Raw genomic sequence first — 461,373 nt, forward strand, 5'->3', positions numbered from 1 at the left:
AAGCAGCGCGACACAGTGTATGTGGAAGGAATGTCAAGGCCGAATGATTCCTTTAAAAATAAAATCACAAATCATTCGCTCGTTACCAGCCTTGACAGGCCTGGAACAGACACGTACATTTGCTTAGAAGCTGAACAGGACTCTCACGATCTCACTACACATTTAAAAACATAATTTTGTGCAGACTTTAGGGGGCTAAGACATTATATACTGACCGTTGTGCGCAATTTTCAAGGACTGACTTATGGACATCTTCATCGACACTTCAGTAATCTATACAGATCCATTCTGGAAAAGGAATTTTCCGGGACTTCTTCTGAAAGCCGCTAGAGACGGGCGGTTAAATATCTACTTCGCAGACGTTGTATTGAGAGAACTTAGACATAATTTTGAAAAGCAATTGGACAAAGAATTCATTTCTGTAGGAACTTCAAATAGCAATGTCAAGAAGCTAAGTTTAAACCACACAGACATAATAGTGCCAAATAAAGAACAATACTTAGCTGATTTCGATAAGTACTATACAGACCTCTTCCAGTCCAAAAACATTATAAAACTCCACTCGGACAAAAATATGTTTGACGACATACTTGAAAGAGCTGTTAAGAGAAAAAAGCCGTTTACTGACAATAGAAGTGAATTTAAAGATGCAGTTATATGAACAACATACTTTAAATATTCCAAATCAAAAGCACTTACCGACTGTCATCTCATAACAAATAACAAAAAGGACTTCACTGATAATGATGGTAACTTACATCAAGAGTTAACTAGCGATTATGACAAATTTACCGTTCATGTGACTATTGACGAGTTTTATAAAACGAAGAAGGATGATATAGAAAAACCAATCTTTGAATTTCAAGAATGGATTAGAAACAAAAGTATTGATGAATCACTCGTTTTTAATTTACTTTTTGACAGCGAAGTTGACAAAGTGTATAGCGAAGTGCAAAGCAAATTCGAAAACGTTGATCCGAGTGCCTTTGTCGATGACAGGGAGGCCGCTAATGTATTGGGTGGATATGTTGATATTGAGGAGGTTGAATGGTATGAGTGTGAGAATATAGAAGTTGACGTTATCGGAGACCATGCCGTTGTTTCCGGAATACTCTTACTGCATGTATCTCTAGATTTGTATGGATATAATTCCGCACGGGACCCAGGAGACGAAAAATTTCCTCATTACGGTAGCGTCGACAGGGATGTCAGGCTCTACTTTAACTTTTTGTTTGACAAAGATGAAACTCCAAAAGTTTTGAGGTGACGGACATTGAATAGAAACTGCGCACACAAAATGCATAATCAATGACGGGGTTCAGAGTAAATTTGTAGTTTAGTTTTTCAAAAATACGTTTTGTGTCGTGGGACGGTGACGCGCTTCGAAGACCCCCCACTGCCTATGCACAAACGTTGTGAGTCATACCATTTGGACAGAGTGGACTACAGATTAAGTAAGAAATGAAGCAGATTAGCTTATCAATTATAGTGTATTGTAGCTTGACAGGTTATGCATTTGGACAGAATCCTTTTTGGGTTCATCTTGATAAAAAAATAATTAGGGAATTAAATGCGGTTGACAGAGGTGATGCTAGAAATGTAGAAGCTTACTTTATTGAACACAGAAAGAGACCTGCAACAAAAGAAAATTTAGGATTTGGGTGGTCAATAAGTAATATGGCCGTGGGTGGTGGTTATACATCTATTTCGGGGACTTTTGTTTACTTCAATGACACCATTGTTAGTTACTCATTGTACTCTCGCGTGCCTGACGAAAATAAATTAATTAGGAGATATACAGGCTGGCTTAAAGGAACTTTCGCGATCGACTCAAGCGGCATTAAATCACTGGACTACAGGAAACATCTATTGTCCATACCATTGATAGGCTATGACGGGCCGTTGAAAATAGAAGACCTTCCAGTTGAAGTTTTCAATTATATGTCTCTACATTCAGGGACTATGTATGGGTACTCAGGTGGATTGAACAACACCCTATTCCAAAACAGAAGTAATTTTAACAAGCTAAAACAAAAGCTAACAACAGACATAGTCTACTTGTTGATGTATTCAGTTAATCCTGCGAGTCGGTTAACAGCAATTGAGTACTATAGAAAGAATTCGCAAGAGTTTGACAATAAAGATAAAATTGACACTTGGATAGATACGGTATATAAAGAAGTACCTATGGTGCATACTTTGATGGGCTGCATAGGTGAGACATGGAACAGTCGACTACTAGTTGAATTCTGTTCAAAAATTGAGGAGTGAAATGCACGACTCACAACAACGTATATGCATCATTGCCTGGGACGTGCTAGTTTGATATATTGTATTTCAAATAACGTTGGTACGTGGGACGGTCATTCACTTTTAACACGGCAACGCTGCATATACTAGCGTTATAGGTAACCAGCCGGACCGACATCATCATGACAAAAACATTAATCGTAATTGGAGCTGGATCAAGCAAAAACATTCATCCCACTTTTCCGACAGGTATCGAATTAGCAATCTGGTTAGACGCTCATCTAATTACTACAAAAAAGACAGCAGACGACCATAATAATCATCCTGACTGTCCCTATATATCATCAATGATAAATGAGGCTAAAAGAGTTTTTAATTATGACACCAACTATCTTGACAAATTAGTTGACCGCCTAAAAGTTGGACTTTGGAGTTATACACGGACGTATGACTATCATTACTATCGAAACGAGGCGCCAACTATTTCAGTTGACGAATTGATTTCATCACAATTTGAGGCTTATCCTCAAGTTTACTCCTTGGCTAAGCAATGTGTGGCCTATCTATTGAAGGGACAAGAAGACGCATACTTAGATACAGTAACTAAAACTAACAACACAAATTCGGCCTGGATTGAAAATATTTATGCAACATTAAAATCCAGAGGCGCATTATTTAATGATATTGTAAACAATCTTACAATAATTTCTTTCAACTACGAACGACTTTTCGAACACATCTCCTGTCAGACATTGAGCAGACTGTTTGGTACTAACATTAAAGAACTGCCAAACTTAAACTACATTTACGGAAATTTTGGAACGCTTTCTCAAGTTCCCTTTGAAGTTAAAAACAATGAATCAATTTTCAGAAATCATTGTCATGGAAACCTAAAGTTTATTGGTGAAAGACATAAACTTAATAATAAACCTAATCTTGATAACTATGAGAAAGTGCTTTTCATTGGCTTTGGTTACGACAAAGACAATCTCACTGATACTCTCGCAATTCAAAATGTAAGGACCGCAAAGTTGATAGGAATGTGCAGAAACTTAAACTCCCGCTACTTAAAAATTGGAGCAGATTTTAAAATAAAAATGATTGAATGTGGTGACAGAATAGACAGCTTTATTAGTGGACAGTTATAGACTAAACTGTGTGAGGCTGGCTACCTATAACAACATGTATGCGCAACAGCCTGATGGGTGCACCTTAAAGTTTTATCTTTGATAACCACGGTTACGGCGGACAGTGGGCAGTTATTAATACCGGCTGCTGACGCATACATAGCCTTTGGCAGCAACCCGCTAGATGACATGAGGTTTAACAAGGACTACGAAATAGTGAACGACATCTTAGCAAAATGGGACCCGATTGGAGTACCCGACACAGATGCAAAAACAGAGTACACCGACTACGTTCATCGACTATTAATCAAGCGTGACAACTTGAACGACTTAATAGAGGAGTTGGAGACAATAATAACAAAGGACATCGGACTCGAATACAACGCGGACAACCAAGAGGAAAAGGAACACACAATTAAATATGCGACTGCAATTTTCAATGAACTTAAAAATCAAAAACTAATATCGGTTAACGAGTTGATTGACAAAATTGAAAAGGACGACACTGGGACTGAAATAAAACGAGCGGCCAAAAGACTGATTGATGCAATTAACGACTGGCCGACAAATTTGACAACGATTGAGGACTTCATTAGTGAAATGAAAAATGAATTCGGTGGACAGGTTTCAAAAAAGGAATTGGAGAAATATTCAAATCTAAATGAAGCTTGGAAAATGGAGTCGACAACATCGACCATTGAAATGTTGGACGTTTTCCCTGGCAAGTCATTTGACGAAATAATTAAAGACATTTCAGATTACTATAAAAGATTAGTGTGACGCGGGCAGCTTGCCAACAAAATGCATAATCAATGGCGGGGTTCAGTGTAAATTTGTAGTTTAGTTTTTCAAATAATGTTTTGGTGTCGTGGGACAGTGACGCGCTTCGAATTCCCGCCACTGCTTATGCACAAACGTCAGGTTTCATTCAATATGGCAAAACAAAGAACATTTCTATACCGAACAAACTACTTCCGACGCGAATGGACTTGGATAAGGAGAATATTTGCGATCCTTTTTCTCGGACTTGGAGCTTTAATTCTTCCTTTGGAGAAGGAAGTTCAGTTTGTCAAATTTGTTGGGGTGGGTCTTGTCGTCTTCTATTTCGTCGCCAAACCGAAAGATGACTTAGCACTCACAGATGAGCAACTATTACACATCAAGAAATCAGCAATCAATTGGTTTACTCGAATCGATCAATATGATATCGCAGAGTTGATTTCGATAAGATGTGGTGGAATTCATACGGACGGATGGGAACTTGTCGACTTCTTTAATGGAAGCGGCAACCAGGGTGGATACTATAACACCATTGAAATGACATTTAGAAACGGTGAATCTAAAAGCTTACAACTGTCAATTGATAGGAAGAAACTTGACTTTATTGTAAAAATTATCTACGACTTAAAGAAAAGAACGAAACCCTAACATCATATATAAATCATATGCTGGTTCATTTTGTCAAGATAAATTTTGCAAGTAAATTCATTACGAAACGTTTGATAAAGTGTGCTATTAAGCCGCATACGCTTTATATATAAACGTCGTGTGCCATTCCCAGAGTTCAAATGAAGATTCGACTGACAATAATAGTACTTGCTATCTCTCTCTTGACAAATGGAATTTTGTTTTATCTCTGCTGGACAGCGCAGACAGATACAACACCCATTTTTGACCCTTTTGAAATTAACTACAGCGTGACAGAAAACTCCCTTATTAAGGACGGATACACACCTATTCCAGAGGACGTTCCATTACTTGGTAAACAAGTGGGCGACACTTTGATTTACTACCAACTGGACTACGAATGCAGTGACGCGACAGATATTAAGGACATCGATTGTAAAAACACTGGCATCTATGGGAGGAATTGCGTAATATATTTGGACAAAGTCGACAGTATGGAAATGAGTAGACTTGCAGATAAGTATGATGCTGAGATTCTAGGTGAATTTAAAATGCAAAGGAGTTTTTATGATTCAAATTTCTTAAGAGCAGACTTTTATATTCGCCACAAATTTACTCAAGCCATCTTTGATTGTTCAATTGATAAAAGCTATAGAGACGACAAGAAAGACAAATATGAACTTTCAATTCAGACTCTATTTCCGTTGACAAAAGAGCGAGTTAAAACAGAACTAGAAGACCGACAAGTCGGTAATGAGTACCATAAATTCAATGAAGTTTTGGGGATGGGCAAAAAGGATGCGGATGAGTTTTTACTTTCAAACGTTGAAAGGATAGTTCTCATGGATGATCATGAAGATAAAGGAGTTGACTCAGTGCAATACGTATTTGAAACAACGAAACACACTTATACACTTTCTTTTGTCAATGATACGGTAAAATACATCTCCGTGACATTTGGAACAACAACGGTTGGGTTAATGGATAATATCAGTAGTACCTTCGGACAAGACTCTCTTTATGACATTAAGGACGACTTTTTAAATAATAGGATCAATAAACCATATTCAACTGCCAAACTCTTTGCGGACAAAGAGAAGGGATTTAACTATTTGGTCATCGTTGAGAATGACCCACAATATTCAGCTCAACCTTCGACAATGATTATTTGGAGAAAAAATAAAAAATGACCTCCAACAGAGAAAGGAACGGCACACAATAAATAAGGCTTCGCGTGGCCGGCACGGCCCAGCGTGAAGCCCGTGTTGCACAGGAGCTTGCGCCACCGCTAACGCTATGGCGACACGCGGTCGGTAGCCGGGAGTACTGTTTTATTTTTATGGGGATTTGTATGAATGTCGATACTATTTTATCCAACGGGATGCATACTTGTAGGTGGGCAAATTAGCAAGAGGTGTTTTACATAACGTTCATTTGTGGTTCAATTCATTTATCCTGTCATCGTTTTCGCTCTTTTTTACCGTATTTAACCAAAGCAGTATCTAACCATAACTTTCAGAAAGCCTGACATTGAAAATGTTTTGTAACGATATCTTTCATCATCGTAGCATCCGGTGGTCCACGCCTATCGAAGTTAAATGCAGTGACCATTGTAAGTTTCTTACAAACCGGGCAAGCATCAGGATTATAGCCCAGATTTTCTGTGCTGATCTGTTTCCAGGATTTCTCTTTCGGAAACTCGTAGCAACTCTCCAATTGCTGATGAAGCAGAGGCAAAATGTGTTGCTTAGGGCTACTACTTAAGATTCCATAATGTCGGATACGCCCAAAACCTTGTGGTAAAATGTGCATTGAAAATCTGCGAATGAATTCGATAAGTCGCAAAGGCATTTGTTTGACTTCGCTTTCATCACGATAATCTTTATATATCGAAAAGTCACTCGATCATTTTGTACACCGACAATACGATGATTGGAGATCGCCACCTTGTGCGTGTATCTCCCCAAGATACCAGCCCGCCGTAGGCAGGTTCGATAACATTTGAGTTGTCTTCCGATGATGTGGCAACTATCAAAACGCCAGATAAGGAAGTGGACTAATTTATCATATTTAAAAAACGTCCGAAGATAACAATAGAAAACATCACGTAGAAATATCTCTAAACTCACTATAAATACAATCTGACTACAACAAATACCAATTGGGATACATTTCATCGGACCGCAATTGAGAATTTTGTACTTGAGATTTATTCAGTTTAAAACAATAAAAAAGAAATTATGCAAAAAAGAAAATTAGGAAATAGTGGATTAGAAGTTTCCGCATTAGGCTTTGGCTGTATGGGTTTAAACTTTTTGGACGGTAAAGGGCTTGATAAGAAAGACGCCATAACGCTACTACGCAACGCAGTTGAAAGAGGTATCACATTTTTTGATACCGCAGAAGCCTACGGACCTTACACCAATGAAGAAATTGTTGGCGAGGCATTGCATCCTTACAGAAAAGATGTAGTGATCGCCACAAAATTTGGTTGTAAAGACGCTAGACCAGCAGTAGGTTTAGACAGCAGACCCGAAACTATCAGAGCCGTAACCGAAGCGTCTCTAAAAAGATTAAAGACAGATTATATCGATTTGTTGTACCAGCACCGAGTTGACCCGAATGTTCCAATAGAAGATGTTGCGGGAACAGTAAAAGACCTGATACAAGAGGGCAAAGTGAAATATTTCGGATTATCGGAAGCAAGTGCTACAACCATTCGGAAAGCACATTCAATTCAGCCTGTATCAGCATTACAAAGCGAATACTCTTTGTTTTGGCGTGAGCCGGAAAATGAAATCATACCAAGTTTAGAAGAGTTAGGAATTGGTTTCGTTCCGTTCAGTCCTTTGGGCAAAGGCTTCCTCACAGGTATAATAAATAAAAAATTAGAGGATGTCGACCGCAGAAATATTATTCCTCGTTTCAGCGAAGAAAACATAAAAACCAACCTGGTTTTAGTAGATGCGCTTTCAGAAATTGCTCAACAAAAAAATATTACAACCGGCCAATTAGCATTGGCCTGGCTATTAGCTCAAAAGCCATGGATAGCACCAATTCCCGGGACTACAAAATTGCATCGTCTAGAGGAAAACATTGGCAGTACAAATATTGTATTAACGGTCGATGAACTTGCAAAAATTGATACAACGGTAAATGGAATCACACTTGTAGGCGACCGCTATCCCGAATTTTTAGAAAAACAAATAGACAAATAAAAAGCTAACATCAATGCAAAACATTAAAGGAAAAGTAGTTGCTATTACAGGTGCAAGTAGTGGAATGGGTAAAGCCATTGCAATAGACTTAGCAAAAAACGGTGCAAAGGTTGTTTTGGGTGCAAGACGGACAGAACAATTACAACAACTTGTTAAAGAAATTAAAAGCACAGGTGGTGAAGCCACCTGTGCTAAGATTGATGTAAAGAATAAAGCCGATTTAGTTCGGTTGGTAAATACAGCAGTTGAGCACTATGGAAAATTAGATGCCATTGTAAATAATGCAGGTGTCTGCCAATTAAGCCGCATTGACGAATTGGATATTGACGGTTGGGAAGAAATGATTGACATTAACCTCAAAGGTGTTTTGTATGGGATGGCGGCTGCAATTCCCGCTTTCAAACGACAACAATTGGGACATATCGTCAATATCATTTCAACTTCAGGAATACAAATTGTTCCAAAGCAAGGCGTTTATGCAGGAACTAAAAATGCCATTCGAACTATTGCAGAAGCGTTTCGTCAAGAGTCAGAAGGAAACATACGCATTACAGGCATTTCGCCGGGATTTGTGAAAACAGATTTTGCAAACAACATAAAAAACGAAGAAATGAAAACAGCTATCCAAAAAGGAATGGAACAGATTGCCATAGATCCCATAGCCATTGCCAATGCTGTAATTTATGCAATAAGCCAACCTAACGATGTTGAAATTGGCGATATTGTTATTCGTCCGTCAAAACAAAATTGATTAAATTCGTAAACGAAAAATGCAACAACAATCTAACATCAATCACATTAAAAGTATATCGCAATTGGTGCGGGTATTGGGATTTCCTGCGCCATTGCATCCACTAATTGCATTGGTTGACTATAATAATGTTTCGATTGAAATGTTTCCAACAGGACAAAAAGTAAGTCTTGATTTCTACAAGATTTCCTTTAAGCCTACATTCACAGGACACATAAAATACGGACAGGGATATTATGATTTTGAAGAAGGCGGATTGGCATTCTTGAAGCCAAAGCAAATTGTTTCTCCACCGGAAGACATAGAAAGCTATGAAGGTATTGCTTTATATTTTCATCCGGACTTTATCCGAAATTATCCATTAGGAAAAACAATAAATCAATACGGCTTTTTTTCTTACGATGTTTCAGAAGCCTTGTTTTTATCGGCAAAAGAAAAAGAAATTACAGCCAATTTATTTACGACGATAGCCAACGAGTTAGCCAACAATATCGACAGTTTCAGCCAAGATGTTCTGGTGTCACAAATAGAATTACTGCTTAATTACAGTAATCGCTTTTACAATCGCCAATTCATCACGAGAAAAGCGGTCAACCACTACATCATACCATCTTTGGACAAACTTTTAGACGACTATTTTGAGGCAGAAAACAGCCTGAGAAACGGTTTGCCGTCTGTGACATATATCAGCTCGGAATTAAGTCTATCGCAACGCTATTTGAGTGATGTGTTGCGTTCATTGACGGGACTCAATACACAACAATACATTCAGAATGCCGTCATAGAAAAAGCTAAAGAAAAATTATCGACGACAAATCTTTCCGTTTCAGAGATTGCTTACAAGTTGGGTTTTGAACATTCACAATCATTCAGCAAGCTTTTCAAGACAAAGACCAACGTTTCACCTTTGGAGTTCAGAAACTCGTTTAACTAGAAGACGATAGCGGGTCAAGATCGTTGAAGTTCGAAAACAGAAGCCGAACCTCAGAGTTGTGGTTTCGTAAAGTTCTTTCGAGTACCCCCCAGCGCGTAACGCATTTGCTAATTTCACCAGCAGGTTCTGAGCATCGGGGTTTGGCGATTCAGTCTTTAGATTGTTTTTTTAACCATATTGATTATTTTTAAGTTACCAAGGATAACGTAAGAATCGAAACCCTCCCCGAAGGTGTCGGTTCAATCGAGTAGACGGCCTCACCGGATTTTTCACCGATGTGGCATTGCCAAAACCTCCCAACCGCATCGGAAACATCCGCCAGTCTGCGGATCGGTCCTTCATTAAGGTGTGAGTCCTCTGTAGTGCTTACGGCTCGTAACTGTCAACTACTATGACCCCGCATAGCTATCGGGGCTGCTGACTTCTGCACTTCTAGCAAAACGAAACTAGATGCAGATCTCCCCAGGTAAGACGCCTATCCTTCGATTTATCACTGGTACATCTACCTGCTTTCATTACTTGCACCTGAAGGGCTTCGTTATGATGTGCTAACTCACCCATGAAAGCAAGCCTCGGTATGTAGTTTCTGTTCGTCAGTACAGATCTTTGTAGTCCTGCTTTCTTTAGTGCATGCCTCACGGCAAACCACCTTGCAGCTTACTATGCGCATCGATGCTGTGCACATAAGGGACTTGCACCCTTCGGATAATCAATTTATATTCCCTTCTGGAATATTAACGCGCCATACTGGGCGCACACAAAATGTTTATGCCAGCTCGGGGTTATGTGTAAATTTGAAGTTTTGTTTTCTTAATTTTGTTCAGCAACTTGGAACAATGAAGGGCTTCGAAAACCCAATCCGTCATAAACATAAACGTTGTGCGCAAGCCTTCAAGACAGATTGGTGACAGAGTTATGAAACTATTGACGACTTTCATACTATTGACGATTTGCTTGACAGCAATAGGACAGACTTCTCCGACAAGAAAGTGGGTTGACACTGAAGTTAAGTACACGGATTCTGGCGGGAAAGTTGTAATGATACATAACAGTTTTCCAAAAGCTGGAGGAGACGCTGATGAAAAATGTAGATACACTGATTCTAGCGGAAAAAAATACAGATATGTAATATTCTGGACTCGTGTAATTAATGAAACTGCTACTCCGTTAGAACTAACAATTAATTTCCCAGCAATTCTCCCATCACCTTACTCCCACATAAAATTATTTGTGCCTTCGGACACAATGACAAGTGACAAGAATTCTTTATACAATTATGGTATCACTGGTTTAAAATCTTATTTAGAAACGGACTTTAATAAAACCATGTTAAAAAGAACTATTAATCCGAAAGAGGAAAGTCTTTTCTATATCGTATTGCTCTCTCCTTTATATTCTGTCGGGGGTACCGTACGAACAGGATTCGTCCTAAAAGAACACCAACTTTTTTATCGAATTAGCATACGCCCGAACTTTGATACCGCCTTAATTCCATGTGGACAGATTGCGTTTAAAAAGTCAAGACGATAATTCTCATGGGACAATTTTCCGCTTTTGCCCGCGTAACAGTCCTTGTTCAACAATTCCAGGACTGAATAGACGGGCAGCGCACAACAAGAATATATAAATCATATGCGGGTTCACTTTGTAAACTTAAGTTCTGCATGTAACTTTATTTACCGACGGCTGATAAGGAGCCGCTTTTAAACCGCATACGTTGTAAGCAATTTGGCCCGAGAGTTTTTTATCCAACATTGAAAATGAATTTGAAAGAAATATGTCACTGGATTGTTGGTACTGCTGTAAGCCTCACAGTGACAATTTTTTTGATAAAGACCGCATGGGAAGGAAATGACAAAGCCATTATTTTGCTAATGTTTTACTATCCCGCCCTCATTGTAGCAAATGTACTGGTGTGGGCAGTTCTAAGAATTTTCAAACAACAAGAGGCAAGAATTTACGGTACTATAGCACTTTGTTTAGTAATTCTGTTTGCACCATTACTCTACATAGCAAGTCAATATTGACGATATTAGAAGGAACACCATTGATCTGGACGTGCGCAAGGGCCAAACAGCTTACTACAAACAAATATGCGCCATTACAGCTTTGCTGTTAATCTAGAGGATAAACTGCAACGGCGCATATTTAAACATTAGACTTCATTGCTTTTGTGCGGTTGGTCATGTGAAACTAAATGCTTATCTTTGGCGTTACTACCGTAGATCGACAGTATGATATTATCGTTCGGTTCGAAGGAAACTGAAAAAATTTGGAATGGCTTTAGAGTAAAAGGGTTACCCCTTGAAGTACAGGAAGGCGGTCGCCGTAAGTTGAGAATGTTAAATAACTCTCAAAATATTAAAGACTTGTCAGTCCCACCTTCAAATAGGCTCGAGAAGTTAAAAGGAAAATTAAACGATTATCATTCAATTCGGATTAATGATCAGTGGCGGGTAATATTTGTTTGGGAGGGCGGAAACGCATCATTAGTAGAGATTGTGGACTATCATTAAAAGAGACTAGAAATGAAAAGACTAAGGAATATTCATCCAGGTGAGATTTTAAATAAGGAATTTTTAATTCCCTTTGAAATTAGTGCATATAGATTATCCAAGGATATTGGGATACCTCAAACTAGAATATCTGAGATATTAAAAGGCAACAGGAGAATTACAGCGGATACGGCATTAAGGTTATCCCGTTATTTTGGCAACTCTGCTAAATTCTGGCTTGGCCTTCAAGATGATTTTGATATCGAGGAAGAAAATAAGATAAAAAGGAAAGACCTGGAATCAATAGAGCAGTTTCAAAGCAACGCCGCCTAACACCATATATGCACTATTGCCCGTTGCGTGCTAGATTGTTAATTGTAGTTCAAATTGCAGTTTGTGGGTAAGCACTAGCGCGCTTCGAAGACGGCAACGCTGCATATACATACGTTACCGGCAAGCTAAGACAACGACACAGTGGACAACAAAATTGAAACATATTCGACACTTTGGAATTTGGTTGACCTTGATCAGACAAACCATAAATTGAAAGAAATTGCTGGCCTCTTTTTGAATGCAATGAACGATTGGCCGAAATACGACCGGCATAAAATTGCGGACTTTGTTATAGAACTTAAAGAATACTTTGGTGCACCATTGACAATTGAGAAAATACGCTCGAAAAAGTTTAACGGCCAAAATGCTTGGCAAGTTGAAGCGGGAAGTTCAATAGCTGAACTTATCGACACTTCAATAAGATTTTGCAATGAAAGCAACTTTGACAATATTTTTAAAAACATTCTTGATCTTTATGAACAAGAATTTAATAAGGTCGACTTCATTGCAAAACTAAAATACAGGACAACAGAACAAGGTGGCAGAAAAATTCCAGCAAAAAGCGGTTACAGACCACAAGTAAAGTTTGACTTCGCAGAAATGCAGACATCCGGACAGCAAACTTTTATAGACAAAGAAAGTGTTCTGCCAGGCGAAATAGTTGACGCAAAAATAAAAATATTATCGCCAGACTATTTTGCAGGATGTCTGACTGAAGGAATGGAATTTGAATTTAGAGAAGGAGCAACAATTATCGGGACAGGAGAAATCAAATACATTGTAAATGGCAAACTTAAAAAAGCCAGCCGGTAATAAATAAGGCTTCGCGTGGCCGGCACGGCCCAGCGTGAAGCTCGTGTTGCACAGGAGCTTCGGTAGCGGTGAGGGCTGTTTTTACTTATGGGGATTGATGTGGAGCTGGAGAGTGATTTTGCTAACGGTAGGCATATCCGAACGGTAGAGAGTTTTCTAATTTAAAGCAACGTACGTTTTTTTCGTTTTGTCATCTGTGTGATTTTAAGTCGTTAATTGATTTATTTCTGCAGTTTGCCCAAAGCAGTAGCTAAGCATAGGCGTTAAGAAGCTTGCTTGCTATGATGTTTTTGGAGAAGATCTTTTATCATTTCCGGACCCGGCGGCCCTCGTCTGTCGAAACTAAAGATTGTGATCATCGTGAGTTGTTTACAAACAGGACATGCATCCGGATTAAATCCCAATCGTTCCGTGCTGATCTGTTTCCAGTTTTTCTCCTCAGGATACTCATATCGACTCTCCAACTGCTGATGCAGCAACGGTAAAAGGCGTTGCTTTCTACTACTGCTTAAAATGCCATAGTGACGAATACGCATAAACCCCTTCGGAAGAATGTGCAAAGAAAATCTGCGGATGAACTCTCTTGCATGTATGGACATGAGTTTGACTTTACTTTCATCACGATAATCCTTATATCGAAAAGTCACCTGATCGTTTTGTATCGCTACAATGCGATGATTGGAAATTGCAACCTTATGCGTATACCTACCCAGATACGTGCCCGCCGTAGGCAGGTTCGATAACATGCTTCGGGCTTCCAAAAGGACGCTTGGCATATACGACCCAAGGTGTGTTGAATAAGCCATTGTAAAAAGATGGCTCTATCCCTTTGAACCGCTCACGGAGTGATGGTACAAAGCGAGCACGAAAGACCTTACTCATCGCCTTGACCGGAAAGAGAAATTTTCCATTGCATCGGGCCGGTTTCCATTTACCGCCCGCTGTTATTCCACCACCCGGAACAATACAATGAATATGCGGATGAAGTGAAAGATTCTAACCCCAGGTGTGAAGTATGCTGATCATACCCGTATCAGCGCCAGCGATGAAGTCCTGCATCGCCGAATGGCATCCAGTGTACGCAGCTGCCAGCTGTTAAATTGACTGGAGCGTACCATTTCCTTCCAATGTGAATTGATCACATCGGAGACTTCAAAAGCCGGACGCAAAGCTTACCGTTTTGGTAGAGCCTATCCAACGGGGAGAATGCCGTCTTGCGACCCAATTGAGCTACATGCAAATACACCATGGTCGTCTCGATGTGCGCATGACCCAGCAACTCTTTGATCGACACAATGTCAAGATCTTCTTCGCGCAAATGCGTAGCATAGGTATGGCGTAGGGTATGCACCGTGACTTGTTTTTGAATACTTGCACCCTTTGGATAAACTATATATTTAAATGCACCGTACCGGGCGCACCACAATGTGTATGCCCAATGCGCTAAACTGCTATCAAGTCATTTTGCACGTTTCGCCGCAAATTTTTGTGTTTTCCGGAATTAAATCATTCTGTAGTTCTGACCGAAGCCACTGACAGTAGCACTCACTCAACTTCGGTACAGTGCGTATTTAGGCGTTCTATCAAGTCAGCGAACATTGGACGAAATACAAAAAGTTGCTAGATTCTATGTGCCTGAGAGCGTGGCGCACGGGGCATACACGCACGTTGTAGGTTATAGGTGCACTCAATATTCGTCCATGAAATTTTTTCGTAAATTTGACGTAAACAGTTAATACTATGGGAACAATCGAGCTGAAGTCGGATTTACTTAGAATCCTCAACAAAATTGAAGACGAACAGCTACTTCGCGCGGTTTATGACTTTCTGAAGCAAGGTGAACGAGCTGAGGAAGGGCAAATATGGAAGACATTGACGGAGGAACAAAAGAAAGAAGTCTACGCGTCCTATGAAGAATCCCAAGATGATAAGAATCTGACTTCCTGGGAGAATATCAAGAAGAAATATTGATGGAGGTTCTGATTACTCCACGGGCCGAAAAGCACTTTGATTCAATCGTTGACTTTATAAAAGATAAATGAGGAGAAAGGACAGCCAAGCAGTTTGTTATCAAGACTGACGAAATTTTCCGACTCCTTAAGAATTATCCGACAATGGGACAGATCGAAAACGGAGATATTCGAGGTTTTCAACTTTCCCGACAGACAAGGTTGCTCTATCGAGTGAGGGACGAAAAAATTATTGTCTTGGCCTTTTTCGACGTGCGACAAAGTCCAAATAGGAAGTTCGTTTAAGCACCCACAACCTACAACATTAAAGCCGGGTAGATGTACAGCCCCGTAAAAAAATAAGCCCAATGAACTGCTCTTCATTGGGCTTTGCATTTACCCGGTGTTGCCGACCACCGACTTCATGCTTTCTCTATAGGTGGATTAGTAGATGATGTTTTGTTTCATGATTCAATAAAAGTATAAGAGCAAGGACAGTAATCTGTTCTGGGCGTGGTAATGAAACAGACTCTCCCTTACCCATAATAATGCTATTACAGTTTGTATTGTAAAAGTTTGAAAAAAAAATACGCCGCTACTCCAACTTCACAACCCTCAATCAGGGCGAATGATTTTGATCGCTCCTTACCGTTACTGAACCATTGTTTGATCCGGCGATCATAATACGGACGCAGAGTTTCCATTAACATCATGGTTCCCTTTTCACATTTGGGACATCGCGAGATATCGGTGCGGTACTTTTCAAGCATGCGCTGCTGCACGGTTATGCGCACCTTAGGTGGTGCGGGTGGCAAATTCATTTTTTGTCTCAAGGCGTTGAGCTGCGCATGCTTGTTATGATTTTTCAAACAGCCATAACTGCGGATCTTCCCAAATCCTTTAGGAAGAATGTGCTGCTCAAACCTTCGAAGAAATTCCGAAACAGGTAGGACCATCTGTTTGATTTTGTCTCCATCGTTGCAACAAGCCAAAGGCATGACCACCTTTAGCGTACAGATCTCGTACGACGCGGTTCGTTAAAGCATAACCAAGTTACGTTTCAACTCAACCTGATGTTTGTCTTACTCTAAGTAGAGGACTAATCAGCAACTCGGATACTACTTTTAACATTGCTGAAGTCCCAATCGAATTTCTGACCACCCAACGTTCAGCCCTTCATTGACTTGTATTCCTCCATCTTTATACTTGATAGGATCGCTCGCACCTTCAAATTCGCACTGCTTCAACACCTCGACACTTAAACACCTCAACACCTAATCCCCGATCGAACTGCCATCGAATCATGATCGAATCATGATCGAATCAATAGTCAGATATTTTTGAGGCCTGCAATTTTGTCAGGCATCTAAAAAGTTAACGGAAAAAGATAATAAAATTCATACCGAAAGTTGGCTGCGGCGTGCCTCGATACTTTTGAAGTATTAAAAAAATAAACATGCTTATGGATATCATAAAAGAAAACCTGGCAACCATGGGATTGAGTGGCAGGCTCGGAGATGAATTCGTCTGCCGTCAAATCAAGAACAGGACGCATTTGGAGTTTTTAAACCCAGTAAGTGGCTTACTGTCACCGTATCCCTTCATTAATTTCAAAATCATTTATCGAAATTGATAGATATGGTACAATTATGTATGTCGAGAATGGAGGAAAAGAGATTTCTCATAAATTCCTCATGACATTTTGCGTAGACAACATTATCCGTGTATATCCGAATAGCTATAGTCTTTAAGAAGCTGCTTGCTCTGATGTTTTTGGATAAGATCTTTCATCATTTCCGGACCCGGCCGCCGTCGTCTGTCCAAATTAAAGATTGTGATCATCGCGAGTTGTTTACAAGCAGGACATGCATCCGGATTAAATCCCAATCGTTCCGTGCTGATTGTTTCCAGTTTATCTCTTCAGGATATTCATACCGACTCTCCAACTGCTAATGCAGCAATGGTAAAAGGCGTTGCTTTCTACTACTGCTTAAAATGCCATGGTGACGAATACGCATAAACCCCTTCGGAAGAATGTGCAAAGAAAATCTGCGGATGTTAGCGGCTATACAAACGATCAGCCTAAAATGATAGCGATTGACGACATACTTGGAGACACAAAGCACAGGCCTTTCGATTATCCGAAAAATGATTGGAAATATTATCAAGAATGGAACAACGCATTGTTTTTCCATTGGAAGGTGGCTTATGACACATTAAGGAAGCTTGTTCCCCAAAAGCTAAACTTAGACACTTATGAAGGAGTTACTTATGTTTCCTTAGTAGCTTTCACTATGCAAAAAATTAGACCAAGAAATTTGCAACCGATTAAATTCATCTCTGACTTTGATGAAATTAACATAAGGACATACATTGACAACGACAATAGAAAAGGAGTTTACTTTTTGAATATTGAAGCAGGAAAGCATCTGTCTACGCTTATTGCAAAAACTCTATCAGGACTTCCTTACGAAAAATCAAATATTCAGAGGACTAGTGAAAATTACAAATCAACCAATATCCAAAAGAGTTTTAATTTGGATACCGAATTTGAAGTAAAGAAACGGCCAACTGAAAAATCCACATTGGACAATTGGCTTACAGAACGCTATTGCTTGTATTTTGAGAGAGCAAAAACGATTTATCGGTATGACATTCATCACAAAGAATGGGAGATTAAACATGTTGACATCAAACGACTAAATGTGAATTATAAGATTGGGGACCTAGACTTTATAAACAAACCAGACTTAATACATTACTCTGACGGAGTTAAAGTATTAGCCTGGCAGAGAGCGAGAGTGTAGGCATTACAACCGACCACAAAATGTTTATGCCCGCTTGGGGTGACCTGTAGTATTACAGTTCAGATTTCTTAATTTCGCTCAGCAACGTTTGACATAGACGCGCTTCGAAATACAAGGCGTCTAAAACATGAAACGGTGTGAGTCATGTCAAGCAACATCCCTTAAACAATAAAAGCAGGCGTATGCGCTCTTTTCGAATATCAAAACTAATCGTCGGGCTCTTCATAATCTTAACGATCGTTGTAGATGCTAAAGGACAAGTTACCCACTCTTATAGCGAAATTAAGGACACCATAATAGCAAGATTTAATCGAAACGACTTTAAAGGAATATATCAACTATTTGATACGTCATTCAGCAACAAAATTTCTGAAACAAAATTGGTGAATTTCTTAAAAGGAAATCAAAACTCAGGGAAAATCATTCAATCTTCTTTCCTGGCAGAAAAAAACGGAAAATATTCGTATCTCTTAGAATTTGAATTGCGAGATATGATAATGAACCTCAGCTTAACGGGCGACAATAAAATCAGCAGTTTTGGGTTACTGAATTCACCTGAGGACATTCTTGCCAGCCCCCCTGTTGTGAAATCAAATAATCCAAAAAAATCATCTCTTGACATGGCAATTGATTCAGCTGCCCTTGAATACTTTAGATACTCGAAAGCCAATAGTCTCACCATTGGAATTATTAAAAATGGAAAAAAATATATTTATACATATGGTGAAACAGAAAAAGGCAATGGTGAACTACCTACATCAAATACGCTGTATGAAATAGGTTCTATTACGAAAACATTTACTTCAACCGTTCTTGCTCAGGCAGTTTTAGATAAGAAAGTTTTTCTTACAGATGATATAAGAAAATATTTGCCTGGCAATTTTCCTAATTTAAATTATAACGGAAAGCCAATTACTTTACTGGATTTGGCAAATCATACTTCCGGACTGCCGTCATTGCCAGCCGATATTGGCGACAAAGCGAATTACGATGCACTAAATCCAGAATCACATTATGATTCCACTATGGTTTATGATGCACTTCGAAGAGTTTCTATTGATACAATCCCTGGTCACAAATTCCTGTATTCTAATTGGGGCATTTCTTTGTTGGGGCATATTCTTGAAAAAGTATATAGGCAACCGCTTAGCAGCTTAATTAGGACGTATGTCACTACACCATTTGCCATGAAAAGCACTTTGAATACAACCAGCGAAACTGGACAGAACGTCGCAGTACCGCATAGTGAAAATGGCAAACGTATTCCTCTGGCTAATGAGGGTTATTTCTCACCTGCGGGAGGACTGTGCTCAACGATCAATGACATGCTTTGTTATCTTAATGCTCAATTAAATGAAAAAGAAGCTTCCATTAAGTTAACACATGGGCATACCGCTAATAATATGGGACTTGGATGGGGAGTTAGAAAAAATGGGCTTGTCACAGAATTACAACATAATGGAGCCACTCAGGGTTCGACCGCACATATTTCAGCGTTTTTAGAGCTTAATAGTGGCTGCGTTATCTTAGTAAATAACAAAGTGAATATGGGAAAGCTGATTATTCGGATTCAGCGTATTGTAAAAAACGCTCTTTATAAATAATTATGACACGGACGCACAATCGGGTAGACGCCCTCACCGGATTTTTCGCCGATCGTTGCGCGTAATTCTCCGTTTAGAAATTCGAATTAATTAGGCATCAGGATTAAAGGCCGCTGACAACAAAAATAGATAACGTAACACTAAAAAATACGAATGGAAATCAGCACCTTAATTACAATAGCAAAAATTTTTCACTGCAAAGAGTCCGTCATATGAAAAGAACCATACTAAGGGTCACCTTCGCTTTTTTGATTTGCGCTATTCTTGTTGTACCAAATTATGCTTGCACCATTTTCATACTTACGGATGCGAATAGAACGCTATTTTTTAATAATGAAGATTACTCCAATCCCGCCACTCGTATTTGGTTTCTACCGGGTAACAAAGAATACTATGGGGTCGCTTATGTGGGATTTGATAACGACTGGGCACAGGGAGGGGTGAATACTGCCGGACTTGCCTTTGACTGGGTCGCGGGATTTCAAGAAGATTACGTACCCGGTTCAAATTTAATCAAAGCCAGATACAACCCCAGCGAAAGAATGTTAGAAAGCTGCGCTACAGTGAGTGAAGCGATTGCATTTTATCAGAAATATCAAGAACCAAGTTTTTCCTACGCCAGAATCATGATCGCTGACAAGTCTGGCGCCTCTGTAATTATCGGAGCTCGAAATGGCCAGCTTTTTTTCGACACATCAAACCAATCCAGGGGATTTGGGTATGGAGAAAAAGTCTTAAATAAACTTTTATCAGAGGTACCCCAGCCTACCGTGAAAAGTGGCTTACCCATTCTTCAAGCATGTTTTCAACAAGGACAATATGCTACTAAGTACTCAACTGTTTACGACCTGCGCTCAGGTGAGATTTTCCTGGCGCTTCCCGGTAGTCAGGAACCGGAAATTAAAATTAGCTTGTCAAGCGAGTTAGCAAAAGGCGGGCATTATTATAATATGCCTGATATAAAACAGCAACTAAGCCAACAGCCTATCCCATTAAGCCAAGGCATGAAACGTTTTATTTGGGATGGGTACCTCCCTATTTCAAATCCAGATTCAGCCCTTGACCGCCGGTTTAGAAACTTTGTGGAAAGTTCTGCTGCGGGTACGCTAAAGTCTGAAGATTTCACGCCCGAATTATGGAACCAGTTTTCTCCTATGCTAAAAGAAATTCAAGAGGAGTCCAAAAAATTAGGCAAAATCAAATCATTCATAATGCTGGAGCAAAAGGAAATAATTGACCAGCGGAGCTATTTGTACTTGATCGAATTTGAAAATTTCACCGTTCTGCAGCGCTTTGTGCTCGACGATAAAAATAAATTGATGATGATAAAATCAGAAGCTGGGAAACCAAAATAAGCGACTGCCTCATACAATTTGCACGCGCCTGTTTGTACACAATAGCAACTGCGCACAACGCAGTCTAGCTGAGTTTATCTTTATCTCACGGCAATGAATTTTATATTTTATCAATCTTTTGTACAATACATTCACAACGATATCTAAATGACGACAGCAGCATTTAAAGTAACAATGCATATGGTTTCAAGTCTTGATGGCATTGTTGCCAAAAAAGACAATAGCGTTTCGTGGTTTGAGACGTCAAGCAACTATGAGAAAGGTATTTCCGGGCAAGACCCCGAAGAATTTTTGAAGACAATAGATTGCTATGTAATGGGGTCGCGGACCTACGAACACGCTTTGGAACTTTCAAAATCTTATGGGTGGGCATATGGAGACAAGCCAACAATTGTGGTGACCAGCAGAAAGCTGCCAACTGAAAGACCAAACATTGAGTTTTATTCTGGCGACTTAAAAAAACTTGTGAACGAAAGAATAAAATCAACCTACAAGAATGTCTGGCTTGTAGGCGGTCCAATGCTGGCGAAAGATTTCATTCGTTTAAAATTGGTAGACGAAATAAGGATCTCGATTTTACCTATTATTTTGGGTGACGGAACATTATTTTTTGATCGCGTAGGATTAGAACAGGCATTAAACCTAAAAGACGTGACATGTTACAAAAACGGCCTGGTGGAACTATCGTATGAAATACTTAAAGTGTAGCAACGTGATAATGGAAGTCGGAAACATATGCCACTAAAAATGCATATAATTAGTAATGGTAGGGTTAAGTTTTTAAACATTTATCTTCAATGCTCAGTTTGATGTTGCTATTTACTGCGGGACAAATGACACGGACATAACTTATTTAAGCACGTTATTATATTGAAGAAAAATATATATTTAGTCCTCAGACAAACATCAATCGTTCTGCTGATCTTTCAATTGTCATTGAGCATCATAACTTTTGCTCAAGATACAGCACAAAGAAAATCAGAAATACTTGCGGCCCATCCCAACGTAGTACTCATACTTGCCGATGATCAGGGCTGGGGTGATTTGAGTTTACACGGTAATCCATGGATTGAAACACCACACCTAGATGGTTTGGCAAAAAGCGGGGCGCGTCTGACTAATTTTTATGTAAGCCCATTGTGTGCCCCGACAAGAGCGAGTATTTTAACCGGTCGCTATAGTCTTAGAACAGGTGTTGTTTCAGTCTCCCAAGGCCTGGAGAATATGAATACAGAAGAGAATACGCTTGCCGAATTATTCAAAGCCAATGGTTACAAAACTGGCATATTTGGAAAATGGCATAACGGTCAGCATTACCCGAATCGACCGAACGATCAGGGCTTTGATGAGTTCCTGGGATTTTGTGCCGGGCATTGGTCTAATTATTTTGACACAGCACTGGATCACAACGGTAAGGCTATCAAGACAAAAGGATTTATCACGGATGTTCTAACAGACGCTGCTATTAAATTCATAGAAACTAATAAAGAAAAACCCTTTTTCTGTTATGTCCCTTTTAACGCTCCTCATTCCCCGCATCAAGTGTCGGACCGTTATTTTGAAAAATACACGGCGAAAGGTTTGGACAATGAAATAGCATCTATCTATGGGATGGTAGATAATATGGATGAGAATGTTGGAAGAATTTTGGACTATCTCAAGAAAAGCAACCTTGACAGGAATACGATTGTCATCTTTCTTTCTGATAACGGACCAAATGGCACACGGTACAACGGAAACATGAGAGGCATTAAAGGAAGTGTTCATGAAGGAGGTGTAAAAGTCCCATTTTTTATACAATGGAAAGGTATCATTCCACCAGGAAAACTTGTCTCTTCCCTGGCGGCGCACATCGATATCTATCCTACCCTTCTTGATCTGTGTAAATTAAAACCGACATCAGGCAAGCCTATCGACGGGATTAGCCTGGCCTCATTGATTCTGCAGAACAGTGAGGAAAGTAGATCAGACAGAAATCTTTTTACACATGTCAACTTCATGACGTTGCCTATTACATTGAACGCAGGCGGTTTCCGGAATGATCAGTATCGGTTTGTTTTTGAAAAGGATCAGCCGCAACTGTATGATCTAAAAAATGATTCGTCCGAATTACAAAATCTTTCGCTTCAAATGCCCGAACAGACAAATCAATTTCTTAATCTATATAAACAGTGGTTTACAACAGTGACCTCCGGCCTGGTATTGGATAGATCAACAATCCTTTCATCTGCCGGGGCAGCGTTGCCTGTTAACGAAGCAATTTTAACAGCCGGAATCAAATTTAAAGAGGGTCATGCCTGGGCCCATGATTGGGTTGAGAAATGGAATACGACTCAGGATAGTATATACTGGGAAATTGATTGTATAAAAAGCGGAAAGTATAGACTTGAATTAGATTACTTATGTAAACCCGGCGATGAAGGTTCAACGATTGAATGTAGTCTCGGGAATATTAAAAAAGAAGTTGTTGTACAACCTGCGTTTTATTCAAAGCAAGTTCCAAGTCCTGATCGGGTTCCAAGAAAGGAAGCTTACGAAATGAGCGAATGGAAAAAGCTGCCGATCGGTACATTTACAATCCCGGAAGGAAAACATGTTATAAGGATCAAAGCCCTTCACGTTGCTAAAGCAAACGTAGCAGAGATCAAATGTTTACGCGTGTTGGTTGCAGACGAATAAGAAAAGTCCTGCAAGTTTGTTATCGAAACCCTCACCCTTGTTACAATCAATTAAGGCCTCAACACTGTTGCACGTTACAACAGAGTGAATCACAATACGGCTGTATTGATTGGGTGGATTCCAACACCATCGAATAATTATTTTACTACTCACAAGCCCTGTACGTCAGCAGACCAGACATCCCTCCATCCGTTACTGTAATATTTTTCGTTCATGTATTCTTAATATCTATTTTAGCACCCATCAACATCGTTAATCCGAATCCCGATCTATGAAGAATAATATTTCATTTCTCCTGTTGACATTCATGATGCTGTTTATGTGGCTAGTCGCGGGAGCCCAACAGGCAGAAGTCGACAAAGACATTGCCAAATACCGAAAGGGCGAATTGATTGTAAAAGCAAAACGAGGTGAGAAGGTCACGATAGAACAGCTGAGCCATGAATTCTGGTTTGGTTGCGCAATCAGCAATGGGTTTATCGATGGTTCGATGTCAGCGGACGACAGACGGCAATACGAAGAAAAGTTCCTCAAGAATTTTAATTCGGCAGTGACCGAAAACGCCGTAAAGTGGTTGAGTATGGAACGTCAGCAGGGACAGGTGAATTACGCTACCGTCGACGGCATGCTGGCCTGGACCGAAAAAAATAATATTCCGCTTCGCGGTCACAATTTGTTTTGGGGGATACACAAATTTGTACAACCGTGGCTGGTCGAGATGAATGACGAGGAACTGCGACGTACCCTCCAAAACAGAGCCGAGACAATAACCAAACGGTACCAGGGCAGGTTCGCTGAATATGACCTTAATAACGAGATGGTTCATGGCAATTTTTACGAGGAACGACTTGGGCCGGAGATCACGAAACAAATGGCACAGTGGGCGCATAACGGTGACCCTACTGCTAAATTGTACTTGAATGATTACGATATTCTTACCGGCAATAAGCTGCCGGAATATATGGCTCAGATCCGGAAACTTTTAGCACAGGGTGTGCCGCTGGCTGGCATCGGTGTTCAGGGACATTTGCATACCGATACTTTTGACCGCGGCGAACTCAAACGGGCGTTAGATTCGCTGGCCATTTTCAAGCTTCCCATCCGTATTACGGAGTTCAACATGCCCGGACAACGTTCAAAATATCATCGCGACAAAATCCTAACGATGACACCCGAAGAAGAAGCGTTAAAGGCAAAGGAAATGATTGACTATTATAAGATATGTTTTGCACATCCAGCAGTGGAAGGCATTTTAATGTGGGGATTTTGGGAGGGCGCCAACTGGATCCCCGTATCGTCATTGTACAAGCGGGACTGGTCCCCTACCCCTGCCGCTGTCGCTTATGAAAATCTGATTTTCAAAACATGGTGGACTAAAAGCAGCAGCGCGGTTGGCCGTTCCGGCACGCTCTCAATACCTGCCTTTTTCGGAAAGTACAAGGTGACTGTGAATGGAAAATCACAAGAAGTTGCATTAGATAAGAAGGTTGGAAAAGTTGTGGCAGATTTTACGAAGTAGAAGACATCAGCAGAACACTAGTGCAAGTTTTTGTTACTCCATTAACGTTAGCTATAAACCCAGCATCATATTCATCAACGTTTTGTATCCGGGCAATAAATATTATGCTTATCAACCAAACAACAAAAATTATGACCGTAGCAATTTTTGTAGGCGTATTTGTGGTCTTCGTTTTAGGCGGATGGTTTGTGCTGAATCGGAAGAAAAAATAGAAGATTTACAGTTGGAAATTTATTGGCCGCCGCAGATAACATATATTTCGTTTCCAAATAAATTTTGGTTTCGTGGGACAGTAATGCGTTTCTAATTCCGCTACTGTCATGCCAGCGGACAAGAAAGGTTAGCAACATGGCACAGACAAGAATAATGTTTATTGAGAACAAAGACGGGGAAAACAACTTGATTGGTAAGGCTCGAATTGGACGAGTGACTTTTTCCGAAACCAAGCAGTCAATTCATTACAAAGGACAGACGTTCGAGCGCATGCGTGGATTCAAAGCAAACTACCGTGACGTTGAGACTGGCGACCCATACTGGATTTCTGGATGCAAAGAAAACGGTGAAAAAGTATTTGTAGAAAAAGGAATCCCTTGATACGAAGCAGGAAAAGGAGGCATCAAAATATATGTACTGAAATAGTCGCCGAAAGCTTGCTTCTTATAGATAAAGCAGACCATAAAAATCGTGTTACAGAGAGAGAATCTCTTTTTTTAAAGAAGGAAAAATAGCTATGTTAATGCTGTTATGAGAAATCTAGATGCATTTGATGAGCGGTCATCGTAGAACTATACCCAATAAATTATTAAGTTCCTGAAGTCCTTTTGAGGTGACTACCAACTCTCTTGAAAACTCAACCTTCTTAAACCATTTTCGTTCCAACATTTTGCTTAAAAATACAGCACCAAGCTGACCGGATAAGTGTGGTCGGCGTTCAGACCAATCAAGGCACTGGCGAGTCACTGGGCGACGACTAATCGTAAAAATATCTTCGGAAATATTAAAAAACCGAAACCATTCCCACCCTTTTGCAGATACCAGATAAATGTTCTTTGATTTTATCACGTAGCCTTTTGCTTCTAATGTTTCAATAATTTTAACACCAACAAAACCAGCCAAATGGTCGTAACAGGTTCTGCAATATTTAACGCCATTCACCTCAGGTTCTTTTTTCACACGCTTAGTAGTACAGTTGTTTGAAAGATTTGCCAACCCTTCGACAGCAAAAGCGACTTCAGAATTTGAAAGTGAGTAATATCTATGTCGCCCTTGAATTTCAACCTTGATAATTTCAGCTTCAAGCAATTTTGACAAATGATTACTTGCAGCAGTAGGTGAAGTATTTGCAACAATAGATATTTCACTTGCCGTATATGCTCTACCATCGAGTAAATTCCAAAGCATTCTTGCCCTCGTAGGTTCACACATCAATCCGGCAATCGAAACAAATTTATCTTCTTCGTTCATAGTTCAGTCTTAAATGAAGTATAAAAGTATCTAAAGTGTTTTCTTTGTGAAAACAAAAAATGTAAAATGCAAGACATAGAGATAATATTAGAAAATAAGCCAGGTGCTTTGGCTTTGATGGGCGAAACCTTAGGGAAAATCAAAATCAGCCTGGAAGGGGGCGGCGTATTTCAAACCGGGAAAACGGCGATTGCTCACTTCTTGGTGGAGGAAGCCGAGAAAGCCAAAGAGGCACTAGCAAAAGTTCAAATTGAGGTTGCAAAAATAAACAACGTCATTATTCAAAAACTGCGACAAGATGTTCCCGGGCAATTGGGAATGTTTTGCAGAAAAATGGCGGAAGCCAACGTAAATATTTTAGTACAGTACAGCGATCATTCTAATCAACTAATTGTAGTAGTCGACGATTATGAAAGAGGTAAAAAGGTATCGGAAGAATGGATAAAAGAATGGTGGGGCTAAGTGCCAATAAATTTAGAAGCGGACAGCCCAATTATAGGTAACAGTCAAATGACGGATGACACAGGAACGGGGACGTCAAATTATAAAGAATTTGAAAGAAGTCATTATATCCTTACTATGAATAAACCCGAAATTTTGGGTCCGTCAATTCCAACAAAATAAAAAAATGAAATTACTCCTCACATCTGCAGGCATAAGTAACGCTAGCATCCGAAGTGCTTTGATCGAACTATTGGACAAACCCATTGAAGAGTCCAAAGCTCTTTTTATCCCTACGGCCATATATGCTATTAAAGGAAGTGCGGAAATCATACGAGGAGTCGTTAGCGGAACATTAGGCGACCCCTTCTGCGAATTAGGTTGGAAGTCCATTGGCATATTAGAACTTACAGCAATGCCAAGTATGAAAAAAGACCTTTGGCTGAAGCAACTGGAAGAGACCGATGCCTTACTTGTTGGTGGAGGAGACTGTCAATATTTGACTTATTGGATGCAGCAATCAGGCTTGACTGAACTTTTACCCATATTACTAAACAAAACTGTGTACGTTGGACTTAGTGCAGGAAGCATGGTTATGACTAGCTATGGTACAACTTATGGAAACCACAATTTACCGGCAGACACGGAAAAATGTTTAGGGATTTGTGATTTCGCAATACATCCTCATTTAGAACATGAGTGGTTTCCAGAAAATTCTTTAGAAAATATTGAGAAATTATCGAAGACACTATTAGTGCCTTCTTATGCCATTGACGATGCCACAGCTATTAAAGTAATCGATAGTAATGTTGAAGTAATAAGCGAGGGAAAATGGAAACTGTTTATACCCTCACAAAACAACAAATAGCTAACATTATAATGGCAATACCGGGGCTGACAGTTGAAAATCAACATCAGTAATTTTTTCCATAGCCTGGATGGCGTATACAATCCGTCGACTAAGATTCTTGCCATTGGCACACAAATCAAACAAAAGCAGAACCCGGCGACAAAATTAAATTTTATCCTCAAAACAACCCTACGTTTAAACGCACATTAATAGTACCATTAAGTATTGTTTTCAAACCTTGCTGACTTGATATTTGAGAAATGAAAGAACTGATAGAATATATTTTGCAGTTTGGCAACTTGAACAAGCAGCAGATAGACTTTATTACAGGAAAAGCAACCGAATTGAACCTTCAGAAGGACGCGTATTTTTCGGAAGCAACTAAAATTCCAAAACAAGTGGGGTTCATTGTTGAAGGTATTATTCGTGGTTGTTACTACAACAACAAAGGTGAAGAAATCACACGTTGTTTTATTGGTGAGAATAATTTAGTCGTCGACTATGTCAATTTCGAAGCTAATACTGCGTCCTCTGAATATTTGCAAGCAGCTACCAATTGCAAGTTGGTTGTCTTTTCAAAACAAAATTGGGAAGAGCTTTCCAATACCATCGTAGGTTGGGACAATATTAAAAATAAGATGGTTCAAAAATGTCTTATTATGAAATCGAGAAAGAGCCCTGTCATTTCGCAAGACGCGACGACTCGGTATCTGGAGTTTATGGAAAATTATCCGTCACTCATCAACCGCGTTCCTTTAGCATACATCTCTTCTTATTTAGGCGTTACGCAACAATCCTTAAGCAGAATTCGAAAGAATATCCGCTAAATCCTTTTTACCAAATGGTAAATAATTTCATTTTCGGCAAGGCAACCTTTGTGATGTCAATTTCAAAACAAAGGGAAAATGAAATCAATTTTAATTACAGGAGCTAACAAAAGTATCGGCTACGAAACAACCCGAGCCCTATTGCAAAAGGGCCATTACGTTTACCTGGGTAGCCGGGATTTACAAAAAGGTCTGCAAGCTGTTGAAAAACTGAGAGCCGAAGGGTTAACGAGCGTCGAAGCCATTCGAATCGATGTGACCGATGAGGACTCAGTAAAAAAAGCACGCGCCGTTATCGGCAGAAAAACTGACGTCTTAGACATTTTGATAAACAACGCAGGTATCAGTGGTGTTAGATTTGGCCATGATGGAAATTCCCTTCCTGAGACAAGGAATGCCATCGAAGCAAGCATTGATATTTTCAAAGAAGTGTACGAGACAAACGTCTTTGGCGTGGTAAGAGTGACGCAGGCGTTTTTGGATTTACTCAAAAAATCAGCTGAACCTAGAATTGTAAATGTAAGTTCAAGTGTTGGCTCGCTAACACTTCAAAGCGATGCGAATTGGCCAGCGTATCAATTTGGAAAATTTGCTGTCTATGGTTCTTCAAAATCGGCGTTGAACATGTACACGGTCCATTTGGCTTACGAGCTAAAAGAAACCGCATTCAAGGTAAACGCAGTCGACCCGGGTTATACAAAAACAGATTTCACCAATCATCAGGGAACAGGGACCGTGGAAGATGCTGCTGCCCGTATAATTAAATACGCCTTAATAGATAAGGCTGGGCCAACCGGAAAATTTTTCAGTGAAGAAACGAATCCCGAGTCAGGCGAGATTCCTTGGTAATCCCAAACATACCAAACCGCTAAACACAACAAACTCATTGCAGGAAGAAATATGCAACAACCGCAAAAAATATGAGATGGTTTTTAAAGACAACAAACCCTAAAATATAACCTAAAAACCTTACTGACGGTAACTCTCCGGACGTCGTTCCCGATATTTCATTAGCCATGTAACCTTTGGCTTGTGTTATTTTCGCTGTGCAACTACTACGCCGGTACGCGTGCCGATTATAAGTGCACACAAACACATCGTTGAATAGCGGGACGAAATTTCATTTATTCGACACTCCCCTCTCCGTTCGGCATTACCTAAGTACCAACGGTACGCATACTGGCTATAGAATGGGGCAATTAAGGGTAATCGTTTTTGACGCAAAACAATCTTTTTAAATACGTTTTATGGGAATGGTTTTTTACTTTTAATTTCTATATTCCCGAAATAAATTTTTGTACTACCGATAATCAACTACAATGAATAAACCTAACGGAATGAAAGCTGACGCTTCACGGAGAAAATTTATTAAACAAAGTGTGATTGCCTCCTCTGTCTTTATTGTACCCCGGCATGTGCTCGGCGGTGTTGGATTTACTGCCCCCAGTGATCAACTTGTTATTGCTGCCATCGGCTCAGGTGGAAAGGGTACCAGCGATATAAAGAACGCTTCTGTAAACGGACGCGAAAAAGTGCTGGCATTGTGTGATGTGGATTTTTCAGGCTCTGCGAAGCGGTCGGTCGAGAACTTCCCTAAAGCAAAGTTATACAATGACTACCGTGTGATGCTCGACCAGGAAAAGGATATCGACGCAGTAACCATCTCTACGCCCGATCACGTACACGCGCCAGCGGCTGTTTATGCCATGGACCGCGGTAAGCACGTATATGTTCAAAAACCTTTGTCACACAACATCCGGGAGGCGCGCATTCTCACACAGATGGCACGCCAGAAAAAGATCGTTAGCCAAATGGGTAACCAGGGTGCATCGAACCCGCTGTTGCGAAACGTACAGGCCTGGGTCGATTCAGGAAAGCTTGGTAAAATTTCGAAAGTGCAAATTTGGACTAACCGCCCGGTATGGCCACAGGGTTTTGCAATGCCGGCGCCTGATGAGAGTAAAAAGCCCAAGGACTTGTACTGGGATCTCTGGCTCGGCCCCGCTGAGTTTAAACCTTATACACCTAACCTTCATCCCTTCAACTGGCGTGGCTGGTGGGATTATGGTACCGGAGCTTTGGGTGATGTAGGTTGCCACCTTATTGACATTCCCTTCCGCACGCTTGGGTTAAAATATCCTACCGATGCGGAGTGCAGCGTAGCCTCCGTATATTCACAAATGTGGACAGCGGATTATCATCCTGAAGGATGCCCCCCGTCGTCGTTCATCACCATTCATTTTGCCGCTACGGATAAAAGCAAATCGCCTATAGAAATGACCTGGAGTGATGGCGGTATCCGGCCTTCACATCCGGAGATTGTTCCTGCAGACCACGATATCGGAGGAGCCAACAGCGCTAACGGTGTTTTGATCATAGGTGAGAAAGGTCTGATCTCCACCAACATCAACGACAGTTCGCCGCTCATGCCGAAGCTGTACTTAAGCGATGGTACAACTGAGGTCGGAAAGGAAACCACACCAAGCGACGAGCCTGAATACGGACATCAGCGGAAATGGGTCGATGCCTGCAAAGCTGGCTTTGATAGCAAAGAGCATAAGGCCCTCACATCGTCGTTCGATTATGCAGGCCCGATGACCGAAACTGTACTGATGGGTAACCTGGCTATACGCAGTTATATGCTGAGAAAGGAAAACGGCAAAGGTCAGATGGACTACTATGGACGCAAGAAATTATTGTGGGATGGCGAGAAAATGAAGATCACAAACATGGAAGAAGCCAACCAATTTGTAGGAAGAACGTACCGGAAGGGATGGGACGTATAGCCTGATGGTGGCATCGAATGTATTTGTACTGCTCACAGATAAATCCGTTTTTAGAACGGATTTATTTTTTTGTCTGATGAACAGATGGACAACAACACTTCTTTTTTGAAAGATTATACAAAGTTTCTAAAACCATTCCGTGCACGCATTTATTCTGTTAATTTTGGCACTTTAACATGATTATGAGCGCATTAAAAGTCAATGAGTATTTTGAAGGCAACGTAAAGTCTATTTCGTTCCAGGGACGACCTTATAGTTCCACCGTAGGCGTGATGGCACCAGGGGAATATGAATTCGGCACGGGCAAACCCGAAATCATGACGGTTATCTCAGGAGAATTGGATGTAAAACTTCCTGGAAAAGATGAATGGAAAAAGTTTGCAGCAGGTTCAAAATTTGATGTTGCTGCCAATAGCAAATTTCAATTAAAGGTGCTGCAGGATACGGCGTATCTCTGCGAATTTGTTGGCTGAATTTGGTATCATTCAATATATCCTCGTACCTTCTATAAAAAGTTATTGGGTGACTGACGCCCTCGTAAGTCATACTCGATAGATAACGATGTCACTTCGGTTGTATACAACAGAAATGAATTTAAAAGAAAAGTATAAAAAGGATATCGCAATTATTATGTCGAAGCGACATAGTAATGGAGGAGACTTATGGGCCACAAAAGAAAAGAATATTGGCAAGGGCAGCCCTTTCTCTACCAAAGAGGTTGCATTGATGCTAGTCGAATTGGGGTTCAAGAAAAACGATCTGATAATAAAGGACATCGCTAATCTGATCTTCGAACATTTACAATCTGACGGCCGGTTCAGAATATGGGATACGGGTGCCATCTACCCTTGTCACACCATTGGCTGTTTAAGAGTGTTATGCTATCTGGGTTATTCAAAAGATAAAAGATTAACTAAAACATTTGAGCATCTCTTGAATACGCAGCAAGAAGATGGAGGTTGGGTGTGTAACAAATTTAGCTTTGGACGAGGACCCGAAACTAAACATTCTAATCCGGGACCTACCTTAGAAGCTTTAGACGCATTTCGCTTTGTTGATACAGCCACAATAAACCACAAACGGATAAAGCAGTAAAGTTTCTTTTATGGCATTGGGACGTTAAGAAACCGATCGGGCCATGCCATTATGGAATGGGTACCTTATTTCATAAAACTGAATTTCCTTTTTTCAGATATAATTTATTCTATTACACTTTCGTATTGTCTTTTTACCAAAAAGCCGCTAAGGATAAAAGATTTAAAGAAGCACTCGCCCTTTTAAAAAATAAATTGCAGGACGGTGACATGGTAGTGGAAAATCCAAACAGGGCCTTAATGGATCTCACCATCTGTAAAAAAGAACAACCGAGCTCAATAGCAACAAAAAGGTTTAAGGAAATTACCAAGAACCTAGCGTAGTTCCGTTAAAGAATCCCATCCTGTCAACAATTCTATCAACCAGGCTTCAGCTGGGCCGGTTAATAAAGTATTGTCAAAAGAACTTCCCTAAAAAAAGTTTAAGGCGTTAGCATAATAGTTTTTTCTTATTAACTTTGTAATACAAAGTACTTTTAACCTCATTATTAAACCCATAAAAACAAGCATCACTATGAACAACAAATCAATTGTTTTGGATATTGGCAGTTGGCTATTTGGCATTATAGTTTTTGCCATCGGCCTGGTGAATACTTTCTGGGGAAATGACCCAGGCTTTGGAATTTTTCTGCTCCTGCTCTCTTTTGCATACTTCCCCCCCATAAATATGATGATCCGGGAAAAGCTTGGTTTCTCAATTCCGGGAATCGTAAAAATTGGCTTGGGACTTTTTATCGTCTGGGCCGCATTAGGTGTCGGCGAACTTTTCGATAAGATAGATTTGATGATCGCTGATATATAAAACTCATCCATAACAGATTTACATGTGTTACGGTAGATTTAGTGATCGTTAAAAATTCTACGACGACAAAGCAAGTGATGTATTCCAGTGACATAGGTTAAAACCCTCACATTTACCATCCGTCGAGGAACGTCGCTATTGAATTGGGATTGGTACACCTTCGGAGGTTTACCTGTTATACCTGTATATTTCTTATATACTATAATTTTTTGGTTAGCGGTTGGCAGCTGTTAACCTACGATTACACGTTGCCTACGCGACACGCTTCTGTTCCAAATAAAAAAACCGTTTAAAACGTCCGCTAGCAAACCACCAAGGTGAGTACCGTGGAAATGTTGCAGGTTTTCAGCCTGAAGACAGGAAACATTTTTTTACGGCCTGACAGCTTTTTGCGGATGATGGAGATAAGTCAAAAAAGGTCATAGCATGCAAAATTCGACTAATTACTATCTTTGGAGCATAAAAGTTCCTACATTCTTATTACACATTCTTTATTACCTTCTTATTGATTTTAATGCGAGCGGCGGGCGTGCTATATTAGACCACCATTATTAAAACACGTTTATGGCCGGAGCTACAAGCACGCTACACAAAAACATCGGAGGTGCTGTCGGAGACCTTATCTTTCGCAACTACAATGGTAAAACCATTGTATCGGCTCGCCCCGTTTATAAAAATGAAACCAATACAGAGGCACGCAGGCAAGCGCGCTCCCGTTTCAGCGACGCCGCCCTTTTTGCTAGCCACGCTATGCAAAATCCAAAGCAGAAAGCGTACTATCAGCAAAAAGCGAGGCAACTAAAGCTTCCGAATGCCTATACTGCAGTGATAACAGATTATCTGCGAAAAGCAAAGGCCACAGTGATTACCACCTCCAGCTTTAGTGCACGAAAGGGAGATACCATCGTCATCAGGGTGTCTAAATCGGTTTTTAAGATTGCCAGCATCAAGGTCATGGTATGTGATCAGCAGGATAAAGTACTAAGCGAACAGGCGCTGACCGGAACACAGGATCAGAAGATATTTCATTTCACATTCACGGAGGACTTCCCCGATTTCGACAAGCTTAAGATCACAACGGATGAGCCAGGCGACCAGGAGTACACCATTCATCGTTCAGGCTTTATCATCCGCACGATGCCATAACAAATACCGCATTAAACAACCGTAACGTCTAAATAACGCCTGTTGTAAAGCCAAAAAATGAAAGTATACACCCTCCCTGACGACATCACAACTATCGGAAAAAAATCCGATAGCATTATATTTCATCGTTACGATGCGCCGGTCGGAAGCTTTCAGGGAAAAAGTATGCTCAGCAAGCATGCCATTAGCCTCGTGATGAGTGGAGAAAAAACCATGCACTTCGCAGAAAAAAAAGTAGTCATCAAAGACGATGAATTTCATTTTCTTTCAAGGGGCAATTGTTTAGTTACCATGAAGCTATCAGACAAGATTCCGTTTAAAAGCATTTTAATATTTTTTGACGATAAGGTGTTGCTGGACTTTCATTTAAAATACGCTGCTAAAATATCCCGACTTAAAAATTCAACGACACCAACTCCTGAACCCTACATTGCTTTTAAAAAGGATGCTTTTGTTCTGAATTTTATTCATTCACTAAACCTGCTCCTCCTGAATGCATCAAGTATCTCCAGCGAGATGAAACAAATAAAGTTTGAAGAGTTGATGTTGCATCTGCTGGAAAAGTATCCTCATCAAATTCTCGCTTTTCAATCTTCGAAGAGAACGGACTTCAATGATTTTGAAATCAGAAGAGCCGTCGAAATCAATGTTACAAACAATATCAGTCTGCAAGATTTAGCGTTTTTGTGCAACATAAGCCTGTCGACATTCAAAAGACGATTTGAAAAAATATATGGAATGCCTCCCAACAAATGGATGGTGCGTAAACGAATGGAAATAGCAAAAGAATTTCTTCTCCATGATCGGCAGAAGCCAAGCGAGGTATATCATCAGGTGGGCTATGCCAATCATTCTAGTTTTTCACAATCCTTTAAGCAAACTTTTGGCGCCACTCCCAAAGCGTTTCAGGAACAGCAATTGAACCGAAAGCAATAACTATTGACTGAAAAGCCTTAACACCAGCGCGTCACGCTCTTGTATTTTTGCATCATAAAACAACTTTTAATACCTAATGATATGCAAACAATACAGGCGCTAAATAAAGCCATCGTTACACGGTTCAACAAAGAATTTATTGAGCAAGGTGATATGAATTCTTTTAGAGCCTTGGTGAGCGAAGACGTAATCAATCATTCCGCTCCTCCTGGTATGCCAAACGGACCCGAGAGCATGATTAGTTTTATCATACAAACGTTAAGGAAAGGATTTCCAGATATTCAAGTTGAAATTCTTGATCAAATAAGTGAAGGCGATAAAGTATCAACCCGGAAAGTAATGCGCGCAACGCACACCGGAGATTTCATGGGCATTCCGGCTTCTAATCGACGCGTAGCCATTCATGTTATTGATATCATCAGGTTAAAAGATGGCAAATACGTTGAGCATTGGGGTATGAGTAATCTGGCTGAGATTGTAAAAGAGATTTCCTAACTTACCCCAATCAGAGACGTTTGAACCGGTTGTGTACCCAACGAATTCCCTCATCTTTACTGTCAGGATCATTAGAATTAGCGGTGTAATGCTTTGCTATAAACACTAAATTAATCCCTGATCTATCCATTCCACCAAAAGAAATAACGGACTGGACTAAACACAAACGTTAAATTTGTTTAACGGATGGCATTTGTGATCGCCCTTTTTTATCAAATATGATATGCGGCGTTATACAAGCGAAAGTTCTGTACTTGAGGTTTTCACTGCCGCATGAATTCCTTACATAGCTTTGATAACCCCATAACAGGATAATATTGGCAATCCAAAATCGGTGAACTTTGAGCGGTGCGGTACAGTCTTTCCATAATAATATTATTTCTTTGTTTTGGCGGGATAGCGGGGATCTTCTGGCATCAGGAGTATCGCTATAGTTTGCCCACACCGGTTCCTGCTAACTATAAGGCAGTTTTGGTAGGACAGCCTGTATCTAGCCAGGAGTTTGACGCAGTGCTTCCCCAAGGGCCGCTGTTTCTTCACTTTTATAATCCCGATTGCCCCTGCTCGCGGTTCAACGCCAGGTACCTTAAATCATTGATCAGAACCTACGAGGATAGCGTTCAACTTTTCATTGTTGTCCCCTCCGAGAAAGCAAAACATAAAGCCCTGCGGGAATTTGGGAAGGACCATCAATATTTTATTGACGAAAATGGAAAATTAGCTGCGACATATGGCGTATATGCAACACCTCAGGCCGTGCTCATAGACCGAAAGGGAAATTTATTCTATCGTGGTAATTACAACAAGTCGCGTTATTGCACGACAAGAGCGACCAACTATGCAGAGCTCGCGCTGATCGCGTTGTTGAATAATCAACCACCACCACAATTTGAATTTTATGCAACCCAGAGTTATGGGTGCGAACTTCCAACCAACGAAAACGAAAGACAATTTAATTTCTATTAATACCATGGCAGCAACAGCATTGACGGCAGCGGAGAGGAAGGCGATATTTGAGCCCATGAAGAAAAAGTCAGACAGTTTTATGCTGTCTGCCATCATTGCCCATTTCATATTCGGGATCTTTTTATCATTCTTTTATGATACCTATCTCGTTGCCATAGGTGTGGGCGGTCTATGTCTCGCTTCTTATTTTATCACAAAAGCGTTGTTGCCTTCAAGCAATCTCTATCAATATATTTTAAGTGCTGTGCTGGCAATTTTTACTGCCCAGTTCATTTACCAGATGCACGGCCTTTTCGAAATGCACTTTTTTGTTTTTGTTGGCTCCACGTTGCTGATCACGTACCAGAACTGGCGCCTGCAGATACCGCTCATAATTATGGTTGTTATACATCATGCAAGTTTCGCCTACATGCAATACTTAGGGAACACCGAAATATACTTCACACAATTGGAATACATGGATCTGCAAAGCTTCATGTTTCATGGGCTCCTGGCTGGAATAATTTGTGCTGTCTGTGCCTACTGGGCATTTGGGATGGAGGAGAAAACAATATCTGAAGCCACCAACAAAATTGCATTGGAAGAACAGTTGAAAAACGTTAAAAGTAATATTGCCTTCGCAGAGCAAATCAGTTCAGGGAACTTAGCAGTGGAATACAGCGAAGGGCTCAAACGGGACGAACTTGGTAAAGCCTTAATTACTATGCGCGATAACCTGTTGCAAGCGAGTATCAAGGAAAAGCAGGAAAAATATATTACCGTTGGCCTTACCCAGGTTGGAGACATTATACGAAACAATGCCGATTCCTTGAAGAATATGGCCGAGGATTTTATCTGCACCGTGGTGAAATATATGGGTATGAATCAGGGTGGTTTATTTCTTTTGGAAAATGAAGGAGAATCAGAATTCCTCAATCTCGTTTCCTGCTATGCCTTTGATCGTAAGAAATATATAAACAAAAGGATTGATATTGGTTCCGGACTTGTAGGTCAATGTTTCCTGGAAAAAAACATTATTTATATGACCACCGTTCCACAGGGCTATGTGACCATCAGCTCTGGGTTAGGGGCAGCGTCACCCAATTGCATTGTGATTGTTCCTATAATGACCAGCGAAGAAATTGTTGGCGTAATGGAACTGGCATCGTTTAAACCATTGGAACCCTATCAACTTGATTTTTTGCAAAAAATATCTGAGAACATTGCGTCATCAATTCTTACATCGCGCACGACAGAACGTGTAAAAAAATTACTGGCGGAGTCACAGCAGCAAACGGAAGAAATGCGCGCGCAAGAAGAAGAGATGCGCCAGAACATGGAAGAGCTACAGGCTACCCAGGAAGAAATGCGAAGAAAAGAGTTACATCTGCGCAAAGTGCTTGACGAAAGTCAGGTTAAAGCAGCGTTGGGACAGGTTTAAATTGGAGGTTAAAGATTACCACAAGTCTGGTTGCTGCCTGCAATGGCAGATTTTAATCGTATTGGTAATCCTGACCAAAGTCATTCCTGTACACATGTTTTATCATATTTAAAAGATGGAAATTCGTAAACCTTTGTAATTAAAGCGAAGTGACGTGATCCAAGACAAAGAGAGCATTAATTCGATGGGTCTTAAGGTGGCAGACCATGTCACTGCCATGCTTGCTTATTGGGATAAAGATCTCGTTTGTCGTTTTGCGAACGCCGCCTACCGCGAGTGGTTCGGCAAAACCAGAGAGGAAATGGTGGATAAGATCACGCTTCCGGAGTTGCTAGGCGCCCTGTATGAAAAAAACCTTCCTTACATTCTGGGGGCACTCGCTGGCAATACTCAGACTTTTGAACGAGAAATTCCAACGCCAACGGGTGGCCTACGGCACTCGCTCGCTAACTATTTTCCTGATATTGAAAATGGCGAAGTAAAGGGATTTTTTGTGCATGTGGCTGATATCACCCGCATTAAGCTATTGGAAAAAGAATTAACATCTTCCAATGAACAAATAAAAGAACAAAATGGACGTCTGTTGAGTTTTGCCAATATTGTTTCTCATAACTTAAGATCCCATGCGGGTAACCTAAAAGCAATTCTCGGATTTTTGAACGAAGCAAAAGATGATACAGAAAGACAACCTCTATTCAATTTTTTGGAAAATATTTCAAAGGGATTTAGCGAGACAGTAAATCATTTAAATGATATCGTTGCAATACAAAACCAGCAACAACTAAAGCTAGAAGAGATCAATCTTTACAACTTCGTCGAACAAGCATTAAACATTCTTGCTGTTCAAATCTCGACCAGTAATGCTGACGTGGTTAATCATGTTGATAAGCAAACCGCGATCTTGGCGAATTCAGCTTATACGGAAAGTATCGTACTGAATCTTCTCACAAATGCCTTGAAATATCGACACCCGGAAAGAAGGCCAAGAATTAGCCTCGCGTGTACTACCGATAAGGATTATGTTACGTTTACGGTTACCGACAATGGACGCGGGATCAATTTAGAAAAATACCGGAAAGATCTTTTTGGTATGTATAAAACTTTTCACAAAAATCCTGACGCAAAAGGCATCGGGCTTTTTATTACCAAAATGCAAGTAGAGGCTATGGGAGGATATATTGATGTTGAAAGTCAGGAAAACCACGGCACATCCTTTATCATCCGTTTTCCCATCGTACCTCACGGGAGGTCTATTCAATATAATGCCGCCTAAGGACAGGGAAATACAGCATCATATATCAGTTAGCAACCGGCAAAAAATTAAGATAGTGTTCGTAGTACTGCATGATGTTGCGAACGTATACCCGTGTTTCATATCCGCGGCAATGACCATACTTTACAACAGGATCGGTGTAGTATTTTCGCGAACCCTTGTTCAATAGCATAACCTCTACGTTGTCCGACCAAACATTAGGATTCATTTTATATTTGACGGCCAAGGCACGGGCATCGAATATGTGACCGATACCAGCATTATAGGCTGCTAAACTAAATTTAATTTTATCTTCCTCAGTGAATTCTGGTTTGTCAAAATGATTGTATATCCACCGGAAGTATCGGGTGCCTATGGCAATATTCAAGTCTGGGGAGGCCAGCTTGGTAAAATTAATTTTATATGTTTTTGCAACAGATGGCATCAACTGCATCAAGCCATACGCGCCTACCGGAGAAACAATGTGCGGTCTGAAGCGGGATTCCTGATGAATAATGGCCGCAATTAGTTTCCAATCGAATTGCTCTTTAGCAGCATGTTGTTTTATCAGGGAGTCGTATTTTGAGATGATACCTTTCCGGATCACAGGCATCTCATACTTTAATTTTTCTTTGATAAAGGCTGAATGATCATTGTATTTCCTTAGCGTGAATTGATAATCTGACGAATGTTTTTGTTTCGCGTGCCAGGCATTGAAATGATCCTTGAGCGCAAGAGAATGAGGATTGAACGCAAAGGCTACAGGTTGTTCCCGCTGCAGAATACGATGTTCCGTTAAATGCGGAAAATACGAATGCATGATCAGAAAATCGTGTTTATCAACAACCAAGCTTGGATATTCTTTTTTTGCAACTTTTTCCAGCGCTAATTCTTTGCTGAGATCTGCTGCTAAATGATTAATTGAATCTCTCACATGCTGAAGCACGGAATCATTTTCATGCATCCAAAAATGAAGCGGCGAGTGATGAATAACATTCATCGGAGCCCCGGCTTTTTTTGAATCAACAGCATTGCTGCCCGACGTCGCCAAAATCACATCCGAATGATAAAGGGTATTGCTGAAGGGCGTAATCGAGTCCATGGCGGCGTTTACAAACAACGTTCCAATAGCAACATCAAAATTACCGGTGGCAATGCTGTCGTACATTTGCCGGTAATTCTCGACTGTTATGATATCAATTGCGAAATCACCCCGCTTGGCATACAGTTGAAGAAGCTCATATTCCAGGCCATGTTCTTCCCCGTCATACAAAAAGAAAGAATTAATGGAATGAAGCGCCAACACCTTTAATCTTTTTCTTTCCAGAGGGTATCGTGGTATGGCAGGTGGCCTTTTCAGAATAACGGGCACAGATGACAAGACAAAATTTTCGCCGCTTGAATCCGCCGAAACGTTAGTGGCTGGGATTAGAGATTCCTCTCGCATTGATTTGGAATTGCTACCACATCCAACCATGAATGATATGAAGGAAAATAAGGCAATAACCAATAGGAACCGTTTCATAAATGAATTCGCATTTGAGGACGAGAAAATTGTAATCGCTTATTGCCGGCCTTTATTCTCCAAATAGCAACCAACATGATCAAACCATGGTATTGCCACCATTAACTGTCATCCGTTGACCAGTAATAAATTTTGCTGCATCGGAAGCTAAAAACGCAACCATCTCTCCTATATCCGACGGGGCTCCCATTCGTTTCAATGGAACGTTTTCTGCATAGTCAAGTTTCATTTCTTCCGGATCATTATCATGCATTTCCGTAGGTATCCAGCCTGGCGCAACTAAGTTAACTGTAATCTGGTATTCCCCCAATTCATTTGCCCACGAGCGTGTTAATCCAAGCTGCGCCCCTTTCGCCGCCACATAATGGCTAAATCGCGGAATACCTCTTTCAAAGACTTCAGAACCAATGTTTATTATTCTGCCTTGTTTTCTTTGCTTCATGGAAGGCAATACTTGCTGCGCGAGAAGTAAAGGACTCTTAACGAAGAACTCAAAATGATCGACCATATCCTGCCACACCAGGTCTTCAATTGGCTTGTGGACGTGAATTAATGTGGCATTTAAAACAAGGATATCGATGGGTCCGAAACAAGTCGTAACGGATTCACAAAGCTTTTTTACTTCAACCTCTTTCGTAACGTCACCTTGAAATATTTCTGCTATTCCTCCCCCCTGCACGATTTCCTCTTGAACCGATTTTGCTTCTTCCATGCGGCTGAAATAATTAACCGCGACTTTCGCGCCGCTGTTACCGAGCGCCCTGCAAATGGCGGCGCCCAAGCCTCTGGAGCCACCAGTAACAAGCGCGACTTTGTTTTCTAAATTATAATCCATGAAAAGTTAAGGCGAAATTAACTTTCAATATGATATAATTTTCGCAAACAGGTTAGCACTATAAATCAAAATGTGTGAAGGCGTACGCGGAGATGTTTTATCAAAACGCACCACGTAGCGTTTGGAATGTCCAAAGAAGATAGGCTCGCCTTTGATTATAAGATTGGCTAATGCAAATCGAAAGTTCGCACTAAATCGCGGTTAGGTGTTTCGCTATGACAGTTTATACACCCTGCGCCTTTCACCTCAATGCTCACTACGGGCGTGCCATCCAGCTGGTATTCAGCCCAGAGCCAGCCAGCCTTTGCATTCACGTCAGTCGGCGCTTTCTTCATCACAGCAAAAATATACAATACGGAATTAAGGTACACTTCCTTGACAATTAGTGAACCATCCGAAAAACGTCCATTGGAAGGAAGCTCACCTTTATCCAAAGAACCATCTGCAATGGAATTGAATCGCAATTTGAATTCACCATGGGGACTTTGCGCAGCAGGAGCAATTGTGATACCGCCCTGATAATAAAATGGCATTGCATCCTTCACTTCTAAAAAGAGATCTTCATCAGTGGCGTCAATGTAGTCCGGATCATGAATGTCATGGTTCGTGCAGGCCTTTAGTATAAAAAAAGCCAAAAGGCCCGCGATGAAAAGTTTTATGCCATTGCTCACTCAAGAATATAACAATGGCGCACTGGCGGAGATGTCGGGCGCGTGACACTTCCACATATAAATACCAATTCGTTAACGGGGTCAGCTATGTTTAGCCTTTTCCTTTAACTCAGAAGCTTTTACTTTGACTTTGTTGCCGCTAACATCCATATAGTACAAACCGTCGCCTTCTTGCAGCAATTCTTCTCCGTTTGGTCCAACTTTGTTCTTTAACAGATAATAATTTGATTTTTTATCGAGAGCGTTGAAAGGCACCACAAACTTTTCATTCGCGGGTAGGTCAAGTTTTTCGTCGGTTACGGTTTTGTCGAGTTGCGTTGCAGCCCTGTTACGGACTTTACCCTTTTCTTTGTTCGTTTCAAAGTCAACCTTGGCTAAAGTAGTGTCCTGCGTTTGGGCATTTGCAAATGAGAAAACGCACAGCATGGCCACACTACACGCGGAGATAAATATTTTTTTCATAGGCACGTTACGTTCTGATTAAAAAAGATACAGAAAATGTCGTACCAACTTTATCGAAGACTGTTGTATTCAGCCCGACTTTAAATTTGCCTTACAAAACGCATGTGTAAAAAGTTTCCCATTTCTGGCTGCCGATGAAAGTCCACAATGTGATTTAATTTGCCCACAGCTACCCGGAATGCGTTCGCAAAAACCTATTCATCACAAAGGAGTTTGTTTTTTGATATTGAATATTGTTCAATGATCGATAACACAAAAACCTCGTTTGATTAATCAAGTTAACGCTCACTTCCGACAATTTAAAAGATGTTGTAATCGCTCCCCCGCGACAATCATTTTAAAAAGCGCTTATTTAAGATTCAAGGCCAAATGTCACTAGGGGTAGCGTTGGCAAATGCAAGGCGGAGCCATGGTAAAAGAAAAAAATTGATAACATGACGTGAAGTACTAAAAAATTGCCTGCTGACAGGCAATAATATGAGGAAAGAACGAGGAAATTAACAAGTTCATGTTCGACAAAATGCCTACTTTTTTTACAAAATATCATGACTGATTTATCATAAATGAAATAGTCATTGGCAACGAATTCACAAATAAAGCAACGTTAAAGGCTAAGTTTTGCACGTTAATTAACTAAAAACGTCGCTCATTACAGGTAACCGCAGAAAAGCCGTTTTCTTTAGGCATATGTAATATAAAGACCGAAGAATGCGGGTCTAACGTTCCCTATATATGTATGGGTGAGTAAAAGTTGCTTCCTAACGCATTCTAACTGCCAATAGAACCAAATTACGCTGCATTCCAGTGTTCTGCACAACAACACTTGATTACTTACATGTGTCAATAACACAATGTCTAAATCGTTCCTATTTTTTTTCAACCCCCTAATATTGAACCGATATAAAATAACTAAGACCCTAAGGGATGGGTCAAGGTGTTTTGTACATTTTTTTTCTTTAAACCAAAATCAATAAACTATGAAAAAAATCTTATCCCTTTTCGCATTCGTAGGTCTTATGGCACTGGGTGCTAATGCACAAGGTGTTAGTGGAGGCTTAAAACTTGGACTTAATTTATCCAACGCAACTATTTCAAACAGTGGTTTCACCACTAGTCCAAGCTTCAGAACGACTTTTCACGGTGGTGCCTACCTTACCATGATGCTTTCTGAGAAATTTGGCGTTCAGCCAGAACTTCTTTACTCAGGACAAGGCGCAAAGAACGGCAGCTATACTTTAAAAATGAGCTACATTACCGTACCTGTATTGTTACGTTTTAACTTTACGGAAGTTTTCAGCATGCACTTAGGGCCACAAGTTGGTATTCTTGCTTCTGCTAAATCAGACTTCGATGGTGAGTCAACAGATGTCAAGGATAGTTTTAAAGGTACTGACATCAGCGGGGCCCTTGGCCTTGGTGTAGATCTTCCAATGGGATTGAACTTCGGTTTCCGTTTTGTAAAAGGATTCTCGAATATCCTTGATGGCGATACAGATGGTACTAAACAAAAGAATTATGGCCTACAGTTTTCTGCAGGTTACAAGTTATTTGGAAAGAAATAATTCTTTTAGAGACACATTAGGTAAAAAAGAGACTGTCGTTGCGGCAGTCTTTTTTTTTGTTCAATGAAAATATCATAACACCTTTCTTGTCTGAAATAACCTCTGTGAATATTGTAAATGACGCTGATAAAATCATTGGTATAGACGCAAAGCTGGTAGCCTCTCGTAATACCTTCCATTACTCCAAATAATCTAATCGCTGACGACAATTTAAAGATGCATACTACGGATTGCGGAAGCGTCCAAAAAAGTTTCTTAATTGACCCACGTGAACAAAAAAGTTTCCCGAATATAATCTTGCCCTGAGGTCTGACACCGTGCTCCGTAAATCCCAAAATAACTTTTAAATGCAGGCTTATTGATTGGGTAGTATTACTGTAAATTTGGTCGATCCTTCAGCCTGGCAACTGATTTTGATCTCGCCCTTGAGCTTTTCCACAATATCTTTTACGATAAAAAGCCCTAGCCCGGAACCTTCGGATTTGGTTGTACCCCGAAAGAACATATCAAATACTTTGGTGTGATATTCCTGTGGTATACCTATACCGTTGTCTTCTACTTCGATGACAGATGCGGTTCCATTTTTATTAAAACCAATCTTAATAAAGCTCTCCGGTTTACTGGCATCTCTGTATTTAATCGCATTGGATACCAAATTACTCAAGACAATTTTGATGCGGAGAAAGTCTGAGGTGAGTGCGTCGGCCTCATTAAAACATTTTATGATTTTGAGTTTATTGGCACTCGCAAAGTATTTTAAATCATCAAGTACTTCATCAACAATATTGTTGAATGTGAAATTTTCCAGGGTTACGGGGCTTTGATTTCTGGAGAAATGGGTAAGATGCTCAATGACTACTTCAAGCTTAATAACGCTATTCTCCATGTATTTTAAATGCTGGCTCAGCACATCATTTCGATTTTCAAGTTTAGCGAGATTGATTAAACCCAGAATTGATTTCAATGGCGCGCTAAGATCGTGGGAGGCACTGTATACAAAACGATCAAGCTGCTGATTCGCTTTAACAAGCTTTGATGTTCTTTCGTAAACGCGTTTGTCAAGCTGGTCGTTGATGGACTCCAATTGCTTGTACGTTTCTTTTAATTCGCTGTTGGAAGCCTCAATTTCATTTTGTTTTATTTGTAGCTCGTTAACAAGGTTCTTCAATTGTGAAGTCCTTTCATTGACTTTGTCCTCGAGTGCAATATTGATGCGGCGCAATTGTTCGATACGATAGTGAACCACCAGGTAAATCAATCCACACATCACCATGGCGGCTAAAACGATAAACCAGGCCGCTTGCCAGAACGGAGGTGTAATAATAATTTTCAAAGACGTGCCTTCTTCGTTCCACAATCCATCGTTGTTGGATGCTTTCACCCGAAAAATATATTCGCCTGGATCTAAGCTGGTATAAGTAGCCGTGCGTTGATTACCAACATAATTCCAATCCTTTTCAAATCCCTCCATTTTAAATGCATATTGATTCATGTGAGGGTGGGTATAATTCAAGGCGATGAATTCGAATGAAAAAACCGACTGCTCATAGGAAAGTGTTATCTCTTTTGTTTCACTGATGTGTTTTTCCAAGGGCGAATTCTTTTCACCGATTTGTACGGGTTTATTGAAAACCCTTAAACCAGTAATATAAACTTCTGGGAAATAGGGATTATCCTTTATACTATCTGGATGAAAAATGTTAAAGCCGTTGGTGCCTCCAAATAGCAGTTCACCCTTTCTGGTTTTTAAAACACTGTAGCGAGAAAATTCCCCTCGTTGCAATCCATCATTATACGTGTAATTTCTAAAAGTTTCCTTCGTTGGGTCAAAACGAGAAATGCCTCGTGAGGTACCGAGCCATAAAACGCCATGATCATCTTCCGCGATGGATTTTATGTGACTGCTTTCCAGCCCCTGTTCAACACCATAATTTTTGAAGTGACCTTTATCCTTTAAAAATTTGCTGAGCCCGCCTTCAGTGGCTACCCATAGATTCCCTTTGGTGTCTTCATAAATATGATTCACCCGGCTGTTTGGAATGCTGGTAGAGTCCTTTACAACATGCGTAAACCGTTTGAAGGTTATATTTCCATTGGCATCAGGCTGCACAAGATTTAATCCGTTGAATTCAGTTCCTAGCCAAATATTTCCGGCGCTTTCTTGAAAGATCATTGGCACTTCGTTATCCGCCAGACTAGTGGGGTCGTGAGGCTTGGTAACAAAAGTTGTTAACTTCTTGGTCTGCCAGTCATACATGCTAACACCACCTGACTGGGTACCGATCCACATGTTATCTTTTGCATCCTTCATGATGTGGAAGACCTTACTTAACTCATGAATTTCCGGCTTGAAGTCTTTAAATGTTTTTGTATTGTAATCAAAAATATTAATGCCACCCCGCCAGGTCCCAATCCACATATTACCGTCCTTGTCATTGCACAGTGTCAATACAGCGTTAGAATTAATGCTTGCAGGATCATGCGGATGATGTTGAAAGGCATCAAATTCGTTTTTCGCTCGATCAAAAAAGTTTAATCCTCCACCATCGGTCGCGATCCAAATATTGCCCTGATCATCTTCGATAAAACTCCTGACGATGTTATTGTTTATACTTTTAAAGTTGTTCGTTTGATAGTAATGATCGAAGCGGAATTCATATTTATCCATTACATCGATGCCTTCAAGATTGGAACCAACCCATAGCCTACCCTGCTTGTCTTCATAAATAACCTTTACTGAAATATTGGAAAGACTAAAAGGATCTGCAGGATCTGGTGCGTAACGAAAGAAATTATTTTCCCTGGGATTGTATAGGTGCAGTCCCCCATTTTCATTACAAATCCAAATCTTACCACCGCGATCTTCATAGATGGTTGTAACATCGTCATTGGTAAGACTGCGGATATCGTTGATATTGCTGCGATAGTGAATGAAGGTGCTTGAATCTTTTTCCAAATTGAGTCGATCCAGACCATTTTCATGTGTAGCGATCCATAAATTACGTTTTTTATCAACCAGGATATCTTCTACATAATTACCGGCCAGGCTAACGGCATTGTTGGGGTCGTGCCTATAATGGACAATGCCACCCGTCGTGGTATTCAGTTTAAACAAGCCGACCGTAGTTCCGATCCATAGCGTGTTGTTACCGGCTGCAAAAAGTGAAATTACCTGTGCATCTCTTAGTGCTCCACCGCCGCTTTTATTATTAAAGTATGAAACAAAAGTCTGTTTTTTTTCATCCAGATACAGAAGCCCCGAACGTTCACTTCCAATCCAAATGGTTCCATGCTCATCTTCGATGATACTTCCTATCCTGTTTGGTGTCGGATCAGATGGATCTACGAAGTCATCCTGTATTTTATACCTGGTGAAATTGTCCCACTCGCGATTATAACGTCCGACGCCCTTTTCAGTGCCAAACCAAAATCTTTTTTTGCTGTCTTCGAATAAACAGCCCAGGCGATTTCCATCGATGCTTGTTGAATCATCCGAGGCGAGATAAAGCGCCAGGCTAACACCATCATATTTGTAGAGCCCACCTAATGTACCGATCCATATAAAGCCCCGGGTATCCTGCCACAGTGATTCTATACGGCTGTTATTTAAATTGACGTTTAAATGTCGAAACCTTAACTGTGGTTTTTCTGTCTGTGGTTTTTGTGCAAAAATGCTTCCGGTGCTTAGCATCACTGCCGCCCATATCACAACTGCGTATCGTGTATATCTAATTTGGAAGTGGGTCAAGATTGCCGGAAAAGAAAAAGATAATGGAATCGCGTTAATATTCGAATTATAAAAAATAAGTTTTGTTTCTGGCAGCCAGTTTTTTCTCCAAGACCTCATGTTGAATCCTGATTGAATTAGTCATTTCTAAATGGCTATCGATTATTCTCCGATGATTCTGTAACACATTTAAAAATTACATATTCTAAGTCATTTTTCAAAAAGGACCATTTTCAATTACTCAGTTTAGGATGTAATAAGTAAACAAATATTCATCCTCCATGGTAATATCCAACACTCCTCTCGGGAAATAGCGCACGTTCTGGTATGAACGCCTACATCTTGACACCTCGTCAAACCAAAACGAAAGGTATGATTTGTGGGTTTTCTAAAAAATTCAACGAGGTGTTACCCCTGGAATCCAGGGGTGATAATCTTTGTTTGCTATTTTATTTCAAATTACTCGACAATGTTCTTTTGTACGTTATTCTGTTTCAAAACTGCCAGGAAAAACTTATTCGCTTTACAACCGACGATACTGCCGAATAAAATATCCTCGGTATGAAAGATTTGGCGAGCGGCTTGCTGACGTCTGATCCTAATTATCCGCTTCTTATTAAGGCAGGATTGAATGGAAGGATGTTTGAAGCGCCCGCTGCCCCGATAACCGATGTCGTAAGCAGGGTTCCCGTTATGGCTCTGCGGCGCGAAGGATCTGACGTTTTATAAAAATTGGCGCCTGGGCACTACGTTAGCCTGCAAAAGATCCTTCATTCGCCTGCTAGCACACATCCACCAATCGGAAAAATCGAAGTGGATGGAAGCGACGTCTAAACAAAGCTTAATTGTCCGAAAGGTAGGTGGTGATTCGACGAAGGGAGACGGCGGCCCTTCAATTCCGTGCAGGAGCCATACCCACCACTGCACGCCCAACGGAAGTCAAAAAAGGAATTAGGGTGCGGACAGCAAAGGACGGCCACCGTCGTAAAGCCCCTAAGAAGACTCTTATATTGACGTCTCTGAAATTCCGAACCATCATCGTCCTGTAGAAGTTTTTGGAATAACCAGCTTCTGAAAGTTTCCCCACGACTTCGGGCACATGTTTAAATTGCATTAACATCGAAGCCTGCGGTTCCTTTTGCCAATAACTCACAGCAACAATACATTCGAGATAATTTTCTTTGGTAACAATGGTCCTCCCGTTCGCAGCGCAATAGCCAGCCAGATAAGCCAGATACATCCAGTTGTCGACACCCTCTGGCCACGTCCGGACAGCGCGTAATAACAAATCACGGCGATATACAATTGCTGTGAGGAATATCACCGCGCCAACACTCTTCGTCATACAATGTTCAAATATCGCTTTTCCATCTCCAGTTCCATCTTCACTTTCAATATCAAACCAGCGATTGCCAACGATCGTAGGAGGATGAGCAGGTTCACCGGTTATTTGGTTACGGCCTGAAAAATTGAGGAGCAGTAACGATACATCTTCGTACTGTTTGAATTTATTAATGGTATATGAAATTGCCCGGTCTTGAATAGGATCGTCATCGCCAATCGTCCACACATATTTAGTAGTCGCAGAATTCAGGCAATTCATGATATTCTTCATGACCCCAATATTCTCTGCATTCTTACAGGTGTTAAATGTGACACTGCTAAACAGTGCCCTCCACTTGTTAATGACTTCCTGCGTATTGTCCGTTGAACAATTATCTGATACAAAAATTTCTATTTCGTCTTCAAAACCTTTAACAGCTTGAGAAAGCCATGTGAGCTGTCTATCCAGGAGTTTAGCGCGGTTATAAGTAGGAATAGCAATCGTAAGTAATTTATTCATGGTGGAATAACACATTTTTTGCGTCGAAGTTTGCCTTGAGTTTCACATTTACGCTGCCGCCACTATCCCGATTTACGATATAAAACTAATGAAGATCGGATACTTGTAAAGCATAAAGCAAACATTTATGCTTATAACGTGTCGCAACGGATTGCAGAAGTATTGTTAACAGATTTCGCCCGGCGCTATTGTTAGCTTTATAACTGAAGTGAAATTTTAATAGTCGAGCCAATATTTGTTTTCGTTTACTAGTGACCAGGAGACTGCGGAAAAGCTCAGTGGGTTTTAACGTATTCTGAAGTGACTACCCTGAATAAAAAATGGCCCAGCGATGATACAGCCCGCGCGCCACCGTCCTCTAAACTCAATATCAATCACTCACAATTTTTTTAGAAATGAAAAATAGTCTTAACGCACCTCACTGACTCGTACTGTAAGTCCGGATTGTAAAGCATATAGTTATGCCGTTATTTTGATCCGGTTAGTTTATGAAGAACCTGAGAGAGGATTGTACTGATAACGGGTACCCTCATGACAATATTTTTTGCGTTTTGTTTAGCGATCAACGGCAATATCTTCCAATATCTAACGACATTCCATGCAAATACTATCATGGAGACAGGAAGTATTATCCACTTCAGTTGAGGTGCTAAAATCAAACTGCCTAATGAAACACCGGCAATGACCAGCGCAGCCATGGCAATATGAAAAGAGCGACTTGGCCACTGCAAATCATTTTGCTTAAGCCATCTTTTTGCATAAACCTTATAACCAACAGCCGCACTGATTTCAGCCAGCAACAAAGCAGCTCCGGCCCCTACGATCCCAACAACCGGTACCGAAAGTATCAGCACAGCAAATACAATGATCGCAGCCAGTGCGGTGAGTGCCAGCTGAGTTTTGGTTAAGTTATTGCCAATTACCACAGCCATGGCAGGTTGCACCACCGCGTACACAAGCACGCCAAAAGAAAGGAACGCAAAAAGTAAGGGATCAAAAGAGACTTTATTTTGAGTCCATAACACATACAACGGCTCTATGAATGCCTGTAGAATTACAACGCCAGGAGCCATAACAGCGATCACCAAAATCCATATGGTGGCAAAAGCGGATTCAGTACGGGGTTGATCGCGGGCATGCAAGAACCGCATTAGTTCGGGAAGCAGTGGATTTATTATTGTATTAAGTCCTTGCAAGGCAACGTTTGCCCCAGTGCGCATCGTAGAAAAGGCTACAAGTCCTACGGGACCAGACAGCGGCGTCAAAATCAGGCGCACACCTTGTTGCCTTACATTTTCAAATAAGGATTTTCCTAAAAGTGGTAATGACTTTCTGAAATTTGTATATCCCAGCGACAAGGATGGCTTGACGAACCCAATGTTTTCTTTTTTAAGAAGTTTAAAGAAGTCGATGTATATCGGAATGCTATAAACGGCAGCGCCTATAACTAGCACAAGACTGGTAATCATCAGATCTGCTCCCATGATAACTGCGGCGAGTGGAGCTAATGCTGTCACTGTCACAGATACGACGCCCCACCATGCTGTTCTTGGGAAATATCCAAAAGCCGCGAGCGCTCTTCCAATCAAACCCGGTGAAGTGGCAAACACGATCCATGAAAACCCTTGTAGGAATAAAGCGACAGCCGCTGCATTCAGCAACGAGTTGTTTTCGATCCCTGACTCGCCTAACAGAAAAGCGAGTGTGCCGGAAAAGATAAATAGGATGATGAGAACCAGCTGAACCAAACTGATTATTAATCCCATGACAACGCCGGACCATAGGTATTTCCCAAGAGCGGCTCTATCGTTATGTCCGAGGCGCAAAAATTCATAAGCTAAAAAATTCTGGTGACCCAAGTCAAGCATAGAAAGGGTATTCATGATGCCTTGAATTGCGAGCCATACGCCATATGTTTCCGCGTCCCAATAGCTAAGATATATCGGGACCAAAACAATTTGTGAAGCCATGTTCACAGCTATCTGTGCCCATGAAGCAGCGCTCCCAGAAATTAACCGTGCGGCTGTAGACATATGCGGTTAATAAAGCTTATCTCCTTTAGGTAAGTTACTTCAACAGCATCTTTATTATTCGCTTTACTCGGGCCCTCAAGAATTTTCCGGCATAAGTCCCAAATAATAAAATCGTAACTCTCGGCAGCAACCTGGCTGACGGGCGCAGGGTCTACGGATATATTTTTTTTAAATTTTACAATAGGCCCAACGTGGTAAGTCTTATCGTGGATCTCACCCTTGTCATAATATGATAATTCCTTCAGGTCGGTTTGCCATTGACGAAACATCTTTCCCATCTCATCTTTATTGTTAATGGCATGTGCAGGTTTGAATTCAATAGAGCGTATTCGGAAGCTCCGGGTTTGATAATCGTTCGAAGATTGTCCGCAGTTCAAATGTTCATGGCTTTTCCGTACAAGAAGCTTCCATATTCAAACCTTACTCACAACCCCGGCGGAATTTCAATACGTTAAAAAATAAAATGCCTGGTTGCCAGGCATTTATTTTTGTTGTAGTCTGTACGGGAATCGAACCCGTGTTACCAGAATGAAAATCTGGTGTCCTAACCCCTAGACGAACAGACCAATTGAGGTTGCGAAAGTATGTCTTTTTTCTGTAACCGTAAAAAGAGGGTGCAAATATAGATCGACGATACTTATTTGCAAACCTGTGCGATAAAAAGTTTAAAAAACCCTATTCCTTTTGGTTGGTTTTGCCCATCTGGTCGTTTATTTTTGGCATCTCAAAAAATTTAACCAGACAAACAAATGACAAAAGTAGGTATCAACGGATTCGGCCGTATCGGTCGCCTCGCGTTCCGGGCGGCTATCAATCGTAAAGATATTGAGATTGTTGGGATCAATGACATTGTAGAGCCTAGCTATATGGCATACATGCTGAAATACGATTCGACTCACGGAAAATTTGATGGCACCGTAGAGGTAAAAGATGGTAACCTTATCGTTAACGGAAAAAAAATTCGTGTTACTGCTGAAAAGGATCCTGCTAATTTAAAATGGTCAGAAGTTGGCGCTGAAATTATTATTGAATCTACGGGACTGTTCTTAACACAAGCGGATGGACAGAAACACATTGCAGCCGGCGCTAAAAAAGTTGTCTTCTCCGCTCCTGCAAAAGATGATACGCCAACGTTTGTAATGGGTGTAAATCACAAAAAATTAAACGCTCAACATACGATCGTTTCGAATGCTTCATGTACTACTAACTGTCTCGCTCCGCTGGCAAAAGTATTACACGATAAATTTGGAATTGCTGAAGGTTTGATGAGCACCATTCATGCCGTAACAGCTACTCAAAAAACGGTTGACGGGCCTTCTGCAAAGGACTGGCGCGGTGGCCGTGGCGCTTATCAAAATATCATTCCTTCTTCTACCGGCGCGGCGAAAGCGGTCTCTTTGGTTATCCCGGAATTAAAAGGAAAACTTACGGGCATGTCGTTCCGGGTACCGGTACCTGATGTGTCTGTAGTTGATCTTACGGTTAAATTAGAAAAAGCTGCTTCTTACGAAGATATCAAAACCGCTATGAAAGAAGCCAGTGAAGGTGAACTGAAAGGTATTCTCGGTTACACAGAAGACGAAGTGGTGTCCCAGGATTTTCTTGGAGATGCACGCACTTCAATCTTTGATGCAAAAGCCGGTATTGCACTAAATGATAAATTCGTTAAGGTTGTTGCTTGGTATGACAACGAATGGGGTTATTCTAACAAGCTGATTGATTTGGTTCAGGAATTAGCCAAGTTCTAAGTAGCTTCTTTACATACTTAAAAGGGGTTGTCTCGAAAAGGCACCCCTTTTCTTTTTTGGGTCACCGCACAAACTATTTAATAATCAGGCAATTTACATTCCTGCACGACGTAGGGACGACTTTTTTCGGTTAGTAACAGGCAACTCGGACGTAAAAAACGTTATAGTTCGAGGGAGATGGCGAATTATTACGAAATATTAGGAATTACTTATTCAGCCAGCGCTGCTGAAATCCGCGCTGCTTATAAAAAGCTGGCCATGCGGTATCACCCAGATCATAATCCCGGTTCAAAGGAGGCGGAAGAAATGTTCAAGGTGGTTAATGAGGCCTACCATACGTTATCCGACGGCTTAAAAAAATCACGGTACGATTCACAAATTAATCTGACCTACGCGACCCCCCTTGACTATCAACGAGAGATAAACAAAATGCGGTATTATCAATGGCAACGCATGCAGGAAAAGCATTACCGCATTGATAAAGAGTATGTTAAAATTCAAGGGCTGGCCTTCCTGGTTTTTACTGTAATTGCTGGGTTTTGTTTTGCCATTATTCATTCTGCACAGTACTATACAGAACAACAACAACTAGCCCGGTTCCTCGCAACCTCGAATGCATTAAAACATGTCGACACGCTATTTAATAAAGGCCAGTTCGATGAGGCTTTCAAAACCATCTATGAATTAAAAACCGGGGACCCATTAGAATATCGTTACAACTATGCCCGCGATAGCCTTGTTCATGCCCTTCGGACGATGGCCAATCAAAAATTCAACACCCAGGATTTCTCAGGCGCGGTCCAATATTATAGGGTTCTTAAAAATCATGAGGACCCCGCGTCATTTGAAACGATCCGTCAGTTATCCTTATGTCAGTACTACTTGGGTAACTATAAAGAATCGGTACAATCATTAAAGCAGTTGCATAACCTTCGCCCTTACAACCTGGAACTCGTGTACAGGATTGGAATGTTGAATTTGGAAAAGCTGGAGAACCCGGAGGAAGCCCTCTATTATTTTAGTTACGGGAAGAAGATATTTAAAGAGAACTTGAGTGAGATCTATGGCGCCGCTTTTGAGGTCATCATGAACCCGGCCGATGCACCCGATATTTACTTTGATTTGTTCGAAGCGCGCGCTAGGACGAACATCCAGCTTAAAAATTTCGAGGAAGCTGTAACCGACTGCAACTGGGCCATATTTTTGCGGCGTGAACGAAGTAAACCTTATATTCTAAGAGCTACCGCCAATGTGGAACTTCAAAATCTTGAGAACGTTTGCACCGATTTAAGCACAGCAAAAAGGCTAGGCGATACGGAGATGGAGCCGATGTATAAACGCTATTGCAAAGTACGGAAGAACTAATTCAGCCTCACCCAAGAGCCATAATATAGAATTAAACAGCGAATCCGGTTAGGAGTGCAAGATTTTGTAGATGGCGGTCTGATGGTGTATTTTTACCAAAATTATTAACGCTGACTTCGAGGGAGTCATACAAACTAAAAATCGTATGAATGAGAATACCAGGGAACATTTAGCATCCGTTAAGAAAAGTTATTTTAACATTCTCGCCCTTTTTTTGGGAAATGAAAAAATCGACAGCCGCTTTTTAAGATGTCTGTTAAAGTGGGGTCTTCAACTGAACTTCAAGACCGAAGATTTGAAGCAAGCCAATGTAGATATAACCGATTTGAAATTCCTAACCATTAATGATAAGGTGGTGAAATTGGAAGCAATTTATCACCTGGTCTACATGATCTACCTGGATGAAGTGGTAGAGGATGTTGAGCTTGAAGTGGCTACCATTTATGCAACTGCCCTTGGTTTTAAGCCGTCTGTTGTTAGCGATCTTTTTAAGTCAATTGCTACAGAACCCTTTGATGAAACAAGAATCCGTAATGTGCGCCAAGAGGTAATTGATTTTTTAAAAGTTAATGATGCGTAATGACTCAACGAAACTATACTCGAAGCAGAATTAGCTAAACGCTTGATAATTTTGTTTTTACGCTTATTTCACTCATGTAACATTTCAGCATTAAAAAGTATAGTTTTCAAAAAAAACTTAAAAGCTGTCTAATATCTGCCTTCATTAAAAGTCAGGATTGAAACCCTGGTAGAATTTTTCCAAGGCCTGGCTATACCGTCAAATGGAAGGTCTAAGCTGTCAAACGATCACTTTCTAAGATGAAAAAACACTCGCTCGAAACAGGGAATACTAAAAATTTTTATTTAGCCGTCGTCAATCTCAATTGATAATTATAAGAATACCGATGTAGGATTTGAATGAATTCCGGGTGGCAAGCAGCCTCTCGAAATGCCGACATTTGAATCATCAGAACAACATTTAATAACCCTCGATTATGGCTTATTCAAGTAATGTTAACTACAGCAACTACAGACCGGTTTCAAAGATGAATCCACGGTTAAGACAATTAGCAATTTTATCACTGGTGGTACTCATCGGTATGATCGTATCAATATCCGTTAATGCATAATAGCAACCGGAGGAAATAATATTTTTTAATCGCCTAGCCCATTTTTTAAAGGCCCCCATTTTAGTGGATGTTTAGTTTTTTTGATCCCGCGCCTTCGCGGGATTTTTTTTTTGCACAAAATAAAGACCAGTCGAGTCGGCTATTTTCGCGTTGAATTTTCTGCATTCAGATTCTCTACCTAGTTTTAGGCATGGACTTCAGCCAAGAGACCTTCCTCAATCATTTAGCCCAAACCACTGATTCACCTTCATTAATTACTGTAAGTCATGCTGAAGGTATTTACATTTATGACACTGATAATAAGCGTTATACAGACCTTATTTCAGGTATTGGTGTAAGTAATATCGGGCATCGCCATCCTTATGTCATACAAGCGATCAAAGATCAACTTGATCGTTATTTGCACGTAATGGTTTATGGCGAATATGTTCAAGCTTCCTCCAACGCACTAGCTAAGAAATTGATAAGTCTTCTTCCTCCCAATCTCAATTGCTGCTATTTGGTAAACTCAGGAACCGAGGCTAACGAGGGAGCCCTGAAACTTGCCAAGCGGTTTACAGGCCGAACCGAAATTGTTTCTTTCCGCAAGTCGTACCATGGCAGTACCCAGGGTTCATTAAGTGTTTCAGGAAACGAAATTAAGAAGCAGGCGTTCAGACCATTATTACCTGATATCAACTTCATTAACTTTAATGTTATTGATGACCTTCAGTTCATAACGGAACGATCTGCATGCGTTATCGTAGAAACAATACAGGGCGATGCCGGAGTTAGAATACCTTCCCGGGATTACATGAAAGCACTCCGTAAAAAATGTAATGAAACGGGTGCATTGCTAATTCTGGATGAGATCCAATGCGGCATGGGCCGTACGGGAACCCTCTTCGCGTTCGAGCAATTTGGTATCACACCCGATATTTTAACGGTAGCCAAAGCCTTCGGAGGAGGACTGCCTATCGGCGCTTTCGTATCCGATAAAAAAATAATGGCATGCCTCACCCATGATCCAATGTTGGGTCACATCACTACTTTTGGTGGTAACCCTGTGTGTTGTGCCTCAGCCCTTGCAACACTTGAAGTTATCCAAAATGAGGGGTTGTTAGAGACAGTAGAGGAAAAAGGAAGACTGTTTGAATCACTGCTCAAGCATCCTAAAATTAAAGAAGTGAGAAGAATAGGCTTGATGTTCGCTATTGATTTTGAGTCCGCAGCATTGGTTTCGAAGATCGTGCTAAAGGCAAAAGAATTCGGAATAATTTGTTACTGGTTCTTATCTCATCCATATAGCTTTCGTATTGCACCACCCCTGACAATTACAAAAAAACAAATTGAAGAGTCGTGCGAAACCATTTTAAGGGCCATTGATAATGTCTAAATTCGTTTATGTCCAATCCTAAACCTTTCGACCGGCTTGACTACACCTACAAGCTTTTGGTTGTCATTGCCTTATCCATCACGGCGGCCATTCTTGCCAGAGATATCGTAGTGCCTTTAGCCTTCGCCGGCTTTCTATCCATTGTAATGCTACCAATTATTAAAAAATTGGAAAGGCGAAAAATCGGCACGGCACTTTCGATAACCATTGTCTTAGCAATTACCATTATCTTACTGGGATTGCTGATCTGGCTTATTGTAAATCAGGTGGTAGGGTTGATCAATGACCTTCCGAATCTTCAGGCTAAATTGGAAAACTATATCAGCCAGGTAAGCAGCACACTGCGCCGCGATTTTGGTATCAGTACGTCCGAACAGAATAAATATTTAGGTGAATCGATGCGGACAGTTAGCGTCTATCTGGGCGACGTTTTGATATCAACCACGAACACACTTTCAATTTTAATCCAGATTCCGATTTACATTTTCCTAATCTTAATTTATCGCGACAAGTTTAAAGACTTCTTTGTAAGCCTAATTCCCGGAGAAGGCGAGTTTGTGTGGAAAAAAGATATGGAGCGGGTGGTGCAAGGCTACATTTCGGGCCTGACTTTAGTGACATTGATCATTGCCGCGCTGAATTGTATTGGACTGCTGGCTTTAGGAATTGATCATGCGATTTTTTTTGGGATACTTTCAGGAGTGCTGACGATCATTCCTTATGTTGGAATTATTATAGGTGCATTGTTCCCTTTGATCATGGCACTGATTACCAAGGACAGTATGTGGTATGCCATTGGGGTTGTTATCGTATTTGCCGTGGTACAATTCTTAGAAGGCAATTTTATTACCCCGCGTATCACCGGATCAAAAGTCAGTATCAATGCGCTGGCGGCAATTATCGCGTTGGTAATTGGAGGAAAAATCCTGGGCATCGCGGGAATGATTCTGGCAGTACCAGGTATAGGTGTATTAAAGATTTTACTTTCCCATTCAGAACACCTTAAGCCGTTCGTCATCTTACTGGAAGATAAAGATCGTCCTGACCCGAAAGTAGATATACCGGCTCAACCACCCTCTGTGGAAAAAACCGGGAAAGCAATGGAGGAGATCGAAAACCTTCCCTAACTGCATTGTGCTCTGCCGCGCAATGTAAAAGCCAAGTGAATTGCGCTTACATTTTTTCGATGACCAAATTGTGATTCGTGTAAATGCAGATATCTGCCGCGATGTTTAAGCTTTCCCGGACAATTTCTTCTGCTGTTAAATGAGGAGCATGTTTTTTTAGTGCGAGAGCTGCAGCTTGCGCATACATTGCACCAGATCCAATGGCTGCTACCTGATTGTCTGGCTCCAATACATCACCGGTTCCGGAAAGCACTAAAATTTCATCTTTGTTGGCGGTGATCAACATGGCTTCAAGCCGTCTCAAGAAACGATCCATACGCCAGTCTTTCGCCAACTCGATCGCGGCACGTTTCATATTGCCACCATAAGTATTTAATTTCTCTTCAAAACGTTCAATTAAAGTAAATGCATCGGCCGTCGAGCCCGCAAAACCTGCTAACACTTTCCCGTCTTGTAGTCTGCGTATTTTCCGCACGTTGCTTTTTGCAACATAGTTACCCATTGTAGCTTGTCCATCTCCACCAATAGCAATTTGTCCGTTATGGAGAACCGCGATGATGGTTGTTGCATGAATTTTTTCCATATCGATAAAAATAAAAAAGCCCGGATGAATTCCGGGGCTTATTGAATTAATTTATATTAATATTCTAACGGGGTCTTCCAACAGTCCCTTGAGGGTCTTGAGAAACGCAGCACCCACAGCGCCGTCTACTGCACGATGATCACACGAAAGGGTAACCTTCATCACATTTCCCGGAACGAGCTGGCCGTTCTTCACGATAGCAGTTTCTTTTATACCTCCAACGGCGAGGATACAGGCATCGGGCGTGTTGATGATGGCCGTGAATTCATCTACACCAAACATTCCCAGGTTTGAAACCGTAAATGTACTCCCCTCCCAATCGGCCGGCTGAAGTTTTTTATCGTGTGCTTTTTGAGCAAGATCTTTTACTTCCACGGCGATGTGCGATAGCGATTTATTATCGGCAAACCGAATGACAGGAACCAACAAACCATCCTTAACGGCAACTGCCACGCCAATGTGAATGTGATGATTCTTCCTCATCTTATCATTTTGGTAACTAACATTAACATCAGGATGCTGACGCAACGCCGCAGCTACAGCTTTAATGACCATGTCATTAAACGAAATCTTCACAGGACTGATTTCATTGATGCTCTTACGGGCTTCAATGGCTTTGTCCATATTGATTTCCATCGTAACATAGAAATGGGGTGCCGTAAATTTGCTTTCGGACAATCGACGTGCGATGGTCTTTCGCATTTGTGATGCCGGAACTTCTTCAAAGCTTTCTTCTCCAACAACTTTGGGTAATACCACCGGGGCCTTACCTTCCGTTTTTGCAGGAGCCGCTTGTGCAGCAGGCTTATAATTTTCCACATCTACTTTTGTGATGCGGCCGTTCTCCCCTGAGCCGGAAATTTTTCCGATATCGTATCCTTTATCTTTGGCTAATTTCTTTGCGAGCGGCGACGCTTTGATCCTGCCATTGGAATGGGCTGCGGACGTTTCCGCTTGTTTTGTTTCTTGTGGTGCGGCAACGGCCTTTTTTTCTTCCGGTTTCGATGCAGATGCTCCTCCGCCGGCGGCTTTTGATTCATGCGCTTTCAGCAACGTTTTCCAATCGGCGTCTTTGTCACCAATAATGGCAAGCACACCGTTTACTGGAATAGATTTGCCGGCTTCTGTTCCGATGTATAATAAAGTACCGGCATTATACGACTCATACTCCATCGTGGCTTTATCCGTTTCGATCTCTGCCAACAGTTCATTGGTCTTGACCGTATCTCCCACTTTTTTATGCCAGGCAGCAATAACACCCTCCGACATGGTATCACTCATTTTCGGCATTAACACTACTTCAGCCTTAATGCCCGAAGTATCGATTGCCGTAGCGGTGGCCGTTGCTGTCGCAGCTGGTTGAGTAGCTTTGTTTTCTTTTGATTCCGTTGACTTGGGTGCCGACGAACTCTGACTTGATCCCGCACCTTCCAGCAATGGTTTATAATCTTCCCCGGGGTTCCCGACAATGGCTAATACATCATTCACTTTTACAGCCTGTCCTTCCTGAACCCCTAAATACAATACAGTTCCGGAATTGAAAGATTCGTAGTCCATTGTAGCCTTGTCGGTTTCGATCTCGGCCATCAATTCTCCAGACTTGATGGTGTCACCCACCTTCTTATGCCATTTTGCTACCACCCCTTCTGACATGGTATCGCTCATTTTGGGCATTCGTACTATTTCTGCCATTGCTTTGAATTACCTTTAGTTTTTTTGAAGGCCAAAAATAGGTTTAAATAAGCCGAATTTCAAGCTCTTAAAAGGCGATATTACCAATCACAAGCTCAAATACGACCCCGCTTTTATTATAATCATTTGCAAAGCGATAAACTGATCGAACGCCGAGCTCAAATTTGGGCAAGAATCTCATGACATTAAAATCAAATGTTGTTTCTACGCCAACTGATTGGTAAATATCTCCAGTGTCTGAAATATAGACCCGGTTTGAGTTAGCCTTGTAATAAAATGTGTTTCCTTCACCCTTTCCGTAGTCATAAAAAAAGTTGGCCTTCACCCGTTGGATATTTAGAACAGGCCCCAGAGCGATATCCGGATACCAGAGAGGCAACGCATAATTTACAGACAAGGAAAAAAAAGTTTTATCTGATGGATAACTGTGGCCACGGGGTTTAGCAATTCTGTTTCTAAAAATATAGGTGTTCGTTTCAACCCCCTGAAAACTTTCTTGGTAGGCAAGCCTGGTGCGAAGAAAATGATGTTTAAAGGCGCCTGGAAAATAAAGGTCAGCTCTCGCAGCTAAGAGTTCTGCTTTAAAATCGCCACCATACGGGGTGTTGTAGTAATCCACATCCAATGTTTGTCCCCAACGTGACATAAAATCCCGGCGGCTGCGTTTTAATAAATTCGCGAATGAAAACGAAAAGTGGTTATAGATCAGGTCGCCATTATTCAGTTGATCCTTATAAATGTAACGGAGCGTGTCGTAGGCCGGGACATCGCGGCCTGGACCATTATAAATAATTGCTCCATTTTGCCTGATAACATTTCTGAAATCAGATGTCCTGGTTAACCCAACGGTATTTCCCACAGACATTTGCCGCCAGTATTTCGAATTTGTTAACTGTAGGGGTATACGGAGTCCTCCTTCAGCGGTGAACTCCTGCCACTTGAATTCCACATCATGACTACCATACTCCTCCTTGTTGACCCTATTTCCGCCTATTACATTAAGATCAATAATGGGGTATAAGCCCTGATAACTTAATCCGGCATTCCATGATGATGTACCCTCATTCAGGTCATACATGTAACCTGCTGCAATCGAAGTGGTGCTTAGAATATCGCGCGATGCAATACCCACATTGATCTGTGCCAGATCGTTGGTGACAAATGCGCCCCAGCTGTAAGGATTGAAAATTCCTTTAAACTTTGAATATTTTGTAATCGGAAAATTTGTTGTTGGAATGCTGTCAAGTACCTGTGGCCTTCCCTCCTGTTTAACAAGTATCTCGACTAATGATGTATCAGAAACCATAGCCGTCGTGGCATACGTTTTCCAGCTCGCCGGATTAAAAGGAACATGCACGACATCCAAACCATCCCGCGTCTGTTCGTTATAATAGATGATTGTACCATCAATGCTAACGGCTGGGTTATATGCTGCATACTTGCTGGATGTTACCTGATACCGCTTTTTGGTTTTAAGATCATAAGCAAAAATGTTATCTATACCTGTGATGGGAGAATTGAACAAGACATAATTCTTAAATAACACAGGGTATCCGACATTTTCCTGGCCGACCTGCAGAATATCTTCACTTGCACCATTGGATGCGTTTATCACCGAGATTCGTTTCCCATTCGCATCGGTTTTGATCACCACAATTGATTTTCCATCCTCTGACCATCGTGGCATGGAATAAAAAACACCCTCGGGGTTTGAAAAGGTTTTGAGTTTATTGCCTCTTGCGACATCAAATAACTGAAGGGAAGCTTTGTAATTGTTATCAGACTCTACCGCAATGATGGTTGTTCCGTCCGGGGATAATGCAGCCCCACTCAATCGCGCTTTCTTCCCTCCGATTACCTTTCGGCGTTTAGACAACATGTTGTACACTTTTATCTGGGAGTAATTGCGTATGCCCCAACGCGCGTCGTAACCATACTCACTCCACGCAATCTTTTCATTCGCAACGGATATCATACCCGCATCATTAACAAGACCAGGCGTAAAAATCTTATGTTCCTTTCTTTCTTTATCAAGTGTTACAAACCGTTCAATGTCACCAATGCCTCTTTTCATAACAAGAACACTACCATCTTCGAGGGGTTGTGGATATAAGTAATCCAGATAAACAGACGACTTTCGATGGTTAGCTTTCTCAAAAGGCGTAATTTTTAGCTGGTCAATTTCAGCTTGCCATTCCTTCTTCATATCTACTGCCATCTCGCGGAAAACATCCGTTACATATAATCCTGTTTCTTTGTGAATTGCGTTGGAAAATGTAAATGGTATGAAGGGAACGTTCCATGCACGGGCAGTTATCTTTTCCCAGATGTCAGCATCCTTCGTTTTGCGCCGTAGACTGCTGACCATATAATAACCCAGGACATAGTGATTTGGAATGTTATGCTTATAAGAACGAAGATACTGTTTGTGATAATTAAATGTCCGGCCTTCAAGCAAGTTGGTTTTAAAAATCAAACCAAAATTAGGTATCCGTCCGCGACCGCTGGGTGTAAGCGCTGTTTCTATTGCAACGGCATCTCCCTCCCAAAACCATTGGGGTACTGCAGCCTGTGAAAACCCTGCCAGTGTTGTAGAACCAAACAGATAATAAATAAATCTGTTGAATCCACGCGTAGCGTGCTGGTATTGTACGACATGACGGTATTCGTGTGTAGCCAGGAGGTTAAGCCAATCATTCGTTCCCAGAAAGTTGTAGTCCTGCGGAGGCATTGTGAAAAACTCTGATCGTCGTGGCAGTATAGACACAAACCCGTTGGATACCGACGATTGATTTTGAAGGACGACAGCTATCCTTCGTGGAGGGACACCTAAAGTTCTTGATTCAGCCTCGCGAATCTTCTCAAGGGTATTCGCCATTCGCTGCCCCTGCACATCAAACCCAGTGGGAAAAATGATTCGAAAATGCTCCGTATTAATTTGCTTCCAGGAAAGGGATGTTGGATTATTTTCTAAGACGGTCTGGCTCCATCCCGACCGCCCAGACACCAACATAATAATCAAAAAAACAATCTTTTTCATTTGGAAGTCTTTTCCAAATGAAAGATGAAATTCCCTTTCGTGAAAAACAAATAACTTACTCTTTTATCTCAATCTCTTTTGCGTGCACGCTACTGGCCTGGAAGAATCCTAGGGCACCATTAGTCAGATTGTTACGAGAGTTGCTGGGGGGCTGACTAAACAATCCTCCATCGCTGTTCAATAAACTTTGCAGATCGCTATAAAAGACAAAGGCCTCGCGCGACAGGCTATAAATTTCACACCGGGCCATATCGCCAGGTGCAAAATAAATCGGCGTACTGATGCCATCGATATCTTCCCCAATAGTTTCATCATCCGAGAAATATATCTCCGTATCGTTGTAAACTTTTAAGGAGTCATTCCTGAAGAATTTAAACATATAATAATCTTTTGTGTCTTGCGGCTCCTTTGCATAGATCAGTACTTCATAAAATTTCTGGTAATCTTTCGGATCTTCTTTTTCATCATCATCTATTCGATATGCCAAGGAATCAATATTGGTTACCGCGTATAATTTATCCTTTGCTTCATATAACTGCTCATTAACGATGACCTGCAAAAAGTAGGTCCTTCCAACTTCTCCGGTAAATGGAGTTACCGGTAAATAATATCCAACGGAATCTGCTAGTTTGCCAGGGTTATGGACGAATGGATATTCGTTGCCGGCATCGTCTTTTATCACTACATCCGCGTCCGTGATTCGTGTTGGTTTTCCGGTGTCATAAAATCCTCCGGACTGGCTTACCTTTACATACTGATAGCCTGCCACATTCGTTACTTGCCCTTCTATGACAACACGTGTTTCTCCCTGACTGACATCGAGGTGAACAGGTTCCTCGCAGGAATAAAGTAAAATTGTCACCAGTAGTATTAAGAATATATTTTTCATATTCAATTCGTTCAGAATTTAAAATTGTATGTAACAGAGGGAAGAATAGGAAACAGATAGATCATGCGTGCTTCCTTGGTGTAGCCATCACCGATCGTATCGCCATCGTCATTCTTCGTGATTCTTGTATATATGGTAAATGGATTCTTGCGGTTGTATGCATTATAGACCGAAAACACCCACTGGCCTTTCCACCTGCGATTCGCATTTTTCTTTGGCGTATAAGTAGCGGACAAATCAAGACGGTGAAAGGCCGGTAGCCGGTAGCCATTGCGTTCGGAAATTACATCCGGCTGGTAATTTTGATACTCAAACTTCCCGGTGGGAAGTGTAATCGGACGGCCTGAACTAAAGGTAAACGTGGCACCAAATGTCCATCGGTCATTCATATCGTAAGCAGCTTGAATATTAGCGACGTGACGGCGATCATAGTTGGCAGCAAATGATTTGTCGAGATTAACACCCGGAATTTTTCGCATCGCCTTTGATAACGTATAGCCTACTGATCCTGTAAGTTTTCCTTGTGTTTTATTTACCATGAGTTCAATACCATAAGCCCATGCCTTACCTTGCCTGAATTCGGTGGATAAATCTTCATTGAAGAAAATGTCGGCGTTGTCAGCAAAGTCTGTTACGTTCTTGATGTCTTTATAATATGCTTCTGCTGAAAACTCATACTTATTGTTTTCAAAATTTCGGAAGTAACCCACTGCAACCTGGTCGGCTAGCTGAGGCTCCAAGTAGTATCCACTAGGGTTCCATGTATTGAAAGGAACAGGGACTGTTCCTGCTGCGATCAAATGCGTGTTCTGAACCATTCTGTTATACGATATTTTTGCGGATTGCCCTTCAGCGATCATATACCGGAGACCTGCCCTGGGTTCAAGGTTTATATAAGTTTTTATATTTCTCCAGGCTCCATAGTGAATTGTGTCTGTTCGAGTGATATTTATATTGTCTTTTGGATCCTCATACAAATACACATCGCTCTTTCCTACGTTCTGAAAAATTGACAAACGCAACCCTACGTCTAAGCTAAGTTTATCGCTGATGTTATATTGGTCGCTGATGTAAAAAGCATGATCTAAAGCATACATGTGTTGGAGTTCGACCTCCTTGAAAAAAGATCCCTCTGAATTTGGTGTAATCCGACCTGGTGAAAATCGTCTCCCCGTAATATGATAACCGAAAGTCAACTCATGATTGGTGTTGATGAAATAAGAAAGATCATTTTTTATACTCACCTCCTGCAAATTAGAAAGCCATTTAAACCCTTGTACGGGATCTTCCAGTTCTAACTTGTAGTCGAAATTGCTAACGATGAGCGACGTGTTTGAGAAAAGCCGTTCATTGAAAAGGTGATTCCACCGAAACGTACCGGTCCGATTTCCCCATGCGAATCCAAACTCATCCGAAAAATTAAATACGTCACGGCCCGCATAAAATGCGGCGAAAAACCGGTTTTTGTTATTCGTCTTCCAATTTACTTTGGCATTGATGTCATAGAAGTGAACAAGATTGTCCTGATCTGCAGCTTTTAAAAACAGATCGATATAAGATCGCCGTGCAGAAATAATGAATGAGCTCTTCTCCTTTATGATAGGACCTTCGACCATAACACGACTTGCCATCGACCCGATGCCTCCCGCAACATTCAGCTTTTTATTATTACCATCTTTGGTGCGCACTTCCAAAATGGAAGAAAGTCTTCCGCCGAACCGGGCAGGAATACCGCCCTTGTAGAGCTCAGAATCTTTTATCACATCGGCATTAAAAACAGAGAATAATCCGAACAAATGAGAAGGGTCATAAATCGGCGCTTCGTCGTTTAATATCAAATTCTGATCGGCACTTCCTCCTCTAACGTAGAAGCTTGACGTTCCCTCGCCAGCAGTAATAACACCGGGTAACATTTGAATATTTTTAAGGATATCCACTTCACCGAACAACGCAGGAAGCTTCCGAACCTGATTCAAGTCAAGCGTGTTTTTACTCATCTGCAGGGACACAACGTTTTCATCTATTCGTTTGTCGGTCACTACAACTTCTTCTATCACCGTCGCTTCTGTTTTTAATTCCACATTATGCGCGATATTCTGAGACATTTCCATTTTTACTGATTGGAACTTATATCCCAGATAACTGTATTGAACTTCATAAGTGCCCTTTGGAACGGTAATCGAATAAAAGCCATAGGCATTCGTCACTGCGCCGGCTTTCAATTCGGGAATGTAAACGGTGACACCGATTAATTCTTCGCCGTTGTCAACATCCTTCACGTAGCCATTTAGCGTTACTTTTTCTTGTGACCATAAAACGGTAGCGTACAAAATAAAAATTAAGACAAGGAAATTTTTTATCATGATAGAGAGTTAAATTACGTTGATCAGACAATTAAATGTGAGTTTACCCCTATTCTTACCTGGCTAAAAATTAATCTTTAATTGAATGACTACACTACGGACGGATAAATCGGCAAATGGTTACTTTTGACGCGTATAAATCGGATTATTAATGTTTAGGAAGATAAAAAGGCTTTACGAAGAATATAAGCCTTATGTACGAGTAGACCTGATTATGTATGGTGTGTTAATCCTTTCAATTATACTTTATTTCATTTTCAGTACAATATTTTAAGATCTTAATGAAAAAAAAAAGCCATTATCCAGGCGGAGATAATGGCCAAAATGGAAATTGATAATGCAGTTCTGCACCCTCATTTCCAAATGATCGTTGTATTTACAATTGTGCGGCTAAATTCAATAAACCGTATGTTAACATCATTGAAATGACAATTCTTAACAGGGTTTTCATATCGATGAGTTGTTAAAAGGTTTTTAAAATTTTCATTAAATCCAGGATTTCTTGTCGACTCTTGCCTATTCGTCGAAGCAATAGTTCATCCATGGCTCCCTCTTTTCTGCTGTTATCTAAAGCAAATGCACGTGCTGATTGATAAGTAGTTGCGTTTTGGCGTTGGTTTTTTTTAAATAAATTTTTCATACAGGCCTCGGTTTAAGGTTAAATGCTGTTGGTTTTAAAGGCCTTCGAAATAATAATGCCTGTTTATCAAGATGGCGTTCTCTTTTCGTAATTCATTGAATTACAAATTTATAGTCCTCAAAAAAAATTAATGCAACTTGGAAGTTGGTAGAAAATTCTCCACACTGTGGTGAGGATCACATTTATAGACATAAAAAAAGCCCGACATTGTCAAGGCTTCAGGTTAGGCAAAGAATGAATTCAAACAGTAACTCTTTTCGATTGTGGCTCGGGTAATGGGGAATGCTTCAATTCTACATCGTCGTCATCAATCTTGGGGAAGAATATTTTGGCAAGCTTAACCGCGATGATGACGAATATGCCATAAGCAAGCAAGAAAGACAGTATGATAATGAATAAGTCCATAGTGGTGAATGTAATTTTGCTAAGGAAAAGAAAATATGGTGCCAGTCCGCCGAAAGACCCTCGGAATGGAGCTAGAAGCTTATTTTGGATAATTTTTTCTTAAAGCCGAGGTATTTTTCACCCATGTAAGTATCGAATCAAGAAAAACAAAAAGATTTTCGAGCCAAATTGAGAAGACATAAGGCGTGGTGATGACCAACGGGTGATTTGAAAGCAGGAAGAAATCCTCGATATTTCGCTATTTCGCTTGTAGATGCTGAAGATCGATAGTCATACGCATATTCTCCCTAAGAAACTTCCCAATTGGAGCGATAAATTTGGCTACGGCGATTTCATTTATCTTCAACACCATAAGAAAGGCTACGCGAAAATGATGCGTGGAAATCAGTTCTTTAGAGAAATAAAGGAGAATGCATGGAACCCCGAGGTAAGAATTAAAGAATACGATAAATTCCATACGCAGGTCCAGGTGGTTTGCACCATTCCTGTGATGTTTTCTTATTGGGCAAAATCTTTTGATTGTCTTGAAATTTCGAAGTTTCTCAATGATCACATTGCAGAATTAATTTTCAAGTATCCCAAAAACTATTTAGGCTTAGCCACCATCCCTATGCAGGACACCGAGTTAGCCATCGAAGAACTGCAGCGGATTAAATCATTAGGATTGCAAGGTGTACAAATCGGTTCTAACATTAATGATTTGAATCTTAACGAGGAACGTTTCTTTCCCATCTTTGAGGCATGTGAAAAGCTTGATATGGCAATATTGGTTCACCCATGGAATATGATGGGACAAAATCACATGCAACGATATTGGCTTCCATGGTTGGTGGGGATGCCTGCGGAGACGGCCCGCGCAATCTGCTCAATGATCTTTGGTGGAATCTTTGAAAGGCTACCGCGATTGCGGGTAAATTTTGCACATGCAGGTGGCTCTTTTCTTGCTACGATAGGACGTATCAAACAGGGATTTGATTGCCGGCCCGATCTGGTGGCAATCGACAATCCAATTGATCCAAAAAAATACTTAGGTAAATTTTGGGTGGATAGCATTACGCACGATGCATTGATGTTGGAGTATGTATTGAAACTTCAAGGTTCGAAAAGAATTACCTTGGGATCAGATTATCCATTTCCGTTAGGAGATTTGGAGATAGGAAAATTTATAGAAGAAATGAATCTGGATCAAAGCATTAAGGAAGACATTTTTTATCGAGCATCGCTTGAGTGGCTTAATATTTCTAAAGAACGATTTAACTAGATGCGTCATACGATATTTATTTTTCTATTGATCCTCGTGGCGATACAAACTTATGCGCAACGACCAACTGTTGAGGAATATAAAATGCAGCAGGAACAATTAAAGAAATCAGCTTTGCTTCGCGAACTTGATTCAGGAGTCTACTACATGGATCTTGAAGCATACGCAACAGCAGATACTAAATTTCGGCACGTCCTTGAAAACATTAAAAGTGTTCCTTCTGATTTAACTTTTTATTTTGGCAAAAATTCTTTTTATCTTAAAAAGTATAAGCAAAGTATCGATTGGCTTACAAAATACATTCAACTAAAGGGAACGAATGGACAGTACTCAGAAGAATCTGCGTCATTACTCAAATTAGCAGAAACGGAGTACTTAAAAGAAAAATCGAATGAGCGGCAAAAAGCAGGGGAAGTTCTTTCATCCAATTACGATATCGACTGTGGGCCTTCGGGCAAAGTAACTTGCCCGGTATGTAAAGGTGACCATGTTGTGATTAAAAAAACAGCTTTTGGATCTGAATACACAACATGTTCTTATTGCAATGAACATGGACTGCTTACTTGCGAACAATATAATCTTCTTCTGAGAGGAGAGCTTAAAAAAGCAAACTAATCAAGTTCGATCTGAACTTTCTTTGATTATTTATTTTTTTCTAGTACAATTAAAGTTGCAAAAAAGATTAACCTGCAATTAATCAGGCATATGGCACTGTATAACAGAGTAAACGGAAAAATTCTCAAAGAAAAAATGGCGATGGTATCCACCAATCGAACCACGATTTCTTTTTATAAATATCACCACATCCTTGACCCTAAAGAATTTCGCGACGAGTTATATAAAGGCCTTGAGTCACTGGAAGTACTAGGACGAATTTATATAGCAACGGAAGGAATAAATGCACAGATCAGCGTACCAGAAGAACACTTCGATCGGTTTAAAAAATACTTATACAGCATCTCCTTTTTGAATCACGTTCGTCTAAACCTTGCAGTGCAAGACAATGGAAAATCTTTTTTCAAATTAAAAATATTGGTCCGTAAAAAGATAGTAGCCGATGGGTTGGATGATTCTACGTTTGATGTAACAAACACCGGGATTCATGTTAACGCGCGTGAATTTAATGCATTGGCCGATGATAAGGATACCATTATTGTTGACATGCGAAATCACTACGAAAGTGAAGTTGGCCATTTCAAAAATGCAATCTGTCCTAATGTCGATACGTTTCGGGAAGAGCTTCAAATAGTGGAAGACATCATGACCGATAGAAAGGATAAAAAATTGTTAATGTATTGTACCGGCGGAATCCGATGTGAAAAAGCCAGTGCGTGGATGAAACATCTTGGTTTTAAAAATGTTTTTCAATTGGATGGCGGCATCATTGAATACGCACGTCAAACCAAGGAGCAAGGCATTGAAAGTAAATTCATAGGAAAGAATTTTGTGTTTGACGAACGTCTCGGCGAACGAATAACCGAAGATATAATCGCTGTATGTCATCAGTGCGGCAAACCGTGCGATGATCATACGAATTGTAAAAACGATGGGTGCCATTTGTTGTTTATACAGTGTAAGGAATGTCGTGAGAAATTTGAAGGATGTTGTTCAGAAGCTTGCAGGGAAATTTTAACCATGCCGGTGGAAAAACAGAAGGAGATAAGAAAAGGTATTAATAAAGGAAGACAAGTTTTTAAAAAAGGCCGCTCAGAAAATATTCAATTCAAAGCTGATGCATCAAAAAAAACTTCTGCATGACAATTCGTATTGGTATTATCAACGTGTCGGACCGAGCAAGCAAAGGCATCTATGAAGATATTCCGGGTAAGGCCATTGTTGAGGTTTTAACCGAATACATTAAAAGTCCCTGGGAAAAAGAGTATGCCGTGATCCCTGACGAACAGGCTCTCATTGAGCAGACGCTCATTGACATGGCTGATAACCGCAATTGTTGTTTGATTGTAACATCCGGAGGGACGGGTCCAGCAGTGCGAGACGTCACGCCAGAGGCCACGGAAGCCGTTTGCCAGAAGATTTTACCAGGCTTTGGAGAGCTCATGCGGGCAAAAAGTCTTACATACGTACCCACCGCAATCCTTTCACGCCAAACGGCAGGAATACGTAACCGATCTTTGATAGTGAATTTACCAGGAAAGCCAAAGTCTATACGGCAATGTTTAGAGGTTGTCTTTCCAGCGATCCCATATTGCATTGACCTGCTAGAAGGACCGTTTATCGAGTGTAACGACGAGGCTGTAAAGGTTTTTCGGCCCCAATCAGTATAATTGCTAGGTTATGGCACGTATTAAATATTATTACGACACTGAGACCTGTAAATACGAGCGGGTAAAAGTAAAAACGAGCGATGTTATTCTTAACGCGCTGGGTATTCTTTCGCTTACAGTTGCCATGGCAGCAGGGCTGCTCACGGTATATTTGTACAGCAACTTATTCGAATCACCAAAAGAACTGATCTTAAAAAACGAAGTAAAAGAACTCGAATTTTATTATCAGAAGCTAACTAAAGATGTAAATCATCTCAGCAACATCCTGGATAACATTGAGCATCGCGATGATAACATCTATAGGGTCGTGCTGGGCGCTGAGCCAATTGAAAAGTCAGTACGTCATGCCGGTGTGGGCGGTACCGATCGTTACGCAGACATTAAGGAGAAAGATATTGCTCATGAAGATCTGGTCATTTCATTAAATGAAAAGGTTGATCACTTAAGAAGAAAATTATACATTGAATCTAAGTCTCAGGATGAAGTTGTTTCATTAGCAGAGAAAAAAGAAAAATTATACGCGGCGATTCCTGCCATTCAACCAGTATCGAACAAACAATTGCATGCACTGGCTTCCGGATATGGATGGCGAACACATCCTATTTACAAGGTTAAGAAAATGCACTCTGGTATAGACTTCGCTGCATCGATTGGTACACCCATTTACGCCACAGCAGATGGAACAGTCGCGCAGGTGAGTGTGAAATTTAGTGGTTATGGAAAAATGGTAGAAGTAGATCACGGCTTTGGATATCGCACGCGATATGCCCACATGCATGAATTTGCAGTTCGATCAGGACAAAATGTTAAACGTGGTGACTTGATCGGTTACGTTGGGAACACGGGTATGTCAACTGCACCACACCTTCACTATGAAGTTCTGATCAATGGCAGCCAAGTGGACCCTGTTCATTATTTCTATAATGACCTTTCTCCATCTGAATATGAAAAAGTTTTAGAACTGGCGTCCATAGAGAATCAATCCCTGGGAATGTAACAGTATTTGTGATTTAAAATCCGAAACCCGAAGTCACCTTCGGGTTTCTTTTTTTAAATTGCCTTTACCTTAGCGCTTATGCTCTTCCGTTTAATTTGGTCCTGCTTAATGCTGTTCTCATCTTGCGTGGCCTTTTCTCAAGGTTGCAGCGATGCCGGATTCTGCACGATGGGCGCAATGAAACCAGACCAGCCCTTCAACAAAAAATTAGCGATTAAACTTCGTTCAATTGAAATGGGGTTTTACCGGGGTACAACGCCCCTGACGCCTATCATATACGTTGCGACATTAGATTTTAATTTTAGTCTGAATGCAAAAACAGCGTTCCAGGTGAAGCTACCCTACCAGGCAGTCCATGGGCAACTAGCAAACACCTCCGGCGTGGGCGATATTTCGTTGTGTATAACGCGCACGTTACTCAATACCGAGAAGTTCGATATTAACTTTTCAATCGGAGGGAAAATTCCAACCAATTCGTCAGACAAGGATGCGGGAGGATATCCTTTGCCGATGTATTATCAAACTAGTTTAGGTACTTATGATTTTATAACGGGTATATCCTTGATTAGCAGAAACTGGTTATTGGCCACTGGAATTCAGCACCCGTTTAACAGAAATGACAATCAATTTCTTTGGGAAGCCTGGAAAGGAACAAGTGAGGAAGGCTACATCAATCTTTATAATCAAGCGAGAGCGCTCAAGAGAGGCACTGACATCATGCTACGCGTTGAACGCAACTGGCGCTTTTCGCGTCTGAATTTTTCGTTAGGTTTACTTCCAATCTATCGGATCAATAACGACGAGATTACGGTAGCCAATGGAACTCGATCAACACCTAAAGGTGCACGGGGATTAGCCTTGTCAGGAATATTTACTACCGGTTATAGTTTTAATGTAAAGACCGGTGTGAAGCTTTTAATCGGACATAAAATTATTCAACGCGATAATAATCCCGATGGCCTGACCCGGGAGCTTGTTACCACGGTTGGCTATTACTACCGTTTCTGATATGAAGAAATATTTTCTGTCCTTCGTTCTCTTTGCCCTGAGTTTGTTGACGCTTGCTCAGGAGACTATCACAACCGTTGATTCCTTACTCTATGATTCGAAGTTTGACCTCGCACTCACACAATTAGATCTTCTGTTGAAGAAGAAAATCAATCAAGAGCAACACGTAATTCTCGAAAATAAAAAGGCGGAAATCTTAATTCGTGCTGGAAAATTCGATGATGCAGAAAGAGTGTTGGAAAGTATTATACTAAAACCTTCGACTTCCAATACTCAAGTGATTACGGAAACTAACCGGGGGTTTCTTTTTTTAAACCAGGGACGAAATGATTTAGCATTAACAACCTTGCAGCAAGCGTTAATAAACATTGAGAACCAGAACAAGCAGAACTCCCTTGAGGGAGCTCAACTTCTTTCATATCTCGGAAATTTATATCTGGCTACCGGAAAATATTCTCAGGCAGAAGAACAGTTTAGCATGGCGCTGACTATTCGCCGGAATTTTGTAAAAGAGAATAGCGAGCTGATTGCGGCCTCGTACAATGACCTTGGCTTAGTGTATAGCACGACAGACGCAGATAAAGCGCTCGACTATTATGAGAAAGCCTTGATCATCTATGAACGGATTCACGGAAAAAATAACCCTAAAATTGCCATCGCGAATACCAATATGGGTTTTGTATACCGGACATTGGAGTTTTATGGTGATGCCATTAACAATTTTGAATCAGCACTGGTGATCTGGGAAAAGATTTATCCAGAACCACATCCGACAAAAGCATTCATTCTTTTTAACCTGGGTCAGACCTATTTAAAAATGAGGAATGAAAATTCTGCTGAAGGTTATTACAACAGGGCACTGAATATGTATCAGGATTCCTATGGAAAAAAGCATCCTGAGATAGCCACGGTGTTGAACGCCATTGGCAGCTTAAAATTGTCAGGAGGAAAATTCAATGAAGCCTTGGAACATTTTCAACAGGCACTCATCGCAAATGTGAGCGACTTCAGTAACTCCAGTCTGAAGTCGAATCCGAAGCTGAAAACTTACTACAGCGGCAACATTCTGCTTTTTTCGCTTTTGCATAAAGCCGAGGCGCTGGAGGCACGACACTTCAACAAATCACTTAAATTTAACGAGCTTTCTTTAGCGTTAAACACACTTCAACTTTGCGATAGCTTAATCGATAATCTCCGGCAGCAGATTAACAACGAAAGCGACAAAATTCTATTGGGTACGATTGCTACCGACGTGTATGGAGCAGGCGTTAGAATCGCGTATGAGGCCGGCCAGGTTGCAGCGAAAAAAAAGACATGGTTTGAACTCGCGTTCTTCTTTGCTGAAAAAAGTAAATCCGCCGTTTTACTGGAAGCAATTTCTGATTCAAATGCCAAATCATTTTCCGGTATTCCCAACGATTTATTAGAGCAAGAGAAAAAGTTAAAAGCGGAAATTGCTTTAACAGCACAAAAGCTTTCTTTGAAGCCCTCCGAATCAGAGGAGAAATATTTGCGCCAGGTTCACTTTAATTTAAACCGTAACTATCAAAATTTTATCAAGGAACTGGAGGAAAAATTTCCTGTTTATTATAACCTTCGATTTAACGTCGCTACGCCGGCGATCAAAAGCCTGCAGGAAAAATTGGATACTCAGACGGCTATTGTAAGTTATTTTACAGATGACAAGAACAACAGGCTGTATGTTTTTCAGATCACCACGTCAAAATTCCGCGTAGATTCACACCAACTGACAAAAGAATTCGACCGAAACCTCAGCGGGCTGCGAAATAGTTTGGTCTTTAATGACTTGTTAACATATAAAACTGCGGCAATAGATCTTTCGGAATTGCTGATCCCCAAAAAAATACCGTTGAAGGTGAAGGAGCTTGTAGTCCTTCCAACGGGCAGGCTAAGCATTGTTCCATTTGAAACGCTTTTTCATAAAAAGATCAGAGCTGAAAGTCAATGGGAAGATTTCCCCTACCTCATTCAAAGATACAGCGTTAGATATGAATTCTCCGCGGCACTCATACTTCAGAAATCCAAAACCGAAAGGCCCGGTACGACTTCCATTTTTCTTTGTGCACCTGTTACGTTCCAAAAAGATGGTTTAGCCGAATTACCAGGCACTGAAGCCGAAGTAAAAGAAATTTCGCAGCTTTTCACATCGAAGAATTTAGCCAGCGAGTTGGTCATTGGAAAGGACGCGGCTGAGACAAGAGTGAAACAAGGTGCATTAAAAGATTTTAGTTACGTGCATTTTGCTACACACGGCGTAGTGGATGAAACCAACCCTGAGCTCTCCAGAATTTATCTTAACGCAACGGCTAACGCTGAAGATGGCAATTTGTACGCTAGTGAAATTTACAATATGGAACTTAAAGCCGATCTGGTAACATTATCTGCCTGTCAAACTGGGTTGGGAAAAATTTCAAAAGGCGAAGGGGTCATCGGCTTATCACGTGCACTCGTATATGCGGGATCAAAAAATATTGTCGTCTCATTTTGGAGCGTAGCGGATCAGTCGACTGCAAGCCTGATGAAAATATTTTATCGACACCTGCTAAACAATACTCAAGGAAATTTCGGCAAAGCACTTCAAGAAGCTAAGTTAGCGTTGCTTCATGAGAAAAAGTATGCTGCCCCTTATTACTGGGGGCCATTCATCTTAATAGGGTTTTAGTGCAAACTTCAAGCAACCAAGAATACTAACGCTTCGGAGTAAAGGTCACTTAAAATAAAAAACTCTGGAGTATTTTTGGATTTAAATGTCGGTGAGGTAGCGTGATCGCGCGACGTTGGATGGGAATATCTATGAGCAGCTTCGTCAACAGAAGCCGGAGAGTTTATTCTGCCCATACAGTAGCGTGTGTTCTTAATCACACCTACTGTAAGGAGCAGATAAACACATGTGAACGCTATGGCAAAAAGCTTTTTCACTTGTGGAGAACTTTAAAGTAATACCATAAGTTTCAATTTTCCTAAAGAATCTTTTAAACTTTGGAAAGCCTGAAAAATTGTCTTTTTTGCAGCGATTTTAAGATCGTCCAATGACATAATTGCATTATAAAATAATTTATCCATTCATATAAGGTATTGATTTTCAGTATATTAAGTGTTATCCACAAATGATCCACAATTTAAACTTCCCAAGAAGGCAAGCATGATCGAAGACAATTATAAGTTGCGAGGATTGCGCAATAAATTGGTTAAGAAGTTAAGGGAAAAAGGCATTACTAATGAAGAAGTATTGACCGCTATTGGCAAGGTACCCCGTCATGTTTTCTTCGAAAACGCACTCATTGACCATGCCTATCAGGACAAAGCCTTCCCCATCGGCGAAGGGCAAACGATTTCACAGCCTTATACAGTAGCCTTTCAATCTGAGAAGTTGGAGATTAAACCCGGCGACAAAGTCCTGGAAATAGGCACAGGCTCCGGTTATCAAGCTTGCATACTGCTCGAGCTCGGCGCAAAGGTTTATACCATTGAGTACAATCGGAAGCTCTATGAAACCGTAAAAGACTTTTTACCGAGGTTAGGTTATCGACCTTATTTTTTTCACGGCGACGGTTCCAAGGGTTTACCATCCAAAGCACCATTCAACAAAATCATTGTAACGGCTGGGGCACCCGTCGTTCCATCAGCATTGACAGACCAGCTATCAGAAGGGGGAATTCTCGTGATACCTGTGGGAGACCGAGAGAAGCAATCCATGCTTCAAATTCGAAAGCAGGGTGGAAAGCTCGTTAAAAAAGAGTTTGCCAATTTTGCTTTTGTCCCACTTCTCGGTGAACAAGGTTGGAAAGGTTAGTACGCTTCACTAGGCTAAAAATTATTATTGAGATAATTCTTAAAGTCTTCGTATTTATTGGACAATGCATAACTCTTCTTTGGATGTTTTAAGAACTTATCCAGCACCGAAGGAATTTGTACAGTCGTTTTCAAGGTCTCGTCAACAACCTCTTTGAACTTAGCAGGGTGAGCAGTTTCCGCAAAAATTCCGTAAGCCTCAAGCTTGTGTTCACCCAAATATTTTTTCAATCCTAAATACGCCACGGCCCCATGAGGGTCCATAACATACTTGTTACGAGAAAAAACTTCACGCATGGCTTTTTGCGTTTCTTCATCCGTGAATGAATATCCCACGATTTCGTTGGCCAAAAGATCGAAATCTCCCTGAAACAAATCTAACATCCTCACAAAGTTACTAGGGTTCCCAACATCCATTGCATTGCTGATGGTTTGCCGCGACGCCCGTGGATTAAATGTTTTAGATAAAAGATATTGGGGAACCACATCATTAATGTTTGTGGATGCAATAAACTTGTGAATGGGCAAACCCATCCGTTTTGCGAGTAATCCACCCGTTAGATTTCCAAAGTTGCCGCTTGGCACAGAAAAAATTACAGGACGTTTATGATCAGGCAACTTAGCATAGGCATAGAAATAATAAAAGGACTGTGGAATGAGGCGAGCGATATTGATGGAGTTCGCGGAAGTGAGGAAATATTTTTTAGTCAGGTCCGTGTCTAAAAAAGCTTGCTTAACCATCCGTTGGCAATCATCAAACGTTCCTGTTATTTCCAGCGCTGTAACATTTTGCCCAAGCGTCGTGAATTGTTTTTCCTGAATCTCGCTGACCTTGCCGGAAGGATATAATACAACAACCTTCGTTCCTGGAACACCCAAAAATCCGTTGGCTACTGCACTGCCAGTATCGCCCGAAGTTGCCACCAGAATGATGATCTCCTTCTCTTGTTGCTGTGCAAAATATCCAAGAAGCTGAGACATAAATCTGGCACCAAAATCTTTAAACGCCAGTGTTGGACCATGAAATAATTCAAGTGCATAAGCATCCTTTTCGATCAAGACGAGCGGCGCGTCAAACTGAATGGTGTGCTCAACAATTCTTTTAAGTTCCGATTTTGGAATGTCGTCGCCAATAAGGCTGTTGGCAACTTCAAAAGCAATTTCCTGAAATGATTTCTGAGCAATTGTTTCAAAAAACGCTGTCGGCAAAACGGGAATCAATTCCGGCATGTACAAACCATTGTCGGGAGCCAGCCCTTGCGTTACCGCTTGTTTAAGATCAACTTTAAGCTCAGGATTGTTGGTACTGTAAAATTTCATCTGGGAAAGTGTTGAAGTGTTGAGGTTCAAAGTGCTGAAGTATCGCGAACCTGCGCGCAGGGGCGTTTATTGGTTTCGTTCACTTTTAACTCTTATGAATTTCTATATTATCAAAGTTTAATGTTACTCTACAATTCGCGCACCCGTTTGATTGATTTTGGAAACGAAAACATCGCTCTTCAATTTCATATTAACAAACTGCCTTTGAATCTCCTCTCCTACTTTCTCGGCTGTCTCTAGGTCAGTGCTCAAACAAAAGATGGTGGGACCGGAACCGGATATTCCACTACCCAGCGCGCCGTGTTGAATGGCAGTCGCTTTGATCGCGTCGAATCCGGGAATCAATACGGCTCTGATAGGTTCAGCAATAACGTCTTGCAACGACCGGGTGATAAGTCCATAATCAGGCTTCATCAGGCCCACTACCATGCCAGCGATATTACCCCATTGCGTGATAGCATCCTTCATTGGAATGGTTGATTTTAAAACGCGTCTTGAATCTTCAGTCTTTAACTCCATGTGAGGGTGAACAAGCGTGCAATAAAGTCCTGGTGGTGTTGGTATCTTAGTGACGTCCAACGGCGCGTAACTTCGAATAAGGACAAAACCACCAAGCAATGAAGGCGCAACGTTGTCGGCATGCGCAGACCCGCAGGCAATCCGTTCAGCTTCCATTGCGAAGGGTAATAAGTGCTCACGTGTATAAGGATTATCATACAGGTGGTTGATCGCAATAAGCGCTGCCACCGAGCTCGCTGCACTTGAACCCATGCCACTTCCCAGTGGAAGTTTCTTATGAAGAACGATCTCGGCTCCCAGCTTGCTTCCGATTGCTTTCAGGAAAGCCTCCACAGCAACTCCTGATGTATTCCGCGTGGCCTCCAGAGGCAATCTCCCATCATCCCCCGTGATTTCCTTTATAATTACCCCAGGTTTTTCCGTAAGTGTGACGATAACTTCATCAGCCGGCGATTCCACGGCAAATCCGAAAATATCGAATCCGCAAGACACATTGGCTACAGTTGCGGGCGCTAATGCTTTTATTGACTTCATGAGTTTACAAGTGTTGTGTGAGCCAATGCCTCATGGCATGGATAAGTTTTGTGACTACAATTGATTTCAGAGTGATTTTATTTTGCATAGTGACCAATACGAATGATGTCGGCAAACACTCCAGCAGCAGTAACGGCGGCACCAGCGCCAGGGCCACGTATTACCATAGGCCTGTCGTGATAGCGCTCGGTCGTCATTAAAATTATGTTATCACTTCCGGACAGGGAATAGAAGGGATGTTTTTCATCAACCGATCCCAACTGAATTTTAACTTTACCTCCATCCAGTACTGCCATGTACCGAAGTTTTTGCCGCTGATCGGCTGCCTTTTTTCTCAGTGCCTCAAAATCCTGATTGTATTTTTCAAGGCATTTAAAGAATTCATCTATGCTCATTTCACCGCGGCAAGGTTCGGGAACCAGGTTTTCAACCTTAATGTCATCCAGTTCCATTTGCAACCCAGTTTCGCGGGAAAGAATTAATATTTTGCGTGCTACATCCATCCCATTCAAATCATCCCGGGGATCAGGCTCGGTATAACCTTTCGCTTTTGCTTCGTGAACAACGTCACTGAAATTCCTTCCTTCTTCAAATGAGCTGAAAATAAAATTCAGCGTGCCGCTCAATACAGCCTCAATGCGCAATACTTTATCGCCGCTGAGGAGGAGATCGTTCAGCGTATTGATCACCGGTAGTCCAGCTCCAACGTTGGTTTCGTATAAAAACTTTACACCCCGCTTAAACGCCGTTTCTTTTAGTGTCTTGTAACTTTCCATCGAAGAAGAATTAGCCTTCTTGTTTGGCGTTACGATTGAAATATTTGCAGAAAGTATATCCTCATAGAAAGCAGTTACATCCGTACTGGAAGTGCAATCCACGAAAATGCTGTTTGGCAAATTCAGGGCAGTCATTCTTTCAAAAAACGATCTCATCTGCATGGGTTCCCCCGACGCCTTCATTTTTTCAAGGCAGGTTTTCAGATCAAGTCCGTCTTCATCAAACAACATCTTTTTACTATTCGCGATGGCCACAATGTTCACCTCCAGCAAGTTTTCTTTTGCCAGCTTGGTGAACTGATCCTCCACCATTTCAATTAGAGAGTTACCAATCAATCCCGTGCCAACCAAAAATACATTAAGCAGTTTACGGTCGGATAGAAAGAATGCCTCATGTAAAGCATTCAGCGCTTTAGAAACGTCTACTTGCGGAATCACTGCGGAAATATTTCTTTCTGATGAGCCCTGCGCGATTGCAACAACATTAACACCGTTCTTTCCAAGTCCACTAAACATACGACCACTGGTTCCCGGGCTGTGTTTCATACCATCGCCTACAACGGCCACGATAGACAAATCTTTTTCCACCGGAACTTCGTCAATTTCCTCACTTCTGATCTCGTATTGAAATTCTTTCTCGATGGCGGCCTTTGCTTTCGCCGCATCTTTATGATCTATAGCGAAACAAATCGAATGCTCAGAAGATGCCTGGCTAATTAAGATTACATTCACATTTTCGCGAGCAAGTGTGGCAAACAGCCGCATAGATGCACCCACTACACCCAGTAAGCCGCTGCCCTGAAGGCTCAGCAAGCTGACACCGTTCATAGAGGAAATTCCTTTAATCATTTTCCCATTCGATGAATGGGCATGAATCACCGTACCTCTAAAAGTCGGGTTAAAGGTGTTTTTAATCCAGATCGGTATCTGATTAACCATCGCGGGTTGCATGGTAGACGGGAAAATTACTTTTGCACCGAAGTGAGAAAGCTCCATCGCTTCTTCGTAACTCATTTCCGGAACTGTAAATGCCTTTTTCACTTTTCTTGGATCGGCCGTCATCATGCCATCAACATCAGTCCAGATTTCTAAGTCAGAAGCGCGAAGTGCGCCGGCAAAGATTGCAGCTGTATAGTCTGAGCCGCTTCTGCCCAGCGTGGTAGTCTCCCCACTTTCTGAAGTCCCAATAAAGCCAGTAATGATTTGGACATCAGGATGATGTTTAAAGTAGTCGAGAATAAGTTTGTTAGTGACTTCGAAGTCAACCTTCGCGTGTCCAAAGTTTGTATCCGTACGGATTACTTTGCGTGCATCGAGGAATTCCGCCGCATGACCTTGGTTTTTGAATGCTTCAGAAATGATATAGGCCGAAATGCGTTCACCGAAACTCATGATGTAATCAAGGGTTCGAACAGTACGTTCCTTCACCAGATATACGCCATGAAGAACATCTTCCAGTTCATTCATCATAAATTTCACCTGGGCAAGAATTCCGCTTTGTTTTTGAACATTTACAAGTTCGCGAACCGCCGTAAGATGACGCTTCTCCAACTCAGCCAATTTCGTTTTATACTCAAGATTTCCCTCCAGGGCCGCCGAGCTAATTTGAATCAACGTATCGGTTACACCACCGAAAGCGGAAAAGACAACAGCTACTTCACCGCTTAAATAGGGTTTAACAATTTCTATTACTGATTGAATTCTCTCGGGGGTAGCTACTGAAGAGCCACCAAATTTCAGAACCTTCATGGGGAAAAAATGCAGTTAATTTTTATTCAATAATACTAATGCAGTTAATTTTTATTCAATAATACTTTGGTACGGGCCAGTATCCAACTCCTGGAGATGGACATTAATAGGCATGGCGGGGGTATAAAAATAGCGCACGGGTCACCCCGTAATAATGATTGTAATAATAATAGATGTAGCACAAGCGATCGGAGCTTTCGTAAAGAAAGTTGAGGAAATGGATATAAAATGTTTCGCTTGCATTTGAGGACCCGAAATAATGAAATGATATACTTGATTGCAAAGTATTTTTTATGATTTTTGCACGAACTAACGATTAGTAGCTTAACGGTAACGTTTGTGGCGTCAAATCGTGAGTATTAATAACTTTTATCTTCTTCAATGCCCCGGAAAAAAAAATTCCCACGCGAATCAGTTGTGAGTATGACCGAACTGGTTCTCCCAAATGATACCAATACACTAAGCAATTTAATGGGAGGTCGGCTCATGCACTGGATGGACGTGGTATCTGCTATCTCCGCGCAAAAGCACTCTAATCGTATTGTTGTCACGGCCTCCGTGGATAACATTTCGTTCAAACATCCTATTCGTTTAGGTAATGTTGTGACATTAACAGCCAAGGTAACCCGGGCTTTTAATTCATCAATGGAAGTTCGCATTGATGTTAAAGCAGAAGATATTCCATCCAATACGATAACAGAAAGCAACAGTGCATTTTTTACGTTTGTAGCTGTAGATCAGTTGGGCCGTCCGATCGATATCCCGGAGGTTGAACCGGAGACTGAGGAGGAGAAGGCGTTGTTTGATGGCGCCCTTCATCGCCGGCAACTCAGGCTTATATTAGCGGGAAGAATGAAGCCCTCCGAAGCAAAAGAACTGAAGTCTTATTTTGATATTCCCTAGTATGGCACAACCACACCCTTTAGAAAATCTCTACCAGGAGGAACTATATAAGATCCATCCGAAAGTAATGGTGGTTGTACCAAGACCATGGAAAGACCTGTCGCCAGATGAAATTTCTCTTTTAAGGAAGATTTTTAACGCCGTAAAACTTTCATTGGACGCAGTCCAGATCGTTAACGCAAAACAATTTAGCGTTGACGACTTTAAAACTTTTCAACCGCTATGCATTATTGCTTTTGGATCCACATTAAAGGATTCGTCAAGGATGTACGAAAATGTTTTGGTCGGTGGTATTCCAGTTGTGATGGCGCACGAACTCAGAGCGTTGGATGATGCCACAAAAAAAAGTCTTTGGACTATCCTTCGGCAAGTCTTCCATTCTTAAAACAACCTTTGCGGTAACCATTTTGCCGGTTATGGTTCTTCTTCTATATTTGCCACACTTTAAAAACCAAGGAAAGATGTACTGGTTTTTTGAAACGTAAATGCAAACCTAAATCTATATGGAAAACATTCTCTACTATTTACCATTATTTGGAGTTCTCGGTCTGTTATTCGTTGTGTGGAAAAGCGCATGGGTTAACCGGCAAGATGCGGGAACTGACAAAATGAAAAAAATTGCCGGCCATATAGCGGAGGGTGCTATGGCGTTCCTTAAGGCTGAGTATAAGGTGTTGGGAATATTTGTTGTTTGCGTTGCCCTGCTACTTGCTTTTACAGCAGATAGCGAAAACTCGCATCCGCTCGTGGGGGTTTCATTTGTTTTGGGAGCATTTTGTTCTGCCCTTGCCGGCTTTATAGGAATGCGTGTAGCAACAAAAGCAAATGTTAGAACTACGAATGCCGCTCGTACAAGTTTGGGAAAAGCGCTGGAGGTAGCGTTTGCAGGCGGTTCTGTAATGGGTATGGGTGTGGTTGGCTTGGGTGTTCTCGGGCTCAGTGTTCTCTTTATAGTGTATTCAAAAATGTTTGGTATTGGGGATCAAGTGAGTCTGAATCAAGTGATCACCGTTATTACAGGGTTCTCTTTCGGTGCTTCATCAATCGCACTTTTTGCTCGTGTAGGCGGCGGGATATACACAAAGGCTGCCGACGTGGGTGCTGACCTTGTAGGAAAAGTTGAAGCAGGTATCCCTGAAGATCACCCATTAAATCCAGCCACGATAGCAGATAACGTTGGTGACAATGTTGGAGATGTTGCAGGGATGGGGGCCGATTTATTTGAATCGTATGTTGGTTCCATTGTGGGTACTATGGTATTAGGAGCTGCCTTTATGGTTCCTGGTTTCAGTGATAATTTTAATGGACTGTCTGCTGTTCTTCTCCCCCTTGTACTCGCAGGTGTTGGTATTATCATGTCGTTCCTGGGAACATTTTTCGTAAAAGTAAAAGAAGGCGGAGATCCTCAGAAAGCTTTGAACATGGGAGAATTTGTATCGTCCCTTGTAATGATCATTGCTTCCTACTTTATTATTGTATGGATGCTGCCTGCAGAGTGGTGGTTCAAAGATCCACTGTATGCTTGGACAGATCCTGAAAAAGGAAATCATTACACTGCGCTGGGTGTATTTTGGGCTACAGTAATTGGTCTTGTGGGAGGAGTTTTGGTAGGTCTGGTCACAGAGCATTACACGGGGATGGGTAAAGGCCCGGTGAACTCTATTGTAAGGCAATCTTCAACTGGTGCTGCTACCAATATTATCGCGGGTCTCGGGGTGGGTATGATGTCAACGGCCATTCCGACTATCATTATTGCACTATCAATAATCGGTGCGTTTTACTTTGGCGGTTTATACGGTATAGCTATCGCCGCTGTAGGGATGTTATCCAACCTCGGTATTCAGTTGGCTGTGGATGCTTACGGTCCAATTTCGGACAACGCTGGCGGTATTGCTGAAATGTCGGAGCTACCAAAAGAAGTTCGTTCAAGAACAGATAAATTGGATGCTGTAGGAAATACCACGGCGGCCATTGGAAAAGGTTTTGCAATTGCTTCAGCTGCTTTAACAGCATTAGCATTGTTTGGTGCCTTCATGACAACAGCGCATTTAAGTACAATAGATGTATCGAAGGCCAACGTAATGGCTGGGCTTTTCATTGGCGGTATGCTGCCATTTGTATTTTCTGCCCTCGCCATGGGTGCGGTGGGTCGTGCGGCCATGTCTATGATCGAAGAGGTTCGTAGGCAGTTTACTACCATCCCTGCATTGAAGGCTGCACTTGATTTAATGCGAAAAAACGGTGATAAGCCTGTAGAAGAATGGCCCGCCGCGGAGCAAAAAGTTTTCCATGACGCCGACGGCAAGGCTGAATACGGTAAATGTGTTGAGATCTCAACCAAAGCTGCTATCCGTGAAATGGTGCTGCCAGGTTTGATGGCTGTAATTGTACCTGTGGTTATTGCCTTCCTACCAGGCTTTGGTGTTGAAGCGCTCGGAGGTATGCTGGCGGGTGTAACCGTGACGGGTGTTCTGATGGCTATTTTTCAATCTAACGCCGGTGGCGCCTGGGATAATGCAAAAAAGAGTTTTGAAGAAGGTGTTGAAATCAATGGACAGATGTATTATAAAAAATCAGATCCGCATAAAGCCGCAGTTGTGGGCGATACTGTGGGTGATCCATTCAAAGATACCTCTGGCCCTTCCCTGAATATCCTGCTAAAGTTGATGTCGGTGGTAGCTTTGGTTATCGCTCCATTATTGGTGCCGGATGAAATAAAATCAACAGGTAAGGCCGAAGAATCGAAGACAAAAATAGAAACCGTAAGCGAAGCCTCTATCGAAATTGAAACAAAGGCTGCTGTAAAATAATTGGTTGTAGACATCAGAAAGCCCCGCCGAACACGGGGCTTTTTTTATTATTTCGCCTTCGGCAGTGTTTCAATGATGGCAGAGATGTTCGAGTTTAAAAAGGATAGTTTTATATTTCGGCAATGAAACTCATATTCCCTCTCCTATTTTCGGCCTTTTTGAGTTATGCTCAGCCGTCTATTATTGGAAAGTGGAAGGCTATTGACGAGTCGGGAGAAGAGAAATCCATTATCGAGATATTCGAAAGAGATGGTGAAGTCTTCGGTAAAATTGTGAAGATATTTACAGCAGAAGACCCTGATCCGGTTTGTGATAAATGTCCTGAGGATGATCCGCGATATAAGAAGAAAATCATTGGAATGGAGATCATAAAAAACATGGTAAAGGGGGAAAACGAGTATTCTGAAGGGAGTATTTTGGATCCCGAGGACGGTAAAATTTATCGATGCAAACTGTGGACAGAAGGAGAAGGATTAAAGGTCAGAGGGTATTGGGGACCATTCTACCGGACCCAAACATGGGAGAGAGTGCATTGATCCAACTATATAGTCATTAGTCGTAAAATTAACAAAAAGGCAACGTAACAGGTTACTAAGGCACTTCAAGATGGTATTCAGATCAAGCTCAGCCATGAACGAAACAGAGATTTTCGAACGCATCTGCAAAGGTGACGAGAAGGCTCTTGAGTTACTCTATAAGAAATACTATCGAATGATGACCAAGCTGGTCATTACCAATAGTGGTACGGAGGACGAGGCTCGCGACGTTTATCAGGATGCGCTGATTGTGTTTTGGCAAAAGGCTACTTCAGGCAATCTGGTCTTAACTTCCAAAATGAGCACGTACATCTACAGCATTTGCCAAAATCTGTGGAGAAAAGAACTGGATAGAAAAAAACGGCTGTCGAACGAGGAAAAAGACAGCGCTGTTACGTTAGATACAGAGACGCTGGAAAGAGAAAAGATCATAGCGAAATGTATTGATCAGTTAGACGGGACCTGCAAGAAAGTATTGATGTATTATTATTTTGAAGAAATGTCAATGCAGGATATTGCGGATAAACTTGGTTTTGCAAATACAGATACAGCAAAAACAAAAAAGTACAAATGCAAAAAAAAGTTAGACGATTTAGTGAAAGCTCAGTACTCTGAGAAGGACTTTTTAGATTAGAAATTATGGCTTCGGAAAAAGATTTAGAATTACTAGACCAATATGTAAGCAACCGGCTTACCGCTTCAGATAAGACTGCTTTTGAACAAAAGCTGGCATCGGATACATCCCTAAAGAATGAGTACAAGCTTCAGCAAAAATTGGTTGATAAAATCCGGGAAGCACGTGTCAAGGAACTAAAAACAATGTTTAATAATGTCCCTGCGTCGGCCCTGGAACCCAATGGAACATCCGTCGCTACCCAAATTACGCTTTTGATAGCGGTAGTGGGTGCGATAGGCGCTGGCGTATACTTTTATATGAGCCGGGAGGAAAATGTTGAAACCCAACCCATAACTCAACAGGAACAAGTCACCCAGGAAACACCTCAGGCAATTGAACCCAACCAAGACGAGACACCTAAACAAGAAGTACCTGCGGTTGTTGAAGAAAAAGAATCATCCGAGTCCGTAACACCTGCAATAGAAAAAGATCAGGAGGAAACTAAGGTTCCTCAAGCGCATAACGGTTTGAAGAATGACGAAGAACCAAAGGGACCTGCACCGCTGGATATTTTTGACCCGACGCAAGAAGGCGAAACCGCTAACAAGGCTAATCCAGAGGCGAAGATCTCAGAGGCACCCCTGAGCAAATCCTCGATTGTTGTTGAAGTCGACAACAGTAACAAAAAGTTTAACTTTCATTACCAGTTTAAGAATGGCAAATTGTATTTGTTTGGAACTTTTGAGAAAAACCTGTACGAGATCATGGAATTTTTCAGCGGAAACAAAAGAACTGTGTTCCTCTTTTACAAGGATAATTATTACCTGCTGAGCGAAGAAAACGACACCATCAAACCTTTGGCTCCAATTAATGATCCTACCCTTCTTCAGAAGTTAAAAGATTATCGCGGAGCGAGATAGCAAAACAAAAAAGCCTTGGACCCCCAGGGCTTTTTTATTTTAAATACCCGTGCCACAGACCACTGCTTATTCGTTTAATATTTTCTCCTAACTTTGCGGTTTAAAGCATGCAGTCAACTCGTAAAAAGAAATTAGGCGGATACCCGGCGTTGGGGGTAGTGACCAGTATCACACTCGCTCTATTCGTGCTCGGCTTATTTGGAACATTGATTATTTATTCAAATCAATTCGGCAAAATTGTGCGCGATAATTTGAACGTAAAAGTTTTTCTAAAAAGCACGTTGACTGAAACGCAACGCAACCAATTAGAAAGAACAATCGGCTCTAAACAATTCGTAGCCAAGGGCGATAATGCCATCACTTTTGTATCCAAAGAGGAAGCCGAAAAAGATCTCATTAAGCAAATTGGTGATTACAAGGAAATCTTAGGTGAGAATCCTCTAAAGGATGCGTTTATCGTGAAGGTTGCAACGGAATTTCAGGACACCACCAGTTTAAGAAAAGTGAAAAGTGAGTTAGAGAACATGAATGGCGTGCTCGAGGCCACCTATGAAAAACATTTGTTTGACGAGGTGAATAAAAATTTCACCAAGATCTCCATAGCACTTTTGATTCTTGCTGTGCTATTGATGGTGGTCACGTTTTTACTTGTGAACAGTACCTTACGCATTGCATTGTTTTCTCAACGATTTCTCATCCGCAGCATGCAGCTGGTGGGTGCTAAAAAATGGTTTATTCAATGGCCATTTTTATTTCGGGCAATCAGTTATGGCTTTTTGTCCAGCATATTGGCATCCGCGCTCCTATGGGGATTTTCAACGTATGCGCAACAAAAAATTACTGATCTTTCATTACTTCACAATCAAGAACACTTTTTAGCATTGCTGATGATACTATCGGTCATGGGAATTATCGTAGCCACCGTCAGTACCTTTTTCGCGATCCACAAATATTTAAAAATGTCATTAGACGAACTATACTAACAAAAAAGCACAATGGAGAGTAAACTTCCCTTCGGTAAAAAAAACTATCAGCTTATGATCATCGGTGTATTAACGCTGGTGGTGGGTTTTGTTATCATGTCGTCTGATCAGGAGCAGCATGGTTTTGGTTTTTTGGGCTTAACCTTAGGGCCAATCATTGTCATGGCCGGTTTTATAATTGAAATTTGGGCCATCTTGCGCAAGCCTTCCAAATGATTAACCCACGGTTTAAATTTCGCCCTCATCGTCATTAACGATCCAAATTTCGCATGTCTATTATTCAAGCAATAATTTTAGCCATTATCGAAGGCATTACTGAGTTTCTACCGATTTCCTCTACTGGACATATGATCATCGGCTCATCTTTGATGGGTATTGCGTCGGACCCTTTCACAAAGATGTTTACAGTAGCCATCCAGTTCGGCGCTATATTATCCGTTATCGTTCTGTACTGGAGAAAATTTCTCCCGAAGAGTGGAAACATGCAGGAGACTTTTAATTTCTATTTGAAACTTATCGTGGCGTTTATTCCAGCAGCTGTAATCGGTTTTTTATTGAATGACACCATAGATCTCTTGCTTGAGCGGGTGGATGTGGTGGGCTATGCGTTAATTGCAGGTGGCATTTTCTTTCTGTATGTGGACAAAATATTTCACAAAAATGAAACATACAGCGATCAAAATATCTCATATCCTTCAGCTTTAAAGGTGGGGTTTTTCCAAACCATTGCTATGGTTCCAGGCGTCTCCAGATCCGCGGCAACCATCATCGGCGGACTCTCTCAAAAACTCAATAAAAAAACAGCTGCAGAGTTTTCCTTTTTTCTGGCGGTACCGACGATGTTTGCCGCCACGCTTTATAAGATGTATAAATTTTATGATGAAGGTGGTTCCTTTGGCCAGAATGAAGTCACGTTGTTGATCATCGGTAATATCGTTGCTTTTATCGTGGCAATTCTTGCTATTAAATCCTTCATAAGCTTTCTAACAAAAAACGGATTTAAGGTGTTCGGTTATTACCGTATCGTTGTGGGAATCATCATTCTAGTATTGTATTATATGGGTGTAGGACTCTCCGTCGTATAATGGAAACGCTTCAAGATCCTGGTAGAATCTTGCTTGTTAATAAACCTCTACACTGGACTTCCTTTGATGTAGTGAACAAACTTCGCTACAAACTTAAAACGAAAAAAATAGGACATGCAGGAACGCTTGACCCATTAGCCACAGGGTTATTAATTGTCTGTGTTGGTAAAATGACCAAGCGCATCGAGGAGTTTATGGGACAGGAAAAAGAATACACCGGGAAGTTTATTATTGGGCAGACCACCATTTCGCATGATCTTGAGACAGCCGTGAGCGAACCGAAAGACATTACGCATATTTCGCATGAGTTAATTTACAAAACGAGTGATCAATTCACTGGGAATCTACGGCAGCTTCCGCCACAACATTCTGCTATACGAATTAAAGGGAAACGAGCGTATGAATTTGCCCGGGAGGGAAAAGAAATTGCATTGGCTCCTCGTGAAGTCACAGTCAGATTATTTTCAATAGAAGAAATCAAGCTGCCTGAAATATCCTTTCGAATTGTTTGTTCAAAAGGAACATACATACGCAGTTTGGTTCGTGATTTTGGAGAAGCCTTGCAGGTTGGCGCTTACCTGTCTGAGCTATGCCGAACCAGAATTGGCGAATTCAGGCTAGAGCAAGCTACAACAGTGGAAGAGATTCATTTGTAAAGTATATTGCTACAACGCTGTCTTAAGGTTTGCCGGTGAAGGATTAATTTTATACCAACGTTGAAATCAACATTGAACATTTAACGCCTAAACATATTTATCTGCATGAAAATATACCATGGGGTTGAAGATTTTGTGAGATTGTCAAATGCTGTTGTAACCAGTGGTACATTCGATGGTGTGCATGTCGGACATACCAAAATATTAACACGTCTTCGTGAAATTGCGTCGAAGACCAATGGTGACACCGTTGTAATCACATTTTGGCCTCATCCCAGATTGGTGCTCCATCCCGAGGATACTTCATTGAAACTTCTGAACACCTTTGAGGAAAAGGCTGATTTGTTAAAGGCCCAAGGAATAAATCACCTGATCCGCATCCCTTTTACCAAAGAATTCTCTCAACTCACGTCAGAAGAATTTATCACCCAGATTCTGGTGGATACCATTGGTACAAAAAAGTTAGTAATTGGCCACGATCATCACTTCGGGAAGAACCGTGAAGGAAGCTTTGAACAGCTTAAGCTCAACGGTCCGAAGTATGGCTTCGATGTCGAAGAAATTCCGCGTCAGGACGTCGACCATGTGGGCGTTAGTTCTACAAAGATCAGGCATGCACTGGATGCCGGTGATATCGAGACAGCAACGCACTTCTTAGGCCACGCATATAGCTTGACAGGCAGGGTTGTAATGGGCGATAAGCTGGGGCGATTACTTGGTTTTCCTACCGCCAATATTGAAATTGATACTGCGTATAAACTGATTCCGGCAGACGGCATTTATGCAGTAACGTTGGAATTTGAGCATCAGCACTTTAAAGGAATGCTGTACATTGGTAAGCGTCCAACTGTAAATGGTGTCAAGCGAAACATTGAAGTAAACATTTTTGATTTTAACAAAGAGATATACGGTGATTCACTAACAATATTCTTTCATCATCTCATCCGGAGAGATATCAAGTTTAATGATTTGGAAGAATTGAAAAAGCAACTTTTTTTGGACAAAGCAGACGCATTGAAGATGTTGAATAGCGATTCATAAGTATCACGATATTCATCGTTCGATTTGTTGTTAATATCCTGTAGTCAATTCAAATTCTTATTTTTAGACATTAAATATTTCGAAGGACAATAAGGGGTTAACAGCTAACCGCAAATCCAATGCTTTGGTCTCCATCACAGGATTTTATCGAACAATCGAATCTTCATCATTATCAGCAATGGCTTGTTGATAATAAAAACCTTTCTTTCTCAAGCTATCAAGAACTGTGGAAATGGTCCGTGGACAATCTGGAAGATTTTTGGGAATCCATTTTTCAATATTTTGATGTCATCCACGAAGGACATTACAATTCAGTTTTGGGAGAACAAAAAGAATACAACGTCTCCTGGTTTGAAGGCGTTAGCCTTAATTACGCAGAACATATTTTCAGGAAATCTACTAATGAGAGACCTGCCATTATTTACCAAACTGAAACAAGCGAAGTAAAGGAGATCAGTTGGCAAGAGCTGTCCGTAAAGGCAGCTTCACTTCAATACCATCTAAAAGACTGGGGAGTTACAAAAGGCGATCGGGTTGTCGCTTACATGCCATGCATACCAGAAACCACAATTGCGCTACTTGCAACGGTATCATTAGGCGCGATTTGGTCCAGTTGTTCGCCTGACTTCGGTACAACGGCTGTTATTGATCGTTTTGCGCAAATTTATCCCAAGGTGTTAATTGCTACTGATCATTATTGCTATGGCGGCAAACATTTTGATAAATCTCAAGTTGTTGAGGAAATAATCAAAAAACTACCTACTCTTGAGGTCGTCGTTATTGTTAGTAATAAGTCTATTCAATTAAAAACGCAAAAGCCCGTTCTCACCTGGAAAACTGTCACGACAGAAACGACCCGTGAACTTGAGATTGTTCATGTGCCTTTCTCCCATCCGTTGTGGGTCTTATATTCTTCCGGTACAACAGGATTACCAAAAGCTTTTGTGCATTCTCACGGTGGTATTTTACTCGAACAATTGAAGTATGGTACCTTTCATAATGATTTCAAACCCGGTGAGCGATGCTTCTGGTATACCACTACCGGTTGGATGATGTGGAATTATATTCATGGATGTCTTTTGGTGGGTGCAACGATGGTTTTATACGAAGGCAGCGTTGCATATCCTGACCTAAACGTGTTATGGGAATTTGCTGAGAAAGTTAAGATCCACCATTTTGGAACCAGTGCTGCCTATTTGCTAGCAAACATGAAGGAGACTATTCAGCCCGGAAAAAAATTTAACTTGAGATCTTTGCGCTCGATAAGTTCTACAGGTAGCACGCTACCACCTGAAGCGTTTCAATGGGTATACCGGGAAGTCAAAAAAGACCTTTGGTTGGTATCCATGAGTGGTGGCTCGGATGTGTGTAGTGCCTTTGTTGGCGGAAATCCAACGTTACCGGTATATGCAGGAGAAATTCAATGCCGTGCTTTAGGTTGTAATCTTCAGGCTTTTGACGATGAAGGTACTTCAATAGAAAATGAGGTTGGTGAAATGGTGATTCTAAACCCCATGCCCTCCATGCCGATATATTTTTGGAACGATCCGGAATATAAACGGTACAGGGAAAGCTATTTTCAGCATTTTCCTTTTGTATGGCGTCATGGCGATTGGATTCAGATCACATCTCATAAAGGCGTGGTTATCTATGGCCGATCGGACGCTACATTAAACCGGGCCGGTGTTAGAATTGGCACCAGTGAAATTTATCGTGCACTCGATAAAATTGAAGAAGTTAAAGACAGTCTTATTGTTTGTATTGAAGAAAAGAACGGCACTTTTTGGATGCCCTTGTTTGTGGTCATGAAAGAGGCATATAAACTCACCGAAGACATTAAACTAAACATTAACCGAACGCTTCGTAGTGATTATAGTCCCCGGCACGTACCAGATGAAATAATCTCTGTTGCCGACATTCCATATACCATCAGCGGAAAAAAAACTGAAGCTCCGGTAAAAAAAATATTAATGGGTAAAGATCCTGATAAGGTAATAAGCACGGGTACATTGAGGAATCCATCCTCTATGACTGTGTTTGTGGAATTGGCAAAAAAACGCAGATAATGCTTTTGTAATCTTGGACTGGCAATTATGCAGGTCCACACGGCTCCCCGAGGCAACTATAACGTCGATCCAAAAAAAATCCTAAAAACAAAAGAGATGGATTGAGTGCGTATTAACTTGCCGCCATGAAAAAATCAACCATTAATTTTACTGTAGAGCTGGATGATAATAACATTCCCGAAAAAATTTTTTGGGAAGCGACAGGTAAACCGGAACCAGGCTTAACAGAAACAAAATCTATCAGCGTTTCCTTGTGGGATCATACCCAAAAAAACACCCTTAGAATTGATCTTTGGTCAAAGGACATGCCGGTAGACGACATGAAGCGTTTTCACGTCGAATGCCTTGGGGGTATCGCGCAAAGCATCCTTACCTCCACCCAGGATGAGTTCATGTCTAACGAGATAAATGCCCTTTGTGAGCGCCTCGTAAATCATCTAAAAGGACAAAACCCCTGATCTCAGGGCCTATCAAACGTTTGTTTATTCAGTTTTTTTTGTACTTTTCTGATAAGAAGCTCGGTATGCATACTAAATTCATGCGAGCGGGGAGTCAATTTCTCAATCATTTGTCAGGACTGTATGAAAAACTTTTATGGAAACTTCATAGGCACAGGATTGGTAATTTTGTGCAGTGTTGTCGGTGTCTTTGCCCAAACTACCATTTCCGGCAGGGTCAGTGACGGAGTAACCGGCGACCCACTAGCGGGTGTCAACATCATCGTGAAGGGCAGGGTGCTGGGTACGATAACCGATACCGGCGGCAAATTTAATCTTACTGTAAACGCCGCTCCTCCCCTGACACTGGTGTTATCGTTTGTAGGTTATCGAAGTCAGGAGATAGAAATCACAAATGCTAATACCTCCGACCTTGATATAAAATTAGAAGAACAGACCATCCTGGGCCAGGAAGTTGTAGTCTCCGCTTCCAGGGTAGAGGAAAGTATTTTAAAATCACCGGTCACTGTTGAGAAACTTGACCTTCTAACCATTCGGCAAACTCCGGCTGCTGATTTTTATGATGCTCTTGCTAACGTGAAGGGCGTTCAGTTTACCTCGAGCAGTCTGAACTTTCCGCAAATTAACACCCGTGGTTTTGCTACCATCGCCAATGTACGCTTCGTGCAGATGGTGGATGGCATAGACACACAAGCGCCACTCCTGAATTTCCCAACAGGGAATATTGTTGGTATCGGCGAATTAGACACCGAGAGTATGGAACTTCTTCCGGGTACAGCCTCTGCGTTGTATGGCCCAAATGCTTTCAACGGTGTTCTTTTAATGAATAGTAAAAGTCCGTTTGAATATCAAGGTTTGAGTGCACAATTCAAAGGTGGTTTAACGACCTCTGACGCCCAGGGAGAATCTTACCCGTTTTATAGCTTTAATGCCCGATATGCAAAAGCGTTCAACAATAAGTTTGCTTTCAAACTCAACTTCGCTTACATGAGCGCAGAGGATTGGCGTGGCAATGATTATACTACCGATGTAAATAATCCGGAATCAACGATCAGCCTAACTGGCAAGCCGAACTTTGATGGCGTTAACCTGTATGGTGATGAAACAAGAATACCGGTTCCTTTGCCAGTTCCCGGCTACAATGCTTTAGATCTAAGGAGAACGGGATGGCGTGAGGAAGACATTGTCGACAATTATGATGCTACCAGTATCAAAGGTGATGTCGCCTTACATTATCGCCCAACTGATAAGTTAGAACTCTTGTACAATTTTCGGTTTGGAGGAGGAAGTTCAGTCTATCAGGGATCGCAGAAATACGCTTTACGAGATTTCACTCAGCAGTTCCATAAACTTGAGTTAAAGGGAAACAATTTTTTTGTAAGAGGATATATCACTGCAACGGATGCGGGTGATTCTTACAATATGGCAGCCCTTGGCGGCGTATTAAATGAACGGATTAGTCCGACGGCAACTAAATGGGCACCCGAATATGCGCAGACTTATATATTAGCTCGACAAGGTTTTGTCCCCGGTGTTCCGGCGGGCAATGACGAGGCCGCACATGCAGCCGCGCGTGCATTTGCCGATCGGGACCGACCAGCGGTTGGCACTACGGCATTTAATAATTTGCTGGAAGACGTACGTAACTCATATTTCCAGCGCGATCCTTCTGGAGCAAAATTCATTGATCATTCCAGGCTCTACCACGCTGAATTCAATTATAATTTTGCAGACCAAATTCAGTTTGCTGAAATACAAGTCGGAGGAAATTTCAGGCAGTATAGTCTGTTCTCAGACGGAACTATCTTCAATGAAGATCCTGATGATGGAACCGACTTCGAACGAATTAACATCAACGAGTTTGGCGTCTACACTCAAATCTCAAAAACAATAGCTGAAGTTTTAAAATTGACCGGATCCATTCGCTATGACAAAAACGAAAATTTTGAAGGAAGAATAACGCCACGTGTTTCAGCCGTTTATACCGTCGCTCAAAATCATAACATTCGTGCTTCGTTTCAGACCGGGTTCAGAAATCCGGATACACAGGCGCAATACATTTTCTTTCCTGTCGGAACAAATACATTGTTAGGGAGTTCAGAAGACAATGCAGCAAGGTATGGTGTTCATAAAGGCGGAGCGTGGACGCGTTCTTCTTATGAGGCATATCGAGCTTCAGGTGGAACATTAGCGGCTGACGGCACCCCTACTGGAGGAAACACAAGTCTGCTGGTTACCGATGATGTTGATTATGTAAAGCCGGAGCAATTAGTCTCTTACGAAATCGGTTATAAAGGACTTATTTCCCAAAACTTCATAGTTGACCTGAATGGGTACTATACATCCTATACCGATTTTATAGGAGGTGATGACGTTGCAGCTAAATATGAAACCGTCCATCAGGGTACTACATATGCGCCAGGAACCATTTACTCTCCTTATCGAAATTCACCGGAAGATGTTACTTCAACAGGCATAGGCCTGGGGTTAACCTACAATTTCTTAAAGGGATATTTTGTGACCGGAAATTACAACTATGCAACCTTCGACTCAAAGCAATCAGATGGTAGCACCTTCCGTGCAGGATTCAATACCCCGGAAAACAAATTTACGGTTGGCGTCGGCAACAGGAAGCTCACAAAAAATTTAGGCTTCAACCTGAACTTTCGATGGCAGGAAGAATTTTTATGGCAGTCTGATTTTGGTGATTGGATTGTTCCTGAATTCGGCGTCTTTGATGCACAGTTTAGCTATCGCATACCCTCTATCAAGACCATTGCAAAAATTGGCGGGACAAATCTTTTCGGTAAAGATTACCGGACAAATCTCGGGGGGCCATTTGTCGGACAGCAATACTATCTCTCGCTTACTTTTGACGAATTTTTCAAATAATGCTAACCGGAAGACGTATGAAAAATCTACAATACATACTGGCAGCAAGTTTAATATTATTAGCCACTGCATGCGAACAAGAAATTATAGAAACGGTACCCGGGGAGCCGGATCTCACAAACATTTCACCTGATCCTTGTAGCGGAAGCGCGGGCTCGGCCGACTTCACGAAATTCATTTCAATAGGGAATTCGTTCGTGGCCGGCGTTCAGGCAGGTGCACTCTTCGATGAAGCCCAGGACAATTCTCTGCCGGCCATCATGAATAAGCAATTTGCTTGTGTCGGCGGATCGAGCACTTTTAATCAACCGTCAATCAATGCTTCGTTGGGATGGAATCTGTTTATTACTCAGCCGATCTTGGGACCACCGCTGGATTTGACAAAACCCGTATACGGGAGGATGTTACTACAAGGTGCGTCGCCACGCCCAACGCCACAGGCATACGCCGTTGGAAATTATGAAGCGGTTCCAAACCCAACACTAAATCCGGCTTTTATATACACCGGAAGTAAAACAGCTTTAAATAATTTTGGTGTACCAGCCATAACGTTAGGTCAAACACTCATCTCCGCGACGGGCAACTGGGCAGTGCCCAATCCAGCTGCTGGATTTAGTCCCTTCTATGCAAGGTTTGCATCAAACCCAGGAACTTCCACAATCATCAGCGACGCCGTTGCAGCGGAAGGGACCTTCTTTTTGTTCTGGGCGGGATTGGATGATTTCTTTTTACACGCAGCTTTCGGAGCGGATCCCACCAAGGCACCCTTAAACACAGCGCCAGCATTTGAATTTCAATATGGTGCTGCTATCGGCTCCCTCCTCGCATCCAATCCTGATTTAAAAGGAGTAGTTGGAAATTTCCCTAATATTTTTGCGATGCCTCACTTTACAGCCGTAACGTGGAATGCAGTGCCATTGGATGCTACCACTGCAGCAACCGTCACCACTAACCTGGCTAATAATTACAATGCATTTTTAGAAGCCATGGCCGCGAACAGCATCATTACGGAAGGCGAAATGAACCTGAGAAAATTAGAATATGTTGCAGGCCAAAATCCAATTCTGATCAATGATGAAACGTTAACCGATTTAGCTCCTTACATGGCTGGTCCGTATGCAGGTCTTCTCCCCTATGCAAAAGCCCGTCAGACGACAAACACTGATATCCTACCCCTGAGCGCGGGAACGATTCTGGGCACAACTATAGGCGGAGATCCAAATAAAGTAAACGGTGTAACGATTCCCCTAGCGGATCAATACATTTTGATCCCAACCGAGATTGCCGAGATTGAAGCTGCCCGAACAGCATTCAATACCTCGGTTAAAGCCGTTGCAGATGCGAATGCAACCAGGCTCGCGCTCGCGGATGTGAATAAAGCCTTATTGGATTTTATAACAGCCAGGGCATCAGTTTCGAATAATATTACCCTTACACCAAACATCAATCCGCCAACAGGAATTTATTCCGAGGATGGTGTTCATCCCAATAGCAGAGGATATGCTTTTTTAGCTAACATTTTTATTGACGCGATCAACACCAAGTTTGGAGCGTCCGTACCTGCTGTGAACGTCAGTAAGTACAAGGCGACGGCTTTGCCAATACCTTAGTTATAAATAATATCTAAACTTCATTGAAAGCTGCTGGCATTTGCTTGCAGCTTTTTTTGTTATGGAACTTTGAGGCGGACTCAAGATTTTGTTAGAATAATTTTTTCTCAGAATTTTCCTGGCACTATTGGGATCTGGTGAAACATCTTATGAACCGCTAAAAATTCTTGGTCACCAATAAGATTATCCAGCAAGGCGCAGATGAAGTTTCTGAGGTTGCGTAAGTTGCAGCTATGGTTTGACGACCTCCAACCCCGCTTCTGTCCAATTGTTTAACCCGTCTTTCAGGGTGTACACATTCTTGAACCCCTTTTCTTCCATAATTTTTACTGCATCGTTGCTGCGTTTTCCGGACAAGCAGTAGACATAATAAGGTTTTTCTTTATCGAGTGCATTGATTTTATCGGAAAAGCCCGGGTCTTTGAAATCAATATTTATAGCGCCTTCAATTACGCCTTCTGACACTTCTTCAGGTGTACGAACATCGATAAGCACTGCATTTGGGGTTGCCGAAAGTTTAGATTTAAAATCTTGTGGTTCCAATACAACGGTATGACCATCTGCAGAGTCGCCATTTTCATTTTTTCCGCCAGTCGTACAGCTCGTCAGGCAAAATATGAGCCCGACAAACACATAAATTAATTTTAATTTCTGTTCCATGAGGCTGTGATTTTAAGATCAAATTTAAATATATCCAGCAACTTTATATGCAATAAAACCGGTCCATTCCTTCAATAGCTTCTCCCAGATTATAAAACCTTCAACGCTTGGCAACAGAAAAGAAGTAATGAATATCTTTTCCGGAACACCATAAAAATCCGCACTAAAGGGTTCGATGTCCAACCCTGCCTTGTGATAACAGGCGAGTGAACGTCGCATGTGAAAGGCCGACGTAATCAATAGACAGTCCCCTACTTTAAACTGCAGCGAGTCCATTACTTTTTTTACCGCCACCGCCGATTCATAAGTATTTCGTGTTTTGTTCTCCAGTAGAATATCGATTTCCGGTATTCCAGCCATCATCATTACGCGTTTAAATTTATTTGCTTCCGGTTCGTCATCCTTTAACAACCTTCCGCTTCCACCACTGATGAGAATTTTTTTAATTAATCCCAGTTTGTATAGCTGAATCGTATGTGTAACCCTGTCTGCACCCCGTTTAAAATAAACGCGGTCATCAGGTTTCATAAAACTTTGTGTCGTTCCCGTTAGCACGATCCCCAACTGATGAGGCGTCATTTCGCTAAAGGGTTTAGCGTCTATTTCCCAAGCGCGCATGATCGTATTAGAAATATAGTCGTTTGAAAAAAAGAGAAGCAATATGAACCCAGTCCAATAGAATCTTTTCTTCCAGGGTTGTCGCTTTACAAATACTGACAGGAGAAAAAATGCCACTACCATGGTTAGTGGAAGCACTAAAAAATTTAGCGTTTTTGAAAGAACAAAAAACATTGTTACCTGAATTATTTTCTTCTATTCATGGGATTGGATAAGTTTCCAATACCATCAATAATACGACGTAATATATCAAGGTACAATGTGATCGCCAACACAATTGTCATCGACCAAATAACACCCGTATTGAAGTAAAAGGTGTCAATATCAGATTTAAGGAAATGTTTGGCCGGCATGTAAAACTGTGCATCGAAGTCAATAGCATGTTCAGGGTCGGGATCTTTGTAAATAGGATATATTTTCTGGATTAGTTTACCATCACTCTCCAGAATTCGGTCAGTCTCCGTAAGGTTTTTAACCAATTCAGTGATAGCGTCATTGTGATATCTTTCCCTGTAGTGATTGAAGAGAGCTGCTTTTTCCTGCGTGTCTGTTAAATTATAAATCTTCTCTTCTTTCTTTTTGTCAGCCGCGTTATATCGGTTGACATAAAATTTCTTCAGACTTTCCAAATAGCCCGAAATGGTGTTATAGGTTGTCGAATCGAACTTACCAGGAATCAGATTATTGATAGCCGGTAAATCTTGTTGCGTCTCCTCTAACTCTTTTGAAAGTTCATTTTTGATGATCGATAAATCCTGGGCTACCTTTTGTTTAATCGCTTCATCGGCTGAACGGAAATTATTAATGCAATACTGAAGTTTGGTCTCGATCTCAGGAATAAAATAAACCTTTTTATAATCGGCGTTTGCCATTGTCTTATCATACAAATAAAATTGGCGTTCATAATCATTGTCTTTAAACTGGCTGACCATCGCAGCCTCGAACGCCCATCGCGACGCCATAAGGTCTCCAACAAAAGGGACGGTTGCTGAATTACCTATCCGTGGATTCAGCTTATCAAATTTCACAACGACTCCACTCAATATCAGTTGCGGAATGAGCAACAAAGGAATAAGGATGTAGATGGTGACAGCCGAATTGAAAGCAGATGATATATTTAGTCCGAGGAGGTTTGCAAAACATGCCGTTGTAAAAAGTATAAACCAGTGTTGAAAAAACATTCCCTCAATTTCAAGTATCAGGTTTCCTACCAGCACGAAGGTGAAGGTTTGGATGGCTGATAAAATAAAAAGTATAGAGATTTTAGAAAATATATAACTACTCCGGCTTAGATGCAGAAACGCTTCTCTTTTCAAAATTTTTCTATCGCGGATTATTTCCTCAGCACTTACGGTTAATCCCATAAAAAGAGCCACGATAATGCTCATAAATAAATACGCAGGGAGATTTAAGTTTTTTGAAAACACGTATTCGCCTACATACTTATCGTTCTCGTTATAATACCTAACAATAAAACCTAGGATGAAAGCCAGTACGGGCGCCTCCAGTAGGTTAATGATCATGTACTGCCGGTTGTGAATCTTAGCTTTAATGTCGCGCATAGCAAACAGGAGCGCCTGTTTTAAACGCGTTGGAATATTGAGTGTAGAGTGCGGAACTTCTTTGGATTGTTCGACTGAGAAGGGTTTGTAATTCTTTTTATAAACAGCGTTCCATTGTTCAGGTGAAATTTTTCTTTCGTGGGTAAAGTATCCATATTCATTGATGACCTTCGTCTCAATGATGTTAAAAATTTGTTCCGGATTTACATTGCCACAATCATGACATTCTCCCTCCTCACTGTTTACAAGATTGATACTTTTCTTGAAATACACGATGGCATCCACCGGGTTTCCATAATATATTTGATACCCGCCGGTATCCAAAATCAAAAGTTTGTCAAACATCTTGAAAATGTCTGATGATGGCTGATGGATAACAGCGAATACTAACTTTCCTTTTAGCGAAAGTTCCTTCAGCAAGTCAATAATATTTTCTGAGTCTCTGGACGATAGCCCGCTCGTTGGCTCGTCGCAGAAGAGCACAGCAGGTTCCCGCAATAATTCTAACCCGATATTTAAACGTTTACGCTGACCGCCGCTAATCGTTTTTTGTAACGGTGAGCCGACCTTTAGCTCTTTGGTTTCCGTAAGTCCTAAATCCTCGAGTACTTTTAATACCAGAGCATCTATTTCTTTCTCCGGTAAATTGCTAAAGCAAAGTTTGGCTGCATAATATAGGTTCTGATAAACAGTCAGGTCTTCGATCAACAGGTCATCCTGAGGTACAAAGCCAATCACGCCTTCAATCTTATCCGGATTTTTGTGAATATCAATTCCATTAATTAACACCTGACCTTCTGAAGGTTTTTCGGAACCATTCAGTACATGCAATAATGTCGACTTTCCTGCACCGCTACCTCCCATTAAGGCAATGAGATTTCCGGACTCTTCGGAAAGATTGATCGAGCGCAATCCAAGTCTTCCATTCTTAAATTTGAAACTGAGATTTTTTCCTTCGAAAGACAGCCTTGGGAATTCACCAAATTTTTTAAAACGATTAAGTATGTCGCCATAGTACACAGGCTCATCTTTTTCCCAACGCAACATACTGCCTACTGCTAATACAGTTATTTTGCCCGATTTCACGGGCACACCATTTAAATAAACATCTGAGCCACCGAGGTATTTAATAAAATAGAATTCTGCCTGCTCCACATACAATACAGCAATAAACCCATTCAGATGGGTGCGTTGAATATGCTGTGATTTTGAAAACGATCCTGCCGCTGAAGCATCAATAAGAAGAATTTGTGGATGGTCCAACTTTATCGATTGCTTTCCTAAAACGAAAGTTGTAATGGCTTCCAACTCGTTTGGAGCAATTTTAAAATTGGCACCAATTGTATTTACCAATTCTTTCTCGCGCGTGGAGATCGATCCATCGGCCTGAATGATATTGATGATTTCAAGAACAATAACAATTTTCTGTTTTTGGGTAAGGTCACTATTTACTTCTTTGCACAGATCGTTTACACGTGTGATTTCATCTGTGATATCTCCCGTTTTAGGCGTAAGGTTGCGCGTAAAATCGTCAAACAAATTCAGGTAGTGATCAACAGCGGAATAACTCACATGTTCTTCCAAGAAGACCTTAATCTGATCCCGCTCCTGATGCGTTACATCGTCTTCCTTAGCTACTACAGCAAACAAACGAAGAATGGCCTTGAGTAACTGTTCGCTCATTGTAAAGGTTTAAGTCGAAATAGCTAAATATACTGGAAAGATGATATTTAGTCGAAAAAAAATAAGGGACTGGTGTTTCCAGTCCCTTATTTACATGTAAGATTAATACCGAGTTAATCAGTTATGCTCTTTCTCATTCTTTCAACAATATTTGTTATCTCAATAAGGTTTTTGTCAGTGAGTACCATGTTAGCCTTATTGTTCTTAATTTGTTCCTCAATGTTCAAAGATGCATAAGCAGCTTCGAGGGCTTTCAAGTCAGCCGTAATTGTAGTAACGGGTTCTGTTTGCTCTACGTTCGAAAGCATTTTTAAAAGATCGGATACCGATTTCTTTTGTTCCAGTACTACCCGGATAAGGGGGGTAAGTACTAGGTTTCTTTTGTCATCGGGTAACAGATCTTTAGGGTAAGATTTGATCAGACCGGTTGAAATGTAAAGCCCTTCAACAAAACTGCCTGTTACCACCAGTGCAGAAAGCTTGTTACGATTGTCATCCTTTAAATAAGATTCTGTTTTTTTGATCGTCCTGTCTAACAGTTTTGTTAGGGAGTCTTTGTTGGAAATATTTGCCTCAAACTTTTGAAGCACTTCTACATCGAATGAACCAATAACGCCCAGGTTGTCGGCCAAAGTTTTAGTAGAATTTAAGTAATCGATCGCTTCCTGAGTCTTATCGTAAGAACTCAGATAACCGATGTCTGCCGCATATACACCCAGATTAAGCGCAGCCTTATCGGTACGGGCAGCATACTGGTCGACTTTTGTGCGCGGATTTAACAAGCTTTCATTAAATTCCGCCCCAGTAGCTTCGAGTAGGTATGGAATTTCAGAAGGAGAGGGAATATTATAAATTACTTCTTCAATTTGTTGTTTCAAACTCTCTTCTGCTTCCTTGAATTCAGATGAGTTTTTATCTTTATCGCTACTGGACGACCCGCATGAGGCCAAACCCATGGCGATGAGGGCAGTGAACAAAAAGTAAATGGGGTGCTTAAATTTCATGGTTATGCTTAGGTTTAGAGGTTCAATTTTAACATATTTTTCAAAGCTTTGAAACCAACATTTATATTTTAAGTGATTTTTTATCCTTTTGATTACTTTTTTATTAAGTTTAATTACGCTCCTTTGAGGAAACAGTTATGCCAAGACTAGTAGATAAGACGGTATTAATAGACGACAGTGATATCGATCTATTTATTCAGCGAAGATTTTTGGAAGTTTACGATTTCTCAAACGAGCTTTTGCTGTACAAATCTGCTGACGAAGCACTGAATTGGCTAAAAACAATAAATATTGATCAGGCACCAGACATAATCTTTCTGGATCTGAACATGCCTGAAGTCGATGGATTCTCTTTTCTAAAGAACTTTAAGGAACTTCCGGATTCCATCAGGTCCAAAACTAAAATTGTTGTGCTAACAAGCTCAAACAGCGCAAAAGACCGTTCTCAGGCCTTTACTTATCCAAACGTTATACAGTTTATTACAAAACCACTGAAGCAATCGGATATTGAGGATTTAAAAAAGCTTATTAACCATAACGAGTTTACTGGTCAAGCCAATCCTTGAATTCCTGTACCCGTTCACGGGCTACGATAATATCCGCATCGTCTGATCCCTTAAGCACTAATTTGATACGACTGTTGGTGTGGCTTATCATATCCTGGATTGCACCAGGAGAAATAATATACTTTCTATTGATTCGAAAGAAATGAAGCGGGTCAAGCACATCCTCCAACTGGTCGAGGGTGATATCAAGAATGTGTTTGCGGCCATCTGCTACTTTCGCAAACGTGGTTTTTTCAAGGCTAAAGAAATACTGAATATCAGATACTTCTATTGATTTTAGATGCTCTCCAACCTTTATTACAAATCGTGTTTTGTGTTTACGGGTTAAAGTTTTTACGGCGTCACCAATACTGGCGAGAATTTGGTGAGAGAAGTTACTTTGACTGGTCAGGGAATTTAGCTTTCTAAACGCGGCTTCCAAATCGTCCTTGTCAACTGGTTTCAAAATATAATCGATACTATTGACCTTAAAGGCTTTTAATGCATAAGCATCGTAGGCAGTTGTGAAAATAACCGGGCACTTCACATCGCATTGGTCGAAAATCTGAAAACTAATCCCATCGGCGAGTTGAATGTCCATAAAGATTAAGTCTGGCGTTGGGTTCTCTACGATCCACTGAACGGATTTTTTTACCGAATCAATCTTCCCCAAAATCTTTACACCTGGAACAAGCTCTTCCATCAATTTTACCAACCGTTGGGCTGCATGAGGTTCATCTTCGATGATCAAAACGCCTTGTATCATATTGTTGTAGCAATGATCGGCAACTTTACCTTAAATTTTTCATTTTCAATGATCTCTACATTTTCGTCTGTAAGAAATTTATACCGTTTGCAAATGTTGTCCAACCCAACACCGGGCGAACTTTCAGTAATGATATTTTTTTTCCGGATATCATTTTCCACTACTATAAATTTCCCATCTGTATAAATGTTAATGCTCAGGGGATGCTCCTCGGAAATTTCGTTGTGTTTAATTGCATTTTCAACAAGCATCTGCAGTACCAGCGGAGGAATCATGCCCTCGCTCCCATCCAACGTTAGCGTCAGTTTAAGTTTATCACCAAACCGTATCTGCTGAAGGAAAAGATATGAAGCTAAGAATCGTTTTTCTTCCGCTAACGTCACAATTTCTTTGTCACGCATATCTAATAAATAGCGATAAACATCTGACAACTGTTTAATAAACTTAGCAGCTTTGTCCTGGTCTTCGTAAACCAAGTTCGTTAGTACATTGAACGAATTAAATAAAAAATGCGGATTCACTTGATTTCTCAAACTTTCAAATTTGGCAAGCGTGCTTTCTCGTTTAAATTTCTCGGCGTCGATTGCTGTTTGTCGCCAATTGAACAGAAACGAACGGCTGGTTAATAAAACGGTTATCACCAACGTGATGCCTATACCGATAAAGATCGTTTCTGTAACTGAGCCGATATTTATATCAAAAACCCATTGAGCGGTAGTTGTGAGCAGATAGATTGCAATGACTGTATACAGCAGAATCACAACGAACCCGACGATCACTCGCTGAACGGGGTGTGTAGTCCATTTAATGCGTTCATCCAGGTATTCGCATAAGTATTCAGTGCCAAACCACATTAACATCCAACTGCTGATGGTAAGCGCGGAAACTGACGAAAAATAATGAAATGAGGTAAGACAAGTTCTGCATGTAATTAACGTCATGGCTAGGCCGCCAACCACCAGCCAAGGAATTATACGGACTCGCTTTCTTAAGTATTCACCTATCGACATGATAAAATGATTTCGATTTCCTTGTTCTTTTGATCTTTGCCCAGGTCTGGCATATTTATCATTGTAAAAAAGATTGACGCCATTCTAAAAATACAAATACAGAAGCCATTATAGGTACGCCTCAGCTTAAACTTTCTTGAAGCGCCGGCGAACGAAGTGCAATGAAAAGTATCAGCGCGCGATGCAAAATATAGAGCTGCGTTTTACAGGTTAAAACCGAACCTATAACACGCAGCTCCTGTAACTCAATCTTTACACTGCAATTTCATTTTTTCGGCCATCGCCTTGCCCCATTGTGGCGCAAAGGGGTTATCTGATTTGAATGTAGTAAATTTTTGTAGCGCTGATTCATTTGTTGCGCAAGCTTCCTTTGTGGATGATCCAAAAAACTGAGCGGTTCCATACTCCATTTGGGCCATCAATGCCAATGCGCGGGGATTTTCGCTATCTATTGAAAGTGCTTGACTGAAATTTTGCATTGCAAGGCTTGAGTATTGCTGACCTCTAGACGCCGGATCCACTGATAACCGGATCATGTGTACAAATCCTTCCAAAGCGGTTATCTCGACATCTTTTGCTTTTATCTTCTTAGCTGCCTCGATAGCCTTCAAAGCCTGGTCAAGATAAAGATCTTTCTTTGAAGCCGATTGCTCGACATTCGCCAACATAATATATCCGAACCCAGCATAGTAGTAAGGCTCCCATTTTATTTTTTCCGTAGCTCCAATTCTTTCAAACGAATTCACAGCCGACTGCAACTCCGATATGGATTGAGAGCTATAAACCGTCTGAATATTTTTAGCCATAGCTTCGGCGTACTTATTGTCAACGATAAACGATGGGTTCATGAAACTAAACCACGCTTGCAGGAGGAAGAAGATAGATAATGTTTTCATAGTTTTGTTTGTTTAATGTTTTAATTGTTTTGTTATTATTCGTTACAATTCAGGTAGTTGGTTTACTGACTTGTCCTTTGAGAGTGTTATAAAAATTCCGAGGAAAAGAAAGCGAGGTGCAGGTTGCCGGATGGCCCGGCCGTTGAAGTGACCATCTTCACTTGGAACAGTGCTATACTCGTAACCAAAAATATTGTCTCTACCGAGAACATTGGTGCAAGAGAAATAAACAATGACTGTCGGAAAAGGCAAGTAACTCCAGTTAAAACTTAAATCTGCGTAATTCGGGGTTCGTAACGAGTTAAATCCAGAGACATTTGGGTCATTGTATGGCCTCCCAGATGTAAAGGAATACGTAAATCCCAATTGGCTTTTAATCTTCTGTACAAAATATTTTGCAACAATAGATGCATTGTGTTTTGATGCAAACCCTGGAGTTGCGCGGGATGGAAAATCCAGGTAATAACGTTTTGTATCGAGGTATGAGTAAGTTATCCAATAATCCAGGTTATTGACAGATCCATTGTCGCGCCAAAATAGTTCTATTCCTTTTGCGTCGCCACCTCCGAGATTGCTTAAGTTTGTCGGATCCCCATCCAAAAACTTGATTAACTGCGTATACTTTTTATAATAGGTTTCAATCCTGAACGTCTTGTTGTTTTTTATATGTTGATAATTAAGAATATAATGAGTTGCTCGCTCGGGATTAAGCGTATGATCCTGCATTAAATGTTCGTTCCGGGGGCTTTGTCTGAATTTTCCATAGGCTATGGAGATTTGCCCACCAGAAACGATCTTATATGCCATGGAAAGGCGAGGATCAACGCTCAATTTTTGTAGCAGGTTGTTGTGCTCCATTCTGGCACCTGTGCGAACAACAAAACGATTACTTGCAAACACATCAGCCTCGGCAAAAATTGATGTAATGTACTCTTCAAAACCAGCGACGATGGCTTGGGGTGTTTTCGGATCGACGGATTGGTTAAAGGATCTTGCAATAATCTCTGCACCTGTTTTTAATTCAACATGATCAGAAAGTGAGCCTTCCAATACGGTCTTGAGATGAAGTCCCTTTTCTACCTCATCAAAAGTTTCGGTTTCAGTTTGTCTCTTGTTTTGAAGATATGTGTATGAAAATCCTCCTCTAACAGACCATGCGGTGTTCAAAGCATTTTTGTAAAAGCCATTCAGGTATCGGTAATTATTCGTTAAATCAAAAAGCTCTTTTTCAGCGTTGTCATCGATATCATGATTATACAATGAGAAATTTGAGTGATTGAAATTTCCATAAAATTTCAATACACCACTCTTCCCAACGGTATGTCTGAATGCAGAACTTCCTTCCAATGAAACCGGGGCATTTTTCCAATCAATTTCCTGACGAATCATTCCTACATACGGCCTAAGATTCGTGTATTGAATTTTTCCTGCGAGCGAGCCCCGATCCCAAGATTGAGTATGCCCTACGTCTCCACCCACAGAAAGAATCCCGAAATCTGTCCGAGTTCGTTCGGATTTATCTTTCGAATCCAAGACCAGAGCAGAAGACAATGCCTGGCCGTATTCTGATGAATAGCCGCCAGTGCTGAAACTCATGCCTTTAAACATAAACGGAAGAAATCTTCCTCTTGACGGGGTATTGGGTGCCGCAGGTCCGTAGGCGTCAAGCACCACCAAACCATCAATGAAGGTGCGCGTTTCGTTTCCGTCTCCACCCCGCACAAATAACCTTCCGCTCTCTCCAACTTTTTGGGTTCCCGGAAGTGTGTTAAGCGCGCCAGCTATATCCGCAGTTGCCCCAGCCGTTGTAGCGATGTCAAGTGCGCGGAAAATTGTACGCCTGGATTCATCACTTGCAGTAAAACCGCCAGCAGTTATTGTCACTGCTTGCAATTCATTAATTTCTTCTTCAAGAATAATTTCAAGTTGAAAATCCTGGTCAGCAATCGTGACGTTTTGTCGATAGGGTTTAAAACCCACAAACGTCGCATGCAAGGTTCTCACGCCTTTTTCGGTGGTTAAAAATTCGAACCTCCCTTGATCATCTGTGCTTGTACCATCATAGGTATCAACCAGAAAAACATTTACGCCGGGCAAAGCTTCCCTGTCAGCATTTAAAATTACCCCCGTTAATTTCACCTGGCCATATGCCTGAACACACAGCAGTACAAAAACGAACAATGACGCTTTCATCTTTAAATTCTTTGGTCTTATCACGATAAAGGTGGGCTACAAAGCTTTCGTTTCTAAAAATGAGTTACTGAAGTGTTCAGGCGACTGGATGAGTTGTCGAAAACCCACACGCTAATTTTTGCAGAAGGCACTGAATCCTGAAAAAAAGATGCATTAGATTGTTATTTTTGCAGGCTTATTTGACGAAGCATCAATTAAATAATCCAATATGGCCGAATACAGTAAAGAGGAGATCAAGCGTATTGAAGACAAGTGGAGAAATGAATGGCAGCGACGTGGCGTTTATCGGGTTGAAAATCAATCCAATAAACCGAAATTCTATGTCCTGGACATGTTCCCATATCCCTCTGGCGCAGGGCTCCACGTCGGCCATCCGCTCGGCTATATTGCATCTGATATTGTTGCCCGCTTTAAAAGATTGAAGGGTTATAACGTGCTTCACCCGATGGGCTTTGATGCCTTTGGCCTGCCTGCCGAGCAATATGCTATTGACAAGGGAATTCATCCTGCAGTATCAACGGCACAAAATATTCACAATTTCAAAAATCAACTTTCTAAAATCGGATTCAGCTACGATTGGAGCAGAGAGGTTCAAACTTGTGATCCGAAATACTATAAATGGACCCAATGGATCTTTCTTCAAATTTTTGACAGCTGGTTCAATAGAAAAAAATCCAAAGCCGAACGCATCAGCGAATTGATTAAGATCTTTGAAAGTGAAGGAAATGCAAACCATCCCTTTCCGAATCCAAAGTATCTGGTTGCGGATTCAAATAAAGAAACCTTCACTTCGAGTGAGTGGAAAGGGTTCGACGAAAAATCGAAGCAGGAAATTTTAATGCAATACCGGTTGGCCTATCTGGCGTACACCGATGTAAACTGGTGTGAGGCATTGGGTACTGTGTTAGCCAACGATGAAGTTATCAACGGCGTCAGTTATCGTGGCGGGTTCCCTGTGATAAGGAAACAAATGCGTCAATGGAGTCTTCGCATTACCGAATATGCAGAACGTTTATTGAGTGGCCTGGATGAAGTAGATTTCAGTGATTCGATGAAAGAAATTCAGCGCAACTGGATTGGCAAAAGCGTGGGCGCAAGGATCGCATTTGAGGTTAAATCCGAAAAAGGTGGAAGTAAAAATCTTATTGTGTTCACGACGCGTCCGGACACAATCTTTGGTGTTGATTTCATGGTGCTTGCACCCGAGCATGAATTGGTCAAAGAAATCACCAGTCAGAGTCAAGCCGGCGAAATCGAAAAATATTTGAAGTATGTTGAAAGCCGGTCGGAGATCGACCGTATGGCAGAAGTCAAAAAAATAACGGGAGCGTTCACTGGCGCTTATGCTGTTAATCCTTTTAACGGTAGACAAATTCCTGTCTGGATCAGTGAATATGTGCTGGCTGGTTATGGAACTGGAGCAATCATGGCCGTTCCTTGTGGCGATGAGCGTGATCATAAGTTTGCCAAGCATTTCAATTTACCCATCACCAACATTATTGGTCGTCACTACAATGGGGAAGAAGCAAATCCTACGAAAGACGCTGTCCTGGAAAATTCAGATTTCTTGAACGGAATTGTCATGCACAAAGCCATAGATGTTGTGGTAGCAAAACTGGAGGAGAGCGGAATTGGTAAACGCCAGGTGAACTACAAGATGCGCGATGCTGGCTGGAGTCGCCAGCGTTATTGGGGTGAACCTTTCCCAATCGTATATCACGACGACATACCGTACCCAATGAAAGAAAGCGAACTGCCGTTAGAACTTCCAGAATCAAATAACTTCAAATCTTCAGGGACAGGCGAAGGACCTTTAGCAAATCTGAAAGACTGGGTTTCCTTTGAGCCGGGAAAAAGGCGAGATACCAACACCATGCCTACACACGCTGGCGCTGCGTGGTATTTTCTACGTTATGCCGATCCACAAAACGATAAAGAATTTGCTGGTAAAAAAGCATTGGATTACTGGAACCAAGTGGATGTGTACATTGGCGGTTCAGAACATGCAGTCGCTCACTTATTATACTCCAGGTTATGGGTGAAAATTTTACATGACCTGGGTTATCTGAACTTTGATGAACCATTTAAGAAACTAATTAATCAGGGAAAGATCACTGGTGATTCACGATTTGTTTATCGCATTCGCGGAACCAATAAATTCGTATCGGCAGGTTTGAAAAATGAATATGAAACGGACCCGCTGCATGTCGATGTGACCATGGTTACCGGGTTGGAATTAGACACAGCGGTATTCAAGCATTGGAAACCTGATTTTAACAATGCTGAGTTTATTTTAGAAAACGGAAAATACATCTGTGGCGCTGCGATTGAAAAGATGAGCAAATCATATTTCAACGTCGTAAATCCGGATGACATCGTGGAAAACTACGGTGCGGATACACTACGGATGTACGAAATGTTTCTGGGGCCTTTGGAAGTCTCCAAACCCTGGAATACCAATGGCATCGATGGTGTGTTTAAGTTTTTAAGAAGGATCTGGAATCTCTTTCACAATCAACAAGGAGATTTTGTTGTGTCTGAAGATAAACCCACACCAGCTGAACTGAAAGTCCTTCATAAAGCTTTAAAAAAAGTTGAATATGACATCGAGCATTTTTCATTCAACACTACCGTGAGTGAATTTATGATTTGCAGCAATGAACTTAGTTCGATGAAGTGCAACAAACGCGCGATATTAGAGCCACTGATCATTGCGCTTGCTCCGTATGCACCGCACATCACGGAAGAGCTTTGGGAAAAACTTGGCTATACCGACACAATCTTTAACGCTGCTTTCCCTCAGTACAAAGAAGAATATTTAACCGAGAGTTCTTTTGAATACCCGATTTCCATCAATGGTAAGGTGAGAGCGAAAATGAACTTTGCACTCGATATGCCAAAGGAAGATGTTGAAAAACTGGTAATAGCTTCTGAGGTAGTTCAAAAATGGACCGAGGGAAAGCCGCCAAAGAAGGTTATTGTTGTGCCCGGAAGAATTGTAAATGTCGTTGTATAAGACTGACTGAAATAAGTCCAATATGGACCGAAAGTTGCGTGACGTAAGTCTGACAAGCTCGTTTTTGTAACCTTGAATATCTTTTTCCTGTTTTTTTAAAAATGGAAGAAATCCGCATACATAACATTCATTACCTTAGCAATCTTTTGAACTTTTTATCATGCTGAATTCTAAAATTGTCGGGCTAGGACATCATGTCCCTGAAAAGGTAATCACCAATGAATACCTGTCTACAAAAATGGATACAAACAATGCATGGATCATTGAACGCACAGGTATTGAACAGCGCCGGTGGATGGATCCTGCGAAAGACACCGTTGCAAATATGGCTGCGAAAGCGACAAGAATGGCGTTGGAGCGCGCAAAGCTTACAGAGAAGGATATCGATTTTATTGTTTTTGCCACCATTACGCCTGACTACTTTTTTCCGGGCTCCGGTGTATTGCTGCAGCGGGAGTTAGGTCTCGACGGATCTATCGCAGCGCTTGACATTCGGAACGCCTGTTCAGGTTTCATCTATGCTTTGTCGGTGGCCGACCAGTTTATAAAAACAGGAAAGTATAAAACGGTGCTTGTGATCGGGGCTGAGATCCAATCCACCGCGTTGGATGTAACAACACGCGGAAGAAATACCGCAGTTATTTTTGGCGATGGCGCAGGCGCTGCACTGCTTCAGGCAACAGATAAACCTGGCATACTATCCACCCATCTGCATTCGGATGGCCGTTTTGCAGAAGAGCTTTATGTAAAAGATCCGGGCAGTAGCAGGCCCCAGGAAGAAAGACAACCTGAACAAATTCTGGACACTTCAACTTACAAAGTTGTGATGAATGGAAACCAAGTGTTTAAACATGCAGTGGTCCGGTTTATGGAAGTTATACAGGAAGCCCTCGATGCCAACGCACTTAAAACCGAGGACATTTCCCTGCTCGTCCCCCATCAAGCCAATCTCAGAATCAGTCAGTATATTCAGGAAAAGCTTGGCCTGTCCAACGCACAGGTTTATAATAACATTATGCGGTATGGAAATACGACTGCAGCCTCGATACCCATTGCATTAAGTGAAGCATGGGCTGAAGGTAAAATCAAAGAAAATGATTTAATTTGTTTAGCCGCCTTTGGCAGCGGGTTCACCTGGGCCTCTGCGTTAATCCGGTGGTGATTATATAGTTTAAAGTTCTATCGGGTAAAAATGCGTGCAACTCGAAACTTCAAACGCAAACCTGTAACCTTTAACCAATGAAGACCCCATCTTACAACCCGAGCACATTAGAAGTCCATTTTGCAAATGCACTGTCCACGCTTCAGAAAGAATTAGAAAAACATATCGAGAATAATAAAATTATCCACGTTGAAAGCCATGTAAAGCGCGATAATCCGATGGTAAGATTTAGCCTGCTTGATGATGATGGTGACCCTCATGAAATCGTTGTGCGCATCATTCAGGTGCCCGACAAATTTTAAGCGGTAGATTTATTCAAATGGTATTCATCCAACTGGTATTTTTAATACTTTCGTTCAATACCTAATCCTAAACCAACCTACTATTCATGTCTTTACTCCTGATATTTGTTTCCATTGCTGTTCTGGTTCTGCTCATTACGTATTTTAAGATCAACGCGTTCCTCGCATTTCTAATAGTCTCGATACTTGCCGGATTATTGTTAGGAATTCCTGCCCCGCAAATTATTGGCTCTGTACAAAAAGGCATGGGCGACATGCTCGGATCCCTGATTATTGTGGTAGTAGCTGGTGCTATGCTTGGCAAACTCGCCGCTGAGAGTGGTGCAGCGCAACGCATTGCGGCTGGCATGATGAAACTTTTTGGTGCAAGTCAGATTCATTGGGCATTGCTGATCACAGGATTTATAATAGGCATACCGTTATTTTATAACGTAGGCTTTGTTTTGGTTATCCCTTTAATATTTTCTGTTGCTCAAAGATATAACTTGCCTGTCGTTTACATTGGCGTTCCAATGATGGCAGCACTTTCCGTGACGCACGGATTCTTACCTCCCCACCCCTCGCCCACGGCATTGGTAGCACAATTTCACGCTGACATGGGCACAACTTTGTTCTATGGAATCCTCATCGGTTTTCCAACCTCGATTCTCGCCGGGCCCGTTTTTGCGAAAGCCGTCAGAAATATCAAGGCTCCCATGCTTTCAACATTTAAGTCGGTCGATCTGCCAGAGTCTCAACTGCCGGGTTTGGGTGTTAGTATATTTTCCTCCTTATTACCTGTATTGCTACTCGCGATCACGACACTGGTAACCATGGCCACCATCGAAAATGATGTATTGAAAACCGTGATTGCGTTTTTCAGTGATCCTGCAATCGTTATGCTTATTTCCCTTGCCGTTGCAACGTATATGCTAGGGCTTAGGATGGGAATGAAAATGAAACGCATCATGGACATTTATGTGGAGGCTGTTAAAGATATTACCATACTGCTCCTCATCATGGGTGGTGCCGGATCACTGAAACAAATTCTGATGGACAGTGGTGTGAGTGCAGAAATCGCTACGCTATTAAATGGACTGGATGTACATCCATTGATTTTGGGGTGGACCATCGCGTGTGTGATTCGTGTATGCGTCGGCTCAGCTACAGTAGCGGGTTTAACAGCGGCTGGAATTGTTCTTCCTTTATTAGATCAGCCAGGTGTAAATCCAAATTTGATGGTACTCGCGGTAGGCGCAGGAAGCTTGATGTTTTCCCACGTAAATGACTCCGGTTTTTGGCTGTTCAAAGAATATTTTAATCTTAGTATTAAAGATACGATACGATCGTGGTCGTTGATGGAAACGATCGTGGCTATTGCCGGCATTATTGGTGTAATGATCCTCGATGCTTTTGTTTAGTCGTATCACTAAAAATTTAATTTATGCAGATTACACCTGACCAACAATTTGAAAAATTAGGACTAAAGCTTCCACCTGCTCCAACGCCAAAGGGTGTCTACAAACCATTTTTGATTGTAGGTAACTTCGCGTACGTATCTGGCCATGGTACAACCAAGGAAGATGGCTCATTAATTATCGGACGTATCGGAAAAGATCTTACCATTGAGGAAGGGAAACTTGCTGCGCGTCAGGTGGGCCTGGCAATTCTGGCAACCTTAAAGCAAAACCTTGGAAGTCTCAATAAAATCAAACGAGTGATTAAAGTATTGGGAATGGTGAACTGCGTATCAGAATTTGAAAGGCATCCATTTGTGATCAATGGTTGCAGTGAATTGTTCGCATCGGTATGGGGTGAAGAAAACGGAATCGGTGTGAGAAGCGCTGTAGGGATGGGATCGCTTCCTGATAATATTCCAGTAGAAATAGAAGCCATGTTTGAACTACGGAACCCCTCATGACACTCTAAGCACTTTAAGCATAGACGGGACGCACAAACACATCCTGTAAAAAAAGTAAACCATTGTGCCTCCATTGCGGATCGTCTTTTCGTACTTTGCATGAACCTTTTAAGCAGAAGTTTTATGACAAAGGAAAGGTGGTATGAAATTCATAATTGTGATATACTGGATACCCCAGCTGTAGTAGTTTATCTAGATCGGGTCAAAAAAAACATCCACACACTTATTGAGAGCATTGATGATGTGAACAGGCTTCGACCACATGTCAAGACACACAAGTCGCCCGAAGTAAGCACGTTGATGATGGAAGCAGGAATAAAAAAATTCAAATGCGCGACCATCGCAGAAGCTGAAATGTTAGCACTCATTGAAGCACCGGATGTACTCTTGGCCTACCAACCGGTGGGACCAAAAGGAAAACGTCTTGTCAGCCTGATTGAAAAATATCCGAACACGAAGTTCTCGTGCCTCATCGACAATGAAAATTCAGCATCAGAACTTTCGGAAACTTTTTTACAAAAAGGACGGACAGCAGACGTATATATCGATCTTAACGTAGGCATGAACAGGACTGGAATTGTTCCTGAGCACGCCTTCTCACTTTATGTTCACTGCAAAAAACTAAAAGGAATACGTATCATTGGCCTTCATGCTTACGACGGCCACATTCGTGACAAAGATTTTAACATTCGATCTAAACGTTGTGATGAAGCTTTCTCCAAAGTAGTAGAAGTACAACAAAAAATATTCTCCGCAGACCAACTTAAGTTAACGATTATTGCAGGTGGCTCACCCACCTTTTCAATTCATTCTAAAAGAAAAGAAATTGAGTGCTCACCAGGGACATTTGTGTATTGGGATAAAGGTTATGAACAGCTGCTCGCTGAACAACACTTCCTGCCTGCAGCATTGGTCGTAACACGCGTGGTATCAAAACCGTCTCCTAGTGTGATCTGCATAGATCTGGGACATAAAGCAATTGCGTCTGAAAACGTATTGCCGGAACGTGTTTCATTTTTAAACGCGCCGCATCTCAAACCCATCGGTCACAGCGAAGAACACATGGTGCTTAGCGTTGAGGAAGGAAACGACCTTCAGGTAGGAGATATTTTATACGGATTGCCATACCACGTTTGCCCTACTGTTGCCCTACACGATCAGTCGGGCGTTGTTGAAAACCACTTGGTGGTGAAATATTGGGAGACCTTATCAAGGAACAGAAGCATCACCATTTAAGTAGACGCTGATCTATCTCGTAATGTTCACACCATTCATAACTCACGTGACTTCACTTCTTTGAAACTCCACTATGCACTGTGGAGTTTTTTAATAAATTACATAACAATTGCCACCAATAGACTTTAGTGGTAAGAACAAACGAATGATTTGCAAACTCAAGTGCCGACTGCTGTAAGCCAGCCGCCGATTAACAATATTTACCGCCCATGGACCCTAGATTATCCAGCCTTCAGGCCACAGAACAACACGCTCAGGAAATTATATCAAGGTTAAGTTCACTGAAAGAGGAAATTAAAAAAGTAATCATTGGTCAGGATGAAGCCGTTGATCAATTATTAATCACGTTTCTTGCGGGAGGGCATGCTTTGCTGGAAGGTGTACCAGGATTGGCAAAAACGTTAATGATCAGAACACTGGCGGAAGCAATTGAGTTAAAGTTTCGAAGAATTCAGTTTACGCCGGACCTTATGCCTTCTGATATCATTGGCACTGAAATTTTGGAAGAAGATCACTCAACAGGCAAACGCTTTTTTAAATTTAACAAGGGTCCTGTTTTTTCTAACATCATTCTTGCGGATGAAATCAATCGCACTTCCCCCAAAACACAGGCTGCCTTGCTGGAAGCCATGCAAGAATTTTCTGTTACCTATGCAGGCATAACCTATCCGTTGGATAAGCCCTTTTTCATTCTTGCCACGCAGAATCCCATCGAACAAGCCGGTACTTTTCCATTACCAGAGGCACAACTCGACCGATTCTTACTGTATATTAAAATAGACTATCCTTCCGTCGAAGAAGAACGGATGATACTGGAAACTACCACAGGTAAGAAAACCATTGTCATTGAAAAAGTAATTGATGGTGCCCAGATTCAAGAGGCGCAACGCCTCGTCAGGGAAGTTCACATCAGTCATGATCTGATTGATTTCGTTAATACTATTGTCCGGAAAACAAGGCCGGGTCATGATTCCGCATTTGTTAACGAATGGGTTCGCTGGGGAGCAGGTCCGCGCGCTGGCCAGGCAATGATATTAACGGCAAAAGCAAGAGCCCTGCTACATGGCAATTTTGCAGTAACACGCGATGACATTCGCAAGGTCGCGTTTCCAGTTTTAAGGCATCGGGTATTGATGAATTTTAAAGCGGAAGCTGAAGGTGTAACAGCCGATCAAGTGACTGAAAGGCTTTTAGAAGCTAAATAATGTTTGTTGATGTCCTCAACTGTATAGCTAGGCGATGATCAAATGAACACGCAAATCAAAGACTTGCTAAAACCGGAAATCCTGAACTCAGTAAGCGGGATGGAACTGATTGCACGCATCATTGTTGAGGGATTTATGAGTGGTAGCAATAAAAGCCAAGCTATTGGTACAGGACAGGAATTTAGTCAGTACAGGAGTTACGAACCGGGCGATGATTTGCGTCAACTGGATTGGAAAATGTATGCACGTTCCGAACGATATTATATCAAGCAGGCAGAGATCGAAACCAACATCACCGTGAAGTTTATGATCGATGCGAGCCACTCCATGTCGTATTCGGAAGATGATCTTAGCAAATTACAATATGCAAAAGTGCTAACAGCGGCGCTTGCCTATTTAGCCAGGAAACAAAGCGACACTTTTGGACTTTTTACAGTCAACGAAATGAAAATACATGTCGTTGAACCAAGATTCGAACAACAACAGTTTATCCGTTTTCTCAATGAGTTAATCCAGGTGAGTGCCGAAGGAAACTGGAATACAAAAGGTAATGAGCTTGAGCGATTATTTAATCATCATGGGAAGGAGATGATCATTTTTATTACTGATTTATATGATGATGATAACGACCTCCTGCAATTCATTTCCCGGCTGAAAACCCGGCGCAATGAGGTCATCGTATTTCACATTATGGGCGAGCATGAAATGAAATTAGACTTTGCGGGATCGTTTACCTTTCAAGACCTCGAAACTAAAACTATAAGGAAAGTTGACACCGGCCAGCAACGAGAGCGTTATGTGAAGCGTGTTGATAACTGGATAAAACGGTCGCGGGTGTGGATGTTGGAGAAACAGATTAGTTATCGGTTGATATTATTAAGCGATCCCTTCGAAAAATCATTGCGAGACTTTTTAAGTGTTCGTAAATTAATGATCCGTTAATGCAATTTCTAAATCCGATATGGCTGTGGGGGCTCACTGGATTGGTAGTTCCGATTGGCATTCACTTGCTCAGTCGAAAGGAAGGAAAAACAATTAAGGTTGGAAGCATTAGGTATCTTGAAGATACAGCAACCAGTCAATTTAAAAGCATGCGCCTGAATGAATATCTTTTACTGGCGTTGCGTTGCCTACTGGTTGGCATAATAGTTTTTGTTCTAAGCGAATTTAATCTTAAAGGAATTGATGAAAAAAGAAATTGGCTCGTCCTGGAACCCGGTTTGGAAGAGGCTCAAGAATTTTCCGCTGTGATCGATAGCTTAAAACAAAACGGTTTTCAAATCAAGTTTCTATCACCCGGCTTTCCCAATATCGGAGATAGTGTTTCGCCTCAAAAAAAAATTAATTACTGGAACTTGGTGCAGCAATTAGAGCAAAAGTCTCTGAAACAAGTTGTAATCATTGCACATAACTACATCGAGGGTTTTAAAGGCAAACGGCCCTCGCTACCGGGAAATATGCAATGGATTTCAAAACAGCCTGCACCTAACGAATTCAACATACTAGCAATTCAAACACCTCGCGATTCGGTTTTTCTCCGGACGGGTAATAGCAATAGTGTTCAGACTTCTTTTCACACGACGCATATTAATGCAGCAACTTTTGAGCAACAAACGGACACTATATCCATTGAATCAGCCATAACGATTTCAATTACAATTTTTACCGATTCAACCTTTGCTTATGATACTAACATAATGCTTGCCGCGCTAAAAGCCATCGATAACAACAGCCCTTATAATATTTCGGTCAAAACTGTTTCATCAAATAATTACACAGCTGATTTAAAAAGTGACTGGGTAATTTTTTTGACAGAAAATGTTCCGTCTGACATCCTGCATAACAGTATTCTCGCTCGAAGCGCATCACATCTTGAGAACCGCGAACTGCTCAACCGAACCAGAGGCAACAAAGGCTACTTGAGATGGATTCTCACGCAGCGACTTAATGAGGAAGTTGCCTTGCAGGAAAATCTAACGGTACAACTAGCTTCAATTTTATTACCCGACGAGAAATACGCTCCCAAAGCCGCAGAAAATGACAAACGGATGTTGCCTGAAGAACTCATGTGGTCCGCGCAAGCAAAAGCAAGTCCGGATATCACCTTAAGTCATGAAACTGCAGCAAGTCAAAAATATCTCACTTTATTATTTTTGCTTTTGCTTTTGGTCGAACGATGGGTGTCTTTTAAACGAAATCAATGAGCACGCCAACACCTCCATATCATTTCCATCGAATGAAGCGCAGGTACCAATGGTTGAGAGGTATGGAAGTACTGCTATGGTCGTTAGCAGGTGGTTTGTTGACTTATGTTGTACTGAAATTATTTCCTATACCCATTTGGTTACCCCGCGTGAGTGGAGTACTCGTGATCTGCACGATCGCCATTGACTTTAGTCGGCGAATACATCTATACCGTATTCGCGACAACGATCTTGCCGTATACCTTAACCGCCATTATCCCTTATTACAAGAAAGTGCAGATCTGTTGTTAATAGACGATGAAGAATTGTCGTCCCTTCAACAATTGCAGAAAATAAAAACGATTCAACGATTTGAAAATCTTTATCCCGAGATTAAACTTCCACACTATATTGGCCGAGCCGCCGGTGTATTTGCCTTATGTATTCTCCTAGGTGTAGCCCTTACCGCTCTCACACGAAAGAATCAAATAACGGAACCAACCTCCGGAGTATCAGCTCAACAAGCTAACATCGATAAAAAGAAGTTGCCTGTTTCTATTCGAAGCGCTACGATCTTGATTGCGCCACCATCGTACACCGGAATTGCCAAAACGACCAGTTCGGATTTTAACTTACAGATTCCAGAAGGCTCCTTAGTCGAATGGAAAATATCTTTTTCAACAAACGTTATTGAACCTCAAATCATTTTATCAGCAAAAGACACTTTGGAAATCCCCCAGAATCTTGGCGATTACAAAATCATGCGCTCATTCAATACGTCTGGGTTTTATCAATTAACCTGGATGAATCCGGATTCCTCCATTCAATCGACGGATTATTTCAAAATAGAAATCATTAAAGATCAAGCGCCATCCATTGTTGTTCAAAATTTAGGTCAATTCCTCGAGTTGGATGTGAACGATAATCCGAACATTCATTTGAATGCCACCTTAACAGATGATTATGGACTGCAACAGACAAGCATTGTCGCGACCGTAAGTAAAGGTTCAGGTGAAGCAATTAAATTCAGAGAAGAAAAGTTGACTTTCGATAAACCAAAAAACATTGCAGGAAAAGAAATTCAGGCTACACGATTAATCGACCTGACAAAAATGGGCATTCAACCAGGCGATGAGTTATATTTTTACATTGAAGTCCAAGATACAAAAACCCCTTCGCCCAATCGTTCGCGGACTGACACCTACTTCATTGCACTTAAGGATACCTCAACCGTTGAGACTTCTTTTGACGCAGGACTTGGCGTGGATCTTATGCCTGAGTATTTTAGAAGTCAGCGACAGATCATTATTGACAGCGAGAAATTATTAAAAGAAAAGAAAACTTTAGCAAAGAAAATTTTTAACGAACGCAGCAATTCACTCGCACACGATCAGAAAATTTTGCGACTGCGATATGGAGAATTTTTAGGAGAGGAATTTGAATCCAGCATTGGCCCACAATCAGTAATCGAAGATCATGAAAGTGATGATCAAGATATTGAGAAAAAATTTGGTCATGCCCATGATACGGAAAACGAGCACAATCTTATAGAAGAAAAAAAACATGCTCATGATCAGAAAGAATCCGATCAAGCTAGAAAACAAGATCCTTCTAAAGAGTATGTACATGCTCACGACAGCGACGAAGAAGCGACCTTTCTTACGCAATCCATCCGGGCAAAATTAAAAGCAGCGATCACAATCATGTGGGATGCCGAGTTATACCTGCGCTTGTATCAGCCGGAAAAATCATTGCCATTTCAGTATAAGGCACTTAAACTTTTAAAGGAGATCAGCCAGGATTCGCGCATTTATGTCCACCGCACTGGCTTCGATCCACCACCATTAAAAGAAGAAAAGCGACTGACGGCAAATCTGTCAGAAATTCAAACTTCGACCATTACCGTCCACTCAAAAAAGTCCGAAGAATATTCGGCTATCCGCGCTGCTGTACTGGAAATTGAAAAAATATTAAAGGAAGATTCAATAATGATATCAGCGGATGCATCATCAACTTTCAAAAAAGCCGGGCATGAATTGGCCGCCATTGAACTAATCCAACCTGGTGGCTATTTGGAAACGTTGTCCTTGTTAAAAAAGTTATCAACTGGTGAGATTAAAAATGTTAAGACACGAGACGCGTTGTTACAAATCAGAAAATCGTTATGGCAAGTGCTGCCTCAGAAGACAATGTCTCCCCAAGCTCCCACCGGCGTAACTCACGCATTGGATCTTGAATTTTTAAAAAACCTGGAAGCGTCGAAACAAAACCATTAGCATGAGCTTCGATCCTGTACTTCCTTTATGGCTGATTATACTTATTGGAATATCCCTTACCCTTCTATTTCTGTGGCAGGAAAATAAGAAGACACATCGATTCAAGGGCCTTCGAATGGTTTCGGTTTTGATCATGATAGCAGCATTTACTTTAATCCTGTTAAAGCCACTACATCAAAAAGAAAAGTCCTCCAACATCATATTGCTTACTAAGGGTTATTCTAAAAAACAAGTCGATAGTGTTCTTCTTAACAAAGTCGATTTCTCTTTAATGCACTTAAAAAATGTTCCACCTTATAATAATTCTACACCCCTTCTCTCTAACGATTTAAATCAACGCAGTAATGAAATTCAAACAGTAATTGGAGAGGGTATTCCCATCTGTGATTTGGATAAAATGGACAACAAACACTTTGAGTTTGTCTCCAACACGCTACCGGAAGGCATTGTTGAGTTATCAATTCCCAAACTGACCATTGCCAATAGAAAAAATACTATCAACGGAAAATTTAACAATAGTCAAGAAACCATCCGGCTTTATCTTTCCGGACCTGGAGGCAAAGAGGACTCATTGACTTTAAAAGGTAAGGGCCAACATAATTTTAAATTAACTTTTCTTCCTAAACAAAGCGGTGAATTTATTTACACGCTTGGGGTACAAGACAGTGTTGATCGCTACCAGGAAGATTTACCCATACATGTGTCGGAAGAACAAAAGTTAAAGATCCTATTCCTTCAACATTATCCTTCTTTCGAAACACAAACGCTCAAAAGTTTTTTAGCACGGAAGCATCACAGCATGGTACTGCGACACCAGGTTTCAAAAAATGATTTCCGATATGAATACATCAATCATGAACCGCTTTCATTGACTAAAATAACGGTTGAGGTACTGGATGATATGGACCTTGTTATTTCTGATTCAGAATCGCTATCTGTTTTATCCCCGTTAGAAAAACAAAACCTGGAGAACGCGATTCAATCTGGATTGGGACTGCTTAATTTATCTTACCAGGCGGGCAAAAGTTTAACTAATTTCTTTCCTTTTCAAACAATCTCCACTAAAAATGATACGGCAGCGATCCGTCTACACTCCAAGTCATTTAATTTTCCAATATCAAAATCGAGGGTAATTGAAAATTCATTGCTTATTCCTATTCAAAAAAATAAAAGTGGCGTTTTGTCGGGATATACCTTTGCAGGTGCCGGCAAAATAGGATTTCAATCGCTTCAGGAAACGTACACGATTTCCCTTGCGGGCGATTCAATTTCCTATAGTGAATTGTGGACACCTTTGATAGAGCGCATTTCACGATCCGTCGCCCAATCATCAAAGATCAAAATTGTACCTTCCTTCCCTTATTACGAAGACGAACCTATCGATCTCGAAGTCATATCTTTGTCCGAAAGCATTTCTATCAAGGCCGACGATGTTTCAATTCCATTAAAAGAAGATATGCTTATTGATAACGTGTGGCGTGGACGCACGTGGGCCGGGAAAAAGGGATGGCATAAATTCGAAACAAGTGATGGAAGTACTTTGCACTATTACGTTTCTGACACAAGTAATTGGAAATCGCTGGCGCTAGCGAATCAGCTTATGGAAAATGCGTTGGCTAACAGTTACGGGAAAACCGCCAAATCTGAAATTATTAAGGTGTGGGAACCTGTTCCGCCCTTGGCATTCTATTTATTATTTCTGTTTGCAGCGGCGTTTCTTTGGCTGGCTCCGAAATTATAGCGGAAGCTTTTTTACAAGCATCATCGTCACTAGACGTTCCCAATTACTTTTTTTCCTTTTTCGGGGTTGTCTCAATAACATGAACCAATTCATCATACCAAGCCTGCCCGTACTTTCTGATCAAAGGATCTTTTAAAAACTTGTATACAGGAACCTGCAATTCTTTACCCAAAGCACAAGCCGGTGAACAGATGTGCCACTTATGATAATTGACAGCTTCGAAGTTTTTCTTTTGTGTAATCCGGATCGGATACAAATGACATGAAATAGGTTTTTTCCAATCGATAACGCCGTCATTGTACGCAGCCTCGATACCACACTTTAGTATACCTTGTTTGTCGTATACAGCATACACACACTCTCTACCTCCAATCACCGGTGTACACAGATCGCCTTCGTCATCGACGGTGTGGGTGCCCTGCTTTTCGATTTCTTCGATGCCCCTTGCTGTGAGATACTTCTTTATTTTTGGATATATCTCTTCAAGAATTGCCAATTCATCCTCCAGCAATGGAGCACCAAAATCCCCTTCCACGCAACAGGCACCTTTGCATTTTTCAAGATTGCATACAAACTCTTTATCACGGATATCATCAGATACAAGAACTTCACCTACTTTAATCATGTTGCAAAGTTATAAGATAGGGACGATTTAAGAGGGCCTAAGTACGAATTTTATCCATTATGATGAAAAGCAATCACTCAAACATCTCTATTTGTAGTTGACCCTGAAGGTTAACGTCAGCTTGAATGGCTTTCGCGGAAAATTGCCGTGTGAAAAGGCCGATGTAATAAGCGGGAACTTCCATCAGCCGGGAATCCATTTTGTGAACTGATAATGCTGTGTTCAGCCCCATAACCAACATTCGATTCTGATACATCCTGACAATTCTTTTATAAAATTGGAGATTGTTTTGAACTCCCGCGATTCTTTCGAAGTTATTAATGCCTAGATACCGAAGTAATTTATCAGGATGTTCATGAAGGTAATGTTGATAATTTGACCTTTCATTTAACATAAAGGTGAAGGGCATCAAAATATTAAAACCAAGTGCGGCGAGCGAATCGATAATCGATAGAGGAATGTCAAACCCGAAAGGATCAACCAAACAAAATACAGCCACGTGGTGCCCTCTTTTCGGCCGTGAAATAACTCTTCTAAATTTGTCAGGGAGTTGCGACAACTCCGAATCAAGGATGAGAACATTTTTACGACGAAAATAGCGATCTACACGTCGCTCTAAGAGTTGTAACGATTCGGGATCACGTTCACAAAGAATCCATTGTGTAATGGGGAAATCAGAACAAAGCGACGCAAACGAGGAACCCGGGAAAATTTCTTTTTTGTATCCAACGGAGTACAAACCACTTCCCGTGAACAAATCAACAAAAACAATTTCATCCGCCTTGACGGAGACGTTCATGACAAAAGCTCGCAAATAACTCTGAATGACTTCAACTTTTACTTTAAACCATGGTTCGGTGGCCGTGACACTTAATCCATCGGAGAGAAAAATTGATTTATCATTCGGAGATTTTAAATTCAAATGTTTATGTTTAGCATGTTGATGATCAAAGTTACTTCGTGTTTTGCGTAGATAAAATTCTGAGAAGCACAATTTTAAAAATCCATAATTTTTTTTTGAAATATAGCGAGTACAAAAACAGTGCTCTAACTTGCGGCCACTTATGATGAATTATTTAGAGAGTTTGAATGAGCCTCAACAGGAGGCGGTGATGAATACGGATGGCCCTTGCATGCTCATCGCTGGCGCCGGATCAGGCAAAACAAGAGTGTTGACATATCGCATTGCGCACCTCATTAGTAAAGGAGTAGATCCTTTCAATATTATGGCACTCACGTTCACCAATAAAGCTGCCAAAGAAATGCGGGAGCGTATTGAAAAAGTCGTAGGTCATGATGCGCGCAATTTGTGGATGGGGACTTTTCACTCGGTATTTGCCCGCATACTCCGCGCCGAAGCCCACCATCTTCAGTATCCAAATAATTTTACCATTTACGACACTGATGATTCAAAAACCCTGATCAAAAACATTATTAAAGAATTAGGCCTTGACGATCAAGCATATAAACCAAGCACAGTCTATAACCGCATCTCAGCAGCAAAAAATAGTTTGATCAGCTGGCAGGATTATCTCGCCAATGCCGAATTGATGGGCGACGATGCCTCGAACCTTCGCCCGGAAGTTGGAAAGATCTATAAAACCTATGCCTTGCGTTGCTTCAAAGCAGGCGCAATGGATTTTGATGATTTATTGTTTAATACGGATAAGCTTTTCAAGGAACACCTGGAGGTACTTAACAAGTATCAACATCGTATCCAATACATCTTGGTGGATGAGTTTCAGGATACCAACCTTTGTCAGTACTTCATCATTCGCAAACTTGCTGCAGTAAGACAAAATATTTGCGTGGTGGGTGATGATGCTCAAAGCATCTATGCATTCCGTGGCGCAGACATCACAAACATTCTAAATTTCGAGCGTGATTATCCGGATCTGAAAGTTATCAAGCTGGAGCAAAATTATCGATCCACTCAAAACATTGTAAACGCAGCAAACTCGGTAATTAAAAAGAACCGGGCACAGCTTCCCAAAAATGTGTGGACTGCCAATGAACAAGGTTCGCTCATCGAACTTATTAAAGCGGTGTCTGACAACGAGGAGGGTAGATTAATTGCTACCTCGATCTTTCAGGAAAAAATGCAGCACCAGCTGAAGTTCAGTGATTTCGTGGTATTGTACAGAACCAACAGTCAGTCGCGTGCTATTGAAGAAGCGTTGCGCAGGATGAACATAAAATATAAGGTAGTCGGCGGTTTGTCCTTCTATCAGCGAAAGGAAATCAAAGACCTCCTCGCCTACATGCGTTATACGATGAACCGGCAGGATGAAGCTTCCTTCCGGAGGATCATCAACTTACCTAAACGTGGCATTGGCGACTCCACCATTGATAAAATTGTTGTCGCAGCTAATGATCATGATATTTCGATATGGGAAGTTTTGCAAAAAGCTGAATCTTTTATTGGCGGTAGAGCTGCCTCCCCCATCAGTGATTTTGTCGCGATGATCCGGCGGTTTGGAATTGAAGTTGAACGCCGGGATGCTTACGATGCGGCTTTCGAAATTGCGAAAGGTTCGGGGTTACTGCGGGAACTCTATGAAGATAAAACAGTGGAGGGACTGAGCCGCTACGAAAACGTGCAGGAATTGCTAAATGCGATTAAAGAATTTGTGGACGATCCAGAACGTCAGGAAAAAGGATTGGGCGCATTTCTGCAGGAAGTATCCTTGGTAACAGGTCAGGATGAAGATAAAGACAAAGATCCCGATAAGGTAACGCTGATGACCATTCACATGGCGAAGGGATTGGAATTCAGACATGTTTATATCGTGGGATTGGAAGAAGACTTGTTTCCTTCACAAATGATGCTGAGCAGTCGTGCGGATTTGGAAGAAGAAAGGCGATTGTTTTACGTGGCTATTACACGGGCTCAAAAGCGGCTTTTCTTGTCCTATGCCCTCACCCGTTATCGTTACGGTCGCCTGAAAAACTGCGAACCCAGCCGGTTTTTGGACGATATTGACCAATCGTTCATTAAAGTCAGCAGCAAGTTTGCAGGGCTGGAATCCGTACCTCCGAATAGCGAATACGCAAAAAGTTTGGTCACAGGAATTCGAAAGACGATTAGCTCAACTCCACCTCCAAAAGTTACTGCTTACAGAGCACCCACCGATTTTGTTCCCAGTGATACAGCATCTTTACAGGAGGGAATGAAGGTTGAACATCCCAAATTTGGATTCGGCATGGTGATGCAGATGGATTTTACGGGTGCTGACCGAAAAGCAAAGATAAAATTCGATGATTTTGGAGAGAAGACCTTATTGCTTAGCTTTGCTAAACTTAGAATCCATAATTGAGGTTAGGTACAAATTTTAGGTAGCAAGAAACTACTGTACTGCCCATCAAATCCAACAAGAGAAATCCACATAAAATGATAGGAGAATACAACTCACAACGTCCTGATATTATTCTAAAAGAATACGGACGTAACGTCCAGAAACTGGTTGAATACCTGCGTTCTATTGCAGACAAAGACAAAAGGACTGAACTTGCCTACACCCTTATTGAACTGATTAAACAATTAACACCCAGCATAAAAGATCAGCCCGATAATCCTCAAAGATTATGGGACGATCTATACATCATCGCTGACTTTAACCTGGATGTCAACAGCCCCTATCCAATGCCGGAGCGGGAAATCATCTTTAAAAAGCCAATGAAGATGATGTATCCAAAAAATGATGTGCGTTTCAAGCACTATGGAAAGAATATTGAAAAGCTGGTGAAGGAGGCCTTGAAAAAAGACGATCCGCAAGAGCGGGAAGAGTCAATAATCTACCTCGGCAAACTCATGAAAACGTTCTACGGCAACTGGAATAAGGAAACGCTGGATGATTCTGTGATCTTAAGAGATATCCAGGCTATGTCTGGTGGGGCATTGAACATGACCATTGAAAAGGTTAGAGAAGATAATCTCTTCGAAAAACTTTACAAGGAGCGCAAAAAAACTCGTCCTCAGGGAAATGGCGGCGGTGGTGGCGGTCAGCAACGTCATCAAGGTGGAGGTGGACATCGTCCTTTTAACAAAGGTAAAGGTGGCGGAAACTTTAGAAGGCGGAGAGATCAATAATAAAGTGAGCTGCGGCCTTCAAGCCGTTTGTAAGCTCAAATCGCAGTACTCGCGCTTGCAGCAGTTAGTTAATTCATAAAATAATAAATAGCCTGTCCACTGGTTACGAGCTAAAAGCACAAATCTTTAGCTCGCAGCGCATAAGGCTCGCAGCTAATTCACCATGAGTATTTTTAAGATTCGGGGAGGAAAAAAACTAAAAGGAGAAATCATCCCGCAAGGTGCGAAAAATGAAGCCCTGCAAATTTTGAGCGCGACGCTTTTATCCGCAGAACCTGTTACGGTTCACAATGTCCCCAACATTGTCGATGTCAATAAATTAATTGAGTTAATCGGTGCGATAGGCAGTAAAGTGGAAAAGCTTGGACCCGAATCCTACAGGTTTACGGCCGCCAATATCAATATTAAATATTTAGAGACTGAAGAATACCGGAAAAAAGCCGCTGCCCTCAGGGGTTCCGTTATGTTGCTCGGGCCCATTCTGGCACGTTTTGGAAAAGCTACGATGCCGAAACCGGGTGGAGATAAAATTGGCAGGCGGCGATTAGATACACATTTTCTTGGGTTTCAAAAGCTGGGCGCTAAATTCAACTTTGACTCTGAAGAGCATCTTTTTACCATCGATGCTTCTGAGTTAAAAGGTTGTTACATGTTACTGGATGAAGCGTCCGTAACCGGAACGGCAAACATTGTGATGGCTGCGGTACTGGCGAAAGGTACTACGACGATTTACTACGCCGCTTGTGAACCTTACCTGCAACAGCTTTGCCTCATGCTAAATCGTATGGGTGCAAAAATCAGTGGCATTGGCTCAAACCTTTTAACTATTGAAGGCGTCGATAAACTTGGTGGAACGGACCATACCCTTCTTCCCGATATGATTGAGATCGGAAGCTTTATCGGTTTAGCTGCCATGACGCAATCTGAAATCACCATTAAGAATTGCCGCATTGATATGTTGGGTATTATACCCGATACATTTAAAAGACTGGGCATTAAGATGGAGTTTAGAGGCGATGATATTTTTATTCCTTCGCAAGATCTGTATGAACTGGAGACGTTCATCGATGGATCTATTCTTACGATCTCCGATGCACCCTGGCCTGGATTTACGCCAGACTTAATCAGTATCGTCTTGGTCGTTGCCACACAAGCAAAAGGAAGTGTACTCATCCATCAGAAAATGTTTGAGAGCCGTTTGTTCTTTGTCGACAAACTAATTGACATGGGTGCTCAAATAATCCTTTGTGATCCGCACCGCGCAAATGTCATTGGACTGGAAAGAAAACAGCAACTAAAAGGCATTAAGATGTCTTCCCCGGATATTCGTGCAGGGGTAGCGTTGTTGATTGCAGCGTTGTCTGCCAGCGGCACCAGCGAAATTTCCAACATCGATCAAATCGACAGAGGTTATCAAAACATCGATGCCAGGTTAAAAGCTTTAGGTGCGGATATTCAGCGCGTGATTTAAATATTCTTTCAAATTATTCTAATGTTAATTCCTAAAAATTCCTAAGATTTTGGAATTGTTAAAGGGTTGTAGCTGCCGGTAACAAATAATTGTTTCCAGCAATTGACGACCTGTGTTAGCTGTACACTTCTGTAACGTCGCCACTCAGCATGACGTCCAAGGGTTGATTCAGTCAACCTATTATCGTTATGCTTGAAAATTATATCAAAATTGCGATTCGCAATATCAGCAGAAATAAGATTTATGTGATCATTAACATGTTCGGCATGGGCGTTGCCATGGCATGCTGTATGACCGCTTATTTACTGATTGCTTACAACATTGAGTTTGATGATTATTTCGCGGGTGAGCAGGTTGAAAATATTGTTAAAGTTGTACACCATTTAGAAACCTCGGAAGGTAAGAAAGATCAAAGTTTGGTTTGTCCTATGGTGATGGCGCCTCAGGCAAAACAAGATATCACCGGCATAAAGGACTTTACTCGATTTTACAACGAAAGTGGTATCATGAGTTATGATAAAGATACCTTTCATGAGAATATCCGTTTTGCTGATCATTCATTTTTCAAGATGTTTCCACTGGCTTTAAAGTATGGATCCCACAAAAATTTTGAAGATCAAAAATTCATTTTTCTGAGTGAACAATTAGCAAAAAAATATTTTGCGCAGAAAGATCCTGTTGGGGAAAGTATGTCCGTAGAATTCAACGGCAAGAAATATGAAGTTGTGGTTGGAGGGGTTTTAGACATACTACCCTTGAATATTTCTTTTCACATCGATGCATTGATGCGAATGGAAGTCTACCTGGATGCCTACTCCATAGAACCAAATGATTGGAGCCCCAATCATTCTTCCTCAACTTTATTTAAACTGCAAGATATTAATCAAAGAAAAGATATAGCCGGGCAGATGACCAAGTACCTGGGATTGATCAATGAAAAGCAAAACGATGCTCATTCGCTTTCGTTCGAGCTAGTACCCTTTAAAAAACAAATTATTAGAAGCGAAGTCAGTCAAAGTAATCTGCGTTTACCAATACCTACCATTGCATTGTTCATTTTTAGCACACTGGCCACGATCATATTACTTATTGCATGCTTTAATCTTACAAATACAACGTTAGCCCTGACTGGCAAACGCTTAAAGGAAATCGGCGTACGCAAAGTCGTTGGATCTGGGAGAAATCAGATCGTCTATCAGTTTCTTATAGAAATGGTTATCACCGTTTCACTCGCCATTATTGCAGGATTGTTAATGGCTCAATTCATTGTTCCTCAATTTGCAGCTATGTGGCAACTTGATTATGGATTAAGCGACCTGAACAAATTGAATGTAATGCTGATGCTCATTATACTGTTGTTTATAGCAGCACTGCTGGCAGGCATTTATCCGGCGCTGGCAAATAGTAAATTCAATCCTGTTGAATTATTTAAAGGTAACAAAGGTGTTAAGGGAACCACATATCTTTCGCGCACCTTGCTTGTAGCTCAGTTTTCGCTGTCAATCATTGTATTTATTGGAGGTGTTACGTTCACGCAAAATGCGGCCTATCAAAAAACGATAGACCTCGGCTATGACAAAGAAGATATTCTAACGGTACTGGTAGAAAGCGAACAAGAATATAACGCATTGAAAAACAGAATTTCAGCCAACCCTCAAATTAAAAGTATAGCAGGAGCGTCAAATCACATTGGCCCGTATACTTCGTTTTATAACACAGTCAAGAGCGATACTACCATATTTAAAACGAAAGTTTATGATGTAGGGATCGGATATTTCAATACTGTAGGTCTAGCCTTAGTGGCTGGCCGCGATTTTATTGATGGTAATCAAACCGATTTTGAATCAAATGTTATTGTAGACGAAAATTTTGTTTTAAATCATAACATAGCAAATCCAATTGATGCCCAACTTTTTTACAACGATAAACCCTATCGTATTATCGGTGTAGTCGAAAATCATTTGAGTGGGTTAAAGGAAGGCGATGACAGTGAGCATATCTTTACGTTAGCGCCGCCGTCTAGTTTTAAAAGCATGGTTGTTCGGACTGATGATAAAGACATTTTAAATGTACGCTCCTTCCTGGAGGAAGAATGGAAAAAAATATTTCCCGGCAAACCTTTCGAAAGCAAATTTCAGGTAGACATGATTTATGAGGAGGCTGATACTTACAATAAAAGTCTAAGTCAGATTTTCTTCTTTATAACCATATTGGGCTGCATGCTGTCTGCTTCGGGTATCTTTGCGTTAGCCAGTTTAAACGTTCAAAAAAGAACAAAGGAAATTGGCGTAAGAAAAGTACTGGGGGCCAGCGTTCAAAGTATTATTCAACTCGTCAATAAGGAATTTACCATTATTCTGGGACTGGCTGTTTTTCTTGGAAGCACTGGCGGGTATTTATTAACCAGTGCCTTACTAGATGAACTGAGTGCTCAACACCTAGAAATCGGATTTGTCACCGTGATTATATGTAGCGTGACAATTTTTGCCATTGGTATTTTGGCTACAAGTGGAACAATTTTAAAAACTGCGCTCACGAACCCAACTGAGTCATTGAGGAATGAGTAACTCGAAAATATACCGCAAGGTTAAAGGTCTATGTTAAGACCAACCGGACAATGATCCGACCCTAGATATTGGTTATAGATCATGGCGTCTTTTACTTTATCAATTATTCTATCGGGAACAAGGAAGTAGTCAATTCTCCAGCCTGTGTTCTTTGCCCGTGCATTCGTTACATAATTCCAGTAAGTGTATTTAATTTCTTCAGGGTAAAACCGTCTGAAAGTATCAACAAAGCCACATTCTAATAACCGGGTAAAACCATCAATTTCTCGCTGGGTGTAGCCAGCTGATTTGTTGTAATTTTCTTTTGGTCGTGCAATGTCAATGGGTTGATGTGCCACATTCAGATCACCACAAATTATGGAAGGTTTTCTCTTATCAAGCCAGGACACATATTCCCTGAAGTCTTTATCCCAACGTTCGCGGTAGTCCAAACGGGCGAGTCCTTCACCGGCATTGGGCGTGTAGACCGTTGTTAAAAAGAATGTAGGATATTCAGCGGTGATGACTCTTCCCTCCTGATCGTGCTCCTCCATTCCCATGTCGTATGTAACCTGGATGGGCTCCTTTTTTGATAATATTGCCGTACCCGAATATCCTTTCCGGGCTTTAGAGGAATTTACAAAGACGTGGTATCCTTTTAACTGTTCGACAGAGGCGCGCACATCTTCCTCTCCTCCTTTTGTTTCCTGCATGCAAAAAATATCGGGGTCCATTTGCTGAACATCTTTTAGAAAATCTTTTTTGATAATCGAGCGAATACCGTTTACGTTCCAGTTGACGAAATGCATGATTTTGAATTCGGGGTTACAGGTTCAACGTTGAAGTCCAAGGTTCACCTCGAACTTTCTGTAAAGGCGGTAAAAATAAAAAAGTCCTGATAAAACAGGACTTTTAAAATATCTTTAAAGAAGCGACTTAGGCTTTCTTTGTTTTAAAATCTTCTTTGACCTTTTCAACATCAACATTTTTAACAACGGGTTGGAAGTTTTGGATCTTCAACGATTGCCGTCTTACTGCTGATTTTGCCTTGTCCTTGCGGTTTTTGCGCTTTAATCTGGTTACTGCCATGGTTCTGTTCTTTAAAAGGAGCGCAAAAATAACCGGGAAATTTGGGAAAGCAAAACGATATGGTTTAAAGTTTTAAGTTTCAGGCTTAAAGTTTCATCTTCTCGTTGCGGATTCGTGGTTTAGGCTTAAAATTGCGACTTAGTTTGATTATTTGGGTGGATGCAAGTTTGGAGGATACGATCCTCAACTTTAAACCCGAAACTATTTTAATGATGGAAAAACCTAGCCTTCCGAAAGGAACCCGCGATTTTGGACCCGCTGTAATGGCGAAACGCCAGTACATTCTGGGTATTATAAGATCTGTATTTCAGAATTTCGGTTTCCAGCCACTCGAAACACCTGCCATGGAGAATCTTTCGACGTTAACAGGCAAATATGGAGACGAAGGTGACCAACTCCTCTTCAAGATCCTTAATTCCGGAGATTTTCTTAAGGACATACCTGAATCGAAACTCACGGCGCGCAACTCAAAATTGTTAACAGCAGACATCTCCCAAAAAGGACTTCGGTACGATCTTACTGTGCCTTTTGCCCGCTATGTTGTGATGAATAGGAATGATATAACTTTCCCATTTAAACGTTATCAAATACAACCAGTATGGAGAGGAGACAATCCACAGAAAGGAAGATACCGAGAATTTTATCAGTGCGATGCGGACGTCGTGGGGACAAATTCCTTGATCTGCGAAGCCGAGATCATTTTAATGATTAAAGAAGTATTCAAAGGTCTTGGAATAAACGACTACACCATCAAAATAAATCACCGGGGTGTTTTGTCGGGCATCGCAGAATCAATTGGTGCGAAAGAAAATGAAACCGCCTTGTTCGTTGCGATCGACAAATTGGATAAGATCGGTGAAGAAAAAGTGAAAGAGGAATTGCGCGCAAAGAATTTTGTGGAAACAAGTCTTACTATGTTGTTTGAACTTCTGAATACCAAAGGATCGACATCACAAAAGCTAGCCGCTTTATCTTCAAAGTTTGAAAACACAGCGAATGGTAAAAAGGGATTGCAAGATCTTCAGCAGGTTCTAGAATTACTATCAGATTACAACTCAAATGACAATCAGGTAGAGTTTGATATTGCGCTTGCAAGGGGCTTAAGTTACTATACCGGATGTATTTTTGAAGTAAAAATTAATAACGTCGCTATTGGTAGTGTTAGTGGTGGCGGGCGATACGATAATCTCACCCAGGCATTCGGTGATAAAGAAAATTTATCAGGCGTTGGTTTTTCGTTTGGTGTAGATCGTCTTTATGATGCCATGGAAGAGTTAAAAATTTTTCCGAAAGACGCACAGGTTTCTTCCAAAGTCTTGATTTGTCATTTCGATGAACCCAGTATGCGATATGGCCTGGGCATATTAACCAAGCTAAGAGCAAATGGCATCGCATCTGAAATCTACCCTGATGGAAGTAAACTGAAAAAACAACTTGACTTTGCAAACAAAAAAGACATTCCATTCACGATTGTCATTGGGTCCGAAGAGATAAAATCTGGTTTATTACCTTGCAAAGACATGGCAAAAGGCGAACAGGAAAAGCTTACCATAGAACAGATTATCGCAAAATTAAAATAATCCTATTTAACTTAGCGTCTCTGCGTCTTAGCAGCTAAAAGTAGAGAACCGCAGAGCACAAAGACGCAACGGATTTTTAAATGCCAAAGACTTCAGTTCATAAGATATCTTCAAAAAAACTAACCTTAACAGATCTTGCCAAGATCAATGAAGGGACGGTAACGATCGAACTTTCTGGTGAAGCCAAAGCAAAAATTGAACGCTGTCGCACATACCTGGATAACAAACTAAAAGAAACCAATCGTCCGATATACGGCATCAACACTGGTTTTGGGTCATTGTATAACAAACACATCCCCTCTTCACAGCTGGAAAAGCTCCAGGAGAATTTAGTCAAATCCCACGCTTCGGGTACTGGCCCGGAAGTACCAGAAGAAATTGTAAGGCTGATGCTTTTTCTGAAAGTGCAATCACTTGCCCATGGCTACTCAGGCGTTCAACTGGCAACTGTCCAGCGATTAGCGGATCTGTTTAACGAAGATGTGTTACCCGTCGTATACGAAATGGGTTCGCTGGGTGCGTCTGGTGATCTTGCTCCTTTAGCGCATCTCTCACTCCCCGTCATTGGCTTGGGAGAAGTAACTTATCAGCAAAACAAATTTTCAGGAGAAGCGATCCATCATAAATTCCAATGGTCACCTTTATCATTGGCAGCAAAGGAGGGTCTTGCCCTTTTAAATGGAACGCAGCTTATGAGTGCCTATGGTATATGGTGCACGTTGCATGCACACCGTTTGACGAAGCTGGCAAATATTATTGGAGCACTTTCGTTGGATGCTTTTGATGGAAGGAAAGAACCTTTCCTACCACAGGTACATGCCATCCGACCGCAAAAAGGTCAGGTAGAAACCGCGAAAGAAATTCTGAAGATCTTGGAAGGAAGTGAACTGATCGAGCAGCCAAAAAAACATATTCAGGATCCATACTCATTTCGATGCATTCCTCAAGTACATGGAACAAGCGCCGAGGCTATTGATTATGTTAGTAACATTTTCATGATCGAGGTCAATAGTGTCACTGATAATCCAAATATTTTTCCCGAAGAGGACACCATTATCTCCGCTGGAAATTTTCATGGACAGGCACTGGCAATGGCGTTCGATTTTCTTGCCATTGCGCTGGCTGAATTAGGAAGTATTTCCGAGCGAAGAACCTATCAGCTTATCGCCGGAGTGCGTGATTTGCCCAATTACCTGGTAGCCAATCCCGGTATTAACTCGGGATTGATGATTCCACAATACACGGCAGCTTCATTGGTAAGTCAGAACAAACAACTTTGCACACCTGCTTCGGTGGATTCCATCGTATCTTCCAATGGACAAGAAGACCATGTGAGCATGGGAGCAAATGCCGCGACAAAGGCTTACCGGATCGTTAATAATTTATATTCAATTTTGGCGATCGAATTAATCACTGCAGCGCAGGCATTGACCTTCCGTCGACCAATGAAAACTTCACCTTACCTGGAGGAGTTAATACATAATTTTCGGGCGATTGTACCGTTTATAGAGGATGATCGTATGTTGTACGAGGACATTCGAAAAGCTGAGCAGTTTTTAAAAACTTGGGCCCCCGAATGAAGTTAAAAATTAGCATCGCTTTTTTCCTTGTGGGAATCACCTTCGCCCTGCACGCTCAACATAATAGCAAAGGTGGTAGATTTACTGTTGATCAAATAAAAGGCTGCGCACCCCTAACCGTAAATATTACTTCCATCAATGCACCGTATGTTTGCAATGGAACAACTCCCTGCGAAATGCTTTTTGAATCTCCTCCGAACGGACCGGGGTTTGAGCAGCTCAATTATAGTTATACGTATGACACGCCAGGCATCTATACAATAGTTGTATTATTTCAAGCCGGTGTGGGAACTGATGAAATCACGGTAGAAGTTTTGCCAAACATTCAACCGGAATTTGAAATCTATTCCTGCGGATCAAATGCTGTTCAAGTAAAAGTAACGGACACAAACTATCAACAATACGTTATAGATTTTAACGATGCTACCCCGACTGTTACGGTGCTTTCCGGAAACTTAGCAACAGCTACACACACTTTTGCATCACAAGGAAACAAAACCATTACCGTTCGGGGATTAAATATTGGCGCAGACGACAACTGTAATCCTGCATCGAAAGTAGTGAATGCAGTACCGAGTCTGCCTGTTCCAACGATTACTCAACTTACTGTCTTAAATGATCGCGACATTCAACTTGATTTCAACAATCAGAATAACGTCTTGTACCGGCTACAAATCGCACAGAACAGTGCAGCTGGTTTTCAAAATCTGCAGAATGTGTATGAAGTTTCGACGACAACCATCAACAATTTAAGGACAGATGACAACTATTATTGTTTTCGTTTAGGTGTATACGATCCGTGCAACAACACCACCGTTTATTCGAATATTATCTGCAGTTCAAACTTTGACGTTACAGCCCAAAACAATTTGAACAGGCTAACGTGGGCGACATCATCTGCAGGCGTTAGTAATTATTCATTTACAAAAAATAGTAATCCTCCTTTAAGCGCTGCATCCAATGCAACATCACTGAATGATCCCAACGTGACGTGTGGCGTTGAGTATTGTTACCAGCAAACTACAAACTATGCCAATGGAAGCCGCAGCATTTCTCTTTCCAAATGTGCAACCGCTATTTCAACGAACACCCCTACCGTTGTAGAAAACATTTCTACAATAGTGGGCACCGACAGCGACGTGACATTACAATGGACACAAGATCCAGCATTTGTTGCTGACGGCTACGCGATCACGAAATCTGTCAATGGAACCTTTGCATCAACAGATTCAAGTGCGACAACGACTTATACGGATGCTGAATATCTGAATGATGTGGCTTCCTGCTATAAGATAGTATATGGCGATGCGTGCGAAAATAAAAGTCCGGTGAGTCTTGAGGTGTGCCCCTTACAACTGATGGGAACGCTTCAGCCAAACAACTCGGTTACACTGACATGGGGTGCTTACCTGGGATGGAAAAATGGTGTTGATCACTACATCGTTGAGAAGTTCAATGACCAGGGTCAAGTTTTATCAACGATAAATACAGGCACTGCTTTAACCTATACGGACAATACACAAGATCTCTCGAGCCAGGTTGCGATGTACCGGGTGACGGCCGTAGCAAATCAGGCTGGCATTGTTTCATCAGTCTCTAACACCATTACCATTATTAAAGAACCTAACCTGTTTTATCCCACTGCTTTCACCCCAAACGCTGATGGCCTCAACGATATCTTTAATGTATTCGGTCAATTCATCGTGACCTTCGAGATGAGAATCTTTAATCGCTGGGGTGAAATGATGTATGTTACCGACGACCTGGAGAAAGGATGGGATGGATATTTCAAAGGCACGCTGATGCCGGAGGGAACTTATGTATTTCGTGCCACGATAACCGACGAGGCGGGTAGAACTTTCGATAGATCCGGTACCCTCGTGTTGCTTCGGAAGAATTGATTAAAAGATCAGACCTATCTTCTAATTTTACAATCTTTTACGACCTTTACACAAATACAAAGTAAGTGCAAACTGGAAGAGGCATTAATCGAATTCTACACACTAAAAATTCACAATCATGTTTGATATGATGAAAATGATGGGCAAGATGAAAGAAGTTCAGGCCCGCATGAAAGAATCTCAAGATAAGTTAGGAACCATGTATGCAACAGGAGAATCTGGTGCCGGCCTTGTAAAAGCAAAGGTAAGTGGAAAGAAACAACTGATCTCTCTTGATATAGATCCTTCTCTGTTAAAAGCTGAAGACAAAACCATTCTTCAAGACCTGGTTGTCGCTGCTGTAAATAAAGCCTCCGAAGAGGCCGAAGTTTTAGCGAAAGAAGAAATGCGAAAAAGTACTGAAGGACTACTCCCCAATATACCGGGTCTGGATTTAAGTAACCTGATGGGGGGATGAGCCGCACGGCCGTCGTCATTCTTAATTATAATGGGGAAAAATTACTGCAGCAGTTTCTGCCCTCAGTAATTCAACATTCATCTGGTGCTGATATTATCATAGCCGATAATAATTCATCGGATGGATCTGTTTCTTTTATTCGCCAATCATATCCTCAAGTAAGGATTGTTCAACTGGACGACAACTATGGTTATTGTGGTGGATATAATCGAGCACTAAGACAAGTCGAAGCCGACTACTGCGTGTTGCTAAACAGCGACATTGAAGTAACACCACACTGGCTCGACCCTATGATAGGATTGCTTGATCGACATTCTGAGATTGCAGCAGTCCAACCGAAAGTATTATCCTATCGCGATAAAAATAAATTCGAGCATGCGGGAGCAGGCGGCGGATTTATCGATTCGTTGGGATATCCTTTCTGTCGTGGGAGAGTTTTCGACTTTGTGGAGGAAGATCTGGGACAATATAATGATGAGCGAGAAGTTTTTTGGGCTACCGGAGCATGTCTGATGATTCGTTCCAAAGTCTTCCAAATGTTAAATGGATTTGATGAGGACTTCTTCGCACACATGGAAGAAATTGACCTGTGCTGGAAAATTCATCGGGTAAACCAAAAGGTGTATTACTGTGGTGACAGCGTCATCTACCATGTGGGTGCCGGCACGTTAGGTTATCAAAATCCGCGAAAGACGTTTCTTAATTTCCGAAATGGGCTTTCCCTTTTGCTAAAACACCTCAACACAACGGAGGCGGTATATAAGTTACCACTCAGGATATTGCTCGATTGGATAGCAGCATTTCAGTTCCTGTTAAAAGGCCAATCAAAGAATTTCACAGCCGTTATCAAAGCCCATTTTTTCTTCCTCAACAACATCAACAATGACCTACGAAAACGAAAGGCCCTTCGAAAAACATTTCCTTCTTATAATGACGCCATGATATATAAAGGATCGGTGGTGTTCGACTATTTTTTTAAGAAAAGAAAAGTATTTCAGACTTTGAGCGAGCGTCACGAGCTGTGAGTTTCAGGGGCCGGGCTACTGATTACTACAACATCATCATTGAATAATCACCTCATAACGGCTTGACGAACTCTTCCGTATTTAATAGTCCCAAATAGCACGTCTTCGTAAGTGCTTTCGCATGTTCATGATGAATGCTAAACTTAGATAAATGATAACAGGAGACCCGAATGTAATGAATGAGGCATAAATGAAAAATAACCTTATGCTTGAAGTAGCCATACCAAGCTTATCGCCCAGTTGCGTGCAGACCCCAAAAGCATAAGTTTCAAAGAAATTTTGGATTTTATCTGTTACACGTTCCATACTTACTCCTGTGCTTAAACATTCGACAACTGAAAAGGTTATTTCATCGAGCGTAAATATTGCTCACAAATATAACGTACTAGCTTAACTGAAATTAGCGGATTTATCTTAATTTTTTAACTATTATTGCAAAAAAATACATGTAAGTATACTTTTGAAACCTGTTTATAATCAACCATAAAAACTAAAAATCCAATGAGAAAAGTAGTTTACTCATTTCTGATCTGCGGAGCATTGACCCTCGCGGGCTGTACATTGCCCAAGATGGTGAAAATGTCTAAGGAACAACAATTAACCGTCACCCCTAATCCCCTGGAAGTTCACAAGGATACAGTTGCCTTCGATATGGCAGCGAATCTGCCTGTTAAAATGTTAAAGAAAGGAACTGTATACACAGTGAACACTTTCTATAAATATGGCTCAAGTGAAGTTGCATTAGAACCTCTGGCATTTAAAGCCGAAGATTTTCCAAATGCAAAGACTGAGCAACCAACAGCAACAAAAAGTTTCTTCTTCCCTTACAAGCCTGAACAAAAAACTGGTACGTTAGAAGTTGAAGGTGTTGCGTCCAAAGGTGAAAAATCAAAAGCTACGCCTCGGATGCCGGTGGCAACTGGTATCATTACCACTTCTAAGTTGGTAAAGCCAGTGTACTTTGCCGCTTATGCAGACCACGGTTATAACAATCAGGAAGAACTTGTACCTGTAATCATTCCTGATTTCATTTTCGAACAAGGAAGAGCTGTATTGAGAACAAGCGAAATCAGAAGTGTAAAAGGTAAAGAACTTGACGCTTTCATCGCTTCTAAAAATGCTACCCGTACCGTTACAATTACCGGTACTCACTCTCCTGAAGGAGCTGAGCGTATCAACGCTAAACTTTCTCCAGATCGGGCTGCAGCGATCGAATCTTTCTATCGCAAGCAAATGAAAAAGTACGATTACAAAGGTAAAGCCGATTCAATCAACTTTATCCTGAAGCCCGTTATTCGCGACTGGAATGAATTCAAAAATGTACTTTCTTCTTATGAAGGTATCACCTCTGAAGAAAAGGCAGAATATTTGAACATCATCAATGCTGGTGGTGATTTCGAAGACCAGGAAAACCAAATGAAACGCTTGAAGACTTATAGAAAAGTTTTCAGAGATGTGTATCCTAAATTAAGAACTGCTAAGACTGAGATCCTGGTAGTAAAAGATAAAAAGACTGATGCAGAAATGTCTGTATTGTCTAAACAAGTAACACAAGGTTCGGTATCTGCAGATACACTTTCTTTCGAAGAAATGATGTACGCTGCTACGCTTACTCCTTCTTTAGATGAAAAAGCTGCTATCTATGAAGCCGCTACTAAAAAAGGTTCCAACTGGAATGCCCATAACAACTTAGGCGCAGTTTACATTGCTCAGGCAATTGAAAATCCTAGCAATGCTGCTTCTCTAGCTGACAAAGCTTTGGCGCAACTTGAAATCGCTGCTAAATTGAATGAAGCTCCCGAAGTTCACGCTAACTTAGCTTCTGTTCACATGATCAAAGGTAACGCTTATGCCGCTTACAGCCACGCAACCAAAGCATTAAGCGCAGGTCTGCAAGGTGATAACGCCGCTGGTTTGAATGGCGTAAAAGGTGCTGCTGAAATCGTGAAAGCACAATATGCTGCCGCCGTAACTTCCGAGTCTGCTGCTGCTGACAATGCTGATAACTTGTTCAACAAAGGTCTTGCTCAAGTATTGAATAAAGACTATCAAAATGGTTTAACTTCATTCAACGAAGCTATTGCTAAAGATAGCAACCATGCACTTGCTCATTATGGTGCTGCGGTTGCTTCAGCAAGATTAGGAAACGCTGACAACGTAGTTAGCCACCTTTCAAATGCTGTTAAAGCTGATCCTTCTTTGAAAGAATCTGCACTGAGCGACCTTGAATTTGCAAAATTCGCCACTACTGAATCATTCAGAAACGCATTGAAATAATTAACCTCATTGGTTGTAAACAGAGAGCCCTGGCACCAGCCGGGGCTTTTTGTTTTAGATGGTCAAGAAAAAGTGCTGAAATACTTTTATCCTGTGAATACTGACCCTATTTTTACGCACTTTCTATAAGAACTATGAGAGAAATCCAGTTTAGAGAGGCCCTTCGTGAGGCCTTAAATGAAGAGATGAGAAGGGACCCAAGTGTGTTGCTGATGGGTGAAGAAGTGGCAGAATACAATGGCGCTTATAAAGTGAGTCAAGGTATGCTTGAAGAATTTGGCCCTGAACGTGTGTTGGATACGCCAATTTCCGAACTTGGTTTCGCAGGGATAGGTGTCGGTGCAGCGATGAATGGCCTTCGTCCCATTGTGGAGTTCATGACCTTCAATTTCTCTCTTGTAGCCATCGATCAAATCATTAATGGTGCCGCCAAGATCTTATCCATGTCAGGCGGACAATACAGTGCACCCATAGTTTTCAGAGGCCCCACAGGTAACGCAGGACAGCTTGGGGCTCAACACTCACAGAATTTTGAAAACTGGTACGCCAATACACCTGGTTTGAAGGTAGTAGTGCCCTCAAATCCCTACGATGCAAAAGGCTTGTTAAAGACTTCTATCCGTGATAATGACCCTGTCATTTTTATGGAATCGGAAGTGATGTATGGCGATAAAATGGAAGTGCCGACGGAAGAATATCTTATTCCACTCGGACTTGCAGACATCAAAAGACCAGGCAACGATGTTACTATTGTTTCCTTCGGTAAAATCATGAAAGTTGCTTTGGCGGCTGCCGCTGAATTAGAAAAAGAAAATATTTCAGCGGAGGTAATCGATCTTCGTACAGTGCGCCCGATAGATTATGCCACCGTTGTGGAGTCAGTTAAGAAAACCAACCGCCTGGTCATTGTAGAAGAAGCATGGCCTTTATCCTCCATTGCAACGGAAATTACTTACCATGTTCAAAAACATGCTTTCGATTATCTCGATGCGCCTGTTCATAGGGTCAACAGCTTTGATGTGCCACTGCCTTATGCGCCAACATTAATTGAGGCGATATTACCCAACGTTTCGAAGACCATTAAAGCTGTTAAGGCTGTGATGTATCGTGACTGATGATGCCAGGTGCTTTCTGTATTTCTAAATTCGCTTCGACAGAAGGTTGACGTTCGATTTCAAAATGTTTGGGCTTTCTGGTAATCTGATATAAGCCATTACCAAAAACGATCATAAGGATAACGGGTAAGAGGTACGCACCATACCTGAATTTAACTCCTGAGTGACTATATGACCACGAAGTAAAATCCACGTATACTTTCGCCATCGCCATCATTGCCCCCACTAGACACGCGCCAAGAATCACCATGGCAATTGTTCTTGAGATCTTCTCATGCTTACGTAAAAACTGAACCAATAACACAATCAGCACAGAAATGGAAACGACAATCCATACGGTTAACAAGGTTCTCGGGAAGGAACGCAAGTAGTGATACTTATAAATGATCAACCCGATTTTACCCAGAATATTGGGTTTTGATAGCAACCAACTATCAATGAGCATCAGGGTGACAAGCATCCAATAAAAAGACACGCTGCGAATCATGCACTTAAATTTTTCGGTGGCAAGTAATTTAATTATTTCTTTGTGAGAATAATCGAAACAAATCGATGATCGAAGATCAATTTCCACAGGACTTCATTAAACGCGAACAAGCGCAGCTCGGTGATCAATGGAATGACTTTGTTAAAGCTCATCAACAACCTTCACCTATAAGTATTCGATACAATGCTTTCAAATCCAGCTTGCCGTTTCATTTGCAGAAGGTGCCCTGGACTAGAAATGGTGTCTATTTAAGTGAGCGACCCTCTTTTACGCTCGATCCCTCCTTCCATGCCGGAAAATATTATGTTCAAGAAGCAAGCTCCATGTTTTTGGAACAGGCATTTACGCAATCTAACGATTTGAGTAAAGCGCTAAATGTATTGGATTTATGTGCAGCGCCTGGCGGAAAATCGACACACTTGCTAAACTTGATAAACGCTGAAAGTCTGCTTGTGTCTAATGAAGTTATTCAGTCACGTGCGGCTATCCTTTCAGAGAACCTTCAAAAGTGGGGGTTGAGCAACGTAGTAGTAACAAATAACGATCCCAAGGATTTTCAACGGCTCCCCGGTTTTTTTGATGTGATTGTTGTGGATGCACCCTGCTCGGGAGAGGGGCTTTTTCGGAAAGATCCTGAGGCAGCAAACGAGTGGTCACAAGATAATGTGGCATTATGCGCCAAACGGCAGCGGCGTATATTAAACGATGTATGGCCTGCACTAAAAACGGGCGGGATTTTAATTTACTCAACATGTACCTATAACGAATTTGAGAACGAAGAAAATATCCATTGGCTGCAACAGGAATTCAATGTGGAACCTGTTCGTCTGAACATTGAAGAAACGTGGGGAATCCAAGCTATTGAAACCCCGTCATTTTTCGGGTACCGCTTCTTTCCCCATCGGGTTAAAGGTGAAGGATTCTTTATCGCCACACTGCGAAAACTGGATGAACAACCAGAAAGCCGGGTGAGCACCAAGAATATCTTTACTGAACCATCTAAGAAAATAAAAGATCAACTCGCCGAATGGGTCGTCCGTTCAGATCAAAAAATATTTATCAATCGTAATGACCGTGTTCAATTTTTTCCCAAAGGAAAAAATGCTGAAATCGAACTTATTGTGAAAAATCTTCACGTAGTTTTAGCGGGAACGTTTATGGCTACTATTAAGCATGATAAGTTGATCCCTGAACATGGTCTCGCGCTGTCGGTAGAACTTAATCGCAAAATGTTTAATACAATTCCGCTGGAGAGGGTGGAAGCACTTCAATACCTCAGAAAAGAGTCGATTAGTTTTATTCCAAACAAGAAGGGGTTTGCGCTAATTATGTTTGAAGATCTGCCATTGGGTTGGGTGAATGTATTGGAAAATCGTTTGAATAACATGTATCCAAGTGAATGGAGAATCCGAATGAAATAGTCGGTTGATTAAGTAGCCTTTATGCCGTTAACCATGTTGCCGAATGAAAAAAGAGAATGGCCGGTCGAAAGTTTTCAACCGGCTCACTCAGAAGCCAAACCCCTCAACCTTTCCCTCCATTTGTTCTAGACATTTTCATTTACGAAATATCTTCGAAGTTTGGATTTCGCATTTCAAAAATTCAGTAATCGAGGTGATTTACGTATTTTTGGCCCCGAATCCGTTATCCGTTAGTGGGGATCCGATGGCACGGCGCCGAACTGAGTCCGCCAAAACAAGACATGCAAAGTCGAACTGAAGTGTGATGGATAACCTTAATGGATAACGTTTAACGGAAACGAAAAAGAAATGCTGTCAACCAAATACAATCCGTCCGAAGTAGAAAACAAATGGTATAGCTACTGGATGGAAAAGGGATTTTTTCACTCTGAGCCCAACCCAAAAAAAGAACCGTATTGTATCGTAATCCCACCTCCTAATGTTACGGGGGTGCTTCACATGGGTCACATGCTCAATAACACCATCCAGGATATTCTAATCCGTAAAGCACGAATGGAAGGTAAGGAAGCTTGCTGGGTACCGGGGACAGATCATGCATCGATTGCTACGGAGGCAAAGGTTGTGGCAATGCTGCGCGAACGTGGCATTAAGAAATCGGATCTCACGCGGGAGGAGTTTTTAAAGTATGCCTGGGAATGGAAAGAGAAATACGGAGGCATCATCCTGGAGCAATTGAAAAAATTGGGAGCATCCTGCGATTGGCAACGGACCAAATTTACGATGGATCCCGATTATTATAATGCAGTAATCGATGTCTTCATCGACCTCTACAAAAAGGGTAATATCTATCGGGGTATGCGCATGGTGAATTGGGATCCTGTTGGAAAAACGGCGCTATCCGACGACGAAGTGATTCATAAAGAAGTTCAGTCCAAATTATACTACATCAAATATGCAATTGAAGGAAGCGATGAGTTTATCACCATTGCAACGGTACGGCCAGAAACGATCATGGCCGATGCAGGCATTTGTGTAAATCCTTCGGACCAGCGTTACAAACATCTGAAAGGGAAAAAAGCTATTATCCCGCTGATCAATCGCGCTATCCCAATCCTCGAAGATGAATATGTAACCATGGACTTCGGTACAGGCTGTTTGAAGGTAACACCCGCGCACGATATGAACGATTACGAGTTAGGCAAAAAACACCAGCTTGAGGTTATCGATATTTTGAATGAGGATGGAACGCTCAATGCAAAAGCACAAATTCTTGTTGGCGAAGATAGGTTTATTGCCCGAAAGAAAATTGCAAAATTACTGGAGGAAAGTAATCAGCTTGCCAACGTTGAAGACTATAAAAGCAGTGTAGGTTTTTCAGAACGAACCGACGCGGTCATAGAGCCTCGTCTTTCGTTGCAATGGTTCCTAAAGATGAAGGAGATTACAAAACCTGCGTTGGTACACGTGATGAATGACGACATCAAGCTTATTCCACCGAAGTTCAAAAACACCTACAGCCATTGGATGGAGAATGTTCGGGACTGGTGTATTTCGCGGCAGCTTTGGTGGGGACATCGTATACCGGCATGGTATGACGACTCAGGAAATTATGTTGTTGCCAAAACAGAAGAAGACGCACTCTCTGAATTCAAAATTCAATACCCATCATTCAAAGCTCAAAAACTGAAACAAGATCCGGATGTAATGGACACCTGGTTTTCCAGTTGGCTGTGGCCGATGGCGGTTTTCGACACAACCATTTTTAGCGATTCGAAAAACAAAGGCAACCATGACCTTAACTATTATTATCCAACCAACGATCTGGTTACTGCTCCCGAGATACTTTTCTTTTGGGTGGCACGGATGATCATTGCGGGGTACGAATACCGTGGTGAGATGCCATTCAAAAATGTGTATCTGACCGGTATCGTCCGTGATAAATTGGGAAGGAAGATGTCCAAATCGCTGGGTAACTCACCTGATCCTTTGGACCTGATTGGAAATTTTGGGGCTGATGCTGTCCGTGCGGGCATGCTCTTCAGTTCTCCTGCCGGCAATGATTTACCATACGATGAAAAACTAATCGAGCAAGGCAGAAATTTTGCAAACAAAATTTGGAATGCATTCCGGCTCGTAAAAGGATGGACAATCGATGCCACACTTTCTCAGCCCAAGGAAAATGCACTGGCCATTCAATGGTTTCAATCAAAGATGGATGAATCGCTTGCGGCTTTGAATGATGATTTTGAAAAATTTAGAATGTCGGGTGCGTTGCTCACGGTTTATAAATTAATTTGGGACGACTTCTGCTCGTGGTACCTGGAAATGATTAAGCCCGAGTTCGGCAAACCCATTGATGCCGCGACTTACGACAACACTATTGAGTTTTTTGAAACCCTGCTAAAAGCACTTCATCCATTCATGCCATTTATAACGGAAGAGCTATGGCATGAACTAAAGGAAAGAAATGCCGACTGCATTATTGTGGCTCCTTGGCCCAAATCGAAAACCCCGAATGAGAAAATTCTGATCGAGGGATCTGTGGCATTTGAGATTATTACTGAAATCAGAAATACGCGAAACGCAAAAGGCATTTCACCAAAAGAGGCCTTGAGGTTGCTGTTTAAATCAGAAGGCCCTGCACTGATTAAAGATTTTTGGCCGATTATCCAGAAACTTTCTAATGTGAGTGGAGTTTCTGAAACACGCGAAAAAGTTAACAACGCCACCAGCTTCGTCATTAAGTCAACAGAATTTTTTATTCCAATCGAAGGAAAAATGGATGTAGCGAAAGAGCGTGAAACAATTTTAAAAGAGCTCGAATATCACAAAGGTTTTTTGACGTCTGTGGATAAAAAACTATCCAATGAAAAGTTTGTGAAAAGCGCGCCCCCCCACGTAATCGAATTGGAAAGAAAGAAGAAGGCCGACGCGGAAATAAAGATCAAAGCATTGGAAGAAAGCCTCTCCAGAATGTAAACAAATCTTTCCCACAGTTTAAACTTCAGAAGACATTTATCAGTTATTCACCAGCGAATTATAATACTCAAAAATTAATTTCAGATGCTCTCCCTTATGTGAGGCAAGATTATTGTCTTTGATGTACTTCTCGATCGCTTCAGATTTATCATCAAACACCAGAACTAGTTTCTTTTTAGAAGACGGGAGCGCTATCACATGGTTGTCTTTTAACATGTAGAATTCGTTCTTCTTTATAATCTTATCATCGTGACTACCAACATTAAACTGGATGTTGTAGTCCGCTTTTTTAATATCGATGAAAGTCCTTTTAAATAATGGAAGCGTACCTTCTGTTAATACTTCAAAGAACCCGGTGTATGGAACATTTTCTTCGTTCTTGTATTCCTTCCCATTGACAAAAAACGAAGGCATTCTGGAAAGTGAATCAATCCACACAAAACTTTTTACGTTGTTTCCCTTCAATACCTTAACACCATTTTTTCCTTTCACTTCTAATTCATCCAGGTAAATATCATAACGAGTGGGATATCCTTCAATCATCTTGTCTTTGTCATACAACAGAATGGTGGAATATTTCCAATGGGTATCGAGATAGGTATCGCCGACGACCTTCCCTTCAGGTAAAGGGATTCCGTACAACATGTCTGCCATGCCTAATCCATCCAAGTCAACCAAACGATCCAGCGTATTTGCGGCGCGAATATTTGGGGGCACAACGGCTTGTGCCAACACGTCCGATACGACAATACACAAGAGAAAAAACAGGAAGAGATTTTTCATAGGAATCCACATTTATCCTATGCAAAATTTACGGCATACACCCTTGGAGATCAATCCCCCTTCTTGCGGGTATTTGAATAAACAATCATCTCTAACTTAAAAAACACATACCAGTCTAGATCCGCGCCGCAATTAAGAGTTCAATGTTTTTAAACTTCAATGCAAATTTCCGCGCCACGTGTTCATTGGTAAGGCTACCCCTGAAGGTATACACGCCTTTCATGAACCACTTATGCGTAAAGATCATAGGTTCTACCCCACCTTCTTCTGCAGCCCTTAAAATGGTTGGTGTAAAAATGTTGCTTAAAGCGTTTGCAGCAGTATGCGCTACCCGTGAAGCGACATTAGGAACGCAGTAATGGATAACATCATGCCTTCTGAAAACGGGTTTGCTTAATGTTGTAATCTCAGAGGTCTCCACGCAGCCGCCCTGGTCAATACTTAAATCGATGATCAGGGAATCTGGTTTCATCTGTGTTACCATCTCTTCCGTGATAACGTGGCGTGCTCTTCCTTTCTCAGCTCGTAAGGCACCGATCACAACATCAGCTGTCTTCAACGTGTCACCTAGTGTAACCGTATCAATGGTTGATGTATAAATTTGCTGCCCTAATAGATGTTTAATGCGTCGCAGCTTATAAAGATGATTATCAAATACCTGTACTTCGGCGCCGAGCCCGAGGGCCGCACGTGCAGCATATTCCGCCACCGTACCCGCTCCTATGATGACTACTTTCGTTGGAGGAACACCTGTGATGCCACCGAGAATAACACCTTTTCCGTTGTTGGCAGTACTCAAATATTCTGATGCGATCAACAACACCGAGCTGCCGGCTATTTCACTCATCGCCCGGATGATGGGCATCCCTCCTACTTTATCTTCAATGAATTCGTAAGCCAATGCAATAATTTTCTTCTTTAGCATGGCTTGAAGAACTTCTGCTTTCAATTGTCCCATTTGAAGCGCTGAAATTAACGTCTGGCCTGGATGCATCAATTCGATTTCCTCCAACGTGGGCGGCTCTATTTTCAAAATGACATCAGCTTTATAAACCTCTTGCGGCGAGTAAACAATTTTTGCCCCGGCATCGCTGTATTCCTTGTCAGAGAATTTGGAGCCCAAGCCCGCTTTCGCTTCCACCCATATTTCGTGACCGTTGTTAATCAAAATAGCAACTGCATCAGGCGTTAAACTTATTCGGTTTTCCTGGAGGGATATTTCACGCGGTAATCCAATAAAAAAAGCATGCTTGTTCTTTTTTACTTCCAGTAATTTTTCCTGGGGGTGGAGGCTGGCTTTGGCTAATGCTTCAAATCCTGTTTTCTTCTTTTCCGTCATGGACAGCGATGGCTATTGTTCGTTGGGTATTACTTTCAAGTTCAATTTTTACTTCCGCATAACGCGAAGGAATTAGCGATGGGATTTTTTCTGGCCATTCAATAAAACATGGGTCTCCGGAATAAAAATATTCTTCGGTTCCAATATCCATTGCTTCAACTTCATTCCTTATCCTATAAAAATCAAAATGATAAATTTTTTCTTTACTAATGGTTTGATATTCATTTACAATTGAAAATGTTGGGCTGCTCATCCCCTCCGTTACGCCTAAAATTTTGCAGACCAGCTTAATCAAAGTAGTCTTTCCCGATCCCATTTCCCCATGAAACAACCAGACACGGATATCATTTATCCTCCTGACAATCTCTTTTGCTACCAACATCATATCCGATTCCGTTACAGATCGGAACACACCGTTATCCCGGGTCATGACACGTTTTTCGAATTTAAGAAAATAATAGGAATGATTATTTCTTCCATACTTACGCCGCCATGCTGAAACGTATCTTTGTAAAAATTCACATAATAATTATAATTATTAGGGTACGCGAAAAACTGGTCTTCGATAGCAAAAACATAACTTGAAGAAACATTCAACTTGGGGAGGAATAATCTTTCAGGTTTCTGCACCGTCATCACTTTATCACCCTCGTACCCCAGGTTCTTTCCTTGTTTATACCGCAGATTTGAATTTACTGACCGGTCGCCGATAATTTTAAAAGGCCGTTTAACGCGAATGGTACCATGGTCTGTCGTGATAACAACTCTAACATCTTTTTCTGCTATCTTTTTCAAAATGTCTATGAGAGGGGAATGTAAAAACCATGACTTAGTGATGGAGCGATAAGCTGACTCATCAGGAGCTAATTCTCTAACCATGGCCATGTCAGTGCGCGCATGCGAAAGCATATCCACAAAGTTGTAAACAATCACATTCAAATCGTTTTGAAAAAGATTATTTACCGTATCAACCAAGTTTCGACCCTCCTCTAAATTCTTAATTTTATGATACGACATTTTGATGTTCAGATTATTTCTTCGAAGCTGCTTTGCCAGGAATTCATCTTCAAAATTATTTTTCCCTTCATCTTCATCTTCGCCAACCCAGAGCGCTGGATTAGTCTTAGCCATCTCGGAGGGGAGTTGTCCGGAGAAGATTGCATTGCGGGCATACGCGGTAGTGGTCGGAAGAATTGAATAATACGTTTCTTCTTTTTCAACATTGAAATAGGCCGCGAGTTCTGGTTCTATCACCTTCCACTGATCATATCGCAGATTATCAATCAATATGACGAACACAGGCTTTTTACCCAGCTCAGGAAAAATTTTCCGCTTCATTATCTGGTGAGATAACAGAGGTTTGTCCGATTTAGGATCATTTAGCCATGAATCATAATTACGAATAATGAACTTGGCAAAGCTTGCATTCGCTTCCGTCTTCTGCATGTCCAATACATCGCCCATCTCCTGGTTATCCGCCTGATCGATCTGGAGTTCCCAGAAAACAAGTTTTTTGTAAATATCGGCCCACTGTTCATGGTTCATCACGTCTTGAAAGGCCATGCTGATTCTTCTGAATTCCTGCTGGTAATTGAGATTGGTCTTCTCAATAACAAGCCTTTTGTTGTCCAATATTTTTTTGACCGAAAGTAAAATCTGACTGGGGTTTAATGGCTTAATGAGATAGTCAGCGATTTTTGAACCGATCGCTTCTTCCATGATGTGCTCTTCCTCGTTTTTGGTAATCATTACCACGGGAAGGTTAGGCTTATTGTTTTTTATCTGGGTTAAGGCTTCCAATCCTGACATGCCTGGCATATTTTCGTCTAAGAAAACCACGTCGTAATGTCTCTCATCACTCTTCTCAACAGCTTCGGTCCCATTGTTGACGGGGGTTATATCATAACCTCTTTGTTCAAGGAAAATAATATGCGGCTTAAGTAAATCAATCTCGTCGTCGGCCCACAAAATGCTATATCTTTGCATAACTAAAATTTTTACGAATTTAACCATTAATCTCGATCCTTGGTTGTAATCCGGATGAGGAAGACTGCGGATGATTAAAAAGAAGCTAATTAATGATCCTGTTTACGGATTTATTACCATCCCGAGTGAGCTTATCTACGAGATCATCTCCCATCGTTTCTTTCAGCGCCTTCGGCACATTAAACAACTCGGATTAACCCATTATGTTTACCCTGGCGCCCTGCACACCCGCTTTCAGCATGCTTTGGGTGCCATGCATTTGATGGGGAAAGTACTGGATCAGCTACGCTTAAAGGGCGTGGAAATTTCTCATCAGGAATATGAGGCTTCCCAAATTTCAATCCTACTCCACGATATTGGGCATGGACCGTTCTCACATACCTTAGAGCATGTACTGCTGTCTGGCATAAAACACGAAAGTTTGTCATATTTATTTATCGATAAGCTCAATGAAGAAACGAAGGGTGCATTAAATCTCACGCTCCAGATTTTTCGAGACAGCTATCCACGGAAATTTTTTCATCAGCTTATTTCAAGTCAATTGGATATCGATCGGCTCGATTATCTAAAAAGGGATTGTTTTTTTACTGGTGTGCAGGAAGGTACCATTGGCGTGGATAGAATTCTTGCTATGCTCAATGTGCATCAGGATCAGCTCGTGGTGGAAGAAAAAGGAATTTATAGCATCGAGAATTTCCTGAATGCGCGAAGGCTGATGTATTGGCAGGTTTATTTGCATAAAACATCGGTAAGTGCGGAACGGATGTTGGTTAATGTCATCCGCCGAGCACAAGCACTTGTGCGTGCAGACGAAACGTTGCCAGCAAGTGATGCCTTACACGTATTTCTAAAAAACAAATTGACGCTAACGAGCTTTAAGGAAAATGAAGATCTTCTTTCACGTTTTGGTGAATTGGATGATAATGATATTTGGGGTTCACTGAAATGCTGGCAAAACAACAGCGATAATATTTTGTCGTTATTATCACGCATGCTTCTTGAACGAAGACTCTTCAAAGTTCGGCTCAGCATAGAACCGATTAGGAGAAATGAGGTTGCGAATATACAGGCCTCCATCATGAAAACATATAATACCCTCAGATCAGAAACTCCCTACCTATTCTCGCATGGCATAGTATCCAATGAGGCATATGCCGAAGGTCATCAGATAAACATTTTAATGAGAAACGGGGAGTTGCTTGACATCGCGCAAGCTTCCGATTTACCAAACATAAAGGCCATCAGCAAAATCGTTAAAAAAAACTATCTGTGCTGGCCTAAAAATGTATCTTTGCTGAATTCGTAATCCTGTTATCTGATATTATATTTTGATAATTGGTGAAGGAGATAACACTATCTTTGAAAAAACCACTGAGTATGGAATTTAGCGTCAATCAAATAGCCATGATGTTGGGCGGAGAGGTAAAAGGAAACGGCAACGAAAAAATTAAAATGCTCGCCAAAATTCAGGACGCCAAACAAGGACAAATTGCCTTTCTTTCAAATCCAAAATACGAACAATACATCTATACAACACAAGCGACAGCCGTGATTGTAAAAAAAGATTTTATCGCGAGGAAAGAAATAAATGCAACGCTGATTTTAGTGGATGATCCATACATCAGCTTTACACGGCTGCTGGAAGAATATCATAAACTAGTCAGCTTTCAAAAGACTGGTATTGAGCAACCGAGCTTCATTGATAATACCGCTTCCACGGGAAAAGATATTTACAGAGGTGCGTTCTCGTACATTGGCAGTAATGCCCGTATTGGTGACAATGTTAAAATATATCCGCATACCTATGTTGGCGACAACGTGGTGATCGGCAACAACACTATTCTCCATCCTGGCGTTAAGATTTATGCAGGTACAAAAATTGGCAACAACTGCGTGATCCACTCAGGCGCAGTGATTGGAAGCGATGGATTTGGTTTTGCGCCTCAGGAAGACGGATCATATAAAACCATTCCGCAGCTTGGTAATGTAACCATTGAAGACAATGTTGCGATCGGCGGAAATACCGTCATTGATTGTGCTACGTTGTTTGGTGATTCGACTATTATTCGGCAAGGCGTAAAACTTGACAATCTTATACAGGTTGCGCACAATGTTGAAATCGGAAAAAATACGGTCATTGCTGCTCAATCTGGTATTTCAGGTTCGACAAAGATTGGAGAAAACTGTCTGATGGCTGGCCAGGTAGGAATTGCAGGTCACATTACGATCGCTAACAATACGCACCTGGGTGCGCAGAGTGGAGTTTCAAAATCAATTAAAGAAGAAGGTCTCCGCCTAATGGGATATCCGGCATTTGAATTCGGATCCTATTTTAAATCTTATGCTGTATTCAAAAAGTTACCCGACATTAATCATCGTCTGCGAGAACTAGAAGATAAAATGCAAACATCGCGAAATGGCTCCGGATCAACGGAGTAAATCCCACTCTGACGTCACAAAATTGGATAATACAAGGATTTGAGCGTAAATTTGCGCACTTTGCAATTCCATGCTCAATATTAAACAGCAAACAATTCAGAAATCAGTTACCCTTTCGGGTGTCGGACTTCATACAGGGGTACAAACAAATATGACTTTTGTACCTGCCAAACCCAATCATGGTATTAAATTTCAACGCATTGATGTTCCGGGATCTCCCATCATCGACGCTGATTGTGATAATGTGGTCGACGTTTCACGCGGTACTACCATTGAACAAAGTGGCGCCCGGGTAAGTACAATAGAACATACACTTGCGGCCTTAACGGGACTTGAAATTGATAACGTGCTCATTCAGCTCGATGGTCCGGAATGTCCAATTATGGATGGCAGTTCGATCGAATTCGTTGGTACATTAAAAGCGGCGGGTACCGAAGAGCAAAATGCATTACGTGATTTCTTTGAAGTTCAGGAACCGCTGTTTTATCGTGAAGCGGCCCGTAACGTTGAGATCGCGGCGCTTCCGCTAGATGACTACAGGGTAACGGTAATGATTGATTACAATTCTCCGGTACTCGGCAGTCAGCACGCATCGATCACTGACATTCGCCAATTTGAAAAAGAGATCGCCTCATGCAGGACGTTTTGTTTCCTTCATGAGTTAGAGATGTTATATAAAAACAATCTTATCCGGGGTGGAGATTTGAACAACGCCATCGTAATTGTTGATCGGGTTGTACAAGAAAATGAGTTAGACAACATTGCTAAAATGCTTGGCAAACCAAAAGTCGCTATCAAGCAGGAAGGCATTTTAAATAACATAGAATTACGTTACAAGAATGAACCTGCCCGTCATAAGCTCTTGGATATTGTAGGGGATCTTACGCTGGCAGGGAGACCATTAAAAGCACAGGTGCTTGCTGCTCGTCCCGGCCATGCTGCTAACGTAGCGTTCGCAAAGAAGCTGAAGAAGGCTATGCAGGAATCGGATAAGAAAGGGAAACCCAAATATAATCCGAGCTTGCCGCCAGTGATGGATATTAACAAAGTAGCAGCGACGCTACCACACCGTTATCCATTCTTGTTGATAGATAAAATCATTTATCTCGATAACGAAAGTGTTGCGGGCGTAAAAAATGTTACGGCGAATGAGTACTTCTTTCAAGGACACTTTCCCGGAAATCCTGTTATGCCAGGTGTACTTCAAATTGAAGCCATGGCTCAAATAGGCGGCATCTTGGTTTTGCATACTGTTCCTGATCCTGAAAACTATTGGACTTATTTTTTAGGCATTGAAAATTTCAGATTTAGAAAAATGGTACTTCCTGGTGATACCCTGGTCATTCAGTGCGATCTTCTTGCTCCTATTAAAAGAGGAATAGCTAAAATGACGGGCCGAGCATACGTCGGCAATACGCTTGTATGCGAAGGTACCATGACCGCCAGCATAGTTCGAAAAGATTCATGAGTAGATTTCCCAACGCTAACGTACACCCTGAAGCTCAAATCGGTAACAATGTTATCATAGAGCCCTTCGCTACTGTTCAAAAAGATGTCGTCATTGAAGATGGATGCTGGATAGGACCAAACGCAATTATTTGGGACGGCTCAAGACTAGGTAAAAATGTGAAGGTATTTCCTGGTGCTTCTGTTTCATCTATACCTCAAGACCTGAAATTCGCAGGCGAAAAAACGCAGACTGTCATTGGCGATAATACTGTTATTCGGGAAGCTGTCACCATAAGCCGCGGAACTACTGATAAATTTCAAACCGTAATCGGAAAGAATTGCTTATTGATGGCGTATGTCCATGTTGCACACGATTGTATTGTAGGTAATAATTGTATTCTTGTAAACACAGTACAAGTCGCCGGGCATGTTACTATCGATGATTGGGCCATTATCGGTGGGGCTAGTGCATTGCATCAGTTCGTGAAAGTTGGCGCACATGTTATGTTATCGGGGGGATCTCTCGTACGGAAAGATGTACCTCCATATACAAAAGCAGCGCGCGAGCCACTTACTTATGCGGGTATTAACACCGTTGGACTAAGACGACGCGGATTTCCGTCAGAGAAGATCAATGAAATTCAGGAAATCTACAGGTACATTTTTCTAAAGGGTTTGAATAATTCAAAAGCGCTCGACATTGTCGAAAAAGAAGTGCCTGCCAGCCCCGAAAAAGATTATATTGTTGACTTCATTAGGACCTCCGAGCGAGGTATAATGAAAGGTTACGGTGGAAATGATTGAAGCTGACTGTACCAATAATATTGACGATTTCTTGTTTAACAGTTTAATTTTTAATTCCGATTAACAGCTAAAGATTAACGGAATACATGACCTCCTCCGAGAAAAGTTCTGTCGGGAATATTGAAATTATCGTAAAAGATCTCGGTAAAAGATTCAATCGTGAATGGATTTTCCGGAATCTGAATTACAAATTTGAGCCTGCTAACGTTTATGCCATTACAGGCCCCAATGGCTCAGGCAAATCAACCTTACTGCAAGTTCTTTGGGGACAGTTACCTCAGTCAAAAGGAGAATTAAAATACAAGAATGCGTCTCATGAAATTCCTGTTGAAGAGATATACAGACACCTTGCCATTGCCACACCATATCTCGATTTGATTGAAGAATTTACGTTACTAGAACATCTTCGCTTCCATTTTAAAATGAAGCGCAGTCGGAACAACATGGATGAACATGAGATTCTTGACAAAATGCAACTGACTAAAGCCAGAGATAAACACATTGCAAACTTTTCTTCTGGTATGAAGCAACGTGTAAAACTCGCCCTCGCTTTTTTTACTCAGGCCGACCTTATTTTTTTGGATGAACCTACAACTAACCTGGATTCGAACGCAGCCTCCTGGTACCATGAACAGTTAAAGGGTTTACCTCTGCAATGCACTATTTTTATCGCTTCCAATCAAGCCAGCGAATATCCGCAGAATGCCAAAATCCTAAACATTCTCGATCTTAAATGATGCCCCCTTTCGTGAAAACCATGCTTATAGTACCAACCTTCGGGTAGCTTATCTGGGGTTAAAAATCTTGAATTCTCGATAAAGCGTCTTATTCCAAGTTATAACTGCAGGTTACAAGATCACCCGACAATAGATTAAGCTGTAAGGTTAAAAGGCAGCAGTGTGCCTCGGAACTAACTTTTGATTTCATCATTTTTACACGGATATTAGCGATACTAAAATCATAACCATGAACCATTTAAGCAGAATTTTATCTTTTTTATTACTCGTTAGCGTTACGTTATTGCTTAGCAACTGTGGCGGTGATGATGACCCGGAAAAGTCTGAGGAAGAAGTCCAATTAGATAAACTGAAAGCAGCCCAATGGACGCTCATTTCAGCAAGCGATGGAACGGACCGAACTGCGGAATACCCTGGAATGACATTATCCTTCGTTGGCACCTTTAGCACTGGTGGCACCTACAGTTATACAAGCTCAGCCACGGATTGGCCGTCAACCAGCCCATGGCAAAAAGATGGTACCTGGAAGTTTGTTTCAGGAAGTGTTACCAACAAAATTATCAGACTCTCCGACGATGTTGAAATGACGTACACCTTATCTAACTCCGACAAACAACTTAGCCTTGCTTTTAATTATACGGGCACCGGCTTCAATAACGGTAAAGTCGCCGTAGTAGAAGGAGATTGGGTGTTTACTTTTACCCGACCATAAAATTTTAACTGATATTATGTAAAAGCCCATAACCAGGGGCTTTTTTATGCCTCAATTTTTGCTGTGTCAACGAGGATCCTATTTTAAAACAACAACCGTAATACCGTCGCCCCCACGTTCAATATGTTCATCATTGACGGAGACCACTTCTTTATATCGCTTTAAATGCTCGCGTACGATTTTTCTTAACACGCCCTCACCTTTACCATGCAAGATGCGAAGCTCACCTTGTCCGAGTAAAATCGCGGTGTCGAGATATTGATCCAAGATGCCAATAACTTCGTCTACCCGCTTGCCACGTATATCCAGCGTTGGATTAAAATGAGCACGCTTCTCAATCACATTGATTCCAGCCGATCGCAACCTGGCACCAATTTCTTTTTCCACAGCAGCGGTAATTTTTTCCAATTTGTTAACGTTGGTGACGGATTTTAATAAGCCGAATTGAACAGTTGCATGTTTACCTTGTATTGAAAGAATAATCCCACTCCCCTCATGTCCTGCAATACGAACCCGGTCTCCCTCTTTCAATTGTTCTGCAGCAGGTTGCTCTGGTTTTACGGGTGTCGCAACCTTATGGGTAAGCGTTTCCAAGTTCTTTCTGACTTTCAGTGTTTCCTTTTTCTCAGCCTTATTTTCTTTTATATGGCGAATGGTCTTTTCAATCTCGCGGTTTGTTTGTTTCAACAAATTGGAAGCATCCTCTTTTGCCTTGTTGAGAATATCTTTCTTTTTTGTTTCAAGCTCCGTGGAAAGTGATTGATATCGCGCAAGTGATTGTTTCAGCTCGGCTTCTTGTTTTTCAAGTTTGCTGATCTTAACGCTTAATTCCTGTCTTTCCTTGTCCAACGACCGGGCTAATGTTTCAAAGCCAGCAAGATCTTTCCCTACTAACTTCTCTGCTGCTTCAAGTGTCTTTGAAGGTAATCCAGTTTTCTTTGCAATTTCTAATGCGAATGAACTCCCGGGTTTACCGATATCCAATATGTACAACGGAAGCAAGTTTTTGTCATCAAAACGCATCGCGGCGTTTTGGATACCCGGATGCTGGCTCGCATACAATTTCAAATTATAGTAATGTGTTGTGGCAACCCCCCAAACCTGCTTCTGCAAAAGAGATTCTAATATTGCCTGGGCAATCGCTCCACCAAAATTCGGATCCGTACCGGAGCCTAGTTCATCCAGCAGAACCAGCGACTTATTTGATGCCGATTGAATAAACACACTCATATTCCTGAGATGACTGCTGTAGGTACTCAAATCATTCTCGATCGACTGCTGATCGCCAATGTCGAGAAAAATGTCTTGAAAAATTCCAACACGCGATCGTTCTGAAACCGGAATCAGCAATCCGCACTGCACCATGTATTGTAACAAGCCAACGGTCTTCAAGCATACTGATTTACCTCCTGCATTCGGCCCAGACACCAAAAGCATTCGATGCGCTTGATTTAATTCTATGGTCAATGGAACAACCTCGCGTTTGCCTTTCAGACTTAAATACAACAGCGGATGTTTTGCATTATACCAGGTGAGTTCTGGTTGTCTTTCCAGTATCGGCTTGTCGGCAGTGATCTCTAACGAAAACCTGGCTTTCGCACGTATAAAATCTATCTGAGCCAAAAACCTGAAGGATGATTTAATAACAGGCAACTGCAACCTGAATTCCTCGGTCAACGCTTTCAATATGCGTATTACTTCTCTTTTTTCTTCGTGTTCAAGTTCACGAATTTCATTATTCGCATCCAACATTTCTGTTGGTTCCATAAAAACGGTCTGCCCGGTGGCCGACTCATCCAATATAAATCCTTTTAGCTTGCGCTTATGTTCTGCTAAAATTGGAATCACAACACGTCCATCACGAATGGTTGGTAAAGCACCTTCGGGAACCCAACTGGCACTGACAGCACTTCTGAAAATCTGATCAGTAAGTTTCCGTACACGGCTTTGCTCGTCCCTTAATTTCTTCCTGATTCTTCCAAGTTCCGAACTTGCTGAATCCTTTACCTGCGCTTTATCATCGATTTTCAAATACACCTGTTGCGCCAATTGACCTGTAATGGCAATAGGTTGAGAAAGCAAGAAAAGTTGCGGATAAGTTTCTGCATTTTTAGATAAAAAAACTTTGCACGCTACAATCGCCTCAATGCCGTAAGCAAGATTTAAAAACTCTTCAGCCTCCAGCCAATTACCTTCAAGGTTTATTTTTTGTATCCAATCTGTAGGATCAAAGAAATGTCGCGACGGAAATGGTTCACCTTTTTCCAAAATCATTCTAAACTCCAGATTTTGATTCAACAAAACCTTGACGAATTCAAAGTCAGTGCTGAACCTCATATTGTCAACCCATGCCTGGCCCGCAGGCGAAAGACAATAATCTTTGAGCTTCGTTCGAATTTGATCAAAGCCTAATTTACTCTCAAAGGATTCCGGGTAGATCATTATTTGGAAGAATCAAGGCGCTGCTCCATCAGGCTCAACGAATCAACAAGGGCCGTGTAAATTTTTTCCATTTCCACAGGATGATCCATATAATAATCGAATGACTTTTTAAAAGCTGAATCCGATACCCCAACTTTTTCGAAAATTACAGGCCGGAATCGCTTGAATTCCGCTTCTGCCGAATCACGTGGCAAGCCAAGCTTGTTGATTTTTTGTTCAGACAAATAAACTTCCATTAATGCCTTTACCATTTGGGATTGGGTAAGAATGTTATTCTTATCGGCGTCGCTATCTCCGCATGATACTCCCAATAATAATATCATGAACAGAATGCTCAGGACAATTCGATATGTTAAGCCTTTTGCAATCATTATCAACCTAAACTCAATTTTGAGTGGGGCAAAATACTCATAATTGTTCTATTTTTGACCCTCATGGGTAATCGTTAAACTTGTTTTCCTGTTATACCTGAATACAAGATCCTTTTGATTCGTTCCAATTTGTATTGGAAGAAACGGGGTATTGCGGATTCAGTTATAAAATGCCAGCAAGTTTTTGTCAGGCATGATTATTCATACCGAAAATAGTGTTAGATGAAAGACCTCTTAAAGAAGTTAAGAAAGTACGAAATTCAGATACGCAAGGCTATCAATAGCCAAATGCAAGGTGATTTCCATTCCATCTTTAAAGGATCTGGGCTTGAGTTTGATGATGTACGCCCCTACCAGTATGGCGATGACATCCGAACCATTGATTGGAATGTATCCGCAAAAGGACATGGAACCTTCGTTAAAACCTTTAGAGAAGAAAAGGAACAGACCGTATTTTTCATTCTTGACGTCAGTGCTTCAGAAGATATAGGCTATCCGGGAAGTACCAAGGCCGACATCGGCAAAGAAATTTGTGGTGTCCTGGCACTCTCGGCAACCAAAGAATCGGGCCATGTTGGCCTGATCTGTTTTTCTGATATTAAAGAAAAATATATAAAGCCGGTGAAGGGAAACCTGCAGGCCTATGAAATCATCAGCACGCTGGTCAAACTAAAGCCCCAATCATTAAAAACGAATTTAACAAAAGCCATTGCTTTTTCGCTGAACGCTATCAAAAGAAGAAGTGTAGTCATACTCATTTCTGATTTTATCGATGAAGGATACTTTCATAATCTTAAAGCATTAGCGCGTCGGCATGACTTGGTGATTATACACATCAGCGATAAACGAGAAACACGTTTACCTAAACTTGGAATTATTCCGATTATTGACAAGGAAACGAAACGCACATTATGGGTTAATACGTCATTCGGCGATTTCAGAAAAAAGATAAGTGAGCGGCTCCGCGCCCGCAAATCTGAACTTGAACAATTCAGTCGTAAGCATCAAATCAATTTTATCTCGCTGGACACAGATGAAGATTATGTTCCTAAATTATTGCGCTTATTTAAAGTAAGAAACAAATCGTTGAAATCAACCTGAGAATGAGCGCCGGAAATGTTATGAAATATTTATTCGTTGCTGCGATTTGGTTCAGTGGTGTTGGTGCTTCATTTGCGCAGGATGTAATTATTCGAAGTGGCTTTTTTTTAGATAGCCTCCAGGTTGGGGACGAAACAGGATTTTATTTAACAGCACAATATCCCAGCAATCTCAATCTCATTTTTCCTGACTCAACTTATAATTTCAGTCCGTTTGAGTTTAACAGCAAACGATATTTTCCCACCAAAACGACCGCTGGAAAAAGTTATGACAGCGTTATTTATTACTTGTCGACATTTGAAATAGACCGGAGCCAAACTCTCAGCCTCCCGATTTTCCAGCTCAATGCACAGGACTGCACGATGTACACGTCGAATGTCGACACCATATTTCTGGCAGAACTCGCTAAAAACATTCCGGATACAATCACTGCTCAAAACGCACCGTTAAGATCAAATACGTTGTACGAGGATGTCCCCTACCAGATTAATTATCCTGTGTTGCTAATTGTGCTAGGCGCTTTGTTAATAATCGCTGCTGTAGTGTGGATCGGGTTTGGCGAGAAAATCAGAAGGCATTTCAGACTAAAGAAAATGTTTAAAGCCCATCAAAAGTTTTTAGAAACCTATGACAATCAGGTAACTGCGATCAAGTCTGCATTTTCTCCCACCAATACAGAACATGCTCTGGCAAATTGGAAAAAATATATGGAGCAATTAGAAGCTAGACCGTATACTAAATTAACGACACGTGAAACGACGCAACTCGAAAATAATGATGTACTGGGAAAAAATTTGCATGCCATTGACGGGGCAATCTATGGTCATAACACATCCGTTATTGAATCTCTTGAAAGCCTAAAGCAATTTGCCGATCAGCGTTTTACCAAGAAATTGGAGGAGGTGAAACATGGATAATGATTTGACACCCTGGTACTCTTTGGAATGGTTCAGCCTCTCGACCTTGAATTCGTTTACATGGGAAAACGAAATGTTTTTATATGTGTTAATAGCTGTACCGTTAATCTTTATTCTCCGTTGGTTTTGGCGGCATAAATTCAATCAAAAATTGCCTGTCGCCGTCACACAAAAAGATCTTCATGTTTCGCCGCTCACCCTCGTTCGAATGGTCCCCGAGTTACTGCTCATGTTCGTGCTTGCATTGGTATGCCTGGCTTTAGCGCGGCCACAGAAAACCAATGAAAAGGTAGATCAATGGACAGAAGGAATTGATATCATGATTGCATTGGACATATCACAATCCATGCAAATTGAAGACTTTCCGCCGAATCGGCTTGAGGCTGCCAAGAAGGTAGCCAGAAATTTTATTGACGGCCGCGTTCAGGATCGTATTGGCCTGGTTGTTTTTTCGGGCGATGCATTTTCCCTATCCCCCCTAACAACAGACTATGATCTATTGAAATCATACCTGGATGAAATAAATTTTGAAATGATCGAAAACAGAGGAACAGCAATAGGAAGTGCGTTGGCCGTTGTAACCAATCGAATGAGTGAATCAGAAGCCAAATCAAAAGTTTGTATTTTGTTAAGCGATGGAGATAATACTGCCGGGAACATCGATCCCATTACTGCGGCTGAACTCGCTGCCGCTTATGGAATCAAGACTTATACCATTGTTGTGGGTAAGGAAGGGCTTGTTCCTTTTGGCAAGGATTTTTTCGGGAGACAAAACATGATTGAAAATACCGTCGATGAAACCACCATGCGTAAGATAGCAAGCATCGGCGGCGGAGAATTTTTCAGGGCAACAGATAACCAGGCGTTACAGCAAGTCTTCAACAAAATCGATCAATACGAAAAGGCAGAAATCAAGGAAACACGATTCAAGGATACTTCGGACTATTACTTCATTTACCTGCAATGGGGCGTTGCATTTTTCTTACTTTGGTTAATGCTAAAATCTACCTTTATTTCAAACGTATTACAGGACTGACATATTGATTAGACGTTGTCGGGGAATAGAATAAGTTTACCTGCAAAAATTATCATGACCACGCCCAACACAATGTTCATGATTCTAATTACCCTTGGCGTTACAAGAACACGCAGTTTGTCCGCAAGCTTGGCTTTAACAACATCTGTTGTAAATACGGTCAATACGATTGAGCCGAAAAATATAAAGACTTTTTTATTGGTATCATACCCAAGTTGGGTGGTTGCAACACTCACAGTCGCCAGCCAGAAAAACAACACCATTGGGCTCAATCCATTTATAATAAATCCTTTTGCAGCCAGCCGGAATCCACTGGCACTTTCTATTTTTTGAGGATCATATTGTGCTAACTTCTTGCTTTTGATAAGTAGATAGTACAAACCAAAAAGCAGCAGGATAACGCCGCCACCATACGCCATATAGTGTCTGAAATTGTTAGTCGCTAGAAATTGTGATAACCCGAGGTATGAGATGAGTATATACACAGAATCACACAAAGAAATTCCGATAGCTACAAAGACGCCACTGATGAATCCACGCTCAATGCTTGTTTGAAGTAATGTAAAAAAAACTGGGCCGACGAGAAGCGCCAGGACAATCCCTGATAAAATGCCTTTAATGATGATGTCCATTGGCATGCAATTGCAGGAAGTTTTTCCAGTCTTCCAGTTGTGCATTTTTAATTACACGAGGGAATTTATTTTGCCCGCCAACTTTACCTTTAGATTCCATCCAATCATAAAAGGTCTTAACGGGCAGTACATCCACGAAGATGTCCTTTAATGCAGCGCTGCGCTCAACTGCATAATCATCATTTAATTTTCTCAAATGCTCATCAAGTTTTTCTTTTAACATCGTCCGGTCCACGGCGTCATCTGTCCCAATAAACCAATGATGCGCGAATAGGGATTCATGCGGGATACCAGCGACGGCAAACTCGGGTATGGTGATATTAAACTCGTTAGAAACCAATTCAATCGCTTTGTTCATATTATCCACCGATAAATGTTCTCCGCAAAGACTCAAAAAATGTTTGGTTCTCCCGGTTATCACGATTTCACATTCTTCCAGGGAAGCAAATTTAATAACATCACCAATGAGATACCGCCAAGCACCAGCGCATGTAGATAGGAGAATGGCATACTCCTTTCCCTCCTCTACTTCATTGATCAACAACGTTTCAGCATCCGGCACAACTTCTCCATTTGAGTTAAAGTTTTTCTCTTCAAAAGGAACAAATTCATAAAAGATTCCATTATTCAATACCAAGCGCATAGTCCTACGGTTGGGATACGCCTGAAACGCAATAAATCCCTCGGACGCCAAATAGGTTTCTATATAATGAATAGGTTTACCCAATAACCTTTCAAACCCTTTCCGATATGGATCGAATGAAACCCCACCGTGAACATATACTTCCAGGTTCGGCCAGATCTCATGAATATTTTTTAGTTTATGATACTTAATGATTTTCTCCATCAAAATCTGTATCCATGCCGGTACCCCTACAACGATACCTATATCCCACTCCCATGCTTTCTTGGCGATCTCATTTAACTTTGAATCCCAATTTCGTGTCTTCGCAATTTTCTTTCCGGGCTTATAAAAATGCTGAAACCAGAATGGCAACCGCGCTGCCTGAATTCCACTTAAGTCACCTTCGAAAAAACTTCCACGCTTATTCAAATGTGTGCTTCCACCCAGCATCAAAATTCCGGATTCAAACATTTCGGGCTTGAGGTCATATTTTGACAAGGTCAGAATTTGGCGGATACTTGTTTTTTGAATCGCCTTGGTCATTTCCTTAGTAACAGGAATATATTTTGAAGACGCCTCAGAGGTCCCAGAACTCAGCGCAAAATACTTCACACGACCAGGCCAGCATACATTTTTGACACCTCTTAACGCGAGCTTCCACCAATCGGCATAAATTCTGTTGTACGTATAAATAGGAATGTGACTCTTAAAACGCTTGTAGAATTCCTTATCGTCTTTACGAAATCCATTAAGAATATCTGAGAAGTTATGGAATTTGCCGAATTCAGTTTGACTTGCCGTTATCAACAACTCCTTTAATTCATTTTTTTGAAGATCAAATGGCGACGTATATTCCTCCTCCAACATCTCACGAAGCGTGATTCCTTTCTTCAACAATTTTCCGAGGATCGCCATAATTGCGTTAATTTGATGGATTTAATGGCTAAAAATAGACAATGAATATTAAAAATAATATAAATAATCTTCGGCAGCACATACCATCCGGTTGTAAACTGATCGCCGTAAGCAAAACGAACCCCATTGAAAAAATAAAAGAGGCTTATGAAGCTGGTCAACGCATGTTTGGAGAAAACCGCGTGCAAGAACTTGTACCAAAGTTTGACGCGTTACCAAAAGACATTGAATGGCACATGATCGGTCATATGCAGACAAACAAAGTAAAATACATAGCGCCGTTTATTCATTTGATTCACTCTGTCGATAGTTTTAATGTTCTTGAAGAAATCAATAAACAAGGATCAAAAATCGATAGAACGATTTCATGCTTGTTGCAAATTCACATTGCGGAAGAGGAATCAAAATTTGGATTCTCCGAAAATGAAGTTTTGGAATTACTTAGATCTGATGCTCTAAAAAAACTTAACCATGTTCAAATCTTTGGTCTTATGGGCATGGCTACCTTTACAGACAATCTGGAGCAGGTGCGAAGAGAATTTAGAAGCTTGAAAACATTTTTTGAAAAACTAAAAAACTCACCGCTTCCGGCGAAGGTAAAAATGCAGGAACTTTCGATGGGAATGAGCGGGGACTATAAAATTGCTATTGAAGAGGGAAGCACTATGGTGAGGGTTGGCTCTGCAATTTTCGGTGAAAGAAATTAATGAAAAATTATACAAACAAATGAAGCGTCGATGAATCTTGATGCGCGTAATTAATGAAGTAGCAACCTAGATATGCAAAAACAAACAATACTTATGTCGGGAGCGATTATGGGCGGACTCGCTGTCGCGATCGGCGCATTTGGTGCCCATGCACTTAAACCGTTGCTATTGGAATCAGGACGTATAGAGACCTTCGAGCTTGCGGTTCGCTATCAGTTTTATCATGCTTTTGCGCTGCTTTCAACTGCGTTAATCATGAACCACGCGGATTCTAAAAAATTAAGCTATGCTGGAATATTTTTTCTTCTTGGAATAATATTTTTTTCCGGTAGTCTTTATATTCTCTGCCTTAGTGGCATGACTATACTTGGCGCCGTGACACCAATTGGCGGAATTTTTTTTATCCTTGGATGGATACTCCTGGCAATCGGTGCAATAAAAAAATAAAAGCCTCGCGAGGAGGCTTTATTATCTGAGTGAATTAGAAATGTGTTATTGAGTTTGTCCTTTTTTCTCAAGGACATTCGCTGTAAAAGTAATTTGGGCGCCATCAGCGTTTGACGCATTAGATATTACAGTTACCACCTTGTTTTGTTTGCCCATTTTTCCTGCACTATTAAATGCAATGGTCAATTCTGCTTTGCCTCCTGGCATAATCGGATCACGCGGCCATCCCTTCGGTACGGTACATCCACAGGTTACCTGAACATTGGTAATGATCAAAGGTTCGGTACCGGTGTTTGCAAACTTGAAAGTTTCCTCCACTTTATCTCCTTGAACAATGTCGCCAAAGTCATGGGTTTTCTTTTCGAAAGTAATTACAGGGCCATTTTGTGTCGCAGGCTGTTGTTGTGCGAATCCTTGCGCGGCAAATCCAAGCACAACGATCAATAACAAATATTTCTTCATACCTAGTTTTTTTTTCAAATTTAAAACCTTCACTCAACAATTCTGCCAGAAATTTCAAAATTTCCGTAAGCGGAGTGTGACTTTATTTTGCATCTTGAATTAAGCCTTATGGTAACCTAAAATGAGTTCAGAAATCGCCGAAATATATGGAAATAAGGTTAGAATACGGGTTTGTGGTTTATGCTGGCAAAATGACTCGTTGCTGGTGGTGAAACACAAAATGGATGGTCATGACTTTTGGTCACCGCCAGGTGGTGGGGTTGAGTTTGGAGAGTCATTAACCGCTGCACTTCAAAGAGAATTTGCAGAAGAGACGGGCCTGGAAGTGGTACCTGGAAATTTCTTATTCGGCTGCGAGTTTATAAAGGCCCCACTTCATGCCATTGAATTGTTTTTTGATGTCAAGATGACCGCCGGCCATTTAAAAACTGGTTATGACCCAGAGTTGCAGGTTATAGAACAAGCCGTGTTTTTATCACCCGCAGAAATACAGCAAATACCCGTGGAAGCTCGTCATGGTATCCTGAAAAGATACGACAACGCAAACATGTTGCGTCAATTGACTGGGTTTTATCGGATTTAATTTGGCATTCTGTAAAATGTAGCTTGTTATTTACCCCTTAAAATATTTATTATTGCACACTAAACCTTCTACAATGAATCTGACGAAAATATTATCCATTGTCCTTTTCCTGGTAAGCATAGGACTGGCCTATTATCTTTATGATAGCATCCATTCAACAATTGAATTCAAAGAGTCTATCGCTAGCACGGAAAAGCAAATAACGGACAAACTTGCAGTAATCAGAGAAGCTGAAAAGGCCTTTTTGGAGCAGCACGGACATTACACAGCTGACTGGGATTCACTGCGCAACTTCATAGAAAATGGCCGTGTACCCATTACCAACCGAACAGAAAAAATTACCCAGTTAAGTTATGGGGAAGAAAAAGTAGAAGTTATTATTGATACGATAGGTTTCATGCCTGCCAGAGACCGTATTTTCAAAAAGAACTATAGTGTAAACGCCGCTGCGGATGGTACTTTTATGGGGTTCCTCGTTAAAGTAAATGATGTCGTTGTAAAGGGCACGCCCGCTTACAGGTTACGTGCAAAAGACAAAGAAAAAACGGATGTTCATAATCTTATAGAGCAGGGAACAATTACCTCTACTGCCAATATTAAACCTGGTGACGCTGTAACGAGAGGTCAAAATCTTATCAGTCTTTGGGACTATCATCTTAATCCCAACGTTGACATTGCTAACCTGGGTCAGGTTCCAGGTTCTGAAGGAAAAATGTTCGACATTTTTGTTGGCAAGATTGACCGCAATGGCTCGATGGTAAGTGTGATCGAAGTCAAAGACCCCGCGCCAATAAATCCTGAAAGAAAAGCAAGCAATGAAGCTAAAAAACGTCAGCCACTGGGTTTCGGATCAAGATTGGATGTAGGTACAGCAGGTAACTGGGAATAAAATTGCAAACTACGGGCTTGCAATATAAGCTAATCAGGAAAACCAAGGATGAACTTTTTGATGAAGAATTCATTCATCAATACCACTTGTTGCTTAACATAGGTACGCGGGATTTTCAACTCCTTGTAATTGAACCTGTAGCTAGCAAGGTTCTCCTGTTGGAAGATTTCGTCTTACCATCGTTGACCTCCAACGAAGAATTATTATTGATTCTTGATCAACTTTTTGATTCTCATGCGTTGCTTAGAGCAGGCTTTTGGAAAAAAATTAAAGTTGCATTCAAAAATCAAAAGTTCGTTCAGGTTCCTCAGGCACTCTACGCAGAAGACTCTCTCGCAGACTATTTAAAGTTTAATGCAAACATTGATTCCGCGAATGAAACGTTTGTTGCGTCATCCAATAAACGTGCACAAGCGGTAACGGTCTTTGCCATCAATAAAGATCTAAGAAACTGGCTTGCTAAAGTATACCCAAACAATGCTCCGGTGCTTACACACCAGTCTGCTGCATTAATCGAGGGTACCATGGAATACGCTAAGAGTCGTACCGACAACCCGCTTTACATTTATGTTGATCGCTTTAAGCTTCACATTATTTCGTGTAAAGGCGAGCAACTCATCTATTATAATCAGTTTGCCATCAAACAATTTTCAGATTATATAAAATACATCATGCTCGTCATGAAGTCGCTGAGCATGGATCAACAAACGAGTCAAATCGTGCTGTGGGGATACATCGGAAAAAACTCACCTCATTATCACGAGTTCTATAAATATATAAACAACGTGGCATTTGGAAGCCAACCTGCTTATTTGAGTTTCGGTTATGTGTTCGACGAAGTGCAGGATCATCATTTTTTTGATTTGTATAGCATTCATCTTATCGATTAAGTTCTTTACGAACTTAGCTACCTGTAATCATGACAAAAAGAATTGCATTATTCCCGGGTTCATTCGACCCATTTACAAAAGGTCATGAAGATATTGTTTTACGGGGCCTTCAATTATTTGACGAAATTATTATTGCGCTTGGTTATAATGCGCAGAAGAGCACGCGCTATTTTGAAATTAACATGATGGTGAATCTGATTGAAAGTGCATTTTCAAAATATCCCAACATAAAAGTGGTTACATTCTCTGAGCTGACTGCAGAATTTGCTCGGAAAAATGGTGCGCGCTTTTTATTAAGGGGACTTCGTAATACGACTGACTTTGAATACGAGAATAGTATTTCACAAGTTAATAGACAATTGTACACCGACCTGGAATCTGTTTTTCTCATTACGACACCTAAGTTCGCGTGGATCAGTTCATCGATCGTGAGAGAGGTACATAAATATGGTGGGGATGTTTCCGAATTTCTTCCATATCAGTTGAGGTAACTTCATCCTCGCGGATCACAGCCAATTTACTATTGATTATTTAGCAGGCTTGATCTCCATCATGTCATAATATTGCTCGAAGACGTAACTGATGGATTTATACGAGAGCTCCAACGCATGATATACTTCCTTGCGATTCATCCAACGCGTCTCTTCAATATCTTCCTCCACAGCAGGCCGCATTTTAGCATCATCAATAACGTCCATTATATACCAACGTGTCTTCTTGATCATAGCACGTTTGTTCATGGTATAGGTGTGCCATGTAGTACAAATTTTCCCGTCAACCTTCACAGTCACATTACATTCTTCTTCAACTTCACGTGCTGCAGCTCTTCTGTTTTTCTCGCCCTTCTCTATTTTTCCTTTCGGAAGGTCCCATTTTTTCATTCGATAAATCATGAGAAATTTATCCTTCTTACGCACTAGTCCGCCTGCGGCTTTCACGACCTTAAACTTCATTCGTAAAAATTGTTTTACCCCATCGTAATTTTTAACAGAGAGGTATAAAGACAGCAGACTTGTCGGAACTTTTGAGTCCAAAAAATTCAATAGCAGGGCTAAATCATCTTCGCTAACTTTTTGAATCCAAACGTGGTGAATCAGTTTGGCCTGCGATATTGCCTCTTCTGATGCATCAATCACCATATTTACCCTCCCCTGGTCGGGTAACTCATCGGCCTTTAAAATCCGCACAGGTATATCGTTGATAAAAATAATCATGACTGATTGGGTTAAGGCATTTCCATGATCGCAAAAGAATAAATAAATCCCATGCAGGCAAGTAGATTTAGAACTTTTTACAATAACCGACAAAACTTTTAAACAGGTTAACCCACTCGTCGCTCTTTTTGTGGCTGAACCTGAAATCAAATATGGACGTGGCTTTCTGTCTGCCAAAACTTCAACACCTCGTACCGTAACACTTCAGCACTTTTTTATACCTTTCGCAATTATGCCAATTATCAAAGTACAGGAAGAGACAGCAGGCAAAATTGCGGCGATGTTACTTCAAATTCAAGCTATCAAGCTAAATACAGAAAAACCATTTTCGTGGAGTTCAGGATGGAAATCACCTATTTACTGCGACAACAGACTTTCCTTATCATATCCCGAAATCCGGACTACGATTAAACACGCACTCGCGCAGGCAATACGTGAAAATTTCTTCACGGCAGAATCGATCGCAGGTGTTGCAACGGCAGGTATAGCGCAAGGTGCATTGGTCGCAGACCTTCTAAACTTGCCATTCTTATATGTCAGGCCAAAGCCGAAAGACCACGGAATGGAGAATTTAATAGAAGGGAAAATTGTAAAGAGACAAAAGGTTGTCGTAGTGGAGGATTTGGTCTCTACCGGTGGAAGCTCTTTAAAAGCAACACAAGCCCTACGCGAAGCTGGTTTCGATGTACTGGGAATGGTTTCCATTTTCAACTATGGATTTGATATTGCAACACGCAATTTTTATGATGCGAATACTTCATTGATTAGTTTGTGCGACTATCCTAACCTATTGAAGTACGCATTAGAGGAACAATATATTTCCGAGGATCAGATGGTTTCGCTCAAAGCATGGCGCGTTGATCCATCGAATTGGAAAAAATAACTTCCGGTGTCAAGATCAAATTTAAATACTTTCTCCCCTCAGCATGCTTCAGCAGCGACACAGCAAAGTGTCCTTCCCACATTTGAGAAAGGCTCCAGTGTAATTGTTGTCGGTGCTGGTGCGTTCGGTTCATGGACTTCACTTTACTTATTGCGAGAAGGATTTAAAGTAACGCTAATAGATGCATGGGGTCCGGCACATAGCCGATCAAGTTCAGGAGATGAAACACGTGTGATCCGGTCAACCTATGGCGCTAACGAGTTATACTTTGACTTGAATGTACAGGCGCTAGCACTTTGGAAAGAAAACCAGCGATCGTTCGGACAACAATTATTCCATAACACAGGGGTATTGTGGTTTTGTTACGAAGAGACAACACCATTGGTTGATGACTCATTACCCTTCGCCCAGAAACATCGCATGGAATATCAATACCTGTCACCGCTGGAGTTAAGAAAGAGATTTCCGCTGATATATGTTGACGATTTACACCATGCTTATTTTGATCCTTATGGTGGATATTTACAAGCACGTCAATCTGTACAGGCCGTGAGCACGTGTTTCATAAAAGAAGGCGGAGATTATATACAGTCTTTTGTAAAACCAAAAGCAATTTCATCTGATAAACTTTGCGGTGTATCCCTTTCAAATGGAAATCACTTAGAAGCAGATGCATATATTTTTGCTTGTGGATCGTGGTTGGGAAAAGTATTTCCTGATGTGCTGGGTGATGTCATTACCTGTTCCAAACAAGAAGTATATTACTTTGGCGTTCCTTCTCACGAGTCACTTGCTTATGATCAGCTACCGGTATGGGTAGACGTTGACGGTAAAGATTTTTATTATGGTATTCCAGGAAATTCAAATCGCGGATTCAAACTTGGGGTAGACATACGAGGAGAAAAATTTGATCCTACCTCCGGAGATCACATTCTTGATCCGGAAACGTTGGATAAAGCCCGTCGATTTATTACGCATCGTTTTCCTAGTTTAAAACACGCACCATTAATTGAAAATCGCGTATGCCCCTATGAAAATTCGCCCGATGGTAATTTTATTTTTGATCTGCTTCCCGCAACATCAAATGCGTTCGTCCTTGGCGGCGGATCAGGACATGGTTTTAAGCATGGACCCGCTCTTGGCCAAATGGTAGCAAAAATATTATCGGGCGATCAAAAGGTGCCAACGCTCTTTTTGTTGAAAAACAGAATTGAATAAATGAATAAGTTACGCTTGTTCAGTCTTTAGCCAGGTCGCGGTGACCTCGTTTAGAATTTTCACCTTCTGACTAAAATCTCCCTTAATCTGCTCTCGTATTTTACTCATGTTGTCGAGCAAATCATTGGTCTCCTCCGGTAACGCTTCTTCAAGATATTCGCGGATGCGTTTCGAAATGGTAGGAGATTTTCCATTCGTAGAAATTCCAATTTTTAAGTTTCCTTTAGTGACGACGGAACCCAAATAGAAATCACATAAATCGGGAGTATCAGCAACATTGATAAGCAATCTTCGCGTACGCGCAAATTTTCGAATGGTCTCGTGAAGATTCCGGTTGTCTGTTGCGAGAATCAAAAGATCTTTATTCCAAAGATCCCACAGTTTAAAATTACGCTCAAACAATTTGACGTTCTCATGCTGCGCTGCCAAAGTTCTGATTGGTTCATGAATCGTTCTCGCTACTAAAGAGATTTTAGCTGTCGGACTATTTTTCAGGATATTGGTTAACTTTTCTAATCCAACATTACCTCCCCCAACAATCAGCGTCTCCAATGACTCTAATTTTAAAAAAATCGGAAATAGATTATTGCGTTCCATATTGGTATTGCCCTACAGCTTCGTACGTTATTTCCTTCAATGCGTTGGCCTGCCTTACAACTTCTCCTACGACGATGATGGCTGGTGGCCCCAAATGCTCTGCTGTGGTTAGATGTGCTATGCTAGAAACCGTGCCAACCACGATCTTTTGATTTGGCAAGGTGCCATTTTGAATTACCGCCACAGGTGTTTCACCCTTTCCATGCGATTCAAACAACCACATGATTTCTTTAATTTTTTTGAGTCCCATCAAAATCACCACCGTTGCATTTGATTGGGCGGCCAAACCAACATCCCCCGATATCTGGCCAGCTTTGGTAGTACCCGTTACAACCCAGAAACTCTCACTTATACCTCGCGCTGTAACTGGGATATTTAAACTTGCAGGCACAGCAATAGCGCTGCTGACTCCAGGAATGACATAGGTTTGTATGCCATGTGCTTGCGCATATTCCATTTCTTCTGCTCCACGCCCGAACACAAAAGAATCGCCTCCCTTCAAACGAACGACGTGGCCATACAAGTACGCAAACTCAACAATGAGTTCGTTGATTTCTTCTTGAGAATATTCATGCGACCCCGCGCGTTTTCCTACCGAAAGGGCTGGAACATCTGAAGGGATTAACTGCAAAATCTCCTTGGACACCAGCGCATCATATAAAACAACCTCCGCTGCCTTAATAGCATTTATTCCTTTCAGCGTGATAAGTTCAGGATCACCAGGCCCTGCTCCTACCAACGTTAAACGAGGAGATCCGTGCAATGTAAAGATTGGTGACGTCATTTTTCCATTACTTCTTTTTCCGCGGCACGATAAGCCAACACACTATCCAGGAATTTTGCAGACTCAGTTAAATAAGATAATGCAAAACTATCCGAAGGTTCATTTTTGTTGATGCTTAACACGTAATCTTTAAAGCTTCCTGCAAATTCAAATACACCTGAATCCACAAACTCACGTTGGAAATCTGAAATGGTTTGATACTGTGTACTTGGCTTAATTTCGCGAACAAGCAGCAATGACTTTGCCGTATTTATGAATGCACTGTAGCTATGATAAATCGAGTCTGCATATTGTTTTTGATCATACGCTTCTTTCGCCCATTTCAATTTATCTTCCGAATCGTTTAACAGTGTAGAAACGAGATCAATCATTACGCCGGCACATTCCCCTACAGCTGTATGTAAAATAAAATTTTTCTCTTGGCCCCAATCGATGTATTCCTCTGGAGTTGTGGCGGTAATATCTCCCAATGGTTTTAGCAGTTGATAAAAATGATTTCTGCCTAATCGTTTGAAATAGTCATGATAGTATTCTCCATCAAAGCTATTTTCTTCGTAGTCTGTTAAAAGAACACGTAGCGCCTGAGGGCCACGCTTACTTGGTATTTTGATGATCTTATCAGAGATAATACCTTCCCCTCCTTTTACCCTGGCCCCTCCGAGTAATACTACTAACGCTGGTAATACTTTTCCTTGCTTGTCCTTTATCGTGCTTCCATGAAGACCAATACTTGCTAAACCATGCTGCCCACAAGAGTTAGGGCAACCGCTGATTTTTATTTTAATGTCCTGGTTTGAAATCAAGCCAGGGAATTCTTCACGCACAACTTTTTCAAGTTCCAAAGCTATGGATGTACTATCCGAAATTCCAAGGTTACATGAATCCGTGCCAGGGCAGGCCGTAACATCTGCAACGCTATCAAACCCGGGTTCAGCCAACCCCAGTTTATCAAGTGCCAGATATAAAAGCTTCAACGCTTCGGGGCGAACAAACCGAAGCAAATAACCTTGGTTGATAGTTATGCGAAATTCAGTCGATGCATATAAATCAATAACATCAGCAAACTGGCGCGCAAGTTTCGTGGACATATCGCCCAACGGAAGCTTGACGTACACACCAAAGAAACCTTTTTGTTTTTGTTCGAAAACATTTGTCTCACGCCACAATTGGTATTTCTGTTCATTGGACACGACTACATCTTCTGCCACGATTACGGGTGGAAGTTCTGGCTCGGGCAGAACATTGGTATCAATCTTATATGACTTATTTTTTAATGCTATTCGCTCCTCCTGAACCAGGGCCATTAACTTTTCGAGCCCGATATCATTCATCAAAAATTTCATTCTGGCCTTCATTCTGCGGTTTCGCTCGCCATACCGGTCGAAAACCCTCAGAACAGCTTCACAGAGTGGAATAACCTGGTCTTCTTCGAGGAATTCGTAAGCCAATTGCGCTAAAGTGGGGTTTGCGCCCAGGCCTCCGCCGATGACCACCTTAAAACCACGTTTCCCGTCAACAATTCTTGGAATGAAACCTAAGTCATGAATAAATACATATGCTGTATCGTCATCGCTCGAGGAAAAGGCAATTTTAAATTTGCGTCCCATCTCCTGGCAAATAGGGTTGCGTAAGAAATATCTGAATACTTCATAGGCATACGGAGACACATCAAAGAGTTCTTTCGGGTCAATCCCTGCTGTATCAGAAGCTGTGACATTACGAACGGTATTACCACAGGCTTCACGGGTGGTGATCTTATCCTGTTCTAATTTAGTCCAGAGCTCGGGCGTTTTGTCTAAGCTTACAAAGTGAATTTGAATATCCTGGCGGGTAGTCGCATGAAGATTGCTGCTCGCATATTCATCTGAAATGTCAGCTACCCGTCGGATTTGTTTGGTTGTAATCCGGCCTAATGGAAATTTAATACGCACCATCTGTACACCCGGCTGCCGCTGACCATATATACCACGTGCCAAACGAAGGCTACGGAATTTTTCTTCATCAATTTTACCATCTCGAAAAAGTCTGATCTTACTTTCAAGATCAATGATGTCGCGCGCAACGATTGGGTTGTTCAAATCTTCAAGTTCTGAGCGGAAGCTTTCCATGTTATCAGTAGTATAGGGTTATATTCAATAAAAAAAGCCCTTCCAGTTCTTGCAGGAAAGGCTCGTTATGTTCTTTTGTGTTTTCAGTTTACTTTAGACCATTAACGTATCCGGCAATCCTGTTTGCTCCATGTTTACAGCACCAACACGCAGCTACATTGCAATTCTTACAAAAACAGGTTAAATACTTTGTCATATTGATTACGAAATTAGGTCAATGGTAACAATTATCAAATCGAAATTCTATAAAAAATGTAGATTATTAATCTTAACAACTGTTAGCCAGTGGTGCAATCGATGGAAATGAATTTGTTAAATGCCATGTCTTTTCAACGGCAGATATGACAATGGGGTTATTTTTACTAACGGTCTTTCATGTATAAATGGATTCTAATCCGGTCATTCACTAACTGCGCAGCCCTCGCCTCAGCTCTGCCCTCACTTAAATCTTATAAAGCTTTCATTTCTCTTCGTGGCCAACTCAAGCTTCTTAGTCAGATCTCATGGGTTCTGCTTTCACCTTAGGCAGTTAAAAGTCGGCGTTAAAATTGACCGCTAAAAATCCAGAAGGATAGGTTGAATAAACCATGTCATTGAGCATCGACCTTAACCATTCGCATTTCAGCCTTGGTAGCAACTGAAACCGGCGGAAGGGGTAAAAAAAATGCTCCGGTATTCGGAGCATTCAATTTCAATACTACTTCAGATGTTTAATTTTCCTTACCCATCTTTTCCATTTCCTTATCAAAAGTCTCTTTGAATTTTTCGTAGTCGTAATCAATTTTTAATCGATCATCTTTTGACAAACGTTCATTGTATGTTGCTACTAGTTCTTCTGCAGATAACTCGATGGCAATGTATGTTTTATAAGTTACCTGATCCGTCTTCATAAGCTTTTCACAAATCGTTTTTATCCCTGTAAGTTTCTGATCAACGATTTCACGGTTGAGCTGTTCAAAGCGTTCTTCAACTTGCTCTTTGTTATTCATTTCACGTGAATTCGTGTAGTTGTCCGTTACGGCTTTCACGGTTGTTTGGATGCTTGCAGCAAGTTCGGCACGTGCATTTGCCAATGCTTTCTTTTTAGAAGTTACCTGGTCCTGGCTTTCACCAATTGAGTTAGCTCTAAAGAATTTATTGGTTGTGAAAAAATCCGGCCCGGAGCAAGGAACCACCACTTCTGTCTCCCCTTTTGGAATCTTCTCTTTCCCTTTACAGCCGATCATAAAGACTCCACCAAGCAATACTAGCATTAGGGTAGCATAGCTCAAGTTTTTCATAGTTCAATTGGAAATTTGGTTTATAATATATGTTAAACAATTTCGATACCAAACTCAAATGCCTCACATTAAGGCTATTGCAGCACGGTATTCAATAATTCATTTATTCTTTCTTTCTCCAGCGTTTCCACGGCTTTGTTATAGGCATCAACACTGGATTTATCATAGTCCAACCCGTAGCCTTTTATGCGGTCAAGGGTTGTTTCATAAATCTCTTTACCTTCTTTCACTGCAAGTACTTTTATAACACTTGTTAAGTAAGTCACATAAATACTCCCGGTGACTGAACCTTTTTCAGCATCGGATTTTACATCAAACCATAAATCTGCAGATGCGCGTGTGTTGGTAAATTCAAAACCATTTCTTGCCAGCAGGTTTTTTAATTTGTTTGTAATTTGTTCATTGCTTTTGTCTAGGCCGAAACTCTTCTCTTCCGAAGTTAAATACACCATAGGCCGTTGCACTTTTAACATAACGTGGGCGCTAGGCACTCTAAGTGTTTTAGTGACCAAGGTATAAATTGGTGATTCACCGGCGCCACTCAATGCATCAATGTCCACCTTAAGTTCAATCGTCTGATCTATTTCCTTCGAATCAATTTTGTTAATAAGTATTTTAGTTTGCCCATTATCATCTGTCTTGTACCTCGGATAAATATCACCCTCTCCTTTTTTAAATGAGGCGTGAAGTGGTAGCGATTTTACCGGTTGAGCTGAATCGTTGTACGAACATTTTGTAATGACCGTTTGCGCCGTTTGATTAACCCTGCGGTTAACCAAAATTTCTGCGGGTTCCACCTGGACGGTAATCTTATTTAACACACCTTGTAATGAAGCATAAATTTCATTTCCTAAAAGAACTTCTCTGCTTTCGATGGTAACGGGTATTGCTTCGCCCAGATATTTTTCAATGGATCGAAAGGCCTGAAAATAAAAACTCATCGCTTGCAGGCGTTCCCCATTATTCTCGGCTTGTTTTCCTTTTTGTAAGTAATCCATCGCCAATATCTTTGCGTTCCTCTTTTGCTCCTCTTTGATTTGTCTATAACGTGCAATTGAAAGCCTGTAGTAAACCCAGTAGTTTGATGCATCTTCCCATGCATCTACAAGTTCAAATTCTTCAATTTCATCGGCGGCAGTAGTCTGAATGATTTGTTCGTATTGCTCAGAAAGTTTTTTATCCACTTCAATCTGATTGAGAATAGAAGTACTGGAAACGTTCACTTTTATTTCAGACACCAAATCATCTAGTGCGCTTTTCTTAGCAGCCTGAATGTAGTTATTAGAGCCGTTTTTTATACTGTGACCAATACCGGTGTAATAGCCATCCTGATACGGTGTCGTTTTCAACCACGAAGGTTTTAACGATTCAGGGTCCGGCTGAACCTTAGGACTACAACTTGCTAAAACGAGAAGAACTATAAAGAATCTCTTCACAAAATAACCGTTAGGGATTTCTGGTTAAGTAATTGCCACATCCGTGCCAATTTCATTTAAGGCAAATCTAAGCGGGCAGGGATTTACAATATGGGCAAAAGGGGCAAGTTTATTACATGCCAATGAATAAGGATGGAGAAAGCCGAAAGCAGACGTAATACCTGAACCCAAACTCTACAGTTGCTTCCAGGTTAAAACAGCAAGCGGTTACTTTTAGTCTTCGCCCTTGGCAACCACTTCGTAAGAGGTAAAGGATGCACCGTAATATTCCCTGTTCATTCGGGCAATATTGGATAAACTAATGGCCTTTGGACATTCCGCTTCGCACGCACCAGTGTTCGTGCAGGCACCAAATCCTTCAGCATCCATTTGGGCTACCATTTTTTCTACACGCTCTTTTCGCTCTGGCTTCCCTTGTGGTAATAAAGCTAATTGAGAAACTTTTGCGCTCACAAATAACATAGCGGAAGCGTTCTTACATGCCGCAACGCACGCCCCACAGCCGATACACGCCGCCGAATCGAAAGCTTCATCCGCAACTTTCTTAGGAATAGGAATAACGTTAGCGTCTGGCACACCGCCGGTATTGACAGATACATACCCACCTGCCTGTTGAATCCGGTCGAAAGCGCCGCGATCTACAATTAAATCTTTAATGACGGGAAATGCTTTTGCTCTCCATGGTTCAATTGTAATCGTTTCACCATCGGAAAATGTACGCATGTGAAGCTGGCAGGTTGTAGTTTGTTGTGGTCCGTGCGGCCGCCCGTTAATATACAGGCTGCACATGCCGCATATACCTTCACGACAATCGTGATCAAAAGCAACAGACTCTTCCCCCTTTACAATGAGTTCATTGTTTAATACGTCCAACATTTCCAGAAAGGACATGTCAGGGGAAACGTGATCAAGTTTATATTCTTTAAAGGATCCTTTGTCACCTTTATTTTTCTGCCGCCAAATCTTAAGTGTAATCTTCATGTTTATAAAGTGTTGAAGTGTTGGAGTTCGAAGTGTTGTAGTTTAACACTTCGATAAACAGTTTCATTTACTTATAGCTTCTTTGAGTCAATTTAACGTTCTCAAATATTAATTCTTCCTTATGCAGTTCTTCAGGTTGATTATCCCCTTTATACTCCCAGGCAGCTGCGTACGTGAATAAATCATCCTTGCGTTGCGCTTCACCGTCTGGAGTTTGTGACTCTTCTCTGAAATGTCCGCCACATGATTCTTCGCGATGTAAGGCGTCATCTACCATCAATTCTCCCAGCTCCATAAAGTCCGCAACACGCATCGCTTTTTCAAGTTCCTGATTTAGTTCTGTTGAACTACCCAGTACGTTGACGTTTTGCCAAAACTCAGCCTTTAACTGCTGAATTTTACTTTTAGCTTTTCTAAGACCTTCGGCATTCCGCGCCATACCACAATAGTCCCACATGGTTAAACCGAGCTCACGATGAAACTGATCCACCGTCTTCTTTCCTTTTATTGACAGGAATTTATTTAGTGTAGCATTTACTTTTTCTAACGCTTCTTTAAATTCCGGGCGGTCTGTACTCACCTTCTCACTTGACAATCCTGCCAAATAATCTCCAATGGTATACGGAATTACAAAATAACCATCTGCCAGTCCTTGCATCAAAGCACTTGCACCTAAGCGGTTGGCACCATGATCGGAGAAATTGGCTTCACCCAGCGCATACAATCCGGGAATCGTTGTCATGAGATTATAATCTACCCATAGGCCGCCCATTGTATAGTGTACGGCAGGGTAAATCATCATCGGTACTTCGTAGGGGTTATCACCTGTAATCTGTTGATACATATCAAACAGGTTACCATACTTTGCTTCAATAACCTTTTTTCCATCGCGCTTGATCGCATCTGAGAAGTCAAGAAATACGGCTAACCCGGAGCCTACACCTCTACCTTCGTCGCACATGTTTTTTGCATTGCGGGAAGCAACATCCCGAGGGACGAGGTTACCAAAGGAAGGATATCTTCTTTCCAGGAAATAATCTCTTTCAACTTCCGGAATGTTTACAGCCTCTTTTGCTTTTAAACCTGGACGGGAAGTTTTTGGAACCCATACCCGCCCATCGTTCCGCAAAGACTCAGACATCAATGTTAATTTTGACTGATGATCTCCGGAGACAGGAATACAGGTAGGGTGTATTTGCGTAAAACAAGGATTTCCGAATAATGCTCCTTTCTTGTGTGCTCTCCAGATAGCCGTCGCGTTACTTCCTTTGGCATTGGTGGAAAGAAAAAATACGTTTCCATATCCGCCAGTACATAACAACACAGCGTGGGCGCTATGCGACTCAATTTTTCCTGTTACCAGATCTCTGGCAATAATGCCGCGCGCTTTACCATCCACTAAAACGAGGTCCAGCATTTCCGTACGCGGATACATTTTCACCTTTCCATTTGCAATCTGGCGGTTCAAGGCCGAATATGCACCGAGCAAAAGTTGTTGTCCTGTTTGTCCGCGTGCATAAAACGTTCTGGATACCTGCGCACCACCGAAAGAGCGGTTGGCAAGCAATCCACCGTATTCACGGGCGAATGGAACTCCCTGTGCAACGCACTGATCTATTATGTTGACACTGACCTGCGCAAGCCGGTACACATTTCCTTCACGCGCACGATAGTCGCCCCCTTTGATTGTATCGTAAAAAAGCCGGTGGACACTATCGCCATCATTTTGATAATTTTTCGCGGCATTTATACCACCTTGGGCGGCGATGCTGTGTGCTCTCCGCGGGCTATCCTGAAAACAGAAAGCTTTTACATTATAGCCAAGCTCACCTAACGATGCGGCCGCCGACGCACCTGCGAGCCCTGTTCCAACCACAATGATATCATACTTGCGCTTATTGGCAGGGTTGACCAGTTTGAGGTTAAACTTGTGCTTGGTCCATTTGTCGGCCAGCGGCCCATCAGGAATTTTTGAATCTAATTTCATATATAATAGAAGAGCTGAAATTTAATCTAGGAACATCCAAATTGGAATCAATGCAAATAAAGCGGGGATGATGATCGCGAATGCTCTACCAACATTGGCAATAAGAGAATTGTATTTCAAGTGGTTTAAACCGAGCGTTTGAAATGCACTGGCAAAGCCATGCCATAAGTGAAAAGCCAGCATGAGCATACTAAAAACATAAACAGCTACATACCATACATTTGAATACGCCTCATTCACGGTAGCATACAGGTTCTTGACTTCAACGCCATCATAATTTGCAGTTGGAATGCCTCCCCAGTGCATTTCATACCAAAATCCACGCAAGTGAATAACGAGGAAGATCAAAATAAATGTTCCTAAAATTCCCATATTTCGTGAAGTCCAGGGAGAAGAATTTTTTATAACTGCATATCCCTGTCCGCCACGAGCATTCTTATTTCCAATAGTCAACAAAAGCGCCCATAGAATATGAAGAAGGATGCAGGCATAATTGACATAAGAGATAGTCATGATCAAAGGATTGCTCGTCATGAATTGGGCATACACATTAAATGATTCGCCGTCATCATTTTTCAACAGCTGAAGATTTCCGATCAAATGAACCACCAAAAAGAGAATGAGGAAAAGACCTGTTAAGGCCATGAGAAGTTTTCTGCCTATCGTGCTCGACAGAAGCTTTATAAACCAATTCATACTAAGGTTTTAGAATTTTGCCCGAAAAATACTTCTCAAACCCTAGTCTACCAAGCAAAGAATTACTTTAGAACTTATTTAAATAATGTTTTGAGGCTAATTGAATACCTCAAATAAAGTAATGATGATAGTAATGGCGGATACAGTGATCAACAAAAACCATTCTTTTTCGATAAATCTGCAAATGGCTTTAATAGACTGTTTCATATTTGTGTTAAGGTTTTGTCCCCATAAGCCAATAATTGTGCTAGATCATAATGTATTGTAGGCCAGCTTATTAAACTCCATTTTGCGCTTTCGTAGGCCGAAATAAGAGTCAAAACCGCAACGCGTTCCCAAATTGAAAAAGATGCTTCAAACGAGTTAGGCAGAAAGTTCAGTCAGACCCGTTGTTTTCATTCATTGATTTTAATTGAGAAAAAATTTGTTTGGTATGGCGGGGCCACAATTTAACTTTACAGCCACCACACTTTTTATAACTAAGAATGTATTTAATTTTTGATACCGAGACAACGGGACTTCCTCATAATAAAACTGCTCCGATTACTGACCTTGATAACTGGCCACGGCTTGTACAAATCGCATGGCAACTTCATAACGAAAAAGGCAAAATTTTATCGCAGCACAACTACCTTGTAAAGCCCGACGGTTTTGATATTCCCTTTAAAGCAGAACAGGTTCACGGCATCTCCACAAAAAGAGCGCTCGAAGAGGGTCATGAGCTGAGCAAAGTATTAGACTTGTTGGCTGAGGACCTTGGGCGAACATCACTCGTGGTCGGTCATAATATTGAATTCGATATCAATATTATCGGTGCGGAATGTATTCGCCAGAAAATTGATCCCGACGTACTCTTAAGACTAAGTAAACTTGATACAGGCCTGACGGCAACGGAGTTTTGTCAATTTCAAGGCGGTATTGGCGGCAAATTAAAAATGCCAACCCTTCTCGAATTGCATAAAAAACTTTTTAACAAAGATTTTGGTGATGCGCATGATGCCTCTTACGATGTCGCTGCGACCGCCCGGTGTTTTTTCGGCTTGTTAAAACAAAAAGTAGCGAAGCCGTTCGATGCAACTCCCATTGAAGAAATTGAATACGAAGAACCTAATCTTGAAGCTGCGAACTTCACCAAACGAGAAAAGTTAAAAGAAGCAGCTTACAAACTTGGTGAAGATAACGTTGTCGTTACGGATGCTCCCTTCGTTCATCTTCATGTTCATTCACAATTTTCTGTGCTGCAGGCGACACCTGAAATTAAAACGCTTGTGTCGAAAGCAAAAGCGTTGGGTATGCCGGCGGTTGCAATTACCGACTTAGGGAACATGTATGGTGCTTTTAAATTTGTTCGCGAAGCACTTAACCATGAAATCAAGCCTATCGTGGGCTGTGAATTTTACATTGCTGAGGAACGGCAAAAACTAAAGTTCACCAAAGACAACCCTGACAAGCGTTTCACCCAGGTTTTGCTTGCCAAAAATAAAAATGGTTATCACAATCTAGCCAAGCTAAGTTCATACGGTTTCACGGAAGGCCTATACGGAATTCATCCGCGTATTGACAAAGCATTGGTCGAACAATATAAGCAGGATCTTATTGCCACCACGGGATCGCTATCCAGCGAGATACCGCATTTAATTCTCAGTGTGGGTGAAAAACAAGCGGAAGAAGCATTCAAATGGTGGCATTCTATTTTTGGTGAGGATTTCTATGTTGAATTAAACCGCCATGGTATACGGGAGGAAGATCACGTCAACGAAACCCTTTTGCGTTTCGCTAAAAAACATGGCGTAAAATATTTTGCGGCAAACGAGGCTTTTTACATCGATAAAGAAGAAGCAAATGCACACGATGTGTTGCTCTGTATTAAAGAAGGAGAATTTAAGTCAACACCCATCGGACACGGTCGGGGTACACGGTATGGCCTTGCTAATTCAGAGTACTACTTTAAGTCGCAGGCTGAAATGAAATCCATTTTCCGAGACTTACCAGAGGCAATTGAAACTGTTGGCGAGATCATCAACAAAATCGAAAGTTATACACTAGAACGCAATGTGTTGCTTCCGAAATTTGAGATCCCGAAAGAATTTCAAACTGAGGACGAATACTTGCGCTATCTAACTTATGAAGGCGCTAAGAAAAAATACGGTGAAATATCTTCAGCGCTTCGCGAACGCCTGGACTTTGAATTGGACACCATTCAAAAAACAGGTTATCCAGGATACTTTCTTATCGTCCAGGATTTTACTTCGAAAGCAAGAGAAATTGGTGTTTCTGTCGGGCCAGGACGTGGGTCGGCGGCAGGATCAGCTGTAGCCTACAGTATTGGAATTACAAATGTTGATCCGATTAAATATGATTTACTGTTCGAACGTTTCTTAAATCCAGATCGTGTTTCACTTCCTGATATTGATATTGATTTTGATGATGAAGGCCGCGATAAAGTATTAAAATATGTCATCGACAAATACGGCAAAAATCAAGTCGCTCAAATCATTACTTATGGTACCATGGCGGCCAAGTCTTCCATTCGCGACTGCGCGCGCGTCATGGAGTTGCCATTGTCGGAAGCAAACTTGCTGGCCAAGATGGTTCCCGAACGACCAGGTACGTCGCTTGACTTAGCTTTTTCAGAAGTGAAAGAACTTGCCGAGTTTAAAAAAGGATCAGATCTGAAAGCGCAAGTTCTTCAACAAGCAGTAATTCTCGAAGGATCCGTTAGAAATACTGGAACACATGCATGCGGTGTTATTATCACACCCGATGATCTAACTAAGTTTGTTCCAGTATCGACGGCAAGGGATTCAGACATGCTGGTTACGCAGTTTGATAACAGCGTTGTAGAAAGCGCTGGTATGTTAAAAATGGACTTCCTGGGTCTTACCACCCTTTCTATTATCAACACTGCCTTAAAGAACATTCAAAAAAGTAAAGGCATTTCCATTGACATTGACACCATCCCTCTAGACGATGTAAAGACATATCAACTTTTTCAACGCGGCGAAACGACAGGTACATTCCAGTTTGAAAGTGTTGGTATGCAAAAATATTTGCGACAGCTGAAGCCCGACAAATTCGAAGATCTGATCGCGATGAATGCATTATATCGCCCAGGTCCGATGGAATACATTCCTGCTTTTATTAATCGCAAGCATGGTCGAGAGCCCATCAAATACGACTTGCCAGCGATGGAAGAATTTCTCTCTGAAACCTATGGCATCACTGTTTATCAGGAACAGGTTATGTTGCTGTCACAAAAACTTGCAGGTTTCAGTAAAGGTGACGCCGATGTGCTTCGAAAGGCTATGGGTAAGAAGCAAAAAGCAGTTCTCGACAAGATGAAAGGGAAATTCATCGAAGGCTGTAAACAGCATGGACACGCACCAGAAATTTGTGAAAAAATCTGGACCGATTGGGAAGCCTTCGCGCAATATGCATTCAACAAATCGCACTCTACATGTTACTCGCTGGTTGCTTACCAAACTGCTTATTTAAAAGCAAACTATCCTGCAGAATACATGGCCGCAGTGTTGACACATTCACAAAATAATCTTGAGAATGTTACATTCTTTATCGAAGAATGTAGAAACCTTGGAATAAAAGTGTTGGGTCCTCATGTTAACGAATCCGGAATTTATTTTGAGGTTAATAAACTGGGTGAAATACGCTTCGGATTGGGTGCCATCAAGGGTGCTGGAGACTCGGCGGTTGAAGCCATTATCCACGAACGTGATGCCAAAGGTCCCTTCGAAGATATTTTTGATTTTGCAAAACGGTTGAATCAGCGCAGCGTTAACAAAAAAACTTTTGAGTGCCTCGCGCTGTCTGGCGCCTTCGATTGCTTTACTGGTATTCACCGTCGGCAATATATTTTCGCAAAAGACGGAGAGGTAAATCTGCTTGAAAAAGCCATGAAGTATGCTGCCAAAACACAGCAAGATGAACAAAGCGCTCAAGTGAGTTTATTCGGTGGAAGTTCCGGAATTGTAATGCCGAAGCCTAAAATCGATTATGTTGAACCTTTCACGGAAATTGAAAAATTAAATCTCGAAAAAGAAGTTGTCGGCATTTACATTTCAGGCCATCCGTTAGACAACTTCAAGTTTGAGATGAATGCATTTTGCAAGACATCCTGTGGAGAATTAACGGATCTGGAAAATATGGTTGGTCGTGAAATTAAGCTCGGCGGCATCGTGTCAGGCGTCGAACATCGCACCACCAAGACCGGCAAACCTTTTGGAAAGTTTACCCTAGAGGACTATACCAGTAATTATACGTTTACTTTGTTTGGAGAAGACTATCTCAAGTTCAAGAATTTTATGAACATCGGTTGGTTCCTATTTGTGGAAGGTGGCGTTGTTAAAAATACCTGGGGTCAGCAAAATGTAGAAATCAAGATCCGGAATATCGACCTGCTGAACGAGCTGGGTTTAAAACGCAGCAAAGGCGTTCAGCTACGTATTAATGCCACTGATATAACCGAAGAAATGATTGGCGTTATTGAAGACGTTTGTCAGCTTTATGCTGGCAGCACACCATTGTTTCTCAAAATACAGGATGAGAAAGAAAATATTAACCTCGAACTGTTATCACGAAAATTTCGTGTGAACCCTGTAAATGAGATGGCAGTTCATATGAAGAAGGCCGGCGCGGTGGAAGTGGAGGTCATATAAGTGCTTGAGTGTTTATGTGTTTGAGTGTTTATGTATGGCCGCAAGAGTGTAGAAGACGCCCTGGGAACATCTCAATCGATGATCATTAATTACTTTGAACTAAAAAATATACCTTTACGTTCGGTAATTGAACCTTAACAAAAATTTAAATAATACGCCAATGGGAAAAGCAATTGAACTTAATGACGCCAATTTTGATCAAATTATTAACTCCGACAAACCTGTTCTGGTAGACTTCTGGGCAGAATGGTGCGGACCTTGTAAAATGATTGGACCTGTAGTTGAAGAACTTGCAAACGACTACGATGGCAAAGCTGTCATTGGCAAACTAAATGTTGATGAGAACCCCAATGTTACGGCTCGTTTTGGTGTTCGTAACATTCCAACGCTGTTGGTTTTCAAAGGTGGTCAAATTGTCGACAAACAAGTAGGTGCTGTACCTAAATCAGTTTTGAACCAAAAACTTGCTGCGCAAGTCGCCTAAGTTAAAAGCACTATATATATTAAAAATGCCACCTACAAATTGGGTGGCATTTTTAATATACAGGAGTTTCATGCTGAAGACAAGAAGCATAAGACACCGCCCAAATTTTTTTTTACTCTCTTTGGAAATGCATTTTTTTGAAAGTCATTTTGTGCCAGTGACACCCGAAATTAGATAATCTAATTCCCTTCTCATCCTTAATTAACATTACTAGGTTTTTTTTTCCTCACGTTATTTGGAGTAGAAATTTCTTTTGCTAAGTTTGATTACAAACTAAACGGGAGTGAGGTTTGACCGATAGCTGTAATTTATTATTCTATGAGTTCTAAAGGCCCTTAAGATTTGGCAGATTCATGCTCGCCACTACGTTGTTGGAATTATAAAATCCCAATCATTTGTAGAGTTCAATCACGCTCCACCCTCCGAAATTTATTTTCAATGCATACGCCTTAAACCTAAAATCAATCACATGGACTTAAAGTTTCATGAGCATAAGGGCAATCTTCTGCTCGTACTGTTATTATTTTGTCTAAAAAGTTTTGGACAAGAGATCTCGACCAACACTGTTGTTTCTCCTTCGCCAAGTCTCGCTGGAATGGCAAGATATAGTGAGGTTCCAGTAGACCAAAGCACAGGTATACCCCAAATTTCAATACCGATATATACCATTGAGAGTCAAAAATTGACCTATCCAATTTCTCTTAGCTATCATGCATCGGGGATTAAGGTAAATGATGTCTCCGGGCCAGTAGGCCTAGGGTGGACGATAGGGGCTGGAGGGGCGATTACAAGAATTATGAGAGGGAGACCGGACGAGAAACCCAATGGTTTTTTTCAATATGCTTCTGCTATTCCTAACGCTACCGACAATATTTCCGCTGACCAAAAAGACAATTTAGCAACAAGAGAATGGGATATGATGCCGGATTTGTTTTATTATAATACAGGAACAGCTGGTGGAAAATTCGTCTTTGATAATCAGCTTCAACTACGCACCATCCCGAGAAATGTATTGAAAATATCGCCGAATAATACCGGAACGTTATCATCATTCACAGTTATTGATCCTGCAGGCACTACATATGAATTTGATCCTGGAGAAACAGCGACAGCAACAATTCCTGGCATCGCATCTCAGGTCTCCTATATTTCAAGTTGGTACTTATCGAATATTATTTCTGCCGATAAAATAGATACCATTCGATTTAACTACGTTGTCAACTCTTCGCCATACTCATACACTACTGCAGAAACATCGGGCGTGGCCTACTATATTAATGTTCCACCAAACGCAGCCGTGACAAATGCTAAAATTAATCCGCTTAGCTCAAACATGTCAGTGTCGGTAACAGGTACCCGGTATCTGTCGGATATTACCTATAAAAGTGGGAAGCTTAAATTTGTTTTTAGTGGTGGGAGATCTGATGATGCCAATGGAAAAAAATTGGATCAAATAATCATCTATACAAAGAACCTAGTGACAGGCGGTTTGATTGAAGAAAAGAAGATCAATTTTTCATACAGTTACTTTGCGAATACTGACGGTACTACACGTTTGCGTCTTGATAGTTTTCGTGAACAGTACAACGCTACTACATTTAACCCGCCGTATATTTTTACTTATACTACTAAAATGTTACCGGCAGTTGGTTCTGCCGCCCAAGACCATTGGGGTTATTACAACGGCGCTGAACGAAATACGAACTTGATTCCAGCATATACCCACAATGGTCAAGTACTCTCCAGCAATGACCGAAATATTGATGCCCAATTCGTGGACGGTTGTATGCTGAAATCTATCGTGTCTCCTTTAACAGGCGTCACGGAATTCTATTTTGAGCAAAATAAATATTTTGATGGAAGCGCGAGTATTAATGGTCCCGGCTTGCGAATCAATAAAATTGTTAATCGTGATTTATTCTCGGCAATAAATGCAGTGACCAACTATGAATATTTAAATCCTTTGACAGGCAAGAGCAGTGGAAAACTTTTAAACGCTCCAAGTTACCTCACCACCCTGGACGTTGTTGACATGAGCCATGAAATCCTGAAAACATATCAATGCGTTTTAATTCAAACAAACGGAACGAGCATAGGTAATTTTTCAGGCGCCCCGCTGATTTATGAATACGTAACGACATATAATAATAACGATGTTAACGCCTTGGGAAAGACCGTTTCGAAGTATAGTGTATATAGCGTTACGACTAACTCTTTTCCATATTTCCCCGTAGATGATCTTTCCTGGTTAGCAGGCGATTTGCTTACGCAAGAAGTCTATAAAGTTCAAGGCAGTCTTTCCACACTTGTAAAAAAAATAGAGAATACATATGTTGTAAGTGCACATTCATATACTATAAAAGGGTTGAGTGCCGTTCGGAAAAAAGTTTTCTTTTACGGCTTCCCAGGCGCCAACGACTTTTATATTAAAAATCATTTTTCATATTCACAATTCCCCTATCTCAAGGAAACAAAAATATTTGACTATGAGCAAAATAGTAACACGATAAGTAGTGTAACCACAGTCAACAATTATTATGACAGAACTAACGTTCATCTTTTTCCAACAAGAATAAAAACGAGCACATCCATTTCAACAGATACTTTAAAAAAAGAATTAAAGTATCCCCTCGACTACACTGCCACAGGTGTCATCGGAACAATGCAAAATTTGAATATTATCGCTCAGCCGCTGGAAGTGAAAAACATTTTAGTCAAGAATGGCACTTCCTATATAATCGGTTACGATAGGACTGAATTTTTTGAATGGAAAACAGGCAAAGTTTATCCCAAAAATTTCTACACAGGAAAGCTACCCTTGAATTTGACCAAAAGTACATTTGACGCTGCTCCTGCCCCCTACACCAGGCATGCATCAAAAGTGAATGCTTATAATAAGGTGGGACATCCGATCGAAAGCCAAATCGTCGGCGGCCCCCCGCAATCTGTGATCGTTGACAAACTGATCAATCGTGCGACTGCATCATCAAGCCCGGCCAGCGCAAATCAAATTGCATATTCCAGTTTTGAATCAAGTGATTTCGGCAATTGGAAAGTGACTACTGGTGTCGTAACCTCAAACAAGAATGTGTCTTTAAATTTTACCAAAACGTATCACTCTATTTATCTTTCTACCAGTCAAACGATTTCTTATTCCTACACCACGACAAAAGGTAATGGACCAAGTCCTGTACTAGTTTTTTCCAGGTCAGGAGTTTCACCTATTAATATTTTGCTCCCCAATGCATCAGGATTAGGGTCTGCAACTTTAACGGCTGGGTCATGGAATGTTGAGTTGGTTTATGATTTTAATGTTACGGCACTAACCGCAAACTTTTCCTATCAACAAACTTCTCCAGCTTTGGCTAATATTGTAACCACACGCAAAAAGACAGGCTACAATAGCTTACAGCTGACATCCGTACAACAAGTTTTCCGTGACTCCCTCCCATCAGGTACCTATACCGTTGCTTATTATCAGCATAGTGGCACCATTACACTGACACCATTAAACGGAGCGGTTGTCGTGAGTACTACGATCAGTCCGGCTGAAGCAGATGGTTGGACAAAAGTAGAAAAGGAAATTACGATTAGCGGATTGACACAAGGCATTCAGCTCAGTGGACCATCCATGTTTCTGGATGAATTAAGATTATATCCTAAAGGCGCAGTGATGAGCACTACTTGTTATGACATGTTTAAAAATGTAATTACAAAAACGGATGCCAACATGCGGTCGATATTCACTGAATACGATGAGAGAAGAAGAATAAGAGTTGTGCGGGACCATGAGCAAAATATTTTACAACAGTACGATTATACGTTAGCAGTTAACTGAAACCCTAAGTAGTATGAGAACAGTTCTTAAAATTAGCCTGTATTTTTTGTTTTGTACGTGTATCGTAACTTATTCATTCGGACAAGTTTCAACAAGAGCGGTACCCCCCGGTGGTGGCGGTGGAACTCCACCTGCCAATCCACCAAACCCCACAGCCTCTACAAATGCTTGCGGCGCCAAAACTTTGACGAGAAGTGGTACTCCGCCGTCAGGCACCGCGTGGTACTGGCAAACCACTGCTAATGGCACTTCCCTTGACTATTCAACTGCAACTTATCAGGCTCAAACAAGCGGCACTTATTATATTCGGGCGCATACCCCGTCCACCGATTTGTGGAGCACGGGCGCGGGATATATTACAGTTACCGTTAATCCAAGTCCAGCAGCTCCTGCCGGTCCTTCCATTCAACACAATTGTTACAACGCCGTCTTTACAAGAGGAACTCCTCCGAGCGGCGTAACATGGTATTGGCAAGATACGAATGCCGCGGGTACAAGCACTTCCAATTCCGCTGACATTTACACTGCAAATACATCGGGAACTTATTACATACGTTCTTACAACAGCGCGGGCTGCTGGGGTGGCAGTACCGCGATTGCATTTACACAATCTGCGAGCCCTGCAATCCCACCAACTCCTCTTTCATCAGGAGTGTGTGGAAGCGCCACCATTTCCTTCAACGGGACGCCTCCACAATTTATCCGTTGGGCTTGGCAAACAAATTCAAATGGAACCGATCTAACTAATTTAACGACCAATCATACAGTAACAAACTCGGGAACATATTATCTGCGCGCCTACGATCTTAATTCACAATGTTGGAGTGCAGGTGCTTCACAAATTTCTGTTACAGTAACGCCTCTCCCAGAGACTCCGCCGATCCCCACAGCAAGTCCAGGTTGCGGACAGTCGACGTTGACACACCCCAACGCTGCCCCTTCTGATGTGACGTGGTACTGGCAAGATGTACATCCTGGCAGCAGCACAAGTTCATCGGAAGTGACTTACAATGTCACCACAGGCGGTACTTATTATTTGCGCGCGCGGACTAACACGAATGGCTGTTGGAGTACGAATAGTTCCAGCGCCGATGTTTATGTAAAATTAAAACCCGGCCCTCCCTCGGGTACAAATGTGATACGAAACGATGCGGGGCTCGTAACCTTAAATGCAATAGTGGGAACAAATGGCCATGAAGTAAGGTGGTATGCACAAGGGGGCGGACTTCTTGCCAGTGGGGATTCTTACAAAGCGATCATCGGAGCAACTGCAACGTACGAATTAGCAAGTTTCAACAGAGTTTCAAGTTGTGAAAGCGATCGAACTATCGTCACAGCCACCGTTGTGCCAAAGCCCGTGATTAGTGCGACCGATGTGTACTTTATCATGAACAAGGCAATAACCCTTTCGCTGCCGAACAATACTTACACAACCTACTCCTGGAAAAAAGACGGCGTGCAAGTGGGGACTGGTGCAACAGTGACCCTGACAAATGCGCCTGGAACGTATACCGTAACCGTTACAAAAACGGGTATGACGGGAAGTGGTACTTCTGAACCGCTTATTTTACGAGCAGCAGGAAATAACTCGGTTACGTCAAGAGCGATTATTAAAGAAGGCGTTACCGATGCAGGGTTAATTAATTCTCTTACCGCGTCCGAAAGAACAAGAGAGATTACCTATTCAGGAGGTTTTGGAAACATAATTCAAACGAACATCGGAAACGTTTCACCTCTTCAAAAAGACATTATTGTACCAATAGAATATGACGCTCTTGGCCGTCAGTTGAAAAGTTATCTTCCGTACGTAAGTGCGGCAGGCGATGGGCAACTCAGAACGCTAGCCCTGAACAACAACGGCTATACTAACAGTGAGCAATATAAATTCTACCAAAATGCAACAAAAATTGAGCGTGACACAAAACCTTATACGCTGAAGGAAATCGAACCTTCACCATTAGGCAGATCACTATCTTCCCTTGGTGTTGGTAACGACTGGCATGCAAACCAAAAGAAAAATACCAGACAGTATTTATTTAATCGTACTGCGGATGGAATTCGCGTCTGGACTGTGGCAGCTTCCGGCTTGCCAACTAGTTCAAACACGTATGGAGATTATGAATTGGCCATCAATATATCGATCGATGAAAATGGAAATAGAGTGAAGGTTTATTCCGATAAGATCGGTCGTTCCATTTTAAAGGAAATTGAAGTGGATGCGACCACATGGCTGCGAACGTATTCTATTTATGACGATTTCGGAAGGCTGGTTTATACGATCTCACCCGAAGGTGTAAAGGCAGCAAATTTTTCTCCAACCCAGGCTTTTCTTGATCAATGGGCATTTCAATATCGGTATGATAATCTCGGTCGAACTATTGAATACAAAGCGCCTGCTTCAGGTTGGGTTTATACCGTCTACGATGTGTTAAGCCGGCCTGTAATGACACAAAATGCAGATCAGCGCACTCGCTCCGAGTGGTCGTTTGTAAAATATGATGTGTATAGCAGACCAGCAGTTAGCGGGGTAAAAGTAATTGCGTCCAGCACACGGTCGAGTGTACAAGGAAGTGTTGATACTCAGGCCAACGTGTTTGAATTAACAACCAATAACGCAGTAGGGTATACGTTAAACAGAACTTATCCAACTGTGGTTGAGGCAGACCTGCTGTCCATTAATTATTATGATAACTATGCTTTTTTAAGTTATGCGGGCTGGAACGTTGAGACACTAAGTTTCAACTTTGTTCCAGAGCAGGGAATCACAGCCTACGAAACAAAAGTGACAGGACTTCCAACAGGCGGAAAAATTAAAGTACTGGGTTCTTCGGTTTGGTTGAATGCAGTTCAATACTATGATAAGTATTATCGCCCTTTGCAAATTATCGCTGAAAATCATCTAACGGGAGTTGACCGCAACACGAACAAGTTCAATAACCTGCGGCAACTTGTCGAGACTCGTTTCGCACATCACAATCAATCCGTGATTGTGTTACAAAAATATCACTATGACCATGCAGGAAGGCTGACGAAAATTTATCACAACATCAATGGAGCTGCGGCCGATCAATTAGTTGCGCAGTATGAATACAATGAGTTGGGACAATTAGTGGACAAAAAACTTCATAACACCACAGGTACAACGTTTATTCAATCCGTTGATTTCCGGTACAATATCAGGGGGTGGATGTTATCGATAAACAATTCGCAGTTAAACATCAATGCATCCAACAACGACGAAACGAACGACTTTTTCGGGATGGAAATCGTTTACACCAAACCAGAGAGTGGTCTGACTGACACGTTATACCATAACGGAAATATTCGCGCAGTCAAATGGAAAGGAATCGGATCTATAGCGGGAACGCCCGATCAAAAAAGTTATAAATATGCTTATGACAAAGGCGACCGATTGTTAACAGCGGCATCTCAAATGCATACGGGGACTGCGTGGTTAAAAGAGACAAACACCCTGAACGAAAAGGTAATCTATGATCACAACGGTAATATAAGATCGCTGCGTCGCAATCATAGAAAGCATCAACTAGCTAACCTGGTGGCTAGCTATTCAGCGGAGACTGTTGACAACCTAAGTTACCAATACAGCGCAACGCAAGGAAACCAACTGTTGAAAGTAGAAGATGCCATAGCCACATCGGTAGGCAGCGGTGATTTTAAAAATATATCAACAGCGGCAATAGAATATACCTACAATGCAGATGGCAATCTGTTGGCTGATCAAAACAAAGGCATCAGCAGCATAACATACAATGCATTGGGTAAACCAGCCGTAATCAGTTTTAGCGATGGTAAGAAAATAGAGTATACATACGATGGTGCGGGAAACAAATTAAAAGTGAGGAGCTATGAGGGAACAACACTTAAGCTCACCACCGATTATTTGGGCAGTTTCGTTTATGAAAATGGAGTCCTAAAATTTTTCAGTTCCCCGGAGGGAAGGGTTATAAAAAATGGGACAGGCTTTGAGTATCAATATGCGCTCGCCGATTATCAAGGCAATACCCGTGTTGTATTCTCATCCACAACACCTGCGGCCTATGCGCCAAAAGCCACTTTTGAAGGAGATACCAATGACCAGGCATCGCATTATAAATATAACGCCGCTAATGTTGTCTCGTTTGTCGGTGCTGCGACTAGCGGGACGAAGGTGATAAGGATGAACCAGAGCTCCAAAATCGGTCCCTCAAAAAGTCTGAAAGTATATCCTGGCGACAAGATAGATTTGGAAGTATTCGAATACCATGAAGGAGTATCTGGCTTTGGCACATCGAGTACACCGATTACAACGTTAGTGACGATGGTATCCGGTGCGTTTGGTGGTGTAAGCGGTGCCCCTGGTGAGCCGGGTCTCATTTACAGCGGTGTTAATGCTGCCATCAGTGCATACATGCCGCCAGGAAACCAAGGAAGTACCCAACCGGCTGCGTACCTGAACTATATTCTGTTTGACGCAAACTACAAAGTGCTGGACATGGGTTGGAAGTTGTGCCCAGCCACTACCTTCACCAAACAAAAATTGGTGTTCAATACATTGAGCATCAAAGAGCCCGGCACTATTTTCATCTACCTCAGCTATGACAACGATTCAAACAATTGGGTTTATTTTGATGACTTAAAAGTTACACACACAAAAAGTAATGTTGTCCAGTATAATGAATATTATCCTTTCGGACATCAAACTTCAGCGAGTTGGACGCGGGAGAATTCAAGCAACAACTTTCTTTACAACGGTGCAAGTGAGTTCAATAAAAACTCGGCGTGGTATGACACGTTTTTCAGAAATTATGATCCCTTGCTTGGAAGGTTTCATCAGATCGACCCGTTGGCTAATGCCATGTCTTCCATTACGCCATACAATTATGCTGCGAATGATCCAGTCTTTTATAATGATCCCAATGGCGACTATGTTGAACCGACCATGGCTCCGGTGCGACACGCCCCTGATGGTGTAGGGGCGCTTATCGCAGGGGGAGCAGACGGCTTTCAAAACCTTGTAAATAGCATGTATGGCGGTTCTCCGATACCAAGCAACAACGGTGGTGGCTATTCGCCAGGCAGCTTCATCAATGGTGCATTGAATTCCAAATTCGGTGGCATATGGACCCGTGCCGGCGCCTCTCTTTTTAATAACCAGGAGGAGGCTTTTGTTTTTGGTTCCGCTTATAATACATATCATAATTCCTGGCTCCACACGGAATATAAAAGCTTATCAGCCACCATTGACGAATTTGGATATGAATTGTATCGATCTTATGGAATAGCGGGTAAGAAGTTTGCAATTAATATAACCTATGGCAACCTCGAGCAAAAAATGCTGGCCGACGGTCATGAAGCTGCACTAAAAGCATATATTGCATCGTTCGAGGTGAACCCTTGGGGCATTGTTCATGGCACCCTGGATGGGATTGGACTCGTACCGGGTATCGGAGAGTTTGCTGATGCATTCAATGCCTACCTCTACTATCGGAGAGGCGATAAATTAAATGCTGGATTAAGTGCCGCGGCAATGGTACCGTTTGCCGGGTGGGGCGCGACTAGCATTAAGTTGACTTCAAAGATTATTCAGAAGTCAAGTAAATTTGATGGATTACTTAAAGAGGCTGCTGCTGCTTATCCAAACAAAGCTGGTAAAGTAGAATTTCACCATATTGAACCAAAATATCTAGGTGGACCCAAAAATGGTTCATTAATTCCCATAAATGCCTCATATCATCAGCAAATCACTAATGCCTTTAGGGAAGCTTGGTCTTACGGAAGCCGCCACCCCAATGCTGCGGAGCTAAATCGGATAATGAAAGATGTTTATAATCAATTTCCACTATACGTACCGTTTTAACCCATAAGACCATGAAGGAACTTCATGAATTCAGAATATATGAGAAATATAGTAATTTGTTGTTCCAACCAGACGAAGGAAAGAAAACGGGAATCTATCGTGTAATAGAAGTGGAACGGGACGATCCCAAGTTTGAACAAATCCGTGCCCTAAACGAAAAAATAAAAAGAGATCATAACGATTTCCTTTTTCTTTACTCCAATGTTAAAAGAGTTTATACGGAAATTGAACTACGCCAGGCGGTACTATTCCATATTGAATTAACTTCCGTATTTGAACCAGCCGGAGAAGAGTGTGGTACAAAATATGATGAGGCATCTGCATGTGACATTTGCGGAGCAAATCGAAGGCAAATTGGCCCTTTGATACTCAAGAAAGGGACCGTACCAAAGAAAGACATTGCCTGTACAATCGCTGGGGAGATTGTGGTATCAAAACATTTTGCGGAGAGCTTTATCCGCCATAATCTAAAAGGTTTATCATTTGATACAGTAATTTTTGGTAAGCAGGCTTCAGACCATTATCAACTTATAATAACATCACCTGAATTATCCGTTACAAAAAGTACAATCGCTGGAAATAACGTTTTCGATCTTGGTTCGAGTAGTGAAATGGAAATCTATCGATGCCCAAAAGGACATACGATCGGACTGAACCTGGTATCAGAAGTATTTCTAGCTAACAATTCACAAATTGGTAAATATGATTTCTTCGCAACGAAAGAAAAAGTTGGTATTAATAGAGGGTTGTTAAGGCCGCAACCTTTATATCTATGTTCGTCCGCATTTAAACGAATGGTTGAAAAAGAAAAAATTACAGGACTAACTTTTGAAGTAGCGCACATTGAAAGATAACATAAGAATCAGCTTTATAATACATTTTATTTTTTAATAATATGCTGTAAGAAAAATACCACAACCGATAGTCTAAAATTTAGATATGCCAATGCACATAGTACGAGCATTACAATCAGTGCAAGCTTCATTTTATTAAAATATATGGTGTCAACAAATACCATTTGCTACAGCTATCCATAAAATGAATAAAGAAGAGCTAATTAATCGATGGAAAACTGCGGAAGGTAAAATAAAACTTAAGCAAGTAATAGAATGTTTAGAAACAGGTACACCTAATTTACTTGAAGCTGTGCTGCAGCGATATTGTGGCCGTTGGGATCTGAGAGGGGCTCCTTTATCCAAAGTTAAAAAAGAAAGAAACATAGAGGTCGGTGGGCACAGTCTAGTCCAGAAAATTGGAACACTTAAATTAAAAAGTGTAAGTCTTACGTCTGTGGATTTTTCATATGCTGAGTTAAATTATTCCTGGTGGGAAAAATGCCAGATAAGTAATTGTTTGTTCGAAGAAACCAAAGCTAAAGAAATACGAGTTATTGCATCTGATTTCATTGATTGTATATTCAAGAAAGCAGACCTGAATTGTTCTTACATCAATGAAAATATAGGATCAAATTCAGGTTCCTTCAAACGCGTACAGTTTTTAGAGACGAACTTAAAAGAATGCCTATTTTATTTCCCTGTAATTGAAGATTGTGTATTTGATAATTGTAATCTCGAGGCGACAAATTTCAATGGAAGCCGATTTGGAAATTGCAAATTTATAGGATTAGTGGACAGCCCATGGTTTAAAGGTTACCCCGTCAATGTACACAAATCTTTGTTTGGTTTTTTTAATCGCATTAATCCTAAAGATTTTCCTAATCCAATGAAAAATATTGATTTTTCAGAGGCTGAATTAATTGGAGTTTCTTTTATAAACGGGATTGATTTAAGTAAATGCATATTTCCGAATGATCCTGAAAAATACGTCGTTGTTAAAAATCTACACTACGTCTTTTCAACGGCAAAAAGAATAGTAAATGAATCGTGGAATGAGGAAGATCGTAGAAAAGGCCATAACCTCATCGACAACATATATTTTTCAAAAGATCGGCAAAATCAATATATGGATCTGCTAGATAAAAATCTGTTGACTGAGGATGAGAACGAAAATGGCTTTGGAGAAAGATTTTTCAAGCTTATACAAACCATAAATGCCAACCAATGACGAACATATCGATGAAAGTCTAAAATTTGTCGAAGATATCGTCGTATAAAAAAGAAACTTGTTGAGGTCTTATCAAAAAAAATTAAACCCTACTCCTGCTTCAACGATTTTGTCGGATTTGTTAATGCAGTTTTGAGAGATTGCCCTCCAACCAATAAAAAGGTAAGCAATATTATCAAAATCGCCGGAGCAATAAATGCAATCCAGTGTAATGAAATGCGGTAGGCGAAGCTACTCAACCAAAAATCCATAAATTGATATGCCAATGGAATCGAAATGATAAAGGCAATTGCTATGAACATTAAATATTGTTTCGATAACATCAGTATGATGTCCATGACATTCGCACCCAATACTTTCCTAATACCAATTTCTTTTGTGCGTTGAACCGTCGAAAGCATTGAGAGCCCCAATATTCCCATACTACAAATCACCAAGGATACAATTGCAAAAACACGCATTATCTTTTCAGTTGTTTGTTCTAATTGATACATGTTTGCTATTGACTGCTCTAGAAAAGAAAAATCGAATACCTCATTAGGGAAATGATTTTTCCAAATCTGTTCGATATCGGCAATGGATTCTTGAGACGACACGCTAGATAACTTTACCCCGACCTGATTGAAAACTCCAGGAAAAGAATAAATTGCTATCGGTTCGATTTGACCTTGTAACGAACGGTTATGAAAATCGCGAACGACACCAACGATAGTTCCTGTAATACCTGAATTATCAAAAAGGATAGTCTTACCAAGCCCATCCTGAACGTTCGTGATACTAAGTTTTTTAAGCAATGTTTCATTGACAATTACTTCCGTCAATGAATCATGAAGCACGATATTTCTTCCGGCAACGAGTTTAAGTGAATATGCATCAAGAAAGTGATCATCGGCCCATCGATCTCTCACGATAAAATCCTCCCATTCTGAACGATGATCGTACTTAATAAACCCGCCGTCGGTCACCATGGACATGGGCGCTTGATAATGCAAACTCGCCGTTTCAATACCTGTCGTTCGCTCTAATTCGTTTCGAAATGTTTGGAGGTGCGAATAACCAGCTTTGGGAAGATTAATGGTGATGATTCCATCTTTAGAAAAACCCAATTCATTTTTTAACAAATAATCTACCTGATTAATAACAACGAATGTACAGATCAGAAAAAGAAGTGATACTGTGTATTGAATGCAAATAAGTGCTTTTCTTAATGCATGATTAATTCCGGCGATCTGATAGGTTTTACCCGCCAAGGCTTTTAGGGGATCAAACCCAGTGATGATTATGGCAGGATAATATCCCGCTAATAAAATAAGAACGACACCAAAAAATATGAAGTTAACGATATTTTCATACGTTAATATTTGAAATAACGTTAGGTCTACCTGCAACCAGCCATTCATAACCGGCAACGCCAGGTAACTACCCAATAACGCAACTCCGATGGAAAGAAAAACCATTATTACGGTTTCAACCATAAATTGGAAAAACAATTGTCCTCTGGTGCTTCCCAAACACTTCCTGATGGCTATTTCCTTAGAGCGTTTATAAGCCAAAGCAATAGAAAGATTGACGTAGTTAATGCACACAATGCAGAGCAACGCTATGGCTACACCTGACAAGATCCATAGAATAGTCCTTTTTATTACGCCTCCATAGTGAAGATCAAAATGCATGTCGCTAAGCGCCTGGAGGTGAAAATCCCAATGTTTAAAATTGGCACCAAGATATTTTTGAACAAATGATGGCAACTGCTTATTTATTTCAGCCGGTGTCGAACCCTCTCTAAGTTTAATAAATATCCAGTTGTTACTACCTACCCAAGTAAAATTCTGATCCTGATACTTGGGATTTAAGACTTTAAGCGTGGGCAGCGACACCAGTACATCAAATTTTAAATCAGTGTTTTTTGGAAGGTTAGCCACAACGCCTGTGACAATTAAATCTGTTCTATTATTGATGTTGATTGATTTGCCCAATATATCAACCGTTCCAAAATATTTTAATGCCTGCTTCTCTGTAAGAACAACACATTGAGGTTTGTTGAGTGCCGTGCTTTTGTCGCCGTTAATAAAATGGATCGTAAACAATTCAAAAATTTTATTGTCTGCATAAGCCGTGTTACTCTCTTTGAACCTGTTTATTTTCCCTGAATGGTTTATCGTCAATGTAGGTGCGCTATAAAACCTCATGAAGAACGACGTTTTTTCAATCTGGCTATATTCGTTGTTCAACGTTTCGGCCATCGGAAGGGCTGATCCGCTTTCATATTCTATTTCACCGTTCGGTGTATGAATGTCATGTACAAGTCTATAGATGAGGTCTGTATCCTGATGATAAGTGTCCGTGCTGCGGTGAAAGTCAACATACAGAAATATGATAGTACTGCATACAATACCTAAGGACAAACCCAATAAATTAATAAGCGTAAACCACCTATACTTGGCTTGAACTTTAAAAGCGTTTTTAAGATAATTCATCTTTTGGCAAACAAAACTTTAACAAGACTATGCATCGGCATCATTTATCGTCATCCCAGGAATCTGTCCTGAAATTCGGCACGGGAAGGCCACTTTTACTAAATAGATTTGGCATTGAAGAATTACTCCACGCAAAACGCACAGCTACAGGATTTTTCACTTCTTTAGCGGAAACCACAACCGTGCCTTTATCTATTTTCGCTTTTGCGGGATAGAACTTATGATCGTCCCCAGCAATCACAAACTCCGTCAAGTCACCACCTTTTGCTTGCAATCCAGTGCCTGCATGGTCAAAAGTTATCCTGATTTTATTCTTTTCAACTTTCATCGACTTGTATAAGGGGCTCCGAAAAACAATTCCAAGTTGCCCATACGTATCGGCTAACGCTACATTTGCTAACCTCTCGCCTACTGTTTTCTTATACTTAGGATGAATATCTTTTACATCATCTACCAAATCTGAGATGACAACCATGCCGGTCTTAGGAATCTCCAGCATCTTTACTTGCTGCTCCCGAAGTAATGTACCCGATTGGCCACTATATCCACTGAATGGCGCAATCTGAACATAGTAAAAAGGAAATTCGGTTTGAAATTGCTTACGCCAATCTTTTATCAAACTCTCCATGAGAATTTTGTACGTTGACGGCGCTGCAGTATTTGATTCGCCCTGATACCAAAGCACACCGGTAATACGAAACGGTAATAGCGGATTAATCATAGAATTGAAAACAACACCGGGTTTTACGGGCGCCCATGGTTGGTCGCCTTTTAGCTTTGTTGCAGATTCGCGCAATTCATTGTTTCCCTCTACAAGTTCTTGTGAGATCCAAACCTCCGCTGGTGTACCACCCCAACTTGAATTAATGAGACCAATAGGAACATTGAGATTCTGGTTTAACTTTTTTCCAAAGAAATATGCCACAGCACTGAAATTGTCCACTGTTTCTTTGTTACAGACTTTCCAATCGCCCTCACCTTTAGCCTGTAACGTACCGGCTGAGGAACGGGGAACATTGAACAAGCGGATATTCGGATCGTTGATCTGATCGATAATCGGCTTTCCATCTGCTGCGGCATTCATGCTCCACTCCATATTAGATTGACCTGATGCCAGCCATACTTCACCGGAAAGAACATCCTGTAAAGTCAGTTCATCATTGCCAGCTTTAATTGTGATTGTGTGTGGTCCTCCTGCCGGTGGTGTATTCATTGCTGTTTTCCAAAAAGTACCATTGTCAGCCTGCGTTCTAATCGTCGTGGTATCCCAACTCACGTTAATTGTTAACTTTTGAGAAGGATGTGCCCATCCCCAAATGGGTACAGTGGTCTTTTGTTGGATGACCATGTGATCATCGAATATTACGGGCAGTCTTAATTGGGCCTGTGATTCAAGGAAACAAAACAGAATAACAAGCAAAGCAAAAAAACGCATGGATTAAAAATTTAGGTAGATGCTAATGTATCAAATCTTAAAGATTTTTTTTAACCGTTCTACCATCTCCATCACCGCTGGACAAACTAATGTATTCTTATAAGTAAGATCCATAATCTGAACCATTTTTTTTCGATCCGTATGTGGATATTCCCTGCACGCTTTTGGCCTGACATCATAAATTGAACAATAATTTTCGGCATCTAAGAAGATACAAGGAGATGATCTAAGAACGTAATCTTTATCTTCATCTATACGCAGGTACTTTTCAATAAAATCACCCGGCCTCATGCGCATAGACTTAGCGATGCGCTCGATGTCATTTTCATAAAAAATGGGACTGGTGGTTTTGCAACAATTGGCGCAGGTAAGACAATTTATTTCTTCAAACACATTATGATGGGCAGTATGGAAAGCGTCATCTACCTGACGTGGATCTTTTTGTTTAAGACGCTGCAGGAATTTTTTATTTTCCGGCGCTTTCTTCTTCGACTCAATATTAAAGGCTTCCAGGTTCAAAAATCGTTATAATTCGTTACATCCACGAACACTAATTATTGCGCTATAGTTTGTTGCTGATAATGATAATTTAGCTCTTCCAACAATCCAGAAATAATGTCTTTAGCTTTTTCCGGCGATTCAATTTTAACACCATTTCCAAACATCAGTAACCATTTGCACAACGATTTCATGTGGGCGGTCAGAAATGTAATTTTTACTTTGGCACCTACTTCCTCTTCTGAAACGAATCCATATGCATATTTTGTTGTGCCTATATATTTTGCATGAGATTTCTCGAATACCACTTCCACCTTTTCCATTTCCCGGTTACCCTGCACAATGGTAGCCAGGTATTCCTGGAGCGATAATAAATTTCTAGGGTCGAACTTTACACCTGTCATCTTCAGTGTTTTTATTCGGTCGGTTCGAAAATCACGATAGCCAGACCGTAGTCGGCACCAGGCAATTAAATGCCATGCATTGCTATAAAAGAATAATCCAATAGGTTCAACTTCGCGCCATGTAATCTCATCCATGTAGCTGCTGGAATATTCAATTCGAATCACTTCTTTATCGACAGCAGCTTTTTGAATACTTGTTAAAAAATGGTTCGCAAATGGAGGTTCTTCCTGCCAGGCCTTCCTTACTTCAATGTAGGATTGAAGATTTTCGAGGTGATCTTTTTCTGACTCATTCAACACTGCTTTAATTTTCAACAAGGCGGATTCAAATGCTTTGCGAATAGAATGATCTGTCATTTTCTCCACTAATTTTCCCGCAAATAACATAGCGCTTCCCTCCTCCTGTGTAAACATTACAGGTGGTAAATGATATCCATCAACTATAAAATATCCTTTACCTGCCTCCGAGCCAATCGGGACACCTGCTTCCATCAATGCTTTTACATCACGGTATACGGTGCGTAAACTGATCTCAAACCTGTCGGCAATTTCCTCCGCTTTCACTATGCGTTTGGTTTGCATTTGGATTAGAATGGCAGTCAGGCGATCGATTCGGTTCATGTCCTAAAAATAAAAAAGCCACGGCATTAACCGTGGCTTCTTAACGAATAAAATGAGAGCTTACCAAAAGATCGTGTAAAGGGCGGTAATTATGCCAAGCACAAGTAAAGAACCAGCGGCAAATCCTGGCGACATTCTGAACATACTTGGCTCAACGATTAGTCCGTTCGGTTTTACGCCTCTCCTATTCTCAATGTTCGTGATAATGCTCATACCAATTACACAGAAAATAAAAACAAATCCCATTCGGTCAAGAAAAGGAATTTCATACACACCTTCAGCATTTAGCTTTGCAAAGTTCATCGGCTCCAGGAATGAGAGATCGGCAAATTGAGGTAGCACTTTCAAGATAAGCGAGAACACAAAGCCACCAACCGTTGCGAATAACGCCGCATTGGAGGTAGTGCGTTTCCAGAAGAAACCGAGAATAAACATGGCAAATATACCGGGAGACACAAATCCCGTGTACTCTTGTATGTATTGAAAACCTTGTTTTCCTTCGCCCATCAATTTCTCTCCTACTAACAATGAAAGAAGTACTGCAAGCAACATGGAAACGATAACTGAAAGGCGCCCGAGCCAAACCATTTTTTGTTCACTGGCCTCTTTGTCAATTGCCTTCTTATAGATATCAAGCGTGAAAATCGTCGCGATACTGTTGGCCTTACCGGCGAGCGATGCTACAATGGCGGCTGTCAACGCTGCAAAAGCAAGACCTTTTAAACCCACAGGAAGTAAGTTTAATAGCGAAGGGTATGCTTTGTTTACATCGATAACTCCTTTTGAGTCCAGCATCTCCGTTGCGAAGTATCCCTTTTGATGGAGTACAAACGCTGCAATACCTGGCAGTACTACAATTACCGGCATCAATAGTTTTAAGAATGCTGCGAACAAAATTCCGTTTCGAGCCGTCTTTAAGTCAGCGCCCAACGCACGTTGGGTTATATATTGATTACATCCCCAGTAATTAAGATTGGTTATCCACATACCGCCAATAAGAACGGTGAGTCCGGGCAAGTCCATGTAATTTGCATTGTCGCGGTCAAAGATCATATGAAAGTGGTCATCTGCTTGTGCACGCAGCAAGTTGAAACCGTTAACTATACCTTCCTGGCCAGCTTCCTTGGAAACAAGATTCAAAGCAATGTAAGTGGCAACTAAGCCGCCCAGCACCAAAAAGAAAACCTGGATTACATCGGTATACCCGATTACTTTCATTCCGCCAAGGGTAATGAAAATGGCAAAGATCGCCAGCAGGAAAATGCATAAATAGATATTGAAGCCTGTAATACCAGTGATGGCTAAAGCTCCCAAATAAAGAATGGACATTAAGTTCACGACGATATAAAGCAACAGCCAGAACACGGCCATGATCATCGCTACAGTTCCATTGTACCGCTCATTCAAAAACTGCGGCATCGTATAGATTTTATTCTTTAAATAAACAGGAATAAAAAATATGGCGACAATAATAAGGGTCGCCGCCGCCATCCATTCATAGGTTGAAATGGCCAAACCCATCTTAAAACCAGAACCCGACATACCGATAAATTGCTCGGCAGAAATATTTGACGCAATGAGGGAAGCGCCAATTGCCCACCATGTCAGGGATCCCTCCGCAAGAAAAAAGTCTTTTGAGTCAGCTTGAGATTTCTTTTTTCGCTGATAAATCCAGTAGCCATAGCCGGCCACGATGACAAAGTAGACGAGAAAGACTACATAGTCCGTAATTTCTAATTTTTGCATTGGGTTTTAAGATTTAGGATAAGGATAATGGTTGCGTTTAACTACAATTTCTGGTAGAGATCTTGAATTTCACTTAAGCAGGACCTTGTTGGTTTAGTTTAACAGATAAAAGTCTGGTTCTTTTTCGAAAAGACCAAAGAAAATAATCGGTTCGCAGATTTTATTGGAAAGAAAGATGCAACAGGCAGGGAGTTTCGATCGCTACCTGATTTGTTTTTACATTGCATCCATAATTATTTATAATTCATATGAAAAACGGACTATTAATCGATATGGACGGCGTGATTTATGGTGGCGACATCATGATTCCTGGCGCAGATACTTTTATTGCGAAGCTTATAAAGGAAAAGATCCCGTTTACTTTCATGACGAATAATAGCCAACGGACTCCATTGGAAACGGTCCGAAAATTAAAAAAGTTGGGTATCACAGTCACAGAAGAGCACGTTTATACAAGCGCGATGGCTACTGCAAAATTTTTGGCGAGTCAAAGTACGCGAGGTACTGCATACGTTTTGGGGGAAGGCGGATTGCTGAGCAGTCTACATGATCATGGATTGGCGCTGGTGGAAACTGATCCGGACTTTGTTGTGCTGGGTGAAGGTCGAAATTTTACGCTTGAGATGGTGCAACGTGCTGTTGATATGATTCTTGCGGGCGCAAAGTTCATCACTACCAATCGCGATCCGTCACCTAAAAGAACGGGCTGGAACAACCTCGGAATCGCCGCAACCACGGCCATGATTGAAGAAGCGACTGGCCATAAGGCTTTTGTCGTAGGAAAACCTGGCCCCGTCATGATGCGGTCTGCTCGCAAATTCATTGGCCTGGAAACCGCTGATACTACGGTCATCGGCGATACGATGGATACTGATATTCAGGGCGGCGTACAAATGGGTTACAAAACCATCCTGGTTTTATCTGGCGTTTCCAGAAAGGAAGACCTCAATCACTATGCGTTTAGACCCGATATGATTATTCCTTCGGTGAAAGATCTGGAACTACCCTTACCGTGGTGGTCCGAAAAAGGAAGTAAATAATTTAATTATACATCACAGATCTGCACCCCTTGTTTCAAAGACGCAATTTTATCTTCGCGTTTGGGAATGAATTCTTGTGCAACATATCCCTTGAAGCCGGTTTCTACAATCGCCTTCATAATCGCAGGATAATTCAATTCCTGCGTCTCATCAATTTCGTTGCGACCTGGAACGCCGCCGGTATGATAGTGGGAAATATACTGTTGATATTTCTTTATCGTTGCAATTACATCACCTTCCATAATTTGCATGTGATAGATATCATACAATAACTTGAATCGGTCAGATCCTACTTTATCACACAACGCTGCTCCCCATGCGGTGTGATCGCACTGATAGTCCTTGTGGTTTACTTTACTATTCAGCAGCTCCATCACCACGGTAACTTTATGCTTTTCTGCAATAGGCATCAATTTTTTGAGTCCAATGGCACAATTCTCAATCCCTTTTTCATCGTCTAAACCCCTTCTGTTTCCCGAGAAGCAGATGATTTGAGTTAACCCGGCAGCGGCTGCCTTTGGAATAACTTCAGAATAACTTTTAATCAATTCATCATGAAGGCTTGGGTTGTTGAATCCGTCTTCAATTCCTTTTCCGGCACCCCACGGGAGGGCTGATGTAAGACCATATTTTTTTAAGACCGGCCATTCTTCAGGACCCGTTAGCTCAATCGATGCAAGTCCAATCTGGTTTGCAGCTTTGCATAAATCCTCTAAAGGAATATCCTTGTAACACCAGCGACATACGGAGTGGTTGATCTTGCCTTTAAGCTTTTCTTCCAGCACGGATTCGGCCGCACTCAGGCGATGTGATAATGAGACACCTGCCAGCGCTACTGCAGTAGAACCGACCATTTTTTTCAAGGCGCTGCGGCGGGTTGAAGACTGGTTTTGATTTTTCATTTTTTGAGAAATGTTAATGTTCACACATTTAAGATACTAAAATCGCATTTTGAATTTTAATTCACATCCTGTTTGATTGAATTTTATTGGATTTAATTACTGCAGGATCAGGGAAGGGAGCAACGGCGACTACATACACGAAAAGTGAATACATAGTTAAATGTGGCACTTACATAGCGCAGCTTACTTTTAAACGAAAGAACTCCTCCTCAATGCTTGACAAAATCAAACAAGCCCGCACGATCATTATTTCGGGATATGATTACTCGCTTTTTTCCAGTCTTGAAATTCAGCAAAGCCATGTCACGGATATCACCTGTCAACCAAACATTAGAACGTGATGAATTTGTCGCTGCAACGATATTTCCATTTCTATAAGCAAGCAATATTCCAGTGGATGCATCACTTCTTCCTAGTTGCGGTTTAAATGGAAAAAAATTACCGGCCACTAACAACTCTTTTTTTCCATCTCCATCAAAATCTTCATGTATAAATCCATTGATGCTTGACAATTGCGCTAAAAGTGGTAACGGCTTTAATGTGAATTTTCCTCCCACATTTTCTAACCAGCAAGATTTAAGTACATAAGCATTGAATTTATACGATTTCCCAAGCTGCTCTTTTGAAGCAATATCATCAACAGTAGCCTTGGCGTAATCCTCATATTTGATAAATTTTTTACGAAGAGAACTAATTTGGTCCAGCACTTCGTCACGACTAGCCAATGGATAGCTGGTCCCTTTGATGAAGTAAGAAAGGAGAGGATCAAGTGTTCCATCCTGGTTAAAGTCGCCGACATTAAGTTGAACAGGTTCTTTTTCAGAAGCTTTGAATTGCAAATTTGTTCCTGCATTGCCTAAAAAATAATCCATATCACCATCATTGTCTATATCAGCCGGATATATGCTGCACCACCAACCGTGAGTCTTGTCCGTATTGATCAAATCTTTTTGTTCAATCAATTTTCCCTTTTCGTTTTTAAAAATCCGGATGGGCATCCATTCCCCGACAACAATCAAGTCTGGCCAGGAGTCGTTGTTGAAGTCTGTCCAAACAGAGGCTGTAACCATTCCGACATTACCGATGTCCGGGTTGATTTTATTGGTCACATTCGAAAACTTAATAACTCCATTTTTAGAGTCGTTTTGAAGAATAAAACTGGTAGGAATGACTGCATATTTTGCCGGAACGTGCCTTCCTCCAACAAATAAATCAAGGTCGCCATCCTTATCAAAATCAGCGGCAGTCACGCAGCTACCACTTGAAGTTTCTTGAGGGATTGCATTTGTTGCTTTGCTAAAATTTCCTTTTCCATCATTGGCATACAATCGGTCTTGGTAAAGCGGAGCACCTGCAATAAACTCACTGCCCCCACTGACGATATACAAATCCTGGTCTTCATCTCCATCTGCATCAAAGAAAAGCGCATTAACATCTTCAAATGCAACTTCTTGTTCCCATGGCTGAGATTCGGCCGGCGTAAAAGTTCCATCATCATGACCAAGAAAAAGTCGCGACGCCTGTCCTGAAGCACCACCTAGAAAAATGTCATCACTACCATCCTTATTCACATCTCCTGTTGCAAGTGTACCACCAAGTTGGGAAAGCTGATAGTAGAGCAACCGTTGCATTTTAAAATCTATAAATTTGTTTTCGACATGTTTAAAATCCAGTCCGGAATTTTTGGTGACATCATTCAAGACAACCGGGTCAGGTACGGCCCTAGTCTTTTTCCCAACCGATTCAGACTTCCCCTGATCAATGATGATGGTTTGATTTGGCGATGCGTCGGTCACGATGGATTGTGAACCATCGGGCCAGATAACTTTTATGGCTTTGAGTCTTGAAGATCTACCGATACCAATGGTTAGATCCGGCGCCACGCTAGATGCATATCCTCTTGTAAAAAATGCTTCCTGAAAAATCTCTGCAGAATCTGTGGTAACATAAATTTTAGCGCCTACACCAAATGTGTTCGGTACTCGCCCCTTCAATTTAATTTTTATAAAACTATTCTTTTGAATTTCATTTTGGTTATTCCTTAACACCGTGATTTGATCATTTAAATTGTTGGTCACTAAATCATGATCGCCATCATTATCGAGATCTGCATAAATTGCACCGTTAGAAACATGTCGTTGGGTGAGTCCCCATTGTTCAGACATATTTTCAAATTCAATTCCATTTTTATTTTTATACAGGTAATTGTTCAACCGTGTCACCGGCAATTGTTGAATCAGATTCAGATAGTCTACTGTTTTGTTAGCAACTTTTGCTTCATTGTAGACAGTGCTTGTATATTTCATGAAATCGAGATTCGTAAAGTCCCTGAGATACCCGTTTGTTACAAAGATGTCCTTTAGCCCATCGCTATCAATATCAACAAAAAACGGGGACCAACTCCAATCTGTATTAGATACACCCGCCAACTGACCGACCTCACTGAACCTAGGCAATGAATCGTCCGCAAAGCCACGGTTTAATTGCAGCGTATTGCGCATATACTGGTGGTGATATCCACTATCGACCGCCAGCTTATAGCGGTCGTATTCATCAGGCCCTTTCAACAGTTTTTGCCTGTAGTTATCTTCCGGCAGCATGTCAAGCACGAGGATTTCCTGAAGGCCGTCGTTGTTCATGTCAGCGATGTCGGAACCCATTCCAAACTTCGATAAATGGCCGAACAGTTTGTGAGATACTTCCTTAAAGGTTCCGTCACGGTTATTGATGTAACAGAAATCCTGTTCTTCATAATCATTGGTCACATAGATGTCGGGCCAATTGTCAAAATTCAAATCGCTAATCGCAGCGCTGAGTCCAAAATTTAACCCGCTGCCATGGAAACCGGCTTTTTCGCTCACCTCTGTAAACTTAATTTCGGTGGTCCCAATACGCGAGTCATTACGGAATAGTTTATTTCCAAAGTAGGGATGCCTTAAGTTCCGAAGCCGGCGCGTGTTAAAGAATGCGGTATAAAACATGTTCGCGTGGTTTACCAGAAACATGTCCAGGTCATTATCCAAATCGTAGTCAAAAAAATATGCCTGCGTAGAAAAAATCCCGATGGCATCCAGCCCATATTCTTTAGCGCGTTCAGTGAACGTAGGCACACCTCCTGGCTCACAACGATTGTTGATGAACAATTGATTTGCTCTTCCAGGATAGTCTTTGACGATCGGTAGATTATAGCCTTCGCCCGGTGCATTCCCGGAATAACATACATAAATATCAAGCCAACCGTCGCCGTTGATGTCCGCCATTGTCACACCTGTCTTCCAACCCTTTCTACCTTCGGTTTTTGTAGTTGCAGTAACGTCTTCAAATTTCCAAGCCCCCTTATTAAGATAAAGTTTATTGGACACTGAATTACCTGAAAAATATAAGTCGGTTAATCCATCGTTATTGATATCGCCAGCAGCAATACCCGCACCGTTGTAGGTGTACTCGTAGGTCAGGATATTAGTGTGTTGGGTCTCCTCGATATCATTGCGAAAATTCAGTCCAGTTTGTTCTGCGAAGAGCTCAGTAAATTGTTTCTTGTCCGATGTGCACTGAAAAAATATAACGCCGACAATTGCAATAAAAATTAGGATTGAAAACTTCAAGACGACTTTCATTTGTTCACGTAAAGCAACTACCGATTAACAGCAATTGCCAATTGATTAAATTCCAAACTGCGATGATGCCCATTATTGTCATAGACTAAAATCTTCGTCACGGAAGGGGGGACATTTACACTTCGTGTTGATTGAGTAAGGTAGCCGGAACCATAATAAAACTCAACCTTTTCCTTTTTACCAAAATCGTGGTAGAATTCTCCCCAGCTTTCCAAAGGCAAAGGCTCAAAAAAACGAGAAGGCTTTTTCTCAGAGACAAAAACTTTAACGCTATCCTGGTTCTGGGTTGCAATGATTAACTCCTGCCCCGATCCGTTTCTAATTCGCCCAAGGGCCTTCGCGTCACCGTCAACTTTAAAACCACTTTTTAAGAATGGCGTCGTGACAAAGTCACCTTTCCCGTTGCCAAGAAATATCAGCCCAGTTCCCGCATCATACCTCCCGGAAAAAACCTCATTGCCATAATCATTTCCAATCATCAACACGTCGAGATTTCCATCTGAATTTATATCCGTCACGGTCACGCCGTTTACCGGCGAGACTTGAGCTGCTTTAGGTAAAGGCTTCATCAAAAATTTCCCATTGCCGGTATTCTCTACATAACTTGTTTGGGAATAATTTGCTACCAAAACCCGCATTCCCGTGGTGTCATACGGTTTCAGCAAATCCTCCATTGATGTTGCCCCGTATTGCTTATAGCTACTAAATTGATTTCTGAATTTTGGACTTTGACCATTGAGTTCGTCCCAAAAGTGAACGGGAAATTCTTGCATACCACCCGCTTCAGATTTGAAATAGCAACTTAGAATAGCGTCCATACTTCCGTTATCGTCAAAGTCTTTTGCGTATACCCGTAGCGGTTGTTTTTCGGAAATACGATAATAATTATTCATTCCAAGATTACCAACCATGTAGTCTGTGTCGCCATCTTTATCAAAATCGGCACCTGTGATGCTGTTCCACCAACCCTTATAATTTTCTAAGCTCGAATTTTCAATGTATTGCAACGTGCCGTCAATATTTTTAAAAAATGTGATGGGCATAAATTCGCCAACAACAATTAAGTCGGTCTTACCGTCGTTGTTAAAATCGGTCCATAGCGCATCAGTAACCATTCCAGCACGTTTTAAGCCGGGCGCGCTTGCATCGGTAACGTCGGTAAATTTACCCTGGTCATTCCTTAGCAAATAACTTTCTGGCGACACTGGATAAGATCCGGCTACTACCCTTCCACCAACAAACAAATCAAGATCACCATCGGCATCGAAATCACTTGCACGTACGCAAGAACCACTTGCTATAGTGGATGGCAACGCCTTTGAATCTAATTTAAATTTGCCGTTACCATCGTTGGCATAAAATCTGTCTTCATAACGTTGCTCGCCTGCTTCACCTTCGTAGCTTCCGCTTACAACATATAAATCAAGATCGTGATCATTGTCAGCGTCGAACAGCAACATTCCCTCATCCTCCGATTTATTTTCCGTGGTCTTCACGATCGGTGAAGCGATGAAGATCCCATTTTTATTTTGAATAAACTGGGTGGCGTTAAACAGGGAGGAACCACCTACAATAAAATCCTCAAGCTTGTCTCCATTTACATCACCAATAGCAATGCTGGGGCCCGCTTGGGAAAATTTATGTGGAAGTGTTCGTTGTCTGTAGAAATCGATTTTATCCCACTCCTGATGTTTATATTTAATTCCAATGCTCTTTGAAATTTCTTTTACCAACACGTTTGGAGCGGCCCCATGATCATTGTCTTCAAGAGGCTGCGCATCTTTATGATTGATGGTCAAGACTTGATTTGCATTTACATTGTATAAAGTCTGACAATTTCCATTAGGCCACTGGACTGTGATTGTGTCAACAGAAGTATTGGTTCCTACACCAAAATGCATTACATCTTCCACAGTAGATAAATATCCGCGATAAATAGAATGATCCTGAAACTGCGTTGTACTGTTATAATTTAAAGTCACTTTTGCACCGAGACCTGATTTGTTTTTAAGATCTCCTGCCAAACGGATTCTCAAATAATTATTTTGTGATTTTGAGTCATCGCCATGATACAACGTATTTTCATATAGAAACGATACATCATTGATGTTATTGACAACGTAGTCCAAATCGCCATCATTATCCAGGTCAGCAAACGCAGCACCATTTGAAAACGACGGTGTGTACATTCCCCACGCTTTGGTTTGATCTTTGAAAGAAAAATTGCCGTGATTTTGGAACGCGTAGTTCGATACTTTTAAAACTGGAATAGAGTCAATTAAAGATCTGTGGTTATTGAAAGCTCCCACTTCGCGCTTGAACATCACATAGTCTTTGTCAGTCACATCTTTGGGAAATCCGTTCGTTATTAACAGATCACGGTGTCCGTCATTATCAACATCCATGAATAGCGACGACCAACTCCATTCTGTTTGATGAATGCCCGCCATTTGGCCGATTTCACTGAATGTTCCGTCGCCATTGTTTGCATGCAGCATGTTACGCATGTACTGAAATTCATAACCGTACTCAACGTTGTTGATATACGTAAAGTAGGTTGCACCTGCACCCGATACCGTTTTTCTCCGAAGGTTATTTTCGGGAAGCATATCCAGCGTTATGATGTCGAGAAACCGGTCATTATTCACATCGGCAATATCAATGCCCATGGAGAATAACGATTGATGCTTCAGTCGGTCTTTAATTTCATTTGTAAATGTTCCATCGCGATTGTTGATATACAACACATCGTTAGACACATAATCATTTCCAATGTAAATATCTGGCCATCCATCCCCATTGATATCAGCAATGCCTAGTCCTAAACCATATCCCTCGATCAAAATCCCTGCTTCTAGGGTGACATCCGTAAAAGAGCCATTCCCATTATTCCGGTATAAGCGATCGTTATTAAGTGCGGTACCATCCATAATGCGAGACCTATAGTTGCTTGGAATTTTGTCGCTCTCAAGATTTGTCAATACATATAGGTCAAGATCTCCATCTTTATCGTAGTCAAAGAACGCCGCGTTTTGGCTATAACCAGTATCAGCTACACCAAACTTGGTTGCTTCATCTTTAAAAACGGGAATGCCTTGAGCATCGATACCTTTATTGATAAAGAGCGTATTTGCTCTTTTCGCTGAGTCCTCATCAATGGTAGCACATACATAAATATCCAGCATCCCATCTTCGTTGACATCGGCCAAGGCGACACCTGAGTTCCATTTCCCCTGTGCACCAATTCCTGCTATCTCTGAAACATCTTCAAATTTCAATCCTCCTCTGTTCAGATACAGCCGGTTGGGCACCATGTTGCCGCTAAAAAAAATATCACTGAGGTTATCGTTGTTAAAGTCACCAATGGCTACAGCCCCACCGTGGTACATGTATTGCACTGTCAGGATGTTGATGGAATCTTTTTCTTCAACACTATTTACAAAGTTGATCCCGGAATGTTCCGGTGGAACCAGTTTGAATAAAGTATTTTTATCTTCGGAACAATTCGCGAAGAGAATGATTATAATCAAAATCAAAAAAATTCTACTAAGCATGCTCAATTATTGAGATAAAAAAAGCCACCTGGTTTTTCCAGATGGCTTTAAGATCAGCTTAACGGTTAATATAAAGGATTCTGTATTAACTCACTGTTACGGTTAATTTCTTCCAAACTTATGGGGAGAAAATACATTTTATTCTCCCACTTTCTATCCTGAACTTTATTAAGAGAATATTCCACAGGTCCTGCAAGGGGATCTTCAATCACAATTCCGTTTGCATTCCTTCCCATCGCCTGAGGCGCAATCATCCAGCGTCGAATATCAAAATACCTGTGTTGTTCAAAGGCAAGTTCGATTCGCCTTTCGTTTCGATATCGATCTTTAAGTGCCGTGCCTGTTTCAGTAATGTCCGGCATTCCGGCTCTTTCACGTAACATATTTAGGTAGAGCTTTGCTTCGTCATCTTCATTGAGTTCGATGCATGCTTCAGCATAATTTAAGAGGATTTCACCGTATCGTAAAAAATGCCATGGTGCCTCTTGATTTCCCCCTGCAGCTGCGTACTCATGCACCACTGTCGGATCAATAAATTTTCTAAGATAATATCCAGAATAGCCACCATTCCAATCTTCGATAGGTCCGTCTCGCGTGTCCAATCCAGGCGTCCAAACACCGGGAGCTGTTTCTACAGAGCGAATTATTATTTTCCCGTCAGGGTCAATATCTTTAACGTCGCTTGGTCTAGGTCTCCATGGAGCCTGATCATACAAAATACTTGCAGCAAATCTGGGATCTCTATTTTCATACGGAGCATTTGCATGTGTTGGATTATTCCAGTCGAACTTGGTGCCATCTACCATCTCATAGTCATCGACAAGCTCTTGTATCGGTGTATTTCCACCCCAGTTATGGTAGCCGTTGGGGCCATTCGCTAATCCGGGAAGTGCACCATCTTCCCAGCCACGACTCTTAATAAAAAAGCGACTGAATATTGCTTCCTTACTGTCTTTAATCAAAAATAGGTCGGTATAATCCTTTACTGGACTACCTGTGTTTTGTAGGCTGTATATACCTAGATCAATCACTGCTTTTGCAGCCTCCTTCGCAGCCTGCCACTTTTCCGCTCTTGCTCCGGTAGTTGATATAAGCTCTGGATTAGCAAACGACCCTGCCCAAGTAGGATCATTGTACAGATCGCTAGCGGCGTAAAGAAGAATGCGAGCCTTTAACGCCAATGCAGCACCACGTGTAGCTCTACCGATGTCTCCCTCACCTGATGGATAAGTCAGCGGTAGCAACGAAGCGGCCAAATCGCATTCGCTTACGATGTATTGTATACACTCCTGTAACGAGCTCCTTGGAATATTAAACTCATCCTTTAATTGGTAGGCTTTTGTAACCAAAGGAACACCTCCGTAAAGTCGAACTAGGTTATGATAAAAATATGCATTCAAAAAATGGACCTCACCTTCAAGGCGATCTTTCCAGGATGTTTCAACAAATGGCACCTCCTCAATTTTTTCTTTAAAAAGATTAACCTGTCTAATTCTTCGATAGAGGACGGTCCAATTGAATTCGTCAAAGTCCCCTCGCGAAAAAGAACCAACATCTGCAGATGTTAGATTTGATTGAACCACCTGCGCCGACCCATAGTTATGAATGAATTGAGATTCATCGGCCAAAGAGCCAAGCATGAGTTCTCTAAGCCCATGATTTAGTCCCCGATACATTTCATTCACGAATGCCTCCACCAAGGCTGGATCCTTCCAGACAGCAGCCTCCCCAAATCGATCTTCTGGTTCGGGGTTGAGAAAGTCGGTATTACATGAGGTGGCATTCAGAATAAATATAATAGCAATGATGTATTTTATGATATTTTTCATAGGTTGATCAGTTAGAAGGTTAGATTAACACCTACGTTAAAAGTCTTCTTTTGCGGATAAACAGTACCGTCCTGATTATCAGTTTCCGGATCAAAAACCTTAAAACTGTCAAATGTCAGAAGATTAATGGCATTGACGTATAGGCGTGCCGTTCCGAGTCCAATTTTGTTGACCAGCTCTGATGGGAAAGTGTAGCCCAACTGGATATTCTTCAAACGGATATAGTCCGTGTTTCTGAACCAATATGTATTGGCTTGGGAAATCCAGTATTCATCCTCTCTATTGAAGGTTCGTGGTTTTTCCGAACTGGGGTTTTCAGATGTCCATCTCCCGTCGGCAAAATCCTGGAGGTAATTTCCAAAATCTCCAGATTGCGTTCTAATATAAGAACGTGCACCTGCTGCCCCCTGGAATAGAAGGTTAAAGTCAAAATTCTTGTACTGAACGTCCAAGGTAAATCCTCCTTGAAATCTTGGGATCGTATTGTTTTCCAAACGTATTTTGTCGTTTGAATTTATTTGTCCGTCTCCGTTGACATCTTCAAAAATTATGTCGCCGGGTTGGGCGCCAGACCAATGAGGATAAGCGTTCACCGCTGCATCATCTTTGAATACTCCAATTGCCTTGTACATCAATAAGCCATCGAGTACATCTGGATTATTATAAGGTCTGCCCGTTCTCATTTGCCAAGGGAAATTTGTAGCAGGCTCATCCATAAAAATTACTTTGTTTTTGGAATATCCTCCGTTGACGCCCACTTGAAAGTTCAATTCTCCTACTTGCCCTGCATAACTTACTAAGAAATCAAAACCGCGATTCCGAAGCTTTCCAATGTTTTCGCGCGGAGGGTCAAATCCGGCTGTTGTTGGAATTGACGCGTTGCGGCGGATGAGCATCTTTGATCTTATGTTATTAAAATAATCCAGCTCGAATGATATTTTTCCACCGAATAACATACCCTCTAACCCAATGTTGCTGTTGTTTGCAACTTCCCAGGTGATGTCAGGATTCGCGACAGGAAAAGTGGTGGGCGTGATGGACGTGGTCAATGTTGTGTAGTCAAAAATGTATCCATCGCCAAATCCAAAATTGTTGGCAAATTGGAACTCGTCATAGTAAACGTTCGTCGGGTGCATTCTATCATTTCCCAATTGTCCCCATGAACCTCTGATTTTAAGCCGATCTACAAACGATGCATCTTGCATAAAATTTTCCTCAGATATAACCCATCCAGCGGACACACCTGGGAAGAAGCCCCATCGCGCATTTTCAGGGAAAATATAGGAGGCATCATATCGCCAAACCATTTCAAGAAGGTATTTTTCATGTAAGCCATAATTAATCCGTCCAAAATAATTTAGCCTGGTTCGTTTATATAATTTACCATCGGTAATGGTTCCGTTGGAGGCATTTGTACTCAGATTTCTCGTTCCAGCAAACAATTCATCAACAGCTGTAGAGATGAATGCATTTCTAAAAGCTTGAAACTGATTTCCTTTAAGTACTTGTTTCTCTGTTCCCACCATCAACCCTAAAGAATGGATTCCAAACTCTTTGGTATAATTTATATATGCATTGGTGGTCATCCCCGAGGTCCTTTCAAATTCTTCTTGCAGCTCGGGCGTGTTGAGACCCCGTTGCGAGCGTAGCAATACTGGTTCTCCGTTAGTGTCAACGCTATCATAGTCCCATGTATATAAGTACCATGGTGTCCGGAACCTTTTTATGGGGCGGAATGATTCATCCAAGGCCAAATTAAAAGTAAGGTTCAAGCCTTTCACCCCGGGTACATCAAATTTACCCTTGAGGTTGCTTTGAAACACACTGTTCACATCATTAACATAACCAGTGGCCGGTGTACTGATTACTACAGGGTTATCACCATTTTCAATATCCGGTCCCGGTAATCCGTTTGGCCAATAGGCAGGCAAGTTAGGTTTCCCCCTAATCAACATTCGAAATATGGTGCTAGCGGCCCTTGTGGGATACGTACGTTGCTCCTGTCTGCCAGACAAGTCTACTGAAAGCGAAAAGTAATCGTTAATTTTTGCATCGATGTTAGAGCGAAAATTGTATTGCTTATACTTTGTTCCACTATTTCGATATACCCCATCTTCACTTAGCGTTCCGAGTGAAACGTAATATTTCACTTGTTCAGAGCCGCCTGATACAGTTAGCGTGGCCATATCTTGTAATGCGACAGGCTTAATCACAGCATCATACCAGTCAGTATTTGGATATCGCCAAGGATCTGATCCATCTCTATACTTTTGAATATCCTCATCCGAATAACGAGGTGCATTTCCCCGATATTCATCAATTTCATTTAGCATAGTGGCATACGTCGCCGCATCGGTTACCTCGGGCAAACGGGTAGGTCGGTTAAACCCTAAGTTGTAGTTAAAACCAATTTGCGGCTTTCCTTCCTTTCCTCTTTTCGTTGTAACCAGGATTACGCCATTCGCGGCTTGTGCTCCATAAATTGCCGCCGAACCATCTTTCAGGATGGTGATACTTTCAATGTCAGCAGGATTGAGCCGATCTAGACCACCGGTTCTATTCGCAATGCCATCAATGACAATCAATGCAGAAGGATTTCCCGTCGTGTTTGTTCCCCGAACTCTGATTTGTGAGGCATCATTCCCTGGCTCGCCCGATCTGTTTATAAAAATTGTGCCGGGCAGACGTCCGGTTAGCGCATTTGAAAGATTGGCAACAGGTGCCTGTGAGATCACATCACTTTTAACCGAAGTCACCGCGCCGGTGATAGTTGTCTTCTTTTGTTCACCGTATCCTACGACCACCACTTCCTGCAAAGATTGCACATCCATGGCCATCTTAACATTTACAGTTGTCTGGTTGCCAACTTGTATTTCCTGGCTCTGATAACCAATGAAACTGAAAACTAGAATGCTGTTTTCATCCGGCACCTCGAGGGTGAATTTTCCATTCGTGTCGGTAGTAGTACCTACGGTACTTCCTTTCACCAGGACGTTAACACCCGGAAGGGGCGCATCGGATTCGTCGGTTACGGTTCCACTTACAGTTTGCGCAACGCCGGAGGGGGCAATGTTTGTTTCGTTGGTTTCCTCATCCCGTGGGGTTATTTCCTTTAACACGATCTGTTTTCCAATGATATCGTAGCCCAATTGGGTTCCTAAAACGGTAGTTAAAACATCAGCTAAAGGCGTTTCTACCAAGTTTAGCGTCATCCGGTTAAGGTCCTTGATTAACCGTGGACGGTAGGTAAACTTTACATCGCTCTTCTTTTCAATCTCTATTAAAATATTCTTTACCTCTGCATTTTGGGTTTGCAGGGTAATTTTGCGTTCTAATACTTCTTGGCCGCTAGTATCTATAGCATATCCCAGCATCACAAATACGCACATCATCAAGATCTGTATCAGGGTTATTTTCATAAAGAATAGCAGGGCATTTCGAATAGGTTTAGGTTTATTCTTCATAATTTTGATTGTTTTTGTTTGTTAATAGGGCAAAAACTAGGTGCCTCGGATGAATCATCCTGGCATGACGGGCCGGTGATGTAGCAGCATCGCCGGCCTTTTTCATATGTGGGGTGTGTAAAAATTTCTTATCGCATAGGCCTTATTTTTTAATTTGTTACTTCATTCATACTAGCGACAACCATCGCTTTTAATAAAAATTCTCGTGTCGTTAATTTCATACTCCGCTCCGATCGCTCTACAAATAATTTGAATACGTTCATACAGTCCTTCTTCCGCCATTGACGTTGTGAGAATACAATTCGAGAGCGCTTCAGGATCAAACTGAATGTCGATACCATAATTTTCTTCCAGCACATTTAAGATTTTTACAACGGGTGCCCCATCGTATTGTGTCTCAAAGAGAGTGGGTTTTTCTAACACAATGACCGGCTTGTCCACTAATTTAGTGAGAAAGTTTTCTTCTGTTGTGTTGTAAACAGCTTCCTGGTTTGGCGTCAGAATTACTTCTTTGCCTGATGTATTTTGTATGAGGCTGGGATTTTTTCCTTTTGCTGACACAGAAACTTTTCCGGTTTTAACAGCTACGCTGATTTCTTTGGCACCATCATACGCCATCACATTAAAGCTAGTCCCAAGCACTTTAACTGTTACATCGGCAGCAGTGATGAGAAAAGGTCTGCTCTTATCTTTTGCTACGTCAAAAAATGCTTCTCCTCTTAGCAGTACAGTACGTTCTGATTTTGAAAACTTTTCGGGGTATTGGATACTGCTTTGAGGTTGAAGTGCGATCACCGTGCCATCCTCCAACCTGACTCTTCGAATAGCTTTTGTATCGTTAACCGTTTGCTTGTGAGAGCTATTGATGGCGACAGTATAGACGCTTGAGGAGGGCAATCTTTTTTGGTTGAAAAAGATTGCCCCAAGGCCAATTACAGCTATGGCGGAAACGGCTGCAGCTAACTTGAAAGGTGTCCTTAAAAAGAAAGACTTGTGAACCGCGCGGCGAACAGGTTCGCTGACCGGCAATTCTATGTTTGATTTGATCCGATCTAAAATTTTGTTTTGAACGATGTCCAATTCCAACGGATCAAGCAGCGTTATGTCATCGGGATTTTCCTGAAGCGACAAATACCATTCATCTACCAAAGCTGCTTCTTCAGACGTAGCTTCTCCTCTTAAATATTTTTTCAAGAGGTCAGGTAAAATCTCTTTCTTCATAGGCCGGTTTTTATAAAGTCAAGTTTGATTTAAAGTAAACTTTGACTTCGGGTTATAGGATAGTCAGGTAAGTCGTAATTTACCCCCACTCTGTTGCCCGGATTTTTTCACTGGTAAAGAATTTTTACAAACATGGCAGTAGCCGTCGAATGACAGCGAAAGATCGTTACTTGTACCGGGAAGTTGTTATGCAGCGGTCAACACGCTAATAACGTAACGGTGATCGTGAAAAAGTTAAAGTGTTTCAAATTCACCTTTAGCACTTTAAGCGCTTTGCCCAATTGATTTTCTGCAGTTTTTTCTGAAATGCCTAAATGAGATGCAACTTGTTTGATGGATAGATGCTCCTGCCGACTCATTTTGAAGATTTGTTGACGCTTTGGTGGAAGTTTTTCAATTTCTTTTTCCAAAGCCAAATTTAATTCATTTAGTAATACAGTTTCCTCCGTTGAATTATCAAAAGGTGATTTCGAAATTTGCAGCTGCGTTTCCGAATATATCTTTCGGGACATTTCTTTTTCCAGGTGATTGATAATTTTATACTTAACGGCAGTAAACAGATAGGCGGACAATATTTCAATCTCAAGGATTTCGCGCTTCATCCAAAGGGAAGTGAAAATGTCCTGAACAATTTCTTCTGCAATTTCCCTTGATTGAACTCTTTTAAAGGCGGCCGAATAAAGCTTTTTCCAATAACGCAAGTAGATCTCTTCGAAAGCTCCAAGCTCTTGTTGTCTCAAAAGCTTCAGCAATCCTTCATCAGAATATGCTTTGTAATTTTTCATCAGAGGCTTAGGTAGGGTCAAAGGATGAAACTTACCTGAAAGTAAATAAATTTTTTTGAGAAAACGATTGCACTTTCATTTAATAACTTCGGAAGCCAAAAATAAACAGGGTGTTTATAACTTTTTTTTTCTCGATTTGTTAACGCTCGAAGTCACCCAGCAACCGAAAAAATCACGACCGCAAATTTGATTCGGATATTACAGTTGGACAGTTTGTTCGGGTTTTATCACTGCTTACATTAGCGCAAAAATAAACAACTCGAAATATGAAAAGAAAAGCAACAGCAGTTTGGAAAGGATCAGGCAAAGAAGGAACAGGTCACCTTTCGACACAAAGCTCCATTCTAAATAAGACTCAATATTCTTTCAATTCAAGATTTGCAGATGGCATCGGCACGAATCCAGAAGAACTTGTTGCAGCTGCTCACGCAGGCTGTTTCAGTATGAAATTAAGTTTTGTATTGGGTGAAGCTGGCTTTCCGCCCCAAGAAATCACAACAGATTGCACAATTACATTGGAAGATGGTACTGTAACACAGTCGCAATTGGTTCTTAAAGCGAAGGTACCTGGAATCAGTAAAGAAAAATTTAATGCATGCGCCGACGACGCAAAGGCAAATTGTCCTATATCTAAATTATTGAATACAAATATTTCTCTCACGGCTACATTAGAAGGATAACCTTCATCGCTAAGTCGTTCGAACAGTCTATAAAGGCCTCTTCAGTTAAATTGATGGGGCCTTTTAATCTATACACTATATAATAGGGCAACCGAAAAATCTTTGTATAGTTCTTTTAACGGCAGATATCCGTTTGAAATAACTGATTTCCCTGAAAAGAGATTTATCCATTGTTTAGGAAAGTATTCAAGCATGACGATCGATTCCTCGGCATGCAAATCCAATGTTTCCGTCGCCTGATTTTGTTGTGTAATCCCGAAAGGAACAGCTACTAGAATCCACTTATTTTCAATATTGCGGGCGTACACACACGCCAGTTGATTACCACCTGTGACCTGCAGTGGAATATATGCACCTTCGGTAAAAAGTGCTTCATGGTTTTTCCGAAAAGTCAATGTCTTCCAGGTAACAAATAATTTTTCCACTCCCATGTTGCGGTTGATTGTAAGAAAAGAAAACAATGCATCGCTACCTTCTTTTTCCTTTATTAGGATTTGATCAAAATATTTTTTTCGTAACTTATAGTCAACGGCACGCCTATTGTCAGGATCGACGTAGCTTAAATCCCAAAGCTCACAACCTTGATAAATGTCGGGAATTCCAGGCGCGGTAACTTTTAACAACACCTGTCCCAATGCATATGTTGTTGCTGCATCCAAAATCTGCCGGACAAAGGTTATCGCACTGGGCAGAAATTTCTTTTCATCGGTCAACAAGTATTGTATAAACGTTGAACACGCCTTCTCATAATTTTCATTGGGCAACTCCCAGTTACTTTTTACTTTTGCTTCCCGGACAACTTTCATAAGATATTCCTGGAGTCTTTTCATCCACTCCACCGATGCCACCAGATCCTCAGGAAATCCACCGACAATTGATTGATATATAAAGTATTCATCATTAATACTTACCTTCGTGTCCTCAGCATTAGCAGCTAAATATGATTGATGATCAGCAAACCATTGGCTAACCACTTGCTGCCATTGTTCTGGAATTTCGCTCAACACGTTTAGACGAATTCTAACATCTTCTCCCCGCTTCGTGTCATGCGTGGCCGTCGCATTGAGGGACAAAGGAGTATTTTGCTGACGAACAATCATGCGTTTATGAAATTCGCTGATTGAAATTGCCAACGTCGAGGGTGAATCACCAACTTCATCGTGAGAGATAAGCGGGTTGTAAATATAAAATGTAGTATCCTCAACACCTTTTGCCGTAAGCGGCCCCGTGAACTGCATCAAACGTTTTAGAAACGAAAGAATATTTGCTTTCGGATATGACGTTTCGGAAACAAACAATTGCTGGAAGTGCTCGAGTTCTTCAGTACAACCTGTTTCCACTTTCCGTGCTTTCTCAAAAGTTTCATTTATGACATCAAGATCATTTCCTGTCAAAGGAATAACATGGGGATAAATCCGATAGACCGGAAGTGATACCATGATGATTCCTAGGGCTTCTTTTAACCGGTTGTATTCAAAGTGATTTCCAAGTTCCAGATCGTTCAGGTAGCGTACGAGATTGTCCCACTCGCCACCCATATAATTTTCGAGCATCATCTTTTTATTCTTCGCCACCAGCTGCTTATACGAGGGTAAGCCTGGCACCAATGTGCTATAAAATTCTAGCAACTGCTTGGCTCCTTTTTTGTCCGTAAATAGCCGGTTGACATATGCCAAAAATTCGTAACCACTGGTTCCCTGGATAGGCCACTCTGCTGGAAGCGTTTCTTTGGCTTCCAATATTTTTTCAGCTATGATATAACAATCGGCATCGAACAATTTTCTTAAGCTTTTGATATATCGCGCCGGATCTTTCAGACCATCAATGTGATCAATCCTGAATCCCTGTATAAGATTTTCGTTATACAGAGAAAGTAAAAATGCGTGGTATTCCTTGAAGACGTGATCATCTTCCATTCGCAAACATATCAACTGGTTTACAGTAAAGAATCTTCGATAGTTAATTTCCTTTTCCGTCCTTTTCCAATAAGTTAACACATAATGTTGGCGGCCGAGCAATTCCATGAGAAGAGTCTGATCAGCATTCACAGACTCCACCATCTGCTGAATTGTTTTTTTCTGTTTATCCGTCACAGAAGCGACCCATTGAGATTTCAACTTATGCCAGGTTCTCAGATCCGCGGTATGTGCACGGCCATTGATAAATGTAGTCCATTCTTCAGCTAGATTTTTTACATCGGGTGAATCCAACAAAGAAAATAAAAAATCACAGGCCAATCCCGACACGGGGTAATGCGCATCAAAATAGAATATCTGAAACCCGTTCCTTGTAAATGCTAATTTGATTTGGTTATTCTTAACACACACAGCCAATTCATCGCCTAAGAAAGGCACCATTACTTTATTTTTTAGTTCAGGTGATGGATGGTTCCAGTCAATATCAAAATAGTTGTAGTAAGGTGAAGCGGGGCCCCGTTCAAGAACGTCCATCAATCGGGTATTGGCGGGATCAAATGCCATGTGATTGGGTACGATATCCTGTAGCCATGTCATTCCTCGTTGTCTAAGTTTTGATGCAATGGCCGAAAGCTCTTCCTTAGTTCCAATTTCAGGATCAATCATGTGCGGGTCGGTTACATCATATCCGTGAACACTACCCTTAGTCGATTTTAGAATGGGAGCGGCATAAATTGTCGAAACTCCGAGCGCATGCAGATAATCTATAATTTCAAGTAGATTTTTAAATGTAAAATCTTTATTGAGCTGAACTCTGTAAGTAGATGATGGTAAACGCATATTTATAATTCAAAAATTAACACTGACTCCGGGCTCATTACGATATTTTCATCCGGCGAGACATTTGTCTGAGGATGCAATTCACGTCCAACCCAGTGGGTATCCGCAGAGTTAAAAATCATTTTTAGAGATTGGCTAAAGGGGGTTTTAAAAACGACTTTTGTTTTTTCAAAATTTAAAAAGATATAAAGAATGTCACCTTCGAAAGACCTTTCCATGCCAATGATTTTTTTTTCCGCGATCTCACGAACACGAACATTCTCCTTCCGCCTTCCTTGCATCGCCTTGCGGTTCTTCCGGAAACCAATAAGATATTTGTAGTAGGAAAATAAAATTGCATGCTGCCCGTTCGTGTAGTTCCAGGACAACTTGCATTGTTCAAATGTTTTTTCCGACTGGGGATCAGGTACCTCACCTTGCCAATTGAAATATGAAAATTCTTTCTTTCTGCCCTCTCGAACCATTTCAACAAGTTCATTGTCAGTGTGACTAATAAAATATTGGAAAGGGTTCTGTTCGCCATACTCTTCACCCATGAATAATAAAGGAACTTGCGGAGCAAGCAGCACTGCCGCCGCTACCAATTTGAGTGCCTCAAAGGAAAGGTTAGCTGCAAGACGGTCGCCCAACATCCGGTTTCCAATTTGATCATGGTTTTGTGCAAAAACAACGAACTGGTCATACGCAATTTCCTGCGGAAGCACGCCAAAAAATTTTTTACGATGTTTTGAAAATTGCCCGGTGTATACGTAAGAATCGCGATAGGCCCTGACAAGATGCTGCATGTCGCCAAAATCCTCGTAGTACCCGTCCACTTCACCTGTGACCAAGGCATGTAAAGCATGATGAAATTCATCGATCCACTGTCCGTCTAATCCGTATCCGCCTTTATCATACGGATTAATATAACGCGGATTGTTAAGATCGAACTCCGCAATCAATACTTTTTTCCGGCCGCTTTTCTTTTCAATCTCGCTGACTTTATGTGTAAGTTCCTCAATAAAATGCTTCGCACTGAAATCCCAAATGGCGTGGACTGCATCAAGTCGTAACCCATCGATATGAAATTCTTCCAGCCACATCAGCGCATTCTGCCAGTAAAAATTTCTCACACCATCGCACCATGCGTCATCGAAGTTGATTGCTTTACCCCATCCGGTTTTATATCGATCTGTGAAGTACGGGCCATATTCGCTCAAATAATTTCCTTCTGGGCCTTGGTGGTTGTAAACAACATCCAGCACGACGGCAATATCTTTGCGATGCGCTTCGTTAACCAACCGTTTTAAACCTGTAGGCCCCCCGTAGTCATGGTGAGCAGCAAATGGATACACACCGTCATATCCCCAGTTTCGATTGCCTGGAAATTGAGATATTGGTAAAAGCTCAATTGCGTTTACTCCTAATTCCTTTAAATAATCTAAACTCGAAATAACACCTTCAAAATTTCCTGTCTCAGAAAACGTCCCCACATGCAATTCGTAAAGAACCATCTGCCCTAATAAAATTCCTTTCCATGTTTTATCTGTCCAATCAAAATTTTGGTCACACACAAAAGAAGGCCCGTGAACTCCCTCGGCTTGCCACCTCGAAGCTGGGTCTGGAAGTATTTTATCGGCGTTCAAACGAAATTGATAAGGGGTGCCATGTTCAACGCCATTTAATGCTATTGTCCAATAGCCTTGAGCGTCTTTTTGTAATGCAGATTCTTGTTTCGCAGTGATTAAATCAACGCGTGTTGCCTGTGGTGCCCAAACGGTAAATACACATCTTCCATTATTACATAAAGCACCAACCGGCGGGAGGGTATAATCCATTTAATTTTTTACGTCGGCAATGGAAAATTGTATGCCAGTTATAATTAATGCCCATAAACAATCGGTCCAATTTCCGGTTGTTACCAAGGGCGTAGGATAAGGGAGATGATAAAGGGAGATGGAATTTCAAAATAACAACGTTAAGAAAATGTTATAAAGGTTAATTCCTGTTCTTAAAATACGGCATAGATTTTTTTATATAAAACTTCAACAGCTTGCTCTGACATTAGTATTCGTGTTGCCTGTATGTTAAATAAATGATTTTTTAAGTTTTCAAGTTTAAATTCAATGAGAATTTTAATGTTCGGATGGGAATTCCCTCCACACATTTCAGGCGGACTGGGGACAGCCTGCCACGGTTTAACGCAAGCTTTGGGGAAGAATAAAGTTGAAATTTTATTTGTTGTTCCAACGCTGCACGGTGGCGAGAAGGTCGACAATGGATATATAATAAATGCGAGTACCGTTATTATTCCCTCTGCCATGCCGGCAAAAATAACTCCGTTAGTAGACGTCGCCGGACTTCCCTCTCACATACAAGCCGTTGATACCAAAACACAGGTAATGACTATGAATGAAGAGGGGACGGAAGTAACATATTTGAAAGCCGCTTCCTCCATTACGCCATACGGACAACATCTTCAGGACGAAAATTTCGCGCAGGTACGACAATGGAATTATACCCTTCCGCAAAAATATTCCATAAGCCGTATTTATCCGGAAAGTAAATATGAAACAGACAAAGTTACATCAATTTCCTCCGGCGTTTCTTATCAGTTTTCAGGTAAGTACGGTCCAGCGTTGCTGGATGAAGTCGACAAATACGCTTTGGTGGCTGGTACCATTTCCGATCAATATGACTTCGACGTTATCCATGCCCATGATTGGCTGACTTTCCGTGCAGGTATTGAAGCTAAAAAAAGAAGTGGCAAGCCCTTGATCGTTCATGTGCATGCCACAGAATATGATCGCGCGGGTAAAAATGGTGACGCGTTTATAATGGAAGTTGAACGAGCAGGAATGATGGAAGCAGACCTCGTTGTTGCTGTCAGCGAGCGGACAAAATCCATAGCTGTGGCGGAGTATCAGATTCCCCCAGCCAAGATTGAGGTTGTGCATAACGGCATTATTGCTTCCGAAAAACCTAGCAACAATTTTTCTATACCCATCGGGTCTCACGTAATAACTTTTCTAGGACGCATTACTTACCAAAAAGGTCCGCTGTTCTTTGTTGAGGCGGCACGTAAAGTCTTAGAAGAATTTCCAGATGCTCATTTCGTTGCTGGCGGATCAGGTGATTTGTTTCCGGCGATGGTCGAACGAGTGGCGCAATTAAGAATGTCAACAAATTTTCACTTTACTGGATTTGTGAAAGGCGAACAAGTGAACAAGCTTTGGTCTATCTCCGATGTGTATGTTATGCCTTCGGTTTCAGAACCATTCGGGATTACTCCTTTGGAAGCAATTCAAGCCGGCGTACCTGTTATCATCTCCAATCAATCCGGTGTGGGTGAAGTGATGCCCCATGCTATTAAAGTTGACTTCTGGAATACTGACGCATTGGCCGAAGCCATTTGCAGCGTGCTTAAATACAAAAGTTTATCAAAGACACTCAAAAAAAATAGTACTAATGAAATAAAAAACATCAGCTGGGATAAAGCAGCAAAAAAAATAAAAAGCCTTTACTATGAATTCGCTACAAAGACCAGACTCTCCGCATAACCTTATGTTGTACTTCCAAGTACACCAGCCGCGTCGTTTACGCCCATTCCAGTTTTTTGATATTGGCTCAGGTGGTAATTATTTTGATGATGACCTTAATGAAGAAATTCTCAACCGAATTGCCATCCAATGTTATTTGCCAACAAATCAACTGCTGTTAGATCTTATACGAAAAAATCCAAACATCCGGGTGACGTTCTCTATATCCGGAACGACGCTTGAGCAGTTTGAACAATATGCTCCGGAAGTGCTGCTAAGTTTCCGTGATCTTGCATCAACTGGGTGCGTTGAGTTTCTTGGCGAAACATATTATCACTCGCTTGCCTGTATGCTTCCTGGTGATGAATTTGAAATCCAGGTGATGAAGCATGCACAAAAGATTAAAGAACACTTTGGTGTTCAACCTCAGGTCTTCCGAAACACAGAATTAATTTACAGCAATGAAATAGGCGCCCGCATAAGTGCTTTGGGTTTTAAAGGAATCCTTACCGATGGCATCGAGCGTGTACTATGCAATCGAAGCCCACATCATCTTTATAATCATCCCACAAAAACGGATCTGAAAATATTTTTAAGGAATTATCGGTTGAGTGATGATATCGCATTTCGTTTCGACGCTAACGAGCTGACCATCGATCGCTATATGTCGTGGCTTTCCCAAATGCCCAATGACGAAAAGCTTGTTAACCTTGCACTTGATTATGAAACCTTTGGAGAACATAAAAAATTACAAAGTGGTATTCTCAATTTCTTAAAAGAGTTACTCACCTCACTGGCCAATTACGCCGCGTATCGCATGATTACCCCTTCCCAAGCTATGGAACACCTTTCACCGCACAGTCAATTGAATGTACCAGGTTATATTTCGTGGGCAGACAAAGAAAGGGATTTATCGGCATGGTTGGGAAATGACATGCAGCGAGACGCTTTCGATTCATTAAAAAAATTAGAAAAAAATTTGGAGACGCTTGATGACCCACAACTGATTCATACATGGCGGCAGTTGCAAACTAGCGATCACTTTTATTATATGTGCACAAAAGGGGAGGAAGATGGAGGTGTACATTCCTATTTCAGCCCATACTGTTCTCCATATGAAGCATTCATTAACTACATGAATGTGATATCAGATTTTTCATTACAAATAAAAAACAGGTTATCTGCGCTTCGCCGCTCTAAACGTATGCGGAAAACAGTGCTGGCCAATGCATTATAAACATGGAAACTACTACAATAATTAAATCCCCTCCTGCGCCGCGTAAAATCACTGTATACCCCGGAAATCCGTTTCCCTTAGGCGCTACATGGGATGGGAACGGTGTGAATTTCGCGTTGTATGCAGACAACGCTACAAGTGTTGAACTCTGTTTATTTAATTCTCCTACCGATCAGGCCGAATCCTATAGTGTCAAGATCGTGGAACGTTCACATCATATATGGCATGCCTATTTCCCGGATCTTCAACCCGGACAACTGTATGGCTACCGGGTACATGGAAATTATGATCCCCAAAATGGTCATCGGTATAATGCAAACAAATTGCTTATCGATCCATATGCCAAGGCAATTGCCGGAACTATCGACTGGAATGATGCGCTCTTTGGCTACAAGCTCGGCGATCCGGATGAAGACCTGAGCTTTAGTAAATTGGATAGTGCGGCCTTTATTCCTAAGTCGGTGGTGGTCGATTCAAGCTTTGATTGGGGAAAGGAAAAAGCGCCCAAAATTCCTTATCATAAATCGATCATTTATGAAACTCACGTCAAGGGATTCACACAATTGCATCCGGATATACCTGAAGAAATACGGGGCACCTATGCCGCGCTTGCACACCCGGTCACTATAAATTATCTGAGGGCTTTGGGAATTACGGCTGTAGAGCTAATGCCGGTTCATCATTTCGTTGCAGACCGTCATTTGAAAGAACGAGGCTTGACGAACTATTGGGGCTATAATACGATCGGGTTCTTTGCACCTGATGCGCGCTATTCAAGCAGTGGTGTATTAGGGGAGCAGGTGGTTGAATTTAAAAATATGGTGAAAGAACTTCACAAAGCGAATATTGAAGTTATACTAGATGTTGTTTACAACCATACGGCTGAGGGAAATCATTTAGGCCCCACCCTTTCCTTTAAGGGCATCGATAACGCATCGTATTATCGACTGACTGAAGACAAGCGTTACTATATGGACTATACCGGCACGGGCAATACGCTTAACGCAAACTTACCCAATGTGCTTCGATTAATGATGGACAGCCTCCGGTATTGGATTATAGAAATGCACGTGGATGGGTTTCGTTTCGACCTCGCCTCTACCCTTGCACGCGAACTGCATGAAGTTAACAGGCTTAGTGCGTTCTTTGATATTATACATCAGGATCCTATCATATCTCAAGTGAAGCTTATTGCAGAACCTTGGGATGTTGGCGAAGGCGGATATCAGGTGGGAAAATTTCCGCAAGACTGGGCAGAATGGAATGGTAAATATCGCGATTGTATGCGTGATTACTGGCGCGGAGCCGACAGCATGCTAGGTGAGTTTGCCTGGCGTTTTACAGGTAGTCCTGATCTTTATCAAAACGACTACAGAAGACCTACCGCCAGCATTAACTTTATTACCGCTCATGATGGATTCACGCTGGAGGACTTGGTCTCTTATAACGAGAAGCACAACGAAGCTAACGGTGAGGATAACATGGATGGAGAAAGCCACAATCGTTCCTGGAATTGTGGTGCAGAAGGCCCAACGGAGGACCCTGAAATTCTTGCGCTTCGTAAAAAACAGAAACGAAATTTTATAACGACTTTGTTTTTATCACAAGGTGTACCCATGTTAGTAGCTGGAGATGAATTCGGGCGCACACAAGGTGGAAATAATAATGCTTATTGCCAGGATAATGAGATTTCGTGGTTGAATTGGGAAGAGGCCGATCTTGAATTTTTAAAGTATACTAAAAAAGTTATCCAACTGGTGAAACATCATCCCACTTTTTGCAGAAGAGGATGGTTCCAAGGTCAACCCATCAAAGGTATCGGTGTGGAGGATGTCGCATGGTTTTTACCCAATGGAGAAGAAATGTCTGAAGAACACTGGAACAATGACTTCGCAAAATCATTGGGTGTCTATTTAAATGGCCGGGGTATCCATACGGTCAATGCCAAGGGAGAGAGTATCATAGATGACAGCTTTTACCTGATATTTAATGCACATCACGAACCGCTCGATTTTACCTTGCCCGGACCTAAGTATGGCAAACACTGGAAAAAGGTTCTTGATACCAGTGACCCTGATGCCGAAGAAAAATATTTGGCCAATGGCAATGTCAAAGTAGAAAGCCGATCTATGATAGTATTGATGTATCCTCTTGCCTATAGCAAAACCACAGATGAGCCTTAACCTGAGCGGTAAAGACCTTCCTGGGCCGGCAATGAGAAATGCCGGAATACTGCTGCACATTACTTCATTACCTGGTGAATTTGGTATTGGAGATATGGGTCCTGAGGCGAGAAAATTTGCAGACTTTTTAAGCCGCAGTAAACAAAGCTTTTGGCAACTTTTGCCTATGAATCCGGTAGGTGCCGAGCAAAGCTTTTCTCCATATAGCTCAATATCAAGCATGGCGGGAAACACACTACTGATAAGTCCCGAACAACTTGTACTGGACGGTCTGATAAAAGTAGGAGAAATATCAATTGTGAAAGGAACGTCCACTGATAAAGTAGATTGGAAGCTGGCGCAAGACAGCAGGCACAAAATTTTTAGAATCGCATATCAGAATTTCAACCGCGACAAGAAACGATCACAGACGTTTAAACGCTTCTGTGAACAGGAAAATTATTGGTTGAATGACTTTGCCTTGTACGTGGTGCTCAAGGAACATCATAACAACAAGCCATGGTACACGTGGCCGGTCCCCTATCGGAACCGTAACGCTAACGTACTTCATGCATTCGTCACATCCAACGATGACGCTATCCAATATGTGAAATGGCAACAATTTGTTTTTTATCACCAATGGAATTTATTAAAAGCGTATTGTAATCAATCGGGAATTCATCTGTTTGGAGACTTGCCATTCTATGTCAGTTATGACTCCGCAGATGTATGGTCACATACAGAGATATTTAACGTGAACGAAAAAGGCAAGATGACCGGCGTGGCCGGCGTGCCACCGGATTATTTTAATGACAATGGTCAACTCTGGGGAATGCCTACCTTCAGATGGGATATTCTGAAAAAAAATAAGTACAGGTGGTGGATACAGCGCATTCGTAAAAATATGGAGATGTACGACCGATTGCGGCTGGATCACTTTCGCGCATTTGCAGACTATTGGGACGTCCCAGCAAATCACGTAACAGCTAAGCGCGGAAAATGGAAACCAGGGCCCGGCGCGGATTTTTTTATCGCGCTTAAAAAAACATTCGGGCACCTGCCATTTGTTGCCGAGGACCTGGGGGATATTAATGAAGCTGTTTACAAACTTCGTGATGACTTTAAATTTCCCGGCATGAAAGTCTTACAGTTTGCTTTCGGAGATACCATGCCAACCTCAGATTACATTCCTCACAATTATACTTCTAATTTTATCGTCTATACGGGAACACACGATAATAATACGACCAAAGGGTGGTACAGAAAGAATATTTCAATCAAGGAACGCCGTTTACTAAAAAAATATTTTGACAAAACGATTGATGAAAATAATATCAGTTACGAATTATGCCGACTTGCCTATTCGACAGTAGCCAATACTGTGATCCTTCCGATGCAGGATGTTTTAGGATTAGATGAACATGCAAGGATCAATACGCCGGCATCCACAAAAAATAATTGGCAGTGGCGGATGACACCCACGGTACTAAACACTGCAATAGAGCGGCAACTTGCGGAGTGGGTAGTGCTGTTTAATCGGTAGACGGTTACTCGATCGCCTTGGGCTTATACGAATCAAAAGCTTTCACTAATGCCTCGACAAGTTCGTCCAAGTTAATTGGCTTTGAAATATATCCATCCATTCCTGCCGCAAGACACATATCCTTGTCGTCCTGCATGGCATTTGCAGTCATTGAAATAATTACTGGCTGGTGATATTGTTTCGACCGGATTAACCGCGTTGCCTCCAATCCATCCATCTCGGGCATTTGTACGTCCATTAGGATAACTTGGTAGAATCGTTCATTGAATTTTTCAATTGCCTCGAGTCCGGTTTGAGCAATGTCGACATCATTATAGCCAAGTTTACTAAGCACGCGGACCGTTAATTTCTGATTCACAACATTATCCTCTGCTAATAAGATTTGCAATGGATATTTCTGTGCAAACTCTTTTGAAAGCAATTGTTTTCCATTCGATTCTTCAGCGACTGCGGGCTGTGTAACTTCTGGCCTAAGCGCAGCTTGCACCACACGACACAGTTGTTGCTGTTTAACCGGTTTGTTTAGCACCGCCGAGAATAATTCCGGATGCTTGCGTTTGCTTTCGTCACCAATAGAACTCAACAGAATAATCGGAACATTGTATTTTGCTTTAATTCGTTGTGAGAGTTGCAGGCCGTCCATATCAGGCATCTGCATATCAGTTATCACAAGGTCAAAATGTTGTTGCTGGCAAAGAATACTGAGTGCTTCATTTCCTGATGACGCCAGTATTGGTGTCAACATCCACAGTTCAAGTTGATTCTTTAGAATCGCGCGGTTGGTAGCATTATCATCAATCACCAGTACTTTCTTTCCTTCGTTACCAGCCGTATTGAAATGCACATATTGGCGTACCGATGAATGGCTTACACCAGCCCTTATAGTAAATGTGAACGTAGTGCCTACTGCTGACTGGCTTTCTACGGATATCGCTCCTCCCATCAATTGAACCAAACGCTCACTGATAACTAATCCTAAACCTGTGCCACCATATTTCCGGGTAGTGGAAGAATCGACCTGAGAAAAGGCTTTGAATAACCTGGAAAGTTTATCCTGAGGAATGCCAATGCCGGTATCCCTTACGTGGAAAGCAAGATCTAGCCCATTATCATCAATCTTCAACAGATCAACAGCGACGAAAATTTCACCCTGATGCGTAAACTTCATTGCGTTGCTGATCAAGTTCAACAGAATCTGTCGTAAACGATGGCTATCCCCTACGATCTGAGCAGGTATCTGGTAGTCGATTTGATAAACAAGATCCAGTCCTTTTTGTGAGGCTTTGGCAGAAAAGACATCCATTACTTCTTCGATGCATTGACGCAAATCAAATCCATGGTTGTCCAGTTCAAGATTGCCAGATTCAATTTTAGAAAAGTCAAGAATATCGTTTATCACTGTAAGCAAAGCTTCACCGCTGCTGCGAATGGTATCCGTGTATTCTTGTTGCTCTGGTGTTTGGGTGGTTTCTGCTAACAATGCGGCCATACCTAAAACGCCATTCATAGGCGTTCGTATTTCGTGACTCATGGTGGCTAAGAAAATGCTTTTTGCTTTATTGGCCTGTTCGGCGTCGGCCCGGGCTTTTTCCGCCTCTTCCTGCTTAGCGACAATTTCTTCCTTTTGTTTTTGTAATTCTATATTAAGTGCTGAAAGAAATTCCGTTTGAGCCTGTTGTTGTTCATGAAGCGCTTGCATGTTTTCAGCCTGCGCTTCTACGGCTTCCTTTTGCAGTACTAACTCGGCAGTTTTTTCCTTCACTTGTTGCTCGAGAATGAGTTGTTGCTTCCTGACAGCCTTCATCCGGATTAAAAAGAGAAATGAAAGTATGCTTATTCCGGCGATCACAGAAAGAACCTTAAACCACCACGTCTGCCAATAAGGAGGTGTGATTATTATCCGCAATGATGTACCCTCTTCATTCCAAACACCGTCATTATTGGAAGCTATTACTCTAAATTTATATTCACCTGGACTTAGGTTGGTATACGAAGCCTTGCGATCCTGTCCTGCGTCTACCCATTCATTCTGAAAGCCCTCCATTTTATACCGGTACTGATTTTTTTCAGGCTGCAAATAATTCAATGCTGTAAACTCGAATGAAAAAACATTCTGCAAATGGCTTAGGTGGATCTCTTTGGTGAGTAAAATGTTTTGCTTCAAAATTTCTTTTTCACCAATGCCTACAGGTTTGTTAAATACCCGTAACGCCGAAATGTACACAGGCGGTTTGTATGAATTGGTTTTAATACTGTCTGGATGAAATATGTTAAATCCATTTGTACCCCCAAATAGCAGTTCTCCTGTTGCTAATCGGTGTGATGCCCATCGGTTAAACTGATCGCCCTGCAACCCATCACGTTCCAAAAAATTTACGAAGGTCTCGCTCTCCGGATCGAATCGCGATAAACCTTTATTCGAACTAATCCACAATTTACCGGAAGACTCTTCCTCGATACACATAACCCCATCGTTGGGCAGTCCATCTATTTCTCGGTAGGCCTTAAAAGTTTCAGTTGCCTTATCAAAAAGATTGAGGCCGGCGTTTGTTCCCACCCACAGCCTTTTCTTTCTATCTTCATAGATGGTAAAAATACTATTACTGCTCAGGCTTCCTTTTTTCTCCGTTGATTTGAAATGCGTAAATATATTTGTAGCAGGGTCAAGTCGGTCTAACCCGTCTACCTCGGAGCCAATCCAAATTTTTCCATCCGAGTCCTCATGCAAGCAATCGATTGAAAAATTGGCTATAGAGTTAGGGTTGTTTGCGTCGTGCGTATATTGTATAAAATCATCAGTCGCCGCATTGTATCTACTCAGTCCATTGCCCCACGTAGCGATCCATACGTTGTCATTGCGATCAATGAGAATATAGAAAATGTTATTGTCACTTAAGCTCCTGTTATTCTGAGGATCATGCTTATAATGTTTAATTTGTTTGGTAACCGGGTTATAATAATTAAGCCCCCCATTCCACATTCCAATCCACAGACCACCCTTCTTGTCCTTTCGAACGGCCAATACCTTGTTGTTGGAAAATGCATTGAAGTAATTTGAAAACTTCTTAGTTCTTCTGTCAAAATAATTCAGTCCACCGCCATCTGTCCCTACCCAAAAATTTCCATTCGTATCCTCTTCAAACGAAGATACGGTATTGTGGTTTAAACTACGGTTGTCATAGGAATTATGCTTGTAGTGATAAAATGCATAGTGCCCTGGATCATGAACACTAACACCTCCAAAACGCGTACCCACCCACATCCTATCATTCAGATCAAAAAATACCTTTGTTACAATATTGCTACTCAAAGACTTTTCGGAGGCTTGGTCCTGGTTATACCTGGTAAATGTTTCAGAGGACTGGTTGAATTTATTGAGCGAGCCGTCAATTGCAATCCAAATATTTCCTTTCCTGTCTTGGGTTAAACTATATATATAGTTTCCTCCTAGACTATTAGGGTCGCTTTCGAGGGCTACATACCTTTTAAAATGCTGGCGGGAATCCATTTTATTTAATCCCCCATAGAATGTACCTACCCAAAGATTTCCGTCTCTGTCCTCCATCAGCGACGTGAGAAGATTTGAGCTTAAGGAAGCGGGATTCTTTGGCTCATGATAAAAATTTTTAAAACCCTCATTCTCCACCATCATGCTCAACCCACCAAATGTTGCAACCCAAATTCTTTTGTTTGAGTCCTCAACTATGGCTGTGATGTGATTATGTGATATTGAATTGTATTTCTTTGGATCATGATAAAACCTTTGAAACTTCCCCGTTTCAATATTGTATGCACTAAGTCCATGAGCTGTTCCAATCCATAAATTTCCTTTTGAGTCGAGGGACAGACAAGTCACGTCGTTATTGGTGATCGACTGACTGTTTTTTTTATCGTATAAAAATCTTTTAAAATTATTCGTTTTACGATTATAGAAGTTCAAGCCACGACGCGTGCCCACCCATAAATTGCCTGCAGTATCTTGTGCGATACAATGAATGCTGCTGTTGCTGACACTCGAAGAATCCAGTGGATTATTTCGAAATACGTTAAAGGAATACCCGTCGTAAGAATTTAAACCATCTTCCGTTGCGACCCATATAAAACCATAACGATCCTGTAGTATATCCCATACGTTAGCTTGTGACAAGCCCTGCTTCGTCGAGAAAACCTGGAATTCCAACTCCTGGCAAACGCCACTGATATTTATAAATAAAATTAGGAGTGTAGCCTTAAAAAGGCTCAATATGAAGTGTTTGAAATTTCTAGTTATCTCGTGAAAATTCACGCTCTCTTAATTTGAATGTTATCGTTATCTGGAACAGCTCCTGGCACCAACCTGATCGCATTTGAAGCCTTCTCCAGCGCACTCATTAATACTTCAAGTTTGATTGGTTTTGTAAGATACTCGTTCATGCCCACCTGCAAGCATAGCTCTCTATCTCCTTGCATGGCATTGGCCGTCATCGCTATGATGATGGGTTGTTGCCCCTGCTTTTTACGAATGGTTTTTGTGGCCTCCAATCCATCCATTTCGGGCATTTGCATGTCCATCAAAACAACTTCATAAAATTGTGCCGCGAATTTCTCGACTGCTTCCAATCCGTTTTGCGCTACTTCGATATGCTGATAGCCAAGTTTATTCAAAATTCGGATGGCTAGCTTTTGGTTTACAAGGTTATCTTCTGCCAGCAAAATCCGCAGCGGAAACCTTTCTGCAAAATCCGCCGATAGGACAAACTTTGGTTTTTCTTCCTCCTGACGTACCTGGCGTCTCTCGACTTTTAAAGCTTCCTGTATATCCAGGGCCAACTGTTGTTGCTTCACAGGTTTGGTCAATACCGCAGAGAACAATTCCGGGTACTTCTTTAAACTTTCATCTCCCATTGTACTGACTAAAATAATTGGTAAATGAGGGAGCTTTGTTTTAATACGTTTAGACAATTCCAAACCATCCATGTTTGGCATTTGCATGTCAATCAAGGCAAGGTCAAAAAAGCCAGGTTCATCTAAGATTTCCAGCGCCTGCTGCCCAGAAAAAGCTAGTGTTGTCGGCAATTTCCATAACTCAAGCTGGGTTTTTAATACATTTAAGTTTGTAACATTCTCGTCCACGAGTAAAACTCTTTTGCCGTCGTTGCCAATAGTTATACCGTTAGAAGTAGCCTGAATGTCTTCTTCACTTACCTGGCTCGCGATTGTAAAACGGAACGTCGTTCCGACATCATGTTGGCTTTCCACTGAGATTTTCCCTCCCATTAGTTCTACCAGCCGTTGACTAATAACCAAACCTAAACCTGTGCCACCGTATTTACGGTTCGTCGCAGAATCAACTTGTGAGAAAGCTTTAAAAAGTCTTGATAGTTTATCTTCAGGAATACCAATGCCAGTATCTCGAACGTGAAAACCTATGGTCAGTTTTCTATTCTGAAGCGATACCAGCTCGACACCGACAAAAATTTCACCTTTCATGGTAAACTTTACAGCGTTGCTGATCAGATTGATAAGAATTTGTCGAAGCCTGTATTTATCGCCAACGATATGACTAGGCAATTTCGGATCAATTTGATATAAAAGGTCGATCCCATTCTCAGAAGCTTTTGCAGCAAACACATCCATCACCTCTTCGATGCACTGTCGTAAATCAAAGGATTGATGCTCAAGTTCAAGTTTTCCGGAGTCAATTTTCGAAAAATCCAGTATATCGTTAATAATTGTAAGTAAAGCCTGCCCACTGTTTCGGATGGTCTCTGTATACTCTTGTTGCTCTTTAGTCTGACCAGTCTCCGATAATAAGTATGTCATACCTAGCACACCATTCATTGGCGTACGAATTTCATGACTCATGGTGGCCAGGAATATACTCTTAGCCTGGTTAGCCTGCTCCGCATCCTGTCGTGCTCTCTCGGCTTCCTCGCGCTCAATCTCAAGCGCTTCCTTCTGCTGCATTATTTCTGCAGTCTGCTTCTTTACCTCTTTCTCAAGTGCGACTTTTTGCCGGTTGATGATGCGTAATCTGATTATGTGTAGGCTGTAGCCCACAGCGATTATAGAAAGGCCGACAATGATTTTAAAAGCCCATGTCTTCCAAAAAGGCGGTGTGATGTTAATGATCAGTGCCACACCTTCCGCATTCCAAACCCCGTCATTGTTGGAGGCCTTCACCCGAAAAAGATATTCTCCAGGATTAAGGTTAGTATAGATGGCTTTATTCGTATTGGTATAAATCCAGTCTTTGTCAAACCCTTCCATCTTATATGCATACTGGTTCTTTTCAGAAGAAGTATAATTTAGTGCGGCGAAATCGAAAGCGAAAACTGACTCTTTGTAGGAAATGGTGATCTCGTTGGTGCTGTTAATAATTTTCGAAAGCGGAGACTGACTTTGATGAACGCTTACAGGTTTATTGAAAATTTCAAAGTTGGTTATGTATACTTCCGGCACTACAGCGTTGTCGATTATAGAATCCGGATGAAATACATTGAATCCATTGACACCGCCGAAGAATATTTCTCCCTTACTATTTCTAAAGGCTGACATCCTGTTGAAAGAATTTCCCTGAAGGCCGTCGCTGGTGTCATAATTCCGGAACCTCTTATTATCTAGATCAAATCGTGATAAACCTTTGTTCGTACTCAACCAAAGATTACCTGCTCCGTCTTCTTGTATCCCATAGATCACTTCATTGGGAAGGCCATCGCTTTGATGAAAAGAAGTAAAAGTTTGTGTTTCCGGGTGGTACAAATTCAAACCGCCATTCGTCCCCACCCATAAGTTTCCTCTGCTATCTTCAAAAATTGAATTAATAAGACTGCTGCTAATGCTATTTGGGTCTTTACTGTCGTTTTTGAAACAGGTAAACCGGTTCGTCTTTTCATTGTATAAGTTCAAACCACCACCAGGTGTACCGGCCCAAATATTTCCCTTCTTGTCCTCGTACAGCGCAAACACAACGGGGTAGCTAAAGCTTCCCGGAATAGAAGGGTCAGGGTTAAAATGGTCGAACTTATTTGTTTGCTTGTTATAACGGCTTAACCCCGTTCCGTAAGTTCCAATCCAAATAAAACCATTTTTGTCCTCGATGATTTGCCCAATCGTTTCAACGTTTGGTCCTATTCCTTTTTCATCCAGCCGAATGTTGACAAATTTATTTTTGGATCGATCATAAAAATCCAAGCCTCCTTTAAAATTACCGATCCATATATTGTGATCGCGGTCTTCCAGCACATCTAAAATAAAATCGCTGCTAATGCTGCCTTTCGCCCGTTTCATTAGCGTGAATTGATTCTTATTCCTGTCAAAAATATTTAATCCGCCTCCGTCTGTACCAATCCAAAGCTTTCCTTCATGATCTTCCATGATAGAAAGCACATTGTTATTGGAAAGACTGTTTTTATCATTTTTATCGTTTTTATAGGAGGCAAATTTTGCGGCCACGCCGCTGGCTAAGTTAACGCCACCGCTATAGGTCCCCACCCACATGTTTCCATGTTTATCGCGAAACAAAGAATAAATAGAATTATTATTGACACTATAATCGTTGTACTCATCAAACTTCAGTGAAGTAAAAAGCTTGGATTTGCCATCCATGATGCTGATACCGCCGTTGCGAGTTCCGATCCAAATATTTCCTTTAGCGTCTTCCTCCAATGAAAGAACGTCGTTATGGGAGAGGCTATTAGGGTTTTTGTCGTCGTGCTGATACCTGGTAAATGTTCTGCTTTCTGCATCTAAAAGATTCAGGCCTCCCCCGTCTGTACCCACCCAGACGTTGCCTTTCGAATCCTCCAGTATGGAAGAAACGTCATTACGACTTAAAGATTTCTTATCGCTTGGATCATGTTTGAAACGTATGAAACTTTTGTTCGCCTTATCGAAAAGATTAAGTCCTCCGTAAAAAGTAGCAATCCAAATATTTTCATTTCGATCGATCAATATGTCACTGATATAATCATGGCTAATTGTACTGGCCTTATTGGGATCATTTACAAAGTTTGTAAACCGCTTCGTTTTGACATCAAAATGATTGAGACCGTCGCCGAAAGTACCTACCCATAAATTTCCATCACGATCCTGCGCAATGCTGTTCACTCGATTATTGAAGGTCGTGCTGTTTCTGACCGTGTACTTATATGCAGTAAATGTTTCTAACTCCCGATCAAAAAAGATTAATCCACCTTCATCACTTCCAATCCAAATGTTTCCGTCTCGATCTTTGAAAAGCGTATGGATAAAATTATTCGATAAGCTTTTTGGATTCGAAGGATCATTTTTATAAACCTTTAAAGCGCGACCATCATAACGATTTAATCCATCTTGAGTCCCAAACCAAATGAACCCATCATCATCCTGCAAAATACTGGTAATTGTACTTTGTGATAGCCCATCATTTGTAGTGATATGCTTGAATGTTACTGTACCATTTTGCGCAATCGAACAGCTAACAGTTAATAAAAGTATAAATGTGTTAACGATTGCTTTCATCGGTGGCTTTATCCTCTACGAGATGCACTTAAATATTTAATTGTTCCAAGTTGATTTTTCATGCTTTGATTACCTTAACTCAACCGCACCATCACACTACTCAACATCAAGATTACAAGGATTTTTCATTCCATAAGTTTGAATAATCCCCCTTATATCGCCTATGTAAGGTCTTGAATCTTATCTGTTCCGTGCAAAAACCATCATTTTGTTTTTGCATACTATAACTTTCGAAACATAGCCCCCGATAATCGGGGGGATGATATGTTCGTTAGCGCTGTCGCTGTCGGACATTTTATACTACAAAAAATTTGTAAGCCTTCCTTTACGTCAAATGATTTAAAGAATGACAATTCCATACGCAACTAATGGTGACGTAAGGATTAGGCAACGTAATCCCATAATTGCAGGCTGAAACAGGGCTAGCAAGGCATTGCGAGAGTTTAATTAAAAAATTATTATGTATGATCCCGTTGATACAATCAAAATCTTAATTAACAGGATTGTTTCTCTCTTATTAACGTACCGGATACACTTCAAAGGCATAAGAAACAACCCCGTTTCCCTGATTTTAACTAATTCAGGGATTACCCTGACTCTCAACTTCATGCAGTGACTGATCTTTGTAATGGAAGCATGCATCACGCTGAGCCATGCAACCAGAAAACGATTACTCACTAAAAAAATAAACATTATGAATATCGCAATACTACAATCATCAAACAGGCCCCTCTTTATAAACTTCGATCAATATACCGATGGTGATTCGGATTTTAAGAAGGAACTCATCTATTTGATGATAGACAACCTTAAGGAGGTGCAAACATCGTTGACTGAAGCAACACAGAAAAACAAATTGGAGATCTTTGAAAAGACCTGTCACAAAATCAAACCAACGTTGAGTATGTTGGAGGACAAAGATCTTCTTGAATCGATTCAGGCGATCAAGTCACAATTTTCCAATGGAAACGAAAAAGATCAGTGGGTAGCCAGTTTTACATCAACCTGCAATCAAATAATTAAAAGTCTGGAGAGAGAATCAAAATAATTTTTTACCAGTAATCTTCTAAGTGTTTTAAAATACATGGTATGAATGATTCTCCAGCCGACAGGATCAGTATTTATTTATCAATAGATAAACAAACACTTAAAGATTATTTTAACGCGCACGATCCCTCTCCGATATATAAGAAACAGTTGAGCCATCAGTTGGAGCAGTATATAATGAACTCTGTTACTGGGGCGAAGCGCTATTCTGCGATCTTCTACAAACTAAAATGTGCCGGCGAAATTGATAAGCAGTATGCGGAACCTTTAATGTATGCGATCCGCAGTCACTACGAAGCAAAGAAAGCAAAGCGCATAAAAGAGTTCAGAAGATTTAAATATCGCTCATGGATTTTATTATTAATCAGTATCGTGATAGTGGCTGCCATTCAAGTATTTCTACCGATGGCATTGGAAGAAGACAATAAAGTTCACGCCATGCTTTTTAGCAGCATGGAAATATTCAGCTGGGTTTTGCTTTGGAGACCTATCGATGTACTCCTGTTCTATTGGAATCCGCATTTGAAAGACATCTGCTTGCTACATAAGCTAGCCACCTCAGAAGTAATCTTCATTGAAAATGAAAAATAGATTTCTTTTCATGGGTATTTTTTGTTGTCTTGAGGCGATGGCACAAGTTACTGGCGCTGTCGAACAAATCTATTATTACGATAAGGGGAATGGTTTTGCTATGGGACCGCTCGTGCAACTTCAGACCAATAAGAATTGGTTTGTTGAGGCTCGTTATAATTACGAAGAAGCAAGAACGACCTCCTTGTACATTGGAAAGGCTTTTGTCCACGAGGGCAAATTTTCTTATTCAATCATTCCCATTTTCGGTGGTGTGATTGGGAGGTTCGACGGGGGTTCAGCCGCATTGAACGTAGACTTGGAATTTAAAGGTTTCTACTTCTCCACACAGTCCCAATATACTTTTTCGGTAGAAGAAGAATTAGATAATTTTTATTTCAGTTGGTCGGAATTAGGATACCAACCTTTGACCTGGTTTTATGGTGGTGTGGCTTTACAAGAAACCTATTTTCCACAAACATCAGAGACAATAACGAATCCAGGTTGCGTAGTTGGTTTTGCTTTTAAACGGTGGACTCTTCCCTTTTATGGATTTAGGACAGGAAAAGGTACGCAGTCTTTTGTTTGCAGCATTATTTACGAGTGGTAAATATGCTGAATTGTGTTTTTAATATTTAATAAAAATGTATGAGCGATCACAGTGTTCTTTTACTTCTAAGGCTTTCAACAGTTGTTTTCCTACAGCCTTCGGTTTTGATTTTTAGCGCTGTGATTATTCCGGTTGCTGCAGTATTAATATTCCTTTTACGCCGGATCAGTCTTCTAAAAAATCAAAAAGCAGATTTGCACAGGCAAGTCCTTGAAAAATCTGAATTGCTCGATTATGCTATAGAGAAGGAAAAAAAATTGCGGGAGCTGGCGTCAGAGGCCAACCGCACAAAAAGTTTACTGTTGGTGCGCATCAACCATGAAATACGAACGCCGCTAAATGGTATTCTTGGAATGACGTCATTGTTGGCCGAATCTCCCTTAACGTACGAGCAGCAGGAATATACAGATACCATTCGCGAGTGCGGCGATAGTTTGTTAAAAGTTGTCAATGATATATTGTTAAAAGATATTCTTGATTATTCAAAATTGGAATCAGGAAAAGTTGAACTCGAACAAAAGGATTTCAGCCTTGAAAATAGCCTCGAGGAAGTTTTAGATGTCTTCGGTGGCAAAGCCGCGACCAGCGGAATTGAACTGTTGTATCACCTGGATGCAAATGTGCCTGCTCAAATTGTCGGAGATAAATTGAGACTTGGACAAGTATTAATGAACCTTGTTGAAAACGCGATTCGTTACACGCGCAAGGGTGAAATCTTAATCAACGTAAAATTACAAGATACGGGCGAAGCCAATGCAGTGGAACTTCGCTTTGAAGTTCGTGACACCGGCGCCGGCATTGCTAACGATCAACTCCAATTGCTATTGGCAGATATGAGCAACTTGAATTCTACACTGAAAACTGAGCGAAGCGGTGTGGGTTTAATCATTAGTAAAAAATTAGTTGAATTGATGGGCGGATCCATTACCATAGAAAGCCAAAAAGATAAAGGCACTACTGTGATCTTTACAATTCGGACAGTGTCAAGCCTTCAGGCAAGGGCTATCAACTATGGGCTCGGAAGTATTGAAGGAAAAAAAATATTAGTGGTAGAGGACAACTTGTCCCATGTCAATTTTATTAAAGAGCAACTTGTGGAATGGAAATTTCTACCGGTAGTTGTACACGCTGGGAAAGATGCTCTAAAAATATTGCAACAGCCACATGACATCGAGCTGGTCTTAATCGATAATGAAGTACTCGATATGAACGGCGTCGACCTGGCAAAGTCTATTCGCGAAATACATCCTCACCTTCCACTCGTTCTGCTTTCACCAAAAGATGAAGCCAACGGAAAACCTCACGTAGAACTTTTTGATTCCGTAGCTTATAAACCTATTAAAAAACATTTGCTCAGCAAATCGATATTAACTTCTTTTCGTCATTTGAGTAAGGTCAGTACTAACGTTGATACCAATACTTTATCAGCTAATTTTTCTGAACAACATCCGCTCCGCATTTTAGTTGCAGAAGACAATGCAACAAATCAAAAGCTGGCGCTGAAAGTTCTAGGCAAATTGGGATACAAGCCCGATATAGCCAGACATGGTAAAGAGGTCTTAGAGATGGTGAGCAACAAGAACTACGATGTAATTTTAATGGACGTTCAAATGCCCGAAATGGATGGATTGGAAGCATCCAGGATGATTCGGATATGCCTGACTGTTCAACCGATTATCATCGCGATGACGGCAAATACGTTACAGGGCGACCGCGAGGCATGCCTACAAGCGGGAATGGATGATTATATCAGCAAACCAATCGTTCTTGAAGATTTGGTTGACATTCTTGAAAAGTGGGCGATTAACATTCATGAAAAACGTTAATACTTTCATCTTCTTTTATACCTCTATTTTTTATTTCATAACGATTGTCTACCGGCGTGTAAAAATATCCGAGCCCTTGTATTCTTATCACCAGGTAAGAAACATATCTGTATCTTAATTTTTATACGTTAAAATAAATTACAAGCGATACCCGACCCAGGGAATTCCCTTATCAAAGCCAGGGTATTCCCTTGTAAAATCTTAGATGACAGTTTGACCAACTGCCCGCTCCATTGAAATTTTATCAGGGTTTCGCATTCGTTCAAAAAAAAATCTTATTCCATCTCCATATTATACATTCTAAGACAGATGTTATGTCGCCGTTGACTAACATCAATATAGTTGCAATTTCGAATACACATTTGTATTGTAAAGAATACAAATAAATGCTTCATCCAACCTACTCTCTAAATATCAACTACACGATCAAGATTGTGGTTGTATTTGCCATCGCCCTTCTCGTTTCCGGTAAAATGCTCGGCCAAAACATTGGTATTAATACCGATGGTGCCACGCCAGATGCATCGGCGATGCTGGACATCGTATCAACTAGTAAAGGTCTGCTCATACCGCGAGTAGCACTAACAGCAACCAACGCTGCAGGACCGGTTACATCTCCAGCAACGAGCTTATTGGTTTATAATACAGCCACGGCTGGTGTTGCACCCAACAATGTAATTCCGGGGTATTACTATTGGAACGGAATAGCGTGGATAGCATTTAATACAACAAGCGCCGCGTCGACGGCGTGGACACTAGGTGGAAACACAGGAATTACATCTTCTCATTTCGTTGGAACGAGTGATGACAAGGCACTCATCTTTAAATCAAACAATCAGTCCTTTCTTGAATTCGGAAATCGGGGAACTTTGGGGTTAACGCAATCCTATGCCGATTATGATAATGCTTCAGAAAAAGTAACCTACATACGCTCTGCCCTCCAATTTGAAGCATCTGCTGCTCAATTTTATAAACCAAAAATGTTCACAGACGTAAATGGAAATTTTCGTGTCAAAGGTAGCGCTGCGGGTACTGACTATTTTGAATTCGGATCTACCGGAGCCAGTAACAACGGCGGCTTTGAATTTATTATTGGCGATGACGGAGACGAACCCATCGTGTTTAAGAGTTACCATTACATCAATGGTATGTCAGAAATTATGCGCCTCCAAAGCGGACGGATGGCAGTAGGTTCTAATGCCTTCGATGCGACCAATCCAGAGAAACTTTTAATTGATGCCGGTACGACAACTTCTTATAACCTGATGACAGGAAAAGGAAGTATTAATAACTATTTGCAGATCAATGTCAAAAATAGTTCTTCTGGTGGAAGCGCTAGCTCCGATCTAGTTGCCAGTTCGGACAATGGAACCGAATCGGTGAACTACATTGACATGGGAATAAATTCCAGCGGATATAACAATACCTCCATGCCGGTTTTGGGTGGGGCAAACACTGGGTACTTGTATTCAACAGGAACGGATTTTGTAATTGGCAATGCAACTGCTTCAAAGCCGCTTAGATTTTTCACGGGAGGGACAGCCAATTCTAATGAACGAATGCGGATAGATGGAAATGGTAAAGTTGGCATTGCTAACCTATCGCCTTCTGAGGCATTAGATGTCACAGGAAACGTTAGGTTCAGTGGGGCTTTAATGCCAAATAATAGTGCAGGCACGTCAGGATATGTGTTACAATCTAACGGTTCGGGTAGTGCGCCTACATGGGTAACACCATCGAGTGTAGTAGGAAGTTCAAGTTGGACGCTGGATGGAAACACAGTTGCCGCTAATCGAAATTTTGGAACTATTTCAAATTATCCGCTTCCATTCATTACTAACAATACGGAAAAAATGAGGCTCTTTACAAATGGAAGCCTTGCGTTGGGTGCAACATCCCTTGATGTCACAAATCCCGAAAAACTCCTGGTTGATGCAGGCACCACGTCTTCTTTCAATGTTATTAGCGGGAAAGGCACAATCAACAATTATCTTCAGTTGAATATTCAAAACAGGTCTACTGGTACGAGTGCAAGTTCTGACGTCGTGGCATCCGCAAATAATGCAACAGAGTCTGTGAACTATATTGACATGGGCATCAACTCCAGCGGGTACACCAACACCTCATTACCCGTTTTAGGTGGAATTAATACAGCTTATTTATACTCAACAGGAAATGATTTTGTCATCGGCAATGCAACCGCGAACAAGCCATTAAGATTTTTTACCGGAGGCACTGCAACTACAAATGAAGCTATGCGAATAGATGGCGATGGTTATGTGATGATCGGTACAGATAGTAATAATGGCGAAAAGCTTTTGGTTGATGCTGGAACTGATCAAACGGCCATCGGTGTAGAAGGCGATGTAAACAATTATTTAGAAATCAACGTCCAAAACACAAACAATGGAAATTTAGCGAGTTCGGATATTGTTGCTACAGCTAATAATGGAAGCGCAAGCACCGTGTACGTAGATTTGGGAATTAATAGCGCTGGCTATTCCAATGGGCAAAATAATATTCTGAACGGTCCGAATGTCGCATATTTATACGCCCATGGAAGGGACTTCAAGATTGGAAATGGTACTCCCAACCGCGACTTAATCTTTTTTACAAATCCAAGCAGTGGAACATTAGGAACAAATACTGCCAATGGTGTTGAACGTATGCGAATCACCGAAGCCGGTAAAATAGGAATTAATACCAATAATCCTAGTTATACGCTTCATGTGGATGGCGATGCAGCCAAACCAGGAGGAGGCACATGGACAGCTGCTTCTGATGGCAGGCTAAAAAAAGATATTAAGCCTTTCAATGATGGCCTTGATGTGCTGACCAAAATTAATCCTGTCTGGTTTCAATATAACGGTGTGGCTGGATTACCTACAGATGGAAAAAATTATGTGGGTATCATCGCGCAAGAGATGCAAGCCATAGCTCCTTACACTATTGGAACGTTTAAAGACGATGAAACCAATACGGAATATCTCAACTATGACGCAAATGCAGTCACATACATCCTCATAAATGCTGTTCAGGAGCAACAAGCTGTGATAGACCTTCTGAAAACACAGCTCGAAGAGCAGAATCAGCGGCTGTTAAGATTAGAGGAAAAGTTAAAGTAATGGAAACGCCGGTGTCAAGTAGGTCGCCTTTTAGTATTTCAAAAAAGCTGTGGCTGATAACGCTTTTACAGTCGGGAATATGCATTCTTTTTATTACCCTGAATACGCTTAATGCTTTTGGACAAGGACGTTTGGTTCTCAATGGAGCGACTATCAAGTTAAATGGTAGTGTATCGCTCGTGATTGACAATTCGTCAAGCAATGCTATCACACGAAACAGTGGCCATATAATTAGCGAGGGACAAAGCAATACCATAAAATGGAATATTGGCACAACGGTTGGTACATATGTGATTCCATGGGGATATGGAAGTTCAGAATATATACCACTGACTTTTACAAAAACGGCTGGTAGCGGCGCCGGTTACTTTTTATTTTCGACCTTTCATACCACTTCCAATAATCTTTCCCAGTTACCATCAGGCATAGCAAATTTAAATGGCGCCAATGGCTCGGATAATTCATTGTTTGTTTCAGATCGTTTTTGGCAGGTCAATGCAATGGCTTATTCGGTGAAACCAGAGATTTCTAATATGGAGTTTACGTATTTAGACTCGGAAAATTCTGCGCCCAATACCATTACAGAAACGCTTTTACGTGCAAAACGATACAATAGCACTTTGACCAGTTGGGGTGATTTTCTGCCGACAAGCACAATCAATACCACCACTAACAAACTTACCATAACATCTGTCAACGCATCAGATCTCCATGGTTGGTGGATGTTAGCTAATTTAAGCACCAACAGATATTGGGTAGCATCCTCAAATTCAAATGCAAACCTCTCTTCAAATTGGGCTGAATCTGCCGGAGGAGCCGGAAATGCTGGCGCACCAACTTCTGCTGAAGCTGTCATCTTTGATGGTACCAGCGACTTTAACTGTACATTGAATTCAGATTTAACTGCCGCAACTTTAACAGTGAGTCCCGGGTTTGTTGGAATAATATCCCAAGGCTCGAATTTAATTTCAGTTGGCGGGAATGCAGTATTTTCAGGTGGAACATTTACCGGTGGAGACTCAAACATTTCTGTCGGTGGCAACTTTACAGTGTCTGGTGCAGCCTTCACTGCACCGACTACAACGTTAGATATAAAAGGAAATTTCGCCGTGACGAGCGGAACATTCTTACACAATAATGGCAACGTTTCATTTTCGGGCACAAGTGGTTTAACACAAACAATCAGCAGTACTGCAGCAACTACGTTTAATAATATTTCAGTCACTAATAATTCGGTTAGCCCAGGAGTCAGTGTTCAAAGTAACCAAAATTTAAAAGGGGTTTTAACATTGGGAAACAACGTAAACTTTGATGCGGATGGAAGCGCAAACGCTGCAATTTTTAAGTTACTTTCTACATCAGATAGTCCGACTAACGATGCAGCTATTGGAATATTACCGGCGGGCGCGCAAGTTTCAGGAAAAGTGACTGTACAACGATTTATGACCAAAGAAGGATCAAACAATACAAAGATATACCGGTACATTTCCTCACCGATTTTCAACGCCACCGTGGCGGATTTGCAACAGGAAATTCCGGTAACGGGATCATTCACGGGCAGAAGTACCTGTTCAGGATGCGTTTCGTCAAGTCAATCTTTATTTGCCTATGCCGAATCGGTCATAACCGATACCGACCGTAACGGCGAAATAAATCAAAATGATGGATACGTAGATTTTCCTGCTAACATCAATACTGAAACCTTTGTGCCTGGCCAGGGCTATGCTTTGTATGTACGTGGCAACATTCTTTCGTCTACTTCGTGGGATCTTCGCGGAACAATAAATTCCGGTAACGTAACTCCAGTTTCCCTTCCTGTGACTTATACATCATCTGGAACTTTAATAAACGATGGTTGGAACTTAGTGGGAAACCCTTTTCCATCCACCATTGACTGGAACTCAAGTAACGGATGGACTAAAGCAAACCTGGAAACGTCTATCTATATCACCGACAATGCCACCATTGCCGGTGTACGATTTGCGACATGGAACGGTGTCGTCGGTACCAATGGTGGTTCACAATATATTTCGACGGGTCAGGGATTTTGGGTGAAAGCTAACGGTGCGGGTACACCAATCCTCCAGGCCGATGAAAATATTAAAACTGCGGGAACACAAACGACTTTCTTCAGACAAGCAACCCCTGTGAACGTATTAAGGGTCGCCGTCCTGAAAGGTTCCTTAAGGGACGAAACTATTATTCACTTCCGTGAAGATGCCACCGTAAATTTTGATGATCACGCCGATTCGCGAAAACTTTCAAACAGTGTACTAAATATTTCTTCGATCCTGGATGACGGGAAAAATGTCGCTATAAATTCATTACCTCCCATCGATTGTGGAGCAACAATTCCGCTTACCATCGACAACATTTCAATGGAAAAGTATACGATGGAGTTCTCTGAGTTTGAGTCCTTTCCCACCAATATTACCATTACGCTAATTGACAATTTTCTTAATACGACGCATGACATCAGAAATGGAAACTACACCTTCTCGGTCATATCATCTGCCGCGAGCTATGGTCCATCACGATTTAAAATAAGTTTTAATTCATTGCCACTAAACACTGAGATACATACATCTGCTCCGGATGTTTGCGTTGGCGCCGAAGGAATAATCACAATTGAAAATGCGCAACCAGGTGCTACTTATACCGCTATTATAGGGGACCAGAATTTTACAGCCGTCGATCATGTTGGAACTGCAAAAATCATCATCCCTGAAAAGATGCTGTCCGCAGGCGACAATCACATTTTAATAAAATCGTCTGTAATGAATTGTAGTGATGTTGTTGAGAAAGAATTAAGCCTTAATGTTAAATCAATGGTTTCTGCTAATGTAGAACCAGCAGCAAATTGTGGTTTTGGTTCGCTCCTATTAAAAGCAACCGGCGCGCCTGAAAATGGATCCTACAACTGGTATGATGAACCAGACGCATACAATGCAATAGAACATACAAACACATTGCAAACACCATTGTTAAAGAAATCAAAAACATACTATGTAGCTGTTGTCAACGCCTTGGGTTGTGAGGGAGATAGAATACCCGTTAAAGCAACCATCATCAACCTTGATCCAGTAACCATTACTACGACTTCACATACCTTGACTTCAAGTTATACCACCGGAAACCAATGGTTTTTAAACGGAATGCTGATTGAAGGAGCAACTCAACAGTCGATACAACCAAAAGAATCCGGAACTTACAAAACTGAAATTATTGAAGATGGCTGTATTACTTGGGCAGAAGTAGGGTTTACTGTCATTCCTCAAATACAAAATCCTGTTCCAAGCGAGGAAGGAAATGAGAATGAAGAAAACACACCCGACAAAGAAATCTTGCCCCAAATGCCTGAGCAAGAAGTACCGAGGTTCCCAGCCATTATTCAAATTTCGCCAAACCCTGTAACTGAAACAGCTTTATTGGAAATCTCTAATACATTTCAAAATGTAACCAACGTGACCATTATAAACGGATTGGGACAACCCATGGGCAACATCGATCTTCAACAAATGAGGGAAAAGAAAATTGGGATTCTAAAATTGGGCGACTATCCTTCGGGAATTTACATTGTTCGAATTAGTTGTGGCTCGAAAGTCTATGAACAAAAGATCATTAAAAAATAACTTTTGCTGTATCAACTTCACGCACTGTGAAATTTTACATCTTACAGCGTTTGAATAAATTTTACCAACAACGTGAAGTAATCTTCATATTCAGTCAACGGAAGTGTTTCGGGACGATCATAAATGTCGTGATATGCCTGAATGCCACCAAGCGTATAAATGAAGAAACATGGAACGCCCTTCGAATGAAACATACAGTGATCACTGTTACATGCCTCTCCGCGAATTTTTACTTGTTTAAGCAACATTCCCTCTTCATTCAGCTTTGAAATCTGGTCAAACTTCTGCTGATAAACTTTGCCATTTACGACCTGGATACCGTCGTCGCCTGTTCCGGCCAGATCAAAATTGATCAGGAACTTTATCTTCTTCAACGGGAAGACTGGATGCTCCGTGAAATATGTTGAACCAACAAGTCCGATTTCCTCTGCTGCAAATGCGATGAATACCATAGTGTACTTTGGCTTTTGAGCAGCATAATGTTTCACTAGGTTCAGCAACATGGAAACACCACTGGCATTATCGTTGGCGCCCGGAAACATGGTTTCTTTACCCATCATGCCGAGATGATCATAGTGTGCTGTGAAGACCAGTAGTGAATCTTTATTTGTTCCTTCGATGTAGCCGATTACATTTTGAGTCTGATGATTTTTTAAAAACTTGTTTTCCGCTGAGACTTCAATGGACTTAATCTCCTCAGTTGCACTTTCTAATTTTACCATAAAGCTTGGTGTAGAATATAATTCAGTCGAGCCACTCCACGTTAATTTATCGGTTGTCATAATGATTGTACCCTGCGCCGGATTCTCTTTACTGTATTTCAAAAAAGAAATAATCTCGTTCAATTGTTTTACCTGTTCCGAGTTGTATTTAGTTTTATCAAATGCTTCAACAATTATAAATTTCGAAGCAGCACTTTTCATTTTGGATATCCATACTTCATTTTTCAAAAGGTCATCCGCGTTAAAAGACACAACGCTGAATTTACCTGAGATACCAGGAGATCCCGGGTCAATCAAAAAGTCCTCACCAGGCTTTAGCTTCTTTCCGTTGATGAAGAGCGTCATCTCACCTGGAAAAGAATTTACGGGTGTCGTAAAATGCTGAAAGTACGTTTTAGAATATTTTTTTAGGCCGGCCTTTTCGAACTCAGTAGCTATATAGGCTGCTGCGCTTTTATCCCCATTTTCAACGTAGCCACGGCCTTTCATGGATTCATCGCAAAGGTTACGAATCACTTCCTTTGCGTATGTAAGATCCTGAGCGAGACACACCGTACTAAATAGGAAATTAGTCCAGAGGAGTAGAAAAACAAAGGTTTTTAATAGAAATGAAGTGCTAATCATAGGGTATTAAATTATACGATAACGTAATCTTTCCGGAAACTAAAAATATTATTTTGGAATCATAATGAATCCAAACAGTTGACCAAATATCTATCTTAAAATCCATACCAGATGTATCAAATTCGAATTATTGCGTTGTTCATCTTCTGCATTGTGTTGTTCCTCTATCAAACACCGTTGCTTGCGCAGGTCGATTATAGGCCAGGTTATATCATTAAAAATAATGGGGATTCAGTTAGCGGATATCTCCGTTACTATTCAGATAAGAAAAGTGTTGATCAATGTCTCTTTAAACAGACGCTAAAAAAAAATGGGGAAAAATATACGCCGACAGACTTAGATGCGTATGGTTTCCATCAAAATAAAAGATTTGAAACAATCCTTTTGAATTCCGACACCCTGGGTGATAAAAAGGTCTTCGCCAAGAGAATTGTAAAAGGACCGTTGAGCCTTCTGAAATACAATAAAACATTCCTAATACAAGTCGAGGGTCATAAAGGTACCGTTGTGTTGCCAATCCCTGTAGAGAAGACAGTACAAACTAAACAAGGATTGATGATACAAGATGATCGAAGATACATTGATATACTTAATTCATATCTCGACGGTACAAATTTATCAGCAAACCGGACAGGATACAACGAAAGTGCACTCACTGCATTGATCAATAATTTTAATAAGTTAAAAGGACATTCTCCCGCGGATAACCCAGTGCCGCTGACAAAATTCAACTACGAAATTTTTAGCGGCTACATGCGGTCCGACATGAAAATGGAAATAGGAAACAATACTATAAATTTTTCGCCTAGCGTGACAGTAATAGGAGGCTTAGGGCTAGATGTATCATCGCCAAGAATTTTTGATCGGCTTTCTTTGTCAATTCAAGGCTGGTATGTCAAAGCTTTTTACCAGGCATATTCAGAAAGTATGTACATAGTGGATTTTGTACGGGAAGATATCTTAATGGATTTTACGTATATAAAAATCCCTGTTGGTTTACGATATAATTTCTCAGGCCCGAACAATACACCTTACCTTAAATTCGGTTTTGCGCCGGCCTTCCTCTTAAGTTCCGAAGATCGTACCATAAATGAAATGGAATTCAATGGAACCATTAAGGTTGATAACTACAGAGATTATAGAATTAAAAATTCCCGAGGGCTATGGCTTGGGTTAGGTTACACCAAAACCATTCTCGGCAACATGAAAATATTTGCTGAGATAAGGGCAGAAAAAACGAATGGCTTTGTAGGAAATGCAATCCAGTCCGTATCCTCCAGCGTTAATTACAACTTCTTGCTCGGATGTCGATTTTAATTTCGATTCATAACCATTGACAGACTAATATTTCAGCACTGGTCAAAATCAAAAACTTACAACGTTAACACTACTATCCATGAAAAGAATAATCGTTTTCATCATTTCCGTTACCCTGTTCACAAACTGTACAAAAGAAGAAATTACGCCGAGGGATTATCCGAGAGTTAATACAGAAGCGATCACTGAGGTTACTGCCAACAGTATGAAATTCCGTGGAGACATTTTTTACGCCTCAGTAGAAATCATCGACCACGGATTTATCTGGACTGATACCGGTTTTCCCGATTTTAAGAATGGAAATAAAATTTCACTGGGACCCAAAACGGGTGTAGGTAAATTTGAAACTGCTGTTACAAATGCAACTTTGCAAACCGACAAAATCTATTCGTGTCGGGCCTATGCTCAATCAAAGGATTTTGTGGTTTACGGAAAAATTATTGAATTCAAAAAGCCGTAGGTTTGGAAGTTAAGTTTGCGGAACTTTATTATAAAATTCTTGCAAATGGAACTACCTGAAGTCTGGCTACGCGGCCCAATTGATAACATTCCGGCGTTACTACAACCTGTAGCCCATGCCATTGTACAATCTGCCGAAGAAGTTGAAAAACTCATGTATGGATTCCCAAATGAAAAACTATGGATGAGGCCCGCCGGCGTGGCGTCTGTAGGTTTTCATCTGCAACACCTTACCGGAGTTTTGGATCGGCTGTTTACCTACGCCCGGGGTGAATCATTGAATGATGAACAACTCCGATATCTTAAAACGGAGGGCACACCACCTAATCATGAATGCACTGTAAATGACTTAGTGCAACGCTTCAAAGATCAAATTACTGTCTCGCTTGAGAGACTGAAACACATTCCTGAAACTTCAATCTTAAGTCCTGTGAGCGTCGGACGCAAAAAATTACCTTCGACAGTACTGGGTCTTCTATTCCATGCCGCTGAACATACCCAACGGCATACAGGCCAACTGCTCGTAACGGTCAGGGTACTGACTGATTGACAAGCAAACTCCGGCTTTTCCCGCTGGCGATTTTTCATTTCAATCCTGATACGTATAAATCAAATTCATGGCCTGGTGTCTTTGCGCCCCTCGTCCTATTCGGCTACGGAGACTCAAAGCCACCAGGTCATGAAGAATTCAACTTCTGGTTGTTGATCCCTTCAACTGTGGGAACATATTAATAACCCGGATTTTGCACGAGTGTTGTGCTGCCATTCACCTGACTGTTCAAAATTTCCTGCAAGGGTATAGGGAAATATTCATGTTTACCTTCAACGAATTGAACGTTGTTTAGGTAAGGTCTCTTTGTTCCCTCAACTGCATAGTATTCATTGAGCGTCTGTGCAGCTATACCCCAACGGACCAAATCAAATCGGCGATGGCCTTCCATACCAAACTCCAGCCTTTGTTCGAACTGTACAGCTTTCCTTGCTTCATCCTGGTCAGTCCACGGGAGAGTATACTGATTTATAACATAGTTCGCTGCAGGTGTTCCATCTGGGTTCTTAACAAAACCGTCGGGATTAGCTGCTCTTGCACGGATTTGATTAACATAGCCGCGTGCAGCCTCCAGGTTGCTAAGTTCAACTTCAATTTCCGCAAGCCATAGCAACACGTGCGAATACCGTATCATCCTGTAATTATTCGCGTTCAATCTTGGATTGCCTGCAAATGTATTTGTTCCGACATCTGATCTATACATGACATGTTTCTTAGGTGAATAGGGACCACCATAGGCCTGGTCACGGATATAGGTTTTTCCGGGATGGATGCCCCAGTCGAGATATGGAATACCTCTGCGTCCAACTGTCCAATCCAGGCGGGGATCTAATGTTCCATTATATGTTGTAAATGGTTGGGTAGCTTCAACGCCTTGATCATTTGTGACATCAGAATCATTAAACGTATTTATCAAAGGCAAACCATCAGCACCTGTCTTAAATGCATTAACCAAATTCTGAGAAGGCTGGAAAAACCCGCAGCAGGTAGTAACACCACCGCCCCCATAAGGATAATTTAATGTTGATCCGATATTTCCATTCTCACCACCAGAAGCGCCATCATTAACAGAGTATTGAACTTCAAAAATTGATTCGCTATTATTATTGGTAACAGCTCTAAAATTATCATGATATCTGTCCATTAATTTAAACTGGAGACTCGCTACGATTTCTTCCAGCAACACTTTAGCGTCATCATATTTTTTCTGAAACAAATATGCTTTCGCAAGTGTAGCAGATGCAGCCCATTTCGAAGCGCGGCCAGGTTGTGTTTGCTTTGGAGGCAAAACATTATAAGCGGCTAGCAAATCTGCTTCTATCTTTGGCCATATATCTTCTGTGTTCGGAATTTTTGTGCTTTGCAAGTTATTCGGATCATAAATGGTTTCATCAATGTAAGGAACCATGTTGTACATTTTCTTTAACTCAAAATGGTAGTGTCCGCGTAAAAATTTTGCCTGTGCTTCAACTTGCGCTTTTTCTTCTGCCGACATATCAGTGACTTTTGGCAGTAATTGCAAAACGTCATTACAACGCGCAATCCCATCGTACATACCACGCCACTTTCCGCGGAAATAGATATTATCGGATGAAATATTTCCTTGCTCGATCAACGAGATTGGCGGCTGGTCTCCGGCGATTGTACCTTTATAGGCATCATCAGAGGCAACACTTCCATATACCCAGTTGTCGGCTCCAACCTGATAAGACCTATAAGCTCCCTCGGGAGTGGCCCAGCCATCTAATAACGCGTAAGCTCCCACCAGCAAAGCGTTTACACCCTTGCTGTTTTGCAATGCAGCACTGCTGAGCGCTGCTTTCGGAGCAACTTCCAGAAATGAATCTGAACATGACGTTGTCATTCCAACCAGAATGGCGACGCACATAATGACTATTTTTTTCATCTGTTTGAAAGGTTGAGGTGCTAAGGGCTGAAGCGCTGAAGTTTCCAAAAGTCTTAAATACGATGCGTCCTGAAAAGAAACTTGACTGCTGTTCCTCCTTGTATTATTATTTATGGATGTCATTGCCTTAAATTTTAAAATGTGGATCATAATAATAATTTTTCATTGTTAGAAGGATAGATTTAACCCTACCAGATATTGTTTTGCCGTAGGATAAGCTCCTCCATCAACACCAATTTGTCGATCGCCACCAGGCACATAGTTTGCATTCCCTGCAACCCTGTCATTACCCGCAACATGGCTTCTTAAATTAATTTCAGGATCCATACCACTGTAGTTTGTTACCGTTATAAGGTTTTGTCCTTGCAAATAAACACGCAAAGCGCTGAGTCCGATCTTGGAAACAAATGTTGTTGGAAATGTATAAGACAACTGAATATTTTTGAACCGGAAATATGAGCCCGATTCAAGGTAATATGTCGAAGGCAAAATGCTAACCTGGTCGCTAGACGTCAGCTGCGGCAAGACAGCATCTGTTTTTCCAGGGCGCCAGGAATCGTATAACATCCGCTTGCTTCGATTTCCTGCAAACGTAGGGAAGTCCGTCCAATACTTTACGTAATTGAATATCTCATTCCCATAAACGCCCTGTCCGAACAGTGTTAAACCAAATCCTTTGTAGTTTACATTGATGTTGATACCATATGTAAAATCCGGATGGGGATTACCGATAATGGATAGATCCCGTGTATTAATGACGCCATCAGGAACACCATTTGGTCCGCTGATGTCACGGAAAATAAATCGACCAGCTCTGTTTTGATTGGTACCTAAAAGATTTTGAGGAGCAGCCAAGGCTTCATCATCCGTTTGGAAAATCCCATCGATCGTATACCCGAAAAAAGACGAAATCGGATAATCTTGCTGGGTAACGACAAAGTTTTGAATCCGCTCATCATTGATACCAAAAAATTGTGTGTTTTTATCTCCCGTCGTCTTTGTTACAGTATTTCTGTATGTACTGAAATTTCCTTCGACGCTATAAGTGATCTCATTGCTCAGCGCCTGTCCGTAGTAGCTTAATGACAAATCAATTCCGCGATTTCTCATGGATGCTATGTTTTGGTAAGGAACTGAAGCAACGCCTGCGGTACCCGGTGCCTGAACCGGGAAAAGCATGTCGGAAGTAACGCGGGTGTACCAATCCAACGACATATCTACTTTACCATTCAGTAACGTGACATCCAACCCCACATTTGTGGACGTAGTGGTTTCCCATTTCGCATCCACATTTCCGAACTGTGTTAACTCATATCCAGGAACAGCAGACGTCCTCGAACCATTCAGATCATAGAATGAAGTGATGGGATTAGTTGAGAAGATTGTAAGTGGATTGTAATACCCAATTTCCTGGTTACCGGTTTGGCCCCATCCCACCCTAAGCTTACCGCGATCAAGCCATGTGCTCATACCTTCAGCAAAACTTTCTTCAGAAAAGACCCAGCCGCCACTGACGGCAGGAAAATAAGCCACGCGGTTCTGTTCAGAAAATCTGGAGGAGCGATCACGCCGTATCGTACCTTCCAACAAATATTTGTCGGATAAGCTATAATTTAACTTGGCGAACTCCGAAGTAAGCGCCCAATTGGAGCCACCACCATTATTCGTTTGAACGCCCGTACCACCACTCAAATAACGATTCTCAATATCATCAGAAGCGAAATTTGTTCGGGAGGCATCATAAGTCTCATAGTAATCTTTGATGGCTTCATTGCCGATCAGGAAATTAAACTTATGAATATCGTTCAACGTCGCAGTATATGTCAACGTATTGAACCACGTCCAGGTCCATTCATAGTTATTAATAGTCTGCAAGGAATTTGAACCTCTGGATTCTGCAGATTCAATATCGCGAATGGTGTAGTTTCTGAAATTAAACAACGTGTAATCAATACCGAAACTGGTCTTGGCTGTCAAATTTTTTAATAGATCTACTTCGGCATACGCATTTCCAAACAAGCGTACTTCTTTTTGTATGTTATCCTTGTTTCTCCACAAATCTGCTACAGGATTTCTGGAATTATCGAGGTCAGTTCCGCGGGTTCCACCAAACACTTGTCCTGACACATCATATACCGGTACGATCGGCTGAATCCGGAATGCAAAAGAAGTAGGATTGCTTTCCTGGCTATTACCATTCGGCTGATTAATGCGTTCGCCATAGCCGATCTGGAAATTTTCCCCTACCCGAATTCTCTTGTTAATGTTGAATTCCGTATTGGCTCGTAACGAGTACCGCTTAAAACCTGTATAAATCATGATGCCTTGCTGATCAAAATAATTTAATGACATCGCATACCTCCCGGCCTCGTTGCCACCCGACACACCGATCTGATGGTTTTGAATAGGTGCCGAATCAAAAATTTGGTCTAGCCAGTTCGTGCCAGTCTTATTGGCTTTTGTAATCATCCATTTAGTTTTGTTGAAATCCGGACCATCAATATTTGAACTGTAATTGGCGTAATTACCTTCGGCATCCTGGGCTACCCGCGGATCTCCCTCCATTGCGCCTGCTGGAAATATATAGTCTGGTATAACTGGCGTGGGACCGTTTCCAAACTGAGCGTGAACCGGGTTTCCATTATTTCCTACAGCGCCTGCATTAATGCGCGATTCCCATACCAACTGCGCATATTCTTCGGTATTCAATAAATCCAAAAATTTGCCGGGGCGCTGAGTACCAGCATACATATCGTAGGTGAATACCGGCTTTCCAGCTTTACCCTTTTTGGTTGTTACAATAACCACACCGTTACCTGCCCGCGATCCATAGATAGAGGCTGATGAAGCATCTTTCAATATCTGCATGGATTCGATATCGTTGAGATTTAGTGTATTCAGATTTCCTTTGGTAGGCACCCCGTCTATAACGTATAAGGGAGAATTATCATTGATGGTCCCAAATCCTCGAATGCGGACCATTACACCCCCACCGGGACTATTCTCATTACCGACGGTTACCCCCGCCACTTTACCTTGCATGGCCTGACCGAGATTGGTCGCAGGCGTTGTTAATAGCTGCTCAGCACTGATGGTCGAAACTGATCCGGTAATATCGCGTTTGGATTGGGTTCCATAACCAGTCACAACAATCTCCGACAAAGCAACAGCATCAGCAACCAACGTAACATCAATAACGGTTCTGTTATTTATGCTCACTTCCTGCGTTGCATAGCCGATGAAAGAAAACACCAGCACGCCGTTTTCATCTGGTACCGTTAATGTATACGCTCCGCTACCGTCAGAAGTTGTTCCGGTGGTCGTCCCCTTCAGAAGAATGTTCACACCAGGAATTGGTTGATTGGTTTCATCGGTAACTTTTCCGGTTATTGTTATATCCAGCTTTTCACCATTTGCTGGTGATGGCCGGGGATTGAGAGCGTGACCTGACAATGACCATAACGATAGCAGCAAGACGACAACGTAGCCGCTAAACGACGATGCTTTTAATAGCACACGTAATTGTTTTTTCATAATAAGAGGGTTAGTTTTTTTAACAATGAACACAAACACCGGTCATAATCCTGACCGCTTAGGAGACGAGGTGCAAATTATTGTAACCTTTTAATAAGGAATTCCATTGACAAGTTTGTCAATAGAATTAAGGGCAGATATACTTAGGTTTCCGAATAATATTAGCTGGGTGAAACCTCCATGATTAAAGTAAATTATTTATTGCAAAAAATGCTTATGCTTTCGTCTAATTTTTTTTTGGCGGCTCCAGCCACATACACACCGGTAGATTCTTCGTAAAATATAATTTGATTTAGTGTCCGTATTAAATTAAAGTGAACACCTGGTATTCCTCAAAAATTTTCTCTTGTTAAAAAATTATTTCTTTTTCCGCTTTTCTCTTCTACAAATTTTTTACAATGGTAACGCTTCCTTAACGACGGATGGATCATCTTTTCCATTCATTTGCATCACCATTTCTTATTAAAAAGAACTCAAACTATTAGCACTATGTTGAAAGTGTACGTCTATACTATTGTCGTTTTCATCGTAAGTCAGTTATCTTCAATCCAGCTTGCCATTGGACAGGGAACCGATGCTTCCATCTCCGGAACTGTCGCGGCTGAAGATAGTGAGCCGTTGCCAGGCGCCTCCGTAATTGCCCTGCATGAATCAACGGGATTTCAGGTAGGTACGGTTACAGATGTTCAGGGAAAATTTTATTTGAAGGATTTGCCGCTTGGTGGGCCATATGTGCTACAAATAACCTTTGTAGGATACCAGCCAGTCACGTTGCATGGATACACCTTAAATCTTGGAGACCATATTATTGTAGAGAGCGTGACTCTGAGTGGTGGTACAACGGTGCTGAAAGAAATCGAAGTCACAAGCAATGCGTTTTTAAATCGCAAAGACCGGCTGGGGAGTTCTTTAGCAATCACTGAAAGAGATATGCAAAAACTTCCGACCACGTCCAGGAATTACACAGAACTAGCCGCACTTTCACCACATACGAAGGGCGGATCAATTGCCGGCAACAAACCAGGTACACAAGGCTACCTCCTGGACGGTGTAACGAATAGACGTACCGTGTTTGGAGAACCGGTTGGCGGAGCCTTCCCCATTTCAATGGAAACCATTCGTGAATTCGAGATTGTTACCAACTCATATGATGTAACCAATGGACGCGGCTCGGGTGGTGTAGTGAAAGCGGTCACCAAGTCCGGAACAAACAATTTCCATGGAGCCGCCTGGAGCTATTACTCCGGCGACGTATTGACAGGAAATAAAGACATCAATGGCAATGAGATCAAGAGCGATTTTCGGGTCATTCAATATGGTGCCAGTATAAGCGGACCAATATGGCGTGACAAGCTTCACTTTTTTGCTTCCTATGACCGCTACGAAAATAAGTTCCCATTCCGTGCCTACGATTTCCAGTATGAAGGTACTACAAGAGAAGAAGCAGAAAAAAATCTAGGAATCACACAAGAGAATCTCCAGGAAGTCGTCTCCATTCTTGAAAATGATTACGGCGTTCCACGCGTGACACAGTTCGGAGAAATACAGGTAGCAAGAGTCACGAATAATTTCTTTGGCAAGCTTGATTGGAAGATCAATAAGATGAATACACTTACCCTTCGATATAATTTTCAAAACTTTGATGACCCTGCAAAATTAAAAAGCAACGGACTGTTGTCAACACAATACAAAGGATATGAGCGCGACCATAGCATTATGCTTGCCCTTAAATCCCAATTCAGCAACAAACTATACAACGATTTAAAAATTAGCTTCATGGATAACGAACGCCTTAACCAGCTAATTTATCCACGTACACCTGAAGGCTTTGTTGAAGTTGAATCAACTTTTTCAGACGGGACTACCAATAAACGAACAGTAAGTTTTGGAAATCAAAACTGGGTTCCGGAAACAATAGCATCTTCGTCTTATCAATTTATTAACAACACAACGTACCGGGCAGGCAAACACCTATTCACCTTTGGAACCGACAACATCATTACACAAATCAAAGATCAGTTGACACATCGTCAGCAAGGAGAGTTCCACTACAGAACTATCAATGACCTCCGGAATAATACGCCCTGGAGGTTTACACGGAAAATCCCAATCGGAAATGCCGGGGGTAAAGTTTTCCCAGAGATATATGAATTTGGATTGTACGCCCAAGTAGAAACTGATCTTACACCTCGGATTGGCCTAACAGCGGGCATTCGCTGGGATGCAACATACTTACCAAAGGCACCACGATACAATGCGTTACTGGATCAGGAACTAGGGATTAGAAATGATGTCAAACCATTCGACGGCAATAATATTCAACCTCGGTTTAATATTAACTGGGACGTCGACGGTGATGGAACCGATATTGTCAAGCTCGGGGCGGGGTGGTTTTCCTCTCAATTTACGACACAAGCATTCACCATGGCATACATAGACGACGGAATAAGCTTTAAAGAAGTGGATGTGCGTAATGCAGATGTACCAACTCCCAATTGGCCCGCGTACTATCAGGATTTTAACAATGTACCCGGAGAAGATTATCTTAATTCATTGAATCTGCCAACCCTTCCGGCATTCGTGATTGCATTGGATAAAAATCTGGAAACGCCGATGACGTTTAAGACTAACCTGAGCTACCACCGTTATTTGTCGAACTGGCTGCGCGTAGGTGCTGGCGTCTATTTTAATAATACAAGAAATAGTTTCATTTACCTGAATCAGAATTTAGTTCGGGAACCCGATTTCACATTGAGCAGTGAAGATGGCCGGGAAATATATGTCCCAGCAGCTACGTTGAACGGGAAAGACCGTGCCGACTATAATAATGCAAGGCGATCTCCTAACTTTACACAAGTTCTTCAGTTCACGAATGCCAACTGGAATGACACGTACATAGCCCTTACGTTAGAAGCATCGATGCAAATCAAAGATGGTATGTTAAATATTTCTTATACGCGCGCGCAGTCAAAGGGTGGTCCACAATATAATTCAGGCAACGCTACCGACAACATGGCTGTGGGCAGATCCTATTGGAATTACGGAAATTATGCAAAGAATTGGTACGATAACGAAGACATGAAACATAAGCTCGTAATCAGCGGTGTGTCACCTACATTTTATGGATTCAATGTAAGTACAACCTTTAGTCTATACCAATGGAACAGGTTTAGCGCTACGGTCAACCAGGACATCAATGGCGACGCAACTCGTAATGACCTCGCCTACATCTACGACCCCAATGATCCAGCCACGCCGGAAAACATTGCAACAGGAATGCGCGAATTATTGCAGACTACAAGTCCCGAGTTCAGGGAATACCTGGAAAAAAACATGGGTTCCTACGCAACCTGGAACGGGGGACTGATGCCGTGGCGTTCCAGCTGGAACCTGAGTCTTTCCAAAGAATTTAACACCTTTCGTGAGCAGAAGCTTGTGCTCCGTGCAGATCTGTTTAACGTCTTGAATTTGCTCAATCATAAATGGGGTGGTTATAAGGAAATTATCAACACGACATTGTACAACGTTACTGGCTTTAATTCTGCGACCAATAGCTTTACCTATTCCGTGAACCAGAACGCCGGTACGAAACGCAAAAACGGATCAACCTATAATATTCAATTTGGAATCAAATACATCTTCTAACAGTAACCATTGCAGGTACTCCATGACACGAGCCTTTTTTATATTCATCCTATTATTTATCAGCATATTTTGCGCGCAGGCACAAGAGGCAGGCAAGGCACTCCCCCTGTGGCAGGAAGGATATCTGGACATACATCATATCAATACAGGCCATGGCGACGCTGCTTTTTATATCTTCCCTGATGGCACAACGATGCTCGTAGACGCAGGTGAAATGGACCCAACTAGCGAAAGAGTAAATTCCCCTCGCAACGCAAAACTCCACCCCGATAACAGCAAACGTGCCCACGAATGGATCGCGGAATATATTAAACGTTTTTATCCAAAATCGGAAGGTTCAGGAATCGACTATGCGCTGATAACCCACTTTCATGACGATCACTTTGGAAGTTATTATGAAAATGCAAAACGATCGGCCGCGGGCAAATACTACCTATCTGGCATTACAGGAGTCGGAGACCATTTGAAGTTCACAAAACTGTTGGATCGAGGTTACCCCGATTACAACTATCCCATTGCATTAAAGAGTGATTCCATTCAAAAGAAATTGATGGCTAACTCATCGACCGCCGAAGGTTATCGCGCAATGCTTAATTATTGGAAGTTCATTGAGTTTCAATCCAAAACCAATGGAATGGTCACTGAACAATTTAAAGCCGGCACTAATAAACAAATTGTCTTAAAAATGAATCCTGGAAAATTTAAGACATTCCAGGTTCAAAACATAAAATCCAATGGAACCATTTGGACGGGAAAAGAAAATCAAACGCTAGAATATTTTCCACCGCTATCCAGCGGGCTATACGTTCCAGGAGAAAATCAACTTAGTCTTGCCCTGCGAATCGATTATGGTGACTTTCGCTATTACACTGGGGGGGATTGCCCCGGCGTCGCAGATCTCGGCGCACCAAGATGGAATGATGTTGAGAGCCCCATGTCTGTTGCTATAGGCGAAGTTGATGTTGCCGTGATGGACCACCATGGAAATAGAGATGCTCACAACGAATTCAACATCAAGACGCTTAAGCCAAGAGTGTGGATCCAGCAAACATGGTCATCCGATCATCCGGGGCATGAAGTCCTAAGACGCATAACATCAACGTTTCTCTATCCCGGCCCGCGCGATCTTTTTGCAACCAATATGCTGGAAGCCAATAAAAATGTAATCGGCCCGTTTCTCGAACGATCATATAAAAGCATGGACGGGCATATTGTAGTTCGAGTCATGCCGGGAGGCACCGAGTATTACGTAATCATTCTCAACGACGAAAATGAAAAAAATGAAATATGGTCTGTTCTTGGGCCTTACAAAAGCAAACTGAAAAAGTAAATCAACAGCCAAAGTTTATGTTTATCAAAACAATTTTTTTACTCATCCCCTTGCTGGTACATTCGGCAATTAATTTTTCTGTACAAGATCATGAAAAAAACTATAAACTAATTGCCCATCGTGGCGGTGTGGTAGAAGATAAGCACGCTGAAAATAGTATTGAAGCCTTACAAGAGGCAATGAAGAGAAACTATTGGATGATCGAAGTGGACATTCGCGAAACCAAGGATGGCATTGCGATTACACAGCACGATGGCGATTTCAAACGGTTCTATAATCATGACAGAAAAGTTGGCGAGATGACTTTATCAGAAATAAAAAAATTAAGGTCCTCCCCCGGAAACGCTTCACCCCTTACGTTTGAAGAGTTAGTTAAAATGTGCAAAGGTAATTTGCATTTGATGCTGGATACAAAAGAGCCTCACTCCGAACAATTTTGCCAGCAAATTGAATCTGTGCTGGTTAAATACGATATGCTTTCTAATTGTTATGTAATCGGATCTGCAATGTCTCGAAAGTACTTCCTCGGAAAAGCGAAAGTTGGAAACACCTATGAAAATTTGAAAGCCATCGGCTCGAATGACAAAGAGACTGGTAATCGCTATTTTCTATTCGAGCACGGAAATGTTTTGAATGACGAAAAGCTATTATGGGCAAAAAAGAACGACGTGACCGTTGTTCCAAGTATAAATAAATTTCACTATCGGGATCAATCAACCATGATGGATTCAGCCCGCCTGGATATCGTCAGGCTTAAGAAAGCCGGTGTGCAGGAATTTCAAATTGATTCAGAATTTGATCGCTGGTTTAACTAAGAGATAATCATTTTTTGCACCAAAGAAATTTTCACTGCTTGTATAATCGAAACCTGATAGCCATCGGAACAATGAACAAAATCCGACAGCTATCAGCAGAATCGATGTAAGATACCGAAACTGTATTCAAGATTTTATTACTGCTTTTTTAGCCACTTTGATGCGCGGGTAACGCTATCAAAATATGCCACCTTTAATTTACGGCTACTGAAAGCCGTTTGTGTTTTAATGACCTTTCCAAAAAAATTCTGTGGAAGGACGATGGCATGATAACGAATCCCTGCCTCCTCCATCGCCGGAATAATATTACTTTTAAAATACGTTACATCCTCATCCAACACCATACCTGCTTCAGTATTATCAGTTAGTAAATGTAATCTGCAATAATTTCTCGTCTCATTTCGAATGGTTTCAAGTAACTTAGTCTGAACATACTGGTAATGATCACTACCCTGTGGAAAACCTGACAATTTTACTTTCACACATGGAACCGACTCCACAACGGATACGCTAGCATACCGATCCTCATAAAATGTTTTTTTTCTAGTACTCATTTGGGTCTTTATTGTTTCGTTGTTGTAATTCAATATTTTATTTCTGGGTCATAAACCTGTAGCGCAAGGTGACATACGCACCGGTGCTGAAAAGCTTTACATTAGGCCAGCCGATCTCTGACAATGAGATTTTCAAATACGGTTCGATGCCAATGGCAAAGGACCGATAAACATAACGTTCATATCCTGCTGACACCATGCCTATATTGAACCAGTAAGATTCCGATCCCGCACTTCTCCATCCCTTGTCTGCTCCTGGGTTAGGTGATTCGAAAGTATAATCATAAGCCTGGCTAATCATAAAATAGCTTGAAATAGAACCAGCGATAAATACCCTGGATTTTTCGGTTTGAATAGCATCGAACTGTATGCCTACCGGAAGTTCGTAAACCAAACACCTGCTGTCAATTTCTTCTGGCACCACTCCGTTTGTCCTAATCTGCCAATACAAAGGATTTCGCGGAGCGTAATCATTGCCATCACCAATATATTTTTTGTTGCTGCGTATAAGACCGGTATGAATGTTAAACCTGTTTGTTAACTGGTAACCTATGCGCAGTCCTAAGGATTCACCAGGCGTTGAATATTCTGTTAAACTTGTCATGCTGAATTCAGGAGCAAAGATCAGCCCCACGCTCCAACGTGCGGCAGGTTTTATTTTCTCTCTTTTATTCGCGCTTTCCATTGCGCTCGAAAGAGAGTCTGATGGAATTGTTTCCGTCGACATTTCCTTTAAAATCGTATCCTTCGGTGTTGTTTGATTCGCGAAAGGATCGGATGAAGGAGATTGACTTGAAGACACGATTCGCTTTTCCGGGTCTGACGTTTCAATCCCGACAGTATCAGTGGGAATATTTTTTCGAACGAGTGAGTGTCCAGCCGTTTCGTTTATGTTAACATCCTTCGGTTCGTTGTCTGAAGATGAATTTTCTGCCTGAGATTTTTCAATATTGCTACTCGGCGCATCAGGCTGCAAGCTGACCTCGCCTTCTACTTTATTAATTCCCTCTGCTGTTTCAAGCTGTTTGGATGTAGCGAATTGCTTCCGATCATCGGATAAATTACGTAGTGGGGCCGACCCATCATTCTCGGTAGAGGACGGTCTGTCATTTGATTTAATACCGGGCATAGGTTTGCGATCCTGACTTGTCAGCGTAGGATTCGTAGCCAAGGGTTCAGCTTTTGTAATGTGATGTTTTTCCTTGGTTGACGGTGAGTTTATGGGGAGTGGATCCTGAACTCGATTATCCCAGGTGCTGTTCTTTTGGTGTACTGACGTTTCTTTTTTAGTTTGAGGAGTTACCAAAGACTTATTGCCTGATGGTTGATCCTTCCCGACTTTTTCTAAAATAGAATCAGGTTCCGAAGATTTAGAAAGCAGGCTAGCAGATGGATTCTCTTGCTGCACATTCTCTTTTTTACCGAGATCACCCGTAGCCTGCGTTCCAGAAATTGAATCGTTCAATCGTGCGATTGAATCAGACGGATTTTTAAATGCCAAAAAATAGACAGCGATGATAAGCCCCGTCAGGCCAATCAGCGTAAAGGCAGTACCCTTAAATCTTTTTGAACGCGCCGCAGCCCTTCTGTTCGCTTCCTCATCCAGCATTTTCTCCATCTTCAACCAATCACTCTCCCGGAATGTGGTATCATACTGAGTTAATGCCTGACGGAAAATCCGTTCAATACTATCGTCACTCTTTTTCGACATAGTCTGCTTCAAAAAAATCGTTCATTATTTTCTTTAATGACTCTTTTGCCTTAAATAAATTCGACTTGGATGTTCCTACTGTTATCTTTAACATCTGTGCTATCTCTTCGTGCTTATAACCTTCCAGTACGTGCAGATTAAAGACAGTACGGTAGGCCGGTGGCAACTTCTGCAACATGGCAATGATCTCCTGATAGGAAATCCCGGATATAATGTTCTCCGAATCAGGTTCATGCCGTGCCTGTTCTATTTCGGATGCCTGAATGTTTCGTTGTTTTTGATGGAAGTGGTTAATGGCGGTGTTCACCATAATCTTTCGAAGCCAGGGTTTAAAAGGTTTGCTCAAATCAAAAAGCTTAATGTTGTTGAAAATCTTCATAAACCCATCGTTTAAGATTTCTGATGCTTCGTCGCGGTTGTCAGCATAGCGCAGGCAGATGCTCAGGGCGTATGCGTAATATTCCTCGTAGAGCATTTTCTGGCTCTCTCGGTGCAGTTTCTTACACCCCGCTAGGATAGTAGTTGTTCGATCAGTATGGTCTTCCAATGAAACTGCTTTTGTAGTTAATACAAGGGAATTGTGAATTGGGTTGCCTCAACGCATAGGTTTATTACATCGAATTCCTTGTGACGCGAAGTACCCGAAAAAATCAAAGACAACATGTTGGGGATATATCGACGAAACATTTGCCGTGATGATTAGTCAAACCACGGCTTTTAAACTCATCTTATCGATAAACGTTCTCCGAATTCAGAGGGGAATCCCTTTTTACTAAGGTTAATACCAAAATGAGACGACCTAACCCTAAAAAACACCGTTTGCATGGCAGAAACTTACTTGCATGCCATTTGCAATCGATACAACAAGATCAAAATCGCAAAGGACTATGAAAAACAAAACTATCTTCGTCGTTGACAATGATCCGTTTTCAGCTAAGAAACTTCGACTGCACCTGGAAGCCTTAGATTTCGACGTTACCTATTTTGCCACCGGTTCGGAAATGATGAACCACCTAACTTCAAATCCTTTGCTGATTATCCTTTCCCATGATTTGGGTGAAGAAAATACGGGTCTTGATTATTTGCGTCTTATCAAGGAAATCAACCGGGACATCCCTGTGCTTTTCATGCTTTCACAATCTAATCTTAATACCGCAGTTCATGCCTTACGCCTCGGCGCTGCGTTTTATATGGAAAAAATCAATACTTCTTTTGAAACGATAAAGAATATTCTGTATGACCTGGATATCGAAAAGAAGAGAAAATATTACAATTTTTTAAGAACCTTCAGACAAGGAGTTTTTAATCTTTATGGTGTTTATTGATATGCAGACGGAGCCATTTTTTAACGAGGTCTTTAAGTTCTCATTGCTAGCTCCTATCATATCAACGAAGTTGAAAGAGATTGAAACGGATGTTCTACTTGATAAGCGCTGCTTGTTTTCCCGAGAACATCAATAATTTCGGTCTATATCAACGACGATGCCACATCGAGACCTGGTGGATTTTGATTGATGCGGTAGGTTAGAAAATATAGAAGCATTAAAATTAATTATCCCACTGCAGTAGAAACCTGGTTTATTTCTGACTACCAGATAGACAAGTGAACGTTTTGAGGTACATCAAGAATTCGTTGTTCTGATTGTTCTAAGTCATCATCGATTGCACTGGACTATCTTCTTAAAGATTAAAGGTTCGCTTCATCATTCCTGGCATCAATCTTCTCCTTACATTTTTTTAGTGACAACTCAAGGTGACGTATCTTATCCTGGTATTCCTTTTCTCTTCTTTTTAGCTCTTCCTGAGTTGCCTCCAGTTCTTCCATATTTTGACGCATCTCTTCTTCTTGTGCCTGAAGTTCTTCAGTCTGTTCTTTGGATTGTTGCAACAATCGTGTGGTTTTGTAATTCAGATTTGCGGCGTGAACATTTAATGCAATCACACTGGCTACTTTATCTAAAAAACTTTGCACTACGTCTGATACTTCGTTCAAAAATGCCAGTTCAATTACACCTTGTATTTCGCCGTCATCAGTTTTTAATGGCAGCAGTACCAATGTGGTGGGTGATGTTTTACCCAACCCTGACGCTACTTGTATGTAGCTATCAGGGAGATTCGTCATAATCTTTTTTTCTTTATCCTTGTAAGTCGAGCCAATCAACCCATCACCAACTTCAATCCTCTTTATTTTAAGTCGTTCCTGATTTACACCGTACGTGGATAAAACCATCAAATGTTCATCGGTGTCATCTTCCTTGTTAGCAATTGAAATTGTGCCTTGGCTCGCCTGGACATAGGTAACCAAATTTCGTAAAATCTCCCTGGAGAGTTCATCCAGGCTTCCTTTGTGTTTACTGATGATGTCACCGAATGTTGCGAGCCCCTGGGTGATCCAGTTTTGAAATTTCTCCTGTTCATTTTTCTTCAAAATGGCTTCGCTTTGTTTCTGAACTTCACCGGTACGTGTTTCAATCACTGCTTTCAGTTCTTCTTGTTGACGTTTTGCTTTTTTCTTTTGATAGCGGATGTATCCAACAACACTGGAAGTAATGGTAACGATCACCAGCGTAATAAACCACGCGGTGCGCCAGAAAGGCGGAATGATGTGAATTTTAATCGAGGCTCCTTCATTATTCCATACGCCATCATTATTCGAAGCAATTACACGAAAAACATAATCACCAGGGCTAAGGTTGGTGTAGGAAACTTTACGTTCCGTGCCGGCATCAATCCATTCGTCCTGAAATCCTTCCATAATATATTTATAGCGGTTTTTTTCAGTTTGACGGTAGTTGAGTGCGGTAAATTCAAATGAGAAAAAATTCTGAGAATAAGGCATGTCAATTTCCTTTGTAAAAAGGATGTTGGATTTCAGGATCTCATCATTTCCAATATTAACAGCCTTGTTAAAAAGTTTGAAATCTGTTATATAAACAGGAGGCTTGTAAGCATTATCCCGAATCTTGTTAGGATCAAATAAATTAAATCCATTTACACCTCCGAATAATAATTCACCTGTAGCAAGACGTTTGAATGACCAACGATTAAATTGATTGCCTTGTAATCCATCACCTTCGTCATAGTTTTTGAACGCGCCGCTGTCGGGATTAAATTTGCTCAGACCCTTATTTGTTGAAATCCAAAGGTTATGATGATCGTCTTCCAATAATCCCATGATGACATCATTGGGAAGTCCATCAGATTGGCGATATACTTTAAATGTTTTTGTTTCGCGATCGAAAAGATTCAATCCTCCACCATTGGTTCCTACCCAAAGTCTTTGTTTTGAATCTTCAAAGAGGTCGAATACAGCATTGTCAGATAAGTCTCCAGGCTTTCCCTCAAATTTGTAATGCGTGAATGTCTCCGTTTCCGGATCAAACATGTCAAGACCGTCTTGTCGGGTAGCAATCCATATTTTTCCCAGGTGATCTTCTAATAGGTAGATTACGGTGTTTCCGCTTAAGGAATTTGTATTGTTAGGGTCATGAGCGTAAATTCTAAAATCATCGGTGTCCCTATTGTATTTACTAATGCCCTTTCCGAAGGTTGCAAACCAGAGATTGCCTTTGCTGTCTTCCAGTATGTGAAATACGTTGTCATCACCAATACTGTTTGGGTTAGCTTCGTCGTGTTTGTAATGCTTAAACTTTTTCGTTTTGCGATCATAGTAATCGAGCCCAGCAGCCCAGTGTCCAATCCACAAACCGCCAAGGCGATCAAGTTTGACAGACAGGACTTTGTTACTGGAGATGCTATTTCCATTAGCCGGGTCGTGAAAGTAACGGATGAACTGATTCTTCTTTCGATCATAATAATTCAGATCAGCACCATCAATTCCTATCCAAATATTTCCGATTTCATCCTCCGCAAAACTATTTACGGTATTCCCGCTCATGCTAAACGGATCGTTCACTTTATGTTTAAAATGCCAGAAGGCATACTTCTCCTTGTCATATACATTAACACCACCAAAGCGTGTTCCGACCCATAGCCTGTCGTTTAAGTCAAAGAAAATATTTGTGATGATATTGCTGCTGAGACTGCTTTCATTTTCAGAATCAGATTTGTGAGAAGTAAATGTGCGGTTGACCGGATTATAAAGACTCAGCCCACCGTCGGTAGCGACCCAAAATTCACCGACGGAATTCTGATCCATCTCATGAATGAATTGTGATGGCAATGTCGATTCATCTTCCGGATTGTGCATGAACCGCATAAACATCTTTTTGCCTTCATCAAATTTGTTGAGTCCCTGATCAAATGTGCCCACCCATATCGAGTGGTCTTTATCCTCAAAAAGTGTTCTGATTTTATTGCTGCTAATACTCGAACCATTGTTCGGATCATGCACATAATTCGTGAAAGTTTTTTGGTCAGCATTCAACATTCCAAGTCCGCCAGAAGTACCTGCCCAAATACGCTTTGCATGATCTTCAATGACACTCCTCACTTCGGCGTTTGCCAAAGATGTTGAATCACCATCCACTTGAACATATTGGGTAAATTGTTTTTTAGCGATGTCATAAAATGAAAGTCCGTTAGCGGTACCAATCCACAAATTATTTTGGCTATCGATGCAAAGAGAAAGAACGGTATTATTTGTCAGCGATGATTTATCATCAGTTTTATTAAAATAACGTTGGAATATATTTGATCGTCGATCATAAAAGTTCAGGCCATTTTGCGTACCTATCCAAAGGTTTCCATCTTTGTCCTCTTCGAGGCAATAAATATTGTTATTACTTAGACTGGTAGAATCTTTCGGGTTATTTCTGAAGATGGTGAAAGTATAGCCGTCAAACATGTTCAGTCCATCCTCAGTGCCGATCCATATAAACCCAAACTTGTCCTGTTGTATATCCAGTACGTTACCCTGTGAAAGACCTTGCTTGACAGAAAGGTGATCAAATTTAATACCCTGAGAAAATGCCGGCGCCGGGCATAAAAAAAACCATACAAAAGCGGGCACCAGCAGGCATAATAATTTAAAACTAAAGTTCCTGTTTGGGCGAACGCTTTCCACTGCAATTTTCGTCAAATGCATAAAAAACTTACAAAGTTGTTCTCCACAGCTAGCCATTCGTTTTGACAGATCTTGGGCTCCTCTCGAAATCGAATGCGGTTTCAAACCAGCACGGTTAGATTCCCTCCAATGGATTCATATTAATAAGTTATTAAACTACAGGCGAAATTGCACGCAGATCAGCGCCGTTTCATGTTTGAAACATACACGACGTCAGATGTGAGGAAAGGTTTAACAAAACGAAAATCTTGAAAACAAGTAGAGTTTAAGCACCACAATGCTGACCAGCTAAACGTGACTAAACCCAATTAAAATTTTGGGGTGATACGTCGACGCGAGCCGCTGGATCGCTCCTGGCTGGCGATAATTATTGATTGAACTGTTTGGGATTCGGTATACGAAAAATGCCGTTTGTAATTTGAACTATTTTCCAGCTATTTTTTCCAGTGAATGAAAAAGTTCCCTCTATCCAGAGCTCATCCATTTTAGTGACAATAACGCTACCATCTTTGCCCACATAGATATCCATTTCTGATTCGTCTGACCAGGTGGCCGGACTGGTGTCACTAAAAGTTTTCTCTTTTCCCTGTGCGGGCTTATATAGATTAAATTTTATAAAGGTATTTCCTCTGGTACCCTGTACTTCAACAATATTTGAATTGTCCTTATCAATCGACATATCGCTGGCAATCCATTCCTTTCCATTAATAATTGCTTTCAGGTAATAGCCGGAGGAGCTTGTTTTTGCGGCACCAGTTTTTTCTCCGACTGCCGTCTGCAATTCTGTTGCCTTCTGAAGTGTTTCATCCTGGCAAAATGAATTATGAAAACTTGTCGTTAGTGCGAATACTATTAAAAAAATTTTCATAGTCATCTGGATTTTTATTTCACGACGCCATCATAGCTAAACGTTATGTTAGAAAACGCAATAACATTTTTGAGTCTAATCAATTTTTCGAATGCGATGACTGCCCGCTTCCACCACATAAACATTTCCTTCATTATCGATGTCTATTTCGCGAGGATATGAAAACTTTGATGTTCCTGCGGTTCCATCATCAGTACCTTGTACGCCAGTTCCGGCGAAAGTGGTTACTACTCCCTCAGGGGTAATTTTTCGAATGGCATGGTTCTCGGAATCAGCCACATAAAGGTTTCCATCTTTATCCAGCGCGATGCCTGCCGGGAATGCAAACTTCGCCGCAGTCCCCGTCGCGTTGGTAAGTCCAGCCGTACTACCGGCAAGCGTAGTGACAACCCCCGACGAGGTGATTTTTCTGATTTTATGGTTAAAAAGATCTGCAACAAAGATATTTCCCTGCGCATCTGCAACGACTCCAGTTGGTCTATAGAATTGCGCTGCCGAACCAGTTCCATCCATACTGCCTTGTGTACTGCCTGCAAGGGTAGTTACAATTCCTGCTGGTGTAATCTTCCTGATTCGATGATTATATTGATCAGCAACATAGATATTCCCCTGCCTATCTAACGTGATGCCGCTCGGACTTTGAAATTGGGCTGCCGTACCAGTACCATCAGCGTTTCCAACGGTACCGCCGGCAAAGGTACTAACATCTCCGGTGGGCGTAATCTTCCTAATGCGAGCAGTACCTTCTTCAGAGACATAAACATTACCTTGCTCGTCCACAGCGGAACCATTTGGAAAAAAAAACTTTGCTGTTGCAGGCGGCCCGTCTGCAATGCCAGCAACACTACCGGCCAATGTTATTACAAGCCCAGATGAATTTATTTTTCTGATCACATGATTTCCAAAATCCGTAACATAAGTATTGCCTGAGGAATCCACTGCGATGCCGCTTGGTGCATTGAACCTTGCCGCAGGGCCGTCGATGTAACCTGCAACGCCACCAGCGAGGGTACTCACCATCCATTGAAACTTAAACTCAGGTGTACTGGTGGCTGTCTGTCCTTTTGTCTTCACAACGATTGGGCCACTGCCTGCAGCTGAAGGAACTGTGACCGTGAGCAGCGTTGCAGTCGCAGCTTTGATGGTAGCCGGTTTACCGTTGAAAGTAACTTCGTTTTCAGCAAGGGATGTACTGAAATTTGAACCGGAAATAGTAACAACCGTGGTTTTAGGTCCTTCCGACGGGTTGATGCTGGTGACTTCTGGCAGAACAACTTTAGTTTCATCATCGTCCGAACACGAAGCAAGAATGAATATAGTAGATACCACCATACATAATAAAAGGGTACCTGGTGTGAATAAGGACTTCTGCATACAAAAATTCTTTGGTTAAATGAAAGTCTGTTTAATTGATAAATTATTGATTCGCGAACGTGGCGTATCATAAAAACAAAGCAAGCAGCTATTTCAGCAGCAATCAATTCCCCATTTGGGTCATTCAGAGTAATTTTGTTTTGATCAGTACAAGGTTTATTAATTCGGGGAGAGCAGTTTCCCACTCAAAAAATATTTTTTTGAGTTGTTAAACGATTTGCAGCAACACCGTGTTAATGTTTCGATAGCAGTCGTTATCGGCGAAGGCGAACTTCTAAGATATCTGAATAATACCCGTCGCTTATGTTCAACTAAAAGAAAGGAGGTACCATGTCTAGTCCAAAGGAAATTTTATCAAACAAACGTAATCTAATCTTTTCACAGGTTTGATGAATTGAAGGGATTGGTTTCCTCGTGAGATTTAGTTTACGGATAGAATTGAATGAGGATTTTTAAAGATATCCGGCCAGTATCTAGGCCGGATATTTTTTTTGCGCCCAAAATTATAAAGCAATCGTATACGCTTCCTCACACTTATGCATATATTCGGTCTTCATTTCTCCCAACGCTGCATCTATGAAGAAGAAAATATTCATCATCCTTGGTATTCTGCTGGTCGGTTACATTGCCTACTTTTTATATGGCATGTTTACAACCCGTTCCCACAGTCCGAGTGAAACAAAAACTATTAGTCACCAGGGGTTGGATGTTAGAGTAGTTTACTGTCGGCCGTATAAAAAGAACCGTTTAATATTTGGGGAAGCAAAGGATGAAGCACTCGTACCGTATGACAAGTATTGGCGGTTGGGTGCGAACGAGGCAACCGAGATCACTTTTAACAAAAATGTCAATTTTGGAGGAAAGCCTGTCCAGGCGGGCAGTTATAGAATGTATGCCGTACCGCACGCTGATTCCTGGCAGATATCGCTGAACAGTGAGTTGGGAAAGTTTGGTTACTTCGAACCTAATTACGCTCTGGATGTCTTGAAGGTAGAGGTTCCTGTCGTGCCATCTCCGAATGAAATAGAGCAATTAACGATTTCGTTTGAGCCAGACTCTTCAGGGATAAGTATGGATATCGCCTGGGACAAAACACTGGTGCGTGTTCCAATCGCTACCGAATAAGCATCGACTGATTAGACTCCTGGAACTTCGGGCTCAGGAAATCTTGTTTTAAAATCAAAAGAAAATGGAGTGGGACCATTGTCTTGTAATGATTGAAGTCTTTCAACAGCGTCCTCAATCGAGGGAATTTTTCCAGCCGGTATATACCATAGAGCAGTGAAGGGTTTTCCGAAATTGATAAACCAATCGCGTCTGCTTCTCAAAACTTCTGCATGTCGACCGTGATAAACAAATTTTATCAGGTGATCCAACGATACCCATACCGACATATTGACGATAATGCGATTGTCATGGTAGGGATTAAAATTGGTCGCGTTATTCCCTTCATCTTTTAGTCGCCATACAAATCCTGGGCTTGCTTCTGCGAGCGAGTTAACTTCTTCAAGCTGGGCCACAAACTTTTCCATTACCGGATCCGTGATCGTGTCACCAATCATTTTAGCAATATTAATTTGCGCCAGATGCCATGCTTTTGATTGCATTATTGAAACGTTAAAGGTGAAGCTGTTTGATTCTTCCAAAATGTTGAAGTTAATAAATTATTAATTTTTTTTATTAAAAAATCCCCCTGGATTCAGGGGGATAAAGAAATAAGTCATTGAGAAATAAGTAACAGGTGAAAAAAAAATTATCGGTACAAATGAAGTACTATCTTAAAATGTAAATGAATTTTTTTCAAAGTTTTTAACACGTATTCTGCTTACTAACATATTTTTATTTTGTAAAATTGATTTATCAAGTAACGATCAGACTACACCTCTCACTTATCATAAGCATCAATAATTTCATCGTAAGACGTTCACTTTCATAGTAAAAAAACCGTTTGCGTAAAGAGTTCATTAACGCCAACAGGGCTGAACTTTGGTTTGCCGACAAGGAAAAACAAGCGCTTGCTAGAAGTGATTTTGTTAGATAAGTTTTTAAATCTAACCGTTTGAAGTTGAAGTAATATTTCTCGCGTAGTGATAAAAATTTTGAAAAAAAATTGATACAATTTTATAGCGCTATTAAAATGTCACACGTTGACGTTGACTAAATTTTATAAACCCAACTCTTAACAAACCAACTTAAACAATTATGAAACTTTTCGAAGAAAAGTATGGTACTCTTGAGTACGACTCAACTGTTCCATGTATCACTGCAACCTTTAACGGCTTCATGAGCAGTGAACAGTTCCGCACCTTTCTAAACAAGGGTCTTGATCATCTGATTGAAAAAAAACCAAGCAATGGAAAAATCCTTTGGTTAGCGGACACACGCAAGCATGTAGTGCAACCCGATAAGGATACCCAGTGGGTTGCAGATGAATGGAATCCCCGCGCGTTGAAAGGTGGCATCCACCACGTTGCATTTGTATTGCCTGAAAATGTTTTCGGCAACGCTTCCGTTAAACGCTATGCCGACAACACAACCAAGAAGAAGGCTGAAATGGACGTTCAAATGTTTGGTGACATCAATGCTGCAAAACAATGGTTCATGAATCTTAAATAAGGAACGTTTATGATAATTGTCTATAAATTCCAGTTAGGTACAAACCCCAAAATATATGCAAACAGAAATTGCAGTACACACTAAGAACCGAATTGAAGCCGCGCGCGAGATTGCAAATCCAGCTGAAGTTGCAGTAGAAACAAAAAATAAAAAAGGTTTTACCTATACCCTTACTTCCTTTGGAAAGGCTTTCATCAACGCAGCCGCAAAGGCGTCAAAACCAGTTATGGATATCGGAGCAGCCTATGGAGTGGCAACACTTCCGGCGCTCCTTACTGGCGCTAAAGTTATTGCTGTTGATATCGAGGAGAAACATTTACTTTCCATTGCTAATGCCGTTAACACGCCGCTTCGTAATCAATTAATAACATTACGGGAAAGATTTCCTCACTTTGATTTATTGCCTGACTCTCTCAGTGCAGTGTACATGTCACAGGTACTTCCGTTTCTTAGTGGAACTGAAATCGAAGCCGGAATTCAAAAAATTTATGATTGGCTCGTTCCGGGCGGTGAAGCATTTGTCGTAAGCTTTACACCGTATATCGATCACGTTCGCTCTTTTATACCTACGTATGAAGAACAAAAAAAGAAGGGAATGCGGTGGGCCGGCAGTATCGATGATCTTTCTCGTTATAGTTCAAATCCCGCTATCTACAAAAATCTTCCTAATCAAATACATCACATTGACTTGGATGATCTTATATGGGTGTTTGAAAAAACCGGATTCATTGTGAAAGAAGCAAGGTACTTTGGTGAGGAAGAAGGACCATTACCGGAAGGTATCAGAATGGACGGACGTGAGCGCGTTGGATTGATCGCTTACAAGCCAGTACCGGAAGACCGAGATAAAAATTTCAGTTACTGGAAACCTATCTCGTCAGCCAATTTGGATCATATTCCTGAAGCGGTGAGAAAATGGCTATCGGAGCCGTATATTCTGAGCCAGGCTTTGCGAAAGGTATGTGAGAACTTTTCCGTCGAAGTGACTGACCAAAAAGTAAAGGATTTATATGCAGATGAAGTAGCTGCATTGAAATGTTACGATGCCGGTCAGGGGTTTGTTCGCGAAACCTATCTCGGTGACATCGGCAATCCAGTAGTATATGCGCGAGTAACGATGCCGCAGTCCACTTATCAGTTCAAAAAAAATGAATTGGATAACTTGGGCAACCGGCCGATTGGCGAAACATTATTATATCAGGATCCGACATTAACACGAAGTGAATTTGAAGTAAAGCGAGTTACCTGTGATGATGAACTGCTGTTTGATCTGTTAGTCCACAATAATTTTTATAAAGCTGAGATTGAAAAAATTGCCCGCGTCAATGAACTGTGGGCACGCAGGTCGTTCTTTACCATTTCCGGGAACCCGATTTTGATTACGGAGGTTTTTTTGTCCAATATTCCAAACTACCTAGGTTAATCAACGAATTACCCGTCACACCATGGCTGGTCGTTAGCCGCAAACAACAAACCCTGGAAGAAATCTTCCGGGGTTTGTTGTTTTGAAAGTTTTGAGTTGCCCTGAAATGCAGTGTTATGCCTCGCAAAAAGGAAATGTTCCGTGAATTTTAACTAAATCTGCCTAAGCCTTAGAATGAATTCGAATTTCATGGTGATATTTAAAATAAATTGGCATGAACACTTAACTTAGTATATGCTTTCAAAGAAGTGTCAATACGCGTTGCATGCGCTGATTTACCTGGGGGAACACCAGGATTCAGGCTTGATTTTCATATCGCAAATTGCTACCTCAAGGAAGATCCCAAAGAAATTCCTTGAAGCAATTCTACTTGACTTGAAGAATAACAACATCCTGGGCAGCAAAAAAGGAAAAGGTGGCGGCTACTATTTGAAAAAGAAACCAGAAGAAATTTCTATTCTACAGGTGGTAAGAGCTATTGATGGCGCAGTGGCTATGCTTCCATGTGTGTCTCTGAATTTTTATGAATCCTGCGGATTATGTGAGAATGAAGAGCAGTGTACAATTAATCATCTCTTTCGCCAGGTGCGCGATGAAACCCTAAAAATACTTTCTACAAATACGTTGGCCGATTTGATAAAGTCTAAGTCGATCACTGGTCAACCCGATCACCCATTTCTAACTGACTATAAAGCGAAAGAATAATTCAAGTGGACAATAGTCGTCTTTGCATGTCAACTGTGTACGAGGGGTGGCTCACAAATTTTCTTCTCTGAGATTTTTTATCCTTAAAGAAGCTTCCTCCTCCTTCATCGTTGATGCAATAACCCATTGAACATCCGGGATATTTAACGGTGCATAGGCATTCAAGATCTTTTCACCGCTGCTATTAAACTCCAGCGAAGTTCCTGCATTTCCCTTCAATGCATCACCAATTCCCTCAGTTCTTACTTCTTCCATTAATATGCTGGTCTGCATTTTACGAATTTGTTGAAGGGTAGGATTGCTATAATTCAATTTCTTCAGCTGCAACAAATGGCCATCCATATCTTCTATTAATCGTCGTGCAATGGATCGAAGTTTATAATCACTTCCAATCATAAACGTTTCACCGCTTTCGCCAAGCCCATCTTCACGCCATTTGTTGTTGCCCGTTAAAATCTGATTTATTTTATTGATGGGCATTTGAAAAACCAGAATACCAATCTTGTTATCACCATCGTATATCGCCGTGGCAATAAAGGATGCCGGTGCATGATAGGACGGATCATAGGGCGCAAAATCAATCAGCCGGACAAAATTTTTATCTGTGCTTTCAACCGCTTGCTTTACAACTTTACCAAAATTCGTTTCAGCATATAAGCCATGAAATAAATTAGTTGCAAAATCGACCTCCTTAAATACACTGTAAAGCATATCGCCGGTAGCCGCATCGATCAAAAAAATATCATAGTATCCAAACTTTTCTAAAAAACTTCTAAATATTGAATGATAAGAAGCATGCACGCTACTATACGCGCCTCCTTCTTGTACATAATTTAGTAACGACTTGCTACCTGTTGGGTGAGGATTATTTGAAATGTATTGATGTTGTAGTATTAGTGTTCTGGTGTCTTTAGGTATATATACCGCGGATTTTAATTCTGCACTGACGTATTCATTTAACTTCGGAATAAAATCTCTTTCATAATAGGACTTCACATCCTTTTCAATTTCTTTAAACTTTTCGAATGGCAAATTGACATCGATATTAAAGAAAGCAGCTCCAAACGCGTTAGTCGCTTCAATAACCATCGCATTCTCGGCAAACGTTAATATTTGGTTTCGAATGATATCAAAATAATATTCGATGTTGCGTTTCTTGGTAAAGGTAATGGATTTGAGCTGATCGAATTTTGATTGATTATTCAATTCACCCAACTGCTTAAAAAGCATATCATACTTTCTGCTGATCGCTTCCTGTGTTGCCTGGAGTTCCTCCTGATTCTGTCGAAGTTCTTCTTCCTGCGCCCGCATTTCTTCTGTTTGCGCCTTTGACTCTTCCAACAACTTTTTGGTATTCTCGGCAATCCTAAAAGATGAAATTGAATGTGCTATACTTTCACCCATCTTCTCTACAAACTCAATTACATGTGGGGTAAATTCTTTGAAGGAAGCGAGTTCGATGATCCCCACAACATCATCATTCATCTTGAGGGGAACAATCAGAACATACCGCGGGTTGGCTTCGCCCAAACCGGAAGTAATTCGTATAAACTTATCCGGAACATCCTTGAGATAAACAGTTTCTTTTTCTAAAAAAGCCTGACCCAGTAACCCTTCCCCTGGAGCAATTTTCTGTGTTAAATGTTTTGACCTGTTAAAAGCATAACACGCCTGCATATCCAGGATCGGTTTATCATTCTGTTCGCCCAATATGAAAATCGCACCTTGGTTTGCATTTATTGTGCGTACCAGATTAATGATAATGTCGTTTGAAAGTGCATTTAAATTTTGAGCCGACTGTAGTATTTGAACAAATTTAGCCAGGCTTTCCGAAGCCCATTTTCGTTTTTGTTCCTCTTGATTAATATCTTTTAAATTTTCTTTAATGGCTATTAGCGCTTTACCTAGGTGGTCCTGCTCGTGACTGGGCGTATAATCCGATGCCAAATTCCCTGCTTTTACCTGCTCCGCGAATTGAGTTTTTACTTCCATATCGTGCTGGACCTGACAGATTTTATTCACGATCAAAGTCAATTCCGGTACATTTCCGGCATGTCCGTTAGGGGTAACCTTGCCTAGACTTAAATCCATCGCAGCTTTTTCGATCAACTTTATTCCGTTCGATAAATTGCGCAAAAAATATACGGCCGCTATGGTATAGCCAATCATTAATCCTCCAATCCCAACCATTAGTTTCCAATAGCTCGTCATATCTTTGGTAACATAGACGAAATAGCTTAGTACCACCACTGGCAATAATGCGGCAAATAAGAACAAGGTCGCCAGTTTGGTAGTAAGCGAAAAGTTGCGATAAATTTTATTCATAGGGATTCAGCAATGGCAAAGGCGTACAGGCGTAAAGAATAATCCTTAACCATTTGAGTTTTGACCGGCATACACCGCATGAAATGGCGCATCCGGTTTCCAAAAAATAAATGGTTCTTTTGTTAAGCGCACCTGGAAGTAGTAACTTAAGATCAAAAGTTCCAAGGTTTGAATTTAAAAGAAATATTTTGGCTATGAAAAATATTCCCCGTAAAAGTACCAGCACTGTTTCCCGTCGTGAGTTCATTCAAAAATCAGCAGCGGCAGCAACTGGTTTCGCGTTTGCAAGTTCTACAGTGATCGGCGCACCTGCTATACTCCGTGCCATGTCAAAACCGAATTCAAAATTTGGTGGTGTACAAATTGGTGCCATCTCTTATTCGTTCCGAAGCTTACCGAGCAACGCCGAACAAATTTTAAAATATTGCATCGATTGTAACATCAGTGCAGTGGAGTTGATGGGCAATACGGGTGAAGCATTTGCCGGCGCTCCACATACGTCGACAGAAGCTCGTACCGGTCCGCCACCTTCAGGCCCGAGACCACAGCCTACTGCTGAGCAATTGGCAGAACAAGAACAAAAAGCAAAAGAGATTGCCGCATGGCGCTCGACTGTTTCAATGGACAAATTTGTACAGCTGAGGAAAATGTATAATGATGCTGGGGTTTCTATCTACGCCTGGAAGCCTGGGGCTTTAGGTGAAAAAAATTCCGACGCAGAAATAGCATACGCAATGCGCTCTGCTAAGGCATTAGGTGCAAGCCATGTAACGGTAGAGTTACCCACAAATCCCGCACAGACGCTGAGGCTAGGGACATTAGCGGCCGAGCATAAAATCGGTGTGGGTTACCACGGTCACCTTCAGCAAACATTCACATCGTGGGATGAGGCGCTGTCTCAATCCAAGTACAATGGGCTTAATTGTGATATTGGACATTATGTCGCCGCAGGGCTGGATCCAATCCCATTGATCCAGGCTAAGCATGAGCGGATATACAGCATGCATATTAAAGATAGGAAATCTAAAACTAACGGGGGGGATAACATGCCCTGGGGCGAAGGGGATACACCACTTGTACAAGTACTTCAATTAATGAAGAAACAAAAGTTCAAGTTTCCGGCTACGATTGAATTGGAATACCCTGTTCCAAGTGATTCGGATGCAGTGAAAGAAGTTGCCTTGTGTGTAGCGTATTGCCGTCGTGCGTTGGAAGCAATTTAGATAACGTTGACGGCGCAATACGTGACTCCGCACTCAGTTGAGCATCTTCAAATAGCCGAAACGACTATTCTTCCCATAGGTCCGAGGTTGAATGCCGCAGAACAACGTCATTTGGCCAGCGCCACAATATCTTCCACCTCCAATACAGATTTGCTATAGCCCTTAGTTACCGCGTGGATCATGGCCAAGCCCAATTCTTTTAACGTTGAAACATACTTAGGAAAAAATTTCCGGATGCCTGGATACATCCAATTAACGAAACGATAGAACTTCAATGTGTTTTTTAGACCTGGGGTAGGATACATAAACCCTGGTCTGAACATGTATGCATCTTTAAAGCCCAGGAGCAACAAATGATTTTCAGTTTTACCTTTAACGCGCGCCCACATCGATCTGCCCATTTCACTGCTATCGGTACCGCTACCCGAAACGTAGCAAAAAATCAGATCAGGGTTTAGTTTATGAAGTGTGTTAGCAAAGTTCAGGGTAAGATCAAATGTAACACGGTGGTACCTCTCTTCACGCATGCCAAGGGATGATACCCCGAGGCAAAAGAAGCATGCAGTATAACCCAACAACCTTGATTCAACTGCAGATAGGTCATAAAAATCCGCATGAACAATCTCCTCGAGTTTTGCATGTTTCAAACCGGTAGATTTACGGTTTATGATAAGTACTTTCTCCACATCAGGATGAATCAAACATTCGTGAAGTACACCTTCGCCAACCATGCCGGTAGCTCCGGTAATAATAACCTTAACACCCATAGCCGAATTTTAATAAATCTAACGAAAGTTATTAACGGACGCACTTGGCAATGTTAAATAGTTTTAATTTTAAGTTGATGCGTAAGAAAATACAAAGGCGACTAAGACCTATAAGTAACGAAAAGACCTGAACAATGAATTATATAAGCTGTGATACACCAAATCATTTTTCATTAAAGAACGGCAGACCACCGGAACTCACGGAAGGAAATGCTTTGCTAAAAGTTAAACGTGTTGGTATTTGTGGTACCGACCTTCATGCATACAAAGGAAACCAACCATTTTTTTCATACCCGCGAATCCTTGGACATGAATTGGCTACAGAAGTTATTGAAACAACTTCCCAAAAAAATCTCGTCTCAGCTGGAGATCGCGCAGTAATCATTCCTTATCTCAATTGTCAGCAATGCGTTTCCTGTAAAGCAGGAAAGTCAAACTGTTGCCAGCAGATTGCTGTGCTTGGTGTTCATACCGATGGAGGTATGCAAGAAATTATTTCAGTGCCAAATCGTTTGCTCATTCCTGCCAACGATCTATCCTTTGAGGAAATAGCCATTGTTGAACCACTTTCTATTGGCGCCCATGCTTTACGACGTGCCCAAACTAAAAACGGCGAAACCATTGTCGTTATTGGCTGTGGGCCTATCGGTATGGCTATGATACAACTGGCGAAATTTCTTGGAGCAAAAGTGATGGTGATCGACGTAAACGATTATCGTTTGTCTATAGCCAAAGAACAGTTTGGAGCAGATGCCACAATTAATGCCCTCCACTCGCCGCTTGATGCGGTCAAAGATTTTACCAATGGCGAACTAGCACATACCGTCTTTGATGCCACCGGAAACAAACGCGCTATCGAAGGAGGTCTGGAATATATGCGACATGGAGGTACGTTTGTACTGGTAGGTTTATTTAAAGGCGAACTCTCTTTTTATCATCCATCACTACACGCAAAAGAAACGACTTTAATGAGCAGCCGGAATGCTACGAGAGAAGATTTTGAATTTGTGATGAAAGTGCTGCGTGAAAAAAAATTTAATTCTGGTGCTTACATTACCAGCAAGGTAGGTTATCAGACGATATTGACGGACTTTGACAAATGGTCTGATCCCGCATCAAAAGAAATCAAGGTAATGACCGTTTGGGATTAAAAAGTTTACCCGCTAAGAATAGCGGGCAAACTTTCAATAAGGCTACAGGCGAATTACAACAAGAATAATACTTGCTATTTTCCTACCTCTACAAATTTTAAACATACCGGTTTATGCAATTCAATCTTTTTTCCGGTCGGCGTGAGTAAGCCAGTCTTTGAGTCGCGTTTAAAAATCACAACATCATTACTGTTCTGATTGGCTGCCAGCACAAAGTTACCGGTAGGATCAATCGCAAAATTGCGCGGTGTTTTGCCCAACACCGATTGCCGTCCAACGGCGGTAAGCTTACCTTCCTTGTCGATCGAATAAATTGATAACTCATTGGCCTCACCACGATTGGAAGCATATAAGAATTTGCCATCGGGTGAAACATGAATATCAGCCGCGGTCATATCACCTTTGAAATCAGGATTCAGCGCAATGATCTGTTTCTCTTGAAGCTTTCCATTCTTAAAATCAAAGGCGGCCACCTGGGCGACTAATTCTAACGCCAGGTATGCATACTTGCCGTTAGGATGAAATGTGATATGGCGTGGGCCGGCACCTGATTTTACCGCAGTATATGGCGATGCAGCAGGCGTGAGCGCCTGAGGTTTCGTAACATCAACGTTGTATTGAAAAACTTTGTCGGCACCTAAATCCGGCACCAAAAGATACCGATTGTCCGGTGACAATACAACGGAGTGGACATGCGATTTGTCCTGGCGTTCTTTATTGACACTTCCGCCTTCATGCTTGATGTTCTGTGCATTGGAACCAAATGATCCATCTGCGTTCAAAGGTATCGAAAGTAAATTTCCGCCAGAGTAGTTACCAACAAAAACAAACTTCTTTTTCTTGTCTACCGAAATATAGCAAGGATGATCCCCTTGTGATGATACACTATTTAGAAATGTTAGTTTTCCCGTGGCTGCGTCAAAAGAATAAGCATGCACACTCGCCTTCTCTTGACCACTTTCACTTACAGAATATACATTTTTTTTATCTGCACTAATGGCCAGGTAAGAAGCATTTTCCAGAATGGTTGTTGGTTGTGCACGTTGGAATTCACCGGTTTGTGAGTTAAACTTATACACGTCAATACCATTTGTTTTCCCTTGGTTAGCGTACGCGCCAACCAACAAATAATATTCTTTGCCGGTTGTTTGCGCTATGGCTGCAGAGATAGAAAACATAAGGAAAATAATTAGCGTTGTTTTCATAATTAACCAGGGCTCTATATTTTACCCTCCTGTAAACTTCATACTTTTTAGTGATACTCTTTTAACCACTGATGTATATTTTTTAAAAGTTACAACTTTTCAGTCGACGCCGTTGTCCATTTAATACCAAATCCAAGCTTATGAAGTTATCTCAATGGTATATCGTTGTTCCTGTACTTTTTCTATCATGTTCTGACGACGGACATCTCAATACTTGTGGCGTAGCAGACCCCGCGACTGAATTGCAATGGTTAAAAGCAGAAATTGAATATAACAGTCAAACCGGGTCGCTGTATGCAGACTACATCATTTATCATACCATCTATAAAGGCCGGCGTGTGTTTGTGTCTTTGTTGTGCTGCCCGGTATGCAATACTTCCCCGCCGTTAGTCAGAACCTGTAGTGGCCGCTTAGTCGGGGCAATAGGCGACGACATCCCCTCAGATATTCTTCGAAATGCGCAGGTCATCTGGCGAACTAATAACGGTGTGTGTCCTTAGCATCAACTTTCCGAGGAGATTGTTATTATGGATCGAAATCGTGGAACGAATTCCGGTAGCCGTCGCTATTCATTAATTTTTATGGAATTGAAAAATTTATCAAGCTTCGACTGATCCATTTGGCCGTTCAACGCCCACAATTCAAATTGATATAACCGTTTGTTTAATAAAATAATACGCTTAACAATTTTCACATTGTCGGATTTATCGAACCTTTTGATATAGGTGATCTCTCTTCCGGGGTGTTTTTTGATATGAATATCTCTTTGCGACAAGAGTTTACTATTGGTAGCGGCATCAAGCGCGCCTTTAATAAATCCAGCATAAATCTTGTCCTGTTGCTCTGAAGAGGACGTCGTATGCAAATCGATTTTCAGATCAGTATAGGCCGCGTTGTAAACAAACTTATCCGTGCTGTACATGTAGTAAACTTTGTCTGACATCGCACTCCTTTCTGGAGAACCAGGAAATATTATACTAATCTTGTTGTCAATATTGACGCTTGCGTCGGCAATTCTCAAAACCAGCCAAATCATTAACATTCCTTTCATCGCTGCAATTTTTTTGGTCCTACTGAATAACCTGAGAGGTAGAAGAAAGGTTTTAGTGTGTCGTTTAAAACTGCTGCTGGTTATAACATGAGAAAATACTACTTGATTTTCAGTTGATAACCTCAAATTCAATATCGGATGGTGTAATCCAGCTTGCATTGCTGACAAAAATTTTCCCGGTAATGGCGTTGCGCGGAACTAACACTACGATTTCATTCGGCGTAGTTCGAACTGGAGATGCGTAAGTCAGAGCCCCCGAAGCAGTAAATATTACACTCCCATAATGAGGCGATACGTCCAAAAAATTTTCTCCAGAAATAACAACCGTATCCAGTGGCGCTGCACGAAGTGGCGAAATGGACGTAATAACCGGTCGAGGCCTTGGTTCGCCTGCAAAATAATGTGATGCACTAAAGCCTGCAAAAATACCGAACCCATTGTCGATGTTATTATAAACATTGATGGGTTGCGCGAATGGGTTGTCGGAAATATCCTCTTGTAACCTTCCCGTTGTTTTGTAATTATAATAATCTTTGCTAAGGGTGCGGATAGTTACGATCACGTAGGAATAAAAATCCATGACCTGTCCCTGAGTAGTAAAAGATATGGCTCCATTGCCGTTTGTGAACAGGACGTCTTTTATGAAAATACCATCGAAGCCGCTGTACTCGTTGCTCCGTACAGAAGGATCGTTGGTCGCCATACCCAAACGGAACCGATGTTTCCGAATCTTTGCGGTCTCAAAATCTATATAGTCGGATTCGCCCTCGACGTAGATTTGATAAAAGTTCTCCACGAGCGGATCGTCCTGGAATTTAACATGAAATACATCTTCTGGATACCCTTCCGATGATGCACCCTTCGTAACCTGGATATCTGTGATAAGCGTTGGCAAAGGAATATAAGAATGACTTGTAACATCGGGATAACCTGGCGCCGTAGCTTTTATTTCATAACTTTTACCCGGCACAGGCTTACCTGTATCAGCTCGATAAACGCCATCACTCAAATGCATTAATGTGTCCACTGCTGCCCCGGCATGATAAACTACAATGAGCGCGTTTTCAATTCTTTGCTCATACAACGTATCGAGTATGTGTTGGTTGGCGCTGAGTGTAGCGGCCCAAACACTGTCAGTATTAAAAAATGAATTGAGCACCAACTTTTGCTGTTCGAAGGGGACATCAATATCTACCGTTAGTTCACAACTCGTGAACAGAACAAAAAGAAAAAGTGCTGCATACTTGTGAAAGAATACCCGTTGAGTATTTTGAATACACATTTTCATATCTTAAAACTTGAATCGATACGCAATGGAAGGAATAATCGGAAACAGACTGTATTGAACAAATTTGGGTTTACGCCCACCCCCACCTGTAATGTCAATGAAAAAAGGATTCTGACGACTGTAGACATTATACGCACCGATGCTCCACGAACGTTCCCCCCATTTGGTTTTCTTAGTGGTTGTGTAGCTCACATCAAGCCGATGATAAGCGCGCATACGGAAACTGTTCCGATCACCATAATATTCATAATTTCCTGTGCGCGAGTTAGGTGATGGATTTTCAGAGGCCGCAGCGTACAATGATTTCGGTAGCGTCACTGCAGATCCACTTCCGAAAACCCATGTCATCGAGAATTCTCTGTTCGGTCTCCACTCGTACACCGCTGCTACTTTGATGTCATGACGCCTGTCATATCGATATGGAAAACGTCTCCCTTCATTTAGATTTTCAAATTTTCTGTAAGTCCACGAAAGCGTGTAACCAATCCATCCACTGATCCTTCCGGTTTTCTTCTGCATAAAAAATTCCGCACCATAACTATTCCCCTTTCCCGTTTCTATTTTGGTCTGCCAATCACTTTCCACATTCAGATAGTCAGCACCTTCCCTGTATTCGATGAGCCCTTCCATTTCTTTATAGTATCCTTCGACGCTAAATTCATAGGCGTTCTTGTAATTATATGCTGCACCCAACGAAGCTAAATAAGAATGCTCAGGCCTTACTTTGGAGGTTGCAGGAACCCATAAGTCGGTGGGCAGGCCAATGCCTGCATTGCTGAGGAGATGGATATACTGCGTCATCCGTGCATACGATCCCTTTACCGAAATATCAGGTGTTATTAAAAACCTTCCCGAAACTCTCGGCTGCAATGACTTATAAAATCGACTCTCCACAACAAATCCTGATGCATGTATTCCTGCATTAATTTTCAACCGGGGTGACACCATAAAATCATCTTCTGCATATACAAAGAATTCTTTTGCATGGGTGACTTGCGCGCCAACGGTGGTATCTTGGGCGTCGGTAGATTTATAGCTAAGAACTCCCGGTGTAAACCGATGATCGATCAACTGTCCGCCAAACCGGATAAAATGATTCGGATTGGGTACATAGTCCAGGTCTGCTTTTAACGCAAAATCGCGGATACCCGAGCTATATTCCGAGTGGTAGAATTCACTGATCGTAGTATCTGGCGATGTTGTCGTTTCTTTGGATTGGGCATTCACCAAAAATCTATACCGACTATACGTAGCCGTTACGTTGCTGAACAACTTGTTAGTAATGATTGAATTCCAACGAAGTGCCGTTGTAATATTACCCCATCCTAACCTAAGCGCTTCCTCGTATTTGGAATTATTGTCGCTCCCTTCGTTGTCATATTCAGATTTCGCAAAGGCCTTGTCATTTCCCGAATAGGCACTCAGGTATATTCGGTTTTTGTTATTAATGTGGTGGTTTATCTTTGCATTTAAATCATAAAAGTAATACCCGGCACGTTCATCACCGTCAGAAGCAATTCTGATTAACGGACTGGCTATTGCATCGATATAGGTCCGACGTCCAGAAACAATATATGAAGTCTTGCCTTTAATGATTGGGCCTTCAAGTGTAAGCCGTGATGCTACGACCCCAATGGAACCTTCACCTCTGAATTTATTCACGTCACCTTCTTTCATGTTGATATCAATCACGGACGATAATCGGCCACCATATCGCGCTGGGAATCCACCTTTGATCAACTCCACTCGGTTGATTGCATCCGCATTAAAGACAGAAAAGAATCCAAAAAGATGGGATGCATTATAAACCGGGACACCATCCAGCAAAATTAGATTTTGTTCCGGACCTCCTCCGCGCACATACAATCCGCTGGATCCCTCCGAACCTGACTGCACACCGGGTAATAATTGCAAGACTTTAAGAACATCAACTTCACCAAGAAATGCAGGCAAAGATTTAATTTGCTGAAGTGGCACATCGATAGTTCCCATCCGCGTACTCTCCTGAATCCTGTCTTCTGCTTTTCCTTCAATAACGATTTCTTTCAACGTAGACTCGTATACGAGCCCGATATTAATGGTAGTGTCACGGGAAAGGAAAAATTTTAATGAAACTGGTCCGTATCCAACATAGGAAACACGCAAGTAAACTAAGTCCCGAGATTGCGTAAAACTATAGAATCCATATGTATTGGTCGTGGTTCCCTGCAGCGTCTTCGGATTGAAGATAGTTGCGCCTATCAGTGTCTCACCTGTTGCATTATCTTTTATGGAACCATCAATTGTAAATTTCTGCGCTTGCGCATAACAAGAAAGCAGGCCAAAGATCAGGCAAAACAACGATTTCATATAAGGCGTTAGGTAACCATGGATGAAACGTGCGTTAGAATAGTTTTAATATATGCGGTGAGCAAATATTTTCACACCAAGGTTATCATAGAAGTTTGGGCGTGCCCCTGCCCGCCGCACGATTCCTACCCACGGGTCGGGCTATCCGTTCCAAGTCCGGCCAACACTCCTGCCCCACGCGCTTCGGGCTTTCCACTACTATCCCTCACGCGCTTACAACTGGCAATAATTCACCTTGCAGACTCTTACATTAACACATGGTGGGCGAGCACCATCTGTACATCATAAACATTGACTGATTTGTTAAACTTCTTTTTGATGCTAGGTTGTACTTCGCTGGAAATCCAAATTTTTAGTTCAGCATCCAAATCAAAAGTACCGGCGGTCTCAATACTAAATCTTGAAATACTTTTATAGGCAACCGAGAGGTACTCCGTTTTACTTCCGGTAAGGCCTTGCTTGTCGACCAATATCAGTCGCTTGGAAGTAAAAATGAAAATGTCTCTTATTAACTTAAAACCTAATTCGATTTCTTCACCTTCTAACAACAATTTTGCGTAATCCTTCTTTAGTTCGTCTTGGCTAACTGCTCCCGCGTTGCCTAACAATGCTGAAAAAATTCCCATAAAGTTTTGTAAATTTTAATACTTCACCCCTAACTATTTATAATGTGGATTCTTTAACTCTTCACCCTTGTATACTTTTCAATATTATATCTTTCAACGTTAAGATTTTCTATTTTTTCAACACCGCGTTGGGTTAACGTGTCACCATCAATGTTAATGGTAAACTGAAACGTGTGTCCCTCCCACTCACGATGATTACAATATTCCAGGTATTCGGTGTACTGATCGCCTTCTAAAAGATACCTGCCTCCTCCCGCAGAAAAAATCGCCGTTGAATCTTTCTCTTTTTTCAAATCGTGGTTTAAGAATGAAAAATGTGTCTCATTGATGATCTTGATCATGGCTTGATCCTTGGTGTAGTCGGTAACCGTTGTGTCTCCATTTTCAATAAGCGTACCGGTAACTAACTGCCAGGTGCCTTCAATATTAAGATTGGTGCCAGTTGGTTTATCGCCCGACGAATTGCACGAGACGATGATAACAAAAACCAAGCAATAGACGAATGTGGATTTCATGAAGACAATCATTTTGTAATTTGGTTGAATAAAAATTTCTCGAGCCATCACTTTAACTGGGTTTTTAAAAACATTATCACTTTCGTCCTTATTTCGTCGGTGTCAAACATTTCTCCAAAGTGAGGTGCGTCTTTAACTATAATAAGTTCATTCTTTACTTTGGCCAAATCCAGGTACGACTTCAGTAGATAAGAGTGTGTCAGCGGCACTTCTGCATCTTTTTCTCCATGCACAATTAAGAAAGGAGGATCGTTGGCATCGACATATGTTACCGGGCTGGCCAACTTACTAATATCTGGCCGGAGAATAGGAGAACTACCCAGTAATATACCAATTGGATTGTCAACCTCATCGGGTTTCGCCATACCAAAAAAAAGCATGAAGTCAGATGGACCATAAAAATCTATAACGGCTTTTATCTTGAATGAATGCTTCTTCGACTGAACATGGAATTCAGGGACGGCATTATTCGAAGAGAGTCCAAGCAGCGATGCAAGGTGACCACCCGCTGAAAAACCCATCAGCGAAAATCGACTTTTGTCCAGCTTGTACGTTGCAGCATTGCCAAAAAGAAATTCAACCGCTTGATAACAATCCTGAATTTGTGCAGGAAATATTCTAGCCGTACTAGGACGATAATCAATGGAAGCCAGCGCAAAACCATTACGCAATATTGCATTAATGGTATTTTTCATGTAGCCCATGTCTGCGTATTTATCACCATGCATCCACGCCCCACCATGCACCCAAATCACCAAAGGAAAATTCGATCCTCCACCCGCTGGAAGATATACATCCAATAAATGCTTTTTAACGGTATCACTTGCATACGGTATATTTTGATGAAAGATGGTTCCAGGAGGAAAAGCGCTTTTGACGCTTTCAGGCTGCGAAAAAACCAACGAAGAATAAGAACATATTACTATCAAACATCCAAACCAGTATTTCATTGACGAGTTTCCTTTAGTGCCTAAATATAATAGTTAAGCGCATGGAAAAAGGGATCGTCAATTTATTTTACAGAAACACACGAACCATTGACCTTGGTGATAACAAAGAAGATAGAACACAACTTAGCAATGAACAGCCTTGGATGTATTGGTCTCACAAACCACAAATGGTTATATCAGTCCCACCAGTGTTCGGGTAAAAATTAAAAATCAACTCAAAAAGTTTGTACACACCGTAACACGCGGCAACAACCACGATCATTGCCATGACCGCGACGAATGCTAAAAGCCCGTTGCCGGAGCCTTGATGTTTCCCTTCAAAATAGTGCTCTCTTAATAACTTAACATTCCTGTCATTTGCCCTGTAAAAAATATCGAAGACAGTTCCTATCACTGGAATAGCGCCGATGATCGCATCCAGTGTAGAATTTAAGATCATTTTGATCACCACATTCCGGCTCGCACCTTGATTATGCATGGTATAGATAAGTGCTGCTGAAATCAGATAGGTTATTAAATCTCCGAACACAGGAAACAAACTGAGCAAAGGATCAATCCCAAACCGGATGTTTGTACCCGGAATCAGAAATCGCGAATCCATCCATCTCGCCAGCCGCTCAATCCACTGTATGTCGGGTGAACTGTAATTCGGAATTGGTTTCGCTTTCAATACTTGGACTTTTGGCTGCATGTATCTCGTTTTAGTTGGATAAAGATGTAAAACAATGCCAGCTTTTATAAGGCGTTTCGTGACGCTAAAAAGATTTTGCGTTTGGAATTTGAGGAAACTTTGCCACACTCGTGTTGCCTTCAATCGTATTTCTCAATTCACTTTTGGACTTATGAATTTGCATATAGCCGAACGTAAAGTAGGGGTTGGGATGTAGAATAAAATAGAAAAACCGTTCCTGGAGTCGAAACGGTTTTTATAAGTGATTTTACGCGTGTTACTTAAATAACTTTCCTAGCAATCCGCCCATGCTTTGGTTGCTTCTGCTTTTACTTAGTCCTGATATCAAAGAGCCTAACCCTCCCATTCCTCCCGGTAGTGATATTCCCCCACCAGCGTTACCACCCAACATTCCACCAAGTACACCACCCGCTAGTCCGCCTGCACCTTTTCTCCCTCCGCCAAGCATTTTCCCCGCAAGACCTCCCAGTAGCATCGGGCCGAGGAACCCAAAAATGCCTTTGCCCATCGCCCCTAAATCAATACCGGCATTTGATAACTTTTGTTGCATGCCAGACGATTGCAAGAAATCAGGTTTGGCTAATTCCTCGGCGTTATGAGGTTCATCTCCAGCCTTGTTTACCAATTGATCAAGAACTGAAAATTGAGTCTGGGTTACGTTCAAATACTTAGCTACTTTTTCAATATTTCCTTTTTCCTCTTCTGTATAGCTTTGATCAGCTTTTGCCAAAGCCATTAGATCTGTAATAAGACCGTATCTTAAATTGCTTTCTTTCAATGCATCCAGGCACTGTTTCAAGTTTTGCCCAGAGGTATCTTTAGCTGCCTCGATGATGTTCTGCTCCTCTTCGGGCGAAATGCCAGCAGCATGAGAAATTTCGCGTAAATGTTCCAGTTCATCGGCATTTGCCTCGCGGTCTGCCGTGGCAAGCGCTGCCAGTGCGCCCAGATACGCAGCCTTTTCATGCTGGGAATATCCGGTTAAAAGGGTTTCTGATTTAACTTCCATATTTTCAGTTTAGGTTTAAAATACAATCTCAAACATCTAACACCCCGCGAAGCGATAGGTTTAACAAAGCACCCATTTCACCTAACTATTAACCAACCTTACCACCGACAACCTTATTACAGATTAGATGATTACTGATAACCTTTAAACCCCAACTACTGCTTAATAAACTCAACCCTACGGTTAAGCGCTTTATTAGATGGTGTATCGTTCGCCGCGACAGGTTTTGCTTCACCATTACCATCGGTTTCTATTCTGCTCCCGTCAATTCCGAAAGATGTTACAAGTTCTTCTTTGACCGAAGCGGCTCTTCGTTTTGAAAGATCAAGGTTGGCAGCGTCTGCACCATCGGCATCCGTGTGACCAACAATTTTGATTTTCACATCCGGATTTTCACTCAAGACAGCTGCAATCTCTTTTAGGGTGCCATAAGATTCAGGTTTAACCACCGCTTTGTTGACGTCAAAATAAATTCCGTAGCTAACGAGTTTGCCTTCCGTTAATAATTTATTCCGCATGTCAGGTGCCCCTACGGCAATTCGAACATTGCTCACCATGGCTGCGCCTCCTTCAAAACGTATTCTGTCCATCTTTACGCTCGACACCGGAAATGCCCTTGGAAGATCGAACAGCTTGTCTTCGTTCTGATACACCCTGACCCTAGCCTTTTGAACCCAAATAGACATGTGATATTTTTTTCCCTCTGATTGGTAGTATTGCTTTCCTTCTTTAAAGCCATTCAATCCAAGATCATTTCCTTCGTCACCGTTGATATAGGTTCTGTACCCAAGCCGGCCGAAATATTCACAACCTATCATGAGACCAGCTTTTCCAGGAACACTCCCATGATCGTACGATTTTACATTAATGGCTTGCATCAATCTAAAATGATAACCCGCCATACCACCTTCTTCGCCTTTAATGGGAACTACATCAAATTCTATTGTATAGTTATCCGGAAGGTTTAACAATCCATCCGTCCAGATTGCATTGACGGTGCTGAACTTCATCCATTTACCCAAATACAAGTTTGTGGTAACAATCTCTGCCGAACCATTTGTGTTCCACAATGCGGGGAAGTCGCCAATGTTATCTTGCGAGAAATCATCATAAAAAATAACTTTTTCCCCCGGTATAAAATCGAACTTTGAGTAAGCTTGCAGTGACGGAACTGTATCCGATTTTGCCTTAGCTTGACCGGTCGTTTTTACTTGTTCTTCTTTCGGCTCTTCAGTTTTCACTTCCTTTTCCTCGGGTTGTTCCTCCTTCTTAGAAGCGTCTTCAGGAATTTCCTCAATTTTTTTCTCAATTACTTTATTGGCTTTTTTCTCTAACGCTTTTTTTGGATTGATGATTTGAGCGTTAACATGTGTAAAGAGAAAAAAGGTAGCTAGACAAATGATGAATACTCTCATAATTTTAATTTTAAACAAAGTTGACGCGTGGTAACCGCTCAAATGTTGATCCTTATCATATGGATGTGTGATTGTTATCATGAAATCGCGCTGATGGTTGTCACAAAAAAAACTTCCCGAAAGTAAACTTTCGGGAAGTTGGCCTGAAGGGATAAACGCCTTAGCTGTTATTGACTTATTGACAATCCATGAATTGATAGGACGTTCTATAGGAAGAAGTTTGAACACCATTTTTATCCAACGTCTTGACAATAACATCGATGGGAAAATTTCTTGCATTGTAGTCGTTGGTATAAATCGTTGTTGATGACACCTCCCATTGTCCGGTGGCACTCGCACCATAGTAAGTTGACTTGGTCAGGTTATGCTTAGGCGCATACTCAGGTTGTGTATGTGGCACGGTGGGGTGACCTTTATATTTTTTATACATCAATAGAAAGGGATTTTCTTTCGTATCAAATTCATTCGTCCAGGCTGAAGATGGTTTCGCATTTATATGGCGTTCAGTTCTGATGTTGTCACCTTCAGCGTTATATTCATACCGCATTTCATCAGTAGATCCACCTCCAAAAGTTTCAATTGACTTGGTTAACCAGCCTTGGGTATTAAATTCAAGGAAAGGAGAAGTTGAATTTCCATACATGTCCACGCGTGTCATTTTTTGAAGTTTATCACCGTTCCATTCAAACTTCGTATATGAATTATCATAAGTGGTGCTGGCCTTTGTCACCCTTCCATCGGTGTTGTATTCATAAGTAAAATTATAATCCTTCACTTTACCATTGTTTGTAGTGGAATGTGTTTCCTTGGATAAACGATCATTTTGATAGGTGTATTCAGACGAGCTGCTCTGTGCGGTTGCAACGCCATCCCTATCTGTGCTAGCATATTGCATTACAGAACTAATAAGGAAGTCGTTATCATCAAATTGTCGACTGGTGGAAGAAGTCGAATTAGCAGTTTTGCCATCGCTGTAAGAATACTTATAGGTAGCGCTCATACTTGTTTGATTTCCTCTTTCATCGTATCCATAGTTAATGGTATAAGTATATGTGTAGGTAATAGTGGCGCTTTCCCTGCCTGTACCACTGGCAGTCTGTGTTGTTACCTTACAAACACTGGGCACTACTGGCGGCGGTGTGGTCGGACCCGGGCCGGCAGGAGCTGGATCGTCATTTGAGCTACAGGCGGCCAAAAAAGACACTGCAGCCAAAAGAACGATGCATAAAATATTTTTTCTAAGAAAGACTGATTTCAAAACATATTGATCAGCGTCGGTGGTTTTCATAAATGGTATTAATTTTTTTATCAAAGGTATCGGCTGAGGTGACGTCTGTCTATAACCTATTTAGGTGCGCCGATAATGAATAACACTCGCGGAAGGCAGGGATGCGGAAGGGCATAATTATAAATAAAGAAGCTGGAACGACGAAATCAGCTGAAGGTTATACCGAAAACCCTGCCCCTTTTCGTTGGAAGAAAAATTGGTTACACTGGATTTTTACAACAGCCTTTTAGCTACAATTTTTCTTTGTCGTATAGCTTAAGTCCTTGCATCAACCGATTAATGGTTTTTGCGATTCTGTCAATTTTAGTTTCTTCTTTTTTCGCGGAATAAATCCAGTCGATGTAAAACTTACGCTCGCTCTCTGATAGAGAATTAAAAAATGACAACGCCTGAGGTTCATCTTGTAAACAAATCAACATTTCCTCGGGAACTTCCAACGGCTCGTTATCGGCATATAGTATAATATGGACAAGGTCACCTTCATCTTTCTTGATCTTCTTTCTGATCTCAGCTTTAACGGGAAGAAAAAGATTTCCATTACCCATAGGCATCAGGTGATATTTTTTGATCTCATAACCATCAATGGACCCTCTTACTTTCACCCAACCAAAATGAGCTTTCCTATCCTGAATTATCTCAGGTATGCGTGCAAACGTCCAACCGCCCTTACCATGAAATTTTTCAAGGCGATATTTTTTATTAACCAGGGGTTTCATCCAGAGGAATAAAGTGCTGAAAATTTACAGCAATCGGAGGACTATTTTAAGCATGAAACACACAAATACCAATCATCCTTTAGAAAAAGACAACCCTTGTGACGCTAACGCCTTACGAAGTTTAGGGATAGAGCTAGGTCCCATGCCATGCAGTTGCAAAATTTCAGATTCGCGCTTCTTGGCCAGTTGATGAAGGGTAACAATTCCTGCACCCTCAAGCGCGCGCCTGGCCGGGGCACCTAATATGGAAAGAAAGCCTTCATTAGGCTTTCTTTCCTTTTCACAGATCGGGCACGTAGGACAGTCACTGCTTTTGTAATATTGGTGCCCTTGCTTACAAGTTTTAAGGCGTCCCTTGGTTGACATTAATTCGCTTCCGTGTATTTTTTAAAATTGTCAAGAATAGCCTGCCAGCCACCACGTTGCATTTCAATCGGGTTTATGTTTTCCGGATCGAAGGTTTCGGTTACGGTGGTTTGATTGCCATTCCCAGAGAAAACAATTTTCACCGTTCTGCCATCATCGATCACATATTCTATCACTTTGTTGGGTACAACATTCGTATAAACACCTCCAAAATCGAAACTGAAACTTCCGTCTTTTGCGGCCATCGTCGTTTTAAATTTGCCATCCTTACGCAAATCATTCTCAGCATGTGGCGCATGCCAATCGTCAGATGGAAATGCCCAACGTGTAATGTGTTCTGGTGCAGACCAGTAAGCCCAAACTTTTTCTACTGGAGCTTTCACCACTGCTTCAACAGTGATGGCTGTTTTTTCTATTGTTTCCATTTTTTTCTGATTAGATGTTTGTTGATGAAGACAAAATTATCACAGCGATATGACATTGAAGGGGTGTAAATATGAAGTTTATACGGGCAGAATGCGACATCTTAACAGCAACTTCCAGCAGAATAAAATGACTATCAGAAATCTCAGACAATCGGTCGTGACAATCAAGACGGCCGAACCGAAAAAGTTGAAAAGCTAAAAAGCCCGCCAGGGTATGGCGGGCTTTTAGTCAGGAAAAAAATAAAACCTCTCTATGAAAACTGACAATACAAAACTACGCTCAGTGCTTCACAGAAAAATGCCGCTTTTCCATAAGATCATACAAGAGACTTTAATAGAACAAAAAATTGTGAACTGTGTATTTTCGGCCACATCTACCACGCGAAACTCGATTAACCAATCTTTCGGTTGGCAGCCGCTAAATTTTTCTTTCGCCAATGAATAACACCCATGGACTCTTATCCGGCGCTTTGTACACAAAGTCAGTTTCGGTTTTACCATCCTTCCATTCGCCTTTTTGCGGCTGGAACCACCTCACTGCAAGATTTTGCGGCACTGATTTAATTTTGATGTCCCCACCTTCCGGCAGATAGGCAACATAAAACTTCCCTTCTTTAGCAAGCAGCGGCCGGTTGCCTTCTGTGAGGTCCCATCGCTTCTCCATGTCAGCAAAATCATAACCTTCAAACGCTTTTGAAACAAAACCTACATATTGGCTTCCTTCCAAATTGATAGCTTCTTTCCAGGAAAGGGGTTGATCGGTCCATGCGCCCCACCCTTCTTCATCCGGCGTAAGCTTCCATTGCCATAAAGCTGCAGCACCATAAACCACACCCATCGTCCCACCATGCATTAATTGCGTCCATGCTTCCTCTCCCTGCCACCAACCGAGTCCCAGCTTTCCTCCACCCATCCCTTCGTAGGTAGGCTCTCCGTTAAGGACTGCCTTGACGGGCTTGTTTAAATACATTTCTTCCACCTTATAAGTGATGTGTTTGCCATCATGCCCGCTCTGCGCCCATTGAAAATCCAGCCACGGTTCATGCTGATGCGATCGGTTAAAATGAAAACATTTCGAGCTGTCGCCCTGGGCCCATGAAGCTAAATAATTGTCAGCAGGATTGTAATGAATACCAGTAGGCTGACCGTAGGCATCCCATTTTTCAACGGTTTCTCCTCCGGGTAGTACGCCTGGATCTTTTCCCGTTCCGTCAGCACTTACAAGCCAAAACGCCGGGTAACTTCCATAACGTGCTACGAGGTATTTACAATAACGCGCATACTCCCCAGGGTCAGCTGTAGTCCCTAACACGGTTTTACCTTTCCATCCGAAGCCATGAAAAACAGGCTGGTATACCGGAACAATTTCATGGGCAAGCAGAATTCCCATAAGCGAATCGAGGTACTGGAAATAATCTGGCTTCAATTTATTCAAATGTCCATCGCGCAAATCTTCGAATGCGCGGTCAAATCCTAAAACAGTATCACGCGATTCAGGACCCTCCGCATAACGGTCGGGCTGCACGGACATCAACAAAGCCGTGTTGAAACCTTTGCGTTGACGGTTTTTAGCATACTCATCGACCTGCTCTGGCTTCGCCCGGAAAGGGATACCCCATGGTGTATCCCCAACTACGAGGAAAGGTGTTCCATCGGCGTGAACGACATTTCTTTTTCCCTGAGACATCTTTAAAAATCCATGGCGCAAAAGTTTGTTGCTGCCTGAATAAGGCTCAGAGACAAGTTGCCCGCTTACTGCGAGGCCCACGTCATTTGAGGAAGATAGAATTTTCCATGACCATGTAGAACCATGGTCCGGAGGAGAAAATCTGACAATCCATTGTTGACCACCGTTCCAAAAAGCCGGCCGAAGCATCACGACGCCTTTTTCATTCTTGAACTCGGCCCACACGTCGATGTCCGTATAAGGATTCTCATATCTATTTTCAGCCTTAAGCGAAATCTCAAATGATGTCCATTGCTCCACCCGCGGAACGTCCTTCTCCTGCTGACAGCCAAACAGAAAGACAATAGAGGAAACAAAGAAATAAATCGCAAAGCGCATGGAATTAATTTTAGTAAACCAAGATAGACATTTGAAAAGACAACGCACTAAAAAATTATTCTAAATGAACCAGGATGCTACAGTACAGTATGGCTTGGAGCAGCATAGAATATTTCATCTTCCTCACTTACCTTAAAGACTAATAGTTTTGTTATTTTACGTACTCATAAATTTTTGCGGATGTTAAAAATCAGTCTAACCCTTCCATTGATACTGCTATTGATGAATACAATTTTCGCGCAAGACACTTTTCCCTTATACAAGGATAAAATCCCCAATAGCAAATCCACCGCGAACGAAGAAAAAACAGAGGAGCGAAATGGAATGACCATTGTAAGCAAAATTTCTGTACCCACCATTCGGTATTATCCCGCATCTGAAAAGACTTCAACAGGTGCAGCTGTTATTATTTTCCCTGGTGGCGGCTATTCGATAAACGCGGTGCGTCACGAAGGTTATGATATTGCAAAAAGATTTAATGAAGTTGGAATAACGGCATTTGTGGTGAAATACAGGATACCGGAAGATGAAACAATGGTTGAAAAAGAAATCGGACCGCTGCAGGATGCACAGCAAGCAATTAAGATGGTGCGTGAAAATGCGGCTGCCTATAAAATTGATCCCCAACGAATTGGTGTAATGGGCTTCTCTGCGGGAGGCCATCTTGCATCCACGATTGGAACTCATTACAGCGAATTGAAAATTGAAAATCCAAAAAATACAATACTTCGACCAGACTTCATGATCCTTATATATCCCGTCATAAGCTTTCAGGATGATATCGGACACCGCGGTTCACGTGACCGGCTTCTGGGAAAAAATCCAACGAAGGAAAAAATAGATTTCTATTCAAACGAACTTCAAATCACCAATGAGACACCACCAACTTTCCTCGTGCATGCGAGCGATGATTCAGCCGTACTTTCTATCAACAGTGTCAGGTTCTATGAAAACTTGCTAAAACATAAAGTACCAGCGGAACTTCATATTTATCAAGCGGGTCAACACGGGTTCGGATTGAACAATAAAACAACAAAAGACGATTGGTTTCAACGCTGCATAAATTGGATGGAATCAAACGGCTGGCTAACTAAAAAGTAGATTCGATAATCGTTCTTTCTTAAAAAATCTGTTAAGAACGCATCGTAATAAATAAAAATGCCATCAGATTATTTGCCATATGCATCGAAGTGCTTATGATTAAACCCTGTGATTGTTGGCGGAAATGCCCCGCTAGCATACCAAACGCAAAATAAAATACAAACAACTTCAGGTTTTGATGTACAAGTGCAAACACAAGCGATTGGAGAATATTTGCATACAAGAATTTCATGTTACGCTCGCATGCTGATAAAAAAATCCCCCGAAACAGCACTTCCTCATAAAATGGCACCAATATCACAACAAATAAAAACCCAAGGTAAGGACTGTAAAAGCTATTGATTGATATAATACTGTCGTTGATGGATGCAAAAACCGACGATCCATCTTCCAGACTGATACCGGCCTGATGAAGAATGCCTGCATACACAGCTAACCCAATCCGCAACGCAAAGGCTAATCCAATTCCAGTTCTGATCTGAATGGCACTGTTGCGCATCTTTGTAATAAAATTCGCGATGTCCTCATTCTTCAAAAAGGCCATAGTCACAACGGCCAGGCTGCTGAAAAAGAATAGTGTGGCGTTCGCCAAATGCTTACTGATTACTTCCCCCGCTTCGGATGTGATCCTTGAATTGAAGATGCCAATAAAGTCGTTGTAATTGAATAACAGATATGCCACAACGTCGCTCAACAACCAAAACGAGCACACCAGCCAAAATTGTCTGAGTCCCCACTTAAAAGTTGTTTCAGAGAAGATCTTTCCCCGTTGCCGCTGCCACATGCCATAATAGTGAATGGGTAGAATCCATAGATATGGAAGAACAAATGGAAGAACGATCAGCAATACCAACAAAAGGATCCGGCCGACATCTGAAAGCAGCCATCCGCTCAAAGGATTACTAAACGTCAATCGAAGCCGGTAGATCCCCACAGGATCGTTCCAAAAATCTTTCTCAACATACCGTTCGTAACTGGCTTGTACAGAATCTGCACTGGAGTACTTCAAATCATACTCCAATAATTTCTGAAGGCCAAGGAAACTCCAATCTGACGCTGATGCTTTCAAAAGGTACGGCCGGGCTTCTTCCCAAAGTCCATTATCAATCATGGCTTGACCCAGCGCACCGGCGTCCTCCATTTGCGCATTCTTTTTACTACTCATGCGAAATGCATCCATGGCTTTGTCGGGCACACCCAACTCCAGCAACAGCTTTCCTTTTTGGTTTAATGTCCAGGCCTCATCGGTAGAATCCATGCCGTTCAAGAGCGCATCGATGGCCTTGCTTTTTAATGACTGGTTTTTATACGACTCTGCTAACAATAAACTTAAATCGAGTGTATCGTTATGCGCAATAGCAAGTTCCCCAAACTGAGCGGCCTCCGCAAATTCTTCGTTGTAATGATATTGTTCAGCAAGTTGTTTGTACACTTTCCATGCATATCCTTCCCACAGCGATTCATTTTCCTTGCTCAGGTCACGCAGGTGCTCCAGGTGCATGGTCAACGAATCTCCATATAAAAATTCTCCCTGATACAACAGTGCCTCAGGGTTACCCGGAAACCGTTTCACAACGTCTGCTGCACACGCCTTTGCCTCTTCGTAGTTTGGGTTATATTCTTCGTACGAGTCATAATAAGCTTTATCAATAATACGGCATTTCTCAAGCTGAATTTCTATATCCGTCGGGTTGGCCTTGATGTGCGCATCAAAAGATGCAAGGATTTCCTTATACAAGGAATCTTTGGCATTCGTAAGTTTAGTAAGGTAGTGCTGATGATCCTTCAATAGAGATTGTTGCTGCGCATGGCCTTGTGCCATAAAAGCAAAAACAATTACCAAAACAATTAATTTCCTCAACGATTTCATAGATCAATGAAAGTAAAGGTAAAAGAAATTTCAGGTGATAGGCTTTGACAGCAAGTACCAATAACGGTTATGAGTCAGCTATGTAAGTTTTTTTTCAAGAATAATTGATTTTGTCTGAACAGATTCCATGATTTCAGAAAATCAACTGCCGCATCGGCTTATTATCTTCGAAAATGTATCAGAACGAATTACCTTAGCACCAACGGCATCTTAACACGTTTCACTAATTTCGCTTAATGACTCCCAGACATTTTAGAATATTTCCGCTGCTTCTCATCATCCTCATTGGATGTTATAAGAGAAGCACGGTAGTTGAACAACCACGCACGATCACCGACGACTCTTTATTGACACTGGTCGAGTACAAAACTTTTCAATACTTCTGGGATGGTGCCGAACCAACCTCGGGTGCAGCTCGGGAAAGATATCATGTCGACAATGTCTATCCCGACGATGACAAACACGTTATCACATCCGGAGGAACAGGCTTTGGTGTCATGGCTATATTGGTAGGTATTGAGAGAAACTTTATAACGCGTGCACAAGGCGTCGAACGTTTAACCAAACTGGTGGGGTGGCTGGAGAAAGCGGATCGCTTCCATGGTGCCTGGCCTCACTGGCTGAATGGAGAAACTGGAAAAGTTAAACCATTCAGCCCGGATGATGACGGTGGTGACCTGGTCGAGACATCGTATCTATTGCAAGGGTTATTGTGCGTTAGAGAATATTTTAAAGCCGGCAGTGAAAAAGAGAAAGCCTTGGCATCCCGGATCGATAAACTCTGGCGGGAAGTTGAATTTGATTGGTATCGGAATGGAAAGGATGTGTTGTATTGGCATTGGTCGCCGAAGAATCAATGGAAAATGAATTTTCCTGTCGAGGGTTACAATGAGTGTTTGATCCTGTACATTCTTGCAGCCGCCTCTCCAACGCATAGCATACCCGCCAACGTGTATCACGAAGGATGGGCACGAAGTGGTGGAATAAAAAATGATACTTCACATCAACAATACGGTTACCATTTAAGCCTCAAGCACAATGGTGCCGCCCAGTTTGGAGGGCCTTTGTTTTGGTCGCACTATTCTTTTCTGGGATTGGATCCGCGTAATTTAAAAGATGATTATGCCGATTATTGGGAGCACAACAAAAATCATACGTTGATTAACCGGCAGTATTGTATGGAAAACCCAAAAGGTTATAAAGGGTACGGTGAAAATTGCTGGGGACTAACAGCCAGCTATTCAATAAATGGATATGCTGCGCACAGCCCCGTTGAGGACCTTGGCGTTATATCACCAACGGCTGCCTTATCGTCTTTTCCGTATACACCAGACGAATCTATGAAAGTTCTCCGTCATCTGTACGACGATTTGGGAGAAAAAGTATTTGGCGAATATGGTTTTTACGACGCGTTCAGTGAACAATACAACTGGTACCCTACTCGCTACCTGGCGATTGACCAGGGTCCGGCTATTGTTATGATGGAGAACCATCGTAGCGGACTGATATGGAAATTGTTTATGTCGGCGCCGGAGATTCAGGTAGCAAAGGATAAGCTTGGATTTAAGTGAGGTCCAACGACGTTCTTTTGTTATTTGAATCACCTTTGTTTGTCAACAATCCGAAACCATAATCTTCAAGGGCAATACATTTTACCCTCCACCTCCCATAAACAACGTGCCTCTTGTCCCAACTGCATCCACTGTTAGCTTCACGTGCGTTAACTTTCTCATTCATGTGGCCGTGTGTGTTTATAGATTAAAAAAATCTCTTGCCACTGTTTCTACTTTACTGTAAGTTTAACAAAACTCATTACCTATGAAATCCTTTATCGCTTTTGTCGCCTCTATCGTTCTGGTGCTTACTATTTCTTCTATGACGGTCGCACCACAATCAGAAGGCTGGGTTAGTTTGTTTGATGGAAAAACCTTAAACGGATGGAAGGCAGCAGAAAATCCGGCAACCTTCACCGTGGCCGACGGAGCCATCGTCGTCTTCGGCAATCGTGCGCATTTATTCTACGACGGCCCCTTGAATAATCACAACTTCAAAAACTTTGAATTTAAAGCGCAGGTCATGACTACCCCTGGCTCAAACTCCGGAATTTTTATTCATACAGTCTATCAGGAAACAGGCTGGCCAACCAAAGGCTATGAAATACAGGTTAACAATACCCATACGGATTGGAGAAAAACAGGGAGTGTTTATGCCATTCAGGATGTAAAGGAAGCTCCTGCAAAAGACAATGAATGGTATACACAGCACATTATTGTGCAAGGAAAAAAAATTACCGTCAAAGTAAATGGTAAGGTGATCAATGAATACACAGAAGGTGCAGACGGCAGGTTATCCAGTGGAACCGTTGCATTACAGGGACACGATCCAAAAAGCAAAGTCTTTTACAAGGACATCATGATTAAACCGTTACCTGATTAAGTCTCCCCGTTTCTGCCGGATCAGAGTATCAAGAATAATATTGTCGCCGCGGGTACCACGAAGATTGCACTCATAATAATGGCCTTTAAGAAGGACCGAAAATGAAACCGCACATCTTTCCATCCACTGGCTCCTTCGGTTCCCGAAATGGGTGGATGTGCTGGATCAATTAAGAGCATGGCGATGCCGTCAATGACAATGAGATCCCATGCATGAACAATAATCCATATTGCATAAAGATGGACAAGGGTTGCAACCCACGACAGTTCATGTAACGATGTTTTTGCCATGTAAATTACCGACAGTACCGATAGCCCTGGAAGAATTACCAGGTATATCGGCAATAGCACGTAGTTTGTAATTCTCTTTTCCTGATCGGTTTTTGGTGCTGCCCGCTTGATGATATCGGGGGGCAGACTGTGCAACCAAAGCCTTGGCCATCCCACAAAAGTGATCATAACAAAAATTGAAAAGGGAATGCAAATCAGCAAACCATGCAAAAGGGTTGTTGTTAAGCTGATCATTTGTCAGGTATTATACCAACGCAAAACGTATCATCTGATTTCCTCACCGAATGTAATCTGATTCTCATTATTATCGACGAGCGAAAATTCTTTTTGCCCCCACGGCCGCGGCTCCAGTTTCCCGATGCAAGGAATATCACCAGCTAATGTTAACATGGCGTGAAGCTTGTCAATTTGAGTTACTCTTATGTAACACATGCCATCGTTGGCTGTCTCTTCCAGGTCAGGATTTAGGAAGAAATGTAATTCGATACCATCGCGGTATAGCATAAGGTAGTCTGGATAATCTGCTCCCACCTGTCTGAAATTTAACTTGTCAATATAAAATGATTTCGTAGCCGCCAGGTCTTTTGAGGGAAGTTTTGGAATCACAGAGTTGAAAAAAGAGGCCATGATTATTTTCTATTTAGGTTATTTGTTGGCGCTTGTCATTATCCACGTTGAGCACTACGGCTTCTGCTATCACATTATTCAAATCTAAAACCTGTCTTTCATTAATACTTGAAAAAATTCTACAAATCAACAAAGGCTTTTGCTAAATTCAACGGCATAAAGAAGAGCCCATGACCCGTTTCTTTCTTTGCTCCCTTTTATGCTTGTGGTGTCATATGTTTTCTGTTGCCCAACATGCGCACCATTCGAATCCTGTCGGCACTGCTGTTGACGATATTGAACCACAACCACTACTTGCGCATGCCATGCGGTTAAATGACGCCTTAACGTTATTGGGAAGTTCATTAGCAACCGAAGACCAAAGGCGCATCAAAGAATTGCAAAACAAATCGCTCACAGCGCAAACCTCGCGTGACATTCAGGCCATTCTTGATCCCTATTGCCTTGCCATAGTTGATATTAATCCCGAAGCCCGCGTCAAAGTTACCCGCGGTCCGGCAACAGCCACTTTAATGCAACACGGCTGGACAAGTTTCCTTGTGAAAATAAAAAATGATGCGGGTGTTACTGCGAAGCTGGTGGCCGAAAGTCCGAATGCAGCGCCCGTCTTGCATATTTCTACTTTTCAACCCTACACGAAGAAAGAAAATATCTTGACACAAGGTCAGGTTGCTAATCGCTTTTTAGAAATCCAGATGTTTGACAACAGGCCGCTAGCACCAACACTTTCGGGATTGGGATTGGAATATGCCGTCGTCCAAATTTACAGTAAGGATGCGGGGAAACGTGAAGCGGAAATCGGGTTTCATATTGGTGAGGGAAGTCAGGATATCGGATTCCGGTCTTCTGTGAACGTTCTGTTTAATGTTCTTCCTTCCGTTAAAGTTGTCTTCAATGTAAAAGATGATGATGGCTCCCCGACTACAGCATCTTTTATAATTACTGATGGTATCGAACGCGTTGTTGATGAATCCGCGAAAGCCTCAATCCGAAATGACATCGATTACCGTTTAACAAAAGCTCAACTTGAGTACATGGATGAATTGCGACCTGCAGACGATTATAAAATTCCTCCCAGATTAACTGGCATCTATCCCCTCCCTTCCAGAAGAGTGGCAGCGTATGATGAATATCCTGACTTCTTTTTCCAACCCCAGGTCTATCGCTCGCAGGGTGAGCATGTTTTACTATCACCAGGAAAGTATACGATCACATTTACACGAGGCCCTGAATATGTAACACAGACTAAAGAAATTGTAGTGCCGGAAGGTGTAAAAGAAATGACTGTATCGTTCGAATTAAAACGCTGGGTGAACATGGCTAAAATCGGATGGTATAGTGCCGACCATCATGTACATGCAGCCGGCTGTAGCCATTATGAAAGTCCGGAAGAAGGTGTGGATCCTGAAGACATGTGGCGACAGATTATTGGAGAAGACTTAAATGTCGGTGCCGTCTTGACATGGGGCCCGGGCTGGTACCACCAAAAACAATTTTTCACAGGAAAGGATCACCCATTGTCAACTTCAAAAAACGTAATGCGGCACGATGTGGAAGTTTCAGGCTTTCCGTCGTCGCATGCCGGACACGTTGTTCTCTTGAACCTGAAAGAGGACGACTATCCCGGCACCAGGAAAATTGAAGACTGGCCCAGCTGGACTTTACCGGTTTTTAAGTGGGCTAAGTCACAGCAGGCTTTAACAGGATATGCCCATTCCGGATGGGGTCTGCAACCAATTGAGAAAACTACTGCCTTGCCGAATTACGCCTTGCCCAAAATGGATGGTATAGGCGCCAACGAATACATTGTGACGGTGACTGAAAACGTTGTTGATTTTTTCAGTGCCGGCGATACACCCGCACCTTGGGAGTTAAACATGTGGTATCATACATTGAACTGTGGATTCAGAACCAGGCTGAGTGGTGAAACAGACTATCCATGCATTTATGATGAACGCGTAGGATTAGCCCGAAGCTACTTCAAACCCGATGGCGCCCTGAGTTATGATAGTTACATTAACGCAATCAAAACCGGACGATCCTACGTCTCGGAAGGTGGGTCGCATATTATCGATTTTTCTGTGGACGGACTGGAAGCAGGTACGCACAACAGCGAGCTGAATCTTACTGACAAAAAAGAACTAAAAATTACTGCAAAGGTTGTAGCACTGCTTTCTGAACAGCAGGATGAAGACGGAGAAATTATTGCTAAACGTCCACTCGACAAACAGCCATTCTGGAATATTGAACGTGCAAGAATTGAAAAATCAAGGAACGTTCGTGTTGAATTAATCGTAAATGGACAACCTGTTGACACTACAATAATTCTCGCGGATGGAACATGGAAAGATATCAGTTTTAACTATCCGCTCACGAGCTCCAGTTGGATAGCATTAAGAGTTTATCCAAGTGCGCATACCAATCCGATTTTTGTTTTAATGAACAACAAGCCCGTTCGTGTAAAAAAAAGTGCCGAATGGTGTCGTCAGGCAGTTGACCAATGCTGGAAAAACAAAAGATCAAATATTCGAGCCGCTGAACGACAAGATGCTGCCGTCGCATACGACCGCGCAAGAAAAATCTATGATTCCATTATTGAGGAAGCGTCTGCTCGCTAAGGCGATCAAAATGGAATAACTTTTATTTTAATTCTGAAGGGCTTACACCGAATCGTCGCTTAAAGGCGCATGAAAAATGATTCGGATTTTTGTAGCCGACTGTTCGTGCAACTTCTGTAACCATCAATCCATCCTCACGAAGTAACTGCATGGCATGATCCATTCGCAATTCACCGATGAACTCAAAAATGCTTTTCCCAAAAATCTTTTTGAAAAGGTTCATAAGCTTATTGGTATTGGTTCCGAATTGTTTCGCCAACGTCGACAAGCAGTGATCCTCAAGAAACGTTAGTGTAAGATGCTCCTTCAGTTGCTGGATAATTTCGATATCCCGACGATTTGCCACCGGGTGTTTAAAAGCTTCTTCCTTATAAAAAAGCGTGTGCATTTGTATAAGAATGATTTGGATAAGGCTTGTTTCAATCATCATTTGTCCAAGTTTACCTTCCATCGGACAATTCAAAATATTTTTCAAAGCCTGCTCCTGCACCAGCGTGAGGGTCGGGAACCGTGATCCTATGATTCTTTCTTTTTTGCTGATACGGGTTTTCAATGTATCAGCCCATTGTTCATCAGGAAGGAATTGCAAAAAATAATCAGCGGTATAAGACAAATGTATAAAGTGCAAATCTGTGTTCGCTTCACACGTATGAATGAACTCGTTGTTCGGATCAAACTTAAAGTTCTGAGACAAGTTGGTTGACCGGGGTCCCTCTGTCTGACCTGGCAACATAGACATAACGTTTCCCTTTATGAACAAACAACTACCAAGCAAATCAATACCGGCACCCTGCTGATTTGTAAAAACTGCATTGTCAATAATTTTTCCTTCAAACAATCTCAATGAAAAATTGGGAAGATACATGTCATAGGTCTTCATCATGGAGACAGGACCATCAAAGTATTCCTCACCTTCTTTTGGTGTAGGTAAGAATTTCCCTAGCGGAATGGTAGCATTTTGGGAAGCTGAAACAATTGGAATGTTGGGATTATCGACCGAAACGTAATTCGTAGCAAAGCTCATGGTTTGTAAATAAGCGAGATTCGTTTTGTTACCGGGATAGACCCCTTTCACGTAAAATGGGTGAATAGGTTACAAATCGTTGTGAAAAAACGATTGTTCCAGATTCCTTTCAAAAAATGATCACGCGTCTTAAATCCTCTTTTTAGCGTAGGCTATAAACTTCAAGCAGGCCGTATAACATCCAAAAATTAAAACAAACAATGAAATCAAAAGTATTTAGCGGCCTTGTATTCGCCAGCTTGTTTACATTCTTTAATTGTTCCGGCCCGGTTAAACAATCCGACAATGTTGAAATCAAACCAGCCAAGTCTGAATTATCAGAGAAAGAATTAGTGGCACGTGGCAAATATTTAACCACCATTGGTGGATGTAATGATTGCCATTCGCCAAAAGTTATGACACCGCTAGGGCCTGGTCCTGACACCACGCGTCTGTTATCAGGTCATCCGCAAAACGAAAAACTTTCAAAGATCATCAATACACAAGACTGGATTCTTTTCAATAATGGAGCTACGGCTTTCGTAGGACCATGGGGGGTGTCATATGCAGCAAACCTTACACCCGACGAAACCGGTATTGGTAATTGGAATTTTGAACAATTTGTAACCGCCATACGGAAAGGAAAATCTAAAGGGCTTGAAGGTAGCCGTCCATTGCTTCCTCCTATGCCTTGGCAAATGTACCAGGTCATGACCGACGAAGATTTAAAAGCGGTATTCACCTATTTGAAATCTTTGCCCGCGATTATCAACCGCGTACCAGATCCAATAGCACCTAATCATTTAATCTCGCAGTCAAAATAACGTATATAAAAATGAAAACATCGATCATCCTCTTATTCGCTTTAAGTATGACAATTGCATCTTTTAACACAATCAAACCGGAAGAACGCATTACAAAAGCTGATGCCGCCGGTGAGCGTATGGCCCAGACCGTTGTGTCGGCATTTCAGCACCGTTCTCTCCAGGAATATGCGACGTTGTTCCCTGCAGTAACAACATTTCATGAGATCATGGAAAAAAATGCTGCGTTGTACGGCGACCATTTGAACGAAGCCAAGGAAGATTTTGAAATGCAATACACACGCGAAGTCCTGCCTGCCATGAATCAATCTTTTAAATCCATCATTGCACAGGGAATGAAAGCTGGTATTGATTGGTCTACCATAAAGTTGCTTGACGTGACATTCAATCAACACCACGGTGAACAAACAACTTCAGCAGTAATCACATTCGCATCCAATGGCAAGGAATATCAACTTGAGTTCGGAAAAACAATGTTCTTGAATGGTGAATGGAAAGTGACCCAATATGTGAAGTTGATTTAGTTTTTTTGATAACACGAAGGTCACGAGAGGGAGCCCGCGTAGGCAACAGAAGAAATTCTGTGCGCCTCGCGGGTTTTTAGTGGGCGCTAAAAAGGACGCAGGATTACCTGCCTCCTCATCTAAATAGCCATTATGTCAATATCCTGCGACAGCCATCACCACAACATTTCCTTAACACGTGCGATTTTGTTAAGCATTAATGGTTGGCCTGGAGCTTTTCTCCTACTGCAATAATCATTTCACATGGGCCCACAAAGGATCCTCCAACCTCAAATGCAGAAAGTGCCTCTTCAATTTCATTCCACACAGAATTTTTGGCGCTCTCCGACAATGAACTTAACATCTGATGAAGCGCTCCAAATGATTCTTTTTCAAATTGAACACACTCTTTTGCAGAAGACATTATAACGGGCGCAGAGATAAGCTTGGTTTTAATATTATTAAATCCGGCTTCTTCGAATGCGTCTTGGATAACGCCGGGTGCGCCCAAGCTAAATGGCCCGGGTTGCCCAGACACCGGAGGTGGGAGGTTCGCGCGCTTACGAATGATAGAAACTGGTATTGAAAAGAATTCATTTTTGTCCGCGGTAGAATACACAATCGCTCCTATTCGCCCACCCGGTTTTAATACCCTCCATGTTTCTTTTAGTGCTTTTTGCTGATCTGGAAAGTAGATTAACCCAACTCGTGAAAAAACGAAATCAAACGTTTCATCGGGTAAGGTCAGATTCTCCCCGTCCATCACCTTTGTTTCAATATTTTTCAGATCAACCTGCCGCGCCATCATGTTGGCAAACTCGAGGATGTTCGGAGAAATATCTGTTGCCAAAACATATCCAGTTGGCCCTACCTTCCTGGCTGCGAAGGTGGTTTGCTCTCCTGCGCCAGCAGCGATATCGAGTACCTTTTCACCGAGAGTCAAGTTTGCTAAATCAAACAACTCTTCTGTTGCTTTTCCTAGCCATCGGTTAATCGCAGGAGTCCAACGATACCAGGCTTCTGCCGCTGATTGCCATTGTTCAAATGTCGTCTGCTTGTATTTGACTGCGTCAAATTTGTTTGTTGTTGCTACCTCCATCTGTTGAATCGTTTAAGTTTGATGAAGGCAAGTTGGCGAAACGGAGATCAGCAGTCTCCTACAATTCAATCAATTCATTGTACAAATCTTTCATTCTAAAGTCTTCCATACGCTACCGGCCTTTAAGCTGATCCAAAGGTGAAGTGCCAAATCGCTTCCTGAAACTTTTAGTAAAGTATGATGGGCTGTTGAAGCCACTTTCAAAAGCAATCTGAGCGACGTTGCCAAATTCCTGGTGAAGTAGCCTTAATGAGTTTCTTAGTTTCAACTCTTGAACAAATGCATTGGGGGAATATCCTGTTAAACCAACAATCTTGCGGTATAATTGGGCCTGACTGATGCCGACTTCCATGCCAAGTGTTTCAATGCTAAACGTCCCCCCAGAGAGGGCTGAGCTTAACACAGGCATGATGGATCGGATAAATTTTTCGTCAGCAGGTTTTAATCTTTCAATGTTTGATGTGCTCCCTTCAGATGCTGATAGTGTCACAGTTGAAGTCTGAGAGCAGATAATGATCTTACCGTTCTTACAAATGTCGCAAATCCAATCGCCAAGTTGAATGGCGTCAGCAAAGATACTATCACGTTCTGTTACCGGGGCACCAGAACTGATTCCTATTCGAATTTCAAAATGATTTTCCATCCTATCCGCTAACGCGCTTCGAAACGCTTGTGCACATTTTAGCGCATCAAAAGCATTATTAAAGACGAACCTCATTCTCCGTCCCTTGAACGATACTTCTCGTCCACCCATCTTCTTCGCAGTTTCTTTCAACTGTATAAATGGATAAGCATCATTTGCTCGAGCGAATAATTCTGCAACAACAATGCTGCGATTCCCCGGGTCGAGAACGCCTTCCATATGTTCAGCAATGTCGAACTCATTTGGCCTCCCATCGCCCATGAAAGTCTGATAGTCACCGCCCTTCAATTCAATGATGTTACAAGCCATGTTGCCGTGCGCTGCGCGATGCGTAGCGATACAAGATTCTTTATCAGGTGCCTCCATCAAACAAAAGACTAGGCCTGCTTCTTCGTTGATCCAATATTGAATAAACCGCACGCCATATTTTGCCTGCGTCTTCAGATCGGCAATGTGGTTGTGCTTGATTTCTTCGATGGTCGGTTTAACCGCATAATCACCCGCCTTATGTAAATCCATGAAAAGAGGCATGTCCAATTGGCTTTAACACTAAATTTAAACTTATACAACGCAACCTCAAAACCGACGGGACACTTTTGAAAAAGACGACCAGCGACTTTTTTCCTGCCAGATTTTATACTCTCACAAAGTCAGGTTAATTTGAATTTCATTTTTATCAGCCATGAGATTCAAAAACAAAATTGCCCTCGTTACTGGCGGAGGCCGGGACATCGGCAGAGCCATTTCAATGAAGCTGGCGTCGGAAGGCGCCAAAGTAATTATTAATTATAATTTATCGAAAGATGAAACGCAGATAACAGCTGACACCATCACGGCTGCAAAGGGTGAAGCTGTCATCTTCAAGGCTGACCTAACCAAGGCTGACGAAGTACAAAGTTTGAAACGTTTCTGTGAAAAGACTTACGGAGGCAAAATCGATATCCTCATCAATAACGCCGGGGGAATTGTTGGCCGTAAAAAGTTATCCGAACAAGATGAAGATTTCTATGACACTGTGATGGACTTGAATTTCAAGTCCTTGTTTTTAGTCACGCATGCTTTCTATGTTATTATTCCTGCAGGTGGATCCATTGTAAATGTTTCGTCACAGGCCGCGCGCGATGGCGGCGGCGCAGGTGCATCACTGTATGCCGCTTCAAAGGGCGCTATCACAACCTACACCAGGTCACTGGCCAAAGAACTTGGTCCATCCGGAATCCGTGTAAATGCAGTCTGTCCAGGACTGATCAGCACGACCTTCCACGATAAGTTCACTGCCGCTGATGTTCGCCAGAAAGTTGTTGCTGCCACACCCCTTCGCCGCGAAGGAACGTCTGAAGATGTAGCAAACCTGGTGGCTTTTCTGGCGTCGGATGAATCGTCGTTCATCACCGGTGCCAACTATGATATCAATGGGGGTACAGGCTTATATTAATTACACATTGATAAATTAAAAGTTAACAGGACTGCCTATTAACTTTTAATTAACCTGTTCCTTAACTCGCTTACGCTTTATCAAACTGAGCCAGGTTTAATTTTGGATCGAGTCGTTGGTTAGAAGCAACCAAATCACTCCAAGTCATTTGCTTCTTCTGCAGAGCAGCCTCTCTTCCCAGAATCGCAGCCAGCGTAGAGTCTGCGCCCGATCGGGTTTCATTCAGATATTTTCCGGATACGATGCTGTCGATAAATGATTTTTCTTTGTTAGCGTCTGCATCATGCAGTGACGAATCAAACATTCCGGCAGCCTGTTGTTCAGGCGTCAATTTACTTTCTCCTTTTGTGATACCGGAGTCCCAACTGTTGTCGCCTTTGATAAAAACTCCGCCACTGTAATGTGCTTCCGCGAAACCTTTGGTACCCAAGAATCTGCAACATACATCCCCAAATTCAGGACCCACTTTAGTGGCATGAACGGTTACATTCACATTCTTAGGATATCGGTAAATAACCTGGTAGTTGTTCCATACATCCCCAACGGTAAGGCCATGCTCATTTCCGCCACTGGCAATAGCTTGTTCAGGATGACCTTGAAGCGCCCAATTGCAAACATCGATCATGTGTATCGCCTGGTCTAAAATAATATCTCCGCACAATGCCCGGAAGAAATAATGATTGCGTATTCTATATTCGTCATCAGAAACGTTGCTCAGTTCCTTGATTTTTGTTGCAGACGACAAATAATACAGCTGTGCATTGACGACATCACCAATTGCACCTTCGTGGATTTTTTTAACCATACCGACGTACGGACTGGCATGGCGAATCTGAAACCCTACCACCACACTTTGTTTGCCTTTTACCCTTTCGCCTGCCTTTACAATTCGGTCACACCCTGCTACATCTGTGGCTACCGGCTTTTCACAATAAACATGCTTCCCCGCAGCAACAGCAGCTTCCAGGAATTCAGCGTGCGTATATGCAGGGGAGGAAATCAAGACGGCATCCACATCTTTATTTTCAATGAGCCGCTGATATGCTTTAGAACCTTGATAGATATTGGATGACTTTATAGCCGGGAATTTCTTAGCGGCATTCAGCTGATCGAATGTTTTATTGGCGGTTTGTAACTGATCTTTAAAAAGGTCAGCCATGGCAATGATGTTTGTGTTGGTATGTTGCGACATCGATGATATTACAGCCGTGCCACGGGAACCACACCCGATAATTCCGACCCGTACAGCAGAATTAGCTTGCGTTCCAAAAACAATTCTGGGACTTAAAATAGTGAAGGCTGAAATCGTTGCTGCTTGTTTTAAAAATGTTCTTCTTTCAATTTTAGTCATAGCTGTAAATCTTTTTTCTGGTTGTATTTTTTGTTAAATGATTTCCATTAATAACGTATAGCATACACGTAATTCATCATGTCCTTTTGTGCCCAGCCTTGATGAAAAGAAAAGCCGCATTACAATCTACAAAGTCTTTCGTAAAGGTCTATTACCGCACCAAAAAATAAATAGACACAAACACACCATTGGGTTTGTATTGGTCAATTAGGACTCTGACTTGTAAGCCAACGCCATGAATCGTTTTACTTCAGCATTAATGTCCTCCGGGTGTAACATCCGGAAATGATGATTGAATTGTTGCTTGCCCGGTACCTGCGCAATCTTCCGAAAGCATAAATTCTCGGGATAAGGTTTGTCGAAGGGAAATACAACATCGATGAAGTTTTTGCCCAATTGTATCACGTAGGCTATCCTGGTTTTAGCAGCAATGGCAATCATGGATTTGGCAGGATGGACCGTCACTTTGCCTACCTGCTGATAACTTTCAACAAAATGCCAAAATAAGGCAACGGTGTGGGCCGATTTTTTATCAAGAAAATCCGCCAGTACTTTATCCCCGCAGGAATGTACCTGGTTTGTGTTTAAGAATTTTTGATTACACAAGGGGCAAATCCACATACAATAAAAATAACACTTATCCGACTTTGAGAAAAATACTTTTACATTGTCAACACATCGTTTTACATCGAGGTTGAAGATTGAGTTTTACGGCACAGTTTTATAAAATTACAAACTTGACTTATCATAAAAATCCAAGTCTTAAAACGATCAAGCCAGGCTGGCTGGGTAATGCTGTGGATCACAGGCAACGTTTTATCAATCATGAATTTCCGTTCGAATCAAAATTGCGCGATGTATTCAAATGGATAACCACAAAAAATCCTCAAAAAAAGGAAAAGAAATCAGATGCCTTCCGGCTCAATCATGTCTACGATACTTCCTTCCTGCAGCATAACAATGATTGCGTTATTTGGCTCGGCCATGCTTCATTTTTTATTCGCCTGGGTGGCATCAACTTATTGATTGACCCTGTGTTCTTTGATGTTCCGTTGGTAAAAAGATATTCGCCACACGCATATACTCCGGCGTTATTCAATACATTGGACTACCTGCTGATCTCACATGACCATCAGGACCACTGCCAGGAAAAGTCCATTCGCCAGATTGTTGACCAGAACCCGAAAATGAAAATACTTACCGGCCTGAACATGGAGAGTCTGCTACGGCCGTGGAGTAAAAACGTTTCCATCGAAATGGCAGGGTGGTATCAGCAATATGAAACACAAGCAGAAATTTCCATTTACTATTTACCATCCCGCCATTGGTCAAAAAGGGGGTTAACAGACGAAAACCAAAGGTTGTGGGGTGCTTTTTGCGTTCAATCGAAAGATAAAACCGTTTACTTCAGCGGCGATTCCGGGTATGGCAATCATTTCCAGGAAGTGCAAACGCTTTTCCAAACCATCCATGTCGCTATCATAGGCATAGGTGCTTACAAGCCCGAATGGTTCATGCATCCCAACCACGTTTCTCCCGAGGACGCGGTAAAAGCATTTAATGATATGAATGCACAAATTTTTATCCCGATGCACTACGGAACGTTCGATATCAGTGATGAACCTGTAGGCGAACCGTTACGGATGCTAAAGATCCTCGATGGCGAGGGAAAAATAAAGGGTCAATTACGACCCTTACAACCCGGAGAAATTTTTGAAACGTTCTGATTCTTGAAAAGATCAGCGGCTCGCCAGCCGGTAAATAACACCTAGCCTGTACTCCATCATTTCTACCATGCTGCTATAAACATAACCAACATGATGCTCATGGATGACCTGCGTCCGGTTGTTGATAAACCTGGCTACCACATCGCTGTCGGGATTATGTGCATGCGTTTTTTTATCAACGTTCATGTATTGGACAGTTCCACCTTGCGTCATGTGTGCACTGATATCAAAAAACAGCATATCCGATTTCATTTTTCTGAAAAGGGTGGAAAAATCTATTCGCATGCCCGCACCTCCACTTGCCATGAATGTGCCATCCGAAAGCAGGTGATCAGACTCCAGCGGATGACAGCCATCGGCATCTTCCGGATCTTCGATCGTTAAGTTGGTACGATACCAGGAGTATCCAAACTTTGCGCTAAAGTAGGGGTTGATAATTTTTTGAGATCGCAGGAAGAATTTTCCCGTAACCAATAAGTTAGAGAAAGCATTGGTAACAATAACATTCGTCTCTGTCACGGAGCCATCGTCAAAAGTATATTGCTGCCTGGTTTTATCGTGGCCATAAGCGTTGTAAGAGAATTCCGCGCCAACGGCAAAAGGCGCTTTAAACACCCTGGCGCCCTCGAGCGTAATCCCGAAACCCTGATCAATATGCTGTTGCATGCCACCCATAGGCCGGGTGTAATTAAAGTTCGTTCCCATTTCCCAGCCCTGGCTGTATGCGGCTGTTGCTGATATTGCAATCAATAAAATTAGTATCGGTGTTTTCATATAGTTGGTTTTGCGTTTTGAAAGCGGAGCACGTGGTTTAGAATTATTTTCGGCAGCGCTCAGCTCATTAAATTCTCCTGTTAGACAATGCTGCCATGACATTTCTTATCTTTCGTTTAATTACGAATTTCGAACGAATAAGGATATTAAAAGATAAACATAAAGTTTGTAAGTCGGAAGATTTTACGAGTCTATGGATCAAAACAACAAAGATTTTATCACCAGGTTTTATTCGGCGTTCCAGACGTTGGATTATGAACACATGCAGAAGGCGTATCACCCGGAAGCCCAATTCACTGATCCCATTTTTGGAACATTAAATTATGAGGAGGTCAAGGCCATGTGGAAAATGCTGCTTACCCGCGGGCAGGATTTGCAAGTAGCTTTTAGTAACATCGAGGCAACGACGACAACAGGTAAATGCCGGTGGGAAGCATGGTATAAGTTTTCAAAAACCGGACGCAATGTTCACAACATCATCCATTCGACGTTCGAATTCAAAGATGGAAAAATTTATCGTCAACGCGATGCGTTCAGTGTATGGCGGTGGTCGCGTTATGCGTTGGGTGTAGCAGGAATATTTCTCGGATGGAGTCCATGGATTCAAAATGAGATCAAACAGGGCGCACGCGAGAGCCTAACGAAGTTCATGAAATAGGACTGCCACCACGCCTTGCAAGGCGTCACCATTTATTCGTTCACCAACGCAGCCTATAGCGCTCAAAACGTCAAATCAATTCGGTAACTTTACAGCTGTGGATTTACCTGAGAAAATCAAGGCTGTAGAGGAGGCGTTTTTACATCTGGACAACGAGATTGCTGCTTTCCAATCATGGTCAGGCTTGGGATGCAAGATTGGTTGTGGAAGATGCTGTTTTAAGGCAGACATTGAAGCTACCGTCCTGGAATTTCTTCCGTTTGCCCATTATCTGTATGAACAAGACCAGGCTTTTGAGTGGCTCGACAAAATAAAAACAACAGATGCTACACTTTGCACCATTTTAAATCCTTTGCAAGGCGGTGTAGGAATGTGTTCTCAATATAAACATCGGGGTTTGATCTGCCGCTTGTTTGGGTTTTCCGCGCGTACAAACAAATACGGCCGTAAGGAGTTAATTACATGTCAGATCATTAAAGAGGAAAACGCGAATGCTTTTAGTCACGCAGCGGCGAAAATTGAAAGCGATGAAACCGTTCCCGTCATGAGTCAGCATTATATGCGGCTGCATGCCATCGATTTTGAGTTAACGCGTGAATTTTTCCCGATTAATGAAGCAATTAAACGCGCTATTGAAATTACATTGCATTACTATGCATATAGGTCGTAGATATTGGGTGATTACCGTATGTTTTTTCTGCATGGTTGTATCACATGCTGCCTCGGCACAGCGTGCAGATTCACTTCTCAGTACATCGCCGTTCCATCGATACTGGACAAAACAACGCGTGGTCCCCAAGGTCGGTGTAGGCATGCAGGAACGTGCTTTTTTTGAGCTTGGTTTGGCCTGGCACCATATCTACAAACATCCGCTTACGTTATTGTCTAAAGGCCCCTATTGCACTGTCGATATCTTTGTCAACAACGGCAATTTTTTGATGGGCCCAAAAATCGGTTATGAATTTACCGCTGGTGTATTCGGCGCCGCGATCGATGTCACCTATTTCATTGATCAGAATTATGGAACAGAGGATAAAGATAGAACGGCCTGGGTAACGACACCAAAAGTCGGGCTCAGTGTACTGGGCTTCGCCGATATTTTTTATGGATATGAAATTCCGATTTCCAGTGACCGGATCGACACCATTTCACGAAACAGGTTTTCGATAGTTTTTAATCTCAATAGGGATTATTTCGACTTGAAAACAGCACCCCGAAAGCGTTGATGTACGCTTCCACCTGCACTTTTTTAACGCTATAAAATTTGGAGAGCGCGGGAATTGTAGAAGTTTTAAAAGATGCATAGGCCGGTTTCCGGATCCACAACGTAAAGATCACGATCAGCGCGACGGCGATGCCAGCAACCAGCGTAAGTTCTTTATATGTAAATCTGTTCTTCATCCTAATTTGTCTTTGGCGAAAGCCATGCCATGGGCGAAAAACCTTTTATTTCTACCTTAGAACGAGTTTTTTCCCATAAGATTGTTCAATCCCGAACACCGCTTCTTAACTTTCGTACAATCGAATACCCAACTTTCGGGCAACGGTTACACGTACCATTCAGGAAAAGATTAAAACGTGCAGGATCTCTTTTCTGCCTAGATTTGTTAAGCAACCGAAGTAGGAACACATCATTGGAAATATTATGAGGAAAGCTTTCGCGATACTTGGTTCTGTAGTTATGTTAACGTCGCTTACAGCGATGACTTGGATAGATACACCGGCTGCCGAGGGTCAGGTAAAATGGTTGACATTTGAAGAAGCCGTAAAGAAATCTGAACGTGAAAAACGTCCCATTTTTGTCGACGTATACACCGACTGGTGCGGCTGGTGCAAGGTAATGGATAAAAGTACGTTCAACGATCCGGAGGTTGCCAAGCTGTTGAATGAGAAATTCTATGCCGTGAAGTTTGATGCCGAACAAACCGGCGATGTTGTTTTTAAAGGGAACACATTCAAGTTTGTACCCAGTGGTTCTAAAGGGTATCATCAATTAGCCGCTGCGTTGTTAAACAATCAAATGAGTTATCCTACCGTCGTTTTCCTGACGGAGAATTTCGAAATGATTCAACCTTTGCCGGGCTATCGCAAAGCGCCGGAATTTCACAAAATCGCCCAGTTCATTGGCGAAGGTCATTATAAATCGGTGAAGTGGGCAGAATGGGAAAACCGGTATGCTTCCCCTTATTAGCCCTGAATACCGCGGATTGAATGGCCCGGCCGAATGATCCCGATCTCATAACATCATAAAAAAAAGCCCTGGCAACGCGCCAAGGCTTCTTTACTTACGATCGAATATATCTATCGTTAATCCTTTTTCTCGCTTTTCTTTACTTTCTGAAAGTCGACGTAGCCCATTGCTGCTGCAAAGCCCACAATAACCGCTACAATGGCTATAAAAATGTTAGCACCGTCACCTATGTATTGCTCAAACATATTGAATTATTTAGGCCTCAAATTTATACGGTTGGGGCTAAAACGGAAAGGATTCTTCCAAATAATTAGCCTTACCGTCGACGAACAACAGGCACACTAGTACACGGCCACATTTCCAGAACAAATTGTTGCGTGCAATACTGCGGAGGGTTTAACGCCCATCTACCGCTGGCTTAGTCCGCTTCTTAATGATCTTCTTCTTTGATAAATATGCCAGGTTTAATCCTCCAATGACCAGGAATGCCCCCATGATGACAAGGATAATAAACAACCTGCTGTTTCGCAGCTCCAGCTTCGTGATTTCACCTTCCTGCCGAAGCATGTCGTATTCTTTTTCCTTTTCCTGGAAGTCAACCACCATTTCCATTTGGGCGATCTTCCGTGTGCTTTCCTCTCCGTAGATCTTCTCGCGGGCCTCATCATATTTTAACTGCATCTCGTAGGCTGTCTTCCAATTACTCTGTGTCGCATAATTCTCGGCCAGCGCTTTATAGATGGAGGGCTTTACGGCGTACGCCTGCAATTCGTCCGATAATTTTTCCGCGTCATTCAGGTACTGCTCTGCAACTTTGGGCTGCCTGGCCTTTGTAAAGGTGATGCCAAGGTTCGTCAGTACATTGAGCGTACCCAGTGTGTTGCCAGCTTCGCGCTCAATCGCCAGCGCTTTTTCATATTGCTCCACCGCACGCTGATAGTTTTCCTGTCTGAAATAAATATTTCCAAGGTTGACCAGGGGGTCAGCGAATTTCATCCCGATTTTTTCACTTAACTGCGACGCCTGTGTAAAATACTTTATTGCCTTTTCAAAGAGCTGAATTTCAGTATTGATATTTCCCAGGTTGTTCATAGAACCGATGATTCTCTCCTGGTCTTTCAGCTCGACAAATAAATTATAGGATTCCTCCAGGTATTTCATCGCCTGCCCATATTCCTTTTTGATGGAGTAAATGGTGGAGATATTGTTTTTGGTAGTCGCGATTCCCTCTTTATTCTGAAGCGTCTCATAAATCTTCAGTGAAATGATGTAGTACTCCAATGCTTTATCAAAAGCACCCTGGCTACGGTAAATAATGCCGAGGTTGTTGTAGGAGGCTGCCATCCCGCGCTGGTCGTTGATTTCCGTTGCCAGGTTCAACGCTTCCTTTGAATAACTTAATGCCTTGATTGGATCTTTCTGCAAATTTGCCCGGAAAAGCTCATTCAAAGTCTTTACTTTTTTGTCGTTTTTGGCAGTATCGAGAACAGCTTGCAGACTGTCTATTTTCTGAGCAGAAGCAACGAAAAAAAAGGAGACAACGAAAATAAGGCTGAGTAAAGCTTTCTGATGCATAATTGTCCGAATGGCAAGGCTAAAATTACTAATATTCTGGAAACCCCCCGTTGATGCGATTATTATAAATAATTTGAATCCATTAACGGGAGAACTTACCTTCAGATTCAAATAATGTAACATGATACGACATTCTTGCCTGAGCTTTTGCATTTGCTGTCTCCTACTTATGGGGTGCAAGGAAAACGACCAGATAACAACGTTTATATTGCTGCGACACGCCGAAAAAGGAAATGATGGGACGGAAGATCCGGATTTAAGTCTGCCAGGCATTGAACGTGCCGAACGCCTCAAGCTGCTTTTGCGGGAAACTGAAATCAATGGTATCTACGCTACACAATTCAAACGGACTAAAAACACCGTCGCGCCGCTAGCCCTCGCAAAAAATCTCGACATCCAGTCCTATGAATCCTTTAAAGCTGAAGAAATCGAAAAAATGCTTGACAAGCACCAGGGAGGAACGGTTGTGATCTGCGGACATTCCAACAACATTCCCTGGACTGCGAACCTGCTGCTTGGAAAAGAAACCTATAAAGATTACACCGAGAACGAATATGGCATCATGCTTATCCTCTCCGTTGTGAAAAAAGGTAAGGTTGCCAAGGTCACAAGGTTGGATTGGTGAATGGCCATAAAGAAGCACGGTGTAAAAATTGCCGGTCAACGTCGACGATTACATGCGAAGATTACACGCTCGTCTCTCGATTACACCCTCAGGCACAGGTTCACGGCTTAGTGCTCCAAATCATTTTCCTCCCTCCACCTGTTATAACATAAAATCCTGAGCATGGCATTACTCGAATTTAACGACAGCGGTATTTATTGTCGCAAAGCAGGTGTGTACCTCGATCCATGGAAACCTGTAAAGCGGGCGTTGATCACCCATGGCCATTCAGACCATGCAGGCTGGGGGCATGAACAATATCTTTGTACAACATCGGCGAGTCCTGTCATTCGCCACAGACTTCAGCTTTCAAGTCAACTGCAGACCATCGGGTTTGGCGAAACAATCCATATCAACGGTGTAAATTTTTCTTTTCATCCTGCCGGGCACATTCCAGGATCTGCTCAAATAAAAGTTGAATGCAATGGCGAGGTTTGGGTATTTTCCGGCGACTACAAATTAGAGCCGGATAATCTCTCAGAACCTTTTGAGCCTGTAAGATGCCATGTATTTATTTCTGAATCGACATTCGGTCTCCCTATCTATAAGTGGAAGCCGCAGCAGGAAGTTTTTGCCGAAGTAAATCAATGGTGGAAAAAAAATCAGGAGGATGGAAAAGTTTCTGTGATAGCAGGTTATTCCCTGGGGAAAGCGCAGCGCATATTGCAAAACATAGATCCTTCTCTTGGGAAAATTTTCGTACACGGTGCGGTCGACAACATCACCAATATCCTCCGAACACAATTGGGTACACTCCCTCCTACCATTCGTGTTACTTCTGAAATGAAACGAAAAGATTTTGATGGAGCACTCGTGGTATGTCCGCCGTCGGCAATAGGCTCACCGTGGTTGCGCCGGTTTGATCCTTACTCATTGGGTATTGCGTCGGGCTGGATGAACTTGCGCGGCGCGCGAAGACGCAGAGGAGCAGACCGTGGTTTTGTGCTCTCCGATCATGCGGATTGGAACGACCTCAATAAGGCTGTCAGGGAAACAGGTGCGCAGCGGGTATTCGTCACGCATGGATACAGTGAGCCCTTTGCCCGCTGGCTAACCCAACAGGGAATCGAATCCAGTGAAGTTAAAACGCAATATGAAGGCGAGCTAAGCGAAATCATAGAAGGTGCAAATGCCGAAAGCGGCGACAATAGTAACGAGACAACAGCGAACGTGGTATGAAATATTTTACGCAACTGTTTACCACGTTAGACCAAACCACAAAGACGCTGGATAAAATAAAGGCGTTGGCGTCATACTTTGAGAAAGCGAACGACAGGGATAAATTGTGGGCCATTGCATTGCTTTCACACCGGCGTCCAAAGCGATCTGTCAATGCCACGCTGCTGGCACTGTGGGCCAGTGAACTGTCACATCTACCGGAGTGGCTATTTGTTGAATGCCATGCTGTCGTCGGCGACCTGGCGGAAACCATTTCGCTGGTCTTGCCTGAGCCAACGGAGGTCTCCGATCAAACATTAACCGAATGGATTGAATTCATTAAAGCACTGGAGCCGCTCACTGTCGACCAAAAAAAAGAAAAGATCTTATGGGCATGGAATCGCCTTGAGCCCATGCAGCGCTTCGTGTTTAATAAACTGATCACGGGAGGATTCCGGATCGGCGTCTCCCAGAGCCTGATGGTAAAAGCTTTGGCAAAACATGCGGAGGTAAAAGAAAATGTGATCGCCCATCGCCTCATGGGAAACTGGTCACCGGAGTACAACAACTTCCAGGAATTGGTTTTGTCCGACGACACGCTTGATCTCTCACGACCGTATCCATTTTATCTGGCCTATGCGTTGGAGGGTGCGGTGAGCGACCTGGGCAATATAGAAGAATGGCAGGCAGAATGGAAATGGGACGGCATCCGCGGACAAGTAATTGTTCGTGACCGCGAGTTGTTCGTGTGGTCGCGGGGAGAAGAACTGGTCACCGACAAGTACCCGGAGTTCACCGTCATGCTCGACCTGCTTCCCGATGGCACTGCCATCGATGGAGAAATTCTGCCCTTCAAGAATGATCTGCCGTTGCCTTTCAGCAAACTGCAAACAAGAATTGGAAGAAAAACGCTGTCACAAAAACAGTTGAAGGAAGTACCGGTGGCTTTCGTCGCCTACGACTTGCTCGAATGGAAAGGAGAAGATGTACGCGAATGGCCGCTGAGCGAAAGACGAAATCAACTGGCACAACTTTGTTCGGCACCGAGCTCGGTATTGCGGCTGTCGCCTACCATTACCGTTGATTCGTGGGAAAGCCTCGCAGCAGAGCGAACACGTGCCCGCGAGCTGTTCAGCGAAGGCATTATGCTGAAACGAAAAAGTTCGGTGTATCGCGCCGGTCGACGCCGGGGTGATTGGTGGAAGTGGAAAATAGATCCGTTTACCATTGATGCTGTACTCATCTACGCCATGAGCGGTCACGGCCGAAGAGCCAACTTGTATACCGACTATACCTTTGCCGTTTGGAAAGATGATCAGCTTGTACCGTTTGCCAAAGCTTACAGCGGTTTGACAGATGAAGAGATCAGGGCCGTGGACCGATGGGTTAAACAAAATACCATTGAAAAATTCGGCCCCGTCAGAAGTGTAAAGCCAGCGTTGGTTTTCGAAATCGCATTTGAAGGTATTGCCAAATCTACACGGCACAAATCCGGGATTGCCCTTCGGTTTCCCCGCATCAACCGCTGGCGGAAAGATAAACCCATTCAGGAAGCAAATACGTTACAAGATTTAGAAAAGGTACTGGAAAATAATAGTTAGGGTCAACGTCCATGGTTTTGTGAGGCACTATTAAGCATGAATGTCACCCGGCATCACAGGGGGAAAAACTTAACATCGGTGGCGCGCGACTCGCAACTTTTTTTTAAATTTAATTTATGGTTCGGCAACTGCTTTTAAGTGCATCGATTCTGCTGCTGAGTCTTACGGTGAACGCTCAGCACAGTCAGGATGAAATCCGGAAAAGTATTTTCTTCGGGGGCGGCAGTTATTATGTGGATGAATACCAGATCGAAGAACTGTACGACTGGCTCGACTCCATCCCGAACCTGCTTGAAAAATATGATATCCATTTGATCAGCCACACCGATCCCATCGGTGGAAAGGAATACAACGAATGGCTTTCTAAAATGAGAAGTGAAGCCGTGCAACACATCATCCTGAACCGCGGCGATATCTCCGAACGAAAAATCTCCATCAAAGACTGGGGCCTCGACAATCCCGTTTACAACAACAAATCGTACCAGGGTATGCAGATGAACAGACGGGTAGATGTGATTTTGTATCCGATTATTTTTTAAAGGTATTAGGTGAAAGGGTATTCGGTGATCAGGTATTCGGTAATCGGTATCTGTCTTAGCGGGCGTTTAATTTATCCAAATTCGCGGGCCTCCTCTGCCTCAAATTGTTACTATACTTTATTCCCCTTCATATCGCACACGGTAAGCACCACCACCTCATTACCGATTACCTGATCACCAGATTACCTATTACCCGATTACCGAATACCTGCTTACCCTTTACCTGATCACCCGATTACCGATTACCCTATTACCTCCCAACGCTATCCGAAATCGGACACCGATTTGCACAAGCGGACGAATCGTGCTAACATGTAATCTAAATTACCGGTGTCTAAGCACTCTGGGGCCTTGGCATTATTGTTGGCTTTAAGGCCATCCAAGGGCTAAACCATCGGTTTATCAAACCCTTAAACTCATGATCAAACTACAGGACATCGACAAGTACGTGGACTCACGTTTTCAGCGCACCTTCGTTTTGAAAGGTGTTAATCTTCAAGTAGAACAAGGCGAATTTGTAACCATCATGGGACCCAGCGGTGCCGGCAAATCCACGCTGATGAACATCATCGGTATGCTGGATGAACCCTCCGCAGGTGAATATTATTTCTTCGATGAGCCGGTACATAAGATGAAAGAGAAACAGAAGTCGGATATGCACAAGAATTATATCGGCTTCATCTTCCAGGCTTATCACCTCATTGATGAACTGACGGTATACGAAAATATTGAGACACCCCTATTGTATAAAGGTGTCAGTGGCGCACAACGTAAAAGCATGGTGGCAGAAATGCTCGACCGCTTTAACATGGTTGCCAAAAAAGATTTATTCCCCGAGCAACTCAGTGGCGGTCAGCAACAGCTCGTAGGCGTTGCACGCGCCATTGTGGGCCAGCCAAAATTATTATTGGCTGATGAGCCTACCGGTAATTTGCATTCCGACCAGGGCAAACAAATTATGGAGATCTTCAAGAAGCTGAATGATGAAGGAATTACCATTATCCAGGTAACACACTCCGAAGAAAATGCGCGGTATGGAAAAAGAATTATCCAGGTAGCGGATGGTTCTGTGGTAGAAGATGGTGTAGTGGCTGAAAGAATTTAATCGTATATGAATAAAAGGATATTTATTGTTTTGATTTGTGCGTTTGCCCTGACAAAAGCTGTAGCGCAGGACAACGCCATGCCTAAGCTCACTTTTAAAGAAGCCATTAAGATAGGACTTCAAAATAACGTCCTGCTTAGCCAGCAAAAGAACCAGTTAGAATATACCCAAATCAATAAAACCTCCTCCCTCCTGCAGTTGGGTCCCTCCGTCGACGCAAGCGCAAGCGCATACCGTGCCGATGGAAATTCATTTAACCAGAATGAAGGAAAGGTTGTCAATGGTAAGATCGATTACATCGGTGCGAGCATCGATGCTTACATGCCCGTGTTCAATGGGTTGAACGTACTTAACCAACACCGGCAGGCAAATAATTTAAACGAGTCTCAGCTTCATAGAGTGAACCGGTCTACCCAGGACGTCATTCGTGATGTGGCAGCCCAATACCTGACATGCTTATTAGACCAGGAGCTGATCAAAATAGATGAAGAAAACGTTGCGACCCAAAAATTACAGTACGAAACTATTAAAGCACAGGTGGACCTCGGTAGTAAGGCAGAAGCCGATCTATATAACCAGGAATACCAGGTAAAGAATGCAGAGCTTTTACTGGTAAGGTCCAGGAATAAATTGAAGAATGATATCGCCACCCTTGCCCTAACCGTACAAATCGATCCGACCGTATATTTCCAGGTTGAGGAAGTCGATTGGGATATCAACACACTCGTTGCTGACAGTCTTTCGATGGAAGAGTTACTGGCAGTGGCCGAAAACAGAAGAAGTGATCTTAAAGCAGCCACCTACAGCGAAAAAGCAGCGCGTTTTGGCTACGCATCCTTTAAAGGCCGGTACATGCCAAATTTGACAGCAGGCATATCGTACGGATCGAAATATAATTATATCTACGGCGACCCTAATCGCACATTCAACCAGCAGTTTACCGAGGATAACACTAACCTTAGTTATGGATTGCGCCTTACCGTTCCGATATTTTATGGCTTAAGGTACCGTGCGCAGGCAGCCCAGTCGAAAGTATTGTATGAAAATGCAAAGATCACCACTTCCAATGCAGAGGTTACGGTTAAATCAGATGTTATCAGGGCAGTGCAGAACTTCAGGGATACTAAAACCAGCTATTTTGCATCTGATGCGCAATTAAGGGCGGCAGACATGACGTACAAATTGGAAAAAGAACGCTACGACCTGGGCATGTCCAATATGGTGCAGCTGACCACCACCAATCAGGCGTTGGTGAAAGCAAAAGGCGACTTCCAAAGCGCAAAGTATAACCTGATGTTTCAGAAACTGCTCATTAACTATGCTACGGGCACGTTAAAGATCGAGGATATTCCTTAGCCACCGTTGACCTGCCGAACATAACTTCATCGGCAGATATTAGCTGGTATTCAAGCTTTTTCTTACTTTTGCAGCCCCGCTCAAATGAGCAGGGCTGTGGCCTGAATTTTAATCGGACACAGTATGTAAAACCAAATTTGCAGCAATACGCCCGCTTGCTGCATGTACCCAGGGCAATTCTAATGGCAAAAGTTAATAAACCAGGCGAAAGACCCAGAAAATCTACTGGAGAATCTGAAGAAGCCAAAGCCGCCAAAAAAGCTAAAGAAGAAAAAGTCAACAAAATTGAGATCGACGAAGATGATCCTTTAGCTGAGATTAAATCACTCCAAAAGGAAGAAATCGCCACCGAAGCAATTCCTGTTTCCGAACTGAAGAAAGCAAAGTACGAAAAGCAAGTTCCTGGTGAATTTGACTTCGATTCATTCGCTTCAAAAGGATTTGGCGAAGGCTATTCCAACGACAAACGTGCTGAAATGGAGAAGATGTACTCCGGCACAGTTACCTCCGTCGATACCGGAGAAGTAGTAAAAGGAACCGTTGTTGGTATCAATGACCGCGATGTGATCCTGAACATCGGCTTTAAATCAGATGGTCTTGTGCCGCTGGCCGAGTTCAAAGAAATGACCAACCTTAAAATTGGTGATGTAGTTGACCTCTTTATTGAAGAACGTGAAAACGCAATGGGTCAGCTCGTCCTCAGCCGCAGAAAAGCGAAGCTAGTGAAAGGTTGGGAATATGTACAAACAGCATTAGACAAAGATGAAGTCATCGAAGGTTTTGTAAAACGCAGAACAAAAGGTGGTCTTATTGTCGATGTATTTGGAATCGAAGCGTTCCTTCCTGGTTCACAAATCGATGTGAAACCTATCCGTGATTTTGATATTTATGTCAATAAATCCATTGAAGTAAAAGTTGTTAAGATCAATTACACCAACGACAACGTGGTGGTATCGCATAAAGTGCTGATCGAAAAAGATCTTGAACAACAAAAAGCTGTTATCCTTACCAACCTTGAAAAAGGCCAGGTACTGGAAGGTGTGATCAAGAACATGACCAACTTCGGTGTATTCATCGACTTGGGTGGTGTTGACGGATTACTCCATATCACTGACATCAGCTGGGGACGTATCAACCACCCTGAAGAAGTTCTTAAGCTTGACCAAACCGTTAAGGTGGTTGTGCTCGACTTCGATGGTGACAAGAAGAGAATCTCTTTGGGTATGAAGCAACTTACGCCTCATCCTTGGGATTCATTACCTCAGGAAATTCAGATCGGCTCTAAAGTTAAAGGCAAGATTGTTAATGTTGCCGACTACGGTGCTTTCCTTGAATTACAACCAGGCGTTGAAGGCTTGATTCACGTAAGTGAAATGAGCTGGTCACAACACTTGCGCAATCCGCAGGACTTCATGAAAGTTGGTGACGAAGTACAGGCTGTAGTCCTCACGTTAGACCGTGATGAACGCAAAATGTCCCTCGGTATCAAACAACTTACCGAAGATCCATGGACAAGACAAGATGTTCTCAGCAAGTATGCTGTTGGAACGAAACATAAAGGTATCGTTCGTAACCTTACCAACTTCGGCTTGTTCATCGAGCTGGAAGAAGGTATCGACGGATTGGTACACGTATCAGACTTGAGCTGGACGAAGAAGATCAAACACCCTTCTGAGTTTGTGAAAGTAGGCGATACAATGGATGTGCAGGTGCTGGAGCTTGATGCTGCTAACCGCAGACTTGCCCTGAGCCACAAACACATGGAAGAAAATCCATGGGATACTTTTGAAAATATCTTTACCATCGGATCAGTACACAAGTGTACCGTGATCAACAAGAACGATAAAGGAGCAATCCTTGAATTGCCTTATGGTATCGAAGGTTTCTGTGCAGCCAAGAATTTAGCGAAAGAAGACAACTCCAAAATTGAAGTTGGCGAATCGCTTGATTTCAAAGTGCTTGAATTCTCTAAAGACGACAGACGCATTGTATTGTCACACAAAGCAATCTGGTCTGCAGACGAAGAAAAGCAAGCAGCGGCGGCGAAGAAAAAACCTACACAATCAAAGAGCTCTATTCAATCGATCAATCAGCAAAGCGAAAAATCTACATTAGGAGATTTGGAAGCGTTGAGTGCATTGAAAGAAAAGATGTCTGGTGGTGGAGGAGAACCAAAAGAATAATCTTTGTAAATAAGAAAGATGATCTCGCGAAATCGGGATCATCTTTTTTTATACCGTTGCAAGAGACGTTGATTTACTTATTTTTGTAGCGAATTATTTTGCTGCACGAATCAATCAAAGAATCAGCAAACTTATAACAATTAAAAGGTCTCGTGGCCGAGTGGCTAGGCAGAGCTCTGCAAAAGCTTCTACAGCGGTTCGAATCCGCTCGAGACCTCTGGAAACCTCGGATACGATTTGTATTCGAGGTTTTTTTATTTTGCAGGGTAACAATAAGGGTAACAAAATTTACTTTTATTATTCCAATAAAATACCATCCTGCTTTTTAAAATCAGAATAATCGCTCTCTATAAAACCCACCGAATGCTAGTTTTCCTTGTTCTGATTCTTAGGATTAGCCTAAAGAGCACCTATGAAATGCTCGATGATATGCTTAGGATAAAGGACACGCCTGCCGGATCTTTTGGGAATTAAACGCCCCTGAATTTCATATTGACGAAGGGTGGGTAAAGTAATACGAAGGGCTTGTGCCGCTTCCTTGCGTGTATAAATTTTAGGCTCTTCTCGAATATTATCAACGTGTGCTTTAATGGTTTTAGTTACTGTCTCGATAATGACCAACTCTAATTTATTTATAACCTCTTGCGGCAATTCAATTCTTAAATTAATTAAGTTTTCCATGTGCTTTTGTTTCAACTGCCATGGCAAGTTGGCATAATCCCTTTTTTTAAGTTCACACCATGATACCAACTTCAGACGAATTCTTCAGCAACAGCGCAGATAGGAAGATTTACCTAGCTCCCTACCCGCTGCGTTCATTAAGAATGTTTGACTAAAAAAGTAAAAGGAGTTTGTCAAAGTAAATCACTGGCTAATAGAAGCTCTGCTCTATCAATGATTCAATTCTTCAAAGCTAAATTTTAGAAATACTTCGCAGTGGAATAACCAAGTGACCGTATCTACGGAAAATTAATTTTAAGAGAAAATTGAAAAAAGAAGTGATGAAAGGGATAGATCCTGATAACTTATAAACAGAAGAGAACCCGCTGGAATTAAAAGTTTCAAAGTTTCTTCCTTGGATTTCCTTTCATTTCCTAGAATGAATCTGAAAACCGTTTTTGTTGCCACTTTTTCCGCAATTTTCCACCGAATTTTGCCTCAAATTTGCCTCAAATCATCTATGTTTTTATGAAGTTGCCTCAAAATTGCCTCAACTTTTGCCTCAAAATTAATTAGACCAAATTAGTAACTTTTTCTCTTTTTTTTTATCGATGGCGCTTAGTCAATCCGTTGTTATATTTCAGTGACGCTGATCTTTGATTAAGATTGTTTGGAACGTATGCCAGTTACACTCGATTGTAGGCGGAAGAGAAATACCTAGAATTCTATAATTGTTTCATACAATTATATAAATGAAAATGGTTGCAAATCCCGATCTTTAACTCCAATAATGACAACTCTCTATATAAAGAACATGGTCTGTAACCGCTGTGTGATGGTGGTTAAGCAAGAATTGGAAAGGCAGGGCTTTCATCCTGAAAAGATTTCATTGGGAGAAGTAACCATAAGGGAGGACAATCTTACCGATAAACAGCAGGATAAACTGGATTCAGCGCTGATCACCCTTGGCTTTGAAAGAATTGACGATCGAAAGGCCAGGTTAATCGAAGCAATCAAGAATAAGATCGTCAATATGATCCACCATACGGACAAAGTCGATACAAAGTTCAACTGGTCTAGTGTGTTGTCCGAGGAAATGCACTACGAATACAACTATCTAAGCAACCTGTTTTCCGGCGTAGAAGGGATAACCCTTGAACAATATATCATCAGGCAAAAAATTGAAAAAGTCAAAGAATTACTTTTCTATGACGAACTCAACCTTAGCGAGATCGCAAATAAACTCGGATATAGTAGTGTTGCTCACTTATCTGGGCAGTTTAAAAAAATTACCGGCTTCACTCCCTCGGAGATGAAAAAGTCAAGGAACATTGATCAAAACAGAAAACCGTTAGATTCTATTTCTTAAAACTCTATAAGTCTTTCCGGCAATTTTATAAAGCCATTTTAATTCAGTCAGACGTTCTTTGTTATATAAATTCAAAGTTTATGACAACTGAAATTTTAATCAAAGGAATGGTTTGTGAAAGGTGTGTTTCTGTTATCAAAGATGGGCTTACCGCGTTAGGTTACAAAATAAATAAAATTAGTCTTGGAAAACTTTTCATTGAAACCGAACTAAATAAAAATGATCAAAGTAGAGTTGAATACTTTTTAGCTGAGAATGGTTTTACATTGATTTCAAACAGGCAATTAAGAATTGTAACACAAGCGAAAGAATTGATTGCTGACGTTTTTAACAAGAATACAAAGTATGATTCGAATCTGAAATTCTCTTCTTTGTTATCAGAAAACCTCCACATGAATTACGACTCTATCAGCGCGTTGTTCACAGAATTAGAAGGAATTACACTAGAAAAATATATCATCGCAAAAAGACTCGAAAAAGTAAAAGAGCTGCTGGTTTATACTGAATTTACACTTACGGAGATTGCCTATATAACCGGCTTCAGCAGTATCAATCACCTTTCCCGGCAGTTTAAGGAACTCACCGGGTTTCCTCCTTCTCATTTCAAATCCGTAAGACAATCCAAGCAAACGCTTTCAGGAAAAACAACTGAAGGCAATCTTTAAATCTTGTAACTGATACTCTCCAAAGTATAAAACTATACGAAGGACAGGGGTGTATTATTGAAGTGTAGATTGAATTATTAAAATCCAAAACAATGTCAGCAATTAGTGAACTAAATGTAAAAGCCGCCAACGGTAAATATATACGCGAAGAATTCCCTGTGTTGGAGATGACTTGTGCCGCTTGTGCGATAAGTGTAGAATCAATGCTTAAATCGACCACCGGTGTTAAGGATGCCGGCGTAAATTTTGCAAATCAAACTGCCTGGGTTGAATACGACCAGAAACAAACAAAGCCGGTTGACTTGCAGAATTCAATAAGATCGATTGGTTACGATCTTGTCGTTGATGTGGAAGACCCACAGGCTGTTCAGGAAGCGGCTCAACGAAAACATTATGAAGCTGTAAAAAACAGAACGATCTGGTCTTCAATCCTTGCCGTTCCAGTTGTAATCATTGGAATGTTCTTCATGGATATCCCCTATGGTAATTACATATCAATGGTACTATCCGCCCCTGTTGTATTCTATTTTGGAAGAACTTTTTTCATCAATGCATGGAAACAGGCACGACATGGAAAGGCAAATATGGATACACTAGTTGCACTATCTACTGGAATTGCCTTTTTATTCAGCGCTTTTAATACTTTCTTTCCAGATTTCTGGCATTCCAGAGGAATTCACGCTCACGTTTACTATGAAGCTGCGGCAGTGATAATTGCATTCATTTCTCTCGGAAAGCTGTTAGAAGAAAAAGCAAAATCCAATACTTCTTCAGCTATCAAAAAACTAATGGGCTTGCAGCCAAAAAATGTTTTGGCAATTGTTGATGGGACGGAGAAAGAAATTCCCATAGCTTCTGTAAAGATCGGCTTTAAAATAATTGTACGTCCTGGAGAAAAAATTCCTGTTGATGGAGTTCTAATCAACGGTTCATCCTTTGTCGATGAAAGCATGATCTCCGGAGAACCCGTGCCAGTGGAAAAGATTGCCGGTGAGAAGGTCTTCGCTGGAACTGTTAATCAGAAAGGAAGTTTTCAATTCGAAGCCAAAAAAGTTGGTGGGGATACTATACTTGCACAAATAATTAAAATGGTGCAACAGGCACAAGGAAGTAAAGCGCCGGTGCAAAAGCTTGTTGACAAGATCGCAGGTATTTTTGTACCGGTTGTAATTGGAATAGCAGTCCTCACTTTCATTACTTGGATGATTCTAGGAGGCGAGAATGCCTTCACACATGCTCTATTAACATCGGTTACGGTTCTGGTGATTGCATGTCCATGCGCACTAGGATTAGCAACTCCTACGGCAATTATGGTTGGCGTCGGAAAAGGGGCAGAAAACAATATCTTAATTAAGGATGCAGAAAGTTTGGAGATTGCTCATAAAGTAAATGCCGTCATCCTCGATAAAACAGGAACAATCACAGAAGGGAAACCCATTGTTACAGATTTCATATGGGATATCGAGGGAAAAAGTCTGAAACAGTATAAAGATGTTCTTTATACGCTTGAGACAAAATCTGAACATCCTCTTGCGGAAGCGGTGGTTAACAAATTAAGAGAAGAGGGTGCTAAAAGTATCGACGTGCATTCATTTGAAAGTGTGACGGCACGCGGAGTAAAAGGATACTACCATGATACAACTTACTTCGTGGGAAATAAAAAACTGTTGGAAGAAAATGGTACAAGGATTTCGGAAAATGTAAAATCTGAAGCTTTGAAATTGCAATCTGAAGCAAAAACAGTTATTTATTTTGCCAGTGAAGAGACAGTGCTAGCTGTCATAGCAATAGCGGATAAAATAAAAGCAACATCGAAGGCAGCAATACTTGCCCTACAAAATAAAGGCATTGATGTTTACATGTTGACTGGTGACAATGAACAAACTGCAAAAGCAGTAGCCGCCCAGGTTGGTTTGAAACATTTCCGTGCAGAAGTCCTTCCATCCGACAAAGCTGAATTCGTCAAGAAACTTCAAACCGAGGGAAAGGTGGTTGCAATGGTTGGAGATGGAATCAACGATTCGCACGCGCTCGCGCAAGCGGATGTTAGCATAGCAATGGGGAAAGGTTCTGATATTGCTATGGATGTGGCAAAGATGACTTTGATAACCTCAGATCTGCAATCTATTCCTAAAGCTCTTAATCTTTCAACCAAAACGGTATTAGGAATTCGCCAAAATTTATTCTGGGCTTTCATTTACAATGTTATTGGAATTCCGCTGGCTGCCGGAGTTTTATATCCAGTGAATGGGTTTCTGTTGGATCCGATGATTGCCGGTGCAGCTATGGCACTAAGCTCAGTGAGCGTAGTTGGAAACAGTTTAAGATTAAAAGCCGCAAAGATCTAACCTCGATGAAAAACACTTGGGCCATTGACGTTAATCATTCAATTCGTTATCTGCCATCAAAGAATTTGCTGGCGAAGATTATGAGGCTGCTGATATAGATTTAAGGCCAAGTAAGCACACTATCACCCACTCTTATTCACTATTGTAAAACTTCCGAATTTTTTGTTTGAGGAGGAGTGGATTTCCATTTTAGCAAAACCGATCATCACCAACTTAAAAGAAGTCCAGCACTGCTGGACTTTTTTTTACAGTAAACTTTATAAACCACACCCGCTTAAATACCAATCACGACATCATCATCAGCCGTTCATTGGCTCATAATGTAAAACTAAAATTATGAACAAGAACACACTCAATACTTATCTACGTTTGGTTGCACTTAGCGCAGCGTTGCTAGGTTGTAGCACAGAGGCCGCTGACTCCTCAGGGCAAAATGCATCGCAGGTAAACAGACTTCCGGTAGATGTAAAAGTTGTTAAAGCATCACCCCTTGTTCAGGAAGAAACTGTTGCCGGATCGATTCTATCTAACAAGGAAGTAAAAATCATGAGCGAAGTTGCAAAAAAGGTAGTTGCTATTTCATTCAGAGATGGAAGTCATGTAAACAAAGGACAACTCCTCTATAAGCTTGATGATAGCGACATCCTTGCTAGATTGAAACAAGCGCAGGCAGAATTATCGCTAGCAGAATTAAATGAAGGTCGGCTTGCGCAGCTTTTGAAAAATGAGTCAGTCAGACAGGAAGAATATGATGTGGCTGCTACAAAGCTTCAATCCTTAACAGCGTCTAAAGAGATTCTCAATGTAGAATTAAGTAAAACATCCATCCATGCACCATTTTCAGGTATTGTTGGAATTACTAAAGTAGAAATAGGATCTCTGGTAAGCCCTGGAATGCCATTGGTAACATTGCATGACCAGGAAAATGTAAAAATAGAATTCACAGTACCAGAGAAATACATTGACCATGTAAAATCTGGAAAGAAAATCCATTTTGCTCCATCCAGCAACAATGAGAAATTTACCGCAAAGATCTCAGCGACAGAATCAGGCATCGATATTCAAAGCAGAACGATTACCGTACATGCTATAGCATCAAACGGTGATGGCGCATTAAGACCAGGAATGTCTGCCCGCATTTATCTTTCAACGGTCTCAGACGATGCAAAAGGTATTACCCTACCCACAGAATCGTTAATCCCGAGCGCTCAAGGATATAGTGTATTTACAGTCAAAAATGGCCTGGCTAAAATGACTTCGGTCACCTTGGGTAACCGAAACGAGTCAGAGGCTCTTATCACTTCAGGATTGAATGACGGTGATACTGTGATGGTTTCGAATATTCTCCGTTCCGGAGATGGGACGCCTGTGCAAATCGTTTCAACAAAATAAAATAACCAATCATGAATTTACCTTCATTAAGTATAAAAAAACCCGTTCTCGCTGGAGTATTCTCCGCGCTGATCGTGGTGATGGGTATTGTTGGCTGGAAATATCTTGGTATTCGGGAATTTCCATTAACAGAGCCTCCGGTAATTGCAGCCATTACTTTTTATCCAGGTGCAAGCCCCGATGTTATTGCCTCAAAGATCACAAAACCTCTCGAAGAGTCCATTGCAGAAGCTAATGGCGTTCGCACTATTTCCTCCGAATCCAGGGAACAAGTAAGTATTATCTCGATTGAGTTTAACCGCGATATCGACCTTGAGGACGCTCTAAATGATGTGCGTGATAAAGTAGCAAAAGCAAAAAATCAACTTCCGGCCGACGTTGATCCTCCCATTGTTGAAAAGGCAAGTTCTCCAGATAACCTGGTCGCATTTCTCGAGGTTGAGAGTGATACGCGGGATATAAAAGAAGTATCTCATCTGGCATCAACTGTTATCAAGGAAAGAATGCAATCAATCCCAGGCATACAAAGGATAAGCATCGTAGGTGAACACAAATACGCAATGCGTTTAAGGTTTGATCCAATTAAGCTTGCAGCTTTCAAATTAACGCCTGAAGACATCCGGTTAGCGTTACTACGCGAGAACATGGACCTCCCTTCAGGAAGAATTGAAGGGCAAACGAGTGAATTGAGTGTGAGAACACTTGGACGACTTACAACTGCACAAGAATTCAATGACATGATCATCAAACAAAGTGGCAGTTCCATTATTCGATTAAAGGATATCGGACACGCGGAGTTGGGTGAAATGAATGAAAGAAATGCCATTATTAACGGAACAGAAAAAGCGGACCGTGTTGGCGTGGGTGTTGCAATCCAGATTCAGCGAGGTGCAAATGCAATTGAAGTCGTTGATGAATTTTACAAACGGTTGGATCAGTTAAGAAAAGAAATTCCAAAAGAATACCGTTTAATAGTTGGCTTTGATTTCACGAAACCTGTAAGAGAGTCGATCAAAGAAGTTGAGGAAACCTTATTTATTGCCTTTGGACTCGTGGTAATCATCATCTTCTTATTCCTTAGGGATTGGAGGTCAACGATAATCCCGGTATTGGCAATCCCTGTGTCAATTCTATCAGCTTTTTTCATCATGTACATCGCAGGATTTTCAATCAATGTATTAACACTTCTTGGGCTCGTTTTATCTATCGGTCTCGTTGTCGATGACGCGATAGTAGTATTGGAGAATATTTACAAAAAGGTTGAGGAAGGAATGACACCTGTTCAGGCAGCTTTTGCCGGATCAAAAGAGATCTACTTCGCTGTAATTTCCACTACTATAACACTGGCTGCAGTATTTCTACCCATCGTGTTTATGGGAGGGATCAGCGGCCAATTATTTAAAGAATTTGCAATTGTAGTTTCAGGATCAGTTTTGGTTTCAGCCTTTGTTGCATTGACACTTTCCCCAATGTTGAGTGCGTACCTATTAAAGAAGCATGATAAACCTAACTGGCTTCATCGGGTAACAGAACCATTTTTTATCATATTAAATAATGGGTATGCCAGGCTATTAAATGCCTTTATGAAGTTCAGATGGCTGGCTTGGGTATTCCTTATTGGCAGCGGAGGTTTGATTTTCTATTTGGGCCAAAAGCTTCCATCAGAATTAGCTCCCATCGAAGACCGGTCAAATATGCTCTTGATTGCAATTGCGCCTGAAGGAGTTTCATATGATTTCATGAAAAAGAACATGACTGAGGTTGGCCACTATGTAAATGATAATACAGAAGGCTTGTATCAGACCTACTCAATGGTTGCAATATCATTTATTCCAGCACCTGCTCCCGTAAACGTGGCAGTTCAAAGCATTTACCTGAAAGATCCTAAGGAAAGAAATGTAACAGCCCAACAATTATATTATCAATACGGTGCTGCATCAGGACAGTTCAGAAACATATTGCTTTTCCCATATATGCCACCCACTATCGGAACGCGGTATGGTGGCGGTCAGCCGGTTCAGTATGTTTTACAAGCTTCAAGCCTCGACAGTTTGGCCACTATACTACCTAAGTTTCTCGGTGCAGCCAGGCAAAGCAGTAAGCTCATGTTTGTTGACAGCGATCTGAAAATTAACAAGCCTGAACTTAAAATAAATATTGACAGGCAAAAAGCCGCGCTTATGGGTGTTTCAATCCAGGAAGTAGCAAGGGCTTTGCAGCTATCGCTTTCTGGTCAGCGTTATGGTTATTTCTTAAGAAATGATCGACAGTATGAAGTGATAGGCCAGGTAGAGAAATTAAATCGAAATGATATTGGCGATCTCCGTTCGATCTATGTGAGATCTTCAAATGAACAAATGATCTCCCTTGATAACCTTGTATCAATCGAGGAAGGAATAAGTCCGGCAGCTATCTATCGGTATGATCAATATACCTCTGCTACAATATCGGCTGGCCTGGCTCCAGGTGTAAGTCTTGACGAGGGTATAAAAGAGATGGAACGTATTAAGATGGAAGTGTTGGGTGAAAGCTTTAAGTCAACGCTGGCAGGTCAATCCCGCGATTACGTTGAAAGTCAAGGCAATCTTTCATTCACTTTGATACTTGCGCTGCTACTTATCTACATGATACTCGCCGCCCAATTTGAGAGCCTGCGAGATCCGCTGATCATCATGCTAACTGTCCCCATGGCTGTGACTGGTGCACTGCTAAGTCTGGAGTGGTTTGGCCAGAGTTTGAACGTGTTCAGCCAAATTGGTATAATCACGCTGGTTGGGCTTATAACGAAGAATGGGATTCTCATCGTAGAATTTGCCAATCACCTAAAGGATACCGGGCTTTCAAAATTCGACGCTGCAACCCAGGCTGCTGAACAAAGATTCAGACCAATTCTTATGACTTCTCTCGCAATGATCTTTGGTGCATTACCTATTGCACTTACAAACAACTCAAGGCAATCATTGGGGATTGTAATCGCAGGAGGTTTAATCTTCGCCGGGATCCTTACCCTGTTCATTATTCCAGCCGTCTATTCTTACATCTCGTCATCAAAAATAAAGAAAGAAGTTATTGACGAGTCCGAAGCGTTACAACTGCATACCATTAATTAAATCCAATCATGAAAAATATCTCAAACTGGTGGACGGGAATAGCCCTCTTTGCAACCCTAAGCCTACATGCACAAGACAGAAAGCTATCTCTTCCAGAAGCCCTAACCATTGCAAGGGAAAATAATAAAGGGTTAAAGATCGAAATGCTTGAAACCAAATCAGCACACGAAGAAACAAATATTTCGAAAGCATTCATGCTGCCAAGTATCTCAGCAACTGGTGGATATTCATACTATTTTGACAGGCAAGTCATATTCATGCCAGGAGCATTTACAGGCAACGATACAGAACCAGTCGTTGATGTCGCCGTGGGTGGAAAGAATACATTTAACACGTATCTATCAATTCACCAGCCAATCGTATTTGAGGCGGCAAGAAGGCAAATTAAATCTTCACGAATCAATGAGTCTGTTCAAGAACTTGATGTAAAAGATCGTCTCGCACAGGTAACGGTTGACGTTACTGCCACATACTATAAAGCGTTGCTCATTCAGGAAAGCATTGAACTAAATAGGCAAAGCTTCGCTCGCAACCAGAGGTCACTAGAAGATTCCAGAATGTTGCTGCTACAAGGGAAAAATCTTAAAGTTGATACTCTGAGAAATTTCATAGTTGTCGAAAACCTTAAGACGACCATTTCTTACCTGGAAAATCAAAGAAAAGTGGCTCTGTTGCAATTACAGCAGTTGCTCGGGACGAATAAAATTGAAATGCTGGTGTTGACGGATAGTCTAACACACGATAGGGAAGGCGGATACTTTGCAGCGGGGGAATCGCTATATACTGATGCAATTCAGAATCGACCGGACATTCAAATACAAAAACTTAATGTTGAATTAAGCAAAAACTTATTGAGTCAAAGCAAAGCTCAACGGCTTCCAACGCTTTCCGTGGTTGGCATGTATCAAATACAAGCACAAGCTGACAACAGGACTTTTGATTCGTATCGATGGCCAAAAACATCCTTTCTCGGCTTGCAAGCAAATGTACCGATCTTTACGGGAAACAGAATCAATTCAAAGATTCGGCAATCGAACATTCAGTTACAAAGCAGCGTGCTACGTTTAGAAGATGCTACGGAAAAAGCGAACACTGAAATTGCAACCCTGCAAAACAATCTCAAGGAAGTAGTCCAACGTGTTTCAGTTCAGGAACGAACTGTACATGCTGCTGAAATGAATTTCACAATTGTCAACGACCGTTACAGGAATGGTTTGAGCTCGCGCCTTGAGTTGTCAGATGCCGAGCTGGCTTTGACTGAATCTAAGATGAATCGTCTTAATCTAATTTTCAATGTTAAAATGGCTAAATTGGTATTAGATAAAGCACTTGGACTACTTTAGTGGACAACAAGGAAGCATGGAAAAAGAAATCTCAATCCTGATGGCAGATCTCACTGGATACACCGCGATGACTGATGTTCACGGCGGTGCTTCAGCTGCCAGGATTGTGAATAAATACATGGAAATTGTTAATGGTGCTTGTTCGGGTACAACCAAGGTAATGCAGCGAGTTGGAGACCAAGTGGTGATGATTGCAGACAATACGGTCGATCTTATTGCAACGGTCAACCAGATAAACGCATTGACTCTTGAGCAAAACCACTTTCTTTCCATACACGCCGGAATGCATTTTGGCTCAGTCTTCATTGAAAATGAAAACCTTTTCGGGTCGACAATCAATGTAGCTTCCCGAATTATGAATATTGCATGCCGAGGCCAGATACTGTGTTCAGCATCGTTTTTTTCAAAAGTGCCTGCTACTCATCAACCTCAATTCAGACCCATCGGCAGCCATCGCTTCAAAAATGTCCTTGATGAAGTCGACCTATTTGAACTTTTACCTTTATCAAATGCTAGCCTTTTGCATGTAGATCCTGTTTGCCACATGCATATAGATCCTGCTAAAGCCTTAAGTAGTTGTGTATACAATAGGTCAACTTACCATTTCTGCAGTGAACATTGCTCGCAACTATTCCATTCCTCCCCGGGCAAATTCTTGCTGGGACAGCAATGAACATCTAAATCCTATAAATCGTACCTGCTTAAGTACAAGTGCTGCCCTACGTGATTGAGGTATCTTTATCTCATTAAAAGTCAGCAATGAAAAATTTTAGTAGAGCAATTTTATTAGCGGTGGGGATTATGGTGGCTATGTTGTGCATTAGCGTTGTATTTTAGATTTTAATACAACGAAATATAAATACAACCCGCCCATCCAAACATCACGTTTCAGTCGGCATGATCTACAAGCGCTCCACTTAAAAGAATGCGGGTCATTATCGGTGCTGCGGTAACTGGTTCGTTTAATTTTATAAAACTTACCGGTTTATGTATAAGGTACCGCCTTTTCAAACATTGTTAGTTTGAATATGAAACTGGAAATTGTTAGGACGTCGAAACCCACTGATGATTCAATAAGCTTATACTTTCGAAAGACCGGGATATTAGAACAATACAAGGCGGGGCAACATGCATTATTGTCCTTCAAAGTCAATAACGAACCATTTAAAAGGACTTATTCTTTTCATACATCTCCACAACAAGATAAGGATGCAGGAATCACGGTTCGTGCTATAGTGGGCGGGTTGATATCGAACTATCTTCAATCAATGAAGGGAAGCCCTGAAATCGTTCTTGAGGGAGTATCCGGTGAATTTTCGATTGACCCTCATACTAGTAATAAGCGTCATCTGGTGATGTTTGCGGCAGGCAGCGGGATCACACCAATTATGTCTATTCTGAAAACCATTCTGTACAATGAACCGCATTCCGCTATCTCCCTGATTTACACCAACAGAAGTTACTCAACAATTATTTTTAAGGACGCCCTTTTATTGCTTAGACGCTTATTTAAGGAGAGGCTTAAGGTTTATCACATTCTCACACAAGAAGAAAGGGTGCCCGCGGGCTTTGAAGTTTTTTACAGGGGACGTCCTTCGAAATTGATCATCAAGAAAATGCTTAAGAACATTTCGGATGAAATTCCAAATAAGGTCGAATACTTTTTGTGCGGGCCCTCTTCTTTAATTAAATTAATCGAGGAGACGATTTACTCTGTTGATGCTGAGGCAAAGATATATAAAGAGCACTTTTTCCTACCGCAAGAAAAACAGGAATTTGACTTTTCTAATCTTCCGACTCGTGAAGTTAGTGTCCACGTAAAAGGTGAAGAAAAATTCTTGATTGTCCGGAGTGGTAAGTCCATTCTACAGGCAGCAATTGACAATAGCGTAAAGTTGCCATTTTCTTGTACGGAAGGGCAATGCGGCACTTGCCGCGCGCAACTGATCCGCGGTGAAGTCAAGCTTCGAAGAAATCACATCCTGAGTGAAGATGAACTGAAAAGCGGCCAGATACTTTTATGCCAGGGGTTTCCAACTTCAGACGGAATTGCCATAAAATCCAGTTGATAATTATATAAACCTTCCCCGCTTTAATGTAAAGCTTTCTACTACGTTCCAACGTTATTTACATATAAAACATAAACAAAATATGGAAACGATAAATCTGACAATCCCCACTATGAAAAGCACGCATTGCCAAATGACTGTGACGAACACGGTAACGGCTATCGGTGGAAATGTAAAGTCGGTTGCGCCGACCAAAGCAGAAATCGAACTGTCGAACGGGCTGACGAAAGAGGCGGTAGTTTCAGCTATTCAAAAAGCGGGATACAATGTCGTAAATGGAATTCTTTAAACTTTAACTAAAAATGGAAACAACAAAATTCAAAACAAACATAAAGTGTTCAGGGTGCGTAGCGAAAGTAACTCCTTTCCTGAACGAAGCTTTAGGCGACGACAATTGGGAAGTTGATTACAATAACCCATCAAAAGTGCTGACAGTTGTCGGTGAGGATGACAAGTCAAAGGTTATTCAGGCAGTGGAGAAGGCGGGATACAAAGCCGAGGCACTTTAAAAAGCCGACTTAATGGTACGGAGGTCGTGGGATTCTTTCCACGACCTTTTTTTATTCCCGAAAATGTGACAAAGATCATGTTTCCGTATGGGCAAAAGTCAAATCGTAGCACAATGACAATTGTAATCTTTACCTATTGTTGATTAAAACACACATATCAATGAAAAACAGAACACTTTTAATGATAATGCTACTCATGTTTGCATTTTCATTTGTAAACGCGCAAGAGGCGCAACAGAAAAGAGAGATGCCACCTAAGCACAGAGGCATGCACCCACGCTTACAGGCGGACGGAACGGTAATCGATGATAGTGGCAAAACGCTTGGGTCTATTAAAAATGGAAAAGTATGTGACGAAACCGGAAAAGTGATCGGTGTAATCTCCGGCCATGGGGATGTCACAACTGCAAGTGGAAAAACTATCGGAAAAATCCAGAAAGACGGAAGCTACAAATCAATGAAAGGACACGTTGTAACAACCGACCCCGATGGAGTTGTGAAAGTTGCTGGAAAGGAAGTTGCAAAAGTCGAATCTGGCTACAAAGACAAGTCTCATGGTTGCGCCCTTCATTGCTTCTTTAGCTCCGAAAATGAGGATGCTAAAGAAATCGACAAGGACGTTAAGGACAAGTAGTGAAAAGCCTACAACCGGACGCCTCTTTTAATTCACTGACAACGTTATGCAGAACGGACAACTATCACTTGAGATCACAAAAGCGAATGGGGAAAAGTCCGTCTTCGACCCAAAAAAACTCTTCAATTCATTAACGCGATCCGGAGCCGATGAGACCCAAGCTCTCGAGATCGCTAATACAATCACCTCGGAGCTTTATCCTGGAATATCAACAAAAAAAATTTACAGGAAAGCATTCGCCCTCTTGAAGGAACAATCGAGGTTCCTGGCTGCACGATACAATCTGAAAACTGCGATCATGATTTTGGGTCCATCGGGCTACCCGTTCGAAAGATTTATTGGAGAACTATTAAAACATCAGGGTTTCCAAGTGGAAGTCTCAAAGATCGTCGCGGGCAAGTGCGTTAACCATGAGGTAGACGTCATTGCAGAAAAGGATAATCATCATTTCATGATAGAATGCAAATATCACAACCAACCGGGAACAGTATGTGACGTGAAGATTCCGTTGTACATACAATCGCGATTCCTCGATGTAGCTGCACAATGGAAAACTCTTCCAGGTCATGAAAATAAATTTCACCAAGGCTGGGTGGTTACGAATACCCGGTTTACACTAGACGCAATTCAATATGCAAATTGTGCTGCGCTAAAACTGCTCGGCTGGGACTATCCTGCCAAAGGAAGTCTTAAAGATCTTATCGATTCGCTAGGACTTTATCCGATAACCACGCTTACATCGCTTACGCTAACAGAAAAGAAAGCACTTCTTGAAATGCAGCTGGTGCTTTGTCATGAACTCCGGAAAAATGAAAAGGCATTGAGTCAAATCGGAATAAAAGCTACTCGAATCAAAACTGTACTTGAGGAATGTCTCAATCTGTGCCAGCGCGCAAAACAAAGCACCCCATCAATTCATGAACGCCCGGAGTATCATAGCGCCAGATCAGCCAATCCTCAAAGATAATTTGATGAATGGGTTAACTGAAAGCGAAGTTTTTCGACTTCAAAAAGAGTTCGGTTTAAACAAGATTGAAACCGAAAATCATCACTCACTTTGGCAAATCCTTGTTGGTCAATTCAAGTCGCCAATTGTTTATATACTATTGTTCGCTGTGTCAATGTCGTTCTACTTCAATGAATGGCTTGACGGAATTGCGATCCTTGTCGTCATTCTTATCAACGCGGCAATTGGATTCTACATGGAGTTTCAGGCAGACCGCTCGATGGAGGCTTTACAAAAGCTTTCTGTGGTATTATCAAAAGTGATCCGTGACGGAAAGGTTAAAGAGATCAACTCCGAGCAAATTGTTCCCGGAGAACTTGTGTATTTAGAAGCAGGTGACATCATTCCAGCCGATGGAAAAATCATAAAGTTGTCACGGTTGCTCGTAAACGAATCAGCCCTTACGGGAGAATCCGTTCCCGTGGAGAAAATTCTAAACGTTGAATCATCACCAAATACGCCAGACCAAAATCTGTTCAAGGGAACTTTCGTCACAAATGGCAATGCGACATACTATGTGACATCAACTGGTATGAATACAGAACTTGGTAAGATTGCAAGCATGGTTCAATCTGCAAGGCAGGCAGCAACTCCCTTAGAAAAGAAACTTGAGAGCTTCACCAAAAAGCTTATTCAAATAACACTGCTTCTTGTACTACTCATCTTTGTCGCAGGCTGGATGGGTGGAAATGATCTTTTTGAAATATTAAATACAGCTATTGCTTTAGCAGTTGCTGCAATACCTGAGGGTCTTCCAATTGTAGCTACTCTTGGGCTTGCTCGCGGAATGCTAAAAATGGCGAAGCATAACGTTATAGTAAAAAAGTTATCGGCTGTCGAGACTCTTGGAGGCACTAGCGTAATCTGTACGGACAAGACTGGTACGTTAACCGAAAACAGAATGACGGTTGCAGGTGTACAACCTTCTACCAATCAACAGAAAATAATTGAAGCCTGCGTCTTGTGCAACACAGCAAGTATAGATCAGTCGAATGAAGTTGGCGATCCCCTCGAGATAGCGCTATTACAATTTGCATCACAACACGGCAACATTCAAGAAATTCGGAACCAATATCCAAAGATTGACGAGGAACCGTTCTCATCAGACTCCAAGCGCATGCTCACGCTTCATAAAGGGAAGGGCAAATATGTTACAGTGGCCAAGGGCGCAGTTGAATCAATTCTAAACCTCTGCTCCAAAAGTATAAATTCAACTTCAGATTGGAAACATGACGTTTTAGAAGGCGCGAATAAACTGGCTGCAGACGGTTTTAAAGTTATCGCAGTTGCATCGAATGAACGCAATGAGGCAGGGATTGCAGATGATGCTTTCACGTACTTAGGAATTATCGGGTTAATCGATCCACCACGGCAAGATGTAGCGCAGGCAATCAGGGAATGTAAAAGCGCGGGTATCAGAGTAGTAATGATCACGGGTGATCATCCCGCCACTGCGAAAGAGATCGGGAGACAACTCGGTATTGAGTCAGCTCAGGTTCAACTTGGCTCAGGCATGAAGTCTTACGACCAGCTAACCGAGATAGAAAAAACAAACTGGATTAACCAAAATATTTTCGCGCGAGTGAGCCCTGCACAAAAGCTGGATCTCATAAGGCTATACCAGGAAAAGAATTTCGTTGTCGGAATGACTGGTGATGGTGTTAATGATGCCCCTGCATTAAAGAAAGCTGACATCGGGATCGCCATGGGATTGCGCGGAACGCAAGTAGCCCAAGATGTAGCAGATATGGTGATTAAAGACGATTCATTCGCCTCCATCGTAACAGCAATAAAACATGGCAGAATAATTTTTGACAATATTAGAAAGTTCGTTGTCTTTCTCCTTTCCTGCAACCTCAGCGAATTATTCACAATAGCGGTCACAGCAGTAATCAATCTTCATTTTCAGCTCTTCCCGTTACAGATCCTCTTCATAAATCTGGTAACGGACGTGCTTCCGGCACTCGCGCTTGGCATGACGCCAGGAAATAAGAACATCATGAAGATGGCACCTAAAAATAGTGATGAGCCTATTATTACTAAAACTCTTTGGATCACAATAATATTTTACTCGATTGTAATCAGTGCTGCTGGCCTTGGCGCTGTCACGACAAGCCACTTCCTCTTTCACAAGGAAGAAGGATGGAATCCCGAACTCTGCAACAACATCCTTTTCTTTACGCTGATTTGTTCTCAATTGCTCCACGTATTAAACATGAACGCAAAAGGAACGAGCATTTTCAAATCCGAAATCACTCGAAACAGATACGTGTGGTATTCAATTCTAGTATGTGTTGTGATCCTGGTTGGATGCTATGAAATTCCTACGGTCAGGCAAGCGCTCTCATTGTTCCCTCTCACCATTTTTGATTGGACAATAATCATTGCATTTAGTTTCGCTGGTCTTATTATCAATCAACTTGCTAAAGTATTTAACATCATAAAACAATAAAGCCATGAAAACCCTGTCACGAAAGGAAATCTTCTCTGCATCAGCGCAGCAAGTATTCAATACAATAGATGATCTTGGCGTCACCGGAATGCACATGACAGAATCATCAGGGATGATGATGGGAAGCAAGCTGAATCTTGAATTTTTAACCACTAACAAAACCGGAATCGGGTCCCGCTATCGTTGGACAGGCAAAATGATGGGATTGATGATGAATTTCACCGTAGAAGTTACAAAGTGGATCAATGGTGTAGAGAAAGTTTGGGAGACTATTGGAGAAACAAAGCTTATTATCTATTCATGGTACAGAATGAAGCTTTTGTTGAAGGACGTAAATGGAAATACTGAAGCAGAACTATCTATCTCGTATGAAAAACCAAAAGGCTTATTAAATAAAATACTATGCTTCTTCCTTGCAGACTGGTATTGCAGGTGGTGCCTTAAGAAAATGCTTGGAGATGCAAAGAAAGTGTTTACAAATCATCCGAAACAAACCACGCATTCATTTCAAATGAATGCCGCCTTGTTTGCACTTCTATCATTAATAAGCTTTGGCGCCAACGACCAAGTTGATAACAGCGGAGTCTACAACACGTTTGCCGACTACAAATCAAAAACGTTATCGTATGCTATTGATTGTAATTCAGAAAGGCATAAGATCAAGTCGGACCAATTTCATCACAGGGATGTTGTTCGGGTTGTCCATAATGACAGCCTACTCACAATGCCTAAGAGTGAAATATTTGGTTACAAAGATTGTAAAGACGTTACCTATAGAATTGTTGATGTGAAGAACCATTCGATACTGAATCCTTACGACAATTTGCACGAAATCAGAGGTCATAAAAGAACCGCGATCCACTACTACTTCAGTAAAACAATCGATGCGGCTCCCATTCTATTGACAATGGACAACCTTCATCACGTTTTTCATGACAATTATGCAGAATTTCTTAGAAAAATTGATGAAACTTTTAGACGTGATGGCCAGCTTATCAAGTTCGACAAGAGAAGCAAGAAATTCCTAGTCAGTCAACTCACGGGGGCACTATTGAGTAATAACGAATAGGGTCAACATTATTTGGGTTGACTGCGATTCAGACCAACAGTTATGAGCACAAGTAGGACTTTAGTCACCAAAACAAATGAATAAGGGAATACCACGTTCTGGGGCGCATCTTTTCGTAAAAAATATCGGTATCGATACATACCGTGAGAATACCATATTCATGCGTTATGATTGTGACATTTGTCGATCTGAAGGTTTTTCTGCACTTACCCGGGTAATCGTTGTGAACGGAAACAAGAGTGTGGTTGCCACGCTTAACGTTGTCACGTCCGATATCATTGCACATCACGAGGCTGGACTTTCCACCGAATGTATGAAACGCCTTGGTGTCAAGACTGGTGATACTATACATATATCGCATCTTGATCCAATTGAATCATTCAAGAAAGTCCGTGGAAAAATGTATGGGAACAGATTCACCGAAGCCGCGCTAGATGAGATCATAAAAGACATTGTTGCCGGACGATATTCCAACGTAGAACTGGCTGCATTTATAACAGCCTGTGTCAATAGCAATCTTGATATTAAGGAGGTCATCTCGTTAACCAAAGCGATGATCGGTAGTGGATTGAAGCTGGATTGGGGAAAAGAACTTGTTTTAGACAAACATTGCATCGGGGGCCTACCTGGAAACCGAACTACTCCAATCGTTGTGAGCATCATTGCCGCCTGTGGCCTTACCATACCAAAAACGTCCTCTCGTGCAATCACATCGCCAGCAGGAACTGCCGATACAATGGAAACAATGACGCCAGTAAATTTATCGATAGACCAGATGAGAAAAGTCGTAGAGGCTGAAGGCGGTTGCATCGCATGGGGTGGCGCTGTTCAACTCAGTCCGGCTGATGATATAATCATTTCGGTTGAGAAGGCACTGGACATCGACAGTGAAGGGCAGATGATCGCATCCGTACTTTCCAAAAAGAAGTCCGCTGGGTCTACACATGTTATAATTGACATCCCGGTGGGTGACACCGCAAAAGTACGCACTCAGGAATCTGCCACTCAATTGCAGGAGCAGTTCCATAAGGTAGGAACCGCTATCGGCATAAATGTTAGATCCATTATTACGGATGGCTCGCAGCCAATCGGTGCAGGCATCGGTCCTGCTCTTGAGGCACAAGACGTTCTCAAGGTGTTAAGGAACGAACAATTTCATTCAGGGTCTTTGAAGGAACGTTCTCTTTACGTTGCGGGGGCTTTGCTGGAACTATCTGGCAAGTGTCTACTAAACAAGGGTATTGAGTATGCAAAATATACTTTGGAATCTGGAAAGGCGTATCAAAAATTTATAAGAATCTGTGAAGCACAAGGTGGATTTAAGGAACCACCGACTGCATCTAAACAGTTTGACATACTTGCTGAAAAATCAGGTAAGGTAACATTGATTGACAACAGGACTCTTGCCCGGATTGCAAAGCTTGCAGGGGCACCAAAGTCACCTTCCGCTGGCATTCAGTTTCTGTCACCTCTGGGAAGAAAAGTATCAAAAGGAGATCTGCTTTATACCATTTACGCTGAGTCAGATGGCGAATTGAGTTATGCAAAGAAGTATGCATCGTCTACCCATCCGGTTGTAACGATTTTATGAACGCAATTGTAATTTCATATCCCGGAAATGAATCGCTCACTGCAAGTATTGCAAAAGGCATAAATGGTAAAATTGGAGAAATCCAAATGAGACGTTTTCCTGATGGCGAAACATATGTCAGGTTAGTAACTGACGTTTTGGACAAACCCGTCTTAATAATAGCCAGCCTGCATCGGCCAGACGATAAATTTTTATCACTCGTCTTTTTACTTCGACTGGTAAAAGATGCGGGGGCAGCTTCCGTTACATTGATCGCGCCCTACGTTGCATATATGCGTCAGGATAAACAGTTCAAACCCGGAGAGGCTGTCACCTCTGCCTACTTTGGTGAACTGTTATCGCCTTACATAGATAAAATGATTACTGTTGATCCTCACTTACACAGGCGAAAATCAATGAACGAAGTTTACACCGCCCCGTGCATAGTACTGCACGCCTCCCGGGCAATTTCAACGTGGATTAAGAACTCGGTCGCTAATGCTGTGCTGATCGGACCGGATTCAGAAAGCGAGCAATGGGTGTCACAGGTTGCAAAAGAAGCCGATGCTCCATATTTTATTTTAAACAAGGAACGTCATGGCGACAGGAATGTTGAAATCTCATTCCCTGAAACCAGCTCATTCCGTGAGCGCACGCCAGTGCTTGTAGACGACATTATTTCAACAGCACACACGATGATTGTAACGGTGAAGCGATTACTTGAACTTGGTTTCAATAAACCTATATGCATCGGAGTTCATGCGATTTTCGCGGATAACTCCCATCGGGAATTACAAGACGCTGGTGCCGCAAAAATTGTAACTTGTAATACCATTGTTCACAGTAGCAACGGTATAGATCTTAGTCCTTTAATCATTGAAGCACTGCAATGATCAAGAAACTGATTAGCTGGTCGATCAAGAACAAATGGATGGTGGTCATCATGTACTCCATGATGGTGATATACGGAATCTATTCTGTATATAATACGCCTGTGGATGCGCTTCCCGACCTCTCGGAAAATCAGGTTATCATCTACACAGAATGGATGGGAAGAAACCCTCAAATCATCGAGGACCAAATCACATACCCGTTAACATCGAATCTTCAGGGCATTCCTAAAGTAAAAAACATTCGTGGAGCGAGCATGTTCGGGATGAGCTTCGTATTTATCATTTTTGAAGACGATGCTGAGATCTATTGGGCACGTGCGCGGGTATTAGAAAGATTAAACTATGCAACACGATTACTTCCTCCAAACGTAACTCCCACCCTTGGGCCGGACGGAACGGGGTTGGGCCATGTATACTGGTATACTCTTGATGCACCCGGCTATGACTTAGGCGAATTAAGAGCATTACAAGATTGGTATGTTCGCTTTGGCCTTCAGACTGTAGAAGGCGTGAGCGAAGTGGCGTCATTCGGAGGATATCAAAAACAATATCAGGTTGTTGTTGATCCAATGAAACTTCGCTACCACAACATCACCATAATGGATGTTGCAAACAAAATAAAAGAAAACAACAACGAAGTTGGGGGCCGTAAATTCGAACTATCAGACATCGGTTACATTATCAAAAGTACTGGCTACATCAAGAACATAAATGATATTGAGAACATCCCGCTAAAAACAGAAAATACTGTACCGATAACGGTAAAAGATATTGGTACGGTACAAATGGGAGGCGACCTCCGCTTAGGCATTGTTGATGAGAACGGTGAAGGGGAAAAGGTAGGTGGAATTGTGATCATGCGATATGGAGAAAACGCAAAAGAGGTTATCGATCGTGTAAAGGAAAAAATTGAAGAAGTAAAAAAAGGTTTACCAGCTGGAGTAACCATTAAGCCCGCGTATGATCGGTCAGATCTGATCAACGCGACTATAGATACTTTGACCGAAGCAGTTACTGAGGAAATCATCGTAGTAGCGATAGTGCTATTCATCTTTTTACTGCACGTAAGAAGTGCGCTTATTGTTGTCATCACAATCCCGGTCTCGGTACTTTTTGCATTCATACTTATGAACTGGTTCGGCATAACATCCAACATAATGTCGTTAGCTGGAGTAGCACTTGCTGTGGGAGACTTGGTTGATGCAGGAATTGTAATGGTAGAAAATGCGATGAAGACTTTAGGCGGTGAAGCCGAAACGAATTGATATGGAGGAAACAAGAATAGATAAAATTGAGAAATCATCCCAACTGATTGGCAGGGCTGTGGTGAGTTCTATTCTTATCACACTTATTTCGTTCAGCCCAATCCTTTTTCTAACAGGCCAGGAACACAAGCTCTTTTCACCTCTTGTATGGACGAAGACATTTGCTATGATTGGTTCAGGCCTTGTAGCGATCATTCTCGTCCCGGTCTTAATGACCTTATTTCTTAAAGGGAAAGTTACACCGGAGAGTAAACACCCGGTAAGTAAGTTCTTCACCTGGATTTATGGCCCCGTCATAAGATGGTGCCTTAAATGGAAAAAGGTCACACTTGCTCTCGCTCTCGCGCTTGTCATCGGCAGCGTTCCGCTTGTCATTAATCTCGGAACGGAGTTTATGCCTGCGCTTGACGAAGGTTCGTTATTGTTCATGCCCGTTACATTGCCTGATATCTCTAACAACGAAGCAAAACGATTACTTCAGGTACAAGACAGAATCATCAAGTCCGTCCCGGAAGTCGCTAATGTTTTAGGTAAAGCCGGACGCGCAAATACCGCCACGGACAATGCGCCAATCAGCATGATAGAAACAATAATTATTCTCAAGCCGCAAGATGAATGGCGAGAAGGAATTACAAAGGATGACATCATAAGGGAGTTGAATAGCAAACTCGCGATACCCGGAGTTATTAACAGCTATACACAACCAATTATCAACAGAATCAACATGCTTTCCACCGGGATCAGGACGGATGTAGGGGTGAAGATCTATGGACAGAGCCTCGACTCGATCAACGTGCTTGCACACGAGTTCAAGAAACAACTCGAAGGTCTTGAAGGCGTGGCTGACCTTTATGTTGAACCGATTGTTGGTGGCAAGTACATTGATATCAAGATCCGAAAAGACGAGATCGGTCGTTATGGGCTGACAGTTGACGATGTAAATATGTTCATTGAAACTGCGCTGGGCGGGATGAACACCACAACTACCATAGAAGCTCGTCAACGCTTTCCAGTGAGTGTTCGCTTTGCGCAAGATTACAGAAACACAATTAATCAAATCAAGAATCTCCAGGTTCAGACGAATAATCTAGGTCCGATTCCGTTGTCATCTGTGGCCGAAGTAAATGTTACCGAAGGCCCTCCGATGATCAATTCAGAGAACGCAATGCTTCGGGGTACTCTCCTTTTCAATGTAAGAGGCAGGGACATGGGAAGCACGGTTTCAGAAGCAAAGGAACGCCTCGAGAAAGCAATAAAAAATCTTCCCAAAGGTTACTATTTGAGCTGGAGTGGTCAATACGAAAACCAAGTCCGCGCACAAAACCGGTTAATGGTGATCATCCCGATAGTGCTAATAATAATCCTCGTTGTACTTTATTTCACTTTCAAAAGCATGAGGGAAGTATTGATCGTGTTAAGTAGTATCCCTGTCGCACTTGTTGGCGGAGCATATTCCTTACACTTCTTTGACGTCAACTTTTCTGTGGCGGTAGCAGTTGGATTTATCGCCTTGTTTGGTATAGCGGTTGAGACTGGAGTTCTGATGTTAGTGTACCTGAACAATTCACTATACTTCAAAATAAAAAATCATACTACCGGGCAAGTCACAAACGAAATCATAGAAGATGCGATATATGAAGGTGCCGTTCAACGGCTCCGTCCTAAGTTAATGACAGTGCTCGTGGATGTGATTGGTTTGATGCCGGTTCTTTTCGCTACCGGAGCCGGAAGTGATGTGATGAAGCCTATAACGATTCCGTTTGTATTCGGACTGCTAACATCAACGATCTTTGTGCTGATTGTGCTGCCGGTTATCTACGCGTATGTGAGAGAGAAAGAATTGGCAAAGCGTGGAAAGATTGAGCACAAATTATTAGAAGATTAGGCTGAATAGCTGTTTTTCAGCTTTTCCCAAGGAATTTTATAACTCAATAATCATAAAGTATAAATCTAAAACCCAAGAATTGCGTTAGATTTGGGTATCAAATGAAGCCAATCCGTTTCATATCAGCCGTATTGTTAGCCATCGTGGTGCTGGTTTCATCTACCAGCTTCATGGTCGGTATGCATATTTGTATGGGGGAAGTTCAAAACATTGCGCTGTTTGGAAAGGCTGACAGCTGCCAGAAAGAAAAAGCTTTGCCGGCTTGCCATAAACATATGAAGCCTGCGTGCTGCGAAGATGAAACTGTCATTCACGAGGGCACTGACTTCAAAGGCTCAATCGAACACATTCATATCGTTGCCCCTTCTCCTGTTGACATCGAGCAACCAATGGTCCTGATTTCTGAGATCATTCCGGCTTCGCCAATTGCGCAATTCAAATACTACAACTACGATCCACCTTTGCGATCTTGTGATCTTACGGTCGAGCATCAAGTTTTCTTAATCTGATTCATCCATTCGTTTTGAAGGGCAACCTGCTCTTCGTGTAATCGCTTTGCCCGATGAAGCTTTAGCGTAATCGTGACTTTGCCTTAGCGATAACAGTAATTCCCTTTTCACATTCTTCATTTTAAGTCATGATTGAAAGCCTAATATCTTTCTCTCTTCGAAATAGATTCTTAGTGCTGCTGGTTGCCATTGGGTTATTCGCCTGGGGAGTCTATTCGGTGAAAGTAAATAAAATTGATGCGATACCTGATCTGTCCGAAAATCAGGTGATCGTCTTTACAGAATGGATGGGCCGCAGTCCTCAGATTATAGAGGACCAGGTGACATATCCACTTGTTACAAACCTCCAGGGTCTCCCTCAGGTTAAATATGTACGTGGCGCTTCGATGTTCGGAATGAGCTTCGTCTACGTCATCTTCGACGATGACACTGAAGTATACTGGGCCCGCGAACGTGTTCTCGAGCGACTCAATTATGCTACCCGACTCTTACCCGAAGGCGTCACTCCCACACTTGGTCCGGATGGAACAGGCGTTGGTCATATCTTGTGGTATACCCTTGATGCACCCGGAATGGATCTTGGGGAGCAACGCGCTATCCAGGACTGGTATGTAAAGTTCGCACTTCAAAATGTTCAAGGCGTGAGTGAGCTCGCATCATTTGGTGGCTTTCAAAAACAATATCAAATCACCGTTGACCCCAACAAATTGAACTATTACGGTCTATCAGCGCAAGAAGTCATCCAATCTATCCGCGCCAATAATAATGAGGCGGGCGGAAGGAAGTTCGAGCAAAGCGACATCGGATACATCATCAAGACAACGGGATATCTGAAGTCTGTCAATGAGATTGAAAACATTGCTGTAAAAACAGTCAACACCGTTCCAGTTAAAGTTAGTGACATAGCTACCGTACAAATGACGGGAGAAACACGTCTCGGCATCTTTGACATGGACGGTGAAGGTGAAGTCGTGGGAGGAATAGTTGTAATGCGCTATGGTGAGAATGCAGACGAAGTGATCAAAGCGGTGAAGAAGAAAATGGAAGAGGTTGCGAAAGGATTTCCTCAAGGAGTTAAATTCAATATCGTTTATGATCGAAGCCTTTTGATCGAAGAATCTGTATCGTCAATCAAAACAACACTGATCGAAGAAATGATCGTGGTCTCGATAATAGTGATCATGTTTCTATTTCATTGGAGGAGTGCCGCCAGCATCATCATTCAAATTCCAATCACCATAGCCACAAGCTTTATTCTGCTTAATGCTTTTGGCGTTACGTCCAACATCATGTCATTAACCGGAATTGCCCTAGCCATCGGGGTAATTGTCGATAACGGAATTATTATGGCGGAGAACTCTTATAAGAATCTGTCCCATCGTTATTCAGAATTAAATCCGGATGACAAGTAACCATTAACGTATGAAACTTTTCTCTAGAAAAAAATATAACAAAATAGATGATGCCGAAAGGCTTCAGATCATCGAGAAATCATCTAAGCAGGTTTCGCGTGGTGTGTTCTATTCAACGGTCATCATCATAACCTCATTCCTTCCGGTGTTTATGCTAACGGGCCAGGAAGGAAAACTCTTTCACCCGCTGGCCTTCACGAAGACATTCATCATGCTCGTAGACGCGATATTGGTCGTGACCCTTGCACCGGTCATCATTTCCTTTTTTATGAAGGGAAAGTTCAGAGACGAAAAGCATAATCCAATTAACCGATTCCTTGAAAGGATTTATGAGCCAATTATCCGCAGTTGCATGAAGTGGCGTAAAACAACTATTGGAGTGAACATCCTGGCGTTGGTGATTAGCATACCGTTGTTGCTAAGTCTTGGGAGTGAGTTTATGCCACCATTGGATGAGCAGTCAATCCTTTTCATGCCGGTAACACTTCCAGATGTATCCAATGAAGAGGCAAAAAGAATTCTCCAGGTTCAGGATAAGATTATTAAGTCTGTTCCTGAAGTTGGTAAAGTATTAGGCAAAGCGGGTAGGGCGAGCACTGCAACCGACAACTCTCCAATCAGCATGATAGAAACAATCATTATGCTGAAACCAAAATCGGAATGGCGGGAAAACGTTACTAAAAGTGACATCATCAACGAGCTAGACGCCAAGATGCAGATTCCTGGAGTAGTGAACGGATGGACTCAGCCAATCATCAACAGGATTAACATGCTCGCCACCGGAATCAGAACTGATGTCGGTATCAAGGTTTACGGACAAAATCTGGATAGCATTGCTGCAGTTTCTGAACGGGTAAAAGCTGCTCTTGCTGGTGTTCCGGGAGTAAAAGACTTGTATGTTGATCCTGTTACCGGAGGAAAATATCTCACGATCGATGTTAACAGAGATGCATTAGGTAGATATGGGCTAAGCGTGAATGATGTCAATATGATCGTGGAATCCGCTATTGGCGGTAGTCCCATTGGTCAAACAATCGAAGGTCGTCAGCGCTTCACAATCAGTGTGCGCCTATCGCAAGATTATAGAAATAGCATTGAGCAATTAAAGCGCATTCCGGTGAAGACTCCTTCGCTTGGAACTGTTCCTCTTTCGTCTGTAGCGGATATCAAATTTGAGAATGGCCCTCCAATGATCGTATCTGAAAATGCATTGTTGCGTGGCGCTGTTTTGTTTAACGTAAGAGACCGTGACATGGGGAGCACCGTGAAGGAAGCCATTGAAACACTAAATACAAACCTTGGCGGACTTCCAAACGGTTACTACCTGGAGTGGAGTGGTCAATATGAAAATCTAATTCGCGGAAAGCAAACGCTGATGGTCATTCTGCCTGTAGTGCTTCTTATCATATTCGTGTCGCTCTACCTTGCATTTCACTCTGTCAGAGAAGCATTCTTCAGCCTTATCACAGTGCCCTTCGCGCTTATTGGTGGCGCATACATGGTGTACTTCTACGGTGTCAATCTCTCAGTGGCCGTTGCAGTTGGCTTTATTGCATTGTTTGGTATTGCTGTAGAGACAGGTGTCGTGATGGTCATTTATCTAAATGACGCAATGCAGCAGCTTGTGAAATTAAAAGGCAATTCAAGTGAAACAATTACGCGTGACGAATTGCGGGAGTACGTGATAGCTGGTGCTGCGAAACGCTTGAGACCAAAGATCATGACTGTATGCGTGGCTCTATTTGGTTTGATCCCAGTGTTGTGGGCAACAGGTGTTGGCAGCGATGTGATGAAGCCCATTGTGCTTCCCATGATTGGTGGTGTACTCACCTCATCTACGCACATCTTGCTTGTAACGCCACTCATCTTTCTGATGACAAAAGAATATGAACTAAGAAAATTCGGAAAACTCGAAGTATATGAAGTTAAGCATTAAGATATCTTTCTTGTTTACAGGATTCTGGCTGGGCGTTATCGCATTTGCTAGCGCCCAAGTGATTACGCTGGACAGTGTACTGCACCTCATTGACAAACAAAACCCGATGTTGCAGGAATACGACAACAAAGTCAAAGCTCTCAACACATATGCTCAGGGCGCAAGAAGCTTGATGGCTCCAATGGTTGGTGCAGGGACATTCATGACGCCTTATGCAAACCAAATGTTGATGGACGAGAGAGACAAAGGGGCCTGGATGTTTTCGATTGAGCAAGAGATCACAAATCCGTCTAAGCTCAACGCAAACCGTAAATACCTTTCATCAAAAGCATCGGTTGAAGTTCAGAACCGCTCCGCACAATTCAACCAATTGAGAAGCGAAGCGAAAGCGATGTATTACCAATGGTTAATCGCTGAAGAGAAGCTGAACATCCTTAGAGAAAACGAGCGGATTATGGAGCTAATGCTCAAACTCGCCCGAATCCGGTATCCATACAATCAGGGAAGTCTTGGGAATATTTACAAAGCGGAAGGCAGACTCAGTGAAGTTCAGAACATGATACAGATGACTAATGGGTCCATTGAAGAAAGTTCGTATAGACTAAAAAGCCTGATGAACCTTCCGGTCGAAACACAAATCATGATTGATACAGCCACCCAAATAACCTATCAACCGAACCAAGTGATTTACGATACGGCAGCGCTTAGCACACAACGCAGCGATATCAAGCAGATCGATAAAACCATTGAGGTGATGCGGTTGAATCAACAATTACAACGCTATCAGTCAAGGCCTGATTTCAAGATAAGATTTGATCACATGCAGCCGATTGGAAATATGCCAACTCAGTTCACGGCAATGGCAATGGTTTCAATTCCTATCGCTCCATGGTCATCCAAAATGTACAAGTCGGAAGTGAAAGGGATGCAATATGACATCGAGGCGATGAAAAAAGGGCGTGAAGCAATTCTAATCGAAACACGAGGAATGCTTGCAGGCATGGCCTCCCAACTGGCACGGATGAAACAACAACTGCAGAACTATGAAACCAAGATCATCCCGGCATTGAGGAAAAACTACCAAACGCTGATGCTGGCCTACGAAGAAAACCGCGAACAGCTTCCTATTGTAATCGATGGGTGGGAAGCATTGAACATGGCACAAATGGAATTTATCGAAAAAAATCAGGAGTACTTTAACATGATTGTGACTTATGAAAAGGAATTGGAGAAATAGTTTACTACTCGCAACAATGCTGGTGGTAATACTTGCATTGGTCGCTTCCTGTAACAAAGGCGGAGAGCACGCAGAGCATGCTGACACATACACATGCCCCATGCATCCAACGGTTATTTCGGACAGGCCTAGTACCTGCCCTGTGTGCGGGATGGATCTTGTGCGGAAAGCACGCGCGGGTGAAGAAGTGGAAATTACAGAGGAGCTTTCCAAACTCCTTAAGTCACCCAACGAAACTGTCATCGCCTCAATCAAAACAATCAAAGGCGAATACAAATCAATGCCTGTTTCGACAAAAGCTCAGGGAGTAGTCACTTACGATACCAGAAACATTTACACGATTCCGACCCGAATTGGCGGGCGTCTTGAAAAGGTGTTTCTCAAATATGCTTTTCAGCAAGTGCGGAAGGGGCAGAAAGTCGCAGAGATCTATAGCCCCGAACTACTGACAGCTCAGCGGGAATTGATCTTTTTATTAGAAAATGATTCAGAGAATCAGACACTCATTCAAAGTGCGAAAGACCGCTTGAAACTTTTAGGGGTGAATGATTCCCAAATCAATAGCCTCATTGAAAGCAAAGAGCCAAAAAACACATTTGCCATTTATAGTCCATATGATGGTTATATAATCTCCGACTCGCAGCAAACACCTGCGGCCCCAATGACTAGCCAAAGTGCTTCAACATCAGCTGGCGGAATGAATGACGGAATGGGTGGAAGTACGAACACTTCATCACCAGCTGCATCAGGTGGTTCTACAACAATAGCAAGCGATGCTCTTGTCCGTGAGGGAAGCTATGTATCTTCTGGTCAGACACTATTCAAAATTGTCAACCCTTCCGCGTTGCGCGTTGAACTGAACATTGCTTCAACCCTTGCCGGATCCGTAAAGAAAGGCGGGAAAGTAATGCTTGACTTCGGTGATCAGCACAGCGATGATGGTACGATTGACTTCGTCCAGCCATTCTTCAACGAGGGGCAGGAATTTCTAACTGTTCGAGTCTATACAAAAAATACAGATCGCCTGCATATCGGCCACTTCGTGAAAGCTGTGATCGAGAGTGGCTCAGTTGAGGCATTATGGGTACCTAAAGAAGCAGTGCTTGACCTCGGGAACGAAGACGTAGTTTTTATCAAAGAGAAGAATGTCTTCAAGCCGAAGAAAATAGTGACTGGCGTACGCACTGAAAATCAGATAGAAGTCAAGCAAGGCCTTTCATCATCAGATGAAGTTGCCATCAATGCGCAATACTTAGTCGATAGCGAAAGCTTCATCAAAACAAATAAATAAGATGAAACGCATTTTAATCATATCAGCGATTGCTGTAACCCTCTTCGCTTGTTCACAGGAAAAGCAGACAGATGAACATGCAGCGCATAATGTTGCCAAGGAAGAAAGCACTACTACAAAATATACCTGTCCTATGCATCCAAATGTTGTTCAGGATGGACCGGGCAAATGTCCTGTTTGCGGAATGGATCTCGTGCCTAAAACAGCCAACACGACTGCAACAACAGATGACCTGATGCTAACTGACAGCCAGATAAAACTCGCTAACATCACGACACAAAAGGTTTCCATTCAATCCATCGGTCAAACTGTTGTTGTAAATGGCAAGCTCGTAGAAAATGAAGACCTGTCGCAGGTCGTTAGCAGCAGGGCTGCCGGGAGAGTCGAAAAACTGTTTGTAAAAGAAACTGGACGCACCATTCAAAAGGGTGAACCTCTCTATGAATTGTACAGCGAAACCTTACTTACTCTTCAACGGGAATTCCTTCTGGCTAAAGAGCAATATGATGCACTTGGTTCAACCGAAACGCGATACAAATCATTTCTCGATGCAGCAAGGAGAAAGCTGCTGCTATACGGACTGACCAATTCCCAGGTTGAAAATTTGGCAAAAGATAAGAATGTACAGAACCGAATCACATTCCTTTCTCCCGCATCGGGTATAGTCACAGAGATCTCGGTTTCTGAAGGCCAGTATGTTTCTGAGGGCGGAGCATTAATCCGGATTGAGAACATATCCAATCTTTGGCTTGAAGCTGATCTCTATCCCAATGAAGCCACGGTTGCAAAGGTTGGAGATAAAATCAATGTAAGAGTCAGTGGGTTCGAAAATCAGCCAGTTGAAGCAATAGTGACTTTTTTCAGTCCCGAGTTTCGCGCCAACACACAGATTATGTCAATGAGAGCTTCAGTCTCAAACCCAACCCTGTCATTCAAGCCCGGCATGCAAGCTCAGGTATTCTTCAGCCACTCAAACAAGAAAGCTTTATCCTTACCAGTTGATGCAGTAATCCGCGATGGCAAAGGAACCCATGTCTATGTGCAAAGAGGCCATAACACCTTCAGACCACAAATGGTGAAGACAGGAATTGAAGACTTTGAGAAGGTTGAAATCACCGAAGGATTAAACGAAGGTGACACAGTTGCTATAACCGGGGCATACCTGTTATACAGTGAAATAATTTTGAAAAAGGGAACAGACCCGATGGCAGGTCATACGCATTAATACTATGAAAGAGTGTTGTAAAGATGCTTTTGAAACGCCATCAAAATGGCAAAAGTGGAAATCGAGAGTGATATACCTCGTCATTATAGTGCTCTTGCTTTTTATCACATGGAGTCAATTTAAACTAGTAATAACTTAAACATGTATACAATGAAAATCAGATCAATGTTCTACTCGCTGCTACTAAGTGCAGCAGCATTCACTTTCCTCGCAAATTGTTCGGGAAACAAAAAAGAGGATGATCACGCAGGCCATGAGGAGCAAACCGCGAAAGATACTGCTGAACATGCTTCTGGATCTACGGCTGCTGCCGAAGCCAGTGAACCTCAATTCCAAGTTGATGCAAGTTTTCAGAATCAGCTTGCAAGTGTTTTTACATCCTATGTTGAATTGAAGGACGCCTTTGTCGCCTCTGACGCGAGCAAAGTTAAAGACGAAGCGAAACAAACGGATGAAGCATTAGCCAAAGTAGATATGAAACTTGTCTCAGGTGCAGCGCACAATGATTGGATGAACTATCTCTCTCCAATCCAAAGCTCACTGAAGGAAATCCAGGCAAGCACCGATATCGAAGCGCAAAGAAAAGCATTCAGCAACCTGTCTGACAATCTATATAAAAGTGTCAAGGCATTTGGCCTTGGGGGAAAAGAAGCGTTCTATGAGTTCTGTCCTATGGCCTTCAATAACGAAGGGGCATACTGGTTGAGTGATCAGGCACAAATCAAGAATCCTTACTTCGGTGATAAGATGCTCACCTGTGGATCTGTAAAAGAAAAATTGAAGTAATAATCTAAAATATGAAACGCAGAGACTTCATAAAACGGTCTACCCTATCTGCTCTTACGGCCTGGGCTGGTTCTTCAATATTAAGCGCTTGTCATACAGAGGAAGATATGATCGGTGAGCCTAACTGGATAGTTGAAGGCTCGTTTGACCGGGCTCTTACAATTCCTGCTGTCAGCAACGGAGGTGCATCGTTGAATGCCCAGTTCAGTGTTGGTGAACTATTGAAGGGTCGATCAAGCACAACGCTTTCTTATGCAAACGGCTTGTTGGGCCCAACGATAAAGGCAAACGCAGGTGAAACTGTTAACGTGTCTCTGCAAAATAGTCTCTCAGAAGAAACCAATATTCACTGGCACGGACTCATCCTTCCTGAAAATATGGACGGACATCCAAAAGATGTTGCATCAGCGGGTGGGTCATTAAATTATTCGCTTCCAATCATTCAACGTGCAGGAACCTATTGGTATCACCCCCATCCCCACGGCTTGACAGCAAAGCAAGTCTTTATGGGACTCGCAGGAATGTTCATCGTAAATGATCCTGAAGAAGCTGCTCTGAACCTTCCATCTGGTGAATTTGAAGTACCAATCATTCTTCAGGACAAACACTTTGAAGGGAACAATCTTGAATACTCACCGAATGATGACGAGATCATGACGGGATACCTTGGTGAACAGATATTGGTAAACGGACAACACGCTCCATTTATCAGTGTCGCATCAACATGGTATCGACTGCGCATACTTAATGGCTCTACCGCCAGAGTTTATAATCTCGGATTGACCGGAGGAAAGCAAATGATCATCATCGGATCAGATGGAGGTCTGTTGGCATCACCCGAAACAGTTTCCAGTATTCTACTTGGCCCAGGTGAGCGCATAGACGTACTCATCGACTTCAATGGTCTTGAAGTTGGTAAAGAAATCTACTTAGTAAGCAATAAGTTCAGTGAGTACAACGTGCAGGGAAGACAGAGTTTCAGCTTACTGAAATTTAAAGTTGACAGAACTCAAAATTCCAATTTCACCTTGCCTTCAACACTGTCTAACCTTGATCCTTTAAATCCCAGTCTATCAGTGAAGACCCGGATAATCGACATCGCTCAGACGATTGGTGGTGAGGGTGGCCATGGCGGAATGGGAAGACACTCGATCAATGGCAAGATATTCGAAATGGATCGTGTTGACGAAACTGTTTCGGCTGGAACAACAGAGATATGGGAGTTCGACAATTCAGCAGGAGACGAAATTCATCCGATGCACATCCACGGAGTTCAGTTTCAGGTATTGGAAAGAATTGGTGGTCGAAACAAAGTAATTGCCTCGGAGAAAGGTTGGAAGGATACGATCCTTCTGATGCCTGGCGAGAAAGTCAAATTGATTATGACATTCCCGGACTACACCGGTGTCTTCGTATTTCATTGCCACAATCTTGAACACGAAGACGATGGCATGATGCTTAATTATAAAATAATCTAAAACCGATAAAACAAAATGGCTATGAAAAAAACAATAATGATTGCTCTTGTTGCTCTGGTGAGCTTCGGAGCTTATGCGCAACACGATCACGCAGCACACGGTGACAGTAAAGACCAGGCACAAGCACATGTAATGTTCAAAGACGAAAAAATCGGAACGGCATACTCCCACTATCTCCACTTGAAGGACGCGCTTGTAGCTTCTAAATCAGACGAAGCAAAGAAGGCCGCATCAGAACTACAAAAGTCTTTGACTTCTTTGAATAACTCTAAAAAAGCAAAGGAATCTGCCTCTAAGATTGCAGCCACAACTGATCTCGAGGACCAACGGAAGGAATTCTCAACCCTTAGCAACGAAATGACATCACTGGTGAAAGCCTCGAAGCTGACGATGGGAGCTATCTATCTGGAGTATTGTCCCATGGCTAATAATAACGACGGAGCATATTGGCTTTCAAATGAAAAGCAAATCAATAATCCATACTTCGGTGATGCCATGCTCAAGTGCGGATCAGTTAAAGAAACGATTCAATGATAAAATGGAGATCAATGAAGAAGAGTGGAGCCAACAAAACGGTTAAAAAAATTGCGAGGAAGAAAGGCAAGGTAGAGGAGTGGCTTATTAATATTCTTGCAATTGTCTTCCTGGGTGCTGGCTTTGCAGTCATTGCCTATATGTCAACGCGAACCGGGGGCGAACACGTCAAAGACGAAGACCAGTACCTTGCTTCACTACCGCCTGAGAAGGACACCATCGCTCACAATAAGATTTGCATGGTTGATGATATTTACCAAGGCGACTACCCTACTCTTACAGTCGCTCTTTCTAACAAAACCTACTATGGTTGTGATGCAAAGGCAACCCAAGATCTCCTAAACAAGCAAGAACTCAGGTTTGCGATTGATCCTCTTACAAAACGAAAAATTGACAAAGCTTCTGCATTCATCGGGCTAAATCCAAAAAAGGATGGCAAGGTGCTTTACTTTGAATCGAAAGAAACCTTTACCCAATACTTACATAGTCCATCCGGCGAAACACTAACCAATAAACCATGAAGTACTTACTTTCAATTCCTATTGGATTGACCCTTTTAATATCAGCTTGTCAAAGTCAGAAGGAAAATACGGCACATGAGCACAATGGGGAAGCTAAGACCGAGACTCCCGCTGACACAGTTACGAAGAGCATCCCGAAGGAAGAACATGCACAAATTGGCGGTGTCCATTTCATGATGGCGTATCATGCCCCGGCAGTCCGCGGAAGAACTATTTGGGGCGGTCTTGTTCCTTATGACGAAGTGTGGGTAACCGGTGCGCATTCCGCAACCTCTCTTGAGTTTGACAAAGACATCAAGATCAACAACGTCAAAGTGCCCGCTGGCAAATATGCCTTCTTTACCATTCCCGGTAAAGAACGATGGACGTTGATTATCAATAAGAATTGGAAGCAGCACCTGACCGATGATTACGATGCGAAAGACGATGTGGTTCGAATAGAAGTAACACCGGAAGCATTGCAAGAAACACAGGAAAGGCTAAAATACAGCATTTCCGATGCAGCCGATTTCAACGCTGCGATCAGTATGAGCTGGGAGAAAGTGAAAGTGAAATTGGACATTCAACTCAATTAGAAATTATGGCTCACGAACACCAACAACAATATACCTGCCCAATGCATCCCGAGGTAATCCAGGATGCTCCAGGAAAGTGCCCAAAGTGCGGAATGAATCTCGTTCCGGTAAAGCAGTCAGCAAAAGAGGAGACGAAGCACAGTCATGGTATGCATGATCAACCATCCCAAATGACCAAAGATGAAATGCATGGACATGAGCATACAGACGCCGGTGGACATGCACATCATGCAGGTATGATTGATGATTTTAAAAAGCGGTTTTACATAGTGCTCGCGTTGACCCTGCCTATTATGGCGCTTTCTCCAATGATACAGCATTGGATAAACGTTGATTGGTCTTTTGCGGGTTCGAACTATTTACTGCTCATTTTGTCGTCAGTCGTTTTCTTCTACGGCGGATGGCCATTCCTGACTGGATTTGTAAACGAAATAAGATCCAAATCTCTTGGAATGATGACGCTCGTGGCAGTAGCAATTACAGTAGCCTACGTATATAGCGTGGCGATCATAATTGGCCTTGAAGGAATGGATTTCTTTTGGGAACTGGCGACCCTTATTCTCATTATGCTCCTTGGCCATTGGATAGAGATGAAGTCCATTATGGGCGCTTCACGCGAGTTGGAATTACTAGTACAGCTAATGCCAGCAGATGCCCACCTCGTTCATGGCGATCACATTATGGATGTTAAAACCGACACTCTAAGAGCGGGCGATGTTATACTAATAAAGCCGGGAGAAAAAATCGCCGCAGATGGCGAGATCGTTGAAGGAAAAAGTTATTTGAATGAATCAATGTTAACCGGGGAATCGAAGCCGGTTGAAAAAGAAAAAAACGAAAAGGTCATTGCCGGTTCCATCAATGGAGAGGGTTCATTGAAAGTGAAGGTAACGCATGGCACCAAAGATTCATACCTCGCTCAAGTCATCAAGTTGGTTCAGGATGCGCAGAATGCAAAATCAAAAACACAGTTGTTAGCAGATCAGGCGGCGAAGTGGTTAACGATTATCGCCTTGATTGCCGGTGTTGCAACCTTTGTTACATGGCTCGCAATTGGTAAAGATCTGGCATTTGCCATGGAACGCATGGTTACAGTAATAGTGATTTGCTGTCCCCATGCTTTAGGTCTGGCTGTGCCTCTGGTTGTTGCAAAGTCGACTGCGATATCAGCACAAAGTGGACTTTTAATTAAGGATAGAACTGCGTTCGAAAATTCTCGCAAGATTTCCACTTTGGTTTTCGACAAGACGGGTACACTGACGCGTGGTGAATTTAATGTGGTCAGGTTTGAATCGCTTGATCCGAAATATACGAAAGAAGAAATACTAATGCTCGCTGCCGCACTTGAAACCAACTCTGAACACCCGATCGCCACGGGCATCTTAAGGAAATCTAAAGAGTTGAACCAACAGATACCGCCTTTAACAGACTTTAAAGCCATTACTGGAAAGGGAATTCAAGCAGTCGTAAATGAAAAAGATGTAATGGTTGTAAGTCCTGGCTATCTGAAAGAAAACAAATTGGTCACAAAACAATTGGCTTCAAAAGCTGAAACAACGGTATATGTACTGGTTGATGGAGCCGTGTCTGGCTATATTGCTTTAGCGGATGAGATCCGCCCCGAATCTGCACAGGCAATTAAGATCCTTCAATCACAAAGTATCAGAACCCTTCTTCTAACAGGAGATAATAAAGAAGTCGCGAAGGCGGTAAGCGATACGCTTAACATGGATGGATTTATTGCTGAGGTGCTTCCGCATCAGAAATTGGAAAAGATCAAAGAGCTTCAGGCAAAAGGCGAGTACGTTGCTATGACAGGTGACGGTGTAAACGATGCTCCGGCACTTGCTCAAGCTGACGTCGGAATTGCTGTTGGTTCTGGATCTGATATAGCAGCAGAAACAGCTGATATTGTCCTGGTGAATAGCAATCCAATAGATGTTGCCAATCTGATCTTGTTTGGTAAAGGTACCTATCGAAAAATGATGCAGAACCTCGCCTGGGCGACAGGATACAATATTATCGCACTCCCGTTAGCTGCAGGAATTCTATACAACGCCGGGGTTATGCTTACCCCTGCAATGGGTGCTGTACTCATGAGCGTAAGTACCATTGTCGTGGCGATAAATGCGCAAATGTTAAAATTCAAACAGTAGTTGTGAGCAATACTTCAAATTATCTAAAAGTATATAACGATCTATTTATGATTTATGGTTATGGTCTGTCTGCGAAGATCCATTCCAATCATGCCTTTAAAATTATTATTTCTACAGAACCCATTTCAGTTTTACAAGGTCATAAAATAATAAAGTCCAAAGCACTAATAATAAAGCCAAATACAATTCATGAATTAAAAAGCTGTAATTGCCTATGCGCATGGATCTTTATAGATCCTGAAACAGACATTGGGCAGCATATCCACGGACTTTTTAACAATGTTACCGTCTTGAAATTTGAAAACGTTATCACAAACAAGCTCATTAATTTTCTAATTTATTCTTTAGAGAACCATTTTACTGAAGGGGAAATAAAAAATGCTGTGGTGCAGACGCTGTTGCATAGGGATATGTCAAATAGCTATGACCTAATTATTGATCGACGAATCGAAAAAGTACTCAATTATATCAAATGGTCTACAAATTTTGATGTCAAATTTGCGGAACTCTTAAACTTGTGTTCGTTATCCGAAAGTAGATTAATTCATCTCTTCAAAAAAGAAATTGGAATCACAATCAGGCAGTATGTTCTTTGGTGTCGTATTAAAAAAGCACTACATGGTATGACTACAAACAAAAATATAAAGTCGTCAGCAAAAGAAGCGGGCTTTACGGACGCTGCTCATTTCAATAGAACATTCGTTTCGATGTTTGGTATTAATCCATCGATATTGCTTAAGTAGCTCATGTTCCTACATTCCTAACTGTTGAATTAGAACCCCACCGTACGTCAGTATTTTTAGATACGCCACAGTGAATTGTACGCACTTGCTGGGATATTTGTATGTAGTTGCTACTTATCGCAGGATCGCTTTAGGCATAAAGATTGACGAAATAGTTTCTGATAACATTTATCAACAACTTAATTTATAAGAAAATGAAAGCAACTATTATATATCTGCTTGCGCTCTTTTGTGCAATTACATTTGCCGGATGTGATGACGACGATAAAGGATTAGAAACCCAGCCTCACGACAAAAATGAAATGATGTCAATAATGCATGATATGAGTGAAGAAATGAGCGCTATGCAAATGACCGGCGATGCGGATCATGACTTCTCCATGATGATGAAAATGCACCATCAAGGGGCCATCAATATGGGCAACAAAGAAATCGAAAAAGGTGATGATGCAACCATAAAAGCTATAGCGCAAACCATGATAGATATGCAGCAATCTGAAATTCAGGAATTGCAAAGTTTTCTTGATAATCACACAGTAGCTCCCTCCGAAGAAGGTGAAATGTGGGGAATGGAAGCAATGGAGACAACGGAGCGAATGGATAGAAATTCTGATCTGGAAGTTTTAACAGGCGATACAGATCATGATATGGCAATACTCATGATTAACCACCATCAAAGTGCCATGGACATGGCTCAGTCACTTCTACATCACGGTCATCATGACGAACTGAAGGAAATGGCAGCCAAAATGATTGACGACCAGTCAAAAGAAATTAAAGACCTTCAAAACTGGCTTTTACAAAATAAAAACTATTAAAAAGTAAAAAGTATTAATACGACATGATAATGAAACACATAAATATTGTATTCGCTTTTCTAGTCATATGTTTTTGTTCGGCTTTCGTAGCGATAAACGAAGACCTGCATGCGGCAATGAACAAGATGATGCAGAAAATGAAATCCATGAAGATGAGTGGAGATCCTGATCACGACTTTGCAATGATGATGGCAGAACATCATCAGGGATCAATTGATATGTCAGAGATATTAGTGAAGTCAGGGAAAGATGAAAAAATAAAAATGCTGGCGCAAAATATTCTTGACAAACAATCTAAAGAACAGCAACAACTGCGCTCACATGCAAAATCCGATAGTCACGATCAATCACATGCAGCCCATGATCAAGGATCGGGTTCATCCACAAGCGAGGAAGGCAACGCCTTTTCTAGCGAGATGAAACAAGCAATGGAGGGAATGGAAACGGAGATGAAAAATATGAAGATGACTAACAATGTTGACCATGACTTTGCAACGATGATGATTCCACATCACCAGTCCGCAATCGAAATGTCAAACGCTGTTATCACACATGGCAAGGATCAGAAAATTAAAAACATTGCAGAGAAAATAAAATCTCACTCCGAGAATGAAATCGGACAATTGAAAGAATGGCTTAGCAGTCACGGTAAATAAATATTGCACCTAAACAATTAAATTAAATGAGTCACGAAAAATTTCAAAGCTGTATTGATGCATGCGTAGCATGTGCAATAGAATGTGAACACTGTGCCACCGAATGTTTGCGCGAAGAAGATGTGAAAATGATGGTCCGCTGTATCGAGCTTGACAGGCAATGCGCCTCTGTATGCAGATCAGCGGCTGAGTTAATGTCTATAGGAGGTGACTATGCCTCTTTACTTTGTAATGCCTGCGCGGAAATATGCGATGCTTGCGCTGAGGAATGCGAAAAGCACGAAGCGGAGCATTGCAAGCGCTGCGCCGAAGAGTGCCGTTCCTGCGCAGAGGAATGTAGAAAGATGGTGGCGGAACACGCTTAATATTTAAAAGCACCCTTGCGATAAAGTTCGCAAGGGTTACCTTTATATGAAACAGTACTTTGAAAAGTAATGGTACACAAAAAGCAAGGCGTTAATCATTATAGTGTCGCTGCTACTAAGCTTATCTATCGGGACGATCCCGGTGAACCGGCCCTTTGTCCCATGCGATTTCGAGCATCGAAGTTTTCATCCACCCATACCAGACATTCGCATAGCAATTCAGTCATTCGTAATTTGACTTGATGAAATAACCTGGCGATAGTATTGCCATGTCTGTAGTTGTCATACATACATCAAAATCAAATTCAAATGAGAAAGATAATTTTAATAGTTGCCATCCTCGCAACTGCGTTACAGCAAAACAGTATTGCTCAGCACAGTACAATAGAGGTAAAAACACAACTTCCGCAACTACTCAGTTCCTACTATGGAATTAAGGATGCGTTGGTAGCAGGCAATTCCGGGAAAGCTTCTGCAAGCGCCTTAGAATTTGTAAAAGCAGCCAACGGTATTGATTACAAAATAATATCGGAAGGCAACATCCATGCTTTACTAAAAGATGCAGGGGCGATATCAGAAACGACTGACCTCAAAAAGCAACGGGAGCAATTTGCCCGGCTTTCCACCAACATGATTACACTGGCAAAGGCAGTGAAGCTGGGTGCAAACCCTGCTTACGAAACCTATTGTCCCATGAATAAAACCTCCTGGCTCAGTGATAGCAAAACAATCCAGAACCCTTATTACGGCCATGCCATGCTTACTTGCGGGAATGTGGTAGAAACCATCAATTAGTAGACCTTGTTTTTTTTTACAGACTGCCACCATCTCACACCAGAGTAAAATACATGAAAAAGATATTACTCCTCGCAGTGCAATTCATTTTGCTTTTCGGATGTCCAATGGATATGCAAGCACAGAAAACACAAACACAAGTCTACACTTGCCCGATGCATCCCGAAGTGAAGATGGATAAACCAGGTAACTGTCCCAAATGCGGAATGACATTGGTCGAAACGACAACAGAAACGGGGCAGCAAAAATCCATACTTAAAACACAGGAGCAGCTTAAAGAGCCCCGAGATACCATGCCTTCTGATAAAGAAATGGATGGTATGCATAACATGCACGACAATACGGATATGGATCATTCCGCAGCGGATGCAGCTACCCAGATTGGCGGAGAAGTAATTGTAAATCCTGGCAAAACCGTTCGCTATGATTTATACGTCACCGATACGATGGTAAACTACACCGGCAAGCACAGACATGGGCTTGCAGTGAATGGTTCTATTCCTGCACCGCCACTCATTTTTACTGAAGGCGATACGGCTGAAATTTACTTGCACAACAGGCTGAAAGTTGAGTCATCGATTCACTGGCATGGCGTCATTTTACCCAACGAACAGGATGGAGTTCCGTTCTTAACCACTTCGGTAATCCCCGGTGGCACTACGCATTTGTACAAATTTAGAATTTCACAAAATGGCACATACTGGTATCATTCCCATTCGGGTTTGCAGCAACAGATAGGCACCTACGGAGCGTTGATATTTAAAAGCAGGGAAGACGCGGTGAATGGAAGCAGTAATGGGATGAAGACAGACAAACCGTATACGGCTGAAGTACCGTTGGTTTTAAGCGATTGGACGGACGAACACCCACATCAGATTCAACGCAGGTTAAGGTCGGCTAACGACTGGTATGCCATTAAGAAAGGAACTGTGCAAAGTTATGGAGAAGCCATTGGCAAAGGACATTTCACTACAAAATTAGCCAATGAATGGAAGCGCATGAATGCAATGGATGTGAGTGATGTTTACTACGAAAAATTTTTGAGCAATGGCAAGCCTGAAGCAGAAGCGCCCCAGTTTAAGGCTGGCGAAAAAGTAAGGTTGCGGGTGGTGAACGGGGGCTCTTCGTCTTATTTCTGGCTGCAATATGCAGGCGGAAAAATGACCGTAATCGCTAATGACGGTAATGATGTAGAGCCGGTGGAAGTAGATCGTTTAATAATTGGGGTTGCTGAAACGTATGACGTAATCGTAACGATCCCTGATGATATGAGTTATGAATTCCGGTCCACACCCGAAGACCGTACAGGCCATACATCGCTTTGGTTGGGTAGCGGCATGAAAATGCCGGCACCCACATTGCCAAAACTGAAGTATTTCGAGGGCATGAAAATGATGAATGGGATGATGAAGATGAATGGCGATATGAAGCCAATGCCAGGCATGCAAATGAGCTTGCAAAAAATGGATATGAACTCAGTAATGTATCCTGAAATTACGGGTAGTGGAAAGGAAAAAAGCAGTAATGGAATGCATGATATGCACGGCATGAACAATGACGGTAAGAAGGAAATGAAAGGGGATACCGCTACAGATGGAAAGATGCACGACATGAAGGCTATGGATGATGGCAAAACAGATACTACAAACAACATGACTATGCAGCATGACATGCCGGGAATGGATATGAGCGGTAGCACAGACATTAAAACCCTTAATTATGCCATGCTTCGTTCGCCGGTGAAAACAACACTGCCGGATGTGCCAACCAAAGTTTTGCACTTTACGCTGGAAGGAAACATGAACCGCTATGTATGGTCCATCAACAACAAAACTTTAGGCGAATGGGATAAAATCCTGATTAAGCAGGGCGAAAAAGTACGCATTGTTCTTACCAATAATTCCATGATGCGCCATCCCATGCACCTACATGGACATGACTTCCGGGTGTTGGGCGCACAAGGTGAATATGCGCCTTTTAAGAATACGATAGACATTATGCCGATGGAAACGGATACCCTGGAATTTGCGGCCAACAAAGACGGCGACTGGTTTTTCCATTGTCACATTTTATACCACATGATGGCAGGTATGGGCAATGTGTTAAGCTATCAGAACTCGCCACCCAATCCACAATTGCCCGACAAGAAAGAAGCTTTCAGGAAATTTAAGCGCAGCGAACAAATGATACATCCTTCGGCTGCTATAGGACTGGAAAGCAATGGCAGCGATGCGACCTTTATGGTATCGGGCAACCGGTACGAATTGCAGGGTTTATGGCACTTGGGGCTAACACCCGAAAACGGACGGGAAGTAGAAGTAAATTTTGGACGCTACCTGGGAAAGATGCAATGGTTGTTTCCCTATATAGGGTTCGACTATCACTACGCAAAAGTGGGCGATGAAATAGAAAAAAATGCATTCGGGCAGATAAGCAATAAAAACGACCGCAAAACTTTTGTTGTGGGTGTGCAATATACCTTACCCATGCTTGTAGTAGCCGATATCAGGGTAGATGGAGATGGGAAATTTCGCTTCCAGTTGGGACGGGAAGATATACCGCTTACCAGGCGTTTAAGAGGAAATTTCATGTGGAATACCGATAAAGAATATGCAATAGGTTTGAGATATGTAGTAAGCAAATGGCTTGCCCTATCCAGCCATTACGACAGTGATATGGGCTTAGGTGGAGGTATTGCCATTATATATTAGCCGCATAAAAACAAACTGAATAATCGGTTTATTGTGTTACCATAAAATATTCTTGGTTCTAAATCTTCATTCTTTGAATTCTAACTGCATTGAGTATCGCCAGCAATGCAACTCCGACGTCGGCAATTACAGCTTCCCATAAATTTGCAACACCTCCTGCACCGAGAACCAGTACAATTGCTTTTACAACCATAGCAAGAATGATATTTTGCCAAACGATACTACGTGTAATTTTACCAGCCCTGATGGCCGCAACGATTTTTGAAGGCTGATCATTTTGAATTACAACATCTGCTGTTTCAATAGTTGCATCACTTCCAAGTCCACCCATGGCAATCCCTGCATCAGCAAGCGCCACTACCGGCGCATCGTTAACGCCATCACCAACAAAAGCAATGTGTCTACCTTCTTCTTTCAAAAGTTTCACCTTTTCGACCTTTCCTTCGGGCAGGAGATCTCCATAAGCCTCGTCGATACCAAGTTCCTTTGCTACTTTGTCTACAACAGATTGCTTATCTCCTGAAAGCATTACCGTCTTGATATTGAGGCTATGCATATTTCGGATCGCTGGTTCAGCGTCTTCTTTGATCTCGTCAGCGATTGTAATGTGGCCAGCGTAATTGTTATCAATAGCAACCACAACAATCGTATCAACTTCCTGCTCGATCTCCGACGGGTAAGTAATTTTAAAACGCTTTAAAAGTTTAAGATTTCCAGCTAATACTTCTTTACCGTCAACTACACCGCTTAATCCATGTCCTGCGATTTCCTCAACATCACTGGATACCGTATTTCCAATTTTATCGCCTGCAAATTCTACAACGGCTTTTCCTACAGGATGCGTTGAATTCTTTTCGAGCGCGGCGGTAATCCTTATAAGATCATTTTCATTTATTCCTTCTGCTCTTATTTTCTGAACTTTGAAAACACCTTTCGTCAGGGTGCCGGTTTTATCCATAACGACGGTATCTATTTTCGTCATTACATCCAGGAAATTTCCTCCTTTAAATAGAATCCCGTTTCTTGATGCCAGACCAATTCCACCGAAATATCCCAATGGAATAGACACAACTAAAGCACAAGGGCAACTGATTACCAGAAAGACCAGTCCTCTATATAACCACTCATTAAAAATATAATTCTCGACAAAGAAATAAGGACCAACAACCAGTGCCAATGCCAGAAAAAAAACAATCGGTGTATAAACTTTGGCGAAACGTGAAATAAAAAGCTGTGTTTGCGACTTCCGTGCAGTAGCATCCTGCACCATCTCCAATATCTTACTAAGCTTGCTATCCGTAAAAAGTGCCGTAACTTTTATTTCTGATACGGTATTTAAATTTATCATACCTGCCAGCACTTGTTCTCCTTTGTATTTTGTGTCTGGCCTGCTTTCTCCGGTTAGGGCTGCTGTATTAAAGGACGACTGCTTTGATATCAACTCACCGTCAAGTGCGACCTTTTCTCCGGGCTTAACTTGGATGATTTCGCCCAACGAAACCTTCGAAGGATTGACCACCTCTGGCTTTGCATCACGCATCACAGTCACTTCATCGGGACGAATATCAAGTAAGGCCTTGATACTTGCCTTCGCTCTTCTTACTGCGGAATCCTGGAACCATTCACCAATGGAATAAAATACCATTACGGCAACGCCTTCTGTATACTCTCCAATATAAAACGCCCCTAAGGTTGCGACACTCATGAGCACGAATTCGTTGAATACGTCTCCACGCTTAAGTCTCCTGAAAGCCATTCTTAAAACATTCCAACCTGCCAGCAGATAAGCGATGGCATTTACGGCAAGGGCTAACATGTTCGGAAGCTTGTAACCAAAGCCATATTCCAAAACGAGTAGCACGGCAAGAATCGCTAATGAAAGCAAGAGGTCCCAATGCTCCTGCCATGCGGGCCTTTCTTTCCGGGCGATGCCTCCATGATCGTGCCCATCTTCGCTGCCATGATCATGACCATCGTTCTCACTATGGCCCTTTGCTAATGCATTCTCCTGAAGCGTTTGCTTTGCTTTTGGGGCGGTAATGGTTTTATCTGTCTTTTCCATGTTATTAATGAAAGATGAATGATATCAATCCTGTTATGACAAGGGTAACCCCTGTGATAATTCCTGCATTGTGTTCCAGTGCATGCCAGTTGAGGCTGAGTAATCCTTTAAAAGCCAGCCTCACCCAGACTACCATTCCCGTGACAGTCACAACTGTATAGAACAGAGCAAGCAAAAACACTTGCGTCAAACCATGCGTGCCAGCCAAAAGAAAGTAAGCTTCAATTTCAAAACATGGCGAAAAGAACATTGCTATTGCCAACGTCACTATTATTTTTTGCTTTGAAACAGTTTTGACTTCAAGGTGAACATGGAAGTGTTTATGACGGTAATGCTGGTAGATGTAAAAGATACCAAGGCTAATAAGAATGACCGGCGCAAGGATATGTGTAAAGTCTTCGATATTCCCGGCTAGCTTCACGCCAAGCAAACCGATGATCAACCCAATTATCACCGTACTCAACGCGTGCGACAACCCGGAAATAAATGTCACAGAAGTTGTTTGTTTTAATGTCCAATTTTCCTTTCTGCTAATTGCTAATACAGGCAACCAATGATTGGGGATCAAGGCGTGCAACACGCTTAATACCAGGCTGCCGGCTATAATGGATAACGTATCAGAGTTTAACATACTGTTTCATCATCTCTTTGATATCCTCTGGTATTTCCATTGGCTGCAATGGAGGAACGTTAACGCCCCCCGTATTTCCAACAGGAATTTTTCCAACAAAAGATTTTACTCCGCCAACTAACAACCTTGGAATCTGCCCGACGATCTCACGCCAGTTTTTGATTTTAAAGCCAAACCTCAACATGAACCAATGAACTTCCGTATGCTGAACTGCCCAAGGTTGCGCCAAAATATGAGCCCGCTCCAATTGCCTCCACCCATAGAGAAATTATCGTTCTCTAAATATTTGTAATGCAACTGCAGCTCTTTCAAGTAGTTTACATATAACCCTCCTGGCATTGTCCAATTAGTTTTCATACAAATCCAATTTGATTCTTTAAACTTTGGCCGGAAAAATTACTATTACATAATTATTTGTCGAGTCAAAATTACTTCGCACGCCATTGCAAGTAAAAGCATCTTCAATTGCTACTTCATCATCAATGTGCATGACCTCCTTCGTCATCGCTGTTTTTCATCTTTGACAACAATGCATATGCACCTTTAATAACCACCTTTGCGTTTTTATTAATTACATCTGACGAAGTGATTTCAGTATATCCAAGCTCACTGTTTCCAATCTCCACTGGCACCATCTCGAAGTGTTTACCTTCTTCATCGTGTTTTTTTTCAGTGCTCACGTGACCCTTTTTTTCCCCCGGCCCCTGAGCGTGTTTGTCAGAAAGTAAAAACACGTACTTCTTTCCTTGATAGTCAATGATCGCCTCTACAGGCAAAGCAGGAACTAACGCGCCGCCGGCTTCAACTAATGCGTTCAAATACATACCGGGAAGTAACTCACTATCCTCCTTGTCAATGTGACAATGAATCTGAACCGTACGGTCCTCATTAATTTCGCGACCAATCAAGTATACCGTTGCCATTCTTTCCTCAGTCTCGTTTGCAAGTGTAAAGCGAACTTTCTGTCCAATCTTAAGCTTCGGAACATCTTTTTCAAACACGATCAACTCAGCATGTAAGTGTTCAGTATCAACAATTTCAAACAAGACGTCCGTAGGATTAACATACTTGCCAATATTTACATTTACCTCGGTAACATATCCATTAATTGGAGAATTAAGAACGATTGAACTGCTGATATTGCCTTGCTCGATTGATGCGACGTTCAGATTGAGGAATTTTAATTTCTCGTGTAGTCCATTAAACTTTGCTTGCCATGTTAAATAGTTGGACTTAGCCTGTTGCAATGTTTTTTGAGAGTTTACATTTTCCTTGTCCAATTCCTGTTGACGTTCATAGTCTGACTTTGCAAATTGAAAGCTACTTCTGGCCTCAAGGTAATCTTGTTGTATTTGAATAAAGTCGAGGTTTTCAATTTTAGCAATCGCTTGCCCTTTTTTCACCCGCGATCCTTCCAGCAATTCAGTACTACTAAGAAAACCTCCTAACGGCGCGGAGATGGAAACAAGTTGCTGAGGAGGAACATCGAGTACTCCATTTACTTTAATTGTTCCGCTGATCTGCTTCTTTTCAACAGTGCCAAAAGAAAGTCCCGCATTTTCTATTTGTGCGTCCGTTAGCTCTACTACGTTGACTTCCTCGTCGTCATGCAATTCTTCATTTTGGACTGGCTCAGTCTCATTGTTGCATGCTGCAACGATAAATATGAGTCCAAAAAACATATGTCTTATGTATCGAGATGGTTTCATAATTATTTGTCTCCTGATAAAAATTCTATTTGTATGATGCTTTGGTTGTATTTTCGAAGTGTTTGTAAGAAGCGCTCTCTTATTTCGATAGCATTTCTTAATCCCAGTAAAAATTCGCTGTATTCAATTTCACCGCCTTTAAATGCAGCTTGCGATTGTTTAAGAATAAGGTCAGCATTTGGAAGAGCTGATGATCGATAATAGTTCAAGCTTGCTTTATATGTTTGATATTCCTTAATAGCTTGATCCATCTGGATTAAAAGCTTCTTCTTGTATGCCTCGTAATTACTTTCCGTAGCTTTCTTGTTATACACACTGGCCTTTATTCTTCCCATAGCCGGGCCGAACCACAAGGGAATCGAAACACCTAACTGGATGCCTGAAAATCGTTCGCCGCTTGTAGCAATTGCTCCTGTTTCCGGATTAGTAGTTCCAATCAGTGTTTGGTTAAAAAAACCTATCAACAGATCTGGTGCTGCCTTCGCCGATTGAAGCTTCCTTTCGCGCTCCGCTACATCAATTTGATGTCTCACATATGCCAGGGACGGGCTCGAAGCAATAAGGAGTGTGTCAATACTTAGCGAAAGTGAATGTTCAGTCTGGCGTTTCTCAACAATATCTGGGAGCTCGGAAGTATTCAAAAGTCCCATTAAGTCGGATCTCAATGCATGTATTTGAGTTTCGTTTTCCGCCAAACCAATCTTCGCCTGATTTCGCTGCGCGTCAGCGCTCGTTTGCTCGAGCAGCCTGGTTTCTCCAGCCTGATATCGTAGTGAAGCAGCCTTGTAAAAACCTTCAAAAATGCTGTCCTGCTGGAGTAACAAATCTCGATTAGAATACGCCCAGGCCAGATCGTTGTAAATTTGCTTGACCTGATAAACAAGTTCGTTTTCCGAGGACGCCTTTCTCAATCCTGAAGAAACGAGCAGAGCCCTATTTAGCTTACCCTGACTACCAAAGGCTGAAAACGGAATAGACTGAGTCACGGAAATATTGTTATCATTTTTAGCATAGCTGTTATACTGTCCATACAAGAGCGTAACGTCAGTTTTTGGAAGATCAATTGAGGCTTTTCTTATTTGCCTTTGAGATTCCACTTCATACCCAAGTGCCTGGATGTTTGAATTATTTTTTAATGCATAATCAATTGCTTCGTCTAGAGAAAAAGAATGTTGCTGGGCAAGCAATGTTACTGACATGAGCATCATTATAGAAATCAATATTGTTCTCATAGATCCGATGTTTTGATTGGACTTTTACCAATTCGTTCAAAGTAGATGTAAAGGCAAGGCAATACAATCAGCGTTAGTATTGTTGAGCTAATCAAGCCGCCAATTACAACGGTGGCTAGTGGTTTTTGTACTTCGGCGCCAGCGCTTGTTGCAAGCGCCATAGGAAGAAATCCCAGAGAAGCAACTGCTGCTGTCATCAAGACAGGCCGCAATCGAATCTCGGTCCCCTTCAGAATGACTTCATTTAAATCTGTCATCCCGTCTCTTTTTAATCTGTTAAATTCTGCGATTAGCACGATTCCATTTAAGACAGCTACTCCAAAAAGCGCGATGAAGCCAACCCCGGCGGAGATGCTGAACGGCATTCCACGAAAAAGTAAAGCAAACACCCCACCGATCGCAGCCATCGGAATTGCAGTAAAAATCAATAGTGAATGCTTGACCGAATGGAATGTGAAAAACAAAAGCATAAAGATTAAAAGCAATGCAGCGGGCACTGCAATTGATAATCTTCCCTTTGCTTGTTCAAGATTTTCAAACTGTCCACCAAAGGTTGTAAAATATCCAGGCGGGAAATCCAATTGATTGCTCACTTTTTCCTGGATCTCTTTAACGATGCTTGAGACATCTCTACCTCTGACGTTAAAGGCCACTATGATTCTGCGCTTTGCATCCTCCCGTTGAATTTGATTAGGTCCTATTTTGAATTCCACGTCGGCCAATTGCTTAAGTGGAATTTGCTTTCCCGATGGGGCAGTTACAAATACGTTTCTAACGTCTTCAATGCTTTGACGGTTATCGGACCTCAGCCTTACAGTAAGATCGTATCTCCGCTCGCCTTCAAACACCAACCCGGCTGATTGTCCTGCGAAAGCCGTATTGATAGCCTGATTGATATCTTCTATGTTCATTCCATATTTTGCTACTTCATCCCGGTTTATGTTTATAACAATCTGCGGGAGACCAGTAACTTCTTCAGTGTATATATCCCTCGCGCCTTCTACGTTGCGAACTATTGATCCTACTTGCTGCGATAAGTCTGTTAATACATCCAGATCCTCGCCAAATATTTTAATTGCCACATCCTGTCTGACTCCACTTATTAACTCATTGAAACGCATTTGAATCGGTTGCTGAAACCCGAATGTAACACCGGGAATAACCTCGAGTTCCTCTGCCATCTTTTCAGCGAGTTCTTCACGCCCGCTGGCCTTTGTCCACTCACTCTTAGGTTTTAAGATTACCATGAGATCACAAGCCTCAATAGGCATCGGGTCTGTCGGTATCTCAGAAGAGCCAATTTTTCCTACTACTTCCTTTACTTCGTCAGGAAATTCACGGAGTAACACTTCAGCCGCTTTCGTCGAAGCTTCTACGGTATACGACAAGCTGCTCCCTGTGAGCACACGCGTTTCTACTGCAAAGTCGCCTTCCTCCAACGTTGGAAGAAATTCACCGCCCATTCTCAGGAAGAGAATTATACTGACAGCAAGGATTAATACTGAAGAAACTACAACAAGAAGTTTATAGCGCAAAGCACCTTTAATGACAGGGGAGTATGCGCGATAAAAAAATGCCATCATCCGCTCTGAAAAAGTTCGTCTGTTATAGACTGGCTTCTTACTAAGGAATAATGCGGACATCATCGGCACGTATGTGAGCGAAAGAATGAATGCTCCTAGAATTGCAAAACTGACGGTTTGGGCCATAGGCTTAAACATCCTCCCTTCAATTCCAACGAGTGCAAGTATTGGAAGATAAACTATTAGAATAATGATCTCACCGAACGCAGCCGATGTCCTTATTTTGGAAGCAGATTCGTATACTTCTAAATCCATTTCCGCCTGAGTAAGCCGTTTTGTGATCTTCCTTAATCCAAGATGATGCATTGTCGCTTCGACAATAATAACAGCACCGTCGACAATGAGTCCAAAATCTATTGCTCCAAGGCTCATCAGATTCCCTGATACACCAAAGAGATGCATCAAGGAAACTGCAAACAACATTGAAAGTGGAATGACAGAGGCGACGATCAGACCTGCGCGAAGGTTACCTAGAAAAAGAACCAATACAACAACAACAATCAAAGCACCTTCCAAAAGATTTTTTTCAACTGTTCCAATTGCGCGGCTTACGAGATCACTGCGATCGAGGTAAACATCAATCGCCAGGCCCTCTGGCAAAGTGGACTTAATTTGTTCCATCTTTTCCTTTACCAGCTTAACTACTTCATTTGAGTTTTCCCCTTTAAGCATCAGGACAATTGCGCCCACAACTTCTCCTTCGGCATTGTAGGTCATTGCACCATACCTTACCGCATGCCCGAATTGCACATCTGCAATGTTTCTAATCAGAATTGGAATTCCATGTTGCGTGTTCGACACCACGATCTTTCCAATGTCTTCTATTGAACCGATCAGGCCGACACTTCGAATAAAATACGCGTTTGGCTTTTTATCAATATAAGCTCCTCCTGTATTTTGATTGTTTTTTTCAAGTGCCGAAAAAACGTCAGCTACGCCGAGATTGTAACTTCGCAGCTTGTCAGGATCAATGGAGATCTCGTATTGCTTCAAATAGCCCCCAAAGCTAGCCACATCAGCAACACCAGGCGTTCCAAGCAGCTGTCGCCTGACGATCCAATCCTGAATGCTGCGGAGTTCCATTGCGTCAAACTTTTCTTCAAAACCCTTCTCGGGCCTGATGATGTATTGATAAATCTCGCCTAGGCCGGACGTCAGCGGCGCCATCTCGGGCGTTCCTACGCCGAGTGGGATTTGGCTCGAGGCCGTTGTCAGTCGTTCATCTACCTGGTTCCGGGCCCAATAAATATCGACGTTATCATGAAAGACAATGGTGACTACGGATAATCCAAATCTTGAAAAACTACGTATCTCGGTAATGTCGGGAATAGTTGCCATTACCTGTTCTACAGGAAAAGTGACCAGCCGCTCAATGTCTAAGGCTGATTGCGATGGTGCAGTCGTTATTATCTGCACCTGATTATTAGTGATGTCAGGCACAGCATCCACCGAAAGATGCATGACGGAATAAACGCCCCATGCAACAAGCATGAGCGTGAACAAGCCGACAGCAAGCTTATTCTTTATTGAAAAAGAAATGATTTTGTCTAACATATTTTACGTGACAATTGAGAATTATGGATTTGATCGGGTACACGGCAGGAACCTTCGCCCGATATTTTGGCAAGGCTCGGGACGCATAAATATTCCGATCAATTAAGAAAAAGAATGTGTAGCAGTTACTGCTAATTAGGAAAGCTTTGGCGGCTGCCAAATAGTGTAAGAGACAGACCTTGGATAATCGAGCCTGATTTTGGAATTATTGTCCGCAATTTTTTTATTGTGTACGTCGAAATGAAAATCGCCTGGATGCGTAATTTGTGAAGTGCAGCAATTGCATATACAGAAGGGCGAACAAAAGTCGATTTCTGTTGGCGAATGTTCATGATTAGAAAGCGATACTTCTGCACCCGACTTTACCTCATCAACGCAAATGGTGCTATCGACGCATGGATAACATGCGCTGAAGGCGATATAAAGTGATAAAATGAGGCTGAAGACTCGCACACCGCAAAAGTAGCATTTTTATTGGAAAATACCGCTAAAATTAACATTGTGAAACCACTCGGTCCAGTATGCTTAAATGCCGCAAGTTAAAATTTGGATGCGCCCAATTCTTACCCGCAGCAGCGAATATCTTTCTGAATAGGCGGACATTTAACACTCCCATAAGAACAGAAAACACAGCAATCTCCCGTTTTAGGTTTTAGAATTGCATGGCATTTTTCACACTCATAAAAATATTGGCACGCATCGCTCCGCATAATCTCTTCTTTTTTGTAGCCGCATTGCGGACACGTGAGCATTGAGTTAAGAATTACGGGGATCATTTTTTACTTCTATAAGGAACTGGTAATGTCAGCTAATCTCTTAGTAAGGTCGCTCCCGCAAAAGTATTTCGTTTGATCTGCCCATGGATGGAGTGATTCGCTTAATTGATGGGCATAGTCAAAGGGTCTCGGAATGGCATTGTTCCATTGAACATCTTTATCGTAAAACATATAGATATCCCAGGCTTTTTCTCCTTTAGGATTGAGTTTTCTAGCAACCATATCGCCAAATTTGTTTTCAGCATCATAGAACTGAACGATAGAAGGATCGTTGAACATGGACGCTGCATAATATGCTTTCTCTTTGCCATCGCTTTTCAGCATGTTAGTCCAGACGATGATAGCCCTTAAATCCTTATCCGATATGTTTTCTATTACTGTTTTTTGCACTGCTTGTGCTCCCTGCAAACACCATCCACACGTAGATGAAAGAATTGCAATGAACCGGACTTTTCCAGTCTCCTTGTTAAAAGCATTTCTTATCTCATCTAAATCTATAAGAACCTTCAGATTTTCATTCTTTTCTTTGGGCACGTCAACTTTCGGCATCGTGCTGCAAGTCTCAGGAGTACACGTTCCTTTCGCGCAGCAATCAGAAATTGTCTTCTCTTGCATAAGCTTTACATTTTGATCAACGGTATATCCTGTCTTATTAATAGCTGCAATAATTTTTTCTTCGTCTACTTTGAGTGGATTATACTCGACAACAGCAGATTTGTTTTCATATGACGCTTTCACTGAGGAAACCCCGGAAAGTTTTTTCACTTCGCCTTCAATATGGTGTTCGCAGCTAGCACACGTCATACCATTAACGCCTAACGAGATCTTTTCGGTTCTCTTCTGATCAGTGTTGGGTGTGGGCTCATTGTCTTGCGATAGGTATTTTGAGTAAGAAGGAAAGGATACAAGTAGCAATGATAGTATGGTTATTGCTCCGAGAAATTTTTTTGACTGAAAAAATGACTTGTTATGGGGTTCACATCCGCAATCATCCTTTCTGTTTGCCTTAAGAGAACTATACCAGACAACGCCCAATAATAAAACAGTTACACCAATGAAGAACGGCCTGAGTGCCTCGAGCCATGAAACAGTCGACACCAAGCCACTTGAGACTCCGATCACACCGAGGATCGGTACAATACAGCAAAGTGATGCGCTTGCTGATGTAAGAACGGTTAACAACACTGAAGCTTTCATAACATTTCCAATACTTTATTATTATTGATCAACTTGAAAACAGGTTTTAATATTTCAGAATATTCCCGACTGATGGAGTAGAAAATTGTTTGCCCCGTTTTTTTCGCGGTTACAATTTTCACGTCTTTCAATTTTCTCAAGTGTTGAGAAATCGGAGAAATATTCATTCCAAGAATATCGCTCAGGTCGCATGGGCAAAGTTGACCTTCCTCCTGCAGCAAGTAAAGGATCTTAATCCTTACATCATTTCCCACAAGACTAAAGGCATTGGCCAACAATACCAGCGAACCATTAACATTTTTAACTTTCGCTCTACACTCTTTTATCTGGTTAATGTCTGCCAGAACGCGGATACAGGTCTCGCTCATATCATATTTTAGTAAATGCTAAAATACTCAAATACCAAGTCCCCTGCAAAAAAAAAATGTCTGGAAATCCGTCAAATATCAGGTAACAGCTAAATTCTTTTGTTCAGTGGATGGGTCACCAGTACTTTTAGAATTAGCGGAACACCCACGAATGATGGAAAAAAATAAAAAAACCATTCTGGAAACATTGACCAGAATGGAAGGTTCTTTCCATTATCGACATAAAAACCCGTTAACAGGAGGATGTAGGAAAATCCCATGCAAATGGTGTGTATTCGGGTCCAATCCTTTGTCTTAGATTTCGCTAGCTTCCGCCCCATGAAGGTGAGACAGAAAGTAAAAGTTCCTATTATCAATAGGTGAACAAGGTGCGCCATCGCATGAAAGAAAGAATCAATACGGTAACGAAAGAACAGGAAATCGACCAAAAATATATTTTACCATTCTTTTTATGTCGAGCTGACGTTTTATGAGCAAGCATTGCCAAAACGCCAGTAGCTACCGCAACAAGCGAGATTATGATATGAACAATTACAAATCCGACGAATACTTTGTCAGTCGAAGGAATTGGAATACCAAATAAATCTGTATGTTCCTCCATTCAAGCAAAGTTAATGAACTATTAGGCTCAATTTCTGCGCGAATAAATCATGTTGCAACAACTTGACATAATACGAAATTCCTTTGTAAGGAAAACCTGATTGCATGGGGAAGTTTCTTCTTCTAGTTTTGCACTATATGCAATCAATAGTTATTTCCGAATTCGGACCTATGATATATATGGTTAAAGCACCCGGAGTTTCATCAACTGAGGAGTTAAAAAAAATTCCTCAGATTTCGGATTTGATAGGTGATCAAGAGTTTGAGTTAAAACAGGACAATCATGGAATTTGGATAATCCGATTCAACTTTAAAAGTAAAAGATAAGCAGCCGTGACATCCGGAAGTAATCATAAACTAATGATAGCCGTAGGCGTCAAAGCAGTGGTTTTAGTGTGAGTGTCAATTGATGAAGGACTACAAGAGCCCTTCATCAGCGAATGAATAATATGCTTCGCTGGTAATGATGATGTGATCTAAAACTTGAATGTCGAGAAGTCTTCCTCCTTCCCTAAGTTTCTTAGTAAGATCCATATCAGCTTGACTAGCTTGCAACGAACCTGACGGATGATTATGTGCTAGTATAATCCCGCTTGCCGCAGCCTTAAGAGCACATCCGAAAATTAGCTTTGGATCAGCAACAGTGCCAGCAATTCCTCCTTGCGAAACTGTGAAAATTCCAATGACTTTATTGTATCGATTAAGGAGCATCATCTTGAATTCTTCCTGAAGTTCGATAAGATCATCATTCCAATATTGTCTAAGAATTTTTTCTGCGTCGTTTGATGACGAAATCTTTGGACGTAGTGAAGCCTTAACTTTGGACTTGTACGAGAGCTGAATCTCTGATACTTCGAATAATGTTTTTTCATTTGTGCTTTCCATAATCATAAGAATTAAATTATGGTGCACCTCAAACGAAGGGTGGCAGGCTTGTCAAAAGGAAACGGAATAAATTTGAAAAAAACACAAGGCCAATGGCTCATTGAATTTTATGCCGTAGTCTTTTGACAAGCCAGTGTATTTGCCACCCGGAGTAGGTTAGCGCCAGAATTTAAATCTGATATGGAAAGAACTTGGTAAATAGGTGAAGTAGAAATTTGCTATCGCCACAAATAGAACTATAAGACAATCAACGAAGCTGATCTGTAGCCGGCCCCTTTGCTGACTTCCGAAAAAGTCAATTTTCTTAGTAAAACTTAAAGTTCCCTCCTTATACTTTTACTCTCTTTGTCACTAGATTTACCAGTTCAGAATTCATTCGAGCCCATTCATCCCATTGCTGCTTGTTACCAACAATGGTCTTCCGGTTCATAAGAGAATCTAAATTGGTCTCAGCTTTACATTTGCAAAACTCTTTTTCAAATTCTTGGATTTCCTGGATGGCTGAAGTGATAGTTTCGTCGTATTTTTCAATGTTTTTATTTAACTCTCGAACAATGACCTTTCGTTGAACTATAGCTACGCTATCGTAAAGTGGTTGTGGCATCATCAAAACGAATTCGCCAATTCTTTCACCCGTTTTTTCAGTTACAAACACAACTGAATTTTTATAGACGTTTACATTTGAATAGGCATATTCAGCAATCGGTTTCAACACCGGATCTCTCAAGACAATTGCGAGCCTAATTTGAAATGCTGCGTCTGATATGTTTGAGAAAAAAGATGAAGACAGGTTATAAGTAAGTAATTCCCGGGTTAAACTTGCAGAATCCTTAGCAACATATTTTACGAATTCCAATGCTTGAGAATTGAATTTAATATACTGCTTCGAAAAGTATGTTTTAAAGTGATAGTCGTATAGAATGGTAGTGTCTTGACGTTCCCCAAAACGTTCATAGAATATTGTAACGGCTATAGGGTAGGAATCTTCCTCGTAGCATCCTCTGCAATCCAAATTTTCTAGGTTGTAATGCTTTTTATAGATAGATGAAAGGCGTGCTTTTAACGAACTGGTCGAGATATTAGTGCCTACACCTTCAAATTCATACGGTGTGATGCCATCCAAAATTTGGATGCGAAGTTTCTGAACGTTGTATGCATCATTGACGGTGGTGATCGATAGCTCATCAATAAGTGCGTTGCTTTCATTTTTTGTGAAACCTATTTTCCAACCCGGTGCAAAGTCGTATGCTCTCCCTTGCTCATTAAACTCGAATTCTTTTCGTGCAATAGAAATCTGAAGCCAAGTTAAAACGACAGTAATCAAGATAAGAACGATACCCACAGTTTGGATTAATGGCTGATACTTCTTAACGAAAGTGTTGACTTTAGTTAACCTCATATAATATTTTCCTTTTATTTATCCTTTCTCAATCCCAAAAACGATGGATGCCTCACATGCCCATCATCCGTAATCTCAACATACTGCACCTGGGCCGTATACTTTGGCTGCGCCCAATGAAAACCCTTTTCCGTTTTCACCGGAGATTTAAGTGGACATTTATCAACTTCAAAAGGCTGAATTTTTGAATACAAATCTTTTAATAACTCATTCTTGAATCCCGTTCCTACTTCACCTGAATAAACTAATTCTCCATCAACTTCCCTTGCAAGCAATAATGCACCAAAGTATTGACGACTTGCTTTTGGATCAGTCCATCCGATGATCTTAAAATCATCTACATTAACGTTCTTAATCTTTAACCACTCTTTCGATCGCTTATCAGGGAAGTATTTACTGTCGATTCTCTTCGCGATAATACCTTCAAGATTGATCTTTCGCGCTTGCTCGAACAGCGCGATACCTTCAGCTTCAACGTGATCACAATACTTGATGATATCACCTTCAGGAAGAATACGCTTCAGCAATTCTTTCCGCTCTATCAATTTCAACTTTGTAAGGTCTTTGCCCTTGAGTTGGAGGCAATCGAACACAATAAATTGAATTGGTAAATTCTGCGTGCTCTTGTAGTTTTGAATGGCCTGGAACGATGGCATTCCATCTCTGAAAACTACAACCTCGCCATCGAGAGTAGCATCTATTTCTAACTTCACCAGCTCGTTGTAAATCTTCGGGTATGCTTTGGCGTATGATAAACCATTACGAGAATAGAACCGGGTATCCTTTCCATTTACCTCCGAGATTGCACGATAACCGTCCCACTTAATCTCAAACAGCCATTTCGGATCATCAAAGGCTGGATCATCACTTAATGTGGCGCTCATTGGCGAGATAAAACTAGATAATTTTACGCCCCCCTCGATTTTAACATACTTCATTCAGCAATTTTGAACAGCGAAAAATACGAACCTTTTGCCGTGCTAAACAGCGGCTTGCAATTTACTCAATTTAATAATAAAAACTAATAATATTAGTATTTACCTTTGCCTAAAATACTAACGTACTTAGGTTATGAAATCAGTCAGAATAGCAAACACCGTAAAACATATTGAAGAGGGCGATGAGCGCATTACCCTTTTCAGGATTCAGGAAATCCTGTCTGAGCATAGATCCACATTGATTATGGGGATACTCAGTGATCTGCCAACTTACCTACAATTTAAGTTTTATACGAAAGTTGACAAGGAGTTGCAGGGGGTCTTGAAAGACAAATTGGTTGACCTTTCAAATTCAAAAGTCAACCTCGACCGCTACCTCGACATCGTGCATGATATTGAAAAGAACAGCAACTATCGCGTCCCATGCCAGGAGTTCTTTAAAGAGATTGATACGCTGCTCGACTCCGCCTTGAATCCGATTCAATTAAAACTTGTAAAGTGACGCATGACGATTAAAGAATTATCAGAATATATTGTACAGCATAAAAACGGAAGAGTACCCTATCCGTATGGAGATGACTTTATTGTTTCACATCATACAAGGACTGTTTTAAGCGAACATATTCATATAACAGAAGCTCATATCCTGGAGAGCTGCGAAAAAGCTTCCAGCTATGATCAATACATTGAGCTATGCAGGCCGCTGGCTAAAACAGATACGGAAGCGTGGCTTCGTGAATGGAATAAGCCTCCTTCGAGAGGACGAACCCGGAGACGATTCAGATAAACAATGAAATTTTTAAATTGAGTTGTACGAGTATCCATCCGAAAGTTCATTTCTTTCAAGTACTAGTGCTCTTAAATCAGCACCGCATTGTTAAAAATTACCGGCCCAAATGGCGCAAAGGAATTCCTTAAAGAAGAAGTTGATCTATGATCTGCCAATGCTTGAAAAAATATAGAAGTCTGTCTGTTCTAAAAATATTTTGCTATTTATTCTTGCTGATTTGTGTGAGATTGGCGGGGGTATTTTGGTGTGGCTGTCTTAAGAAGGTAAGTCATTCTGGTTTGCAATTGTCGGTAGTCTAATCCTAAGTCACAAATTTTTTGCCCTTCAAGGGTCTGTCGTCGAAAAGCCTGAACGTTATCAACCATCCTGAAAAGAAAAATCTGGCAATCCGGTTTTCCTGATTAAAATTTCCAAAGGTTGGCTAAGCTCGCCGGAAAAAATTTGAACGCTAAGGCAATACGTTTCACCGTGCAAGCTTACCAACATTTAGTTTCTTACACTCCTAGTCCCTTTCTAGAAAAGGTTCGCTTTCCTTTATCAGGAGATTCGTCATCTGGTTTTTTATTCAGATCTTTTTTTTGGCCTTCCTTCTTATCCTCACTGACTACTGCTTTTTCCGCCTCAGGTTTAGTTTCCTTCTTTTGATGCTCTTGGAAAACTTTCTTCATCTCAGAGTCATAGATATTCAACGTTTTAAATTGAGGGTTTGCCTCAATGAACATTTTTTGAGTTTTATCATCCTTTACAAAATTTACCTCATGAACATTTCCCCTTTCAAGTGACTGCATTAAGCGTTCCTTGGATTTCATATCGTTCAGGTCATTGATAGGAAGTTTCGCCAGTTCTCTTTCAAGATTATACCCATAGCCTGAATGAAACTGCCTGAACTTATGCCCGCCTTTATCATCTGGCTGATTGAAATCAAGCTGAAGCCAGGCATTAAATTTTTGGCCCTCGGAGTTAACCAGGTCTTTGTTGACGGATCTTCCATTTAATAAATTATATGCTTCCTTCGCAGTGACGCCAGCATTCTTATTGATGTAGAATGATTGGGATTTTTCCGGACCGTTTTCACCAGCTTTGAAGCTAGCGGTATACCTGTTGAAAAAATACATGTCGGCCTTGTCAGATCTTTTAAAGTCCAGACTATACGATACCTTATCCTTTCCGTATGTGTTTACAGTGCCCAATTGAAATTCCGGTTTCTCTGATTTTACATTTTCAGTAAGCTTTTCATTGAGACCTTCACCAAACCCCAGATACTTCAATGCATCTTTAAGGAACTCTAAATTTTTCTCGCTCATAATTGAAATTGTTTAAGTTGTTAATAGATTATTCTTCAGTGATTGTTTTTGCGTTTAGAATTACGGCGTTAGAGGTCTTCAACTTCAAATTTCGTCCGCCATTCTTTTCAAAAAGGTCTATTTCCAAAACCTTAGCATCGGGTATTGTGAATTTTGGGAGGGCATAAACGACGTTAACCCTCGATTTCCCCTTGACCGTTTCTGCGTCGCCGGACAGGAAAATAGGATAAACCTCAATTTCCTGAGTCGCCGTGCGCTTGACCTTCTGTTGGTCGCGGATATAAAATCGCAAAGCATCGATGTCATAATCGACGTTGCTCTTATTCGATATCTGAACCTTATAGAGAATGATATTCTGATTGACATAAATATCTTTTAACGAGATTCTCAGCATGAATTTCTTATCCTTTCGAATACTGCCTCGGGTGTGTTTGTCTAATATTCTTTTTGAAATATTTGAAAGTTGTTCAGCATTGACTCCATCCGGAAAAAGCAACGGACGCTCGTTGGTTTCTCGTTGACTTTTAAGAATGCAAAGTGTTCTTGGATTATCGGAATAGTTGACAGTAAAGTGATGGAGATTCCCATCCGCAGTAATAACCGTAACATTCGTTTCCGGAAAGCTCCGTCGTGCCGCTTTCAGCTGAAGGACATTCTCCACCCCTTTTGCCTTCTGAGCCAGCACTTCTTTGCTTCCGCGATCGACACCCTTGATCGGAAAAGGAAATACAAGACTGGTGGTTTTGCTGTAAGTAATATCAAGTGAGTCATTGGTGACGATTTGACCAAAGCCATTGGTAGCAATAGCAAAACAAATCGCTAAGTATAGCAAACTGGATTTCATGGGATGGTGCTTTAGTTTTTCTTTGTATTAGTGTCTTTCAAAAGAACTCTGTGCCCGGCTTTTACCGTGACGCGAATCATTTTTGATTTCTTGCTTAGAAATCCCTTGGCTGCTTCAATACCAGCGGATGCGGCTTGAACGCCCAATGATGGATCAAGTGTGGTTAGTTCGAGCCCCTGTAGCGTCTGATCAGACGTTTGTTTTGCTGCGTCACGAGCGATTGCTCCGGGAACGTAAATGCCTTCAAGGCCGTCCATATCAAAAACGGAAAGTGACACAGGGTAAATTGAATTACCATGCCTGATGGAGTTGACATTGATTGTTAGCCTCTCACCATTCAATGCGCACGTTCCAAATACAAATTGATTTGCTGGAATAATAACACCGTTGATCCTTACATCTTGCTGTAATACCAGCTTAGCGACTGAACCGGCTATCAAAGTTTGCGTATTATAAACAACGGCTTGTATCGCATTACCTTCGTTTTGTTCTTTTGAAAGTTCATCCAATCCATAAAATCCATTTACAGAATAATTCGGTGGAAGAATTTCGCGGGATATACTATCCAGTGGCAAAATGCCATGGCGATTGTTCAAAAAGCTTACAATATCTTCAGGCATAGCCGGTGAGGCGGATAAAATGTTTTCGTTCGCGGCCTTGCTTTCATCAAGTCTTGTTTTAACACGTTCGGGATGCTGGATATCGAGTATCTTGGTAAGGACATCGTTTATTTCCTTCATCTCTTCATCCTCCTGATCACCACTTTGCATCATCGTCATCATACTTTCCAATCGGTCCACATCACTTGTGAGTGGAGAGATTGCCGGAACGGAATCGTCATTTTCTTTTCCTCCTTCTACGCTAGCCGCCTCCGGAATCGCACTGATATGTTTCTGTAGTTCACGGATCTGTCGGTTAATGCGCTCCTCGTTGTCATCAAGTGCGTGATTTTTCTTTCCGAGTGAAAAATTAATTGAGCCGGCTTCTGATTTTTTGCTTGTGTCCTGGTTGGCCTTCAATGGTGGCAATCGAAAGTAAGGATCGTTCCTTTTTGCTTCATTAAATTTCAACGAGTCTGTCTGCGCTTGCTGATAGAGGCTTAGTTTGTCCCAAGCCTTTGCGTCATCTTTAAATTGGGCATCGGGGAGTTCAAGGAGCAAGCCAGCCTGGTCATCTTTCGTTGTGTGTGCTGCTGTGCCTTTCCCTCCGCCAAGTGCCCAAAATAACAGTGTAAGAAATGGCATCACCATTACGGGTAAAGCCATGATAAATTTTCGTTGTTGAAAAAGCTTTTGTGTTATGCGTTTCATATTTCAATTCTTTAATCGTTACGTTCCATTACAGTTTTAATCCTTTACCTCTTGCAGGAATGAAGTGAAGTTGTTTCTCATACATTTCAAGCTGTTGCCTGCTGATCTGTTCCCAGCCTTTCGACTTGCTATAAGCATCGTCCGAGTATTCGAGTGAACGATTTATATAGGTTTGCCCGTGCTTGTCTACAGCCAGGTAAAATGCCTCGAACTCTCCGTTGACTTCTCCTTTCAGTTTTCCAACCGGAATCAATTGGTCCTCCGGAAGGTCTTTTCCTTTATCACTCATATGGATGTCTTTTGGTGTTGTGATCTTGTCTATGGTTAGTGTGTTTGGTTCCTGATTGGTGCTTAGCGCCTGAATAATCACCGTTAAGCCGATTGAGCACACTGTGATGCCCATAGAAAGCAGGATCACTTTCTTCGTCCTTGTGTTTAAGTCGTTGAACCACCTATTGAATGGATTTATCAAAGTCTTAGTGATTCCGTTCACCTTTTCAGTACTCAAATAGTTCTTTCGTTTTTTCATTGTGTTGGTTGCAGTTTACTGTCCTACCTGTTTTGACTCTTTATATCTTTATTCTCAAGGATATTCCAACGCTCGATCAGAAATCCATGAGGGTTATTATCTGAGCGGGACACGTTGCGCAGATAGCCTTCCGTTATGAGGTTCCTTGTTACGATCGAAGTTGTCCGGATGATCTTTTGCTTAGCAGTGCAGCGGAAATAAAATGGATACTCGTCGATGTCAATTCTAATACTGTCAATGGTTATTTCCTGGCTAACATTTCCGGAAATGATGTTGGCGTAGTAGCTATTCTCCCGGAGATTGTCATGTTGCTTTTGCGCCGAACCATCTGCCAGGTATAAAGCCTTTTGAATATTAGATTGAATGACTTTGTCGTCAGGATGAAGCGTGAAGAAATAATGATGGAACATCTTAACATGATCCCGTCCCTCAACCGGTATGTTATCTTTTCGCTCAGCAGAAAATGCTTCTAAGGCTTTCCCATTGGCAAGAATATAAATACGACCTTGCGTCTCGGTTACGATATCGTAACTCTTATAGATTGTATAACCACATAAGGCAACGCAAGCAGCGATCAGGAAAAGCGAGAATAACCTGACGTGTTTGAAAGCGGTATCGATATTTTTGAATTGTTGAAACATAAGATTGATGCGATTATTTTCCTGATAGCTTATTGTTCATGTAGTGTTCTGGATTAATGTTGCCACCAGTGGCCGTACCTGCTAACTTCGAACCGACGGTCGTTGCAGAACTTCCCAGTATAGACGTCGCACCGCCTACTGTTGTCGAGACCGTTGATTGTGCGCCACCAGAAAAAAGATTCGTCGTTTTGTATAGTAGCGCGTTGGCGCCGCTAGCATGAACGATGTAGTTTGCAATGCTCGGAACCGTAAAGTATCCGACTATTCCGATCACCATGAAGATCAGGTATGCAGTATCCGTAGAGTTGAAAAAGGTATCGCCGTATTGATTTACCTGACGGATATCCATCTTCAGCATGTTCTCCTGGATCTTCCCAATGACGCTTCCGAAGATGTTGGCGACTGGCAGCCAAAGAAAAATATTAATGTAGCGGGCTATCCAGGCGGTAAGCGTATGGTGCAATCCGTCAAACACGGACAATCCAAACACAATGGGGCCGAGTATAGCAAGTACGATCAAATAAAATGTTCTGATCGTATTGATGCAAAGTGCAGCAGCCTCATAAAGAATGTGCAGGATCTCAGACATCCATTGCTTAATGGAATTCCGGAAATTGTACGACGCCTTCGCCATCGCGAACTTGATGTCATTACCAATTCCATCGAGTACTCCTTCTTCTGTTCCATCGGGATGTGTGTATCGATACCATTTATCTCTGTCTCCACCTCCGTCAATTCCAACATACATTTGCCACGCAGGAGTCTTTCTTATTGCTTCTTCTTTTCTCTTCAACAGAAAAGCGATTGACTTATTGGAACCTTCTACCATCGCAGCAGTCCCTGTAACTGTTGGTCTAAGAATGGAATTGATCAACGTCAGCACGGAAGGAAACATGAGGATGGCGAGACCTAAGGCAAACGGCCTTAGCAATGGATAAAAATCAACGGACTCAGCATTGGCAATGTGCCGCCAAACCCTTGAAGCTATATACCAAATGGCGGCAAATGCGGCGAGACCGCGACCGACGTCGATTAACCTGCTGCACAACGGAATCATCTCATCATAGAGTTGATCGAGAACACTTTGAAAGCTTGCTATCTCACCCGTCAGCCCTTGTGCGTGAGTAAAAATTGGCAACAGTTGTCCTACGACCGCCAATAAGGCGGCCTTACATCCTTTATATTTCATATTGGAGATTTAGTCTTCTACCTGATACAACTTTTGTAATACACTTACGTCATTGTTTTCCTTTGCCCGTTGAATGGCAAGCATCTGAGTACTGTTGTTAAAGTACCGGAGAAATGAAATCTTGTCCTCCATGTCTTCGTATATCCTGTCGATCCGTTGAATGCGTTCATCATCACTCATGCGCAGTTTAGCTGCTGTAACGATCATCGCTAATTCCTCGAGGTTTTTGAGACTTTGTTTTACTAGGTAATTGTAGACGTTCGCGATGTACCTGAGCTCATCCGCAGAAAAATTCGGATCGCGTTTGAACCTGTCATATGCTCTTCCATATTCTTTCAAGAGCAATTGCTGATAGCTGATTATATCTGCCACGCGTTTGTAATTCCTTACAGCCGGGTTTACAGCAAACAGGCCATCAAGAAAAACCTGATGAAGTTTATAGTTCCCTTCAGCAATATTCTTAACCCTGTTGTATCCAGCACTCAAGATCTTGTATCCCTTGTACATATTGTCAAGGATCTGTTCGAGTTGTTTCAACTTTTCATAGTTGAGTGCAAGTTGTATAGCCTCCTGCGCCTGCGCATTGCCAATTCTTACTTGAAGGAATAAAAGGGTGATCAATATGGCATATCGCATGGCTTATTTATTTGGGTTTAACTTGCTGGAAGCTTCGATTTCGAATTGTTCTTTTGATCTTTGCAGGATCAACATGCTCGTGGAGTTCGTAAACGACTTTGCAAAGGCATATTTGTCCTTCATGTCTTCATAAAGGGCATCAATAGCGGCCAGGCGCTCGTCGTCTTTCATTTCTAAGGTGCGGTCGGAAACAATTTGAGTAAGAACTGAAAGGGACGACTCGCACTCGTCTATTAGATTGGCACAAACCTCTTCAATGTATTTGATTTCGTCAGGTGTAAGTTGATTATCCGAATTCTGTCTTAGTTTTCGAAATTCGCTTACGATCTGATTCTGATAAGCGACAATCAAAGAAACCTTAGCAGAATTTCTTACGGAAGCGTTTACAAGTTTGAGCGATTCGAAATAAGTCGAGTGATCTTTAAAATTCCGGTCCTTAATATCACCGACAATATTTAATCCCTTTTTAGCGATATCATAACCATCCTTCAGGTAGCCCAAATACACTTTCAAGGCAGCGATTTGCTGAATAAGATATTTCCGCTGCGTGCTCTTCTGCCTGAACCATTCCTGGAATGTCTGTGCTTCTACATGCTGACTCATGCACGCAAGTGTTAGTATTAAAGCAACTACTCTTCTCATATTCATTCAATTGGAAGCCCGTACAACCTTTTTATACTTTCAATCTCATGCTCATCCTTCGCACGGCTAATACTTAACCGAATGTTCTCCGTATTGAATTGCTTGAGATCATGCAGATTTTTCTCAATCTCGTTACCCGCCTTTTCAATGATCTCCAACCGTTTTGCGTCCGTCATTTGCGTTTGAAAAGAATTGATCACAAGCAGCAGTTGATCCAGGTTTCGGGCGCTCTCATTTAGAATGCCCGTGTAGACGTCATACATATACTCGATCTCTGGCTTTGAAAAGTGTTTATCGTTTTTGATCACTTCCCAGGTTCGTGAGTATTCGTCCACCAGTTGTACCTGTCGTTCCATGATCTGCTTGATCCGCTGGATCGTCGCAATGGCATTTCGAACCTTCCATAGCTCTTCGTAATACTCCTGGTAGATCTTCCGGTGTTTTTCAGTCCACTCCGCGATTTCGGTAAGCTTTAGTTCATTGAGCTTATTCTCCAAAACTTTCTGCGCATTCTGCAGCCAAATCGTTTTGTTTTGAAGCCGTTGTATCATAAGATCAACCGCTTTGATTACTTTTTTAACCGCTGCTTTTATGATCTTGGCGATAGCAATGACTATCGCACCATCAGCTTGAGGCGCCGGAGTCACAAAAGTTAAAGCCAACACCATCAGCAGCATTTTGATTTTAATTTTCATTGGATCATGTTTAAGCTGCCTCTTTTCCGGATCTCATTTCATTTGCTAATTCGGCTATACCCTTACGAATATCTCCGCCCCATTTCTTTGCATACTCCTGCACCTTTACTTTCTCGGACTCCTCCGTTGTATAAGCCAGGTATTCTTCAAGCGACACTTCAGTTGCGTAGACCTTTGAATGAACGCCTCCAAGACTGATGAATACTTCTTTATATTTTCTGTTCGGATCGTTGCTCTTGTTCATAGAAAGGACAAGTGCCTTTTCCTTTTCGGTCAAGCCGAGCAGTTCCTGGATCTGTTCGAACTTGTTTTGATATTTGCTTTGATCGAGAAGGATCTTACAATCGGAATTATTGATGATCGCCTGTTTTACAATTGGAGAACTGATGATGTCTTCCACCTCCTGAGTCACGACGATGGCCTCACCAAAAAACTTCCTCACTGTTTTGAAAAGGTATTTGATGTATTCCGCCATCCCTTCCTTCGCAATTGCCTTCCATGCTTCTTCAATCAGAATCATTTTCCTGATTCCCTTCAGCTTTCTCATTTTCGAAATGAACACTTCCATGATAATGATCGTGACGACGGGAAAAAGAATGGGATGATCTTTAATGTTATCGAGTTCAAACACTATAAACCGTTCCTGCAGGAGTTCAAGATTCTCAGTTGCATTCAGGAGGTAATCGAACTCGCCACCTTTGTAGTAGGGACGGAGCACATATAAGAAGTTTTCAACATCAAAATCTTTTTCCTTTACCTTGTCCTCTTTCAAAATGCGGACAAAGACATCGCGAAGAAATTCATAGAACGTATTGAAGCATGGAAATATCTGACGATGCGTTTCGAGGAATTTATAATACGTCTGCAATGCAATGGATAAGGCGACATACTCGGAACGGTGGAATGTTTCATCATCTTTTTTCCAAAGCGCAAGCAGTAGGGTCTTTATGCTTTCCTTTTTTTCTGTATCCAATGAATCACCTTGTGCTATGAAGAAGGGATTGAACTTTATCGGATTGGTCTCATCATAGGTGAAGTAATACCCATTGACAAGATCACAAAGTCCCTTGTAAGAGTGGCCGACATCCACTAAGACAATATGTGTTCCTTGTTCATAATAAGAACGAACCATGTGGTTAGTAAAAAATGATTTGCCACTACCGGATGGTCCAAGTATAAATTTGTTCCTATTGGTACAGATGCCCTTCTTTACTGGTTCATCTGATATGTCGACGTGCACTGGTTTCCCCGTTAATCGATCTCCAAGGCGAATACCCATGGGACTAACGGAAGACCTGTAGTTGGTTTCCAGATTCAGAAAGCAAGTTGCCTGCTCAGCGAACGTATCGAATGTATCGTTCATTGGGAAGTCAGCCTCGTTGCCTGGAAGACCGGCCCAAAAGACTTGTGGCGCTCCATCTGTTTCTTGTTTAGCGATGGCGTCCATTTGCGCCAAGGCAGAAGAGACTTGTGTCTTAAGTTCCTTTAATTCCTTTTTGTCATCGGTCCAGACAAGCACATTAAAGTGTGCCTTAACAGGAAACCGTTGAAGCGCGACGATCTCATTCAAGTAATCTGCCGTGGCATCTTTACTGACAGCATTCTCCCTTGAATATGCCGCTAGGGACTGAAGCCTTAGCCGCTTGCTTTCCAGTCGCTTGATCGTCTTATGAGCGTCTTCGATAAAAATGTACTGGTTGTAAACATGGTTACAGCTCAAAAGTTGTCCGAGGCTGGAAGCGAAGCCGACACTGAATTTCGTCCGGTCAGTCGAGTATTTATCGAAGTTCATTCGTGAACCACACAAAGCTGGAAGATCTTCAACATCTGCCAATGAAAATAATTTGCATTTATCTTCCCCAATGACAATTCCATCTTTGAATGAAATATCCTTGATCATCGGCACAGCGCCTTTCGGTTGCAGGAAACAATATTGCTCAAGCAAACCAACCTCATAACTAGAGCCAGTCAGTTCGTTGTCATTAAGTCTTCTTAACTTAACAAAGCCACTGTCTTGTAGTATCCGCTCGAATTGTCCAGCACTGTCCAGGAATTCCTGGAGTAATTGTGAGCTTACCGTTTCGTCCGGCACAACTTTACCGCTAGTCAGGCTGGCCGAAAGTGATGTTACGCTTTTACGATCAGCGGGCTTTCGCGTAAGCATGATAAAACAGCTATGATCCAAATATGGTCTTTCGTTGAAGAACCGTTCACTTGAATTTGAAAGAAATGACAAGAACTTATCGTTAAACACACCTTCGAAATGTTTTGAAAGAAACCAATCTTGCTTATGGAAGATGGAATTAACCGAAAGCACCTTAATGGCCTTGACTAACGTTTGGTGATAGGCTTCGTATTCCTGATCCGAAAGCGTAAATATTTCTGGCAATTGAACTTCAAAGGCAAGTGTGATATCGCCATGCTTTGACAATATGCAGTCGTACTCGACTTTGTAAACTGGAAAAACATCCGTCAATGTTGTGAGCTTCGGCATATCAAATTCGGTTGAGGTGAAGAAATGTCCTGCGGGAATTGCACGTAATGACGAAAGGAATTTTTCGTTTGGCTGCGCGCTTCATGAGACCATATTGTCCGTAGCGACTGCTCAGCCGAAAGACGTGAAGAAATAACCACGTGCCAAGAGTGCCAATGAGTCCTAAACAGATGAACATGTCTATACCAATGATGTACAGGATTGCAAACATGACAAGCAACACAACCAGGCCTGCCGCCAGATATCCGATGTATTGCGCCTTCAATCCTTTGAATTCAATCGGCTTATTAATGCCCTTGTTAATTTTATATACACTTGTCGCCATGATTGATAAAGTTTTTACATTCCAAAGAAAGACCGGAGTACGGTTGCCACAATCACCAGGAACACGCAGCTGCCAAACCAGGATGCAGCAACCTTTCCCGTATCCGGTTCACCTGCGTTCCATTTCTGATAGACCTTTACTGCTCCAACCAGTCCGAGAACAGCGCCGATAGCGTACATGAGCTGAGTGCCAGTGTCAAAATAACTTCGAACCCGTGTAGTTGCCTCGTTGATTCCAGCATTTCCATCTTGAGCGTAAGAGACAGCATATGTAAGCACATAAACTGTGAAAGCGATTCCAAAGGCTTTACCTTTTCGCATCATACTTTTTGTTTTAATTTTCATAGTTGTTTTTGTGTGTCGTTAGTTTATTATTTGTTAGTTCAAGATTCTTGCGGCCACCATGATTTGATTTCAGACATTTCAAGTTGCAGCGCAAGTTGATTTTTGCAATGGTCATAGATGACCAGGTCAATTGCTTCCTGATATTTCGTGGCTGATAGGTGGAGGTAATTTTTTAGTAGTGATTGAAAAGCCGACGCCGCGTCTTCTCCGTTGCCTTTGCTCTCGGCAATCATGTCTGAGATAACTTTTATTTCCTGGAGCAGGTCGGAAACAGTTCCAATTAATAAGGCGTCTTCTAGATATTTAGCAGCTGTATTACTTGCATTTTCTGAAATAGAAATTTCCGTTGAGCTGACTACTTTTTGATTCGATGAAATGGTTTCGCTGGGTTGTTCATTCTTAATTGCACCCATCAGATTATCGAGACCAGTGCCTGCTGATTGAGGATCCGTCTTTACAGAACGAGTTTTAAGAGCTTGGATTTTTTGTGTGATGTCCTTTGAATAAAGGAGAAGGATTGAAATAGCATAATAGCTACCAACGGCTACGATGACGGTGTAAAAAAATTGTTGCCAGGAAATTGAATTGAGCATTGCTTCTGTGTTTGCTTACGGAAGCAAATATTTTAACTAACTATTGGTGCGATTCACAAGAGTATATAAAGATGGGAAACATATTTTGAGGCTGACATCAAAAATCTCCAGGGTGAAAGAACTGAAAAGTAATTAGAATCCTTTTTTTTAATATGTTGCATAAGTGCTCTTTCATAAGGGCCTTCACAAATTTGAGGTAGTAAAGGTATTACCTGGGCAATTGATTTGTAGTTGAGTTTTTATTACTTTGGCATTGTTGTGTGTAATTCCAATCCTGGCCATTTTTTTATAAATGGCCCAAGTCAAAGAGCGCAACGATTAGCTTAATGCAAAAAGAAGAGCTATCAAATCTTATCTGTACTCTCACAATTAATGGCTTCCATTTGGGAAAAGTTGAGCGTTTAACGCCGGACAATGTGATAGTGAATTGTCATAAGTACGATAAACTTGGCGGACGCGTAAACTATAGTATTCTTTTGTCTGAGGACAAAGCAGAATCAGCTTCTTGTGATTCACTATGGAGAATGGAATCGAACGGGGAAAACTCCAAAGCAATCTTAATTAACGATTACTTTGCCTCCGCAAGATTTGATTCTTACACCAAAGCGAGGTTCTTCGACACCCTTGGCGGAATGGTAAATACAGGGTTAATCTTAATTCCCAACTTGTCAGAAATTTTAAACCAACTTGGTCATAATGTATTACCCTTGGGGCTGATAGGCAAACCAGATGACCTCCACGAGCTTTATGTTAAAGAATGTTTACAATTTATAATGGCGTCTCCGGTGAGGCGCTACGGTATCGATAGGGCGTTTCAAAAATTACCTGACGGAGTTGTGCTCGGTAAGGAAAGAATACTAATTCCTATTGACTCTAAAGCATATTCCAATGGCTACAGCATATCCGCGGACGACATCAAAAGATTTGCCTTTTATTGCACGGATTTCAGACAAAGATATTCCCATGACTACGGTCCTGTTTATTCTTTTCTCGTTATAACGGGAACCCTTTCTGACTCAGGAGAATCAATTTCAAATAGGTCTAATGAGCTTTACAATGAGTGTAATGTCAAGTTGAATTGCATTGAAAGTAAAGTGTTGGGGTTAATGGTTGAAGCGCTTAAAAACGAGCCCCACCTTAAAAGCGCATTGAACTGGAAAAACATTTTTTTGAAGCCAACGATTGAACTTAAACAATTCGAGATCGAATTAGATCGAATCCGAAAAGATAAAATTCTTTAAAACATGGGAACATCAGTCAGTCAACCCTCACCACGCAATACAAATTGGCGACGAGTTTTTGTTTGTCACGAAGACGGAAGTATTCCGGAAAGTCGTGTAGTTAAGGAGGTCTGGCGTGCCACTGAAAAGGAATCCATATCAACTGAGATAAAGTCCAGGGTTATTTTTGATTGCTACAAGGCCGTTCGTGAATCAAAGAATATACCCGACGCCATTCAAAAATTTCAGCGCTCAATAGTTGAAACAAAAAGTAATTCCATCGTTGCTGAATTTGCAAGAAGGGCAATTCCGTATGCATTTCAATCGAAAAGTAATCCGTCCGGACAATGGGCAAATTCTCTCTTTTCAGAAATAACAAGTTATATCGTTTCGCGAGATGCATCGGGATTTGTCGGAGAAAAATTCCGAAATACAACTGTTGGTTCATTGGTCGAATACAAAAAAAATATTTCAGCCACGATCATTAAAGCAATGGGCTCTCCACCAGGCGAGATAAAAACAATTAGGCAATGGGAGAAATTCGTCGACGCATCAATATCAAAATTAAAATCCTCCTAGTTATGGCCACGAATACTTATAGAATTAAGGTTGGTGAGGACGGCAAGGGCTTTGATTTTCATTTAGTGCCCGGTAAAAACCTTTATACTGGATTCAAACCTTTTGAAAAGGAGTTTAGTACGCCCAATTCTTTAGAGGAGGATGTGCTAAATCTTGCGGCAGGCGTTTACGGCGCGGATCTTATAATTAAAAGGCAGGAACGCGAGCAAAACATTCGTTCAATAGAGTTAACAATTGACGTGGTTAATCTGCATGCGTTTGAAAGGGTTAAAAAAAATATTGAAAACGCCCTGTTCATAGTCAGTAGGGATAATTGGACGCTGAAGTTTATCCAGAAAGCTGGTGCAGCGGTTTCGACCTTTGATTGGACAGATAAAGCTGGGTCAGTTTTGTTATTCTCTGGAGGTCTTGACTCGCTGAGCGCTGCAATTAAATTTCTTTCGGAAAACAAAGATGTTGTTCTATTAAGCCACAACTCCAAGGGTAATGCCGTGGTTGACGAGAGCCAAAGAAACGTACACCAATCCCTCGAAGACTTTTTCGAAAGAAGTGTTAGACATATTCATATAACGGTTTACGGTCGAAAATCTGAAGGTCTAACGTTTACAGAAGATAGGGAGAACTCGCAACGAACCCGATCATTTCTGTTTTTAACATTAGCGACGTTGGTTACGAGGCGATGCGGTTTTAACAAGGTACTTTTTATGGCAGAGAATGGGCAATTTGCGATTCATCTACCGTTAAATCAATCTCGGGTGGGGCCGTTCTCCACTCACACCGCAGACCCACATTTTGTGGAGGAGGTTAAGGGCGCTTTTAGACAGCTCCTTAGTAATCCGAAATTTGAAATTGAAAACCCTTTTTTGTACATGACGAAAGCGGAGGTTGTTGAAATTATACCAAAATCATTTAGAGGCAACTTAAAATATTCAGCTAGCTGTTGGATGATTTCACGAACTCCAGAGCATAAGCATTGTGGTTATTGCGTACCGTGCATTTCACGTCGTATTGCACTAGAATATCATGGCATAAATATTAGGGAGTACGACTATGACGTATTTGGAGCAGACTTAAATGCGCTATTGAGCGATGATGACCGAAAGCGCAATATCACCGACTACTTAGAATTTATCTCAAAGTTTAAAAAAGTTACGGCTGCCAATAAAGATCAAATCTTAATGGAGTTCCCGGAATTGTACAATCCGCATATAAACGTCGATTCGGCCTTAGAACTTTACGGAAGGGTTTCTCAACAGTCTTATAAAGTACTCGACGGTTATCCAACTATTAAAAAAATCCTATGAAAAGGTTTTCAATATCACGACTCGAAGAAGCCAGACGTAATCCCGCCGAATTTGGCAAGTTACTTAATTCAGAGACAAAAAATGGTGGGATGAGCTTTTCGAAGTATATGGCCTGGCAGCATACATTATTTCGCTTTCACAAAACCAAAGACCTGCCTGAAACTATAAATTATTTTGAGTCACTTTTTTGGGGCAAGTTCGTGGACAATCGAGCCAATAGAAATCAATACGAAAAATTTCTTGAATCACTGAATGCGTACATAAAGGACCATGACAAAAATAAATACAAGTATATTGATGGAAGAGTCAAGATGGACATTAAACTTTCAGAGAAAGTAAAAATAACTGGACAGATACCTATCGTTAATATGAGCCCGGTGGGTTATTCAGTTTTTTTCTTAGTACGAGGTCGCGATGACTGGGAGGAAGAGCTAAAATTCCCTGTAGTTCAAAACTACCTTTCCGAAAGCTTCGGCGTTAAGTTGTCTGAGGTGGAGGTTGGAGTGTACGACCTGGAAAAAGAAAAGCACATTTGTAAAATTTACTCCGCGCGTGACGTAAGAGAAGCAAATGTCGAACTGATAAAAATTGGCCGAATTATTTCCTCAAACTTAATTTAGGCATCGAACTCATGAAGCATGAGATCAATCAATACCGTTTATCGCGTTAACCCTTATCCGCAGGTTCAACAATGCGAGCATATGTTCGTTACCACAGGTATTTCGTCGCATGGTTCACGACTTACTCTAACTATATAGATTCGGAATATTTGAAGCCGTTCAAAAGGCAAATTGAAAATCGCTAAGGTTTAATGGGCGTTTCAGTTTTCCTCACAAATTCACGAGGAGACATACAATACCGTATGACATCATCTCATCAAAAATCATGTTGCAAAAAAGTTCAATACCTGTACACAACGCTAACGCCACCTAGTAACAGCGGGATGATTTCGCAAGCTTCTGGTAAATTCTCGAAGGGTGTTCCTGTTCACTTCAATTTCTCCTCTATCCAACTTCTCACAAAAGCCTATCGTCTGATCGGCATTGTATCCAAGTTTGTGATAATCTGAAACTAGGAATATCCAATGGGCGTTCTCGCTCCTAAGTCGAGGCTCAACATCAAGCTCGCTCAAATCAATTGTCACGCCGCCTAGCCTTGCATAGCCACTCAACCTTTCGTTGTCACTCACGATCGTGCCGTCGCGAGTAATACCGACCATGAAGCTGATTCCACCGACATCAGAAACCACTCTATACCCCTCCAGACCGTCACTCTTTATGAGGATGAAGTCACTCGCCAACCCACTGTCCATACAAACCCACATATCTGAAATCTTTATTTCCCAATTCCAGCCGCTAATAAACCACGTTCCTGAAGGCGATCGTCTGATACGTTCAACATAAGAATCACCACCTTTGAACCTATACCAAAGTTTGTTGAGAAAATCTGAGTTGCTCAAGTCCGTCATTATCTGCGTTTGTAATCCTGCATCTTCAATCCGATGGATGCCGTCGCTCAAAGCAGGAATCGCCTTAACGATGATCTTGTGCAACGGATACAAGACATCATCCCAACACGAATCGTTAGGATCCTGTTTATCGAAAGTAATGCTGGACGATTTGGTGGACGCTTGGTGTCCTGAAATCTTTTCGAGAAAGGCATCCACGCCTGCATCGAGTCTTGACAGATTGTAATTGGAATTTAACTTTTGTTTATTGTCTTCTACAAAATGGAGTATGTCTTTCTTTACAAAAATCTTCAAACCCAATTTGTTAACGTTGAGGAAGCCGACGTCACTGAATTCTATGTCGGGGAGTAGAAGAAATATTACCGACTCTGGTTCCAATGTCGCCCAGGCTGCGCCGACTTCGTTCAGACAGACTTCACTGTCTTTGTAGTTGCGCGAGATAAACAATAAGGCAATCACGGAATCGTTGATCTCCTTTCGCAACCTTTCAGGTATATATTGACCGCTATGCACGCCATGTCCCTCCATACTTGAACAGAAAATCCTATCTGCGGTAATATCAAGTCCAAGTCTCAAAATGTGGTCCACAAAGAATCTTATATAATCAATGTCTTTTTGCGAATGGCTGATGAATATTTTTGTTTTTTCGCTCATACGGATAACGATGTGTGAAAAGATCTCATAACCGATAAATCTCCTTTGCCTTCTTCCAATTCTTCTTCATAATGGGCGTAAGCATGCTAGTCTCGCCGTTAGACGGTTCGCCAGAAAAATGACAGAATTTTTCACGGTAGTCCGGATTTCCATACTCATTCCATTTCTTGTAGCCTTCTGTACTGAATGGCTTTTCAATGTTGAAGGGGATCTCTACCCCGGTCCTGATGCAGTATCCTAGACCGACCTTAATATTAGTCTTCGATTGCTGAGCTGCAACAGCTTCAGATTTAGATGGTTTTGCAACTTTTTCATGTTGCGTTGAGGGCAGTTCAAATGGTTTGTCATCGCTGTTGTCTTCAATGAACTTTATTTTCTCCAAGGCCTTGTTATAAATTTCTTCGTCGTTGGGGTTGTTCTTATCAAACAATACACCCATTTCCTTATTATTGATCATAGAGTACTCGTAGAAATTCATTGAGCCAAGGATCAATTTGTTGTCATTTGCATAGGCCTTAGCGTGGAGATTTTCGTGGAATTTCAGATAGACAAATCTTAATCCAGTAAGAAACTGTAATTGCTGCGGAGTCAAATCCGATTTACCGTAAATAATGATAGTCTTCTTTTCGTTCTTGTTTCTGGAATTGACTAGTTCTTGAAAGTCCTTTGAGAGCTTTAGATAAGGGCTAACTAGATATAGCGTTTTATCTGCTTCTCGGATTAACTCCTCAAGTTCTGATGAAATTTGCTTGGTTGTAAGAAATTTAGCCATTGGCGACGGAGATTATTTTACACAAAAAAAGCGAGGATGATTGATAGACACCTCACCCCGCTCCCAGCTAAATTTAAGGCTTTCTCAACTTTTCCCAAAAAATCCTTCATTATACTGTGCAGATACCACCCTGGTATTTCAACTGAAATACTGAAAAAAATGAAAAAAGTTAGACCTTGACAAAAAATATAGCGCTAGTTATGGTCAAGCCTGATTCACCCAAGGTGTTTGTTTCGTATAGTTGGACTCCTGCTCAACACCAGCAGAAAGTTATAGAATTTGCTAAGCAACTATCTGCTGATGGAGTTCATGTCATAATTGATGTTTGGGACCTAAACACTGGGCAGGACAAATATCATTTTATGGAAAGAATGGTCAATGACTCGTCGGTAAAGAAGGTTCTACTAATTTGTAACAAAGACTATGCAGCAAAGGCGAACAACCGAAAAGGTGGCGTCGGTGACGAAAGCCAAATCATTACAACAGAAATCTATTCTTCAGTAGAGCAGACAAAATTTATTCCGGTAATCTTCGAATTCGATGAAAGCGGACACGCATATATGCCAACGATGATTAGCAATAGAATTTACATCGATTTGTTTCACGAAGAAAAATATTACGACGAGTATCAAAAGCTGTTGAGGGACATATATGGGAAACCATCTTCAACTCGACCACCAATAGGTGATATGCCGGTATTTCTAAAGATCGACGAGCCAACATATTTGCCCACCTCCAATAAAGTCAACATTCTCAGGAACGCAATAGTAAACGAGAAACAAATTGTCCCCTATTTGATTCAAGATTATTTGGACACGTTTCTTCGATGTGCTACAGGTTTCGAAATTCCAATCAACATACTGAACGACAATAACTACATCGAAGAAATCGAAAAGAAGATAACCGAGAGTAAGTATTTAAGAGATGACTTTATCGAATTTTTGGATTTAGTTGTTTCCTATTCCAAGTTTGATAAAGATCAAATACATATTTTTTTGGAAAAGTTCACAAGCTTTATCGTTAATTTGGAATGTTTGGAAGGCAGCCATTATACTTTTGGATACATGCGATGTGATGCAATTCTATTTTTCTATCATGAATTCTTTTTACTTCTGACATCTTACCTGAATGCGCGTGAACAATATATAGAGTTAGCACATATTTTGCACACACCTTTAATAATTGAAAATAAACGAAGGAACAAATTTGAAGAGACTAATTTCCTTGTATTTCGAAATTATGTTAGAAGCCTGAACGAAAAAAAGAAAAAGAAATTTAACCTTAATACGAATAGCGTTGTTTCTGACATGTTTAAGGCAAGGGTAAATAACCGAATTACATGGGACAATATTTTGGAAGCTGATAAATTATTATACTGTATTTCGTTATTGTTTTATGGAGACGACAAGTTCTATTGGTATGCTGAAACAAGTGAATATTATGTGACTCCAATACTTACAAAAACTTGTTCCAAAAGGTTTTTCGACAAGGCAAAAGTTCTATTTAAAGTCGATACCAAGGAAGGACTTCTTAAATCCATTGATGCCATGGAGAAAAGAACTAACAACAACGTGGCTAATTCGATTCGGCAAATATTAAAAGTAAATGAAATGTGTACGATAAGCTGACATTGGTCGACAATCACCCAATAACAGAATTTCTAACCTTTGATCAATATTTTGAAATAGTCGAAATACTCTTACCCAACAGGATTGCTCTGTAGCTTGTGAAACTTATTTTCAACGGGCGACTCCTAGACGCATAACCTTAGCAACTTATATTAATCTCAGATATCATACTTTTCATAATTATTTTAGTGAAATGCGAATTTTAAATCTTGTCCTGGGAGCAGGCTTCTCTGCAACAGCTGAACAGCCACTTGCGCGAGACCTTACTAAAATGTTTAAGGACGACTATTGAAGAAACCACTGAAAATGTATGCGAGCCCGGACGTGATCCGGGCTTTGTTTTGTTCAAGGTTAAGGTGCGATTCGCCGACGGGTTACTAAAAAAGTGCCTGTATAGTATAGAAATGAAAAGATAATTAAATTGGTGTTGTAGTAGAGGTGCTAGTATATTATCCCGTTGCCGCGAGCATGATACGACGTTGGCCTAATTTTATTCGAAACCTATTCATGGAAAATAAAGTAGATAAAGTTCAGCTTTCAAATGAGCAGGTTGTTGAGGTTTGCGATGAGATTGAACATCAATGGTTGTACTTGGTGATGACCAGAGCCGTGTTTAATAACAAGCATTTTCCTCATGATCTAGATTATATCAGTCCAGGTTTTTACGAGCGTTACGAAATTCTCTTTAAAATAGAGATTTTAACGCCAGGCTCTCGCAATTTTAAACTGGCCGCAAATGGGTTAAAGAGTTGGCACAACAAAAATTATGTAATCCGTCTTAATGGCATTCTCGAAAAACATAGGATAATGTATTCTGGCCGCTTAGCATACAAAAGTGAGTTGATGGAATTAATTTATTGTTTGAGACCAGAGATGGGTGCCCATGGATCAGGACGAAAACCAAATGATAGTGAAGGAAGAAGGAAATTGAAAAAAGCCACGCGATTAATAAACAAACTATTTCCCCAGCCTGGCGGCAAAGAATATGATGTTAAAACCGTTGGGGATTATTGGCTTCCAATAGATGGAGTTTTGGAACCAATGACGAGGCAGGCAATTCAATTCATAAGAAGCCTGATAATCAAATAAGCCTTATTACAAAATAGTGAAATGACCAAATGAGGACTATTCAACACTCTACAACGCCCCGACGGAATCCGGAATACAATGGAAAGGAACATGAAGTGTTCTTTATGAAATCAGTGTCTGATAAGGAGTATTACTATCAAAAAAATACCTCTCCTGATGCCGTGGTTATTGCAAATACATATTTTTCAATCGAGGAGATATTTGTTGAGTCGTTCCAATATGTGACTCCAATTCTGGCAAACAAGGACACCACGTCAGCTAGATATGGGACGATTATACGAGAATCTTGCAACCTGTATGAATTGCTTTGTAGGAAGGCTTACAGGCAGCTATTCGAAATTCCCCCAAAAAAACTCCTGAAAATTAAAGACTTCTTGAGCCTTGAATCATTCTTCAACCTTAGCAAGGAAGAGCTTAGAAGTTCAACACTTCATACCTATTTGGGAGATAACAAGAGGGTAAATCCATTTGAAGCGCTCCTATCCTGGGACCAAACAACGAGACCCCTAGACACTCACATTCCACGTTGGTGGACATCTTATAACAAAATCAAACATGACCCTGAGAATCTTACTAAACACGCCACGCTTGATACCGCAGTATTTTCCATGGCTGCAGCGTTTTTAGTTATTCGAAAGATTTACGGGGACGGGTTAATATCTGGCGACCTGGAAAAGCCTGTTATTGAGAAAAATTCAACAGGACACTTGTATCCAATTAGAACCTCTCGAGTTTTTATTAGAGCCATATATAAAAGAGGAAAATTACCATCCGCCTTATCAGGAAAACCTAATTAATTAAGCCAGGAGCTCGACTAAAATTTCCGGAATGTATAAACGATGGCTGTCACTTGAAATCACGTCTTTTGGTGGCGTGGAAAACCTTACTTGCCTGGGTGTTGACACTAATTGTCGGATCCCTAAAATCGCCAAAACGGGTAACATTTGGGTAACAAAAGGGCCAAGTAGATCAAGAAATGGCATTTCGCGGAGAGAGGTATCCGAATCGCCATCATAACGTGGTGTCGTTATACCCTTGATCAAATTTTTCGCGGTGCCCCTGGCCCAATTAAAATGGTAGAACATCTTTGTAATTTACTGATTCAAGATCATCCGATCGGAATCGACCCAATGACTGCTGATTACAAAGCAGAACTATTCATGCATCACTTTCATTAATACGTTGAATAAGATTTTTTCGAACGGTATCCAAAAAGTTTACCTGACCGCTTTTTCTTAAGCGTATCTCTTGGAATGTCCGGTAATAATTCCCAAGGCTAACATTGAACACTGTTTCGAAATAACTTGCAATTTGTTTTAGATCGGACGCAGCCTTATTGAAAACACCTGTGGCATGTAACCCGTAAATCAATTCTATCAAATCGGTCTTTGATCCAGTCCAGGAAATTGGAGTCATTGACGAATCGCCGGGGGCACCTGCTTTTATTTTTTGGATCGCTCCAAATACATATTCTTTTACAAGCTCGTTTGTAAGAATTCGAGCAACCTTCTCATCGTAGTGCGCAGAAAATCTTTCATCATTTTCAATTCTTCCTTTAGAGGCATTCACCCTTGTAAAGTACTTTTCATCCATGTGATTCGAATGAGCAAGTGTATAATGGTAAAACTCCCGATGCTTCAACATAAAGTTTTCCAGGGATTTCAAGAGCCGTTGATAGTACCTCATCCGGGTTTCCATATCATTAAAAGATTCAATCAATCGAATCTTAAAAAGCTTTTTATGATACCAAAGCTGACTAATGAATATTGGTTTAATAGTTTTAAAGAATTCGATCTCCTCTTCGACGGTTTTGAATTTATACTTCAAAACATACCGTTTGAGTTCGAGCACGGTGCTTTCGATATAAGTAATCAGTTGGCTTGTTCTTATCACAACATCAGGCTGATCCAACGTGATTTGATCCATAGCGGTCTTCATCCTGGCCTGTAATTCTTCGGCAAATATTTTCAGTTCCATAACGATGTAATTTTAAGCTGCTTTCAATTTTTCTTTGATGTCCTTGATATCTTGTTTGATCCTGTAATAATTATCCTGGATCTCCTGTGGTGTAATTTTTCTGACACCAGGAATTTTTCGATAGGCGTTTTCCTCAACTTTTATTGCTTCATGATCATTGATGATCTCAGCGTGAAATACCTTCAAATCAATTTTTTGATCAGGATCGTCTGAAACCGTTCCAACAAATTCACCGGAAGAAAGTGTTGCAATCTTGGATGGAGGGATTGCAGAATCCAACTGCGTAGATCTGCTTAGGGAAGTTTCTGAACCATCGATGGATAAAGTTTCGCGCTCCTGCACAATCTTTCCAAAACGTTCGGATAAAAGTTTCGCGGTTTCTCCAACTACCTGCCCGCTGATCACATTTCCAACAATATTCATGATCACCTCTGCCTGCTCCCTTCCATAATCTTTCTTAAGCTGGCTGTAGTCCTGTACTGCTAAAGTTGTCGCTACTTTATTTGCCCGGGCGGTTGCCATAAGGTTATCTATTCCATTAAAGTATATCGTTGGAAATTCATCGAAGATCAAACTGCTCTTTTGCTGATGCTTTTTGTTAACCAGTTTAATGACCCGTGATATGTAAAGCGAAAGAACGGCGCCATAGATCTGCTGCTTCATTGGGTTATTGCCCATACAAACAATCTTCGGATCATCCGGATTATTGATGTCTAGTGTAAAGTCATTTCCGGAAAGCACGTAATACAGTTGAGGTGACGACAAACGGGCCATACCAATCTTTGCGCTTGCTATCTGACCTTCGAGCTGCTCCATGGCTTCATTCCGGTAAGCGGATTCAAAAGGGTTGATCAATACTTCGATTTCGGATTCAGTACGGAGTAACTTAAACAGCGTCGGATAATCCAGCTGCATCAATTCAATGACATGAGGCAAAGTGCAATAACGACCGTCGTCGTATTTTTTCAGAAACCAGATTACGGCTGTCACAAAATTTATTGGCGATTCGACAAAGAAGTCCCCTTGCTTTTTGATCCAATCCCGATTGAGTCCCAGCATAATCGTTCGTGAAGATTCTGTCGCATCTGTTATATCAACCATTGTTGCGGGATCTAATGGATTGCACCGATGGTATATCTGATCAAAATTGATTACATAGAAGGAAGGATCTACATCATATTCACCTCGATATTTTAATAGTGCATTGTATGCAATGCGTGATAAGTCATCATATTTAAAGTCGTAAATGAACATTGAAAAACCTTTCCTGATGTGCTGCGTGATAACGTGCCGGATCACGAAGTAAGATTTACCTGCGCCTGGCGTTCCGATCACCAGTAGCGATCGAAAGGGATTGATAATATTTATCCAACTTTTTTTGGCCCTTCCTCGAAAAACATACTTAGCAGGTAAATTGACACTGTACTGATTTTCCAACAGTCGCTCTTCCTGGGGGAATGATTCATTCATTTTATTAAAAATATCTTTCATCAACTTCACTTTTAAGATCCTCGAAATCCACGTTCCCCCGGTAAGAACTAGGATGTATCCTATTGATGTTCCGGTAATGTAAATTATCGTTTGGTCATCAAGCTTTAGTGATACCCAATAGATCAAGTGACAAAAGAATAACAATGCCGACCCAATCATTACAAATAGAGCCGCACTTGAGATACTTATCTTTTCATCGCGCTTGCCTTTCGCCCCGATCAACGAAATGACGAGCAGCATAAACACCATTACTTTGGATGTATAAATACCATCAAATAATCCTGTCTTGATTAATGAAATCAGTATGTTGTCAACCAAGTTTAATGTATAGCCCCACGCCTTTAATGAAGCATGGCAGAAAAAATAAAAGTGAAAGATCAAGACAATGATGCTTGCCAATCTTATAAAATCTATGATCTTTCTTAGTGCCTGTTCGTTTTCTCCTGTTTGTAGTGACATTTGTATATTGATTTAAAGTGAACGACCTTTTTTCTTCTTTCTTCTTTTCGGTTTCCGCTCTGAAGAAAAATCAAATTGTTTAGCATGAAATAAAGTATGTAGCATTTGGCTTACTTCAACGGATTGATTCTTATCGGGCAAATAATCGCGCGTGTTTTGCACCGGGGCGGTTTTTGGTTTTAAAGTTTCACGAGAAATTTGCGCCTTCTGATCCTTCAAATCTGAAAGGCGATTGAGAATTGACTTGGCTGTATACAGTTTGCCGAGGTCGCTACCGTTGAATACAGTCCTATTATGAGTGTCGACAAAAGTTATCCCGTATATTCTGCCTTCATCATTTTGCCGGAGAACGACCTTAATATTTTGTTGGTCTAAGGCGTTTATAAAAGTCATCAGTTTTAAATTTGACGTTGCCGACAGCACATCGTCAACTTTCTCTTGCAACTTCTTTTTAAAGGGTGCGCGCAAGACCTCATTCAGTTTGAATTGCTTTTCAAGATTTGCCAATGTCGGCTTCCCGTAGATGAAACTGGCCTTTATTGGGACTCCCACTTTATTTCCCTTCTGGTCAATAATGCTATAGAGGAGTCCACCCTTTTGCCGCATCATTGTGCCCTCCTTTCCTCTGTCTGCCGCGACATTATATTGTTGTAAGACAGCATTTAATTCCGGGATGGATGTATACTTATAAGACCTGGTAATCGTCCCGACAATCTTTGAAATGGTCCTTTTAGTTTCGGATTTGCCATAGGATGCTTTCTCCAACAGCCTTGGATCTAAGAGCACATCTTTAATAACTTGCTTCCCGCTTGCCGGAACTAATTTGAACATCTCTTCAATCTCCTTGCGGGCTTTTTCAGATAGGTTCCTCCCAATATTATGGAGAGGGATCCGCTTGCCATTGTCCTGAATACTCGTAGTAAGAATGTGAACGTGAGGGTGTGCGGCATCGAAGTGATGGTATACCAAGTAGGGTTGGTTCCCGAAGCCAATCTTTTCCATGTAGGTTGTAGCGATAGCATTCAGCTTCTCCTTATCTAACCTTTCCCCTATCCCAAAATTCAAGGAGATATGCACAACGTTGGTCTTCGACCTCTGATTCAGTTTGATCTGATTAGCAAATCTGTTTTTCTTTTCATGGAAATTTAGTTCTTCGGGCCGGCATGGAAACAGATTTGCGGCAATACATTCCGCCAATCCTTCTTTGACCTTATTCTCATTATAGTTAAGCGCTCCATTCATCGTTTTACCCGTTATCATTTTTGCAACCATCTTTTCCCGATTTCAGAAATCATAATCAGTAACTGCTCAACTTTTGCTTCAACCCGTTTATAGTCTTCCGCAATTTTTAATGCATGAAACGCTTTTTGATTTACAGAATCTGTTTCATGAAAGAACCTGGTTACCTGGTTGATGTTGATACCGATCTGGTTTAGCTCCTTTCTAATCCCAGCTAATTCCAGTGCTGTGGAATTGAGGGTCGCGTCGGTATAGTAGAACATAATCTTCTCCTTGTAAAGGATGGCTCTTACCATCTCGCTTACATTTTGGCAGTTCGTCTTCTTTCGTTTTTCTTCAAGCTGATTGAAGAAGCTTGCGGAAACGCGCAGTGTAATTACTTTATCGAGAGCATCGCTGGTCTTTCTAGGACTCATGCTGCTAGAGTTTTGATATCTATGAAGCGCCGAGTTCCGAGGCGAAAGGGATGACAAGATCCATTTGTGTATACAAATGTACATCTTGCTGATGCTCGAAGACCGGCATCTATCCCTTCAAGCTCCTCAACATTTAAAGACTTCTCTAAGGGATAAAAATCATAGTGACATTTTAAAAGATCATCCTCTATAACCCTTGGGTTATCTGGCTTTTTGCAAAACCTGAACTTTAAATTGATCATAATTGCTTGTGTTTAATTATGACTCAAAGGAATGACGAATAGTCAGTAGAGAACAGTTACAACGGTACTAGTACCCTCGCAAAGTCACTGATAATCAGCAACAAAAAATTATTAAAGTTGAAGTAAAATTTTGAAAGGACTATTTAGGATCTAATCCTTTAATGGTTTCAGATTTCTTCGTCTTGTGCATCTTAGCAATGTGGCCTTCAAGGGACTTTTTATTTTGAAATGGTCCTGCGTCACATTCATAGCACCAAAATTCTATCTTCTTGCCTTTTTCATCCATCAACCTTTTGTAGAACAATTCGCTTAACTGCCAAACCGATAATGAATGTGTTAAGCAGATGAACAGGCTAATCACCATGGTTTTTATGTTCTCAATTGTTGGATCTTGAAGCGAAATGAACCAATAATCGTAATAGAAGAAATTGAGAAAGAAGCTTACAACCGCATAAAACTTCCCGGTCATTCTATAACCATTGATAAGGAATACGAGGATCAGAAATTCAATAACAGCCGCTAAGGCCACTCCGTAAAACCAGTTAAAGATTGTAAACCCGGAAAACGTCATATCGATGTGCTCCAGTTGCATGAATAGATTTCCGGCATGCGGAACGTACAACATCATTAAAATGAGAGCACCGTGAAAAATTGCTTGTTTACTTTCAAGGTAGATCACTACTTTATTCATGGCTTTAGAATTAGTGGCTGAAAATGTACTCGTTTGGTTTGATTTAAGGTGCGCAGCTACCTTATGAAGGTCAGCTCTTACCTTGGCTAAGGTGGGTCCGCACCTTGCTTAAGGTCGGCTGTTACCTTGAGTAAGGTCAAGCCTGACCTTGGCTAAGGTCACCGATGAATTCCACGTGACCTTGTTAAGGTCGGGACGCTCATAGTCTTGCTCAGCAAGTATTCATTCATGTCCTTAAATGATGAATAGATTGTCGAACCGTCTTGGAAAGTAATTCCTTTTAAGGTCAAAGCTTCCTTGGCTTTTTTTCCAGCGTCGTCATTATCGAGAAATAGAATTACATGCGTATGCTGCCCGAGAATAGGCAAGCTCTTATTAAGCATGCTCAGGGAATTGAGGACTAAAAAATTAGAATCTTTACTAAGTTCCTTTATCCGCCTATCATCGACTTGGATTACAGAAAGGAAATCGATGAACCCTTCCTGAACGCAAAGTTTATCGAAGTGATTGTCAATGAAGGAAATGTCCTTCGGGGATGACGACCCTTTAAACCAGCTATTCCTAAGCTCATATCCTCCGGAGATGTTTCGAAACCCTACGGCGCTGTAGATTTTCGGACCGATCTTAAAGCCGACTTCTTTGCAATATTGCCTTGCCAATGATATTTCGATCCCGCGGCGGTTGATATAGTCGATGAGTTCCGGCGCGGCAAATTCTTTTATCGACACCACCTCTAACTTATTTTCAGGCGGCTCAACGGGTTTCTGGTGAAGAGAAAAATCGTTAAGTAGATTCGAATTGGAAAGCTTTATCATGAATTCGTGAGTGGTGCATTGATGGAGCTTCATTCCCAAATCGATGATATTGCCACCCTCTCCGATTCCATGGTCATACCAAACGTTTAACTTGCTATCTACTTTAAAGGAAGGATCTTTATCAAGTCTGAAGGGGGAATGATACCAATAATCGTTGCCGCGGATTTTGGTTGGTTGACAGCCTAAGTTCGATAAGTAATCTACTATAGAGATGTTCCTTGCATCGGAAAACGTTAGAGCCATGTTGAGTTTACTTTATTGGCCCTAAAAATGAAGGGAAATAAATTTATCGTTTCACATCTACGTATTCACTAGGGGATTTTTGGCTTCTAACAAACCTGCCGAAAGCCGGAAGCTGGTTTAAGGATAAACGAAAGGAACGAATTAATCCATCAGGAAATTGCCGAGGGCTTGAATAAGTTGGTCCAAGATCAGTCTGACTCTTAAATTTTATCCGATAACGGTAAGGAACTTTCGAAAGGCTAATCAATTGGATTAAACCTTCCGTTGCCATTGCCAAAGAGAAATCACCTTCAGGTAATATTTCGGTTTCCCATACACTCAAAGGCATTTCCCATTGAAGATAAAAAAATAATAGGTTATCTTAATCCGAAACTATGAGTATTCCAAAAACCACAATTATTATTGGAGCAGGCGCCAACAAAGAAATTAATGAAGGTAGCGGATTGGGGTTTGATTTAATTCAAGGAATTTCTGAAAGGGTAACTGATCGGACCTCAAAGGGAAAGGGATATTTATCAAAAGCGTTTCAAATACTTCCTCATTTAAATGATCATTCTGTACGAGAAAGCTTTTTACGGCATTTAGATTTATTTCGATTTGATAACAACCATTCACTTGATGCATTTATTTATGAAGTTGAAAATTTTCCTGAATATCAGCCTTATCGGGAGAATTTTAAAGACATCGCAAGGATATTGACGTTTGCACACGTCCTTGGTTGGGAAGGGCATAGAATACCAGATAGTCACGGAAGGTATGGGGCGACTTTTAAAAATATTTTGAACGAGGTTTCTAAAAAAAGGCAAAAAACTTGGTTTTCAGAACTCGCATCCTTCATCAGCGATAAAAACCTGTTTAACAGCGACGACTTAATGATTATCACCTTTAACTATGACAGAATTTTAGAGGTGTTTTTATTAACGTTTTTCAACTCAAATAATGAGATTAAAAATTTCATCAACAACAACATTATTCACGTATATGGAAGGATAGGTTGTCTTCCAGAGTTGAAACCGAAAAATTTAACACTAAATGGTACGCGACAACTGGAAAAGGAAATTGAATTCGGATATGACAATGGTGAGTTTAAAAAAATTTCAGAAGTAAGAGACAATATCTATTTTATCCACGATGATATATCGGACCGAGACGTAAAGAATGTAATGAGAAAAGCGGAAAAACTTTTAGTGTTTGGATATGGTTTCGATTCTCTAAACAACAAAAGGCTATTACTTGGCAACAGTTTTATTGCTGCGAAAAGTGCATTTAATATTTACGGTGGTACTATAACCCAACGCCGAAAAACAGTTCAATATGTTCGAGATTTTGCAAGAAAAGCAAACTTAAAATTCCTTCCGCCCGTAGAGTTTGTCAAATGGGGTTTACACGAAATGGCGATCTAATTTAAATTTTTTTCTCGATGTCTCTAGCAATGGCATATACATTCCGAAAATATTGAAAGCCTAACAATTTAGAAACATGTTCTTGATAAAATTGAGCAATCGCAGGTGAATAACTGGGAATTTCAATAGACTCTGGTTTGCCTAGGTTTTCATTTTTCCCAAGTCTTGATTTTATATCATCAAAACTGAATCTGAACATCTTAACGGATTCTGGTGCACCTTGAGTAATTTTCGAAATATGAGCGTGAGAATACGGGTTGCGGATATGATTTTTTATCTTTTTTAAATACTCGTATTGTTCATTGCTTATCAATTCCTTTTCAAGCGCCAAAGCCAAGGATTGATTCAATGTTAAGTCATCAAATTTCTTACTCTCCTTTAGTTTTACTGTATAGGTCTCCATATCTGAATAATTATAACCTTTGGTATGATTTTTCATCAATGAAAGTTTCAGCATCCTTTCAACAAAATGGTTAGTTGTACAAATGCTTGCTTGATAGAAGCCAAGCATCAAGCAGTTCAATATTTCAAATTTCAGAGTCGCTAATTCAGGTAAATAGCGTAAATCATGATCGTAAAACGGACGCAACGATTCAAAATATTCATCGACGGATTTAATGAATCCCTTCGTAAATATTTCTCTTTCCATATCTTCAACTGCATTAATTTTTTCTATTGCACATCACTTACCGATTTGGAACGCTTTTTTCCAATGGAATAGGCACACCATTATAATCAATGTTCGAGTACTTATATTGTTTTTCGATGTATTCATCAACCGCCCTCTTATCGTCTGGTTCTTTTAAGTACAGCCGGTTCCTCCACAAATTCTTTTCAAAATCTTTAGAGAATAACTTATTGGTGTCACCAAATTTTATCATTTTAAATCGCTCCTTATAAAGTTGGTTTAACCTTAACAACTCCTTTTGAACTTCTTCAACTTTATAATATGATGATTGAGCTTTAATGAAGAGCAGAAAAAGTAAGCCAGTAACAATGCCATAAACTAGCCTAGGTAATATTTGAATCACTAAGATCCAATCAATTTTTAAATTCATTTCCCTAATCAACTGAAGTTTTTCTAAATAAAAATCAATTGTTGGATACACTGTAACCAATATAAAAACCGCCCATCGGACAAATGGACGGTTTAAAAAAGCTGTTATCTGCTTCATTTTTTTTGAGTGTTGCTTTACTTAAATGTAACGATTTCTCACCAACGGTCGCAGATGAAGGAAAATTCGGCCAGTCCCTTTGTTTCAACACCTAGTGCACCGGAATAAACCATTGGTGTTTTAACGCAGCATCTTTCAAAAACCGTTTTGTACCACCTAGTATTGGACAGGAGTCCTGCCAACATCTCTTGTACCCGCCGAACCGGATAAAAAGATTTGGGTCATTGGCAGAAATCATTCAACTTTCGAATACTCGATATCCTTCGATCTGTTTTTAAATAACTTCCCATTCTTCTGGTCAATGAAAATGGAATGAGAAACCTTTTGACCTTTAGCTCGTAGCTCCGATGATTGTTCATCATAAAAAGCAAGGAATGTAGGTAAGGGCCGGTCATCAGCATGGTCCATACCCACCCATCCGTCTTGATCATAGTCATTCATTCGCCATTTATGGTTGGTAACTTTGTACCCGTCCTCTTCTTTTTCAATAAAAATTGAATCTCGGACCTGTCGCATCCCAATCTTATCTCCAGTATTCGGATTTGTTACCTCAATTGCATATTCGCGAACGAAAACACCGGAAGCATCCGCACTGTCTGAATTAGAATTGCTTTTAGAATTACAGGAAATTAACATCCAACTTCCTGCACAGATCAAAATGAATTTTAGTGTCATGGTGAAAGGGGTTAATGTTTATTAATGTAACTAAGCAACGACTGCAATGTTTTTTTCACTGCATCTTTAGTGCCACTTTCTGCATCATAAAATTTAACTCGTAAACTTTCATAAGAAACGGATTCAGCTCTTTTAGTCTTTACGAATCTTGAAAGAAAGCGGATAATCTCGGAGGCATTTTTATTCTGAATAACTCCGGTATCTATAAATATTTTGAAAATGTATGCCAGCTGCGAGACTGATAAATCAAATATAATTTTAAAATCATTTTTGATTTGGCTATCGGTCTTTGCTGGGATTTGCAACCGTTCCTTTTGACGAAGATAATCCAACTCACTTGTCATCCATTCAAGTAATTGATGCTTGATGTCTAAGGCGGAATTATTTAAACCAACGCCATTAATCACGGTCACTTGACTGATAATTTTATAAAAATAAGCGGCTTGGTCGATCCTGTCGGACAACGTTTCACAGCTCAGCAGTGCCCGCGTTATGTGGTTGCTATAAAACTGAAAGAACTGTTGATCATTAAAATTCAGCTTTATTAAGGTATTGCACAGATTCATTCTACGCCAATTTCCGTCGTCAATTGAAAAGTCGATCTTCACAACCTCATCATACAGCAATGTTAGATAGTCCACTTGTTTAAAAGTCATTTTACCATTGCGATCGCACAAACTGTCATGAAAGACTGATAGCAAAGGATCTATCAACTCGGATTCAACATATCGATTCGCCGTAATGATTCTTAAGACCTCCATTTTGGAAGATAAATTTTTATGCGCCTGTTCGACCGTCCATTTAGGTGCAGCAATGCCATCCAGAAAAAATCCGAAGAACTCATCCTTGATTAATGACAACAGATTATCGATTGATCGAAAGAGAAATTCAATTACAGAAGAATATGTGTTAGTGCGCACTGACATTTCGGCACGGGTATCAAAAATGTTGTCCATCAACTCAACGAGAGCGACTTGGTGGAGGCCAAAGTACTCCTTGAAATATGCTTTTCCCTGAGGACGCAAAACTGTTTTTCTGAAAACGGTCTTTATTCGTACATACTCAGAAGATAAGAATTTCTCAGCTTTTTGAAATTCATCATCCGTTAACTCACCGCAAAGAGTCAAACGCAAAACCTTTGCTACAACGGACTCAATATGAACCAATTCATATTCCACGGCAAACTCCCCCTTCTTAAGCCATTTGCTTACGAAGGATGAATATCCAGCCGGAATTTGAAATATGGAATACTATTTTAGTTGTATTAAAACGTATTTAAATGATACAGCACGTAGTAGAAATTAAGTACGTCAAATAACGTAGGTCTCTATATGGGACTAAAATCAAGCTTATTTATCAGTTCCAGCTTATTGCTCACTCCTACTTTTAAAAAAATATTTGAAATGTGTTTCGCCACCGTTTTGTCAGAAATATGCAAATTATCACCAATCAGTTTGTACGGTTTACCTGTGACTAGAAGTTTGATAATATCAATTTCCCTTGAAGTAAGCTTATAACGATTTTCACTCTCAATACTAATTTTTGATTGTTCGGCGACATCTCCATCAGTCTTCGAAAGGATGGATCGATAAGCATGGTTTATCAAGGCTTCGCGTTGGCTTTTCTGATTGGCAAAAAGAGCGTCAATTTTAAAAACCAGCTCTTGTATTTTGAACGGTTTTTCAATGTAGTCAATGGCGCCCAGGCTTAGACCCTTTATTCTATCCTCACTTGACGCTTTTGCCGTCAAAAAAATGAAGGGAATATGTGCAAAATTTTTCCTTAGATTAACCTGTTCACGAAACTGAAAGCCATCCATTTCCTTCATCATTACATCAGAGATTATTAAATCCAACGACGTAATCGTATCCAGTTTTTCCAGCGCCTGTTGGGCATTCGACGCAACAACCAAATTATAATGAGGTGCCAGCTTCATCGCTAAATATTGGGTCATTTCTCTATTATCCTCCACGAGGAGTACGGTAGCCTGTTCCGCTGCCAAGGGAATTTGAAAATCCAATACGTCATGCTCCTCTAAATGTATCGAAGGCTCAAGCGAAGCTAAAGGCAGTTTTACGTCCACTTCCGTCCCAGTTATAGGATGGCTGCTTAACGTTATGTGCCCATTCAGATCTTCAACAATCCGTCTCACTATTGATAGACCCAAACCCATTCCTTCAGTAGTTTTTTGCGAAAGAGAAAGCTTAAAATATGGTTCAAAAACTTTTCGTTGAAGATCCTCCGGGATGCCAGGGCCGCTATTCGTAACCGAAAAGTTAAGATGGCGATCATTGGCTGTTAGCCTTACACATACATGCCCATTGTCCTCCGAGTATTTTATCGCATTTTCCACAAGATTATTGGTAATCCTGTCCAATGCGCCTGGGTGGCCCTTTACGTAAAGATTTGGCTGAAGATCGCATTGAAAATCGAGATCTTTTTTTCGTGCGACGGATTCGAACAAAGCTAATTTGAAAGATATTAGCTCCGTCACATTAGAAACTTCATCATGGTTGTAGATACCGAACCCCTTTTCATAAGATTCAACATCGAAAAAATTCACAATGTCAGTCGTTAACCTATCGATATTTTTTTTAATGATCTGAATTTCTTCTGTTTCTCCGTGCTTTTCGATGTAATCGGATAGATAATTATTAATTAAGGTAAGAGGTGTCTTGGTCTCATGGGCAAGGTTGACAAAAGTCGTCTTGCGCTCCTTAATGACTTGCTCAAGCTTCTTGGTTCTCTTTCGAACCTTCCTTTTCAAATCCTTATTTAGTTGTTGCAGATTTTTTTCAGACTGCAGAAGCTTGTAATATTCCTTTCGGGATTGTTTGATAGAAGACCTGACATATATTATCGTCATCATCAGAAATCCTGCATTCGTGACCGAATGTTCCAAAACCTGAAAGTCTCCGAAAAAGACAATGACTGGAAGCAATGCCCAGCAAACAAGTGAAATATAAGCAGCAATCGCATGCTCATACAATGGATCATCTATCGCCTTACCCTCTTTTTTAGACGTTCGAAATTTAAGAATTAATGCTCTGGCAGTATAATAGATGAATCCCAATGCATACAAGAATGGAACAACCACGGTTAATTGTGCGCTTAGCCTCACGTTACCCGTAAGCAAGTAAGGCACCACGAAAAGAAATACAAAAGGAAGGAATAAGAAGAACAACAAACCATAGGTCGCGAAAAACTTCAGATCAGAAAGTTCAAATACTTTATAGAAATAGTAAATCACATACATCGACATAATAAAACCGACCAGGTAAGCAATGATGTTTTGTACAATAATTGGGATAGCAAATTGTGGGTCAGGAAATAACCCGCTACAAATATTGTGGGCGATCAGGCACAAAAGTAAAATTAAATATTGCAGTCTGCTTTTATCACTGGGTCTCTGCAAGAAATAGATAATCTGAAAAACCAGCATTACTACTTCAAACATGGTTATGGTAAACGTAACCATGTGCATATCTGTGTTCAGGAAATACATAACAAAAAATTTAACTCACCATGACGCTTAGTCAATAATGCAGAAAGCCAGCAAAACAATGGAGCAGGGCGATGCTTATACCCTGCGTAAATGATATAATTTGTAGCTCAGGTCGAGCGATTGAAAAATCTCAAAACCAAATTTTTGATAAAAAGGGAGGTTCCTCTCCATTGAAGTCTCAAGATAAATTGGCCGCCGCTCTGTTTCGCATTTGTCGATAACCTCCTGAATAAATGCGCTGCCGATTCCCCTGCCCTGCTTTGATGGATTAACGCCAATGAACCATAGATAGGCAAACGGTTCTTTCGGGTGTTGGGTCTTTATCATTGACTCACGTTTTAAAACCGTACTCACTCTATCAAACCCTATTACTGACAAAGCAAGTTTAACGTCCCAAAGAATCGTTCTTAACGAAGTTTTCTTCTTGTCCGGGAAAAGTATTAAAGCACATGCTTGCAGATCCTCAGACATCCATACTTCTCCAAAGGCATTACAGAGATCAAAGGAGTACTCCATTAACCCCTTAATCCGATCTTCACGCTTTTGGTCCTGTTTTACAACGTAGTTGACACTCTTATTGTCGTCGAACGATTTTTTTAAAATGTCAATTACTAACTGTCTGTCATTAACAGTTGCACGCCTCATACACAATAAATTAGAATTAGCTTTCTTTCTTCGCCTTAAACTTGAAATCAAGGAGAGTTTTCGGTTCTTCGCCTAACGCAGTCGCGATGACATAAATAGTGGGTAACGTTAATGTTCTTTCTCCTCGTTCAATCCTGCCTAGATGACTAAGCTGTAAACCAGACCTGTAACAAAGCTCTTCCTGGGTAAGATTTTTTGAAAGCCGCAGACGTTTAAGATTCTTCCCAAAAGCTTTGATGTAATCCTGGTGCCTATTGCGTCTCATTAACAGGCGCAAGGTGAGGAAAGCTAATTTTTCATGTTAGCGTCAAAAGGTGCTATTAAAATGGTTTGTTGTCTGGTTTTCCTGACAAAAACCGGATTTTATGAAAGAATAACTATTTTTTTATTTATGTGCACCTCCGTAAATTGGAGTTGTCGGGGTTTTAGAATTAGCTTTCAGCACTACTTCCTCCCATAGAGCTCTTCTGGTGAGCAAACTTTGGTTCTGATTAAGCAACGTTTAATTCGAGCAATTCAAAGTCATTGAAGAATTTACTTTCAGCAGCAAGTTTTGCATAATCCATTCCGTTGAGTTTTAAGTATTTTAAGAAGCTTGCCTCAGATTTATGACCCGTGCAATTCATTATCTCATAAACCTGCATCGACCGGGAGAGATACGCATTTGTCGCAAAAGATCTGCGGGCCGTGTGAGTGGAAATTTGTTCGCTTTTTTCAACAATGTTGCCTTTTATTGTTATGCGACCAAGTTTGGCTTTTTCCCCTATGGTCTTTAAGAAAAGATTAAATTTTTGATTGGTGATTACCTTAGGGATATTATCTCCGTATTTATTTAAAATTGACTTGACAATTGGATGCATCGGCAGATGGACAATCTTTTTCCCTTTCTGCTGTGATATTTTTAATATTTCTCTTCCATTTTCAATGATAATATTTTCCTTCCTGATCTGGTGCCAATCAGAATGACGTTGCCCAGTATAGCACGCCATAATAAATATATCACGGAGTTTACCTAACGCTGGACTTAGTCCAGCCTTAAGTAGTTTTTTAATATCAATTTCATTTAAATAAATAGAGTCAGATTCCCTTCTGATCACTTTAAAGGACTTCTTATGAAAGGCGGGGTTAACGTTAATGTCCCGATCTTCTGCTTCGCGTAGAATTGCTTTGATTTCTTTGAAGTGCTTACCGCGGTTATTCGGGCTGAAATTTTTTTCGATCATGTAGTTATCAAAATCGTGATAATATACTTTATCAAGGTTCTCGAACGTCAGATTGATTTTATTTTTCGCGCAATGCTCTTTCACCAGGTTGAGGGTTTGACGTTTGGATCTTTTAGTTCCTTCAGAAATTGGCAACCCATCTTTGTTTTTAGTCGTATTAACAATTTTTTCCCAGGTACTGAAAAAATTGTTTTCCTTTTCAAGCCTCTGCTTTTCTATTTCAAGCTCCTGCTGCTGTTTGATTAACTTTTGCTTTTCCTCATCTACTTTCATGGCATTTAGATGCCGTCTCAAATCTTCTCTAAGGAGGGTGATGCTTTTATATTTGGCTGCTAGAAATTCATGAACAAACTGACTTAACTGATCAAGGTAATTATTTAGTAAAACCAGTTCTTTCTCTTTTGAAGGAATGATCTTGACTCGTTCTTTCTTTTTTATCCACAATTCAGGGTCGATTATTTCTCCTGTGCTGTACTTAAACTTTCGATTTTTAAAACGTGAATCGAATACCCAAAGCACAATTACAGGATCCGATTTACCTTGAGCCCGTAATTTGAAATGAACATTCTTCATAGGGATATATACGACGGTTAAATAGCTGGGTTTTACAGCAGGGTAACAATCAGGGTAACAAAATTCTTACTTCCCTTAATTTTACTTAGCCTAAATGTAGCGCTAGTGTAGTCACAAACACGCTTTCAGTCAAGTAAGGACAAGATGGGTAAATGGAGGATAGATAGTTCGAATCCGCTCGAGACCTCATGAAACCTCGGATACGATTTGTATTCGAGGTTTTTTTATTTTGCAGTTGAACAATCAGTTGAACAAAATTATTTTTTGTGTTCAATTAAAAAAACATCCTGATTTTTCGAAATGGGATTACGTTTCTAGTTCTTGAGTAAATTCGCTTCTGTTCTTTTCCGAATTTCGGGCTGTTTTTAACTTCAAGCCTAAAGGGAAGCTATGAAATGCTCGATGACATGTTTAGGGTACAGGACGCGCTTACCGGATCTTTTGGGAATTAAGCGCCCTTGAATTTCATATTGTCGAAGGGTGGGTAAAGTAATGCGTAACGCTTGTGCCGCTTCTTTGCGTGTATACATTTTAGGCTCTTCTCTAATATAATCTACGTGTGCTTTAATGGTTCTAGTAACCGTATCAATAATGACGACCTCTAGTTTCTTTATAACTTCTTGCGCAATTCAATTCTTATATTTATTAAAGTTTCCATGCGGCATTTATTCGTTTTAATTGGTTAGTTCACACCATGATACCAACTTAGGAACGAATTCTCCCACATTTGCGCCCAGCTGACTAGATTTTACATAATTTAATAGCCAAGTAGGTACCCAGTTTAAAAAAATATTTAAGTGATTGCTTGAATTGTCGCACACTCCTAGAACAAAAAACCGAGCCGGATCGAGTATGGTGTTTTTTGTGATCCCGCTGGGATGAGAACATGCCATCTTTGTTGACCTCTAGCTGCCCCAAAGTACCTTTCAACGGTTACTCTAGTACATTCAACAACCTTGTAAACTCTAGGCATGCCGCAGCCTCTTCTGTAACCCTTTAATGAGTACGCAGTACCACTATGAAACTGAAATATTTCAAGCTCGTCATCCAAATTCTTAACAGTTCAAATCATTTTAGAAAATGGAAAGGAACGTTAAATGATGTTGATCATCGCATTATTACAGGGGCAAGCTTGGAAATGGTCATCAATAAAAAACATAATCGATTAGAACAAGAAAGAGATCGCACACAATTCACGAAACAACTGTTAGATCCAAATAAACCATAGATCAGCTTCGAACAAGTAACAAAATGTTCAAAGAAAATCAGAACAAAAGCACAGCAAGAAATATCCAATATGGAAGCATCACGGATTTAATATTGAATGTTGAGCAGTTTGTTTTCTGACCTTCATTCCAATTGCAAAGCTTGCAAGCCCCGATAGAGAATTTGGAAGAGTGGTTCACAACCTCATTAGCATGGTTTGAAAACACCAAAGGTCCCTCTCGGGCAGCAACATTGAATAGCCATGGTAACGCTGTCGGCCTATTAGCCAATCTTTTCAGATAATAAGACTTTAAAAAGAAGAGAAAAGGAGAAGGCGTTTAAAAATTATTCGGCCTAATCGGGTTTGTCGTAAGATCCATTCTTTGTATGGTATTGAACGAATCTATTAAAATAACCAGTACTCATCACGAATAGATGCTCCTTTAGTGGTTTAAATTTTTATATTTGTCCGGAGCCCATCCACTTCCTCCTTGCCAAAATGGCTGGAGGGTGGATGGGCTTTTTTATTTAAGTTAAATAACCAACCATTTATGCATATTGTATTTTTCACAATTCTAATTTGCTTGCTGTCGCTTAGTGCCAATGCTCAAACTGTCGAAATTGAAAGCTCGAAGGACACTGAATCCTTTGCCGAAGAGAAGCAGGATGTTGAAACCTTTTCACGCGGATTTATTGATTATGGTTTTGAAGGTCAACTTCAAGCAACTGCGGAACTGATAAAGATAAATATTGGTGAAATAAATAAACTCTACTTACCTATCTACTTGTTAGTCGGAGCTACAAACGGAGAGATTGGCACCAATGAAATTAACAAGCAAGCAGTTTTGAATTTAATAAGCCCAATAGGCGGGGTATTAAATGTGTCCACAAACTTGTACGTCAATCTAATTAGGTCAGAAAGCAAAATCACGTTTATCAAATTAGCCGCGTTTGGTGCCGCCAAAGGAATTACTGGACGAGATATAAACACAGGTGACTCTAAGTTCATACCTTCTTTTATGTTTGACGGAGGGCTCTTTTTGCAAACTGGCGCCTGGTTAGCCAATGAAGATTATAAAGAAGGTGGTGTTGCATGGCTTCAGGTGAGATATATGGCCAGCATCATGAGTCAATCCGATTTGGAGACGTTTTTCGGTGAAGATGCTGAGATTCCTCAAGGTCCTAGAATTGAAGCTGGAATTCTAATAAAGGACAAAGTAAATATCAAGTTTTCGGTTTTCATCCCGAATTCAGGTTCAGGAATTCCAACTCTAGACTCCAATCAGTTTCGGTTAGCATTAGACTATAAAGTCGCAAAGTAAGGACAAATGAATTTATCACTATTAGGGAGGTTAATAATTGGCGCTATTATCTGTACAAGTTGCGTTGCATATCGACTTGAGCATCGGCTTGTAGAGCAGGTTAATAAAGGAAGATTACATGAAGATTTAACCGTTATCGCTCTCAACAGTCCGGAACTTGCTTGTCCAAAATATTCTCAGGGACGTAGCACGGAATGTCCTCCTGGAACGTCGTTGCAACAAAGCGATGGATACGACCCGTCTCTTCCGGACATGGTTTTGTTTAGTATGTTTTTCCTTCAACATCAATACGATGCTGTAAGGGACATTATAGAAACACCCCCGTTTATAAAAGCTCTGGCACAAGTGCCCGATCCCGACAAAGAGATATTGAGTTGGTACCGCGATTATAGAAGCACATTTCACTCCTTCTTCATTCCCTCACAAGATTCGAACAGGCTTGAGTGGACGCAGATTCAAATGAAACTACTCCCTGTATTTCATAACATTCAGTCTTGGAATTTTTGCCCGTCACAGCGTAATACGGCACGAGGAATCGTGCATGGAGTCTACAAAGATGATCAGATTACTTTATACAAAACTGCCTGCAACGCAGGCAAAATCTATGGTTCAAACATAAAAACTTTGGCGAGGTCATACAGATTTCTTTTCATCGGTGCGCATGAACTTGGACATGCCATTGATAATGAGGCAGGACTGCTCGACAACTCGACAGGTGATGCTCGTTTGGCAAGTGAAAAGCGCGCTAACTTAAGTGGTTTAATTATGGCTAAGGCAATGGCTAGGCTTCTGTATAAAAGAACCCAAATGTACCAAAATGGATTTTTAGCCAGTTCCCATAGCGGACGCATGAAGTACGATCAAGCATTTATTCACCGACTTGAGTCGAAGGGCGCAAAAGTTGAAAGGTATTTTGACCAACTATTGAAAGATGCTTACAAAGACTTCAGGGCACCCGACAAAAAAAAGATGAAGCTGAATGAAGGCTGGCGTGGGAACTACTGTTTAGAATATTAAATAATTATATCCAAAATTTATGATACGAATAATTGTATTCGTCGCACTTCTTTGTGGTGGTCACACCGCTTTCACTCAAAATGAGCTGGCGTGCCAACCTGATCCCACCAAAAGGGTACAAATTTTGCAAAAACAACTTCCCAACGACTACACGTGTTACATGAAACTTGAGCGCGGCTGGTGGTCCATCAATCTCGGAACAGGAATGTTAATTCATCCGCGAGTTATCCTTACTGCTGGACATAACACTGCTTTCTTTCTGTTTAGCAAAAGCTTTCCATTCGTTTTTTCAAAAGTTAAAAAAGCCACCTTGTACATGGGTTCAATTGCCGAGGAAGAGTATACAATAAAAAAGGTCGTAGGGCTGAAAAAGAATCGGTCTAGTTTTTTTAAAAAGGGCTACTGGGCTAATGCTAAAATTACGCGCGATTTTGCTGTAATAATTCTTCCGGATGATTCGGTTTACCAATCAGTAAAAGGTCATTATCAGATCGCCCCGGTTGTCAGCGCGGATTTAAAACTCATTCACATCACTGGATCGCCTCGTGACAAGGATGAGCACACAATGTGGACTAGCGAGACTGATAATTTTCAAATTGAAAACGGGTTCATACGCTATGACTTATATACTGAACAACGCAACAGCGGTTCACCCATTTGGATTGAGGAAGATAAGACCTATCGAGTAATTGGGGTGCATTCGCGTGGATATGGCGATTGTAATGCAGGCGTCCTCATTGATAAAGTGACATTTGACGAGATTCAAAAATGGTGCAAAGAAGCAGGTATCAGCCTTTAGTTGAAAAATTCTTCAAACCCACAATTATTATTTCCCTCCTCCCAAGTAAAGGTGTCATCTCCATTAGCGTACATCACTTTAATGTTCTTTGCAGTAATTGTAAAAGTGTGCAATTTGAGAGATCAAACTAACTGATTGTATATGCGCCCAACCATAATTTGCTAACCAACCTATAATAAGTTAATAAGATCGGGATTTCACAATTTCATTGCTTCACCAATCAATCTCCATTCGGAGGAGTTCATGTTTTGTAGGATCCATCGTCATCTACTATATTATAGCACTCACACAATTCTATCTTTTGTGCTTTCAACTCTTCAATGGTATGAATTAAGTGGTAGTGCGCATAGTAATCGCCAAAAATGTACTCCCTGTTAGCGCGAATGAAATCAGCCGGCTTCTCATAAGTTACAATTCTTGCCATACCGAAAATGCTTTTGGTTTCTCAATATAAGAATTTGCGATGCTGTAAGAGAACGGATGCAAGTGCTATGATGCATCTTCGTATCTTCATCGGCACAATCATGTCCAATATGGAAGCATGGCGCGCGTATCCCGATATTATTGATGTCCCTGTAAAGATGAATCAGCCCAATGAGCAGATTGCCATCCATACCGGGCCATTTGAGCTTTCGCAAAACAACAAAACGGTCGGCCTGGAGGGGACAATTTCTTTCGGATGGTTTCCTCATATCGGGGTCAAACTCTCTGGAAAGGTCATCAGCGGAAATCCATTAATGTGGGACGACCGTGCTGCAAAAGTTCAATTGGTTGTGAACTCGCTAATCGTTGGCAACGCCTACCTTACACATATTTCACATGGTGATGAAATTGAACTTGAAGGAAACCTTATTGATTCTGTCGTATTGGGCGATAAATCCATTACGGTATCCAAAATACATTTTGGCATTCTAAATCTGAGATACTTTTATGGTGAACCCGTGAAGCGGGTGAACGGCACGAAAGTTCAAACTAGCCGAAGTAGGCTCACGTTTGAAAATGGTAACTTCGTCATAAACCTCGACAAAATTGAAGAGTTTGACAGTAAGCATCGCACATTGACTATAGCGGGAGGTTATCTTATACTCTATGGAGGAACTATTGAAAGTAAAAAAGGAACCATCGCGTTCTCAGATCTTCATGAATTATTGATCAGTTTCTCACATTTCCTAACGTTCCTGAACGGCCGACGGTGCTGCCCCGTGATATTGAAAGGAATGCACAATGACGAAGTTATCTGGACGGACTACTCAGGGTACATATGTGAGCAATTCAAATCTGTACCGACGTGGCCATGCCACATGCGAGTGGAAGGGTTAGGAGAATTGTGGAGCAAATGGTCAGAGATAGCGAAAGATGAACTTGATTTTGATTTTCTCAAAACAGCCGTGCACTGGTATGCCGAAGCAAATTCAAATGCTGCTTTGGTAGAAGGTTCATTAATTCTTGCGCAAACTGCGCTGGAACTCATCTATAATTGGTTAGTCGTCGAACAAAAGGGTATCCTAATGGGCCCAGACGCAACAAACATTTCGGCCGCAAACAAGATCCGCGTTCTTTTAAATCAACTGGATGCGAATTTTGAAATTCCTTCTTCGCTACAACACCTCACAGCCTATAAGAATAGCGTTACGGAAATTCTTGATGGGCCGGAATGTTTTGTCAGGATACGAAACGCGATCGTTCATGCCAACGAGGATAAAAGAAAGACACTTGCGAAAATTCCCAACATGGCTAGGTATGAAGCATTACAACTTGGGATATGGTATATTGAACTATCGATGTTGAAAATATTAGGGTTTGAAGGAAGCTATTCGAATCGCTGCAAAGGTGGTGGTTGGGCGGGCGAACATGAAGAGCCCGTGCCCTGGCGCGCGAAATTGGTTTCTTAAAGACAAGGTCGATTTTAGTTCAGACTAATTAATCTAATTCGCAAGCTGCACCTAGTCTGTAACCCCTCTAGCCTATTGGTGATCTTTCTGCATCCCGAAGCCCATTGTGTGATCCTGTCCGGATCACACCATTTGACCGTCATTATTCCGGCTCCGTACTATCTTGGGTGAAAAAAAAGAAAAATGGAAGCGGTCAAAATCAGTCGAAATGAACTCCATACAGCAATTTGGAAAACTCCCACCAAAGAAATTTTGTCTGCAGTACGATTTGGATGAGGATGGGTTAGAAAAAATTTGTCGCAGGTTGAATGTCCCTTTCCCGACAAGGCATACTGGAAAAGACTGGCCGAAGGAAAGACGGTCAGGATTCTGCCGTTGCCTGAAAAATTCTTCGGCACATACCAAGTTATTCTTTACAAGAGAGATGATGTTACCAACAGTCTCGATCATCGACAAACGTAAAGGCGCTCCAGGACCAAATCAATCCCGGCAGTCCTGAACTCAAGGATTATTCGTTCGAAAAATTAGTGCTAAGTACAAAAGAAGGTGTTAACAAGGTTTGGGAGCAACGAGCTGCCTACTTCGACCAATCAAAGCTGCTTGCTGTTTATGTTTCACCAGAAATGTTACCGCGTGCCCTCAATATTATGGATCTGCTTTTGAAAGGTTTACGGTTTAAAGGGCACCAACTGATCGTGGAACAGCGTCAGACTTATGTGGTTGTTTCCGGAGAAAGATTCGAGATTAGTGTCGGTGAGAAAAACCGACGCGTCGAGTTCATTGATAACTATGGACACCCCTCTAGGGACTTGCATCCTACCGGAGTACTGTATCTCAAAAGGGAAGGTAGATCAACAAGGGCTAAAGAGTGGAAAGATGGTGCAAAGAAAGGAACCCTTGAGCAGTAAATATTTTCCATACTTAACGATCTTGATGAAATAGCGCGAGAACAAAAAGATCAACGCGAGCGATGGAGAATTCACCAGGAAGAACAAGCTAAAAAGGAAAGGATAAAACGTGAACGTGAAGCCTATCAGAAGCGAGAACTTGCACGATTCAGGGAGCTCTTGTTTGGATCTCATCAATTTGCGCTTTCAACAATGATTCGAAACTACGTGGACGAGGTGGAGTCGAAGGCAACAGAAAATAATAATCTTACTGAAGACGTAAAGTCCTGGATCACCTGGGCAAAAAAGAGCGCCGATTGGTATGACCCGACTTTCCCAAAAGGAAATGAGGAATTACTAGCCGGCGTGGATATTGAGAATCTGCGTGTTCAAAATGACGTTTATTACTACGAGCAGAAGGAGCGAAATTTCTGGAAACCCTGGTGGTCAAAATGAGCTCCAATGCTGTTTAATGTATGAGAGCAGACAAATTCTAGCTATCCTCACGAGGAAATTCCATGAGGTTTATTGAAGGGGCTACAAGAGCCCTTCGTCAGCGAATGAATAATATGCTTCACTGGTAAGAATAATGTGATCTAAAACTTGAATATCTAAAAGCTTCCCTGCGTTGCCTAGTTTCTTCGTCAACTCAATATCTGCATGACTAGGTTGCAAAGCACCTGACGGATGATTATGTGCAAGACTTATCCCGCGGGCCGCAGCTTTAAGTGCACATCCAAAAATGAGTTTTGGATCAGCAACTGTACCCGCCATTCCTCCGGATGAAACCGTAAAGATTCCGATGACTTTATTGTAACGGTTAAGGAGCATAATTTTAAATTCTTCCTGAAGTTCAAGAAGATCTTCATTCCAATATTGCCGAAGAATATTTTCCGCATCTCTTGATGATGAAATCTTAGGACGTAACGAAGCCTTAACTTTTGACTTGTACGATAGCTGAATCTCGGATACTTCGAAGAATGTTTTTTCATTTGTGCTTTCCATAATCATAAGATTTAAATTATGGTGCACCTGGAACGAAGGGTGGCCGTCTTGTCAAAAGGAAACGGAATAAATTTGAAACAACACGATGCCGAAGGCTCATTGAATTTTATGCCGTAGTCTTTTGACAAGACTCAGCATTTGCCACCCGGAAGTAGGTTAGCGCCAGAATTTAATTATTATGATAATGGTGGGAAAATGGACTTCTGATTCGCAACAGATTAGCGCCCGTACACCACGTCGTTCGACTGAAAATCGAAATTAGCCGCGATTAATTTGAATTGCTATTTTCGTTATCCTGTCCATTGCACTCCACGTGCTCATGCACAAAACCAAAACGCAACGTCAGTCCTTCTCTATATTTCAATACAATAAATGAAGTGGACTTAATCCACGCCCGGCCCTTCCAATTCTCGCTTTCAAATTCACTTCCATCAAAGAGCTCGTTCCCATTAGAATCCGGACCTAGTTCTCTAGACAAAAGATTGGTAACATACTCAATCTCTTTGGCCAGGGTTCCAGTAGACCAATTGACACTTTCTCGCAAAAAATAAAAATTATCGGACTCTTCTCCGGGTAAAAATATCAGCCTGTTGAAATAGCCGTAAAATCGCGGTTGCAGGGTACTCACTAAGCAATCCTCGTTGTTATAGACTGTTCTTTGCATTTTATTCCACTCGACTTGATTGATTATTTTAATACATTCCTCGACTGTATTTCTAGGAACCGAATACTTCAGATATAGGAGAAACTCATCGGTTGAAAGCACCTTAGTACCGATATCAAATATGTCGTACAAGAATTTTGTTTTCTTAATAAAATCCTCATCACTGGAAACAACCATATCACAAAACGTACCGAAATAGGCGTGCTTGCCATCATTCACCATGTTCATCATTTGCTGTTTTCGAGGTTTGCCTTTTACAATCCCGAACATCTCTAGGCCATTATACATGTTAGCGAAAACCGAATTCATACTCTTATCGACCGATTGTTTAGCCTGAAAATCTAAATAAGTATCCTTAAAGTCAGTCTTATTGGTGATTGTTTGTCCATCAAATCCTTTTATACCCAATCCTTCGTAGATTTTTCCTGTTAAAGAATTGCCATGGAGGTATCTCACAAAATCTTTGAACTTTTTCTTGTCCTCGCTCAATTCTTCGGAAAAATTTAAGAAGCTCATACAAAAATCGTAGAGATTGGATGGCTGTTCTAAGAGAGAAATAAAGTCGGGAGGGCAATCTGCTGGGATCTGATCAAGCTTAATGTATTGCTTAAAATCAATCGGAATGAACTTTAAAAAATCGAGGAGCGAACGGGTGAATACATCACCAAATATGTCTACTGACGAATCCCATTCGAAGCGATTGTAATACTGGGTTGGAGAATAGTAGTTAAACTCAATCTTTTTGTCATAATGGTAGCAGTTCTTATCGGCAACCTTCTCAATCAATTCCATATCTCTAAACTTCTCATCTGACTTATCTCTAACTAAGTCATAAATATGAGCCTCCGAGTAGCAATAGATATTATCATTTTTGCTATTCAAAGTTAGCGCAAGAAGCTCCTCCCCTCCGTTTCTTTTAAAATCTTGATACACACAACTATCTAGGTAAATTCTCATTACTGGTTGATCACTTTGTTACAAAGTATTTCTTCTGAACCCATCCGGTCTTCACTGAATTATCAGCCAGGTCTATGTATTTTACGAGCATCCATTTGTGCCACTTTGCATTACTATTTTCAAGAACGATAACAGATTCAAAACTTGAGATTAGAACGATTCTCAGTGATTTAGTATTGGGCTTAGCTCGCAGATAAGTACTTCTGGTACAAAAATGCTTACTCTGCGCAGCCATTTCGGTTGCAATGCTATCAAGCCGCTCTGTTATGCCATCCAGCTTTTCATTCAAGGTACTTTGTTCCTCTAATATTTCATTTTGATTTTCATCGATTACCTTAAGCTTTTCGTCAGATTCTAACTGGCTCATGTACGGAATTATAAACAATACAAATGCAACAATAATTTCGAGATAGAATTTGACGTTCTCAAGAGAAAGAAGTCTAATACTAGGATCTTTAATTCCAGATTCTAATGCGCTGAGAGTTGCTTCAATTTTTTCAAGTACTTCTGCAATTGCATCTAACTGTTTGGTCGAAATCTTACCATCGGTGATCATATCATTACCTAATACAGACACTGTGTCCGCAAAATCACTACTGGACTCATATTCATCGAATTGCCCCAATCTTGAAGCTTGTAGAGCGATTGCTATGGAGTTATGTTTAAAAGATTCAATGAGTGGAGATGGGAAATGCACTTTAAAATTGTCAGCGACTTTCATCCGGTCTGACAACAATTTCATAGTTGTATTGAACTCAGACAGCGCAGATATCGTGGGCTTCATCATTTTAGCAAAATCATTTCCGAACGTGATACTCTGTAACATCGCACGGTGACCACTCATTGCCTTGTTAATTTGAATTGATATTGGCTTCATTTGCTGTTGCCAACTACGAGTAAGTTCCATTAATGGAGATCGGAGAATCGCCATCTGAGAGTTCCACATTTTAGCAGATTCTGCTATTTGAAGTGCCAAAGGTTTATAATTATGCATGAGCATTTTAATTTTCTGGAAACATATTTATAAAAACGTGATACACATTGATCTCATTTGTCTCCCTTACATGGGTCACCCTGGCTATTTTAATATTTGCTCGTGGAGGTATCTGGGATACGCCTGTATCAATCTGTGAAATCAGGTACTCTGAAAAATCAATCTTCTCGATATACTCCAGATACTTATTCCATGTTAGATTAAATGATTTCGTCTCACAATAAACAATAATGAATAATGGACTGACACCGATTGGCTCGTTTACAAATATCTTCGTGAGATGGTCCTTGATTATCAAATCATTTTCAACTTCACTTGGAACAGATCTGATACGAAAGCACTCAATTGACGAAACATGGTTATTGCTTTCATTACAAATCACAATGTCACGAAATGCTACGCCAGCATGTTTCATTTTGCTGTCGCTCTGCGTACTCCCGCCCATTGACTGGTCTTTTGCCGTCCAACTTTTAGCACTAAACCTCTCATTCAAAAAACTAGAAATTTGAATATTGTATTTGTTTTCGTCAGACATTTTTCGATACTCAGAAACATTATTTAGGAAGGTTGCAGAAACACTTCCAACAGCTTCTAAAAGATATTCTTCTCCAGCTCTGTTAAGTAAATTTCTTTTAGTTTTTAACCATTCTTTTATCAATAACTGATAAATCGGATAATCGCTATGTGCTACCCCTGGCAATTCCGGCAGTACTCGATATTCAACATGATTTAAAAAATCGATTGCTTCCCCTTTGTATTTCTTAAGATGGAAATCTAGGAAGTAGTTAATTTCTTCGCGTGGTCGTATCTTGATCAACTCCCATCTGAACTCGAAATGATATTGGTTTAACAAATACCGAGTATCACCGAAACTACTAGTTACTTTGTGCTTGTCCTTAAGAGAAAGATAATCGCGCCAATAATCATTTAAACTTTTTATTTCGTATACATGCTTCGCGCCTTTCTCGTCAATTTGAACACTATAATATCCCGGAATGTTGTCAGTCTTAATATAAAATTCATCAAGCTGTTCTAACCTGTCAAGAATTTGATAATGTGGCTTATGTATATCCAGCGGTTCAATTGCAATAATGTTCAATAAAAATCTTTCTGCTTCATCAAAAATTCCAGCGAGTAAACCGATTCGTTCAAAGTCAATTTGGTTATCACTCCCTAGGAGAGTTGCGTGATGCTTAATGAAAATAAGGTCCGTTTCAGCAGTAGCATCCTGCTTTACTTTACTTAACCAAAGAATTACATCTTCCTTGTTGAAAAGTATAGTTTTCCGCGCTTCCTCAAGCATACCCCTAAGTTGAATTCTTCCTTTCTGAACTTCACCGAGACATCTCCTACGATAATCTTTATTGTCGAGAAAATGATCCAATTCTCGACTAAGAATTCGAATTGAGTTCTCGGACTTTTCCTCTAGCATTGAGATCTCGGCCGTGCTTCTCAAGATCGAATCTTTCATTATTCGTTTAAATTTTAGGCTGAAAATCAATCGATTATAACAAAATGCAAGATATAAATAAAACTAACGATATTAGTTATTTACATTTACATTAACACTAAAGTATTTAGTTTTATGAAATCCGTCAGAATCGCGAGCACCGTAAAGCACATTGAAGAGGGCGATGAGCGTGTTACCCTTTTTCGAATCCAGGAAATCTTGTCTGAGCACCGATCAACATTAGTTATGGGTATCCTCAGCGACTTGCCAACTTACCTTCAATTTAAGTTTTATACGAAGGTGGACAAAGAGATGCAGGGAATTTTAAGAGACAAGTTGTTCGCACTATGACGCCTCGTTTGCTTCCATTACTGAAGAAGTTGATTTGATCAAAGAGAAGTTCAGTATAATGCTCAAGAGAGATGATGCGCTCAAAGCTATCGGATTGGAAAATTCTACCGAGCTTGGGGTGCAAATGCTACGGTATAATGAAAAGAATGCTCTCCCTGCTAATCTGACCAAGGAAGAACTTAAAGAAATGCGCTGGTATCAACGCTTCCTGAGTGCTTATAACAACGATACGGAATATGAAAGGTACTACGAAAATGCGTTCGACTATTTTCCAACGCATGTTCTGACAGCAGGAGAGCCAGACAAATGGTATAGTGTACTACGCGGTTTGTGACTGTCCTTTGCTGAAATTTTCCTGAAACCATTTGTAAACTCCTATGGGAACTTTTTAAGACGGGCCTTGGAAGAGGTCTTTCTATATCAGGAAAACCAGACAAGATTTATTTAAGGTTTTCAATACACCTCCTTGAATTTGGATCCTGCGATTCCTTTTGAAGGATCACTAAAACTTAGTTCGCATTGTCTTTTCAAACCATTATTTTTGCGTCATGACTCAACAAGGCCTTCTACATTCAATTCTCAATGAAACTGAGAAGATAGAAAAAGCACCGCTGCATATTGAGTTAAAACAAGATATACTGGCCAAACTCTTGCATTGTGAGAAACTGTTGGAATTTGTGTTAGCAGAATTTGTCAAGAACACAGATGCTTAAAGCACTGACGGTTCCGGAGGAAGTATTTGAAAGGCTGGATTCTGAGGAACTTAAAAACAATTATCACAAATTGCTTTTCTTCCAAGGCAAATCAGAAGTAATTAGAAGCACATGGCACCTTTCCATCAAGTAGTTGTTCCTTCATGGCCAGGAGAACGATAAAATTTGCAAAGCCTGCGTGGACGGGTAAGCTGTTAGTTACCAATCTTCTGCCATGACATTGTTCATTTTTACACGGAAGAGACTTGTGGTTAAACGATCGTAAGATGTAATGAAGCTAAGACATATTCCTAGCTTGTTATGATTCTCGGTGTCATACTCACTCCAGTAATCTAGTACCTTAGACTTTATTTTCAAAACATCCACACAAGCTCGTATTTAGGTGGATCGTAACGCAATCCATAGGGGTAAAAGAATATTTGACATCTGGTTTAAGATGTTTTCGTTGCCGTAGGTATGGCTGGCTCTTTTTTTAGTTTCTGCACAGAAGGCGGAAGCTACTCCTTGTGCAATTCCTTATCTATTCGTTTGGTCAACTCCAATAAATACTGTTTCGTATCTTCATAGTTTTGAAGAAGTAAACGCCTCATTACAATGTATATGCGAAGCAGTTCAGCGAACTCTCTATCACTCATCAGATTTTTTGTATCAAATGGGTAAGCTCTTTCCCACATAACGACGATGCGGATTTGCTTTCTCGTGTATGGGAGGAGTTGATCGATATAAAATTTCTCAACAACGCCTCGCTCAAACCCTATTAAGCCACCATATTTAGTCGAATGTAAATTGGTTATCATTGTCCTTAGTGTATCATTGCTTATTATGTCTAGGCCAACGGATTTCAAGTTCTCGTAGGCAGATGTATTCGTTAAAAGTCTGGTGTTCCCCAATAGATTGGCAAGGTAAAATTGCAGTGAATCATGGAAAGGAATTTGGTTATCAATGTGACTTAGCACTATACTGTTAGCATTAATAATTTCACTATTGAATAGGATATTTGATTGGATGTCGTCCAAATCTAAATTCAGATTTACTTTGACTTCATTCAAGATTTTCCTTTCCAGCCTTTGTTGTTTTGCTTTTTCATTCCAATTATTTACCTGCATGGCCAACAATATGCCAATCATTACAAGTAAAATTTCTCCTATTGCGTATAAGAGATATTTCCGTAGCCGAGGAAAATTATTAGAATAATTTAACATCTTGAAAAATCTTGCCATCATGCAATTACATAGTTATTCCACTGTAACATTTCAACACAACGTGGTTCTAACTTGCCGCGAAAGGTAACTTCATTTGCGCCTTCATTTCAAAACCATTCTTTGCATTATGATTCTACCATGTATTCTACAATCAATTGTCCATGAACTGAGAATAGGGAAAGCTGGGGTATCCAAGGGTAATTGGTTAAATCCGAGGCACTCGGGTGTTCTCGCTTTGTCCTACCATTCGCAAGCTTATTGCTAACGCGGCTCAACTTCTTCAATAATTACTTCAAAGATGCATTTTTTGAAGGTCTTGTCGTTCAGACAACGACCAGTTTAGGTTATCAATTTAACAAAATTAATGTTGTAAGCCAGGCCAACTACTTTATGGATTTGCAAAAAATCAATAATGGTGGGCGTGGTGCAGCCCGACATGCAAGATTTATGAATATTCCAGCGGAAGAATTTTCGATTCCTAATCTGGAACAGCAATTCCATCTTTCTATTGTCCCTGTGCTACAATCGTACAAACTGGAATACAAGGCTCACTTTGTAGAGTTTGAAGCACTTCTTGATTTAATGACTAAAAGATTTAGGTATTTGCATGATGACGTGGATCATGAGAAACATTTTTAGTGCCTGACGGATGGTCTTAACCAAGACTTCTTATGAGTTCAGAAGCCATTCATTTATTTTATGATCCGCGTTTTAGCGAGTATGCTAAACCTTCTTTCATGTTCACTAAATTTTATTGTTCACGGGCCGTGAACAATACAAAATAATGAACGAAAAGCTTGATTTCAACGGGATTGCCTTTGTTTTTCCGTTCTCCAACGAAGAATTGAATTTAAATAAAAGAACGCTTTTTCAATTCGTGTCTAAAAATGAGATAGCCCTTATCAAAAAAAGTGAAAATCAAGGAATTGAAATGGCTTCAAAAAATTATTAACAGTTTTACGGATGCGCTAAGCGATATCATGAAAACGCATTCTACTATTTCGGCGAGTGATTAAGACCCGCATCAAAAAAAGAGTCGGCTCGAAAGAGTAAGCCGACTCCAAATCGCCCAAATTAATCTTTCAACAAGGACTTGCTGTTCAGTAAGGCCATAGCTTCCATCAACATGCATCCGCTCAGCTGTGGATTCAAGTAACCTGTTGTGCCCGGAAGCATGGTCCAATTATGATTAAAAATAACTTTAGGGCGCTCTGTGCCTTTCAGCCACAACGTTTCTGCATTCTTTTTCAGATAAGCGATGTAGTTGTCACGTGCACCCAGCGGAATATTGGTATTCAATGTTAGCAACGTGAGGTAGCGTACACCGATGCCGTTGAACAAACCACCATCACCATTGTCGCTTGGGCGCATAATGCCCGATGGAGACATTATCGGGTCGGCGATCATATTGTTCGCCGTTTTGAGTGCATCCTGCAAATACGTATTGTCCTTGGTAATGGTAAACAGCGTAAGGGCGGCACCAATAAATGTGCCCTGGTTATAAGCAAAGCTCCAGCCCGGATCGTCTTGCAGTTTACCGTCACCGTTACCGTTGATGCCATCATAAACCAGTCCTGACGTTTTGTTTACGAGGGTAGCCTTCTGCCAGTCATAAATTTTCTTAGCCCACGTGAGGTAGTCTGCATTTTCGGTTTCATTAAAAAGCCGCGCCGCGAGAATACATGCTGGTGCATTCGCAGGCGTATTTTTATAACCAAGCTGCGATTTTCGCCAGGCTATACCTCCGCCCATGGTTTCGTTCCATCCGGTCTTAATATCGTTCCATAATATTTTGGAAGCTTCCAACCATTTTGCATCGTCAGTAGCTTCATAGGCACGCAGCATCGCCAACGCGTTCCATTCCATATCATCGTAAAATTCATTTAAAAATGTGTCGCCATTTTTTGCTTTTACGCCAACGAACCATTCATCCATGTATTCAACGTATTGCCTATTGCTGGTTCGGAGGTAAGCATCGACCAGCACGTCCAGAGCGTGCGCCTGGGGCCAGTAGTGAAACTGTCCATCCCCCGGACTGGCGTTCTGGTAATACTTCCCGCCATTCCAGAAATTATGATTGAGGGACGTAATACTGCTGTCAGCAATGGCAGTCCATTGAAATTTGTATGTATTCGATCCGGAGCCCGGAGTCGCCTCATCTTTCTCCGGCTCCAGGCAGGACAGGCAAAGCAGTATATTAAAAATGAAAAGTGTGTACACGTGCAACTTGATTTTCATAAGATTTCCCCCATACCAGCGTATGTCAGCGTATCATCAATGGATAACATACTCGCTGGCATATGGCTCCTCCGTTGTAAATTTTAATGCAAAGTCAGCGACTTTCCCCTGGATCGCCGTTCGGTCCAGTTTCCATGCATGATTCCATTGATCGTTATTTTCAATCAGGTAGGCGTGAAAGTAGGATGGATCGGCACTGCCGTATTTTCCGTCCTGGCCAGGACTGTCATCGGTCTGATAACCCCACCATTCTTCGAAGTCCGCTGTGCCATCGTTCAACACAACTTTGTATTTATGCCGCTCTTCCAGACCCCAGGGAACGGAGCTTAATGTAACGGTAACGCCATTGATTCGCCAGATACCGCCGCCATCATAGTTCAGGTCATACAAAACTTTATTTTCCCAACAATACCAAAAACCGACAGACTTCACCTCATCGATCCTAGCGGAAATAGCATTGAAGTCAACCCTTATCCGGTAAACTTTTTCTGTACCCGAATAGGTGGTTTCACTGTCGGTCCCGACAACCTTCTGCCCATCTTCTTCAGTTATAAAAAATGTTCTCGCACTACCCGACAATCCATCAAGGAATTTGTAGTTACCAGGCGCAAGCTTCGTATAGATCTCAAACTTTCCTGGTGCTGTTTGTTTCATTTTTAAAGCTTGCGAAACATCATCCCCACCTTCTGTTGCAGTTCCTGTGATGTATAATGCTGAGGGAAGCACAGCGAATCCGCCCGGTCTTTCCAACTCAATTATTTTTGATGTCGGTGTGATTTTAATGTTACTCCCTTTTGACGCAAGCACCGTCCACTTGAATTTTTTCTTTTCAAAAAAATCAGCACCACCCATAGATGCAATTGAATTGAGGTCGGCGTGAGAAAGCGTTAGTTTATTTTCAACGCCTTTTCCATTGGAAAGGGTTGAATAAAACGGCGCAGAAAAATCACCGTCCACCTGGTCAAACACAACTTCATACAAAACCAGGGAGCCATCCTCTGCCCTCGCGCGATCCCATTGAAAATCGGTAGAGATATTTTGTGAAGGCTTCAATGCAATTGAAACGTTGTCTTCAGGAGCGAGAAGATTTTGAACCTCTGTAAGATTAAGATTCAGGTCTTCTTCGTCATCACATCCGATTATTGTTATGAGCAAACAAAGAGAACTATAGAAGAAAAGATTTTGTAAATATTTCATAGGGTTGGGATTTAAAGCTTGAGATGTTCTTACCATCCAGGGTTATTTGGATTCAAGTTGTTGTTTTGATCTACTTCAGACTGTGGTATTGGCCAGAGGTAATGTTTTGGCGCTTGAAAAGTCCGTTGCTCGACGATCAAATATCCATGCTCGTCTTGTGGAAATTGACCAGACACTTTAATTCCCTTAACCGGTTGATTCAATACCTGATCTGCGATTTGCCAGCGACGGATGTCGAAAACTCTAAGGCCTTCGAATGCAAGCTCAGAACGCCGCTCGCGCCGAATAACTTCACGCAGGGATTCTTGCAAGAGCGCTGGGTCAAAGTCCAGTGCAGACGGTTCAGTGAATCCGGCGCGTTGTCGAATGGGCTTAATTGTTTTGTCCCAGACCTCGGTTGAAAATTGATTCAACTCATTCTTAGCTTCTGCATACATCAGCAGCACATCAGCGTATCGCAGGAGAATCAAATTGACACTGGAATTATAGTTCGTTGCTGTTCGGTCATAATACTTTCTGAAATAGAAACCTGTAGCAGAAGCGCCCTGGTCTTCGATGGTATTGGTAATGGGGTCAGCCCCTGGCTCGGTAAGAATAGTTTGCGTGCTGCCATCGAAGTCCACAATTTCCGAGTTGTGATGAACAATCGTCGCTTCCAATCGTGGGTCACGGTTTGCATAAGGGTCGCTTTCATCAAATCCGGAACCCGCATCACTGATAGCCTTACCGTTAGTCATGATATAGTCATCTACCAGTGACTTGGTAGGCACGAGGTTAGACCGGAGCTTCCCTACGGTTTGTGGCAAAAAGAATCGTTGTATGCTTTGCAGCCTTGCACCTCCGAATTGCAGGTCAAGAATAATTTCATCGTTATATTCAGCACCTACCGTAAATAAGGCTTCGTAATTGTCATAAAGAGCAAAAGCCCCGTTCTCTGTAGAGTTAATGAGTTTTTCACAATCAATGACAACGTCGTTCCAGTTTCCCGTGTAAAGATTTACACGTGCGCGGATGCCGATGGCTGCTGCCTTCGTAATCCGGCCCCGGTCTGCCTCCCCATAAGAAACCGGGAGATGCTGTTGGATATCATTCAATTCATCTCGTACAAAAGCAATTACGTCGCTTGCGGCCGTTCTTTGAAGTGATGTTGCTTCCGAAAGCGTTAATACATTCGTTACCAGTGGAACGTCACCATACCATGTTGCCAGGTGAAAAAGCGAAAATGCACGAATGAAGCGCGCCTCCGCTTTTATGCGATTGATCATTTCAGGCGTTGATCCTGAAATACGATCGACATTTTCAATGACGATATTACACTTTCGTATGGCCGCGTAATGAAAATTCCATTCGTTCACCACACGTGCCGTCCGCGCATCATAACCGCCGCTTGCAATCTGTCCGACGCCATCAAACGAGTTTGATTTGTTATAGGCATTGTCGCTTAATGCGTCGTTGGCGAAGAAGTAATCCGCCGTGTACATGTTTTCATAACATGCAGTCAGCGCGTCCAACGCATCTTTCTCAGTCTTCCAAAAAGAAGATTCAGTGAATTCCCTTGTGATTGGTTGGTCAACGTCCTCGCAGGAGAGAAGGCCCGCAACCATTATAGCTATTGTAAATATTCGTTTCATAAAATTTGCGTCAAGGGTTAGAATTTTATGTCAATACCAGCAGCAAGGACTTTTGCATTCGGATAATTTCTGCCTGCAATCGGGTCATAGTTTGAAAAATTGAGCTTATTATCAAACTGCGTAAACTCTGCATCGATGCCTATTTTTCTAAAGCGCTTTGGCGAAAACGTTACCAGGTTTTGCGCTGAAAAATAAATCCTCAAGCTTTGAATGCCAGCTTTGCTGATCCACGATTGTGGCAACGAGTATCCTATCTGCAAATTTTTTAAACGGAGGTATTTTGTGTCAAACAACCAGTAATCGGAATAGGCTGTATTGTTTGAGTTAGTAGACGTGCTTGCCGTCAAACGAGGGTATGTTGCATCCGGATTAGTGGGTGTCCAACGATCTTTGTGTTGTACAAAAGCGTGCTCTTCGTTATTGTGAAACGCTTCAACAATATCGCCTCGCAGGTATTGAACTCTTTTGCCAACACCTTGCCACAACATCTGGAAATCAAAATTTTTCCATGTGGCGCTATAATTAAAACCGAACGTAAACCGTGGAAATGGATTACCTAGAATGTAACGATCGTTACCGTCAATTACACCATCGGAATTTTTATCGATATAGCGAACATCGCCAGGGTTCACACGCTGATTGTATGCGAACGGAACGCTTGGAGCGTTTTCAAGATCATCCAAATTCTGGTACAACCCATCGGACTTATAAAGGTAATACGACGAAATAGGAAATCCTTCTTTGATGATGTAGTTGAAATCAGAACCGAGAATCTGTTCTTCCCCTACGCGAATAACTTTATTGGTGTTATCCGCCACATTGAATCCAACGGTATGGTTAACATCACCGGTGGTTGTTCTCCAGTTTAGCATAAACTCCCACCCCACATTTTTTACTTTTGCGAAGTTTTGAATGGGCGAGCTTAATCCCAAAGTACCCGGAACAGAGGGTGTGAAATAAATTCCATCCGTGTCTTTGTTAAAGTAGTCGAAAGAAAGGGAAAGGCTGTTGTCGAAGAGATTTACATCGATGCCATAGTTGGCCATCGTTGATCTTTCCCACTCGAGCTCAGGATTCACTGGAGAAAATAAGACACCTTGGGTAGCAGTGTTATTAAAGCTGTATTGCGCCTGGTAAAATTGGTCATCTGCCGGATCGTAAATCACTCGTGACAAATAATTAAACCCGCCAATATTTGAGTTACCCACCTGACCAATGGAGTAACGTAGCTTCACTTCGCCCACGTTATCTCTAAAAGGCTTCAAAAAGTTCTCCTCTGTTACACGCCACCCCAGAGAAACAGCGGGAAAAAAGAACCAACGGTTATCGGGCGCCAGCACTGAAGCGCCATCATACCGCCAGGTAAATTCCGCAAGGTACTTATCACGGAAAGCATAGTTAACGCGGCCAAACACAGAATTGATAGTCTTCCTTTCAGGATTGGTGATCCCGTTATAGTTGGTGATGTTGCCTGTAATATTTCCATTTTGATCTCTGGTGAAATCACCTCCAATGATATAATCGTCGTCGAGCACAGTACCGTTGACTCTATACGCAGACACGAACGAATAATTCGATACGTAATCACTCCGGTATCCCACCAGCACCTTGCCGTTGTGATCACCGAATTTTTTTTCATACTCCAGCGTCGCGAAAAAAGTTCGTGTAAGGTCGCTCCAGTTTGACTTCCGCTGTTCATTGAATTGTGGTGGTGCGGCCGTGGTGTATTGAGGTGCATACGTAAATTCGCGAACCTGAAGTTCTTCATTGTAGAATGAATAGTTAGCTGAAGTGTTGACGTTAAGTCGCAAATTTTCGATCGGCGTTACCGTTACGTTTAATACGCCAAGAAGATTATTGGATTGCGTGCTTTTAAAACCCCCGTTGGAAAGCTGCGCAAAAACACTGTTGCTGGTCAACGGTGGAACAACAAAATTTCCTGCTTCATCCACTATCGGGTAGATGCGTGGCGTGCGCATCGCATCCCTGACCATGATACCTGTTGAAAACGGATGGTTCCTGTTAACGCCATGGGTATAGGCAACGTTGAGATCAGTCTTGATCAATTTATTAAGTTGTGTAGAGATGTTGGTCCTGAAATTATATCGCTTATAGTAAAAACGCTTATCACGCGGTATATAGTCACCGTTAAACATGCTTTGTTGATTCATGTATCCGGCAGAAAGCAGGTAACTTGTGTTCTTACTGCCTCCCGTTATACTAAGATTTTGATTTTGCTGAGGCACCACGTTATTGACGAACTCATCATACGCCCAGGGATAGGATCCTGCTGCCCGTTGATCAGCGATTTGTCGTGGTGTGAACTGCGGCGGTAAATTGGAATTGTTAAGCGCTTCATTCTTCAGCGTCATAAACTCCCATCCTTCCACCGCCTTTGGCGTCGTGGTCGGAGACTGAAGTCCAAACATCCCATTATAATTGATGCTCATCTGTTCATCTCTCTTGCCACTTTTAGTAACAACATAAATGACACCGTTCGCCGCCTGCGATCCATAAATTGCCGAAGACGCAGCATCTTTCAATACCGTGATGCTCTCCACGTCATTTGGGTTCAGGTAGTTCAATCCCAGTGAACCTACATTGACACCGTCAACAATAATTAGCGGTGAATTATCAGTAAAACTTCCAACGCCACGGATATTAAGAGTTTGCACGCTTCCTGGTTCCGCTACATTCTGTTGAATGATGAGATTGGGAGCAAGCCCCTGTAATGCCTGGTACATGTTTGTAACGGGCCTGTTTTCAAGTTGGCCGGGGTTAATCGTGCTAACCGCTGCCGTAACATTTTTCCGCTCTTGTGTACTGTATCCTACAACAACAACCTCTTGAAGCGTTTGCACATCGGGGTTTAGCTGTGTTGTAATTTCCGTTCTGTTGCCCACAACTTCCTCGACATTACGATAGCCAACGAAGCTTACGACAAGCACTGCATTTTCGTCCGTAACAGTGAGCGAATAACTGCCAAGATTGTCGGTAACCGTACCGTTGGAGGTACCCTTTTCGATGACATTTACGCCTGGCATTCCTTCGCCGGTTTCATCAATAACCTTTCCCGTAATTTGGATAGCCGCAACCACCGATACCGTTGCCGGTTCATTCTCGTGGCGAGGCCTCACCTGGCTCACCGTATCACCCACGATGTCCGAAGTATCATCTGATTTTTTTTCGTACTTGTGCGAATCTTCCGCCTTAAAAATCGTATAGTATTTGTCGGACACCTTGTAATACCGAAGCTTGAGTGGATGGAGCGCATTTTTTAAAGTTTCTTCCAGGCTGTTCCGGATCTCAACGTCGTCGCCAATCTTTTTATCTTTCACAACCGAGCTTTCAAAAGTGAAGTGGACCTGAAAAGTTTTTTCAACAGCCGACAAAAAGCCTTTAAGAGGCCTTAGGGATTTTGGATTGTCTTTTGAACGATCGAGTGTTTTTGTCGATTGACTTGCACGGCTCTGACTCAAAAGGGAAGCAGTTATCTGTGCAGATGCAGCAGTGCTTGAGAAAAGTAGCACGAGTAAAGCTGCCCGGATGACAAAGTTTTGTAAAAGTATTTTCATAGCAATGTTTAGGTCGTAAGTTTTTTTTACCTGAATATGATTTGGTTCTCCTCTCGATGAATGTCGAGATTATGGGATGCACTAAGCGACTTTAAAACAATACCCAGATCGTTGTTAGGCAATGTTCCTGTGAGCTGACGATCAGCAATTGCCTTGTCTTGAATCACGATCTGAACACCGTAGTAATCTTCAATTTTCTGTGCTACCTCATACAGCGGCGTGTCCTCAAATACCAGCTTGTTCGATTGCCACGCACTGTACCTTTCGGGAGCCACGACTTTGCGTTTGAAGATGGTGTCCTTTTGAGATATTGAAACCATGTCACCTGGCTTCATATACAAGACAGCATCGTCTTTCGCGTGAAGATCTGACGTTAGCCTTACACTTCCTTCGCTCAGCACCACTTCCGTATTACCTCGCCTGTTGTTTACATTGAACTTCGTTCCCAGGACTTCTACATCAACGTTATTAGCGTGAACCAGGAATCGAACATGGTTTGGCTTTTTCGCGATCGAAAAAAATCCTTCACCTTCCAGCCACACTTCGCGAAACTGAGTAGTACCTAAACTTTTCGGGACCTTTAAGGTGGAATTGGCATTCAGGGTTACCTCGCTTCCGTCCTCCAGCAAAATATTTTTAGTCATCCCATAAGCAGTGACATAGGTGTCGTAGAAGATTTGGTCACTAAAAAAATAGACCGCAAATGACATGAATATCAGGATCGATGCAGCAATACCCGTGTATCTTAAGTAAGGCGTTTTTGAAAATAACTTGCGGGCAGGTCGTTGTTGTCGTTGACCTGATCGATCAACGGTTTCTGAATCGAGGAACCTTCTGAATGTAGCATTTGCTTTATCTTCGTTGGGCGTATACTGTAGGTGCTTTGCTTCCCAGGCTGCCAGATGCTGGTAGAAAATTTCTTCGCTCCCCTCCTCTTGAAGCCACTTTTTGATCATCACCTTTTCATGCGGCGTGGCTCTGTTCTCAAAATAGGCGTTTAAGATTCTTTCGGTAACAACTTCTTTCATCCTGACTATGGTTTGTATCCCATAGACAAGTGCAGGCTATCATACCCTATGTCGGAGTTGGTAAAAAATTTTAGAAATTAATTTCCGGACAGGTAGGCGAGAAAAAAGAGGGTAAGCAGATCGCTGCTTTTGAGTTTTGTTCGAAGGGTGTCCAGTGCTTTACTAATATGCGCTTCGACAGCTTTTATGGAAATTCCAAGTTGAGCTGCGATCTCCGAATACTTCAGGTTTTCAAACCTGCTGAGCATAAAAACTTTTTTACATTGCGCAGGGAGGTTATCGATGGTCCTGTTGATTTCCTCGGACAGCTCATCAATTAACATCGTATCCTCTGGTCGAAGAGACTTAAACTGCTCTTCCAGATCGGCAAAGTCAACATCATTTTTACGTTTACTGAGCTCCCACCGAATGTAATTATAGGCGCTATACCTGACGGCCTTGAAAAGATAAGCACGGTAAGATAAGTTCACCTTTAAATAATGTTGTTCGCTCCAAAACTTGCAGAAGATTTCTGAAACAATGTCTTCCGCGATTTCTTTTGAGTAGACAAAACGAACGGCGTGACTACAAAGGATCTTATAATATTTTTGAAATAATACCTTGCAGCCCTGCTTCGGGTCAGATTCAAAAAACTTCCTGATAAGTGCCTCTTCGTCTATTACTTTGACAATATTCGACTGGTCGGAAAAACTATTTGTTTTGCTGGAACTTTGAAAATCTGAATGACTCATAAGTAATTCCGTTTGAACGCGTCAGAACCTTTTGCCAAACAAATATAAAATTGTTTTCCACAATGCTTTCGAAAACGACACCAGTTAAATTTTTGGCTCATACTCACCTTAGTAGAGAATTTCAATTGGAAGCCGAGCTCCTTTCGATATAATAATACGTTAGGTTTTTTTAAATTGAATTGTCATTGATCCAAATCTTTGAGAATATCAATTATAGCATTAGCAATCAATGTCGTCCCATAAATCTTAACGTCCTCTCCGAGGGAGTTCTTTACCGTGTATATATCTACGCTGTCAGGGCCAAGGTATCCGATTATTACTATCCTCCCATGAATCATTTCACAATTACTTATAAGTTCACTTGAATCGTGTTCAAGCATTTTAAAGCGCCGGGCTTCATGGAGAACCAAGGGATAGTCTTGTGGCCCTGTTTTTGCCGCCAGTTCCGAACCCCTATTTTTATCGTGAGTGAGTGCTAGTAAAAACGGAAAACTATATTCCCATTTTCCTCTAAAG

387 protein-coding genes and 2 tRNA genes (1 of these 389 only partly in view) are annotated in these 461,373 nt (G+C 41.5%); 221 read left to right on the forward strand and 168 right to left on the reverse strand.

The window, feature by feature from the left end:
* The first annotated feature begins 244 nt into the window (after positions 1 to 244).
* The 7 genes from P2W71_RS24000 to P2W71_RS24030 all read left to right on the forward strand — a co-directional run bounded on the left by P2W71_RS24000 (position 245) and on the right by P2W71_RS24030 (position 5,974).
* The gene (locus tag P2W71_RS24000; protein ID WP_276373954.1) at positions 245 to 661 is read left to right on the forward strand and encodes a PIN domain-containing protein; all 417 of its coding nucleotides are present in this window, start codon (positions 245 to 247) and stop codon (positions 659 to 661) included.
* A 138-nt stretch (positions 662 to 799) separates the two neighbouring features.
* Positions 800 to 1,267, forward strand: a complete 468-nt coding sequence (locus tag P2W71_RS24005; RefSeq protein ID WP_276373955.1) for a hypothetical protein — start codon at positions 800 to 802, stop codon at positions 1,265 to 1,267.
* A 194-nt stretch (positions 1,268 to 1,461) separates the two neighbouring features.
* Positions 1,462 to 2,271, forward strand: coding sequence for a hypothetical protein (locus tag P2W71_RS24010; protein WP_276373956.1), 810 nt, complete (start codon positions 1,462 to 1,464; stop codon positions 2,269 to 2,271).
* A 161-nt stretch (positions 2,272 to 2,432) separates the two neighbouring features.
* The gene (locus tag P2W71_RS24015; RefSeq protein ID WP_276373957.1) at positions 2,433 to 3,398 is read left to right on the forward strand and encodes a hypothetical protein; all 966 of its coding nucleotides are present in this window, start codon (positions 2,433 to 2,435) and stop codon (positions 3,396 to 3,398) included.
* A 78-nt stretch (positions 3,399 to 3,476) separates the two neighbouring features.
* On the forward strand, positions 3,477 to 4,157 hold the full coding sequence (locus tag P2W71_RS24020; protein WP_276373958.1) for a hypothetical protein: 681 nt from the start codon (positions 3,477 to 3,479) through the stop codon (positions 4,155 to 4,157).
* 153 nt (positions 4,158 to 4,310) lie between these two features.
* Entirely contained in the window at positions 4,311 to 4,805 is a 495-nt protein-coding gene (locus tag P2W71_RS24025; RefSeq protein ID WP_276373959.1) for a hypothetical protein, read from the forward strand.
* Positions 4,806 to 4,945: 140 nt separating this feature from the next.
* Complete coding sequence (locus tag P2W71_RS24030; protein ID WP_276373960.1) at positions 4,946 to 5,974, forward strand: hypothetical protein; 1,029 nt, start codon at positions 4,946 to 4,948, stop codon at positions 5,972 to 5,974.
* 325 nt (positions 5,975 to 6,299) lie between these two features.
* On the opposite strand, the gene P2W71_RS24035 is transcribed toward P2W71_RS24030, so the two are convergent.
* Positions 6,300 to 6,674, reverse strand: a complete 375-nt coding sequence (locus P2W71_RS24035) for a transposase (protein WP_276374649.1) — start codon at positions 6,672 to 6,674, stop codon at positions 6,300 to 6,302.
* A gap of 350 nt (positions 6,675 to 7,024) precedes the next feature.
* On the opposite strand from P2W71_RS24035, the gene P2W71_RS24040 reads away from it, so the two are divergent.
* From P2W71_RS24040 to P2W71_RS24075, 8 genes are all read left to right on the forward strand, one after another.
* A complete protein-coding gene (locus P2W71_RS24040) occupies positions 7,025 to 8,002 on the forward strand; it encodes an aldo/keto reductase (RefSeq protein ID WP_276373961.1) in 978 nt (325 codons plus the stop codon).
* 13 nt (positions 8,003 to 8,015) lie between these two features.
* Positions 8,016 to 8,753, forward strand: a complete 738-nt coding sequence (locus P2W71_RS24045; RefSeq protein WP_276373962.1) for an SDR family oxidoreductase — start codon at positions 8,016 to 8,018, stop codon at positions 8,751 to 8,753.
* A gap of 19 nt (positions 8,754 to 8,772) precedes the next feature.
* Positions 8,773 to 9,687 (forward strand): helix-turn-helix transcriptional regulator, encoded by a 915-nt coding sequence (locus tag P2W71_RS24050; protein ID WP_276373963.1) that lies wholly within the window; start codon positions 8,773 to 8,775, stop codon positions 9,685 to 9,687.
* An 879-nt stretch (positions 9,688 to 10,566) separates the two neighbouring features.
* Entirely contained in the window at positions 10,567 to 11,217 is a 651-nt protein-coding gene (locus P2W71_RS24055) for a hypothetical protein (RefSeq protein WP_276373964.1), read from the forward strand.
* Positions 11,218 to 11,447: 230 nt separating this feature from the next.
* Positions 11,448 to 11,714, forward strand: coding sequence for a hypothetical protein (locus P2W71_RS24060; RefSeq protein WP_276373965.1), 267 nt, complete (start codon positions 11,448 to 11,450; stop codon positions 11,712 to 11,714).
* Positions 11,715 to 11,921: 207 nt separating this feature from the next.
* On the forward strand, positions 11,922 to 12,203 hold the full coding sequence (locus P2W71_RS24065; RefSeq protein ID WP_276373966.1) for a type II toxin-antitoxin system RelE/ParE family toxin: 282 nt from the start codon (positions 11,922 to 11,924) through the stop codon (positions 12,201 to 12,203).
* 12 nt (positions 12,204 to 12,215) lie between these two features.
* A complete protein-coding gene (locus tag P2W71_RS24070) occupies positions 12,216 to 12,515 on the forward strand; it encodes a HigA family addiction module antitoxin (protein ID WP_276373967.1) in 300 nt (99 codons plus the stop codon).
* A 141-nt stretch (positions 12,516 to 12,656) separates the two neighbouring features.
* A complete protein-coding gene (locus tag P2W71_RS24075) occupies positions 12,657 to 13,328 on the forward strand; it encodes a hypothetical protein (protein ID WP_276373968.1) in 672 nt (223 codons plus the stop codon).
* Positions 13,329 to 13,591: 263 nt separating this feature from the next.
* Here the strand turns inward: P2W71_RS24075 and P2W71_RS24080 are convergent, their stop codons facing one another.
* Together P2W71_RS24080 and P2W71_RS24085 are read right to left on the reverse strand one after the other, a co-directional pair.
* Complete coding sequence (locus tag P2W71_RS24080) at positions 13,592 to 14,104, reverse strand: transposase (RefSeq protein WP_276373969.1); 513 nt, start codon at positions 14,102 to 14,104, stop codon at positions 13,592 to 13,594.
* Positions 14,105 to 14,466: 362 nt separating this feature from the next.
* The gene (locus tag P2W71_RS24085; protein ID WP_276373970.1) at positions 14,467 to 14,754 is read right to left on the reverse strand and encodes a tyrosine-type recombinase/integrase; all 288 of its coding nucleotides are present in this window, start codon (positions 14,752 to 14,754) and stop codon (positions 14,467 to 14,469) included.
* A 314-nt stretch (positions 14,755 to 15,068) separates the two neighbouring features.
* Here P2W71_RS24085 and P2W71_RS24090 point away from each other — a divergent pair, with 314 nt between their 5' ends.
* Positions 15,069 to 15,299, forward strand: coding sequence for a hypothetical protein (locus P2W71_RS24090; RefSeq protein ID WP_276373971.1), 231 nt, complete (start codon positions 15,069 to 15,071; stop codon positions 15,297 to 15,299).
* Between the two features lie 532 nt (positions 15,300 to 15,831).
* On the opposite strand, the gene P2W71_RS24095 is transcribed toward P2W71_RS24090, so the two are convergent.
* On the reverse strand, positions 15,832 to 16,275 hold the full coding sequence (locus tag P2W71_RS24095) for a transposase (RefSeq protein WP_276373972.1): 444 nt from the start codon (positions 16,273 to 16,275) through the stop codon (positions 15,832 to 15,834).
* A gap of 464 nt (positions 16,276 to 16,739) precedes the next feature.
* Between P2W71_RS24095 and P2W71_RS24100 the strand changes: the two genes are divergently transcribed.
* From P2W71_RS24100 to P2W71_RS24135, 8 genes are all read left to right on the forward strand, one after another.
* Positions 16,740 to 16,910: a hypothetical protein gene (locus tag P2W71_RS24100; protein ID WP_276373973.1), complete on the forward strand. Its 171-nt coding sequence runs from the start codon at positions 16,740 to 16,742 to the stop codon at positions 16,908 to 16,910.
* Positions 16,911 to 17,277: 367 nt separating this feature from the next.
* Positions 17,278 to 18,084 carry a DUF2071 domain-containing protein gene (locus tag P2W71_RS24105; protein ID WP_276373974.1) on the forward strand — a complete coding sequence of 269 codons (807 nt, stop codon included), beginning with the start codon at positions 17,278 to 17,280 and terminating at the stop codon, positions 18,082 to 18,084.
* 182 nt (positions 18,085 to 18,266) lie between these two features.
* Positions 18,267 to 19,688 (forward strand): serine hydrolase, encoded by a 1,422-nt coding sequence (locus tag P2W71_RS24110; RefSeq protein WP_276373975.1) that lies wholly within the window; start codon positions 18,267 to 18,269, stop codon positions 19,686 to 19,688.
* Between the two features lie 212 nt (positions 19,689 to 19,900).
* Positions 19,901 to 21,043: a hypothetical protein gene (locus P2W71_RS24115; RefSeq protein ID WP_276373976.1), complete on the forward strand. Its 1,143-nt coding sequence runs from the start codon at positions 19,901 to 19,903 to the stop codon at positions 21,041 to 21,043.
* Between the two features lie 147 nt (positions 21,044 to 21,190).
* Positions 21,191 to 21,751, forward strand: coding sequence for a dihydrofolate reductase family protein (locus P2W71_RS24120; protein WP_276373977.1), 561 nt, complete (start codon positions 21,191 to 21,193; stop codon positions 21,749 to 21,751).
* Between the two features lie 162 nt (positions 21,752 to 21,913).
* Positions 21,914 to 23,722 carry an arylsulfatase gene (locus P2W71_RS24125; protein WP_276373978.1) on the forward strand — a complete coding sequence of 603 codons (1,809 nt, stop codon included), beginning with the start codon at positions 21,914 to 21,916 and terminating at the stop codon, positions 23,720 to 23,722.
* 271 nt (positions 23,723 to 23,993) lie between these two features.
* Positions 23,994 to 25,241 (forward strand): endo-1,4-beta-xylanase, encoded by a 1,248-nt coding sequence (locus tag P2W71_RS24130; RefSeq protein WP_276373979.1) that lies wholly within the window; start codon positions 23,994 to 23,996, stop codon positions 25,239 to 25,241.
* 348 nt (positions 25,242 to 25,589) lie between these two features.
* Positions 25,590 to 25,835, forward strand: coding sequence for a hypothetical protein (locus tag P2W71_RS24135; RefSeq protein WP_276373980.1), 246 nt, complete (start codon positions 25,590 to 25,592; stop codon positions 25,833 to 25,835).
* A gap of 180 nt (positions 25,836 to 26,015) precedes the next feature.
* On the opposite strand, the gene P2W71_RS24140 is transcribed toward P2W71_RS24135, so the two are convergent.
* Positions 26,016 to 26,705: a helix-turn-helix transcriptional regulator gene (locus tag P2W71_RS24140; RefSeq protein WP_276373981.1), complete on the reverse strand. Its 690-nt coding sequence runs from the start codon at positions 26,703 to 26,705 to the stop codon at positions 26,016 to 26,018.
* A 66-nt stretch (positions 26,706 to 26,771) separates the two neighbouring features.
* On the opposite strand from P2W71_RS24140, the gene P2W71_RS24145 reads away from it, so the two are divergent.
* From P2W71_RS24145 to P2W71_RS24210, 14 genes are all read left to right on the forward strand, one after another.
* Positions 26,772 to 27,167 carry an amino acid-binding ACT domain-containing protein gene (locus tag P2W71_RS24145; protein ID WP_276373982.1) on the forward strand — a complete coding sequence of 132 codons (396 nt, stop codon included), beginning with the start codon at positions 26,772 to 26,774 and terminating at the stop codon, positions 27,165 to 27,167.
* Positions 27,168 to 27,333: 166 nt separating this feature from the next.
* The gene (locus P2W71_RS24150; RefSeq protein ID WP_276373983.1) at positions 27,334 to 28,014 is read left to right on the forward strand and encodes a Type 1 glutamine amidotransferase-like domain-containing protein; all 681 of its coding nucleotides are present in this window, start codon (positions 27,334 to 27,336) and stop codon (positions 28,012 to 28,014) included.
* Between the two features lie 242 nt (positions 28,015 to 28,256).
* Complete coding sequence (locus tag P2W71_RS24155; protein ID WP_276373984.1) at positions 28,257 to 28,823, forward strand: Crp/Fnr family transcriptional regulator; 567 nt, start codon at positions 28,257 to 28,259, stop codon at positions 28,821 to 28,823.
* A 78-nt stretch (positions 28,824 to 28,901) separates the two neighbouring features.
* Positions 28,902 to 29,672: an SDR family oxidoreductase gene (locus tag P2W71_RS24160; protein ID WP_276373985.1), complete on the forward strand. Its 771-nt coding sequence runs from the start codon at positions 28,902 to 28,904 to the stop codon at positions 29,670 to 29,672.
* Positions 29,673 to 30,142: 470 nt separating this feature from the next.
* Positions 30,143 to 31,609: a Gfo/Idh/MocA family oxidoreductase gene (locus tag P2W71_RS24165; RefSeq protein WP_276373986.1), complete on the forward strand. Its 1,467-nt coding sequence runs from the start codon at positions 30,143 to 30,145 to the stop codon at positions 31,607 to 31,609.
* 182 nt (positions 31,610 to 31,791) lie between these two features.
* Entirely contained in the window at positions 31,792 to 32,082 is a 291-nt protein-coding gene (locus tag P2W71_RS24170; RefSeq protein WP_276373987.1) for a pyrimidine/purine nucleoside phosphorylase, read from the forward strand.
* Between the two features lie 115 nt (positions 32,083 to 32,197).
* Positions 32,198 to 32,704, forward strand: coding sequence for a hypothetical protein (locus tag P2W71_RS24175; protein ID WP_276373988.1), 507 nt, complete (start codon positions 32,198 to 32,200; stop codon positions 32,702 to 32,704).
* Between the two features lie 513 nt (positions 32,705 to 33,217).
* Positions 33,218 to 33,505 (forward strand): hypothetical protein, encoded by a 288-nt coding sequence (locus P2W71_RS24180; protein ID WP_276373989.1) that lies wholly within the window; start codon positions 33,218 to 33,220, stop codon positions 33,503 to 33,505.
* A gap of 564 nt (positions 33,506 to 34,069) precedes the next feature.
* Positions 34,070 to 34,651 (forward strand): hypothetical protein, encoded by a 582-nt coding sequence (locus P2W71_RS24185; protein WP_276373990.1) that lies wholly within the window; start codon positions 34,070 to 34,072, stop codon positions 34,649 to 34,651.
* A 57-nt stretch (positions 34,652 to 34,708) separates the two neighbouring features.
* The gene (locus P2W71_RS24190; protein WP_276373991.1) at positions 34,709 to 35,587 is read left to right on the forward strand and encodes an AraC family transcriptional regulator; all 879 of its coding nucleotides are present in this window, start codon (positions 34,709 to 34,711) and stop codon (positions 35,585 to 35,587) included.
* Positions 35,588 to 35,668: 81 nt separating this feature from the next.
* The gene (locus tag P2W71_RS24195; protein WP_276373992.1) at positions 35,669 to 36,082 is read left to right on the forward strand and encodes an ester cyclase; all 414 of its coding nucleotides are present in this window, start codon (positions 35,669 to 35,671) and stop codon (positions 36,080 to 36,082) included.
* A gap of 348 nt (positions 36,083 to 36,430) precedes the next feature.
* Complete coding sequence (locus P2W71_RS24200; protein ID WP_276373993.1) at positions 36,431 to 37,048, forward strand: thioredoxin fold domain-containing protein; 618 nt, start codon at positions 36,431 to 36,433, stop codon at positions 37,046 to 37,048.
* Positions 36,981 to 38,468, forward strand: a complete 1,488-nt coding sequence (locus tag P2W71_RS24205; protein ID WP_276373994.1) for a GAF domain-containing protein — start codon at positions 36,981 to 36,983, stop codon at positions 38,466 to 38,468. The genes P2W71_RS24200 and P2W71_RS24205 overlap by 68 nt, the downstream gene beginning before the upstream one ends.
* A gap of 154 nt (positions 38,469 to 38,622) precedes the next feature.
* Positions 38,623 to 39,741, forward strand: a complete 1,119-nt coding sequence (locus P2W71_RS24210) for a PAS domain-containing sensor histidine kinase (protein WP_276373995.1) — start codon at positions 38,623 to 38,625, stop codon at positions 39,739 to 39,741.
* A 25-nt stretch (positions 39,742 to 39,766) separates the two neighbouring features.
* Here the strand turns inward: P2W71_RS24210 and P2W71_RS24215 are convergent, their stop codons facing one another.
* From P2W71_RS24215 to P2W71_RS24230, 4 genes are all read right to left on the reverse strand, one after another.
* Positions 39,767 to 41,245 carry a transglycosylase SLT domain-containing protein gene (locus P2W71_RS24215; protein ID WP_276373996.1) on the reverse strand — a complete coding sequence of 493 codons (1,479 nt, stop codon included), beginning with the start codon at positions 41,243 to 41,245 and terminating at the stop codon, positions 39,767 to 39,769.
* Positions 41,246 to 41,324: 79 nt separating this feature from the next.
* Positions 41,325 to 42,080, reverse strand: coding sequence for an SDR family oxidoreductase (locus P2W71_RS24220; RefSeq protein WP_276373997.1), 756 nt, complete (start codon positions 42,078 to 42,080; stop codon positions 41,325 to 41,327).
* A 167-nt stretch (positions 42,081 to 42,247) separates the two neighbouring features.
* Positions 42,248 to 42,715: a cytochrome P460 family protein gene (locus tag P2W71_RS24225; protein WP_276373998.1), complete on the reverse strand. Its 468-nt coding sequence runs from the start codon at positions 42,713 to 42,715 to the stop codon at positions 42,248 to 42,250.
* 117 nt (positions 42,716 to 42,832) lie between these two features.
* Positions 42,833 to 43,213, reverse strand: a complete 381-nt coding sequence (locus P2W71_RS24230; RefSeq protein WP_276373999.1) for a hypothetical protein — start codon at positions 43,211 to 43,213, stop codon at positions 42,833 to 42,835.
* A gap of 977 nt (positions 43,214 to 44,190) precedes the next feature.
* Here P2W71_RS24230 and P2W71_RS24235 point away from each other — a divergent pair.
* Complete coding sequence (locus tag P2W71_RS24235; RefSeq protein WP_276374000.1) at positions 44,191 to 44,775, forward strand: porin family protein; 585 nt, start codon at positions 44,191 to 44,193, stop codon at positions 44,773 to 44,775.
* A gap of 355 nt (positions 44,776 to 45,130) precedes the next feature.
* On the opposite strand, the gene P2W71_RS24240 is transcribed toward P2W71_RS24235, so the two are convergent.
* A complete protein-coding gene (locus P2W71_RS24240) occupies positions 45,131 to 48,622 on the reverse strand; it encodes a sensor histidine kinase (protein ID WP_276374001.1) in 3,492 nt (1,163 codons plus the stop codon).
* Positions 48,623 to 49,063: 441 nt separating this feature from the next.
* Between P2W71_RS24240 and P2W71_RS24245 the strand changes: the two genes are divergently transcribed.
* Positions 49,064 to 49,231: a hypothetical protein gene (locus tag P2W71_RS24245; RefSeq protein WP_276374002.1), complete on the forward strand. Its 168-nt coding sequence runs from the start codon at positions 49,064 to 49,066 to the stop codon at positions 49,229 to 49,231.
* Between the two features lie 163 nt (positions 49,232 to 49,394).
* Here the strand turns inward: P2W71_RS24245 and P2W71_RS24250 are convergent, their stop codons facing one another.
* From P2W71_RS24250 to P2W71_RS24265, 4 genes are all read right to left on the reverse strand, one after another.
* On the reverse strand, positions 49,395 to 50,345 hold the full coding sequence (locus tag P2W71_RS24250) for a glycosyltransferase family 2 protein (RefSeq protein WP_276374003.1): 951 nt from the start codon (positions 50,343 to 50,345) through the stop codon (positions 49,395 to 49,397).
* A gap of 467 nt (positions 50,346 to 50,812) precedes the next feature.
* A complete protein-coding gene (locus tag P2W71_RS24255; protein ID WP_276374004.1) occupies positions 50,813 to 52,378 on the reverse strand; it encodes a hypothetical protein in 1,566 nt (521 codons plus the stop codon).
* On the reverse strand, positions 52,357 to 52,755 hold the full coding sequence (locus tag P2W71_RS24260) for a hypothetical protein (protein WP_276374005.1): 399 nt from the start codon (positions 52,753 to 52,755) through the stop codon (positions 52,357 to 52,359). The genes P2W71_RS24255 and P2W71_RS24260 overlap by 22 nt, the downstream gene beginning before the upstream one ends.
* Before the next feature lie 117 nt (positions 52,756 to 52,872).
* Positions 52,873 to 52,944, reverse strand: a tRNA-Glu gene (locus P2W71_RS24265).
* A gap of 183 nt (positions 52,945 to 53,127) precedes the next feature.
* On the opposite strand from P2W71_RS24265, the gene gap reads away from it, so the two are divergent.
* The 5 genes from gap (at position 53,128) to P2W71_RS24290 (ending at position 59,123) form a co-directional block, all read left to right on the forward strand.
* Complete coding sequence (gene gap, locus P2W71_RS24270; protein WP_276374006.1) at positions 53,128 to 54,126, forward strand: type I glyceraldehyde-3-phosphate dehydrogenase; 999 nt, start codon at positions 53,128 to 53,130, stop codon at positions 54,124 to 54,126.
* Positions 54,127 to 54,303: 177 nt separating this feature from the next.
* Positions 54,304 to 55,491, forward strand: a complete 1,188-nt coding sequence (locus P2W71_RS24275; RefSeq protein ID WP_276374007.1) for a DnaJ domain-containing protein — start codon at positions 54,304 to 54,306, stop codon at positions 55,489 to 55,491.
* A gap of 145 nt (positions 55,492 to 55,636) precedes the next feature.
* Positions 55,637 to 56,071: a hypothetical protein gene (locus P2W71_RS24280; RefSeq protein WP_276374008.1), complete on the forward strand. Its 435-nt coding sequence runs from the start codon at positions 55,637 to 55,639 to the stop codon at positions 56,069 to 56,071.
* Positions 56,072 to 56,811: 740 nt separating this feature from the next.
* On the forward strand, positions 56,812 to 57,996 hold the full coding sequence (locus P2W71_RS24285; RefSeq protein ID WP_276374009.1) for an aspartate aminotransferase family protein: 1,185 nt from the start codon (positions 56,812 to 56,814) through the stop codon (positions 57,994 to 57,996).
* Between the two features lie 8 nt (positions 57,997 to 58,004).
* Positions 58,005 to 59,123 carry an AI-2E family transporter gene (locus tag P2W71_RS24290; RefSeq protein ID WP_276374010.1) on the forward strand — a complete coding sequence of 373 codons (1,119 nt, stop codon included), beginning with the start codon at positions 58,005 to 58,007 and terminating at the stop codon, positions 59,121 to 59,123.
* 46 nt (positions 59,124 to 59,169) lie between these two features.
* On the opposite strand, the gene hslV is transcribed toward P2W71_RS24290, so the two are convergent.
* The 7 genes from hslV to P2W71_RS24325 all read right to left on the reverse strand — a co-directional run bounded on the left by hslV (position 59,170) and on the right by P2W71_RS24325 (position 68,735).
* Positions 59,170 to 59,706, reverse strand: coding sequence for an ATP-dependent protease subunit HslV (gene hslV, locus P2W71_RS24295; RefSeq protein WP_276374011.1), 537 nt, complete (start codon positions 59,704 to 59,706; stop codon positions 59,170 to 59,172).
* Between the two features lie 51 nt (positions 59,707 to 59,757).
* Positions 59,758 to 61,398, reverse strand: a complete 1,641-nt coding sequence (locus P2W71_RS24300) for a pyruvate dehydrogenase complex dihydrolipoamide acetyltransferase (protein WP_276374012.1) — start codon at positions 61,396 to 61,398, stop codon at positions 59,758 to 59,760.
* Between the two features lie 67 nt (positions 61,399 to 61,465).
* On the reverse strand, positions 61,466 to 64,438 hold the full coding sequence (locus P2W71_RS24305; protein ID WP_276374013.1) for a hypothetical protein: 2,973 nt from the start codon (positions 64,436 to 64,438) through the stop codon (positions 61,466 to 61,468).
* Positions 64,439 to 64,493: 55 nt separating this feature from the next.
* Positions 64,494 to 65,327, reverse strand: coding sequence for a DUF4249 domain-containing protein (locus tag P2W71_RS24310; RefSeq protein WP_276374014.1), 834 nt, complete (start codon positions 65,325 to 65,327; stop codon positions 64,494 to 64,496).
* An 11-nt stretch (positions 65,328 to 65,338) separates the two neighbouring features.
* The gene (locus tag P2W71_RS24315) at positions 65,339 to 67,690 is read right to left on the reverse strand and encodes a TonB-dependent receptor (RefSeq protein ID WP_276374015.1); all 2,352 of its coding nucleotides are present in this window, start codon (positions 67,688 to 67,690) and stop codon (positions 65,339 to 65,341) included.
* A gap of 463 nt (positions 67,691 to 68,153) precedes the next feature.
* Positions 68,154 to 68,330 (reverse strand): hypothetical protein, encoded by a 177-nt coding sequence (locus P2W71_RS24320; RefSeq protein ID WP_276374016.1) that lies wholly within the window; start codon positions 68,328 to 68,330, stop codon positions 68,154 to 68,156.
* Positions 68,331 to 68,570: 240 nt separating this feature from the next.
* The gene (locus P2W71_RS24325; RefSeq protein WP_276374017.1) at positions 68,571 to 68,735 is read right to left on the reverse strand and encodes a hypothetical protein; all 165 of its coding nucleotides are present in this window, start codon (positions 68,733 to 68,735) and stop codon (positions 68,571 to 68,573) included.
* A gap of 253 nt (positions 68,736 to 68,988) precedes the next feature.
* Here P2W71_RS24325 and P2W71_RS24330 point away from each other — a divergent pair, with 253 nt between their 5' ends.
* From P2W71_RS24330 to P2W71_RS24365, 8 genes are all read left to right on the forward strand, one after another.
* On the forward strand, positions 68,989 to 69,996 hold the full coding sequence (locus tag P2W71_RS24330; protein ID WP_276374018.1) for an amidohydrolase family protein: 1,008 nt from the start codon (positions 68,989 to 68,991) through the stop codon (positions 69,994 to 69,996).
* Positions 69,997 to 70,611, forward strand: coding sequence for a hypothetical protein (locus P2W71_RS24335; protein WP_276374019.1), 615 nt, complete (start codon positions 69,997 to 69,999; stop codon positions 70,609 to 70,611).
* 90 nt (positions 70,612 to 70,701) lie between these two features.
* A complete protein-coding gene (locus P2W71_RS24340) occupies positions 70,702 to 71,754 on the forward strand; it encodes a rhodanese-related sulfurtransferase (RefSeq protein WP_276374020.1) in 1,053 nt (350 codons plus the stop codon).
* Positions 71,751 to 72,281: a molybdopterin adenylyltransferase gene (gene mog / locus P2W71_RS24345; RefSeq protein ID WP_276374021.1), complete on the forward strand. Its 531-nt coding sequence runs from the start codon at positions 71,751 to 71,753 to the stop codon at positions 72,279 to 72,281. The genes P2W71_RS24340 and mog overlap by 4 nt, the downstream gene beginning before the upstream one ends.
* A 10-nt stretch (positions 72,282 to 72,291) precedes the next feature.
* Complete coding sequence (locus P2W71_RS24350; protein ID WP_276374022.1) at positions 72,292 to 73,278, forward strand: peptidoglycan DD-metalloendopeptidase family protein; 987 nt, start codon at positions 72,292 to 72,294, stop codon at positions 73,276 to 73,278.
* A 108-nt stretch (positions 73,279 to 73,386) separates the two neighbouring features.
* Positions 73,387 to 74,286, forward strand: coding sequence for a hypothetical protein (locus P2W71_RS24355; RefSeq protein WP_276374023.1), 900 nt, complete (start codon positions 73,387 to 73,389; stop codon positions 74,284 to 74,286).
* A gap of 1 nt (position 74,287) precedes the next feature.
* Positions 74,288 to 76,969, forward strand: coding sequence for a CHAT domain-containing tetratricopeptide repeat protein (locus P2W71_RS24360; RefSeq protein WP_276374024.1), 2,682 nt, complete (start codon positions 74,288 to 74,290; stop codon positions 76,967 to 76,969).
* A gap of 480 nt (positions 76,970 to 77,449) precedes the next feature.
* On the forward strand, positions 77,450 to 78,100 hold the full coding sequence (locus tag P2W71_RS24365) for a protein-L-isoaspartate(D-aspartate) O-methyltransferase (protein WP_276374025.1): 651 nt from the start codon (positions 77,450 to 77,452) through the stop codon (positions 78,098 to 78,100).
* Positions 78,101 to 78,114: 14 nt separating this feature from the next.
* Here the strand turns inward: P2W71_RS24365 and thrC are convergent, their stop codons facing one another.
* From thrC to thrA, 3 genes are all read right to left on the reverse strand, one after another.
* On the reverse strand, positions 78,115 to 79,419 hold the full coding sequence (thrC, locus tag P2W71_RS24370) for a threonine synthase (RefSeq protein WP_276374026.1): 1,305 nt from the start codon (positions 79,417 to 79,419) through the stop codon (positions 78,115 to 78,117).
* A 123-nt stretch (positions 79,420 to 79,542) separates the two neighbouring features.
* Positions 79,543 to 80,472, reverse strand: coding sequence for a homoserine kinase (locus P2W71_RS24375; RefSeq protein ID WP_276374027.1), 930 nt, complete (start codon positions 80,470 to 80,472; stop codon positions 79,543 to 79,545).
* A 77-nt stretch (positions 80,473 to 80,549) separates the two neighbouring features.
* Complete coding sequence (thrA, locus tag P2W71_RS24380; RefSeq protein WP_276374028.1) at positions 80,550 to 82,997, reverse strand: bifunctional aspartate kinase/homoserine dehydrogenase I; 2,448 nt, start codon at positions 82,995 to 82,997, stop codon at positions 80,550 to 80,552.
* Between the two features lie 381 nt (positions 82,998 to 83,378).
* Here thrA and P2W71_RS24385 point away from each other — a divergent pair, with 381 nt between their 5' ends.
* From P2W71_RS24385 to P2W71_RS24455, 15 genes are all read left to right on the forward strand, one after another.
* On the forward strand, positions 83,379 to 83,900 hold the full coding sequence (locus P2W71_RS24385) for an acyl-CoA thioesterase (RefSeq protein WP_276374029.1): 522 nt from the start codon (positions 83,379 to 83,381) through the stop codon (positions 83,898 to 83,900).
* 1 nt (position 83,901) lies between these two features.
* The gene (locus P2W71_RS24390) at positions 83,902 to 84,285 is read left to right on the forward strand and encodes a hypothetical protein (RefSeq protein WP_276374030.1); all 384 of its coding nucleotides are present in this window, start codon (positions 83,902 to 83,904) and stop codon (positions 84,283 to 84,285) included.
* Positions 84,286 to 84,403: 118 nt separating this feature from the next.
* Positions 84,404 to 86,710 (forward strand): sodium-translocating pyrophosphatase, encoded by a 2,307-nt coding sequence (locus tag P2W71_RS24395; protein ID WP_276374031.1) that lies wholly within the window; start codon positions 84,404 to 84,406, stop codon positions 86,708 to 86,710.
* Between the two features lie 122 nt (positions 86,711 to 86,832).
* The gene (locus P2W71_RS24400; RefSeq protein WP_276374032.1) at positions 86,833 to 87,246 is read left to right on the forward strand and encodes a DUF2147 domain-containing protein; all 414 of its coding nucleotides are present in this window, start codon (positions 86,833 to 86,835) and stop codon (positions 87,244 to 87,246) included.
* 94 nt (positions 87,247 to 87,340) lie between these two features.
* Positions 87,341 to 87,880, forward strand: coding sequence for a sigma-70 family RNA polymerase sigma factor (locus P2W71_RS24405; protein ID WP_276374033.1), 540 nt, complete (start codon positions 87,341 to 87,343; stop codon positions 87,878 to 87,880).
* A gap of 5 nt (positions 87,881 to 87,885) precedes the next feature.
* A complete protein-coding gene (locus tag P2W71_RS24410; RefSeq protein ID WP_276374034.1) occupies positions 87,886 to 88,782 on the forward strand; it encodes a hypothetical protein in 897 nt (298 codons plus the stop codon).
* A 107-nt stretch (positions 88,783 to 88,889) separates the two neighbouring features.
* Positions 88,890 to 89,765, forward strand: a complete 876-nt coding sequence (locus P2W71_RS24415) for a permease-like cell division protein FtsX (protein WP_276374035.1) — start codon at positions 88,890 to 88,892, stop codon at positions 89,763 to 89,765.
* A 12-nt stretch (positions 89,766 to 89,777) separates the two neighbouring features.
* Entirely contained in the window at positions 89,778 to 89,981 is a 204-nt protein-coding gene (locus P2W71_RS24420; RefSeq protein ID WP_276374036.1) for a DUF3098 domain-containing protein, read from the forward strand.
* A 53-nt stretch (positions 89,982 to 90,034) separates the two neighbouring features.
* The gene (locus tag P2W71_RS24425; RefSeq protein ID WP_276374037.1) at positions 90,035 to 90,850 is read left to right on the forward strand and encodes an undecaprenyl-diphosphate phosphatase; all 816 of its coding nucleotides are present in this window, start codon (positions 90,035 to 90,037) and stop codon (positions 90,848 to 90,850) included.
* Positions 90,850 to 91,506, forward strand: coding sequence for a tRNA pseudouridine(55) synthase TruB (gene truB, locus P2W71_RS24430; protein ID WP_276374038.1), 657 nt, complete (start codon positions 90,850 to 90,852; stop codon positions 91,504 to 91,506). The genes P2W71_RS24425 and truB overlap by 1 nt, the downstream gene beginning before the upstream one ends.
* Positions 91,507 to 91,611: 105 nt before the next feature.
* Entirely contained in the window at positions 91,612 to 92,547 is a 936-nt protein-coding gene (locus P2W71_RS24435) for a bifunctional riboflavin kinase/FAD synthetase (protein ID WP_276374039.1), read from the forward strand.
* Between the two features lie 119 nt (positions 92,548 to 92,666).
* A complete protein-coding gene (locus P2W71_RS24440; protein WP_276374040.1) occupies positions 92,667 to 94,613 on the forward strand; it encodes an acetoacetate--CoA ligase in 1,947 nt (648 codons plus the stop codon).
* A 125-nt stretch (positions 94,614 to 94,738) separates the two neighbouring features.
* A complete protein-coding gene (gldC, locus tag P2W71_RS24445) occupies positions 94,739 to 95,071 on the forward strand; it encodes a gliding motility protein GldC (RefSeq protein WP_276374041.1) in 333 nt (110 codons plus the stop codon).
* 123 nt (positions 95,072 to 95,194) lie between these two features.
* On the forward strand, positions 95,195 to 97,963 hold the full coding sequence (locus tag P2W71_RS24450; protein WP_276374042.1) for a TonB-dependent receptor: 2,769 nt from the start codon (positions 95,195 to 95,197) through the stop codon (positions 97,961 to 97,963).
* Positions 97,964 to 97,980: 17 nt separating this feature from the next.
* On the forward strand, positions 97,981 to 99,573 hold the full coding sequence (locus P2W71_RS24455) for a hypothetical protein (protein WP_276374043.1): 1,593 nt from the start codon (positions 97,981 to 97,983) through the stop codon (positions 99,571 to 99,573).
* Positions 99,574 to 99,804: 231 nt separating this feature from the next.
* Here the strand turns inward: P2W71_RS24455 and P2W71_RS24460 are convergent, their stop codons facing one another.
* From P2W71_RS24460 to P2W71_RS24475, 4 genes are all read right to left on the reverse strand, one after another.
* Positions 99,805 to 100,233, reverse strand: coding sequence for a rhodanese-like domain-containing protein (locus tag P2W71_RS24460; RefSeq protein ID WP_276374044.1), 429 nt, complete (start codon positions 100,231 to 100,233; stop codon positions 99,805 to 99,807).
* Positions 100,234 to 100,257: 24 nt separating this feature from the next.
* A complete protein-coding gene (locus P2W71_RS24465) occupies positions 100,258 to 101,025 on the reverse strand; it encodes a YdcF family protein (protein ID WP_276374045.1) in 768 nt (255 codons plus the stop codon).
* 11 nt (positions 101,026 to 101,036) lie between these two features.
* Positions 101,037 to 104,096: an ATP-binding cassette domain-containing protein gene (locus P2W71_RS24470; protein WP_276374046.1), complete on the reverse strand. Its 3,060-nt coding sequence runs from the start codon at positions 104,094 to 104,096 to the stop codon at positions 101,037 to 101,039.
* Positions 104,097 to 104,209: 113 nt separating this feature from the next.
* Positions 104,210 to 105,100 carry a hypothetical protein gene (locus tag P2W71_RS24475; RefSeq protein WP_276374047.1) on the reverse strand — a complete coding sequence of 297 codons (891 nt, stop codon included), beginning with the start codon at positions 105,098 to 105,100 and terminating at the stop codon, positions 104,210 to 104,212.
* A gap of 137 nt (positions 105,101 to 105,237) precedes the next feature.
* Between P2W71_RS24475 and P2W71_RS24480 the strand changes: the two genes are divergently transcribed.
* On the forward strand, positions 105,238 to 105,666 hold the full coding sequence (locus P2W71_RS24480) for a response regulator (RefSeq protein WP_276374048.1): 429 nt from the start codon (positions 105,238 to 105,240) through the stop codon (positions 105,664 to 105,666).
* Here P2W71_RS24480 and P2W71_RS24485 read toward each other — a convergent pair.
* The 4 genes from P2W71_RS24485 to P2W71_RS24500 all read right to left on the reverse strand — a co-directional run bounded on the left by P2W71_RS24485 (position 105,644) and on the right by P2W71_RS24500 (position 110,510).
* Entirely contained in the window at positions 105,644 to 106,411 is a 768-nt protein-coding gene (locus tag P2W71_RS24485; protein WP_276374049.1) for a LytTR family DNA-binding domain-containing protein, read from the reverse strand. The genes P2W71_RS24480 and P2W71_RS24485 overlap by 23 nt on opposite strands.
* Positions 106,408 to 107,421, reverse strand: a complete 1,014-nt coding sequence (locus tag P2W71_RS24490) for a histidine kinase (RefSeq protein WP_276374050.1) — start codon at positions 107,419 to 107,421, stop codon at positions 106,408 to 106,410. The genes P2W71_RS24485 and P2W71_RS24490 overlap by 4 nt, the downstream gene beginning before the upstream one ends.
* 245 nt (positions 107,422 to 107,666) lie before the next feature.
* Complete coding sequence (locus P2W71_RS24495) at positions 107,667 to 108,317, reverse strand: hypothetical protein (protein WP_276374051.1); 651 nt, start codon at positions 108,315 to 108,317, stop codon at positions 107,667 to 107,669.
* Between the two features lie 42 nt (positions 108,318 to 108,359).
* Positions 108,360 to 110,510 carry a carboxypeptidase-like regulatory domain-containing protein gene (locus P2W71_RS24500; RefSeq protein WP_276374052.1) on the reverse strand — a complete coding sequence of 717 codons (2,151 nt, stop codon included), beginning with the start codon at positions 110,508 to 110,510 and terminating at the stop codon, positions 108,360 to 108,362.
* A 208-nt stretch (positions 110,511 to 110,718) separates the two neighbouring features.
* Between P2W71_RS24500 and leuS the strand changes: the two genes are divergently transcribed.
* The 11 genes from leuS (at position 110,719) to P2W71_RS24555 (ending at position 125,531) form a co-directional block, all read left to right on the forward strand.
* Positions 110,719 to 113,526, forward strand: a complete 2,808-nt coding sequence (leuS, locus tag P2W71_RS24505) for a leucine--tRNA ligase (protein WP_276374053.1) — start codon at positions 110,719 to 110,721, stop codon at positions 113,524 to 113,526.
* A gap of 160 nt (positions 113,527 to 113,686) precedes the next feature.
* Positions 113,687 to 114,688 carry a beta-ketoacyl-ACP synthase III gene (locus P2W71_RS24510; protein ID WP_276374054.1) on the forward strand — a complete coding sequence of 334 codons (1,002 nt, stop codon included), beginning with the start codon at positions 113,687 to 113,689 and terminating at the stop codon, positions 114,686 to 114,688.
* Positions 114,689 to 114,765: 77 nt separating this feature from the next.
* Positions 114,766 to 114,990, forward strand: coding sequence for a hypothetical protein (locus P2W71_RS24515; protein ID WP_276374055.1), 225 nt, complete (start codon positions 114,766 to 114,768; stop codon positions 114,988 to 114,990).
* 86 nt (positions 114,991 to 115,076) lie between these two features.
* Positions 115,077 to 116,390: a gluconate:H+ symporter gene (locus P2W71_RS24520; protein ID WP_276374056.1), complete on the forward strand. Its 1,314-nt coding sequence runs from the start codon at positions 115,077 to 115,079 to the stop codon at positions 116,388 to 116,390.
* 23 nt (positions 116,391 to 116,413) lie between these two features.
* On the forward strand, positions 116,414 to 116,890 hold the full coding sequence (locus tag P2W71_RS24525) for a RidA family protein (RefSeq protein WP_276374057.1): 477 nt from the start codon (positions 116,414 to 116,416) through the stop codon (positions 116,888 to 116,890).
* Between the two features lie 123 nt (positions 116,891 to 117,013).
* Entirely contained in the window at positions 117,014 to 118,126 is a 1,113-nt protein-coding gene (locus P2W71_RS24530; RefSeq protein WP_276374058.1) for a D-TA family PLP-dependent enzyme, read from the forward strand.
* Positions 118,127 to 118,335: 209 nt separating this feature from the next.
* The gene (locus P2W71_RS24535) at positions 118,336 to 119,331 is read left to right on the forward strand and encodes a MoxR family ATPase (RefSeq protein WP_276374059.1); all 996 of its coding nucleotides are present in this window, start codon (positions 118,336 to 118,338) and stop codon (positions 119,329 to 119,331) included.
* A 42-nt stretch (positions 119,332 to 119,373) separates the two neighbouring features.
* Positions 119,374 to 120,273 (forward strand): DUF58 domain-containing protein, encoded by a 900-nt coding sequence (locus tag P2W71_RS24540; protein WP_276374060.1) that lies wholly within the window; start codon positions 119,374 to 119,376, stop codon positions 120,271 to 120,273.
* Positions 120,273 to 121,535 carry a BatA domain-containing protein gene (locus P2W71_RS24545; protein WP_276374061.1) on the forward strand — a complete coding sequence of 421 codons (1,263 nt, stop codon included), beginning with the start codon at positions 120,273 to 120,275 and terminating at the stop codon, positions 121,533 to 121,535. Before P2W71_RS24540 ends, P2W71_RS24545 begins: the two co-directional genes overlap by 1 nt.
* Entirely contained in the window at positions 121,532 to 123,790 is a 2,259-nt protein-coding gene (locus tag P2W71_RS24550; RefSeq protein ID WP_276374062.1) for a hypothetical protein, read from the forward strand. Before P2W71_RS24545 ends, P2W71_RS24550 begins: the two co-directional genes overlap by 4 nt.
* 1 nt (position 123,791) lies before the next feature.
* Positions 123,792 to 125,531 carry a hypothetical protein gene (locus P2W71_RS24555; protein WP_276374063.1) on the forward strand — a complete coding sequence of 580 codons (1,740 nt, stop codon included), beginning with the start codon at positions 123,792 to 123,794 and terminating at the stop codon, positions 125,529 to 125,531.
* Positions 125,532 to 125,574: 43 nt separating this feature from the next.
* Here the strand turns inward: P2W71_RS24555 and P2W71_RS24560 are convergent, their stop codons facing one another.
* Both P2W71_RS24560 and tcmP read right to left on the reverse strand, forming a co-directional pair.
* Positions 125,575 to 126,156 carry a DUF3109 family protein gene (locus P2W71_RS24560; RefSeq protein ID WP_276374064.1) on the reverse strand — a complete coding sequence of 194 codons (582 nt, stop codon included), beginning with the start codon at positions 126,154 to 126,156 and terminating at the stop codon, positions 125,575 to 125,577.
* A 73-nt stretch (positions 126,157 to 126,229) separates the two neighbouring features.
* Positions 126,230 to 127,078 carry a three-Cys-motif partner protein TcmP gene (gene tcmP, locus P2W71_RS24565; RefSeq protein ID WP_276374065.1) on the reverse strand — a complete coding sequence of 283 codons (849 nt, stop codon included), beginning with the start codon at positions 127,076 to 127,078 and terminating at the stop codon, positions 126,230 to 126,232.
* A 145-nt stretch (positions 127,079 to 127,223) separates the two neighbouring features.
* Here tcmP and P2W71_RS24570 point away from each other — a divergent pair, with 145 nt between their 5' ends.
* The 4 genes from P2W71_RS24570 to P2W71_RS24585 all read left to right on the forward strand — a co-directional run bounded on the left by P2W71_RS24570 (position 127,224) and on the right by P2W71_RS24585 (position 134,284).
* A complete protein-coding gene (locus P2W71_RS24570) occupies positions 127,224 to 129,473 on the forward strand; it encodes a UvrD-helicase domain-containing protein (protein ID WP_276374650.1) in 2,250 nt (749 codons plus the stop codon).
* A gap of 74 nt (positions 129,474 to 129,547) precedes the next feature.
* Complete coding sequence (locus tag P2W71_RS24575) at positions 129,548 to 130,246, forward strand: DUF4290 domain-containing protein (protein ID WP_276374066.1); 699 nt, start codon at positions 129,548 to 129,550, stop codon at positions 130,244 to 130,246.
* Between the two features lie 163 nt (positions 130,247 to 130,409).
* Complete coding sequence (gene murA, locus P2W71_RS24580) at positions 130,410 to 131,717, forward strand: UDP-N-acetylglucosamine 1-carboxyvinyltransferase (RefSeq protein WP_276374067.1); 1,308 nt, start codon at positions 130,410 to 130,412, stop codon at positions 131,715 to 131,717.
* 188 nt (positions 131,718 to 131,905) lie between these two features.
* Positions 131,906 to 134,284 (forward strand): FtsX-like permease family protein, encoded by a 2,379-nt coding sequence (locus tag P2W71_RS24585; RefSeq protein ID WP_276374068.1) that lies wholly within the window; start codon positions 131,906 to 131,908, stop codon positions 134,282 to 134,284.
* A 20-nt stretch (positions 134,285 to 134,304) separates the two neighbouring features.
* Here P2W71_RS24585 and P2W71_RS24590 read toward each other — a convergent pair whose 3' ends face one another.
* Together P2W71_RS24590 and P2W71_RS24595 are read right to left on the reverse strand one after the other, a co-directional pair.
* Positions 134,305 to 135,072: an exodeoxyribonuclease III gene (locus tag P2W71_RS24590; protein ID WP_276374069.1), complete on the reverse strand. Its 768-nt coding sequence runs from the start codon at positions 135,070 to 135,072 to the stop codon at positions 134,305 to 134,307.
* 127 nt (positions 135,073 to 135,199) lie between these two features.
* Positions 135,200 to 135,352 (reverse strand): hypothetical protein, encoded by a 153-nt coding sequence (locus tag P2W71_RS24595; protein ID WP_276374070.1) that lies wholly within the window; start codon positions 135,350 to 135,352, stop codon positions 135,200 to 135,202.
* Between the two features lie 212 nt (positions 135,353 to 135,564).
* Here P2W71_RS24595 and hisS point away from each other — a divergent pair, with 212 nt between their 5' ends.
* From hisS to P2W71_RS24620, 5 genes are all read left to right on the forward strand, one after another.
* Entirely contained in the window at positions 135,565 to 136,932 is a 1,368-nt protein-coding gene (gene hisS, locus P2W71_RS24600) for a histidine--tRNA ligase (RefSeq protein ID WP_276374651.1), read from the forward strand.
* An 80-nt stretch (positions 136,933 to 137,012) separates the two neighbouring features.
* Positions 137,013 to 138,512 (forward strand): histidine ammonia-lyase, encoded by a 1,500-nt coding sequence (gene hutH / locus P2W71_RS24605; protein WP_276374071.1) that lies wholly within the window; start codon positions 137,013 to 137,015, stop codon positions 138,510 to 138,512.
* Entirely contained in the window at positions 138,509 to 140,413 is a 1,905-nt protein-coding gene (locus P2W71_RS24610; RefSeq protein WP_276374072.1) for a T9SS type B sorting domain-containing protein, read from the forward strand. The genes hutH and P2W71_RS24610 overlap by 4 nt, the downstream gene beginning before the upstream one ends.
* A 118-nt stretch (positions 140,414 to 140,531) precedes the next feature.
* Positions 140,532 to 140,870 (forward strand): YbaB/EbfC family nucleoid-associated protein, encoded by a 339-nt coding sequence (locus tag P2W71_RS24615; RefSeq protein WP_276374073.1) that lies wholly within the window; start codon positions 140,532 to 140,534, stop codon positions 140,868 to 140,870.
* Positions 140,867 to 141,895 (forward strand): glycosyltransferase family 2 protein, encoded by a 1,029-nt coding sequence (locus tag P2W71_RS24620; protein ID WP_276374074.1) that lies wholly within the window; start codon positions 140,867 to 140,869, stop codon positions 141,893 to 141,895. Before P2W71_RS24615 ends, P2W71_RS24620 begins: the two co-directional genes overlap by 4 nt.
* Positions 141,896 to 141,976: 81 nt before the next feature.
* On the opposite strand, the gene P2W71_RS24625 is transcribed toward P2W71_RS24620, so the two are convergent.
* The gene (locus P2W71_RS24625) at positions 141,977 to 142,201 is read right to left on the reverse strand and encodes a PspC family transcriptional regulator (RefSeq protein WP_276374075.1); all 225 of its coding nucleotides are present in this window, start codon (positions 142,199 to 142,201) and stop codon (positions 141,977 to 141,979) included.
* Between the two features lie 195 nt (positions 142,202 to 142,396).
* Here P2W71_RS24625 and P2W71_RS24630 point away from each other — a divergent pair, with 195 nt between their 5' ends.
* Positions 142,397 to 144,172 (forward strand): hypothetical protein, encoded by a 1,776-nt coding sequence (locus P2W71_RS24630; protein WP_276374076.1) that lies wholly within the window; start codon positions 142,397 to 142,399, stop codon positions 144,170 to 144,172.
* Between the two features lie 134 nt (positions 144,173 to 144,306).
* Positions 144,307 to 145,287: a pyruvate dehydrogenase complex E1 component subunit beta gene (locus tag P2W71_RS24635; RefSeq protein ID WP_276374077.1), complete on the forward strand. Its 981-nt coding sequence runs from the start codon at positions 144,307 to 144,309 to the stop codon at positions 145,285 to 145,287.
* On the opposite strand, the gene P2W71_RS24640 is transcribed toward P2W71_RS24635, so the two are convergent.
* Positions 145,262 to 145,774 (reverse strand): hypothetical protein, encoded by a 513-nt coding sequence (locus tag P2W71_RS24640; RefSeq protein ID WP_276374078.1) that lies wholly within the window; start codon positions 145,772 to 145,774, stop codon positions 145,262 to 145,264. The two genes, P2W71_RS24635 and P2W71_RS24640, sit on opposite strands and share 26 nt — an antisense overlap.
* 65 nt (positions 145,775 to 145,839) lie before the next feature.
* Between P2W71_RS24640 and P2W71_RS24645 the strand changes: the two genes are divergently transcribed.
* Positions 145,840 to 147,195: an rRNA methyltransferase gene (locus tag P2W71_RS24645; RefSeq protein WP_276374079.1), complete on the forward strand. Its 1,356-nt coding sequence runs from the start codon at positions 145,840 to 145,842 to the stop codon at positions 147,193 to 147,195.
* A 348-nt stretch (positions 147,196 to 147,543) separates the two neighbouring features.
* The gene (locus tag P2W71_RS24650; RefSeq protein ID WP_276374080.1) at positions 147,544 to 150,174 is read left to right on the forward strand and encodes a valine--tRNA ligase; all 2,631 of its coding nucleotides are present in this window, start codon (positions 147,544 to 147,546) and stop codon (positions 150,172 to 150,174) included.
* 39 nt (positions 150,175 to 150,213) lie between these two features.
* On the opposite strand, the gene P2W71_RS24655 is transcribed toward P2W71_RS24650, so the two are convergent.
* The 4 genes from P2W71_RS24655 to P2W71_RS24670 all read right to left on the reverse strand — a co-directional run bounded on the left by P2W71_RS24655 (position 150,214) and on the right by P2W71_RS24670 (position 154,282).
* Positions 150,214 to 150,957: a hypothetical protein gene (locus P2W71_RS24655; protein WP_276374081.1), complete on the reverse strand. Its 744-nt coding sequence runs from the start codon at positions 150,955 to 150,957 to the stop codon at positions 150,214 to 150,216.
* 115 nt (positions 150,958 to 151,072) lie between these two features.
* On the reverse strand, positions 151,073 to 152,296 hold the full coding sequence (locus P2W71_RS24660) for an alanine dehydrogenase (protein ID WP_276374082.1): 1,224 nt from the start codon (positions 152,294 to 152,296) through the stop codon (positions 151,073 to 151,075).
* Positions 152,268 to 152,726, reverse strand: coding sequence for a tRNA (adenosine(37)-N6)-threonylcarbamoyltransferase complex ATPase subunit type 1 TsaE (gene tsaE, locus P2W71_RS24665; RefSeq protein ID WP_276374083.1), 459 nt, complete (start codon positions 152,724 to 152,726; stop codon positions 152,268 to 152,270). The genes P2W71_RS24660 and tsaE overlap by 29 nt, the downstream gene beginning before the upstream one ends.
* Complete coding sequence (locus P2W71_RS24670) at positions 152,723 to 154,282, reverse strand: bifunctional response regulator/alkaline phosphatase family protein (RefSeq protein WP_276374084.1); 1,560 nt, start codon at positions 154,280 to 154,282, stop codon at positions 152,723 to 152,725. Before P2W71_RS24670 ends, tsaE begins: the two co-directional genes overlap by 4 nt.
* A 70-nt stretch (positions 154,283 to 154,352) precedes the next feature.
* Here P2W71_RS24670 and P2W71_RS24675 point away from each other — a divergent pair, with 70 nt between their 5' ends.
* From P2W71_RS24675 to P2W71_RS24700, 6 genes are all read left to right on the forward strand, one after another.
* The gene (locus tag P2W71_RS24675; protein WP_276374085.1) at positions 154,353 to 155,588 is read left to right on the forward strand and encodes an HD domain-containing protein; all 1,236 of its coding nucleotides are present in this window, start codon (positions 154,353 to 154,355) and stop codon (positions 155,586 to 155,588) included.
* A 71-nt stretch (positions 155,589 to 155,659) separates the two neighbouring features.
* On the forward strand, positions 155,660 to 156,721 hold the full coding sequence (lpxD, locus tag P2W71_RS24680) for a UDP-3-O-(3-hydroxymyristoyl)glucosamine N-acyltransferase (protein ID WP_276374086.1): 1,062 nt from the start codon (positions 155,660 to 155,662) through the stop codon (positions 156,719 to 156,721).
* A 70-nt stretch (positions 156,722 to 156,791) separates the two neighbouring features.
* On the forward strand, positions 156,792 to 158,189 hold the full coding sequence (locus P2W71_RS24685) for a bifunctional UDP-3-O-[3-hydroxymyristoyl] N-acetylglucosamine deacetylase/3-hydroxyacyl-ACP dehydratase (protein ID WP_276374087.1): 1,398 nt from the start codon (positions 156,792 to 156,794) through the stop codon (positions 158,187 to 158,189).
* Positions 158,186 to 158,974 (forward strand): acyl-ACP--UDP-N-acetylglucosamine O-acyltransferase, encoded by a 789-nt coding sequence (gene lpxA / locus P2W71_RS24690; RefSeq protein ID WP_276374088.1) that lies wholly within the window; start codon positions 158,186 to 158,188, stop codon positions 158,972 to 158,974. Before P2W71_RS24685 ends, lpxA begins: the two co-directional genes overlap by 4 nt.
* Positions 158,975 to 159,060: 86 nt before the next feature.
* The gene (locus P2W71_RS24695; RefSeq protein WP_276374089.1) at positions 159,061 to 159,711 is read left to right on the forward strand and encodes an ABC transporter ATP-binding protein; all 651 of its coding nucleotides are present in this window, start codon (positions 159,061 to 159,063) and stop codon (positions 159,709 to 159,711) included.
* A 229-nt stretch (positions 159,712 to 159,940) separates the two neighbouring features.
* Positions 159,941 to 160,423, forward strand: coding sequence for a hypothetical protein (locus P2W71_RS24700; protein WP_276374090.1), 483 nt, complete (start codon positions 159,941 to 159,943; stop codon positions 160,421 to 160,423).
* 78 nt (positions 160,424 to 160,501) lie between these two features.
* On the opposite strand, the gene P2W71_RS24705 is transcribed toward P2W71_RS24700, so the two are convergent.
* Both P2W71_RS24705 and P2W71_RS24710 read right to left on the reverse strand, forming a co-directional pair.
* Positions 160,502 to 162,865 carry an endonuclease MutS2 gene (locus P2W71_RS24705; RefSeq protein WP_276374091.1) on the reverse strand — a complete coding sequence of 788 codons (2,364 nt, stop codon included), beginning with the start codon at positions 162,863 to 162,865 and terminating at the stop codon, positions 160,502 to 160,504.
* Positions 162,865 to 163,188 (reverse strand): DUF4296 domain-containing protein, encoded by a 324-nt coding sequence (locus P2W71_RS24710; protein WP_276374092.1) that lies wholly within the window; start codon positions 163,186 to 163,188, stop codon positions 162,865 to 162,867. Before P2W71_RS24710 ends, P2W71_RS24705 begins: the two co-directional genes overlap by 1 nt.
* A 270-nt stretch (positions 163,189 to 163,458) precedes the next feature.
* Here P2W71_RS24710 and P2W71_RS24715 point away from each other — a divergent pair, with 270 nt between their 5' ends.
* Genes P2W71_RS24715 through P2W71_RS24725 form a run of 3 tightly spaced genes read left to right on the forward strand, consistent with a single transcriptional unit; the run spans position 163,459 to position 166,290 of the window.
* Positions 163,459 to 164,337, forward strand: a complete 879-nt coding sequence (locus P2W71_RS24715) for a DUF58 domain-containing protein (protein WP_276374093.1) — start codon at positions 163,459 to 163,461, stop codon at positions 164,335 to 164,337.
* Between the two features lie 20 nt (positions 164,338 to 164,357).
* A complete protein-coding gene (locus tag P2W71_RS24720) occupies positions 164,358 to 165,254 on the forward strand; it encodes a hypothetical protein (RefSeq protein ID WP_276374094.1) in 897 nt (298 codons plus the stop codon).
* On the forward strand, positions 165,247 to 166,290 hold the full coding sequence (locus tag P2W71_RS24725; RefSeq protein WP_276374095.1) for a VWA domain-containing protein: 1,044 nt from the start codon (positions 165,247 to 165,249) through the stop codon (positions 166,288 to 166,290). Before P2W71_RS24720 ends, P2W71_RS24725 begins: the two co-directional genes overlap by 8 nt.
* An 8-nt stretch (positions 166,291 to 166,298) precedes the next feature.
* Here P2W71_RS24725 and P2W71_RS24730 read toward each other — a convergent pair whose 3' ends face one another.
* Together P2W71_RS24730 and P2W71_RS24735 are read right to left on the reverse strand one after the other, a co-directional pair.
* Positions 166,299 to 166,922, reverse strand: a complete 624-nt coding sequence (locus P2W71_RS24730) for a LysE family transporter (protein WP_276374096.1) — start codon at positions 166,920 to 166,922, stop codon at positions 166,299 to 166,301.
* Entirely contained in the window at positions 166,906 to 168,462 is a 1,557-nt protein-coding gene (locus P2W71_RS24735; protein WP_276374097.1) for a GH3 auxin-responsive promoter family protein, read from the reverse strand. Before P2W71_RS24735 ends, P2W71_RS24730 begins: the two co-directional genes overlap by 17 nt.
* 41 nt (positions 168,463 to 168,503) lie before the next feature.
* On the opposite strand from P2W71_RS24735, the gene P2W71_RS24740 reads away from it, so the two are divergent.
* Together P2W71_RS24740 and P2W71_RS24745 are read left to right on the forward strand one after the other, a co-directional pair.
* Positions 168,504 to 169,169: a YggS family pyridoxal phosphate-dependent enzyme gene (locus P2W71_RS24740; RefSeq protein ID WP_276374098.1), complete on the forward strand. Its 666-nt coding sequence runs from the start codon at positions 168,504 to 168,506 to the stop codon at positions 169,167 to 169,169.
* A 72-nt stretch (positions 169,170 to 169,241) separates the two neighbouring features.
* The gene (locus tag P2W71_RS24745) at positions 169,242 to 169,616 is read left to right on the forward strand and encodes a DUF423 domain-containing protein (RefSeq protein WP_276374099.1); all 375 of its coding nucleotides are present in this window, start codon (positions 169,242 to 169,244) and stop codon (positions 169,614 to 169,616) included.
* Between the two features lie 45 nt (positions 169,617 to 169,661).
* Here the strand turns inward: P2W71_RS24745 and P2W71_RS24750 are convergent, their stop codons facing one another.
* Positions 169,662 to 170,078 (reverse strand): DUF1573 domain-containing protein, encoded by a 417-nt coding sequence (locus P2W71_RS24750; RefSeq protein ID WP_276374100.1) that lies wholly within the window; start codon positions 170,076 to 170,078, stop codon positions 169,662 to 169,664.
* Between the two features lie 121 nt (positions 170,079 to 170,199).
* Between P2W71_RS24750 and P2W71_RS24755 the strand changes: the two genes are divergently transcribed.
* The 4 genes from P2W71_RS24755 to coaD all read left to right on the forward strand — a co-directional run bounded on the left by P2W71_RS24755 (position 170,200) and on the right by coaD (position 172,931).
* On the forward strand, positions 170,200 to 170,661 hold the full coding sequence (locus P2W71_RS24755; RefSeq protein ID WP_276374101.1) for an NUDIX hydrolase: 462 nt from the start codon (positions 170,200 to 170,202) through the stop codon (positions 170,659 to 170,661).
* A 73-nt stretch (positions 170,662 to 170,734) separates the two neighbouring features.
* A complete protein-coding gene (locus P2W71_RS24760; RefSeq protein ID WP_276374102.1) occupies positions 170,735 to 171,550 on the forward strand; it encodes a hypothetical protein in 816 nt (271 codons plus the stop codon).
* A 17-nt stretch (positions 171,551 to 171,567) separates the two neighbouring features.
* Positions 171,568 to 172,440, forward strand: coding sequence for a DUF3822 family protein (locus P2W71_RS24765; protein WP_276374103.1), 873 nt, complete (start codon positions 171,568 to 171,570; stop codon positions 172,438 to 172,440).
* A gap of 29 nt (positions 172,441 to 172,469) precedes the next feature.
* Positions 172,470 to 172,931, forward strand: coding sequence for a pantetheine-phosphate adenylyltransferase (coaD, locus tag P2W71_RS24770; protein ID WP_276374104.1), 462 nt, complete (start codon positions 172,470 to 172,472; stop codon positions 172,929 to 172,931).
* 36 nt (positions 172,932 to 172,967) lie between these two features.
* On the opposite strand, the gene P2W71_RS24775 is transcribed toward coaD, so the two are convergent.
* A complete protein-coding gene (locus P2W71_RS24775; RefSeq protein WP_276374105.1) occupies positions 172,968 to 173,654 on the reverse strand; it encodes an NUDIX domain-containing protein in 687 nt (228 codons plus the stop codon).
* Between the two features lie 232 nt (positions 173,655 to 173,886).
* On the opposite strand from P2W71_RS24775, the gene pyrE reads away from it, so the two are divergent.
* Both pyrE and P2W71_RS24785 read left to right on the forward strand, forming a co-directional pair.
* Entirely contained in the window at positions 173,887 to 174,537 is a 651-nt protein-coding gene (gene pyrE / locus P2W71_RS24780) for an orotate phosphoribosyltransferase (protein WP_276374106.1), read from the forward strand.
* Between the two features lie 6 nt (positions 174,538 to 174,543).
* Positions 174,544 to 175,755, forward strand: coding sequence for an FAD-dependent oxidoreductase (locus P2W71_RS24785; protein ID WP_276374108.1), 1,212 nt, complete (start codon positions 174,544 to 174,546; stop codon positions 175,753 to 175,755).
* 9 nt (positions 175,756 to 175,764) lie between these two features.
* Here the strand turns inward: P2W71_RS24785 and P2W71_RS24790 are convergent, their stop codons facing one another.
* From P2W71_RS24790 to P2W71_RS24825, 8 genes are all read right to left on the reverse strand, one after another.
* Positions 175,765 to 176,352 carry a bifunctional precorrin-2 dehydrogenase/sirohydrochlorin ferrochelatase gene (locus P2W71_RS24790; protein ID WP_276374109.1) on the reverse strand — a complete coding sequence of 196 codons (588 nt, stop codon included), beginning with the start codon at positions 176,350 to 176,352 and terminating at the stop codon, positions 175,765 to 175,767.
* Positions 176,339 to 177,136: a uroporphyrinogen-III C-methyltransferase gene (gene cobA, locus P2W71_RS24795; RefSeq protein WP_276374110.1), complete on the reverse strand. Its 798-nt coding sequence runs from the start codon at positions 177,134 to 177,136 to the stop codon at positions 176,339 to 176,341. Before cobA ends, P2W71_RS24790 begins: the two co-directional genes overlap by 14 nt.
* Positions 177,133 to 179,244, reverse strand: a complete 2,112-nt coding sequence (locus P2W71_RS24800; protein ID WP_276374111.1) for a nitrite reductase — start codon at positions 179,242 to 179,244, stop codon at positions 177,133 to 177,135. The genes cobA and P2W71_RS24800 overlap by 4 nt, the downstream gene beginning before the upstream one ends.
* Before the next feature lie 710 nt (positions 179,245 to 179,954).
* A complete protein-coding gene (locus tag P2W71_RS24805; protein WP_276374112.1) occupies positions 179,955 to 180,524 on the reverse strand; it encodes a hypothetical protein in 570 nt (189 codons plus the stop codon).
* 74 nt (positions 180,525 to 180,598) lie between these two features.
* On the reverse strand, positions 180,599 to 181,960 hold the full coding sequence (locus tag P2W71_RS24810) for an LPP20 family lipoprotein (RefSeq protein ID WP_276374113.1): 1,362 nt from the start codon (positions 181,958 to 181,960) through the stop codon (positions 180,599 to 180,601).
* A gap of 213 nt (positions 181,961 to 182,173) precedes the next feature.
* Positions 182,174 to 182,941 carry a succinate dehydrogenase/fumarate reductase iron-sulfur subunit gene (locus P2W71_RS24815; RefSeq protein ID WP_276374114.1) on the reverse strand — a complete coding sequence of 256 codons (768 nt, stop codon included), beginning with the start codon at positions 182,939 to 182,941 and terminating at the stop codon, positions 182,174 to 182,176.
* Positions 182,942 to 183,008: 67 nt separating this feature from the next.
* Positions 183,009 to 184,928 (reverse strand): fumarate reductase/succinate dehydrogenase flavoprotein subunit, encoded by a 1,920-nt coding sequence (locus P2W71_RS24820; protein ID WP_276374115.1) that lies wholly within the window; start codon positions 184,926 to 184,928, stop codon positions 183,009 to 183,011.
* A 21-nt stretch (positions 184,929 to 184,949) separates the two neighbouring features.
* The gene (locus tag P2W71_RS24825) at positions 184,950 to 185,624 is read right to left on the reverse strand and encodes a succinate dehydrogenase cytochrome b subunit (protein ID WP_276374116.1); all 675 of its coding nucleotides are present in this window, start codon (positions 185,622 to 185,624) and stop codon (positions 184,950 to 184,952) included.
* 485 nt (positions 185,625 to 186,109) lie between these two features.
* Between P2W71_RS24825 and dnaE the strand changes: the two genes are divergently transcribed.
* The 6 genes from dnaE (at position 186,110) to P2W71_RS24855 (ending at position 202,540) form a co-directional block, all read left to right on the forward strand.
* The gene (gene dnaE / locus P2W71_RS24830; RefSeq protein ID WP_276374117.1) at positions 186,110 to 190,297 is read left to right on the forward strand and encodes a DNA polymerase III subunit alpha; all 4,188 of its coding nucleotides are present in this window, start codon (positions 186,110 to 186,112) and stop codon (positions 190,295 to 190,297) included.
* Positions 190,298 to 190,457: 160 nt separating this feature from the next.
* Positions 190,458 to 190,781, forward strand: coding sequence for a thioredoxin (gene trxA, locus P2W71_RS24835; RefSeq protein ID WP_276374118.1), 324 nt, complete (start codon positions 190,458 to 190,460; stop codon positions 190,779 to 190,781).
* A 469-nt stretch (positions 190,782 to 191,250) separates the two neighbouring features.
* A complete protein-coding gene (locus P2W71_RS24840; RefSeq protein ID WP_276374119.1) occupies positions 191,251 to 194,619 on the forward strand; it encodes a hypothetical protein in 3,369 nt (1,122 codons plus the stop codon).
* A 13-nt stretch (positions 194,620 to 194,632) separates the two neighbouring features.
* Positions 194,633 to 200,476, forward strand: a complete 5,844-nt coding sequence (locus tag P2W71_RS24845) for a DUF6443 domain-containing protein (protein WP_276374120.1) — start codon at positions 194,633 to 194,635, stop codon at positions 200,474 to 200,476.
* Positions 200,477 to 200,487: 11 nt separating this feature from the next.
* A complete protein-coding gene (locus tag P2W71_RS24850; protein WP_276374121.1) occupies positions 200,488 to 201,330 on the forward strand; it encodes a hypothetical protein in 843 nt (280 codons plus the stop codon).
* Positions 201,331 to 201,514: 184 nt separating this feature from the next.
* Complete coding sequence (locus P2W71_RS24855) at positions 201,515 to 202,540, forward strand: pentapeptide repeat-containing protein (RefSeq protein ID WP_276374122.1); 1,026 nt, start codon at positions 201,515 to 201,517, stop codon at positions 202,538 to 202,540.
* Positions 202,541 to 202,629: 89 nt separating this feature from the next.
* Here the strand turns inward: P2W71_RS24855 and P2W71_RS24860 are convergent, their stop codons facing one another.
* From P2W71_RS24860 to P2W71_RS24880, 5 genes are read right to left on the reverse strand one after another with little or no spacing between them, the layout of a single operon-like run.
* Entirely contained in the window at positions 202,630 to 205,017 is a 2,388-nt protein-coding gene (locus P2W71_RS24860) for an ABC transporter permease (RefSeq protein ID WP_276374123.1), read from the reverse strand.
* A 40-nt stretch (positions 205,018 to 205,057) separates the two neighbouring features.
* Entirely contained in the window at positions 205,058 to 206,452 is a 1,395-nt protein-coding gene (locus P2W71_RS24865) for a sialate O-acetylesterase (protein ID WP_276374124.1), read from the reverse strand.
* Between the two features lie 30 nt (positions 206,453 to 206,482).
* Positions 206,483 to 206,971, reverse strand: coding sequence for a YkgJ family cysteine cluster protein (locus tag P2W71_RS24870; protein ID WP_276374125.1), 489 nt, complete (start codon positions 206,969 to 206,971; stop codon positions 206,483 to 206,485).
* Positions 206,972 to 207,006: 35 nt separating this feature from the next.
* Complete coding sequence (locus P2W71_RS24875; protein WP_276374126.1) at positions 207,007 to 207,975, reverse strand: YafY family protein; 969 nt, start codon at positions 207,973 to 207,975, stop codon at positions 207,007 to 207,009.
* Positions 207,976 to 208,035: 60 nt separating this feature from the next.
* Positions 208,036 to 209,721 carry a sodium/sugar symporter gene (locus P2W71_RS24880; RefSeq protein WP_276374127.1) on the reverse strand — a complete coding sequence of 562 codons (1,686 nt, stop codon included), beginning with the start codon at positions 209,719 to 209,721 and terminating at the stop codon, positions 208,036 to 208,038.
* Positions 209,722 to 209,969: 248 nt separating this feature from the next.
* Between P2W71_RS24880 and P2W71_RS24885 the strand changes: the two genes are divergently transcribed.
* The gene (locus P2W71_RS24885; RefSeq protein ID WP_276374128.1) at positions 209,970 to 210,761 is read left to right on the forward strand and encodes an HAD-IIA family hydrolase; all 792 of its coding nucleotides are present in this window, start codon (positions 209,970 to 209,972) and stop codon (positions 210,759 to 210,761) included.
* A gap of 5 nt (positions 210,762 to 210,766) precedes the next feature.
* Here the strand turns inward: P2W71_RS24885 and P2W71_RS24890 are convergent, their stop codons facing one another.
* The 7 genes from P2W71_RS24890 to P2W71_RS24920 form a co-directional block, all read right to left on the reverse strand.
* Complete coding sequence (locus P2W71_RS24890) at positions 210,767 to 211,663, reverse strand: TIM barrel protein (protein ID WP_276374129.1); 897 nt, start codon at positions 211,661 to 211,663, stop codon at positions 210,767 to 210,769.
* A 209-nt stretch (positions 211,664 to 211,872) separates the two neighbouring features.
* Complete coding sequence (locus tag P2W71_RS24895) at positions 211,873 to 215,280, reverse strand: VCBS repeat-containing protein (protein ID WP_276374130.1); 3,408 nt, start codon at positions 215,278 to 215,280, stop codon at positions 211,873 to 211,875.
* A gap of 17 nt (positions 215,281 to 215,297) precedes the next feature.
* Complete coding sequence (locus P2W71_RS24900; RefSeq protein WP_276374131.1) at positions 215,298 to 218,834, reverse strand: VCBS repeat-containing protein; 3,537 nt, start codon at positions 218,832 to 218,834, stop codon at positions 215,298 to 215,300.
* Between the two features lie 65 nt (positions 218,835 to 218,899).
* On the reverse strand, positions 218,900 to 220,663 hold the full coding sequence (locus P2W71_RS24905) for a RagB/SusD family nutrient uptake outer membrane protein (protein ID WP_276374132.1): 1,764 nt from the start codon (positions 220,661 to 220,663) through the stop codon (positions 218,900 to 218,902).
* An 11-nt stretch (positions 220,664 to 220,674) separates the two neighbouring features.
* Entirely contained in the window at positions 220,675 to 224,127 is a 3,453-nt protein-coding gene (locus P2W71_RS24910) for a TonB-dependent receptor (protein WP_276374133.1), read from the reverse strand.
* 171 nt (positions 224,128 to 224,298) lie between these two features.
* A complete protein-coding gene (locus P2W71_RS24915; protein ID WP_276374134.1) occupies positions 224,299 to 225,348 on the reverse strand; it encodes a FecR family protein in 1,050 nt (349 codons plus the stop codon).
* 197 nt (positions 225,349 to 225,545) lie between these two features.
* A complete protein-coding gene (locus P2W71_RS24920; protein WP_276374135.1) occupies positions 225,546 to 226,133 on the reverse strand; it encodes an RNA polymerase sigma-70 factor in 588 nt (195 codons plus the stop codon).
* Between the two features lie 266 nt (positions 226,134 to 226,399).
* Between P2W71_RS24920 and P2W71_RS24925 the strand changes: the two genes are divergently transcribed.
* Positions 226,400 to 226,813: an OsmC family protein gene (locus P2W71_RS24925; RefSeq protein ID WP_276374136.1), complete on the forward strand. Its 414-nt coding sequence runs from the start codon at positions 226,400 to 226,402 to the stop codon at positions 226,811 to 226,813.
* Between the two features lie 68 nt (positions 226,814 to 226,881).
* Here the strand turns inward: P2W71_RS24925 and treY are convergent, their stop codons facing one another.
* Both treY and treZ read right to left on the reverse strand, forming a co-directional pair.
* A complete protein-coding gene (treY, locus tag P2W71_RS24930) occupies positions 226,882 to 229,569 on the reverse strand; it encodes a malto-oligosyltrehalose synthase (RefSeq protein WP_276374137.1) in 2,688 nt (895 codons plus the stop codon).
* Between the two features lie 2 nt (positions 229,570 to 229,571).
* Entirely contained in the window at positions 229,572 to 231,386 is a 1,815-nt protein-coding gene (treZ, locus tag P2W71_RS24935; RefSeq protein WP_276374138.1) for a malto-oligosyltrehalose trehalohydrolase, read from the reverse strand.
* Positions 231,387 to 231,674: 288 nt separating this feature from the next.
* Between treZ and P2W71_RS24940 the strand changes: the two genes are divergently transcribed.
* From P2W71_RS24940 to malQ, 4 genes are read left to right on the forward strand one after another with little or no spacing between them, the layout of a single operon-like run.
* Positions 231,675 to 233,108, forward strand: a complete 1,434-nt coding sequence (locus tag P2W71_RS24940; protein WP_276374139.1) for a glycosyltransferase — start codon at positions 231,675 to 231,677, stop codon at positions 233,106 to 233,108.
* Positions 233,074 to 234,324: a glycoside hydrolase family 57 protein gene (locus tag P2W71_RS24945; protein WP_276374140.1), complete on the forward strand. Its 1,251-nt coding sequence runs from the start codon at positions 233,074 to 233,076 to the stop codon at positions 234,322 to 234,324. Before P2W71_RS24940 ends, P2W71_RS24945 begins: the two co-directional genes overlap by 35 nt.
* Positions 234,325 to 234,326: 2 nt before the next feature.
* Positions 234,327 to 236,507, forward strand: a complete 2,181-nt coding sequence (gene glgX / locus P2W71_RS24950; protein ID WP_276374141.1) for a glycogen debranching protein GlgX — start codon at positions 234,327 to 234,329, stop codon at positions 236,505 to 236,507.
* Positions 236,497 to 238,029, forward strand: a complete 1,533-nt coding sequence (gene malQ, locus P2W71_RS24955) for a 4-alpha-glucanotransferase (RefSeq protein ID WP_276374142.1) — start codon at positions 236,497 to 236,499, stop codon at positions 238,027 to 238,029. Before glgX ends, malQ begins: the two co-directional genes overlap by 11 nt.
* Before the next feature lie 4 nt (positions 238,030 to 238,033).
* On the opposite strand, the gene P2W71_RS24960 is transcribed toward malQ, so the two are convergent.
* Together P2W71_RS24960 and P2W71_RS24965 are read right to left on the reverse strand one after the other, a co-directional pair.
* Positions 238,034 to 242,272 (reverse strand): hybrid sensor histidine kinase/response regulator, encoded by a 4,239-nt coding sequence (locus P2W71_RS24960; protein WP_276374143.1) that lies wholly within the window; start codon positions 242,270 to 242,272, stop codon positions 238,034 to 238,036.
* Between the two features lie 38 nt (positions 242,273 to 242,310).
* The gene (locus tag P2W71_RS24965) at positions 242,311 to 246,510 is read right to left on the reverse strand and encodes a hybrid sensor histidine kinase/response regulator (protein ID WP_276374144.1); all 4,200 of its coding nucleotides are present in this window, start codon (positions 246,508 to 246,510) and stop codon (positions 242,311 to 242,313) included.
* Positions 246,511 to 247,204: 694 nt separating this feature from the next.
* Between P2W71_RS24965 and P2W71_RS24970 the strand changes: the two genes are divergently transcribed.
* The 6 genes from P2W71_RS24970 (at position 247,205) to P2W71_RS24995 (ending at position 257,320) form a co-directional block, all read left to right on the forward strand.
* Positions 247,205 to 247,558 carry a hypothetical protein gene (locus tag P2W71_RS24970; protein WP_276374145.1) on the forward strand — a complete coding sequence of 118 codons (354 nt, stop codon included), beginning with the start codon at positions 247,205 to 247,207 and terminating at the stop codon, positions 247,556 to 247,558.
* 41 nt (positions 247,559 to 247,599) lie between these two features.
* Entirely contained in the window at positions 247,600 to 248,148 is a 549-nt protein-coding gene (locus P2W71_RS24975) for a hypothetical protein (RefSeq protein WP_276374146.1), read from the forward strand.
* Positions 248,138 to 248,737 (forward strand): hypothetical protein, encoded by a 600-nt coding sequence (locus tag P2W71_RS24980; protein ID WP_276374147.1) that lies wholly within the window; start codon positions 248,138 to 248,140, stop codon positions 248,735 to 248,737. The genes P2W71_RS24975 and P2W71_RS24980 overlap by 11 nt, the downstream gene beginning before the upstream one ends.
* 38 nt (positions 248,738 to 248,775) lie before the next feature.
* Positions 248,776 to 250,563, forward strand: a complete 1,788-nt coding sequence (locus P2W71_RS24985) for a response regulator (RefSeq protein ID WP_276374148.1) — start codon at positions 248,776 to 248,778, stop codon at positions 250,561 to 250,563.
* Positions 250,564 to 250,949: 386 nt separating this feature from the next.
* The gene (locus tag P2W71_RS24990) at positions 250,950 to 253,688 is read left to right on the forward strand and encodes a tail fiber domain-containing protein (protein WP_276374149.1); all 2,739 of its coding nucleotides are present in this window, start codon (positions 250,950 to 250,952) and stop codon (positions 253,686 to 253,688) included.
* Entirely contained in the window at positions 253,688 to 257,320 is a 3,633-nt protein-coding gene (locus tag P2W71_RS24995) for a T9SS type A sorting domain-containing protein (protein ID WP_276374150.1), read from the forward strand. Before P2W71_RS24990 ends, P2W71_RS24995 begins: the two co-directional genes overlap by 1 nt.
* A gap of 41 nt (positions 257,321 to 257,361) precedes the next feature.
* Here P2W71_RS24995 and P2W71_RS25000 read toward each other — a convergent pair whose 3' ends face one another.
* Entirely contained in the window at positions 257,362 to 258,666 is a 1,305-nt protein-coding gene (locus P2W71_RS25000; RefSeq protein WP_276374151.1) for a M28 family peptidase, read from the reverse strand.
* A gap of 111 nt (positions 258,667 to 258,777) precedes the next feature.
* Here P2W71_RS25000 and P2W71_RS25005 point away from each other — a divergent pair, with 111 nt between their 5' ends.
* From P2W71_RS25005 to P2W71_RS25015, 3 genes are all read left to right on the forward strand, one after another.
* Positions 258,778 to 259,983 carry an outer membrane beta-barrel protein gene (locus P2W71_RS25005; RefSeq protein WP_276374152.1) on the forward strand — a complete coding sequence of 402 codons (1,206 nt, stop codon included), beginning with the start codon at positions 258,778 to 258,780 and terminating at the stop codon, positions 259,981 to 259,983.
* A gap of 79 nt (positions 259,984 to 260,062) precedes the next feature.
* Positions 260,063 to 260,443 carry a hypothetical protein gene (locus tag P2W71_RS25010; protein WP_276374153.1) on the forward strand — a complete coding sequence of 127 codons (381 nt, stop codon included), beginning with the start codon at positions 260,063 to 260,065 and terminating at the stop codon, positions 260,441 to 260,443.
* 45 nt (positions 260,444 to 260,488) lie between these two features.
* Positions 260,489 to 260,992, forward strand: coding sequence for a DinB family protein (locus P2W71_RS25015; RefSeq protein ID WP_276374154.1), 504 nt, complete (start codon positions 260,489 to 260,491; stop codon positions 260,990 to 260,992).
* 178 nt (positions 260,993 to 261,170) lie between these two features.
* On the opposite strand, the gene P2W71_RS25020 is transcribed toward P2W71_RS25015, so the two are convergent.
* Positions 261,171 to 262,898, reverse strand: coding sequence for a RagB/SusD family nutrient uptake outer membrane protein (locus P2W71_RS25020; RefSeq protein WP_276374155.1), 1,728 nt, complete (start codon positions 262,896 to 262,898; stop codon positions 261,171 to 261,173).
* Between the two features lie 168 nt (positions 262,899 to 263,066).
* A complete protein-coding gene (locus tag P2W71_RS25025) occupies positions 263,067 to 266,432 on the reverse strand; it encodes a TonB-dependent receptor (RefSeq protein WP_276374156.1) in 3,366 nt (1,121 codons plus the stop codon).
* A 489-nt stretch (positions 266,433 to 266,921) separates the two neighbouring features.
* Here P2W71_RS25025 and P2W71_RS25030 point away from each other — a divergent pair, with 489 nt between their 5' ends.
* Genes P2W71_RS25030 through P2W71_RS25040 form a run of 3 tightly spaced genes read left to right on the forward strand, consistent with a single transcriptional unit; the run spans position 266,922 to position 272,222 of the window.
* The gene (locus P2W71_RS25030) at positions 266,922 to 270,077 is read left to right on the forward strand and encodes a carboxypeptidase regulatory-like domain-containing protein (protein WP_276374157.1); all 3,156 of its coding nucleotides are present in this window, start codon (positions 266,922 to 266,924) and stop codon (positions 270,075 to 270,077) included.
* A 22-nt stretch (positions 270,078 to 270,099) separates the two neighbouring features.
* On the forward strand, positions 270,100 to 271,407 hold the full coding sequence (locus tag P2W71_RS25035) for an MBL fold metallo-hydrolase (RefSeq protein ID WP_276374158.1): 1,308 nt from the start codon (positions 270,100 to 270,102) through the stop codon (positions 271,405 to 271,407).
* A 17-nt stretch (positions 271,408 to 271,424) separates the two neighbouring features.
* A complete protein-coding gene (locus P2W71_RS25040) occupies positions 271,425 to 272,222 on the forward strand; it encodes a glycerophosphodiester phosphodiesterase family protein (protein ID WP_276374159.1) in 798 nt (265 codons plus the stop codon).
* Between the two features lie 137 nt (positions 272,223 to 272,359).
* On the opposite strand, the gene P2W71_RS25045 is transcribed toward P2W71_RS25040, so the two are convergent.
* The 3 genes from P2W71_RS25045 to P2W71_RS25055 are packed head-to-tail and all read right to left on the reverse strand — an operon-like array spanning position 272,360 to position 274,962.
* Positions 272,360 to 272,776, reverse strand: a complete 417-nt coding sequence (locus P2W71_RS25045) for a hypothetical protein (protein WP_276374160.1) — start codon at positions 272,774 to 272,776, stop codon at positions 272,360 to 272,362.
* Between the two features lie 37 nt (positions 272,777 to 272,813).
* Positions 272,814 to 274,487 (reverse strand): hypothetical protein, encoded by a 1,674-nt coding sequence (locus P2W71_RS25050; RefSeq protein ID WP_276374161.1) that lies wholly within the window; start codon positions 274,485 to 274,487, stop codon positions 272,814 to 272,816.
* A complete protein-coding gene (locus P2W71_RS25055; protein WP_276374162.1) occupies positions 274,471 to 274,962 on the reverse strand; it encodes an RNA polymerase sigma factor in 492 nt (163 codons plus the stop codon). Before P2W71_RS25055 ends, P2W71_RS25050 begins: the two co-directional genes overlap by 17 nt.
* Positions 274,963 to 275,374: 412 nt before the next feature.
* Between P2W71_RS25055 and P2W71_RS25060 the strand changes: the two genes are divergently transcribed.
* Positions 275,375 to 275,812 (forward strand): response regulator, encoded by a 438-nt coding sequence (locus P2W71_RS25060; protein ID WP_276374163.1) that lies wholly within the window; start codon positions 275,375 to 275,377, stop codon positions 275,810 to 275,812.
* A gap of 362 nt (positions 275,813 to 276,174) precedes the next feature.
* Here P2W71_RS25060 and P2W71_RS25065 read toward each other — a convergent pair whose 3' ends face one another.
* From P2W71_RS25065 to P2W71_RS25075, 3 genes are all read right to left on the reverse strand, one after another.
* Positions 276,175 to 279,534, reverse strand: coding sequence for a two-component regulator propeller domain-containing protein (locus P2W71_RS25065; protein ID WP_276374164.1), 3,360 nt, complete (start codon positions 279,532 to 279,534; stop codon positions 276,175 to 276,177).
* Positions 279,535 to 279,880: 346 nt separating this feature from the next.
* Positions 279,881 to 280,381: a DUF6252 family protein gene (locus tag P2W71_RS25070; RefSeq protein WP_276374165.1), complete on the reverse strand. Its 501-nt coding sequence runs from the start codon at positions 280,379 to 280,381 to the stop codon at positions 279,881 to 279,883.
* A 75-nt stretch (positions 280,382 to 280,456) separates the two neighbouring features.
* Entirely contained in the window at positions 280,457 to 281,755 is a 1,299-nt protein-coding gene (locus P2W71_RS25075) for an IPT/TIG domain-containing protein (RefSeq protein WP_276374166.1), read from the reverse strand.
* A gap of 576 nt (positions 281,756 to 282,331) precedes the next feature.
* Here P2W71_RS25075 and P2W71_RS25080 point away from each other — a divergent pair.
* On the forward strand, positions 282,332 to 282,880 hold the full coding sequence (locus P2W71_RS25080; RefSeq protein ID WP_276374167.1) for a DUF2911 domain-containing protein: 549 nt from the start codon (positions 282,332 to 282,334) through the stop codon (positions 282,878 to 282,880).
* A gap of 11 nt (positions 282,881 to 282,891) precedes the next feature.
* On the opposite strand, the gene P2W71_RS25085 is transcribed toward P2W71_RS25080, so the two are convergent.
* Positions 282,892 to 283,362, reverse strand: coding sequence for a DUF3291 domain-containing protein (locus tag P2W71_RS25085; RefSeq protein WP_276374168.1), 471 nt, complete (start codon positions 283,360 to 283,362; stop codon positions 282,892 to 282,894).
* A gap of 595 nt (positions 283,363 to 283,957) precedes the next feature.
* Between P2W71_RS25085 and P2W71_RS25090 the strand changes: the two genes are divergently transcribed.
* The 3 genes from P2W71_RS25090 (at position 283,958) to P2W71_RS25100 (ending at position 286,499) form a co-directional block, all read left to right on the forward strand.
* On the forward strand, positions 283,958 to 284,371 hold the full coding sequence (locus P2W71_RS25090; RefSeq protein ID WP_276374169.1) for an STAS/SEC14 domain-containing protein: 414 nt from the start codon (positions 283,958 to 283,960) through the stop codon (positions 284,369 to 284,371).
* A 55-nt stretch (positions 284,372 to 284,426) separates the two neighbouring features.
* Positions 284,427 to 285,794 (forward strand): chorismate lyase, encoded by a 1,368-nt coding sequence (locus tag P2W71_RS25095; protein ID WP_276374170.1) that lies wholly within the window; start codon positions 284,427 to 284,429, stop codon positions 285,792 to 285,794.
* Positions 285,795 to 286,028: 234 nt separating this feature from the next.
* On the forward strand, positions 286,029 to 286,499 hold the full coding sequence (locus P2W71_RS25100) for an Rrf2 family transcriptional regulator (protein WP_276374171.1): 471 nt from the start codon (positions 286,029 to 286,031) through the stop codon (positions 286,497 to 286,499).
* A 51-nt stretch (positions 286,500 to 286,550) separates the two neighbouring features.
* Here P2W71_RS25100 and P2W71_RS25105 read toward each other — a convergent pair whose 3' ends face one another.
* Positions 286,551 to 288,824 carry a GAF domain-containing protein gene (locus tag P2W71_RS25105; protein ID WP_276374172.1) on the reverse strand — a complete coding sequence of 758 codons (2,274 nt, stop codon included), beginning with the start codon at positions 288,822 to 288,824 and terminating at the stop codon, positions 286,551 to 286,553.
* 194 nt (positions 288,825 to 289,018) lie between these two features.
* Here P2W71_RS25105 and P2W71_RS25110 point away from each other — a divergent pair, with 194 nt between their 5' ends.
* On the forward strand, positions 289,019 to 290,047 hold the full coding sequence (locus tag P2W71_RS25110; RefSeq protein WP_276374173.1) for a sugar phosphate isomerase/epimerase: 1,029 nt from the start codon (positions 289,019 to 289,021) through the stop codon (positions 290,045 to 290,047).
* Between the two features lie 107 nt (positions 290,048 to 290,154).
* Here the strand turns inward: P2W71_RS25110 and P2W71_RS25115 are convergent, their stop codons facing one another.
* A complete protein-coding gene (locus P2W71_RS25115; protein ID WP_276374174.1) occupies positions 290,155 to 290,814 on the reverse strand; it encodes an NAD-dependent epimerase/dehydratase family protein in 660 nt (219 codons plus the stop codon).
* A gap of 134 nt (positions 290,815 to 290,948) precedes the next feature.
* On the opposite strand from P2W71_RS25115, the gene P2W71_RS25120 reads away from it, so the two are divergent.
* Positions 290,949 to 291,965, forward strand: coding sequence for a zinc-binding alcohol dehydrogenase family protein (locus tag P2W71_RS25120; RefSeq protein WP_276374175.1), 1,017 nt, complete (start codon positions 290,949 to 290,951; stop codon positions 291,963 to 291,965).
* A gap of 74 nt (positions 291,966 to 292,039) precedes the next feature.
* On the opposite strand, the gene P2W71_RS25125 is transcribed toward P2W71_RS25120, so the two are convergent.
* Positions 292,040 to 293,170, reverse strand: a complete 1,131-nt coding sequence (locus P2W71_RS25125) for a lactonase family protein (RefSeq protein ID WP_276374176.1) — start codon at positions 293,168 to 293,170, stop codon at positions 292,040 to 292,042.
* 140 nt (positions 293,171 to 293,310) lie between these two features.
* Here P2W71_RS25125 and P2W71_RS25130 point away from each other — a divergent pair, with 140 nt between their 5' ends.
* Positions 293,311 to 293,670, forward strand: a complete 360-nt coding sequence (locus P2W71_RS25130; RefSeq protein ID WP_276374177.1) for a hypothetical protein — start codon at positions 293,311 to 293,313, stop codon at positions 293,668 to 293,670.
* Between the two features lie 65 nt (positions 293,671 to 293,735).
* Here the strand turns inward: P2W71_RS25130 and P2W71_RS25135 are convergent, their stop codons facing one another.
* The 14 genes from P2W71_RS25135 to P2W71_RS25200 form a co-directional block, all read right to left on the reverse strand.
* Positions 293,736 to 294,221 carry a hypothetical protein gene (locus P2W71_RS25135; protein WP_276374178.1) on the reverse strand — a complete coding sequence of 162 codons (486 nt, stop codon included), beginning with the start codon at positions 294,219 to 294,221 and terminating at the stop codon, positions 293,736 to 293,738.
* A 109-nt stretch (positions 294,222 to 294,330) separates the two neighbouring features.
* Positions 294,331 to 295,509, reverse strand: coding sequence for a DUF4249 family protein (locus P2W71_RS25140; RefSeq protein WP_276374179.1), 1,179 nt, complete (start codon positions 295,507 to 295,509; stop codon positions 294,331 to 294,333).
* 3 nt (positions 295,510 to 295,512) lie between these two features.
* Positions 295,513 to 297,858, reverse strand: a complete 2,346-nt coding sequence (locus P2W71_RS25145; RefSeq protein WP_276374180.1) for a TonB-dependent receptor — start codon at positions 297,856 to 297,858, stop codon at positions 295,513 to 295,515.
* A 245-nt stretch (positions 297,859 to 298,103) separates the two neighbouring features.
* Complete coding sequence (locus tag P2W71_RS25150) at positions 298,104 to 298,484, reverse strand: PH domain-containing protein (protein WP_276374181.1); 381 nt, start codon at positions 298,482 to 298,484, stop codon at positions 298,104 to 298,106.
* Between the two features lie 53 nt (positions 298,485 to 298,537).
* Positions 298,538 to 298,999, reverse strand: coding sequence for a hypothetical protein (locus P2W71_RS25155; protein ID WP_276374182.1), 462 nt, complete (start codon positions 298,997 to 298,999; stop codon positions 298,538 to 298,540).
* Positions 299,000 to 299,046: 47 nt separating this feature from the next.
* The gene (locus P2W71_RS25160) at positions 299,047 to 299,949 is read right to left on the reverse strand and encodes an alpha/beta hydrolase (RefSeq protein WP_276374183.1); all 903 of its coding nucleotides are present in this window, start codon (positions 299,947 to 299,949) and stop codon (positions 299,047 to 299,049) included.
* A gap of 154 nt (positions 299,950 to 300,103) precedes the next feature.
* Positions 300,104 to 300,640, reverse strand: coding sequence for a DUF4112 domain-containing protein (locus P2W71_RS25165; RefSeq protein WP_276374184.1), 537 nt, complete (start codon positions 300,638 to 300,640; stop codon positions 300,104 to 300,106).
* 256 nt (positions 300,641 to 300,896) lie between these two features.
* The gene (locus tag P2W71_RS25170; RefSeq protein WP_276374185.1) at positions 300,897 to 301,649 is read right to left on the reverse strand and encodes a TerB family tellurite resistance protein; all 753 of its coding nucleotides are present in this window, start codon (positions 301,647 to 301,649) and stop codon (positions 300,897 to 300,899) included.
* A 155-nt stretch (positions 301,650 to 301,804) separates the two neighbouring features.
* A complete protein-coding gene (locus P2W71_RS25175) occupies positions 301,805 to 303,064 on the reverse strand; it encodes an OmpA family protein (protein ID WP_276374186.1) in 1,260 nt (419 codons plus the stop codon).
* A 175-nt stretch (positions 303,065 to 303,239) separates the two neighbouring features.
* Positions 303,240 to 304,352 carry a hypothetical protein gene (locus P2W71_RS25180; protein ID WP_276374187.1) on the reverse strand — a complete coding sequence of 371 codons (1,113 nt, stop codon included), beginning with the start codon at positions 304,350 to 304,352 and terminating at the stop codon, positions 303,240 to 303,242.
* Positions 304,353 to 304,582: 230 nt separating this feature from the next.
* Positions 304,583 to 305,068: a YdeI/OmpD-associated family protein gene (locus P2W71_RS25185; protein ID WP_276374188.1), complete on the reverse strand. Its 486-nt coding sequence runs from the start codon at positions 305,066 to 305,068 to the stop codon at positions 304,583 to 304,585.
* Between the two features lie 72 nt (positions 305,069 to 305,140).
* Entirely contained in the window at positions 305,141 to 305,434 is a 294-nt protein-coding gene (locus P2W71_RS25190) for an RNA polymerase alpha subunit C-terminal domain-containing protein (protein WP_276374189.1), read from the reverse strand.
* On the reverse strand, positions 305,434 to 305,859 hold the full coding sequence (locus tag P2W71_RS25195) for an SRPBCC family protein (RefSeq protein ID WP_276374190.1): 426 nt from the start codon (positions 305,857 to 305,859) through the stop codon (positions 305,434 to 305,436). The genes P2W71_RS25190 and P2W71_RS25195 overlap by 1 nt, the downstream gene beginning before the upstream one ends.
* 418 nt (positions 305,860 to 306,277) lie before the next feature.
* Positions 306,278 to 307,924 (reverse strand): DUF4038 domain-containing protein, encoded by a 1,647-nt coding sequence (locus P2W71_RS25200; RefSeq protein ID WP_276374191.1) that lies wholly within the window; start codon positions 307,922 to 307,924, stop codon positions 306,278 to 306,280.
* Between the two features lie 180 nt (positions 307,925 to 308,104).
* Between P2W71_RS25200 and P2W71_RS25205 the strand changes: the two genes are divergently transcribed.
* Positions 308,105 to 309,025, forward strand: coding sequence for an alpha/beta hydrolase (locus tag P2W71_RS25205; RefSeq protein ID WP_276374192.1), 921 nt, complete (start codon positions 308,105 to 308,107; stop codon positions 309,023 to 309,025).
* Between the two features lie 31 nt (positions 309,026 to 309,056).
* On the opposite strand, the gene P2W71_RS25210 is transcribed toward P2W71_RS25205, so the two are convergent.
* On the reverse strand, positions 309,057 to 310,895 hold the full coding sequence (locus P2W71_RS25210) for a type II CAAX endopeptidase family protein (protein ID WP_276374193.1): 1,839 nt from the start codon (positions 310,893 to 310,895) through the stop codon (positions 309,057 to 309,059).
* A 236-nt stretch (positions 310,896 to 311,131) separates the two neighbouring features.
* On the opposite strand from P2W71_RS25210, the gene P2W71_RS25215 reads away from it, so the two are divergent.
* Together P2W71_RS25215 and P2W71_RS25220 are read left to right on the forward strand one after the other, a co-directional pair.
* Entirely contained in the window at positions 311,132 to 312,466 is a 1,335-nt protein-coding gene (locus P2W71_RS25215; protein ID WP_276374194.1) for a glucoamylase family protein, read from the forward strand.
* Between the two features lie 247 nt (positions 312,467 to 312,713).
* On the forward strand, positions 312,714 to 313,331 hold the full coding sequence (locus P2W71_RS25220) for a DUF1080 domain-containing protein (protein WP_276374195.1): 618 nt from the start codon (positions 312,714 to 312,716) through the stop codon (positions 313,329 to 313,331).
* A 20-nt stretch (positions 313,332 to 313,351) separates the two neighbouring features.
* On the opposite strand, the gene P2W71_RS25225 is transcribed toward P2W71_RS25220, so the two are convergent.
* Together P2W71_RS25225 and P2W71_RS25230 are read right to left on the reverse strand one after the other, a co-directional pair.
* Positions 313,352 to 313,855, reverse strand: coding sequence for a hypothetical protein (locus P2W71_RS25225; RefSeq protein ID WP_276374196.1), 504 nt, complete (start codon positions 313,853 to 313,855; stop codon positions 313,352 to 313,354).
* Positions 313,856 to 313,885: 30 nt separating this feature from the next.
* Positions 313,886 to 314,248, reverse strand: coding sequence for a VOC family protein (locus P2W71_RS25230; RefSeq protein WP_276374197.1), 363 nt, complete (start codon positions 314,246 to 314,248; stop codon positions 313,886 to 313,888).
* Positions 314,249 to 314,418: 170 nt separating this feature from the next.
* Here P2W71_RS25230 and P2W71_RS25235 point away from each other — a divergent pair, with 170 nt between their 5' ends.
* The gene (locus P2W71_RS25235; RefSeq protein WP_276374198.1) at positions 314,419 to 316,866 is read left to right on the forward strand and encodes a CehA/McbA family metallohydrolase; all 2,448 of its coding nucleotides are present in this window, start codon (positions 314,419 to 314,421) and stop codon (positions 316,864 to 316,866) included.
* Between the two features lie 22 nt (positions 316,867 to 316,888).
* Here the strand turns inward: P2W71_RS25235 and P2W71_RS25240 are convergent, their stop codons facing one another.
* Complete coding sequence (locus P2W71_RS25240) at positions 316,889 to 317,890, reverse strand: AraC family transcriptional regulator (protein ID WP_276374199.1); 1,002 nt, start codon at positions 317,888 to 317,890, stop codon at positions 316,889 to 316,891.
* Positions 317,891 to 318,090: 200 nt separating this feature from the next.
* On the opposite strand from P2W71_RS25240, the gene P2W71_RS25245 reads away from it, so the two are divergent.
* Together P2W71_RS25245 and P2W71_RS25250 are read left to right on the forward strand one after the other, a co-directional pair.
* Entirely contained in the window at positions 318,091 to 318,693 is a 603-nt protein-coding gene (locus P2W71_RS25245; RefSeq protein WP_276374200.1) for a diheme cytochrome c-553, read from the forward strand.
* Between the two features lie 11 nt (positions 318,694 to 318,704).
* Positions 318,705 to 319,217: a hypothetical protein gene (locus P2W71_RS25250; RefSeq protein ID WP_276374201.1), complete on the forward strand. Its 513-nt coding sequence runs from the start codon at positions 318,705 to 318,707 to the stop codon at positions 319,215 to 319,217.
* Between the two features lie 196 nt (positions 319,218 to 319,413).
* On the opposite strand, the gene P2W71_RS25255 is transcribed toward P2W71_RS25250, so the two are convergent.
* Positions 319,414 to 320,295 carry a class I SAM-dependent methyltransferase gene (locus P2W71_RS25255; RefSeq protein ID WP_276374202.1) on the reverse strand — a complete coding sequence of 294 codons (882 nt, stop codon included), beginning with the start codon at positions 320,293 to 320,295 and terminating at the stop codon, positions 319,414 to 319,416.
* A 112-nt stretch (positions 320,296 to 320,407) separates the two neighbouring features.
* Positions 320,408 to 321,457 carry a nickel-binding protein gene (locus tag P2W71_RS25260; RefSeq protein WP_276374203.1) on the reverse strand — a complete coding sequence of 350 codons (1,050 nt, stop codon included), beginning with the start codon at positions 321,455 to 321,457 and terminating at the stop codon, positions 320,408 to 320,410.
* A 163-nt stretch (positions 321,458 to 321,620) separates the two neighbouring features.
* Here P2W71_RS25260 and P2W71_RS25265 point away from each other — a divergent pair, with 163 nt between their 5' ends.
* Positions 321,621 to 322,373: a glucose 1-dehydrogenase gene (locus tag P2W71_RS25265; protein WP_276374204.1), complete on the forward strand. Its 753-nt coding sequence runs from the start codon at positions 321,621 to 321,623 to the stop codon at positions 322,371 to 322,373.
* Positions 322,374 to 322,443: 70 nt separating this feature from the next.
* Here the strand turns inward: P2W71_RS25265 and P2W71_RS25270 are convergent, their stop codons facing one another.
* On the reverse strand, positions 322,444 to 323,724 hold the full coding sequence (locus tag P2W71_RS25270; protein WP_276374205.1) for a Gfo/Idh/MocA family oxidoreductase: 1,281 nt from the start codon (positions 323,722 to 323,724) through the stop codon (positions 322,444 to 322,446).
* A 207-nt stretch (positions 323,725 to 323,931) separates the two neighbouring features.
* Positions 323,932 to 324,330: a DUF5655 domain-containing protein gene (locus P2W71_RS25275; RefSeq protein ID WP_276374206.1), complete on the reverse strand. Its 399-nt coding sequence runs from the start codon at positions 324,328 to 324,330 to the stop codon at positions 323,932 to 323,934.
* 131 nt (positions 324,331 to 324,461) lie between these two features.
* Between P2W71_RS25275 and P2W71_RS25280 the strand changes: the two genes are divergently transcribed.
* The gene (locus tag P2W71_RS25280) at positions 324,462 to 325,451 is read left to right on the forward strand and encodes an MBL fold metallo-hydrolase (protein ID WP_276374207.1); all 990 of its coding nucleotides are present in this window, start codon (positions 324,462 to 324,464) and stop codon (positions 325,449 to 325,451) included.
* Positions 325,452 to 325,463: 12 nt separating this feature from the next.
* On the opposite strand, the gene P2W71_RS25285 is transcribed toward P2W71_RS25280, so the two are convergent.
* Positions 325,464 to 326,225: an outer membrane beta-barrel protein gene (locus tag P2W71_RS25285; RefSeq protein ID WP_276374208.1), complete on the reverse strand. Its 762-nt coding sequence runs from the start codon at positions 326,223 to 326,225 to the stop codon at positions 325,464 to 325,466.
* Positions 326,226 to 326,418: 193 nt separating this feature from the next.
* Here P2W71_RS25285 and P2W71_RS25290 point away from each other — a divergent pair, with 193 nt between their 5' ends.
* The 3 genes from P2W71_RS25290 (at position 326,419) to P2W71_RS25300 (ending at position 328,109) form a co-directional block, all read left to right on the forward strand.
* Positions 326,419 to 326,883, forward strand: a complete 465-nt coding sequence (locus tag P2W71_RS25290; RefSeq protein WP_276374209.1) for a nuclear transport factor 2 family protein — start codon at positions 326,419 to 326,421, stop codon at positions 326,881 to 326,883.
* 97 nt (positions 326,884 to 326,980) lie between these two features.
* Positions 326,981 to 327,553, forward strand: coding sequence for a YkgJ family cysteine cluster protein (locus tag P2W71_RS25295; protein ID WP_276374210.1), 573 nt, complete (start codon positions 326,981 to 326,983; stop codon positions 327,551 to 327,553).
* Between the two features lie 31 nt (positions 327,554 to 327,584).
* Positions 327,585 to 328,109 carry a hypothetical protein gene (locus tag P2W71_RS25300; RefSeq protein WP_276374211.1) on the forward strand — a complete coding sequence of 175 codons (525 nt, stop codon included), beginning with the start codon at positions 327,585 to 327,587 and terminating at the stop codon, positions 328,107 to 328,109.
* Here P2W71_RS25300 and P2W71_RS25305 read toward each other — a convergent pair.
* Complete coding sequence (locus P2W71_RS25305; RefSeq protein WP_276374212.1) at positions 328,063 to 328,284, reverse strand: hypothetical protein; 222 nt, start codon at positions 328,282 to 328,284, stop codon at positions 328,063 to 328,065. The genes P2W71_RS25300 and P2W71_RS25305 overlap by 47 nt on opposite strands.
* A gap of 244 nt (positions 328,285 to 328,528) precedes the next feature.
* Here P2W71_RS25305 and P2W71_RS25310 point away from each other — a divergent pair, with 244 nt between their 5' ends.
* Positions 328,529 to 329,074, forward strand: coding sequence for a DUF255 domain-containing protein (locus tag P2W71_RS25310; RefSeq protein WP_276374213.1), 546 nt, complete (start codon positions 328,529 to 328,531; stop codon positions 329,072 to 329,074).
* A gap of 116 nt (positions 329,075 to 329,190) precedes the next feature.
* On the opposite strand, the gene P2W71_RS25315 is transcribed toward P2W71_RS25310, so the two are convergent.
* Together P2W71_RS25315 and P2W71_RS25320 are read right to left on the reverse strand one after the other, a co-directional pair.
* Positions 329,191 to 329,319, reverse strand: coding sequence for a hypothetical protein (locus tag P2W71_RS25315; protein WP_276374214.1), 129 nt, complete (start codon positions 329,317 to 329,319; stop codon positions 329,191 to 329,193).
* Positions 329,320 to 329,470: 151 nt separating this feature from the next.
* Entirely contained in the window at positions 329,471 to 330,772 is a 1,302-nt protein-coding gene (locus P2W71_RS25320; RefSeq protein WP_276374215.1) for a tetratricopeptide repeat protein, read from the reverse strand.
* Between the two features lie 46 nt (positions 330,773 to 330,818).
* On the opposite strand from P2W71_RS25320, the gene P2W71_RS25325 reads away from it, so the two are divergent.
* The 8 genes from P2W71_RS25325 (at position 330,819) to P2W71_RS25360 (ending at position 339,472) form a co-directional block, all read left to right on the forward strand.
* On the forward strand, positions 330,819 to 331,274 hold the full coding sequence (locus P2W71_RS25325; protein ID WP_276374216.1) for a phosphoglycerate mutase family protein: 456 nt from the start codon (positions 330,819 to 330,821) through the stop codon (positions 331,272 to 331,274).
* A 162-nt stretch (positions 331,275 to 331,436) separates the two neighbouring features.
* Entirely contained in the window at positions 331,437 to 332,492 is a 1,056-nt protein-coding gene (locus P2W71_RS25330) for a ligase-associated DNA damage response exonuclease (RefSeq protein ID WP_276374217.1), read from the forward strand.
* Complete coding sequence (locus P2W71_RS25335; protein WP_276374218.1) at positions 332,489 to 334,072, forward strand: ATP-dependent DNA ligase; 1,584 nt, start codon at positions 332,489 to 332,491, stop codon at positions 334,070 to 334,072. The genes P2W71_RS25330 and P2W71_RS25335 overlap by 4 nt, the downstream gene beginning before the upstream one ends.
* A 116-nt stretch (positions 334,073 to 334,188) precedes the next feature.
* Positions 334,189 to 334,611, forward strand: coding sequence for an OmpA family protein (locus tag P2W71_RS25340; protein ID WP_276374219.1), 423 nt, complete (start codon positions 334,189 to 334,191; stop codon positions 334,609 to 334,611).
* Between the two features lie 418 nt (positions 334,612 to 335,029).
* Positions 335,030 to 335,716 carry an ABC transporter ATP-binding protein gene (locus P2W71_RS25345; RefSeq protein WP_276374220.1) on the forward strand — a complete coding sequence of 229 codons (687 nt, stop codon included), beginning with the start codon at positions 335,030 to 335,032 and terminating at the stop codon, positions 335,714 to 335,716.
* A gap of 6 nt (positions 335,717 to 335,722) precedes the next feature.
* Positions 335,723 to 337,072, forward strand: a complete 1,350-nt coding sequence (locus P2W71_RS25350) for a TolC family protein (RefSeq protein WP_276374221.1) — start codon at positions 335,723 to 335,725, stop codon at positions 337,070 to 337,072.
* A 182-nt stretch (positions 337,073 to 337,254) separates the two neighbouring features.
* Complete coding sequence (gene rpsA, locus P2W71_RS25355) at positions 337,255 to 339,255, forward strand: 30S ribosomal protein S1 (RefSeq protein ID WP_276374222.1); 2,001 nt, start codon at positions 337,255 to 337,257, stop codon at positions 339,253 to 339,255.
* Between the two features lie 146 nt (positions 339,256 to 339,401).
* Positions 339,402 to 339,472: transfer RNA gene (locus tag P2W71_RS25360), tRNA-Cys, on the forward strand.
* Between the two features lie 182 nt (positions 339,473 to 339,654).
* On the opposite strand, the gene P2W71_RS25365 is transcribed toward P2W71_RS25360, so the two are convergent.
* The gene (locus P2W71_RS25365) at positions 339,655 to 339,936 is read right to left on the reverse strand and encodes a helix-turn-helix domain-containing protein (RefSeq protein ID WP_276374223.1); all 282 of its coding nucleotides are present in this window, start codon (positions 339,934 to 339,936) and stop codon (positions 339,655 to 339,657) included.
* A gap of 769 nt (positions 339,937 to 340,705) precedes the next feature.
* On the opposite strand from P2W71_RS25365, the gene P2W71_RS25370 reads away from it, so the two are divergent.
* The 36 genes from P2W71_RS25370 to P2W71_RS25545 all read left to right on the forward strand — a co-directional run bounded on the left by P2W71_RS25370 (position 340,706) and on the right by P2W71_RS25545 (position 383,242).
* Positions 340,706 to 341,284: an AraC family transcriptional regulator gene (locus P2W71_RS25370; RefSeq protein ID WP_276374224.1), complete on the forward strand. Its 579-nt coding sequence runs from the start codon at positions 340,706 to 340,708 to the stop codon at positions 341,282 to 341,284.
* A gap of 80 nt (positions 341,285 to 341,364) precedes the next feature.
* Positions 341,365 to 341,949, forward strand: a complete 585-nt coding sequence (locus tag P2W71_RS25375; RefSeq protein WP_276374225.1) for an AraC family transcriptional regulator — start codon at positions 341,365 to 341,367, stop codon at positions 341,947 to 341,949.
* A 92-nt stretch (positions 341,950 to 342,041) separates the two neighbouring features.
* Complete coding sequence (locus tag P2W71_RS25380; RefSeq protein WP_276374226.1) at positions 342,042 to 344,297, forward strand: heavy metal translocating P-type ATPase; 2,256 nt, start codon at positions 342,042 to 342,044, stop codon at positions 344,295 to 344,297.
* 336 nt (positions 344,298 to 344,633) lie between these two features.
* Positions 344,634 to 345,689 (forward strand): efflux RND transporter periplasmic adaptor subunit, encoded by a 1,056-nt coding sequence (locus P2W71_RS25385; protein WP_276374227.1) that lies wholly within the window; start codon positions 344,634 to 344,636, stop codon positions 345,687 to 345,689.
* Positions 345,690 to 345,700: 11 nt separating this feature from the next.
* Positions 345,701 to 348,799: an efflux RND transporter permease subunit gene (locus P2W71_RS25390; protein ID WP_276374228.1), complete on the forward strand. Its 3,099-nt coding sequence runs from the start codon at positions 345,701 to 345,703 to the stop codon at positions 348,797 to 348,799.
* Positions 348,800 to 348,807: 8 nt separating this feature from the next.
* The gene (locus tag P2W71_RS25395; protein WP_276374229.1) at positions 348,808 to 350,142 is read left to right on the forward strand and encodes a TolC family protein; all 1,335 of its coding nucleotides are present in this window, start codon (positions 348,808 to 348,810) and stop codon (positions 350,140 to 350,142) included.
* A 16-nt stretch (positions 350,143 to 350,158) separates the two neighbouring features.
* Positions 350,159 to 350,815, forward strand: a complete 657-nt coding sequence (locus tag P2W71_RS25400; protein ID WP_276374230.1) for a YHS domain-containing protein — start codon at positions 350,159 to 350,161, stop codon at positions 350,813 to 350,815.
* Positions 350,816 to 351,170: 355 nt separating this feature from the next.
* The gene (locus tag P2W71_RS25405; RefSeq protein ID WP_276374231.1) at positions 351,171 to 352,211 is read left to right on the forward strand and encodes a 2Fe-2S iron-sulfur cluster-binding protein; all 1,041 of its coding nucleotides are present in this window, start codon (positions 351,171 to 351,173) and stop codon (positions 352,209 to 352,211) included.
* An 82-nt stretch (positions 352,212 to 352,293) separates the two neighbouring features.
* On the forward strand, positions 352,294 to 352,500 hold the full coding sequence (locus P2W71_RS25410; protein ID WP_276374232.1) for a heavy-metal-associated domain-containing protein: 207 nt from the start codon (positions 352,294 to 352,296) through the stop codon (positions 352,498 to 352,500).
* A 13-nt stretch (positions 352,501 to 352,513) separates the two neighbouring features.
* Positions 352,514 to 352,720: a cation transporter gene (locus P2W71_RS25415; protein ID WP_276374233.1), complete on the forward strand. Its 207-nt coding sequence runs from the start codon at positions 352,514 to 352,516 to the stop codon at positions 352,718 to 352,720.
* 160 nt (positions 352,721 to 352,880) lie between these two features.
* A complete protein-coding gene (locus P2W71_RS25420) occupies positions 352,881 to 353,354 on the forward strand; it encodes a 5-fold beta-flower protein (protein WP_276374234.1) in 474 nt (157 codons plus the stop codon).
* Between the two features lie 46 nt (positions 353,355 to 353,400).
* Positions 353,401 to 354,321: a restriction endonuclease gene (locus P2W71_RS25425; RefSeq protein ID WP_276374235.1), complete on the forward strand. Its 921-nt coding sequence runs from the start codon at positions 353,401 to 353,403 to the stop codon at positions 354,319 to 354,321.
* Positions 354,272 to 356,812 (forward strand): cation-translocating P-type ATPase, encoded by a 2,541-nt coding sequence (locus P2W71_RS25430; protein ID WP_276374236.1) that lies wholly within the window; start codon positions 354,272 to 354,274, stop codon positions 356,810 to 356,812. The genes P2W71_RS25425 and P2W71_RS25430 overlap by 50 nt, the downstream gene beginning before the upstream one ends.
* A 4-nt stretch (positions 356,813 to 356,816) precedes the next feature.
* Positions 356,817 to 357,881, forward strand: coding sequence for a hypothetical protein (locus P2W71_RS25435; RefSeq protein ID WP_276374237.1), 1,065 nt, complete (start codon positions 356,817 to 356,819; stop codon positions 357,879 to 357,881).
* A gap of 76 nt (positions 357,882 to 357,957) precedes the next feature.
* The gene (locus tag P2W71_RS25440; protein WP_276374238.1) at positions 357,958 to 359,472 is read left to right on the forward strand and encodes a thymidine phosphorylase family protein; all 1,515 of its coding nucleotides are present in this window, start codon (positions 357,958 to 357,960) and stop codon (positions 359,470 to 359,472) included.
* A complete protein-coding gene (locus tag P2W71_RS25445; protein ID WP_276374239.1) occupies positions 359,469 to 360,344 on the forward strand; it encodes a ribose-phosphate pyrophosphokinase in 876 nt (291 codons plus the stop codon). The genes P2W71_RS25440 and P2W71_RS25445 overlap by 4 nt, the downstream gene beginning before the upstream one ends.
* A complete protein-coding gene (locus P2W71_RS25450) occupies positions 360,341 to 361,609 on the forward strand; it encodes an efflux RND transporter permease subunit (protein ID WP_276374240.1) in 1,269 nt (422 codons plus the stop codon). The genes P2W71_RS25445 and P2W71_RS25450 overlap by 4 nt, the downstream gene beginning before the upstream one ends.
* A gap of 1 nt (position 361,610) precedes the next feature.
* Positions 361,611 to 363,494, forward strand: a complete 1,884-nt coding sequence (locus P2W71_RS25455) for an efflux RND transporter permease subunit (protein WP_276374241.1) — start codon at positions 361,611 to 361,613, stop codon at positions 363,492 to 363,494.
* Between the two features lie 101 nt (positions 363,495 to 363,595).
* Positions 363,596 to 364,003 (forward strand): hypothetical protein, encoded by a 408-nt coding sequence (locus P2W71_RS25460; RefSeq protein ID WP_276374242.1) that lies wholly within the window; start codon positions 363,596 to 363,598, stop codon positions 364,001 to 364,003.
* A gap of 128 nt (positions 364,004 to 364,131) precedes the next feature.
* Positions 364,132 to 365,415: an efflux RND transporter permease subunit gene (locus tag P2W71_RS25465; RefSeq protein WP_276374243.1), complete on the forward strand. Its 1,284-nt coding sequence runs from the start codon at positions 364,132 to 364,134 to the stop codon at positions 365,413 to 365,415.
* Positions 365,416 to 365,425: 10 nt separating this feature from the next.
* Positions 365,426 to 367,351, forward strand: a complete 1,926-nt coding sequence (locus tag P2W71_RS25470) for an efflux RND transporter permease subunit (protein ID WP_276374244.1) — start codon at positions 365,426 to 365,428, stop codon at positions 367,349 to 367,351.
* Complete coding sequence (locus P2W71_RS25475; protein WP_276374245.1) at positions 367,335 to 368,588, forward strand: TolC family protein; 1,254 nt, start codon at positions 367,335 to 367,337, stop codon at positions 368,586 to 368,588. Before P2W71_RS25470 ends, P2W71_RS25475 begins: the two co-directional genes overlap by 17 nt.
* Positions 368,566 to 369,879: an efflux RND transporter periplasmic adaptor subunit gene (locus P2W71_RS25480; protein ID WP_276374246.1), complete on the forward strand. Its 1,314-nt coding sequence runs from the start codon at positions 368,566 to 368,568 to the stop codon at positions 369,877 to 369,879. The genes P2W71_RS25475 and P2W71_RS25480 overlap by 23 nt, the downstream gene beginning before the upstream one ends.
* A gap of 1 nt (position 369,880) precedes the next feature.
* Positions 369,881 to 371,104 (forward strand): efflux RND transporter periplasmic adaptor subunit, encoded by a 1,224-nt coding sequence (locus P2W71_RS25485; protein WP_276374248.1) that lies wholly within the window; start codon positions 369,881 to 369,883, stop codon positions 371,102 to 371,104.
* 150 nt (positions 371,105 to 371,254) lie between these two features.
* The gene (locus P2W71_RS25490) at positions 371,255 to 371,890 is read left to right on the forward strand and encodes a DUF3347 domain-containing protein (RefSeq protein WP_276374249.1); all 636 of its coding nucleotides are present in this window, start codon (positions 371,255 to 371,257) and stop codon (positions 371,888 to 371,890) included.
* Between the two features lie 11 nt (positions 371,891 to 371,901).
* Entirely contained in the window at positions 371,902 to 373,368 is a 1,467-nt protein-coding gene (locus P2W71_RS25495; RefSeq protein WP_276374250.1) for a multicopper oxidase domain-containing protein, read from the forward strand.
* A gap of 21 nt (positions 373,369 to 373,389) precedes the next feature.
* Positions 373,390 to 373,902, forward strand: coding sequence for a DUF3347 domain-containing protein (locus P2W71_RS25500; RefSeq protein ID WP_276374251.1), 513 nt, complete (start codon positions 373,390 to 373,392; stop codon positions 373,900 to 373,902).
* A 14-nt stretch (positions 373,903 to 373,916) separates the two neighbouring features.
* Positions 373,917 to 374,423 carry a hypothetical protein gene (locus tag P2W71_RS25505; RefSeq protein ID WP_276374252.1) on the forward strand — a complete coding sequence of 169 codons (507 nt, stop codon included), beginning with the start codon at positions 373,917 to 373,919 and terminating at the stop codon, positions 374,421 to 374,423.
* The gene (locus tag P2W71_RS25510) at positions 374,420 to 374,998 is read left to right on the forward strand and encodes a DUF2911 domain-containing protein (RefSeq protein ID WP_276374253.1); all 579 of its coding nucleotides are present in this window, start codon (positions 374,420 to 374,422) and stop codon (positions 374,996 to 374,998) included. The genes P2W71_RS25505 and P2W71_RS25510 overlap by 4 nt, the downstream gene beginning before the upstream one ends.
* Positions 374,999 to 375,003: 5 nt before the next feature.
* Positions 375,004 to 377,154 carry a copper-translocating P-type ATPase gene (locus tag P2W71_RS25515; protein ID WP_276374254.1) on the forward strand — a complete coding sequence of 717 codons (2,151 nt, stop codon included), beginning with the start codon at positions 375,004 to 375,006 and terminating at the stop codon, positions 377,152 to 377,154.
* A 2-nt stretch (positions 377,155 to 377,156) separates the two neighbouring features.
* Positions 377,157 to 377,897: an AraC family transcriptional regulator gene (locus P2W71_RS25520; protein ID WP_276374255.1), complete on the forward strand. Its 741-nt coding sequence runs from the start codon at positions 377,157 to 377,159 to the stop codon at positions 377,895 to 377,897.
* A gap of 194 nt (positions 377,898 to 378,091) precedes the next feature.
* The gene (locus tag P2W71_RS25525; RefSeq protein WP_276374256.1) at positions 378,092 to 378,715 is read left to right on the forward strand and encodes a DUF305 domain-containing protein; all 624 of its coding nucleotides are present in this window, start codon (positions 378,092 to 378,094) and stop codon (positions 378,713 to 378,715) included.
* Positions 378,716 to 378,744: 29 nt separating this feature from the next.
* Positions 378,745 to 379,371 carry a DUF305 domain-containing protein gene (locus P2W71_RS25530; RefSeq protein ID WP_276374257.1) on the forward strand — a complete coding sequence of 209 codons (627 nt, stop codon included), beginning with the start codon at positions 378,745 to 378,747 and terminating at the stop codon, positions 379,369 to 379,371.
* Positions 379,372 to 379,565: 194 nt separating this feature from the next.
* A complete protein-coding gene (locus tag P2W71_RS28670) occupies positions 379,566 to 379,736 on the forward strand; it encodes a four-helix bundle copper-binding protein (RefSeq protein WP_346659979.1) in 171 nt (56 codons plus the stop codon).
* Positions 379,737 to 380,045: 309 nt separating this feature from the next.
* The gene (locus P2W71_RS25540) at positions 380,046 to 380,531 is read left to right on the forward strand and encodes a DUF3347 domain-containing protein (RefSeq protein ID WP_276374259.1); all 486 of its coding nucleotides are present in this window, start codon (positions 380,046 to 380,048) and stop codon (positions 380,529 to 380,531) included.
* Positions 380,532 to 380,584: 53 nt separating this feature from the next.
* Entirely contained in the window at positions 380,585 to 383,242 is a 2,658-nt protein-coding gene (locus P2W71_RS25545) for a multicopper oxidase domain-containing protein (protein ID WP_276374260.1), read from the forward strand.
* 58 nt (positions 383,243 to 383,300) lie between these two features.
* On the opposite strand, the gene P2W71_RS25550 is transcribed toward P2W71_RS25545, so the two are convergent.
* The 14 genes from P2W71_RS25550 to ligD form a co-directional block, all read right to left on the reverse strand.
* Positions 383,301 to 385,304, reverse strand: coding sequence for a heavy metal translocating P-type ATPase (locus P2W71_RS25550; protein ID WP_276374261.1), 2,004 nt, complete (start codon positions 385,302 to 385,304; stop codon positions 383,301 to 383,303).
* Between the two features lie 4 nt (positions 385,305 to 385,308).
* Complete coding sequence (locus P2W71_RS25555) at positions 385,309 to 385,935, reverse strand: hypothetical protein (protein WP_276374262.1); 627 nt, start codon at positions 385,933 to 385,935, stop codon at positions 385,309 to 385,311.
* Positions 385,922 to 386,182 carry a DUF3703 domain-containing protein gene (locus tag P2W71_RS25560; protein ID WP_346659973.1) on the reverse strand — a complete coding sequence of 87 codons (261 nt, stop codon included), beginning with the start codon at positions 386,180 to 386,182 and terminating at the stop codon, positions 385,922 to 385,924. The genes P2W71_RS25555 and P2W71_RS25560 overlap by 14 nt, the downstream gene beginning before the upstream one ends.
* Positions 386,113 to 386,292: a hypothetical protein gene (locus tag P2W71_RS28675; protein WP_346659980.1), complete on the reverse strand. Its 180-nt coding sequence runs from the start codon at positions 386,290 to 386,292 to the stop codon at positions 386,113 to 386,115. Before P2W71_RS28675 ends, P2W71_RS25560 begins: the two co-directional genes overlap by 70 nt.
* A 122-nt stretch (positions 386,293 to 386,414) precedes the next feature.
* Positions 386,415 to 387,644 carry an efflux RND transporter periplasmic adaptor subunit gene (locus P2W71_RS25565; protein ID WP_276374263.1) on the reverse strand — a complete coding sequence of 410 codons (1,230 nt, stop codon included), beginning with the start codon at positions 387,642 to 387,644 and terminating at the stop codon, positions 386,415 to 386,417.
* Between the two features lie 2 nt (positions 387,645 to 387,646).
* Positions 387,647 to 388,876, reverse strand: coding sequence for a TolC family protein (locus P2W71_RS28680; RefSeq protein ID WP_346659974.1), 1,230 nt, complete (start codon positions 388,874 to 388,876; stop codon positions 387,647 to 387,649).
* Positions 388,873 to 392,013 (reverse strand): CusA/CzcA family heavy metal efflux RND transporter, encoded by a 3,141-nt coding sequence (locus P2W71_RS25570; protein WP_346659975.1) that lies wholly within the window; start codon positions 392,011 to 392,013, stop codon positions 388,873 to 388,875. The genes P2W71_RS28680 and P2W71_RS25570 overlap by 4 nt, the downstream gene beginning before the upstream one ends.
* A 563-nt stretch (positions 392,014 to 392,576) precedes the next feature.
* Complete coding sequence (locus P2W71_RS25575) at positions 392,577 to 392,789, reverse strand: GDCCVxC domain-containing (seleno)protein (RefSeq protein ID WP_346659976.1); 213 nt, start codon at positions 392,787 to 392,789, stop codon at positions 392,577 to 392,579.
* Between the two features lie 9 nt (positions 392,790 to 392,798).
* Positions 392,799 to 393,986 (reverse strand): mercuric transport protein MerTP, encoded by a 1,188-nt coding sequence (merTP, locus tag P2W71_RS25580; protein ID WP_276374264.1) that lies wholly within the window; start codon positions 393,984 to 393,986, stop codon positions 392,799 to 392,801.
* Complete coding sequence (locus tag P2W71_RS25585; RefSeq protein ID WP_276374265.1) at positions 393,983 to 394,354, reverse strand: metalloregulator ArsR/SmtB family transcription factor; 372 nt, start codon at positions 394,352 to 394,354, stop codon at positions 393,983 to 393,985. The genes merTP and P2W71_RS25585 overlap by 4 nt, the downstream gene beginning before the upstream one ends.
* Positions 394,355 to 394,706: 352 nt before the next feature.
* Positions 394,707 to 394,955 carry a hypothetical protein gene (locus tag P2W71_RS25590; protein WP_276374266.1) on the reverse strand — a complete coding sequence of 83 codons (249 nt, stop codon included), beginning with the start codon at positions 394,953 to 394,955 and terminating at the stop codon, positions 394,707 to 394,709.
* 416 nt (positions 394,956 to 395,371) lie between these two features.
* Positions 395,372 to 395,839, reverse strand: coding sequence for a JAB domain-containing protein (locus P2W71_RS25595; protein ID WP_276374267.1), 468 nt, complete (start codon positions 395,837 to 395,839; stop codon positions 395,372 to 395,374).
* Between the two features lie 328 nt (positions 395,840 to 396,167).
* On the reverse strand, positions 396,168 to 397,238 hold the full coding sequence (locus tag P2W71_RS25600; protein WP_276374268.1) for a hypothetical protein: 1,071 nt from the start codon (positions 397,236 to 397,238) through the stop codon (positions 396,168 to 396,170).
* A 14-nt stretch (positions 397,239 to 397,252) separates the two neighbouring features.
* Positions 397,253 to 398,176 (reverse strand): non-homologous end-joining DNA ligase, encoded by a 924-nt coding sequence (ligD, locus tag P2W71_RS25605; protein ID WP_276374269.1) that lies wholly within the window; start codon positions 398,174 to 398,176, stop codon positions 397,253 to 397,255.
* Positions 398,177 to 398,309: 133 nt separating this feature from the next.
* On the opposite strand from ligD, the gene P2W71_RS25610 reads away from it, so the two are divergent.
* The 3 genes from P2W71_RS25610 (at position 398,310) to P2W71_RS25620 (ending at position 399,225) form a co-directional block, all read left to right on the forward strand.
* Positions 398,310 to 398,678 (forward strand): hypothetical protein, encoded by a 369-nt coding sequence (locus tag P2W71_RS25610; RefSeq protein ID WP_276374270.1) that lies wholly within the window; start codon positions 398,310 to 398,312, stop codon positions 398,676 to 398,678.
* Between the two features lie 3 nt (positions 398,679 to 398,681).
* A complete protein-coding gene (locus tag P2W71_RS25615) occupies positions 398,682 to 398,963 on the forward strand; it encodes a hypothetical protein (RefSeq protein WP_276374271.1) in 282 nt (93 codons plus the stop codon).
* Between the two features lie 196 nt (positions 398,964 to 399,159).
* Positions 399,160 to 399,225 (forward strand): hypothetical protein, encoded by a 66-nt coding sequence (locus tag P2W71_RS25620; protein ID WP_276374654.1) that lies wholly within the window; start codon positions 399,160 to 399,162, stop codon positions 399,223 to 399,225.
* Between the two features lie 235 nt (positions 399,226 to 399,460).
* On the opposite strand, the gene P2W71_RS25625 is transcribed toward P2W71_RS25620, so the two are convergent.
* The 13 genes from P2W71_RS25625 to P2W71_RS25685 form a co-directional block, all read right to left on the reverse strand.
* The gene (locus tag P2W71_RS25625; RefSeq protein WP_276374272.1) at positions 399,461 to 400,270 is read right to left on the reverse strand and encodes a hypothetical protein; all 810 of its coding nucleotides are present in this window, start codon (positions 400,268 to 400,270) and stop codon (positions 399,461 to 399,463) included.
* Positions 400,271 to 400,298: 28 nt separating this feature from the next.
* Positions 400,299 to 401,114 (reverse strand): conjugative transposon protein TraN, encoded by an 816-nt coding sequence (traN, locus tag P2W71_RS25630; protein WP_276374273.1) that lies wholly within the window; start codon positions 401,112 to 401,114, stop codon positions 400,299 to 400,301.
* Between the two features lie 11 nt (positions 401,115 to 401,125).
* Positions 401,126 to 402,424 (reverse strand): conjugative transposon protein TraM, encoded by a 1,299-nt coding sequence (traM, locus tag P2W71_RS25635; RefSeq protein WP_276374275.1) that lies wholly within the window; start codon positions 402,422 to 402,424, stop codon positions 401,126 to 401,128.
* A 28-nt stretch (positions 402,425 to 402,452) separates the two neighbouring features.
* The gene (locus P2W71_RS25640) at positions 402,453 to 402,953 is read right to left on the reverse strand and encodes a hypothetical protein (RefSeq protein ID WP_276374276.1); all 501 of its coding nucleotides are present in this window, start codon (positions 402,951 to 402,953) and stop codon (positions 402,453 to 402,455) included.
* A gap of 23 nt (positions 402,954 to 402,976) precedes the next feature.
* On the reverse strand, positions 402,977 to 403,594 hold the full coding sequence (gene traK, locus P2W71_RS25645) for a conjugative transposon protein TraK (protein WP_276374277.1): 618 nt from the start codon (positions 403,592 to 403,594) through the stop codon (positions 402,977 to 402,979).
* Positions 403,595 to 403,607: 13 nt separating this feature from the next.
* Positions 403,608 to 404,783 carry a conjugative transposon protein TraJ gene (traJ, locus tag P2W71_RS25650; protein WP_276374278.1) on the reverse strand — a complete coding sequence of 392 codons (1,176 nt, stop codon included), beginning with the start codon at positions 404,781 to 404,783 and terminating at the stop codon, positions 403,608 to 403,610.
* A gap of 9 nt (positions 404,784 to 404,792) precedes the next feature.
* Complete coding sequence (locus P2W71_RS25655; protein WP_276374279.1) at positions 404,793 to 405,419, reverse strand: TerB family tellurite resistance protein; 627 nt, start codon at positions 405,417 to 405,419, stop codon at positions 404,793 to 404,795.
* Between the two features lie 3 nt (positions 405,420 to 405,422).
* Entirely contained in the window at positions 405,423 to 406,061 is a 639-nt protein-coding gene (locus tag P2W71_RS25660; RefSeq protein WP_276374280.1) for a hypothetical protein, read from the reverse strand.
* Positions 406,062 to 406,063: 2 nt separating this feature from the next.
* Positions 406,064 to 406,756, reverse strand: coding sequence for a conjugal transfer protein TraI (locus P2W71_RS25665; protein ID WP_276374281.1), 693 nt, complete (start codon positions 406,754 to 406,756; stop codon positions 406,064 to 406,066).
* 10 nt (positions 406,757 to 406,766) lie between these two features.
* Positions 406,767 to 409,250, reverse strand: coding sequence for a TraG family conjugative transposon ATPase (locus P2W71_RS25670; RefSeq protein ID WP_276374282.1), 2,484 nt, complete (start codon positions 409,248 to 409,250; stop codon positions 406,767 to 406,769).
* A gap of 1 nt (position 409,251) precedes the next feature.
* Positions 409,252 to 409,575, reverse strand: coding sequence for a DUF4133 domain-containing protein (locus P2W71_RS25675; RefSeq protein WP_276374284.1), 324 nt, complete (start codon positions 409,573 to 409,575; stop codon positions 409,252 to 409,254).
* A gap of 14 nt (positions 409,576 to 409,589) precedes the next feature.
* Positions 409,590 to 409,895, reverse strand: coding sequence for a DUF4134 domain-containing protein (locus tag P2W71_RS25680; protein ID WP_276374656.1), 306 nt, complete (start codon positions 409,893 to 409,895; stop codon positions 409,590 to 409,592).
* A 62-nt stretch (positions 409,896 to 409,957) separates the two neighbouring features.
* Positions 409,958 to 410,512 carry a hypothetical protein gene (locus P2W71_RS25685; RefSeq protein ID WP_276374286.1) on the reverse strand — a complete coding sequence of 185 codons (555 nt, stop codon included), beginning with the start codon at positions 410,510 to 410,512 and terminating at the stop codon, positions 409,958 to 409,960.
* A 326-nt stretch (positions 410,513 to 410,838) separates the two neighbouring features.
* On the opposite strand from P2W71_RS25685, the gene P2W71_RS25690 reads away from it, so the two are divergent.
* Genes P2W71_RS25690 through P2W71_RS25705 form a run of 4 tightly spaced genes read left to right on the forward strand, consistent with a single transcriptional unit; the run spans position 410,839 to position 414,235 of the window.
* The gene (locus P2W71_RS25690; RefSeq protein WP_276374287.1) at positions 410,839 to 411,753 is read left to right on the forward strand and encodes a hypothetical protein; all 915 of its coding nucleotides are present in this window, start codon (positions 410,839 to 410,841) and stop codon (positions 411,751 to 411,753) included.
* A gap of 3 nt (positions 411,754 to 411,756) precedes the next feature.
* Complete coding sequence (locus P2W71_RS25695; RefSeq protein WP_276374288.1) at positions 411,757 to 412,311, forward strand: hypothetical protein; 555 nt, start codon at positions 411,757 to 411,759, stop codon at positions 412,309 to 412,311.
* Positions 412,263 to 413,615, forward strand: coding sequence for a 7-cyano-7-deazaguanine synthase (locus tag P2W71_RS25700; RefSeq protein ID WP_276374289.1), 1,353 nt, complete (start codon positions 412,263 to 412,265; stop codon positions 413,613 to 413,615). The genes P2W71_RS25695 and P2W71_RS25700 overlap by 49 nt, the downstream gene beginning before the upstream one ends.
* Positions 413,612 to 414,235: a hypothetical protein gene (locus P2W71_RS25705; RefSeq protein WP_276374290.1), complete on the forward strand. Its 624-nt coding sequence runs from the start codon at positions 413,612 to 413,614 to the stop codon at positions 414,233 to 414,235. Before P2W71_RS25700 ends, P2W71_RS25705 begins: the two co-directional genes overlap by 4 nt.
* 299 nt (positions 414,236 to 414,534) lie before the next feature.
* Here P2W71_RS25705 and P2W71_RS25710 read toward each other — a convergent pair whose 3' ends face one another.
* Positions 414,535 to 415,737, reverse strand: coding sequence for a toll/interleukin-1 receptor domain-containing protein (locus P2W71_RS25710; RefSeq protein WP_276374291.1), 1,203 nt, complete (start codon positions 415,735 to 415,737; stop codon positions 414,535 to 414,537).
* Positions 415,738 to 415,762: 25 nt separating this feature from the next.
* The gene (locus P2W71_RS25715; protein WP_276374292.1) at positions 415,763 to 416,509 is read right to left on the reverse strand and encodes a phospholipase D family protein; all 747 of its coding nucleotides are present in this window, start codon (positions 416,507 to 416,509) and stop codon (positions 415,763 to 415,765) included.
* 176 nt (positions 416,510 to 416,685) lie between these two features.
* Between P2W71_RS25715 and P2W71_RS25720 the strand changes: the two genes are divergently transcribed.
* The 3 genes from P2W71_RS25720 to P2W71_RS25730 all read left to right on the forward strand — a co-directional run bounded on the left by P2W71_RS25720 (position 416,686) and on the right by P2W71_RS25730 (position 420,023).
* Positions 416,686 to 418,137, forward strand: a complete 1,452-nt coding sequence (locus tag P2W71_RS25720) for an SEFIR domain-containing protein (RefSeq protein ID WP_276374293.1) — start codon at positions 416,686 to 416,688, stop codon at positions 418,135 to 418,137.
* A 507-nt stretch (positions 418,138 to 418,644) separates the two neighbouring features.
* Positions 418,645 to 419,226, forward strand: a complete 582-nt coding sequence (locus P2W71_RS25725; RefSeq protein WP_276374294.1) for a hypothetical protein — start codon at positions 418,645 to 418,647, stop codon at positions 419,224 to 419,226.
* 29 nt (positions 419,227 to 419,255) lie between these two features.
* Complete coding sequence (locus tag P2W71_RS25730) at positions 419,256 to 420,023, forward strand: hypothetical protein (protein ID WP_276374295.1); 768 nt, start codon at positions 419,256 to 419,258, stop codon at positions 420,021 to 420,023.
* A 361-nt stretch (positions 420,024 to 420,384) separates the two neighbouring features.
* Here P2W71_RS25730 and P2W71_RS25735 read toward each other — a convergent pair whose 3' ends face one another.
* From P2W71_RS25735 to P2W71_RS25760, 6 genes are all read right to left on the reverse strand, one after another.
* Positions 420,385 to 421,203: an RteC domain-containing protein gene (locus P2W71_RS25735; RefSeq protein WP_276374296.1), complete on the reverse strand. Its 819-nt coding sequence runs from the start codon at positions 421,201 to 421,203 to the stop codon at positions 420,385 to 420,387.
* A gap of 12 nt (positions 421,204 to 421,215) precedes the next feature.
* Entirely contained in the window at positions 421,216 to 423,153 is a 1,938-nt protein-coding gene (mobC, locus tag P2W71_RS25740; protein WP_276374297.1) for a conjugal transfer protein MobC, read from the reverse strand.
* Positions 423,154 to 423,165: 12 nt separating this feature from the next.
* Positions 423,166 to 424,425, reverse strand: coding sequence for a relaxase/mobilization nuclease domain-containing protein (locus P2W71_RS25745; protein ID WP_276374298.1), 1,260 nt, complete (start codon positions 424,423 to 424,425; stop codon positions 423,166 to 423,168).
* Complete coding sequence (locus P2W71_RS25750; protein WP_276374299.1) at positions 424,410 to 424,808, reverse strand: hypothetical protein; 399 nt, start codon at positions 424,806 to 424,808, stop codon at positions 424,410 to 424,412. The genes P2W71_RS25745 and P2W71_RS25750 overlap by 16 nt, the downstream gene beginning before the upstream one ends.
* A 381-nt stretch (positions 424,809 to 425,189) precedes the next feature.
* Positions 425,190 to 425,741, reverse strand: coding sequence for a hypothetical protein (locus tag P2W71_RS25755; RefSeq protein WP_276374300.1), 552 nt, complete (start codon positions 425,739 to 425,741; stop codon positions 425,190 to 425,192).
* Positions 425,742 to 425,899: 158 nt separating this feature from the next.
* Complete coding sequence (locus P2W71_RS25760; RefSeq protein ID WP_276374301.1) at positions 425,900 to 426,799, reverse strand: toprim domain-containing protein; 900 nt, start codon at positions 426,797 to 426,799, stop codon at positions 425,900 to 425,902.
* 374 nt (positions 426,800 to 427,173) lie between these two features.
* Here P2W71_RS25760 and P2W71_RS25765 point away from each other — a divergent pair, with 374 nt between their 5' ends.
* The gene (locus P2W71_RS25765) at positions 427,174 to 428,202 is read left to right on the forward strand and encodes a hypothetical protein (RefSeq protein WP_276374302.1); all 1,029 of its coding nucleotides are present in this window, start codon (positions 427,174 to 427,176) and stop codon (positions 428,200 to 428,202) included.
* 1 nt (position 428,203) lies between these two features.
* On the opposite strand, the gene P2W71_RS25770 is transcribed toward P2W71_RS25765, so the two are convergent.
* The 8 genes from P2W71_RS25770 to P2W71_RS25805 form a co-directional block, all read right to left on the reverse strand.
* Positions 428,204 to 428,851, reverse strand: a complete 648-nt coding sequence (locus tag P2W71_RS25770; protein WP_276374303.1) for a hypothetical protein — start codon at positions 428,849 to 428,851, stop codon at positions 428,204 to 428,206.
* Between the two features lie 37 nt (positions 428,852 to 428,888).
* A complete protein-coding gene (locus P2W71_RS25775; RefSeq protein WP_276374304.1) occupies positions 428,889 to 429,377 on the reverse strand; it encodes a hypothetical protein in 489 nt (162 codons plus the stop codon).
* A 234-nt stretch (positions 429,378 to 429,611) separates the two neighbouring features.
* Complete coding sequence (locus tag P2W71_RS25780; RefSeq protein ID WP_276374305.1) at positions 429,612 to 430,052, reverse strand: hypothetical protein; 441 nt, start codon at positions 430,050 to 430,052, stop codon at positions 429,612 to 429,614.
* 11 nt (positions 430,053 to 430,063) lie between these two features.
* The gene (locus P2W71_RS25785; protein ID WP_276374306.1) at positions 430,064 to 431,230 is read right to left on the reverse strand and encodes a hypothetical protein; all 1,167 of its coding nucleotides are present in this window, start codon (positions 431,228 to 431,230) and stop codon (positions 430,064 to 430,066) included.
* 149 nt (positions 431,231 to 431,379) lie between these two features.
* Complete coding sequence (locus tag P2W71_RS25790; protein ID WP_276374307.1) at positions 431,380 to 433,557, reverse strand: ATP-binding protein; 2,178 nt, start codon at positions 433,555 to 433,557, stop codon at positions 431,380 to 431,382.
* Positions 433,558 to 433,632: 75 nt separating this feature from the next.
* Complete coding sequence (locus P2W71_RS25795; RefSeq protein WP_276374308.1) at positions 433,633 to 434,202, reverse strand: GNAT family N-acetyltransferase; 570 nt, start codon at positions 434,200 to 434,202, stop codon at positions 433,633 to 433,635.
* A gap of 16 nt (positions 434,203 to 434,218) precedes the next feature.
* On the reverse strand, positions 434,219 to 434,467 hold the full coding sequence (locus P2W71_RS25800; RefSeq protein WP_276374309.1) for a helix-turn-helix transcriptional regulator: 249 nt from the start codon (positions 434,465 to 434,467) through the stop codon (positions 434,219 to 434,221).
* A 226-nt stretch (positions 434,468 to 434,693) separates the two neighbouring features.
* On the reverse strand, positions 434,694 to 435,998 hold the full coding sequence (locus tag P2W71_RS25805; RefSeq protein ID WP_276374310.1) for a site-specific integrase: 1,305 nt from the start codon (positions 435,996 to 435,998) through the stop codon (positions 434,694 to 434,696).
* 1,018 nt (positions 435,999 to 437,016) lie between these two features.
* Here P2W71_RS25805 and P2W71_RS25810 point away from each other — a divergent pair.
* The 4 genes from P2W71_RS25810 to P2W71_RS25825 all read left to right on the forward strand — a co-directional run bounded on the left by P2W71_RS25810 (position 437,017) and on the right by P2W71_RS25825 (position 440,342).
* Positions 437,017 to 437,226, forward strand: a complete 210-nt coding sequence (locus P2W71_RS25810) for a hypothetical protein (RefSeq protein ID WP_276374311.1) — start codon at positions 437,017 to 437,019, stop codon at positions 437,224 to 437,226.
* Between the two features lie 529 nt (positions 437,227 to 437,755).
* Positions 437,756 to 438,526, forward strand: a complete 771-nt coding sequence (locus tag P2W71_RS25815) for a hypothetical protein (protein ID WP_276374312.1) — start codon at positions 437,756 to 437,758, stop codon at positions 438,524 to 438,526.
* Between the two features lie 6 nt (positions 438,527 to 438,532).
* Positions 438,533 to 439,543 (forward strand): hypothetical protein, encoded by a 1,011-nt coding sequence (locus tag P2W71_RS25820; RefSeq protein WP_276374313.1) that lies wholly within the window; start codon positions 438,533 to 438,535, stop codon positions 439,541 to 439,543.
* Between the two features lie 19 nt (positions 439,544 to 439,562).
* Positions 439,563 to 440,342 (forward strand): hypothetical protein, encoded by a 780-nt coding sequence (locus tag P2W71_RS25825; protein WP_276374314.1) that lies wholly within the window; start codon positions 439,563 to 439,565, stop codon positions 440,340 to 440,342.
* A 241-nt stretch (positions 440,343 to 440,583) separates the two neighbouring features.
* On the opposite strand, the gene P2W71_RS25830 is transcribed toward P2W71_RS25825, so the two are convergent.
* The gene (locus P2W71_RS25830) at positions 440,584 to 440,766 is read right to left on the reverse strand and encodes a hypothetical protein (RefSeq protein ID WP_276374315.1); all 183 of its coding nucleotides are present in this window, start codon (positions 440,764 to 440,766) and stop codon (positions 440,584 to 440,586) included.
* Positions 440,767 to 440,833: 67 nt separating this feature from the next.
* Here P2W71_RS25830 and P2W71_RS25835 point away from each other — a divergent pair, with 67 nt between their 5' ends.
* From P2W71_RS25835 to P2W71_RS25850, 4 genes are all read left to right on the forward strand, one after another.
* Entirely contained in the window at positions 440,834 to 442,234 is a 1,401-nt protein-coding gene (locus tag P2W71_RS25835; RefSeq protein ID WP_276374316.1) for a hypothetical protein, read from the forward strand.
* A 208-nt stretch (positions 442,235 to 442,442) separates the two neighbouring features.
* Positions 442,443 to 442,733 (forward strand): hypothetical protein, encoded by a 291-nt coding sequence (locus P2W71_RS25840; RefSeq protein WP_276374317.1) that lies wholly within the window; start codon positions 442,443 to 442,445, stop codon positions 442,731 to 442,733.
* A gap of 28 nt (positions 442,734 to 442,761) precedes the next feature.
* Entirely contained in the window at positions 442,762 to 443,142 is a 381-nt protein-coding gene (locus P2W71_RS25845) for a hypothetical protein (protein ID WP_276374318.1), read from the forward strand.
* A 192-nt stretch (positions 443,143 to 443,334) separates the two neighbouring features.
* Positions 443,335 to 443,577, forward strand: a complete 243-nt coding sequence (locus P2W71_RS25850; RefSeq protein ID WP_276374319.1) for a hypothetical protein — start codon at positions 443,335 to 443,337, stop codon at positions 443,575 to 443,577.
* A gap of 81 nt (positions 443,578 to 443,658) precedes the next feature.
* Here the strand turns inward: P2W71_RS25850 and P2W71_RS25855 are convergent, their stop codons facing one another.
* The 4 genes from P2W71_RS25855 to P2W71_RS25870 form a co-directional block, all read right to left on the reverse strand.
* Positions 443,659 to 444,126 carry a JAB domain-containing protein gene (locus P2W71_RS25855; RefSeq protein WP_276374320.1) on the reverse strand — a complete coding sequence of 156 codons (468 nt, stop codon included), beginning with the start codon at positions 444,124 to 444,126 and terminating at the stop codon, positions 443,659 to 443,661.
* A 268-nt stretch (positions 444,127 to 444,394) separates the two neighbouring features.
* Positions 444,395 to 445,747 (reverse strand): hypothetical protein, encoded by a 1,353-nt coding sequence (locus P2W71_RS25860; protein ID WP_276374321.1) that lies wholly within the window; start codon positions 445,745 to 445,747, stop codon positions 444,395 to 444,397.
* A 10-nt stretch (positions 445,748 to 445,757) separates the two neighbouring features.
* A complete protein-coding gene (locus P2W71_RS25865; protein WP_276374322.1) occupies positions 445,758 to 446,741 on the reverse strand; it encodes an SH3 domain-containing protein in 984 nt (327 codons plus the stop codon).
* Positions 446,742 to 446,748: 7 nt separating this feature from the next.
* Positions 446,749 to 448,212, reverse strand: coding sequence for a hypothetical protein (locus P2W71_RS25870; protein WP_276374324.1), 1,464 nt, complete (start codon positions 448,210 to 448,212; stop codon positions 446,749 to 446,751).
* Positions 448,213 to 448,326: 114 nt separating this feature from the next.
* On the opposite strand from P2W71_RS25870, the gene P2W71_RS25875 reads away from it, so the two are divergent.
* The gene (locus P2W71_RS25875) at positions 448,327 to 448,542 is read left to right on the forward strand and encodes a hypothetical protein (RefSeq protein ID WP_276374325.1); all 216 of its coding nucleotides are present in this window, start codon (positions 448,327 to 448,329) and stop codon (positions 448,540 to 448,542) included.
* Positions 448,543 to 448,600: 58 nt separating this feature from the next.
* A complete protein-coding gene (locus P2W71_RS25880; protein ID WP_276374326.1) occupies positions 448,601 to 448,876 on the forward strand; it encodes a hypothetical protein in 276 nt (91 codons plus the stop codon).
* Between the two features lie 876 nt (positions 448,877 to 449,752).
* Here the strand turns inward: P2W71_RS25880 and P2W71_RS25885 are convergent.
* A complete protein-coding gene (locus P2W71_RS25885) occupies positions 449,753 to 450,478 on the reverse strand; it encodes a DUF6090 family protein (RefSeq protein ID WP_276374327.1) in 726 nt (241 codons plus the stop codon).
* Positions 450,479 to 450,715: 237 nt separating this feature from the next.
* On the opposite strand from P2W71_RS25885, the gene P2W71_RS25890 reads away from it, so the two are divergent.
* Together P2W71_RS25890 and P2W71_RS25895 are read left to right on the forward strand one after the other, a co-directional pair.
* The gene (locus P2W71_RS25890) at positions 450,716 to 451,096 is read left to right on the forward strand and encodes a hypothetical protein (RefSeq protein ID WP_276374328.1); all 381 of its coding nucleotides are present in this window, start codon (positions 450,716 to 450,718) and stop codon (positions 451,094 to 451,096) included.
* Between the two features lie 145 nt (positions 451,097 to 451,241).
* Entirely contained in the window at positions 451,242 to 451,409 is a 168-nt protein-coding gene (locus tag P2W71_RS25895; RefSeq protein WP_276374329.1) for a hypothetical protein, read from the forward strand.
* A gap of 122 nt (positions 451,410 to 451,531) precedes the next feature.
* Here the strand turns inward: P2W71_RS25895 and P2W71_RS25900 are convergent, their stop codons facing one another.
* The 7 genes from P2W71_RS25900 to P2W71_RS25930 form a co-directional block, all read right to left on the reverse strand.
* Positions 451,532 to 452,695 (reverse strand): glycoside hydrolase family 76 protein, encoded by a 1,164-nt coding sequence (locus P2W71_RS25900; RefSeq protein WP_276374330.1) that lies wholly within the window; start codon positions 452,693 to 452,695, stop codon positions 451,532 to 451,534.
* 36 nt (positions 452,696 to 452,731) lie between these two features.
* Entirely contained in the window at positions 452,732 to 453,892 is a 1,161-nt protein-coding gene (locus tag P2W71_RS25905) for a SusE domain-containing protein (protein ID WP_276374331.1), read from the reverse strand.
* Between the two features lie 29 nt (positions 453,893 to 453,921).
* Positions 453,922 to 455,523, reverse strand: a complete 1,602-nt coding sequence (locus P2W71_RS25910; protein ID WP_276374332.1) for a RagB/SusD family nutrient uptake outer membrane protein — start codon at positions 455,521 to 455,523, stop codon at positions 453,922 to 453,924.
* Between the two features lie 17 nt (positions 455,524 to 455,540).
* Positions 455,541 to 459,098, reverse strand: coding sequence for a TonB-dependent receptor (locus tag P2W71_RS25915; protein ID WP_276374333.1), 3,558 nt, complete (start codon positions 459,096 to 459,098; stop codon positions 455,541 to 455,543).
* 26 nt (positions 459,099 to 459,124) lie between these two features.
* Positions 459,125 to 460,126: a FecR domain-containing protein gene (locus P2W71_RS25920; RefSeq protein WP_276374334.1), complete on the reverse strand. Its 1,002-nt coding sequence runs from the start codon at positions 460,124 to 460,126 to the stop codon at positions 459,125 to 459,127.
* A gap of 77 nt (positions 460,127 to 460,203) precedes the next feature.
* Positions 460,204 to 460,857: an RNA polymerase sigma-70 factor gene (locus tag P2W71_RS25925; protein WP_276374335.1), complete on the reverse strand. Its 654-nt coding sequence runs from the start codon at positions 460,855 to 460,857 to the stop codon at positions 460,204 to 460,206.
* Positions 460,858 to 461,039: 182 nt separating this feature from the next.
* Positions 461,040 to 461,373, reverse strand: the end of a protein-coding gene (locus P2W71_RS25930) for a CHASE2 domain-containing protein (RefSeq protein ID WP_276374336.1). It continues 425 nt past the right edge of the window; the window shows 334 of its 759 coding nt (coding positions 426–759); the start codon falls outside the window, past its right edge — the gene reads right to left on this strand; its stop codon occupies positions 461,040 to 461,042.

Origin of the sequence: Chryseolinea sp. H1M3-3, assembly GCF_029360725.1 — a bacterium.
In the GTDB taxonomy this organism is placed as follows: Bacteria; Bacteroidota; Bacteroidia; order Cytophagales; family Cyclobacteriaceae; genus Chryseolinea.

Excerpts from the sequence above, each read along its gene's own strand:
- P2W71_RS24000 (WP_276373954.1), top strand. The coding sequence starts at position 245 with ATGGACATCTTCATCGACACTTCAGTAATCTATACAGATCCATTCTGG.
- P2W71_RS24010 (WP_276373956.1), top strand. The coding sequence starts at position 1,462 with ATGAAGCAGATTAGCTTATCAATTATAGTGTATTGTAGCTTGACAGGT.
- P2W71_RS24015 (WP_276373957.1), top strand. The coding sequence starts at position 2,433 with ATGACAAAAACATTAATCGTAATTGGAGCTGGATCAAGCAAAAACATT.
- P2W71_RS24025 (WP_276373959.1), top strand. The coding sequence starts at position 4,311 with ATGGCAAAACAAAGAACATTTCTATACCGAACAAACTACTTCCGACGC.
- P2W71_RS24030 (WP_276373960.1), top strand. The coding sequence starts at position 4,946 with ATGAAGATTCGACTGACAATAATAGTACTTGCTATCTCTCTCTTGACA.
- P2W71_RS24040 (WP_276373961.1), top strand. The coding sequence starts at position 7,025 with ATGCAAAAAAGAAAATTAGGAAATAGTGGATTAGAAGTTTCCGCATTA.
- P2W71_RS24045 (WP_276373962.1), top strand. The coding sequence starts at position 8,016 with ATGCAAAACATTAAAGGAAAAGTAGTTGCTATTACAGGTGCAAGTAGT.
- P2W71_RS24050 (WP_276373963.1), top strand. The coding sequence starts at position 8,773 with ATGCAACAACAATCTAACATCAATCACATTAAAAGTATATCGCAATTG.
- P2W71_RS24060 (WP_276373965.1), top strand. The coding sequence starts at position 11,448 with ATGAATTTGAAAGAAATATGTCACTGGATTGTTGGTACTGCTGTAAGC.
- P2W71_RS24065 (WP_276373966.1), top strand. The coding sequence starts at position 11,922 with ATGATATTATCGTTCGGTTCGAAGGAAACTGAAAAAATTTGGAATGGC.
- P2W71_RS24070 (WP_276373967.1), top strand. The coding sequence starts at position 12,216 with ATGAAAAGACTAAGGAATATTCATCCAGGTGAGATTTTAAATAAGGAA.
- P2W71_RS24080 (WP_276373969.1), bottom strand. The coding sequence starts at position 14,104 with ATGCCAAGCGTCCTTTTGGAAGCCCGAAGCATGTTATCGAACCTGCCT.
- P2W71_RS24090 (WP_276373971.1), top strand. The coding sequence starts at position 15,069 with ATGGGAACAATCGAGCTGAAGTCGGATTTACTTAGAATCCTCAACAAA.
- P2W71_RS24095 (WP_276373972.1), bottom strand. The coding sequence starts at position 16,275 with ATGCCTTTGGCTTGTTGCAACGATGGAGACAAAATCAAACAGATGGTC.
- P2W71_RS24100 (WP_276373973.1), top strand. The coding sequence starts at position 16,740 with ATGGATATCATAAAAGAAAACCTGGCAACCATGGGATTGAGTGGCAGG.
- P2W71_RS24105 (WP_276373974.1), top strand. The coding sequence starts at position 17,278 with ATGGTGACGAATACGCATAAACCCCTTCGGAAGAATGTGCAAAGAAAA.
- P2W71_RS24110 (WP_276373975.1), top strand. The coding sequence starts at position 18,267 with ATGCGCTCTTTTCGAATATCAAAACTAATCGTCGGGCTCTTCATAATC.
- P2W71_RS24115 (WP_276373976.1), top strand. The coding sequence starts at position 19,901 with ATGAAAAGAACCATACTAAGGGTCACCTTCGCTTTTTTGATTTGCGCT.
- P2W71_RS24120 (WP_276373977.1), top strand. The coding sequence starts at position 21,191 with ATGACGACAGCAGCATTTAAAGTAACAATGCATATGGTTTCAAGTCTT.
- P2W71_RS24130 (WP_276373979.1), top strand. The coding sequence starts at position 23,994 with ATGAAGAATAATATTTCATTTCTCCTGTTGACATTCATGATGCTGTTT.
- P2W71_RS24135 (WP_276373980.1), top strand. The coding sequence starts at position 25,590 with ATGGCACAGACAAGAATAATGTTTATTGAGAACAAAGACGGGGAAAAC.
- P2W71_RS24140 (WP_276373981.1), bottom strand. The coding sequence starts at position 26,705 with ATGAACGAAGAAGATAAATTTGTTTCGATTGCCGGATTGATGTGTGAA.
- P2W71_RS24145 (WP_276373982.1), top strand. The coding sequence starts at position 26,772 with ATGCAAGACATAGAGATAATATTAGAAAATAAGCCAGGTGCTTTGGCT.
- P2W71_RS24150 (WP_276373983.1), top strand. The coding sequence starts at position 27,334 with ATGAAATTACTCCTCACATCTGCAGGCATAAGTAACGCTAGCATCCGA.
- P2W71_RS24155 (WP_276373984.1), top strand. The coding sequence starts at position 28,257 with ATGAAAGAACTGATAGAATATATTTTGCAGTTTGGCAACTTGAACAAG.
- P2W71_RS24160 (WP_276373985.1), top strand. The coding sequence starts at position 28,902 with ATGAAATCAATTTTAATTACAGGAGCTAACAAAAGTATCGGCTACGAA.
- P2W71_RS24165 (WP_276373986.1), top strand. The coding sequence starts at position 30,143 with ATGAATAAACCTAACGGAATGAAAGCTGACGCTTCACGGAGAAAATTT.
- P2W71_RS24170 (WP_276373987.1), top strand. The coding sequence starts at position 31,792 with ATGAGCGCATTAAAAGTCAATGAGTATTTTGAAGGCAACGTAAAGTCT.
- P2W71_RS24175 (WP_276373988.1), top strand. The coding sequence starts at position 32,198 with ATGAATTTAAAAGAAAAGTATAAAAAGGATATCGCAATTATTATGTCG.
- P2W71_RS24180 (WP_276373989.1), top strand. The coding sequence starts at position 33,218 with ATGAACAACAAATCAATTGTTTTGGATATTGGCAGTTGGCTATTTGGC.
- P2W71_RS24185 (WP_276373990.1), top strand. The coding sequence starts at position 34,070 with ATGGCCGGAGCTACAAGCACGCTACACAAAAACATCGGAGGTGCTGTC.
- P2W71_RS24190 (WP_276373991.1), top strand. The coding sequence starts at position 34,709 with ATGAAAGTATACACCCTCCCTGACGACATCACAACTATCGGAAAAAAA.
- P2W71_RS24195 (WP_276373992.1), top strand. The coding sequence starts at position 35,669 with ATGCAAACAATACAGGCGCTAAATAAAGCCATCGTTACACGGTTCAAC.
- P2W71_RS24205 (WP_276373994.1), top strand. The coding sequence starts at position 36,981 with ATGCAACCCAGAGTTATGGGTGCGAACTTCCAACCAACGAAAACGAAA.
- P2W71_RS24215 (WP_276373996.1), bottom strand. The coding sequence starts at position 41,245 with ATGAAACGGTTCCTATTGGTTATTGCCTTATTTTCCTTCATATCATTC.
- P2W71_RS24220 (WP_276373997.1), bottom strand. The coding sequence starts at position 42,080 with ATGGATTATAATTTAGAAAACAAAGTCGCGCTTGTTACTGGTGGCTCC.
- P2W71_RS24230 (WP_276373999.1), bottom strand. The coding sequence starts at position 43,213 with ATGAAAAAAATATTTATCTCCGCGTGTAGTGTGGCCATGCTGTGCGTT.
- P2W71_RS24235 (WP_276374000.1), top strand. The coding sequence starts at position 44,191 with ATGAAAAAAATCTTATCCCTTTTCGCATTCGTAGGTCTTATGGCACTG.
- P2W71_RS24240 (WP_276374001.1), bottom strand. The coding sequence starts at position 48,622 with ATGAGGTCTTGGAGAAAAAACTGGCTGCCAGAAACAAAACTTATTTTT.
- P2W71_RS24245 (WP_276374002.1), top strand. The coding sequence starts at position 49,064 with ATGAAAGATTTGGCGAGCGGCTTGCTGACGTCTGATCCTAATTATCCG.
- P2W71_RS24250 (WP_276374003.1), bottom strand. The coding sequence starts at position 50,345 with ATGAATAAATTACTTACGATTGCTATTCCTACTTATAACCGCGCTAAA.
- P2W71_RS24255 (WP_276374004.1), bottom strand. The coding sequence starts at position 52,378 with ATGTCTACAGCCGCACGGTTAATTTCTGGGAGCGCTGCTTCATGGGCA.
- gap (WP_276374006.1), top strand. The coding sequence starts at position 53,128 with ATGACAAAAGTAGGTATCAACGGATTCGGCCGTATCGGTCGCCTCGCG.
- P2W71_RS24275 (WP_276374007.1), top strand. The coding sequence starts at position 54,304 with ATGGCGAATTATTACGAAATATTAGGAATTACTTATTCAGCCAGCGCT.
- P2W71_RS24280 (WP_276374008.1), top strand. The coding sequence starts at position 55,637 with ATGAATGAGAATACCAGGGAACATTTAGCATCCGTTAAGAAAAGTTAT.
- P2W71_RS24285 (WP_276374009.1), top strand. The coding sequence starts at position 56,812 with ATGGACTTCAGCCAAGAGACCTTCCTCAATCATTTAGCCCAAACCACT.
- P2W71_RS24290 (WP_276374010.1), top strand. The coding sequence starts at position 58,005 with ATGTCCAATCCTAAACCTTTCGACCGGCTTGACTACACCTACAAGCTT.
- hslV (WP_276374011.1), bottom strand. The coding sequence starts at position 59,706 with ATGGAAAAAATTCATGCAACAACCATCATCGCGGTTCTCCATAACGGA.
- P2W71_RS24300 (WP_276374012.1), bottom strand. The coding sequence starts at position 61,398 with ATGGCAGAAATAGTACGAATGCCCAAAATGAGCGATACCATGTCAGAA.
- P2W71_RS24305 (WP_276374013.1), bottom strand. The coding sequence starts at position 64,438 with ATGAAAAAGATTGTTTTTTTGATTATTATGTTGGTGTCTGGGCGGTCG.
- P2W71_RS24310 (WP_276374014.1), bottom strand. The coding sequence starts at position 65,327 with ATGAAAAATATATTCTTAATACTACTGGTGACAATTTTACTTTATTCC.
- P2W71_RS24315 (WP_276374015.1), bottom strand. The coding sequence starts at position 67,690 with ATGATAAAAAATTTCCTTGTCTTAATTTTTATTTTGTACGCTACCGTT.
- P2W71_RS24320 (WP_276374016.1), bottom strand. The coding sequence starts at position 68,330 with ATGAAAAATTTATTTAAAAAAAACCAACGCCAAAACGCAACTACTTAT.
- P2W71_RS24325 (WP_276374017.1), bottom strand. The coding sequence starts at position 68,735 with ATGGACTTATTCATTATCATACTGTCTTTCTTGCTTGCTTATGGCATA.
- P2W71_RS24330 (WP_276374018.1), top strand. The coding sequence starts at position 68,989 with ATGCTGAAGATCGATAGTCATACGCATATTCTCCCTAAGAAACTTCCC.
- P2W71_RS24335 (WP_276374019.1), top strand. The coding sequence starts at position 69,997 with ATGCGTCATACGATATTTATTTTTCTATTGATCCTCGTGGCGATACAA.
- P2W71_RS24340 (WP_276374020.1), top strand. The coding sequence starts at position 70,702 with ATGGCACTGTATAACAGAGTAAACGGAAAAATTCTCAAAGAAAAAATG.
- mog (WP_276374021.1), top strand. The coding sequence starts at position 71,751 with ATGACAATTCGTATTGGTATTATCAACGTGTCGGACCGAGCAAGCAAA.
- P2W71_RS24350 (WP_276374022.1), top strand. The coding sequence starts at position 72,292 with ATGGCACGTATTAAATATTATTACGACACTGAGACCTGTAAATACGAG.
- P2W71_RS24355 (WP_276374023.1), top strand. The coding sequence starts at position 73,387 with ATGCTGTTCTCATCTTGCGTGGCCTTTTCTCAAGGTTGCAGCGATGCC.
- P2W71_RS24360 (WP_276374024.1), top strand. The coding sequence starts at position 74,288 with ATGAAGAAATATTTTCTGTCCTTCGTTCTCTTTGCCCTGAGTTTGTTG.
- P2W71_RS24365 (WP_276374025.1), top strand. The coding sequence starts at position 77,450 with ATGATCGAAGACAATTATAAGTTGCGAGGATTGCGCAATAAATTGGTT.
- thrC (WP_276374026.1), bottom strand. The coding sequence starts at position 79,419 with ATGAAATTTTACAGTACCAACAATCCTGAGCTTAAAGTTGATCTTAAA.
- P2W71_RS24375 (WP_276374027.1), bottom strand. The coding sequence starts at position 80,472 with ATGAAGTCAATAAAAGCATTAGCGCCCGCAACTGTAGCCAATGTGTCT.
- thrA (WP_276374028.1), bottom strand. The coding sequence starts at position 82,997 with ATGAAGGTTCTGAAATTTGGTGGCTCTTCAGTAGCTACCCCCGAGAGA.
- P2W71_RS24385 (WP_276374029.1), top strand. The coding sequence starts at position 83,379 with ATGCCCCGGAAAAAAAAATTCCCACGCGAATCAGTTGTGAGTATGACC.
- P2W71_RS24390 (WP_276374030.1), top strand. The coding sequence starts at position 83,902 with ATGGCACAACCACACCCTTTAGAAAATCTCTACCAGGAGGAACTATAT.
- P2W71_RS24395 (WP_276374031.1), top strand. The coding sequence starts at position 84,404 with ATGGAAAACATTCTCTACTATTTACCATTATTTGGAGTTCTCGGTCTG.
- P2W71_RS24400 (WP_276374032.1), top strand. The coding sequence starts at position 86,833 with ATGAAACTCATATTCCCTCTCCTATTTTCGGCCTTTTTGAGTTATGCT.
- P2W71_RS24405 (WP_276374033.1), top strand. The coding sequence starts at position 87,341 with ATGAACGAAACAGAGATTTTCGAACGCATCTGCAAAGGTGACGAGAAG.
- P2W71_RS24410 (WP_276374034.1), top strand. The coding sequence starts at position 87,886 with ATGGCTTCGGAAAAAGATTTAGAATTACTAGACCAATATGTAAGCAAC.
- P2W71_RS24415 (WP_276374035.1), top strand. The coding sequence starts at position 88,890 with ATGCAGTCAACTCGTAAAAAGAAATTAGGCGGATACCCGGCGTTGGGG.
- P2W71_RS24420 (WP_276374036.1), top strand. The coding sequence starts at position 89,778 with ATGGAGAGTAAACTTCCCTTCGGTAAAAAAAACTATCAGCTTATGATC.
- P2W71_RS24425 (WP_276374037.1), top strand. The coding sequence starts at position 90,035 with ATGTCTATTATTCAAGCAATAATTTTAGCCATTATCGAAGGCATTACT.
- truB (WP_276374038.1), top strand. The coding sequence starts at position 90,850 with ATGGAAACGCTTCAAGATCCTGGTAGAATCTTGCTTGTTAATAAACCT.
- P2W71_RS24435 (WP_276374039.1), top strand. The coding sequence starts at position 91,612 with ATGAAAATATACCATGGGGTTGAAGATTTTGTGAGATTGTCAAATGCT.
- P2W71_RS24440 (WP_276374040.1), top strand. The coding sequence starts at position 92,667 with ATGCTTTGGTCTCCATCACAGGATTTTATCGAACAATCGAATCTTCAT.
- gldC (WP_276374041.1), top strand. The coding sequence starts at position 94,739 with ATGAAAAAATCAACCATTAATTTTACTGTAGAGCTGGATGATAATAAC.
- P2W71_RS24450 (WP_276374042.1), top strand. The coding sequence starts at position 95,195 with ATGAAAAACTTTTATGGAAACTTCATAGGCACAGGATTGGTAATTTTG.
- P2W71_RS24455 (WP_276374043.1), top strand. The coding sequence starts at position 97,981 with ATGAAAAATCTACAATACATACTGGCAGCAAGTTTAATATTATTAGCC.
- P2W71_RS24460 (WP_276374044.1), bottom strand. The coding sequence starts at position 100,233 with ATGGAACAGAAATTAAAATTAATTTATGTGTTTGTCGGGCTCATATTT.
- P2W71_RS24465 (WP_276374045.1), bottom strand. The coding sequence starts at position 101,025 with ATGTTTTTTGTTCTTTCAAAAACGCTAAATTTTTTAGTGCTTCCACTA.
- P2W71_RS24470 (WP_276374046.1), bottom strand. The coding sequence starts at position 104,096 with ATGAGCGAACAGTTACTCAAGGCCATTCTTCGTTTGTTTGCTGTAGTA.
- P2W71_RS24475 (WP_276374047.1), bottom strand. The coding sequence starts at position 105,100 with ATGAAATTTAAGCACCCCATTTACTTTTTGTTCACTGCCCTCATCGCC.
- P2W71_RS24480 (WP_276374048.1), top strand. The coding sequence starts at position 105,238 with ATGCCAAGACTAGTAGATAAGACGGTATTAATAGACGACAGTGATATC.
- P2W71_RS24485 (WP_276374049.1), bottom strand. The coding sequence starts at position 106,411 with ATGATACAAGGCGTTTTGATCATCGAAGATGAACCTCATGCAGCCCAA.
- P2W71_RS24490 (WP_276374050.1), bottom strand. The coding sequence starts at position 107,421 with ATGTCGATAGGTGAATACTTAAGAAAGCGAGTCCGTATAATTCCTTGG.
- P2W71_RS24495 (WP_276374051.1), bottom strand. The coding sequence starts at position 108,317 with ATGAAAACATTATCTATCTTCTTCCTCCTGCAAGCGTGGTTTAGTTTC.
- P2W71_RS24500 (WP_276374052.1), bottom strand. The coding sequence starts at position 110,510 with ATGAAAGCGTCATTGTTCGTTTTTGTACTGCTGTGTGTTCAGGCATAT.
- leuS (WP_276374053.1), top strand. The coding sequence starts at position 110,719 with ATGGCCGAATACAGTAAAGAGGAGATCAAGCGTATTGAAGACAAGTGG.
- P2W71_RS24510 (WP_276374054.1), top strand. The coding sequence starts at position 113,687 with ATGCTGAATTCTAAAATTGTCGGGCTAGGACATCATGTCCCTGAAAAG.
- P2W71_RS24515 (WP_276374055.1), top strand. The coding sequence starts at position 114,766 with ATGAAGACCCCATCTTACAACCCGAGCACATTAGAAGTCCATTTTGCA.
- P2W71_RS24520 (WP_276374056.1), top strand. The coding sequence starts at position 115,077 with ATGTCTTTACTCCTGATATTTGTTTCCATTGCTGTTCTGGTTCTGCTC.
- P2W71_RS24525 (WP_276374057.1), top strand. The coding sequence starts at position 116,414 with ATGCAGATTACACCTGACCAACAATTTGAAAAATTAGGACTAAAGCTT.
- P2W71_RS24530 (WP_276374058.1), top strand. The coding sequence starts at position 117,014 with ATGACAAAGGAAAGGTGGTATGAAATTCATAATTGTGATATACTGGAT.
- P2W71_RS24535 (WP_276374059.1), top strand. The coding sequence starts at position 118,336 with ATGGACCCTAGATTATCCAGCCTTCAGGCCACAGAACAACACGCTCAG.
- P2W71_RS24540 (WP_276374060.1), top strand. The coding sequence starts at position 119,374 with ATGAACACGCAAATCAAAGACTTGCTAAAACCGGAAATCCTGAACTCA.
- P2W71_RS24545 (WP_276374061.1), top strand. The coding sequence starts at position 120,273 with ATGCAATTTCTAAATCCGATATGGCTGTGGGGGCTCACTGGATTGGTA.
- P2W71_RS24550 (WP_276374062.1), top strand. The coding sequence starts at position 121,532 with ATGAGCACGCCAACACCTCCATATCATTTCCATCGAATGAAGCGCAGG.
- P2W71_RS24555 (WP_276374063.1), top strand. The coding sequence starts at position 123,792 with ATGAGCTTCGATCCTGTACTTCCTTTATGGCTGATTATACTTATTGGA.
- P2W71_RS24560 (WP_276374064.1), bottom strand. The coding sequence starts at position 126,156 with ATGATTAAAGTAGGTGAAGTTCTTGTATCTGATGATATCCGTGATAAA.
- P2W71_RS24570 (WP_276374650.1), top strand. The coding sequence starts at position 127,224 with ATGAATTATTTAGAGAGTTTGAATGAGCCTCAACAGGAGGCGGTGATG.
- P2W71_RS24575 (WP_276374066.1), top strand. The coding sequence starts at position 129,548 with ATGATAGGAGAATACAACTCACAACGTCCTGATATTATTCTAAAAGAA.
- murA (WP_276374067.1), top strand. The coding sequence starts at position 130,410 with ATGAGTATTTTTAAGATTCGGGGAGGAAAAAAACTAAAAGGAGAAATC.
- P2W71_RS24585 (WP_276374068.1), top strand. The coding sequence starts at position 131,906 with ATGCTTGAAAATTATATCAAAATTGCGATTCGCAATATCAGCAGAAAT.
- P2W71_RS24590 (WP_276374069.1), bottom strand. The coding sequence starts at position 135,072 with ATGCATTTCGTCAACTGGAACGTAAACGGTATTCGCTCGATTATCAAA.
- P2W71_RS24595 (WP_276374070.1), bottom strand. The coding sequence starts at position 135,352 with ATGGCAGTAACCAGATTAAAGCGCAAAAACCGCAAGGACAAGGCAAAA.
- hisS (WP_276374651.1), top strand. The coding sequence starts at position 135,565 with ATGGAAAAACCTAGCCTTCCGAAAGGAACCCGCGATTTTGGACCCGCT.
- hutH (WP_276374071.1), top strand. The coding sequence starts at position 137,013 with ATGCCAAAGACTTCAGTTCATAAGATATCTTCAAAAAAACTAACCTTA.
- P2W71_RS24610 (WP_276374072.1), top strand. The coding sequence starts at position 138,509 with ATGAAGTTAAAAATTAGCATCGCTTTTTTCCTTGTGGGAATCACCTTC.
- P2W71_RS24615 (WP_276374073.1), top strand. The coding sequence starts at position 140,532 with ATGTTTGATATGATGAAAATGATGGGCAAGATGAAAGAAGTTCAGGCC.
- P2W71_RS24620 (WP_276374074.1), top strand. The coding sequence starts at position 140,867 with ATGAGCCGCACGGCCGTCGTCATTCTTAATTATAATGGGGAAAAATTA.
- P2W71_RS24625 (WP_276374075.1), bottom strand. The coding sequence starts at position 142,201 with ATGGAACGTGTAACAGATAAAATCCAAAATTTCTTTGAAACTTATGCT.
- P2W71_RS24630 (WP_276374076.1), top strand. The coding sequence starts at position 142,397 with ATGAGAAAAGTAGTTTACTCATTTCTGATCTGCGGAGCATTGACCCTC.
- P2W71_RS24635 (WP_276374077.1), top strand. The coding sequence starts at position 144,307 with ATGAGAGAAATCCAGTTTAGAGAGGCCCTTCGTGAGGCCTTAAATGAA.
- P2W71_RS24640 (WP_276374078.1), bottom strand. The coding sequence starts at position 145,774 with ATGATTCGCAGCGTGTCTTTTTATTGGATGCTTGTCACCCTGATGCTC.
- P2W71_RS24645 (WP_276374079.1), top strand. The coding sequence starts at position 145,840 with ATGATCGAAGATCAATTTCCACAGGACTTCATTAAACGCGAACAAGCG.
- P2W71_RS24650 (WP_276374080.1), top strand. The coding sequence starts at position 147,544 with ATGCTGTCAACCAAATACAATCCGTCCGAAGTAGAAAACAAATGGTAT.
- P2W71_RS24655 (WP_276374081.1), bottom strand. The coding sequence starts at position 150,957 with ATGAAAAATCTCTTCCTGTTTTTTCTCTTGTGTATTGTCGTATCGGAC.
- P2W71_RS24660 (WP_276374082.1), bottom strand. The coding sequence starts at position 152,296 with ATGACGGAAAAGAAGAAAACAGGATTTGAAGCATTAGCCAAAGCCAGC.
- tsaE (WP_276374083.1), bottom strand. The coding sequence starts at position 152,726 with ATGACCCGGGATAACGGTGTGTTCCGATCTGTAACGGAATCGGATATG.
- P2W71_RS24670 (WP_276374084.1), bottom strand. The coding sequence starts at position 154,282 with ATGCAAAGATATAGCATTTTGTGGGCCGACGACGAGATTGATTTACTT.
- P2W71_RS24675 (WP_276374085.1), top strand. The coding sequence starts at position 154,353 with ATGATTAAAAAGAAGCTAATTAATGATCCTGTTTACGGATTTATTACC.
- lpxD (WP_276374086.1), top strand. The coding sequence starts at position 155,660 with ATGGAATTTAGCGTCAATCAAATAGCCATGATGTTGGGCGGAGAGGTA.
- P2W71_RS24685 (WP_276374087.1), top strand. The coding sequence starts at position 156,792 with ATGCTCAATATTAAACAGCAAACAATTCAGAAATCAGTTACCCTTTCG.
- lpxA (WP_276374088.1), top strand. The coding sequence starts at position 158,186 with ATGAGTAGATTTCCCAACGCTAACGTACACCCTGAAGCTCAAATCGGT.
- P2W71_RS24695 (WP_276374089.1), top strand. The coding sequence starts at position 159,061 with ATGACCTCCTCCGAGAAAAGTTCTGTCGGGAATATTGAAATTATCGTA.
- P2W71_RS24700 (WP_276374090.1), top strand. The coding sequence starts at position 159,941 with ATGAACCATTTAAGCAGAATTTTATCTTTTTTATTACTCGTTAGCGTT.
- P2W71_RS24705 (WP_276374091.1), bottom strand. The coding sequence starts at position 162,865 with ATGATCTACCCGGAATCCTTTGAGAGTAAATTAGGCTTTGATCAAATT.
- P2W71_RS24710 (WP_276374092.1), bottom strand. The coding sequence starts at position 163,188 with ATGATATTATTATTGGGAGTATCATGCGGAGATAGCGACGCCGATAAG.
- P2W71_RS24715 (WP_276374093.1), top strand. The coding sequence starts at position 163,459 with ATGAAAGACCTCTTAAAGAAGTTAAGAAAGTACGAAATTCAGATACGC.
- P2W71_RS24720 (WP_276374094.1), top strand. The coding sequence starts at position 164,358 with ATGAAATATTTATTCGTTGCTGCGATTTGGTTCAGTGGTGTTGGTGCT.
- P2W71_RS24725 (WP_276374095.1), top strand. The coding sequence starts at position 165,247 with ATGGATAATGATTTGACACCCTGGTACTCTTTGGAATGGTTCAGCCTC.
- P2W71_RS24730 (WP_276374096.1), bottom strand. The coding sequence starts at position 166,922 with ATGGACATCATCATTAAAGGCATTTTATCAGGGATTGTCCTGGCGCTT.
- P2W71_RS24735 (WP_276374097.1), bottom strand. The coding sequence starts at position 168,462 with ATGGCGATCCTCGGAAAATTGTTGAAGAAAGGAATCACGCTTCGTGAG.
- P2W71_RS24740 (WP_276374098.1), top strand. The coding sequence starts at position 168,504 with ATGAATATTAAAAATAATATAAATAATCTTCGGCAGCACATACCATCC.
- P2W71_RS24745 (WP_276374099.1), top strand. The coding sequence starts at position 169,242 with ATGCAAAAACAAACAATACTTATGTCGGGAGCGATTATGGGCGGACTC.
- P2W71_RS24750 (WP_276374100.1), bottom strand. The coding sequence starts at position 170,078 with ATGAAGAAATATTTGTTATTGATCGTTGTGCTTGGATTTGCCGCGCAA.
- P2W71_RS24755 (WP_276374101.1), top strand. The coding sequence starts at position 170,200 with ATGAGTTCAGAAATCGCCGAAATATATGGAAATAAGGTTAGAATACGG.
- P2W71_RS24760 (WP_276374102.1), top strand. The coding sequence starts at position 170,735 with ATGAATCTGACGAAAATATTATCCATTGTCCTTTTCCTGGTAAGCATA.
- coaD (WP_276374104.1), top strand. The coding sequence starts at position 172,470 with ATGACAAAAAGAATTGCATTATTCCCGGGTTCATTCGACCCATTTACA.
- P2W71_RS24775 (WP_276374105.1), bottom strand. The coding sequence starts at position 173,654 with ATGATTATTTTTATCAACGATATACCTGTGCGGATTTTAAAGGCCGAT.
- pyrE (WP_276374106.1), top strand. The coding sequence starts at position 173,887 with ATGCCAATTATCAAAGTACAGGAAGAGACAGCAGGCAAAATTGCGGCG.
- P2W71_RS24790 (WP_276374109.1), bottom strand. The coding sequence starts at position 176,352 with ATGGAACGCAATAATCTATTTCCGATTTTTTTAAAATTAGAGTCATTG.
- cobA (WP_276374110.1), bottom strand. The coding sequence starts at position 177,136 with ATGACGTCACCAATCTTTACATTGCACGGATCTCCTCGTTTAACGTTG.
- P2W71_RS24800 (WP_276374111.1), bottom strand. The coding sequence starts at position 179,244 with ATGGAAAGCTTCCGCTCAGAACTTGAAGATTTGAACAACCCAATCGTT.
- P2W71_RS24805 (WP_276374112.1), bottom strand. The coding sequence starts at position 180,524 with ATGAAAAACTTGAGCTATGCTACCCTAATGCTAGTATTGCTTGGTGGA.
- P2W71_RS24815 (WP_276374114.1), bottom strand. The coding sequence starts at position 182,941 with ATGAAGATTACACTTAAGATTTGGCGGCAGAAAAATAAAGGTGACAAA.
- P2W71_RS24820 (WP_276374115.1), bottom strand. The coding sequence starts at position 184,928 with ATGAAATTAGATTCAAAAATTCCTGATGGGCCGCTGGCCGACAAATGG.
- P2W71_RS24825 (WP_276374116.1), bottom strand. The coding sequence starts at position 185,624 with ATGAATTGGTTTATAAAGCTTCTGTCGAGCACGATAGGCAGAAAACTT.
- dnaE (WP_276374117.1), top strand. The coding sequence starts at position 186,110 with ATGTATTTAATTTTTGATACCGAGACAACGGGACTTCCTCATAATAAA.
- trxA (WP_276374118.1), top strand. The coding sequence starts at position 190,458 with ATGGGAAAAGCAATTGAACTTAATGACGCCAATTTTGATCAAATTATT.
- P2W71_RS24840 (WP_276374119.1), top strand. The coding sequence starts at position 191,251 with ATGGACTTAAAGTTTCATGAGCATAAGGGCAATCTTCTGCTCGTACTG.
- P2W71_RS24845 (WP_276374120.1), top strand. The coding sequence starts at position 194,633 with ATGAGAACAGTTCTTAAAATTAGCCTGTATTTTTTGTTTTGTACGTGT.
- P2W71_RS24850 (WP_276374121.1), top strand. The coding sequence starts at position 200,488 with ATGAAGGAACTTCATGAATTCAGAATATATGAGAAATATAGTAATTTG.
- P2W71_RS24855 (WP_276374122.1), top strand. The coding sequence starts at position 201,515 with ATGAATAAAGAAGAGCTAATTAATCGATGGAAAACTGCGGAAGGTAAA.
- P2W71_RS24860 (WP_276374123.1), bottom strand. The coding sequence starts at position 205,017 with ATGAATTATCTTAAAAACGCTTTTAAAGTTCAAGCCAAGTATAGGTGG.
- P2W71_RS24865 (WP_276374124.1), bottom strand. The coding sequence starts at position 206,452 with ATGCGTTTTTTTGCTTTGCTTGTTATTCTGTTTTGTTTCCTTGAATCA.
- P2W71_RS24875 (WP_276374126.1), bottom strand. The coding sequence starts at position 207,975 with ATGAACCGAATCGATCGCCTGACTGCCATTCTAATCCAAATGCAAACC.
- P2W71_RS24880 (WP_276374127.1), bottom strand. The coding sequence starts at position 209,721 with ATGCAAAAATTAGAAATTACGGACTATGTAGTCTTTCTCGTCTACTTT.
- P2W71_RS24885 (WP_276374128.1), top strand. The coding sequence starts at position 209,970 with ATGAAAAACGGACTATTAATCGATATGGACGGCGTGATTTATGGTGGC.
- P2W71_RS24890 (WP_276374129.1), bottom strand. The coding sequence starts at position 211,663 with ATGAAAAATCAAAACCAGTCTTCAACCCGCCGCAGCGCCTTGAAAAAA.
- P2W71_RS24895 (WP_276374130.1), bottom strand. The coding sequence starts at position 215,280 with ATGAAAGTCGTCTTGAAGTTTTCAATCCTAATTTTTATTGCAATTGTC.
- P2W71_RS24900 (WP_276374131.1), bottom strand. The coding sequence starts at position 218,834 with ATGCTTAGTAGAATTTTTTTGATTTTGATTATAATCATTCTCTTCGCG.
- P2W71_RS24905 (WP_276374132.1), bottom strand. The coding sequence starts at position 220,663 with ATGAAAAATATCATAAAATACATCATTGCTATTATATTTATTCTGAAT.
- P2W71_RS24910 (WP_276374133.1), bottom strand. The coding sequence starts at position 224,127 with ATGAAGAATAAACCTAAACCTATTCGAAATGCCCTGCTATTCTTTATG.
- P2W71_RS24915 (WP_276374134.1), bottom strand. The coding sequence starts at position 225,348 with ATGAAGAAAGAGATTTTACCTGACCTCTTGAAAAAATATTTAAGAGGA.
- P2W71_RS24920 (WP_276374135.1), bottom strand. The coding sequence starts at position 226,133 with ATGAAAAATTACAAAGCATATTCTGATGAAGGATTGCTGAAGCTTTTG.
- P2W71_RS24925 (WP_276374136.1), top strand. The coding sequence starts at position 226,400 with ATGAAAAGAAAAGCAACAGCAGTTTGGAAAGGATCAGGCAAAGAAGGA.
- treY (WP_276374137.1), bottom strand. The coding sequence starts at position 229,569 with ATGCGTTTACCATCATCTACTTACAGAGTTCAGCTCAATAAAGATTTT.
- treZ (WP_276374138.1), bottom strand. The coding sequence starts at position 231,386 with ATGGATTATACCCTCCCGCCGGTTGGTGCTTTATGTAATAATGGAAGA.
- P2W71_RS24940 (WP_276374139.1), top strand. The coding sequence starts at position 231,675 with ATGAGAATTTTAATGTTCGGATGGGAATTCCCTCCACACATTTCAGGC.
- P2W71_RS24945 (WP_276374140.1), top strand. The coding sequence starts at position 233,074 with ATGAATTCGCTACAAAGACCAGACTCTCCGCATAACCTTATGTTGTAC.
- glgX (WP_276374141.1), top strand. The coding sequence starts at position 234,327 with ATGGAAACTACTACAATAATTAAATCCCCTCCTGCGCCGCGTAAAATC.
- malQ (WP_276374142.1), top strand. The coding sequence starts at position 236,497 with ATGAGCCTTAACCTGAGCGGTAAAGACCTTCCTGGGCCGGCAATGAGA.
- P2W71_RS24965 (WP_276374144.1), bottom strand. The coding sequence starts at position 246,510 with ATGAAAGCAATCGTTAACACATTTATACTTTTATTAACTGTTAGCTGT.
- P2W71_RS24970 (WP_276374145.1), top strand. The coding sequence starts at position 247,205 with ATGAATATCGCAATACTACAATCATCAAACAGGCCCCTCTTTATAAAC.
- P2W71_RS24975 (WP_276374146.1), top strand. The coding sequence starts at position 247,600 with ATGAATGATTCTCCAGCCGACAGGATCAGTATTTATTTATCAATAGAT.
- P2W71_RS24980 (WP_276374147.1), top strand. The coding sequence starts at position 248,138 with ATGAAAAATAGATTTCTTTTCATGGGTATTTTTTGTTGTCTTGAGGCG.
- P2W71_RS24985 (WP_276374148.1), top strand. The coding sequence starts at position 248,776 with ATGAGCGATCACAGTGTTCTTTTACTTCTAAGGCTTTCAACAGTTGTT.
- P2W71_RS24990 (WP_276374149.1), top strand. The coding sequence starts at position 250,950 with ATGCTTCATCCAACCTACTCTCTAAATATCAACTACACGATCAAGATT.
- P2W71_RS24995 (WP_276374150.1), top strand. The coding sequence starts at position 253,688 with ATGGAAACGCCGGTGTCAAGTAGGTCGCCTTTTAGTATTTCAAAAAAG.
- P2W71_RS25000 (WP_276374151.1), bottom strand. The coding sequence starts at position 258,666 with ATGATTAGCACTTCATTTCTATTAAAAACCTTTGTTTTTCTACTCCTC.
- P2W71_RS25005 (WP_276374152.1), top strand. The coding sequence starts at position 258,778 with ATGTATCAAATTCGAATTATTGCGTTGTTCATCTTCTGCATTGTGTTG.
- P2W71_RS25010 (WP_276374153.1), top strand. The coding sequence starts at position 260,063 with ATGAAAAGAATAATCGTTTTCATCATTTCCGTTACCCTGTTCACAAAC.
- P2W71_RS25015 (WP_276374154.1), top strand. The coding sequence starts at position 260,489 with ATGGAACTACCTGAAGTCTGGCTACGCGGCCCAATTGATAACATTCCG.
- P2W71_RS25020 (WP_276374155.1), bottom strand. The coding sequence starts at position 262,898 with ATGAAAAAAATAGTCATTATGTGCGTCGCCATTCTGGTTGGAATGACA.
- P2W71_RS25025 (WP_276374156.1), bottom strand. The coding sequence starts at position 266,432 with ATGAAAAAACAATTACGTGTGCTATTAAAAGCATCGTCGTTTAGCGGC.
- P2W71_RS25030 (WP_276374157.1), top strand. The coding sequence starts at position 266,922 with ATGTTGAAAGTGTACGTCTATACTATTGTCGTTTTCATCGTAAGTCAG.
- P2W71_RS25035 (WP_276374158.1), top strand. The coding sequence starts at position 270,100 with ATGACACGAGCCTTTTTTATATTCATCCTATTATTTATCAGCATATTT.
- P2W71_RS25040 (WP_276374159.1), top strand. The coding sequence starts at position 271,425 with ATGTTTATCAAAACAATTTTTTTACTCATCCCCTTGCTGGTACATTCG.
- P2W71_RS25045 (WP_276374160.1), bottom strand. The coding sequence starts at position 272,776 with ATGAGTACTAGAAAAAAAACATTTTATGAGGATCGGTATGCTAGCGTA.
- P2W71_RS25050 (WP_276374161.1), bottom strand. The coding sequence starts at position 274,487 with ATGTCGAAAAAGAGTGACGATAGTATTGAACGGATTTTCCGTCAGGCA.
- P2W71_RS25055 (WP_276374162.1), bottom strand. The coding sequence starts at position 274,962 with ATGCTCTACGAGGAATATTACGCATACGCCCTGAGCATCTGCCTGCGC.
- P2W71_RS25060 (WP_276374163.1), top strand. The coding sequence starts at position 275,375 with ATGAAAAACAAAACTATCTTCGTCGTTGACAATGATCCGTTTTCAGCT.
- P2W71_RS25065 (WP_276374164.1), bottom strand. The coding sequence starts at position 279,534 with ATGCATTTGACGAAAATTGCAGTGGAAAGCGTTCGCCCAAACAGGAAC.
- P2W71_RS25070 (WP_276374165.1), bottom strand. The coding sequence starts at position 280,381 with ATGAAAATTTTTTTAATAGTATTCGCACTAACGACAAGTTTTCATAAT.
- P2W71_RS25075 (WP_276374166.1), bottom strand. The coding sequence starts at position 281,755 with ATGCAGAAGTCCTTATTCACACCAGGTACCCTTTTATTATGTATGGTG.
- P2W71_RS25080 (WP_276374167.1), top strand. The coding sequence starts at position 282,332 with ATGAAGAAGAAAATATTCATCATCCTTGGTATTCTGCTGGTCGGTTAC.
- P2W71_RS25085 (WP_276374168.1), bottom strand. The coding sequence starts at position 283,362 with ATGCAATCAAAAGCATGGCATCTGGCGCAAATTAATATTGCTAAAATG.
- P2W71_RS25090 (WP_276374169.1), top strand. The coding sequence starts at position 283,958 with ATGAAACTTTTCGAAGAAAAGTATGGTACTCTTGAGTACGACTCAACT.
- P2W71_RS25095 (WP_276374170.1), top strand. The coding sequence starts at position 284,427 with ATGCAAACAGAAATTGCAGTACACACTAAGAACCGAATTGAAGCCGCG.
- P2W71_RS25100 (WP_276374171.1), top strand. The coding sequence starts at position 286,029 with ATGCTTTCAAAGAAGTGTCAATACGCGTTGCATGCGCTGATTTACCTG.
- P2W71_RS25105 (WP_276374172.1), bottom strand. The coding sequence starts at position 288,824 with ATGAATAAAATTTATCGCAACTTTTCGCTTACTACCAAACTGGCGACC.
- P2W71_RS25110 (WP_276374173.1), top strand. The coding sequence starts at position 289,019 with ATGAAAAATATTCCCCGTAAAAGTACCAGCACTGTTTCCCGTCGTGAG.
- P2W71_RS25115 (WP_276374174.1), bottom strand. The coding sequence starts at position 290,814 with ATGGGTGTTAAGGTTATTATTACCGGAGCTACCGGCATGGTTGGCGAA.
- P2W71_RS25120 (WP_276374175.1), top strand. The coding sequence starts at position 290,949 with ATGAATTATATAAGCTGTGATACACCAAATCATTTTTCATTAAAGAAC.
- P2W71_RS25125 (WP_276374176.1), bottom strand. The coding sequence starts at position 293,170 with ATGAAAACAACGCTAATTATTTTCCTTATGTTTTCTATCTCTGCAGCC.
- P2W71_RS25130 (WP_276374177.1), top strand. The coding sequence starts at position 293,311 with ATGAAGTTATCTCAATGGTATATCGTTGTTCCTGTACTTTTTCTATCA.
- P2W71_RS25135 (WP_276374178.1), bottom strand. The coding sequence starts at position 294,221 with ATGAAAGGAATGTTAATGATTTGGCTGGTTTTGAGAATTGCCGACGCA.
- P2W71_RS25140 (WP_276374179.1), bottom strand. The coding sequence starts at position 295,509 with ATGAAAATGTGTATTCAAAATACTCAACGGGTATTCTTTCACAAGTAT.
- P2W71_RS25145 (WP_276374180.1), bottom strand. The coding sequence starts at position 297,858 with ATGAAATCGTTGTTTTGCCTGATCTTTGGCCTGCTTTCTTGTTATGCG.
- P2W71_RS25150 (WP_276374181.1), bottom strand. The coding sequence starts at position 298,484 with ATGGGAATTTTTTCAGCATTGTTAGGCAACGCGGGAGCAGTTAGCCAA.
- P2W71_RS25155 (WP_276374182.1), bottom strand. The coding sequence starts at position 298,999 with ATGAAATCCACATTCGTCTATTGCTTGGTTTTTGTTATCATCGTCTCG.
- P2W71_RS25160 (WP_276374183.1), bottom strand. The coding sequence starts at position 299,949 with ATGAAATACTGGTTTGGATGTTTGATAGTAATATGTTCTTATTCTTCG.
- P2W71_RS25165 (WP_276374184.1), bottom strand. The coding sequence starts at position 300,640 with ATGCAGCCAAAAGTCCAAGTATTGAAAGCGAAACCAATTCCGAATTAC.
- P2W71_RS25170 (WP_276374185.1), bottom strand. The coding sequence starts at position 301,649 with ATGGAAGTTAAATCAGAAACCCTTTTAACCGGATATTCCCAGCATGAA.
- P2W71_RS25175 (WP_276374186.1), bottom strand. The coding sequence starts at position 303,064 with ATGAGAGTATTCATCATTTGTCTAGCTACCTTTTTTCTCTTTACACAT.
- P2W71_RS25180 (WP_276374187.1), bottom strand. The coding sequence starts at position 304,352 with ATGAAAACCACCGACGCTGATCAATATGTTTTGAAATCAGTCTTTCTT.
- P2W71_RS25185 (WP_276374188.1), bottom strand. The coding sequence starts at position 305,068 with ATGAAACCCCTGGTTAATAAAAAATATCGCCTTGAAAAATTTCATGGT.
- P2W71_RS25190 (WP_276374189.1), bottom strand. The coding sequence starts at position 305,434 with ATGTCAACCAAGGGACGCCTTAAAACTTGTAAGCAAGGGCACCAATAT.
- P2W71_RS25195 (WP_276374190.1), bottom strand. The coding sequence starts at position 305,859 with ATGGAAACAATAGAAAAAACAGCCATCACTGTTGAAGCAGTGGTGAAA.
- P2W71_RS25200 (WP_276374191.1), bottom strand. The coding sequence starts at position 307,924 with ATGCGCTTTGCGATTTATTTCTTTGTTTCCTCTATTGTCTTTCTGTTT.
- P2W71_RS25205 (WP_276374192.1), top strand. The coding sequence starts at position 308,105 with ATGTTAAAAATCAGTCTAACCCTTCCATTGATACTGCTATTGATGAAT.
- P2W71_RS25210 (WP_276374193.1), bottom strand. The coding sequence starts at position 310,895 with ATGAAATCGTTGAGGAAATTAATTGTTTTGGTAATTGTTTTTGCTTTT.
- P2W71_RS25215 (WP_276374194.1), top strand. The coding sequence starts at position 311,132 with ATGACTCCCAGACATTTTAGAATATTTCCGCTGCTTCTCATCATCCTC.
- P2W71_RS25220 (WP_276374195.1), top strand. The coding sequence starts at position 312,714 with ATGAAATCCTTTATCGCTTTTGTCGCCTCTATCGTTCTGGTGCTTACT.
- P2W71_RS25225 (WP_276374196.1), bottom strand. The coding sequence starts at position 313,855 with ATGATCAGCTTAACAACAACCCTTTTGCATGGTTTGCTGATTTGCATT.
- P2W71_RS25230 (WP_276374197.1), bottom strand. The coding sequence starts at position 314,248 with ATGGCCTCTTTTTTCAACTCTGTGATTCCAAAACTTCCCTCAAAAGAC.
- P2W71_RS25235 (WP_276374198.1), top strand. The coding sequence starts at position 314,419 with ATGACCCGTTTCTTTCTTTGCTCCCTTTTATGCTTGTGGTGTCATATG.
- P2W71_RS25240 (WP_276374199.1), bottom strand. The coding sequence starts at position 317,890 with ATGAGCTTTGCTACGAATTACGTTTCGGTCGATAATCCCAACATTCCA.
- P2W71_RS25245 (WP_276374200.1), top strand. The coding sequence starts at position 318,091 with ATGAAATCAAAAGTATTTAGCGGCCTTGTATTCGCCAGCTTGTTTACA.
- P2W71_RS25250 (WP_276374201.1), top strand. The coding sequence starts at position 318,705 with ATGAAAACATCGATCATCCTCTTATTCGCTTTAAGTATGACAATTGCA.
- P2W71_RS25255 (WP_276374202.1), bottom strand. The coding sequence starts at position 320,295 with ATGGAGGTAGCAACAACAAACAAATTTGACGCAGTCAAATACAAGCAG.
- P2W71_RS25260 (WP_276374203.1), bottom strand. The coding sequence starts at position 321,457 with ATGGATTTACATAAGGCGGGTGATTATGCGGTTAAACCGACCATCGAA.
- P2W71_RS25265 (WP_276374204.1), top strand. The coding sequence starts at position 321,621 with ATGAGATTCAAAAACAAAATTGCCCTCGTTACTGGCGGAGGCCGGGAC.
- P2W71_RS25270 (WP_276374205.1), bottom strand. The coding sequence starts at position 323,724 with ATGACTAAAATTGAAAGAAGAACATTTTTAAAACAAGCAGCAACGATT.
- P2W71_RS25285 (WP_276374208.1), bottom strand. The coding sequence starts at position 326,225 with ATGAAAACACCGATACTAATTTTATTGATTGCAATATCAGCAACAGCC.
- P2W71_RS25290 (WP_276374209.1), top strand. The coding sequence starts at position 326,419 with ATGGATCAAAACAACAAAGATTTTATCACCAGGTTTTATTCGGCGTTC.
- P2W71_RS25300 (WP_276374211.1), top strand. The coding sequence starts at position 327,585 with ATGGTTGTATCACATGCTGCCTCGGCACAGCGTGCAGATTCACTTCTC.
- P2W71_RS25305 (WP_276374212.1), bottom strand. The coding sequence starts at position 328,284 with ATGAAGAACAGATTTACATATAAAGAACTTACGCTGGTTGCTGGCATC.
- P2W71_RS25310 (WP_276374213.1), top strand. The coding sequence starts at position 328,529 with ATGAGGAAAGCTTTCGCGATACTTGGTTCTGTAGTTATGTTAACGTCG.
- P2W71_RS25315 (WP_276374214.1), bottom strand. The coding sequence starts at position 329,319 with ATGTTTGAGCAATACATAGGTGACGGTGCTAACATTTTTATAGCCATT.
- P2W71_RS25320 (WP_276374215.1), bottom strand. The coding sequence starts at position 330,772 with ATGTTACATTATTTGAATCTGAAGGTAAGTTCTCCCGTTAATGGATTC.
- P2W71_RS25325 (WP_276374216.1), top strand. The coding sequence starts at position 330,819 with ATGGGGTGCAAGGAAAACGACCAGATAACAACGTTTATATTGCTGCGA.
- P2W71_RS25330 (WP_276374217.1), top strand. The coding sequence starts at position 331,437 with ATGGCATTACTCGAATTTAACGACAGCGGTATTTATTGTCGCAAAGCA.
- P2W71_RS25335 (WP_276374218.1), top strand. The coding sequence starts at position 332,489 with ATGAAATATTTTACGCAACTGTTTACCACGTTAGACCAAACCACAAAG.
- P2W71_RS25340 (WP_276374219.1), top strand. The coding sequence starts at position 334,189 with ATGGTTCGGCAACTGCTTTTAAGTGCATCGATTCTGCTGCTGAGTCTT.
- P2W71_RS25345 (WP_276374220.1), top strand. The coding sequence starts at position 335,030 with ATGATCAAACTACAGGACATCGACAAGTACGTGGACTCACGTTTTCAG.
- P2W71_RS25350 (WP_276374221.1), top strand. The coding sequence starts at position 335,723 with ATGAATAAAAGGATATTTATTGTTTTGATTTGTGCGTTTGCCCTGACA.
- rpsA (WP_276374222.1), top strand. The coding sequence starts at position 337,255 with ATGGCAAAAGTTAATAAACCAGGCGAAAGACCCAGAAAATCTACTGGA.
- P2W71_RS25365 (WP_276374223.1), bottom strand. The coding sequence starts at position 339,936 with ATGGAAAACTTAATTAATTTAAGAATTGAATTGCCGCAAGAGGTTATA.
- P2W71_RS25370 (WP_276374224.1), top strand. The coding sequence starts at position 340,706 with ATGACAACTCTCTATATAAAGAACATGGTCTGTAACCGCTGTGTGATG.
- P2W71_RS25375 (WP_276374225.1), top strand. The coding sequence starts at position 341,365 with ATGACAACTGAAATTTTAATCAAAGGAATGGTTTGTGAAAGGTGTGTT.
- P2W71_RS25380 (WP_276374226.1), top strand. The coding sequence starts at position 342,042 with ATGTCAGCAATTAGTGAACTAAATGTAAAAGCCGCCAACGGTAAATAT.
- P2W71_RS25385 (WP_276374227.1), top strand. The coding sequence starts at position 344,634 with ATGAACAAGAACACACTCAATACTTATCTACGTTTGGTTGCACTTAGC.
- P2W71_RS25390 (WP_276374228.1), top strand. The coding sequence starts at position 345,701 with ATGAATTTACCTTCATTAAGTATAAAAAAACCCGTTCTCGCTGGAGTA.
- P2W71_RS25395 (WP_276374229.1), top strand. The coding sequence starts at position 348,808 with ATGAAAAATATCTCAAACTGGTGGACGGGAATAGCCCTCTTTGCAACC.
- P2W71_RS25400 (WP_276374230.1), top strand. The coding sequence starts at position 350,159 with ATGGAAAAAGAAATCTCAATCCTGATGGCAGATCTCACTGGATACACC.
- P2W71_RS25405 (WP_276374231.1), top strand. The coding sequence starts at position 351,171 with ATGAAACTGGAAATTGTTAGGACGTCGAAACCCACTGATGATTCAATA.
- P2W71_RS25410 (WP_276374232.1), top strand. The coding sequence starts at position 352,294 with ATGGAAACGATAAATCTGACAATCCCCACTATGAAAAGCACGCATTGC.
- P2W71_RS25415 (WP_276374233.1), top strand. The coding sequence starts at position 352,514 with ATGGAAACAACAAAATTCAAAACAAACATAAAGTGTTCAGGGTGCGTA.
- P2W71_RS25420 (WP_276374234.1), top strand. The coding sequence starts at position 352,881 with ATGAAAAACAGAACACTTTTAATGATAATGCTACTCATGTTTGCATTT.
- P2W71_RS25425 (WP_276374235.1), top strand. The coding sequence starts at position 353,401 with ATGCAGAACGGACAACTATCACTTGAGATCACAAAAGCGAATGGGGAA.
- P2W71_RS25430 (WP_276374236.1), top strand. The coding sequence starts at position 354,272 with ATGAACGCCCGGAGTATCATAGCGCCAGATCAGCCAATCCTCAAAGAT.
- P2W71_RS25435 (WP_276374237.1), top strand. The coding sequence starts at position 356,817 with ATGAAAACCCTGTCACGAAAGGAAATCTTCTCTGCATCAGCGCAGCAA.
- P2W71_RS25440 (WP_276374238.1), top strand. The coding sequence starts at position 357,958 with ATGAATAAGGGAATACCACGTTCTGGGGCGCATCTTTTCGTAAAAAAT.
- P2W71_RS25445 (WP_276374239.1), top strand. The coding sequence starts at position 359,469 with ATGAACGCAATTGTAATTTCATATCCCGGAAATGAATCGCTCACTGCA.
- P2W71_RS25450 (WP_276374240.1), top strand. The coding sequence starts at position 360,341 with ATGATCAAGAAACTGATTAGCTGGTCGATCAAGAACAAATGGATGGTG.
- P2W71_RS25455 (WP_276374241.1), top strand. The coding sequence starts at position 361,611 with ATGGAGGAAACAAGAATAGATAAAATTGAGAAATCATCCCAACTGATT.
- P2W71_RS25460 (WP_276374242.1), top strand. The coding sequence starts at position 363,596 with ATGAAGCCAATCCGTTTCATATCAGCCGTATTGTTAGCCATCGTGGTG.
- P2W71_RS25465 (WP_276374243.1), top strand. The coding sequence starts at position 364,132 with ATGATTGAAAGCCTAATATCTTTCTCTCTTCGAAATAGATTCTTAGTG.
- P2W71_RS25470 (WP_276374244.1), top strand. The coding sequence starts at position 365,426 with ATGAAACTTTTCTCTAGAAAAAAATATAACAAAATAGATGATGCCGAA.
- P2W71_RS25475 (WP_276374245.1), top strand. The coding sequence starts at position 367,335 with ATGAAGTTAAGCATTAAGATATCTTTCTTGTTTACAGGATTCTGGCTG.
- P2W71_RS25480 (WP_276374246.1), top strand. The coding sequence starts at position 368,566 with ATGAAAAGGAATTGGAGAAATAGTTTACTACTCGCAACAATGCTGGTG.
- P2W71_RS25485 (WP_276374248.1), top strand. The coding sequence starts at position 369,881 with ATGAAACGCATTTTAATCATATCAGCGATTGCTGTAACCCTCTTCGCT.
- P2W71_RS25490 (WP_276374249.1), top strand. The coding sequence starts at position 371,255 with ATGAAAATCAGATCAATGTTCTACTCGCTGCTACTAAGTGCAGCAGCA.
- P2W71_RS25495 (WP_276374250.1), top strand. The coding sequence starts at position 371,902 with ATGAAACGCAGAGACTTCATAAAACGGTCTACCCTATCTGCTCTTACG.
- P2W71_RS25500 (WP_276374251.1), top strand. The coding sequence starts at position 373,390 with ATGAAAAAAACAATAATGATTGCTCTTGTTGCTCTGGTGAGCTTCGGA.
- P2W71_RS25505 (WP_276374252.1), top strand. The coding sequence starts at position 373,917 with ATGAAGAAGAGTGGAGCCAACAAAACGGTTAAAAAAATTGCGAGGAAG.
- P2W71_RS25510 (WP_276374253.1), top strand. The coding sequence starts at position 374,420 with ATGAAGTACTTACTTTCAATTCCTATTGGATTGACCCTTTTAATATCA.
- P2W71_RS25515 (WP_276374254.1), top strand. The coding sequence starts at position 375,004 with ATGGCTCACGAACACCAACAACAATATACCTGCCCAATGCATCCCGAG.
- P2W71_RS25525 (WP_276374256.1), top strand. The coding sequence starts at position 378,092 with ATGAAAGCAACTATTATATATCTGCTTGCGCTCTTTTGTGCAATTACA.
- P2W71_RS25530 (WP_276374257.1), top strand. The coding sequence starts at position 378,745 with ATGAAACACATAAATATTGTATTCGCTTTTCTAGTCATATGTTTTTGT.
- P2W71_RS28670 (WP_346659979.1), top strand. The coding sequence starts at position 379,566 with ATGTCTATAGGAGGTGACTATGCCTCTTTACTTTGTAATGCCTGCGCG.
- P2W71_RS25540 (WP_276374259.1), top strand. The coding sequence starts at position 380,046 with ATGAGAAAGATAATTTTAATAGTTGCCATCCTCGCAACTGCGTTACAG.
- P2W71_RS25545 (WP_276374260.1), top strand. The coding sequence starts at position 380,585 with ATGAAAAAGATATTACTCCTCGCAGTGCAATTCATTTTGCTTTTCGGA.
- P2W71_RS25550 (WP_276374261.1), bottom strand. The coding sequence starts at position 385,304 with ATGGAAAAGACAGATAAAACCATTACCGCCCCAAAAGCAAAGCAAACG.
- P2W71_RS25555 (WP_276374262.1), bottom strand. The coding sequence starts at position 385,935 with ATGTTAAACTCTGATACGTTATCCATTATAGCCGGCAGCCTGGTATTA.
- P2W71_RS28675 (WP_346659980.1), bottom strand. The coding sequence starts at position 386,292 with ATGAAAACTAATTGGACAATGCCAGGAGGGTTATATGTAAACTACTTG.
- P2W71_RS25565 (WP_276374263.1), bottom strand. The coding sequence starts at position 387,644 with ATGAAACCATCTCGATACATAAGACATATGTTTTTTGGACTCATATTT.
- P2W71_RS28680 (WP_346659974.1), bottom strand. The coding sequence starts at position 388,876 with ATGAGAACAATATTGATTTCTATAATGATGCTCATGTCAGTAACATTG.
- P2W71_RS25570 (WP_346659975.1), bottom strand. The coding sequence starts at position 392,013 with ATGTTAGACAAAATCATTTCTTTTTCAATAAAGAATAAGCTTGCTGTC.
- P2W71_RS25575 (WP_346659976.1), bottom strand. The coding sequence starts at position 392,789 with ATGATCCCCGTAATTCTTAACTCAATGCTCACGTGTCCGCAATGCGGC.
- merTP (WP_276374264.1), bottom strand. The coding sequence starts at position 393,986 with ATGAAAGCTTCAGTGTTGTTAACCGTTCTTACATCAGCAAGCGCATCA.
- P2W71_RS25585 (WP_276374265.1), bottom strand. The coding sequence starts at position 394,354 with ATGAGCGAGACCTGTATCCGCGTTCTGGCAGACATTAACCAGATAAAA.
- P2W71_RS25590 (WP_276374266.1), bottom strand. The coding sequence starts at position 394,955 with ATGGAGGAACATACAGATTTATTTGGTATTCCAATTCCTTCGACTGAC.
- P2W71_RS25595 (WP_276374267.1), bottom strand. The coding sequence starts at position 395,839 with ATGGAAAGCACAAATGAAAAAACATTATTCGAAGTATCAGAGATTCAG.
- P2W71_RS25600 (WP_276374268.1), bottom strand. The coding sequence starts at position 397,238 with ATGAGGTTAACTAAAGTCAACACTTTCGTTAAGAAGTATCAGCCATTA.
- ligD (WP_276374269.1), bottom strand. The coding sequence starts at position 398,176 with ATGAAGTATGTTAAAATCGAGGGGGGCGTAAAATTATCTAGTTTTATC.
- P2W71_RS25610 (WP_276374270.1), top strand. The coding sequence starts at position 398,310 with ATGAAATCAGTCAGAATAGCAAACACCGTAAAACATATTGAAGAGGGC.
- P2W71_RS25615 (WP_276374271.1), top strand. The coding sequence starts at position 398,682 with ATGACGATTAAAGAATTATCAGAATATATTGTACAGCATAAAAACGGA.
- P2W71_RS25625 (WP_276374272.1), bottom strand. The coding sequence starts at position 400,270 with ATGAGCGAGAAAAATTTAGAGTTCCTTAAAGATGCATTGAAGTATCTG.
- traN (WP_276374273.1), bottom strand. The coding sequence starts at position 401,114 with ATGAAATCCAGTTTGCTATACTTAGCGATTTGTTTTGCTATTGCTACC.
- traM (WP_276374275.1), bottom strand. The coding sequence starts at position 402,424 with ATGAAACGCATAACACAAAAGCTTTTTCAACAACGAAAATTTATCATG.
- P2W71_RS25640 (WP_276374276.1), bottom strand. The coding sequence starts at position 402,953 with ATGAAAAAACGAAAGAACTATTTGAGTACTGAAAAGGTGAACGGAATC.
- traK (WP_276374277.1), bottom strand. The coding sequence starts at position 403,594 with ATGTTTCAACAATTCAAAAATATCGATACCGCTTTCAAACACGTCAGG.
- traJ (WP_276374278.1), bottom strand. The coding sequence starts at position 404,783 with ATGAAATATAAAGGATGTAAGGCCGCCTTATTGGCGGTCGTAGGACAA.
- P2W71_RS25655 (WP_276374279.1), bottom strand. The coding sequence starts at position 405,419 with ATGCGATATGCCATATTGATCACCCTTTTATTCCTTCAAGTAAGAATT.
- P2W71_RS25660 (WP_276374280.1), bottom strand. The coding sequence starts at position 406,061 with ATGAGAAGAGTAGTTGCTTTAATACTAACACTTGCGTGCATGAGTCAG.
- P2W71_RS25665 (WP_276374281.1), bottom strand. The coding sequence starts at position 406,756 with ATGAAAATTAAAATCAAAATGCTGCTGATGGTGTTGGCTTTAACTTTT.
- P2W71_RS25670 (WP_276374282.1), bottom strand. The coding sequence starts at position 409,250 with ATGCCGAAGCTCACAACATTGACGGATGTTTTTCCAGTTTACAAAGTC.
- P2W71_RS25675 (WP_276374284.1), bottom strand. The coding sequence starts at position 409,575 with ATGGCGACAAGTGTATATAAAATTAACAAGGGCATTAATAAGCCGATT.
- P2W71_RS25680 (WP_276374656.1), bottom strand. The coding sequence starts at position 409,895 with ATGCGAAAAGGTAAAGCCTTTGGAATCGCTTTCACAGTTTATGTGCTT.
- P2W71_RS25685 (WP_276374286.1), bottom strand. The coding sequence starts at position 410,512 with ATGCTCAATTCAATTTCCTGGCAACAATTTTTTTACACCGTCATCGTA.
- P2W71_RS25690 (WP_276374287.1), top strand. The coding sequence starts at position 410,839 with ATGCAAAAAGAAGAGCTATCAAATCTTATCTGTACTCTCACAATTAAT.
- P2W71_RS25695 (WP_276374288.1), top strand. The coding sequence starts at position 411,757 with ATGGGAACATCAGTCAGTCAACCCTCACCACGCAATACAAATTGGCGA.
- P2W71_RS25700 (WP_276374289.1), top strand. The coding sequence starts at position 412,263 with ATGGGAGAAATTCGTCGACGCATCAATATCAAAATTAAAATCCTCCTA.
- P2W71_RS25705 (WP_276374290.1), top strand. The coding sequence starts at position 413,612 with ATGAAAAGGTTTTCAATATCACGACTCGAAGAAGCCAGACGTAATCCC.
- P2W71_RS25710 (WP_276374291.1), bottom strand. The coding sequence starts at position 415,737 with ATGAGCGAAAAAACAAAAATATTCATCAGCCATTCGCAAAAAGACATT.
- P2W71_RS25715 (WP_276374292.1), bottom strand. The coding sequence starts at position 416,509 with ATGGCTAAATTTCTTACAACCAAGCAAATTTCATCAGAACTTGAGGAG.
- P2W71_RS25725 (WP_276374294.1), top strand. The coding sequence starts at position 418,645 with ATGGAAAATAAAGTAGATAAAGTTCAGCTTTCAAATGAGCAGGTTGTT.
- P2W71_RS25730 (WP_276374295.1), top strand. The coding sequence starts at position 419,256 with ATGAGGACTATTCAACACTCTACAACGCCCCGACGGAATCCGGAATAC.
- P2W71_RS25735 (WP_276374296.1), bottom strand. The coding sequence starts at position 421,203 with ATGGAACTGAAAATATTTGCCGAAGAATTACAGGCCAGGATGAAGACC.
- mobC (WP_276374297.1), bottom strand. The coding sequence starts at position 423,153 with ATGTCACTACAAACAGGAGAAAACGAACAGGCACTAAGAAAGATCATA.
- P2W71_RS25745 (WP_276374298.1), bottom strand. The coding sequence starts at position 424,425 with ATGGTTGCAAAAATGATAACGGGTAAAACGATGAATGGAGCGCTTAAC.
- P2W71_RS25750 (WP_276374299.1), bottom strand. The coding sequence starts at position 424,808 with ATGAGTCCTAGAAAGACCAGCGATGCTCTCGATAAAGTAATTACACTG.
- P2W71_RS25755 (WP_276374300.1), bottom strand. The coding sequence starts at position 425,741 with ATGAATAAAGTAGTGATCTACCTTGAAAGTAAACAAGCAATTTTTCAC.
- P2W71_RS25760 (WP_276374301.1), bottom strand. The coding sequence starts at position 426,799 with ATGGCTCTAACGTTTTCCGATGCAAGGAACATCTCTATAGTAGATTAC.
- P2W71_RS25765 (WP_276374302.1), top strand. The coding sequence starts at position 427,174 with ATGAGTATTCCAAAAACCACAATTATTATTGGAGCAGGCGCCAACAAA.
- P2W71_RS25770 (WP_276374303.1), bottom strand. The coding sequence starts at position 428,851 with ATGGAAAGAGAAATATTTACGAAGGGATTCATTAAATCCGTCGATGAA.
- P2W71_RS25775 (WP_276374304.1), bottom strand. The coding sequence starts at position 429,377 with ATGAAGCAGATAACAGCTTTTTTAAACCGTCCATTTGTCCGATGGGCG.
- P2W71_RS25780 (WP_276374305.1), bottom strand. The coding sequence starts at position 430,052 with ATGACACTAAAATTCATTTTGATCTGTGCAGGAAGTTGGATGTTAATT.
- P2W71_RS25790 (WP_276374307.1), bottom strand. The coding sequence starts at position 433,557 with ATGTATTTCCTGAACACAGATATGCACATGGTTACGTTTACCATAACC.
- P2W71_RS25795 (WP_276374308.1), bottom strand. The coding sequence starts at position 434,202 with ATGAGGCGTGCAACTGTTAATGACAGACAGTTAGTAATTGACATTTTA.
- P2W71_RS25800 (WP_276374309.1), bottom strand. The coding sequence starts at position 434,467 with ATGAGACGCAATAGGCACCAGGATTACATCAAAGCTTTTGGGAAGAAT.
- P2W71_RS25805 (WP_276374310.1), bottom strand. The coding sequence starts at position 435,998 with ATGAAGAATGTTCATTTCAAATTACGGGCTCAAGGTAAATCGGATCCT.
- P2W71_RS25810 (WP_276374311.1), top strand. The coding sequence starts at position 437,017 with ATGAAACTGAAATATTTCAAGCTCGTCATCCAAATTCTTAACAGTTCA.
- P2W71_RS25815 (WP_276374312.1), top strand. The coding sequence starts at position 437,756 with ATGCATATTGTATTTTTCACAATTCTAATTTGCTTGCTGTCGCTTAGT.
- P2W71_RS25820 (WP_276374313.1), top strand. The coding sequence starts at position 438,533 with ATGAATTTATCACTATTAGGGAGGTTAATAATTGGCGCTATTATCTGT.
- P2W71_RS25825 (WP_276374314.1), top strand. The coding sequence starts at position 439,563 with ATGATACGAATAATTGTATTCGTCGCACTTCTTTGTGGTGGTCACACC.
- P2W71_RS25830 (WP_276374315.1), bottom strand. The coding sequence starts at position 440,766 with ATGGCAAGAATTGTAACTTATGAGAAGCCGGCTGATTTCATTCGCGCT.
- P2W71_RS25835 (WP_276374316.1), top strand. The coding sequence starts at position 440,834 with ATGATGCATCTTCGTATCTTCATCGGCACAATCATGTCCAATATGGAA.
- P2W71_RS25840 (WP_276374317.1), top strand. The coding sequence starts at position 442,443 with ATGAACTCCATACAGCAATTTGGAAAACTCCCACCAAAGAAATTTTGT.
- P2W71_RS25850 (WP_276374319.1), top strand. The coding sequence starts at position 443,335 with ATGATTCGAAACTACGTGGACGAGGTGGAGTCGAAGGCAACAGAAAAT.
- P2W71_RS25855 (WP_276374320.1), bottom strand. The coding sequence starts at position 444,126 with ATGGAAAGCACAAATGAAAAAACATTCTTCGAAGTATCCGAGATTCAG.
- P2W71_RS25860 (WP_276374321.1), bottom strand. The coding sequence starts at position 445,747 with ATGAGAATTTACCTAGATAGTTGTGTGTATCAAGATTTTAAAAGAAAC.
- P2W71_RS25865 (WP_276374322.1), bottom strand. The coding sequence starts at position 446,741 with ATGCATAATTATAAACCTTTGGCACTTCAAATAGCAGAATCTGCTAAA.
- P2W71_RS25870 (WP_276374324.1), bottom strand. The coding sequence starts at position 448,212 with ATGAAAGATTCGATCTTGAGAAGCACGGCCGAGATCTCAATGCTAGAG.
- P2W71_RS25875 (WP_276374325.1), top strand. The coding sequence starts at position 448,327 with ATGAAATCCGTCAGAATCGCGAGCACCGTAAAGCACATTGAAGAGGGC.
- P2W71_RS25880 (WP_276374326.1), top strand. The coding sequence starts at position 448,601 with ATGCTCAAGAGAGATGATGCGCTCAAAGCTATCGGATTGGAAAATTCT.
- P2W71_RS25885 (WP_276374327.1), bottom strand. The coding sequence starts at position 450,478 with ATGATGGCAAGATTTTTCAAGATGTTAAATTATTCTAATAATTTTCCT.
- P2W71_RS25895 (WP_276374329.1), top strand. The coding sequence starts at position 451,242 with ATGAACGAAAAGCTTGATTTCAACGGGATTGCCTTTGTTTTTCCGTTC.
- P2W71_RS25900 (WP_276374330.1), bottom strand. The coding sequence starts at position 452,695 with ATGAAAATCAAGTTGCACGTGTACACACTTTTCATTTTTAATATACTG.
- P2W71_RS25905 (WP_276374331.1), bottom strand. The coding sequence starts at position 453,892 with ATGAAATATTTACAAAATCTTTTCTTCTATAGTTCTCTTTGTTTGCTC.
- P2W71_RS25910 (WP_276374332.1), bottom strand. The coding sequence starts at position 455,523 with ATGAAACGAATATTTACAATAGCTATAATGGTTGCGGGCCTTCTCTCC.
- P2W71_RS25915 (WP_276374333.1), bottom strand. The coding sequence starts at position 459,098 with ATGAAAATACTTTTACAAAACTTTGTCATCCGGGCAGCTTTACTCGTG.
- P2W71_RS25920 (WP_276374334.1), bottom strand. The coding sequence starts at position 460,126 with ATGAAAGAAGTTGTTACCGAAAGAATCTTAAACGCCTATTTTGAGAAC.
- P2W71_RS25925 (WP_276374335.1), bottom strand. The coding sequence starts at position 460,857 with ATGAGTCATTCAGATTTTCAAAGTTCCAGCAAAACAAATAGTTTTTCC.